Raw genomic sequence first — 353,475 nt, forward strand, 5'->3', positions numbered from 1 at the left:
GAAATACAAAAGGTTCTGACTCAGCTCTTCATTCGAGTCGAGGGGTAAAGTACAATACGGGAATGCTCGTATGGTATGGAGATGACAGCTTTACCGACAACTGGGTTGGAATTCATCCTGGCGAAGGATTTATCGGTGTAGTAGATTCTCATCCAAAAGCCATTGTAGGAATGAAAGACGGAAAACCAACCGTTGAAAACTCTACTCGTTATCAAATTGCTGATGCCGCTTTCTCTTATGATCAAACACCAAGTTGGTACATTAATTCACCTAGCCGGGGAATCTTTGATTATAAAGCTCAAAAAGGTGTTCCTGGATTTAGCGATGCTCTGACTTACATTGATAATACTGATTACAATGGAAGTGCTGAAGACGGAGTAATCAATGACGCAGGTAAGAAGCTTCCTAAATATGGTCTTAAGTTCTTAATCCTAGGAGAAGCAAAAGATAATTCTGCTGGTGTAGTGTGGATTGGTAAATAAAGACTGATATAGTAAAGACCTTAGCTCTTTGAGTTAAGGTCTTTTCCTCGTGGTTGAAGACAAAATCGTTTTTACGAAGGTACTTATTTAAATTTCAATTGAAACTCATTACATATTTGTTTCGTCTTACCAATAGAACAGCAAAGGAGGTCGTGCATATTGGAGAAAGAGAATTCGACTGCTGAATTTGATTTGCAAACACTCAGTCGTGAGGAAGTTCTTATTCGTTTAATGAAACAATACGGTGAAGAAATTAAACGTCTTGTGTTCTCTTTTATAAAAAATTGGCCACAGACTGAAGATGTAACTCAAGATGTTTTTATAACACTTTACACAAAACTGGATACATTTCGAGGAGACTCTGCCATACGCAGCTGGATTTACTCAATTGCTATTAACAAATCCAAAGATTATTTAAAAAGCTGGAACTACCGAAAGATGCTGCTGACCGATAAATTAAAAGGTGAATCCAGCAGTGAAAAAGATGCCCTTGAATTCCATGTCATTTCTAGTTCCGAGGATCAGTTACTTTATCAAGCTGTTTTACACTTACCTTTAAAGTATCGGGAAGTCATTCTATTACATTACTATAAGGAATTCTCCGTTCGTGAAACGAGTGAATTTTTATCATTAAAAGAAGCTACAGTCAAAACCCGGTTAAGTCGTGCAAGAAAACTGCTTCATGATAGGTACATTGAGCTTGGAGGTGAAAGATAATGGAAGAAAAATTAAAAAAACTGAATTATACCCTGAATAAAGAAATCTCCAAAACGAAAGTCTTTACAGAAAAGGATGAACATCACATTCTTTCTGAAATTAATCGGCTTTCAAAACCTAAAGTGCGACAGAAAAAACCGTTGTCACTTCTACCAAGATTATTAACAGCAGCACTCTTTTTAGGAATACTCTTTTCATCCTACGTCTTCTTTGATCAGGAATTAGCTTCTGATCAAAATGTTCAAACCAAAAAGGAAACGCCTGTATATTCTCTAAAAGTTTCTGGACAAGGATCCGTGCTTTATACAGATGTAGATCAAAAGCAATTAGTCGTTAAATTCCTTATTACAAACAAAACAACATCTACCATTAAGAAGCCATTAACATATCGTATTACTTTCATGAACGATAAATTAGTCAACGCTGTTGGCACTAAATCAGTCATGATTCAACCAGAAAACTTCTCTCCATTAGGACCGGAGAAAAGTGAGGGTATTTCAAAACAGTTTGTTCTTAATGCTGAGGTGACAAAAGAGGATTTATATCATGCTGTATACGTTGAAACCATTAATGATGATAAGACACTGCATTCATTTGTAATCAATCAAGTTGATTATGCTGTGGCTGAAATGAAAGATGAACTGGCAGAAAATAAGAAAGAGCCTAGTCAGGAAAAACCAAAAGAGATTTCAGAAGGAGAAGCGAAACAAATCTTTAATAAAAATTTAGCGGACATTAAGAGAACTCTTATTGAATCCGGAAAAAAGAATAATTGGAACTACGAGAATCCTGCAACATATGAAGTAGCAGGTCCAGATTTCGAACCGTATGTAACTCAAAATTTCTCAGAAACCGTGTTAACGAAATTACTACCAGATTACTATTGCGATTGTGATAATGGTCTTCTCCCCATGATAAATCAAGAGGTACGCTTTAAAGCAATTTCTATGAAAGAAGATACTATTCAAGTTTCTGGAATTCAACCAGCAACAGATATGACGAATATAGGATATAAGTGGACATTTAATTTAGTGAAAGAAGATGACAAGTGGAAAATGGACCATTGGCAAAAATCATCACTTGATGGTATAGATCTTAAATTATCAAAAGATGAAGCTGCCAAACTCTTAACAGCAGAGTCACAGACTCTAACCTTTTATAAGGAAATCGAATTAGAAAATAGTACGAAAGCTTATGTCTTTGGGGTTAAAGCTGAAGACTTTGAGACAACGCTGGCAATCAGTTCAAAAGATACAACGTTAGTGTATGATTATGAATAGAAAGTAACGTAGAGGATCACTCTTGAGTTATTACAGATGGCAGAGAAGTGTTGGTAGATTTTTTTTAAAGAATTTATCATAGTCTTTTCTTTACAGTTATTTTTTTCCATATTATAGTTTAGGTATAATGGATAATAAGGAGAGCGGTCAATGTATATCCTCCCGAGTGGCAGTTCGATTCATAGTGATTACGACTTTAATAATCACCGTTATCTGATGGTAGAGATAGAAGTGGTTTGCGTTAAAGAAAAATTGACCGTTTACTCAGGCTATATTGAAGATTTTAATGAAAAACTTGTCGTTGTAAATGGAAAGGCGTTTATTCGTAATCATTATTTGTTTGTTTCAAAGTCATGAATGTAGAAAAGGCAGCGAATAGCTGCCTTTTCTTATTGGAACAATCCATTCGTTACATACCGCTAGAGCTTGCGCCAACGACAACCAAGAACCAAAAGCCAAATTTATAAACAAAGGCAGCAACTCCTAATATAAGTCCCGTATAACTCATCCCTTTGCTTTGTCCTTTTTTGATGCCAACTGCTCCAAAAACAATGGCGAGAATCCAAGCTGGAAGCATAAACCACCCTAAAAATGGTACCAGACCCAGAACGAGACCAACAATACCAAGTACTAAAGAAGATACAGCCATACCATTACTTCGGGATACTTCCTGTTGCAATTCCATACACATCATCCCTTCTTGTTAAAATATGTAAACGGTTTATTTATATGTTGCATCAGTCTTTCTGTAGAACCATTTTATCAAGATAGACTTTTCCAATTACCTGCCAGGGAATAAATTGTTTTTTAGGAACCTTTTTTTAGCTGTGCCGTATTACATAAAAACGGGCAAAAGGAGATAAACATGTCAGATTTATTATTTTTGTTTGATCAATATCTTTTTATCTTTACTCTTCTTAGCCTTTTAATTCTGTTTTACCATGTACCTTCTATACTAAAATATATTAACCACAAGACTTTATCTCATGAACAATTCTCAAATAGTCTAACTACAAATTTAATTATTCAACTGTCCGAACTCATACCAGATGGAAAAAGAGTCATTTTCACTTTTCATAGAATGAAAGTTAAATGTACGTCAAATAAAGATTTGGAGGATTGCGGTCACCTTCTCTACTAAGAAATAAAGAGGAGGAGACGAATTGAAAATTATTGAAACTATTGTTTATCCATTCAGTCAATCTTTATATTTTGTCGCTGATGCATTGGATGGGAATTATGGTTTGGCAATCATTACTATTACAATGATTTTTCGTATGATTTTGCTCCCACTGTTTGTTAAACAGGCTAAACAGCAGAAGAACATGCGGAAAAGTTTACAGACTATGAAACCTGAATTAGAAGAACTTCAGAAAAAATATATGGATTGTAAGAAACCTGAAGAGCTTAAGAAAAAGCAAGAGGAAATGGTTCAATTATATAGGAAATATAACATCAATCCGCTAACTATCGGTTGCCTTCCGATGCTCATACAGCTGCCGATTGTTATGGGAATGTATTGGGCGGTCATTGAGACATCTGAATTATCCAATCTTTTCTTTCTGATGTTTGATTTTACAAAGACCAGTATTGTTCTGGCATGTTTGGCAGGTTTAGTTTACTACATTCAGGGAAAAGTAAGCCAGGATATCGTCCCTACTACTAGTCAACCAAATATGAGGTGGATGATCCTGTTGTCACCGATTATCATATTTATCGTTTCCCTTGCAAGCCCAGCGATTCTACCTTTCTACTGGTCGGTAAATGGATTACTGCTGATCGTTCAATCTGTGATAATAAAAATTTTCGTATAAATGAAAAAAAGCTTGCAGCGACTGCTGTAAGCTTTTTTTGTTTGTTTAATTGTAAAATAAGACCTCTTTATAAGGTATTTTTTAGCGCTCACATGCAATATAATCTTTATCTCTATCACTTTTTTTGTTAGCATCATATAACTCTTTTGATACAAAAGGCTTGTATTTTGTTTTTCCACCTTTGTTTTTAACGGAAGAAGAACGTGCCACTCCGCCCTTGTATACTTTATTGAGTTCGGTACAGTTCTTATATACTTTTGCTTTTGTTGTTGCTGCTTCTGCATTTGAAAAAGAAAAACCTACTATTAAACCTAGTGATAAAACATACATGGATGCTTTTTTCATGGTAAAATCGTCAACTCCTATATTTTTAATGATTTCCAATAATTATCATATTTTATTTAATTACTTATAGCAATCTATTTCTGGATTTCTTTCCCGCTCCTCTTTCCGTTTTTTAAGGAAGTTAAAAAGAACGATAAAAAAGAAGATGGGTAAATTCACCATCCTCTCTATCCTTTTGCTTAATCTAAATTCTTCAACTGAACTTCTGATACAACAATTTGAGATAAGTAATTTAACAAATCATGCTTTAATTCGTCTCGTTGCAACGCAAAATCAATGGTTGTTTTAATAAAGCCTAGCTTCTCCCCGACATCATATCGAACGCCATCAAAATTATATGCATAAACGTCTTCTAATCCGATTAGTTCTGCAATTGCATCTGTTAACTGAATCTCGCCACCCGTTCCCGGAGATTGGTTTTCCAGCAGTTCAAAAATACGCGGAGTTAAAATATAGCGTCCCATGATTGCGATTGAGGAAGGAGCTTCTTCCTGTCTTGGTTTTTCAACTACATTCATTAACGAGTAGAGACGGTCACTAATTTTCTTTCCGTCAATGATTCCATACCTGGAGACGTGTTCTTTAGCTACTTCCTGTACGCCGATAACCGAAGCTTGATGTTGTTTATACTGCTCCATCAACTGTTGTAAACACGGCTTATCTGATTTTACGATATCATCCCCGAGCAGGACGGCAAATGGTTCATCACCGATAAATTTTCTGGCACACCAAATGGCATGACCTAATCCCCTCGGCTCTTTTTGGCGGATATAATGGATATCCACAAGATTGGAAGATTTTTGTACGGTTTCTAACAATCCTAGTTTTCCTTTTTCAAACAAGTTCTGTTCAAGTTCGATAGATACATCAAAATGATCTTCAATTGCTCTTTTCCCTTTACCCGTCACAATAATAATATCTTCAATACCCGACTTTACTGCTTCTTCCACAATATATTGAATTGTTGGTGTATCAACAATCGGAAGCATCTCTTTTGGCATCGCCTTGGTTGCCGGCAAAAATCGTGTCCCTAAACCTGCGGCTGGTATGATTGCTTTCTTTATATTCATAACCATTACTCCCTCCTCTTAATCTTATTTATATGTTCACTTCTAAACTGGATATTCTAAACTCCTTCTTCAATTCAAATTATTCATCCAATACTTACATATGCTTTACATCCTTAAGATAATAAACAGTTTTACTTAATATTTGTTAAAGGAGGTTTGTTTATGGCTGACAAGGAAAGATGTTTCACCTTCATGGCGGTAAAGTCGTGAATGGTTGATACAAATACTCACGTTAAAGAGCTAAGTTATGCTGCATAGCTCTTTTTCTATTTCGCTTTGTTTCTTTTGAAAGTAGTTGTTATCCGTTGAGTCTTGCACTTTTCACTTGAAGCAATCGTCAGGAAAACACCCTCTATTTGTTGCCCATCTTAAATTTTAATGCATTCAGCTGCTGAACGTTTTGGCTGGGTTTATGATGCGCAACCACCCCTTGTGCCTGGTTTTTTTGGAGAACCACTCTGATTGTTTGAAGCAAAATTTTCAGGTCTAACATAAGAGATGAGTCACGGATATACATCAGGTCATAGCGAAGCTTATCTTCCACACTAGTGGCATATTTTCCAAATACTTGAGCTAGCCCTGTGATACCAGGCTTAACCGATAATCGAACATTGTAATCAGGTACTTGTTTAATGAATTGCTGAATAAAATAGTCTCGCTCTGGTCTAGGCCCTACTATACTCATCTCTCCTCTTATTACATTTACAAGCTGAGCAAGTTCATCTAAGCGAGTGGCACGTATAAAATGCCCGATTTTGCTGATTCTTGGATCGTTGTCACCTGCTAGAACAGGACCTGTTTCTTTTTCTGCATGCAGTTTCATACTTCTAAATTTATACATGGCATATGGCTTGCCATTCAGGCCAATCCTCTCTTGCCGATAAAATGCTGGACCCTTTGATGTTAGTGGAATTAAGATACACAGTGCTAGAATAATTGGACTGCTTACCAACAAAAGCAACAATGCTCCTACTACATCAAATACTCGTTTTGCGCCTTTTTGAAGATTTGATTGTTTGGCGGGTGCAATCGAAAACACCATCATATCGTCAATCTGCTGAATATGTGCGGTTTGGATATAGAAGTCATAAAGTTCCGGAACAATGAGAATCTCTCTATTATGTTCTGAACAGAGCTGAATGACATTGTTTCTTAGCTCGTTCTTAATGGAAGAGTCTACTACCACTGCCTCGTTTTTTAAAATGTGCTTCTTTAGCTGATCCCCACTTTCATTAATCAGGAAATCGGTCACCACGAACTTTCCAGAAGAATGATTGGAAAATTTTTTTTTCAGTTGCATGAGACTTTCATTATTTTTCGTAATAATGACGATTCTGGTTTTACCTAAAGACTGTTGGGCTACAAAATAGGCGCCATAACGAAAAGCCGAAAGAAGAAAAACTTGAGTGACACACGCTTTAGTAAAAAGAAGAACATTGTTCGTAAATAATGTTTCGCTCCAAAGGGTAGTGATAAACAAAAAGAAGGTAAAAGCCGAGATGGCAAAGATCAAAGAATAAAATAAGGGTTGGAATTGCTTTCTTCGATAGTCTGAATAACAATCGAAAAGATAGAAAAATAGAATGGATCCTGCCGAAACCATAAGAATCAGTTGATTGGCTACGTCCACCTGAATCGCCTCCATTGGTTCTCCAATGGATAGCATGAGCCAAAAACCTGCATATACAATTGAGGCATCCCCTACTGCTAAAAAGAGTGGAAACAATCGTCCTTCGTTCTTTTTCGTCATAATAAAACCCCTTACATAATTGGATTTCGTTATTTTTTTGAAAATCTATCCATATTTTAAGTATTCATTTGTAGTTTCTTTGATCATTTTGTCTAATGAAAAATCGGTGACCACTTTCCTTCTCGCTTCTTTAATTATTACCTTCTGAAGCTCTGCCTTTGAATCTAGTTCAACCAATGTGGAACAGAACTCTTCAATAGAATGCTCTTGCATGAGAAGTCCTGTTTGCTTGTGAATGACTGCTTCTGGAATACCTCCTTTATTAATCGTAATAATTGGCGTGCCAACTGCCATCGCTTCTATGACCACCATAGGGAAGACTTCTCTTTTCGAGGTTAAAAGCAGTACGTCCATATCACGTATAAATAATTCCGGATGCTCTACATTTCCTAACAGCTGCACTCTTTCTTGAAGACCAAGAAAACGAATCTTTTGCAAAACTTTTTGATAATCAGGTCCATCCCCTGCAATATAAAAAAGGAATCTCGAATTATCCTTAAAGGCATGGGCAACATCTAAAAAAAGGGAATGATTTTTTTCTTCTGATAACCTAGCAAGTATGCCCACTTTAAAGCGTGTACTAGGTTGTTTTTCTTGATATAAAAATTGCTCAAGATCGACGCCATTATAGATAGTCGTTATTTTATTTTCATGAATGCCTAAAGCTATTAAATTATCCTTCTCAAAGTCACTTACCGTAATTACTCGTTTTACCCACGTATTGATTAGAAAGGAAAAGACAAAAGGCAGCTTTTTTTCAAGAAGGGTCACATTATGTTTCGTATAGAAAATGGTAAAATGTTGAAGGGTTATGATTTTTAACAAGATGAGGAGCAACACCGCTCGTAAACTATTAGCATGCACAAGCTGAATTTGGTTGTGCCGTATCATGTTGTAGATGATCCGTAAGTTATAAAAGACATTTCGTTTAGACAATAATATATGCCGCTTTTTATCACGCAATTGATCATATAATTCGCCTTCTCCCGCTGCTGTAAACGTTGTTATGTTTTCATGATTCAGCGCATTTTCTAACTTACAAAAATACACCTCTGCGCCACCTGTCGTTAATTTATCTGTAACAAGCAATACATTCATACGTATGCACTTCCTTTTATCGTGTTATTCGTTAACAAGCGTTGTGGCGGATTATGTACGTGTACACCTGATTCTTTGTTTACATACACAGCGAGTAAGGCTAAATAGAAGAAAAACAAATCGTTAATGATAATCGATAAAGATGCCATTTGCAGCAAGAAGCCAAAAAACGCTAAAAACAGATAAGGCTTTCTTCGGTGAATGCGAAACTGAAACAGTTGAAAGATAAGCAAACCAATGAAGAGTGAGAAGCCAAAAAATCCAAACAGTCCCGATTCTGACAATATTTCTAAAAATGTATTGTGAACACGCAATGATTCTCCGTAATGAAAGCGATTGTAATCCGAGAAATTATACGCTCCTACTCCTATCCATTGGTTCGTTGTAAAGTAGTCCATCGCCCTTCCCCATAATTCAAACCTTCCACTTCCTCCATCCGTAGAAAAATCTTGAATGCGTGATTGTAATACAGAAAAGAGATCCAGTTTCAAAAATTCAACAGATACATATATCGTCAAAACGATGGTGATGATTGTTCCCACTACTCGTTTTACTTGTTTGAGAGGATCATTCAAAATTACAATGGAGAGGATATAAACGACGATTAAAGCAGCAAGGCCTCCTCTTGAGAAGGAGAGCAAGCTTGTCAAAATGCATAAAGCCAAACCAAAACGATTTTTCAAGCTGTTGGTATTGCACAAAAAATAAGTAAAAAACAGCGTGTTATAGAATACGTAATAATTCGGATCTTGCAGAAGTCCGATTAACCTTGGATAATCTCTGTCCATCAGCACCCCATAAGCATAGAGTCCGTCTCCTTCAAAAATAAAATTCAGCTTCAACAAGCCCAAAAAATAGAGAAGCAGGCTGAAAGAGTTAAAGAAAATACCACAAACGGAAATCACGTGTTCAATCTTTACTTGAGGGATTTTGCTTATTATATTTTTCATAAGAAAATAACAGAAAAGGTATAAACAAATACCCACTAAGATACGAATGCTAGCAAGTGGATATAATGAAAACGCTCCTGTAAAACAATAGACGAAAAAAAACAAAAGCATGCCGACTTCAAACAACTGCAATCTTTGAAAAGTAACAGAAGAGAGAAAGAGAATAAAAAACAAAAACAAATAGATCATGTAAGGTTTTAACGCAAATCCTAAGTCAATGCTGTACTTCCCTAAGAAGAGTAAGAAAAACAACAGATATAAAGAGGAAGAAGTATATTTTTCCTTACTGTACAGCATCTTCTACCCCCTTTTTGTGATTTATAGTTTTTGTACGAAATGTTTGGATGAAGCTTATTAATTTTGTTCTTAAATCTGAATCCACTGCTAATAAAAGACTGCAGCATGTAATTTGCACAATGGCCGCAACGTACGGAGAAGATTCAAGAAAATGAGTAATCACTCCAAAACTGCCAATAAAGAAACAGAAGTAAGGAATAAGAGATCGATTCGCAATTTCCCTTCTATTCGGCAAAAACACCCAAAAGCCGATAAGCGCAACCATTTCAATTACAATTCCAGCATAAGCAGCCCCCATGATACCATCCGACCTGCTCCATACCACATAAGCCAAAACCCCTAAACTGACGGATAACAATTGGATGATCGTACGAAACGTCTGCCGTCCCGTTGTTGTAAGACCGTCAGCTAAAGCGATGTTAAAAGCTTGTAAGGTTAATAGAAGAGAAAGGATTTTTAACGCATTTGACGCAGAAAGCCAGTGATCACTGAACAATAGTCCAATGATTTCCTCTGAAAAATAATAAAGTGGAATCGTCATCACTATTCCGAATAAAGCCATTACCTTAACGAGCCTAATATGATGGAAGGTGTGTTCTTCTGGTTGATTGTGTTGATGGTGTCTAAACAACACCGGACGGAAAGCTCCCGCAACAACAAAAGGTATTTGCATAAGAGCTTGTGGAATTCGATAAGCGACGGCGAACAAGCCTACCTCTTTTAACGTTAATGTTTTCTCTAACACTAGCGGTCCTAGATGCGGACTTAAGATAAACAATAATCCGCTAAGCGAAAATGCCCCGAAATTTTTCAGAAATCCTATTTGAAACGGTCTTGAAAATTGGATGGGAATACGTTTGCTGACCATTACAATTGCAATTATGCCAGCTGCAAAATAGGACATGCCATACAGAAAACAGATGGTTAAAGGAGTTAAATGCAGCGTTGTGCCGATTACAAGTGAACCGACTAATAAGCTTGATGAGGTCATCTTAATGAACCCGATGTATTGCATCTTTTCAATCAATTGAAAAAACATGTTTCCAACTCCTTGCATCGCTAAGCCAGCAACTAAAGGAATGGCTAAATAAACGGTTGTCATCAGCAATTCTTGATTGTGAGCATGAAATTGGTGGATAAAAAAGTACCCGCCTATGAATGTAATCAGAAGCAGCAGAATCCGTATTTTTATATAAGAAGAAACTACAGCTTCTAGTTGTGCTCCTTTTCTCGCCCCTTCTCTTAAGGCTATTTCCGTCAATCCTGCGTCCGTTAAGTAACCCATAATCATTGCAACGGCCAAAGAAACACTGAACATTCCATAATAATGAGATTGCATATAGGATGCTAAATAGATTAACGCCATCGCGTTTAATACACTGGATAAAGCTGTGCTATAAAGCAAATGAACGATATTTTTTCCAATCGTATTCGGTAGAAATGTTCTCATGAATCTATCTTTCAACCTGTCTGTAAAATAACGCCAATGATTTCTGTATGTGCTCTTTCCACTTGTAGCTTAGTCGCCTTTGCATCTTTAAGCGTTGTTTTATTGGATTGAACGACTAACAACACGCCATCACAATGCTCTACTAAAACTTGAGCATCCGAAAACTCGAGAAAACCGGGGGCATTAAACAGAACCAAATCAAACTCTCTTCTCCACTCCGCGATCGAGCTCGCCACTTTACTTGAGACCCAAACATCCAGCGGATTTGACGTAAAATCTCCGGCTGTTAAAACGAATAATCCGTTTACACTACAGCAATTTGCGTGTTCCATCACGTGATCATTCTGCAGAATAACATTTGAAAAACCACTACGATTCTCTGCGTTAAAATACGTATGCAAAGAGGGCTTCCGTAAATTGGCATCCACTAACAGTACCTTTAACCCCTGCTCTGCAAATGAAATACCTAAACTTGTTGTTAACATACATTGGTGAATGGACTCTTTAGGCGAAGTAATCATAATGTAGGAACATCTTGTTTGATTCAGCCTTTTTTCAATGTTATTTCTTACAAAGCTCACTTGTTCAGAATCATACTTGAAAGTCCGATGTGCTCGTTTTGTTAATACTGGAGGACTGTACACTTTTATCACCCCTCAATTGGTTTGGGTCACGAATGGCATCGTTCCTATCAAAATTTAATTTACTGCCATGTTTTTGTGTGTTGATCTGTCCGAGAGCAGGTAATCCAAGATGCTCTTCAATTTGACTAACATCTCTTATTGTTTCATCTAAATGATCCTTAAACATCGCGACTCCAATGCCTGCTAACAGGCCCATAACCGTACCAATCGAAATGTTAAGCAAGAAGCCGCCGACTTGTTTTACAGGTACATCTGAGCTAGACGTGCTCAACACTTTAATTTCCTTAACACGAAGAAGCTGGTTTAATTTTTTCGTCGATATTTTTCCGAGGGCATGTGCCATTTCTCGTGTTTGTTCACGATTTGTTCCTTGAACGATAATATGAATGATTTGAGAATCTTTACTGTTTTGAACAGAGATTTTCTCCTCTAATGTTTTTAACGATTCATCTTGTAAATTCAGTTCTGCTATTAACGCATTCAGAATGATGGGGCTTTTAATTAAATCCACAGATGAAGCTAAAAGACGATTGAATTCCTGGGTTTCTGAAAACTTGCTTTCCTTCTCTTCTTTGCCAACTATCATATATTCCGTTGCTTCATAAGTAGTTTTCAAAAAGAAAATCGTTGCAATTGTTGTAAGACATGCGAAAAGGATGGTTGTTAAAACAATGGTCATGAATCTAAATTTTATAATTTGGAGAAGACTTTTTATATCTAACCCGTTGTCCATAATACCACCTCCAAATCAGCTACTTTAAAGTCCTGTTTGTTCTTAATAATGAATATGCTGTCCAAAAAAAATTGTATACTCATACTTCTACAGGGCTTTTAACGGAATGACAATGCCTTTCAATATCGTTCCAATGTAAATAAATCCGTTCAATATCTTCTTCAATTAACTGGCTTCCGCTTTGCACTTCAATCACTTCAAGATCCGTTATAGCGCGTATGGCGTGTCTTGTTTTTACTGGAATTTCTAGCACATCACCAGCCTTCACTTGCCTAATCTCGCCTTCACATACAAACTCACCTTCACCTTTAATAATGGTCCACACTTCACAACGATATGAATGAAGTTGATAGCTTAAGTTGTTCCCTGAAGTGATCGCTAATCTTTTCGTTAATACTTCGTGATTTTCGTTCACTTTTGTATAATCCAGCACTTTATACCAACCCCATCTTCTTTCTTCATACATGGGACGATGGGAATGACCAGCTAGTATATTTTTAATTAAATGACTTTTTTCTTTATCTGATACTAAAATGCCATCAGGACTAGCAGCAATCATAAGATTTGCCCCACCAATCACGGTAATCGGTATATTTAGTTCATTTATTAGATGCGTATTTGTACAGTCAAAAAGCAATCCTTTACCTAGCTTTTCCGTTTCCATTTCATCCGATAACGTGTTCCAAGTACCCAAGTCCTTCCAATACCCCTCATACTGTAACGCAACTATATGGTTTTCATTTTCAGCTACCTCGTAGTCAAAGCTAGTTCGAGGTAAAGCAGAATAATCTTGCCTTAATTCTTCATAATGAAGAGGAAGCTTCCTGTTCTCCAGCAAAGAAAGCATGTACTCTAGCTTAAAGGCAAATACACCGCAGTTCCATAAGCTGTTTTTATGAATTAATTCTTCAGCTACAACACCATCAGGCTTTTCTTTAAAATGAGACACGGTCATCCAGTTATGATCATTCTTGGAATCTGGGACAATATAGCCGTACTTTTCTGAAGGATACGTTGGTTTGACCCCGAGTAACGCTAACTGTGCATCCGACTGATGAAGAACGGCTTCTAGTTCCTTTACTTTTTCAAAAAATGCAGTTTCGACATACGAATCAACAGGAAGGATGATAACAACCTCTTCAGGATTTGTTTTCATCACCGAATAAAGATAGGATGCTGCCAGTGCGATAGCTGGGAACGTGTCCCGGCGCTCAGGCTCTACAACCATTCGATCCATTCCACATATCTGACTTTTGATCATATCTACTTGTGCGCTGCTTGTCGCAATAACAGTTGATTGATCCAGGTTAACCGAACTTAGCTGATTCCACACTCGCTGTGTCATTGACACACTTTCTTTATTTTCATTTTTGAGAACTTTTAAGAATTGTTTGGATCGAGCGTCGTTTGAAAGAGGCCATAATCGTTTTCCAGAGCCTCCAGATAATAAGACTACCTTCATGCCATCACCTCCATATTTTTTAAGTGCGGGTCATTGATAATCGGTTTATCGTGTTCACATAAAACTTCTCTAATTGATGGTGCAAGTGATGCCATTGGTAATTCATTTCTATAAATTCCCTCGCAGCATGTCTTATCTCTTCTAGTTTAGAATCATTAGAGAGTATTTCTATCATTCCTTTCGCAAAGTCAGTTTCTCCATCCCGTACAAGAATGGTCTTATGATTAACTGCTTTAATAGGTTCATTGACAATCGGTGTCGTTATGACAGGAATTCCTGCAGCCATGGCCTCCAACACCTTATTTTGTAACCCAGCACCTGATTGCATGGGACAAACGAACAGCTTAGCTTTTGCCAAGTAATCCCGAATGTCTGGCACTTCCCCCGTGATGATGATATTTTTATGTTTTTTACAAAGTCTGATTAAATCCTTAGTTGGCTTTCTCCCTACTATATAAAATGTGAGATTGTCGATTTCACTTTCGATGAGGGGGAAGATCTTTGTAACAAAATATTTAACAGCCTCTCGGTTAGGCTCATAGCTCATATTTCCGACAAAAATGAGTGTATTTTCTTCGGTCAGCTGTGGATGATAAGTAAAATAGTTGATATCTACACCGTTTGGGATAGTCGTGACCGCATCATTGTTCGCATCGATGGTTCCCTTATCTACATCAGAGATAAAAATGCCCCCATCGTAACAAGAAGCTGCTTGTTTTTCCATTTCGTATATTTTGGAAGCTTCGTATTTAAATAACATATTTAAAAATGATTTTTTCAAAGCAATCCTGCGATTAAGATTCAACGAAATAGAATCCACAAAATCCATTACATTTGGAATGTCTTTAATTACCGAATAATATGGAAGTGTTCTCACTAACTGATTATGAACAATATCGTATTTATTCATTTGGATGGCTTTATGGATGGTTTGTTCAAACTCTTTCGATAAGTATAGAGAAACTTGTAGAGGCATCCTCTTATACAAACTTAAAAGGAAGTTTTTTATCGCTTCTAACTTGTTTAAGGGAACGACAGAAATATTTTTACATAGAAGCTCGAGCTCGTAAGGTATTGTTTTATTATTACTAAAGGAGATGAGATGAATATCGTGACCTAGCCTTTTTAAACCTTTGAGTTGATTATAAGATCTCAGCTGATCGCCCTTTGTTGGAGGAAAAGGAAGTCTTGGAGTAATGTATAGAATTTTCATTTAATCACTCCTCTAATAAGGAAGTACTTTAAAGAACCAGCTGTTCTGTAAATAGAACAATTTAAATTGATTATAGAACATACTTCATCATTATTCAAGGACAATGTGAGAATTTATTAAAATAAAAGTAATTAAATTTCACGGATTATTACGGGATGGAACATAAAAAATCCCAATTAAAGGTTTTTTCCTTTAATCGGGATACCGTTCACGTTACGTAATATGTTATCTGGCTGTTTTTCTAAACTTAAACACAAATCCAATGATAAAAGAAACAATTGTCATGATAAACAAAGATGTTGTAATGGTAGTAATGCCAGCGTTCATATTTAAGGCATGATAAACTTGTACACAAATGCCAAATGGAATGGCGAAAAAAAGAAATGATATACCAAAAATAGCATTTTTAGTGTTAAAAAGTTCTGTCTTATGTGCAACGTCTAACACTTTTAAACTCAAAATCCAAAATGCACTTGTAATTGACCAGAATAGAAGTATGGAAGAAATAAATGAAGTTGAAGTTAGTCCCATAATTCGTTCAAAGAACAAATTAATATTCCCCCATACCATCACTGTTTGATACATTCCCAATGCAAAAAGCGCAGCTAAAAAGATAAATGCAAATCCAAAGCCAGATGTAATATGTTTCATCTCCAAATATATTCTCCTTCCCTAATTCCGATAAAACGAAACCTCATTTCAAATTATTTTACAATATTTTTTTGAAAATTGGAACCCTTAAAATAATTTGAAGTGCTTTTTACAAAAGGCTAGAAAACAACGTTGTTTAATAAGTATGTAAACAACACCTCGTTTATTTTCGTTTATTTATCCAAAAAAATTTGAAACAGTTTTACTAACACAAGATAATATGAGAATTAAAATGGAAGAAATAGCTGCAATGTTTGAAGAAAATTCTGCAGGTTTTGAGGAGGTTTCCGTTTATACACAACAGTTGAGTGCAACAACGGAAGAAATAAACAGGCAAATGAGTTTACTATATCATCTAACGAACTTAAAGAGCTTAATGAACAGTTTAAAGTTCAACCATTACTAGCTTTCTTTGAGCTAAGAAAAAAACTATTTGTAGTTAACGTTACAACAGTTTTTTTCAATCTAATTAAATCATTTAAAATAAATGAGGTTTTTCTATTTTTTTAATTTTTCTAGACGCACATAGATACCACATTTAAGAAGCAAACTTTCCACTAGTTCATCGCGAAGATCACGAAATAAAAGAATGAGCCGCAGGGAACAATCAGCGGCTCATTGCTTTTGCAAGCGAACATGTGCAGGCATCATATTTTTCCGGTACTTCGAGCACATCAATGCTATATTTCGCAATATTAACTAGCAAGACTTTATTCATTAAATACGGTTCAACTTGTCCCGTCAAATACTTAATAATCTCTGCTGTAGCGATACTTCCGATTAATTCTCCAATATAAGGAACGGTGCTGACGACAAAATCGTTTTTGTTTTTGGTTTCGCCATTAAACTCAGCATCAGCTTTTACAAAATGATAAATACAATCAATATCATGAGACTTTCCTGGAACATAAATCGGCAACACTTTACAATTGTGACCATTATAGGCTCCCGCATAACAAACCGCTTTTTGATTTTGAACGGCATATTCATTGATCAGTTTATCGAAGCCCGGTCCATCTCCGCCAGATATGATTAGATCTGCGTCGTCCAGCATTTGCATATCTGACGTATTTTCTACATGAATTTCATATGTACTAATAATAGCATCACGGATTCTATCCTCAACATACCGCTTAAGGACATTCGTTTTCTTTTGGCCGATATCATTCAATGAAAATAGAGGCTGTCTCGTTAAATTCGTCTCTTCCACAACGTCATTGTCTACTAAAACGAAATTTTTTACACCCATAGCCGTAAGCTTTGCAACCACACTGGATCCAATTGTGCCGCATCCTATAACGGCAATTTTTTTAGACATGATCCGCCTTTGTATTTCGTTTCGGTCGACACCATCTGACTCCAGCTCAGCCCACATTGGAATAATTCTCGAAAATAAACTTAAGGACGGATCAAGTGTAACTTTCCCTTTTACTTCTATGTATTTTTCTTCAAATAAAAAATCAACAATTTCTTTTATTTCATCGATAGAATTTGGATATTTATTATCAATCTTGGCTATTAACTCCTCATAAGTGAGTTCTCCAATGCTTTCTAAAACCTCAAGTCCAACATCGGTTAATTCAAACACTTGCCCCACATTCCCATCCGTAAGAGGCCGATTTATAAGGACTTCCTTTTTTATTTTATTTAAAGTTACTCGCGTATATGGTTTAAATTGAAGAATCATAGTTATTCCACCTTTCTAAAAAAAAAGAGTACCTCTTTTAAAATAGGTACTCTCCGTTTAGTACTTTTATCTACGGTCAACCATTGGGTTAAAATTACAAACTATCATTCTTACAGTGTTTTTCTTTTTCATAGGATACTCCTCCATTATCTATGGTCAGAACTTGGATTCCAAACACAAATTGCCATTCTTACAGTGTTTTTCTTTTTCATACGATACACCTCCTCTTGTTTTGTTTTTTCAGAACCCTATGTAAAATTCATTTGTGAGTTCTGTTATTTACAATTTTATACAGTAATCTGAATATTTTCAACATATTTCTTACATAAATGTCAAAAATAGTAAAATAGTATCGAAACATGTTCGAAATAGGTCATTAGTTCTATAAACCTTTAAATGAACTAAAAATTGCAGTTCTTTTCACCTGCTCTCTTATTGTTCATAGGGTCTTCCTACAGGTGTAAAATGTCATAAAAGCCTTTCTTTCCTGAGCTCGCCGTTCGGTCCTTTATTCCTTAATGGAAAAAAAAAAAAATAACCCGTTTTTCGAGTTATCTTTTTTTGAATTTTATAAGAATACTTTCTCTCTTGTTTTTAAGATTTCATTAAGATTATTTTTTAATAATGTTGATTTATTCGTAATCCCTTTTTCAAATTGTTGGATTGTTGTATGGTCTCCATTACTTTTTACCGGTTCCACATTAATTAACACTTCTAACATTTTACGAGCAGACTCATGATCGTTTGGCAGCTTTCCATTCTCTAACTTTATCATATAAACAAAAGCATCCATTTCTCTATAGTTCAGTTCAATCTCAATTGCAATATCGCTTTTTTCATAAAAGAAGGTTGTCTTCCAGCTCCCATCTGTTGCAACCGGTTCAGAAAATCCATATTCATTGATAAGGTAGGAAAAACTTTCTTCCGTTATTGATGAGAATACATTCATGTTAACACCTCCGTGTTTGAGTAACTTATCCTTTATTATCGTCTAATGATTCTTTACAGTTTACATCGTTTCTTTACATAAAGATAATATTTATATTTTCGCCCCTATATAGCTTAGTCCTCTTTTATGAATTCAATTGATATTTTATTGTAAACTTTATGAAAGTTATTTCCTTTTATTAAAAAAACCCCCATCTAATGGAGGCTCTGATTTAAAATTTATTAAATAATCATTAATGAATCTTTTAATTTCATTGCTTGCGTATATTCCAATTTTAATTCTTCTACTACTTCTTCAACGGTCGAAACCTTTTTAACGCTCCCTACTCCCTGACCCGCTGACCAGATGTCTTTCCAAGCTTTTGCTTTTGATTCAGAGAAGGATAAGTCTACAGCGTCTTTTTTCTTTAGATTTTCTAGATCAAATCCTGCTTTTTGTAAGGAGGGTAAAAGATAATTCCCGTTTATTCCGCTTATAGCATCCGTATAGATGAGGTCTTCTAAGGTGGATTCAATCATCATCTGTCGGTAATCTTCACTTGCTGACGATTCTTCCGTCGCAATAAAACGAGTCCCCATGTAAACGAGGTCTGCTCCCAGAATTTTAGCTGCGAGTATGTCTTCCCCAGTTGAAATGGCACCCGCAAGAATTGTGATTCCGTCCCAGAATTCTTTAACTGCTCTTAAAAACGCGAATGGATTTAATGTTCCACCATGCCCTCCTGCTCCGCTGCACACTAAAATGAGTCCGTCTATGCCGGTTTTAGCTGCTTTACGGGCATGATCGAGAGAGATAACATCAGAAAAAACGAAGCCTCCATAGCTATGAACGATTGTGGCAACGTCTGTCGGATTTCCAAGCGATGTGATTACAATCGGTGGTTTATACTTCTTAATTAATTCGAGATCTTCTTGAAATCGTTTGTTCGTGCGGTGAACGATTAGATTGACTCCCCAAGGTGCTATTTTTGCTGTTGGGTCTTCCCTTTTTATTGTTTCAAGTTCTTCTGTGATGCGTATCATCCAGTTTTCTAAAAGCTCTGTCGTTCTTGCATTTAATAGAGGAAACGTACCCATAATTCCGTTTTTGCAGCTCTCAATGACCATATCTGGACTTGATACTAAAAACATCGGGGCATTAATTACCGGCAAAGTTAATTGATTCGACATGGTTTCTGGCAATTTTGACATGATGTTTCACTCCTTACATATATTTTCTGTTTAGTAGTTTTCCACAATAGGTACAAAAATCCTTTAAACTGAACCATTTTGAGGTACAGAATAAACATTTACTACTAAAATATTACATTTATATTACAGTCATTTTCTGACAACTTTCTTTTTTTAGATGCGATATAATCAATTTGGGTTAGGAAATTAGACCCAAAACCTTCGGAAAAGGGCAAACATTCTCGAAAGAGGTGGGCGCAAAGCCACGGGTCTAAGGCTGACTTAGCTAAGATCGCCGGGTTACCTGAACAAAAACGCTTATCTGGAGGGATCTTTTAGTGGAGAATACAATTACGTTAGATCGAGAGTGGATTGAATTGATGAAAGAAGCTAGAGATCAAGGTTTCACTAAAGAACAAATTATTGAATTTTTGAAAAATCCACAGCTTTTTGTTAGTAAAATCTAAACAAATGGTTGAAATGAATCAATAACACGATTTCATGAATTTATTTACTTCCCTTTTATACAAAGATATAATAAAGGCAAATTACTATGTAAAATGGGGATTGCAAATGATGATTGGTGAACGAGTAAAAAAATACCGCACTGAAAAAGGCCTCTCCATAACAGCGTTAGCTGATAAAGCTGGAGTAGCCAAATCGTACATAAGTGCACTAGAGAGAAATATTCAGCAAAATCCGTCTATTCAGCTTCTTGAAAAGATTGCGGATGTATTGAATATTTCTGTAGACCACTTGATTAAACCTGAAGTGGATACAAAAAGTTTGGACCAAGAATGGGCAAATCTTGTAAAAGAAGCTATGGGTTCTGGTGTAAGCAAAGAGCAATTTAAAGAATTCTTAGAATTTAATAAATGGAAAAATAAGCAGAGCTAACCACTGGATACAATGAATCTGGTGGTTTTTTGTTGGGTAGTTTTGCTACTTGTTCGTATCAGATAGACAAAAATAGTGATATGTTTTTTTCTGGGGACAGACCCGGGTCTGTCCCCCTGTCAAAAAATTTATGTTTCATCACCTGTTAAAGAGGGAATACGATTAGAGTGTCTATTATTTTAGGGGCTAATGGAGGTTTTTTTATGAGTAAGACACCTAACGAAATAACAGAATTTCAAAAAAGCGTAGATGTGAATGGATATGCTTTTCATTGGGACATTGAAAAAGGGGTTTTCCAATACGAAGGCGCGGACGTCATGATGTTTTGGATCGATTCTGCATTTAAGGTCTTCCTTGATTCGATTGAAGAGATATCAGGCCAAGGCACAGCAGATCTTGTTTATGAGACAGCTGGCTATCGAACGGGTCTTGTTGTAAGTGACTTTTATAAAACTTCTTTTGAAGATATTAGCAATATAGCAAAAATACTGCCCAACCTGTATGCAACGGCTGGGTGGGGAAAAACGAATATTGACCTGGATTTAGAAAAGAAAGAAGCTAATATTTCGATTTCGAACAGCTGGGAGACAAAGATTAAAAAAGCACAAGGCAGCAATCGTATTGGACGATTCCTTCCTGGCCATTGGGCTGGTGTATTCACGGGTTTATTTGAAACAAACATGTGGTACGAAGTGTTAAACGATAATTCAAATCCAAATATAATCAACATTAAAATTTCCGAGTCAGATATAACACCTAGCGATAATATTCGTGACCTTGTACAGCGCGAAGAACAAAACCAGATTATGAAGCTTGAAGCAATGGTTGAAAATCGCACACAAGAACTAACGGACTTGATTCGGGAAATTTCTTCTCCTATTATTCCGGTAACGGATAATATCGTTGTTATTCCGCTTATTGGCAAATACAATGAGCTTCGTTCTAAAGAGATGTTGGAGAATACGCTTACGGCTCTGCCTCAGCATCGTGCAAAATTCGTTATTTTAGATTTGACTGGTATTAAATCCATCGATTCCGAAATGATTGACATGTTAAATAAGTTAGTCTCTTCAGCGCGATTGTTTGGAATGGAAACGTTGCTTGTCGGCATATCGCCAGAGTTGAGTATAGAGGTTACAAAACACCAATACTCACTTGGAGACAGCACCTATTTCAGAAATTTAAAGCATGCAATCTATTTCGCATTTGCTAAAGAAGGCATGCAAATACAAGAGCCAGGAAAAATGAAATAATGATCATTTCACAAAAAAGGAATGGCGCGTCATAATCGTTGACGCGCCATTCCTTTTTTTATTTCTCTTGTGTCCTTCTCGTATGCACAAAATACAAGGAAGTGTAATTGTATGGGGACAGACCCGGGTCTGTCCCCATTTTCTTTAAACCCCAGCATTTGTCTAAGCAACTTGTCTTTCATCTACATATGATGTATAGAAACCGAAGCCAGTTATGGAAATCGGTATCATTTTGTGAGGTGAATTTTTTATGGGTTACAAGAAAAAGCATGATAGAAAGTGTTGGAAGAAGCACCACGACCATAAGTGTGAATCTTCTTCATCCTCCTCCTCTTCTTCATGTTCGTCTTCTAGCTACGAGCACTTCAAGTGTAAGAAGTGCCGTAAGAGAAAGCGTAAGTGTCGTTGCTTCGATCCTTGGGCAAAAATCTTGTTCTGCTAAAAAAAAGAAGAGTCCGAACCAATCGGACTCTTTTTTTTGCTATTATAGACGTTTTGTTCCGATATAACGCGGCTTCCAGTACGAGTTGCTCATCTCTGAAATGGTTACGCCTTTAGAGGAAGACGCATGAATGAACTTTCCGTCTCCAATATAGATTCCCATATGAGAGGCACCTGGCTCGTACGTTTCAAAGAATACTAGATCTCCAACAGCTTGTGTAGACACTTTGTATCCTGTGTTTGCCCACATTTCTTTTACCGTTCGCGGCAAGTAGATGCTGTGAGAGTTTTTAAATACATAATTGATATACCCTGAGCAGTCGAATCCACTAGGGCTTGTCCCGCCCCATTTGTAAGGTGTTCCCGTATAACGCTTTGCGTAATCTACTAAGTATGAGTTATTCACCTTATAAACGCCTAATTTGTTAAATGTGCTGCGTCCAGCGATTCCGTCTGCTGTTAGTCCTTTTGCACGTTGAAAGCTTGCCACAGCATTTTTTGTATAAGAGCCGTAATACGAAGTCGGCGATCCGCTATATGTAAAATAACCTTTATCGCGCAATATGGTTTGTAACGTCTTTACATCAGAATGTGTCATCGTCGGGCGAAGCGTTTGATCTCCAATATTTGCGAATGCTTGTACAGGTGACAATAATAGAGCCGTTCCTAAAACCGAAGTTGCAATCCATTTTTTCATTATTTATCCCAAACCCCTTTTATTTTCCAAGTAATCTATTATTATCCTACTATATTATAAAAGGGTTGTGTTTTACGCTTCGGTTACGAAAAATAGGAATATCGTCTATCTTGTCATAATCTGTCGTTTAGACATAATAGATTTTTTTTAAATCGTTTTGGCCTTTTCAAGATACTCTTTAGCTGGATCTGGATGAGTATATCTGGCCATTGCTGTTTTGTGTTTTCTTAAACCTAACTTTTCATAAAATCCCTCTCTCCCAGTTGTTGCTGTTAAATGGATAAAGAATATGTCATCTACTTTTGATAGGATATCGTTCATAATTTTCTTTCCGATTCCTATCCCTTGGAATTCCGGATGAACGATAACATCATAAATCGCCCCATAAAAGACACCATCCGTTACAACTCTTCCGCAGCCGATAAGTTGTCTATCTAAATAGGCTAATGTTACAAAATAACTGGAATCATATGCTTTTTTGAGTTTTTCTTTAGGAAACCCATCCCATTTAACCGCTTTGTAAAGTGCCTCCAATTCGACCCAATCGATATTTTTTATATCATTCGTTATCGTTACGTTTGAAACGATATTTGTTTTCATTTCTTTTCCTCCCGATTACATGTGGACACTTATTTTCTTCTCATGAGATTGCTTCCATTAACATTTGTTGTAAACCCGAATTTTTCATAGTATGAAATAAGGCTGTCAGGACAATAAAGCTCAATCCGCTCTGCCTTTTGAATTAAAGGATGGTTCATCATACTTTCCATTAACAATATCCCTAATCCATTATTCCGATTATCCTGATGAACAATTACATCAAAAATGATTGCTCGATAAATCGTATCTGATATTGCTCGTGCAAATCCTGCTAATTTTCCCGTTTCTTCTTCTATTAACCCTATAACAACGGTACTGTTTTCAACCATCTGTTCAATATCAGGACTTTTTCTTTCTTGTGTCCACCACTCGTTTTTAAACAGTTGTTTTAATTCCTCTAACTGTATGCCATTTAACTTTTCGACTACTCTATAATTCATTTTCAAGCCTCCTCTACATTATAAAATATGACAAATTTCTCTGTTTTCCTCTTCTGCAAAAAAAAAGACCCGTCATAATAACAGGTGCTAAATAGAAATTCTTTTCCTTTGAGAAGACGGATGTATGGAAGTATTAACTACTATTTTTTAATTGTAAGGTCTCAATTTTTATAATGCCTCACTCAATCAGTATCCTCAATTATTTAACTATCCAACAATCGCGCCAAGCGTCTCCGCAAAATTTTTAGAATGTGTGATCGATCCAAACTGACGGACTTTTTGCTTTGAGCCGTAAAAGAGCAGCTCGCCTTCTTTTATGATTAAAAAAGAGGTGCAGAGCGATTCGAGCTCTTGTGCGTCATGACTGGAATACAGGATCGTCTTCCCTTCACTCGCTAACTGACGGAGGTCGTTCACGATCTCTTGCTTGGCTGAAATGTCGATGCCGACTGTCGGTTCGTCAAGTATCAATATATCCGGGTCATGCAGCAAGGCGATTAAAATATTAAGCTTTCGCTGGTTGCCTCCTGACAGATGCTTCACCTTTTTATCAAGATGCTCAGCAAGCCGCCACTCCTCACATCGCTTCATCCAGCTCTCTACAGATGAACTTTTGGCAAGCTTTGCAAAGAAACGCAGATTTTCTCGTGCTGTCAGTTCATGATACAGGGCGATTTCCTGTGGCACATACCCGATACGCTCACGGATTTTTTTTGTTTCTTTTTTTGCATCCATCCCGCTGATCTGAACCGTACCGCTCGTTTCCCTCATGATTGTGGCAATAATTTTAAGAAGCGTCGACTTCCCTGCTCCGTTCTGGCCAACAACGCCTACTGTTTCTCCTTTTTCAATAAAGAAGTTCATTTCCTTTAGGACTTCTTTTTTGCCAAACTTTTTTGAAAGATTTTCTGCTGCAATCACGCGTTGTCACCTGCCTTTATGGTTGAAATACCGTATAGTACGACGCTAATTCCGATTAATAGTATGGAAATGAGAAACGTTCCTTGATTCACAGCAGACATGACCCAATTTTGCGGGGTCCATTGGGCCGTTTTTTGTAAAAATATTGAGAGTTCGTCACTCGGAAAAAAGGTTCCGCTTAAGAGGGAAGTTCCGAGTACAACAAACAGCGTGACCGATTGCCACGTTCGATGGCTGTGAACGAAATACGCAAACAAGAGACTTATTGCGTTCAAAAACAGGACATAGCCGATAAAAACGGCCATTGTCGACCCACTGAGCAGAAGCTCCCCCCTCCACCAGCCAAATCCAGCTAATAAAATCAGCAGCTCCAGCTGTAGGAGGAGCACACCCAGCGCGTTTCCAGCCCAATAGACGGACAACTTCCCTGCTGAATAGGGAACACGAGATCTCATTCCACAATCACGGTCTTTGATCGGCCAGCTGTTCCATAAAAAGGTGAACAACATAAGCAGAAGGAGCATGCCAGGCACGTAAATGGAAGTACCTGCTGCGTCAGCGGTCTGTGCTTTTTCTCGTGTTGTTCCCACTTTGTAATCAATAGTCATGAGCGGCACTGGGTCCCAATGTTGATCACTGAAAATCCATGCCTCTTTCCAAACCGACTTTTGTTCCTTTTGATTTAACTGTTCCCTTTTGCCGTATGTTTTTAAAACGGTATTGGCGCCGTACGAATTGCTCGACAAGCGCTTCACTTCACTTGCAAAAATCTCGCGCACTAAACCGTGTGATAGCGAACCCGTCGAAAGCCATAAGGTCACCGTTTCATCTTCTTCATTTTTCTGAATATTTTCCATAAATCCTTCTGAGATCAAAAATCCGACATCTGCTTTTTGCGTTTCGATCGCGTTTCGTGCTTCTTCTTCCGTAGCGGTCGTTACGGATAAGGCAGGGTTGCTGCTCACTCGTTCGATAACCGTCTTGGAATATTTCGTAGAGTCATGATCGACAATAACAACAGGCACTTTTGTGTGGTTTGCCGTTTTTTCTACAGACAGATCGAATAAGCCGAGCAAGAGCACGGGAATCACGAGCCCGACCCAGCTCCACGGACTTTTAAGCAATAATTTTATACGTGTAAAGGCAATTGTCCAGACCATAACAACCTCTTCTTTATCATGATAAGTAACAAACCTAAGATCCATAACACACATGAGAAACTGAGTAACAGTACAACCGGCAGCACTGAACCACTCCCTGAAAAGAGATGTTCAATTAGACCTTGATGTGTGTGATGCATGATGTTTAAAACGCTCACGCTGCGCCACATTTGGGGCAGGTACGATAAAGGCACGACACTTCCGCTGCTTGCTGTTATTCCAATGACCAGCAGAATACCCGCTCCCCATTTTGAACCGTTCTGTACAAAAAGCTCCTGACAAAGAGCAAACAATGAACTGACCGCTAAACAATAGGCTAAGAGAATACTAGTTGCTTCTACACTCCACAATTTTGTCGCCATGTAAAACAGCCCCGTTAAAAGAGCACTTTGGATGACGAGCAGAACGAACACGGACAGGATGTTGCCGAAAAAGAAAACGGAAGGACGTATCCCTTGTAGAGAAAGGCGTTCCCGCAGTGCCCTTTGTTCGCTTCTTGACGTTAAGCTCATGCCAAATAAGCCACCGATTAAAAGGAGGATCAACACCCCTGAAATGCTGTAAAATTCGATCGGGGTCATTCCGCCAAACACACTTAAGACTTCGGTTTCATAGATGTTGTTTCGGTTTAACGCGTGTAAGGTAAAATCCGTAATGATGGTTGTTCGATATGTTTCAAACTCTTCGGAACTGAGCCCCAGCTTTCTTAAATAATGAAAAGCAGTGTTTGCCCCGCTTTGGGCGGATGAAATTAAGTTTGCATTGCTTGTCATCACTTGCTTTAAGAGTTCCGCTTGAAAGGCGCGTTCGGGGTTTCCGATCACGGTTACAGGAATGTTCGTACCGCGCTGAATGCCGTTTGTGAAGCCTTCTGGCACGATGACCATGCCTGCGATCTCGTTTGCGGCTAACCGTTCACTTGCTGTTTTTGCATCTGTTTTTTGAAAAGAGAGCACAGCTTGCAGTTCTTCAGATTCTTCGTATTGTTTCATTAATAGTTTCGTTTCGAAGGTGTTATCCTCATCCACAATGGCTACTTCAAAAGGCTCTACCCACTGTTTGTCGTCAAGAAGGGGTTTCATGCCCACATACGTGATTCCGAGCAAAAGAAGCGGAAAAAACATCATCGCAAACAACGGCAGAGGCTGTTTTAGCCAGCATTTTACGGTGAGATGGGCAATGAGCAACGTTTGCCTCATAAGAATAATTCCTTTCGTGCGAATTTTTTTAAAAAAAGGACAAAGATAAACTTACATACAGTTATCTCTGTCCTTTTAATTATATAGGTCTACTTATAGTCCTTGAAGAAATTGAGCGTTTTCACCCATAAATTGTTCAAGGTTGCGTTGGATCTCGGACATCATGCCCATCATTTCAGCGTCGCTCATCTCTGCTACGTTAACCGCTTTTCCTTCTGATAGTTCAGGAAATGATAGCTTCTCACCGAATGTTGTTTTTGTTTTGATGTTCAGCCCGACATTGATATCGCCCATTGATGGGTCATTTCCAATCAATGTTACTTTGTAATCGTGGTTCGCATAATCTTTATCCAGATTTTGGTCACCTTTATGCTCAACTTCAATCGTCATATCAGGAATCGGCAACGGTGCATCTCCTGCTGGAACAAGCTGTGCTGTCCATTTAGACTTTTCGCTCGTACCTTCTCCTTTAATATGAAAGCCCAGACCTTCTGTTGAACCGTTCTCTGTGAATTCAAACTTCGCTTTAATATCGCGCTTCTTTCCTTCACCCTTTGGTTCGCTTTGCATTTTTACATCCACTAGCAATGCTTCGTCTACAGGACCCGCGTTAATCGTCCAAGATGAATTCGTTACATCACCTTTCGTCCAGCTCTCAGACTTGTAGTTCATCGGAACGGCTTCCTCGCCGTCCGCGCCAAAGCTCATATTCAAGTCACGGCTTACGACTTTTTCGTCATTGTTGATAATTACGACTTGCTTCATGCCATCAGGAATTTGCAAGTTGTCGTTGATTTCTGCTTTAAGATCAGCCAGACCTTTTTTCAGTTCTTTTTTTGCATCTTCTTTACTCATTACACCTGTACTGCTCATCGTCCCTGGAAGACCACCTGACAATGATCCTTGTTCAGCAATCGCATCCAGAATCTCCTCGTCTTTCTCAATTTTTTCAATAAAGTTGATCAACAGTGTTTTTGTTTCTTTTTCAGAAAGTGTAACCGTTAACTGGCGAAGCTTTTCACCTTTAAAGTCTACATTTTCCTGTTGTGTCACATTCTCGTCTTGAATGCTGTCCGCGTATACTTTTGCAAACTCTTTGAACGCTGCATCGCGTGCTTCTTCACTAAGGTCGCCTTCTATTGCTTTAAAGAAGTTTTCAAGTTTCTCCATGCCTTCATAAGCAGGATCGAACTTGCGCATCACATCGCCAAACTGATTGTTCGGAAAGTAAGCGTGTTTTTCATAAACAGCAGGTACGCTCAATGCTGTTTCTTTGTTGTTTTGGTAAAATTCAGCTTTTACTAGGTCTGTGTTGTTCGTTACGAGTGCAACATCAGCAGATCCTTCTTCTTTTTTCGGGTCATGCTGAGTCGTCATCTTAATCTCACTGTTTTGTAAAATAGAGCCGATTAAAGCCGCTTCCATTCCTGTTGCTCCAAGCATACCCATGTCCATTTCCACGCCAACACGGGCTTCAGACTTATATGCTTCTTTCATTTGCTTATCTTGTAAAGCTAATGCATCATCAAAGCTTTCTTCAAAAGACTCGTTCATCGCCTTGAACGTGTTCAGCTCTGACTTCAAATACAGTTCACGTGGAGATAGATCGATGAACATAGCATATGCTGTAGCTGCCATCGCAAGTAAAGCGACAATAGCCAGTCCAATGATTATCGGACGTTTTTTACTTCCTGTACTCTGATTTACTTGAGTTTCCATCGTTTGGTTGTCCCCCTCTTAATAGATATATAATCATTTCCCTACCAACTTAGTACACTGTTATTCTAAAAAAATACCAGTTTCTTCAATACTGACAAAGATGGGTAATTTAGGAATTTTTATACCTGCAGCTTTCTACTATACCTTAATTCTAGCGATATATCCATTAAAATAGGGTAGTAAGAAAGTTTGATTTTACTGGGTATTTAAAACAGATCGAAGCTTTTTCAAGGCAGCTTTTCGCCATGATTTCACCGCATAAATCGTAACGTGAAACATCTGTGCGATTTCCTTTTCACTCTTGAAATGAATAACACGATGAATCACCCATCTCTTTTGATTTTCTGTTAAATGCATTATACATTCGTTTAACAGCTCGTCCTCTAGAAGAGGAATATGATCTTGGAAGGACAACGTTCGTAACGCGCCATATTCATGGGGATCTTGGCTCGTTTCACGCTCTTGACGTCTCGCTTCACTTCTTAATTCTTGTAAAATCCGTCCCCTTACAAGCAGAAAAGCATTAGACGAAAACTGACCTTTTTCTGGATTGAATGATTCATAAGCTTTCCACAGACCGAGCAGGCCAGCTTGATAGTACTGGTCGAAATTCCGGGTAAGTTTGTACAGTCTGATCTGAGACTTGATAAGAGGATCATACATAGAAGCGATTTCTTCAAAATTCATTTCTTTCATTGGAATACATCCTTTTGGAACGTGCGCACATTCGGGGAATTCCGCGGTACTCTCACTATATTTTTACGGAGAGCTGTTAACAAATGAGCATCTTTTAAGAGTTGTGGCGAAGTTTTGAACAGATTGAGATTCTTAATGAAGAAATTTGGATTGAGTTATCCACAGATTAAAGATAATTTGACATATTGCGACACATTTTCGGGATGTTTTTGGGAATATCAAAAAAATAAGAGCTGATTTTTCAGAAAAACAAGCGTCAGTTGTGGATAATGGACGGATTGCAAAAACCAAAAAAATTTTTATTGTGGATGACTCCTCCCATTCCTTCTTAGGAACATATGAGATGAAAGGAGGTGAGGCACATGGCAACAGCAGCGTTAATCGATTCAGCTATGCGATTAGAGCTTGACGGTGGTTTGGACGCAGAAAACAAGCCGGTTGTGAAGTACAAAAACTTCGCACATGTCAAAACATCATCCACACCCGACCAGCTTTATGCAGTGGCGACCGCACTGTCAGGCCTTCAAGTGTATCCACTCGTCATGATCAAACGAAATGATTCCTTCGCGATCAATTCCTAATGAATGAGCGCAACGAAAATAGAGAGGAAAGGAGGGATTTCAATGGCCAAAGTGCTTGAGCTGCAGTTTCTTAACCAAGAAAACAAGACCGTGACGATCCGATTGGACGCACCGATTGAACCGGTAAACCCAGCAGCTGTTAACGCAGCGATGGACACGGTAATCGCCCAGAACATCTTTACGTCTTCTGGCGGAAACTATACGAGCAAAAAAGGTGCCCGTATTGTCGACCGTGAAGTAAGTGACATCATATTGAGCTAATTTTTCACCTAAATAAAAGCGACCGAAAAAAACCGTCTCTTCAGCCAATTTGGCCTAGGGACGGTTTTCCGTTGTGGATAATGTGGATTTTGTGGATAACTAGTTCTATTTATACACATTACGCACTGTTTTCATATGGGGATCTGTGGATGGTTTCCTAAACTTAGTATGATTTTTACTGATTTTATCTTCTTTAAAAGGTTTGTTTTGCGAAAGTTCATTATTTGTTGGTTGTTTTCATCATTGTTCTTAGGGGAAAATGGCAATTTGACATTGTTTTATGACTGATTGTTACAAAAGGCAATATTGAATCTTTTCATAGACTAAGATAGGATACAGATATGAGAACACTTGTTCTTTACGCGCTTTTTGATTACATTTCAAGAGCAACTTCTTTTCGATTCCATGATAATTGGTTAACAAATAGAATTTTTTCACAAACAAAAGGAAATTGGATAACAATTATGGTAAAATAGGACAAAATAAAGGCTGGAGGAAAAGGTATGGAATATAAAATCGGTGATGTTATTGAAACGTTTGACGGATTAAAAGGAGAAATTACATCTTTATTGACCAACACTGCTGTTGTGGACTTTTCTCTAACAGAGAACTACGAAGAACATTTTGAAGATAGCAAACAAGTCGTTCGCCTTGCGGATATTAGACAAGTTGTGAATAGCTAAAACGAACTTATATACATTACGAAACAGCCAGGTTTGTTCAGAGAAATACGGCTGTTTTTTTCTCTGATTTTTTTATACACAAACCTCATTCTTTGTTTGCATCCATCAATTTATACATAAAACCCAGTATCCCTTCTCATACTATAGTAAAAATCTTGTGGGAAGGGAGAGGTTTTCAGATGGGAAAAGACAGACAAGAGAAAAAGCTTAAAGAATCGGGTCGCGTCGAATCTGACCGTGATCAAAGTTTGAAATATTCTGGAGCAGCTAAAATGGAAAGCCCAGACGAAGCTCGTGCTCGTAATCATCAAGATCAATAAACAGCAATGACGCTTGGGTTTCGTTTATCCCCTAAGCGTCTTTATTTTAATTTAATCGACCTTACAATAAAAAAGACGATCGAACCCGTAATAACAATGATTAAAGCAGGCAATATCCATAATCCAATTCCATCTGCATCCCCCATCGCCACTCTCGTACTCACCCAACTCATATAAGTAAAGAAAATGAGAATTTCATTTTTTATTACGTTTAGCATGAGGCGCGCATTTTTGTATTGTCTTTCTACGTTTTCCTCTGTAAGAAATAAATAATTGTACACATGAGGAAACTTTTCCAGGATAGATAGTAAGATCCACATCAAACTTCCAATCACAAGAAGAATCCAAAGATTGTTTTTATTTCCCCATTCATCTGGCTCACCTGCCGCATTAAAATGAATCGGTACCGTTTCAGGTATGGACATCCATTGCAGCATTAAGTATCCTACACTGCCGATAAAGAAAACAACGGAAAGCAGATCGAATGCACGTTCAAGTATCGTTTTTGGAATTCGCAGTTTGGGCCGGTTTTCATAGAACACCATAATCGCCTCCTTTCCCTTAATTATACGGAATAGAAAAGGTTAGGTTTCGCAAAAAAAGATGGCTCGTACTGATAGCCATCTTCCTCGACGTAATTTTTTCAATCTTTTTGAAAATAGCCTTTAGTTATTTTCAATTCCCATCGCGATAATAAACCAGTTGGCCCCATTTTTACTTCCAATTTGAAAAAAGAGCGCGATGATTTCCTTTTCTGTAAAATGTTCGGTCAATCGGTTATAAAGTTCATCCGGCAGCTGGCCGTGATAAGCCATAATATGATCGGCCAATTCAAGAGCGAGCTTGTGTCGATCGGACAGTTCCGTTTCGCCTTTTTTCATTGCATGTTCACGAGTGGACTCATCCAGAGCCCCATAGTCCATGGTTTGTCAGTAATCACAGCCGTTGTTTGATGCGGATCGTAAACGAAGCATTTCCATAATCTCCGGTTCAAGAATCTGGTTTAATGCTTTGTCCATCTGTTGAAACGCATCTAGAATTTCAGGAGCATTAGCTAGTGCTTTTTTAAAAGGTGTACCTTCCACATTTGCTTCTGGCAAGCGTGCCATGTTTTACCCTCCTCAAAAGAAATTTACTTTCATTCTCTTTTTAGTTTACATGAAAGCCTTAAATGGACCCAACCATTCTGCTTTGTAAAGGTAGAGCTCCCACCTTTACGTTATATTCATATAACTTTTACGAACGTCATTTATTCTTAAGATAATAACTAAGTATTACATGTTACGCTTTTATCATAGTCAAATCGACTCATTCACGACTGCGGTGTGGTAAATTATCATTATTTTCAGATATTTTAAAAGGGATTTGTAGAAAATTGTTGAATCCTACACACACACCCAAGCTAGCTTGGTAAAAACATCAGAGGAGTGATTTTATGTTAAAGCGTTTCGTGGCATGTGCCGCATCAGTACCACTATTGGTCTCACTAGCTCTCCCAGCATCAGCTGCTGAACCTGAGGTAAAGGAAGCTTCATTTACGCCTCCTTCCCAGCAAGAGGCTGCACCGCAGGAAATCATCATTCATTTTAAAGACTCAGTTTCTGATTCAGCTGCTAAAACCGGAATTTCCAAGTTTGGCGGGAAAGTTGTCGATGCAACCAAAGATTTTATGGTTGTTAAGGTGAACGGCAGTGTTGCTGACGCGATAAAAAAATTCGAAAGTCTCGACTCTGTTGAATATGCCGAGCCGAACGCTACGTTCCACGCTAGTTATGTTCCAAATGATCCAAGCTATAAAACAAAACAATATGCACCTCAAAAGGTAAGCGCAGAGCAAGCTTGGGACGTTACCCAAAGTGCCGCTTCTGTAAAAATAGCCGTAATTGATACGGGAGTGGATTACAATCACCCCGATCTAGCAGGTAAAGTCATTAAAGGACGAGATTTTGTTGCTGATGATAACGACCCAATCGATGAAAACGAGCATGGTACACATGTTGCTGGGATCGCAGCAGCTAACACGAACAACGGCATCGGAATCGCAGGACTTGCTCCTAAGGCTTCTATCCTTGCCGTAAGAGTACTAGACGCAGGTGGCAGCGGATCACTTGATGATGTTGCACAAGGCATTCGTTATGCAGCAGACCAAGGTGCTCAAGTCATCAACTTAAGTCTTGGTGGAAATCTTGGTTCAAAGACATTGGAAGATGCCGTAAACTACGCTTGGAATAAAGGTTCTGTCGTAATCGCTGCAGCTGGAAATTCTGGCGTTAATCTTCCTAGTTATCCTGCTTATTACTCAAACGCGATCGCAGTAGCTGCTACGGATCAAAACGATCAAAGAGCAGCATTCTCTAACTGGGGTACATGGGTAGATATCGCAGCTCCTGGTGTTGCTATTTACTCAACGACACCAAACAATCAATATGCTAGTTTCTCTGGTACGTCCATGGCATCACCTGTTGTTGCCGGAGTAGCTGGATTGCTTGCTGCACAAGGTAAGAATGCTTCACAAATCCGTACAGCTCTTCAAAGCACAGCTGACAAAGTGTCTGGCACAGGAACATTCTTCCAAAACGGCCGTGTAAACGCAGCAAAAGCTGTTCAATAATCATGTAATAAAACAATTCATAACCTCTGAGTCTTTTACTCAACAAAGACTTCGGAGGTTTTTTTGTTTTGTTTAAATTTCGCTCCAAATTGAAACACTGTAAACAGGACATGGTTAGAGCGGAGTGTGATAGAAATTGTTTGGATTCGGTAAAAAGCAAAAACAGAGCAACACTGAGGATGGATCGCAGGCTCAAGCGACCGATCAGGAAAAAAGGCAGACTGAAAAAGAGGCAGAAGAAAAAATCGTTTATTTCTTTTTAATAGGCCTCGCTGTTTTTGGTGTGGTTATTTTGTACATTGGAATATCAAAAGAATTTACTTGAATCGCGGTCGGTTTGAGTGAAGGGGTTCTAGTTGAAAGAGAGGTGGCTTAAGGAGAATGGCTGATTTCACTTCATTCTCCTAAGCGCTTTGATTTCTTTTTTCAATGAGGTTAGCTGATCTTGAATGTCTTTCATCTGGCTTTCTTGTTCTTTCTGTTCTTTTTGGGCTTGAATTCTGTCGAGATAAATTTGTTTTAATACGATAGCGGCACTTAAGGTTCCGAGGAAGTCACCTGCTGTTACGAGCGTCGATCCAAGCAAAGCCAGCTCAGCAGCAAAGGTTTCCGCATCTTTATTGTTCGATAAAAAATCTTCCTCGGCTGCCGCTAACACGACGTCAACAACACGTTGGTTCAAGGTGGTCACTCCTTACTCCTGGTTTTTATTACAATATGCGTTTGCCCTAGTGACGGTTCTTGGATGTAACCCCCCCTTTTTTGATGAAAGGAAATTTTGTTTTTTCGTCATTTTTCCTTGAAGGATAGGCATTTTGACCGATATTACTATCATTAGGGGAGGTCTGACGATGGAACAATGGCTGTCTTTTCGAATTCCTTTTGATATTATTTCAATTTATATTTTGTTAGCTGCTTTTATTGTAGTCGGAATTTTTTCAAGCCTGCTTCGTAATGCCTTGCCAGAATGGTCTGTCAAAATCTTTAGTTCTGCCGGTTTTGTTGGTGTGATTTTTGGATGGCTGAAGCTGTTAGAGTATTAGTTTTATACATAAAAGAAACGCCTGTGGAGTGAACCACTTGGCGTTTTTTCGTTTTATATGAATTTAAACAATAATTTTCGAAGAACAGGCATGAGGTAATCTACAAGTTCTGCAGCACTTGGTACGACAACGTTTTGTGGTCCATAGATATTCTGCATGAGCTTTTCTTCTTCGTCCGTTATTTCTCCGTTCGCGATAAACATCCCAATCGTCTCGATCCCCCGTTTTCTCGTGCGGGTCACGGCTTCATGTGTATCAAGAACCCCGTGTGTCTCATAATCAAAAGCAGCCGGTTCTCCGTCAGAGAAAACGAGCAGAATTTTTTGCTGTTCTGGGCGTTTTGAAAGTTCTTCACCCATTCTCCGGATCGCGTATCCGTCACGGTTGTCTTCTTGCGGCTCGAGCTGCATGATCGAAGCTCCTGGCTGATGCAAGGAATTTCGATAGGAAATGACTTCGTGAAAATAATTGGGTTGATCGTCACTCGTTGCGTCTGCTGCATCTTCCCAAAATCCAACAACTGAATGCGGGATCCGGAGAGCTTTTAGCGTTTCGTGAAAAAGGACGATTCCTTTTTGCGTCTCTTGCATCTTGTTAAACATGGATGCAGAGCAGTCTACGAGCAAGGTGAACGTCGTGTCGAGTTCATGCTGAGACTCTTGTTTTTTTTGGAAAAGTCTCGGGTTTTTGTCTGTCGCCAGTCTTGTCAGCTTTTTTCCGAGTCTCCCAAAGTGCAAATCTTCACGCGGACTTGAACGTTTATGCTCCATCGTTTTTAAAAAGTTCTGTTTGAGCTGAGTAACGAATGGCGCGATTTCTTGTTGAAAATCTTCGTATTGCGCGAGTTCTTCTTGGGTTGATGGTTTTGCCGGAACGAGATGCTCGGTCACGTTTTTATTCACTTCACCGTACGGAAATTGGTTTGAAGAGTCTGATCCTGTTTGGTTGTTATCGGTTTCGGCTTCATGTTCGTTTTGGGTGTTGAAGTCGTTGTTGTCGGTCGTTTGTGCGCTCGCTTGGACTGAACCGAAGACCGCATCTCCAGACTCCGCTTCCCGTGCTCCCTCTCCGAGCAAATCTGTGTTCGTTCCTTGATCAAGATCCATCTGCAAAAAAGATTCCTGCGGGTCTGACGTTTCATCGTGCCAGGAGGAGTGTTCTTCTTTCTCCTGACCTTCTTCGTCATCGTTTTTGTCTTCGTCTTTTGTGATGGTTTTTTTTGTTTTTGTTTCGTTGTTTCGTGTCAGGTCCTCAAGAGTTTGCGATCCTTCGTTATCAGCTGATAGCACTGGTTTATCACTAAAACTGCGGTAAGCGGTTTTCATGTCTGCTAGCTGCGTGTGGTTTTCCATGATTTCTGCCATTTGCAGAACGATTTTTGCGATGTCTGATGTTGATTGTGCTTGAATGAGCTCAGCAAGAACGGGACGCAACTCTTGGTAGAGCGATTGGGTTTGTGCTGGGACACGAACAAAGCGTTTATTCGCTAAAAGGATAATATGGCAAAATAAAGCGTCAAGATCACGCTTTTGTTGGATGTGTTTTCGGTATTCTCTGTTGTAATGCACTTGGAATGTTTCTTTTCGCAGCTTGAAGCTATGTTTCATTCCAGGTCTCTGCTCTGTGCAAAGGAATTCCAGCCGATAATCTTCAGAAAACAGAAGAATCTGTTTTAAAAATTCACGGTGCGGATGAGATTTAAGCTTCTGGAGTGAATCCCAAATTACGTCATCATCCGTATGAAACTGTGTTCCAAAGCTGCGCAAATACACGTCCGATTTCCAGCCTTCCAGCTGGATATCCGGTGGGTACGGATTCCAGAACTGACTTACGTGAGTAATGCCGCTGTTTCGTTGAAGATACGAATGATACGAAAATGAAACGTCCATCTCGTCCACTCGTGATAGCGACCGTGCCAGGTCAATCAGTTGCATATGAACAAAAGAATCGATCTTTGTATCTGCAAAAATTAGGAATTTCATCTAGGCGAAACCTCCAAAATCATCGTGGGAAATAAATTGTAGGGGGACAGTCCCCATTTCCCAGCTTACACAAACAGCGTCGCGGCCACGTTGGAAACGAGGGCGCGTTCGCGGGCGTCTTCAAGCTTGTCGGCGATAGCGCGCTGGATGGCGCGCTTCGCCGGCAAGTAGACGGAGAGGTCGGCCGCATCCAGCAAAGCGCGGATGGATGCGGCGTCCTCGGACAGATGGCCGCCTTTCGCCTGGCCGATGAGGTCAGACGAAAGCTGGACAAATTTATCCAGTGTGCTGTCGTCTTTTTGCTGAGACTGATTTTTAAGCATTTCTTTTAACGTATCTCCTTGAATGTATGGGACCTCAATCACGACAAAACGATTTTTCAAAGCTTCATTCAATGGCACAGTCCCAATGTATCCTTCATTAATGGCGGCGATCACGTTGAATTCCGGTCTCGCTTTTACCACTTCACCAGTAAACGGGTTAGCGATCGTGCGCCGGTAGTCAAGCATTCCATTTAAGATCGGCAGCGTTTCAGGCTTCGCGATGTTAATCTCATCGATGTATAAGAAGTGCCCGTTGTTCGCAGCTTTCGTAACAGGACCTGGAATGAACGCGATCTCTTGTTTGCCATCTTCATAGCTTAACGTTTTATGACCTAATAGCGCTTCAGCATCAAGATCAACCGAGGCATTAATCTGGTGCAGTGGCTGCCCGAACAGATTTGAAAGGAGTTCAGCCAGCTTCGTTTTACCTGAACCCGTCGGACCTTTCAGCAATACGTTTTTACCTAATGCAAGTGCGATTACCGCATCTTCCACGAGCGATGTATCAGGTGCCGTGTATCCAGGCTTTCCTATCAACTCTTTGAAAACATCCGGTAAATTTTCAAATCGTCTAGCCGCATCTTGTTGAATTTTTTCTTTTATCTCATTTGGAAGTTGAAGGTTCATTTTAAAAAGTCCTTTCTTTCATCTATCAACAGTATTTCCAGCATTTCCGTTACATAAATCCTTACACAATGTATCATTGTAAGCTTTTACAAAGCAAGCCCCCCGTTTTACGTCAAAAAACGCCTCGATAAAGGGATTATCAAGGCGTTCCTTTCATGTGTTCATTTTTTATTCGAGAAACGATATGCGGCTTCGGATTCCAGCAATTAAACTCGTAATTGGGTTTTGTCTCAAAACCTAATCGCTCGCAGTGATAACGCATACCATGGTCCGTTTTTTCAGGCTTAAAATGTACGCACGTTGCACAGCAATGGTAACGATTAATTTTCACGTACTTTCACTTCCCTTTTAACGATCTGTGAAATAGCTTTTAATGATGGCCATATATTCTCTCACGTGAGCTTGTGGAATGGAGGAAATTCTAAGCGGTGAACCTAACCCTTCAGCTTCAATCCCTACACGTTTAGCGATCATTTTTGTCCGGAACAGATGAAAATCACTTGTTACGATCAATACGTTGGCATCTGGCTGAATCATTTCCTTCGCATACAAAAGATTTTCGTGTGTACTCGTTGCCTTTTCTTCTATTACAATGCGGTTTGGTTCAATCCCATTGTCGACAAGATAGTTCTTCATAATGATACCTTCACTCGTCGTTTTTCTGAATCCAAGACCGCCACTCACGATAAAAGTAACGTCCGGATGTTTTGTTGCGTAGGCTAACGCTTGATCGAGACGCTCCTTGAGAACGGCACCAGGCTTATTATTTTTTGTGCCACCTCCAAGAACAAGAATCGTATCTATCTTACCCGTTACCTTCTTTGGGTCCGTGTTGGCTGACGTAAGAATGAGTGTTTCTAAGGCTCCCACAAAAAGGAGAGCAAGAACCGTGAAGATGATGGTCGTTTTCTTGTACGTACTCATTAGTCTGATCACGGTTTGGTATTTGTAAAAAAGAATGAAAAAAAATAGACCAAGAATAAAGATGACAGCAAGTCCCATATCCATGTTTGTAGTTTGAATGAGGATCGCTGTTGCATAGATCAAGAACAGATTACTAAGAGTAAGAAATAGTTTTCTCATGACTTCGGATCTCCAAATGGGTAGATTTTCTATTTCTAGTATAAAGGAAAAAGAAAAAGAGCGGAGGTTTGATTTCTGCCGCTCTTTAATCGATTATTTTTTATTAATATCTGCTTTTTTAACTTCTTGTTGAATTTCGTTTGTTATGTCTTCTTTCATATCTTTCGTCGTTTGGGCTGCATCGGTTTTTATCTCTTCGGTCTTCTTGTCTACAGCTTCTTTTTGACGTTTTGTAATATCATTGATTTGCTGATCGTAATGAGTCTTTAATTCGGTTTTCTTCTCAGCGATAACTTCTGATTTTTTCTTATCTAGCTCTTCTTTTGTACTTGAAAAAATTCCGTTCACTGTTGATTTCATATCTTTTAACAGCACTTGTTTCTCTTTACTAAGTTCATTGTTAATGTCTGTTTTGTATGTATAAGCTAGAATTTTCGCATATACTTCATCAGCTAAATTAGGATTTGCGGCAAACGCAGAGGTTGTTCCGAGAGAAAGCGCAAAAGCTGTTGCTAAAATGCCCTTTACCCATTTTTTTGAAGATTTCTTTTTCATACCAAACTTTTCTTTTCTTGAGATTTCCATAAAAAATACCCCTTCCTTTATAAATAGAATAAAAGAAGCGGTCGGTTGCGCTACTAGCTCTGATCACTCCAAGCGCCCAATTACAGAATGATCTTCAAAGCCCCACACTTATTTAATTATATTATAATATTAATTTACCATTATAGGAATAAGCTGTAAACTATATTTTCATGAATTTTTATGGTGATTTCAATATTTTAGTAGATTAAATCCCTTTTTCGATAAAAGGCTATTGTCCGCACGGCGCGGACAATAGCTCTTAAAATGTATTTGTCTGGGGTCTGTCCCCCTTTGTGAAACTCCCCACAATGTATGCAATAAACGAGAATAGGATTGGCATTACGACCGTATGCATACCCCAAAGGTTTGGTTGATTTACATGAAGCCACATGTATGACCCAACTCCTACTACAATAGAGGCAATTGCTCCATTTGCGTTTCCTCTTCTCCAATACAACCCCATAACGATCGGCCAAATAAACGCTGCTTCAAGTCCACCAAATGCAAAGAGGTTTAACCAGATCAACAAATCAGGCGGGTTGATGGCCATCGCAAATACACTCAAGCCTACCACTGCTGTTATCGCAAAGCTCAACTTTTTCACAAAACGCTCTTCTGCATCTGGTTTTACATAATTGATGTATACGTCTTTAATGATGGTAGAGCTTACGAGCAATAGAACGGAATCTACCGTTGACATCACAGCAGCAAGCGGAGCTGCGAGGACGATACCTGCTAACCAGCCCGGTAATACTTCAAGTGCAAGTAAAGGCATCACTTTATCCGGAACCTCAATACCAGGAAGAATTACCCTGCCAAAAACACCAGCTAAATGCATACCTAACATAATAAACCCAACGACAAATGTTCCAATGATCATCGCCCTGTGCATCGCTTTTGCATTTCGATAACTCATGGCGCGAACTGAAATCTGAGGAAGCCCCACTACACCAACACCTACTAAAATCCAGAAAGAAGAAACATAGAGTGGTGTGAGGGATTCATTTGAACCAAATGGAGAGATTAGGTTTGGATTCTCCGTTCGCAATTCGCTCATAATGTTGTCAATCCCGCCACCAGCAACAATCGTTCCAGCGAGTATAATCACTGTACCAATCACCATGACCACACCTTGTATGGCATCGGTGATCACTACAGCTCTAAAACCACCTGCGATAACATACACCAACACTGAGCCTGAAAAGATAAACAGTGCCGTTGTGTAAGATAATCCTGTGAACGACTCAATTAGTCTGCCTCCACCAACCCATTGGGCAGCCATGGCTGAAAATAAGAATATAACAATACTGAGTGCGGATAGAATAACAACCCATTTACTCTCATATCTTGCCTTTAAGAAGTCGATCAGCGTTACTGCGTTAATTTTCCTGGCTACAATCGCAAACTTCTTACCTAAGACTGCAAGTGTAAAGTATCCTGTAACAAGCTGTGCCATCGCAAGAAGTACCCAGCCCAATCCCAGCTGATATGCTGCTCCTGGCCCCCCAATAAAGCTTGAGGCACTTCCGTAAGTGGCAACCATTGTCATAGCAAGCACAAAACCACCTAGCTCACGGCCTGCTAAAAAGTAATCTTGTAAAAAAGAAGGACCGCTTTTCATATGGCGAGACGTATAGATACCAATACAAAAAACGAGTACCAAAAAGAAGGCTAATGGCAGGATCACATCCCAATTCATTAATGATTCTCCTCCTTTTCCATCTCTTCTGTTTCAAAAGGAACTTCTTTAAAGAAGAATTTAACCATAATCCATACAAGTATGGTAAAGACAATAAATCCAGCAATACAGCTATAAAAAAACCACGCAGGAAAACCAAGTATGTACGTATATTCTTTTACTGGTTGACTTCCAAGTCCGTATGCAAATGCATACCACCATACAAAATTCAAAAGCGCCAGCACCGTGCCCATAATGGCCTCTTTATTGGAGACTCGAAAACGCCAGTCCTTTACTTTTTTCATTTTTCAACCTCCTGGAGTCACAAAAAATAAAGTCCACTCATTATCATGTCAAAGCCTAAAACGATTGTCGAGCTCTTTCGACTTATTTTAGGGATTTCGATAAGAAGAGACCAATCCCTTGTTACATTTATATCGTGCAAATGAAACCCTATATTTTTTCCTATCGTAGTAACCATTGTTGAATAACCTCTACGCATGCATGGGATATGTATTTAATATATTTATTGTAAGGATGAAGTATTGAGATTAGGCTAACCTTTTAGCATGGAGAAGAAGAAATATTTAAGTTGGAAAAGTCGTTAATTGCTAAATTCCTAAAATAATTTCCGGGGAAATGTGATAAAAAAATTTAGAATTCTATATTGTTCGACAAGACTATTTTAAAAAAAAGCAAAAAAAAGAACACATTTTGAAACCAACCCATTCGTACCGTTTGCATTCTTTATTTTCCTTAGCGTTTTACTCAATATCATTGAGGGAAATAAATTGATTGGGGACAGTCCCCATTTCCCACTAGTTATCCTCTGTTATAAAATAAAGGAACTACGAAAGGAGGTGAAGATCATTCCTAGAACGAGGCGTATCTGGTACCCTGATGCCGTTTACCATGTGACTACTCGCGGAAACCGAAGGGAACCTCTTTTTTATTCTCATTTGGATTTCCATCGCTATTTAAAAATCCTCAGTCACTGCGTAAAAAAGTATTCTGTTGAACTTTTTTCGTATTGCCTCATGACAAATCACACCCATTTGCAAATCCAGTGCCGTCATTCCCCGCCTGGAGATTTCATGAAAGAACTTAATGAAACGTACGCCATGTATTTCAATAAGAAATACGAACTTACCGGACATGTGTTTCAAGGCAGGTATGGAACAGAATTGATTGAAGACCGTTCCTATCTCTTAGACACGAGTCGATATATTCATATGAATCCGGTAACAGCCGATATTGTTATGTTTCCTCTTGAATATCCATGGAGCAGCTACCGCTATTATGTTACAAAGTCGGTATGTCCCTTTGTGGAAACCTCAACCATTCTTGGATTATTTCAAAATTCAAAACCTCTTTATCGTGAATATGTAGAAAGCAGGACCTCACCGGTAGTCGAACATTAACTACAACGTCATTTTACACTCTGTTTATTTTAAAGCGTTAGCTAGTACGAACAATAAAAAAAGCCGGTTATGTCCTTCTGACGAAGACACAACCGGCTTTTTTGTATTTGACTGGGGTCTGTCCCCCCCCTAGAAATGAAACTTCTGCACGTGGGTGCGCATTTGTTCCGCGTATTGCTCCAGCTGTTCTGCCAGGTGGTTCAATTGCTCCATCGATGCTGACTGCTGCTCCGTTGATGCGGAAACTTCTTCGGTTCCCGCGGCTGTTTCTTGTGTAATGGCTAAAATGTGTGAAGCATTTTCCAATAACACATCTTTTTGCTGAGCCATTTCTTGAACAGACGCAATAACCTCTTTTAATTTTACAGAGTTTCCTTGAACGGCGTTTGAGATCGCTGTGAAGGTGTGTTCCGTTTCTTCCACTGCCTCACCCTGTGAAAGGATAAGTGCTGCGGCTTCTTGTACTTGTCCTACTGTTGTTTGTGTAACAGACTGCATTTCACCGATCAGCCCGCTTATTTCTTTTAGAGAACCTTCTGTTTGTTCTGCCAGTTTACGAACTTCATCCGCTACAACCGCAAATCCTCGGCCTGACTCCCCTGCTCGTGCCGCTTCTATCGCTGCGTTCAACGCCAACAGATTTGTCTGGTTCGCGATTTCACTTATCGTATGGACAATTTCTTGAACACTGCCAGACGTTTCATCCAGTTTTTTTATGGAAGTGATCATATCCTTTGTCATTTCGGTCGTAAGCATGGACTTTTCCTTCAGGAAGTTCACTTTGGCAACACCTGTTACGGATGCGTCATTCATCTGCTGTGTTGTTTTTTCAATTGCTTCCCCTTGTTCTTGCACTTGAATAATTCGGTCAGCAAGTACGTTTGCTGCTTTTGCATTTCCGTCCATCAGTTCAGCCTGATGTGACGATCCTGCTGCAATCTGCTGCATCGTTATCGAGACTTCATGAGCGGAAGCTGAATTTTCTTCAGCACTTGATACTACCGTTTGAGATGCATCTGTTACATGATCTGTAATCTGAGCCATCTCACCAATGAGCACCCGCATTTGTCCTGACATTTCTGTAAAACTATCAGCGAGTTCACCAATCTCATCTTCTCGGTTAATGCTGACGTCTACTTGCAAATTTCCGTTTTTCATTTCATTCATGGCTTCTTTTAGCTCTTTTACCGGTTGAGTAACTCTTCTCGATACAAACAAGGAGATAACTGCAGCTACTGCAAGCGTGATCAGTAAGGCGATTCCAATCGGCAACAAAATAACGGAAGCCTTTTTCTCAAACTCACTTACGGCTACTGTTCCTGCAAGCTTCCAACCTGTCTTTTCATTCTTAAAGTAACTAATAATCCGCTTTTCGTTGTTCAGCTCAGTCGTTAATACACCTTGGCTTTCTTTCATGTCCTTGTAAAAGGATTCTTTTGCGGCACTTTTCCCTGATTTTTTAGCATCTGGGTGCACCATGTAATTTCCTGAGTTATCAATCAGAAGGGCATATCCTGTACTTCCTATCTTTACGTTTTGCATCAACGTTAAGATGTCGTTAACGGCTATGTCAATCGCTGCCACACCAACCGTTTTTCCGTTGTATTCAATCCCTTTTACAGCTTTGACTACAGGTCGATCCGTAGCTGTGTCAATAAAAGGATCCAGCCAGTAAACTTGATCAGGGTTCTTAACCGCTTGCTGGTACCACGATGTCAACGTAAAATCGTCAACTGGTTCTGACGGTATCGGATACATGATAACGTCTTTTGAATCTGAAATAAAATAACTATTCATGATTGCGGCATTTGAAAGATGATAGTCTTCTAGCTTATTAATAATAAAGTCAGGACTGTCCCCTTTTTCATAAAATTTGATCCAAGCCGCATCTGCGTATGCTTCCACATATTCAGCATTGTCTTCTAAAAAACGATTCAGTGACTCATTGAGGTCGTTCATTCTCGCAGATGTGTCACTCGAAGAATTATCAACGGTTGTCTTTACGCTAAAGAAATAACTTACCCCGCTCACGACCAACCCTGTCATAATTATCAGTAATAAAAAAGGCACAAGAATTTGCCTTTGTAGACTTTTCTTAATCATCATTTTCCTCCATCTGTATACTTTTTCTAGGCAGCAAAAAGTATATCGACAGGAAGTAACAAATTATTTAATAGAAAAAATAAAAATTGTCTCCACGGAAAAGACAATTCGACGAAAAGTGTAATTGTACGGGGTCTGTCCCCCTATATATACAAAAAAATAATAGACTTGACACAAAATATGGTATATAATTATCTTAAGTTTTACCGATATTAAGTGCAGTAGTGGTTATTATATTTGAGGGGGTATGGACCATGAGCCCAAGCAATGCTCTTGTCTTAACTACGGAAATAGACGCCATTCGCACGACCATGTATGAGGTAAGTAAAAAGGTTAATAGTCTTGCTGATCCGCTTCTTGTACAGCTTAGTCAAATTTTGGACGAGAAACTAAACAAACTGGATCAAATAAAGAGTTGCGCATAATAAAGGATAGACAAATCATTATATTTAATTACTTATGACCGGAGGCCCGTTAGTTTATGGGGATTTCCGGTTTTTTATTTCGTCAACTTCCATTCTACTCTATCACTTGCTCATTCCCCTTCAAAAACTCCTAATCTATCTGTTATCTAAACTCCTCACCTGTCAGCACACTCATAAAATCGTTAAAAAAATAGGGATAGTTAAAATCAAAGGCAATTCGATGTTTTTTTACTTGTTCTCCAAATTCAATATACGGTCTAATGTCTGCTATACTCTGTCCTCTTGCCGTTTCCTCAACGACAATATGAACAGGCAATGTTCTGAAGGTGAACATCTCTTCACGAATGGTTGCCATTAACGTCAGAGCATCATGAACAGGACTTCCTTTTATATCTGGAACTCGTTTTTTATAAAATTCGTAATAAAAATCTAGTAACGGTTTAACTAAAGGAGCTTTTCCTTTGTAATCGATATAATTGATCATATCAGGCGTTACAAGAGCACGGTCCGTGACATTTAACGGAATGATTGTCACATTTTCTGCATATGTCAAGACAACTCTTACGGCAATCGGGTCCGCATGAAAATTAGCTTCCGACACAGCCGTAACGTTCCCTGGCACCCAAAACGCGCCTCCCATAATATAGTAGGCTTTCACTTTTTTCATAACGGTTTGATACAAAATAAAAAGCGTTGCAAGAGAAGTCAACCTTCCCGTATTAACGATAATCAATTCATTCTCATATTCATGAATCAAGTTAATGATCTCAAAGAAATTCTCAATCACACCTTCATATACCCCTGGCTCAATCGGACCTAATCCGTACTCTCCATGAACTTCCGGGTAAAAGGTAGGCTGTTCTCCCGTCATTGGTACCTCTGCGCCTCCAATGATTTTTACATCAGACGGGACTTTGATCATGTTAACGAGATAGTTCACATTTGTAATGGTCTGTTCTCGTGGAACATTTCCGTAATCCGCGACAACACCTACAATGTCGATGTCATCACTTAAATACGCGTATATTAAGGCAATCGTGTCATCAATTCCCACATCTCCAAAGAGCAAGACTTTTTGTCCCATAATAAAACCCCTCTTAGGCTTTTGTTTATAGTCTATTAAAGAGGTGGCTTGATTTATGAAGACAGCATAAGAGATTATTCCAAAAACCGTTTTCTTACATCTGGAGTCGGCATCATGCAGCTTTCCTTTTTGCCAAACCATTTGTAGCGGTTCTCGGCCACTTGTTTATAAAAAAAGTTTCGCCATGATTTCGGAAAAACCAATAAAATTTTCCCAAGATTAAAAGGAAACTTCAAAAAGCTCGATACATGCAATACCGCATCAGATTCAGCATATACTTGTCCATTATGGATAAAGATCACCGAATCCGTCTTTTCTGAATCTATGTTGTAGTCAGAAAGCAACTTTTGGCCAGCTTCCGATTGAATAGCAGAAAATCGAAGCTCGTCATTTTTTTCGTGCTTTAAAATAAACTGGACACTATTGTCGCAAAGGTTGCATACCCCGTCAAACAGAAGAACAGGTCCATTGTCATTGTTGTTATTTTCCATCCCCTTACCCCTCCGTTTCAGAATCTTAAGGTTTCTTATGTACCCTCTATTTTACATTTTTTTTATTATTCTTCCTAATCGTTATCCCTTACTTTCCTAAAACTCTAATCATTACCCATAAAATACATCTTCCAACAATAGGCATTGTAGTATAAACTTCTATTGAGAGAAAAGGAAAGGTGAAGATCGAATGAAAATTAGAGCATTGAAGCAAGAAGCGAGACAGCAACTAAAAGGACAGTGGGGGCGTGCTGCTTTATTTACGCTGCTTTTCTCAGCTATTTATTATTTAATTCCCATGATTATTGAAATCAACCTGAGTGGCGGTTTTGAAAGTTGGCTTAACGCAACCGAAACAGACAGCGGAACAGCAAGTACTTTCCTGATTACGCTTGTGCTGCTGCCTTTATATATTGGTTACCTATGGACGTTCTTATCGGTGATTCGTACTGGCGAAAAAATAGAGTACAAAGGACTGCTGACAGCATTCGGAGAAATTAGCACATACCTTAAATTACTTGGTACTTATTTAGTTATGATGGTCTACACTCTTTTGTGGTTCCTTCTATTGATTATTCCTGGCATCATTAAGGGATTAGCGTATTCACAAACTTATTACGTATTAAAAGATCAGCCTGATATCGGGATTAACAAAGCCATTACCGAAAGCCGAAAGCTGATGAAGGGCTATAAATGGAAATTCTTTGTTCTTCAGCTAAGCTTTATCGGATGGGTTATTCTTTGTCTGTTAACGCTTGGAATTGGTTTCCTATGGCTTGCGCCTTACATGAGTTCATCTTCTGCTGCTTTTTATAATGAATTAGTAAAAAAGCAAAGTGATGAGGAACTGATCGCTGAAAAAGAATAGTTTTCTCGTTTAAAAAATAACCTCGAACTTGTCCTCTTTACTTGGACTTTTCGGGGTTTTTTGTTTGTGTAAGAACTGCATGAATCTTTTATCAGATTCATATTTTTATAATAAGGGAGGTCAGTTCAGATGGGAATTATTGAATTACTTATAGCAAGAGCAAACACTGCCGTCGTTACGAAAAAAGGAGATGACAGACTGGCCTCGATTGGCGGAAAACCTTTTAAAACCATTAATGGAGCAATAACAGCGATTAACACTTTAAGGGCTAAAGGGATAACCATACTTGTTTTCCCTGGTATTTATGAAGAGACCGTATCGATACCTGCTGGAAACTCTTTGCAAGGCCTATGTTGTTCAACAGTCGTTATTACAAAACAGGAAGTAACCTCTAACACAACGTTGGTTACGATGGGTGAACAAACTACCCTTGAATCAGTTACCCTCTTATTAACTTCTTCCGTTCATGTTTCCTTAATTGGTGTTGCCTTTCCAGGGATCACCACGCGTTCAGCTATTGTAAAACAGGTGGCAATTGAGGTAGACAATGCGACTGCGCCATCAAGCGGTACGTCAAATGTATATGGTGTACATTCCTATGGCACTGGACTTCCAGATATCAGTATAGATAATATCAATAATTCTACAATCATTGCTCGCTCAGCAGGTTTGGGTAACAAAAGGGCTTTACTCGTTGATACGAATTCGCATAACTTTAACTGCAGAAATTCTGTTTTTTTAACCACTCGTTCTGCAGGTGGAGGTTCATATATTGGTGCAGAAGTAAATGCATCTGGTTCGCTGTTAAATCTTCAAGGATGTTCTATTGAAGGACAAACTGCAGATATTTCACAAACTGCGGGCTCTTTAAATATTGGCAGTACGGATTTAATCCTTTCTAATGCCAATTCCCTTGGTTTTTCTACTACATGGCAGCCGTCCATTCTTGTGTGGGCCCAATCAGGAGTAATAGCAGCAGGAACTAGCTATTATCGTCCCGGCACGGCTGCGTTGACAAGCACGGACGTTTTTATTCGGTTAAGTCAGAAATGTGTTATTAAAACGCTAAGTGTACGCTCGTTAGTTGGACCAGGAATCGGGACGACGGTAGTTTGGACCATCCGTAAAAATGGTGAAGATACACCTCTGACGGTTTCTATGAACAATTCCCAAACCTCCGCTATTAATGAAGCCATCTCCGTTAATTTTGATGCAGGGGATAACATTTCTTTAGAAGTGACCGTAGGTAATTTAAGTACGATTGCAGATACGGTTGTGCAAGTTGATGTTGTTTAAGAGCTAGAATCTCCCCGTGATCTTAATAAATTGTAAAATGATCGGTACACCTTTTTCTGGAACAGAACCTGAAGCATGTAGCAATGTAAGTCTGCCTTCATCCACTTGATAAAAAGTGGCAGGTTGAATGATTCCATTTATAAAAAGATTCACATAAGAACATTGATTAGGGTTGATTATGTCAGTGCTAGCATATTCTTGCCTTTTGTCCAAATTGGTATATACTCGTTTTTCACCATCTGACAGCGTCGTATATTGAAAAGCTTCCACCTGTAGAATTTTTGGAGAAGGTGATGGCGGCGATGGGGATCGCGGGAATTTAGGACAAAAATAAAAACAACAGTCACACTGATAACCATCGTAACAATCGCAACAGCAGCAAGTATGGCAGCAGTTTCTTTGGTTTTGACAGCAACGTTTATTTTGGTGATGATGATTTCGGGAGCTGGAGCAGCAAGGTTGAAATAAGGATTTACTTTTACAAGGATGTGATTGATCTTTATTAAACAAAGTAAGTCCTCCCATTATAAAAAGTGTACAGAAAATAAATCGCTGCTGTATGTCGTAGCCGCTTTACGTTACGACAAATTCGAGAATTACAGGGGTTGCAGCATCGAGCGTGTCTCCTCCAGGAATGCTTACGGAAGAAGTAGTGACCGAAGATGTATCTGCTGTTTGAATCATGGCATTCAGATAAAGGTTGTAATACGCATATGTTGATGGAAATGCGGTGGCCGCAGCTCCCGTGTCCGTAGTAAAAGCGGTAGCCGCAATGGCGAACGTGCCACCCGTCCCTGTGCCACTTCCAATCGTAGAAGCATATCTTCTTGATTTTACATTGTAGTATGGCTTAATAATTGGCATTGTCTTTCCTCATTTCTTCATGGTTGACTTGTTCGTGGTTCATAAAAGGAAAAGCAGAATTTATCAATGTAGCCCCCTATACTGTATGCCAAAATTAGTGAAATTGACCCATGTGAGTTCCCTGCATTGTCCATTCGAGATGGACAATGCAGGTGATTTTGTATTTGTTTGGGGTCAGACCCCATTTCCCAAAATATTTCCCGCGATTAGGACATATCTATTAGCATAAGACGAGACATCTAAGGGGTGGCATAATGGATCAGCTTACGTTAATTGTCGTCGGGGTCATTGGGTTTATGATTTTTCTAGGCATCGTGGGGTATACCCAAACCGCTTACCACTTTCGAAAATGGAGCAAAGAGCTGCACCAGATTGAAACAAATAAAGAGCAACAGCCCTACTCTCATTGGATTCAGCGTGTCACATCAGACTACAAACAATTTCATCTCGCCGGTGTACCTCAGTTGAACACCCAGGCGCTTATTGAAAAACATTTATATAACGAACGCATTCCGCTTTTAGGTCTTTTCCGTGTTCCGGTTGGAAACATTCAAAAACTATTGAGCCAGCTTCCTTCCTTCACGATCATTCTTGGCGTACTCGGAACTTTCATTGGACTTACGCTTTCTCTTTTATCCATGCAGGATACATTAATGACGCTCGGAACGCAGCCTGCCGACTCAAACCTTACGTTAAACTCCATCATCTCTTCACTCACTGCACCTTTTGAAGGCATGAGTGTAGCCTTTTTCACAAGTATTGCCGGAATTGGGGCTGCTCTTTTTCTGAACCTCATTCAGTCTGGCTTTTTTTCGCAAGGCACTTCCCTTTCCTACATGCAGAACAAACTTTTAGCCGATTGTGAAGTGTACTTAGATCACCACTTCAACAGCGTGCTTATTAACGACAAACCGCAGGATTCCGTTGAACGGCTGCTTGACCGACTCGCCTCACGCGTGGAATCTTCCTTTGATAAAACACTCGGTGATTTTGCCTCTCAGATGGTTAATTTTACATCAGGTCTTCAAAAAGCAATGGAAGATGTGAATGGCATTTTCGAGGCGCAGCGCCAGCATTCCGAACGATTTGCAGCCTCAACCAACCAGCTTGACCATTTTGGAGAACGTTTTAACGAAACAACGAAAGAGCTTGGGACGATCCAAAAGACTGTCGATACAAGCATCAATGCGCTGGCACAAAATATCCATTCGTTCGAGCAGCAGCTCAAACAATCGAATGACCGGCACACACAAGGTCAGCAAAAATTTGAACAGCTCATCCAAAGATCAGATAAAATGTTGCAAGAAGCCCAGCGGCGATCGGAAGAACATGCACAAACGATGCTTCGCGGTATGCAGGAACAGCTTCAGCATTATCAAAATCAGCATGACGCACTGGAAAACCGCCTCGCTCAAAAGCAGGATGAATGGCATTACCGCTATGCGGAAAAACAAGGCGAATACGGCAGGGCTTCCTCCGATTTTGCTTCAAGTGTAGGGCAGCTTGAGAAGAGTTTCTATTCCGCAGTCGAACACATCAAGCGTGATTTTACCGACCAAGTTCGAAACATCATGGAAAATCAGAGCCGGCAGCTCAGTTCGTTCTTAAGCAACGCTCAAAACCAGAGCGGACGCGATGACGAAATGCGTGAACTTTCTCGAACACTGGAAAATCTGCATCACAACTTAACGCGCAGCATTACAGACAATAACCGCACCCTCTCAGATATGTATCACCTATTGCAGCGCATCTATCAGTCGGCGATGAACCAATCCAGCCAAGTGGTCTATGAAACTCGGAATTCCCACCAGCCAGACTACTTGGATGATGATCGGATGCCCGAGGTCACACCACAGAACTTTAGGAGACGGTGACCGTTATGAAGGCGCGCAAATCGTATTACAACAATGACGATCAGGAGACGAAAGAAATTTTTTGGCCGAGTTTTACCGACATGATGGCCATGATGGTGCTTGTAATGGTTTTCATCGCCATACTCGCCTACGTCCAGAGCATCTACAATGCGTATGATCAGGCACAGATCAAGCGTGAACTCGGGCAGGTCGCAGAGGTGAAGAAGCACATATCAGACCTCATTCAAAAACAGCTTGAGGAAAACGTCGGCAAAGATAAGATCATTCGCGGCCCCAACAATACGATCTCCGTAGAAGGCAACATTTTGTTTGATACCGGAAGTGCTGAAATATCGGCAAAAGGAAAACAAGTTCTGGACCCTCTTGCAGATGCGCTCGCTAGCATTATTGAGGAAAAAGACATGAGCCAGTACCTGTACATCATCTTAATCGAAGGCCATACCGATTCTGTTCCGTATGACAACTGGTCCCTTTCTACTCAGCGTGCCGTTGCGGTCGTCGATTATTTAGGAAAAGCGAATCCAAAACTCGCAAAAAAAGAGTATGCGCAATATCTGGCGGCAACCGGTTACAGCGAATACAAGCCCATTGCAGAAGGAAATTCTTCGTCCTCCCTGCAAAAAAACCGCCGCATCTCCTTTCAAATCATATTGGATGACGATAAATGGCAGAGCAAGCTAAAAGAGATCGTGGAACAATAAAAATGGGAAGCTGACTCGACAGAGTCAGCTTCGTTGTTTTTTTCATACTAAAATATCCTAGCGATCACTAAGCCGTTTGTCGAATAACCTTTAAATTATTTTGAAGGATCATAAACTTTTTTGAGGGATCATAAATTTTTTTGAAGGATCATAAATATTGGTGAAGGATCATAAAGGATTTCCTTTTTTATTTTTTACAAATTATGTTAAAATTTGGTGTAAAATGAATAACTCGTCTACATACATATATAGGGGATTATAGATGACAAGGTGTTATCAATTCCCAAAATTAAAAACAAATGAGCGCACCTTGTGTAGGTGCGACCTTGTGTAGGTGCGCTTTATTAAAATCTTTTAGAGACCTGCTTTCTACTAAATAAGATTCAATTCTTTTTGTATCTTATGTTTATATTCAATATAACCTTCGTCAAAATTAGGACTTATCTTTTCAAACTTGCTCATACCCTCTCCCCACCGTTTCATTTGAGGACTGAAGATTTTATTTATTACCGTAGGGTCATTCTCAACAAAAGAAATCACATCTTCTTCCGTTTCACCATCCACAACAATAGCTCCACCAGATAAATCTCCATAAGGTCCCGCAAGAACGATATTTCCTCTATCATATGCTTGTTGCACATAAACAGCGTGTTCTGGCATGAAAGGCTGATTATGAAGTTCAACGCCATTCACCCAGTTCGTTCCAGGTGTATACAAGATTAGAAATCGCATATGATCCTCCTTCTCTTACATCAATTTGTGAAACAGTTCACAATAAACATAACATATTTCATCTCTTAGCAAACAATCCCAGAAATAAAGTCTATAATGAAATTAAAAATTTTTTTAATAAATTAAAACTATTTATCTCTCTTTTACGAATGTACTAGTAAGACAACTTTTCCCCGTCTGGAAGTGAAAAACAAATCATGACAACCGAGAAGAAATGGATAAAGTTAATCCAGAAAAGATCCGATGAAAACGCAGCAAACAAACTAATAGGCTATTACTATCACTCTATTTATTCGTACGTTTACAAGCAGACGATGGATAAGCAGCTATCGATGGACGTAACGCAAGAAATATTCATCAGCATGCTTCAGACCATTCATCATTTTAATGACAAGAAAGCATCCTTTAAAACATGGCTATACAGAATTGCCACTTATAAAGTGGTCGATTATTTTAGGTCAAAGCACTATACATATGACCAGTCTACAGACACCATGGAATTCGTGGAATTAGGGACCACTTCGGATTTTACGATTGAACTGGAATATAAAGAGGATGTACGAAAAGTGACAGAAATTATAAATGCCTTTCAAGTAAAAGATCAGCAAATCCTCCGCCTCAAATTATTTGCGGAGCATACGTTTTCGGAAATCGCCGCTACACTTGATGTTCCCGAATCGTCTATTAAGACTAAGTATTATTCTGCAATAAAAAAGATCAAACAGCGAATGGAGGCTGAGTAAATGGAGAAGCAAAATTTTTTCGTTGATTACCCCGAGGAACATCAAGTGGATCATCACATTCATTCCATTGTTTCAGCAGGTCTATCTAAACCAAAAACCTTTATTCAATTTTTAAACGAAATGTACCAGCAGCTCGGTTTTCGTTACCTGTTTCGAGATGCAACTGAGCTTATATTTGTAGTCTGTTTAGCACTTGGTGTTTTGATATACGGCTTATTCTCACTAGATTCATCAGTAAAAACGGAAGACATATACTCGTTTATTTTTACCTTGTCACCTGTTCTTTACTTTACTGTCGCCTCCTTGTTTTTAGTAAATGCTTTAACGAATGATACCTTTGCAGTCGAGATGACCTGTAAATACCATGTATTCCAGCTCGCTGCCTTTCGAATGCTGATGTTTAGCGTAATTTCACTCATTCTAAATAGTTTTCTTATACTTGTTGTATTCATACTTCTTCAATCTATTAATCTGCTTGAAGCCATGATCTTATCTTTCAGCTCTTTAAGCGTTTTTTCCGTTTTGTATCTCTATGTTTTACAGCATGTAAAAGGCAGATACTCCACGTATGCTGTGATGGCGGGCTGGTTACTTGTAAACTTCCTGCCAGCCTTTTTTAAACAAGATGTATACTCTGCTTTCCTCAGTCACGTACCTCTGTATGTGTATGTAACGGTATGTGCCGCAAGTCTTGCACTCTATTTTAACCGATTAAAAAAACTAATCGCATTCCGCGATGCAGAAGGAGTTCTATAGATGTTACTCGTAGAAGAAGTCACAAAAAATTTCGGTAAATTCACTGCCCTTAAAAAAATCAATATAGAGTTTCATAACGGAGTTTACGGGCTTTTGGCACCAAACGGAGCTGGGAAGACGACGCTGATTAAAATGCTCACAACGCTATTGTTTCCGACCTCCGGAACCATTCGTTATGAGGGACATGACATCATTAAGATGGATGATAAATATCGAGAATTAATAGGCTATCTTCCCCAAGAATTTGGTTATTACAAAAATTACAGCCCTACCGCCTACTTGCTCTATCTCGCAGCACTAAAAGGAATTGATCGAAAAACAGCTGTAGCTCGTGTTAAAGAACTGCTTAAAATAGTAGCACTTGATCATGTGGCGACTAAAAAGATGAAAAAGTTTTCTGGAGGAATGATTCAGCGTGTAGGCATCGCGCAAGCCATGTTAAACGATCCGAGAATTCTTATTTTAGATGAACCAACCGCAGGCCTTGATCCGAAAGAAAGAGTACGTTTTCGTAACCTGCTTACGAACCTAGCTCGAGACCGCATCGTCATTTTATCAACGCACATTGTGTCAGATGTAGAATCCATCGCAAATGAGATCATCATGATCAAGAATCAAGAAGTGTTATATAAGGATACTGTTATTAACATTTGCCGCAAAATTGACGGCTTGGTTTATGAGACAGAAGTTGATTATGGTGACACGGAGAAATTCCGATCTACTTATCTTACTCTCTCTGAAAAACAAGAAACCGGCAAGATGCACATGAGGTTTTTGACGACTGAAGATGCGAAACCAGAATGGAAGACTGTTCATCCGAATTTAGAAGATGTATTCCTTTACATCTATCAAGATGAAGTTCCTTCTGCAGGCGATGATTTTGATGATTAAGCGGCTCGAATTCAAGAAAATTATTACGTCTCCCATTGTTTTAGGACTTTTCTTATTGTTTCTGATGTATAACCTGTTTCTTATTTACGACAAAACACCTATGAAAGAGGATATGAATCTGCTTCAACCCATTATTAAAGAAAATGGCACACTGATGGATGCTGATGGAAGAAGTGGTTTGCAATCGTCTTACGAAAAAGAGTTAGCAACGTGGAACAAGCTTGCACAAACCAAAACGGGAGACACCTATGAAGCAGCTACAGATTTTTATAAACCTGAGCATTTTCATTCTTTAATGGAAGCCAAAACATACACAGACAAGGAACTCCAAGCAATAAGCACATTGGCTTTAAAAGAAACGTATTTTCATACCATTGATGGTATTGAGAGCCAGTACAACCAGTTAAATATGATAAAGAGCGCCGAGGAACAGATTCGGGTGTTTGGATTAGGCGAGGGTGTTGCTGAAACCGTTCGGACTCAATATACACAATTGGATACCCGTGTTAAAGAATTAATAACAAATAAAGAGCATTTGCATCTTTTCTTTCATGGCAAGATTTATGCTACACATTCTTTTCTTTTTAAAACACTATTTCAGTCCATCATTTTTCAGGCGATGATATTGATCGTATTGTTTACAGCATTCCTTGTTAATTACGAATTTGAACAAAAAACGTCTTTAGTTGCGTATTCTACAAAGCGCGGTAGACATTTAGTGTGGGACAAGCTGGTTGTAGCACTGCTTTCATCACTTGTTGCTACATTCACCTTGTTAGGCACAACACTGCTCGTCTATTTCTTAGTATTTGATTATTCAGGTCTTTGGAACGTGCCCATCAGCACGGGATTCTTAATCGAGCTTAACGAAATCCCTTTCATCAGCTGGTGGAACTTCACTTTTTTAGAATATTTGCTGTTATCTTGTGCCCTTCTGATGATCTGCCAGGTAATATTTGCTCTTCTCACGTTTTGCCTTTCCATGTGGATCAGAAATAGCTATATAGTGTTTACCATTTTTGGGGTCATTTTTGGAGCGGGTGTTCTCCTGCCAGGTTACATTCCAAAAGACAATCTGCTCATTCTCTACACACACTTTTCACCCTTTGTACTTGTGATGAATGTGAAAAAATGGTGGATGGAGAGCGGTGCATTTACATCATTCAAACATTATGAAGTCATTACAGTGTCAGCTTGGTTAATCGCCTTACTGCTAATAGCATGGTTCTCTATCAGCCGGTTTACACGAGAAAACTTATAGATAGGACGCGAACTTATGAGACTTTTATTCGAGGAATTAAAGAAGTTGTTTACGGTAAAAACCATTATCCTGCTTCTCCTGGTTAGCATTATCATATACCAGATGTTTATCGTGTTTGATTTTAAGCACTTTCCAAATGGGCGACCAGTGCTTGATGAATTCCTCGCTACACAAAAAATGCTCGAGGACTATGGGGAGTCGATGGATGAAGATGAATTTGAGGATTTCAAAAGCATTTATGACCAAAGAATTAATGAAGCTACACAATATCTGCAATCACAAGATGATATGGTAGCTGCTGGTCTAGATTCGTATACAAAATTTAAATCTATTGATCTTGAAAATGAAAAGTTAGCTGCTCTTCATAACAAGGTATATCATGAGGATTACGTTGATGTGTTCTGGGAGATACCGGCGAGAGAGGATATGATTGAAAGGTACGAACATCCTGAGCGTTATATCCAACAATACGGTCAGATAAATGAAAAGCAAAAAGCTCGTATCGAAGAATTAATGAAAAACGGAGCTGCAACCGCCATATTTAGTTATCAAGTATTTGAAAATTACAATACCCTGATAAAAAATGTTGCCATTCTAATCTTTCTAAGTATCATGTTAGTCATCTTGCCTCTTTACATAGGAGATCGACGAAATCACGCTGTGTTTTTGCAATATACTTCTAAAGTGGGACGCACCCTTTTTACAAAAAAGCTGTTAGCGGGATTAATTGCTTCTTTTATCGTTATAACTGTTCAGCTTGTCTGTTTCTTTTTCCTCTATAAAGGAAATGATATCAGTATGTTTTTGCCGCTTACCTTACATTCAATCTACAACGCTTTTATCTCTTGGTATGACATTACGTTTTTACAATATATTCTTTTAACGGTAGTCTCTATCTATTTGATTGGACTTGCTTTGGTCTTGGTCACCGCATGCATTTCAAGCATCGCACCAAACTATATGACAAGTGTTGGATTGCATGTTCCACTAGCATTTATCTTATTTGGTGTTGGTACAACCTATCTGGTTCAAAATCTAACCACACTATACCTATTCAAGTATCTACTTCCGGTTTTATTAGCAGCCATACTCTCTCTTAGTTTTATTCTATTTTGGTGGAAGTACAAGAGAGAAAAATGGAAAGATATAACGTGATTCATTTAATTAGGCATTAAAAAGCATCGGTTTTACGCCGATGCTTTTCTTATTTATCAATCTAACATTGCTTTCTCCTCTCTGACTGATACTTTTTTAAAACAAAAAAACAACCGCTGCTACGGGCAACGGATGTTCAAAAGTTCTTATATTAAAGGGGGGGTAATACTACTATTCCCACCTTACATATTTTTATTCATTATTTTTGCAAGTTTCATAGATTTTTTTGGCACAACTTCTCTTTTTCCATAAAAGCTGTGCAAAAACATACCCAGCATGATGATAAGGACCCCGAATAAAGAGAGCAGCGTCGGGCTTGCGATCGAGAGCAGCCACATCTCGCCTGCCAGTACAAATATAATCTCTGCCGATTGGGTCGCTTCTACTCCTGCTAGTTTAACCGGATCATTCGCGCAAAGGTCTGTTGCCTGAAAAAAGAGAACGGTCGCAATAACGCCTGAAGAGATGGCGACTAAAAAGGTCTGCCACAGCTGATTGTTTGTTGGTGGCCCTCCCTCTACAAAGCCGACAACAGCTAAAACCACCCACCATGGCAGTGATGCGATCGTCATGCCAAACGCACGCTGAAACGCATCAAGCCGTTTGTTTGTAACCACCATCATTTTTCGGTTGCCGAGTGGATACGCGATAGCTGCGATTAACACAGGCAGAACCACATGAAGCCATACAGAGCCATTTATAGCATCTGCTTCTTGTACTTGAACAAGCGCCACTCCTGCTAAAATCAGCACAGAAAAGCCTAACCCTTTAAACGGAATCTTCTGCCGCTCTCCTCTTTCCCCTCCGTTCGTTTCATAAAAGAACGGCACGAGGAGTGAACCTGCAACGATTGTGATCTGCCAAGTGGCGGCTACTAGCCAAGCCGCTCCAAAACCAGCCGCATACGTAATTGGTGCGTAAAACAACACGAAACCGACTGTACTCCATAAAAACCATATGCCAAACCGTTCTCTCAATTCTTGAAAAACCGGCCAAACGTTTCCGCGCATCCAAACGATCAGCCATAATAACGGAACCATGTAAAAAAAGCGAAGAGCCGCACTCCAATGCCAGCTTCCGCCAGATAAATCCATCGATCGGTTTAAAATAAACGTGACGCCAAAGAAAAAGGCTGCCCCTATCCCCAATATTATCGGCTTCATCTCAAGTACCCCCACTTCCACTAAAAAGGTATTCCTTTGTGTGGTCCAACATGCCACTTGCAAAAACATCCGGGATTTTGAATTTATTTTACCATTAGAATTCTTTTTTTCGCTTTATTTTTCAAAACAAAAACCCTATAACCGTAGTAAAAAACTACGAGTTATAAGGTTTTGCTCTCCACTTATCTAGTTAATGCGTTATAAATGTTCGCTTCGCCTGATCCAAAAAGCGGATCTTGACCGTTTTTACCAAGGTCAACGGCTGTTTGACGGAGTGCTGCTTGAACTTGTGAAGGTGAATATTGAGGATTTTGGGCTTTAATTACCGCAGCAATTCCTGCAACTTTTGGCGCTGCCATAGACGTTCCGTGCAACAAAGCATAACCCTTAAGGTTACTTGTTCCATTTGGGTTCAAATAAGTTGGCCACGTAGAGAGTGTTCTGTACAAGAAGTCTCGTTTATCCAGATAGTTTCCTTTAGGATCTTGACGGTACAGACTATCATACAGTGGACCGTTGTCTCCCCCAGGTCCCGCTACATCAACAACGCTGCCGTAATTAGAATAGAATGCAATAGAATCATTGGACCATTTGTTGGAAGACGATACTGTAACAACTCCAGGAATTTGGGCTGGTACAACTCGAGATGGTCCTTTTATATCTAGACCATAACGCTCTTTCCAGTAGGTTTGCATGTCTTGAAGACTATTTAAGTTACGTGAATCATTTCCTGATGACACGACTACCGTAACACCTTTCTTCGTTGCATACTGCAATGCTCGGTGATAGGCGACCATTGAAGCTGAATCACCTTTTTCATCTAAGTTATGGGCCATCCAGCGCCATCCGCCTAAGCTCATGTTAATGACTTCTACTCCGTCATTAGCAGCCGCAACAATCGCATCAGTGATCCATGATTGCTGAGCTCCTCCTTTGGCACCAAAAACACGGTATGCACGAACGGTCAGTTCAGGACCTACACCGTACACTTTGCCGTTTGCTGCAATCGAACCCGCAACATGTGTTCCATGGCCGTTCTCATCCCAAGCATTCTTTGTACCCGGGACAAATGTTTTACTGCCTTCAAGATCTGCATTATCTTTTAAATCTGGATGGGCAAAATCCAGTCCTGTATCAATGATTCCAACAACTGTCTCTTTATTACCTTTATTGATAGTAAAAGACTCAAAGTCATTCGTAATTCGTTTTACATCCCATTGATAATCGTGATAGTTTTGGTTTGGGTCGTTCCAATCAGGCTGCGGTATTGACGTAATGGGTTTGCCGTCAGCTGGATTTGGATCTTCTTCTAGATATACTGTGTATTCTTTATTTGCTGAGTGAATGTCTGAGAATTTTTTTACATTTTCTAAAAATGCAGAAGAAGATGAACTAGCTTCTACTATTCCTATCTCTTCTATAACACGTTCTACTTTTCCGCCTGATTCTTCAATTTGTGCCACATAATCACCAGGAACATTATTTTTATATGCAATTAAATAATAACTTGATGAATCTTCCGCATTTACACCTGGTGACTTTAATCCTGATAATAAAGATAGAGACAATGCTGCACAAATGGATAATGTGGTTAGCTTCTTCTTCAAGTACATTTCCCCCTACTAATTATTGATACTACGCTATTAATCTACCAATCCGTACATAAAAAGTATGTCGAATTATATACAAGCAAAGAGAGAATGTTTCGACAATTAAACTCAGCAAAAAAAACGTTTGAATACCATATCCAAACGTCTCTGCCTTTATTTTTTAACCCAACGGATTCTTCCCTACCGTTCCTAATTTAATGACATCCCATGCTGCTTTTCCATCGGTTGGATAGCCGTTGTGCTCGATTGGAATAAGGGAGAAGAATACAAAATAAAAGGAAAAATACACAAATTGATAGGTGAAGATCCCCGCCTTAAACACTTCTAAATGAATCAAACCGTTAACAAGAAGCATGCTGAGAATGGTAAAAAAGGGACCGCCTAAATATACCGCGACGAGATGACGTTTTGTATGATTCTTTAAATTTTCATATTCGCACCAGCCATCCCAAAAATACAGCTTCCTGATGTGGCATGGACCAATTTTAAACAATTTGTTGCCGCTTCCTATATGAATGCGAACGGTGCCGCCCGTCAATTTCCCAAAAAAGAGATGACCTGCTTCATGAATGAAGGTCACAATCGGTAAAACAAGAAAAAAGGAAAAGAAAAACTTCCAAACATCCTCAAATCCAAACATGTGCATCCCCCCTCATTGAAATTTTATCGTGATAGGTATTGTTATTCCCATACGGTGAACATTCACACTAGGCTTTTGACCTGTCTTTTTAACAAAAAAAGTAGGGAAAGGAAATTGGAGGATGCATTTCACCATAAATGTGATTATCTCTATATATTTCATGGCCAAAACTCATGGACAGATGACTTATTTTTTAAAAAAACAGTAAAATGTTATAAAACAGTTGTTGCATTTTTAAATCTGTTATAATACAATGCATTATAATCAATCAAAAACAAAACAGGAGGAATTTTAAAATGAAAAATTATCTTGAACTGCACCGTAACATGCCAAAAAAAATCTGTTGTGAGTGTGGATGTGAAATCGAGGAACAGCATGAATCTTACCTTTATGAGTGTGAGCGTTGCATGGGAAAACACGAGGCTTAATTTTTTTGTAACACCTGTTATATAACAATACTTTTATAGTTTAACTGTTTAATAACATAACCTGAAAGGACTGTTGAATAAGTGACGATTGATACCTCTAATCTCCAAGTGTTAGGCGATGTCACCCCGGCTTACGAGAAAATTCTAACACCAGGTGCCATTCTTTTTCTAAAATCCTTGCACCTTCACTTTAATAACACCCGAAAAGAACTGCTAGAACAGCGCAAAGTAAAGCAAAAAGAAATAGATTCAGGGATTCTTCCGACCTTTCTGCCTGAAACAGAACATATTCGAAACGGCAATTGGACCATCTCACCACTTCCTCAAGATCTTCAAGACCGCCGCGTCGAAATTACAGGACCTGTTGATCGAAAAATGATCATTAATGCGCTAAATTCAGGTGCAAAAATGTTTATGGCTGATCTTGAAGATTCGAATTCACCTACTTGGGAAAACACGATTGAGGGGCAGATCAACTTAAAGGATGCCGTCAACCGGACCATTTCTTTTGAGGGGGCAAACGGCAAGAGGTATGAGCTGAATAAGCAGCCGGCAACGTTGATCGTTCGTCCTCGTGGCTGGCATTTGGAAGAAAAACATATTGTCGTTGAAAATGAACACATGTCTGGCAGTTTAGTAGATTTTGGCCTCTACTTTTACCACAATGCGAAAACACTGATTGAGAACGGATCAGGTCCTTATTTTTACCTTCCTAAAATAGAGAGCCACTTGGAAGCGAGACTCTGGAACGATGTGTTCATCTACGCGCAAGAACAGCTTGGGATTCCAAGAGGTTCGATCAAGGCCACTGTACTAATCGAGACGATTGTTGCGGCATTTGAGATGGATGAGATTTTATACGAACTGCGCGAGCATTCTGCTGGGGTAAACTGCGGACGGTGGGATTACATTTTTAGTTATATTAAAAAGTTTCGCAGCCAGCCTCACGTCATTATGCCTGACCGGTCGCTCGTTACGATGACGGTTCCATTCATGCGTGCGTATTCGCTGCTTGCCATAAAGACGTGCCATAAGCGTAATGCTCCTGCTATCGGCGGTATGGCGGCACAAATTCCGATAAAAAATGACGAGAAAAGAAACGCTGCAGCTTTTGATAAAGTTCGGGCAGACAAAGAGCGTGAAGCATCTGACGGTCATGACGGAACATGGGTTGCCCATCCAGGTCTCGTACCTGTAGCGATGGAAGTGTTCGACCGCATTATGCCAGAGCCTAACCAGATCAATCGTAAACGAGAAGATGTTGTAGTAACGGCTGACGATTTAGTGGCTGTACCAGAAGGTGAAATTACAGAAGAGGGTTTACGCGTCAACATAAGTGTAGGCATTCAATACATTGCTTCATGGCTGAGAGGAAAAGGCGCAGCACCAATCAATCACCTGATGGAAGATGCAGCTACGGCAGAAATTTCAAGAGCACAAGTTTGGCAGTGGATCCGTCATCCAAAAGGCATCTTAAGCGATGGCCGCAAAGTAACGTACGAGTTGGTCGAGGAGATTCAGAGTGAGGAATTGCAAAAAATAAAGCAGCAGATGAGTGAGGATTCATTCACTAAAGGTCGTTTTTTAGAAGCTGTTCATTTGTTTGAAGGATTAATTCGTGATGATGAGTTTCAGGATTTCTTAACGATCCGGGGCTATGACGTTTTATAACGTAACCGTTTTTTTAAAAATAAACATACATTGAGGAGAGATTTTAATGAGTCATTCACGTGTTGAGAAGCTAAAAGAGATGTGGCAAAATGAGGAACGCTGGCAAGGGGTTACCCGCCCTTATACGGCAGAAGAGGTTATTCGGTTACGCGGATCGATCGATATTGAACATACACTCGCAAAACGAGGTGCTGAAAAGTTTTGGAATTTGCTTCAAACGGAGACCTATGTAAATGCATTAGGCGCGCTAACTGGCAATCAGGCCGTTCAGCAAGCGAAGGCAGGTCTGAAAGCCGTATACTTAAGCGGTTGGCAGGTTGCTGCAGACGCCAACCTTTCTGGAAACATGTATCCTGACCAAAGTTTGTATCCCGCTAACTCAGTACCTCATGTTGTTAAACGCATAAACTCTGCACTTCAACGTGCTGATCAAATTCAGCATCTTGAAGGTGCGGATGATGTGGACTATTTCTTGCCGATCATTGCAGACGCCGAGGCAGGATTCGGCGGTCAGTTAAACGTGTTTGAGTTAATGAAAGGAATGATCGAATCAGGAGCATCTGCTGTTCACTTTGAAGATCAGTTATCGTCTGAAAAAAAATGCGGTCATCTTGGCGGAAAAGTGCTTCTGCCTACGCAAACCGCGGTGCGCAACTTGATCTCTGCCCGCTTGGCTGCAGATGTTATGGGTGTTCCTACCCTGTTGATCGCCCGGACGGACGCCGATGCAGCTGATTTGATCACAAGCGACATCGACCCGACAGACTCTGCTTTCATTACAGGTGAACGTACAGCAGAAGGTTTCTACCGTACTCGAGCTGGAATTGACCAGGCGATTGCACGCGGCCTTGCTTATGCACCATATGCGGACCTTATCTGGTGTGAAACTTCTGAACCAAACTTAGAACAAGCACAAAAATTTGCAGACGCCATTCACGAACAGTTCCCTGGCAAACTGTTAGCTTACAACTGTTCCCCATCCTTCAACTGGAAAAAGAAGCTGGATGATGCAACGATCGAAACGTTCCAGCAGCAGCTTGCAGCGATGGGCTACAAGTTCCAGTTCGTTACACTTGCTGGCTTCCATGCTTTGAATCATAGCATGTTCGAGCTTGCAAAAGGATACAAAAGTAGAGGAATGGGCGCTTATTCGGAGCTGCAGCAAAGAGAATTCGACAGCGAAGTGGATGGCTACACGGCTACACGCCATCAGCGTGAAGTCGGAACCGGTTACTTTGATGAAGTTACGCAGCTGGTTTCTGGAGGAACCGCCTCTACTACTGCGTTGAGAGGATCAACGGAAGAAGATCAATTTCAATCACAAGAAGCGTAAAACAAGCGAAGCAGATAGAATAAGCGGATAGGAGAAACATAGAAAAGGACAGGGAAACAGTGTTCCCTGTCCTTTTCACATAGACAAATCCGCGATTTGTCCATGGATGGGGACAGACCCGGGTCTGTCCCCTACAATTTTACGCCTTAACGTCGCGCTTTTGGAACACGGTAAACGTGATGGCGAGCATCACCATGGTATAAACCGCAAGTACAGTGATAGAGAAAGGCAGCGTTAACTCTTGAATAAACTGATTTTGTCCATCGATTAATACGCTAAGATCCATGTTGGCAAATAGGGTGTAGATGATCCATTCTTTATCCTGCAGCAGCATAATAACTAGGTCACCGGCAAACATCGTAAACATGGCCACCCCAATGGCTACAGAGTTGCTCATGAACAGAGTAGAAATCATGAACGACAACGCAACAAGAACGGTTAGCTCAATAAATTCTAAGCCGATGTTGGCAAATACATATTCCACGATCAGCTTTTCTTTGATCTGGCCGCCTTCACTCTGCACGATATACGTTTGGTCGATCCCGCCAAATCCGTATGCCAGCCCACCTACTAGCCATGTCGAAACAATAACAACGAGCCACATGGCAAACGCAAATCCTAATGTGGCTATCAGTTTAGATAAAAGGATCTTCCATCTGCTGTACGGCCGAATGAGCAGCATCTTTATCGTTCCTTTTGAAAACTCACTAGAGACGATGTCACCTGCAACTACGATGACAAATAATCCAATCAGAAACGAAATCGGTGCCATGTCTTTCATATACTGCCAAGTCGTTTTTTCGTAAGGTGAGATATTATTTTCAATCGCATATTCGTTTTGCTTAATATTCGATTCGAGCATCTCAATAAAGAATTCATCGCCGTCTTCTTTTTTCGTGTCTTCTAAGGCTTTTTTATCTGCTTCAATGTTTGCTGTCAGCTCTTGCTTCCAATTCTCATGTGCCGTTTCATCAGTCGCTACTTTATCGTATACCGCAACACCAATAATAATGAGAATGGGGATGAGGATGAAGAACCATGTACGCAAACGGCTAAAGATTTTTATCCACTCATTTGTTAACAGGGATAGCCACTTCATTCACATTGCCCCCTTTCTTTGTCATCTCAAGGAATCGCTCCTCGAGTGTTTTTGTTTTCCGTTGTATGCCAACAACTAGAATACCTGCAAGAACAAGCTGTCTGTTCAAATCCGCAATCGTCTTATTGTCAGCCGTTTCTACGACAAGCTCGTTTCCAATTATCTCTAACACTAGACTGGTGTCGCCGTCGCTCAGAACTTGCTTAGCCTGATGAACATCACCGTCAATGTGAAAATGAACTTTCACGTCTTTTTCTTCATCATGGTTCGTAATTTCATCAATTCGTACCATTTTACCATTTTGAATAATAGCCACTCTGTCACACATCATCTGCATTTCTGCAAGCATGTGAGAAGACACGACTACCGATGTTCCGTTGTTGGCAAGTAAACGCAAATAGTTCCGGAGGTCATAGATTCCTTGAGGATCCAGCCCATTCGTCGGTTCATCGAGAATTAATACATTCGGTTTATGTAAAAGGGCTTGGGCTACGCCTAGACGCTGTCTCATCCCTAGCGAATACGTTTTAACCTTATCATGAATGGCATATTCAAGATCAACTAGTTTGATTACTTCATCTATTCTTTCTTGGGTTACGTCAGGCATGATTCGTGCGTATTGCATCAAGTTTTTATAACCGGTCATATAATCGTATAGCTGGGGATTTTCAACGATTGCACCGACTCGTTCCATTGCTGTCTCATAGTTTTGACGAACGTTAACATTGTTCACTAAAACCTCGCCATCGGTAATGGAAATCAGCCCGACAATCATTCGAATGGTCGTCGTTTTACCCGCTCCATTTGGACCAAGCAGACCAAATATTTCACCTTCTCTAACCGAAAAAGACAACCCGTCAACAATCGTCTTGCCTTTGATTCGTTTTGTTACATTTTTAAGTTCTAACGTATGTGTCGTCATAGTTCCTCCTATCCTTTTTCTCATTCTATAATCCTTTTTTACTATACAAGCTACTACGAATGATGTAGATAACAAGTTTCACAAAAATTGTAAATCATTCTCAATTATTGCCTACTTTTTTTAGAAAATGATTTTTTAGGAACAATGCCTCATTCTCGTTATCGCAAAGTTCTTTTCCTTTTAAAATGATTTTATTCCGTTACAATAGTATCTAAAACGCTTTTACCTCTTAGGAAAGAAGATGACCACATGAAACCGTACCGAACGTATGTGATCTTATTTTTTGTCATGATTGCGTGGGGATTGAACGTAACCGCAACCAAGATTCTCGTTACTAATTTTTTACCCATTACCATTACAGGTATTCGCGTATTAACGGCTGGGTTAACGGTTTTTCTGCTTTTATTTCTTATTAAAAAAGTTCGCTGGCTTACAAGAAAAGAGTTTAGGTACGTCTTTATTGCTTCCCTTTTTAACGTTGTCGCACATCACTATTATTTATCGATCGGCTTAACCGGTACGACCGCAACGAATGGCGGGTTAATTATGGGAATGTCTCCCTTGCTCACGACCATTCTCGCTATTCTGTTCATTGGCACACCGTTAACGTGGCTACGTACCGTCGGTTTGTTTTTAGGGTTTACTGGCGTTACGTTCATCGTACTTGAAGGCAGTGATGTAGCCGGCATTTCATTTGGGGATGCTTATATTCTTTTATCGGTCATCACGCAAGCCGTGAGCTTTATTTTAATAAAACGAGTTGCACACACACTCGATCCCCGCTTGATGACCGGCTATATGATGGTGATCGGTTCGTTATTTTTGATCGTAATCGGTTTGATTGAAGAACCGACAGGGTTTTCTGGTGTACTTTCCAATTCTACCATTTCTTTATGGCTGATTTTCTTTGCATCTGCCTGTATGGCTACTGCCGTAGGACACATGCTGTATAACGAAGCGATGGGAAAAATCGGAGCATCGGAAGCGTCGATCTTCATTAACTTGAATCCGTTCTTTGCGTTAGTGGGAGCATCATTATTTTTAAATGAAAAGATTTTGTTTCAGCACGTACTAGGTTTTTTCCTGATCATAACAGGTGTCCTGCTAGGTTCAGGTGCAATCGATGAGATGCGAAACAGAAAATTACGCAAAAAAGAAGCTGCATGATTTTTTCATATTAAAAAAAAGAAAAAAATATTCTGCCTTATTCATCTAGCGTGCAGTGCAGGTTTGTGTAACAAGAAATTCCTAATTTTTGGCGAGGAGAGAAAGATCGTGACTTTGAGATTAGAGAAAATGAATGCGGAAGAATTCCAACGTTATCTAAGCTTTGCAATTAAGACCTTTGCCGACGAGCAGATTACGTCTGGAAATTGGGAGCCACAAGAGGCAATAAGGAATGCAAAAAAAGAATTTGAAAAGTTGTTGCCTGAAGGACAAAATACAGAAAATCATAACCTATTTATCATTCGTGTTGGAGACAAAGAAGTTGGTGTCATTTGGCTGGCTACAAAAACAGATGAAAAAGGATTTATTTATGACATTACGATTTGGGATGAATACCAAGGCAAAGGTTACGGTAAAAAGACTATGAAGGAAATTGAAACCTTTGCTAAAGAAAACGGAATAAAAAGTATAGGACTACACGTTTTTGGTCAAAACAAAGTAGCACGAGACTTATATGAAAAGTTAGGATATAAAGAGACAAATATCAAAATGGAAAAAACACTATAAGTCACACTAGGGGTTAGGTAAAGTTGGAACAAAGATTCCACTTAAAGTAACGGGTACAAGCGTAAAGCACTGCAAAAATGCAGTGCTTTTTTATATGCTAATTTTATATGCGATTTACGATGTTTGTTTTCTTTTACCCTAAATACTTGTGATAAAGGGTCTTCGCTTCTGACGTGCTCTTCGTCCCATGCACCAATGCGCGTCCATCTTTAAAAAGAACCAATCGATGTGATTTTCCTTGAAAAGAGAGCAAATACGCATTTCGATGGATCGTTCCATGCGGGGTCAGTGCTTTTTCCACTTGTTCGAGATCGAATTCTTTACCCGACGCCGGACGGATTTGCACCGTATCCCGTCCACATAAAACCGCAGCCTTTAACTCAGAAGCTTTTTCTAAGTATGGATACGACGGATGTTTGCCGCATGAAGGGCAATCTTCCTTTTTTGCTTTCTCCATCCCTAGCACCATCTGTTGATTCTCCCATAGATCAAACGTCACAATCTTACGTCTGACCGCTTGCTCATCTTCAACTAGAATTTTCAACGCCTCAACCGTTTGATAGGCGGCAACCATTTGTACGGCAGGTGAGATGATTCCCGCTGTGTCACACGTTTGCCCGTTAGCCGGTATCTTTTCTAATAAACAGTTCAGACATGGTCCTTGTCCCGGAATCATCGTATAGCTGATTCCATAGCTTCCCACACAAGCGCCATAAATCCAGGGAACCATGTATTTTTGAGCCAGGTCGTTAATCAATAGCCTCGTTTCAAAGTTATCCGTGGCGTCCATGATCAGATCGATATCCGAGATCAGCTCTTCTGCTTCCTCAATCCCCATATCCATCACGTGTGCTTCGATTTCCACTTCAGCATTGATTTGCTGAAGTCTGTTTTTTGCTGCGACTACTTTTGGCAGCTGGTTTTTCACATCTTCTTCTGTGTACAGCTGCTGTCGCTGAAGGTTTGTCCAGTCAACATAGTCTCGGTCGACGATCACGATTTTTTTTACGCCTGCCCGAGTGAGGGCTTCAGCATTCGCCGCACCGAGCGCACCAGCACCAATAATCAGCACGCTCTTCTGGCGTATTTTTACTTGCCCCTCTATCCCGATTGGGGTAAATAGTTCTTGTCTCGAATATCTTTCATTCAATTTACACTCAACCCTTCTAAAGGACTGCTGGCGGTTGCCGTTTCTTTTTTCGGGATCCTGCCGGCTTCAAATCCTAACTGACCGGCTTCTACGGCCATCTTCATCGCTAGAGCCATTTTCACAGGATCCTTTGCTCCAGCAACAGCCGTATTCAGCAGAACACCATCGGCTCCTAATTCCATCGCGATCATGGCATCAGAAGGCGTACCGATTCCTGCATCTACGATAACCGGAACAGCCGCTTGCTCAATAATAAATTTTAAATACAGAGGATTCATGATTCCTTGCCCTGAACCGATCGGTGAGGCTGCTGGCATGATCGCATGCGCACCAAGCTCTTCTAGACGTCGTGCGAGCACCACATCATCTGAAGTGTATGGCAGGACAATGAATCCTTCTTTCAAAAGTTCTTCTGTTGCTTTTAACGTTTCTACAGGATCTGGCAGCAGCGTTTTATCACAGCCGATCACTTCTACTTTAACCATATCACATAATCCTGAAGCTTTAGCGAGTTTTGCAATGCGCACCGCTTCTTTCGCTGTTTTCGCTCCAGCTGTATTAGGCAGCAGTGTGTATTTTTTTAAATCAAGCATCTCTAAAAAATTGGGCTGACTGGCTTCGAAAATGTTCATTCGTCGTACTGCAAACGTCAAAATTTCAGAGCCTGAAGCGTCTACCGCTTTTTTCTGTGTTTCAAAATCCGGGTATTTGCCTGTTCCTAAAAGAAGCCGTGATGAAAACGAATAAGATCCGATTTTTAACATATTATCCTCCTCCAACGAAACGCACGAGTTCAATCTTGTCATTCTCTTTAATCGCCGTCTCGTCTTGTTTATGATTTGATATAATTTCGTCGTTGATCTCTGCAATTACCGTTTGGTTCTGCAGTTCCAGGTGGTTCAGTAAATCCGTAATCGTCTGAAGAGATTTTGGCACTTCAAGCACTTCTCCATTAATTTGAAGCTTCACTCACATACGCCTGCCTTTCTTTTGCAATGATTTGTTCCGTCATCATCATTCCTGTAAGGGGAGAAAGCAAGATCCCATTCCGATAATGTCCTACTGCAACAAAGAGCCTCTCATATTCTTCATGGTTTCCAATAAAAGGCTCACCTCTTTTCGTTTGAGGACGTATCCCGCTCCACGCTCTTTCAAACTCTGCGTCTATCAAACTCGGAACAATTGTTTTTGCCACTTTCATCAGTTGAAAAATTCCATTATAAGAGACATTTTGTTGAAATGAATGCGGAATCGTCGTTGCTCCTATAATGAGCCGGTTGTCTTTTTTCGGCACAAGATAACAATTTCTATAGTTAACCGTCCCTTTTAACAGGGGTTTTTCGGTGGTAAATGATAGACACTCTCCCTTCATGGGAATCATTTCGAGATCCGGATCTAGTTCACCGCTCCACACTCCTCCAGCTATAATCGTGTTGTGAGCATGTATCGTTTCACTCTCGGTCACCACACCTGTCACTTCACTTTGGTTTTTGATAAATGAAACGACCTTCGTTTGTTCACGGATTTCTGCACCACGATTTTGGGCAGACATCATAAATGCTTCTGTCAGCTTTTGGGGTGAAACTTGGCTGTCTCGTTGGAAAAAAAGGGCACCACGAACACGATCTGAGAGTGCTGGTTCTTTTTTTAGCAGCTCATGTTTATTGAGCCAAAACGCGTCTTCTTCGTTTTCACGTTTTTGCAGAGACGTTACTTCCTCTTCATGAAACGCAAGCTCATAGATGCCTTCTTCAATCAGCTCAATATCGATTTGGCTTTCGTTGTATAATTCTTGTGCTAACATCTGGAACATATCCCGGCTCTTTATGGCAAGTGGATAAAGTGAATGATCAGCTGTAAACTCCATTTGTGCGCCAAGCATCCCCGCCGCCGCACCAGATGCTCCACAAGCAATACGCTCTTTTTCCAACAAAATCACTTTTTTATTCTTTTTCGCGAGATGATAGGCAATGGAACAGCCGATTACCCCGCCTCCGATGATAGCCGCATCATATATATGCTTCATCCCACACCTCCAGATGATTTCGATATTCAATAACAGACTGCAAGGGGGATTGCGCTTCCAATATGCCAGACATTACAGCAATACCAGAGGCTCCTGCCCTCATGACATCACACACATTTGCAGGTTGTATCCCGCCGATCGCGATAACCGGAAGCGTCGTTTGAGAAGTGACGTCGTTAAGCTTTTCTAATCCTTTTGGCTCTATGCCCCGTTTAGAAGAAGTCGAAAAAACATGACCGTAAAGAAGGTAGCTCGCACCATGTTGTTCGCTATCTATCGCTTCTGTAACGGAATGAATGGAGCAGCCGATTGTTAGATCAGGAAATGCCGTTTTTACTAGAGAGAGGTCAAGGCTGTGATGAGCAAGCTGAACCCCTCTCGTTCCTGAGCATATCGCGACATCTACTCGGTCATTGACAATTAGCTTCCTTAGAGGTACACCCGCTTTTGTCAGTTGCTCCATCAAACAAACAAGCTCTTTCGCTGTTTTTGATTTTTCACGAACATGAAGAGCCGATATATACGGGTGGATCTCTCTCATGATGTTGATAAGTACACGATCAGGCTGTTTACCTGTAGACACGACATGAAGCTGTTTACGTATGTTCACACTAAAAAAACCACCTCCTTTGTAAAGAAAGAGGTGGTTTTATCGAAATCTATAGATTAGCAGTTTCGGATCAACACACCACTTCCCTACGTTGGTTCTAACCAAATCAGGTTCTAAGGGTCTTAAAGTACACTCTAATCTCAGCCTTTAACAGGCTCCCCTAGTGGTAACGAATATTTTGTTTTCTATGATTCTATTTTAACGAAAAATAATTCAGTAAACAAATATTAATTATTTCTTATGTTTTATAAAGACCTGCTGTTTCCCACTCGCGTTTCCAGCTAAATCTGCTGCACTAACTAAGATAAAGTCATGATTTTTTTGTTTTTGGATTTCAGAATGAAAATGGCCATTTTCGTCTGCATGAACAGATGCAAGAACCATTCCTTTGCTATCCACTATGGTGACAAATGCACTTGGTTCAGTTGTTCCTGAAACACTGACCTTCGTCACTTCAGTTACTATAGGACGTTCTGGGGCAGTACGGTCAACAACAGTAACCCTAGTTTTTTCACTTTTATTACCTGCTTCATCAACAGCCAGTACTTCTATTAGTGTGCCGGCTGTTTGAGCTGGAATTTCAATTGAAAAAGTTCCAGTCTCAGTAGTATTTCCCTCTGCTAACACTTCTCCATTAACATATGCAACGATTGCAGCCATCGGTTCTGCAGTTCCTTGTATAAGGTTAGAACTGTCACTTACTTCATCCACTTCCGGTGCAGCAGGTGCTGTTCTGTCATTATTAATAAATAGTTTTCCAAAGGTTGCAGGGTAATCTTCAGCAGCATAAGCATATACCGCTTCATTTCCAGCTAAGTCTACCATCCTTATCTGCTGGATGAGCCACTCACCATGTTCTGCATCTTCAGAAACTGGTATGGTAATATGCATCAATCCACTCTCATCCAAATAATCACTATTCCCCATCAAGCTTTGTTTACCTGAAGGACTAACAAGTTTGACTTCCACAAATGCTGGGACTGTTTCAGCATCTTCTCCATAAACGGTTAAAGCAGCCTCTTCATTTGCTTTAACTTCTGATTTCTGAAAAACGACCTTGTTTACTTTTGGTGCCGTTTGGTCAAAATTTTCGTTTTCAACTATAAATGTCCCAAAGGTTTCTGGATAATTCTCAGCAGAATAGGTTATATCGGCTGTATTGCCTGCAAAGTCTCTTCCTATAATTTTCTCAACCCTCCACTCACCTGATTCCGTATAAGGAGGGACATGGAACTCTCCTATCCAACTACCCTCTTCATTAAGGTACAAATATGTGCTTGTCGTTCCCTTACCACTTGGACTTTTTAGATAGATCTCAATGTTTTCAATGCCGCTGTTATCGTCCGTTGCATTTACTCTTACTACATTCGTACCTCCTGAAGTCATGATCTCTTTGTCAAACGTAGCACTATGAACTTCTGGAGCACTCACATCTTCGTTATCATTTATCACTTCAAACGTACCGAATTCTGGTGGATACTCTTCTTCATAAAATTGATGATCTACATTGCCCGCAACATCTTCTACATAAACATTCCATACTTTAAACGTTGCATGTTTCATATACGAAGGCACTAACACTGATCCTGTCCACAATCCGTTTTCGTTTTTATAGATACCATGTATAAATAGGGTTTGTCCTAGTGTGTTTTTCAACCCAACAGATACATAATTGATCCCTGAAAGATCGTCTTCTGCTTCCATAATAATTGTGTTTTCTTGTCCAGCTTGAACGCTTTCATTCACGAACTGAATAGTTGAAACCGTTGGGGCTGTATAGTCCGGATTCTTATTAAGAACCTGTATCTTGCCAAACGCTTCTGGGTAATTTTCTTCTGCAAAAGCATCCCAGTAAGATTGATTTCCTGCAGCGTCACCTGCATAAATCCAGCTTACTTGCCATTCACCCTGATCCGTAAATTGCGGCACCCACCAAGTTGCTTCAAAGGTGCCATTTTCAGTTTTTACAAAATCTGTTACTTGACCAGATCCTCGTCCTGATGTGTTGTACAGACCGAGTGTCACCCACTCTACTCCTGTATCATCACTTGCAGAAACAGTAATCTTTGTAAAATCACCTGCTTGTACTTGCTCTTTTTCAAACGTTATCGCATTCACACTAGGTGCAGTTACATCTGCTTCTTTTATTTCATTTAATATTGTAAAATCGTATTTTTCCGGCTGTTCAATGTTTTCTCGTGTAAACAAACTGCTGTTGTAGCTATCATCATATAGATAAATGCTTTGGAGTTCCCATGTACCCACTTCATCAAAAGAGGAAGCCGTAAATTTGCCTGTCCAATGATCAGGACCATTTAAAACGATTTCTTGAGTTTCTCCTTGTGGAGACTTATAGGTTAGGCGTGCCTCCAGCATAAAATAGGCAGAGTCTGGTGCATAAAGGTCAAATAAAACGGGTTCGTTAATCGCCGCTTCTTTCGGACTAACTGACAAACTTTCATATCTCGGAAAATCTTCGTTCGCAAAACTAGTTAAAGGAAAGCTGCCAACTACGAGTGTTACCAATAAAAACAATAAACTTAATTTCCTTTTCAACCTGTCTTCTCCCCAATCCATTCATATCATTGCTTCATTATCATACAATATGTAATGGGAAAATAAAGTTATATTTTGATAATTTTAGAAAAATAGGGCTAGATTACTAAAATTTTTCACTTACCCATAAAAAAGATGCTGCGATTATTGATAGCAGCATCTTCATCTTTTCCATTCATTACTTCACAACAACAGGTACGCGAGCGGTGTTGCGAGAATCAGTGCTAACACCGTACGCTGGAACCAAATCCATACAAGTTTTGGCAAGCTGATCGGAATTTCTGTTGAGAGGACACAAGGTATGCTCGCTGAGAAAAAGAGGATAGAAGCAACCGACACGACGCCGATTACAAATTTCGTAACGAGTGCCGCTTCAGCAACAAGCAATGCCGGCAGGAACATTTCAGCAATACCGATTGATGCGGCTTTCGCTGCAAGCATCGCATCTGGAAGCTGCAGCGCCCACGTGATCGGATAGAACACATACCCGATCCAATCAAATACAGGTGTATACTCCGCTAACAGCAGTCCAATAAGTCCTACACTCATAATGGAAGGCAAGATGCTCATCGCCATTACAAACCCGTCTTTTAAATTGGACCAGACGTTTTGGAAAAAAGCTGGAGCATTTGCCGATGATCTCATAGCTCCATCCCACGCGTTTTGAAGAATTTTTTCATTCACCACTTCTTCCGGCTTTCCTTCCCCGGTTGCATACGTATTTTCCATGCTGCTCAAAGGCCTGATCCTTACTGTGATAGCGGTTACAAGAAAGGTTACGGCAAGTGTCGACCAGAAGTACGTGTTCCACATTTCCATGAGTCCAAGCGTATTCGCTACAACAATCATGAACGTTGCCGATACCGTGGAGAAGCCTGTGGCGATTACAGCTGCTTCTTTTACCGTATATTTCCCTTCTTTAAAAACGCGGTTTGTGATGAGCAGCCCAATTGAATAACTGCCGACAAAAGAGGCCACAGCATCTACTGCAGATCTTCCAGATGTTTTCCAGATCGGCCTCATGATTTTTTGTACAAGCACTCCTATGAATTCCATGAGTCCATAACCAACGATAAAGGCTAAGAAAACAGCTCCGATCGGCACAAGCAAGCCTACAGGAACGACCAATTTTTCGAATAAAAACGGCCCCATGTTCGGATCACTCAACCAGCTCGGACCCCATTCAAAATAAAGAAGGACAGCGGCGATCAGACCAGCTACTTTTAACAGAGAGAACGTGGTAGTTACCTTATCTCTGTTCCACGTCTTCGTATAGAACGGATAAATCGCTCCTAAAAGGATAACGAGCAAGGCATACAATGGGACCGCATCTCCCGCTGTATCTCTCACCCATGTAACGAGGTGATCAAGCGGAATGGACGACTTGCCGTTTACCGAAATCGGAATGAAGAACATGAAAATGCCGACTGCGCTGAATAATAGAAATTTTAAAGAATGAGACCATGAATCAGCAGTTTTTTTCATTTCATTCTACTCCCCTTCATCTGTGATAAGCCTGTTGTGACAGGCTCTCTATACATCATATCGGGACAAAGTACGAATTATGCCGACTCCTGCTTGTACCTTTTAAAATTAATCATTCACCACCGGTTTTACGGTACGTGTTCTTATAACTGTTACACAAATGCTCATAGAAACGCGATATTCGCTCATAGACAGCCAAGATATGCTCATAAAAACGCGGTGTTTGCTCATAGAAACGCAGTATGTGCTCATAAGAATCCTATATCCGCTCATAGACACCCATTTCCGTTATCAAAACCTAGAACAAAACAAAAAAAGATGCCTCACCCCATCGTGAGACACCCTTTTGTATCAGTTTTTGTGAATAGTCATGACAATATCCTTCGTATTCTTCCCAATCGCCCCGCCATCGTTCTTAAAAATTGCGGTCTTGTTCTTTTCCGACGGTTCAATGTGAATATTTAACTTGTTCTCACCATTCTTCAAGTTCACGGTATGCGAGAACGTCATATCGTCGTTGATCGTGACTGCTTCACCATTAATCGTCATGACGCCTTCTTTGATCGCAGTTCCTTTAAGCGTAATCGTGTCAGATGTTACGGATTGGCCATCACTGTGAGATGTCACAACAACAGGCATGTCGATCCAGCGAAGAATTTTATCTTGAACGACCATCTCGTTGCCGCCTTGATTCGTGACGACAAAGCTAAGATCTGTTCCAGGTGCACCATAGCCGTAGTAGCTCACGTCATCATCGTTCGGGTTGCCCGGCGTATGATCAGACAGACCCTCTTGATCCCACGAGCTGTTCTTCGCGTACTTGTATGTGATAACTTCGCCTTCTTGCGCTTCAAATGAGTATTCGTAATCATTCGTTACCGCGCCGCCTCGCGTCATCTTCCAGGCACTCGTGTTCCAGCCGTTCTTGCTTCCAGGTATCGTGATGTCTGCTCCTTGTGGTGTGTATGCTGGTGCGTTCACTTTCATGGTTACTTTTACCATAACAAGGTCAGGAGTGACACTCACGGTGTTCGACTTTACGCTGTTACCGGCCTTGTCATAAATATGGACTTCATAGGAGTACGTTTTACCGTTCGTGACGTTTATGTCTTTGTAAGTGGTGGTGTTCGTATCCAGCACTTGATCGATCACTTCACCGTCACGGACGATCGTGAACAAATAAGGATCGTTCGCACTCTCTACCGACCACGTTAAGTTCACTTGCCCAGATTCTTGGGCTGGTTCTTGCAACGTTACGGATGCAGCAGGAGCCGTCGTGTCGTCACCTTTCGTGAAGGTTACAGCATTTGTTTCACTCGTTACCCATGTTCTGCCTAGATCGGTCGAGAACGCGTAGCGGTATTCGTACGTACCTTCCGTAAACGGCAGGAATGATGAGCTGAACTGGTTAAATGAACCGTTCTGCTCGGTGTAGCTTGCTTTTTGTGAGGTCCACGTGCTCTTTCCTGGTTCCTTCACTTGAAGCTCAGCTTTCAATCCTTCTGCTACGTCACTTTCTGTTTCATTTTCTATAAAAATATCAGCTGTAACGGTCTGCGTTTTCGAAAGGTCAATCACCCCGTCTTGCAGCTTTGTTACGTTGGCAATTTCATAGTTTCCGTCTTTTAACGCCACATGCGGAATCAGCGCTTTGCTCTCTGTTTTAACAGATTCGTTGTTGTTTTTATCGATAGCCACAACAGCAAAATAATACTTGCGACCATTATCAAGACCATCGATCACAATTGAATCTTCTTTCGTCTCTGCTACTTTTTCATAAAAAGCGCCAGAGATCGTCGTTTGATAGACAGCATAACTTTTCGCGTCTCCATCCCATGATAACGAAACGGAATGGCTTCCTTCCTTCGTCTCCAAGTCTTCCACAGATTCCGGACGCTTCAACTTTTGTCCTTTGTCTGAAATCAGCATTCTTCCGCTCATTGCAGGAATAGTTATTGTCAGTTTTCCATCTTTAACAGTCGTTTTGTATTTTTTGTTCAGCTGATCAGTCAGCTTTACGTTGTTTACGATCAGCTTCTTAACATCCAGCTCAATGGTTTTCTCTTCCATACCACGGTTTGTCACAACTAGTGCTGCGTTCTTCTTATCAGTACGCGTGTAAGCCAGCACATCTTTTTCAGCGTAAAGATGCTCGAGGTCACCATAACTGAACAGCTTATGATAATCATTTCGCACTTTACCGATCTCTTGATAGTGCTTCACAAGCTCTTTATCTTCAGAGCCCCATGGGTATGTTCTGCGGTCATCCGGATCTTTAGAGCCTGTTACGCCAGCTTCGTCTCCGTAATAAACCGTCGGTGCGCCTGTATACCCCATCTGTAAAATCGCCGCAAGCTTCAATCGCTTAACGCCTAGTTCATGGTCGTATTTCGGATCTAACTCTGCACGCTCAAACGAATCTGTTCCGTTACCAAGAACAAATGCTGCACGAGGGGTATCATGTGAGCCCATCAAATTCATCAATGCGTAGAACGCTTCTTCTGGATAATCTTCAAAAACAGCATTCAGCTGATTTTCCGCACCCTTTGCATTGCCGTTCTTTAAGTAGTCAATCATCGCGCCGCGGAAACGGTAGTTCATAACAGAGTCATACAGATCGCCAAGGAAGTATTCAGACGCATCATCCCAGATTTCGCCAAGGATAAGCGGATCGTCCTTTTTGCCTTCTTTTAACTCGTTACGGAACTCTCTCCAAAACTCGGTATCTACTTCATTTGCAACGTCTAAGCGCCAGCCTGATGCACCGCGGTTAAGCCACGATTTCGCAGCAGAGTCCTTATCGTACATAATGTAATCAGCAAACTTTTTGTTGTTAAGTTCAGAATCATAGTCTACCGCTTCACCTGGAATGGATTTGATCTCAGGAAGTGAATCAAAGCCCCACCATGCCTGATATTTATAGACTCCGTTCACTTTCTCGTTATTGATGTTAAACCAATTATGAAAGCCGTATGTGCTGAACTTCTGGCCTTCCTTTATGAGCTTTTCTTCGGTTTGCTTTTTCGCTTCTTCTTCTGTTAAGCCTTGTTCGTTCATAAGGTCGTAGATGCTAGACCAATATTCGTACGCACCCACTGATTCGTATTTGCCATAACGGTCAAAATAGATCGAGTCATCACCAACGTGGTTGAACACCCCGTCTAAGATCAGGTGCATCTTGCGTTTTTTTAGTTCTTTTGTAAAAGCCTTAAATTCTTCAGGTGTTCCAAACATCGGATCGATCGCTTTAAAATCCGTTGCATCGTACTTGTGGTTGGATGCAGCATGGGCAATCGGGTTTAAATAAAGCGTGTTTACGCCAAGAGATTGAATGTAGTCGAGCTTTTTTTGTATTCCTTTAACATCACCGCCAAAAAAGTCGTTTGACCAGATCGCGTCGCCATCGTATCCTTCTGTTTCAGCTAAACGCGGATTGTCCGGAAGCTCGCTCCAATCTTGGTGTTCGATCGGTTCTGTACCGCGTGCTGTTGTTTTGTCGTCATCGTTTTTCTTGTTGCCGTTAAAAAAGCGGTCCGGAAAAATTTGATAGACAACGGATTCTTTCATCCAGTCTGGCGTTTTGTACGATGGATCATAGACAGTCATTTGGAAAAGACCGGCATTCGTGTCAGCCGTCACACCTGTTCCGCCTTCCCCTGTGTCTTCACCATACTCTTTTACCGTCTCGCCATCACGTGCTGAGAACTTGTATCCGTATACGCCTTTTTCCTCTGGCGTTACAATGGCTTCCCAAAGCTCGACCTCTTCACCATTCACGATCGTCCAGCCTGCGTTCTCCATATCTTTAACCGTTGTGCTGCCAGAATTGTAGTTTCTAAGATATAGTTTTGCACCTGTCAGATCACCTTTTTTTGATTGCAGGCGGAGAGTTACAGGTTGACCCGCTTTGATTGCTCCAAACGGTGCACGATAAGTTTCATCCCACGTATTATGGAAAAGCTTGTCCCCGTTCACACTATCATCAGGCAAGCCTGCATCATAATTCGTGTACACTTCTTTTGTGTCATGGTTATAAAAGAACGTAATCTCTGCTTCTTTTACAACGTTAAGTACGAAATTGTTACCAGGGTATGCAGGAGCATCCCAGTTGTTTCCGAGCACGATCTTGAACTCGTGCTTTCCTTTTGGCACTTGTGCTGTGTAGGTGTAAATATTATCAAGATCCTCGTCTTGTAAAAGAGCCGTTGATTCACCAGGTGACCATTCGCCTCCTGCTCCAATATCAGGCTGAATATCCCCAACAATACGAGGTGTTTGTTCTTTTGGAAGTGCTTCTGGAATCGTTATCTTATGCGTCGTATCATCATACACAAACGTCACCTCTTTTTCGGATTCTACGGTCAGCTTGTAATTGTCACCGCCCGCTTTTCCGTCCACTCCATAGTTCTCTACCCAAGAACCATTGATGGCAACCTTGTATTCGTAATTCCCTGCAGGTAACGTACCCGTAAGCTTATACTTTCCGTTCGGCTGCTTTTCCATGTTGGTTGCCGAATCAGCTGGATTCCAGTCGCCTGATCCTCCTAGTTCATTCTGTAGATTCCCAACCAGTGTAACCGTACGTTCTTCTGCTTTAGTGGTGGTTGGTTGTATGAGTAGTGCTGATGCAAACGTTTGCAAAATCATCGTGATAAGTAATAGCCATGAAACCGCGTTACGTGAATTCTTTTTCCTCACAAAAAATCCCCTCTCCCGTTAATCGTTTACGAAAGCGTTTGCGCAACTCCATAAAAAGACAGCGCTTTCATTACTATGATTATGTCATATTTTCCTTAATTGGAAAATACCCCATTCGTCTGAGTCATGGATTAATGAATAGGCACAATGACTCATTTAGTAGATACATTGTCCTTAGTTTTACATGTAACCCTAGTGCCAAAATAGGAAAACTGTTACTTGTTCGACATTTTTTTACACGCTATATTTAGGAAGAATAATACATGGAACTTAAAAGGATAAAGGCAAAGTTGCGGAAACGCAGCGACGCAAAGCTAAAGGGGCTTCTACATTTCTGTAATGCCAGCCAGCTGCCGTTTTTTCGGAGCACACTCCGCCAAACGGCCAGAGTGTGTTTTTCTTTATTGTTTAAATTCCAATCTTTAAGGAAGAAAGGGAGAATGAAAGTGAAGAAGATCTTAAGTTCATTATTAGCACTAGGACTCACAACAACCTCATTTGGACCGGCTGCATTCGCAAACACAGGCGGCTCGACACCTGTGGAGATACCGGTTGAGGAAGCACAAACAGAAGCACCGATTGAAACGACATCACCAGAGGAACCAACACCTTCCGAGAATAATGCTGAAGAGCCTCCAGCTGAAGAAGAAATTCCAAATCTTGTTCCAGGTGATTTCTTTTATTTTATAAAAATAATGATGGAAAACATCCAGCTTGCCATGGCAACTGACGACTATGAAGAAGCGAAGCTATTAGCAGAATTTGCTGCAGAGCGCATTAAAGAAGCAAACATTCTTTTACAAGAAGGCAAAGTGGAAGAAGCTACTAAGCTTTTAGAAGAAGCCATCGCCAAGCAAGAGAAAGCTGTTGAAAAAGAAGAAGCTGCTGAGGAAGAAAAACCGACTGAAGAGGTAACGGAAGAAGAAGCAAACGAAGAAGCACCAACGGAAGAGACAACAGATGAAACAGTTGTGGATGAAGAAGCTGCTGACGAAGAAGCAGGAGAAGAAGAGGAAGACGATTCATTTTCAGAGCTAGAAAAGAAATTCTTTCAAAACATCATTGCGTTGATGGCTGCACTAGAAAAAATCGAAAACCCAGAAGCTCAAGAAGCATTGGCTAAAAACATTGCCAAGGCATTTGGAAAACTAGAAAAGAAGATAGCTAAGCATGAGATGAAACAAAACGAAGAAGATGATGAGTCAGAAGAAGAAGAAGAAGAAGAAGAAAAACCGGAAACAGATGATTCTGAGGAATCTGACGGTGAAGAATCAAGTGATGATACAGAAGATATGGACGAAGACACAACGACAACAGTGGTTGCGCCTGTAAAAGAAAAGAAAGAAAAAGAAAAAACAACAACTTCACTTCCGAAAAAAGAGCAACCTAAGAAAGAACAGCCTAAAAAAGAGGAAGTAAGAAACGTACAACAACCGAAAGAAGAAGTAAAAAAAGAGCAGCCTAAGAAGGAACAAGCTAAAAAAGAACAACCTAAAAAAGAACAGCGTAAAGATGAAAAACGTCATGAAGACCGCGATGATGATGATCGTGATGAAGACGACGATGAAGACGATGACGATGACAAGGATAGAGATTAATCAAACTGCATTTATCAAATAAAACAAAAAAACTCGTCGTTTTTGACGAGTTTTTTTGTTGGTTCTTCTTTACTGCTTATGAGCTTTGTAGCGCTTAGGCAATTTTAAATCATGATCCTCCATCACTTCACGCAATCTGTCCGGGTAATCGGTGATGAGTCCATCTATTCCATTATCTATAAGCTTGTGCATGGTTGGTTTATCGTTAACCGTCCAAGGAATTACTTTCATGCCATGGTTATGTGCTTTTTGGACCATCATTTTCGTCACATAAGGCTCGTAGTTTTCGTCGGTCACTTTTCCGTTCTGTGGAAAACCGTGCACAGGAGAGATAGCGTCCGCACCAAATGAATGAGCTGCCGCAACGAGATCGCCTCCAAAGTCATCAATGTCAATCCCGCCAAGCCAAGGTGAAGCTCCAGGCTGATTGGGCTGTAAAAACTGCGGTCCGTTAGTCAGTGCGACGATAGGCAACCTCGGCTCAACTTCACGCATGCGCATCAATGCTCCCCAATCAAAGCTTTGAATAGATACACGATCTAACATACCCGCTTGACGAACCTCACTGGCTACGATTTGGACAAACTCTTCACGAGGAGCCGTCTCTTCTGGTGCACCGGCCTCTACTTTTGTTTCTATATTCATCCATACTTTGTTCGCACGATACTGTTTTACAAGATCAAACACCTCACTCAATAGCGGCATGCGAGAGCCGGAGCTCATCTGTTGTTCAGGAAATTGAGGCAACGTTTGAGAGCCACAATCAAGAGTACGCACTTGTGCAAGCGTGAGGTCTTTTATGTACTTGCCAACATAAGGATACTCCGGGTCTTCCGCTGTGATGGGACCTGTATCCTGACACTTTGCTGACGAAATCTTGCGGTCATGCGTAACAACAGCCTGGTGATCCTCCGTGATCTGCACGTCCAACTCAAGTGTATGAACACCCACTTCAAGTGCGCGCGAAAACGATGCAATCGTAGATTCAACCGTAAGTCCAAGGCCACCTCGATGCGCCTGCAGATCAAAGGTTTTCGGTCCATAACCTTTGTTAGTTGATTTTAATTCTTCGCTGTCTGCAGCTGTTGCTGTTTGCACGGCTGGGATACTTACCATCATGCCTGCAATTGCCGCTACGATAATTGTTTTTTTCATCCTGTCATCTCCTCTTTGATGTTTTACTTTTAAAAGTATAGAGAGATAATGTGAACCCCTGTTAACAAGATTAATAAGAATTCATAAAGAAAACGGATAACATGGCCTTCGTTCAGTCCATAAAAATACCGGGTCCTCTCTGATAGGTAGAGGCCCGGTCTTTGTTCTATCTTATTCAGCTGACTCTTCAGTTGATTCCTCTTCTGTAGAAGTTTCTTCTTCCTTATTTTCAGTTTCTTCCGTGTTTGTTTCTTCTGTGTTCGTGTCTTCCGCGTTGTTACATGCAGTGATTAACATAATTGCCAAAAGAGATGCTCCGATTTTCGCCATCATTGTTTTAGTCATCTTCCTATTGCTCCCTTCGGATTTTCATTATGATTTTTTTTGCATGAGTGCGGGATTTGTCTGTCCCTGTTAAAGAATATATCATGAAAAAAATCCGAAAAGTCGCAATTTACCAAGTCCTAACCATTACTTTACATTTCCTATATCTTCTTTATATACGCTTAATAAAAGGAGAGGTTTTTGTTATTTAATGACATCATAATGCAATACATATTGAGGTCCAACCGGGCCAGGTTTGATCTGTCCCCGGTCTTCAAAGCCCGCTTTTTCGTAAAGCTGCTTAGCTGGCTCATTTTTAAAATTGACAGCAAGGATGAGCTCGTTAATTTCAGGAAAATGAGTTGTGACGAATTGCGGGACTTGCATCATCGCATTCTTTGCATATCCTTTTCCCTGCTCTTGGTGATTGATGGATAAAGCACGGATGACCATCGCTTTTTCGTTTGAAGTGAAATCTTTGATGTTCTCTCCTTTATGTAAAACGAAGAAACCGACTGTTCTTCCAGATGCTGTAATTACAATCGGATACCGTTCACGGTCTTCTTCACATAGTTTTAATGCCTTCTCTGGGTGTTGTGTAAACTTTTCCTGATTGTCTGGTAAATGAAACAAAATCAGTTCTTTCATATGTTTTTCTTCAAAAAAAGATAGCGTAACATTTGTCATCATTTTATGTCCTCGATTTCTAAAAATAATCTGCTAGGAGATCTTTTGTTTCTTTTAACCAAGTCTGTGCCATCAGCAGGTTTCCTTTTTTGTTCATATGTACCCCATCTGTTGTTAATGTCATTTCTGGGTAACTTTTAAGATGCTCCATAAAAACGTCATGAGTCGGCACAACCCATGCTCCACATTCGTTTGCTAATTTACGGACTGTCTCCACATAGGGAATGAGCATTTGGTTTCCTTTTGACTCAGGATTCTCTTCTATTATGGTTGGTTCCATAAGTACAACTTTTACAGAATTGTTCTGTGTCAGCTGTGACAACAAATCACGGTAGATCTGCTCAAATTTCTCAACGTCCACTTGATTCAGATCAGGACTGTCCAGCTGCCTCCACACGTCATTTATTCCGATAGAAATGGATACAAGGTCAGGCTCAAGATTGATAACATCACGCTCCCACCTAATGGCCAGGTCTGTTACACGGTGACCGTTCACACCTTTGTTAAGGATGTTGACGTTTTGGGAAAGTTCTTCTTTTATCATCCGAACGTAGCCATTTCCGAGTCTCTCGGGATCTGCATTCTTCCCTGAGGCCGTTATGCTGTCTCCAATAAAAATCATTTTCATGTGTGCATCCCTCCCTTTTTCTTCATTTTATCATGATGTTGAAAAAAGAATGAAATAAAGGATTCTCCAGCGTTATTTGGAATTAATAGTTAAAGATCCGTTTTACAGGAGGAAAAAATATGCTTGAAACTGTTGTTAATCGTCCGGCCACATTAGGTCAGACTGAGATGTTGCCCTCTTATCGCATGGATTTACGTCATTACAATCAACGTGAATATGAGAAATGGGTTAAAGTAAATACGGTAAAAGACTGGTCCCAAATATCTTGGAAAGACGTCGGTAAGCCGTACGAAGTTACTTCTTTTTCAAAAGAAAAAACAGAATGGGAAAAAGAGCATGGCGAGCCGCTTCCTGTTCACACCTCCTGGACGATGTTCAACCAATCCTTCCACGAGTGGTTTTCAAAAGACGTCCCCTCTGACATCCATGAAAAAAAGGGCGCATTTATTCATAGTTTAAAAAGCTTTAAGCCAGCTGAAGTAAAAGTGGCGTTGGGGGATTATTTGCGCATTCATTTATGGAATTACGTGCATCGTATTCAGGACGGCATCTGGGACCCTAGGGGAAAACGAGCGTTGTTTGAAGGATTAGATGTTCAAAAGCCACGAATTCTATTTTTAGGAGCGGCTGAAGGGTATGAAGCGATGCAGCTATCGGCGATGTATCCGGGCGGTGAAGTGGTCATGGTTGACTATGATCCGTTCTGCCGGGATGCGAGATTTGTTGAGTTTCCTGAATCGTATCCGTTTTTGGGGAAAAATCCAAGCACAGGCGGAGACAAAGTCTATCATAAAAATGATTTTAACATCTCTTATGTGGTGGACGATATTCGCAATCTCCCATTCGGCAACGAGTTTGATATTGTGCTAAGTGTCGGGCTGCTGGAACACTTTCCTGATTCAATAAAAGCAGAGGTTGTTGAATGGCACCGTAGATTTCTAAAACCTGGAGGCTATATCGTCATGACAACACCGCGTGCTCAGCTTCGTTCCAAACTGTACTATGAGATTATGGCAGACGTAATGAACCATACGTACCGAGAGTTAATGACGCTCGAGCAGATGGGACTTTATTTATATGAAAACGGCCTCGATATCATGAAGCACGGATATATTAAAGTGCACAACGGCATCGTGGCGAAAGCGAAATAAGTAAAACCAGGATGTTGTTCCGGGTTCTGTTACCTGTCACAAAATTTAATTTGTAAGCAAAATAGACCATCAAATTGTTCTTAAAAATGATGGTCTATTTTTATTGATTTACTGTTACTAATTTTTCGCTATAGAATTTGTATATCCATTTGTAGACTAACAGAAAACTTCTGTAAGCTCGCAAATTACAGCACAACGGTAGCTCTATTTTGACTAATTCCTTCACCAAATATGCCCTATTAAGCGAATGATCATTCTTGGTATAAACATTATGATGTTCCATACCACTTCATATATAAACTCAATTAGGGTATCTTTTAAAAAGCCATTTCTATTTCTTTTTTTATTCTTCATCTTCTAACTCCCAATTAATTCATTCATTAATCGTTGCTAACTATTTTGACTGGTACTAACACCTTCTTCTGCTAACCTGCGTAGTTAATTTAATAAAAAATTCAACAAAGAGAGGTGTATTTCCTTTAAAATAACTATGTTTATAAATCGCATATAAAAAGGAGCCAAATCGCCGGCATAGCAATTTGATCTACAAAACCAAGAACATTTATATATTCAGCAAAATTACTGTTAAGAATGCTAGTTAACGTTTTATGATAGGTATCCGAACCCGTTAATGTTTTCACATGATAAATCTAAAATAAGCTAAAACAAAAGCTTGAAATGGAGAATATCACCTATGCGGGATCCTCCATTTCAAGCTTTTATGATAATTGTGTGGGGTCAGTCCCCTTTTTTGTCGCCTAAAGCGAAGGTGATTTCGACTTCGCATGCGACTTGGCCATCCACAGTCGCGATCCCTTTCCCTTTTCCAATGGAACCGCGTACACGTGTCATCTCCACTTCAAGACGCAATTGATCTCCTGGTACGACCTGCTTTTTAAAACGGCAGTTGTCGATGCCAGCAAAGAAAGCGAGGCGTCCACGGTTTTCTTCTTTTTTAAGCATCGCAACGGCACCCACTTGTGCAAGAGCTTCTACGATTAAAACGCCTGGCATCACCGGGTACTCTGGAAAGTGCCCGTTAAAAAACTCTTCGTTTGCGGTTACATTCTTAATTCCTACTGCACGCTGTCCTTCATCTACTTCTAAGATTCGGTCAACCAGCAAGAACGGGTAGCGGTGGGGGATAATTTCTTTAATTTCTTCGATCGTTAACATAATCACATCACCTTTCCTGTCATCTCAACGTTTTCTTATTTTTATTATACGTGGTATTGTTACCTGGTACTAATTTATGCTCAAAAGAAAAACAATGACGATTTGTTTGGCTGCCATTGCTTTTATTATTATATCTTTACAAGTCTTTCTCGACAAGGTCGATAATGTGAGTCCATGTTTCTTTTTCAAAAACATTCATCGGTTTTCCGTCTCCGATCACACCATAGCCAACCATCGTACCGACAGCAAAACAAACCACGATCCCGCATATGAGCAGCAAAAGACGAAGCCATATCGGAAAGCTTCTTTTTGTTCCACGGTTGATCAGCTTTTTCTTCTCTTCCCGTGAAGATGCCTCGTGTTCCTTGTGACGCTGTTTTGCTGGTTTATTTTCTTTTTTATTCAACTCTTGCATATCATTCGTTGTCATACAAACCTACCTCATTTAGCGAAGCCCGTTTACTAACCCCATCATCTGGTCAGCAATGGTAAGAGAACGCGCGTTAAATTGATATGAACGTTGTGTTTGAATCAGTTCCGTCATCTCCGTTGAAATGTTTACATTGGATGATTCCAATGCTCCCTGCTGAACAAAGTTACCTGCTCCCGCTCCTATTTCTTCAATGAGCTGATTTAACGGAATGCCTTGTGGCGCCTGGAAATTTTGTCCGACTGCGAGCATCAGCTGCGGACGAACGATATTTACTACCGCAAGCTGTCCAGATTCAACAACCGCTCCATTATTTAACGTTACCGAAACTTGGCCATTTTGTCCAATGGTAATTTTGTTATGGTCACTTGGAATCGTAATCGGTCCAGCTGTGCCCATTACCCGGTTGCCAGCTGACGTTACAAGTTCCATCAGATCAGGATTACCCGCTGATGGTGACAAATAAAAGGCTCCATCCCGCGTATATTCCACGACTTCTTGTCCATTAGCATCTGTTGATTGTAACGAAAAGAACATTCCTGGTTCTGTAAGAGCTACATCCAGTAACCGTCCTGTCTGCTGCAGCGTTCCGGCTTCTAGACTCACTGCCGTCGAAGAAACGCGTGCCCCGCTCCCCATTCGAATGCCGTTCGGTGTCAGCCGGCCATCTTCTGTTGGATTTATTGCAGAACTCTCCATTTGTTGAAAAAGAAGATCGGCAAATTGCACTTCGCGTCGTTTGTAACCGTTCGTCGTGCTGTTCGCCATATTATTGGATATGGTATCAAGCTTCTGCTGCAGCTGCCCCATCGTTACGGCTGCTGAGATCATAGATTGGTTCATGTCTTTTCCCCCTAGCCGATCCGGCCTATTTCGTTTGCTGCTTTTTCCATCGTTCGATCATAGGCTTGAAGTACTTTTTGATTCGCTTCAAACGCACGGTATGCCGTCAGCATCTCCGTCATCGTCGATTCGGTGTTCACATTGGAACGCTCTACAAATCCTTGCTGCAGGTTGTAGACAATATTAGCGTTTCCAATCGCACTAGCCGCGTTGCCATCCAGTCTAAAGAGCCCTGATCCTTCTTTTACAAGATTGTTCGGGTTGGCCACATAGGCAATATCGATCTGACCGGCAACCCCGCCATTATCTATTACTGTGCCATCTTTATTCACCGTAAAGTTATCGCTTCTCACCGTGATCGGGTTTCCATTAGATCCAAGTACATAGTGTCCTTCAGGTGTTACTAAACTACCTTCAGCATCCACTGAAAAATGACCGTTTCTTGTAAAACGCTCTTCGCCATTAACGTTTAAGCGGAAAAACAAACCTCCGGGCGCACCAGTCTCAGGATCAATAGGCACTTGCCCTTGTAAAAGAGCAACATCTGTTTTGATCCCTGTTTCACGAAGGTCACCTTGCATGAAGTTCGGTGTGGTCTCTTGAACATAGACTCCCGTCGCAAGTGTGCCTGGTCCAATCGGGTAGTTGTTTGGAACGGACTTGCCGTTAATGTTTGTGTCCCCCATATGTTGCAGCAGCATCGTAGGAAACGTGCGGAGACTCGCATTGTCCGCTTTATATCCAGGTGTATTGGCATTTGCCATATTATTCGTTAAAATTTCTTGTTTGCGCTGCTGTGCCAGCATACCAGCTGCAGCATTATAAAAGCCTCTTAACACGGAGTATTCCTCCTGTAATTGTAATCTGGACACAAAATGTCTCATCGTACATATCGACAGTTTTTTACATTCCTTTATACCATTCTGCGAAAAATGACGGATTCCTTTTTAAAATGAGGAATTTGTACCAGGTGAACTTGAAATGATACTTTATGTTGGTGGCTCCAGTTTTGTCGAAAAGCCTTTAAATGAATTTGAAGGATCATAAATAATTTTGAAGGACCATAAAAATTGGTGAAGGCTCATAAATTTTTTTGAAGGACCATAAAATTTTTCTAAGGCTCATAAATGATTAATGAGGTACTTGTTACATACTTTTTGTCACATAAATAAAAAAACGCCACCCATTGAGGTGACGTTTTACAGCTTAAAAGATTTTTCGTTTTGCAATTTTATCCATATGTTCAAGCATAAGGCCTGTTCCGTTCGCCACCGCTCTCATCGGCTCTTCCGCGATCAAGACAGGTACCTTTAGCTCATCTGCAAATAGCCTGTCTATCCCGTGAAGCAGTGCTCCTCCGCCAGTGAGCATGATGCCTCTGTCGATGATGTCTGCTGATAGCTCAGGAGGAGTTTTCTCCAGCACGCTTTTCGCCGCTTGAACGATGACCATAACTGGCTCCATCAACGCTTTTTGAATTTCACCAGAGTACACAGTAATCGTACGCGGCAAACCGGAAACCATGTCACGTCCGCGGATCTCAAGTTCTTCTTCACGCGCTCCAGAGTAGACTGTTGCGACATTAAGCTTAATATTCTCAGCCGTACGCTCGCCGATCAACAGCTTGTACTCTTTCTTTATGTACTGAAGGATCTCGGCATCGAACTTGTCCCCAGCCATTTTAATAGAAGAGGAGGTGACAATATCACCCATGCTCAAGACCGCAATGTCAGTTGTGCCACCACCGATGTCAACAACCATATTGCCGCTTGGCTGGAAGATATCCATCCCCGCCCCGATTGCAGCCACTTTCGGCTCTTCTTCAAGAAACGTTTGCTTTGCTCCGCATTTTTGCGCAGCTTCTTTAATGGCTTTTTGCTCAACGGACGTAATGTTCGTTGGGGTACAGATCAAGATTCGAGGTTTCGCAAACACGCCCTTCACTTTGATTTTATTAATAAAGTGTTTCAGCATTTGCTCCGTTACTTCAAAGTCAGCGATTACGCCATCTTTTAGCGGACGAATGGCCACGATGTTTCCTGGTGTACGCCCTACCATACGGCGAGCTTCCTCACCGACAGCAAGAGCTTTTCCAGTATTCGTGTCGATCGCAACAACGGATGGCTCATCAAGCACAATTCCTTTTCCTTTTACATAGATCAATACATTAGCGGTACCAAGGTCAATTCCAACGTCCCTTGAAAACATGTTTTATCCTCCCTGTTAAACAATCCATACGATATAATGACATTTTTAGTAAAAAATCGAAGTTCTATCCAATTAATCATTATATCACATGTTTGTCGAACAAGGTTAAAAATTGTCAAAAAATAATTTGGGACATTTCAGAAAAGAACGAGGTACATAATGTTCAGGTGTCAATTGATTTTCCTACTTATTGAACAACTTCCTCTGCGCCCTTTTTGTATTTTACGCGCGTCGCTTCCCCACCCCTCAAGTGGCGGATGGACTTGTGGTATTCGAGGATTTCTTTTACGTTATTTGCAAGATCCGGATTAATTTCAGGCAGTCGCTCGGTGAGGTCTTTATGCACCGTGCTTTTGGAAACCCCGAATTCTTTTGCGATCATGCGGACTGTTTTTCTTGTCTCCACGATATACCGTCCTATCTTGATGGTTCGCTCTTTGATGTAATCGTGCACACCACTCGCCTCCCTAAAATGGATGTGAGAGATGCGATTGAGACTTCTATGAACAAGCTACGTGACAAGTTTTGTTGTCATCTTCGGCTTATAAGTATTGCTTCCATTCCCCTTTTTCCACCGCAGCCATAGTACGATTTCTCACCGCTCACCCTCAATTGAATTATTGTAGGTTTTGTAACATCTTATTAACCAAGTTTTCGTTATATGCCTAAATCTCAACTGGGACAAGGGGAAATGTCCAATTTTGTGAAAAAACCTACATCATCCCTTGAAAAATTAAACATATTAATTTTAGCTCCTAACAGATGGACTAGCTTTGTGAGGATCTATTGATGGTCACCGCTTCTTTTACGGTACGTGTTCTTTTTTCTGTTACACGATTGCTCATAGAACTGTGACTTTCGCTCATAGAACTTTGACTTTTGCTCATAGACTCATCATTTTCGCTCATAGAAATCCTCTTTTCACTCATAGACCGCTTCTATTCGCTCATAGAACGTAAAACAAGGGGATTTTTTAGCTTTCTTACCGCTGTTTCTGAAGCAGAAACGTCCGTCATCGTACCCCGCTTACTAAATATCATGAGGAAATACGAAAAAAGCTGACTCGATTGAGTCAGCTTCACTACATTTTTATTCGTTTGCACCAGAATCATCTGCAGATGTTGGGTCTGTTTCTGCGGGAGCATCAGTATCTTCTGCTGACTCCGTTGATGATTCTTTTTCACGATTTTGGTCTTTGCCATCTTTGTCGTATTGGCCGTCTTTCGTGTCTTTGCTGCCTTTATCATCGGCTTTTGGTGCCGCAGGCTTCTTCTCTTCTGCTTTCTTTTCCTCAACGGCTTTCTTCTCTTCTGCTTTCTTCATCTCTTTACGAGAGTCTTCAACAGCGCTTGCAAGCTGAGCTACAGATTGATCCCAAGCCATTACTGGGTCCACTGCTTCTCCGTCTTTACGAACTTCGAAGTGGGCGTGGATCTTAGCATCTTTATCGTATGCATTTTCGCCAGCTTGTCCTAAAACTGCACCTTGTTTCACTTGGTCACCTTGTTTTACTGATACAGAGGCTAATGAAGAATAGTGTGTGACAACACCTTTGTCATGTTCAACTTCTACCACCCAGCCTAGTGCAGGGTCTTTTCCTACTTTTACAACATTACCGCTTAGTGCTGCTGTTACATCAAACGCTTTTCCGTCTTCTGTTGCAAGATCAATACCGCGATTTTGGTAGTAGATATTGTTATAGTATACGAGTGCTGCTTCTTGCTCTTGAGCTGTAGCATCTTGACTAAAGAAATCTTTAATTACTTCAATGGCTTCAGGGTCTGCAACTGGCATTTGGAATCTTTCTTTTGTTAAAGAAACCGGTACTGCTGTTCCATCGTCTTCAAACGCGCTATCCGGAGTATTGTCCTCCACATTTTTCGCATCGTTTTGATACCATAGAACAGATGTTAAAATGACTGCTGCGAAACTAAGATATACTGCAGGATAAACCCAACGTTTTTTCATAGCATTCTTACCTTTCATCGGTACTGTTTTTTTGGTTTGTTTTTCTTCTTCTTTCATTTTTCATCACCTCAGCAACAAGTTTGAACAGAATTCTGAAAATATATACTTTAGCCCGTAAATTTTTTGAAAGTTTTTTTCGACATGCAAAAAAAACCGCACCATGTCTATGACACAATGCGGTTCTTAATAACGAAGGGGTCTGTCCCGGGACAGACCCCTCTTTTACTTTTTAAGGGTGATAAGCTAGGCCTTTATCAGCGATCGGTTTGTAATCGGTGATCTCAATTCCTTTATAATAATAGCTTACGATTTGTTCATAAGATTTGCCTTCCATCGCCATCCCGTTTGCTCCGTACTGACTCATACCAACTCCGTGTCCGTAGCCTTTTGTAGTGATGATGATCTGTTTTCCCTTTTTCTCCATTTGAAAATCGGTCGAGCGGAGTTCCAGCTTCTCTCGTATTTCTTTACCGGTAAATGCTTTTTTCCCTATTGAAATTTTGCCGATCCGTTTTCCGCTCGTCGTTGAGACGATCTTTCCAACTTTACCGTTCTTCGTTATGGAAACACCGAGCTTTTCTTCCACTGTGTCTACGGAAAGGTGAACCGTCTGTAAGTATTTTGGTGATTCTTTATCCCACGGACTTTCAACACTTCGTAAATAAGGGTATTTGTTTTTCCAATAGTCTTCCGAATTGACGGTGAATCCATTGCTCGTTGAAAAGAAGCTAGCTTGAATCGGCTCCCCTTCATACGTTAAAATCTGCCCTTTTGTTTCTGTAACAGCTTTAACGATCTTTGCGAGTTTCTCGTTAAAATTCTCTCCCCAAAGCGTTTGCAGTTCTTCATTTCCTTTATACACCTGATGCATGATCGTGTCTGTTACGACAGCATCTTCCGGCATTCGATCATCTTTTGCCGGGTTTAGCAGCGCTTTAACAATAAACGTTCTGGCGGTTAATGCTTGTGCTTTCAATGCTTCTAGTTCAAACTCTGCGGGCATCTCAGAAGCCACTACCCCCGCAACATACTCTTCTAACGGAATATTCTGGACCGTATCCATAGATGTTCGAAACACCGGGACAACGATATCCGAATGAGGCATTTCCAAAGCTAGCATTCTCTCAGATGGCCGTGCTTTGTTTTCTTCATTCCACTCAGGAGGCGGAGACGAAAATGGTAGCACGAGTATGGTGGGAAGCAAGACGATAATGGTAATAAAAATTACTAGAATCCAGATCAGCGGCTTGATTTTTACATGCACGTTCCCTTGCCCTCCTCTTTTGTTTTCTACCATACAACTTATACAAAAAGAGAAGACTTTAGAACATGAAAACTAGCAATTTTACAATGTGATTATGTTCATTATCAACCTATTACAAGTTTTGTACCGATAGCCGTCTGTTAAAAGGATATGGCGCATAAGTTGTAGGGAGACAGAGGAAAGGGGGAACATCATGGAGCAGTTTCAACCGCCTGTTTTGATCCGGACGCTTACCTATTCTCCGCACAACATAAAGATTTATTACCCGCAGATTGAAGGGCAGATCAATCCACGTATTCAGCAGCAGGTTAATCAGCAGATTATTCAACAAAATCAAGAACTTGCCCATATGCAAAATCCAGAAACTCAGACTGAGATGTATGGAGAGTTTGGTATAAAAACGAACGAAAAGAACATTTTAAGCGTGGCGTTCAGCAATTATGCGTATACGCCCATGCAAGCGCATGGTATGACGTATATCAAATCGCTGACATGGGATCTCACGACTGGCAGAACGTATCGTCTGAAGGATCTCTTTAAACCGGACAGCAACTACGTGCAAGTGTTGAACCACATCATAAAAGAACAGATTAAAGCACTAAAGATTGATACGCTAGAGCCGTTTAAAAGCATCAGGCCCGATCAGGATTTTTATATTGCCGATAAAGCTCTCGTTATCTATTTTCAGCTGTATGAGATCACGGCTTATGTGTATGGTTTTCCGATGTTTTCAATCTCGGTTTTTGATCTGCAGAATATTATCGATGAGAAAGGTCCCCTCGGCAGAATGGCGGTATATGGATTATAGTAAAAAAACAAAAACCCTGATCCTCGTAATAAGAATCAGGGTTTTTACTTGTATTTAGTTCACGCCAACTGCGTCATATGATTTGTTTACCGCGTTTACTTCTGGTGATGCTGCACCATATAAGTCAGCTGCGGATTGAACGAGTGCAGCTCTTGCTTGGCTGAAGTTAGAGGAAGCTGTTAAGTACACTGTGTTGGCTCTGTAATAGATCGCTCCTACTTTGTCGTTGCCAATTGCAGGGACCGTTACACCATAATGCGTTCCACCAACTGCCAGAAGATAGGCTGCCTTGTTGATGATACCGCTATTGATGTGTACGCCTCCGTTGTCCCCAGTTCCTGTGTAACGAACAGAATAGTGGTCAGGATCATTATACTTAGTAGGATCACTCATAGAACGCAGTGCGTCATTTGGCGTGCCTGGCGTGTAGATGTCTTCTCCGATCTCATAATCAGGATTGTTGTTGTGATGATGCTCCACTAGCGTTCCAAAAATATCAGACATTGCTTCGTTCAATGCCCCTGATTCGTTTTGATAGATCAGATCTGAAGTGAAATCTGTTACCGCATGTGTTAACTCATGCGCTACAACATCCAATGCGCCTGATAATGGGATGAATGTCGTTCCGTCACCATCTCCGTATACCATCTGCTGACCGTTCCAGAACGCGTTATTGTAATTACGTCCATAGTGAACAGTAGATTTTAAAGCCGCTCCATTGTTATCGTAAGAGTTGCGGTTAAAGACCGCTTTATAATAATCGTATGTGGCTCCAGCATAATGGTGGGCATCTACTGCTGCTCCGTCATAAGTTGCATGGAACTGATTATCTGTATCCGCCCAAAGGCTGCCAGGAAGTTTTGAACGATTAGCAGCATCATATGTAAATACTCCGCTTCCTCTCGTGTTGTCCTGCAAGTAATATTTACCGCTCGATAAAAGAGTGTTTAAGGATTTTGTATCTCCAAGGACACCCGTTCCCGACCCAACAGCATTCGTCCCCACTAATGAACCGCCGCCTCCAGGAGGTGCTTTCTGTCCGCCGTTCGCTTCATCGAGGTCATTATAAGAATGAAGGATGTCTCCCGTTTTGGCATCTACAAAATAATTATAGTTACCCGGTTCTGGCGATAAGAAATTCAAGTTAACCAGGTAAGCGTATGTGGCTTGATCTCCTTGTGTATACACCACTAAATCTGCAGTTGGTGTTGCTTCATATTCCGGCGTAAACCCTAAGTCTCCGACAGCTGCAGCAACTGCTTTTGAAGCAGGCAGCTTTTTACCGAACCCGAGACCTGGTTTTTCCTGCAGATGAGGAATCACCGTTCCAGAAAACACGATTAGTTCACCGTTATCATTTACATGCGCAACTTGTGTGGATCCCCAAACAGGAACGCCTTTATAGGTTTGCTGAAGTCGAACCATCTGCCGGCCTAATTCATCCTTCGTTACAGATTTCACCGTAAAAGCTTCTTCAGCCTTTTGCGTTCCAAGCTTAAAGGTTTTTGACTCTTTTTGAATATAGGACATCACCACATCCTTAGCTGATTTGCTTGAAGATTCCGTTAATTTACCAGACAAAAAGGATGGTGTCCCTGTTAAACTGTCATACTTTTTTGCAGATAAAACATTAAGTGGTGCTTCAGCTGATGCTTGTCCACCAACCAGCGGACTTACTGCAAGTCCAAGTGTTAAACCCCATGCTGCAATCTTTTTATTCATCCCTACCCAATCCCCTTCACTTATTAAGATTTTTAAGCCAGTGGATTTATAGTAGCATCTTTTCTTTTATTTTCAAACTATTTCAAAAATTTTGATAGATTGGTACTAATCGGTAGGATTCCGGTGAAAAAGAGGGTCTTTTTGACCACTTGATTGCAGTTGGAAATATGAGACCAAAGTCACGAATAAGTAAAAAGTCCTTTATAATGGACCCATTGATAGGCAAACAATAAAAAAGCCATCTTCTTCACGCTTAAAATCAGTGATAAAGATCGCTTTTAGATTTCATTTTATGTATATTTTCACGTTATTCAGCATTTCTCTTACGTTATTTTCAATAATTCCACGTTATTTAGCATTTGTCCTACGTTATTTGCATTTTTTCCACGTTACAGGGAACTTATCGAATTTTCGACAACTACAAACCCTCCCCCTTACTCACCCATCACTCCACCACATGCCAACAAATAAAAAAAGCCGGCGCCTCCGCCAGCTTTGTTCAGCTACTTCATTTTCCTGCCTTTAATGAAATTAAAGATAAAAATAATGAGAGCGATAACGAGCAGGATATGGATAACACCGCCTGCTACTTTAAATACTAAGCCTAATAACCAAAGCACGACTAATATTGCGATTATTGTCCAAAGCATGGGTTCAACTTCCCTTCAAATGATAGTATGTACTGTAGTTTTAGATTTCCCTCGGCAAGCGTTTTATAAACAATTTTCTATACAAAAAAAGAAAAGAACCCTCCAACCAGGGGGTTCTTAATAAATATTAGAATTTAAGCTAAATTACTTTTTAATGATTGCTCTTCTGCAGGTGTCGTTTTCACATCTTCGTTCACACGCTCGATGTCAGCACCTAATGCAGCCAATTTTTCTGTAAAAGCAACATATCCACGATCAATGTGCTTTAACTCCGTAACTCGTGTGTACCCTTCTGCGACAAGCCCAGCAAGTACAAGAGCTGCACCTGCTCGAAGGTCAGTAGAAGCTACTTCAGCACCTTGAAGGTTTACAGGTCCATTGATTACAGATGAACGGCCTTCGATCTTAATATCACCGTTCATGCGGCGGAATTCTTCCACGTGCATAAAGCGGTTCTCAAACACCGTTTCCGTAATAACACTTGTTCCGTTTGCACGAAGCAAGAGAGCCATCATTTGTGACTGCAAGTCAGTCGGGAAACCTGGGTGTGGCATTGTTTTAATATCTACAGGCTTTAATTCACGAGGTCCACGAACACGCAGTCCATGTCCTTCTTCAGAAATTCGAACGCCCATTTCTTCCATTTTTGCGATTAAAGGACGTAAATGTTCAGCAATCGCATTCTCGATCAATACGTCACCTTCTGTAATTGCGGCAGCAACCATATACGTTCCTGCTTCAATACGGTCTGCAATTACAGCATGTTCAGCGCCATAAAGCTCTTCAACACCGATGATACGGATTGTGCCTGTACCTGCACCGATTACAGTTGCTCCCATCGCGTTCAGGTAGTTAGCTAAACAAACGATTTCTGGTTCTTTTGCTGCATTTTCAATAACGGTAGTACCTTCAGCAAGTGTAGCAGCCATCATAAGGTTCTCGGTAGCTCCAACACTTGGGAAGTCTAAATAAATTTTAGCTCCGTGTAAGCGGCCATCTACTTTTGCTTCAATAAAGCCGTTACCAATCTTAACCGTTGCTCCCATCGCTTCAAAACCTTTTAAATGCTGATCGATCGGACGTGATCCAATTGCACATCCTCCAGGAAGTGCGATGCGGGATAGTCCAACACGAGCAAGTAATGGTCCCATAACTAAGAATGAGGCTCTCATTTTACGAACATATTCAAAAGGTGCTTCTGTTTTTAATTCATTCGTAGCGTCCACATGAATTTGCCCATTTTCAAAAGCAACGTCAATATTTAAATAACGTAACACTTCATTAATCGTAAACACATCAGCAAGGGCTGGCACATCTTTAATTGTGCTCTTACCTTGACTCGCTAAAATGGATGCTGCGATGACAGGAAGTACGGCATTCTTAGCTCCTTCAACTCGTACAGAGCCTTCTAACCGCCTACCACCACGGACAATGATTTTTTCCAACGATATTCCCCTCCGCGTCCAATTTGTATATTAATATTCAGACGTAATTATTGGTGTGCCAATTGTGACAGTAGTTTTACTGCCCAATCCTTCAGTTCTTAACGCAACCTGAAGATTCATTTTATGTTGTTGACCAGTATAAATCGCTTGTTCCCACTGCTCATTATATGCAGATAGTGACACAAACGTCTCTTCCCTTAATTCCTCTACAGAAACCGCTGAAAAAGCTTGTACCAGTTCATTTGCTTGCGAATACAAATCAACCACCATTTTATCACCGTATGTACCGGTAACACAAGAGAAAATTTTCGGATTTCCTCCCACTGATTTTTCAATACGGTTCTCTAATAATGGCTCGATCTGTTTTTTCCAGTTTGGATTTGTTTCGACAAGTCCTTCAACCGCATAAATAAAATACGATGCAGATTGGTCTTTGTGGGGGTATGTAATGACGGTAATCTTTTCAGTTACCTTCATATCAGCACGATGATTCAGTCCGGTCATTTTGTGATGTCCTGCCTCATCTTCTGTTACCGCCCAGTTAAATTCAGGATAATTGCGCTTAAGCTCTTCTGCTTTTGTTAAATACCCTAGTCCTTTAGATGTAAAACCTATTTGTCCGCGAAAATACATCGTCCATTTATCTAGTTTCACACCACTGTCAGTTAAAACGTTTATTATATGGGAAACTTCATTAGTTTTATCGTCAGTTTTTGCATATCCGGAAGTAATCATAAGCATAAGCAAAATTGCTGTAATCGCCATTGTCCATTTTTTCATCCCCAGCACATCCTCTCTATTTCTCATTGTTGCCAAAGAAATGAGGGATATCCGTGGAACTTGTAGTCATATTCCGACAATTCCGTTAATCCTTTACGGTAAGGATTCTATCCAAATAATTGGCTTAGATTGGTGGAATACTGTAGATACTTTAAAAAGAAATCACTAGCCAGACTCGCGAGGCTTATGACAAGTAAAATGTAAAGCACTCTTGCCTGCATGACCTTTCCTTTTTTGATCCACGAATCAAAATGAATCGCTTGCATGGCCCACCAAGCAATAACAAGAAATAATAAATGTACGATGATATGTAACAAAGCTTGTTGCCCTATTGGAATCATGAATCAACTTACCCCCTATTACATATTTCGACACCTTTAGCATAATTCTTTCTAATCATTTAAAAAAGATACTTTGTCCCTAGTTTTCTGTTTTGCAAACCCTTACATTAGAAAGTTCGGAAAGTTGTAACGATTTGGGGATGATCATGAGGAAAAACTCATGTGGTTTTTGTCGATTCGAGGATAAATCGCCTTAACATGTGGATTAATCGTCATTTCTTGTGATGAATTCCCGAAATCCCTCTTCAAAAAGAAAAAAACTCTGCAAATTGACCTTGCAGAGCCCCATAATATAGATTTTTCAAATTTATTAATGTGTATGTGTTCCCACTTCCTCTATCCGCATAAAGAATTCATTTATATCAAAGTTTCCATAAAAGAAATCGAGTGCGAGTCCTGGCATTACGCCAAGTATGAGTGTGGAAGCTGCACAAAACGCTAATACGGTTGCCATACCACCTGGAACTGATATCTTTCTGCCTTCATCATCGCGGAAAAACATAACGGCGATGACATTGAAGTAGTACACATACGAGATCAGGGTCGTAAGCATCATCACGGCTGCAAGCCAATAATGAGCGGGCTCGAGGCCAAGAGCTCCCATAAAGATTCCAAATTTCCCGACGAACCCCGCTGTGACCGGGATACCCGCAAGAGATAAGAGGAACAGTGTCATCGGTAAAGCGAGCCAAGGTGAACGCTTAAATAACCCTCTGAACACGCTGATGTCATTCGATCCAGCTTGTGTAGTTAACAGCTGAATAATGGTAAATGCCCCAATATTCATGAACAGATAAGCAAGCAAGTAGAACCAGATCAGCTCGAACAACAGAGAGGAATTCGAAACAAACGGCACTAAAAGATACCCTGCCTGCGCAATCGACGAATACGCGAACATCCGCTTTATGTTGCGCTGCCGTAATGCCGTTACATTACCGATAACCATCGTAACAGCGGCAAGTGCCATCACATAAGGCTGAACTTGTAAAAGCATCACCTCACCATCGATGTTTGGAGCGGCTGGTGCTGAAATAAACGTAATGATAATAAAACGGATCAGGATTACAAACCCAGCTGTTTTGGAAACAACACTCAAGAATGCTGTAACCGGAACAGGAGCTCCTTCATATACATCAGGTGCCCACATATGAAGAGGTGCGGCTGCAATCTTAAACGTCAGACCGACAAACGTGATGAAAAACGCAAACACTAACAAAAATCCATGTTTCAGCAATTCTTCATCTTGCATGTTTTGTACGATCAGAAACAAATTCGTCTCACCCGTCAGACCGAAGACATAACTCATCCCGAACAAGGTAATCGCGGTAGCAATTCCTCCAGAGACTACATATTTAAACGCTGCTTCGTTGCTTCGCTTGTTCCGCCTCTCAAGCCCTGCCATGATATAGGAAGAAAGTGACAGAAGTTCAAGTCCGACAAACAAAGTGATCATATCTGCGCTTGAAGCCATCATCATGGCTCCCAAAAGGGCAGCGAGAAGTAAATAATAAAATTCGCCCCGGTTCTCATCGATCTCTTCCTTTTTATAGCTTGAAGCAAGGACGATAACAAGAAGGGTTCCGAGTAAAAGCAAAATCTTAAAGGCTTTTGAGAAGAAATCCAGTCTGTACGTATCATACAAAATGGACGTTACTTCTTGATCGAGCTGCAGAAAAACCGAAACTAACGCAGCGATTATGCCTGCACCCGCTAGCCAAGCTAACGGTTTTCGGCTCGCTTCCTTCTTCATAAATAGATCCAGCACAGATAACAATGTAGCGACGCCGAGTATGATGAACTCTGGCGCCATAACGCCCCATTTATAGGATAACAACGTATCTAAATCCATAAATTAGCCCCCTAACCCTAGCAGTATGACATCCAATGCGGGACGGAGCATATCACTTAACCAAGCTGGATAGATCCCGATAAACATGATGGCCGCCAGCAAAACAAAGGCCGGAACACGTTCTGCTGAAGTTAAATCCGTATATGTTTCATGCTGTTCTTTTTCCGTACCGAACGTTATAGCTAAAACAGCTCTTAACACATAAACAGCGGTTAAAATAAGTCCCAGTGTACCTACTGCCGCCAAAATCGGCATCTTTTCGAACAATCCTAAAAACGCCATAAACTCACTAATAAAACCGGACATCCCCGGAAGACCTAATGACGCAAGCCCCCCAGCCAGAAGGACACCGGCCAGGATCGGCATTCTTTTCGCCAGTCCGCCAAGGTCATTTAGCTCAGAAGTACCCGCTCGTTCATACAAAGCTCCCACTAAGAAAAACAGTAAGGCAGAGATCAAGCCATGAGACACCACTTGGAAAACGGCTCCTGTTATCCCTGCTTCATTAAGAGCGGCCAGTCCGATGAGCACGATTCCCATATGGGAGACCGAAGAATAAGCGAGTACCCGTTTCACATCGGTTTGGGTGAGGGCAAGAAACGCCCCGTAAAGCAGGTTGATGACTCCGAATAATCCAATCACAAAAGCAAGTGAGCGGAACTCTTCAGGAAACATGCCTGCACCAAAGGTAATTAACCCATATGCTCCAATCTTCAATAAGATGCCTGAGTGGATCATAACGATCGCAGGCGGTGCCTGAACGTGTACAGAGACCATCCATGAATGTAAAGGCACAACAGGGAGCTTAACGGCAAAGGCAATCAACAGGGCAATAAGCATTCCCATCATATAGCCATCGGTAATAAAAACAGCGTTTAGTTCTTCTTGCGGCAGTGAAAACGTTTCTGTCAGCTTTTCAAAGTTCATCGTACCGGTCTTCATAAACATCGAGACGAATGCGATCAATAAAATCGCTGAACCTACTCCGTTATAAATTAAGAAGCTATATGCCGCCTTTTCCCGTTCTACATACCCCCACCGGCCGATCAAGAAAAACATCGGAATCAGCGTGATCTCAAAGAAAATGAAGAACAGAAATAGATTTTGTGCGGCAAAAACACCGAGCATTCCCATTTCAAGCAAGAAAAATAAGATAAAATAACTTTTCCAGTTTTTTTTGATCGAGAACGAAGCTACAGCTGCCAATACGCTTACGACAGCTGTCAACAAAATGAGGACCATCGATAAGCCGTTAACACCTACTTCATAAAAAATCGGATAGCTCACTTCTCCTTTTGACTGAAACACCTCATACGAGATCCAGCGGTACGTTTCTGCAAGCTGCAGCTTGTCACTGGACATATCAAAAGCCGATAGCGTAATAAGTGCTGTCCCTAGCGGAAACAGCGTCCCTAGAATACCGAGCCATTTGATCGATTTTTCATCATGAGAAGGAACGAAAGCAAGAACAAGTACACCGAGCATTGGGGAAAAAATCAAGATTGATAACAGCCACGTACTCATGAAAAATACCCCCCTGATAATGCCGCGATGAGCAATAATAGTACGAGTCCAAAAATTGCAAACGTACCGTACGACTGAACCTGGCCGTTCTGCATCTCGGAGCCAAGTCTGCTGAGAGCTTGAACACCTGATACTACTCCTGCAACCAAGCCTTCAATAACATACTTGTCAAACCACACACCGAGCCAGCTCAATCCCGTCGTGCCTTTTACAACCGTACGGTCATAGCCTTCATCCACGAACCATTTGTTATAGATCACATGACTGAGTCCTGGAAACGTGCGGGTAAGCCAGTCTCGTGAAACGGACCCCTTTTGATAGATCATATAGGCAAGACCAATCCCTAAAAGCGCCACAGCTGTTGCCACAAAAGGAATCCATACTGGGCCATGGTGATCAGCGTGTAATAGCTCGACTGGTCCTTGAGATAAGTAATCCGTTAAAAACGTTCCAAACCATGGTGTGTTCAAGTAACCGGCTACTACTGCGAGTACACCAAGAACGATCATCGGCAAGGTCATTACACTTGGAGATTCGTGAACACCTTTTTGGCTGCCGCGCGGTTTTCCGGTAAAAACAAGAAAGAATAAACGAAACATATAGAACGCTGTCATGAACGCGGCGATAACAGCGATCCAGAACAGACCATATTTTCCGTCCGCATACGTGCTCATCAATATTTCATCTTTGGAGAAAAACCCTGATAATAGCGGGATTCCAGAAATCGCGAGCGCACCGATTAAAAAGAGAGGACCTGTTATGTTCAGCTTTTTCCATAGTCCGCCCATCTCCTCAATGTTTTGCGTATGTACGGCATGAATCACACTTCCCGCTGCCAAAAACAGCAAGGCTTTAAAGAAGGCATGAGTGGTGAGGTGAAATATTCCTGCCACATAGCCAGAAGCACCTAGCGCAAGCATCATGTACCCTAACTGACTGACAGTCGAGTACGCTAACACGCGTTTGATGTCTTTTTGCATCAAGCCGATCGAGGCGGCAAAAATGGCCGTTACCCCTCCCACTACAGCAACAACCGTTAAAGCAGTTTCGGATGCTTGAAAAAGTGGATACATCGCAGCTACTAAATACACACCTGCGGCAACCATTGTCGCAGCATGAATGAGCGCCGAAACAGGTGTCGGCCCTTCCATGGCGTCAGGAAGCCAAGTATGCAAAGGCAGCTGTCCTGATTTACCGATCGCACCTACAAAAATACAAATCGCAGTAAGGGTAAGCATGCTTTGTGAAAGCTCACCATTTTTAATAGCGCTAAAAATTTCGTCATATTCGAAGCTGCCAACCTGCCAAAATAGCAAGACCATCCCAATAAAAAGACCAACATCTCCAATACGCGTCATGACGAAGGCTTTTTTCGCGGCAGCCTTTGCTTCTGGCTTAAAATAGTAGAATCCGATCAATAGAAAAGAACCGAGACCTACCAGCTCCCAAAACATATATAACTGCAATAGATTCGGAGAAAGCACAAGTCCGAGCATTGCAAACGAAAACAATCCTAAATAGGCAAAGAAGACTGAAAATCGTTCATCTCCATGCATGTACCCTTTTGAATAGAGGTGTACAAGCAGGCTTACGAGTGAAACGATAACGAGCATGAGCGCATTAAGAGGATTCACTTCATATCCCATCGTAATGGCTCGTTCTCCTAATTGAAACCAAGTTCCCTCCACCTTAATCCCGTCACCTTGCCAAACAGCGAGCCACGCACCGAATGACAGGACGAATGAAGCGCCTGTTAACAGAACGCCGATCCAGGCAGTGTTTTCATTGCTAGATTTTCTGAATACTACTAAAAGAATGAAGGATAAAAGCGGGAACAACGGTATTAACCAACTCATCTGCAACATCTGATCGTCCATCTCCTCTCTTATCGCTTCATCGTGTCCATTTCATCCACGTTTACCGTTTGTCGGTTGCGGTAGAGTGCAATCAGAATCGCAAGTCCGACTGCCGCTTCAGCAGCCGCTACCGTAATGGTAAACAAGGAGAAAACCTGTCCGGTCAGACCCGGATTTAACGAATATTTCGCAAAAGCTACTAGATTAATATTTACTGCATTCAGCATCAATTCGATTGAAATTAAGACAATGACTGCGTTTCGCTTCGTTAATGCACCGAAAAGACCGATACAAAACAAAATTAAGGCAAGCATCAAGTAAGCTGTTAATGGAACAGAGCTCATTTTTTTGCCTCCTTTTCATCATCGTCTCTTTTAGCAAGGATGATCGAACCGATCAGGGCGACCAACAGCAAGACAGACGTTAATTCGAACGGAATCACGTAATGAGAATACAGCTCGATCCCGATCTTTTTCGTGTTATCAATATGCAGCTCTGCATTTTGCTGTCCAAAATTAAGGTCCTTGATCTTTCCATACATGATGATGAAGAAAAGCGCGATTGAACCTCCTGCAAGCCAAACCTTCAAACGAGGTGCCGTCTTTTCTTTTTCCTGATGTCGGGTGAGCATGATCCCAAAAAGCATGATGATTGTAATCGCTCCCGAATAGATAAGCACTTGAACGACGGCTACGAATTCTGCAGACAACGTAATGTAAATTCCTGCAATGGCAATGAACGTGAAAATAAGGGCGACAACCATATGTACCACATTCGTCAGGTTGATGAGAAGAACTCCACCGGTAATCGCTGTTAGCGCAAGCAGGAAAAAAGCTATCATTTCACCGGTCATGCTTTGTTCTCCTTTCTGACGTTTTCATCATTTTCATCCAGCCATTCCAGGTTTTTAAACAATTCGTCCCGGCTGTATTCAGCAAGTTCGAACTGGTTTGTCATGACGATAGCTTCAGTCGGACAAACCTCTGTACATAGATCGCACAGAATACAGATTTCAAAGTTAATATCATACGTATCAATGATCTTGCCTTTTTTCGCTGGATCCGGATGCGGTTTGCCCGTTAACTGTATGCAGTCTGTTGGGCAGATCTGTGCACACTGATTACAAACGATGCACTTTTCCGGATAAAACTTTTGAATACCGCGGAAACGGTCAGGCATTTGGATCGGCACGTCCGGATAACTTGTCGTAACATTTTGCTTCGTCAAGTTTTTAACCGTATAGCTTAAACCTTTAACAAGACCTTTCATCCTGAATCACGCTCCTTATGCTTTGGTCTATCTATTGAGTGGGCAATTGCTTTGTTGGAAATCTATTAGTTTAGGAGATGCTTCGCTGTTTGTGAAAGTGTTGATCTCCGCTTCAGGATGCTCGCTTTCAGGGGGGTGTTCGGTGAGCCTCCTCTGCGCTTTGCGCCGTTTAGAAGTCTCACCTGGCCCACTGATCCCCCAGGAGTCTCGCCCCTTGCGCTCCAATCAACAATTCGATGAAGTTGTTACAACAAGCTAGATTGGAAGTATATTTGCTAGCTTCAACTAAACAACTAAGCAATTCACCGATTTATTATATAAGGCTCTATTCTAAAAGTTTGTTGCTACAGGGTGATTTAAAATACTTCATTGAAAAGTTGATTCCAGTGGAAGTTGAGAGACTCCTGCGGGACTGGCGGTCAGGTGAGACACTTAAAAGTGAAACGTACGAATGTGGCTCACCGCCTGCCCCGCGGAAAGCGAGCAACTGAAACGGAAATCAACATCTTCCAAAGACAACAAAGTTTATGAAAACAGCCTTTTATAAAAATAGCTCTTTTACGGCTGCACTTACGAAGATATTCAACAGCGCGAGCGGTAGAAGTACTTTCCACGCAAAGCCCATCAGCTGATCCGCACGCAGACGAGGAAGTGTTCCACGAATCCAGATCATAAAAAACACGACGATGCTGAATTTGACCCCAAACCACAGCACTCCCGGAATGAATCCTAAAAACGGAAGGGGATTCCAGCCGCCTAGGAACAAAACGGTTGTAAGCGAGGCCATCGCGAACAAATAAACATACTCTGTCAGCATAAAGAACGCCCAGCGAAATCCTGAATATTCCACATGATAACCGGCAACGAGCTCTGATTCTGCCTCAGGTAAGTCAAACGGAGTTCGGTTCAACTCAGCGATTGAAGAGATTAAAAAGACAATGAACCCGATCGGTGTTAAAAAGATGTAAGCAATATTTTCTTGACCTCTGACGATATCATTTAAATTAAGACTACCAGCAAAAAGAATAACACCGATCACCGAAATAACAAGCGGTATCTCATACGAGATCATTTGCGCTGCAGCACGCATGCCGCCAAGCAGCGAATACTTGTTGTTAGAAGCCCAGCCACCCATCAAGATACCGATCGTTGAGATGCCTGACACGGCCACATAATACAATAAACCGACACCAAGATCAGCAAACTGCATGTTTTCAGAGAACGGAATCGTCGCAAGCACCATGAATGCAGGAGCAAACGCAAGGACCGGAGCGAGAATAAAGAGCGGCCGGTCGGCAAGCTTCGGAATGGTGTCTTCTTTTAATAAAAGCTTTAAAACGTCTGCAACGGTTTGGAGGAGACCGAACCTTCCTCCTACCCGGTTCGGCCCTGTTCGCATCTGCATAAACCCAAGCACTTTTCGCTCAGCTAAAATCGCGTACGTTACAAATCCTAAAACGGTCATGAGGAGCGCTGCACCAAGCGCAAAGAAAATCGCTACATGTCCCCAGCCTGGCTGTGCGTATAACAAATCCTCCATCATCAGCCATCAACCTCCCCAAGCACAATGTCGATTCCGCCCAATATCGTAATCAGATTGGAAATGTTTTCGCCGACTAAAAGCTTTGGCAGGATCTGCAGATTATAGAACGACGGTCTGCGGAACTTTAATCGATAGGGTTCTTTCTTTCCTTCTGATGCGATATAGCAGCCGATCTCACCTCGTGGGGATTCGATTCTGACAAATGCTTCGCCCTTAGGCGGCTTAATGATTCGCGGAACTTTTGCCATAACTGGACCTTCTTCAGGAAACTGTTCCACTGCTTGCTCTAGAATTTTCAGCGATTCTTCGATTTCCTGCATGCGGCACTGATAACGCGCCCATGCATCTCCCGTATGAAACACCGGTACATCAAAATCGAATCGGTCATAAATGGAATACGGTTCATCTTTTCTAAGATCCCACTGCGTTCCTGTACATCTTAAATTAGCGCCGCTTAAGGAATAGTTCAACGCTTCTTCCTTCGTGTAAAACCCGATTCCTTTTACACGATTCAGGAAAATTTCGTTGCCTGTCACAAGATCGTGGTAGCCTGCAAGCTCTTCCCTCATATAAGGAACAAAATCACGAACCTTTTCGATCCAACCATCTGGCGCATCCCATTTCACACCACCGACACGCATATAATTGAACGTCAGGCGTGCTCCGCAAATTTCGTTAAGCATATTGATGATGGCTTCTCTTTCACGAAAGGCGTAAAGAAAAGGGCTCATCGCACCAATATCAAGTAAATATGTACCAAACCAAACGAGGTGACTCGCGATTCGTCCGAGTTCCATCACAATGACGCGCAAATATTCAGCGCGTTCAGGAATTTCAAGACTCATCATCGTTTCTACCGCGTGACAGATCACATAATTGTTCGTCATCGCTGCTAAATAATCCATGCGGTCTGTGTACGGAATGATCTGAGTGTATTGAAGGTTTTCTGCAAGCTTTTCCGTTCCTCGATGCAAATAGCCAATAACGGGAGTCGCTTCTATAATCGTTTCTCCATCAATTCTCAATACGATCCGAAAAACACCGTGTGTACTCGGATGCTGAGGTCCAACGTTGAGGAGCATCTCTTCTGTCCGAATCATACTCTACACCTCCACGTCATGCGGTTCATAATCTTTTCGGAGCGGATGACCTACCCAGTCATCTGGCATCATAATGCGTGTTAAATTAGGATGACCTTCAAATACAATGCCCAAAAGGTCAAACGTTTCCCGCTCAGGCCAGTTTGCCCCTTCCCATAACGGGGTAATGGATTGGGTAGTGGCACTTTCTCTGTCGATTTTCACCTTTAGGGCGACAGATTGGCGATTATGATAAGAATACAAATGGTTGTAAACTTCAAAATGTGTTTCAAAATCAGTGCCATGCATTTCCGACAAATAATCAAAACGCAATTGGTCATTATGCTTTAAAAACTCCGCTATTTTATAATAGCTTTCCGGTTTAGCAACTAGAGTCGGCACGTCTTTTGATAGCCGATTGATATAAGCGTCCTCTAAACAATCGTCTCCAAGGTTTTCTTTGATAACTTTCACGTATGTATCCAGGATAGGCTGGTTAGGAGATGGCTTCACTTCGGTAGCAGGTTCTTCAGCCTTACTGTTAGCAGCGGCGCGTGCTTTCGCAGCAGCAGCGGCCTTTGCTTTTGCAGCAGCAATTGCTTTTGCTTTTTCGTCATCACCAGCTGGTTCTGCCTTTTCTCCGCCTGCATCTCTTAGTGCTTTCGCTTTCGCGGCTGCGGCTGCCTTTGCCTTTGCGGCTGCAGCAGCTTTCGCTTTCGCTGCGGCTTTTGCTTTTTCGTCATCACCGGCTGGTTCTGCCTTTTCTCCGCCTGCATCTCTTAGTGCTTTCGCTTTCGCGGCTGCGGCTGCCTTTGCCTTTGCGGCTGCAGCGGCTTTCGCTTTCGCAGCAGCTTTTGCTTTTTCGTCATCACCGGCTGGTTCAGCTGATGCTGATGGCGCTTCAGTTGCTTTCTCTTTTTCCGCCTGGCGCTGTTTCGCGAGCTCGAGTGCTTTTGCCTTCGCTTCAGCGGCAGCTTTCTTTTTTAGCTCTTCTTTTGTTAATTCTGGTTCTGATGATGCTGTTGGCGCTTCTGACGCTTTTTCTTTTTCAGCTTGGCGTTGTTTTGCGAGCTCGAGCGCTTTCGCCTTCGCTTCTGCGGCAGCTTTCTTTTTTAGCTCTTCTTTTGTTAATTCTGGTTTTGATGATGCTGTTGGCGCGTCCGTTGCTTTTTCTTTTTCGGCTTGGCGCTGTTTCGCGAGCTCGAGCGCTTTTGCCTTTGCTTCAGCGGCAGCTTTTTTCTTCTGTTCTTCTATGGATAAACCTTCCTTTGATTCATCATGTTCTTTTGTCATTCGCTCATCACCTTCTTGCCGGTCTTCGCTTCATAACGGATTTTCTCCTGAAGCTTGTTTATGCCGTAAATCAGTGCGGCCGGGTTTGGTGGACACCCTGGTATGTATACATCAACAGGGACGATCTGATCGACCCCTTTTACAACAGCGTAAGATTTTATATAAGGACCGCCTGCTGTCGCGCACGACCCCATCGCGATTACCCATTTCGGCTCTGGCATTTGTTCGTACAATCTTTTTAAAACAGGTGCCATCTTTTTCGTTACCGTACCCGAGACGATCATGACATCGGACTGGCGGGGAGAGGTCCTGAAAATACTCCCAAAACGGTCAAGGTCGTAATGAGATGAACCTGTTCCCATCATTTCAATGGCACAGCATGCGAGTCCAAAGGTTAACGGCCAAAGTGAATTGCTTCTCGCCCAAGCTTTCACTTGTTCGAGTGTGACCATGAATACGTTTCGATCTAGTTCTGATCGTTCTTCAGCTGTAAGCTCCCATTTTATGTCCATTTAAGCACCTTCTTTTTCCAAGCGTATACGAGACCTAGCGTTAACAGAACGACGAATATTCCCATTTCAATGAGCGCAAAAATACCGAGTTCTTCATACGCCACTGCCCATGGATATAAAAATACCGTTTCAACATCAAAAATAACGAACATAAGTGCAAATAAATAATAGCGGACATTGTACTGAACCCAGCTTTGGTGAAAGGGTTCGATCCCGCTTTCGTAAGTGGTGTATTTTTCTTCAGATGGTTTATAAGGACGTAAAAAACGGCCTGCCGTCAACGCGACCACCGGCAATAAGATCCCTAAAAAAAGAAATACAGCCACAATGAGGTAATTGTTCTGATAGTAATGATAAAATTCCATTATGACTACCTCCTAGTCTTCAGAATTTTTCAAATAGTGTAACCGCTACAATTATATCAAATTCCAAATTTTGTGTCGATGATGCCTTTTTTGAGATCTACTCCAAAAAAAGTGTCTATACTTATTTTTCTATAGAAACGTTCACAATCCTGTAATGATTATTTTGGGGCGGAAAGAAAAGAAGAAGTAAGATAAAAGTGATGAAAAAGGGGGAATTGGTTTATGGATTTGTGGTGGATCGCTTATTTTCTGATTGTCGTGATTTCAATCGGCGGATTGATCGGGACGATTATGATCTCAAGAACGCAGGATGAAAATTACGGAAAATCGACGAAACAAAACCTAGTTCGATTAACCGTCATCTATGCTGTTTTAATTCTTGTTTCACTCGGTGCGCTTGCTCTGTACATTTATATTTGATTATTGAATCTTAGTAATGGGAGAGTGATTTTTCTTGAAGAAAGAAACTGAACGGCTTTGGGCCAGTGAAAAATACACGGTTATGGCAAAGGGGTATAACTTCTACAAAGACATTCAAGGAAAAATGAGAGATGCCGAGACGGTTAAAGAATATGAAGCCATTGAAGAGCTGATTTCAGTTTATAGAGAAGAACCCTTTGATACAAAAGCGATTATAAATACCTTCGAGCACGTTTGGGGTTATTTTAAAAAATCGGCAGACGAAAAAGAAAAAGAGCAGTTCTTTTCACTGTTAAAAGAATTGAAATCTTCCGATACGGAAAAAATGGAGAGCATCCCGCCTAATATGATGCTTTTTTTGCAAGATTTGCTTAAAAAATACCCTTCAGACTATCTTTCACGTTCTACTTTTATAAAAAAATAAGGATGTTCCCTATGAAACGGGAGCATCCTTTCGTTTTAAGATGATAAGAGCAGTTTCGGCATCCGAAACTGCTCTTGATTTATAGCTTGAGGGGTACAAGAGGGAATCAATCCAAAAATAACAGGTGGGAATCCAAAAGTTTTTGGGTTGAATCCACAAGAATTCATCGTTAATCCAAAAGTTTTTGTCGTATATCCACGAGTTGCTAAATTCCGACATTTATCGACACGCGCGGATCGGATCTACTTGTATCTATAAGCTGTTGAATAACCTAAATCGCCTCTACCGATAATCTTAGCTGCTCTTCAAACTCTTCTGCATGATCACGTTTTTGCTCGGCACTCCAGTTCAACTTATCTGCCATGCAATTAATTACACTGTCTTTCCACTTATATACGGTATCGATATCGAAATAAAGCGCCGAGATACGGCGGATTAAAAAGTCTGAAGGAGTTGATGTCATCTCGTAATCCAGTGCATAAAGCAGCGAGGCATAAAGGCTCCGCGGCATATTGTAGCTTTTTGCTTCTTCACCGCGATCTTTCATAAAACCGTAAACGACATCAATGTTTGAGCCATATCGCTGCACGAGTTCTTTCGCTTTTGATTCATCAAGTCCTAACTTTAATCCTTCTTGCACTTTATTTTGTAAAAATTCTCCGAAATGCGCACTGCCGCCCATCTTTCCGCCCGACAGTTCCATGTGCTCTGTTCGGCAATCCGGAAACTTCGCGCCTTCTTCATCCTGTAGCTGATCACGAACAATATCCACGACTTTTTCCGCCATTTTACGGTAGCCCGTAAGCTTTCCGCCCGCGATTGTCAGAAGTCCTGATGGAGAATGGAAAACTTCATCCTTTCTCGAAATCTCTGATGGACCTTTTTTCGGTTCATGAATCAATGGGCGCAATCCTGACCAAGAAGACTCAACATCATCACGTGTAATCTTCACTTCTGGGAACATAAAATGGATTGTGTTCAGTACGTATTCAAGATCTTCCTCCGTCATACCGGGGTTAGCAAGGTCTCCTTTGTAATCGGTGTCCGTTGTTCCCACATATGTCTTGCCTGCTCTCGGGATAGCAAACAGCATGCGTCCGTCATCTGTATCATAATAAACGGCTTGCTTGAGGGGGAATTTCTCCTGATCGATCACAAGGTGGATGCCTTTCGTATGATGAATCTGTTTCCCTGTTTTCGAACGGTCTTGTTCACGAAGCAAGTCGACCCAAGGACCTGTTGCATTGATGATTTTTTTTGCATGAATCTCGTGAACTTCACCTGTAAGCTGATCTTCTACATGTGCACCGACGACTTTTTTGCCGTCATAGATAAAACTCGTCACTTTAGCATAGTTTGCTGCTGATGCTCCGCGATCGACGGCTTCTTTCATGATTTCAAGCGTCAGACGCGCGTCATCTGTTTTGTATTCTACATAATATCCTCCGCCAAGGAGCCCGCTTTTCTTTAAGAGGGGTTCATGCTTTAACGTTTCAGAGGCGGACAGCATTTTTCTGCGTTCCTTCTTCTTAACGCCTGCTAAAAAGTCATAAACTTTCAGACCTATTGATGTTGAAAATTTTCCGAACGTGCCTTTTTTGTAGATCGGAAGAAGCATCCACTCTGGTGTCGTCACATGAGGAGCATTTTCGTAAACGACCGCCCGCTCTTTACCGACTTCTGCTACGAGCTTTACTTCAAACTGTTTTAAATAACGCAGCCCTCCGTGTACGAGTTTCGTTGAGCGGCTGGATGTGCCGGCTGCAAAATCCTGCATCTCGACAAGCCCGACTTTCATGCCGCGTGTTTGAGCATCAAGGAGAATTCCTGCTCCTGTTACCCCGCCGCCAATAACAAGCAGATCGAGTTTTTGCTTTTTCATATTTTCAATCATGTTTTCTCTTTTATAGGTTGAAAATGATGCTGTCATTTTCTCTCACTCCTTTTGTAAGAACCGCTTGAACAACTTACGCTGCCTATAGTTTTCCCTGAATGAAGAGCTGCAACACGCATTTTTAATCATTTAGGCAATTTTTAGCGCAAAAAAAGACCACAAGAACCTCGCAGCATGTGTACGAGGTTTTGTGGTCTCTCCTGATCTCCAACCGGTTCAATATCAACTTGTGTTTAGTATAACCTAATCTTAATTGTTTTTAAAGGATTACGCTTGTTTGATTTTTTTGTGCTTGTAAGCTCGTGTGGCTTCAACGGCATTTTTCCAGCCGTCATAAAGGTCGCTGCGTTCTTCTTCTTTCATGTTTACGTCAAACTCTCTGTCTACTTTCCACTTTTCAGCTATTTCATTACGGTCTCCCCAGAAACCAACGGCTAGACCTGCTAGATAAGCCGCTCCAAGTGCTGTCGTTTCATTGATTTCAGGACGTTCAACAGGTACGTTTAAAATGTCACTTTGGAATTGCATCAAGAAATCATTTTTCACTGCTCCGCCATCTACGCGCAGTTTTTTAAGCTCGATTCCAGAATCTGCTTCCATCGCTGTTAGAACGTCTTTTGTTTGATAAGCTAACGACTCTAATGTTGCCCGGATGAAGTGTTCTTTTTCAGTACCGCGTGTTAATCCGAAGATTGCACCTCGCGCATCCGAGTCCCAGTACGGTGTTCCGAGTCCTACGAAAGCAGGAACAACATACACCCCATCTGTTGAAGAAACGCGGTCAGCGTATTGTTCACTGTCGGCTGCATTCTTCAGCATGCGCAGTCCGTCACGCAGCCATTGAATCGCAGAACCGGCAACAAAAATACTGCCTTCTAGCGCATACTCAACTTTGCCATCAATGCCCCATGCGATGGTTGTAAGAAGTCCATGCTCCGATGGTACCGCCTTTTCACCAGTATTCATAAGCATAAAGCAACCCGTTCCGTACGTGTTCTTTGCCATTCCTTTTTCATAGCAAGCTTGTCCGAACAATGCCGCCTGCTGATCACCGGCGATCCCTGAGATCGGAATATTTTTACCGAAGAAATGATAGTCGATCGTTTCCCCATAAACTTCTGAGGATGATTTCACTTCAGGCAGCATGGATGCTGGAACACCTAGAATATCTAACAACTCTTCGTCCCATTTCAAATCGTAAATATTGTACATAAGCGTTCGTGAAGCGTTCGAATAATCAGTTACATGTGACTTGCCGCCTGTAAGTTTCCATACGAGCCATGTGTCGATCGTACCGAAAAGCAAATCACCATTTTCCGCTTTTTCTCTCGCTCCATCCACATTGTCGAGAATCCACTTTACTTTTGTTCCAGAAAAATAAGCGTCGATCAAAAGACCGGTTTTATTACGGAATGTATCGTTGTGGCCCTGTTCTTTTAGTTCATCACAGATATCAGCCGTTTGACGAGATTGCCAGACGATCGCGTTATAGACAGGTTTTCCTGTGTTCTTGTCCCAAACGACAGTCGTTTCCCGCTGGTTTGTAATCCCGATTGCTGCGATTTCTCCAGGATCTGTGTCTGTTTTGGAAAGGACTTCTGCCACAACGGCCAATATCGTCCCCCAGATTTCTTGTGGGTCGTGCTCAACCCAGCCTGGCTTAGGAAAGTGCTGCTTAAATTCCTTCTGAGAAATTTCAACCACATCCCCAGATTTATCAAAAAGAATAGCCCTTGAGCTTGTTGTCCCCTGATCGAGTGCAATAATATATTTCTTTTCCATAATAAAACCTCCTCTTAGCTTTTAGTTTTCGATTTGATCTCCGTGTGGAAGAGCGTGTGTGCCTTTGCTTCCTAAGAAGTACGTTACTGCAAAAACAGCCAGTGATACGACAGTCCAAATCCAAAATAGAGTTGTAACCTTACCTGTAAATACGGCTTGATAAAATAATGCTCCAAACACTCCGCCTAATACGGGACCGACAACCGGAATCCAGGAATACGTCCAGTTCGACCCTCCCTTGCCAGGGATCGGCAAGATAAAATGCGCGATTCTTGGTCCTAGATCACGAGCCGGATTAATTGCGTAACCCGTCGTTCCACCTAGTGATAGGCCGATCGCTACGATCAAGAACCCGACGATTAGCGGATTAAGTCCTTCTGTAAATTCATTCGCTCCAATTGATAATAATCCTACTAGTAATACAGCTGTTCCAATAAATTCCGAAAGTAAATTTGAGAACGTGTGCGGTATGGCTGGATCAGTTGAGAACACGCCTAGCTTAACTGCTGGATCATCCGTTGCCTTCCAATGAGGAAGGAAGTGAAAGTAAACGACGATTCCTCCAATTATTCCACCCATCATTTGAGCTAAAACATACTGAGGGACATCACTCCAAGCAAATTGACCTATTGCAGCAAGCCCTAACGTAACTGCTGGGTTAATGTGTGCACCACTAAACGATCCGACAGCATACACAGCGATCGAAACCGCTAATCCCCAAGCGAGAGCAACAACAATCCATCCCCCGCCCTGTGCTTTTGATTTATTTAAGGAAACGTTTGCAACAACACCGCCTCCAAAAATAATCAAAATCATCGTACCGATTAATTCTCCTAAAAACGTAGACATCGTATTTTCCTCCTTCTTGTAAAAAGATAATAAGATCATTTCTTAATCTAGATGAACCGTGAGAGATACAAAAAGAAACCCAGCAAAAGATACCTATAGCCTATACTATAAGTAACCCTTGTGGATCTCCATGTTCTCCGTCACGTTTATGAACTTGTCTCCATTATAGCAAGGTTGTAAGCGTTGTCAACGTTTTTCAAGAGTACCTTTAGATCCACAAGTCTGGGTTTGAAGTAGTAACGGCCTCAGCACCTGCCGCTAACGCTTCGGTAACATTGTCTTTCGTACGGATGAGTCCTCCAGCAATAATTGGAATTTGTGATTGCTGACGCACCTCTTTTATTATTTCCGGCATGATGCCTGGCAAAACCTCTAAATAGTCGGGTTGAGCACGTTCTATCACTTTATAGCTTGTTTCAAGGGCAAGTGAGTCGAGTAAAAACAAGCGCTGCACCGCGATCATATTTTTCTTTTTTGCCCGTATGATGCAGTTTGAACGCGTTGAAATAATCCCCGCAGGCTTCATTTCCTGCGCTAAAAAATCAACCGCATATTCATTCGCCTTCAGCCCGTTAATAAGATCCAGATGAATCAAAACCTTTTTCTTCCTCTCATTTGCCATAGCGATCATAAACTTAAGCTGGCTAATATGTGTATCTAAACAAACGATGTATGTATATTTGCTTTGCAGCAGTTTTTCAAAATCCTTCATCTTCCTAGCTGCCGGTAAAACTTGCTGGCCATGAAAGCTCATTATGTTCACTCCTCATTCTTCTTATCATTTTCATTAAGCTGCCATCTTATCGGTACTCAGCCTTTTTTTATTTTCTGTGATAATAACACATACCAAATGCTTTGGACGAGCATGTAATGTAGTAAGGCTAATTAAATATAGCTAATCATGCTTCATGTTGAGGAGATGATTCTGATAATAAACAAAAAAATTAGACGTCAATTCGTTCCTTACTGCAAGTTTCCAAATCCTTTTGGAGACGAAGTAGCTGAAAAAGCTAAATTTGAAGAAGCTGATCTGGTTTTAGATGAAAATGGCGAACAGCACTGGGTAAGAAAAAGAGATAACTTTCCAATGGTTTTCGGAAGATCTTGAATTCTGTACCTTCAACTAGTAAATCCTCATTTCAGCCTCCTCAATTGAAATGAACGGAATGTGGATGTCCCTTCTGATTATTTTCAGGAGGGATTTTTCACTTTTTTAGGGGGAAATGAAGTGATTCTACTAAAAGCTAAGTAAGTCAGGTGGAACCAATTGGAAAACACTCAAATCAGGTACAGTTTCGGGTGCCGAAACTGTTTTTAGCTGATACCTAAAGGGGTATTAAACGTGATTCACGGGGTCGAATCCAGAAAAAAGCGGCATCAATCCAGAAATTTTGGGAGTTTATCCACGAGTTTTAGCCCTCAATCCAAAAGTTTTACCGATTTATCCACGAGTCTACAATCCTCGACAAATTCCGCAACATCCAATACCCTAGCGCCAACCATTCAAAACTACAAAAAAGCCCTCCAGCTTCTATAAAAAGAGCTGAAAGGCTTGAAAATTATCGTTTTGCAGCTACGTCGATACGGTTGATTGCACGTTTAAGTGCAAACTCCGCTCGAACGGAATCTACGTTATCTTGCTTATTGTCGGCAAGACGCTTTTCGGCACGTTCTTTTGATGCACGTGCACGATCCACTTCGATGTCACCTGCAACTTCAGCAGATTCTGCTAAAATCGTGACTTTTTCAGGTCGCACTTCAATAAATCCACCGCTAACGGCCACATATTGTGTTTTACCATCAACATCGTGCACACGCACGGCGCTGATCGTTAAAGGAGCTACAAGAGGGATATGACCTGGAAGGATTCCAAGTTCCCCACTTTTTGCTTTCGCGCTGACCATTTTCGCATTTCCTTCAAACACAGGACCATCAGGGGTTACTACACTGACTTGAATGGTTTTCATCCAATCTTACCCCTTTCAGGCATTAGGCCAAAGTTTTTGCTTTTTCAATAGCATCCTCAATTGAGCCTACGAGATGGAACGCTGATTCCGGAAGATCATCGTATTTTCCTTCAAGGATTTCTTTGAATCCACGAACTGTATCTTTAACAGGAACGTATGAACCTTTTTGTCCTGTAAATTGTTCTGCAACGTGGAAGTTTTGGGACAAGAAGAACTGGATACGACGCGCACGGTGAACGACTAGCTTATCGTCTTCAGAAAGCTCGTCCATACCAAGGATCGCGATGATATCTTGAAGTTCTTTGTAACGCTGTAAAGTCGCCTGTACTTTACGAGCTACTTCATAGTGCTCTTCTCCAACGATCTCAGGAGATAGTGCACGAGAAGTGGAAGCCAATGGATCTACCGCTGGATAGATACCCATAGCCGTTAGTTTACGCTCAAGGTTAGTCGTTGCATCTAAGTGAGCAAACGCTGTAGCTGGAGCCGGATCCGTATAGTCATCGGCAGGTACATAGATTGCTTGAATAGATGTTACAGAACCTTTTTTCGTAGATGTGATACGTTCCTGAAGCTGACCCATCTCTGTTGCAAGAGTTGGCTGGTAACCTACCGCTGATGGCATACGGCCAAGAAGGGCAGATACTTCAGAACCTGCTTGTGTGAAACGGAAAATGTTATCTACGAAGAAAAGAACGTCTTGTCCTTGTTCGTCACGGAAAAATTCAGCCATTGTCAAACCAGAAAGAGCGATACGTGCACGTGCTCCAGGTGGCTCGTTCATCTGTCCGAATACCATTGCCGTTTTCTTGATAACACCAGAGTCGCTCATCTCGTGGTAAAGGTCATTTCCTTCACGAGTACGCTCACCAACACCAGCGAATACAGAGATCCCTCCGTGCTCTTGTGCGATGTTGTTGATTAGCTCCTGGATAAGAACGGTTTTACCTACACCCGCACCACCGAAAAGACCGATTTTTCCACCTTTTACGTATGGAGCGATAAGGTCAACAACCTTGATTCCTGTTTCAAGAATCTCGGTTTTTGTTGTTAAGTTTTCAAAAGAAGGCGCTGCACGGTGAATAGGGTCACGGCGAACATCTGCCGGTACTGCTTCACCAAGGTCGATGTGATCACCTGTTACGTTAAATACACGTCCAAGTGTTGCTTCACCAACTGGTACAGAGATCGGCTTACCAGTGTCTGTGATATCCATTCCACGAACAAGACCATCCGTTGAATCCATTGCGATTGTACGAACCATGTTATCACCAAGGTGAAGTGCTACTTCTAGTGTTAGTTCAACACCCCCAGCGTTAACTGTTAAAGCGTTAAGCAATTCTGGAAGCTGGCCTTCAAACTTTACGTCAACGACCGGTCCAAGAATTTGAGTAATATAGCCTTTATTCATCGGTTTCCCTCCTATCTTACTTTGCACATGATGCACTGTACGACTTTATAAAGTCTATTCAAGTGCTGCTACACCGCCGACAATTTCCGTAATTTCCTGAGTGATGGCTGCTTGACGTTCACGGTTGTATGAAAGTGTCAATTGGCCGATCAGTTCATTCGCGTTGTCAGTCGCATTTCTCATCGCAGTCATACGAGAAGCATGCTCGGCTGCTTTAGCATCGAGTAAAGCACCATAAATCAAGCTTTCTGCATATTGAGGCAGAAGCACTTCAAGGATCTCGTCCTCTGATGGTTCATACTCATAAGAAGAACTTGATTTTGTTGTAGCGATATCTGTTAACGGTAAAAGTTTCTTCTCCGTTAAATCGCTCTGAATGGCACTTACATAATGGTTGTAATACATGTAAAGCTCATCAAATGTTCCGTCCGCATAAAGACCAACTGCTTTTGATGCGATTGCCTTAATTTCAGCAAAAGATGGCTGATCAGCCACACCTGTGATGCTATCCATTACAGACATTTTACGGCTTTTGAAGAAGTTTACTCCGACTTTACCAATTACGATCAAGGCGTACTCGTCTGGTGACTTGTGGCGCTCAAGAATCGTACGGTAAACATGACGCAAAATATTGGAGTTATAAGCTCCAGCCAATCCACGGTCAGCTGTAACGATGAAGTAACCCGTCTTTTTCACTGGTCGTGTTAAAAGCATGGAATGTTTCGCGTTGCTGCTTCCAGATGCAATGCTTCCCACCACTTCTTGGATCTTGTCCACGTAAGGGCCGAAAGAACGTGCATTTTGCTCAGCACGGTTTAGCTTTGCAGCTGAAACCATCTCCATCGCTTTTGTGATCTGCTTTGTTTTTTTCGTAGAATCTATTCTTGCTTTTATATCTCTTAATGCCATTCATTTCACCACCTTTGTAAAGGAAGTTCAAAGAGTGCGGGAAACATTGCTGTCGAATTTCTTCGTTGGTTTTGTTTCTCCGGTTCTCATTTAGCTAACTAAACTCCGATCCTCGAAACTTCACCGCCTCGAACTTCTCTGCCCTGTTTGTCCTCTCTTTGAACACCTTCTTTATTTCCAAGCTGGTTGTATGGTTCTTTGAAGTTAGAACCTTACTTAAGTTCATTTATTAAAAAATTACGCGAATGTCTTTTTGAATGCTTTGATTGCTTCGTCTAAGCTATCGCCTTCTGGAAGTTTACCAGTTGTCTTGATTTGATCAAGAACATCTTTAGAGTTTGCTTCCATGTGAGCGTATAATGCTTCTTCAAAGCGGTTTACATCTTCTACAGCTACATCATCGATGTAACCACGAGTCAATGCAAAAAGGATGGCAACTTGGTGCTCAACTTTTAGTGGCTTATGAAGTCCTTGTTTAAGTACTTCAACCGTACGTGCACCACGGTTAAGTTTTGCTTGAGTTGCTTTATCAAGGTCAGAACCAAACTGAGCAAATGCTTCAAGCTCACGGTATGAAGCAAGATCCAGACGAAGTGTACCGGATACTTTACTCATCGCTTTAATCTGAGCTGCTCCCCCTACACGAGAAACAGAGATACCTGCGTTGATCGCCGGACGAACACCGGAGAAGAACAAGTCAGATTGTAAGAAGATCTGTCCGTCTGTGATAGAGATAACGTTTGTCGGGATGTATGCAGATACATCAGATGCTTGCGTTTCAATAAACGGAAGCGCCGTGATGGAACCGCCACCTAATTCATCATTTAACTTCGCAGCACGCTCGAGTAGGCGTGAGTGAAGGTAGAAAACGTCCCCTGGATATGCTTCGCGGCCTGGAGGACGACGAAGTAGCAAGGAAAGCTCACGGTATGCAGCAGCTTGCTTAGAAAGATCATCATAAATGATCAATACGTGCTTGCCAGCCCACATGAACTCTTCAGCCATAGATACCCCAGCATAAGGAGCAAGGAATAACATTGGTGCAGGTTGAGAAGCAGATGCTGATACAACGATTGTGTAATCAAGCGCTCCGTGTTGACGAAGTGTTTCTACAACGCCTGCAACTGTTGATTCTTTTTGTCCGATCGCTACATAGATACAGATCATATCTTGATCTTTTTGGTTAAGGATCGTATCGATCGCTACAGCAGTTTTACCTGTTTGACGGTCACCGATGATAAGCTCACGTTGTCCGCGTCCGATTGGCACAAGTGCATCAATCGCTTTAATACCTGTTTGAAGCGGCTCGTGTACTGACTTACGAGCCATTACGCCTGGCGCTTTTTGCTCGATCGGGCGAGTCTTTGTAGTAGCAATTGGACCTTTGCCATCGATAGGCTGTCCAAGTGGGTTAACTACACGACCTAGAAGCTCTTCACCTACAGGAACTTCCATGATACGTCCTGTACGTTTTACTTCGTCACCTTCACGAATTTCTTGGTAAGGCCCAAGAATGATGATACCTACGTTGTTTTCTTCAAGGTTTTGGGCCATACCCATTACACCGTTAGAAAATTCAACTAGTTCACCAGCCATTACGTTATCTAATCCATGGGCACGGGCAATACCGTCACCGACCTGGATAACTGTACCCACATCATTAACTTCGATCTCAGATTGATAGTTTTCAATCTGTTTTTTTATTAAAGCACTGATTTCTTCAGCTTTAATGCTCATGAATTTCACCCCTATCCTTCTAGCTTCCGTTCGAAGCTAATTGACGTTCCATTCGATTCAACTTCCCGCTGATACTGCCGTCAAATATACGGTTACCAATACGGATTTTGATTCCTCCAACAAGTGAAGAATCTACAATATTATTAATGCGCAACGCTTTTTTGCCGACACGGGCAGCAAACGTTTGCTCCAACTTCTGTACTTCTTCGTCTGATAAAGGACGAACAGAATATACATTTGCATCGGCAATGCCTTGTGCTTCATTTGCTAATTCAATGAACTGCGCTGCCATTTCTTTGATGTATGTGTAACGGTTGCGATCTACCATTAAGTAAACCGTGTTCATTACAGACTGAGAAAGTTCAGCCCCAACACTCTCTTTGATCAATTCTTTCTTTTGATCCTTTGAAACTTTTGGGTGTGACAAAACTTTTTGAAGTTCTTTATTGTCCTCCAGAACGCTTTTCACAAGACGTAGTTCTGAAACCGTTTCTTCAAGTTTCGTAACACCAACTACTTCAAATAATGCTAATGCATAACGTTTTGCTACGATTGCTTGATCTTTGCTCATCGAGACTCGCCTACCTCTTGAAGGTATTCGTTAATGAGCTTCTCCTGACTGCTTTCGTCAAGTTCTTTTGCAATAACTTTAGAAGCGATCTTAACGGATAGAGCAGCAACTTCTTGACGAAGTGTAGCAACTGCTTTTTCTTTTTCAGACTCGATCTCAGCCAATGCAGCTTCTTTTACGCGCTCAGCTTCGTCACGGGATGCTTTGATGATTGCTTCACCTTGAGCTTCGCCTTGCTTTTTCGCATTGTCGATGATCGCTTTTGCTTCTTCTCTTGCCTTTTTCAACTCTTCAACTTGAGTCTCAAGATACGTTTTCGCTTCTTGACGGGATTGTTCAGCCGCGTCAATTTCGCTGTTGATATGTGATTGACGCTCTTTCATGATTCCCATCAATGGGCCCCATGCATATTTGCGCAACAAAACTAATAGGATGATAAATGATACTAACTGGAATGCGATATCTCCAGTGTTAATTCCACCTGCAGCAGCACCTAAAATTAAGGATTGCACAGCATTTCCTCCCTTCAATACATCATACATAAGGAATGGCGAAGGGTAGTCCCTTTACGGAAACTTGCTTCGCCATTATAAAAATCGTAATAAACAATGCTTGCTTCGCTTATTATTGACCAAGTGCGATGAAAGCGATAACTACACCGATGATTGGAAGTGCTTCAACTAACGCAACCCCGATGAACATTGTTGTTTGAAGAGTACCACGTAGTTCTGGTTGACGAGCAATCCCCTCAACTGTACGTCCTACGATTAAACCGTTACCAATACCAGCACCAAGTGCCGCTAGACCTACCGCGATTGCAGCTGCAATAAGATTCATGATAAAATTTCTCCCTTCTGATTCCCTTAAAATTTTTATGAAAATTGGCTTCTATGTAAGAAGCTGGATTTTTCCCGATAATTAATGATCGTGACTTACTTTATGTGCTAAGTAAACCATTGTCAGCATTGTGAAGATAAACGCCTGGATCGCACCGACAAAGATCGAGAACCCTTGCCATACCATCATCGGCAACAATGCGAAAACTCCTTGGAAAATACCGCTTGTACCAAGTCCTGCTAATAAAGCGAGGAGCATCTCACCAGCGAAAATGTTTCCGTAAAGACGAAGACCAAGTGTGAGCGTGTTTGCAAACTCTTCAATAATCTTCAACGGGAACAAGAACTTCATTGGCTTAAAGAATTCAGCTCCATATTCTTTGAATCCCTTCATTCTCACACCGTAATAGTGTGAAAGCGCCACTACCATAACCGCTAGTGTCAAAGTAATGGTTGGGTCTGCAGTAGGTGATTTCCACCATAAATTATGGTCGACTACTACTGCAAAAGGTAATCCTAGCATGTTGGCAACGAAAATATACATAATTAGCGTTAGTCCTAAAGCAAGAAAACGTCCGCCAGTATGCCAGTCCATCGTGCTTCCAATGATTCCTTTTACGAAATCGACTACCCATTCAAGGAAGTTTTGCATTCCCCCTGGTCGCATTGACATGGATCGAGTAGCGAGTACCGCAATAAGGAAAACAATAACGGATGAAACTGTGATCATTAGTACGTTCGACAGATTAAACGTCAAACCGATAAAATCTTTAGTAACTGCACCATGTTCCACCTATGTTCACCTCTTTTCCTTTGGAGTACGTGTAGCTAAAGTTAGTGAATCTATTAACATGATAATGTAGACTGACATCAATCCCACTACCACACTTAATAAATGAAAGTGTTCCGGGTATTTCAGTGCGATGAGCACCGCTACCCCTGCGAAAAGGAGCCTGGAAAGCGAACCGAGTGTTTTCACTCTTTTCTGCTGAATGACTGCTTGTCCCATTCGATCAATCTTGGAATACATGCTCCAAAGATTGTAGAGACTGAACGCTGTACCTAGAGCCAGTCCTAAAAAGATTGTTTTGTAGGGAGTAGCAGCATATCCGATGAAAAAGAATGAGAGCAGATATAATGTGTACTTTATGTATTTGAAAAACACTTGTTTGTACTCATTCATCATTGCCCGTCCCCTGAAAACTTTGATATTAAGCGGATCATCCCGTAAACACCTGCTCCAAGACCAAGAAACAACCCGATGATGAGGAAGATTGGAAATGCATTGCCCATATATTCGTCGAGCCATTTCCCTCCAAAAAGTCCTATTAGAATACAACCAACAAGCTGAGAAAGAATGCCAGACATTAAAGCCATTGCTTTATAAGGGCGTTTCCCATTGCTCATAAGGGTGGACTCCTTCCTTTTCGGAAACAGGCGGTTTTTTCTTAAAAAGCCTTGAAAAGACTAGAATGAAAACCTTACCATATTCCCTTTGTAAGAATACAATAGTGACATTTCTATGTCAACGACTTCCGAGGCGGTTTGTTAAATAAATTGTGGAAATTTTGTGGCTTGTTTTAATAGTGTATATTTCACCTTGTTTACTATTTTCATCCTGCTTTTTCCATACCCTGCATAAATCATCCAATTTGATAAATACTTACATTAAATATATGGAAGGAGCTTGATCAAAATGAAACAAAAAGCATTTATTCTGCTCGCTGTTTTAGCCGTTGTTGCAGCAGGGTGTATGAACAGAGAACAAAAACCGGCTGAACAGTCCCAAAACATTAGCTATAATGATTTTCAAAAAGGAAATACACCTATGAACATGGATACAGCTATCGAACAAAAAGACTATGCCAAGTGGGGGAAAATGGCTCTAAAAGAAACACGCCAGAAATATCCGAATAGCAAAATCAGCGATTATGACTACGATACACGTAAGGTGAGCCCGGATGGCACGATCACCGATTACTTCGATTTCACAATTACTCAGGATACGAACAAGCGATTAGTAAAAGTCGGTGTGATGCATACAGAAGATGATAAGCTCATTGATATGAAGTTTGAGGAAATAAGTTAAATAGGGATGATGTTGGCAGTCCGGTAATTTCCGGGCTGCCTTTTTGGTTGGCGTACGCCATTGGATGGGCGTCAACGCTCTAGACTTGCAGTTTTTTAGTATCGCTCGTAAATCTCACACATCGCTCGTAAATTTCTTGTATCGCTCGTAATCCTCTCGCATCGCTCGTAAACCTCTTGCATCGCTCGTAAACCTCTCGCATCGCTCGTAAACCTCTCGCATCGCTCGTAAACCTCAAACATCGCTCGTAAACATACCGTTCAACCCTTATTCCCACAACAAAAGGGCACAATCCACAAAAAAACTGACTCATCCTAAGGTTTGCCAACCCTCGGTCAAGTCAGTTTGTATAATTCTTTTATTTTGTACCAAATAAACGGTCACCAGCATCGCCCAAGCCTGGAACGATATATCCATGGTCGTTAAGTTTTTCATCAAGTGCAGCAAGGAAAATATCAACGTCTGGATGTTCCTCTTGTATCACTTGAACGCCTTCTGGAGCTGCTACTAAACACATAAGCTTAATGTTTTTCGCGCCGCGGTTTTTAATGGACGTGATCGCTGCAGATGCAGATCCGCCTGTTGCGAGCATAGGATCAATCACGATAAAGTCGCGTTCTTCTACATCAGATGGCAGCTTCACATAATATTCAATCGGTGTTAACGTTTCAGGATCACGGTATAGACCAACATGTCCTACTTTTGCCGCTGGAATAAGTTTTAGAATACCATCTACCATTCCAAGACCTGCGCGAAGGATAGGTACCAGCCCTAATTTCTTACCAGCGATTGTTTTCATTGTTGCTTCTGCAACTGGCGTTTTAACGATTACTTCCTGAAGCGGAAGGTCACGCGTAATTTCAAATGCCATAAGTCCCGCTACTTCATCTACAAGCTCGCGAAATTCTTTTGTACCCGTACGTTCATCTCGGATGTATGTTAATTTATGCTGAATTAACGGATGATCAAGGACGTATACTTTGCTCATGTTAAAGCACCTCTCCTTTATGTAACTTTTATTGTCGTTTCGAAAAAGCATCTCTAGCATTGTACAGAAAAACATCATCCACTTCAAGGGAAAGTAAACATTGTTCGGATTGAAGCAGCACTCCAAATTTTACATATCCTAATCCCTCTACTACTATTCCCTCTTTTGAGACGAGAAACCATAAAAAAGAAGGTGGAGAATTCTCCACCTTCGACTTTTATATTGTCCATGAGGCGAAATCGAACAAAGCTAGCTTCTTATCTGAATGGATACGTATCCCTATTATTCTGCCTCAATCGCTACATTATGCTGTGCCACATCTTGGTTTGTCCACGTGATCGTCGTACCTGGTGCGACTACAACTTCTTTTTCGCTATATTCATAATCAGCTATATCAAGTGCAATAGATCCCGATTTTTCTGCATCAGCCTGAACGGTTACTTTCATTTTCATGACTGGGTGAGGATCACAATGAATCATGTACACTCCTTCGTCCGGGAAAGTATATGTCACTTTTTCACCTTTTTTCAATAACGGTGAAGCCATGTTACCTGTAACCTCTTCTCCCTTTTCAGCCATCGGTGGTTGCTGCTCATCCATCTCTTCTTTCTTTTCTTCCTCTTTTGAGGCATTATCTTCAGTCGATTGTTCTGGTGCTTTTTTCTCTTCCATACTTTGCATTTCATTTGCAGGTTTTTCTGTTTCATTGGAACTGCAACCTGTTATGAGAGAAGCGACCGCCACTAGAGCAATTAATGCTTGCCATGGCCCAATCTTGAATAGGCTCATCTTTTTTCCCCCTTACCTTGCGTCTATTAAGACTTTTTCAATTCTGTAAACACAACGAGCCGTTCTTCATGTGTTCCTTCATCTCGATTAAAATCTCCCGTGCACGTGATCAAGTTCAGCTTGCTCGTATACGAATAATCGAAAATTTTATTGACAGGTGCGTTTTTTCTGTCGTAAGATTCTTTCCCTGTTACTTCAAATGTTAAGGATTTCCCGTCTTTGTCTTTTACGATGATCTCATCGCCTTGTTCTAGTTCATCGAGTTTATAAAAAATAGCTGGGCCTGTTTTGCTGTCAACATGCCCCGCCATTACGGCATTGCCTGGTGATCCTGGCTGTGAGCCATCTCCAAACCATCCAACCGTATCAAATGATTTAGGAACGCCCATCTGTCCGTTCTCTAATGTACCTACTTTTTCAATGGTTGTTTTAACATCTAACGCCGGAATTTCGATGGAATAAGGTACGATTCCATCCCTATCTTCTTTCAGCTTCAAGCCTTTTGGAGGAGTAAGCTCGGTTGAAGAAGAAGCGATCTGTTCCTTCTGTTCTTGTTTTTCAGCCGGTTCACTAACATTTGGCTTTTTCGTGCTTTCCTGACCATTTTCTTGTGTATGGGAACAACCGCCTATTAAAATAGCGATCATTAGCATTCCTAGTAAATAGCGCATTGTGATACGTCCTTTCCATCTGTCTTTAGATAGAAAAGATGGAGGACTATAATCGTCCTCCAGTCTTTTACTCTTATTCATTGTTGGTTGCTTTTTTACGAACGATCATCGCTGCTGTTACTGAAGCTAAGATCAATCCGAACAAGCTCCAAAGAATGGCATCGTTATTCGTTTGACTCATTCCACCCATACCTGTTTTAGGCATCTCAGATGGTTTTTCACCAGCAAATTTCTCAGGGAACTGATCAACGATCGCACCAGACATAGCTTGACCTACTCCAAACATGTGACCATATGCTTCAGAAATGCTCTTGTACGCTGTAGGATAATCTTTTCCTGTGTAGCTGTTAAACGCCATCAATAATTGGTCAACGTGAACTTTCAAGCCTTCTTCTAGTTCAGCTGCTTTTAAACGGCCTTCTGTTGCAGCATCAAGGAATGCCGCTTGTTGTACACGGTATTCATCTAACTCAGCCACCGCTTGCTTCTTACCTTCTTCGTTCTTTTCTGCTGTTGCTGTTACATAATCTACGAAGTAACCAATGTGGCTGCTCCAGATTTCTTTAAACTTAGCCGCTCCTTCAGCACCATAAACAGATTCTACTGCTGCTGTGATATCATCTGTATTTTCGCCAAGCTCTTTAGCTGCTGCTTCAAAATCTTTAGCGCCATCAATTCCTTTTTGCATCGTTAAAGCCGCTAATGCCGCATGTGCAGAGAATACGCTGTTCAGATCAGAACGTAAATCTGCTGCAGGTGTATCTACTGATTTGTTTTCGAATTTTTCAGGGAACTGATCGGTGATCGCCCATGATAATCCTTTGCTTGTACCAAACATATGGTGCATGGATTCTGAAATGCTGTCATATGCCTTGTCGTAGTCACCTGTTCTGTAGCTTTCAAAAGCCCAGATCAATTGGTCAACGTGAACTTTTAAGCCTTCTTCAAGATCTTTTGCTTTTAATCTGCCTTCTGTTGCTTTATCAAGCAAATCTGCTTGTTTCACACGGTATCCATCTAGTTCAGCAAGTGCTTGTTTTCTTCCTTCTTCATTGTTCTCAGCTGTTGCTGTTACATAATCTACGAAATAACCGATATGGCTGCTCCAGATTTCTTTAAACTGAGCTCCCGCTTCTTCTCCATAAACAGAGGCAACGGCTGCAGATAATTTTTCTGTGTTTTGATTCAACTGTCCTGCAGCTGCTTCAAAATCTTCTTTTCCGTCAATTCCTTTTTGCATCGCTACAACCGCTAAAAATGCATGTTCCGAAAGAATAGCATCAAGTGAAGCACGAAGATCGATAGCCGGATTGGACACTTCAGCAGACATGTGAGCGTTTCCGTGACTGCCATGATCATCTGCACTTACAACGCTAAACGTTGGAATTAATAAAGAAAAACTTAATGGTACAGCAAGAAATGCTTGTTTCATTTTCATAAGTGAATCTCTCCCTTTTGTTTTGGTTTTCGTTATTTACATCAAGCTAACGGAGAGAGTTTTTATTTGGATCACTTTTTTTAAAAAAAGTTTTTGTTTTTTATGAAAAACATAAATAGCACGGCTCACGTTTGTTGCGATATCCATTAATTACAAGTGATTCAACCCTATGTATTGGGCGATTCGTCACGAATCCTTATAAACATGAAATTATTAAGTCGTTTAAAGATATTGATAAAGAGAGGATGTAAAAAGTGAATAGGAAAAATACATCTAAAGAGTACTTTAATGAAATTCACTTTTTAAGAGCATTTGCCTGTATAGGCGTACTATTAGTCCATGTTTCAGCCACTTATTATACGCAGGCAGGAGAAGTATTTAACTGGTTTACGTATTTTTTTAATCAAATTGGCCGGTTTGGAACTCCTACATTTGCTGTCATAAGCGGATTTCTGCTTTTTAACCAAGTGAATAAAAAAGGATTTGTGCTTAAGCAGTTTGTCACATCTCGGACAACGAAAATCATTATGCCTTTTGTTATATGGAGTATATTTTATCAATTTATTACAATCTATATATTAGGAGGAACGCTGCCAACTGATCCAAAAGTTCTTCTATATAATTTCACGATGGGAGAATCTTTTTACCACTTATACTTTATGGCAATCGTTGTACAATTTTATTTATTGTTTCCGTTGCTTCAACTTATTAAATCGGGGTTAGGCTGGTGGATTGGTTTATTCGTGTCTGCAGCTCTAAGTCTTTATTTCTCAAATTTGCAGGATATAACCTTTGCATCGGGAATCTTTGAACAAGTCCTGTTAGATAAAGTTTTTGTGTTACATTGGATTTTTTATTTTATTTTCGGAGGTTTCCTCGCTTACTACTGGAATCCGATCTCACAGTGGACAAAAAGACATTCGATTCTTCTTGCGATAAGTGTTCTTTTCATTTATATCGGGGCTTATATGGAATATAAAACAATAGGATCTGTCTCTTCTAGAAGAGAAACGAACCTATTTAATATACCAGCGTTAAGTTTTGCCACAATCGGCTTATATTATTATTTAACGAAGGTTCAGTGGATTAAGACGTCACTTCAGTCTATCGGAAAATTATCAATGGGTATTTATTTAATTCATCCATTCACGCTTATCTTATTTACAAAAACACTTCCCGCAGAAGTTTGGCAGACGAAAATGATGCCCATTATGTTTTTTGCTGTACTATTTGCAACTATATTTTTTGTGAAAATCATACAGCAGCTTCCAAAGCATCAGTATATTATCCCTGTTCCTACAAAGAAAAAGTCAGCTCCTCATTCTTCCGTACAAAGAAAACCAGTTTCTGCTTAGAAACTGGTTTTTCAGTACATACATATTCTATTCGTACAACTTATATTTCCCTGCTAGCTTTTCAACGCGCGCTTCTGCATCTTTCAACGTTGTTTCGTCTTCAATGTTCTTCAATACAGACGCCATGATTGCAGCGATCTCATCCATGTCTTCCTCAACAAATCCGCGTGAAGTAACGGCTGCTGTGCCGATTCGGATGCCGCTCGTGACAAACGGGCTTTCTTTTTCAAACGGAATCGTGTTTTTGTTTACGGTGATTCCGAGATCATCCAATACTTTTTCAGCCACTTTCCCTGTTAGTGCAAGCTCGCTCACATTAATCAGGATCAAGTGGTTGTCTGTGCCGTCAGAAACGAGTGTCAGCCCTTCTTTTTTCAATGATTCTGCCAAACGCTTTGCATTCTTTACGATTTGCTCGGCATACGTTTTGAACTCATCCGTTAAAACTTCACCAAACGCTACTGCTTTGGCTGCGATTACGTGCATCAACGGACCACCTTGAATACCTGGAAAGATGGATTTATCTATTTTTTTCGCATATTCTTCTTTACATAAAATCATTCCGCCGCGCGGACCGCGAAGGGTTTTGTGTGTAGTGGTCGTGACAAAATCCGCATAGGGTACTGGATTTTGGTGAAGGCCAGCCGCAACTAAACCTGCGATGTGGGCCATATCCACCATAAGGTAAGCTTCCACTTCGTCCGCGATCTCACGGAACTTTGCGAAATCGATGGCACGCGGATACGCACTAGCACCTGCTACGATTAGCTTTGGACGATGTTCAAGCGCTTTTTGACGAACATCTTCATAGTCGATTACGTTCTTTTCTTTATCCACACCGTATTCAACAAAGTTATATTGAACACCGGAAAAGTTAACAGCACTTCCGTGGGTTAAGTGGCCGCCATGTGTAAGGTTCATCCCCAGTACTGTGTCACCTGGTTCAAGAATCGTGAAATAGACAGCCATGTTCGCTTGTGCACCAGAATGCGGCTGAACGTTAGCATGATCGGCTCCGAAAATTTTCTTTGCCCGGTCTCTAGCTAGATTTTCAACAACATCCACATGTTCACAGCCGCCATAATAGCGTCTTGATGGATAGCCTTCAGCATATTTATTGGTTAAAACCGAGCCTTGTGCTTCCATAACGGCTTGGCTTACAAAGTTTTCAGAAGCAATCAATTCTATTTTGGTACGCTGGCGGTTCAATTCATCCATGATGGATTGGTAGACTTCCTGATCAGCTGCTTTCAAATGATTCATTTGCGCTTCCCCCTTACCTTATGTAAAAAACTATTTTGATTGTAACATACCCTTCTATCTTACACATTTATGCGTTGACTTGTAAGTGGTAATGATGAATCTTTCACAAAGATGCGAAAATTCATTTTATTTGATAGGGATGAACATGGTATGATGATACATAATAGAGATAGAAGATGTAAAAGGGGTGTCACACAACATGATAAAAAAATGGTTTGGAGCAAGTCTTCTTGTGTTTGTACTAGCCTTGGCTGGCTGCAGTGAGGAAAAAGCAAAGCCCGAAGAAAAGCCAAAGGCAGAAGAAGCTGAAAAGGGAAGCAACTCAAACAACATAGCTGAAGAACAAGCGAGAGTCATAAAAAACATGGAGAAAAATGCTGTTGAGTTAGATCCAAAGGCTTTGGAAGAAGACCCGAAGGCTTATGAACAAAAAATCATTAAAGCAACAGGTACCGTCGATTCTGATGTGGAAAAAGGAATGGGCGGAAGTTTTGAACTTAAAGTAGGAGAAACAAACTTTAAAGTGATGAACTTTACGTTGAATACCGATGTAAATACAGGCGATCAAATTACGGTTTACGGAAATGTGAAGAACGGTAAAGACACAAAATCAGGTCTGTCTTTGATCAATGCCACTTATATTGACTAGAAAAAGAGCGGGGTTATTCTTAACAGGTTCTCTTTTGGAGTACAAAAAGTCGAAAAGTATAGTGAATCACATATGAATTAGCATATTAAAAAGCACTGTAAATCGCAGTGCTTTTAACGTGTTTTCTGTTCTTTATGCTTTAGGTCCGTTAATACGCTTTTTGTAGAAACGCCACTTTGGGAGATGTTGTTCTTGTTTTTCACCCAATAGTGATAAGTCACTTCTGGTTCATTTTCAAATACAACACCGATATAATACGGATTTAAATGTTTAAAACCTTCTTCACGATGTGGAACCGTAGATATAGTCCATCTTTCTTTCGGATAATGCTCTACTAAGTAAGGTGTTAATAGGTTCACTTTCTTTTTAATCTGTGTGTCTATCCACAGAGGGCGAACTATAAAAAGTACGCAAAATGATAACAACGTAATTGCTACAAGGCTCAATCCAGCTTTGCGGTATTTGCCTTTTAAAAAGAATGAAGTGATTATAATTATTGTGATGAAACCGCCAACAGTCATTATCTCTATAATTTCAGTCGGATGCATTATTTCTCCCCCCTTACATCATATTCAAGAGCACCTCAATGTAATCCTTTTTGCGACGATAAGCAAAAATTAGCAAACGAATTATCAGCGAATTCGCAAAACGCAACGTGACAGAAATTGTTGTCATCTTGCTAAAACGTATGCGAATTGTGGTGCTAATTCGAGTAAAAAAACTCAATAAACGTTGATATAACAATAAAAACAAGCCAACTAATTCATATGCTAATTAGCTGGCTATTTGCATTGCTTTTTTCTGTTTTGTACTCCAAAAGAGAACCCGTTAGGTTATTCTCCGCTCTCTTTTTTATGTCTCTTTTGAAACCCATGAATGGTTCCGTATTGTGATTGCAAAGCTTTAGATAACTCCATATAAATTAGAAATAGATCTTCGTAAATCTCCTTATTGTCAGACTGAGGCTGAACACGCTCATAATCTTTTGTACTAAGCGCCGCTTCTTGTAAATTCTCTATGTCACCGACTGCAAACCTTCCGAGGAGAACCGCACCAAGACAAGAACTTTCCGTATGCTCCGGGATACTTACTTCTTTTTGAAAAACGTCAGCTAAAATTTGTTTCCAAAGAGCAGATTGGGTAAAGCCGCCAGTTGCATAAACCTTAACTTCTTCCCTATTTTCGGCAACCTGATTGGTAACAAGTCTGTACACCTGAAAAAGGTTGAGTATAACGCCTTCCAAAACTGCGCGAACCATATGATTTTTCGTATGACGCAATGTTAAACCGATAAAAGAACCTTTTGCTTCTGCATCCCATAATGGTGCACGTTCACCCGTTAGATGAGGCAAAAACACCAACCCTTCACAGCCTGCTGGAGCTGTTTCGGCTGCGAAAGACACTTCCTCGTAAGCTGCTTGCTCTTCTTTTTCATGAAAAAGATCATGAACCCATTGAAAGGCAATTCCGCCATTATTGACTGGACCTCCCGATACCCAAAGATTTTCGGTAAGTGGGTAACAAAAAGTCCTGCCTTCTGCATCTACCACTCGCTCAGAAGATGTTGTTCGGATCGCACCGCTCGTTCCAATCGTTATTGCTACATCTCCGGGAGACACCGCTCCCACACCGAGGTTAGATAGCGGCCCATCTGTTGCACCAATCGCCACCTTCACATTACGGTCCAATCCGCATTCTTTTGCAACACGTTCTGACAGCCCCTCCCAATAAAAAGTGGTCGGCTTAAGTTGGGGCAGCTGGCGAGGAGTAACATCCGCCAATCGCAACGCTTCTTCATCCCATATAAAATGGTGCATGTTCCATAATCCTGTTGCTGCAGCTGAAGCATAATCAGTTGCCCACTCTCCAAACCAGCGGAACAGTATATAATCTTTTATCCCGACAAACTTCTCGGCACGTTGAAAAATTTCAGGGGACGTGTTTTTAATCCACATTAATTTGAACAAAGGTGTCATCGGATGGATTGGCACGCCCGTCCGTTTATATAGGTCTAAGGCATCTCGTGACGATTTTACTTTGAAAGCAAATGGTTCACTTCTCGTATCTGCCCACGTGATGCTGTTTGTTATAGGGTTTCCTTCTTTATCTACCGCGATCAAGGAATGCATCGCGGTACTAAACGAGAGCAATCCTATACGTTCGGCTTTTACGCCGCTTTTTTCTATCGTTTTTTTTAGAGAAGTAAGAACGGCCGCATAGATCTCGTCCGGATTTTGTTCTGCAGCACCCGGTTCTAGTGCGAGTAAAGGATACCCTTCTGCATGTTGAGCGACAGCAGATCCTCTCTCATCAAAAAGAACGACCTTCGTACTCGTCGTCCCGATATCAATACCGATCGCGTACTTTTTCAAATTAAAAAGTCTCCTTTCTACCTTCACAAAGCTAAGCAGCAAGTATATGGCTACCACTATGTCCTGATTTTATTATCATAAATATTCCCTATGTTCCATCGATTCTGTAAACTTATGCTAATCTTATCGTATATCTAAGGAAAATGGAAAAGGAGAGAAAGAAGATGAATTCATTTGTAATACGTCCTGCTAACCTTAAAGATCTACCATCTTTACGGAATCTGATGCATTCGTATATCGTCGATTTTTATAAAGGAAAGACACCACAGGGATCAAAGTTGGAGAATCATATCGTTCATCTATTAAAATCAGAAGAAGCAGGAACTCAATTTGTGGCAGAAGCAGAGGATGGCCCGCTTGCCGGGTTCGCCACACTCTACTTCTCGTTCAGCACAACACGACTTCAAAAGATTGCGATCTTGAATGATCTTTTTATCGATGAACAGTATCGGGGATCCGGATTGGGCGAAAACATGTTCAAACACGTACTGAATTACACAAAAAAGGAAGGGTTTGCCTACATGTCATGGCAAACGGCCCAAGATAACGAGCCCGCACAGGCACTTTACGAAAAAATGGGCGGAAAAAATATCAATTCAGAGTGGATTCACTACGAGATCGAACACAATTAGGAAGCTTGGCTTGTGCCAAGCAACAGAATAGCTGTCTTGATGGGGTCAGAGCAGGCGAAAAACAGGCTTGTTAACCGTAATTCCAGAAAAAACAGCAGTGAATCCAAAAGTTTTGGCCATGAATCCAAAAATTTATGGGGTGAATCCAGAAGTTTTGGCTGTTTATCCACGAGTCTACATATATCGACACATTTCGACACGACATCCCGGATCCCCATCCTCCATCAAAAAAAGCCCTCACCAAGAGGGCTTTCCGAATTAAAAACAGCGAATATCTTCTTTGCTCGGATAGACGGCTCGTTCGCCGCCGATCAGCTTCGGACGCGTTTTCGCCAGTGTTACGTGTGCCTCGCCGACTTTTTTGACTTCGCTGCGAACAGGCACTGCAACGTGCTTTAAGTGCATGCCAATAAAGGTGTCACCGATGTCGATGCCTGCGTCGGCTTTTATATATTCAACGATTACGGGTTCGTTCATATGATGAAAGGCATGGGTCGCCAATGCTCCCCCGGCCGACCGAGCCGGAACAACGCGAACTTCATCATAGCCTCTTTTGTCTGCTTCATGGCGCTCCATGACGAGCGCGCGATTGAGATGTTCGCAGCATTGAATTGCCAACGCCACTCCCGTCTCCTCTTGGAATGCCACGATACCGCGGTATAGCGCATTTGCAGTATCCATCGTGCCTGATGTGCCAATTCGTTCACCAATTACTTCGCTTGTACTTGCACCTACAACTAATAATTGAGAAGATTTTAATTGTGCATGTTTTTGTAAATCTTGCAAAACATTCAGGACTTGGTCTTGAATTTGTTGGAGCTCATCGCTCATTTATGGTCTTCCTTTCGTTTGGGTCTTGTTATTGGCCTTCGTATTGAGAGATCTTATCCACTCGGCGACCGTGACGTCCGCCTTCGTATTCTGTCGTTAGCCAAACTTTTGCAATTTCCAATGCGAGACCTGGACCAATGACGCGCTCACCCATGGCTAGTACGTTACTGTCATTATGCTGTCTTGTCGCTTTTGCACTGAACAGATCATGAACGAGGGCACAGCGGATTCCTTTTACTTTGTTCGCTGCAATACTCATTCCGATTCCGGTTCCGCAGATTAGTATTCCGCGATCTGCCTCATGGTTTGCTACTTTTTCAGCTACAGGAATGGCATAGTCGGGATAATCTACAGATGTATCACATTCACAGCCAACATCTTCTACTTCAAACCCTAATTCTTCTATCATCGTGATGATTTCTTTTCGTAATTCAACTCCGGCGTGATCTGAACCTATCGCTACCTTCATGTTGGTCTGCACCTGCTCTCTCATTCTTTTTTCCATTATATTCTTTCTGGATTGGTGGTTTCAATGTCACTTCACGCTTATTTAGGACAACCTCATACTATTTAGGTGTCACTCTTTCATGTTATCGTCTTTTTTCACTAGTTTTTCAATAAGCGCTTCAATTTCGTCCCGTGTTTCTTTATACAAATCTAGCGGCCCGCCGAACGGATCTGAAATATCTAATGACGGCACTGTGTTCTCGAGCATGATACGTCTTTCAACGAGCGGTCTGACTGCTTTTTCAAATTCCATCTTCAACCTTTCACTGTTTTCATTCTTTGCCATATATTCTAGCTTTAACATTTCAATTTCTGTGTAAAGCTGATAGATTTCTTCTATTTTGCTTTTATCTTCTTCATCAAGCACATATTCTTTTAACGTATACGTTTTATTTACCGCATCAGGCCATTTTCCAACAAGCGCATGTTTATGATTCTCCGTCATCGTTAGAATGAGATCCGCCCAGCTGATCAAATACTCGGAAACTCCTTGAGATTGATGATTTTCTTTAATTTTTCTCTCTGAGAGCGCATGAGATGCATTCGAACTCATAACAGCGCCGTTTCCAGCGAATACGCCTGCAGACTTCACGTGAAACTTCCCTTTGCCTTTCTCCCGTAATAGAGCTTCAGCCATCGGACTTCGACAAGTATTTCCTGTACATATAAATAACACGTTCATGGTGAGTCACCTCATTTTCTAGCTTTCCCTATTTTTTTATATGGTAACGTTATTATTTAGTATATCACCGGTTTTCAGAATAAAAAATGAAGACATTCTTTCTAAAAAGGCAAAAGAATCTTCACACCAAATGCGAGCAGAATGCAGCCTCCTAACGCTTCACTATAAGAACCTAGCCATTTCTGCACTTTTTTCCCCATCACTAAACCACACCACGTTAAGAGCATACTCATTATACCGAACATAAAAATCGTCATCCACGTCTTCGCTCCATAGATTCCTAAACTAAGACCGACAGAAAAGCTATCGAGACTGGCACTTAAAGCAAAAACTAAAAGACCAAAACCAACGGGGCGGACAAATGGCTCATCCTCCTTTGAAAAGGAGGAACGAATCATCGTTAAACCTAAGATTACGAGTAACACACCACCCACGATGGCTGCAATACTTCCAAAATGATTCGAGATTTGTTTGCCGATCGTCATTCCGCCTAAAGGCATCAACATGTGGAAGAGACCTATTGTAATCCCGATTTTTATGATCTGTTTTAATCGAAGAGATAGCATTCCCATACCTAGGCCGATTGAAAAGGCGTCCATGCCTAGTGCGATAGACATAAACCATAGCGTCATCCATTCCCCCATCGTTGCCAAAATAGTTTCCACTCCTTTACCCATCACTACTTTCAGCCTATGCATGTCTACTTTTAAAAAGACTATAAAAAATATACAAGCTGTTTAACCTTTAAAAAATGAATTCTTTAGCCTGTCATAGGAAGGGATAACCCGTTTAGTAGCGTATATATGAAGATAGAAGTCTATAGGAAAAAGGGAGGAACAAGCATGGTCCATAACGCATCGGCCGTTTCGGCAGAAGGAGAAATGAAGTGGAAATTTTCTCCGTTTACCAACGGTATTTCCCGCCAGAAAAGTATGACGTTTCGTTATATAAAGCAAGAGGAAGATATCATCATGACCGAGAGCGAAGGGGAGCTTTTTGACTTGTTCGGCCTCAAACCAGAAGACGTTCTCCAAAAGAGATTAGAAGATATTTTTCCAAAAGAGATGGCTGCTTTTAAAAGGAAAGTCTATGAGAGAGCATTGAATGGGGAAAGTTTGACATATGAAGCAGAATTGAACGGAATTCCGTTTCTGGCTGCAATCGGCCCGATCTATAAAGATGGCATTGTAACAGAGGTGTATGGATTCTGTGTAGATTTGAGTGAGAGAATACAGATGGAAAGGCAGCTCGCTGAAAGTGAACAACGGTTCAGATCTTTAATGGACCATAACATTGATGCATTATTTTCAGTAGATTTAGAAGGGAAATTTACGACGGTTAATAAAGCCTGTACAGAAATGACGGGGTATAGCGAAACAGAACTGCTCAACATGACCTTTCTTCCGATTATCATACCAGAACGAAAATCCATTGCATTGGAACAATTTCAAGATGCTCTTAAAGGGAACTCTAAAATTATTGAAACGCGCATCACTCGAAAGACCGGTGAGATCCGCCAGATTACGTTTACAATTACTCCGATTATCGTACTGAATAAAGTTCTTGGTGTTTTTGGAATCGCGAAAGATGTTACCGAAAAGAGAGAGGCAGAAAAAGAGCTTCGCGAAACAAAAGAGCTGCTTGAATCTGTAATCTATCATTCAAGTGATGCCATTTCTGTTGTCCACTTTAGCGATTATTCTGTAAAAGTAAATCCCGCTTTCGAATTTATCTATGGCTGGTCACAAGACGAATTGAACAACCTGACGTCACACATGCTGCCGATTGTTCCAGAGGACAAAATTGCCGAATCAGAACGGCTCACGAATATTGTTAAGCACGGAGGTTATGTGAAAGGCATAGAGACCATCCGAGTAAATAAAAACGGAAAACGCCTGAATGTCAGTCTCTCCCTTAGTCCTATCTATGGGGAGAATGGAGATGTCGTGGCACTATCTGCGATTTCACGAGATATTACAGATAAAAAGTTAAAAGAAAATGCATTAAAAGAGAGTGAAGAAAAATATCGGATTATCGCTGAAAATACGACCGACTTAATCGGAGTCGTTGACTTAGAAGGAAACGTTAAATATGCTTCCCCTTCTAACAGGCTCCTTCTCGGTTTCGATCCATCGCTTTATGATGGCAAAAAGATACAAGCCTTTTTCCATAGTGATGATCGTCCAAAAGTAAGAATGGCGATTAACGAGATGATAAAAACGATGAAACCTGTAAAGTTCGAGGTGAGATGCAAGCATGCCCATGGCCACTGGGTCACACTGGAGGCGAATGCGACGCCGATTGTTAACCTTCTAGATAAGAGCGGATCGTTTGTAGTTGTTGCCCGGGATCTGACAGAACGAAAAAAGACCGAAGAGATGCTCCGAAAATCAGACAAGCTTTCGGTCTTAGGGCAGCTCGCAGCAGGAGTGGCACATGAGATACGTAATCCCCTCACATCCATACGTGGTTTTTTACAGCTGTTACAGTCAAAAGCATCGGAAAACGAAGATTATTACCAGATCATGCTTTCGGAAATCGACCGCATCAACAGCATCGTTGGAGAGTTCATGCTGCTCGCTAAGCCTCAAGCGATGAATTTTATGAAAACCGATCTAAAGCAATTATTAAAACACGTTATCTCTATCCTTGAGACACAGGCCATTTTGACAAACGTCCAGATTTATTTTGAGTGTGATCCAGATCTACCGGAAATTTGGTGCGTGGATAATCAGATCAAGCAAGTGTTCGTAAACATGCTGAAGAACGCAATCGAAGCTATGCCAGCGGGAGGTTCTGTACATATTCATCTAAAAAAACAAGAGAATTATGTTATCGCTTCCTTTATCGATCACGGCTGCGGCATCCCTGAAGAGCGATTGGCTACACTTGGCGAACCTTTTTATACGACAAAAGAAAAAGGTACAGGTCTCGGCTTAATGATCTGTTATAAGATCGTAGAAAACCATCATGGCAAAATAAAGATTGAGAGTAAAATAGACGATGGAAGCACCTTTTCAATCATGCTTCCCATTCATAAAAACAAGCCTGTGTCCGAATAGACAGAGGCTTGTTCCTTTTCCTTTTTATTCTTTTATTACGTTGCCACCTGCAGATTTCTCTAGCCGGTTCATAATCGCCGCGCCGACTCCCGTTTTTGGAAAAACTTCGCCAAAAATTTGGTCCACATTCGCTTCGTTAAATGAGCGCAATGCTTCATATAAGTGCTGAGCGACCGTTTCAGGATTGGAACGTACACCTGAAGGGATGACAGAATCTGCTCGATACAACCCTATTCGCTCTTCTGTTGTGAGTATCCCAACTCTTCTGCCGGCTGCTCTCTCTTTATCCACAAGCTGTTGAAGAAACTCAGGACTTCCATCCACTAAAACAAAGGGCGCGTTTGGAGCATAATGTGTATATTTCACACCTGGTGATCGTGGTGCAAGCTTTTCGTCGTCAATCCCCGGGTCGACCATCACCTTCCCTAGGCCCACAACATTTTCAAGCTCCTCAAAGGTCACCCCGCCTGGTCGTAAAATTGTAATCTCACCGTTATCCGTACACTCTACAACCGTTGATTCAACACCAACTCCTGTAGAGCCTCCATCCACGATACCAGGTATTCTGCCTTTTAAATCTTCATACACATGGTTTGCCGTAGTCGGGCTAGGTTTCCCAGACAGATTTGCACTTGGGGCGGCTAATGGTACACCTGATGCTTCAATCACCGCTAAAGCAACCGGGTGATTCGGCATTCTTACAGCAACTGTGGATAACCCAGCAGTGACTTTTTCGCTTACCTTAGTTCCTTTTGGTAAAACGATAGTAAGTGGCCCAGGCCAGAATTTGTTCATAAGATCTTCCGCGCTTTTAGGTATGGATGAAACAAGACCTTCTAATTGCTTTCGATCGGATATATGGACAATTAACGGGTTATCGCTCGGTCTTCCTTTTGCCTCAAAAATGCGTGCTATCGCATAATCGCTTCCGGCGTTTCCCGCTAATCCATAAACGGTTTCAGTTGGCAAAGCGACCACTTCATCTTGTTTTATCCACAGGGAAGCCTGTATAACTTGTGGATGGTCTATTAAGGATTGTTCGCTTTTATCCACAATCCAGCGTTCCGTTTGGAATGATTTCATGATTTAAACCCTTTCTATAACTCAGGTACACCATACTGTTCAATGGTCAATCCACAAAACTTTTATATCCACAGAGTTATGCACAATTTGTCGGTAATTGTGGACAAGTTGTTGACAAACTACTTATGAATCGAGGGCATAAGCTAAAAGTTCTGCTCCTGATGATGCATTATTTTTTACATGATCGGCACTTTCGATATGAGGAGGCACTTTATCCTTTGGAATCACTTTAAATGATAAGGCTTCAAACATATGCACAGCTTTTGTTAATAAATAAAGAGTTTCTACTCCTTTATCTTTTGAGTATACCAAAATTTTATCGATCAGTTTAAGCAGAAGTGTTTCTGAAGAGTACTTCTGCTTTAATACAAAAGATCGCAGCAAACCATCTTTGCCGATTCGTTCAAGACCAACAGTTCCAATGGTCTCACCTTCATCATTCACAACGACTAAATAATTTTCAATGCTGTCTGTAATCCCTTCTGATTGAAGTCCGGCTTTTCCAACGAGCTGAAGCAGATCTTTCGCTTCATGTTTCATAGCCTGCCTTAAAATAATCGTCATCTTTAACTCTCCCTGCTTTTTATAATAACAGCTTCTTTTATGAGCTGTATGTCCCATAGTGGCAAAAAAGAAGGTACACCTTATGAGGCTTACCTTCTTCATTTTCTATAATCTATGAAAATAGGGAGGAACTTATGCAAGATTTAAGAGAATAATGAACCCATCGCACTAACAAGGCTATCAAACAATTCTACAACAAAGAACTTCGTCTGGATCTCTTTAGACTCGCCCGTCTTTTCTACAGACGCTGTTTCGGCCCCATCCGTTTTACCATCTTTATTTTCTTTTACTGCATCACCATTTTCAAAGTCCAAGAAACATAATGGAGGAAAAAGAACACACCACCAGTTCTTCCCTTCTCCTTCACCTAGTGTGATCAGCAACGCTTCATATTGACCCGCAGGATAGATGAATTCGCCGTACATTTTAGTAGGAAATGCCACTTTACTAAGCTCGACCGAGAAAGTCTTTTCAATTCCCGCTTCTTTCAGTTCATTTTCTACGATTCTTTCAATAGCAGGCAGCTCGCCACGGATGATTTCACGCGCTTCAGTCAATGTCGTAAACTCATCTACCCATGTTGTGATCTGAGCATTTACTTTATCTCTGATCTCACGTTTCAGCTTTTGATCAGCCTCTGAATTGCTGTCCGCTAAAATGCGAAGTCTGATTGATTCTTCTGGTATTTTAACTGAAGCATTCATGGTTGCGTTTGCCACTTTTGTTTGTGTTTCAAAGAATAAGAACATCACCGCTAAAGATATAAGAATAAGAATAAAAAAATGATTGCGTTTTTTCATCGTTTTTTCCTCCCCGTCGTCTCTAACCACAGTTTGGTCAGCAAGCGAGGAAAACATACTAGCAAACTAGTAAAATCTTTTCTGGGTAATTCGACAACTAGAACGTGCTAAATCTGGAGAGTCGGTTAGCGAAATTTGTCGAAAATCGGATAAAATAAATATAACGTGGAATTATTCAAAATAACGTGGAATTATAGGCCGTTAACGTGAAAAAAAACTAAATAACGTGGATATATTTTTTTGCTTTTAAGATAGAGGGGACAGACCCGGGTCTGTCCCCATTTCCCAAATTATTTCCCTACGACCGCGAACACCATGCGATCTTTGCCGCTAATGTCTTCTTTTACGTATACGTCTGCGTCTGGAAACGTTTTTCTTAGCATTCCAGCGACAGTCATTCCTTGTCCAGCTCCTACTTCAAAGCCTATCAGCGCTTTTTCATTTAAGACAAGCGGAAGCTCCTCCATAAACCTTCTGTAAAAGTTATAGCCATCTTCCCCGCCGCTTAATGCTCTAATTGGTTCGCGGTCCTTTACAATCGTATCCAGGACAGCGATTTCGTGGTCAGAAATATAAGGCGGATTTGAGACGACAACATCTAGTTTCATGTTTTGTTCCATAAAGGGATGCAGCAAATCGCCATGCAGGAAAGTAACCTTTGCACCAAGTCGAGCCGCATTACCTTTAGCTACTTCAATCGATTCTTGGGCAATATCGACCGTATACACTTGCAAACGCTCATCTTCCAGCGCCATTGTAATAGAAATGGCACCGCTTCCTGTTCCGATGTCTGCAACCGTGACCTCTTCACCTACATTGAAATGCAAAGAAATGAGCTTCAGCATGTGCTCTACCAATTCTTCGGTTTCCGGTCTAGGGATCAGGACTTCTTGATTGACGGAAAACGTTCGGCCATAAAACTCTTCACTGCCTGTAATGTATTGAACAGGTTCCCCATCAACATGACGCGCGACCACCTTCTTAAGGTAGCCATATTCATCATCACTCATATAGTCATGAAGACGTATGAGCATTTCAGAACGGCTTACACCGCCTAAAACATGTCTCATCAGAATCTCAGAGGCAAAGGCTTCGCGATCATGATCAGCTAAAAAAGAAGAAGCCCAGGCGAGGGCTTCATGAACTTTTGTACTCATTTTACGAATCCGCCTGTGCTTTCATTTTGCTCGTTTGATCTTCCGTAATCAGCGCTTCAACAAACTCATCCATTTTACCTAGAAGAATCTGGTCAAGCTTTTGAATCGTTAAACCGATGCGGTGATCCGTCACACGGTTTTGCGGGAAGTTATACGTTCGGATTCGCTCAGAACGGTCACCTGAACCTACAGCACTTTTACGTGTTTCATCATACTCTTTTTGTATTTCTCGCTGAATCTTATCATAAACACGCGCACGAAGAACCTTCATCGCTTTTTCTTTGTTTTTGATCTGTGATTTTTCATCCTGACACGATACAACCGTACCCGTCGGAATGTGAGTTAAACGCACCGCAGACTGAGTCGTGTTAACAGACTGGCCTCCAGGACCAGATGACGTAAACGTATCTACACGTACGTCTTTTTCGTGAACGTCCACTTCCACTTCTTCCGCTTCTGGAAGGACCGCTACTGTGGCAGTAGATGTATGAATACGGCCGCCCGATTCTGTAGCAGGAACACGTTGAACCCGGTGTGCTCCATTTTCGTATTTAAGCTTTGAATAGGCACCAGCACCATTGATCATAAAGATAATCTCTTTGTAGCCGCCAAGCTCTGTGTACGAAGCTTCAATTACTTCAGACTTCCACCCTTGCATCTCTGCGTAACGGCTGTACATGCGGTACAAGTCACCCGCGAACAATGCCGCTTCGTCTCCACCAGCAGCACCGCGAACTTCCACGATAACGTTTTTGTCATCGTTCGGGTCTTTTGGAAGCAATAAGATTTTCAGCTGCGCGATGAACTCTTCAATCTGAGCGTTAAGACCAGAGATCTCTTCTTTTACCATTGCCGTCATTTCAGCATCGAGCTTGTCTTCAAGCATCAATTTGGCTTCATCGAGCTGTTCTTTCGCTTCTTTATACTCACGGTAAACGGCTACTGTCTCTTGAAGAGAAGATTGTTCTTTAGAATACTCACGCAATTTGTTGTTATCATTTATAACTTCTGGATCACTTAATAATTCATTCAATTTGTCATATCTTGCTTCAATCGTTTCTAAACGTTCTAACATGGTTTTTCACCTCTGTTTTTGATGCATAACATTCTAATTATAGTCGTTATGGACGAAACTCTCAATCTTTTTAAGGATAAATTATACCCTACTCATTGTATCTATTTTCTAGCTGTTTAATTCCACTTTTTCCACATGGCTTTTTCCCCAGTCACTCATCAGATTTAGCGTAGCTTCTAATTCTCTTCCGTAATCTGTTAGAGAATATTCTACCTTTGGAGGAACTTCTGGGTACACACGCCGATCGATCAATCCATCCGCTTCTAATTCTCTTAGTTGAAGCGTTAACGTTTTTTGAGAGACATTAGGCAAAAGCTTCTTAATCTCACCAAATCTTAAAACTTCACTTTGCTGCAGATGGCAGAGAATTACACCTTTCCATTTTCCGCACACCACATCCATCGTTACTTCAATTGGATGAGAATAATCTTTTCTCAATCAAAAACACTCCTTAGTATCATTTCGTTACCTATGTTTCATAACATGCCCTAAGTTACATGAATGTACCTTCTTGCGCAGGGATACTAACTATTATTATAATGACTACGACTAGAAATGACTATAAAAATATATTGGAGACCTGCCGATGTCTAAAACGATTCGAATCGTAAGGAACGGGGAAAAAAGGAAGGTGCGTCAAGATGACTTGCCTTGGGTCATCCATCAACTTGAAAAAGGAATGGATAAAGGGCTGATCGAAGTCATACAGCATTCTTCAACGATACGGGCATACCGGAAAAGAGATTACGTGTTTGGATCAACGATTTTCAGTTGGGATCATAAAGAAGAAGAACAGCTTTACTTTGACGATTATCAATTTAAAGTGTTTTGTGAAGACCTAGATGTGAAAGTTCAGTATACGGAAGAAAGATAAAAAAGAGGCTCCCATAGGAACCTCTTTTTGTTTTGTTCTTTTCTCTTATCTTGTTGCTGCGTACACATCGATAACGCCATTGCCATAATAGAAGGCGCTGCCAAGAGGAATGGCTGTATCAATCAGCTTTTGACGAACTTGAGCATTAGACAATCCTGGATTGCCTGCCATGATAAGAGCTGCTGCTCCAGCAACATGTGGTGATGCCATAGACGTCCCATTGTAACTTGAATAACTGTTACCCGGAACTGAGCTTAAAACGTTTACACCCGGCGCCATAACCTCAAGTTCATCTCCTACACTTGAGAATGATGCGCGGTTGTTGCTAGCGTCCACAGCTCCAACGGCCATAACAGACGCATATTTGGCAGGATAACCGATCGTATTTCGTTTGCCTTTTGTCCCAGAGTTTCCAGCAGCCGCTACTACTAGAACTCCAGAGTTGTTTGCATTGTCACAGGCTTGCTGAAGCGCAGTAGAACCTGAGCTTCCACCTAAGCTCATGTTGATCACATCCATATTGTTAGCAACCGCCCATTCGATGCCTTGAATGATGCCGCTGTAGGTTCCGCTTCCAGAGCTGTCTAACACTTTTACAGCATATAGACTTGCCGAATGAGCAACGCCTATAACACCCTTCGTATTATTTAGCGCTGCAACAGTACCTGCTACATGAGTACCATGACTGTTTCCATCAATTAACGCATTTGGCTCGCCTGCAACAAAGCTCGCTCCGCCAAGAACGTTTAAGTCTTCGTGACTTGCGTCGATCCCTGTATCTAAAATCGCAACTTTAACACCTGATCCTGTGTTTCCTGTTGCATGAACTTGATCTGCTTTAATATGCGGGATGCCCCATGGTGTTGATTGCCCGATCGCATAAGCCATCTGGTCTTCTTCCACATAAGCAACGTTCGGATTCTTCTTAAGGGCTTCTGCTGCCTGTTCTGGCATGGAAACAAGCATCGTATTCATAAACTTGTATTGATGCTTTACTTGTCCGCCCATTTTTTTAACATCGTTTACTTGAGCTGTTTGAATATCTGATTTAAAACCAACGAGGAAGTTTTTCGGTCCTTTTTCTGTTGCGGCTGAAGCATTAAAATGCAAATTTCCTACTAGAAGTGAAAGGACAAACAATAGACTGAGTACAGCAGTAAATGCTTTAAAAACAGCTTTCATACTTTATCCCCCAATCATGTATTTATAACAATCAAACGGTAAGCTCTCGGTGTATCAGGTCCCGGGCCCATATGTATATTTCTGAATTGTTTGACTATTACTGGATAATTGTAACATGACTGGGATTTCTAAACATTGGGAAAACCATGTGCTTTACTATGGAATAAGCGGACTTAATAAAGAACGATTTTCCCAACAAATATCCAAAAGAAAAGGTGTTATAATAAAAGTTTTAGAGCTTTTTTAATAAAGACTGCCGCATGCTATCTGAGAGTTCCTTCACTTCAATCAGACGCTTAATCTTTTTCAAATCCTTCTCGAAACCGTACTTGATTTGATTGGCTTCGGTAACGGTAACTCCCATAGGATGCTTTTCAATCCGCTTCATCTCATCATCCGCTTGAACGAATCCCTCTTCTAAGACGCGAAGATAATAGCCTGTTCGCCCAGTATCTACAACCTTTTTTATCATATCTGGCCGTTGTAAGATGGATGCCAATGTTGAGCACGGCTGCCGGGGCTGTGTGATCTGTACAACCGCCTTTCCCATCTGAAAAATGTCGCCAATACACACGTTGTCTTCCAAAACCCCGAGCGGCGTAATGTTTTCCCCAAAAGACGGCACTTTTAAAGGAGTTTGAAGCTGCAATTCTCCGTTCCATTTTTCATAATGCTCAAACCCATACACACAAACGGCTTGATCAAGTCCGCCATGATGAACTTTATCTCCTTGTCCGTCACCTTCAAAATGCGTTTTATGTAAAAAGATCGGTCCTTCTTGCGGAATTTTATTGTATCCTGTAAAAAAAGACCTGCCAGAAGCTAATACACTCTCTGGGAGCTTAATATTCAAAGAAACAACTTTTCCCTTCATCTCACTCACCTCATTAAAAAGCATAGCATAGTACAAAAGGAAATTAATAGGAAAAAATATTCCGTCGCAACTGTTCGTAATCTATTCTTTCCTGATTCATTCTGATGGCTTTTGTAAGCTCTTCAATAATCACTTTTTCATCCGTAATCACATTAAATACATATGGAATCGTAGCAAAGTGACCTAAGAAATGCGTACATCCCACATACCGGGGATTTTCAACCTGTTTTTGGCTTTTATATTTTATAATAAAGTTCCCCATCCCTTCATAAACAGGGTCTAGTGGTTTTTGGTCCAATTTTTTGATTAGTGTATGGATCGGCTGAACAGGTGCATTCCAATCTGTTCCGTTCGACTTAATTTCTAGCACGGTTCACCACCTCTTTCTACTATCATTGTTCGTTTTGTTTGTTCACTTCTTGTTGGTCAATGGGTAAGAACCTCAATACTCAGCTATATACGTTACTTTTTTGTACACAATGGGAATACTATACTGTTAGTAGCATGGTAAGGAGCTGATTAGATGAAATATTGCATTATTGGGGGAGACGCTGCTGGAATGAGTGCAGCGATGCAGATTGTAAGAAATACAGAAAATGCCGACATCACCGTGCTCGAAAAAGGCGGGATTTATTCTTACGGACAGTGCGGACTGCCTTACGTGGTAGGAGGACTCATCCCATCTACCGAAAAACTAATCGCAAGAAGTATTGAAACGTTCCGAGAAAAATACGGTATGGATGCACGCACCTTTCATGAGGTTCAGTCCGTTGATACGACAGCTAAAACCGTTTCTGGCATGCACACGAAAACGGGAGAGGCTTTTGAGGTATCTTATGACAAGCTCTTGATCGCAACAGGGGTCAGACCCATCATGCCTAAAAGCTGGACGGGCGTACATTTGAATGGAATCTACCCTTTAAAAACCATCCCTGATGCAGAGGAACTGATGAAAGGTCTCGAAGCTGTTCAAAACGTTACAATCATCGGCGGTGGATACATCGGGCTTGAGATGGCTGAAAACGTGATTAGATTGGGTAAAAAGGTTCGGATCATACAGCGAGGCAAACAGATTGGCAGTATCTTTGACGAAGATCTCTCTCCTCTTATTCATGAGGAAGCAGAAAAACACGGCATCGAGCTATGTTTGGAAGAGGAAGTGCTGGGCTTCAAAGGGGACGATCATGTTCAGTTTGTCAAAACGGCTAAAAAAGATTATCCGACTGATCTTGTGATTATAGCAGTTGGGGTTAAGCCAAATACAGATTTCTTAAACGAAACCAATCTTTCTCTTAATGAACAAGGTGTTATTATCGTTAATGAACGAATGGAAACAAACGTGGATAGTGTTTATGCAGCTGGAGATTGCGCCACACATTATCACCGGATAAAAAAACGCAATGATCACATTCCGCTTGGTACAACTGCAAACAAGCAAGGCCGGATCGCTGGCTTAAACATGGCCGGTGTTGAAAAATCATTTAAAGGAATCGTCGGCTCATCCATCATTCAGTTTATGGATCTCACTTTAGGTAAAACAGGACTCTCGAACAAAGAAGCAGAAAAACTGGAGATTCCATACGAAAATATAAAAATCACATCCAAAAGTCACGCAGGCTATTATCCAGATGCCAAAGAACTCGAAGTGAAATTAACGTATCATAAAGAAACAAAGCAGCTCTTAGGCGGTCAAATCATCGGAGCGGAAGGTGTAGATAAACGGATCGATGTTCTCGCTACAGCACTTTATCATGAGATGAACATTGAGGAACTTACGGATCTTGATCTATCATATGCACCACCATACAACGGTTCGTGGGATCCTGTTCAGCAAGCGGCAAGAAGAGTCGGGAAATAAATTGGGAAATGGGGTCTGTCCCCATTTCCCGTTTTATTTCCCACTAATGATCGAGTTTTAAGGAAAATTTGTACCGAGGTACCGCTCGTTCTACAGCGTTCATGATTTTACGGTTTAAAGCAGAACGCTCTTTTTTTGACAGGTCATCCGGTACATTCACGTGTATGTGTGCAAAATTCCCATTGATCGTTACCATCTGCGGGTTGATTCCCGAAGCATCTATTACGGCTTGACGAATCAAATCCTGATCATCCGATAAATCAAAACGTGTCGTATTCATGCTTCTATAATCACTCGGATTCATGTTTGTATCAAAGCTGTAATTGACACGCGGTTCATTTTTGGTCAGGTGGTAGTTGATAATCCCGTGTCCAAACAGGTTATCACGGATATCCCGTTTATCTTCATAGGCAGCGGGTTCCGTTTTTGCTCCCTCTTCCTTATATGACTCCATAGGAGAACATGCCGTAACAAGCAGCACTAAAAACGAAGTGAAAAAAGCCTTTTTCACTATAAACACCTCCCATATTGTTAGGATTTCCTTTCGGATGGTGCTTTATGAAAAATAATGACCAGTTTCGGCGGCCGAAACTGACCGTTTGAGGTACTTTAAGGCGTGCTGAATGGTTCATCTCTGAAAAACAGGCTGTGAATCCAGAAATTTTTACGGTGAATCCACGAGTTTATGCCCTGAATCCACAAGTTTTTGCCACATACCCACGAGTCGACAATACTCTGCAATTTTCGACACCGATTTTTCACGTCAAACGAGCAAAATAAATAAAAAAAGCCCGGGAACATCATCGTTCCCGGACCCTATTTTATGAACGTCCTTCTAAGCCCTCTACGCCTGATAGGAGGTTTCTTTTCTTTCCTGGTACTTCATGGCAATGGCGGCAGCGCGGCTCGTACGACTCTGACGCGCCGACTAAAATTACGGGGTCGTCATAGGATGCAGGTTTGCCATTAATCAAACGCTGAGTACGGCTCGCAGGAGAACCACATGACATGCAGATCGCTTGCAGTTTGGTCACATGCTCAGCAAGAGCAAGCATTTTAGGAACAGGGCCGAATGGCTCTCCTTTAAAATCTTGATCCAAGCCAGCTACGATGACACGCAGCCCTTGATCAGCAAGCTCTTGCGCCACTGGGATGATATCCTCATCAAAAAATTGTACTTCATCGATAGCAACCACTTCTGTTTCAGGTGATACATTTTTCAAGATTTCAACTGAACGCCCGACAGGCTCAGCCAAAACGGCAGTTCCGTTGTGGGAAACGACAGATTCCTCACTGTAGCGGTTATCAATAAGCGGTTTAAACACCTGTACTTTTTGCTTCGCATATGTGGCTCTTCTTACACGGCGAATCAATTCTTCTGATTTGCCTGAGAACATGCTTCCGCAAATCAATTCGATCCAACCATTCTGTTTCATGACATACATAGCCTGCTCCCCCTTTCGCAACATTCGTTTCCTTAGTATGCACGTTTTTCGTCTTTTCTCTATCTATAACGTTCTTTTATGGAGTGTCGAACTCCTTTTAAGGCGTAAAAAAACCCGGTCCATCGACGTACAGTTACCGAGTTTTTATAAAAAATTCGTTTTCTATGTAAAGAAAAAAGGGCAAGAAAGACTCCTGCCCTTTTACTTGCAACAAATTACTTAAGGTTGTATTTCTTCTTAAAGCGGTCAACACGTCCACCAACATCAGAGAACTTCTGACGGCCAGTGTAGAACGGGTGAGTATCTGAACTAACATCCACTTTAACTACTGGATATTCGTTACCATCTTCCCATTTCATTGTCTCACTTGAAGACAAAGTAGAACCTGAAAGGAAGCTGAATCCACTTTGAGCGTCAACAAAGATAACCTTCTTATAATTCGGATGAATTCCTTGTTTCATGTCAATTTCACTCCTTCTGCCCTGATTCCGATGCGGAAACAGAGTTAAATAAACACATAAAAACAGTATAACAGGGACAAAACCCATTTGCAACCATACTTTTTCGGTTAGTTCGTTACAGTTTTAACGCGTTTTGCAGAACCCTTTTTCTCTGATTCAAAAAGCTCGAAAAACTCTTCGTTGTTTTCCGTTTTACGCATACGTTTCATGAACTTATCAACGAAATCAAATGAGTCGTCCATCGTTTTACGGATCGACCATAAGGCTTCAAGATGATCTTTGGCGATAAGCATCTCTTCTTTTCTTGTTCCAGAGCGGCGAATGTCGATTGCCGGGAAAATACGGCGCTCAGCAAGTTTGCGGTCTAAGTGAAGCTCCATGTTTCCTGTTCCTTTGAACTCCTCATAGATCACGTCATCCATACGAGAACCTGTATCAACAAGGGCTGTAGCTAAAATTGTCAAGCTGCCGCCTTCTTCAATGTTACGTGCGGCACCGAAAAAGCGTTTCGGACGATGGAAAGCGGCCGGGTCAATACCACCTGAAAGTGTTCGTCCGCTCGGCGGAATTACGAGGTTATAGGCACGAGCAAGACGCGTGATGCTATCAAGCAAAATCACAACGTCCTTTTTGTGCTCAACAAGTCTCATGGCGCGCTCAAGAACGAGCTCAGCCACTTTTATATGATTTTCAGGGACCTCATCGAACGTCGAACTCACAACGTCACCTTTTACAGAACGCTCGATATCGGTTACTTCCTCTGGACGTTCATCGATTAAAAGAACGATCAGCTCCACTTGCGGGTTGTTGGTCGTCACACTATGTGCGATTTCTTTTAAAAGGCTCGTCTTACCTGCTTTCGGAGGAGCGACGATCAATCCACGCTGACCAAAGCCGACAGGAGCCATCATGTCGATGATTCGCGTAGAAATATTGTTGCTTGTTGTTTCCATAACCATTTTCTTTTCCGGATAAAGAGCCGTCAGAGCAGGGAAATGCACGCGTTCTTTTGCTGTTTCAGGATCTTCTCCATTAACTGCGTTAACTTGTAAAAGTCCATAATACCGCTCGTTTTCTTTTGGAGGGCGAACTTTACCTGAAACTTTATCCCCGTTTCTAAGATCGAACCTGCGAATTTGAGAGGCAGAGATATAGATATCCTGTGAGCTAGGCGAATAGTTAATCGGTCGCAAAAAGCCGAAGCCTTCATTCGGAATAATCTCTAATACACCTTCCATGAATGAAAAACCATCAAGCTCTGCTTGTGCTTTTAAGATCGAAAACATCAGCTCACGTTTCGTCAGCTTTCCGTAGTATTGAATATTATATTGTTTGGCAAGCTCATAAAGCTCTTTTAATTTCTTGTTTTCTAATGTTGCTAAATCAATCCCCATAGTGACACCACGCTTTTCTAAATTTACTATTTATTTTTGTTTTGTTTAAATAAAATTTTTGGGATTTAGTCTATGTGTTTTAGGTTTTAGTGAATGGAAGGAGTTCCTCGAAAGTTAAGGTTAGTGGGTTTGAAGAATTAAATAAAAGTAATCATACTTCTTATTTTAACCACAAAAATGGCCTTTAATCAAGCTAAAGAAACTTAAGACATCTTTTCCTAAAACGTGCATTTCCAATAGATAGCAGAATTCTCTAAACCATCAAGTAAGAAAGACCGGACGTGATGTCCGGCCTCACTTAAGGATTTATGGTTTTATAACAAGGTCTGGCTTTTTCTTTAAGCTATGTCTGCCATCGATAAAGCGAACCGTACCTGACTTTGCGCGCATAACAACAGATTGAGTTGTTCCTGTTGAACCATCAAAACGAACCCCTTTTAACAGTTCACCATCTGTTACACCAGTAGCTGCAAAGATCGCGTCATCCCCTTTTACGAGATCATCCATGTACAATACGCGGTTCACATCCTCGATCCCCATGCGTTTGCAGCGCTCTAGTTCCTCATCGTTTTGAGGAAGAAGCTTCCCTTGAAGCTCCCCGCCAAGACACTTCAATGCTACGGCTGCGATTACCCCTTCAGGTGCACCACCTGATCCGAATAAAATATCAACGCCTGTATCATCAAAAGCGGTATTAATTGCAGCAGCGACGTCTCCATCAGAGATTAGCTTAATTCTTGCACCTGCTTCACGAATGTCATGAATGATCTTTTCGTGACGCGGACGGTCCAAAATAACAGCTACTAAGTCTTCGATGTTTTTATTTTTTGCTTCTGCAACAGCTTTTAAGTTATCAATCACTGGTGCGTTAATATCGATTTTCCCGACGCTCTCACGGCCGACTGCAATTTTGTCCATATACATGTCTGGAGCATGAAGCAGGTTGCCATGATCTGCGATAGCAAGGACAGCAAGTGCGTTCCAAGTACCAGAAGCAACAATGTTCGTACCTTCTAAAGGATCTACAGCAACGTCTACACGAGGACCGTAGCCTGTACCAAGCTTTTCTCCGATATAAAGCATCGGTGCTTCGTCCATTTCTCCTTCACCGATAACAACAGTTCCTTTCATAGGTACCGTGTCAAAAACATTTCTCATCGCGGTTGTAGCAGCATCGTCCGCCTCGTCTTTCTTGCCTCTTCCCATCCATCGTGCAGATGCGAGTGCAGCTGCTTCTGTAACACGAACTAGCTCCATCGATAAACTTCTTTCCATAACTTGGTTCCCCTCCCGTTAACTTGAAACGCTTACATTTTTATCTCGAAGAAAAACCACCGGATGTTGGTGATTTTTCTCTTCGTTTTATTAGGAATTCCTGAGTTCTTCCATCTCTTCAACACCCATATTTTCACGCCATACTTTTGCTCCAAGTCCTTTTAGCTTGTCTACTAAAGACTCATAACCGCGATCAATATGTTCAAGGCCTGAGATTTCTGTTATACCTTCTGCCATAAGACCTGCAACAACGAGCGCCGCTCCTGCACGAAGATCTGAAGCTTTTACTTTTGCTCCTTCAAGCTTGGTAGGCCCATTAATAATAGCTGAGCGTCCTTCTACTTTCACATTCGCTCCCATGCGGCGAAGTTCGTCTATATGCTTGAATCGTGCACTATAGATCGTATCTGTTACAATGCTCGTTCCTTCTGAGCTTGTTAATAGCGATGTAAAAGGCTGCTGCAGGTCTGTCGGAAATCCTGGATAGACTAGCGTTTTTATATCGACACTCTTTAACGGATCATTACCGCGATAAACAAGGACTTGATCGTCTCTTGTTTCGATATAAACACCCATTTCTCTTAACTTGGCGATAAGGGATTCAAGGTGCAGCGGGATTACATTATCTAGCAATACTTGCTGACCCATTGAAGCCGCAAGAATCATATACGTACCAGCTTCAATACGATCTGGAATGATAGAATGACGGCATCCGTGCATTTTATCGACGCCATCAATACGGATCACGTCAGTACCTGCACCTTTGATCTTGGCACCCATACTCGTTAAAAGTGTTGCTACGTCAATAATTTCTGGTTCCTTTGCTGCATTTTCAATGATCGTTTGCCCTTTTGCTCTTACTGCGGCAAGCATGATATTGATCGTCGCCCCTACACTAACAACATCCAAGTAGATTCGTGCACCAACAAGCTCATCGGCGCGCAAATAAATCGCACCTTGCTCATTCGTTACTTTAGCACCGAGAGCTTCAAAACCTTTAATGTGCTGATCGATTGGACGCGGTCCAAGGTTACAACCGCCAGGCAGTCCGATTACCGCTTTTTTAAAACGCCCAAGCATCGCACCCATTAAGTAATAAGACGCTCTAAGTTTTTTCACTTTTCCGTTCGGAAGGGGCATCGCAATCATGCTTTCAGGATTAACCGTTAGTGACTGATTATCATCAAGGTAAGCTTCTCCCCCGATTTCCTCTAACAGATCACGCAAAATACGAACGTCTGAAATGTTAGGTAAACCTTCTATGGTAACGGTTGATTCTGCAAGTATTGTAGCTGGGATTAAAGCCACCGCACTATTTTTTGCTCCGCTTATGTGGACCGTTCCTTCAAGAGGATAGCCCCCTTCAATCATCAGTTTTTCCATGGTAAACTCCTTTCAGTAAGAGTCACAAATGACAAGTTAGATGTGAATATTTTACCAATTTCGTTAGTTTTATTATTTACCAAAATTTTCTTTTCATGTGGAAAAAATTACTTTTTATTCGCTGCATCCCAATCCGCAAGAAATTTCTCAATACCTTGGTCTGTTAATGGATGCTTTACAAGTCCTTTTATAACATTCGGTGGAATTGTTGCGATATGGGCGCCGCGAATTGCCGCTTCTGTTACATGAATCGGGTGGCGAATGGATGCTGCGATAATCTCGGTCGGAATTTCATGAATCGCAAAAATTTGTGCAACTTGTGAGATAAGCTCTAATCCATCCTGACCGATGTCATCTAAGCGTCCCAGGAACGGTGAAACATATGTCGCACCTGCACGTGCAGCCAATAAAGCTTGGTTTGCATTAAAAATCAACGTTACGTTCGTTTTTATGTTTTCATCAGAGAAGGTTTTAACTGCCTTTAACCCATCAAGCGTCATTGGCACTTTTACGGTAATATTAGGAGCAATTCCAGCCAACTCACGGCCTTCTGTTACCATTTCTTCATAAGAAGTTCCGATCACCTCAGCACTTACAGAACCCGAAACAAGGCTAGTAATTTCTTTTAAGCGTTCATGAAAATCTACGCCTTTTTCTTTCGCTACTAGCGATGGGTTCGTTGTTACACCAGATAAAATGCCCAGGTCATAGGCTTCTTTAATATCATCAATATTTGCCGTATCGATAAAGAATTTCAAAACACTCACTCCTGTATGTTAAATTTCTCTTTCATTTATATTCTTTTATAACACGTACTTCTTCATTCACAAAAGATGTACGCTTATTTTGATTACATTTCTAATGAAGTTACACACTCTTATAGTGTAAATGAAACCGCCTATGATGTATAGGCGGTTTCAAAGAAAGCTTCATATTAGGCTTATTTGACCAGAAAATTACGCTTTGTTGGCAGAACCGAACTCACGCATTTTTCCTGCTACTGTTGTTTGAATCGCATCACGTGCAGCAGTCAAGTATTTACGAGGATCATATTGACCTGGATTTGCTTCAATATACTCTTTTACGGCTTTTTGAGAAGCGATTTGGTTTTCTGTATTTACGTTAATTTTAGCCGTTCCTAAAGAAATTGCTTTTTGGATATCTTTTGTTGGAATACCTGTACCACCATGAAGAACAAGAGGGATACCCGTAAGTTCCATGACTTCCTGCATGCGGTCAAATCCAAGGTTAGGCTCACCTTTGTAAGGACCGTGAACAGAACCAAGTGCAGGTGCAAAACAGTCTACGCCTGTTTCACGAACAAGTTGATCACACTCAGATGGAACAGCGTAAGCAGCTTCAGCATCATCAACGATCAAGTCATCTTCTTGTCCACCAATACGGCCTAGTTCTGCTTCAACAGAAACACCGTGGATGTGAGCAAGTTCAACTACTTTTTTCGTTAATGCAATGTTTTCTTCTAACGGATGATGAGAACCATCGATCATGACGGAAGTAAAACCTGCATGAATCGCTTCAGCACACTTTTGGAAGCTAGAACCATGGTCCAAATGAATCGCAACCGGAACAGTCACTTTGTACTCTTCCATAAGTGCTTTTACCATTGCAACCGTAAGCTTAAATCCACCCATATAACGAGCAGCACCTTCAGATACACCAAGAATAACTGGTGAATTCTCTTCTTGTGCAGCTTTTAAAATAGCTTGAGTGAACTCAAGGTTGTTCAAGTTAAATTGACCAACTGCATAATTTTCCGCTTTTGCTTTTTCAAGCATTTCCTTCATTGAAACTAAAGGCATGTACTAGTCCTCCTTATGTTTTGGCACGAGCAGACCAACTACTGTGTTTTATATTGCTGAAATGTTAAAAACAGCAAAAAGAAGCCATTATAGTTTTCCTTTCATGGCGTCTTGCTAAACATTTCATAATGCTCATTTTCATTCTAGTATAGCATACCAATATCGCCGAAAAACCGCAACACATCAACGTTTTCTAGTGTAAACGCTATCATTGGCTACATACTTGGAAATCTTAATTTTTTTATGTTGAAGGAGTGTTCAGTGGAAGTTCTTTCCTAACAGCCGCTCGGATCTCATCAATATCGAATGGCTTAGCAAAATGAGTAATGGCTCCTAGTTTCATGGCTTCGTGAATCATATCGAGTTCACCATATGCTGTCATAATGATTACTTGAATCGTCTCATCGTGCTTTTTCACACGGCGAAGAATTTCAAGTCCATCCATCCCAGGAATTTTCATATCTAGAATAACAAGATCAGGACGGTCTTTCTCTACAATCGAAAGCGCTTGTACACCATTGGCTGCTTGATACGTCTTATACCCTTCTTTTTGAAAGATCTCATTTAATAGAATCCTGATGCCATACTGATCGTCTACAATTAAAATTTTCCCGCTCATTATTGCTCACCCCATCTGAGTTCATTTGCAAAACCCTTTTATGTTTACATTCGCTATATGCAAAGATTTTCCTGCTGTCTTCCATGAAATGTATGGTTAAATTCAGTATACTAAATAAATGAGCAACAAGGCGATAATTTGAATAGTAAGGGAGTCATCTCATGTTAAAAATTTTTTCAACGCAAGTTTCAGGGTTATTAAAAACCATCTCCGATAAAGAAGAACAATCAATCGAGGAAAGTTCCCGCCTGCTGGCACAAACCGTTTTGTCTGAAGGAACCGTATATTTCAAGGGATTTGGCGAGATGGATGCTGTTGTAAGCGAGGCGCTGTCCGGTGAGAATAAATTCCGGAGTGGTGCGGAGTTTACGGATGATAGTACGAAAAAGTTGCTGCCTGTAGATAGCGTTGTGTTGGCAAGCAGATTTTTGGATGATGAAGAAGCATTGGCGTTTTGTAAAAAAGTCAAAGAAAGTGCCGATTGCCATGTTATTTTGATGGGCGGACGAAGAAAAGATGCGGATAGTGAGTCCAGTAATGGAGCTGTGGCCGATATAGAGATTGATACGAAGGCTGTTCGTGGTTTAGTCCCACTAGATGACGGTTCTCGTATCGGATTCCCGTCTGGATTGACTGCATTATACGCCTATTATTCGGTATTTTTAACAACAAGTGAAATTTTAGAAGAATATGATGAGGAATAAGGAGGAGCCTGGCTAATATGCCAGGCTTTTTCTTGTGATTTAATAGTTTGAGCGAGTCATATTAGTGGTCGAAAAAACTCGATCACATAAAAAATAGATAAAATCACATAAAAAGTGAATGTCATCACATAAAAAACGGAACTCATCACATAAAAATAGATGCTGATCACATATTTTTCCTTTTTATTCCATTTATACTACCCACTAGACACCGACACCTCAACAAAAAACCGGCAGCCCCCCCAACGAAAAGGGAACTGCCGGCAAACATTTTTCTATTTAGTTCTTCAACTGTGATACGGCGCCAATAAAATCACGGAATAACGCTTGTGGTCTTGTTGGTCTTGATGTGAATTCCGGATGGAACTGTGAAGCTACGAACCAAGGATGATCTTCAAGTTCAATAATTTCAACAAGTCTGCCGTCTGGAGAAGTTCCTGAGAAGATGAAACCTGCCTTCTCCATCTGCTCACGGTACTCATTGTTGAACTCATAACGATGACGATGTCTTTCATAAATTACTTCGTCTTTATATGCTTCGAACGCTTTTGTATCTTCTTTAATTTTACAAGGGTAAAGACCAAGACGCAGGGTTCCGCCTAGATCTTCAATATCTTTTTGTTCAGGAAGAAGGTCGATAACCGGGAATGGTGTTTCAGGCATCAGTTCAGAAGAATGCGCACCTTCTAAGCCAAGTACGTTCCGTGCAAATTCAACTGACGCTAGCTGCATCCCTAAACAGATACCTAAAAACGGAACCTTGTTTTCACGAGCAAACTGAGTCGCTAAAATCTTTCCTTCTACTCCTCTGTCTCCAAATCCGCCAGGCACTAAAATCCCGTCAGCATCTTTTAACAGTTCGTGTACATTTTCAGCCGTAACCAATTCCGAATTGATCCAGTCGATCTCGATATCTGTATCGAAATGATAACCGGCATGACGCATAGCTTCAACAACAGAAATATACGCATCTTGAAGTGCTACATATTTACCGACCAATGCAATCTTCACTTTTCCAGAAAGGTTCGTTACTCGGTCGATTAATGATTTCCATTCATCCATATCAGGCTCATGCGTTTCAAGTTTAAGATGCTTGCACACAAGCTCGTCCATCTTTTGCTCTTGAAGGTCAATCGGCACTTGATACAACGTTTCAGCATCTCTTGCCTCGATTACTGCTTTAGGATCGATGTCACAGAAAAGCCCGATTTTTTCCTTCATTTCTTGTGGGACAGGGAACTCTGTACGAACAACGATGATGTTAGGCTGGATTCCTAAGCTTCGCAGTTCTTTTACACTGTGCTGTGTCGGCTTTGTTTTCAGCTCGCCTGCTGCACGAATGTAAGGAATAAGCGTACAGTGGATGTACATGACGTTCTCTGATCCAACGTCGCTTTTGATCTGACGGATCGCTTCTAAAAACGGCAAGCTCTCGATATCACCAACTGTTCCGCCAATTTCTGTGATCACAACATCGGCATTGGTTTCACGGCCAGCACGGAATACACGTTCTTTAATCTCGTTTGTAATGTGCGGAATAACTTGGACCGTTCCGCCAAGATACTCACCACGGCGCTCTTTGCGGAGAACGGTAGAATAAATTTTCCCCGTCGTTACTGAGCTGTATTTGTTTAAGTTAATATCAATAAAGCGCTCATAATGACCTAAGTCTAGATCGGTTTCGGCACCATCATCGGTTACGAAAACTTCGCCATGCTGATAAGGACTCATCGTTCCAGGATCCACATTGATATACGGATCAAATTTTTGCGTCGTCACTTTCACTCCGCGGTTTTTAAGTAATCGGCCTAATGAAGCTGCAGTGATCCCTTTTCCTAAAGAAGAAACAACCCCGCCTGTAACAAAAATATATTTAGCCATGTTTTCATTCCCCCTGCTTTTTCTAAAATAAGTATGTGCGTTAAAACCTTTTTCTACTATCGAAAAGAGGCAGTCTGGATAACCTCTCTCACAGTTTTAGCAAAAAATAAAAAGCAAAAGCGACACTTCCCCTATGGTTAGGGGGCACTTTTGCTTCGATATTGTATAAAATTTAGTCTTTTTAATTAAAAAGATACAGGAATAGCCCAAAAATGATATTACCGGAGTACCTTGCTTGTGTCAAGATGGTATGTGCATTCTCGTATGAAACATTTTGTTCCTAAATCGTGCTTTTAATGACTCAAAAACATATAAAAAAACCGGCACGCACTGTACCGGTTCTGCAATTTATTGATCTTCGTCTTCATCTTCTTCTGAATCTTCATCTTCTTCATCAAAATCTTCGTCGTCTTCATCAAAATCTAATTCTTCGTCATCGTCGTCATCATCATCGTCATCGTCTGATAGATCGTCGTCTTCCTCGACAAACTCATCTTCCACTTCTAACTCATCGAAATCTTCATCATCGAAGTCCTCTTCAAAGTCATAATCGTCTGCAGAAGCTTTTTTACGCTTTGTTGGTTTGTTCGTAGCCCCAAGTTCTTCTTCACTGCTCTCTACAGGGTACCAAACCTTCAAACCCCATTTATTGTCTCCTAATGAAACGAAACGTCCATCAATGTTCATATCTGTGTAAAAATAAGCAATTCGGTTTTCAACTGCTGTTTTAGACAGACCTTTAATTTCTGCTATTTGTTTGACCAAATCGTAAAATTGAATAGGTTGCTTTTCATTCTGCAAAATTTCAAATGCGATTTCGACCATAGACATTTCAACGACTTGCTCTTTCGTATACGTGTTCAGCATAGCCACATCGGCACTTCCTTTCTTTCTCCACACTCATTTATATCAACACATTGTGCTCATTCTCTAGAAGAATCATACTCTTCATTATAAACAAATCCTATACGGATATGCCAGTAGTAATCTCTCTTTTTTGCATAAAAGGTTTTGTGAAGAGTGTAAGATCGCACTTCGATGCTCTTGAAAATGGTTGATTTTGCGCTCCAGGTCTCTCGCTTTCCGCGGGCCACCCGTGAGCACGCAAGAGTCTCGCCACCTTGCACTAGAATTGAAAAGTCAAATGCCACAAGCTTTAAGTGTAGCTTTCAAAAAGATCTTTTTCTAAAAATTAACGCTATAGAGAGACCTTTAAGAACACTTCATCGATTAGTTCATTGAAGCGGAAGGGCGAGACTCCTGCAGGATGAGTGGGACAGGTGAGACCATTCAATGACGCTAAGCGGCGAATGGGCTCACCGCACACCCTGCGGAAAGCGAGCCCTGCAATGGATTAGTTAATTGAAGCGGAAGGGCGAGACTCCTGCAGGATGAGTGGGACAGGTGAGACCATTTAATGACGCAAAGCGGCGAATGGGCTCACCGCACACCCTGCGGAAAGCGAGCCCTGCAGCGGAAGTTAACCCCATTAATAGCAATAAACTATTTTAAATCCGCTTTCGCAAAGAAAAAAGAACCACTAAAAAAACGGCTCTTCCTCTATTAAATTTACATGTTGCGTCTATATTTGCCGCCAACTTCATATAAAGCTGCCGTAATCTGGCCGAGACTCGCATATTTTACCGTATTCATCAGTTCTTCAAAGATATTTCCGCCATTAAGCGCAACCGTCTTTAAACGCTTTAAAGCCTCGCCCGCTTTGTCTTTCTTTTCATCTTGGAATTCTGACAAATTCAGAATCTGCTGTTCTTTTTCGTCCTTAGTAGCACGCGCCAGCTGCATGTTGAACTCTTCTTCTGAAGGCGTATTCGGGTTCAGATACGTATTCACACCGATAATCGGAAGTGAACCATCATGCTTTTTCATCTCATAATACATCGATTCTTCTTGAATCTTTCCGCGCTGATACTGAGTTTCCATCGCACCCAGTACGCCGCCTCTTGTATTCATCCGCTCAAACTCTTGAAGAACCATCTCTTCTACGAGGTCTGTTAATTCCTCAATGATAAACGAACCTTGAAGCGAGTTCTCGTTACGCGCTAGACCGAGCTCTTTTGTAATGATCATCTGAATCGCCATCGCGCGGCGAACCGATTCTTCAGTAGGTGTTGTAATCGCTTCATCATACGAGTTCGTGTGGAGCGAGTTACAGTTATCATACAGCGCCATCAACGCTTGAAGCGTCGTACGAATATCATTAAAATCGATTTCTTGAGCATGCAGGGAACGTCCAGACGTCTGGATATGATACTTCAGCTTTTGGCTGCGTTCGTTCGCCTTGTACTTATCACGCATGACCGTTGCCCAAATTCTTCTTGCCACTCGGCCGATAACCGTATATTCCGGATCAAGGCCGTTTGAGAAGAAGAACGACAGATTAGGCGCAAATGCGTTAATATCCATTCCTCGGCTTAAGTAATATTCTACATACGTGAATCCGTTTGCTAGTGTAAACGCGAGCTGTGTGATCGGATTCGCACCAGCTTCCGCGATATGATAGCCGGAAATCGAAACCGAATAATAGTTGCGTACTTCGTGATCAATGAAATACTGCTGAATGTCACCCATCATGCGAAGAGCGAATTCAGTAGAGAAGATACACGTGTTCTGCCCTTGGTCTTCTTTTAAAATATCAGCCTGAACCGTTCCACGAACAGAGGAAAGTGTTTTCGCTTTAATTTCAGCAAATTCTTCTTCATTCGGCTGTCTTCCGTTTGAATCAACAAAAACCTTCACCTGCTGCTGGATCGCTGTATTCATAAACATCGCTAAAATAATCGGAGCAGGGCCGTTGATCGTCATTGAAACCGATGTGGATGGCGCAATTAAGTCAAAGCCATCATACAGCTTTTTCATATCGTCAAGCGTACAGATGCTGACTCCGCTTTCCCCAACTTTTCCGTAAATGTCTGGGCGGTAATCCGGATCTTCACCATATAACGTTACAGAATCGAACGCCGTACTTAAACGTTTTGCATCATCATCTTTTGACAAATAATGAAAACGGCGGTTTGTTCTTTCAGGTGTCCCTTCACCAGCAAACTGGCGCTTCGGATCTTCTCCTTTACGTTTAAAAGGAAAAACACCCGCTGTGTATGGGAATGAACCAGGAACGTTCTCTTTCATGATCCATTTTACGATTTCGCCCCAGTCCTCAAACTTCGGCAGAGCGACTTTCGGGATATGAAGTCCAGAAAGACTCTTCGTCGTCAGCTCGGTCACGATTTCTTTATCACGAATCTTCGTTACAAACTCTTTTCCGCTGTACTTTTCCTTTAATTCTGGCCATTCTTTTACCATTTTGGACGTTGCTGGCAAAAGTTTTTCTTCCACCTTTTCAAGTGCTTTGTTTAACCCCGCCTCAACTTCAACGCCTGCCGCATCATACTCTTTTACCGTTTCAAGCGTCCCTTTTATCTGGAATGACTTGCGTGCAAGCTTCGACTGTTCTTCAACCGTCTCATGATACTTACGAACCGTTTGAGCAATCTCATTCAAATATTGTGCACGCTCACCCGGAATGATTACGTTCTTCTTAGCTGTCATCGCGTCACTTGCTGGCTGGATGCCCCAATCCACACCAGACTTTTCTTCGATCGTCTTTATTAAGTGATAGAACAATACATTCGTACCCGCATCATTAAACTGGCTCGCGATCGTACCGTAGACCGGCATCTCATCAAGATCTCTATCAAACCAGCCACGAGAGCGCTGATATTGTTTCTTCACATCACGAAGCGCATCCTCAGAGCCTTTACGTTCGAATTTATTAATTGCAATGATGTCTGCGTAATCTATCATATCGATTTTCTCGAGCTGTGACGGTGCACCAAATTCGCTTGTCATCACATACAGGGAAGCATCTGAAATTTCAGAGATCCCTGCATCCCCTTGGCCAATACCGCTCGTTTCCACGACAATCAGGTCATAACCGGCTGCTTTCGTTACGGCAATCGCATCTTTAATCGCATCCGACAACTCAGAGCGAGAGCCGCGCGTTGCCAAGCTTCTCATATATACACGCGGATGATAGATCGCATTCATGCGAATACGGTCTCCTAATAAAGCTCCGCCCGTTTTTTGTTTCGTCGGATCAATCGAAATAATCGCGATCGTCTTATCTTCGCATTCGTTCAAGAAACGGCGCACAAGCTCATCAGTAAGTGAACTTTTTCCCGCTCCCCCTGTACCCGTTATCCCTAACACAGGGACTTGCTTCTGTAGATCCTTTAATGCAGAAAGAGTCTGTTCAGCTGTTGCCGCGATCTCTTCAGTTGCTTGTTTGGCGTTTTCCGCAAGTGTGATCAGACGGGAAACAGAGCGCACGTCTTTTTCCTTCACTTTTTCCATCTCATCCGTTAATGAAGTAACCGTCGGAAAGTCACATTCTTCTACCATCTTGTTGATCATTCCCTGCAACCCTAGCAACCTTCCATCCTCAGGTGAAAAGATGCGTGTCACACCATACGCGTGAAGCTCCTTGATCTCAGGCGGAATGATAACTCCGCCGCCGCCGCCAAAAACTTTAATATGTCCGGCTCCGCGTTCTTTTAAAAGATCGATCATATATTTAAAATATTCCACATGGCCGCCTTGGTAAGACGAGATCGCAATTCCCTGTACGTCCTCTTGGATGGCCGCACTCACCACTTCGTCAACGGAACGGTTATGTCCGAGATGAATCACTTCACAGCCATTGGATTGAATGATTCTTCGCATGATGTTGATTGATGCATCATGTCCGTCAAAAAGACTGGAAGCGGTAACAAAACGAACCGGATTTTTCGGCCGATAAATGTCTGTCTGGCTCATCGTTTTCATCCTCTCTTATGCTCCTCTTATTCCATAAAGGAGTTGTTGGAGCTGTAATTGTGTATATTCTTCAATCGTATACATTTTTTGAAGCGCCCATCGTCTGAACGTCCACATCTGACCGATGATTAAAATATTGTGAGCAGCCGCCTGAATTTCCTTTTCACTCAGATCCAGTTCCCCCTGCAGGACGGACTGGGCAAGAAGTTTTTCAAAAATAGCGGTCATCTCAAGCTCTTTTTTCAATACATATGGCAATGCTTCATCAGATAAAGACTTTGCTTCCTGATACATCACGAGTACTTCATCCTGCATATCGTCCATCACTTTAAAATAAGCCGTTATCGCTCTTTCTACGCCTTTAACCCCGCTGTCTTCTGCATTAATATCCTGCTGAAGCCTCAACTTAACGCCATCATAGATGCTGTCGCAAACGAGATACAAAATATCCTCTTTAGACCGAATGTATTCATATAATGTACCGATGCTGAAGCCTGAAGCTTTTGCGATCTCCCGGGTTGTTGTGCGGTGAAAGCCATTTTTCTTAAAAAGGGACACCGCTGCTTTTACCATCTCTTCACGGCGGCGCTGAATCAGTTTTTCATCTTTTACGAGCGATGGCACTTCTTTCTTTCCCAATGGCCTCCCTCATTTCTGTTTCTTGCCTGCTGGCTGTATTCGTTGTAACAGGATATGTTCTGCAGCTGTATAAGGATCTGTTGTACCTTCTTGTAAACCGGCCAGCCAGGAAAAACCGTTTTCTTGTTCGTGTGTCCAAACTTGCTGAAAGATTTCGTGCTGAACGACTTCCATCACTTCACGCTGCAGGTTCCGCAGCTTTCGATCTTTCCCTTCTCCGCTCTTTACGAGATAGGCTTTATGAGCAAGAAGGACTTCCCACAAATCTTGTAATCCTTTATTTTCGGTAGATATGGTCTCCACAACAGGAGGACGGTACGGACTGTCGTGTTTCACGAGGTCAAGCATCGCTTCAATTTCAGCGAGAAGCTTCGGAACGCCTGGCATATCTGCCTTATTCACAACAAAAAGGTCCGCGATTTCCATGATTCCTGCTTTAAACACTTGAACGACATCACCGCTCCCTGGATTCAGAACAACCGCAACCGAGTCGGCTAGCTTCATAATATCGAGCTCTGACTGTCCGACTCCAACCGTCTCTATTAAAATAACGTCAAAACCATACGCATCCATCAGCCTTACTGTTTCTTTCGTAGAACGGGAAAGGCCACCAAGACTGCCGCGCGTTCCCATACTGCGAATAAACACACCAGGGTCTGTAAAATGGTCTGCCATCCGGACACGGTCACCTAAGATGGAGCCCCCGCTAAAAGGACTTGTAGGATCAACCGCTACGATTCCAACCGTTAACCCTTTTTTCCGAAGAAAGGCAATCAGCCGGTTCACGAGCGAGCTTTTTCCAGCACCAGGCGAACCCGTGATTCCGATCCAATGAGCACCTTTTTGCATAGGATAGATGCTTTTTAATAGCTCTAATTTATCGGGACCATTGTTTTCAGCAAGGGTAATCGCTTTGGCAAGTGCCCGTTCATCTCTTTGCTGGATGCGCTGTGCTAATGGATGCATGGTTTCCTCCTAAAACTAGTTTCTGTAATCGTTATTTGTGATGGTTACTATCTATCAATTTTGCCATTATTTAAATTCTTACTTCAGTGATAGGTTGATTGGAGCGGAAGGTTGCGAGACTCCTCGAAAATGGAAATCACATTTTCTTCGTGCGATGTAAAGCTGTCGAAGCTTTCCTTGTCCTGCGGATCAGTGGGACAGTCGGAAAAGCGAAAGCGGCTCGTTCAGCCCCGACAAGCAAAAGGTGAATGGACTATGAAGGCGCATTTTGCCTTCATGACCATTTCACTTTTGACCTCGAGGGGCTAGCCGCTGTAGCTAGACAGGTGAGACCCTTTAGCCGCAAAGTGGCAGGGGCTCACCGCCCGCCCCGCGGAAAGCGAGTATCCTGGAGTACAAATCAACCGCTTACAAGCTCAAAAATTAATCTTTTAAAAGCATCTTCGAAATAACAAGTCGCTGAATTTCCTGCGTTCCTTCGTAAATTTGCGTAATTTTTGCGTCACGCATATAACGTTCTACAGGATATTCTTTCGTGTAACCGTAACCGCCGAAAACTTGAACAGCATCTGTTGTTACTTCCATCGCAATATCCCCTGCAAACAGCTTCGACATCGCCGACTCCTTACCGTACGGAAGACCTTCTGATTCTCTCCATGCCGCTTGATAGGTTAACAGTCTTGCCGCTTCCACTTTTGTCGCCATATCAGCAAGCTTGAATCCGATTCCTTGGTTCACACCGATCGGCTTACCAAACTGCTTGCGTTCTTTTGCATAATTAACGGATGCATCCAGTGCACCTTGAGCGATTCCTACCGCTTGAGCGGCGATTCCGTTACGCCCTCCATCAAGCGTCATCATCGCGATCTTAAAGCCCTCGCCTTCTTTACCAAGCAGATTTTCAGCAGGTACACGGCAATCTTCAAAGATAATCTCTAGCGTTGGGGATGAACGGATCCCAAGCTTCTTTTCTTTTTTCCCAAAAGAAAAACCTGGTGTTCCTTTTTCTACGATAAAAGCGGAAATGCCTCTCGTTCCTGCTTCGATATCCGTACGAGCGAACACGACATAAATCTCTGCGTCACCTGCGTTCGTAATAAAAATTTTAGAGCCGTTGATGATGTAATCGTCTCCATCTTTCTTAGCGGTTGTCTTCATGTTACCCGCATCCGAACCTGAACCTGGCTCTGTTAATCCGTAAGCACCGATCTTCTTTCCTTCTGCCATCGGACGAAGGAACTTTTGCTTTTGCTCTTCATTCCCAAATTTAAAGATCGGCCAGCCAGCAAGTGATGTATGAGCAGAAAGGGTTACCCCGACTGACGCACAAACACGTGAAAGCTCTTCTACCGCGATAACGTAGCCAAGATAGTCACCACCGATTCCACCGTACTCTTCAGGCCATGGAATGCCGCAAAGTCCGAGCTCACCCATCTGATCAAAGATCTCACGGTCAAAGCGCTCTTCTTCATCACGCTCAGCCGCTGTCGGTTCTACTTCGTTCTTCGCAAAATCACGCACCATCTTGCGGATCATTTCATGTTCTTCTGATAATAAAAATTGCATATCTATTCTCTCCCTCTTACCCTAGTAGGTGTTTGCTAAGAACCATCCTCTGAATTTCACTCGTTCCTTCGTAGATCTGACAGACCTTCGCGTCACGGAACAGTCTCTCAACCGGATATTCCTTCGTGTAGCCGTAACCGCCATAAACTTGCACCGCTTCAATCGCTGACTTCATCGCTGTTTCTGACGCAAAAAGCTTTGCCATCGACGCCTCTTTTCCGCATGGCGAATGGTTCGTCTTTAAGTCCGCTGCACGATAGGTAAGTAATTTTGCAGCTTCCACTTCTGTCGCCATATCTGCGAGTTTGAATCCAAGCCCTTGGTTCGCCCCAATCGGCTTGCCGAACTGTTTTCTTTCTTTTGCGTAGTTCGTCGCATACTCGAGTGCGGCTTCAGCGATACCAAGAGATTGTGCAGCGATTCCGATCCTGCCCGCATCTAAGTTGCTCATCGCGATCTTAAAGCCTTCTCCTTCATTTCCTAGCAGATTTTCGGCAGGGACTCGTGCATCTTCAAAAACGATCTCACATGTATTCGATCCGTATAACCCCATTTTTTTCTCTTTTTTCCCTACTGAAAACCCAGGTGTATCTTTATCTACGATGAAGGCGGAGATGCCGTAACTGCCCTTATCTGGCTCTGTTGAAGCAAACACAATATATACATCTGCCTCACCCGCATTTGTAATAAAAATCTTCGAGCCATTTAAGATATAATGATCACCTTGTTTAACCGCTCTCGTTTTCAAGCTTGCTGCATCAGAACCTGAACTCGGCTCTGTTAGTCCGAACGCACCAAGGTACTCTCCACTCGCTAGCTTAGGAATGTATTTTTTCTTTTGTTCTTCATTCCCAAAATAAAGAATCGGATTTGTTCCGACACTTGTATGGACCGATAAAATAACGCCTACCGTTGCACTCACCTTTGATAATTCGTTAATCGCAATGATGTACGATGTAAAATCCATCCCCGCTCCACCGTATTCTTCCGGAATTGGAATGCCCATAAGTCCAAGATCAGCCATCTTTTTGATAAGATGACGCGGAAACTTCTCCGTCTCTTCCATCTCTTCAATGGCCGGTGCTATCTCTTTTTGTGCAAAATCCCGAACCATCTTCTGCATCATTTTTTGTTCTTCTGTAAACACGAGGTTCATGGTCTCTCCCCATTTCCATTTGAAATGCTGAAATGTGTGCCGTTCCGCAATCTGTCTTTCTCACAAAGACAAACTACGTTTTTGTCTTTGTGTGGGGTCAGACCCCCACACCCCTATGCGTAGGTGTAAAAGCCTTTGCCCGTCTTCTTTCCTAGCCAGCCTGCTTTTACATATTTTCTAAGCAATGGGCATGGACGGTACTTATCGTCACCAAACCCTTCATGCAAGGTTTCCATAATGTACAAACATGTATCTAGACCAATAAAGTCAGCTAATGTTAACGGCCCCATAGGATGGTTCATTCCGAGTTTCATAATCTCGTCAACCGCTTCTGGGGTTGCTACGCCTTCATAAACAGCAAAGATCGCTTCGTTAATCATCGGCATGAGGATACGGTTAGAGATGAATCCTGGAAAGTCGTTTACTTCCACTGGTACTTTTTGCAGCTTTTTCGAAACGGCTTCAATCGTGTCATACACATCGTCTGCCGTTTGAAGCCCGCGGATGATTTCTACAAGTTTCATAACCGGAACAGGGTTCATAAAATGCATCCCGATCACTTTTTCCGGACGATCAGTCGCAGCTGCAATCTCTGTAATCGGCAAAGAGGAAGTATTTGATGCTAAGATCGTATGGTCTGGCGCAAATTGATCAAGCATCTTGAACAATTGCGTTTTCACTTCCATGTTCTCAACGACCGCTTCAATCACAAGATCTGCTTTTGACGCGTTCTCTAGAGAAACGGATGGAGATATTCGAGAAAGGATTTTCTCTTTTTCCCCTTCCTCCATACGGCCTTTTTCTACTTGACGATTTACGTTTTTCTGAATGTGCGCGATCCCTTTTTCTACAAATTCGTTTTTTATATCATGTAAAATAACGTTATATCCCGCCATGGCACATACTTGGGCAATTCCTGACCCCATCTGTCCTGCGCCTATTACCATAATCTGCTGAATGCTCACGTTCTCATCTCCCTATGCTTTTACTTCTACTAAAATCGCATCACCTTGACCGCCGCCTGAACAGATTGATGCGATGCCAAGTCCGCCGCCGCGTCTTTTTAGTTCATGAATTAATGTCAGTACGATGCGCGTGCCGCTCGCCCCAATCGGATGTCCTAACGCCACTGCACCACCGTTTACATTTACTTTTTCAAGATCAAGTCCTGCAAGTTCTGCACTTGCTAACGCAACAGCCGCAAAGGCTTCATTGATTTCAAAAAGGTCGATTTCTTCTATCGTTTTTCCTGTTTTCTTTAAAAGTTCTGTAATGACGAGCCCAGGTGTCTTCGGAAAGTCTTTCGCTTCAACCGCGATCGCTGTGTGTCCTAAAATCGTTGCCAGCACTTCTTTTCCTTCTTTTTCTGCACGTTCCTCGCTCATCACAACCACTGCCGCTGCTCCGTCGTTCACGCCAGGCGCATTACCTGCTGTAATCGAACCTTCTTTAGAAAAAACAGGTCTTAATTGAGCTAACGATTCAACGGAAGTATCTTTTCGAGGTGATTCATCTAGAGAAACAACCATTGGATCCCCTTTACGCTGAGGTACCTCAACTGAAACGATTTCTTCAGCAAACACACCATTCTCACTCGCCATAACAGCCAGGTTATGACTGCGGTACGCCCACTCATCCTGACGCTCTCTAGAGATTTCCATCTCTTCGGCGACATCATTTCCGTAGATGCCCATATGCACACCTGTAAACGTACACGTGAGTCCGTCATGTACCATAAGGTCCTTCACCGAGCTGTCTCCCATTCGAAGTCCCCAACGCGCTTTCGGTAAAATATAGGGAGCGTTGCTCATCGATTCCATACCGCCCGCGACGATGACTTCTTCATCCCCAGCACGAATGATCTGATCAGCCATTGTGATGGCACGAAGACCAGAAGCACATACTTTATTGATCGTCTCCGTTTTCGTTCCCCATGGTAAACCTGCCTTTTGAGCAGCTTGCCGGGAAGGGATCTGACCTTGCCCGCCTTGAAGAACACAGCCTAAAATGACTTCATCTACCGATTCGGATGAAACGTCAGCACGGCGAAGTGCTTCTTTAATGGCGATCCCGCCTAAATCTGATGCTGTAAGGGAGCTTAATCCTCCTCCAAATTTCCCAACAGGTGTACGAGCACCACTTACAATGACCGATTTTGCCATGTGAAAAACCTCCTTGGATAATATGTGATAAAGCGTTTAGAAAACGTTTTCATTTTTAATGAGACAAGGATGCCGAGCGAACGCTCAGTCACCCGGCTTCCAAGCACATAGCTGCCTGCATCGAAGCAAGCAGCCTGCACTTATTTATATGTTATTACTGAATCATCTCTTGTTTCTGAGGTCCAAACAACGATTTTTCAAGGATTTCTACAACATCTAGTGTTTGAACTTCTTCTTCTACTTCTTTTGCTTTTGTTCCATCACTTAGCATTGTTAAGCAATATGGACAGCCGCTTCCAATCATCGTTGGATTCACAGCTAGAGCTTGCTCTGTCCGCGCAACGTTTACACGAGAGCCTGCTTTTTCTTCCATCCACATCATACCGCCGCCTGCACCACAGCACATTCCGTTTTGACGGTTGCGATCCATCTCAACGACTTTTACTCCCGGGATCGCTTTTAAAATATCACGAGGCGGTTCATAGACCTCGTTATACCGGCCAAGGTAGCATGAGTCATGATACGTGATCGTCTCGTTCACTTCATGCTGCGGCTTTATCTTTCCTTCTTTTAACCATTCCGCTAAAAGTTCCGTATGGTGATACACTTCTGCTTTTAGACCGAATTCAGGGTATTCATTTTTAAACGTATTGTAAGCATGCGGATCGATCGTAATAATTTTCTTGATGTCATGCTTTTCAAACAGCGCAATATTCGCCGTCGCCATCTCTTGAAACAAAAACTCATTTCCAAGACGACGAGCCGTATCACCTGAGTTTTTCTCTTTGTTGCCTAGAATCGCGAATGTAATTCCTGCTTCATTCATGATCTTTGCAAGGGAAAGAGCAATCTTTTGTGAACGGTTATCATAGGCACCCATGGAACTTACCCAGAACAAGTACTCAAATTCCTCACCCGCTTTTTCCTTTTCTTTTACGGTTGGAATCACGATGTCCTCTTTCAGTTCACGCCAGTTCTCGCGTTCTTTTTTCGAAATTCCCCAAGGGTTTCCTTGCTTCTCGATGTTTTGGATCGCGCGCTTCGCATCACCATCCATCTTTCCTTCCGTGAGAACTAGGTAACGGCGCATATCGATAATTTTATCAACGTGCTCGTTCATAACCGGACACTGATCTTCACAGTTTCGGCATGTCGTACACGCCCAGATTTCTTCCTCTGTCATGACTTCACCGATCATCGCCACATCATAAGACAAAGCGGATGAACCATCTGTAGCAGCTGCCGTTTCTTGTGCTCCTTTACCTCTCGCCTCAAAAGCAATCTGGTTTCCAGTGGTGTTCGTAAAAGCGAACGCAGGCATCCAAGGCGTTCTGGAAGTAACAGCAGCACCCTTTTCTGTCAGGTGGTCACGCAGTTTAATGATCATGTCCATCGGGGAGAGCATCTTGCCTGTTCCAGTAGCTGGACAAACATTCGTACAACGCCCGCACTCCACACACGCATAAAGATCAACAAGCTGTTTTTGATTGAAGTCTTCAATTTTGTTCACACCGAAAACTTCTTGTGTTTCGTCCTCAAAGTTGATGGATGACAATTTTCCAACCTTATCTTTGCGTCCGAGCCAAACGTTTAGCGGACCTGCAATTAAATGAGCATGTTTAGACTGTGGAACGTACACTAAGAACGTTAGTAAAAATAAGAGATGAATCCACCATGAGATAAAGAAAATGACAGCGGCTCCTGTTTTCCCGACAAAGCTAAGCAAAAACGCAAATCCGGAAGCGATCGGCGCCGACCACTCGTACGGCAGGTCATGCCAAATGATTTCAGCCCCGTTTCCTAATAAAACAGAAAGCATCAGACCGCCAATAAATAAAAGTACTAATCCCGATTTAAAGCCACGCTTCAGGCGTACGAGCTTTTCGACATATCTTCTGTAAAAAGCCCAAACGACTGCTACTAAAATCATTAACGTGATGATTTCCTGAAAGAAAGTAAATCCCGGATAAAGCGGCCCTAAAGGCAGATGATCTCCAGGGGAAAGACCTTTCCAAATAAAATCAATCGCTCCAAACTGGACGAGAATAAATCCATAAAAGAACATGATATGAATAATTCCGCTTTTTTTGTCCTTCAAAAGCTTCTTCTGTCCAAAGACATTTACTAATACGGCTTTGATTCTTTCTTGTACCGTATGATCGAACTCAACCTTTTTCCCAAGCTTGATAAATTCGTATCTTGTTTTAACCACATAAGCAAATAAAAACAATGCGTAAGCGGTTACAAAAAGAAATGCAAGCCAGTTTGCTATCATTAAGCCGTTCATCTCTTTTCTCTCCCTTCCCTATGCTTAGTTCCCTAATTCTTTCTCTTTTAACTATTCTAAAAGAAATTAATTTTCTGACATCATTATATCATAAAAAATAAATGAATGAGCATTCAGTCGGACTTCATAAAAATTTTTTTTAGTTGTTTTACATAGGCCGGGTATACTAAGCAAAAGTTTTTCATAAAGGAGGAATTCAGATGTGGATCGTTCTTTTCATAACAATCCTTTGTCTTCTTGCAGGGATTGATTTTTATTTCGGACATAAAAAGATGGTCAGTCTGGAAAAACCGCCTTCTGCTACAAGAGGAGAAATGCTTTTTTTATCGACAGGCTATCACTTTTTTGACAGCTTGTTTCATGATATAAAAGAAGCCACTTTACATATTCATATTCAGTTTTATATTTTACGCGATGATGAACTCGGTGATGAGCTATGCAATAGCTTGATCCAAAAAGCGAAAGAAGGGGTCGAAGTCCGATTATTACTCGACTTTTTAGGAAGTAAAGAGGTAAAAAAAGAAACCATATCCTCTTTGAAAGACGCAGGCATTCATTTTCAGTACAGCAATAAGCCTGGGTTTCCCTATTTTCTATATCGAATGAATCATCGCAACCATAGAAAAATCACCATCATCGATGGAAATATCGGATATTTGGGCGGTTATAACGCAGGCAATGAGTATATCGGAAAAAATACAAAGCTCGGAGATTGGCGCGATTATCATATGAAATTAAAAGGTCCAATCGTAACTGAACTTCAGCATTCTTTTTTCAGAGACTGGAATGTAGCATCTGGCGACGATTTAACCCCCCCGCCTCCCACCCATCATGAAAATGAAGGGCAAAAGGAGTTTATGCTCATTCACTCAAACGGTGATGCTGTCTATCGATTCTTTTTTGAAAAAATTCAGAGAGCTAAAAAAAGCATATTTATTGGTTCACCTTACTTCATTCCGGGTAAAAAGATGAACAGGGCTTTGCTTCGTGCGATCAAACGGGGCGTTGAGGTTACGGTGCTCGTGCCAATGAATCCTGATCATGTACTTGTAAAAGAGGCATCTTATCAGTATTTACAACCTTTATTGAAAGCAGGAGCTAGCATCTATCAGTTTCATGAAGGTTTTTATCATTCAAAAGTGCTGATTTTTGATGAAAACATCTGCGATATCGGAACGGCTAACTTTGATTATCGAAGCTTTTTCTTTAACGATGAAATCAACTGTATTTTTACAGAAAAAGCTTATATTCAAGAAGTAAAAAAAGTAATTGAATCCGATCTGGCACGTTCAGAGAAACTGACGGTAGAGCATCTTAAGAAGATTCGTACGGTCTGGGTGCGAATAAAAGAGGCAACCGCTTTTATTGTCTCGCCATTTTTATAATCAATTGTTCATAATAGGGGGCCAAAAATGCTAGTATCGTTTGGATTTGTTTCGACGGCTCTCAATCTATATGAGGCCTCGCCAGCTAAAACCATGACTTTCGCGACTTACGAAAAGCGCGACAAAAAAGAACGGGAAGCACAATTGCTTGCCATAACGAAGAATAACCTGCAGCGCACACTGCGTGTCTTGCACTACTGTGTCGCACATGAACTGCCTTTATACCGCATGTCTTCTTCAATCGTTCCACTGGCAACCCACCCGGATGCCGCGTGGGATTTTTTAGCGAAAACAAAAAAAGAATGCAAGGAAATAGAGAGACTCGTAAAAAAATATAACCTGCGTACGAGCATGCATCCGAATCAATACACCTTGTTTACGAGTCCACGCCATGAAGTCACCGTTAATGCCGTAAAAGACTTGCAATATCATTATGATCTATTAAAAGGAATGGGAATTGAGGATCGAAGCTATATCAACATTCACGTTGGCGGTGCTTACGGGGACAAGAAAACATCTCTTGATCGATTTTATGAAAATATAAAAAGAATTCCATCAGAGATTAAGAGCCGCATGACATTTGAGAATGATGACAAAACCTTTACAACAGAAGAAACACTTCAAGTATGTGAAAAAGAAGGGATTCCACTCATGTTTGATTACCATCATTACAAAGCAAACCCCGGGGAAACGCCGCTTGAAGAGCTGCTGCCTCGCTTTGTTCAAACGTGGAAAAACACGGGCAGACCACCAAAGGTACACCTTTCTTCACCTAAAGATGAGAAAGCCTACAGAAGCCATCACGATTTTGTCAATCTTGACTATGTGCTTCCATTTTTTAAGATGGTTTCTAATTTCACAGATGAGCTTGATGTGATGATTGAAGCGAAACAAAAAGACCGCGCTGCTCTTCAGCTCATCGATGAGCTTGAGCGTGTGCGCGGCTTTAAAAGAATGAGCGGCGGTACAATCTTCATGTAGAATTATTTCAAGAAGGTGGCAGCTACCCAACCGTACAGCTGAAAACCGATATAGATGCCAACGATTCCCATGATACCCGCAAGAGCGGGCGGAGCTGGAATTGGCAGTTTAAACATCGCAAAAACAAACCCTACGAGAGCGCCTGTAATGAGTGACAACAGAATGATTTTCAAATGATGTACCCCCTGAATCAAGTAAGTTAAAAATCTATCTCTTATTAATATGGCAGGATTGCCTTACAATATCCTTGCATGTTTTATTATTTTTTAGACAGCTCATAATGTTTCTGAATGATCCGCATCTGACCGCGATGGCTCAGTTCATCCTCAAACACATGAAACCATTTAAAATAGTTGTTTGAAAGTTCGTTGTCCCACCAAGGTGTTGTCTCATAAAGCCAAGAATCTGGAAGCGTGCGAAAGAGCTCCAACGTTTTTTCGCGCGTTTTTTCCATGTCTTCCAAATAAAAATCCGCCGTGTTTCCTGAGATAATCGTTGCTGCCTCACCTAAATCCAGTGCAGGCTGCAAGGTATCAGCATAACGGTCTATCTCTTCGTCAGGCAGGTCTTTGCCTCCCATCGTTAAAAATTGATAGATTTTTTCAACTGCTACACTATGAGCAAGCAGCATCCCGATCGAGTTGCCCGTTCCGTTGATTCTGAAGTCGAGTGCTTCAACGGTTAAATTCTCTACCGCTTGAATTGTTGTCCGTCTCGTGTAATTCATCATACAGATCAATGACGAAAAGTCTTTAGAGTACCCTTCGATCTGATCAATCACAAAAGGGCTCTGGCTAGAAGTTTGCATATGAATATCCTCCTAATGTTGTAGCGTTCCACCCTTTACTATTCAAGAATTCCCGGTGATTTCCTTTTTTGCTCTTCCAGCTTTTCCACGTAAGGCTCGCTCGTAAATCTCATGCAGCGCTCGTAAATTCCATGCAGGCTCGTAAATCTCATGCATCGCTCTTAAATCCCATTGGAGCGGAAAACAACTACTTTCAAAAACAATACGAAAAAAGACTATAAAAAAACCTGCCAAGAGACAGGTTTTTCACCATTATACTAATCTTACATGCGCTCTGGTGCTTCGACCCCAATAAGGTTCAACGCATTTTCAATCGTCACTTGTGTTGCTTTCATCAAAGCAAAACGTGCTTGTGATTTGGTTTTGTTTTCAGCATCCAGTACACGCTCAGCGTTATAGAAACTATGAAGAGCAGAAGCGAGCTCGAACACATAGTTCGTCACACGATGCGTTAATAACTTTTCAGCCGCTTCATTAATAACAGCTGGGAACTCCCCAATTTTCTTTAACAACTCAAATTCTTTTTCAGAATCGATCTGTGACAAATCCAGGTCACTCGCGTAGGAAAGACCCATTTCTTCTCCTTGGCGCAGCATGCTGCATACACGCGCATGTGCGTACTGAACGTAGAATACCGGGTTTTCGTTCGATTTGGAAACCGCTAAGTCCATATCAAAATCAAGATGCGTGTCATTTGAGCGCATGGCGAAGAAATAACGTGTCGCGTCAATACCCACTTCTTCCATCAATTCGCGAAGTGTAACAGCTTTACCCGTACGCTTACTCATACGTACTTTTTCTCCGTTTTGGAAAAGAGAAACAAGCTGGATAATCATCACGTCAAGCTGTTCCTTTTCATAGCCTAACGCTTGAATCGCTGCTTTCATACGAGGGATGTACCCGTGGTGGTCCGCTCCCCAGATGTTGATCAGCTTTTCAAAGCCACGCTCAAATTTATCGTTATGATACGCAATATCAGGTGTTAAATAAGTAAACGAACCATCGTTTTTAATGAGCACACGGTTTTTGTCATCACCGTAATCTGTCGTACGGAACCACGTTGCCCCTTCTTCCTCAAACACAACATCTTTTGCTTTCAACTTCTCAAGAGCTGCTTCAATTTTTCCATTGTTATAAAGAGAAGTCTCAGAGAACCATACATCAAAATTCACACGGAACGCAGCCAAGTCTTTTTTGAGCTTGTCCAGTTCTCGGGTCAAGCCATATTCACGGAAAAAGCTTACACGTTCGCTTTCTTCTTTCGCAAGCCACGAGTCACCATACTCTTCGGCGAGGTCTTTACCGAACTGAATAATATCCGCTCCATGATAACCATCTTCTGGCATCTCTTTTTCCTTGCCAAGCGCCTGAAAGTAACGAGCTTCAATCGATGTTGCAAGGTTATTGATCTGGTTTCCAGCATCATTAATATAAAACTCTCGTGAAACCTCGTATCCTGCAAAATTCAAAATATTGCAGATCGTGTCACCGACAGCGGCACCACGAGCATGTCCTAAGTGAAGAGCTCCTGTAGGATTCGCAGAAACAAATTCCACCTGAACCTTTTTCCCACCGCCATGTTCAGTACGTCCGTAAGATTTGCCTGCTTTTAGAACAGTCGGCACCAAGTCAGTCAGATAAGAGTTATCCATGTAAAAGTTAATAAAACCGGGACCCGCAATCTCTACTTTTGCGATGGATGCTTTACTTTTATCAAAGTTCGCCACTAACTCGTCTGCAATCATGCGGGGCGCTTTTTTCGCAATACGCGCTAACTGCATCGCCATGTTCGTCGCGAAATCACCATTTGCTTTATCTTTCGGCACTTCAAGCACCACTGCCGGGAGCTCTTCTTTTTTAGCGAGTCCAGCTTTAACGACTGCTTCTTCAATCTCTTCTTTTAACAGGTGCTTGACCTGGTCAAGGATATTCATGCTTTTGCCTCCTGAAAATTAATCTTGATTCGATGTGTTCCTGTATGTTCACCTTGCAGGACCAGCTCATACGCGAGGTTCAAATCCCCTGTTTGTTTTTGCTGATTCCACCGGAAATTCATTTCATGTGTCGTGGTTTCCATCCAAAGCTGGCCATATGGGCTATCGTACATGCCTTTTGTTGTCTGACCGATTAAATATTTCTGTTTCATAGATACACTGCCTGAGCGGATGATCAGAATTCCTGAGTGTGTGATTTTAATAACATTATTGACAGATCCCGCACCTTCTATTTCTTCTTTATACTGCAGGTACACTACGTCCCCTCTTTTATAGAGCTTTCCGTCTGTCTCGGTGTAATGCTTTTCCTTCTCACCGCTAAAGTGGACTTCTGAACTTATGGAGAGCGCCACAGACAATTCCGTATCTTGATCCATGCGAATAACACTTCCTTTTTTGGTGTAACCTTACCTTTAACTTACCTATTATAAAAGATTTCAGTACACTCCTTCAACCTTATGGATGTCTTTTTAATAAAATCCCTTTATTTTTTCAAAAATGAGCGCTTCTTTTGGAAAGTATTTTCATTCAGCGTATGATTACACGTAGAAGATAAATTTATGTTTTATAGGAGGAATAAGATGAAAAACGAGAAGATCTTACTTGTAAACCGTCCAAAGGGTGCTCCTGCCAAAAGCGATTTTAAATTTGAACCAGCAGCTGTTTCTGAGCTAGATAACGGCGAGGTGCTCGTAAAAACCATCTACTTATCTGTTGACCCTTACATGAGAGGACGCATGAATGACCGTAAATCATATGTGCCTCCATATAAATTAAATGAAGTGATCTCAGGTGGCATCGTTGGACAAGTGGTTCAATCCCGCTCTGCGGAACTCGCTGAAGGGGATTTCGTGATCGGAAATCTTGGCTGGCAAAAGTACAATACGGTAAGTGACGTGTCTGTAAGAAAACTGGATCCATCCCTTGCCCCTCTCACTACTCATCTCGGAGTTTTGGGCATGACCGGCTTAACGGCTTACTTCGGATTGTTAGATATCGGAAATCCGCAAGAAGGCGAAACAGTTGTGGTTAGTGGTGCTGCAGGTGCTGTTGGAACGATTGTTGGACAGATCGCCAAAATTAAAGGTGCGCGAGTCGTAGGTATTGCAGGTTCTGATGAAAAGACCGCTTATTTAAAAAACGAGCTTGGGTTTGATGAAGCGATTAACTACAAAACAGAAAATGTATTCGAAGCGCTGAAGTCAGCCTGTCCTGATGGCGTGGATGTATATTTTGACAACGTTGGAGGCGAAATTTCGGATAGTGTCCTCTCGTCCATTAACAAAGGGGCACGTATCGCAATCTGCGGTCAGATCGCCCTTTATAATCTGGAAAAGATGGATGTTGGTCCGCGTATACAGAGTCAACTGCTCATCAACAGCGCACTCATGAAAGGTTTTATCGTAAGCGATTATGCCGCTCATTTTGAAGAAGGAGCCGTTCAGCTCGCAAAATGGCTAAAAGAAGGCAAGCTATCTTATAGCGAAAATATCGTGGAAGGCTTTGAACACACAGTCGATGCGTTTTTAGGCTTGTTTTCTGGTGAAAACACAGGCAAACAGCTCGTTAAAGTAGCTGAGCCTGAAAATCTATGATAGATCGTTAGGATTAGGCTGTTTTCAACCTGAAAAAAAGGTTGGAAACAGCTTTTTTATTAGGCGGTGACAGTGAATCCAAAAGTTTGGACGTGGAATCCAAAAGTTTTGGCTCTGAATCCACAAAAAATGGGTCTCAATCCAAAAGTTTTTGGGGTTTATCCACGAGTCGACACTTGTCGACAATTTTCGCTATCAACCACATGCCACAAACACCACGCACACCTAAAAAATTTAAACAGGCAATATCATCCTAACTGTCGTTCCTTCTCCTTCCAAGCTATGAAACGTTAACTCCCCTTTATGCTCTTTCATAATTTTTGTACTTACCATCAGTCCGAGACCAGTGCCTTTTTCTTTTGTCGTGTAAAAAGGTTCTCCGATTTTTTCGAGGCGATCAGCTGGAATTCCGCATCCTTGATCTTTAACTGTTAAATGGATTTTGTTATCTTTTTGTTCACTTTGTATATGAATGATTCCTCCATCTGTCATAGAATCCATTGCGTTCTTAATAACATTGATCAATACTTGCTTCAGCTCATTCTCTTCTGCCATAACGAGCGGTAATGTTTCACAAACATCACTTTGGATTTTAACGTTTTGAACGAATGCCTCTGGCTCCAATAATATGGTTACAAAATCAACAAGCTCTTTTAACGATGTTTTCTTATATGCTTTTGCTTGTGGTTTTGCGAGCAATAAAAGCTGTCCCATGATTTGATCGATCCGGTTCAGTTCCTTATACATGATGTTGTAGTAGTGTGCGGCTTCAACTTGTTCACGTTCCTGAAAAAGCTGCACGAATCCTTTTAATGAAGTTAGCGGATTTCTGATCTCATGTGCGACAGACGCTGCAAGCTGTCCAACGATGGAGAGTTTATCTGACTGACGGAGCATTTCCTCCGACTTTTTACGGTCAGAAATGTCACGAGTGACCCCAATGATCTCAACGACTTCTCCTGTCTCATCTGCAATGCTCTTACATGACGTCTCAAGCCAAACGAAATGACCATCCTTGTGCTGCAGTCTAAACTGAACAGTCGCTGTGGAAGGCCCTTGCATCAATTGTTCATGTCCCTTTCTCGATGCTTCCTCATCATCAGGATGTAAGATGCCATAACCGGTTTGGCCGATTAGTTCTTCAGGCTTTCTACCGATAAGTGTTTCACATGCTGGTGATACATAGGTAAACGTCCCGTCTGCTGAGTGAGTTGTAATCATATCCATCGCATTTTCAGCCAGCAGTCTGTATCTTGCTTCACTTTCTTCAAGCAGCACTCTGGATTCAAACTTCTCCGTTACTTCCCTCCCGAAAACGAGCAGGTTTTTTCGAGAACCATCTGTGTTGAACACAGGTATTTTATACACGTCAAAATAACGAATGGTCCCATCTCTTTCAGGAACGTATTCCTCGCAACGCACGATTTCTTTTGCCTGCCAGACCTGTTCATCTGTTTCAATACAATATTGAAACACATCACGAAAGAAAGGTTTGATCTCTGCAATATCAGCATCTGTTTTGCCTGTGAAATCAAATCCGGGCAATTCAAAAAGCTTCCCCACAAATTCGTTTGCAAACAAAAAACGGCCTTGTCCGTCTTTTATTCCAATAAAATCAGGCACGATATTCATTAACGTTTTCAATAATGACTCTTGACAGGAATGAACGATCGCTGGTTGCTCTTTTAAAATAAAGTACCTATAGATGTCCTTATTAAGAGGCAGTAAACCTTCATGGATACTTACACTTACATAGCCTTTTCTGGTTAAAAGTGTACCTTCTTCTCCGTATTTATGACGCATTACGATTTCTTCAACAGACCGCCCTGTCTGAATATTCTCTTCACCGGTTAACATGAGAAATTGTTTATTTACTCCCGCTATCTGCATGCTTGGTGCAACAAGCAGAACAGCATCAGATAGTTGGTCGATAAATTCTTGCAGGTAGTTCATATCTCTTGTAATCGCTTCCATTGCGATCGTCCCTCCTTTTCGCGTCGAATTTTCTATTGTTAACTATAGCAAAAAAATCTTAGTTGTATAACAAATTTCGACATATTTTGATAAAAAATGTACAGATTTCTTTTCCATCTCTCGTTTTCTTCAAGTTTCCATTGCTTTACCTTTCTAATTTCTATATATTTATTGAATGTAAGAGGTCTGACTTCTGTCGAATTTTACTCTACAACTATTCTATAACGTAACGAGGTTTTAAGATGGGTGCAATTGGCTTATTATTTTCAGGAGCAGCATTGTTTTTAAACAGTTTAATGCTGCTTGGTAAAGCAGAAGAAAAAAGTGTAGCGTTTTTTAATATATTGGTTGGTGCATTGCAGGTCATTACACCAATTTACCTTATCATTTCGTCTGATCAATCAAACTGGTCGATGTTTAACAATGGAGCCGTTTTCTTATTCGGGTTTACCTATCTCTACTTAGGTGCAACCATTCTTAAAGGATATGACTCTAGCGGCCTTGGCTTTTATTCATTATGGGTGGCGATGATGGCACTCGTATACGCTGTTGTATTTTATGTTCAGGAAAATGATCATGTAAACGCCATGATCTGGGTCATGTGGGCATTTCTATGGTTTTTATTCTATTTATCTTCCGCTTTGAAAAAGCCGTATGAAGGGTATATCGGAAAAGTTGCTTTCGTACAATCATGGGTGACATTAACCTTGCCTTCCTTATTTATGCTCCTTGATCTCTGGCAGATCGCGGAGCTTCAGCAGATTTGGCTTTATGTATGTATAGTCTCTTCTCTCTACTTTGGTGTTGAAGCTGTCCTATTTTTTAAAGCCAAAAAAGAAGAAGTGCTTCAAGAGGTCGCACAATAATAAAAATCCCGGGCTTAAGCATTCAACTTAAAGTTCCGGGATTTTTTCATTTACTTTACCCAGCCTAGCAGAATTTCACGAAGAAATTTACTAGCTGCAATCGGTGTTTGTTCAGACGAGTCATAAATAGGAGCCACTTCTACTAAGTCTGCTCCAATGATATTGATATCCGCTTTTGCAAGCAATTGAATAGATTCAAGAAGTTCCTTTGATGTAATTCCACCTGCTTCAGCTGTTCCAGTTCCTGGTGCTGCAGATGGGTCCAAAACATCAATATCAATTGTTACATAAACGTTGCGGCCTTTCAGTGTCGGCAGTACTTCTTTTAAAGGCTCTGCCACATCAAACTTATACATATGCATGCCGCTTGTTTTTGCGAACTCAAACTCTTCGCGCATACCAGAACGGATTCCAAACGAGTACACGTTCTCTGCTCCAATAAGATCACAAACTTTACGAATCGGCGTTGAGTGTGAAAGGATCTCACCTTCATACTGCTCACGCAGGTCAGCATGTGCATCGATATGAATCACGACATAGTCGTCATATTTTTGCTTAAGTGCTTTAAAAATCGGCCAAGTTACAAGGTGCTCTCCACCCATTCCAAGTGGAAACTTGTTGTCAGCGAGTAATGTTGAAACGTACTCTTCGATCATATCTAATGAACGCTGCGGGTTCCCGAACGGCAATGGGATATCGCCAGCATCAAAATAATTCACTTCTTCTAGATGCTTGTCCATATATGGGCTATATTCTTCAAGGCCAAGAGATGCTTCACGAATACGAGCAGGGCCAAAACGGCTACCCGGACGGAATGAAACCGTCCAATCCATTGGCATACCGTAAAGAACAGCATCAGCCGTCTTATAATCAGGCTTGCTTAAAATAAACACATTTCCAGAATAAGCTTCGTCAAAACGCATGATTTTACACTCCTTATGTAAAATACAGGACCGTCCCGAAAGCAAGTTCACACTCACCTTTGACGGCCCCATATTTCAATTCATTTTATTGCGATACTTCATCTAGCAGTTGATTGCGAGTGTATTGCCTACCTCTAGAAAAACTTCTTGTAAGGCATGCGACGAGGAAGCTCCCAACGGCAGGATTTACTTGTAGACGCAGGAGCAAGTATGCTCCCTTGAATGTCTATCTTTTATGAAGACTCACCGCACGCACCGTTAAAAGCGAGCATCCTGAAACGGAAATCAACTACTTCCAAAAACAGCAAAGTTCTTCCAAGCAAGTTGATTGGATGTGTAAGGTGTGAGACTCCTGCGGGGTCAGCGTGACAGGTGAGACTCCTAATGGCGCATGGCGCCAAGGAGGCTCACCGCACGCACCGCGGAAAGCGAGCACCCTGAAACGGAAATCAACTACTTCCAAAAGCATCATGCAAAAACAGTCTTATTTCAAAAGGTCACTCACAAACTTCGGCAACGCGAACGCAGCTGTGTGAAGCTCTGGCGTCCAATATTTCGTTTCGATATCATGAAAACGTTCAGCAGGTACTTCTAACGGATCGTGTTTCTTAGATCCGATCGTGAACGTCCAAAGCCCGCTTGGGTAAGTTGGAATGTTTGCTGTGTAAAGACGCGTGATTGGGAAGATCTCGCTAACATCGCTAAATACTTGAGAGATCAATTCAGGCGTGAACCAAGGGTTGTCCGTTTGAGCAACAAAGATTCCATCTTCTTTTAGAGCTTTAGAGATTCCTTCATAGAACCCTTTTTCAAAAAGCTTAGCCGCAGGTCCAACCGGCTCAGTTGAATCGACCATGATTACGTCATATTCATTTTCGCTTGTTGCAATGTGCATGAAGCCGTCGTCCACTTTCACTTCAACACGCGGGTTCTCTAATTCCCCAGCGATTTCAGGCAAGTACTTTTTAGAGTACTCAATTACTTTTCCATCGATCTCCACAAGAACAGCCTTCTCAACAGATGGGTGCTTCAACACTTCACGGATTACTCCGCCGTCTCCCCCACCTACTACTAATACGTGCTTAGGATTTGGATGCGTGAAAAGAGGTACGTGTGCCACCATCTCATGGTAAACGAACTCATCTTTTTGTGTTGTCATAACCATGCCATCAAGGATCAGCATGTTTCCGAACTCTTCCGTTTCTACCATATCCAGCTTTTGAAATTCTGTTTGCTCAGATACGTACGTTTTGTTAATTTTCATCGTAATTCCAAAGTTCTCTGTTTGTTTTTCTGTAAACCAAATACTCATATTGGTCTCACTCCTACTCTATATTTGAAATGCCAGGCATCTAAAGTTTCATTCTTTACAAACAAAATGATTATAGCATTCTCACTCTTAGATTCCAATTCAATTTTTGTAAGAATTGTGCTTATGCCTGAAGGAACTGCTATTATCGGTACCCTTATAATAGATTCCCTATTCTTCTTCCTATAAAAATAGGTCATTCACCCTGTTTCTTTTGGCAGACTTTATTCCTTCCATAAGATGGTATAATGAAGATAGCGTCAGAAGGACAGACGGCCGGCGCATTCCCTTTTTTAAACTGAAGCTGGACATCTTGCGGGTATCCGCAGCTTACAGTTAAGGGGGGTGATGCCTCTGACGATCTTTGAGGCGTTGATGTTCGCGGTCGCTTTTAGCTCGCTTATCGTTACTGTCCTTACGTCTAAAAATAAATAGGCCTCTGTCACACGTGTAAAGGCACCCGGTTCTCTTTTTTAAGAAAGCCGGCCTCGCTTTACCGGCTCGTGTGTACCTTCTGGCGCACCATTCGTCCGTGTTTTTTTGCACGGGCGTTTTTTTATTCCATTTTCTTATTGTTAGCAAGGGTTTTTCCTTATTTGTATTAATTACCAAACTTTCAACACTAAACTTTTTGCAGACTTTGTCGAATTATGTGGTATACTGATTTTTAAGAATTGTCAGAATAATTAAAAGGAGAATCTTTATGGAAATTGTAAATGGCATTATAGGATTTATGAACAACTTATTATGGACGTATGTAATTATCGGAGGCTTGCTCGGCCTAGGTGTCTATTTTTCTGTTAAGACCAATTTTGTTCAGCTTCGTATGATTAAAGAAATGCTTCGTCTCTTAACAGACAAAGCAATGGTTACTACAGACGGCAAAAAAGGCATCTCTTCTTTCCAATCGTTTTGTATTGGAGCTGCGACACGGATTGGAACAGGTAACTTAGCGGGTGTTGCCATCGCGATTGCGATTGGTGGTCCCGGAGCGATTTTTTGGATGTGGATCGTTGCCTTGTTTGGTGGAGCAACAAGCTTTATTGAGAGTACGCTTGCACAAGTTTATAAAGTAAAAGATAATGAAGGATTTAAAGGCGGACCCGCTTATTATATGCAAAAAGCGTTGAATGCCCGCTGGCTTGGAATTCTATTTGCATTCTTTATCGCACTTGCATTCGGGTTGATTTTCAATGCCGTTCAATCGAATACAATATCCCTTGCATTTGAAGCAGCGTTTGGAACAAACCGTACTATAATTGGCCTTATTCTGGTCGGACTTACAGCTCTAGTTATCTTTGGCGGTGTAAAACGAATCGCAAAAGTTTCTGAAATCATCGTGCCGATTATGGCTGTATTCTATATTCTTCTAGGTTTGTATGTAATGGTAACGAACATTTCACAAGTACCTGCAGTGTTTGCACTAATCGTTAAAAGTGCGTTTGGTTTAGAACAGGCAATTGGTGGCGGAATAGGTGCTGCGATTATGAATGGTGTAAAACGCGGACTATTCTCAAACGAAGCAGGGATGGGTAGCGCACCGAATGCTGCTGCTACAGCCGTTGTAAGTCACCCTGCAAAACAAGGGTTAATTCAAACACTTGGTGTATTTGTAGATACGTTGCTAGTATGTAGTGCAACAGGATTTATTATCCTTTTAGGAGATGCTTACGGTAAGCAAGATCTTACTGGAATTGAATTACTTCAAGCATCACTTGCTTCACATGTAGGCGGCTGGGCAGGAATTTTTGTTGCTATCTCTATTTTCCTGTTTGCCTTTAGCTCGATTATCGGAAGCTACTATTATGGAGAAACGAATATTGAATTTATTAAAAAGAGTGCACGTAATGTATTTATCTACCGCCTAGGTGTTCTTGGAATGGTCATGTTCGGCGCGTTAGCAAGCCTTCAGATCGTTTGGGACCTAGCTGACCTTTCCATGGCATTGATGGCGACGATCAACTTAATAGCCATCTTCTTATTAGGAAAAATTGCGTTTAAAGTGCTTAAACACTATCAAGACCAACGAAAAGAAGGAAAAGATCCTGTCTTTTATGCAGATAGCATTCCGGGTCTTGGCGACTTAGAAGGCTGGGAAATGAGTCCTTCTGAAAAAGAGAAAAAGCAAAGAGTATCTTAAACGAACAAATGGGCAAAAGAGATTTTTATCTCCTTTGCCCATTTATTTTTGTCTGTGACCTTCTATCTCTCTATCTGCTTTCCTTCAAACATCGTTATATGCGGTGGAGCAGAAAGGTATTGATTTGCTTTTTTAATAAAAGAAGTAAAGTGTTCACTGGTATTATGGTGTTGAACAGCTTCTTCATCCTTCCATACTTCCACCATCAAATAAGCATTTGTTTTTTCTGTATCTTTCATCAAATCATACGAAAGATTGCCGCTCTCTTCTCTAGAAGCATCCGTTAATTTGTAGATCTCTTCTAAAAACTCCTCTTCCACTTCTTTTTTCACTTCAAATCCAGCATGAATAATTATCATATGATTTACCATCCTTTTTTTGTTCGTAATCTACTTCCAAACCGTTGTTGTATCCACGGATAAACGTACCGACTGATATCCCTTATCTGCCGCTTTACCAATTGAAAGCAGCATCACTGGAAAGTAGCGATCCTTATCCAGATCAAACGCTTCTGCAATCTTATCTTTTTCATAACCACCAATTGGATTCGTGTCATACCCATGTGCACGTGCTACTAGCATAAGCTGCATGGAAACCAGGCCAGCATCAATCAGGTTCATATCCTTGAACTGTTCTTTAGACATCGTTTCTAATAAACCGCGTATTGCAGGTACTTGCTGATTTCTTACGTCAGCAGGCATTAGACCTTCAACAACTGCTTTATCATAAATCTCGTCTAAAAAGTCTAAACTATTCATGTCCGCGAACACGGCTATGACCGCTGCAGATGTTTCCACTTGGACTTGGTTAAACTTTGCGAGTGGTGCTAACGTATCTTTTCCTTCAGGTGTATCGATCACCACAAACCTCCACGGCTGTAAGTTAACAGAAGAAGGTGCAAGAGAAGCTTCCTCAATCATTTCTGCCATCTCATCTCGAGAGATTTTTACTGAAGGGTCATATTTACGAATAGAACGTCGTCCTGAGATTATTTCGTGAAAATCATTTATTTTTGTCTGTTGCATGGTACATTCTCCTTTATGTCTTGTCTTGGTTGTTAAGAGACTTATTAGATTTTGGCTAAATTGTCTTGTATACGAGTAAGCATGTCCAACAAGAGATGCCGTTCGTTTTCACTAAAATCATTCAAAACGTTTGAGATAAATTTTTGTTTTTCTTCCTTATATTGAACCATTCTCAAACGCCCTTCATCTGATAGGCGAACGAACGTAAAACGCTGATCATGGGTATCTTTCCTGCGAATGACCATCCCTTTATCTTCAAGCTGTTTTAAATGTCTAGTTACAGCAGCATGATCGATGTTCACTTTCTTTTGTAGATCTCTTTGGCTGATTTCGTCAACCTCATAGAGCTCATGCAAAAGTTCCAAGCGCGATTGGCTAATGCCGGTACAGCTTTCAAACTTCGGTGCCGTTTTTCGGTGAATCTCGTACAGACGGTAGATAATCTTTTCATCTTCCCTGATTGAGTTGGTCAACTTTAGCCGCCTCCTTTTTCCAAGACCGTTAGTTGATAGGTCAATAATTGACGCGTCAACTAATATAAAATACGAAAAGCAACAAGTCAAACAATTAAACTCCCTCTATATTAACATTTGAAAAAAAGCACTCCATGTAGGAATGCTTTTTTATCAATCACAATCGCTCTAACAGCTGTTTAGTCCGTTCTTTAGCGTTTGCCATCACTTTTTCTTCGTCTATCGTTTTCAGCTCTCGTCCACGCATCACAACTTTACCATCGATAATGACCGTATCCACATCTTGGCCAGTCGCGGCATACACGAGCAGATTCGCCGTTTCATGCCCAGGTGTCAAATGAAGCTTGTTCATATCCATCAGAATAACATCAGCTTTCTTTCCGATGGTCAACGAGCCCGTTTCTTCCCCGATCCCTAATATATCTGCTCCGTTTTGTGTAGCCATCGTTAACACGTCATGTGCACTCAATACGCTCGCATCTTCGTATTTTAGCTTTTGGAACCAGCTCGCCGCCTTCATTTCAAAAAACAGATCAAGTGAACTGGCACTTGCCGGTCCGTCTGTCCCAAGACCCACCTTAATGCCTCTTTCACTTAGTTTCTTTACGTCGCTAATTCCACAACCCAGCTTCGCGTTGCTAACAGGATTGTGAATAATACCCCCTCGCATCGACTTCAATACGTTATAATCTTCCTCATTAAAATGCACACCATGAGCGAGTAGTACAGGCCGCTCGAACACTCCTGCTTGATGTAAATATTCTATTGGTCTTACTTTATATTTTTCTAGAATCATTCGTTCTTCATCTTTTGTCTCAGCAAGATGTATATGCAGTGGAACTTGTTTTGCTTCAGATAGATTTACCGCAGCTTTCAAGAATTCCGGCGGACACATGTATGGAGAATGAGGAGCGATCATCGTTGTAAGCCTGCCGTTTCCTTTTCCATGCCACCGATCCACCACGTCAGACGCTTCTCGTAAACGCCCCTCAACATTGTCGTCCATTGCAATAAGACCGCGTCCGATTACCGCTCGGATTCCTGAGGTTAAAGCCGCTTCAGCTACCATGTCCATTCCTATGTACATATCCGCATAAGCTGTCGTTCCGCTTTTTATCATTTCTGCCATCGATAGAAGAGCTCCCCAATACCGGTCCTCATCATTCATTCTCATTTCGAGGGGAAGCATTTTCTCGTTCAGCCACGTCATGAGAGGCACGTCATCACTATAACAACGCAATAATGACATCGGCGTGTGCTGATGTCCGTTGATCAATCCAGGCATAGCAAGCATGCCTTTTCCGTCCAGCTTTTCAACAGACTCGTCAAAAGAAAAGTTTCCGATATTACGAATCACGTTATCTTGAATTAGCATGTCTCCTGATTGGACCTTCCACTTTCCATCTTCATCCACAGCCATGTATCGAATATTTTGTATAAGCATTTAGAGTACCTCCTGTCTAACTGCCATTATAGCATTTCATTTTCTTTCTTACGTTTAAGAGACTTCTTTTTTCACCATACTAGATAAGAAAAAGGGAAGAAAAGAGGAGGGCGGATTATGAAATTTTGGCAGGTCTATAAAGAAGCGACGAAACAGCAAAAAATACGCTGGATGAAAAAATGGGGTCTTATCACTTCTGGAAGCTGCATTCTAGTGTTCATTGGACTTTTATTGCTTGCAAAACTCATGGGTCCCCCTGCTCTGCTCGTCCCTCAAACGACTATCATGTATGCTGCCGACGGTTCGAAAATGGGCGAGATCAACAACGGAGGGCAGAACCGATATTGGGTGCCTTTAGAAAAGATCGACAAGCATGTTATTTCTGCCACTCTTTCCATTGAAGATAAAAGTTTTTATAACCATAATGGATTTGATTTTAAAAGAATCGCAGGTGCACTTTTAGCAGATATAAAAGCGGGCGCTAAAGTACAGGGCGCGAGTACGATCACACAGCAGTATGCCCGAAATCTTTTTTTAACCCATGAAAAAACATGGCGCAGAAAGTTTCAGGAAGCCTTTTACACGTTAAGGCTAGAGATGAGTTATTCAAAGGATGAGATATTAGAAGGTTATTTGAACACGATCTATTACGGTCACGGTTCATACGGTATTCAGTCTGCTTCCCGTTTTTATTTTGGAAAAAATGCAGAAGACCTGTCGCTCAGCGAGTCCAGTTTGCTTGCCGGCATCCCAAAAGGACCGAGCTTCTATTCTCCTATTCTTCATGAAGATAATGCGAAAAAAAGACAAGACATCATCCTTGCAAGCATGGTTGAAGATGGAGCCATTAAGAAAGAACAGGCAAAGGAAGCACTTTCCAAAAAATTAACCTATGTACAAGAAGAAGACGAAGAGGCTGCAACAATCGCTCCCTATTTTCAGGATGCTGTGATGCGCACGTTAAAAAAGGAGCTGAACATTCATGCGAACTCCATTCAATTCGGCGGTCTGCGCATCTACACGACCCTTGACCCAAAAATGCAAGAGATGGCAGAGCATACGATCGAAAACCGAATCATCGACAACAGCAGCATTCAGACAGCACTCGTGGCAATGGATCCACGAAGCGGTGATGTGAAAGCACTCATAGGAGGCAGGGATTTTGAAGAAAGCTCATTCAACCGGGCACTGCAAGCAAAAAGAGCTCCAGGTTCAACCTTTAAGCCTTTCCTTTATTACACCGCTTTAGAGCATGGTTATACAGCATCCACCCCGATCAAGTCAGAACCTACGACGTTCGTTATGGGTGATGGAGTCTCAGATTACAAACCGAAGAACTTTAAGAACCGGTACGCGAACGATTTTATAACGATGGCCCAGGCGTTAGCTCTATCAGACAACATTTATGCGGTAAAAACAAACCTATACCTTGGTCCAGATAAGCTCGTAAAAACAGCAAAGAAATTCGGGATAAAAAGTGAACTTGCAGGCATCCCTTCCCTTGCACTCGGTTCAAAAAGTGTTGGCGTATTAGAGCTCACGAACGCATACGGCGTTTTTGCAAACGGCGGCAAAAAAGTAGAGCCCGTTTTTATCTCGAAGATCACCAACTCTAAAGGCGATGTGCTCTATAAGCATGAATACAAAAGTGAGCAAGTTATCGACGAAAACAAAGCGTTTGTCATGACAGATCTTTTATCGGGAACATTTGATGAAAAATTAAACGCCTACACGAGCGTAACCGGCGCAAGCATCAATCAATATTTAACGGTGCCTGTGGCGGGAAAATCCGGTTCCACTCCTACAGACAGCTGGATGATTGGCTATGCCCCTCAACTCGTAACAGGCGTATGGGTCGGGTACGATAAAAACGAAGAGCTGCATGACGTTAACGATACGGGTTACTCAAAGCGTATCTGGGCCTATTTTATGAAAGACGTACTAAAAGATGAAAAGATCCTCTCGTTTCAACAGCCAGAAGGCGTGACGGCAGTAACGATCAATCCGAAAAACGGAAAGCTCGCTACAGACAGCTGCCCGGTAACGCGCATCTCTTATTATGAAAAAGGAACAGAACCTGTTGAATTTTGTGATGAGCATGGTGTTTCTGAGGAAATAAAAGAAAAACTGGAGAAAAAAGAGAAGGAAAAAGGCTTTTTCCGGCGGATTTTTTCTTGGTAGTGTTTTGGAGCCCTGTCAGCCTGTGGCTGGCGGGGCTTTTTTATGGGCAGATGGTGATGAATGCACGTGATAGGGTAGCAATCATCGAGCACGGGTGGTGAATCCAAAAGTTTTGGCCCTGAATCCACGAGTTTTGGCCCTGAATCCAAAAGTTTTTGTCGTTTATCCACGAGTTTACATATTTCGACATTTTTTGATACCACCTGCACAACCCGTACGTCCTACACTCCCCACACAAACTGTACAAAATAAAATGCCCGGAAGCTTAAAATAAGCCCCGGGCACTTTATTGTCCTAGAAACATTGTGTGTACAATGCTACCTATAGTTTAATGGAAGTGCTTTCTTGTCACAAGTTTTTTGAAAAATGTTCAAAAAAGGTTCATAACTTTGCCATTTTTATTCCACTAATGATTGAATTTCATCACTTGAGCGATTAAACATTCCTTCATCATGCTCTTTTAAAAAGTTACCAAGCACTCGACGAGCGTTTTCGTCCATCTCTGAAACCATTACGCGGCCTTTCATGGATTTATCCATACGGTTCACGTGCTCTGGCAAGCTTTTATACCCTCTGCGGGCATCTTTATCAACCTGCATTTCACAAGCGGTTAACCCGAAGTAATAAGGACCTTGCTGCGAGCGGTTGATCGTTACCCAAACAAGCCAATACAGACGCGGGTTTGGAGTATCTTCCCGGTTTGGCGTGAACTTGATGCGTTTTTCAACTTCACTTCGTGCATGCATCGCACCCATATCGATATACGCGATCGCATCCTCTACATCCACGATTACCGGTGTAACATGATCTAGAGTCAAGCTTCCGACACCATATCCCCCATGACCGTCGGTAGAGTCACCGCTAATGATTGTGAATCCCATTCCTTTTTTCTTTTTGTCGTTATCTTTTCCTTCATTATTGGAATTGAAAAAATCTTTCATGCTTCCAGCTCCTCTAAACATTCATTATTACCACGTATTGTATCACAAATTCGATAAAACGCTTATGCAAGAAACTTATGAAAATAGGTTGAATAAATCCCTAAAAACGAATAATATATATCATGTACTTATAAATTGTTCGTATTTTGGAGGTTTCAACTTATGCTTTCTTCCTTTTTTAAACTAAAAGAACTTGGTACAACAGTAAAAACTGAAATTTTAGCAGGAATTACCACCTTTTTAACGATGGTCTATATCGTCGTAGTGAATCCGATTATTCTTCATTCAGCAGGTGTTCCTTTTGACACAGTCTTTATGGCGACGATTATTGCCACAGTTGTCGGAACTCTTTGGATGGCCCTTTTCGCGAACTACCCGATCGCCATTGCTCCAGGGATGGGGTTAAACGCGTATTTTGCATTCTCAGTCGTAGGTAACAATACTAATATTGATTATCGCATCGCGTTCGGCGCAGTTTTTGTTGCCGGTCTACTTTTTGTAATCTTATCGTTAACACCGTTTCGTGAAAAATTAATTGAGTCGATTCCAGCAAACTTAAAGCACGGAATTACAGCAGGCATCGGACTTTTCATCGCTTTTATCGGAATGCGTTTAACAGGCATTATCGTTGCACACCCTGAAAACTTAGTCAGTCTCGGCAACTTGCATTCGCCAACAGTATTGCTTGCACTTGGCGGACTTGCGATTACACTCGTCCTAATGGCTCTTAACATAAATGGTGCTCTGTTCTTCGGAATGATCATTACAGGTGCTATTGCTTACTTCACTAATCAGTTAAAATTCGATGGCTTTGTTGCAGCGCCTAACTTACCAAAGGAACTATTCATTTTCGGCGACCCAATTACAGCTTTTGGAGACGTGTTCCAATACGGATTATATGCAGTCGTGTTTTCGTTCTTGCTCGTCACGATCTTTGATACAACCGGAACAATGGTCGGTGTTGCTGAACAAGCAGGTCTAATGAAAGGCAACAAAATGCCTCGCGCTCGTCAGGCACTTCTAGCCGATTCTGTTGCCACAACAGTCGGTGCAGCTTTCGGAACGAGTCCAACGAGTGCATATATCGAGTCCTCTTCAGGTGTTGCAGCTGGCGGACGTTCGGGTTTAACATCTGTTGTAGTTGCTGTATTGTTTATCGCTGCTGCATTCTTTGCACCTCTCGTAAGTGCGATTTCAGGTCTCGCAGCAATCACCGCTCCAACATTAATCATTGTTGGCAGCTTAATGCTTGCTTCACTTAGCAAGATCAACTGGAATGAGCTTGACGAAGCGTTTCCGGCTTTCTTAATTATCTTAACGATGCCGTTAACTTCAAGTATCGCTACAGGAATTGCTCTTGGATTCATTTCTTACCCGATTTTGAAGATCGTAAAAGGCAAGTATCGTGAAGTTCCATTCTTAGTCTATTTATTCGCTGTACTGTTCTTTTATCAGCTCGCCTTTTTGCCTCACTAAAAATGAATAGGCATCATACAAAGCTATCCTAGGGGGATCTTTCTCTTTAGGATAGCTTTTTTATGAACAAAATTAGCGAACTGAGTGGTAGAGCACCCGGGGAAGGGAAAAAGTTTTTTTTGCTTTGGTTTCGAATCAGAAGACTTGCATTAAGCCGCTCAAGAATTTCTTGTCTAAACCATAAAGAAAAGACCGGTCAGCCCTTATCAAATTGGGCTGCTTCCGGCCTTTTTTTATTTCTTATCTAAAACAGACGCTACCACATACTTTTTCTCATTTTCAAAAAAGGATTTTGTGACGCGGTATGTTCCAGCGTCTTGATCTTTTAAATCGATCTTTTGCTCATAGTTCTCTCCCGCTTTAACGAGAATCATTTGTTCGGTAAACATTTGATCCGAATTGACTTTTTCCCACTTGCCATCGTTCCATTTTTCCAGTGAATATGCCGTTCCTGTACCAACCTCTTGTTCAGAACCATTCCGCAAAATAAATTGAGCTTCATCACTTGCCTCTTCTAGCTTCACTTCTGCTTTTACTCCGGCTTCCTCGGCTGGTATATCATTCTCTACTTGGGGTGCCCCGTTCTTTATGTCCTCTTCTGGCACGGGTTTGCTGCCACAAGCGGCAAGGAGAACGAGCAGACTTGCCATCACAAACAGCTTCATGTATTTCATCACAATGCCCTCCTTTCTCTATTAGTCGCAGCTCCTAGTAAAAAGTTTCATATAAAGAGTTCGTTTACACTTCTATAGGGGTGGATATGCTGATACAAAGGGGTGCAATCATGAAACTATGGCTACCGCTATTTATTATTTCGTTTCTCTTTTTAGGACTAGGCATCGGGTATTATGCAACTCGTCTCTATGAAAAAAGCATTGCCTTAGGATTTATTACGACATTGCTAGGAATCATTATTCCATTTTTTTTGTTTATAGGATGTATGTATGTGTTTGGTTTGTATAATAACGGAAACCCGCTGCAATTTAAATGGTAAACAAAAACCTGTTCTTAGGCTGATACGCTAGGCCCTTAAACAGGTTTATTTTTATTGGATTGAGTTTTTTAATGCAGAAATATAGGCAAAGGCTTCGGTCATTTCTTCCTCTGTATACTTTTGCTTCGCTTTTACCGTTTGAACCTTTTCTTTAATCTCATCTCTATCCAGCTTTTCAAAATACATAATCGTTGAAACAAGCTCTAAAAAGCGAGACGATTGCTCATTCATAGATTTCACGCATGTTCCTAGCTTCTCGATTTCCGCTCCGTATGTGGAAAGAAGCTTTTGCCCCTCTTCGTTCACAGCGTATCGGTATTGCGAATATCCGCTAACCTTCTCTTTCACCTCATGAATATAGCCCATGTTACAGAGCTCTTCAATCTTAAGCGTCAATTCCTCAGAGTAAGGTCCATAAAAATGGAACTGGTATTTTTCTTGAAATGGAAAGTTCAGCTTCTTCGCAATATATACCATTTTCTGAAGCTTTTTGCGGCCAATCACTTCTCCGGCTGCCTGAATCAGTGTAACAACTTTTAAATGATCCTCAAACACAGTACTTCCCCCTAACATCCTTTTTCTCGCTCTATTTATGTAAAATCTCTTTTATCTGTTTTTTTAACGTTTCATCTTGAATGGCTTCAATTAGATCCAGTGGATAATACAGCTTGTGATCTGTGCGCCGTTTGCCAGAGATGGCTTCCACCACGTCAGATTCTCTTGAAAGCTCCCGTATTTCTCCATTTGGTTTTAAAAGATTGATCGGTAACCGTTCTTCCTTTTCGCCTGGTCTGTAAAAATCATAAGGAAGATCAGACGACGAATCGACAACCAAATAATATTTTGGATGGATGCCGGCTTGAAGGAAATACTCAGATAAGAGGTGGCCTTCTGTAAATGAAACCATCTCCGTATACTTAAAAAGCTTTCTATCAATAAACCGGTGGCATAAATCACTTAAAATAGCGTCTTCCTCATCCAACCACGCCTGAAAATAATAATGGATCACACCTTCATCTAACGAAATATAATCTGCTAGCGATACATTTCCCTCAAAGAGCGTTTTAAAATGCTTCAGCTCTCCTTTAAAGGTATACCCTGTTTCATACAGTTCTTTAGCACGATGCAATATTTTGCTTAAAATGACCTCTGCACTGCGTGTCACCGGATGAAAATACACTTGCCAGTACATTTGATAACGGCTCATAATATAATCTTCCACCGCATGCATACCGCTGGATTTGATGACGACGCCATCCTCAGTTGGCCGCATGACTCGCAAGATCCGCTCAATATCAAAATTCCCGTAACTTACACCGGTAAAATAAGCATCTCTTAAAAGATAATCCATTCTGTCGGCATCGATCTGACTGGATATTAAGCTGACGATTAGTTTATCTCTATGGGTTTTCGCGATCACTTCTGCCACTTGCTTCGGAAAATCGTCTCCCATCTGTAAAAGGATTTTATGAACTTCTGTATCTCCTAAAATAATCTCTCGGCTGAAATCTTCATGATCTACTCCAAACACTTTTTCAAAAGAATGAGAAAACGGTCCATGCCCTACATCATGAAGGAGTGCGGCTGATAGAACGAGAAGGCGTTCTTCCGGGTCCCACGTTTTTTTTTCTTGAAAAATATCAATGATTCGCCTTGTAATCTCGTAAACACCGAGAGAATGGCTAAATCGACTATGTTCTGCTCCATGAAACGTTAAATAAGTGGTACCAAGCTGCCTGATTCTTCGCAGTCTTTGAAACTCGCGTGTGCCGATCAGCCGCCATATGAGTTCATCACGAACGTGAATATAACGATGAACCGGGTCTTTAAACACTTTCTCTTCGTGCAACTTTCCTAATGGTTTAGCCATTGCATTTTTCCCTGCTCTTTCATTCAGCATTTATAGGTAAGAGTTCTCGTAAAAAAGAAAAATCCCTTCCTCATTTCTCATGTTGAAAAAGGTATTTTCTGCTCATTATTTGTTATTCACCCTAAAGAGAGTATACCCATTGTATCTTTTTTTTAACGACCAAAACAACCTCTATTTTTTTCTAGTTTCCTCTTTTTATATCGGACAGAACTGTAAAAAAATCCACATTTTCTTCGCCTCTTCATTTGAGTTATACTAGATGAAGCTTAATCCGGAAATGATAGATTTATATATAGAATATGCAGGAGGAACATGTTGATGGATCAAGAACGAAGAATAAAAAATGGACAGGCGTGGAGCAACAGTTCTTATCAGGCTTGGGTCAACCGTTTTGGCACGCCTGAAAAAGCAGTAGCACGCATTTTAAAAGATCCAAAAAGACGTTTACAGCCGCTCCATACCTATATCGGGGATGTAGCAGGTAAAAAGGTTGTTAATCTGCTAGGATCACACGGAAGTAAAGCCGTCGCACTGTCTCTCCTTGGAGCCGACGCTACCGTTATTGATATTTCAGAATCAAATGCCGCTTACGCTCGGGAACTTGCTCAAGCTGCAGACGTGGATGTTCGCTATGTAGTCGAGGATATATTGAATCTGCCTGAAGCAGAATTGACCGTCGATTATGATATGGCTTTTATGGAAAACGGTATCCTGCACTATTTCTCAGATTTACACCTTTATTTTAAAGTTGTGTCACGTCTTCTAAAAAAAGGCGGCACACTCATCCTGCAAGACTTTCATCCTGTTTCAACGAAGCTTATTGAGTCTCAAGGCAAAAGTCAGGGTACTAGAAAGCATAAAGTGACCGGTGATTATTTTAGCGAAGAACTCGTTACGACAGATGTGGCTTATTCTAAGTTTTTGCCAGAACTGCAATACGCGACGTCAGAAGAACGTGCTCCTTTTCAGGTGCAAATCCGTCAATGGACACTTGGTGAAATCGTTACGGCGATCGGCAGCCAAGGCTTATGGATCAAACAGCTCGTAGAAGAACCGCATCCAGATGAACTGGACCGAGGCATCCCCAAATCCTTTATTATCGTGGCGGAGAAATTATAATGAATGATCATCTTTTAGATCAACCCGTTTGGCGGTTGATCGATCAGTCAACACTTGGCCCTTCTTTTGATGCACGGCAATCCTTCGCAATAGACGATACGCTATGCACGTCTATAGGCAGCGGAAATTCACCTGCGACAGCACGCACGTGGGTTCACCACCAAACGATCGTACTCGGCATTCAAGATACGCGTCTTCCATATTTAAAAGATGGAATCCAATTCCTTGAAGACCAAGGTTACCGCGTCATCGTTCGAAATTCAGGCGGACTTGCCGTCGTGCTGGACGAAGGTGTTCTCAATCTATCACTCATCCTTCTCGAAAAAGAAGGTACGATCGATATCAATCAAGGATATGACACGATGAAGGAACTTGTGGAACACTTGCTAAAGCCTTATGGCGTGTCTTTTGAAGCATATGAGATCATCGGCTCATATTGTCCGGGAAGCTATGATTTAAGCATCGGCGGAAAAAAATTTGCCGGGATCTCCCAGCGTCGCATGCGCGGCGGTGTTGCGGTGCAGATCTATCTGTGTGTTAACGGAAGTGGTTCAGAACGCGCTTCGGTGATTGGAGAATTTTATAAGCGCGGATTGCAGGGTGCAACGACTAAGTTCCAATATCCTGAAATTCAGCCGGAAGTGATGGCAAGCCTCGCGGAGCTGCTCGGTGTTTCCCTTTCGGTTGCTGATATCCACGCAGCACTTTTAAACGCGCTGCACAAAAATAGTGAACTGTTTTACAGCGGTCAGCTTTCTGCTGAAGAAAGTGAGCTGCTCCCAGGAAACATCCAACGAATGTGGGACCGAAATGAAAAGGCACTGTCACTATAGGTGGCTGTGTCTTTTTAGCGGGTGGAAACCAGAAATGGCTTCTGAATCCAAAAGTTTTGGTATTGAATTCAAAAGTTTTACTACTGAATCCAAAAGTTTCACACTCCAATCCAAAAATTTTCAGCATTTATCCACGAGTTGTCAAATATCGACAAATTTCGCATCTTATATATAGAAAAAAGGGCCAACATGTGGCCCTTTTCTTAATCCGGTTTATTTTACAAGGCTTGCATCGCTGTAATAAGAGCTAATTTATACACGTCTTCTGCGTTACAGCCGCGTGACAAGTCATTCACAGGCATGTTCAACCCTTGTAAGATTGGTCCGATCGCTTCAAATCCGCCTAAGCGCTGAACCATCTTGTAACCAATGTTCCCCGTTTCAAGACTCGGGAAAATAAACACATTTGCTTCCCCTTTTAATGGTGAATCAGGCGCTTTTTTCGTTGCTACAGACGGCACGAATGCGGCATCGAACTGAAGTTCTCCATCATACGTAAAATCAGGGTTCATTCCTTTAAGCACTTCCAATGCCTCAACGACTTTCTCTGTTTCGGGCGATACGGCAGATCCTTTTGTTGAGAATGACAGCAGCGCTACTTTTGGATCGATGCCAAAAACGCGTGCTGTTTCCGCACTGACCATTGCAGATTCTGCAAGATCCTGACTTGATGGTGAGATGTTGATCGCACAATCTGCGAACACATACTTCTCATCGCCACGAACCATGATAAACGCACCAGACGTTTTCTTAATGCCTTCTTTTGTTTTGATAATCTGCAGAGCCGGACGAACGGTATCCGCTGTTGAATGTGCAGCACCACTAACAAGCCCGTGTGCTTTACCTGTATAAACAAGCATCGTACCAAAATAATTTTCATCTAGTAATATTTTGCGTGCCTGTTCTTCTGTTGTCTTTCCTTTACGTCGTTCTACCAAAGCTTCAACGAGAGCATCGAACTCACCGTAATCAGAAGGGTTGATAACCTCTACTCCATGGAGGGAAATTCCTGAAGCTTCTGCTTTTCCCGATACTTCCTCTTTGTCTCCAATCAGAACGGGCTTTAATACTTTTTCCGCTGCTAGGCGGCTCGCTGCTTCCAGAATTCTTTCATCTGTACCTTCAGGAAACACGATTACCGGGTTTGCTGCTTGTACTTTATTCTTTAAATCTATAAAAAGATCACTCATTATATAGCCTCCCAAATGTCCGTTTACACGTAGCCAAAATGCATTCCCTACTAGAGTACTCCTTTTCCTATACCTTTTAAACCTATCCATACAGTTGTAAGCGCTTGATAGAAGAAGTTCTTTTATTTTGAATTTTTAAACGAAAATCCTCTCGCTTTGTTTAAAAACAAGTTCTTCGGGAAATCTTTTATTGAAATACATTTTGAGGAGGCGATCATTAAGTATGCATGAAGCGTATCAAGAATGTATTGATGAATGCTTGCGCTGTATGCAGGCGTGCAACCATTGCTATGATGCATGTTTAAAGGAAGAAGACGTCAAAATGATGGCAGGTTGTATCCGTTTGGACCGGGAATGTGCGGATATATGTAGCCTTGCCGCAGAAATGATGGCGAGAAACAGCCCGTTTGTTAACGAAATCTGTGAGCTTTGTGCAAAAGTTTGTGAAGCTTGCGGAAAAGAATGTGAAAAACACGATATGCAGCATTGCCAAGATTGCGCAAAGGCCTGTTACCGGTGTGCTGAAGTCTGCAGAAAGATGGTTTCCTAATGAACAAACCGGCTTTCTTCCAATAAGGAAGAAAGCTTTTTATTTTGCCTAAAATGAATCTTTTTCATTTTTTCATCGTACAAATGAGAGAAAAATTTGGAGGAGGAATTAATTATGTCATTCGTTAATCGTATGTTGGCAAGTGTAGGCATTGGATCTGCAAAAGTAGATACCCTCTTAGATAAAGACACGTATTCTCCGGGCGAGACGATTACAGGGACGATCAAGATTGAAGGCGGAAAAGTGGATCAGAACATCGATCACATCACGCTTTATGTAATGACAGAATTTTACCGTGAAGTAGATGATAAAAAAGTTAGAGACACCGCAGCTATCGAAAAAACGACGGTTGGCACAAATTTAGTAGTGAAAGCAGAGAGCTTAGAAGAGATTCCATTCTCCCTTCAGCTTCCGTACGACACACCTTATACACTTGGCCACACTCCGGTTTGGATCAAAACAGGACTTGATATCCAAATGGCTATCGACCCGACAGACAACGATCAGATCCGTGTGCATCCTGATACAGATGCATCGGCCATTTTTGATGCAATTGAAAAGCTCGGCTTTAGACTCCGTAAAGCATATTGTGGATCTGCTCCGCGTTATATGCGCCGCAGACTTCCGTTTCTTCAAGAATTTGAATATGTACCAGCATCAGGCGCTTATGCCGGAAAACTGGATGAACTTGAGGTGATTCTTGTTCCGCAATCGGACAGCATCGAACTGTTACTGGAGATTGATAAACGTGGTAAAGGATTGTTTGGCATGCTTGAAGAAGCGATGGATCTTGATGAAACGAAAGTGAGACTGACTCTTACACGCGATGAGCTCAAGAATCCTTCTTATGTTCGAAGTAAACTGGAACAAACACTTCATCGTTTTAGCTAGTCTCCTTTTTGGAATCGTCCTCTTGTGTGTTATATTTGTAGGGACGTTTATATATTAGCAAGGAGTGAATGATACGATGAGTGAAGCAGCTATTACATTAGAAGGCTGGTATTGCCTTCATGATTTCCGTACGATGGACTGGGCCGCTTGGAAAACACTTACGAGTGACCAAAGAGAATACGCGATAAATGAGTTTTTAACCTTTCTTGAAAAATGGGAAAATGTAGAAGCGAATCAAACAGGAAGCCACGCTCTTTACAGCATTATGGGGCAAAAAGCTGACTTTATGATGATGCTCTTACGTCCAACTATGGAAGAATTGAACGAAATTGAGAACGCATTTAATAAAACCGCTTTTGCTCAATATACGATAAAAGCTTACTCTTACGTTTCTGTTGTTGAGCTAAGTACGTACAACCCTCAAAACGAAAGCGGCGAGATGGATCCGATGATTAAAGCTCGTTTGTTCCCTGAACTTCCAAAATGGAAGCATGTATGTTTCTATCCTATGGATAAACGCCGTGATGGGGACGATAATTGGTACATGCTGCCGATGGAAGAGCGTAAGAAGATGATGTACTCACACGGTATGATCGGCCGCGGATATGCAGGTAAAGTGAAGCAGATCATCACGGGTTCAGTAGGATTCGACGATTGGGAATGGGGCGTTACCCTTTTCTCAAACGACATGCTGCAGTTTAAAAAACTTGTATACGAAATGCGCTTTGATGAAGTAAGCGCGCGCTACGGGGAATTCGGTTCTTTCTATGTTGGAAACATCCTTAAAAAAGAAGCCGTGCCTGCATTTTTACAAATATAATCGATAGTACAATGACCTTTGCCTATTAATGGGCAGAGGTTTTTTTGTATAGGTTTGGTCTAGTTTCTCTAAAGAGCTCATACACATATATCGAATGTTCTGATTTCCCTGCTTGTACATCAAGACTTACCATATAGAGGGGGAATAATTTTGGCTGTTATTAAAGCAACAAATAAAGATATTGAATTGCTTGCCCGGTTAATGCGAGCGGAAGCGGAAGGTGAAGGCGACCAAGGTATGCTGCTTGTTGGGAATGTTGGCGTAAACCGTATTCGTTCCAATTGCCTTGATTTTAAAAATATCCGGACGATGCAGCAGATGGTGTTCCAAAGACCAGGGGGATTTGAAGCGACCATTAAAGGCTATTTTTATCAAGGTGCCCGCGAGAATGAAAAGCGATTAGCCAAAAAGATCATCAATGGTCAGCGTTTTCATCCGGCTAAGAATTCTCTATGGTTCTTTGACCCAACAGGTGCTTGTCCGCCTACTTGGTACAATCAGCCATCTTCCGGAAGTTACAAAGCACACTGTTTTTATCAGCCGAAACAAAGCGATTGTCCGAATGTGTTTAACACCTATTAGGGAGGTTTGTAGATGAGCTATTATCAACCGAATTATGAGCAATATTATCGTCAGCAAAATGGAATGGGTGGCATGGCCGGAATGGGCGTGCCCCAGGAGATGGCGCAAACCCAGCAAGCACCAGGCGTTGGTGGTGGACCACTTCCAGATATCGGTTTACCTGGTCAGCTTCCGATCGAGCAATCGTACATCGAAAATATCTTACGTTTAAACAAAGGAAAAGTAGCTACTGTGTACATGACGTTTGAAAATAACGAAAAATGGAATGCAAAAGTTTTTAAAGGGATTATTGAAGCTGCAGGCCGTGACCATATCATTTTAAGTGACCCGCAAACAGGAAAACGATATTTGCTATTGATGGTCTACGTAAACTATGTCACGTTTGATGAAGAGATTAACTACACCTATCCATATGGAACTCAGCAATCGGGGCAATACTCTCAATACAGCCCTCGTTGATAGAAACCCATCTTGTCTGGTCAAGACAGTCATAAAAAAAGGCGCCTTTTGTTTAGGCGCCTTCTTATTATGCTTTTACTACAGATATGATGAGTAAGATCCACCCGATGATAAAAGCAAGTCCTCCAAGCGGTGTAATCGGTCCAAAGAACTTCATTCCGGTGTTTGAAAGCGCGTAAAGACTTCCAGAGAACAGGATGATTCCGATAAAAAAAGACCAACCCGCTCCATTTAATAATGCTGATGCCGGCCATTTGCCGAGCAAAATGCCCACAGCAAGTAAAGCTAAAGCATGATACATATGATATTGAACACCTGTTTGAAAGACGTGCAGCATATTTCGTTCGTTTAATTTCGCTTCAAGCGCATGCGCTCCAAATGCTCCCAACACTACGGCAAGCATCGCATTAACGGCTCCTAAGATTAGAAAAAGCTTCATGTTTCCACTCCTGTTTTTCTTTTATCTTACCACTTCCATGCACTGAAACAAAAGATTGCCACACGATTGTAAGGAATTAGGCGGACGACTTGTCCATGATAAAAAAGGCGAACGTTATCTTTTTTTCACTTGGCGTTCGCTGTCCAGAAGCCGGACGTATTGATCGATTTTGCGTTCTAGCTCTTCTTTTTCCACTAACTCTGAATGCAGCTCCCTTATAATGCCTTCAAGGCTTTGGATCCGCTTTTCAAACTGAAATAGCAAATACCCTGCGATGACAATAGGGAATCCAACATTACCGAGGAGATTTACTAAGTTAAGCCAATCGGTCGCCTGATTCATTTTAAGTTTCCCCCTCATTTTTAATCGAACATATGTTCGTAAAATTATTATAAAACGAAAGAGAAAATTTTACCATCATTCCTTTTGCATATTTTTATTTTGAATCCTTCGACCTATACAAAAAATGGGTTTAGAATATTTTATATCGTGGAATAAAGATACTAAGACGGAAACAATCAAAGGAGGAGCATCAAATGGAACTTCTTATTACGATGATGTATACAATACTAGGACTAGCTGCACTTAGTTTAATAGCAACAGCTACAGCAGTTTACTTTTCTAATAAAAAGATTAATGAACAGATTGAAATTGCAAAACGCAAAGATAAGCGAATGGAACACCAAAACCAATACGTTTCGATCTAACAGCTCATACATATGATGCTGTTTTTTTTTTGCATTTTTTTAGGTTAATGCTTTTCTTTTCGGGCTAAAAAAAAGAAAACCCGTTCACTTTGAACAGGTTTTACTATTAAAAATCAAAGATTGAATCATTATTTCCATCACTTTCACTGTCATTGCTATCATCATCTTCATACTCCATATCATAATCCATCATCGATTTACTACTTTTTTGGGCAGAAGGAGAAGTTACCATACTTGCCGGTTTTTGAATGGGGTGTGACGGTACCCACTCTTTAACGACAGGATCATTTCCTGCTTCCATCATGATTTCACAAAGTGCCTGAATAGCAGAAACGTGTTCTCGCAGTTTAGGAGAATTTTCGCTAAGCTGCTTAATTTCTGCTACATGCTGTTCTATTTTTTTTGCAAACTGACTAACAGGTATATTCATTTCTTTCACCACAACAATCTTTTTTTCTTATTTTATCAAACGAGCCCTCAGAAAGAAAATCACGCACAAAAAGACAGCTCTCCGATAGCTGCCTTTCTGTTCCAAACTCCGCCCAATAACTCTCATTAACTAACATATTCACGGTGATCCATGCCGCAAATATACAAGTGAATGCTCATATAAAATATCGTATATAAAAGTCCCCCTTTTTCATAGATTTTTTCATTTCTAAGAGAACAGGTTTGTTTATGACGTATCTACCCAGCTGAACGCCTGATTATTTGTGATTACCGCTCCCACAAATACACGTTCTAACTTATTGATCTCACGCTTTTCTACATTCATAAAGAGTGCCGAAATATTACCTACTGCAGGCATTGCTTGTCCCGATCTAGGCACAGAAGCAAGTAAAATAAAGTTCTTCATGACAGACCCCATTAATAGCACTACCCAAAGCATGTACGTCATAACTTCCATGTTCCCTTCCCCTTTCAGTAATGTAGTTTTATAGGTTACCGATCTATTTAAACCCGTACTGGTAAGCTGTTGTTTTTTTAGTCCTCCTTTCGAACTTACCAATTTATGTGGTGTTATCTGTGATTATACGTACCTTCACACAAAATGTTTGTCACAATGTGCTTTTGTTTAAAAGTTTCTATCAACAAAAATTCGCTTTTCCATACAAAAAAGAGCAGATTGAGCACTGCTTTTTGTATAATGTTTATAATAGGTGTGAATTTGTTAGCGAGTTCACGCTGATTATGATAGAAAAAGACGGAGACATTCCTATTGTTTTCAGTCTGAACGATTTACTGTAGAAAAGAGGAGGAAAATCATGTCTGTACTTAACGAAATTCTAGCGTTTAATCACAAATTTGTTGAAAACAAGGAGTATGAGCCTTTTCAAACTACCAAGTTTCCTGACAAAGGACTGGTTATCGTTTCCTGTATGGATACGCGCTTAACTGAACTTTTACCTCATGCAATGAACATTAAAAACGGTGATGTAAAGGTTGTAAAATCAGCAGGAGCGATAATCTCACATCCTTTCGGTTCCATCATGCGAAGTATTTTAGTAGCCATCTATGAGCTAAAAGCAGAAGAAGTATTGGTGATCGGTCACTATGATTGCGGAATGAGTAATGTAAATCCTGATAAATTTATTACAAGTATGAAGGAACGCGGAGTACAAGATGAGACACTTGATACGCTAAAATATTCTGGCCTAAACCTTAAAGAATGGCTAAAAGGATTTGACAGTGTGGAAGATTCGGTAAGAAACAGTGTGGAATTAGTAAGGAACCATCCCCTCCTTCCTGAGGGAATAAGCGTTCACGGTCTTGTAATCGATCCTTCTACAGGAAAATTGGATGTTGTAGACCGGGAATAGTTGAATAGAAAGAAAAGGCAATGCGACTTGACGTATTGTCTTTTTTTTAAAAAAACGATCTCAATCAGGCCTGAAACTTTTTTAAAATAGTAAAATCCTCCTGCTGTTTATACGTTTAGAATCTTTGCATTCCGTGAATACACATTATAACTTCGTATAAAGGAGAGGATGTAAGAAATGGTAAAACCTATTGTACATGAATTTAACTCTCAACAAGAATTGATTGCAGCTGCAAGCGATTTGAAAGCGAAAGGTATTCATGAAGACAACCTCTATGTCCTATCACACGAAAAAAATGACACCCGAGATCTTGCTGATCATGCCGATATCAATACGATCGGTTTAAAAGAAGAAGGATTAGGCACTGCTTTAAGCAACGTGTTTGAATCACGAGGAGACGAGCTTCGCAAAAAGATGACCGAAATGGGGTTATCTGAAGGAGAAGCAGATCAATATGAAAAAAGACTAGATTTAGGCAAGATCCTCTTAATCGTAAAAGATGAAGGCAAAGTAACCAATTTACCTTAATAAAATGAAAGAGTCGCTGAGTCCTTTTTAAAAAGGGTTTAGCGGCTCTTTTTACTTTTTTATGCAGATTGTTTAACATCGTACTTTGCAGCATTCACTTCTTGCAGCTTAAATATAGCTTTTTTCATTTCTTGTTTTGTTTTCCATTTATAAAAAAGGGTCAGATATCGCTCAATCGGATGCTTTGGAGCAGTGCCTTCACACATCCATGTTAAGTGTGTTGAATCCGGATTATCTGACAAGAAATCCATTCGCCACTTTAAGACCGTTTCACCTCTATTCAATCGAATTTGATAAGAAATGCTTTTAAAAGGCACACAACGATCTATTCGTAGACAAGCCGGCGTTCCGTTTGACTCCCAATATTGAGCAGCACCTTCACCTTTTTCAGGTCCAACATATAAAAAAGCGATTTCATCGTTATCGTCCATTTGCCACTCTGTCCACCTTTTTACATGTAACAGCTCTTCGAATAGTTTCTCAACCGGACATTTTATAAATGCAGATTCTTTCACCCTCCATTTCACTGGAATGATTAAAGAAACCAATAAAAAAACTGAAAAGACTAAACCTATGATGATCCCATACACCATGTGCATCCCTCCTCTCTCAATTCTATTTAAAAAAATTTCCTTTCATGCGGTTTCTATCGTGGATTTCGGGGGAATGAAAAGAGGACGAGGAGGAGTAACGATGAACTTACACAATGGGCAGCTATTTTGGCCTACCACATATAAAAATGAAGAAAATTATCCAGTACTTGAAGAAAATATCACATGTGATGTACTGATTGTTGGTGGCGGAATGTCTGGGGCACTTTGCGCTTATACGTTAAGCAAAGAAACAGATTTAGACGTGGTCGTAATCGACAGACGAAAACCCGGATTTGGAAGCTCTTCAGCTAACACAGGCCTTCTGCAGTTTTCCAGCGACAAGATGCTTCATGAGCTTATTGAACAAAAAGGCGAACAAGATGCCGTATATTTTTATCAGCTCTGTCAACAAGCTGTAGAAAGTCTAACAACGATTGCCCAGGAACTTTCTGAAGATCCTGAGTATCGAAAACAAAAAAGCTTGTACTATGCCAGCACGAGGGAAGACGCGGCCAGACTCGCTCGAGAATACGAAGCGTTACAGAGATATGATTTCCCTGTCGAGTATCTCGAACCTCAGGAGATCGCATCCCGATTTGCTTTTACAAAAGAAGCAGCACTTGTAACGGGTGGAGATGCAGATGTAAACCCTTATAAATTTGTTCAGATTATGTTAAAAGATGCAGCCAAAGCCGGAGTAAGAATTTTTGAAGAAACTCCCCTTATGCGTAAAACGAAAACCGTACACGGATTTACATGTGAATCAGAGAAGGGAACCGTACAAGCGCGACATATCATTTTTGCAACAGGGTATGAGAATGATTTCCTTGCCCAGCAATTAGGAGCAGACATTAATCGATCCTATGCGATAGCAACCGAACCTCTCCCTTCTTTAAAAACGTGGTACAAAGAATGGATGATTTGGGAAACAAAGCGACCGTATTTGTACATGCGAACGACGAAGGACGGAAGAATAATAGCTGGCGGTCTAGACGAAGATAAGCCTGAAGCTCCTCTAAATGACGGGATCATCAGAGAACGCGGAGAGCGCATCGTTGAAAAAATTATCGAACATTTTCCAGACCTTTCGCCGGAAATTTCACATTCTTGGTGTGCCACTTTCGGTGAATCCCATGACGGTCTTCCTTATATCGGTGAACACCCGAACCGTCTAGGTGAATATTATTGCTTAGGCTTCGGCGGCAATGGAACCGTCTATAGCATGCTTGGAGCGGAAATTATTAAAGATTTAATCACAAAAGGCTTCCATCCCGCTTCAAGATTGTTCACCATTGCACGGGCGGTTAGCTTGTAGATCATAGGTTGAAGACACCTCTCTCTTTTTAGTAGAGGGGTGTTTTTTTATGCACACAAAAAATTCCACAATATGGTTAATTATGTGATCAACCGACTTTTTTATTTGATCAAGCGCCATTTTTATGTGATGTTGACTCATTTTTATTTGATGACCCCTTATTATTATGTGATGGCGTAATTTTGATGTTTATCAAACTTCATCAAAAACAAAAAGCCAGCTAAATGTAGCTGGCTTCCACTTAATTATGAAGCAGTCGGTGCTGCTGCAATTTGTTGTTTAATAAAATCAATTGACTTCTTATTAAAAACCTCCGGCTGATCGACATTGCAGACATGTCCACAATCTTTAATCGTCAATAGCTTTGAATGTTTTTTCTTATCAATAAAAGCCTGTATCGGCGGCAAAAACATATAATCTTCTTCACCCATAATATATAGCGTGGGGATAGGAATCTCTTTTTTTGTTAAGTTGTGCAAAAACGGATTTATTCTCAGCGTCAGTTTAAACCACCGCTTAAATTCTTTCTGACAAAGTTTTTTAGCTTCACCAATAAATAACGATCTTGAAGCTTCATGTCTTTTTTTCGGCATAATCACCCAAGCAAAAAGGCTGTACAGCCACATGTAGGGAATGAAAGACTTACAAAGGTTTCCTACTGCGATCAAAAATCGCGAACGGAAATTCATCTTCGTAACCGCTCCACCTAGTGTCATGGAGGCAACGCGTTCTGGCTTTACTTCAGCTAACGTTTGAATAAGTATCGTTCCGAGTGAAATTCCTACAAAATGCGCTTTCTGTATCTTTAGATGATCCATAACCTCAAGAACATCAAGACTTACTTCTTTGAAAGAATATTTTTTTAATAAGAAAGTGTCCGATTGTGATTTGCCATGACCTCTTAGATCGACAAGCAAAATATTAAAGTGTTGTTTAAATTCTCTTAACTGTTTATACCAAATGGATGAACTGCCCCCTGCTCCATGGACAAAAATCACCCATTGATGATTTTTTTCGTGTGTATATGTTTTGTAATGAAGCAAAAAGTACTCCTCCTAGTGGTTAAACGTCTATGAAATTCCAATCTTCATTTTAGCATACAATTAAAAGTTTTGTACCCACCTTAAGGGAAAAGAATGTGTACATACTGGAAACATAATACGTTTGTCTTTATACTATAACTATATAAACGAAAAGAACGGCAGGAGGTTTCAGGAAAATGGCAAAAGAAAGTTCATTTGATATCGTCTCACAAGTCGATCTATCTGAGGTAGACAATGCGATCAACATTGCATCGAAGGAGATTACAACACGCTATGATTTTAAAGGAAGCAAAAGTGAAATTACACTTGATAAGTCAAGCGAAGAGCTCGTTTTAGTATCTGATGATGAATATAAGCTTGAACAGCTTAAGGATGTTCTCATTACGAAGCTTATTAAGCGTGGGGTACCAACAAAAAACCTAGATTACGCTAAGATTGAACAAGCGTCGGGCGGAACCGTTCGTCAACGCGTTAAGCTTGTAACCGGAATCGATAAAGAAAATGCAAAGAAAATTAACACCTTGATCAAAAATTCCGGATTAAAAGTAAAAAGCCAGGTTCAAGACGATCAAGTACGGGTAACAGGAAAGAACAGGGACGATCTGCAGCAGGTCATTGCAGCTGTAAAGGAAGCGAACCTGCCTATTGACGTACAGTTCATTAATTATCGATAACCATAGTGAAAGCCTCTCTATTTACGGAGAGGCTTTTTTTACACCGATTCTTTTTTGTCGCTCGAATCTAACAGCTTCATCTGCTCGAGTTCCAGTCTCATCTTTTGTGTCTCGATTACATAGTTGTCGTGCTTTAGTCGTTCAAGTTCAAGCTCATCTTTTATCATCTTATGTTTCAGTTTTGTCTGTGATTTAAAATGTCCTAAGACGATTGCGATAATTGGAATTGAGAATATCATAATGACTGAGATTATTCCGGTCATAGTACTCCTCCTAGAATTTTTTACCTTCTTATCCAATAATACCAAATATTAACATGGTTCGCATACCCATCAAGGGAACTTTTCCTTATGCCTTCAAGATACCGCTTTTTGTACGGCTTTTTTAATAATGATTTCGGTCTGCTGAGCAAGCTCTTTCGCCTCAGTCTGTTGAGGATAGATAGGAGGGTGCACTTCAATAATAACTTCTGCTGGTTTAATCCAATACCCCTGCTGCTCCATAATTTTATAAGAACCATTGATAGTAACCGGTATAATAGGAACACCTGACTTTGTCGCTAATTTAAAACTTCCCGCTTTAAAACTAGCCATGTCGTTTCCTTTACTCCTCGTCCCTTCTGGAAAGATCACAAGCGAAGTTCCGTTCCGAAGCAGTTGTGCACCTTCATTGATCGCTTTTACCGATTGTCTTACATTATTTCGGTCCATAAACAAACAATTCAGCTGCTCCATCCATGTACCAATAAACGGCATTTTTTTCACTTCGATCTTTGAAATAAAAGCTTTCGGTTTCTCGATATACCCTAATAATAATGGAATGTCAAAATTACCTTGATGGTTGCTCACAAATAACACAGCCGTGTCTTTTGGTATGTTTTCTTCCCCATTCACCGTTATACTAGATCCGCTAAGTTTCACAAGAGATTGTGACCACTCTTTTACTTTTTTATCTACTAATTCGTCACGTTCTTCAATCCTGCCCGTTTGCTGCAAATGTTTGACGCGATATAACGCTGGAATATATGTAATCAATATCCCCCAAAAATAAAAAAACCATATAATCGTACGCAAAACGTTCCCCCACTTTAACTAATTGTTAGTTCACCAGCTCTATCTGTCGGTGATTGTCTTAAGCTGTGTGCTGGAAAGATAAATGTCCAAGGCATACTTGTCTCGGCAGGAATTTCCAACGTATAAACGGACATGAAATCCGCTACTATCTGTTCTTCCTCTTTATAAACCACTCTTTTTCCTAACAGTGAAAATGCTTCTTTAGAATAGTTATTTAATAAAACTGTTACAAGAAATTCGTCTTTATGATTGAATGCGGTCTTTACTAACACAGCCTGTTGTCCTTCTTTTTGTTCATGATGAATGTCAGAAAATATTTGTTCGATGTTCAATCTGTCTCGCTGTGCTAAAGTCCTATCCCACGCTGGTTCGAATACCAGTTTTTGCAAGGTGCATCACCCCTTTGATTCATATTATCATATTTTTTTATCCATTTTTTCAAAAAAGATGTTATTCCGACAATCTTCTTGGGTATATCTTCCTTGTATCTAAATTTACCCATAATTAGAAAGGAATGTGAATGATTTTGAGAAAATCGTTTTTTGCACTACTTGCAGCATGTTTGTTGTTAGCTCCTGTAAGCGCTTTAGCCGAAGGAAATGATTCATCTAAAGCACAAACACAAACACTTACACAAAATGTACTCAACATTGATTCCAGCGTAACGGCATTTTCTAATTTTACCGTAAGTCCATCCATGCATAACTTAACAGGAGCGATAACGCTTAACGGAAATGTACCAGACGCTGAGAAAAAAATGCATCCTGTCTATAAGTTTAAACTTGAGAACAAGACTATGGGTACGCTCAGCGGATTAACCGTAAACATCCCTTATCCTCCAGAAACTCAGCTAGATACCTCCTTTCCCCATGAAGTTCTTATTACGGAAACCAACAAAAACCGAAACAAAGAAGATATTCACTTAACCTATGACACTTCCACTGGAATCAATTTAACACTTCCGGATATGGAAAAGGATGAGATCTTAACCTTTGATGTAAAATTTTTCTTGCTTGGATTAGAAAACGATGATGACGATGATGATGACGATGACGAGGAAATGATCGATCTAACAAAGATCATCATTAAACCAGACGCAAAAGTAATAGAATGGTTTAAAAATGATGTGAAAATAAGACTGATGCTTATGCTGAACAATACAAACAACAAGGATATGGAAAAAGTAATCCTGAAAATGAAACTCCCTGAAAGTCTTGAAATCAATGAAGCAATGATTTCTGGGATAGAAGGTGCAACGATCACCATTAAAGACGGGTACGCCATGATTTATCTGCCAAAGGTAGTAATGCATGATTCAAATATCGTTCTGCATTTTAACATAAAGAAAATGGAAGGATGGGACAAACTACAGCTCCCGCTTACGATTGGAATGGATGGGATGACTGATGTTCCTCTTGCTCCTCTTACTTTCACGATAAAAGATTCACCTGTGATCGATTGGAAGAAGATTTTTGCTAAAGGTGAATTTACGGCTGAAATGAAAAAAGACAAGCTTTGTTTAGATTACATGCTCTACCTTGATAATAAAAACGGGACAGCTGCAAATTCGTATAAACTGCGACTTCTCTTGCCCGATTCTGTTAAAGTGGAAGACCTTGAAGTATCCGGCATAAAAGGTGCCAAAATTGAAATGGATAAAGACGGTATTGTTTGGATCATCATCCCTTCTTTAGAAACAGGAATAACAAAGCTTCACGTCAGTTTAACAGGAACCTATTCAGGTACGGGTGATGAGCTTTCTACAGATCTCATGACAGAAGGTGCTACTGGCGTTACCGCTTCCCTTTCTACAACCGTTAAAGGTCTTTCTTCTACAGACAGTGAGGCACCAGTCGTTGTTACAGATACAGAAAAACCCACTCTTGCTTCAGGAAACACGCTGCCGAAAACAGGAAGCCCGTTTAGCCAATTAACGTGGACAATGATCGGAACGTTGTTTGTGCTATTAGGAATCGGACTGTACTATAAAGCAGTTCGGATGCAGGCATGAATCCAAAAACAATAAAGCGCGGAGGGATTGCCGTCTTTATGATCGGCCTTGCCCTTCTCGTTTTTCCTATGATCACAGGCTGGCAAACAAATAATGAACAAGCGGCACTAGAAAAAGAATGGAATGCGTTAAACACACCATACGACAATCCGCTTAAACTTCCTGCAGTAAAAGCAGCAAAATCGACGAACACAGAAAAAGATAACGATCCGAAAGCTTCTGAAACAGCAAAAGGACAAGCTCTCAAAAAGGGAGTAATCGGGAAGATGTCGATTCCTAAAATCGATTTGCAATCCATGATGGTACCAGGTGTTTCACAAAAAGACCTTCAAAATGCAATTGGATGGATGACATCAACCTCTTTTCCAGGTGAAAAAGGCAATAGTGTCGTGGCTGGGCACCGTTCACATTCGTACGGACAGTTCTTTCATCGCTTGGATGAAGTGGAAAAAGGTGACACCATAAAAGTAGAAACGACTTCCGGACCCATCCTTTATCGAATCTATGAAAAAGTTGTTGTAACACCGGATAACCTCTCCGTTCTAGAAGCTAAAAAAGAAGAAGAGATTACATTGATAACATGTGAGCCTCTTTACTCCGATGAGTTCCGTTTAATCGTAAGAGCTGAACGTATCAATTAATCAAAAAAACTACCTCAGATCAACCGTGTAGCCCACGACCCTGAGGTAGCTTTTTTATTATTTATGACTCTTTTCTAAAGAATTATTGCTTTTGGAATCTTTTTTCTCTCATCATATAAAAGTTACGCAAGGTCCGAGACTCCTAAGGTAGCAATGTGCCAGGTGAGACACAACTAGCACAGAGCGCCAAGGAGGCTCACCGCACGCCCCGTGGAAAGCGAGCAACCTGGAGCGGAAATCAATCACTCTCAAGAACAACATAGCATGGGAAAACAGCTTATTTATAAATAGAACTAGCAGCTTCTAAAAGGTTTTTTTTTGCCTTCTTGCTGTCCGTTCCTTCTTTTATTAAATACTCCATCTTATGATACAAGCCATCTTCTTTCCAGCTTAAGATTGGCAAGTCACTGTTTCCAGAAAAATACGCTTTCGTTCCGTTTGTAAGCTTAACCACTTCTTCGGTTTTTAGCTTTTCTCCATTTTGAAGGAACGTTGAAATGCGATAAGCAAGATAAACATTCTGCCCTTCCTGTTTTGGATAGAATACTGTATCCAGCAGGATGTTTCTCTTTTCACCCCAATCGGATATCTGGAAAGTAGACAATACGACTTTAAACGGCAGCTTATCTGGCAATTCTAAAGAAAAGGGCACAGCTTTTTGTGCAGCCTCTTTTGATACCGGTTCATAGTACCTTGGATAAGCACCTTTCGGATGATCTTGCAGCTTTAAGTCCTTATCGTTCAAAGTACCCATCGCCTTACTCTGACAGCCTACAAGAAAGACAATCAAAACTATATAAACCCAAAAATGCTTCCTGTTCAAATCGCCCCACCCATTCCTTTAGTTTTTAATGGAAGAAGGTACCTTAACTCTCCAATTATGATCACACGTTGCTTTAATGATTCCTCTTTTTAACATGTAATTGGCCATTAGCTCTGAAACATCAATAGGTATGTCCTTTATGACTTTCTTTCCTTTAAACATAAGATAATCTCCGCCCCCACCAGCACGGTAGTTGTTCATTACTACGTTATAAACTTGACTATCTTTAACTTCCTGATCTTTATACGATAATTCCGTGATCCGCTCACCAATCGGTCTTGACAAGTCGATCGTATACGAAATTCCTTCCCACATGTCATAATTGTAATGCTGTGGCTTCGGAACTGAAAAAGCCGGATTAACCGAAACTTTACCATCTTTGTTCACCATAAAATAAGCTGCCGAACGCTCAAGAGCTTCTCTCATGTCCTTACCGGTAATCTCGATCACTTTTAGCGTATTTGGATAAATATAGTTGGAAACAATATCACGCATGGTAACATTGGAAGAAAATCCTTTTGATTTGTTATCAAAAAGAGCTGTACTTGAGATATCAACTCCAGCGGCATCCATCTGCACTTTGTTGATAAATTCAATCAGCGGATTATCACGCAATCGCGTTTCCATGCTATTCGTAATCTCCATGTCTCCCTCAATGACACCGATGGGCTGATCAAGCCACTTCTGAGCTCTTTCTTCATATGGAGAGATCAATCTTAGCACGTGTTCGTGGGCATCGTACCCTTTCGTTGAGAGGTTGGCTGATTTTTTGTGTGTGATTTCCCATCGATCTTTTCTATTTCTAACTGTTATTTCTACATGACCTACTGCATTTCCTTGTGTACCTGGCTGAATTAAGGCCACGCCATTAATTTCTTTGTCTTCGATCAGACGGTGCTGATGACCTGTTAAGAGTACGTCTATTCCTTCAACTTCCATACAAAGCCTATATCCTTGATTCTCTTCTGTAAGTGCTTCTGTTGGCTCTCCTGTTTCTAGATCTCTTTCAAAACCTCCATGATATGAAACGATGACCACATCTGCTTGTTCTTTTAAAAGGGGAACATATCGGTTTGCCGTTTCAACAGCATCTAAAAACGTAATGCCAGCAATATGTTCAGGGTTTTCCCAATTCGGGATATAGTGTGTTGTCAGACCTAGAACTGCGGCTTTTAGCCCACTATCGAATGTTTTTATGACATAGGGCTGTCCAAAAATAGGTTCACCCGATTTTTCCCAGATAATGTTTGCGGACAACCATGGAAATTGAGATTCGCTGACGGTTTTTTGTAAAAGAGGAAGACCATAGTTAAATTCGTGATTGCCGATTACAGCAGCATCAAATTTAAGCTCGTTTAATAGAAGAACCATCGGATTCATAGATTCCTCGCCTATTCTAGCGTAATGATAAGTGAGCGGTGTGCCTTGTATAAGATCTCCATTATCGATCACGATACAATTCTTATGTTCTTCTCTTTTCTCTGTTATTAACGCTGCAGCCTTTGCTAGACCCAGGTCAGCTTTTTGATTGTTTCCATATGTTATAGGAAGTACATTTCCATGAATATCACTCGTAACAAAAATATGTAGGGATTGTTCCAATAAAACCAACCTTCCTTTCCAACATCTATGTAGTACCATTATACAATTTTACTATTATTAGTACCTTTACAAAATTTTTACTTTACATTTATATAAATATGATATTATAAATAAGCAAGAAAATTTTACATATTATATGGGGGTTCGACAACAATGTTTAAAAAACTAGCAACAGTCGGCATGTCCGTATTACTTGCCGGATCAGTTTTAGCCGGATGTAGTTCCGACGAAAAAGAAACTACTGGTAAATCCGGGGATGGCTATGTACCAAAAGAATTAACGGTACAATTCGTTCCTTCTCAAAACGCTGAATCTTTGGAAGCAAAGGCAAAGCCGCTTGAAAAATTATTGAAAGACGAGCTCGGAATTGATGTGAAAGTAAGTGTTTCCACTGACTATAACACGATTATCGAAGCGATGAAATCCAAAAAGGTAGATGTAGGTTTTCTTCCTCCAACTGCTTATGTATTAGCAAAAGAAAACGATGCAGCTGAAGTCATTCTTCAAGCACAACGTTATGGTGTAAATGAAGAAGACGGTTCTCCTACGGATGATCTTGTAGCTGAATACCGTTCTATGATTGTCGTAAAAGCTGATTCTGATATTAAAAGTTTAGAAGATCTTAAAGGGAAGAAAATGGGCTTCCAGAACGTAACTTCATCTGCTGGATATGTATGGCCTGCTGTTGAAATGATGAACGCTGGAATTGATCCAATGGCTGATGTGGAAACTGTAACATTAAAAGGACATGACCAAGCGGTTCTAGCTGTTCTTAACGGAGATGTAGATGCTGCAGCGGTATTTGAAGATGCTCGTAACATTGTTAAAGGGGATTATCCTTCTGTATTCGATGATGTTCGCGTTCTTCACCGTACTGAGCCAATTCCAAACGATACGATTTCTGTTCGTTCTGACATGAGTGATGAGTGGAAAACAAAAATCCAAGACGCTTTTATTAACATTGCTAAAAGTGAAGAAGGAAAACAAATCGTGAAAGATATCTACTCTCACGAAGGTTATTCTAAGTCTGAAGATAAGATTTTCGACATTGTTCGTGAATATGGAGAAAAAGTGGCTGAGTAATCTATATTAAGCAACAAACATGATAACCGCATGAGGTCACACCCTCTTTGCGGTTTTTCTTTTGTCCCGTATAGATAATAAAAAATTTGCAGGAATGTTTCTGGTTTTGTCGAAATTTCAAATGTTACATGAATCTAGCAGAAAGTTGGTCCACCTACATGATAGAGTTCAAGAATGTCTCAAAAGTATACCCAAATGGAACAGTTGGCTTAAACAACATTAATCTCACTATTGAACCTGGAGAGTTTGTTGTAATCGTAGGACTTTCCGGAGCAGGCAAATCGACGCTGCTTCGATCCATAAACCGGCTGCATGAAATTACAGATGGAGAGATTGTCATTCATGATCAATCCATTACAAAAGCAAATGGAAAACAGCTGTTAAAAATCCGCCGTGATATTGGTATGATCTTTCAAAACTTCAATCTAGTAAAACGCTCGTCCGTGTTGAAGAATGTTCTGTCAGGTAGAGTTGGATACCATTCCACATTACGAACCGTTCTCGGAATGTTCCCAAAAGAAGACATTGATCTATCTCTTCGCGCCTTAGAGCGTGTTAATATTTTGGAAAAAGCTTATTCCCGTGCAGATGAACTCTCAGGCGGACAGCAGCAACGTGTATCCATCGCCAGAGCGTTAGCACAAGAAGCGAAGATCATCTTAGCTGATGAACCCGTTGCCTCTTTAGATCCATTAACGACTGTTCAAGTAATGGATGATCTGCAGCGTATTAACCGAGAGCTGGGTATTACAACAATTGTTAACTTGCACTTTATTGATCTTGCCAGACAATATGCTACTCGAATTATCGGGTTACGTGCCGGAGAAGTTGTTTTTGACGGCCCTGTATCTGAAGCAACAGATGATAAGTTCTCTGAAATTTATGGTCGTGAAATCAGTGAAGATGAGTTGCTAGGTGAAACAGTATGATGAAAACGGAATGGAATCAAGAAAAACAGACACTTAAACCTCTTGGTCATGTTCCAGATCCGCCAAGCAAATTTAAGCATTATGTAACGGCACTTTTTATTATTGGTCTACTTTTCGCTAGTGCTTATCAGACTGAAGCGACATTCGAAGAATTGATTCTAGGACTTCCAGAGATGGCCAAATTAATGGAACAGATGCTGCCACCTGACTGGGCATACTTTGAACCTATCGTAGAACCGATGCTTGAAACCATTCGTATGGCTGTTCTAGGAACGACGTTTGGTGCGATCATGGCTGTTCCTCTTTCCCTGCTCGCGGCATCAAACGTTGTGAAAAGTAAAATTCTTTTTTATCCAACACGCATGTTTTTAAATTTGATTCGTACAATTCCTGATTTGCTTAAAGCTGCAATCTTCGTGGCAATCTTTGGTCTTGGTGCGATACCGGGAATTCTGGCTCTAACCTTCTTTTCACTTGGACTCATATCCAAACTATTATATGAAACGATTGAAGCGATCGATAAAGGACCTCTCGAGGCGATGACAGCGGTCGGCGCCAACAAGATACAATGGATCTTTTTCGGTGTAGTGCCGCAAATTTCAGCCCATTTTATGTCGTACACCCTTTACACGTTCGAGGTAAACATCCGTGCTGCTGCCGTTCTTGGTTTAGTTGGTGCAGGCGGGATTGGCCACTATTATGAAAAAACGCTCGGCTTTTTACAATATGACCGGGTTGCGTCCATCATCATTTTTACACTCGTTATTGTTTTGATCATTGACTACACAAGCACGAAGATACGGGAGAAATTATTATGAGTACGTATTCTGTTAAACGACCACCTCGAAAGATTTTTTTTAAGCTGACTATTTTTGTATTATTGACACTTCTGTATGTTTGGTCTTTTGCCGGCATTGAGTTTAATGGTTTTAAAGAAACCGCAGCTATCATTTCTAAAGCTATCCTTTCTGGAATCTTAAATCCAGATTGGGATTATGTGTATTTACCCGAAGGAGAAGACCTTCTTAGAGGCTTGCTTGATACACTTGCCATCGCCGTTCTAGGTACTTTTATTTCGGCTATCCTTTGTGTCCCTTTTGCCTTTTGGGCAGCAAACAACATTAGCAAATTTAGACAGATTTCAGGAACAGGAAAATTTGCTCTAAGCATCGTTCGTACGTTCCCTGAGATCATTATGGCGATCATTTTTATTAAGGCTGTAGGACCTGGATCATTTGCCGGTGTTTTAGCACTAGGGCTTCACTCGATCGGGATGCTTGGAAAGCTGTTTTCAGAAGCGATCGAAAACATGGACTTAGGACCAACAGAAGCCTTGCTTGCAACAGGCGCGAACCGCTTCCAAATTCTTTGGTTTGCCGTGCTTCCTCAAGTATTTCCTGACTTTTTGTCTTACACGCTTTATCGCTTTGAGATTAATGTTCGTTCCGCTACAATCTTAGGGGTAATCGGAGCAGGAGGAATCGGTACGCCGCTTATTTTTGCCCTTACTTCGCGTGACTGGAACCGTGTAGGAATCATCTTGCTCGGAATTGTAGTGATGGTTACGTTGATCGATATAATCTCAGGTTACCTTCGCAGACGAATTGTTTAGTGATTTCGACAGACAGCTTTTACAGGCTGTCTTTTCTTGTGCGAAAATGTATCATTTAAAAACTCAAGAAATCAAATGACTTCTTGAGTTTATCTGTTGTATTTTTTGTTACTTTTTATTCATCTCACTAAACGTTTGCACAAAATCGATAATTGCGGGTCCTAACAAAACGATAAAAAGACTTGGGAAAATAAACAGCACTAAAGGAAACAGCATTTTAACAGGCGCTTTCATTGCCGCTTCTTCCGCTCGCTGCTTTCTTCTGTCTCTCACTTCTGCAGATTGAATCCGCAGCACCTGAACCATTCCAATCCCCAATTTTTCAGCTTGTAGAATCGCACTAATAAAATAGCTCACTTCATCAACACTCAGACGTTCCCTGATTTTCCCGAGCGACTCACGACGGGTTTTACCTAACCTCATCTCCTCTAAGCAGCGATGAAATTCTCCTGTTAGAACACCTTCTTTTTTTGAGACGAGTTTGCTAAGTGCTCCATCAAAGCCCAATCCAGCTTCTAGACTAACCGTTAATAGATCCAAAACATCTGGCAGTTCACGTAACGCGAAATAGTTTCTTGTTTTTATTTTTTGTTTTAAATAAAAACCGGGCAGGAACGCAGCCACTCCTAATCCTAGAAGAAAGAATAATAATCCTGTTCCGAAAGCTACGTTTAATAGCTTGCTATACAATACGGAACCGATTGGAAAAAAAATAAAAAGTGCGATCTGCATCATACGATATTCAACAGGTGTCATTCCAAATGGATTTCCTGCCTGATTTAATAACTTTTCGATTTTCGCTTCTTTTTCTCCAGGCATTCTTCTCTTAAAGCTTCGTTTGAATTCCTTCCATAGGGGCCAGATAAACCGGTTTGAAAAGGAAACAGGCATGTCTAGAGTGACGGAGGTTTCCAGGTTGCTTCTTTGTCCATTCATTCCTAATGCCGATGATAAACGCCTTTCTACAAACTGCTTTTTCTCACTCGCCCAAACATAGATGGAGTACGCAATGAGGGTAATGGTTATAAAAAAAGTAAGATACATCATCTTTTTACACCTCAATTGTTGTGATTTTTCGGATAAGGATAAAACCTATGATTCCTGATATGGATCCACATGCAATCATCACCCAGCCGATCATGTTCTCAAAAAGTGTTCCAATGTAATTAGGTTCAATTACATATAAAAGGATCGCTAAAATCAGGGGGAGGAGTCCGATAATAATACCTGACAGTTTCCCTTGTGCAGTCAAGGTTGTAATTTGACGCTGAATTTTGGTCCTGTCTCGGATGGTTTCCACAATTTTCTCCAGAACCGTGGCAAGATTACCACCTACTTGGCGCTGAATAATTATTGCTTGAATCATCAGATCAAGGTCCTCACTCGGCATCCTCACTTTTAATTCATTTAGTGCCTCCTCAATCGTGCTTCCGTATTGCATTTCTTTCAGTACCCTCTCCATCTCTTCTTTAACAGGAGATTGTGCTTCTTCAACAACCGTTAACAGCGCTTGAGGAAAACTAAACCCTGCCCGCAAAGAGCCAATAACCGTAGTAATTAAATCAGGGAGACCTTCATTAAATTGTTTGACACGCTGTTTTTTCTTTTTCTTTACCCAGATTCCGGGTGTGAAATAACCAATCCCTGCACCGATTATTAAGAAGAAGAAGGAGTTGGTAATAAGCAAAAGAAGCATTCCTAAAAGGGATACTATGATCCATTGAAACATGACATACTCCTCAGATTTCAAAGGAATACCTGCTTGCTCGAGCATTACAGATAACTTTTTGTTTTTTTCCTTCGATAACACTTGATCTCTCACTTTTTGCTTATACATTTGAACTTGGACAAATACGTTAAAATTGGACGGCTTTACTTTTTTTCCGTCTTTAATTTCTAAAAAGTGTTTCATCCGCCGTTCTAATCGTTTATTTGACATAAAAATAAGCTTTAACATTCCATAAAAGAACAAAAAGGCAGTTACTAGGATAAGGAGTAAAAACAAATACGTCATCACTCTCAATCTCCTTCCATAAACACACTCGTTGGAATGTGTATACCCGATTGTTCCAGGCGTTCAAAGAATTTTGGCCTCACGCCTGTAGGTGATAAGCGCCCTATTATCTTTCCGTTCTCATCCACACCTTCTTGTTTATATTCAAAAATATCCTGAAGGACAATCACGTCACCTTCTAGTCCTTGTACTTCCGTTATATGCGTTATTTTCCGGGTTCCATCCTTGAGCCTGGCTTGCTGGATAATTACATCAACAGCACCTGCGATCTGTTCTCGTATCGCTTTAACTGGAAGATCCACTCCCCCAAGCAGTACCATTGTTTCAAGCCTGGCGATCATATCTCTTGGAGAGTTGGAGTGACCTGTAGCAAGAGAGCCGTCATGCCCAGTGTTCATCGCTTGCAGCATATCAAGTGCTTCTCCCCCACGCACCTCACCGATTACAATACGGTCAGGGCGCATACGCAAAGAGTTACGTACCAGGTCTCGTATCGTTATCGCTCCTTTTCCTTCAATATTTGGCGGACGGGATTCGAGTGAGATTACATGCTCCTGCCAAAGTTGCAATTCTGCAGCGTCCTCAATCGTAATAATCCGCTCATCCCCTGGAATAAATGCAGACAGAACATTTAAAGTAGTCGTTTTCCCGGAGCCTGTCCCCCCACTAACAAAAATATTTAAGTGAGCTTTTACACAAGCTTCAATGAATGCAGCCATCTCTCTTGTGACAGTCCCAAAATCTATTAAATTTTCAATCGTGAATGGATCTTTTGAGAATTTCCGGATGGTTATAGTAGGCCCAATCAATGATAACGGGGGAATTATGGCATTTACACGAGAACCATCTGGCAACCGCGCATCAACCATCGGACTGCTTTCATCAATTCTCCGGCCGATCGGCGCACATATTTTTTCTATCACATTTAGAACATGTTCTTCATCTCTAAATTGAATAGGAGTTAAAACGAGTTTTCCCTTTTTCTCGGCATAGACTTGATGAGGTCCGTTAACCATTACTTCAGTAACATTTTCGTCTAACAAGAGAGGGTTTATCGGACCAAAACCTGTTAGATCATTAATTAATTCATCAATAACTTTCTTTCGATCTACTGCCCCTCTAAAGGTTTCATCTTCTTTTATAAAATCAATGGCCATGCCATCTAGTTTCGGAATAATCTCTTCTACTGCCACATCTTTTAGTTCGTCTAAAATCTGTTTATGTAAAAGATTTTTAAGCTGTTGGTGTTTTGTTACTTTTTCCCTGCGTTCAGAAGACTTCACATTTGCTTTACTCTCTGTTTTTTTTACTTGTCTAAAGGAGGATATCAAATCTTTTTTTCCAACAGGCTGTTCTGCAGATTGTGTTTCTTCCAGAGAGGCTCCACCTGGATTCTTGGCCTGGATTTTTTCTAATAAACTCATGTATCCCTCTCCTTATCCTTTTACTTTCGATCTGCGAAAAAGTTTTCCTAATACACTTCCTGTTTTTGATTCTGCTGGTAAAAGAGTAATTTCTCGTCTCGTAGAAATCTGTTCAGCCATTTTAAAAACGGCCTTGGCAATGTCCGTTTTTCCTTGATTCACAACAAAAGGAATACCAATATTGAGTGATTGTGTGGCGATCTGCCAGTCGTTCGGGATAAAAATAGGACTTTCAATGTTCAAAATATCTGCTACGTCTCCCGCGTTAATAACACTTTCCATCGTGGAACGGTTAACGACAACCTGTACTTTTTCTTTTAACCCGAGCATGTCGAATGTTTCCATCATCAATTTCGTGTTTTTTAATGTAGCCATCTCAAGATTTGTAAGAAGTATAATTTGATCTGCTTTTTCAATAATAGGCAAATTGCGTTCTGGCAAACCTACACCGGTATCTGTTAAAACATAATGGTTCTCTAGCAATAATAAGTCCAGGATCTTACTAACAGCTTCTTCCCCGATCAAGTCGGCATACTCCGGTCTTTCAGGAGCAGCAAGGACCTTGATTCCTGATTCATGCCTGTTTAAATAGTTTGCAAGACTATGCTGATCCAACTGCTGAATTTCCTCTACGACGTCTTTTATCGTAAATGTAGTCTGAAGATCCAGCGCTAAGCTAACATCTCCAAATTGAAAGTCTGCATCCACAACACCGATCTGAATATTCTTTTTGCACAGGGCGACAGCAAGGTTTACCGTTAATACTGTACGGCCAATTCCTCCTTTGGCACTGCATACCGCAATCATTTCACCCCGTACCTGTCTTTTTACTTCTCTTTGATCTCGCAGTTGGCTCTCCATGATTGCCTACCCCTTTTTTTAGATATTCATCAATACTGAATTCTACTTTTTTGTTTTTAATTTGCTCCGCACGGCAAGATGGATGTTTCCGTTTTCTTCTGCATGAACAAGTTTTAATACATCGTCTGGAAAAAGCTCTAACGTTACAGAACTATATTCGACATACGGCTCACCTTCAACCGGTTCAATCATCTTTCTTCCAATCGCAAGGACCCGAACGTTTTCTGATAGCAATATCGTCTCGATTTTATTTCCATCTGTTGTTTTAGTGGAGGCAAAAACATCCACATAATCTTCTGGTTCAATCAAGTTAGATACAGACTGAACAAAATTCACACCTACTGATACTGCGCGAAATTGTTCTTTCACCTTTCTGCTCACTCGTAATGATTCTTCCGTTGTCGTACGTGCATTATGCTTTAAAAAGACTTCACCCTTCGCCATCTTTGTCGTGCTATAGTTGTTTTCAAGATCTGAAATGCTTTTCACTGATTCTGGATGCACGGAAGCTTCTGGTACATTTTCATGCGAAAGCATATCTGCTGTAATTTTTTCATTTTGTTTAATTTCCCGATTAGCGACTACAACCTTAACCGTATTCTCAGATAGAACGGTTGCCGCATTGTAGTTTCCCATATGGTTATAAAATAAAAAGGTTGTTATCAAACCCATTACAATAGCCATTCCTAAAATCAGTTTTGCTCTCATGTCTTCACCTACTCTGTTAGTCTTATACTAAATGCACCCTTACTTGCGTTAACGGTTTTTACAAAACCCGTTCCTGCCCGTTTGACAAACATGCCTGTGATGGAGGTGTCTTTAGAGTCCATCGGTTTTGTAATATAAAAGTAAGCGAAACCTTTTATTTTCACTTCTTTTAACTGCTTGCCGCCTGAATCTAGTTTTTCGTATACAGGTATTAAAATAATTCTTGAACAATCTCGGTGGTGTGTTTCACCTTCTGGATAGGGACAAGCATTGATTCTTTCCTTAATAGAAGAACGTGTCTTTCCTGCAATATTACCTGTTTGCGTTTCTAATATATCTCCAACCTCAAGTTCACTTTGATAACCGTACAACAAGTTATCTTCATACGTAGCAGCACCTGGACCACCAAGAGCAAGAACTCCAAAGTTACCCGCTTCTACACCGGTCTGATCTACTTTTAGTTTATATTCTTTGTTAAACTCTAAGCCTAAACCTTCATCGATCCCTAGCGGCGCGACACCGGCGGCTTTACCCATTGTTCCAAGCTCTGCTGCAGCATGAACGTTTACTGGGGCTGTATCAAAACCGAATAGCTGAGAAAATGTTAGCCTAACTTCCTTTGTAAGATCTACGCTCACTTTGTCTTCCATTGTGATGTGCATATTCTGCAAACTATGATTTTCACTATGTTTTTCAAGCGTTTCATGCACGATCATCCGTACAGAATCTTCCTTGTTTGTAAGCTCTTGAGCACCTGAGAGGACAGCAGCGTTAGCTGACTTTTGCAGGTGGCTTTTTGTTAAAAACAGTTTTCCGCCATCAATGACAAGTCCCGTCATTGCAATAAGTGCTAAAAGACTGAATGCAAACAGGACAATCGTATTTCCATCTTCTTTTCTTATTAAACGTTTCATCATCCATTCACCTCACTCGACCCGAATCGTTGAATTCGTTTCTACCGGTATCGTATCTCCAAATAATCTTCCAATTCCCGGTGTCATAAATGTATGGGGATAGGACAGAGTAACCGTCACATACTGTCCTGAATCTCTTGTGGAAGAGTCGGGTGTAATTCCAATTTGAAGAAGAGAAGAATCTTTTACTTGAACATAGTCCTTAGCAAATGCACGAATCTCCGTGTCATCTTTTCCAAGGCCTCCAAGTCTGACCGTTTCTTGAGTGGCAAGATGCAAGTGCATATACGTGTAAAATAGCTTTCCAAAATCAATAATGCCGATTACGAGCATAAGCAAAATGGGAAGAACAAGTGCCATTTCAACGAGAGATTGCCCTTTTTCATTGTTTCTCATAAGAGCACCTCTTTCATCAGTAGACAAACCATTGCACCACCCGCGATCGCAAGGCCATACGGATATGTTTGGGTCAAAGCCTCTTTTTCAATAAAAATAGGGAGTCTCATTCCAAATTTCCAGCATCCCATTGAATAAAGAATACCTTTTATCCTTGTAATCACTCCTTTTCTAAACAGCAAGATAAACAGAGCAATCACTCCACCGATCAAACCCATATAGATCGCCGTATAAAAAACAAATAAAGAACCTTTTAAAGCCCCTATTAATGCAAGCAATTTTACATCTCCCGCACCCATGCCGCCCAAGAGATAAGGAATAAGTAGCAGGCCTAGACCAAGCAAAAATCCTTTGAACGAGAAAAAAAGACCGGACCATCCAGATGCGATCATATGAGATAAAACGCCTATTAAAAGAGCAGGAAAAATGACCTTGTTATAGATTTTGCGGCTCTTTACATCCGTAATGACACATATGAATAAAACTGTTATTAAAATGGCATCAAACCACATTTGTATCACCCTCTATTAAAGAAAGTTCTTTCAATTCATCTTATCCTGCTTATAAACTTCGTTTAAAAAAGGCCTTACGTTAATGAACGTAAGGCCTTAATGTTGCCTTTTATTAAGGAGTTGTAGTTCCACCAGACTCACGGTTGGTTACCATGTCTTTTGCATCTGTAAACATTTCCACGATTTCTGTACGTAACAGTGCAAGTGCTCCAACTGCCGCAACTGCAATCAAACCTAAAACTAAACCATACTCTGTCATACCTTGTCCTTGCTCTTCTTTAATAAGACCCATTAACTTGTTTTTCATCGTGAATTCCTCCTATATATATGTTTTGAATGTCGATTAAAAGTTTGTGTCCCACTTTTGTCTGGCTTTTGGCGATCGTTCCAGACGGTAGCTCAATGACAGATTCAGCTTGCATGTACAATTTTCCGATCCTTTTAGGGGGTAGGCTTTCGTCAATCGCAACAATTCGCTTTTCACTGTCTAAATACAGTACATCAATCGCATAGTTCATAAAAAAAGTGTGAACTGAGCTGCAAGGTTTAATGTGTATGGCACACTCGTATGCAAGTTCTTTTGAAAACATAAGCCCTTTTAATCTTTTGAAAAAACTGTACGCCGGAATAACCTTTCGAGCGATGATTTTGCCCGTTTCTAGGTTAAGCAGCAAGTGGCACCCACCTCCATTTAATAAAATTTTACTTATTTACCGAAAAATGGGGTTTATAGACAAATAAAAAACACCCCGGGTTTCTTTCGGTAACTGGCTGGCATCATGTACGATCCAATGTCGTACACCTTAGCCCCTGTAGTTTTGCGTCACTGGCTTTCACCAGTTTTGCCTTTATCGAGATTCAGCGTGCTTTGTTGAAATGTAGCAAGATATGTCGGTGAATCTGACTTATAACTAAATTCTATCTTATGACCTACCCATAAAAAATCAGCCATGCTACTTATTTTTATCTTGCAAGTTTCACAGTTAATTTAGTAATAAAAACATATTAAACTTTTATTTATATAGGTCTAACGATTGAATTATTAACTGATTAACTCTACCCTTATCATTCAAATATCCTTTAAAACAGCTTAAAATTACTAAATATTCAGATAATTAATATAGGTAAATATATCTAATCGGCATTTTTTCCTATTCACTTACCTCGCTCACAACTTTTGACCTACATCCGCATTCGAAATGTTCCAGTTTTTTTAAAAAAAGTGAGTAGATTTTACAGGAATAACCGTCTAATTTAACGAATACTAATATCTTGTTCTTTTATAGAGAGAAAAGGGGGCATTACCATGAATGTAGAATCAAAACTAAAAAAGAAAAAGAATCCCTCGAATCATAAAGCTTTGATTCTTCCACTTGCAGTTGTTTTTCTTTTGATTGGACTAGTCGTCTGGAATAACATCCGCCAGGAGACTCAACTTCCAAACAAGGATTGGAGCCGCTCGATGAGCATCGAAACGGAGTCGATCAGCTCTGAACCCATTGCTTACAAGGAAGGGAATCAGTACCACGTCTATACTCATGTTGAAGAGGGTATACAGTCTATGATATTAGACAAAAATCTTCAGGTCGTTTCAGAAAAAACGGAAAAGCTGCCGATCGATGAAAGATCGAACTTCTGGACGAACGGTAAGCAGTTTGCTTTTATTTCGAACGGAGATCTAATTCTTTATGAAGGGGGTAAAGAGGTCGTTCTAGATACAGGTGTTGAATTCCTTGCAGACACAAAAGAACGCTTTGCCTACTCCAAAGGAAATGAAGTGTACGTTTTTGATCCAAACAGCAGAAGTACCAGCTTAGTTTTTACGGCTAAAGAAAAGCTTGCAGAACTATCCGGTCATGCTGGGTCAAATTCATTTTTGGCTGCTGTTGGTGAAAAAGTTGAAATGGAGGCTTTTTTCATACAAGAAAAAGGCGGAACGTATAACGCATCGTCCATTCTTAAATACAGCAAAACATCGACTGATAAAATGTATAATTTCCGATTTGCTGAAGCAGATGAACACATTCACTTTATGTATACCTTATATTCATCCAAACAGGGAACAAAATCTTTTAAGACGTACTATAGTTCTGCACCTTTTAGTACTTTAAAGGATTTGTCTTTCAAAAGTATTAAATATACAGATATGCAGGCAGGATACGATATAGAGAATCCTACATATCAACAGATTAATATTGAAGATAATAAGCCTGTAATCCTCTTTTCAGCTAAAGGGGCAATCTCTAATAAAAAGGAAGCTGGAAATATATATAAAGCCACTTTAAATGGGGATGTGTGGGAATCAACTCGCATTAGCACAACAGGAAATTTTGCTATTTACCCCATAAAAGCGGATGATCAAACTGTATTTTGGCTTAAAGCAGAATCTATTAAAGATTATCAGGTTTTTGCAGCCAGCCAAGATCCTCGTGTCATGAAAGCTAGTCAGTCGATTGGAAAACAAGATATATACAATGCGATGTATGATGCACTAACTTCCTCCATCGTATCTCTGATCGCTATGACAAACGCGTTCATATGGGTAGTACCCCCAATATTGTTTTTAGGAGTTCTGTATTTTGTAAGAATTGATATGATCGAAGAAGAAAGACCATGGGTAAAATGGATGTCTATTCTGCTTTTTATTCTCACACAGCTCTATGTTATCCAGTCGTTGTTTAATAATCGATTCTATACAATCGCACCAGATTATCTCACATTTTCGGGAAGCTCACTTATTATTCCTTTGCTCGTAACAGCCATTGCTCTATATGTAACACAGGTTGTAAAGAATAAAGAATGGGGTCTTTTTGTCCAAATTTCTTATTTTATCGGAATCACAGTCTTGTTCCAATTGTTCGCAGTAGGAACATACGTGTATTAATTGAAGAAAAAGCGGAGGTTGCTCACTCCGCTTTTTTTCATAGCTACAAATTCATTTTCTAATCCGATAATTCCACGTTATTTTCGATTTATCCAACGTTAATCTCATTAATCCCACGTTATTTTCGATTTATCCAACGTTATTTAATAAATATCCGATTTCCGACAAAGATCGACAATACCACACCCCAACATTTAACCCTTATTCTCTAATCGCTTATAAAGGGCCTGTGTTCCGCTTTCTTCTTCTCCCATTTCAGCCAATTCGTCATACAATTTTTTTGCTAAAGCTAATCCTGGTGTTAAGAGGCCCATTTCTTCAGCTGAATGTAGCGCAATCGTCATATCTTTAATAAAATGCTTTACGTAAAAACCCGGTGCAAAGTCGCCTTTTAACATTCTAGGCGCAAGGTTGCTTAAAGACCAGCTCCCTGCTGCTCCTGTCTCAATACTCTTTAAAACCGTTGCTGGATCAAGCCCTGCTTTTTCAGCATACAGAATCGCTTCACAAACACCAATCATCCCTGATGCTATGGCGATTTGGTTGCACATTTTTGTATGTTGGCCTGAGCCGGCATGGCCTTGATAGACAACATTCGTTCCCATCTTTAAAAAGATAGGTTCTACTTCTTCGAATGCTTTTTTCTCTCCTCCAACCATGATCGAAAGCTTGGCATCTCTTGCTCCAATATCGCCTCCTGAAACAGGGGCATCTAATGCAGAGATGTTCTTTTCCGAACTAGCTTTTGCGATCCTTTGAGCCAGTTGAGGACTAGACGTTGTCATATCGATCAGGTATGATCCTTCTTTTGCATGACGAATCAGACCATCTTCGCCTAAGTACAGGTGTTCAACATCTTTCGGATAACCGACCATCGTAATGATTACATCACATTTTTGTGCGATCTCAGCAGGTGTATTCGCCCATTCAGCACCTTGCTTTAATAAGGTATCTGCTTTTTTCTTTGTTCTTGTGTACACATGGACAGGATAGCCTGCATTTATTAAATGGCCAGCCATGCTTCTTCCCATCACACCTGTTCCGATAAACCCGATCGTGTTCAAATATCCTCACTCCTTTTTTCTTCATTATAACGAAAAAAGAAAAAATCACCGCACATTATGCGATGACCTCTCCTTGTAGAATTCGTTCAATTTTAAGTTCAGCTTGATCATAATCCATGTTTAAGTGCATCAGCATCGTCATAACATCGTCTTTCGAGTACTTTTTCAATAAATAGAACATGTTTGGCTTTCTTTTTTTTAATAAGGTCATGATCTCAATAGTAGGTAAAGTTCTTCCAAGTGGTTTAATTCGTAAAAAGGTTCTGATGTAATTTGTAAATACTGGAATGGATTCTACTACATCTGGATGCGTGTCTAATAGGTCATAAAATTTCAACAATGATTCAATCAGTTCCTTGTTTTTCTCCACGTACGGCTTCTCTTCCTTTCTTTCATCATTTATATTCTTGTATTAAAAGTTCGACTGTTTATCTTTCCAATTAACTTATCGGCTTTTTTTGACGAAGTTCTACAACTTTTTTTATGAAGAAAAAACCCACCTGCACTAGGTGGATTCTAATTGATGCTGATTAATTTTTCTATAATAGATGAAGATTGCTATACAGACTAGAAACGTATAAAACACAAACACATTTCGATAGATGACAGACAGCTCAAACATATGCTGTCCTTCAATCAATAATCCTGCGATGGCTACACCAATGGCTCCACCAAAGAATTGAATGAGCTGAAGCATGCCCATGCCCGAACCGACTTCATCTTTTTTCAGGATTCGAGAGTTTTCATTTGCAAGACTGGATGTTAAACTTGAAAACCCTATACTAGTAAACATATAGAAAATCGCTGTCATGTAAAAGGCTTTAGTTGCGAACAACGAGAATAAAACCGTTGATAACAAGAGAGACAAAAGACCCGCACGCATCACAGGCAGATTGCCGAATTTATCGATCCAGCGTCCGACATATATGGCTGCAAACGCTGAAAGCATAGCACCCGGAAAGATAATAAAACCGATTACTGCCGGTTCCTTTTGAAATAAATTTGCGAGCATTACCGGCATTACGAACAGCAAGGCAAAATGAGTCATAAACCCAATAAGACCAACAACTAAAATCGAAACATATCGACCATTTTTAAACAGATCCACGCGAATAAACGGGTTATCTTTTTTCTTTGAATAGAGATAAAGAACAGCGAAGAATAAGATGCTTAATCCAAGCAAGAAGAACGAAAAGGAAGAAAGATACAGCAACAATGATGTTACTCCCCCACCTGTTAACAATGCACCGATCAAATCAAAAGAACCTGCCTGCCTCTTTTCTACAGGTAAATAAACTTTAAAGACTGGCAAAAGCAATAAGACTAGTCCTGTCACGATAAATAGGAAATTCCATCCGAAAAGCTGCGTGATTCCTCCCCCAATAACCGGTCCTAAACCAAAACCTAGGGAAGCGGCTGAAGATATAAATGACATGGCGCGTCCTCGGCGAGAAATCGGAATATAACGAGTGGCGAGCACCATACCCAGTCCTGGAACAGCACCTGCTCCCATGGCTTGAACGATCCTGCTTATTAATACAAAGGCAAAGCTGTTCGCAAAATACCCTATGATTGATGAGATACCCAAAATAATAAGTCCAGTAAAAAGCAATCTTCCTATAGGTATAAAATCAGATAATCTGCTGAATGTAATCGTAGATAAGGCAAACACGATGGAATAGCCCGATACGATCCAGGAGCCTGCTGTAGGACTTAAATCAAACTGTGCAATGACACTCGGTAGAGCTACATTAAACATGGTCGTATTCATGACGACAAGCCATACCGTCAAACTCCATAATGGAATGATCCGATTTTCCTGAATACCTCCAAGACTTTCTTCACGATCAGCCATTCTGTTCACCTCTTTCTTTAAACAATATTCCCATATTACCATGGTACTAAATGACCTTGCTTGTAATTTGCTCACTTAATATATATGGGACTTTTGAAACATTTACTTTTTCGACAAAAGGCCTAAATGACTGTTTTTACCATATAATCAAGGATTTTCTATCACTTTGCAGAATTATACCCTTACTTTGAAATTAAGGGGTGTACGATTGGATGAAACGTTTTTTACGCAAGTCTTCTAGTATCACATTAGCATGTACTTTTCTTTTTTCTGCATTTTCTGGGGCTTCAGCTGCACCAAATGAGCAAACACCAGAACTTGCACCGCTTTATGGAAAATATAATTTAAGTTCTTCTCATGCTACAAAAGTTATCGTTGAAATAAAAGAGCCATCTGTTCTAGAAGCAAAAAAGAAGGGACAGAAACAAACCAAAACAAACCTTAAAACAAAAAGGGACGCTGTCATTAAAGAGATTGCAGCCCGAACAAATAAATATGAAGTAAACAATGAGTATGATCATGTGTTCTCAGGTTTTTCATTGGAGCTTCCAGCTAACGAAATTCCTGATCTTCTAGCGGTTCCCGGGGTAAAAGCCGTTTATCCTGATGTGGCCTTTCATGTAACTGGGGAAGATACGGGAGAGCTTTCCTTTGATGAAGTGAGTCCACAGATGATGAATTCAGCACCTTTTATTGGAGCAAATAAAGCATGGGAATCCGGTTACACGGGTGAAGGAGTAACCGTTGCTGTAATTGATACAGGGGTTGACTATACCCATCCAGACCTCGACCAAGCTTTTGGCAGCTACAAAGGCTATGATTTTGTCGATAACGATAATGATCCACAAGAAACGCCTAAAGGAGATTCAAGAGGTGCGGAAACCACACACGGCACGCACGTTGCAGGGACAGTGGCAGCGGATGGCGGTATTAAAGGAGTGGCACCAGATGCTACGTTATTAGCCTATCGCGTTCTTGGACCTGGCGGCAGCGGAACAACTGAAAACGTTATTGCAGGAATAGAGCGAGCTGTTGAAGATGGCGCGGATGTGATGAACCTATCATTAGGAAACTCATTAAACAATCCTGACTGGGCAACAAGCATAGCCCTTGATCAAGCGATGTCTGACGGTGTGGTAGCTGTCACATCTAACGGAAACAGCGGCCCAAAGAACTGGACGGTCGGCTCACCTGGAACATCAAGAGAGGCGATTTCAGTAGGAGCTACACAACTGCCGTTCAACCTATTCACTTCAACCTTAAAAAGCGGTAACACAAGTTTTGGCACAGCAAAAGTAATGGGCTTTCCTTCAGATGAAGCCATTCTTGCTCTGAATGGTCAAACACTGCCGATCGTCTATGTTGGTTTGGCTGCACCTTCTGATTTTGTCGGAAAAGATTTGCAAGGAAAAATTGCTTTAGTAGAAAGAGGTGCCTATGCATTTGTTGATAAAGCAACGAATGCAAAAAATGCTGGAGCAGTCGGAATGGTCATCTACAATAATGCTTCTGGCGAAATCCCTGTAAATGTGCCTGGCATGGCTGTACCAACTATTAAACTATCACGTGAACAAGGATTAGAATTAAAAGGAATATTAGCTCAAAAGCCTGATACAACCGTTACTTTTGGTACAGCATTCGATAAAACAGTTGGTGAAACGATGGCAGACTTCTCTTCTCGCGGTCCTGTTATGGATACATGGATGATTAAGCCAGACGTTTCAGCTCCTGGTGTAAACATTGTTAGTACGGTACCAACACATGACCCGGCTAACCCGCACGGATATGGTGCAAAACAAGGAACGAGTATGGCGTCTCCACACGTTGCAGGTGCAGCAGCATTAATTTTGCAAGCACATCCTGCTTACGGTGTTGACGATGTGAAAGCAGCGTTAATGAATACAGCTGTAAACTTGTTCGATGCAACCGGAATTCAATATCCGCATAACACACAAGGTGCAGGAAGTATTCGAGTGGTTGATGCCATTGATGCAGAAACACTTGTCACTCCTGGAAGCCATTCTTTCGGTACATTTGAAAAGCTAAAAGGAAAAGAAAAGGAAGCTCAGAAATTTACGATTAAAAACTTGAGCAACAAGACGAAGAAATACACGTTCGAAGTAGATCTGGAAGGCGTGAAAGTAACTACAAGCAAGAACTTAAATATCCCAGCTAACAAAAGTAAAGATGTTAATTTTAGAATTAAAGTTGAAGCTTCTAAGATGACACCAGGTTATCATGAGGGGACGATCCGAATTAGTGATGGAAGCAACGTAATCGAGGTTCCGACGATTTTATTCGTTCAAGAACCAGACTTCCCTTCAATCACACACTTTAGTGCAACAGCTCTTGGCAATAACGCATTTACGTTATCAGCATATCTGCCTGCTGAAGCAGAAAAAGTTGAGCTCATTTTATTTAACGCTAACTTATCTCAATCAATAGGTACGATAGGCACTTACGAGAATGTTCCAAAAGAATTCAATGACTTCCATTGGGACGGAAAGCTTTTAGGTGAACCGGTTCCTGCTGGAAACTATCGAGTAGTTGCCTTTGCATACAGAGGAGCGAAACAAGACTACAAATATACAGATGTTATCACTCTTCAATAAAAACAAAAAATCCCTTACCGCGTTTATGGTAAGGGATTTTTTTATGAAACGGGTTCAGGACATGGCACGCCGTCTATAACCTCAAATTGCTTCATATCTTCGACGACGGTTAAGAAAACATCCACTACATCTTCATCAAACTGCGTGCCGCTTCCTCTTTCCAGTTCGGCTACGGCCTCTTCTATGGTCAGCGGAACTTTACGGTAAGGTCTAACTGACACCATGGAATGAAAAGCATCTGCTACCGCAATAATTCTCGCGCCAAGCGGGATTTCCTCCAGTTTTAATTGTGAAGGATACCCTTTTCCATCTGGGCGTTCATGGTGATAGAGAACATAAGGCAGAATCTCATTAAATTCCTCAACACCTGATAAAATATTAAAGCCCAGCTCTGGGTGATTCTTCATCATCTCATATTCTTCTTCCGTCAGCTTGCCTTCTTTATGTAAAATCGTATCTGGTATACCAACCTTCCCGACGTCGTGCAAAAGACCTGCGACAGATATTCTTTTTACCTCTTCTTCGTCTAACCCCATCGTGCTCGCAATGGCCGATGCATATTTAGACACCATCTCTGAATGACTGTGCGTATAGGAATCTTTTACTTCTACCGTTCTGGCAAGAGAGACTATCGCATTTAAGTGCCATTTTGTATGAAGCTGCTTACGGTTGTAATCATTCTCTTTATAATGATTGAGCTCATTTGCTGAGACTACTAGATTCTTGCCGTTCGTTTTTGCAACATACATGGCCCGGTCTGCCAAGTACACTAGCTTTTCTTCATCTGCATCTTTCGGAAAGACTGCTAACCCGATCGAAATCGTAATCGGTGTAAGCAAGCTATGGCTGCCATATACTGCAACCATCTGCCTGATTTCTTCCGCGATCTTTACGCCTTCCGCTTGTCCGCAATCAGGCAGGATAACAACAAATTCTTCTCCGCCATATCGGCACACTAAATCGCTTTTACGCACATTTTCTTTCAGGATATTGGCAATCTTTTTTAAAACGGAATCTCCATATACATGTCCTTCATTGTCATTGAGCATTTTGAAGTTGTCGACATCACAGAATAGAAGGGTCATCTCACCTTCAGATTCACGGGTCTTTTTCATCTCTTTCGTGAGCATCCGTTTAAAATGAGCATTGTTGTATACACCCGTAAGCGGATCCGTAATGCTTAAAAGATACCTTTTTTCCAATTGATGGACCATGTCATTGAATGAACGTGCCACTTCATTAATTTCCTGACTGGCATTGAGCTTAATGTTCTGATAAGGTTCTTCCCGCTGTACACTTAACGCCGCTTTCCTTAAACGCAATAATGGACTGACTAGAAGTTTTCGGATAAAAAGCCACAAAACACTTATAAGCAATAGGGCGACACTCAGTCCTACAATGATCGATTTTTGAATTTGCTTTGTTACAACAGCAAGTTCAGAGGAAGTATCAAGTCTTAACTCAATAGCTCCAATGGAATTACCATCCTCGATGAGTGGTGCCACAAGCCTGACTTCCTTACTTGTACTATTTTCTTCATAGGCAATAAGCGTTTTACCTTCAAGGATGGAAGGACTAAAGTCAGAAGATGATGGTTTCCCAATTAAATCTCGATTCGTAGATGCAAAAATTTCATCTTGTAAGGAACTCTTCATATGCAGTGTAAGTTCTTGTACTTTTGGTTCTCGATGCTTTACATAATCGAACATAAGCTGAACTTCTTCTATGGAATGTGATTCCTCATAACTGCCGTTTATCGTAGTGGTTATACCTTGCAGCTGGCTGACATAGGTTTGTCTTACTGCTTCTTTTAAACTATATGTATCGTAAGCAATTACAGAAGAGATGGTCAGCACTATAACAAAAGTAAACATCATGATTATTTTAGATGGTAAACTTAATCGCTGAAACATGTTTTCACCCTGATTCTGTATGATCTACTGGACTGTAAACGTTAACGTTTCGGTTACATCATAAGGCGTATGATCATTATTATGTAAGGAAATTTTTACTTTGTGATCACCTTTTGTTAAGTTCTCAATACGTACGGGTGAGGATGTAACACCTTGTTTCTCTCCGTTATCCACGTACATGTGAATATGACCTTCCCCCGTTTTTTTCTTTTTTCCGTACATATCTTTCGAGATTTTCATCGACGTATCTACATAAACAAGCGCAGAATTCCCATTTACCGTTACTTCTGCTTTCAAGGTAGGCTTTTGGGATTGATCTTCCTTGTTGGCACTATCCACTTCTTTAAACGTGTTCTCCTGGTTACTGCATGATGCTAAAAGCAAACAAACAATCAATGGTATGATGGTTAGGAATGATTTCATTGATGTGTCCCCTTCTTTACATGATATTTTGTTTTGAATTGCTATAATCACTGTACAAAAATTTTCCGAATTTTGTAGTTTCTTGTCAATTATATATGAAATTAATAGTTCCGTGTTAGGTTAATAAAACAATTGGAGGGTTTTTTATGAAGATATTTATGTTAGGAGCTTCCGGAAGAGTGGGAAGCCAAATGACAGAATTTGCACAAAAAGCAGGAATGTCGGTACATGCACTCATTCGTCAGCCTGAAAAAATACCATCCTATCTTTTGAACCACATGACGTATACAGAAGGAGATGTTTTACAAGGAAAGACAGTAGAAGAAGGGATGAAGGGCTGCGGAATTGTCGTGAGTGCTCTTTCTACGGACGGGGGAAATACGCTCTCAGAAAGTATGCCGATTGTAATAGACGCGATGAAAAAAGAAGGTATCTCTAGAATCATTACGATAGGAACAGCAGGAATCTTACAAAGCCGGACAGAGCCTCATTTGCTGCGTTACCAGTCTTCAGAGTCGAAGCGAAAATTAACGAGAGCAGCCGAAGACCATCATAAAGCATACACACGATTAAAAGAGAGCGGCTTGGAATGGACGATTGTTTGTCCGACCTACCTACCTGATGGGGATGCTACAGGTGTTTACCGCGTAGAAAAGGATCTTTTGCCTGAAGATGGCAACAAGATAAGTACTGGAGACACGGCGCATTTTGCTTTTTCTCTTATAAAAAAGGCACGTTTCTCTCAATGTCGAGTAGGCATCGCCTATTAAGAAGTTGGCGGCATTGCCTGTAAAAGAAACACACCCAATGCAATAAAGCCGACTCCCACTAAGAAAAGGAATGCTTTAATAAGCCATTTTGGAAAAAAGCGGACAAACCCATCAATAAAAACAATGAAAATCCGTTCAACGATCGCACCAAAAAAGGTCTCAGAAATCCCTCCGCCACCACCATTATAAGTCGTTCCAAAGTGTTTCTTATGTTCATATTCCACTTTATTGTAACGAATGCCATAAACGATGACCGCTACACCAAACCCGCACAGCAAGACCGAGAATATCCAAAACCAGCTCATCTCATTTTTCCTCTCCATACAGAAAAGGCTTTTGCTGTAGATACGCAGCAAAAGTCCTTCTGTTTATTAGGCATAATAAGGGGAGATCATCAGATAGACGATAACACCCGTTATGCTGACATACAGCCATAATGGCATCGTCCATCGTGCAATTTTTCTATGCTTTTCTACCTGCATATTCAGCCCGCGTGTAACGGTAATAAGCGCAAGAGGAACGATAACGATCGCAAGAAGAATATGAGAGATCAAGATAAAGAAGTAAACATACTTTAGCGGCCCTTCGCCGCCATATGAAGTCGATTCCGTTAAATAATGGTACGTTACATACGACAATAGAAAGAGAGTCGTGCTGGAAAAGGCTGCATAAATAAAACGTTTATGCACCACAATATTTTTTTGTTTAACGAAATAAAGAGCTGCTAATAGAAACACAAAGGTAAAACTATTAAAGATTGCATTCAGACGTGGAAGCAAGGTGACATCAAAAGCGATCTCCCCTTCATATTCCGGCAAGAAAAACAACACAGCCACAAGAACATTGATGGCAATTGATAATCCAATAATAATTGGTGTATAGTTACGCTGCTTCGTTTCAGCCATTCTTTAAGACCCCTTTTCAAATGTGTGAGTAAAATCAACTATATCTCTTTTTATATTACCACTCTGCACCCTATTCACAAACCAAATGGCAGCTGAAATCAGCATTCCCTATACAAGTGTCAATAATTCTTCAAAAAAAGAGTGTTTTTAGTGCTTTCTCTCAGTAAGAATTCCAAATCCTTGAAGTATCATTAAAAAACTAACTTGCACACCTGAAGAGGAAGCAACAAAAAACCGGCACTGAGGCCGGTTTTCCTTATTTCTTATGCTTTTATAAACTGGTTCTCATCAATGGTTGCAATAAATCTTTCTACTTCACCCACAACGGACGCGACACAGCCTTTCTCAAACGGTGAGACCAAACCCGCTTCTTCTACTAATTTCGTAAATGGCAGGCTGCCTCCCTTTTGACAAAGAGCAAAATAATCTTCCCATGCCTGTTCGCGGTTTTCTACTGATCGCTTCCAGAACTGAAGGGCACAGATTTGAGCAAGGGTATAATCAATATAGTAGAAAGGTGAGCGGAAAATATGACCCTGTCTATGCCAGAATCCTCCATTCTCTAAGTACTCTAATCCGTCATAGTCACGATGAGGTAAATACATTTTCTCCAGCTCGCTCCACTTCTCACGGCGCTCTCTAGGCGTCGCGTCTGGATGATCATAGACAAAGTGCTGAAACTCATCGACCGCAACACCATAAGGAATAAATTCTAGAGCCCCCGTTAAGTGCGAGTACAAATACTTTTCCGTATCCTTTTCAAACCATTTATCGATCCATGGGTATGTTAAGAATTCCATACTCATCGAGTGGATCTCACAAGCCTCAAGTGTCGGGAACTGGTATTCAGGAACTTCATATCCTCGGCTTGTATACATCTGGAAGGCGTGACCGATCTCATGCAGCAGCACGCGTACGTCATTCTCTGAACCAGTGAAGTTCGTAAAAATGAAAGGAGCTTGATAATCCTGAAGGTACGTACAATACCCTCCAGGCGCTTTTCCTTTTTTGCTTTCAAGATCCATCAGTTCATCATCCGCCATATAAGTAAAGAATGCACCCGTCTCTTGTGACAAGCCTGAAAAGACTTGCTTTGCTTTTTCGACAATCCATTCGGCATCACCTTGTGGGACAGGGTTTCCTGTTGTAAAGCTGAAAGACTCATCATAGTATTTAAGCTCATTAAGTCCAATCCTCTTTTGCTGACTCTTCTTTAATTTTGTACAAAGAGGAACAATGATTTCTTTTACTTGCTGACGGAATACCTTTACATCCTGAGCATTATAATCTGTTCTTCCCATACGGTCATAAGCAAGTTCTGTAAATTGGTTATACCCTAACTTTTTAGCGATACGTGTACGCAATTTTACTAAATCATCATAAATCGCATCAAATTTCTCTTCGTTCGCTTTTAAAAATGCATTGCTCGCCTGATAAGCAGCCTGACGCGTATCACGATCAGATGATTGGATATAAGGAGCTAACTGAGCAAGATTGAGCTCTTTGCCGTCAAACTCGATTTTCGCTGAAGCCATTACTTTCACATATTCAGAGCTTAATTTATTCTCTTGTTTCAAGTCCTCAAGAACATCTTCAGAGTACGTTTTCACCTTTAACTCTGCAAGGCGGAACAACTGGCTGCCCCACTTTTTTTCTAACTCATCCTTGTATGGAGACTGTACGAGCGCCTCGTGAAACGCCGTAACCATCCCTTGGTATACAGGTAGATTTTCATCCATAAATGCCTGTTCATCTTTATAAAAAACATCTTCCGTATTAATCGTGTGGCGGATCTTCGCTAATCTTGCCTTCGATTCAAATCCGTTTCTTAAATCCACAACTTTCTTCATAGCTTCGTTTTGCTGATCGGCAGATGAAGCCTCACGGAAAATCTGTACAGCTTTTTCAAATGCTGTCTTCAGCTCGGTCACGTTCGGTCTTTCATATGTAAATTCACTAAATTTCATATAAAATGCCCCCTAACAATTTTCTGTATTACCCTTTCTACAAACAGCTCCTTTTTTCCTGTAAACTTCTCTTCACTTTCGGTAGAATAAAGACTAAGAGAGCTTAAGGCAGGCGAAAAGCATGAAAGAGTATCAACATGACCCTTTTAAAGGTACATTCGGAAGTTTAGAAAACCTGGCGGATAAGATTAGTGATGTTCTATCTTGTCCTGTAACCATTGAAGACCAGAATCATCGTCTCCTTGCTTACAGTACACACGAAGACAGCACAGATCCTGCACGGGTTGCTACCATCATCGGACGGCGCGTTCCCGAAAAAGTAGTGAACAGTCTTTGGAAAGATGGCGTCATTCCCCGTTTACAAGAAAGTGATGACCCTGTTCGGGTTAGTTCTATACAAAAAGTAGGACTCGGTGACCGTGTTGCTGTTTCAATCAGAAAAAACAGCGAGGTGCTCGGGTATATTTGGGTTCTCGAGGTCGAAAAAAAATTAAATCAAGACGATATGAAGCTTCTCAAACTTGCTGCTGTCTCTGCTAAAAGCCAGCTGCTTCAAAGACAGATTGGAACGAAAAAAAAGGAAGAAAACCGGCAGGAGCTTTTTTGGAAGATGCTTACGGGCAACCTGCCACAAGAAGAACGTATTTTAGAAAAATTACATGAGCTCAACATACTCCCCGTCTTGCCTGCTGCAGTTTTTATCCTTCAGCTGCAAGAGGAAGTCACACCAGCCGTTGAAAAAGATATTTTATATATCGCTGCCGTTCATCAGAAGATTAATGTACTTTTATCAGCAGCTGACAGCAACCAAATGTTGTTACTTGCTTCTCCTGTCGGAAAAGAACCACCTTTAGAACTCCCAAAATCGTTTGTTGATTCATTTTTTACTCATATGAAAGAACGTTTTTCCGTATCAGAAGTAAAAGCGGCATACGGAAGTCTTGTTTCTTCCTTTACACAAGTTGAAAAAAGTTATAAGGAAGCAATGAATGTATTAGCTGTTCAAGAAAAGCTTGGCGGGGAAACATTATCATTAAACGGATATCATGAACTCGGCATCTACCAATTTTTAGATATCATTTATGAAAAACAACAAAGACAGAGCTACCAGAATGAAATGCTAAGAACCTTGCAGGAATATGACCGTCTTCATAAAACAGAGCTCTACCACACGTTAGAGACGTATTTGACATTAGATGAAAACTTAAACAAAGCTTCAGATGTCCTTCATATTCACATGAACACACTGTTATACCGATTGAAACGAATCGGCGAGATTACCAATATTGATTTGAAAAGTCCGCACCAGAAGATCATGATCTACCTTGATTTTAAAATCAATCGATTATTTTAGAAGAAGCGTTTGTGAATTATCACAAATGCTTTTTTTCATTTTCTAGCATCCTAACAATGAAAAGCGCTTCTTTCCCTTTTATACTAAAATCACAATTGAAAACGCACTCAATGTATTTTTATATAGGAGGATTCACAAATGATTATTGGAGTACCAGCAGAAATTAAGAACAATGAAAACCGTGTTGCGATAACGCCATCAGGTGTCATGACATTAACAGCAGCAGGTCACACTGTATTAGTAGAAAGCCATGCAGGTGTTGGCAGCGGATTTACGAATGAAGATTATGCAGCAGCAGGTGCAAAAATATTAGAAGATGCAAAAGATATTTGGGCAGCAGAAATGGTGATGAAGGTAAAAGAACCGTTAGCTTCTGAGTACAACTATTTTCGCCAAGGATTGATTCTGTTTACATACCTTCACTTGGCAGCTGAGCCCGCGTTGGCAAAAGCACTTACGGATAGCGGCGTTACAGCGATTGCCTATGAAACGGTTGAATTTAACCGCACGCTTCCTCTATTAACACCTATGAGTGAAGTAGCAGGACGTATGTCTGCTCAAATTGGGGCACAGTTCCTTGAGAAGCCAAAAGGCGGTAAAGGCATTCTGCTTGCAGGCGTTCCTGGTGTACGACGCGGAAAAGTTACGGTTATAGGCGGGGGAGTCGTAGGAACAAATGCTGCAAAAATTGCTGCAGGACTTGGAGCTGATGTTACGATTATTGACTTAAGCCCAGACCGTCTTCGTCAATTGGACGATATTTTCGGAAACAGCATCCAAACCTTGATGTCTAACCCATTAAATATCGCTCAAGCTGTTGCTGAATCAGATCTTGTAATCGGCGCTGTACTTATTCCGGGAGCAAAAGCACCAAAGCTTGTAACAGAAGAAATGATTAAAGCCATGACACCTGGATCAGTCGTAGTTGATGTAGCGATCGACCAAGGCGGTATCTTTGAAACAGTTGACCGTATCACAACACATGATAACCCTACTTATGAAAAGCACGGAGTTGTTCATTATGCTGTAGCTAACATGCCTGGTGCCGTACCTCGTACGTCTACAATCGCACTTACGAATGTGACTGTTCCTTACGCGCTTCAAATCGCGAACAAAGGAGCACAACAAGCGATCACGGATAACCCATCACTAAGAGCTGGGTTAAACACGGCTGGCGGTTATGTAACTTATGAAGCTGTAGCACGTGATCTTGGGTTTGAATACCTTTCTGTAGAAGAAGCATTAGAAAAAACGGTTCAAACCGTGTAGTAAGAACTGAGCACTAACCTCCCTTTTGTAAAAGGGGAGGTTTTTTGTTTGTAACAGAAAATTAATAACCCGATAACACGCCCTTAATATTATGCACATATAATTATTGGCGGTAGACCACTAAACCAAATAAAGCATTTTAGGAGGTTATTATGTTATTTTCTAAAAAGATTCTAACAGTAGCTATGGCATCAACACTTGCCGTAAGCAGCTTAGCTATAAATCATGTATCAGCCGATAACGAAGACGATAATGAAATTCGCAATGTCATCTTTTTAATTGGTGATGGTATGGGTAACTCTTATACAACGGCATACCGTGCCATGAAGGACGATAAGAACACTCCGATGATGGAAGAAACAAAATTCGATAAGTATTTAGTTGGTATGCAATCCACTTATTCTTGGGATACAGAAGAAAGCATTACAGACTCTGCAGCAGCTGCAACTTCCATGTCTGCTGGAATCAAAACATACAACGGGGCAATTGCTGTTGATATGGAGAAAAAAGATGTTAAAACTGTTTTAGAACAAGCAAAAGAAAATGGGAAATCCACTGGACTCGTAGCAACGTCACAAATTAACCATGCTACTCCAGCAGCTTTTGGTTCACATGATGAATCACGTGAAAACTATAACGCTATTGCTAACGATTATTACGATGACCTAATCAATGGAAAACACAAAGTAGACGTATTGTTAGGTGGCGGGACAAGCTACTTTGTTCGTAAAGATCGAGATATTACAAAAGAATTCCAAAAAGATGGTTACTCTTATGTAACGACTCGCGACCAAATGCTTAAAGATAAAAATGAACAAATTCTAGGACTGTTCGCACCTAAAGGATTGGAAAAGAAGATTGATCGTCCTGCTGAACAACCTTCATTAAAAGAAATGACGAATACTGCACTTGATCGATTAAACCAAAACAAAAATGGTTTTTTCTTAATGGTTGAAGGAAGCCAAATTGACTGGGCTGGCCATGACAATGATGTCGTATCAGCAATGAGTGACATGGAAGATTTCGAACAAGCTTTCCAATCAGCTATCGATTTTGCCAAAAAAGACAAGCACACACTAGTAATTGCAACGGCTGACCACTCAACAGGTGGTATGGCAATGGGACGCGATGGAGTTTATAAATGGGACCCAACAGCCATTAAAGCAGCTAAGAAAACACCAGACTTTATGGCTAAAAAGATTGCAGCAGGCGCTCCTGTAGAAGAAACGTTAAAGAACAACATTGACTTAGAACTAACAGCCGAAGAAATCCAATCCGTTAAAGACGCAAAAGAAAAAAGCGGAAAAGTATTAGATATCGATAACGCGATTGAAAAGATTTTCGACCTGCGTACTGGTACTGGCTGGACTACTGATGGTCATACTGGCGAAGATGTAACAGTTTACGCATATGGTCCTGGCATGGAGAAATTTGCAGGTAAGATCGACAATACAGATACTGCTAAAGAAATTTTCGCTATCTTGAAAAGAAGCAAGTCAGCAATCAACGATTAAACATTAAATAAAATTGAATAGGGCAATCTATATAAAAAAAGCATCCCGTTTTTTCCTCGGGATGCTTATCTTTTAGGAGGTGCTTCCATGCTTTTTAAAGGATGGATCATTCTTGGGTTAACTGCAGCCCTTGTTACGGGTTGTTCTACAGATTCTTCAGATAACAAAGAAAAAAAACAAACACAACAAGAAGAGCCGAATGAATCCGCAAAAAACGAAGAAGTTAAAGGATTTGATGACAGCCCTCAGGCTCCAGATGATTCCGATTTAACGGAAAAGAATAAAACATTTGAGGATGCTGACGGGATTATAACATTAAAACAAATTGCACAAGTAAATGAAGAAAAACAAACAGGACCTCTATCGCTAAAAATAGCAGATGTTAAGGTTCTACATTACAAGCCGTCTGTTGACTTAATTGACTTTTTCCATGGATTCACACACCACGAGGTTGAATTTCCTTACGTAAGAGTCAATGTCGTATTAAAAAACACAAGCAAAGAAACCGTTCATTTCGCTCCTGTTTCTGAATTAAAAACGAACCAAGGGGAAACCGTTACTTGGGAGGAAGACTTTTATTTAGAAAACTTAAATGGTGATCTGAAGCCAGGGGAAGAAAAAGTAGGAAGCTTAGGTTTTATTATTGATGAGACAGACCCTGAGAAATTGAAGGAAATCACGCTTAAATCAAGTGAAGTTATCGATAGCAAGAAAAAGAAGATTGCCGATTCACTTTCGTTTAAGATAGAATTTTAATTAGCTGTACTGCTTTTAAACATCCCATCAGGGGTGTTTTTATTTCCCGGGAAATTTTTGTCGAATGGTTGGATAAAGTTTATTTTATGGTTTCTTAAATCTCATCATATGATTATTATCTACCGAACTGGATTATTCACCTAACATGACGTATAATGGGAAACTATGTGTTTCGCGGTTCGAAAACTCCCGCGTTATCAAAACTAGGAGGAATTGTTTATTATGTTTAATTTTTATTTCGGAATAGGTTTTGCACTCGTTAATTTTATTCTTTTCTTGATGTGCTATAAGTGGTTTGGCAAGGCAGGGTTGTTCGCATGGATTGCCGCGGCAACGATTTTAGCCAATCTGCAAGTTGTAAAAACAATTGAGATGTTCGGGCTAGTAATGACGCTTGGAAATGTCATTTACGGTACGATTTATTTAGCAACAGACCTGATAAATGAAAAGTACGGGGAAAAAGAGGCGAAAAAAGGGGTATGGTTCGGCTTTTTTACGTTAATGATGACGACGATTATTATGCAGATGGTTCTTGTTTTCGAACCCCATGAAAGTGATTTTGCCAATCCTCATCTCGAGGCACTATTTGGCTTATTGCCACGGTTAGCAATAGGCAGTTTAACCGCGTACTTGGTCAGTCAGTATCTTGACGTAAAGCTATTCGGGGAAATCAAGAAACGATTTTCAAGACCTGATCAATTATGGATTCGCAACAATGGAAGTACGATGGTTAGCCAGCTAATCGATACGCTCATCTTTTGTACAATAGCATTTGCCGGAGTTTTCTCATGGGACGTGTGGTTGCAAATTTTCTTTACGACCTATGTGATTAAGTTTGTCGTATCTGCTGCGTCTACACCATTCATATATATTGCAAGAGGTTTCAATCATCCTGAAGATACTCCAAAACCAGGCGTTTAAACACGCCTGGTTTTTTCTATCACTTTTATGTAGCTTCCTTTTAATGCTCTTGCTTCAGCTTTTTTATTCACTTCACGAATCTTGCTTGAAATATTAGAAGCAGCTATTACATTTCCTTCAAAAATAACAGATGGATCAATTAATCTCGGTTTCCCTTTTAAATGAATATGAAAATCTTGATCATTTTCTTCAAGTTTTACTTGTGAAATGATGTCTTCAATATAGTTTTCCAACTCAGGTAAATTAGCTCTTCTAATTTTTTCCAGAACTTCTTCATCCTGTAGCATGAAATCTTCCTTAGAAATTACTCCCGCTTGCAATGCTTTTTTTAGCAGCGTGATTAATTTATCGTACCCGTATACATTTAGAGGGTCCATGAAAAAGTCCTGCACTTCTCTGTAATAAGTGTGAACAAACCATTCTGCGTGATGTATATCCTTTATACAAATCACATTATCTACTACGCGAAGGCTTGGCAAAAAAGCATCTACCTCACCTTTTGTTATGTATTGATACCGGTACAGATCTCTCAGTGTATAATCAATTCTATCTGCACAAAGAAGCGGCAATGGCTGTTCTAATAGAGAAAATTGCCCATTAAGTATAGATTCCAGAGAATATCCGTACTTCTGTAAAATAGAAGGAATTTTGGAATTCACAAGTGTTTCTTCAAAAATTTCTTCATGAAAGTCCTCAGATTCATTACCTAATACAAAGTCAATAACATGAGAAAACGCAGTATGAGAAACATCATGCAATAGTCCTGCGATCTGTTCTTCCACTGAACCGCCAAGTCTCTGAATCAAACACATAACCCCTATAGAATGCTCATAGCGGGTTACGTTCCAATCAGCTCTAACCAAATAGGACGCTCCCCCTTGATGAATACCCTTTAACCGCTGAACAGGTGTTGATTGAATAAGTTCATTGATCACTGGCTCCGGCCCATAAATTTCATCTTCTAGCACGTTTCGACACCCTCTTCCTTACCAACTATCTTAACATAGGAGAAATGTTATTCACGGTCTCTTTACACAAGACAATTATGTTAATTTTTCTACTGAATAAGACCTTTTTTTCTTAATGATAGTAGGGAATATTCGACCATTCTTTTTAATACCCCCTTTGTTAGCATAGGTGTTGTGAGTCCTGTCTGTTGCATGAGGCAGGCAGGATAAACAAAAACATAACCATGCAAAGGGGATGGAATTGATGAACGTCAAGAAGATGGCAACTGCTTCACTTCTTTCAATGGGAATCATAGGTTCAATGTTCACAAATACGATTACAGCATATGATCATTCCGATCAGGTGCAGACTGTAGCCCACCGAGGTGCATCAGGATACGCACCAGAAAATACGATGGCAGCCTTTCAAAAAGGTGTTGATATGAAAGCAGATTACATCGAAATTGACGTGCAACAGACAAAAGATGGTGAACTCGTTGTTATCCATGATGTTACGTTAGACCGTACAACGAATGGTACAGGTTATGTAAAGAATCATACACTCGAAGAAATTCGCCAACTGGATGCTGGCAGTTATTTTTCTCCTGAATTCGCAGGTGAAAAGGTCCCAACCCTTGAAGAAGTACTTGATGAATTCCGCGGTAAAACAGGTATTCTTATCGAACTAAAAGCTACCTACCATTACCCTGGAATCGAAGAAAAAGTAGCCGAAGCGTTAAAAGAAAGAAATATGCATAAACCTAATAATGATAAGATCATCGTGCAGTCATTTCAATTTGAATCAATGAAAAAAATGGACAAGCTGCTGCCTAATGTTCCTGTTGGTCTTTTGGTCTATCTTGCAACAGATCTTACAGAAGCAAAGCTCGAGGAATTTTCCGCTTATGCAGAATATATTAATCCAAGCAAATCACTTGTTACTTCGTCGGTTGTAGAAAAAGTACATGAACAGGATATGGGGATCATGGCATGGACGGTACGCAAACCAGAAGAAGTACAACCGCTTCTTGACGCTGAAGTAGATGCGATTATTACGGACTATCCGGATTATGTTCCTTCCCATAAAGAAGACTAAAGAAAAGTGTCGAGGCGTAAGAAACGCTTCGGCACTTTTTGTTTTTTATACTGTGTAAGTACATTCATTCAAACATCTCTCACCTATTACGTCTCTTACCCATACTCTTTACTAACAAGGAGGCTATGGAAATGGGACCATTCATTCTTTTTATTCAGGAATTATTATTGTTGTACAGTATCGCTTTATTAGGGTACATCCTTCGAAAGAGAAACATCCTTCCTCCTGGCAGTGAAAAAGTTCTTACTGCCCTTATCTTAAACGTTACACTTCCTGCTCTGATTTTGTTCGGTATGGATGTACCGTTTTCAATGGAAAATGTTAAACAGTTCGGCTGGCTCTCTCTCATGTCATCTTTTGTGTTGATCACATCCTCCATTATTGCTTCTAAAACGGTTAAAAAACTGAAGCCTCAGCCCAGCCAAAAAAACGCGTTAGAAGGAATCATGATCTTTGGAAACCAAGGCTTCCTGGGTATTGCCGTATGCTTTCTTTTATTCGGTAAAGAAGGTATATTCTATGCCACTCTCTTTAATTTTGTCTATTTGTTAATGATATGGACGTATGCCATCTATTTATTTGCGAGAGTATCAAAAACCATTCCGTGGAAGAACGTTTTCTTCAACTCAGGCGTCCTTGCCACAATGTTTGGTTTTATCTTAATGATTCTGCCGGGTACCTTGCCCACCGTATTATCCAATACGTTAGAGATGACGGGGAAACCAACCGTTCCTCTTTCTATGCTATTAATCGGGGTTCTTTTAGGAACAATACCTCTTCATCAGCTAACGTCCTTATTGATAAATCGGCATTTATGGCTCGCTTCCTTTTACAAACTCATTTTGTTTCCGCTTCTATTGGTTCCGTTTGTTCTATTTTCTTTGCCCTTCCACCTATTTGCCGTTGCTGTTTTAGTCGCTGGGATGCCTTCAGCTCCAACGATCTCCATGTATGCAGAAAAGTATGGAGAAGACGCCTCATATGCGGCGGCAGGGGTGGCACTTAGCACTTTTTTCTCCTGTTTAACAATACCCGCTCTTTACAGCCTTCTCCTAGTAATCTCGGCCCTTGCCTGAGTCTGAGATTTCGAGCAGAATCTCTGGATATGGGGCAAAAAATGTTTGCTGTAAGACGTCATGCTCTTCAAAACGAATCGCGTAAGATTTTAACAAAGTGGTGATACTGGAAAACGCCTCTTTCTTAGCTGCATATTTATCGAGAAGTTCTTCAAAAAAAGCAATCTCTTTAGCTGACAATTTCATTTCGAACTTTTTAAAGATTTCTTTTGCCACATTCCGGTTCGAATCGTTTCTGGATGTCCGGTTAAACAATTTGCTCAGCGACTTTGCGTACAGCTTTACCGTCATTTCCTCCCCGTTTTTTTCGATGTTTCTTAAGATCCGGTTCATGACCTTTAATGTCGGATTGCTGTAAGCCATTAGTAAGTATTGATTTTTTCTGTGAAAATCTTTAATCGCTTCTAACCCATTAGGCATGACTCTTCGAAAAGAAGCTAACGTGAACAATTTTGTATAAAACCGGTCTCGTATCGTGAAATTATTCAAACGGCCTTCCTCCTCAACCGCTAAATGCGAAAAGAGCTCTGCTACCTTTCCGCCGAACAATCCACTCGCATGACCAATAGCTGGACCTTTTTCTGTTGAAGCATAAACTTTTACTTCTTTTAAACCGCATGAGGGAGAACGCGTTTTAAGAATAAAACCATCCGTGTCCTGAACGCCTGCTAGATAACTTTCTGAAAATAATCGCATCTCCTTTGTAACGTCTCTCCCCGTGGAAGGCTGCACTAACAAATGCTGATCCTCTTTTTTTACAATGCGAATGGTTTCTCTCGGAGTTCCAAGACCAATCTCAACCTCTGGACAAACAGGGACAAAATCTACATATTCCATCAGCTTTTTAATCACATCATTATAGATAACATCCCCGTTATACCGGCATGCATCGAACTCCAGGCACTTACTAACCACAACTTTTGGTCTTGCATAAGCTCCCATAATTCCAACTCCCTTATTACCGTTTTTAACATTGTTCCACTTTTACGTGAAATGTTATCATCTTTTCTGTAAAATGTTGGTTAACGAGAGGAGAGTTTTCATGGCATATTATGAAGAATTACGAAAGCATGTAGGAAGTGCACCGCTCATTTTACCTGGATCCGTTGTCATCATTGAAAATGAAAAGGAAGAAATATTGCTGCAGCACCGCAGAGATGGCGGTTGGGGACTCCCAGGGGGATTAATGGAACATGGCGAAAGTTTTGAAGAAACCGCAGTGCGCGAGGTGAAAGAGGAAACTGGACTAGAAATTGACGGCTTAACGCAGCTCTATGTTTATTCAGGTAAAGACCACTATATACAAACACCAAATGGGGATGAATTGTTTGCTGTAACCGCTGTATATACCGCGAGTGAAGTGAAAGGCGACCTGTTAATAGATGAAGATGAATCTTTTGAATTTCGGTACTTTTCATTAGATAAGCTTCCAGATGGCCTGTTAAAAGGTGCTCAAAAGTACATACACTATTTTGTTGAACAAAAAGAAACGAGCAGAGCTTTCCGGTAATTATGCCGGAGTGTCTGTTCGTTTTTCGTTAAACTTCAGTTCAATGTAATCACATACAGGAGCATACCCGATCTTTTGATAAATTTTATTGGAGGTCGGATTAGCTAGATCGGTATACAACGTGCAAAATTCATATCCTTCTTGCAGAAGGTATTCGCTTAAAGCAGCTACACATGTACTCGCATATCCCTTCCCACGCAACTCTTTAGGTGTATAAACGAGATTCACAGAGACCCCTTTGACGTTCGGCCTCGTTTTAGCTGCCATGGATACGGGGCGGCCATTTTCCTCCCATATAAAAAGAAATCCATCTTCCATTCTGGTCTTCGCATATTCTTCCGCTTCTCCATATGTCATCAGCTGGTTCGTCTCTTCTGTCATGTTTAAAATCCATTGAGGCAAAAAGTGTAAATCAGCCTGTGTTGCGTGACGTAATTTCCCGGGACGTGCCGCAGGCTTTATGACATGTTGGAGTGTATATAGACGAAGATCCATCGTCACCTTTTCTTCTAACTGATTGGCCGCCGACCACTTCTTAGCAAAAGCTTTTCCAACAGCTTTAGGTGACAGGATTTTATGAATTGCAAAATTTTCTTTGATTAAATAGTGAATTAAACTTGGGACAGCAGCTACACCATTCGCTTCATCTTTTTCAAGAAGCAGTAAGGCGTACGGCGGAATAAGCATAGCCGCAAGCATAATCGCTCCATCCTTCTTAACAGTCGCGAGAAATGGTTTTTCCTCTTCCCACTTCTTGTCTTTAAATCTTAAACTATTCCAAATCATCATTCCTGCTCTGTCTTCCTGACCCAGTAAAAATGACTCTGCCTCTTCATAGAATGCAGAGATAGACTCATAACGTGTGATTTCCATGACAATAGACCCTCTCTTTATCTTTAAAGTCTGTAATCCTATATATTTCAATCCTTACAGAATGATTCCTGCTTTTTCACAAAATCTAAATTCTTTATTTGATTAAAGGAAGTGGTTTTCTGATATACTTACGATAACGTAAAGGAAGGTGAACGGAATGAGTACACATGTATTCACGAAACGCGAAGAAATTGCAAATGCCATCACACATGGTCTTGGTGTCCTTCTAAGTGTAGCTGTGACTTCCATTCTTCTCGTGTTTGCAGTTTGGAAAGGAACAGCAGTTCATATCGTAAGCTTTGCCGTTTTTGGAGGAACGATGCTCGCCCTTTATACGGCTTCAACCCTCGTGCATGCTTTTCCTAAAGGACGCGTAAAAGATATATTTGAAATCATGGACCATGCAGCCATCTATCTCTTTATTGCTGGTACGTATACTCCGATTGTTTTGATCGTAGTTGGAGGCGCGCTTGGCTGGACATTGTTTGGTGTTGTTTGGGGACTTGCTATTTTTGGAGTCGTCTTTAAAGTCTTTTTCACGAAAAAATTTGTTGTATTATCCACCCTTGGATATGTAGCCATGGGGTGGCTGATCACGTTTGCTTTTCAAGACATCTCAGCGAACATGCCTCCAGCAGGAATACAATTACTCGTTGCAGGCGGGATCATTTATACGCTCGGGAGCATCTTTTATGTGTGGCGCAGTTTTCCTTTTCACCATGCAGTATGGCATCTGTTCGTTTTAGCAGGAAGCGTCGTACATTTTCTTATGATGTTTTACGTGTTGCCCTCTTAATAAAATCGGTGAAGAGCAGAGAATTTCTCTGCTCTTTTTTTATGCAGATTCTTGAATTTCACTCTGTTCTCGCCTGACCATTCGCGTGGTTCGCACATGGCTATCTAACTTTCGATCATGATATCGTTTACATAATTTTGCGGTCACAAGCTTAAAACCACAACTAAGATTGATTAATCAATCGTTTATATTGTAAAAGTAAACCGAAACACTTTTTTAGCGTTTCGGATATAACAATTGAAAAGCAGGTATCTTAAGCTGCTCCCAAATACGAGACACGGCATAGTCCGTGAAGGTTAATCGAATCCCTAATAAAAACCCCATGTAAGCTGTCGCTGTTAAATCTTCATCTGATTCTTCTAAAACGCCACTTTTTTGACCATTCCTAATGATTTGTTGAAGTTTTAGAATAAACTCTAGGCTAAAATCATCAAGAATTTTAAACGGTTCTGGAAATTTAGTATGCTGTCCAATTACTTGTACAACTAACTGCAGATACGTGTGCATTTCAATAAAGGTACGAATATGTTTGTCTATCATACTTTTAATTTCAGCTAATATGTCCTCTGCTTCGGGATCAAAATCTAACAATGTTGTTCTATATTTTGTTTCTAAGGGCTCTGTTACAGCATGGTAAAACAACTGATCTTTGTTTTCAAAGTACGTAAATACACTCCCGAAACTTACACCAGAAGCTTTTGCCACTTTTGCAATTGTCGTACTTTCATAACCTTGTTGGGCAAATAAAATAATTGCTTGCTGAAGAATCTTTTCTCGCTTCTGTTCCATCGTTTTTACTTGTTTATCTGATAAAGGCACAATAGTATCTCCTTACTCCAATACGAATGATTGGTTAATCAATCATTATTATACGTAATATGTTAAAATAAGTAAATCAATTTTTTTCGAGGTATATGACATGAAAAATCCTGAGTTTATCGAACACTCAATCTTCACGATGTGCATGATTCAGCAAAATGACTATGTGTTGCTTATCAACCGTCCTGATGACCGTGGTTTCCCAGGTTACCTGGCTCCCGGAGGAAAAGTAGATTTTCCCGAAAGCTTAGTAGAGGGAGCGATTAGAGAGGTAGCGGAAGAAACGGGGTTAACCGTTTCTAACCTAATATTTAAAGGCATAGATGAATACGTAAATCCTCAAAAGAATGTAAGATACATGGTGTTTAACTATTGGACAAATACGTTTCAAGGTGAACTTTTAACAGATCCTCCAGAAGGGGAGCTTGTGTGGGTGTCAATCAATGAAGCATTGAATCTTCCAATGCAGAATTGGTTTAAAGAAAGATTACCTCTTTTCTTTGAAGAAGGCACATTTGAAGTACAGAGAGTCTGGGATGGTGATAAAGATGAGGAGGTTGAAGTTAAGATAAGAAAAACTTGAGTAAGGTACACATAGTGTTGTTGTCGTGTTTTGTCGAAGTTTGTAAACTCGTGGATATCTGCCTAAAATTTTTGGATTCACGACCAAAACTTTTGGATTCGCACCCTAAATTTGTGGATTCACCGCCAAAACTTTTGGATTCACGGCCTAAACCTGTAGATCCCACCCTTCTCAGCACCAAACCTCTCTTCCAGACAAGCCATTCACCTCTTTCACACCCCCTAAAATAGGAAAGGATGACTCAATCAAGAGTCATCCCTCCTTATTTCAATCATTTTACTTAATAATCTGCAGGTTCTTAGGGTATTTCGTCAATGTTTCGTATCCATCTGCGGTTACAACGACATCGTCCTCGATTCGTACGCCGCCAAGGTCATCGATATAGATGCCTGGCTCAATCGTGTATGTCATGCCTTCACGCAGCACGCCATCGTTGTTATCACTCATCGACGGGAACTCATGCACATCAATCCCCAAGCCATGACCGATTCTGTGCGGGAAGTAATCACCATAGCCCGCTTCCGTGATGTGATTACGCGCGATTACATCAAGGTCACCGATGCGCGTACCTGGCTTAGATGCTTCAAGTGCCTTTAACTGTGCTTGTAATACCGTTTCATAGATTTCACGTCGCTTTTCGTCTAAATCGCCAAACGCAACCGTTCTCGTAATGTCAGAACAATAGCCATCCAAAACAACGCCAAGGTCGAACAGTACCAGATCTCCGTGCTGAAGCTTCCTTAAGCCAGGCTTACCATGGGGCTGTCCCGCTTTTTCACCAAAAAGGACCATCGTGGAGAACGACATCTGGCTGATTCCTTTTTTCTTTAGCTCGTACTCGATTTTCGCAAGAACTTCCATCTCCGTTACGCCCTCGTGAAGGGCTGCTACACCGACTTCAACACCATAATCCGCAAGCTTGGCTGCTTCTTTCAATGTTTCCAGTTCGCTTTCTTCTTTAATCAGTCGAAGTTCGTTTAAATATTCTTCAGCAGCCACTATATTTGCGTCATGGAACATGTGTTGAAGCTTCTCTCCACGCGCATATGGAAGTGATTCCTTTTCGACAGCAAACGATGAAGCAATCACTACACCTTGCATGTCTAATTTTTCTTGTACTTTGTCCCATGGATCCTCAGAATCACTATAACCTACAATATCGTATGTCCAGCCTGCCGCTTTAGCTTGAGTGCGTTCCATCCCTGGACAGATCATGAAAGGCTCTCCTTCTGGTAATACAAAGACTCCAAGTACACGCTCATGGGGATCTGTGAACAGTCCAGACAAATAGAAAACGTTTGCCGTCGTATGAATAAACGCGAATGCATGTCCCTTTTCCTTTAACCAATCTTTTACCTTTTGAATACGTCCTTCGTTCATATGTATTCCTCCTATAAAAGCCGATGACGGCCGAAAATATGTGTCTCTATGTCCATTGTAAAAGAAACGGTTGCAAAAAAACAGGAGCACACACCGCTTATCGCAAATGTGTGCCCTTTTATATGGTTTAAAATTGTACTTTTTCTTCGATGAACTTCTTCAAATCAGAAATCTTCACACGTGTTTGTTCCATCGTGTCACGGTCACGCACGGTAACCATGCCGTCTTCTTTAGAATCAAAGTCGTACGTGATACAGAACGGTGTACCGATCTCATCCTGACGGCGGTAACGTTTACCGATTGACCCTGTTTCGTCATAGTCCACCATAAAGTCTCTTGCGAGTGAGCTGAACACGTCAGTTGCTTCTTCAGAAAGTTTTTTCGACAAAGGCAGGATTGCTGCTTTATAAGGAGCAAGTGCTGGATGCAAGTGCATCACCGTTCTTGTCGTTCCATCCTCAAGCTCTTCATCTTCATAAGCATCGATTAAGAATGCCAATGTCACTCGGTCAGCACCTAGTGATGGCTCGATGCAATAAGGAATATAGCGCTCGTTCGTTTCTTGGTCGATATAGTTAAAGTCTTCACCAGAGAATTCCATGTGTCTCTTTAAGTCAAAATCAGTTCGAGATGCTACACCCCAAAGCTCACCCCAGCCAAACGGAAATTTGTATTCAAAGTCCGTTGTTGCATTTGAATAGTGAGAAAGCTCATCTTCATTATGGTCACGAAGACGAAGGTTTTCTTCCGTCATGCCAAGAGATTTCAGCCAGTTCTCCGCTGTATCTTTCCAATGGTTGAACCATGTCATCTCTTCACCTGGCTTACAGAAGAACTCAAGCTCCATCTGTTCGAACTCACGCGTACGGAATGTGAAGTTACCTGGTGTGATTTCATTACGGAAGCTCTTACCAACCTGCGCGATACCAAACGGCAATTTCTTACGCATCGTACGCTGAACGTTTTTAAAGTTAACGAAAATCCCTTGAGCAGTCTCTGGACGCATATAGATTTCGTTCGAGCTGGATTCAGTTACCCCTTGGTGGGTTTTAAACATTAAGTTAAATTGGCGGATGCTCGTAAAGTCATGGCTTCCACATTCAGGACAAGCAATATTGTACTCTTTTACGAGTTCTTCCATCTTTTCGAACGGAAGACCATCAACGATAATTTCTTTTCCTGCTTGATCCGCTGCATCTTCAATCAGCTTATCAGCACGGTGACGCGCTTTACAGTTTTTGCAATCCATCATCGGATCGTTGAAGTTGCCGATATGACCAGATGCTTCCCACGTACGAGGGTTCATTAGAATGGCTGCATCAAGTCCAACATTGTATGGTGATTCTTGTACAAACTTTTTCCACCACGCTTTTTTTACGTTGTTCTTCAGTTCAACACCAAGCGGACCGTAATCCCACGTGTTTGCTAGACCTCCGTAAATTTCAGATCCCGGGAATACAAAACCGCGATGTTTCGCATGATTTGTGATGGTTTCCATGTTTTTTGTCATTTTAATTCCTCCCATTTTTGAGTTTGCCTTAATGGATGGGAATCTTTTAAAAAATAAAAAACTCCCGTCCCAAGGCATAAAGCCCAGGGACGAGAGTTATAGCTCCCGCGGTTCCACCCTAGTTGATCCGTATGTACGAATCCTCTTTTTCAAAAGCAACTCCGGATTGCCGTTTCACTAATGTCTCCTGCCAGGCTTTCACCGCCCCCGGCTCGCTTCTAAAGAGTGTCAGATTAGCTACTATTCATCCTTCATGGTTGCGTAATATCTTTTATAATAAAGTAATATTACCAAAAAACAAAATCGTTAGTCAAAGAATTTTCATATTGTATGTGCGGGTTACGTTTTTGGTGCAAGCTCTTGTTGAACTTGATCCAAAGTCGGGAGAGCCGTCATCGCTCCTTTTACAGAGGCAGCAAGCCCTCCTGAAATGCTCGCGAACTCAGCCATCTTACATGCTTGTTCAAGAGAAACATCTTGAAGTGTACCATTGTATTCGTTTAATCCGTGCAAGATTCCAGACACATAAGCATCACCTGCTCCAGTTGTATCAACAGCCTCAACCGCTTTTGCAGGGATATGCTCTCCTCCTTCTTCTGTCACAACATAGCTTCCGTCATCTCCTAGTGTGATAAAGAGAAGCGGAATATTGTATTGCTGAAGAACTTTGATCCCTTCCTCAACCTTTTTTAACCCAGTTATAAATTCAAGCTCTTCTTCTGAAATCTTTACAATATCAGCATGAGGCAGCATCGAGATGATGGTTTCTCGTGCGTGCAGAGCCGTTTTCCACAGTGATAAACGCAAGTTGGGGTCATACGAGATCCACATACCATTTTCTTTTGCCAGTCTTACTGCTTTTTCGGTAGCGCTTTTTGATGGCTCGCCTATTAAGGATATCGAGCCAAAATGGAGGATTTTATGTTCCTTGAATAAACTTGGCTGAATATCTTTTTCTTCTAAAAATCGGTCAGCACTCGGATTAATATAAAAATCAAAGGTGCGTTCACCGTTTTCGGCCAATGTCACAAAGACGGCACCCGTTCGAACGTTGTCGGTTTTATACACATGAAACGCGTTCACTCCATAGCTTTTCAAGGTATCAATCATAAAGTTTCCTAAAACATCGTCCCCAACTTTACCTAAAAACGCAGATTTCGTTCCTAAACGGGCAAGCCCCACTGCCACATTAGCCGGAGCCCCACCAGGACTTTTTTGATAAAAGGCATTGCTATTATCTGTCGGGATAAAATCAACGAGTGCTTCTCCTAGAGAAATAACTCCCTTTTTCATCATTGCCTCTCCCTTTCAATATGGAAACTTTTTAGGCAGCGTCAGCCTGATTTTATCACTTATTTCATTTTAATCTGCAATAGTGAAGTTTCCCCTTTTGTTGCTTCTGAAGCAGCACGCTTGTCCATAGATTCTAAAGCTTCACCGTTCGTAATCACAATCGGCGTAATCGTACTTGCCGCCTTTTCTTTGATTAGATCAAGATCGAAGCTTAACAGTTTGTCTCCTGCCTTTACTTTATCTCCTACCTTCACAAACCCTTCAAAGCCTTCTCCATCCATACTCACTGTCTCCAGTCCAACGTGAATCAAGATTTCTGCTCCTGACTCGGATTGGATGCCAATGGCATGCTTCGTGTGGAAGAACTGAACAATTTCGCCATTTACGGGTGAAACGACGACTCCTTCTGTTGGTTCTATTGCAATACCGTCACCCATCATCTTCTCTGCAAATGTTGGATCTGGCACTTCTTCTATGGACACAATTTTTCCTGTTAAAGGAGCTACAAGCGTTTCTTCTTTTTGTACTTCTTTTTTTCCAAATAATTTATTAAACATCATTTCCACTCACCTTTCAGTAAACTTACCTTTATACTTTTCACCTGTCCAACCGCTTTAAAACATTTTTCATAGCGATATAAAGATATAAAAGAAGACCAAAGAACAAACAAGATAGTCATGTCTCGATGTTCTTTCGGTCTTTTTCATCATGTTTGCAGGTCAAACTTTCCCTATAAAAGTAAGGCAACCCCAACTCTAATGTCAATTAAAATGATATGGCTTATTGATAAAGGGCATTTGATAACAAACGGAATAAATAGTCTGTATGGTCTCGGAAACCAGCTTCTAGTCCGATCAGCGTTACATCTTTATCTGTTTCTTCAACAATGACCGCTTTTCCTGAAGCTTGTTCATACCCTTTCCAGTGTCCCGCAACAAAAAAGTCACCTGTATTAAATAACGCTACAGTTTTAGCTTTACCCAGTTCCGTAAACCAAACCGGCTTGTACACAAATCCTAAGTCGTTGTCCTTATACCCTTTGCTCAGCTCATCTTCTTCATACGAAACTTCTACAATCCCGTTGCTGTCAGAGCCGCCGGTATTCACTTTCACATTTGTTAGACCCAGCATGCTGGATGCTTTAGCACCGCCTGCACCAATAGAAATATATTTACCGCCATTCTCTACATACGCTTGAACATTCGTCTTGAATTGGTCGTATGCTTCTTTGCTGCCAAGAACAAAAGGCTTGTTCGCTTCTCTCATTTTCTCATATTGCAGCATTAGATCGGTTCCGCTGTAAATAAAAGCATCAAATCCAGTTAGGCCGTGCTCGGCTACTTCTTTTGGCGTCACTTCAGTTACAGAAAAACCTAAACGACGAAGAGCAAGCTTAGTGCCGGCATGCGTTTGTGCTTTATTAATGCCTCCATCTTTCAAAATCGCTACTTTCATTTCTGATAATTTTTTCTTCTGAGAGGGAATAACGCTCGTTTCAAGTATAACCCCTGAATTCTTTACAAGCGCCTTATTTTTCCCCGTCACGTTCTCCACATAGAAGTTTCCATCATTCCCCTTATAAACATCTGTTCCCGCTTGCAGCAATCCATTTACTAGACTCACAGCTTTCACTGAGCTGTTCTTAATCACGTAAGGTCCTTTTCCGTTCAAAGAGCCTTCAAAGTCCGCTTTTTTTACCTTTGTGGTTTTAACATTTAGTTCTGACTTCACTTCATTCGCCTCAAAGCCCCAAAGCTCCGGCAAGCTCCATGCTGAAATATCATACATCGCAGGCGTGTCATTCGTAATGTCTTCACCATTCCAAAGCATCGTGTTCGCAAGCCCAGCTTTCGCTTGATCCATCTGGACAATGTAAGTACCTTCAGGATATGTCACCCCGTTTGCTTGGAAAGACTTACTCGCTTTTTCAACCGAGATGTCGTTCGTAAGAAGATGATTTACGGCTTTCTCCGTAACGGTAGGATCTTTTTTGTCTACTGGAAGTACATAGGCATTCGGAAAAAATCCTTCTTTATGATAAGGATGATCAAAGTTAATACCTCGTTTGAAGATCTCAATCTGATCTGTCAGCATCCCTTGCTTATTTTTTGTTGAAAACTTTAATGCACCCATCACGGCATCGTTAGCCCATTTCACGCCATCCCAGCTGTTCGTCGGTGCTTCGAGCGTATATCCGTAAGCACCATGATACATGGCATACATCGGTGTGAAGATTGGCGGATAATCATCCCAGCCCGCACTATCATCACGCTGAGGGATGTACGACCCTGTCATCGTTCGATACGTTTCACTCTCGTATTCTGCCTTATTTTCTACGATCTCTGCCTCCATTGCTTCCGCCTGATCGAGAGCCCACTTAGAAAACAGATCATATTCATAATTCGGATTATGTGGTGGCGTACAAGGCTCGATCAATCCCGGCTTACCATCGATCCAATTTACATATCCGTGAAGGTCCAAGAACACCATCGGATTCCACTCTGTAATAAGATCCACCGTTTGTTGTGTTTCAGGTTGTGACTGCGTAATAAAGTCACGGTTCAAATCAATGCCTTCACTGTTAAAACGTGTCCCGTCTACTCTGCCATCGGGGTTTGCTACCACGTTAAAGATTAATATATTACTAGCAAGAATGTTCTTTGTTGTTTCATCGTTCTCAAAAGCAAATCGTTCGATCAGCTGAAGAACTGCATCTGAACCTATGTATTCCGTACCATGAATAGAGCCATTTATCATAACAGGTACTTTAAAATCCGAATTTTTAGCAACCCATTCTTGCGCTTTCTCTGGATTTTTAATCATTTGCTTACGCAGCTTCTTGTAATGTCCATACTTTCCTTTGTCTTCAGGATTTGAAATGGTAATCACATATAAAGGATAGCCATCTGCAGATTTACCTGTGATTTCTAAAGAAACACGCTTACTTTCTTTATCAATCTGTTTAAGCTTTTCCCCCATTTTTGAGTATTTTACAAAATCATAATGCTCAGAGTTAAAAGGACTTCCATCTGCCTCTTCACTCACATTTACATTTTCCCACTGTTTTGGTGGTGCTTCTGCTATAACTGCATACGGAGTTGAAGCTAGTAAACTCACACTCAAAAGCCCAGCCATCCATTGTTTTTTCATTCTTTTGTTCTCCCCTTCCTCATCATGAGAGTAATTATACTTAATGGTGAATATTTATTCAATTATATTTTCATTCGTTTGCACATTACTCCAACTGATATTCCATGTTTCACCATGAAAGCCTTTTCATTTTTAGAAAAAGGATAAAAATGAGAACAAAAGCATAGTTCTATGTACACAAAAAAACCTCGTTGATACGAGGTTTGCTATTTTTTATGAGCATTGCCTGTCAGTTTGGCCAATTCATGTTTTCTTTTCGCTATATACTCCAGATCAAGCTGTTGCAGTACCTCTTTTTGGATACCCTGTTCAACGTATTTTTCAAAATCCCATACTATTTTTTTATTTTCAGCAAGGGCATATCTAGCCGTGATGGTTAGCGCATCATAAATCGTTAGAATTACTGAGATGTCTTCTTTGCCATAATGGCGAATTTGATAAAAAGTATGATAGACGACTTCTTTGAATGCATGTTTAGGAACTGTTAGTCTCGGCTCATTTTCAGAATCAAAAAACACCATATAGCCGTCCTTCTTTTCGCCCGCTTTAGCGAGCACCCGTCCAATATTTAATATGCACTGGTTAGCCGTGTTTGGGTCATTAATCCCTGGTGATATTGCCCGCAAAGCAATTTCCACCAATTTTTGCGTACTAAAGCCAATATCCTGAAAAACACTTCTTTCCCTGCCGAACGTCATATAGGAAAGTAAATATTCTTTTAACTCATCATTTATTACCTCTTTGTCTGAAAACACCATCATCACAGGTTGATCCTGAGTTAAAAAATCTCCAGTTTGACATAGAATATCAATTTTCAGCTGGTTTTTTTCAGCACATTCGGTCAACCCTTCATGATCGATCAGCTGAAGATAGCCATGTTTGTTCGTAATTATCGTATTTCCATTACAGTGCGACTGAGCAAAAGTATAATCCTCAATGCGCATCCTTTTATGACTCTCCATCTCGTCTAGTTCATCAAGTACTTCTAGCCCTTCACTCGTTAATCGCTCCACCAGTTTACTAACTTGTATAAACGTACCGACATGGTGAATAAAAAAAGCGAAAAAAGCAAGACAGATGATAGCGAGCATGATGCATATCGTTGCAGATACTACATATGGCTCTGAGATAGAGTTCTTCATAAACAGCAGCGTGATGACAGAATAGATAAAGCTTCCCATAAAAAAGACGAGAATCCTCATCGTTATCCGATCTGTCATAAAGGTAGGCAATGTCCGAGGAGAGTATTGTGAAGAATATGTCGTCAAAACTACCATTATGATTGAGAATGTAAAAGTTGTCATCGTTAATAAAGAAGGAGCAATTGAAACTAATATCGTTTGAGCAAGATCAATCTCAGTAAAGAGAAGTTTCGTTATAAGAGAATTTCTTTCAACATCCACACTTGAATCAATATAGATGGTGATGAATGCCAATATGACCGAAACAACGCTATAAATACTCGGTATCACCCATATATTCTGCCTCATCTTAAGCAACATCTTTAAAATCATTAACTTCTCTCACCACCTACTATTTTACTACTCTTCATCTTCCCCAAAATGGGAGGTTTGTAACAAGGTTAGGCTGAATTCAAGTTTAAGAATTTTAATCATTCCACGTTATTTGGGGATATATCCACGCTAAGATGATGAATTCCTGTTATTTTTCATTTATCCGCGTTAGTTTCAATCATTCCACGTAGCACAAAAAAATGTTATAATATGGATAACAAAATGGTGTGAAAGGAAGAAAAGATGAAGGGATATGCCAATAAAGAATCTACACTTCACTATCCGCAAACTACACCATGGTTTCATGTGTCACGAATCGCTATCGGAACGCACTTAGGGGAAATGGACACAACAGATTCGTCTTTATACCAAGAATCCATAGCATTTGCTTTATGTAATGGAATCAACTTTATAGATACGGCGCTCAACTACCGCGGGATGCGATCTGAAAGAGATGTTGGGGCTGTTTTATGCAAGCTTATTCAGCATGAAAAAAAGCTAAAAAGAGAAGAAATCGTGGTTTCGACAAAGGCGGGAATTATTCCCGGAGATATTGATCTTCAGCTCCGTCCTGAAAACTACTTAAAAGATAAACTATTGCATACTGGGATTCTACAAGAACATGACCTTCAAATCGTCGGTCATCATAAGCATGTGTTAAAGCCATCGTATTATGAGTTTGCCATCCAGCAGAGTTTAAATCATCTCCAACTTGATACGATTGATATCCACTACCTGCATAACCCGGAAATCTCCATGCAAGTTCTTGGAGAAGAAACGTTTTATCAAGCATTAGAGGCTTTATTTTGTTTTTACGAAGAACAAGTAGAGCAGGGTGCAATCCGATTTTATGGTCTGGCCGTTTGGTCAGCTTTTACTGAAAATCCCCATGTACGAGGATATATTTCACTCGAGCGCGTCATCGAAACCGCAAGAAAAGTGGCTGGACCCTCTCATCACTGCCGGTTTATACAGACGCCTTTTCATTACAAAAACCAAATCGCCTTAACCGACAAAAATCAGCGGGTGAATGATAAATGGCGCACTTTGTTTGAAGCTGCAGAAGAACTGGAAATCTATGTGACGACGAGCGCGCCTTTTGATTGTGGAAGGTTACAGAACGAAAAGCAATGGACTGCTGATCAACTATTCACCTTTGTTCTTAACACTCCTCGCATTCTTTCTACGATGATCGGAATGAAGAGGGTCGAAACTGTGAAGAAAAACCTTTCTGTCATGAAATTACTGAAGCAGGCACACAAAAGTTAGTGCCTGCTTTATTCATTTTTTTAAGCGAGCATATAATTTCCTAGACGAGCACAAAAGTCCTTATAGCGAGCATAAAACCTCGTAGGTCGAGCATAAAACCCTCAAGGCGAGCATAAAACGTCCAAAGTCCAAAATATACCTACATCCGAACAAACTTTAATTTTTTTTAGATAATTTAGCTTGTAAATGTAACCGTTTTATTTTACAATCACTTATGCAAACGATTGCACCGACTTGCATATACAAATTGTAAGCGTTTCACACTTTACACTCACATTCTTATGAATGCGATTTCAAAAATACAACAAAAGAGATATACTTAAGGAGGAAATCGTTTTGAAACAACGTGGAAAACTCATTTCGTTTGATTTCTGGCAAAAGCTTGGTAAAGCGCTTCTTGTCGTAGTAGCGGTCATGCCAGCAGCTGGTTTGATGATATCATTAGGTAAAGTTATTGCCATGTCGGCTGACGACATCACATTCGTGCAAGCGCTTGCCCGGGTCATGGAAGACATTGGTTGGGCCATCATTACGAACTTGCACATCTTGTTCGCTGTAGCCATTGGTGGTTCGTGGGCAAAAGAACGTGCTGGCGGTGCATTTGCAGCTGTTATCGCTTTTATTCTCATCAACCGTATTACAGGAGCTATTTTTGGTGTAAACAGCGGCATGATGTTAGAAGAAGATGCAAACGTAAAGTCCCTTTTCGGCAGCGAGTTAATCGTAAGAGATTACTTCACTTCTGTTCTAGGAGCACCCGCTCTAAACATGGGTGTATTTATCGGTATTATTTCCGGCTTCTTAGGTGCCGTTCTTTTTAACAAGTATTATAACTACAACAAGCTTCCTAATGCGTTAGCTTTCTTTAACGGAAAACGTTTTGTACCTTTTGCCGTTATTTTATGGTCAGTGATTACGGCTTTAATTCTTGCTATCGTTTGGCCGTTCATTCAAGCAGGATTAAATGACTTTGGACGCTGGATCGCAACATCACGCAATACCGCTCCAGTTATCGCACCATTTGTTTTTGGAACATTAGAGCGACTATTGCTGCCGTTCGGTCTTCATCACATGTTAACGGTGCCGATTAACTATACAGAGCTTGGAGGTACGTACCAGATCATGACTGGTTCGGGTGCAGGATCATCTGTTGCCGGACAAGATCCATTGTGGCTTGCATGGATCAATGATCTGAACAACTTCTTAGCTGCGGGTGACACGAAGGCATATCAAGCACTTTTAAATGATGTAGTACCTGCCCGTTTTAAAATGGGACAAGTTGTCCTCTCTACCGCTTCATTAGTGGCGATTGCTCTTGCCATGTATTTGAACGTTGATAAAGATAAACGCACAAAATATAAATCCATGTTCTTCTCTGCTGCACTCGCTGTATTTTTAACAGGTGTAACAGAGCCGATCGAGTTTATGTTCATGTTTGCTGCACCTCTTCTTTATGTGGTGTATGCACTCACAACAGGTCTTGCGTTTGCTGTGGCAGATCTAATCAACGTACGCGTTCACGCATTTGGTTTTATTGAACTCTTAACACGTACACCTTTACTCGTAAAAGCAGGGCTTACACGCGATTTAATCAACTTTGCATTTACGTGTATCGTATTCTTTGGAATAAACTTCTCCATCTTTTATGTGCTGATTAAAAAGTTCAACCTGCCTACTCCAGGGCGTGCGGGCAACTATATCGAAACAACTGAGGCAGACTCTGGTTCGACTGCTAAACGTGAAGCGGCAGCTGGATCAGATAACTCTCAAGCTTCTGCAATCATTGGTCTTCTAGGTGGAGCAGATAACATTGAAGACGTTGACGCCTGTATGACACGCCTTCGTGTAACGGTAAAAGACACAACACGAGTTGCAGAGGAAAAAGATTGGAAAATAAACGGCGCACTTGGGCTGATCCTTAAAGACAAAGGAGTTCAAGCGATTTACGGGCCAAAAGCAGACGTTTTAAAATCTGATATTCAGGATCGTTTGGAGCTGTAATCAATGAAACTATTAACGTTAAATGTCCATGGTTGGCAAGAAGAAAATCAGATGGAGAAACTTCAATCACTTGCTCAAGATATCGCAAGCGAACGATATGACGTAATCGCCTTACAGGAAGTCATGCAGTCGATCGAATCTCCTGTCGTAAAAGGCAACATCAAACAAGATAATTACGCACTGGTTTTAATCCAACTGCTGCAAGAACTTGGCGTTAACGATTATGACTTTGTTTGGGATATGGCACATTACGGTTTTGTAACCTACGAAGAAGGACTTGCCGTCTTAAGCAGGCATCCGATTACGTCCAGCAAGAGTTTCTTCGTGACCCCGTTACAGGATATGAACAACTGGAAAACACGTAAATTGGTTGGCACTACTATCACCTATTTTGAAAAAGAACTTCATTTTTTCTCCGGTCATTTTGGATGGTGGGATGATGAAGCAGCACCGTTTAAAGAGCAATTTGATCGTTTTATAAAACATATTCCGGCAAACGGATTGTCCTTTTTAATGGGCGATTTGAATAACGATGCTAACGTTCGGGATGAAGGCTACGACTATGTCAGAGCGAACGGATTTTTCGATACGTATAACATGGCCGTTAAGAAAGATGACGGTTTTACAATAAAAGGCGCCATTGCAGGCTGGAATCAAAACCACGCTGAAGAAGGGCGTAGAATCGATTACATTTTAAGCAACAAACCGCTGAACGTACAAAGTTCATATGTTCGTTTTAACGGAAAAGAAACACCCGTTGTGTCAGATCATGCTGGGGTTACAACGATAATAGATTTAGAAAACTAACAGACTATGGGGAGCCGTTATACGGTATCCCCTCCCCTGTTGTAAAGAGATAATGGAGGTAACATTATGGAAAAAGTTTGGTGGAAAGAAGCCGTTGGCTATCAAATTTACCCTCGCAGCTTCCAGGATTCAAATGGAGACGGAATCGGTGATCTGCAAGGTATTATTCAGCGCCTCGATTACATTAAAGATTTAGGTATCGATGTGATTTGGATCTGTCCGATGTACAAGTCGCCGAATGATGATAACGGTTATGACATTTCCGACTATCAAGATATTATGGAAGACTTCGGAACAATGGAAGATTTTAATGCTCTTTTAAACGAAGTCCATAAACGCGGAATGAAGCTGATTATCGACCTTGTTCTCAATCATACAAGCGATGAGCACCAATGGTTCATTGAATCCCGTTCTTCAAAGTACAACGCAAAGCGTGACTGGTACATTTGGAGAGACGGAAAAAACGGAAAAGAACCAAACAACTGGGAAAGCATCTTCTCTGGTTCTGCTTGGGAGTATGACGAAACGACAGACCAATATTACCTACATGTTTTTTCAACAAAACAGCCTGACGTAAACTGGGAAAACCCAGAAGTACGGGAAGCTCTTTACGATACGGTAAATTGGTGGCTAGATAAAGGGATCGACGGTTTCCGAATCGATGCCATCAGTCACATTAAAAAACGTCCAGGATTTCCTGATATGCCGAATCCGAAGAATGAAAAATACGTATCTTCCTTTGATATGCACATGAACCAAAAGGGCATCCACACGTTCCTGCAAGAGTTTAAAGACCGTACGTATGCCAACTATGATGTTATGACGGTCGGTGAAGCGAACGGTGTAAAAATCGATGAAGCTGATCTTTGGGTAGGAAAAGAACAAGGTAAGATGGATATGATTTTTCAATTCGAACACTTAGGGCTTTGGGATGCAGAAACAAATCCAGACTTGGATATCGTTGAATTGAAGAAAGTGTTAACACGCTGGCAAAAAGGCCTTGAAAAAGAAGGATGGAACGCTCTTTTCATTGAGAATCATGACAAACCTCGTGTCGTTTCCACTTGGGGCAATGACAAAGAGTATTGGTATCAAAGTGCAACAAGCATGGGAGCAATGTACTTCCTCATGCAAGGTACTCCGTTTATCTATCAAGGACAGGAAATTGGCATGACGAACGTGCAGTTTGACTCTATTTCCGACTATGATGATGTAGCTGTTAAAAACATGTACCGCATCAAACGCGAAGAAGGCGTGTCACACGATGACATCATGGCTGTCATTTGGGCATCTTCTCGTGACAACAGCCGTACACCGATGCAATGGAACAGCGAAGTAAACGCAGGTTTTACAGACGGAACACCTTGGATGAAAGTGAACCCGAACTATACAGAAATTAACGTCGAGAAACAGAAACAAGACGAAAATTCAATCCTTAACTTCTATAAGAAGATGATCGCTTTAAAGAAAGAAAACGACATCTTCACGTATGGAACGTATGATTTATTGTGTGCAGACGATAAACAAATCTATGCCTACACACGTACGCTAGGAGAAGAAAGAGTGATCGTCATCACAAACCTTTCTAAAACAAAGGCTGAGTTTACATCAACATTCGCTTTAAACAGAGAGAGCCTGTTGCTTTCGAACGAAGATGTTGCATCACATGATGATGTTACGCAAATTACATTACAGCCTTACGAAGCTCGCGTATACCGCGTTTAGGCATCATTCAAAAAACGTGCTTTCCTTAGATGGAAAGGCACGTTTTTTTTATAGTGGCATTTTTTTCTCAAACCGGATAAAAGAATACATTCGAGTAAGAACAACTAAAGATCCTATTACTGTTATACCTAATGTTAAGTCTGTAAACAATGGGATCCACATGAATAGGAATGCAGCAATCGCTGTAACATTTCCTGAAAAACCGTTTATCGGTGTGTTCCCTACAAAAAGCGTTGCAGCTCCTTTTAGGGAATGAGCATAACAGGCTTCATGATAAGGGCGTATCTTAAAAAACGCCCAAACGGTCACTAGATCATCTCTACACTCTATCGGCATTAAACATTTTTCGCAATGTAAGTCTTTCTTCACAGTTATCCCCCTGGTCATTCTATATTTAAATTCATCACACCTTTTGCAGCTGAAACGTTTCTTTGCAATAGGTGATGATATATTTCACAAACCGCTTCATATCCTCCTTGCGAACCGCTTTTGAATGGTAGTACGACTCAGATTCAGGGTTTGTTTTGATTCGCAAGCCTTCCAATAAAATCGGATGAAAAAGAGATGGCACCAGTGGCTTTGCTTTTGCGATAGCTTCCTTTTTGCTGAATATATTTTTGTATGTGAAGGACAAAAGAATCCTGCATAACATAACCACACCAAACTCTATCCAATCATCATAAAAGAAACACATGTCCCGCTCTACTTTTTCGTTCCAATAGGTATTCAAATACTCATTCATGGTCTTTTCTGCATCTGTCCATCGTACCTCTAAAGGTAAAACAGAAAAGGGCTCTCCATATACAGTAATCCCTTTCGTTTTTAACATCCACCACGTTAGGTCATTTAGATCATGAAAACCTCGATGCATCTTTCCTTCTGTAAAGAAAGGATACTCCTCTAGATCAGGGTAAACCATTCCAACTTGTCCTGGCGTGATATAACAGCCATCCAGCCTTGGACCAAACTGATGTGCGTTGCATCGTAAATGAACCAAATTTAATAGATCTTCCGTCTTCTTCCCTATTCGTCCGTTGATTACCGTAACAAAATCAAGGTCACTCGAATTGGGATCAAATGCACCAAGTGCAAGAGAACCGTATACATAGATTCCTTTAATTCGTTCTGAAGGAAGTACCTCTAGTAATAGCTCCTTATAAATTTCTAAAAATTCCTCAACATCTTCAGGTAACTGATAATCCCTAGTTCCATTCAACTTTTTATAACCCCCATGAAAAAAAACATATTGTTTTTATTCTACAGGGAATCCACCAAATTCCTTTTTATGGATAAAAAATACCCGCAGCAATGGAGCGCATTGAAAGCTTTACGAAAAAATGGGTCGTGTGATGTCACCGAAAATTTATAGATACAAACTACAATAAAGGGTAAAACCAACTCGTACTGACGAGGCGGTTTTACCCTTTTTTTCAGTATACAAAGCATCCACTACGTGTGGGTGATATCGGATGATTTAAAAACAACAGGCCAAGCCTAATAAAAAAATATCAATTTTTTAGTCAGCCCTCAACTAATGGGTGCTTTTAACTGTTCGATTTGTTGTACTTACTTCCGGCTCCCCTGTTTCCCCTTTTTGATAGGAAATGTTGTCTGGGTTAAGCCCATGTCCAAGTGATTGATATACATTGCCCGGTGCCGGATCAACAAACTGATGATTGTTCATATAAACTCGCGGTGTTTTCCACAGCGTCACCAATGCCTTCCAGTGAGGCATCTCATGATAACGCTCAGGCCACATTTCTTTAATATGCTTCTTCACGAGCGGATAATATTTTGGACTCATTCCTGGGAACAAATGATGTTCCGTATGATAGGAAAAGTTGAAATGAAGCACATCCACCCATTTTGGTACGGTAACTGTTAAGCTGTTCGCTAAAGGATCATTTACATCCGTCATCGGATTTAAACGGTGGTTTGTTGAGATATAGCTCATCACGATGGCATTGGCAATTAAAAGCGGCAGCAATACGGCGAAAAACCACTTAACAGGACCTAGCCACACTAACAGGCTTAGCCACGTTGCCCACGGAAGTAAAAGCTGAATCCAAACAGATGGACGATTACTCGGTTTAAATTCCTTAATAAATCGTTTGAACATATATAGTCCATGAATCGTAAACGATACTGACAAAAAGGCAAAGCTGACGATTGAACGCATCCACAACGGAAGCTTATATACTTTCTGTAGAAATGGGTTGTGTGACAGGTTTTCTAATGTTGGCCAAGCATCAGGGTCTTCCCCATCCTCTTGCGTGTGTACGTGATGTGTCGTGTTGTGCCATTTTCGCCATAATTTTGGACCGACACTAAGCGGCCAAAAAGCAACAGCTCCTAAAAAGTCACGCAACCATGGCTTACGAATGACCGTGCCGTGGAGAATTTCATGTCCTAAAAAGCCCATTCCAGCAAAGCTTGTTCCTAATATGACAGCGATTCCAATTCCTATCCAAGGATGAAGATTATTTAATAAACCGATAACTAATATACCGGCGATAGCAATCAATAAGTAAACTAATCCTCCCCATAGCCGTGATGGTACCGGTTTGAAGGCTTCTTTTGGAAGCTTGGGAGCAATTTTTGCTGCATACCAGCCAAAAGATTGTAGGTCTTTCATCTGCTCAACTCCTCTAAATCAGACTCTTTCGAATTCTCGTACTTTACTATCGTAACAAGGTTTGTTTTAGGAAGCAACCATTTTTATTACCTGGTAATAATAGTTGGTATTATGTACCCATAAAGAAACCTTGATTGAAGCTGATTTTTCCTGCCAAATTAGTTTTTGATAAAAAAAATCGGGTCACCAAGAAGGATGACCCGTTTTACTTTAAATTATAACTTTTACTTTTTACTTTTTTACGGACCGATTTATTTGGAGATGAAATAATTCTATAAATATTCCAACTCTAATACTTTTAATCTTTGATTCGTTTCCCGTTCGATTACCTGCAGAAGCCTGCGATCTTTCGGAGCGATAAACGTTACAGCAAGTCCTTTTCCCCCAGCCCGTCCGGTTCTGCCGATTCGATGAATATAGCTTTCGGCATCCAAAGCAATATCGTAGTTGAACACATGGGTAACCCCTTCAACATCAAGACCTCGTGCTGCCACATCTGTTGCGACCAAAAACTGGATGTCTCCTTGACGAAACCGTTTCATCACGTCTTCCCTTTTGGCTTGCGATAGGTCGCCATGAAGTTCATCGCTGTTGAAGTCCATACTCTGTAAAGCCTCGTTCAGTTTGCTTACTCTTCGCTTTGTCCGGCAAAAAATGATGGCCAAATATGGCCGCAACAAGCGGATAGAACGGACAAGATCATTCTGCTTTCCTCGATCCGTTGTTTCAACCACACGCTGCCGTATTTCCTTCAAGGTAATGTTCTTTGTCTGAATATGAATATCTCGTGGATTTTTTGTATACGTCCGGGCAAGCTTCTTTACTTCATCCGGCATCGTTGCAGAAAAAAGTAAGGTTTGACGGGTTGCTGGTACGTTTTCCATAATATCTTCAATGTCTGTTAAAAATCCGATATGCAGCATCTGATCCGCTTCATCGAGTACGAAGGTTGACACGCTAGACAGATCAATCGTTTCTCGTCGAATGTGATCTAACAGTCTGCCTGGGGTTCCGACAACTAGATGAACTTTTCCTTCCAGCTGATGCATCTGTGCAATTACATCCTGCCCTCCATATACGGCAAGAACATGAATATCTCCCAGAGACTCTGTCAGTTTTCGGACCTCTGCAGTAATCTGTATCGCTAACTCTCTAGTGGGGGCAATAATCAACCCTTGGATAGCGTCTCGTTCCGCGTCTATTTTTTGAAGGAGTGGCAGCACGAATGCAAGGGTTTTCCCTGTTCCTGTCTGTGCCTGTCCGACTACATCTGATCCTTCCAAAATAACAGGTATCGTTTCTTTTTGAATAGGAGTCGGTTCCCCAATTCCGTTTTGAAGCAAAATCTCTGCTAATTCATCTGTAACGCCTAATTCTTTAAAACTCATTATTTTTGCCCCAATTCTTTTACTTTCCTCGTACAGCTTTCCATAGCGGCCATCACCGCTCCTCTAAAACGTTCCTGTTCAAGAGTAGAAACCGCCGCTATCGTTGCCCCTCCAGGTGAGGTTACTTGGTCCTTCAGCTCTCCTGGGTGCTTTCCTGTTTCAAGAACCATCTGTGCAGCTCCTAAAACGGCTTGGGCTGCTAAACGGTAGGATTGATCACGTGAAAGACCTTGTCTTACGCCTCCATCTGCCATCGCTTCAATCATCATGTACACATAGGCAGGTGATGACCCGCTTATCGCAGGAATGGCATCCATCTGAGATTCTTCAATAATTTCCACTTTTCCGAAACTGCTCAAGAGTTTTTCAACGAGCGTCAGTTCTTCGTCAGTTATTTCATCGTTCACAGAAACAGCTGTCATTCCCGCCCCCACAAGAGAAGGAGTGTTAGGCATCGTACGGACTACTTTTACTTTTTGCCCAAAGGCGTGTTCGACGTCCTGTGTCGTAATGCCGGCAGCAATCGTGACGATGATCGTTTCAGGATTCATTTCAGATCTAACCTCCTCAATCACATCAAAATACGCATAAGGAGCAACGGCCAGGAACAATACATCAGCAAAACGGCATACGTCAGAATTCGATGGACTCACTTGAATGCCAAACTCGTTTTTGACATATTCTCTTGTCTTCTCCGTACGCATGCTTGCCATAATCTGCTCATTTTTTACTAAGCCAGACTTCATGATTCCGCCAGCCATCGCTTGCGCCATTTTTCCAAAACCGATAAATCCAATTCTTTTATTCAATGTGTCTACACTTCTTTCTATCTATACTTTTAAAAAGGGAAATTTTTATTTATACAGAATACCTTTAAAGATAGCTTTACCTTTAGTAAACCACAAATACATAAGGTGTGTGAAATCCATGGACATGTTAACTAAAGAAGAATGGCATCGTAAACAAGCGGTTGATAATTTTAATAAAACGTGGGATCTGATGGAGAAGGCTAATCGGACGAAAGAAGAAGCTATGGAGATGATTCATACCGCTCACAGCTCCCGATACCATTGGGGTTTAGCTGGTGGGCCGCTAAATCTTGCACGAGGAGAATGGCAGATATCCAGAGTCTATTCTTTATTAAAGATGGCTGATTCTGCGTTGCTTCACGCTGAACATTCCTTGCAGCTTTGTCTTGAAAATAACATCGGAGATTTTGACTTAGCATTCGCCTATGAGGCAGCAGCAAGAGCGTACATGATAAAAGACGATGATACCATGATGGACAAGTTCATTTCTTTAGCGCATGATGCGGCTGAAAATATTGCTAAAAAAGAGGATAAAGATTATTTCATTTCTGAGCTAAACTCCATTAAACTAGGAAGTAAAGCGTAACGTACATAAGGAGGATTTCATGATGACAGACAAAATTGTGAACTATTTAAAAGAAAATCGTGACACACATTTAAAAGAATTAACCGACTGGCTCGCCGTTCCGAGTGTGAGTGCATTGGCTGAGCACAAACAAGACGTTCGAAAAGGAGCAGAATGGATTGCAGATAACCTTGCCAACTCCGGCATGGATAACGTGAAAATCTATGAAACAGATGGACACCCGGTCGTTTATGCTGATTGGTTAAAAGCAGAAGGCAAACCAACAGTGCTTGTTTATGGCCACTATGACGTTCAGCCTGTTGACCCTATCGAGCTTTGGGATTCCCCTCCATACGAAGCTACTATTCGTGACAACAAATTATACGCTCGCGGCGCATCCGACGATAAAGGCCAAACGTTCATGCACGTAAAAGTGTTACAAGCCATCCTAGAATCTGAAGGAACACTTCCATTAAACTTCAAGTTCTGCATTGAAGGAGAAGAAGAAATCGGAAGCCCAAGTCTACCAAAATTCATAGAGAACAACAAAGAGCTTCTAGCAGCTGATGTAATCGTTATTTCTGATACAGGTATGCTTGATAGAGGCAAGCCTGCAATCTGCTATGGTCTGCGCGGCATGTGTGCGATGCAGGTGGATGTGACAGGACCAAACAGTGACCTTCACTCAGGCCTATATGGAGGAGCGGTCCAAAATCCGCTTCACGCAATTACGGAGCTTCTTCAATCGTTCCGTGATGATAACGGACGCATATTAGTCGATGGCTTTTACGATAACGTACAAGACCTGACAAACGAAGAAAGAGATGCTTTCCGTGCCCTTCCATTAACGGAAGAAGCCTTGAAGAATCAGCTTGGCGTAACAGAACTGACAGGTGAAGAAGGCTACTCCCACATCGAGCGTACATGGGCACGCCCTACCCTCGAACTTAATGGTGTATGGGGTGGCTTCCAAGGTGAAGGGGTCAAGACGGTTATTCCGGCAAAAGCACACGCAAAGATCAGCTGTCGTCTTGTTCCGAATCAGGACCCTGATGAGATTATTGAAAAAGTAAAACGTCATATAGAAAAACATAAACCTGTCGGTGTAGAGGTTACGGTTACCCTATTCGATAAAGGAGCACCATACGTTACACCTTTTGATCACCCTGCTATTCAAGCGGCTGCCCGGTCTTATGAAAAAGTATATGGCGTCCCTACAGCTTTCACACGTGGAGGCGGTTCGATTCCAATCGTGGCAACGTTTGATCAATTGTTAAATATTCCAGTGGTCTTAATGGGCTTTGGACTCTCAACAGAAAACTTCCATGCACCGAATGAACACTTCCACCTCGAAAATTTTGATATGGGGATGGAGACACTCGCAGACTATTGGTTTGAACTTGAGAAATCCATTAAAAAAGAACCATCCGCTTTATAAAAATTCACCGGAGAACATCAGAGTATCTTCTGATGTTCTTTTTCACTGTGCTATTTTCGTTTTTTTATTTGGGTATGATATAATCAACCAATCACAATAAAAGAAACGGAGAGTATAAAATATGCTTTCATTTGAAGATAAAATTGCATTAATAGAAGAAAATTTTCCTGAATTGGAATTACATGAGGTATCTCTTGGCCGTGTTAATTTTCACTATGAAGGAAGTGTCCAAGATAAAAAAACAGTCGTCTACCATCTTCACCCAAACGGAAACGGCTTTGTTTATGGAGGTCATCTTCCACAGAGCGTGAAAAACGATAAAGGATACGTGAACATCCGTGATTATGAAGCAGATGAACTGATCGCTCTAATTAAAGAGTCCATGGAATTCCTTTCAAAAACACATGGCTGGCAGCAGCCGAAAAAAGAACGTACCGATGATGGGGAACGTAAAGAAGAACGCTGGTACAGTCACAGCCATGAGGAAATTCGTTTAGTTGGTGAAGACGGCATGTGGTTTATCTTTGATGAAGACGATGCACTAGAAGCAGCGTTTGAAACATATGCAGAAGCAGAAGGATATTTAAAAGAATCTGGATTCCGAATCAGAAAATAAATAGAGGTGATAGACGATGGCAGAGGAGAAAAAGAAATTAACCTTTCAGGAAATTGCAAAGCAGCGCCTTGCTGAGAAAAAAGCACAGCAAGCTGGCGGAACGTTTAGTAAGGGGCCAGTAAAGTCAACAAAACAATTAAAAAATCAACAAACGAAAAAAGCCAATAACCAGGCACGGAGAACAGGCGTATAATGCATCGTAAACGCTCTAATATCACACCTGGACTTCCCGTTAACGTTATCTTAAAAGCAGATCAGCGTTCAGGGAAGAAAACAAAAGGCATTGTTAAAGACATTCTCACCAACTCACCTAACCATCCTCATGGTATTAAAGTGAGGCTTCAAGACGGTCAGGTTGGCCGCGTTATAGATATACTTAGTGAATAACCTCAAGGCGCGGTCTCCTATTAAACAGGAGACCGTTTTACTTTTCCAGGAATAATAAAATAAGGCTGTTTTCGTAAACTCTGTTGTTTTTGAACGTAGTTAATTTCCGCTCCAGGTTGCTCGCTTTCCACGGGGCGTACGGTGAGCCTCCTGCGCTATGCGCCACTAGGAGTCTCTCACCAGACCGCTCGTCCCGTAGTACAAGGAATGCTCCGGCAGCTATACATCGCACGAAGAAAATTTGAAGTAAAATTTTCGAGGAGTCTCACACCTTTCGCTTCAATCAACTTGCATATGATGAGAGAAAAAAGTTTCCAAAAGTAACAACCCTTAGAAAAAAGCCTAAAATAAAAACAAACGAGGTTCGTATACTAAGTAAATCTACGCTTTGAAGGAGATTAAAACATGAATGGAGATCATCTTAAAAGACGGATTGATGTTAGTGCAAAAAGAGTGCCTGCTGATTTAGTGATCAAAAACGGAAAGATTATCGATGTATTCAATCTTGATATCATCGAAGGAGATGTAGCCATTATCGATGGGTACTTTGCCGGAATCGGTGAATTTGAAGGTCAGAAAACGATTGATGCAGCCGGACGTTACATCTGTCCTGCTTTTATTGATGGCCACGTACATATAGAATCTTCAATGGTCACGCCCGCTGAATTCAGTAAGGTACTTCTTTCACATGGTGTAACAACAGTCATTACAGACCCTCATGAAATCGGAAATGTATCAGGAAAAGAAGGCATTTCATTCATGTTAGAACAATCTGAAGGTTTGCACCTTGATGTTCGGGTTATGCTCCCTTCCTCCGTTCCGGCAACCCCATTCGAGAATGCAGGAGCTGTATTAAAAGCCGAAGACCTTGAATCTTTCTACAGCCATCCCCGTGTTCTAGGACTGGCTGAAGTCATGGATTACCCTGCTGTTCTTAACAAGGATGAAGATATGCTCAATAAAATCACCTCTGCGGCGAACCATCATTCCTACATTGACGGACACGCTGCAGGACTCAATAAGAACGGAATCAATGTGTATCGGTCTGCTCTGATTACAACCGATCATGAATGTACGACAGCTGATGAAGCGTTAGAGCGAATCCGCCGGGGTATGTATGTATTAATCCGTGAGGGATCTGTAGCAAAAGATCTTAAAGCATTGATACAAGCAGTAACCCCCTCAAATGCTCGGCGCTTCTTATTTTGTACAGATGACAAGCATCTTGATGACCTTGTATCAGAAGGCAGTGTGGATCACAACGTAAGACTTTCGATCTCAGAAGGAATCTCACCGCTTCAGGCAATTCAGATGGCCTCTTTAAATGCTGCGGAATGTTATGGGCTGCGTGAAAAAGGAGCTATATCACCAGGATATAAAGCAGATTTTCTTTTATTGGATGATTTAAAAAATGTTAAAATTGCAGAGGTATTTGTGGATGGAAGATCAGTAGCATCTGACGGAAAGTACACAGGACAAACGGATGCCGCTTCTTCTCTTCCCCAAACATTAAAAAGATCCGTTAACATTCATCAAGTAAAAAAGTTAGAACTAGCCATAGAAATAAATAACGGAGAAAACGTTCATGTAATCGAGCTCATTCCAAACAAGCTTGTCACAAATAAGAGAGTACTCCGTGTTAAAGCCGAAAACGGGGAGTTCGTTCCGTCACCTGCTGACGACCTATTAAAAATGGCTGTCGTTGAAAGACATAACCAAACCGGGAATATCGGCCTTGGGGTTGTAAAAGGGTTGTTATTAAAATCCGGCGCAATTGCTTCAACCGTTGCTCATGATTCCCACAATCTTGTTGTTGCAGGAACAAATGATAACGATATGCTCACGGCTATTGAGGCGATAAACGGCATGCAGGGCGGTTATGTCGTCGTAAAGGACGGAAACATACTCGCATCCGTTCCGCTCCCCATCTCAGGATTAATGGCAGACCGTCCGTTCGAACAAGTAAACGATGAGATCATTACATTAAAAACCAAGCTGAAAGAACTAGGCTTTCATGGAGATTTTGACCCGTTCTTAACTCTATCCTTCCTAACTCTCCCTGTCATTCCGGAGATAAAGCTAACCGACTTAGGACTTTTTGATTTCAAAACCTTTCAGCATATCCCTGTAAAAGCGGATGAATAATCGTTCGCTACTATTTTACACGAGCGAGTGATTAAACGCATAGATTACAGCTTGAGTTCGGTCTTGCACTTCAAGCTTGCTCAAAATATTACTCACATGAACTTTTACCGTTTTTAACGAAATGAACAGTTCATCTGCGATTTCCTGATTCGCTTTTCCTTTAGTCATCAATAACAAAATTTCCGTCTCTCGCGCAGTTAGCTCTTCATGCAGCTCGCGCGTTTTCTTTTGCCTCATCTTGCTCATCATCTTACCCGTGACTTCTGGTTCAAGTACAGATCTGCCATGAAACGTATCACGGACAGCTTGTGCGATGTCACTGGCTTTAGAGGTTTTTAGCATATAGCTAACTGCCCCTGCCTCTAATGCTGGATAGACTTTTTCATCATCTAAAAAACTAGTCACCACAATGATTCTCGCATCTGGCCAGGATTCTGTAATACGGCGTGTTGCTTCAATGCCATCCATTTCATCCATCACTAGGTCCATCAAGATAATATCCGGTTTAAGCGCTAAAGCACGCTCTACCGCTATTTTTCCATTTTCCGCTTCACCTGTTACTTCGATATCCGGCTGCGCGGAAAGATAGGCCGAAACCCCAATTCGAACCATTTCATGATCATCGACTAACAATACTTTTATCATGCTTTTTCCTCTCCCGCCGATAAAATCGGAACCTTCACTTCAAGACGTGTTCCTTCGCCTGGCAAACTCACAATCTTAAGATTACCGCCTATTTCGGCAGCCCGCTCCTGCATGTTCCGCAGACCATATGAGCCTGTTTTTTCTTGATCCAACCTAAATCCGACACCATCATCTTCAATGCGTAAAATGATAAGATCATCTCGCTGGACAAGCAAGATTTGAGCTTTGTTTGCCTGTGCATGTCTAAGAATATTTGATATCGATTCTTGCAGAATCCGAAACAGATGATCCTCTACACCTTTATCAAGAGGAATCGTTTCAATCTTCCACTTCAGATCGATAGGTACTTTCTGCAACAGCTCTTGTAAAAGTTCTTCCATTCCTTTTTGCAGAGACTTTCCGTTTAAAGCTGCCGGACGCAAATGCAACAGCAGAGCACGCATTTCTAGCTGAGTTTGATGAATCATTTCTTCAACTAGCTTTAATTGCTTTGATTCCCTTGTCTCCGATTCTGTTCGTCCTTCATTGACGGCAGACATAATCATGCTTGCAGCAAAAAGCTGTTGAGAAACAGAATCATGAAGTTCTCTTGCCAGCCGATTTCTTTCTTGAGAAATGATATCTTGGATACGTTTTTCCTGATCTACCGCTTTTTCAGTAGCCATTTTTTGAGACTGCCTTATCTTCTCACTTAACTGCTGTTGAATACCTTCCATGCGTTTCACAATTGCCTTTAATTCAAGGCTGCTCACTTCTTTCATATCCACTTGCCTGCCATCCTCAATAGACTTCAGCGTACGTTGGATGAGGTTCAATTGTTTACGGGACGTAATGCCTGTATTTAAGCCGTAGAAAGCTCCTGAAATGAATACTAAAAATGGGATAACAAAGGCTATCGGAAAGTCTAATAACCTCTCTTTCAGCAAAAAGGACCAGTCTTCGATAGGAAATAAAAAATATACAATTGACCCTAAAAGGAGAGATACTCCAAATGCCAAAAAGAGGCTTGAGAGCATATGGCGCAAAACGGTACTCATACCCGCTTCACCTCCAAACTTCCAGCAATTAAACTCGTTACGATTTTTACTTTTTTCTCACATTCCACATAATCTTTTGTTCGATAGGAAACGACTTTATTAAACATCTTCGGATCATGCTGATCAAAAATCATTGTATTTCCCGCAAGTACAGAATGATTTACAGCTACCTCTATTTCATACGGGATATGAATGGAAAGATTCCCTATAAGACCACGAATAAAAATAACCGATTCCCCCACCGGCAAAAGGGTTTGACTGAGATCAATAATCGTGTCGCCTACTGGGCACTGAATGTTGATGTCGCTCCATTCATAAACATGATCAGGCGTTTGCTGTGTACCAAATCCTATATTTTTTAAAAGAGGTTCTTTTGTATAGATGTTTTCATTTGTGGTCATGATTGTGTGCTCAAGTCTTGGTGAGATAAGTATTGGATTTTGCTTTGATTGATAAAATTTCACAATGATATAGAGAATAACGGCAACAAGTAAAAATTTAAAAGCAAATAAATTCAATATATTGATTAATAATATGAACAATCCTAGCCAAAACATTAACTTTCCTGAGCGTCTTGGCATTCTTTTACGTCCGAAATAAATAAGAACTCCACAGAACAAAAGGGTGAACACGATATTTTCTCCGTTAAATACCGCTTCTAATAGCAGCAGCACACCTGCTATTAAAAGCAGCCAGCTCATTAATTCATTCTGTTTTTTAATCGGCATCTGCATTCACTCCTCTCTGTCTGAAACGATCTAAAAAGGCGCATGGTGGTTGCGCCTTGTCTTATTTATCGTATCACATCTTCATTTATACGGAAGTAGATGAATCTTGTTTTTTCCAATCTTTTTCTAATTTCGCGAGTTTTGATTCCATTGAACTCGCAAAATAGTGCTCATTTACTTTTTGTTCAAGACGGTCCATATACTGTTCTAACTCTTCAAATCGAAAAACTGACTTTTTAAGAGGACCCTCTGATCCTAAAATGCGGTCCATTTTTTGATGAGCTCTTGCTACATTTTCACGGCCCATTAATTCCATTCTCTTAATCTGCATATCCTTTAGTTTATGCTTCATTTGCTCATATTTTTGTTCCATCTCAGCAAGATCCTTTTCAGCTTGTGCTGTTGATTCTTTTAACTGATTTGCTCGTGTTTCATGCTGCGCTTTCTCTTGAATGGCAAATTGATAAAGCTCTTGTTCGTTCACTTGCTGTGCCAATTCAGCCTGGTGGGCCCGTTTTACAGCCTTTTCTTCCGCTTCTTTTACTTCACGGCGGAACTGATCCAATAACAATTGCTGGCGTTCCACAAGCTTCCTTGTTTTATTTACTTCTTGCTCGCATTGTCTTAAATACTGATTTAGTAGACTAAGTGGATTTTTATCCTCTTTTTGATCAAGAAGTTCGTGAACATCAGCCGTAATGGTGTTTTTGATTCGTTCAAATACATTCATTTTTCTTAGCTCCTTTTTCTTTAATTAACTGTTTTTCAGTTTTGTCCATTCATTTTCAAAATTGGTAAAAGGATCACTGTCCATTTGCTGTTCAGTAGACTCCCCTTTTTCATTCCACTTTTTGTACACGATATAAAGAACATAAATCGCCACAGCTCCTAATATGGCAGGAATGTTGGCAACCGACACACACAGCCCTATTACTGAAAGTGCACCCCACCAAAATTTCTTGCGGCCTGTTTCAGCTGTGGTACATTTTTTAAATGCGTAATACATGACAGCAAGCCCGATTGCGAGTCCAACCATTGGACCTAAGTTTGCCATCAGCACGATAGCTGCAATTCCTCCAACAACAAGTAAGCCTAATTTTTTCATAAAAGCTTCCTCCTTTCGTATCTTTAGCTTACCTCCTCGCAAAGAAACTCAAAACTGTCCGTAGCAGTATTTTCCAATAAGACTTCAGGCGTAGAGGGGGGACAGACCCGGGTCTGTCCCCCTACAATTACATAACAGCTATTTTGTGCTTTTCAGGTGGACAACCTCTTCTTTTATTGCAAAAAAAAAGACAGCATGATCGCTGTCTCTCACCATATACCCATTTACTTTTCCAATCGGCTTATGCATTTTGGAGATCATTTACAAAAAAATAATCGGATTGCATTGAACCTGTCATAAGCTTGTTTTTTACCACTTCAGGGTAAAGCTCGTATTCATTCAACTTTTTTAAAGGAACCCACTTAAACACCAGTCTTTCGGCTTCCTCAACCGTAAATTCTTTCCCCTCATAATATGGCAAGGGTTGTTTAGATTCTATCGAAAAGTATAGTCCAACTTCATGAAATTGCTTATTATTATATGTAAAAAAATTATCGACTGTCCATAGATGGTTAACTGGCTCAACACCTATGGCCAACTCTTCTTGCATTTCACGTTTTAAGCTTGACCTTGCATCTTCTCCAAGCTTCACTCTTCCTCCTGGCAATGACCAGTGTGTTTCCATTTTTGATCGGTGAATTAATACATGATTGTTTTGGATAAAGATTCCTGCTACACGGTAATTAAAAACCTGATGTTCCACATGAAACACTACATCCACTGTTCCATCCCCCCTCTCAATATCCTTATTCTACCATCAAGAGCATTTTCCATGAAAGCTTTTGCATTTACCGTTAAAATAAGAGAAATGAAACAAAAGGAGCGGTTGAGATGACCATATACGATTTTCCTGTTCAATCTATTAAAGGCGAGGAAACCAACCTAGAAGCTTATAAAGGTGACGTTGTTCTAATCGTCAATACTGCAAGTAAGTGTGGATTTACTCCACAATATCAAGGGCTTCAATCACTATATGAATCTAACAAAGAAAAAGGTTTTACAGTGCTTGGGTTTCCATGTAATCAATTTGGTGCACAAGAGCCTGGAACAAGCGACGAAATCTTAGAGTTTTGCGAGTTAAACTACGGAGTTAGCTTCCCGTTGTTCGGGAAAGTGAACGTTAATGGAGAAGATGCACATCCATTATTTAAATATCTATCTTCTGAAGCACCAGGTATTTTAGGTTCAAAAGCGATTAAATGGAACTTTACAAAGTTCTTGATTGATCGTGACGGGAATGTAGTAAACCGGTTTGCTCCAACAGATAAACCTGAAACAATTGAAAAGCATATCCAAAAAATATTATAAGAAAAAAGATGTTCAAAGGATTTCTCCTTGAACATCTTTTTTAATTTCTAAAAGAATAAGTGTGCCATCCCAACAACGATCGGAAGCGAGATGATCGTACGCAAGAAAAAGATAATCACTAAATCTTTAAAGTTAACAGGTACTTTTGAAGCTAATAACAGTCCGCCAACCTCAGACATGTAGATTAATTGAATGACTGACATTGCAGCAATGACAAAGCGAGTCAATTCACTTTCAATGCCTGCTCCGATTATAGATGGAAGGAACATGTCCGCAAAACCAATCACGATTGTCTGAGCAGCTTCTGTTGCCTGTGGAACTTGCAATAACTCTAGTATCGGCACAAATGGTGCCCCTAGATAAGTGAAGAATGGCGTAAATTCCGCAACGATTAGTGCAGAGGTTCCAATGGCCATGACGATTGGTACAACACCCATCCACATGTCGAGAACGTTTTGAATGCCTTCTTTAACTAAAGGAGCTGCTTTTTGGTTTTGATCAGCGCGGTCAACAGCTTTTTTCAATCCGAAGCGGAACGGAGTTTCTCCTTCGGGAATAACTTCATCTGCAACGTTTTCTTGTGCTCCCTCATAATACGTATCTGGTTTTCTAGAAAGCGGCGGTATTCGCGGAATAATAATCGCACATACGAGCCCAGCCAACACAACGGTTAAATAATAAGGAACAATCATGTGTGCCAATTTTACTTGGGCCAGTACAACAATAGCGAAAGTAATGGATACAACAGAGAATGTTGTACCAATAACAGCTGCCTCACGCTTCGTATAATACCCTTGTTCATACTGCTTGTTTGTTAGCAATACACCAATCGTTCCATCTCCAAGCCATGAAGCAAGACAATCAATGGATGAACGGCCAGGAAGCTTAAACACTGGACGCATAATCTTCACTAGCATTGCTCCACAAAATTCAAGCAAGCCAAAGTTAAACAATAATGGCAAGAATAATCCGGCAAATAAAAATACGGAAAATAAAACAGGAATCAAATCATACAGCAACAATTGCCCTGTGTTTTCAGACCAAATTGCTTCAGGTCCAATTTTGTACAATGTCATGACCGCAAAAATGAAACCGACGACACGAATCAATTGCCAAACGAAATGGACATTAAATAATTTTTCTAAGAAGGTGTTTTGAATAATAAATTTTGGTTTTGCTATATACGTGATTAAAGAGCCTAGAACCGTTAACCCGATTATTATTGTCATAATCTGAGGAATATAGTTACCAATCACGTCTTGTAATACTCCTGCAAAAATTGCAACAGGTATGGTGATTTCATCATTATATGAGATAGGAATCATAAATAGGAAAATACCAATTAATGAAGGGATAATAAACTTGCTTAAGCTTTGTTGTTTTACTTCGTTGTCTATCTGTTGTTTTTGCAATTCCATGTTGTAATGCCTCTCTTTCTTAAATATAAAACGCTTTCATTAGCTTTCCATTTACAAGTATATGAGTTTTCTACAATTTTCGCAAATTTATAAATAATCTACATAATCCATGTTTTAGGGGATTTCCTTACCGTTTCCCTTATGAGAGAAGACCTAAATCCTTCTTTAACTCAGCTAGTTCCTCTGGCTTAAGTTCTCTCCACTCTCCAAGAGTTAATGTATGAAGATGTATATTCATAATCCGGATACGTTCTAATTTTTCCACCTCATAACCAAGCGCCTTACACATTCTTCTAATCTGGCGGTTTAACCCTTGTGTGAGAGTGATTCGAAATACATATTTACTGACAAGGCACGTTTTTGATGGTTTGGTGATGGTGTTTAGAATCGGTACACCTTCAGCCATTTTTTTTAGAAAAAGATCTGTAACTGGCTCATTCACTGTTACTTCATACTCTTTTTCATGTCCGTATTCGGACTGTGAAATACGATTTGATAAATCACCATCATTCGTTAAAAGAATTAACCCTTGTGAAGCCCTGTCTAAGCGACCGACAGGAAATACCCTTTCAGGCAGCTTCACACAATCTAAAATATTTCCTTCTATCTCTGGATTAGATGTACAAATGATTCCCACAGGTTTATTAAAGGCTAGGTACAGGTTTGATACTTTTCGAGGTATGGGTTCGTTATCGATCAGAACAAGATCATCATTTTCCACGATTGAATCCTTATCACAGATTTCTCCATTTATTGTAATCCTTCTTTGCTCAAGAAGACGTGACGTTTCTCGTCTGGAACAAAATCCAGTCAAACTAACATATTTATGAATTCGCACAAATACTCCTCACTTCACACGCGTGTCTTTATGCATAACAGTTTATAATTATAACTTATCATGAATGTTTTATCGACCTTTTTTATAAATATCCAATATTTCTCTATTATATCAATGCAGCTTTCTTCGTTTTTCTAATACTCAGAAAATGATATGATTCCACTTTTCAAGAAACCGACTGAACTTGTACAATGTTAGGTAAAAGGGAGGTCGTTTCACATGGAAATAAGAAAACTATCAGACGAAGAACTGGATAAGTCCATCGAGCTTTCGGAATATGCCTTTCAGTATAAAGTAAAAAAAGAAGACTTGCAGAAACGATATGAAATGTTAAGAAAACATGAGATTTGGGGAGAATTTGAGGATGGAGATCTGATTTCAAAATTGCATATTCTTTCTCTGGAAATAAATATTGAGGATCACATATTTTCAATGGGAGGAATTGCAGGAGTGGCCACATGGCCTGAGCATAGGAGGAAGGGTTCTGTTACACGCTTGTTGAACCGAGCCCTTTTATCGATGAAAAATAAGGGCCAAACGATTAGCTTGCTGCATCCGTTTAACGTGAACTTTTATCGGCGTTTCGGTTGGGAGCTGACTGCATCCGTTAACAAATACACGATTGAAAAAAGCGATTTAACCCGTTATCAAGATGTCCCCGGTAGTGTGTGCCGATTAAAAAATGAGGAAGGAAACTCTACTTTAAATACGATTTATGAAGCATGGTTTAAGAAATACAACCATCTTCTCGTACGCTCTGATTACTGGTGGAATAACCATGTCTTTACGGATGGTTATAACAGAATTGTTTACAAAGATGAAAATGGAGAACCTAAAGGCTACCTTTGCTGCAAAGCAGCCGATAAGTTACTTGATGTTCAAGAGTTTGTGTATGTAACTGAAAACGCGAGACGTGCTCTATGGAATTTTATTTGCCAACACGATTCTATGGTTGAAAAGGTAAAGATCGTGGCTCCTGCTGGTGATCAGCTCCCCTATTTATTAGACAATCCTAGAATACATCAAGAACATTATCCCTATTTCATGGCGCGTATTGTAGATGTAGAAGCATTCTTAAGAAAATATCCGTTTAAGAAGGTTGGAGTTCCGCTTTCCATTACGGTTACGGATGAAAAAGCCGACTGGAACAATGGTACATATACTATTTCTGAGGATGGAATTTCAAAAGAACCATCTGAAGAGAGTATTCATATGGATGTACAAACGTTAACTGCCTTATTACTAGGAACACAAAAAACTGCCTTTTTGTATGAGTGCGGTAAATTAATGGGTGATTATTCAGCGATTCAAAGACTGGAAAATATCATTACAAAAAAACCTGCTGCATTTATCGACTTCTTTTAAACAACTGGTACATCATCCTGCCCCACGTGATAATCATATGAAAAAAGCCTCCCTTTTTCAGAGAGGCTTTTATAGTTTATTGGTTTCTGAATTGATTAGGGAATTGCTTCATCACACCGTTTGTGATTTCATCTGCAAGAAGGATGATATGATCTTCTCCCTTATCAAAAGCTGCAATCTCTCCAGCCCAATCTTTATTTAACATTGCAACCACTTCATCAGTCAAAAGTTTCAAATGCATGTACAACAAGTCTTTTAGTTCTTGTTCCGACCAGTTTGGATTTGCTTTGCTTAAGAACTTCGCGATATCATCAGCATTACGATACCACTCTTTATTGTATTTTTGAGCATTGACTTTATCGCCTTTACTCATTGCATCTACTAGTTGTCCGGCAATAACAATATGCTCGGTTAACAGTTTTCCAAGCTCATTACCTGCTGCATCACCATAATAAGGTTTGATTGAGTTTCCGATATCTAGTTGATTTTGAAGAAGGCGCTTCAAAACCGCATCCTTGTTCTCTAATCCTGACAAGGCACTCACAATGTAGCTTCTTGTCCAATAAACATGGTCTTTCCATAACCTTCTTTGAGCAGAATACAGGTCGATTGCTTGCTGGCTATAACACTGTCCTTGTAATCGCTGCTTCGTTTTTGCTTCGGCTTGAAGAGGTGTAGCTAACATGGGAAAAGCGATAGCGAAAATCATTACAAGCGTAATGAATTTTTTCTTCATAGTATCTCTCCTTAACTTTTTAATACATTCTTAAATAGTTTGGTTAATTCTTTTGATTTCATTCTTAAAATATTTTTGTACCATTTGAGGTAAATTAAAAAGAACGCAACCATGGACTACAGTTGCGCTCTACATTCATTACTTATTCATATGTGCCAGAAAATCACCTAAAAGATCTTCCATTTCCTTCTCTTCATCCAAATCTTGATTCTTTGTATCCTCTTCCTCACGCTTTGCAGAATCCCAATCGAACTGACTCAAGTCATCATCGCCAAGATCCTCAATTGGGCTGTTATCTTGTAATTGGTTCAACTCACTTTTAGAAGTATTATCTTCTGTGATCGAATCTTCTTGTAAATACAAAGCTTGATCAATGTCTGTTGAGTTACTATTGATAGCCGCAAGTAATGAAGCCGTCCTGACTGGGTTGGATATTAGCTGATACATGATATTTCCTAATAACGCCTCGGAATGTTCATGCTTTAACCAATCCCGCTGTATTTTACTAAGATTTTTCGGAAGAGGAATCGTAATGGTTTCTCTATCCTTTTGCATGGTTTGTCCAACACCATGCATAACAAACTCTGATATACGACTTGAAAAGTTGCGTCTCTCTGTTTCTTTTAGCTTTTGAAGCTGCTTTAATACATGGTCTGGGGTGTCAGAGGGTATCCGAAAGGCAATCGTCTTTCCTCTTGTTATTTCATTGGCTGCTTTTTTATCCATTTCATCACCCTACTTAAGATTTAACGGCTTTTTTCTCTTTGTCCTCACTCTTTTTTTCTTTCGTTGTTCTCTTAAGGTGGTCAGAAATCAATTTATAATAAGCGTTTGCCATCATCCAGATGCTCTCTTTTTCATCCTCAAAAAAGTCGATGTTATAGCCATCTAAATTGTTGTTTAACGTTTTAATATAGTCTTTTAATACAGCAGATCCTCCCCCAACAAAATAACAAATCTCTGTTTGGGAATTCTTCTGCCATACGTTGCGCAGAAGGCGGTATTGCTTCTTCGCTAAATCAACTAAAATTCTGTCTGTAATATCATGAACGCTAGTACGGCTTCCACGCACCATAATGTGGTTTCGATTCGTCTTTTTCGTAATGATATCAACAACATCACGTCGGCTATCGAGTTCTACACCATGTTTAGATCGAATCTCTTCTCGAATCTGCTCAAGTGCTTCAGAAACGCCTAGATTAAAGCCCTGTGCTTTGTCATCGTCTACATTCCTATTTTTGATAACGGCAATATCCGTAGACAACCCACCAATATCTTGAATAAGGATTGGCTTGTCGATTAAATCTTTATTAATGATGTTTAGATCATTATCCATTACAAGGTTGATAAATGCTGCGAATCCTTCAGGATATACTTTTACATCTTCAAACTTCAAGTTAACTTTTATCCCTTGATATTTGGGAGTAACGAGGAATTCTACTTGGTGAACGGATCCTAGTAATTTCGAACGGTAACCAGCATCTTTCCCTTCTTTTACTTCACGAAGAGGTAGTCCTGTTCCTAAAATATAGCTAGAGTCGATTACATTGTTGTTTTTAGGGAACGTATGGCCATTTTCTTCTCTGACAGCGTCCAGTGCCAGTGATGCAAATAGCATAATTAGTGTTTGGTCTTCCTCTGATTTGCTGCTCCCTGGATCTAGTTCAGTAGAGTTGTCACTTTTTGCTGCTAGTTCACCAACACGATAAATTACATTGTTTTCTTTAAGAGCAGGGGAGTGGACTTTAATATGTATTCCTTCTAAAGGATCTTTGCTGTCTAATTCTTCAATACCGATTACCGGTCGGTCTTCTATGTCTCTTGCAATTACGTTTGGTATGTTCAGCTCATAATCTAAATTTCCAAAAATACCTTTTAATGAATCATTACCAACATCTACAGCTGCAATTCTAGAATTACTCATGCGCATGCATCCTTTCTTGTTAAAAAATATTTTTTAACTATATTAACAGATTAGAGTGTTAGGCTAAATTAAACAATGCCTATTTTCATATTTAATAAAAATGTAAACTTGCAAACAACCTTGTAAACATTTACTAAAAACTCCGAGAATACTTACACAGCAACATGTAAGCGTATTTGTAAACTTGTAAACAATAAAGCAAACATTTGCAAACGAAGTTGCAAACATGTTAACAAAAATGTTTGCGCTGTGATTATTCAGAAAAGCCCCTCTCCCCTATCGAATTTTTTGCTTGTCACTTCCTACTTTCACTCGCTAAAAAATAGTAAAAGGAAACGTCAAGTAAGGATCATTGTAAAAATAAAACAAGCCTAAAATGGGGCATTATTAAAAAAACTGTTTATGAATTGGGGGAAAGATGGAAGGGACAAGCAACACATGATTAATAAAATATTTCTATTTAATCCATTGCATTGTAAAAGAGGTAGGAGCCGTACTAAACCCAGCTACAGCGCATACGAGTGATAATAGAATGAGTAAATCAGAAGTCACTAGAAACATATATTTTCACGATTAAAAAGAGGAAGAAGCGATACAAACTAAAAATCAAAGACATGATGAAGTAAAAAAGAGAGACTCCTATAGTAAGAAGTCTCTCTTCATGATTTATAGAATTTTTTCTAATTGTATGTCAAGTGGTTCTTTATCAAGTATGTCTTGATTAATTTCCAATGCTGGACGGCATCCTACTGAATGGTAAAATGCCTGAGTTTCAATCGAAGGATGTGCAGCGATATACAACTTTTTAGCACCTAAAATCAAAGCTTCATCGCAACACGCTTTAAATAGACTCTTTCCCATTCCTAAGCCTCTATGTTCATAGGAGACATGAATATATGACATTTCCACATATTCCTTCTTTGAACCAAACAATGTGTTTTCTACATTGGCGAAACCCGTAAGTTGTTTATCATGAAAGATTCCTATAACAACTCCACCCCTATTCACGCATTTACGGAGTGATTCTGTCACAAACTCTTTTTTCTGTGTGTCCCACTGTTCCGTAAAATGGTCTGCTTTCACCTTGTATTTGTTATTATCATTAAACCAAACCTGATTCGTTACTTGATAACGATCAAACTTTTCTAAAAAATCCTCGTGCAGATCATCCACGTTTAACTTTTTGCAAATCAATTGATTCTTTTTCATTACGTCCCACCCGTTCTAGCTATTCTCTCTATCGATGGTTAACCCATCCACATGCCTCTTCTTCATGAGTTTGTCTTTTTTTCGATTTTCTTTTGTTTCAAAGATGATATTCATATCATAGTTTTCCGGGTAAAGCTCTTTGCTATCGATATGGAGCTTTAACCGTTTTTTATGAATGGTCATCTTATTATCTCCGACCATTACACTGTACTCCCCTTGTTTATTCTCGAGTTCATGAATGATTCCTGCTTTTTTGAGGCTAGACACATAAACCCTATCTCCAATTTGAAAACTTACCTCATCTTTAGGATTAACATGGTTTAGTTTTTCTTTATCTCTCCTAACTTTTGATTGTGCTTTTTCTCGTAAATAAAGAAGTTCGTCTTTACCGGATGTGGACAAGTTCAGTTTATTCTGTTTATCCACATGTGGATAAACTTCATTGTACGTAAGCTCTTGTGCCCGGTTAATGATTTCACGGTCCATTCCCAACTTAAGAGCGATGGAAAACGCCTGACTATTACCTGCTTTTCCAATAATCAATCTGTAAAGGGGCAATAAAGAATCAAGATCAAACTCCATTGAGCCATTTTCAAAACCAGGATTAATTTTTGCGAATTCTTTTATTTCATTGTAATGGGTCGTTGCCACAATCATGCAGCCCTGGCTGTACAGTTTTTCAAGAATGGAAGCAGCTAGCCCCATCCCTTCTGTAGGATCCGTACCCGCTCCGAGTTCATCAAGAATGACTAGATCGCGCGGACCTGCATTCTTCAGGATAGAAATGATGTTTGTCATATGTGAAGAGAACGTACTTAATGATTGTTGGATGCTTTGGCCATCGCCAATATCAACGAACACTTCCCGAAACACTGCAAAGTTGCTTCCCTCATCTACCGGAACGTGCAGTCCGGATTGGACCATTAGTGTCAACAGACCAACCGTCTTAATTGCGACCGTTTTCCCTCCTGTATTTGGGCCAGTAATGACAAGCGCTTGATAGGTATCACCAAGTGTAAAATTTAACGGAACGCACATTTCTCCGAGTAATGGGTGTTTTCCATTCTTGATTTGTATCTTGTTTTCGTCGTTTAACCCTACTCTTCTCGCTCCGAGCGATATGCTATATTTCGCTTTTGCAAAAATAAAATCGTAATGTGCCATTGCTTCCATTGTTATTCCAATTTCACGGTCATATAGCGCAACCAATCCAGTTAGCTGGCTCAAAACTTTAGAGATTTCAATCTCCTCTTCTGCTTTTAACATACTGATATCTGTCTGTAGTTTACGAATGTCACTTGGCTCCATGTACACTGTGGCACCACTCGAAGAGCTATCTAAAATCTGCCCGTCTATATTTCGTTTGAACTTGCTTTTGACAGGAATGACATAACGGCCATCTCTCATTGAAATAATCAGCTCTTGCATAATGTCCCGATAAGCTGAAGATTTCAGAAGACTTTCTAATTTTGATTTGATTCGTTCTTCAACAACAGCAATCTTTTTTCTGATCTTCAAGAGAGGTTTGCTCGCATGGTCATCTACTTGACCGTTCCGGATACTTCGATAGATTTCCTCTTTAAGATCTGGGAGATCAAACATAGAATAAGCGTAACTCGAAACTGCCGGTGCTAAAAATGCTTTATCTTTCATATAACGCTGAAGCTTGCTGACATTCTCAAGAAGGGCATATATAAGAGAGAGCTGATCAGGATTAAGGTTTAACCCTTTTTTGTATATGTCTAAAATGTGCTCTAATCCGTTTAGGTTCGCAATCGGTACACTAGCACTTTTTTCAAGAATTGTGCGTGCTTCTGTTGTATCTTGAATCCATGATTCGATTACTTTTTGATTGGTAGAAGCTTCTAGTTTTTTTATGTGTTCTTTTGTAACAGCATTCAACGCAAAACTGCTAAGGTTTTCTTTAATTTTGTTGTATTCAAGCATAGTCATGGTTTGAGTATTCAATGGTATTACCTCCGTTTATCTTCAAAGTGGCTGATTAATTCCTTTCCTTCATTGAGCCGTTATCCCCTCCTCAAACAGAGGCCAGTAACATTCCAATAAAAAAAGACAGAAATGAACACGTCATTTCTGCCTCATAGATAAACTTCACCCTGAAAAAAATGCATAAAAAAACGGCTCTTAAGAAGAGTCCGGCAGCATCAAAGGGGTTGAGTATGATGGCTTGTATCTGACCGCTGTTCTTAACTAATGGCGGCAACAAAAGACATGGCAAATAAAACGGATATCCGTTAAATTCTTGCTTTTGTATACCTTTATCCAATTCGTTTTAGTTAAGAACGACAACGCTCACAAACACACCATCCCTTCCATTGATTACCCTCATCATATGTAATTCATTTACAAATGTCAATAACAAGAAAGACCGATTATATAGGAATCGGCCTCTCTCTAGCTTACTGATTTACAGTCTTCCCTTTATCTTGCTTAATTTGTTTACTTCTTAACTGCCCGCATGCCGCATCGATATCTGTTCCATGTTCTTGGCGTATTTTGCAGTTAATTCCATTCTTTTTTAACGTGTCATAAAAAGCAAGAACTGATTCTTGAGCACTTCGTTGATATTGACTGTGCTCATCTACCGGGTTATACGGGATTAAATTAATATATACCTTCTTCTTTTTATCCTCAAAAAGGGCAGCAAGTTCCTTCGCTTCTTCTATATGGTCGTTGACATCTTTTAGTAAAATATATTCGATCGTAATTCTTCGATTTGTTTTCTCGATATAATATTTGATGGCATCCATTAATTGTTCAACAGGAAACGCGCGATTAATCTTCATGATTTTAGTACGCAGCTCATTGTTGGGTGCATGCAGGGATATAGCTAGGTTAACGGGCAAATTCGTATCCGCAAATTCATAGATTTTGTTTACAATTCCGCTAGTTGATACGGTAATATGCCTTGAACCAATCGAAAGACCTTTCGGATCAATGATGATTTGTAAGAAATCAACCATGTTCTCAAAATTATCAAAGGGTTCTCCAATGCCCATTACCACGATGTGACTCACTTTTTCTTCTTGTTTAGCGTTGTCTAGATGATGCTGAACATTCATGATTTGTTCAACGATCTCACCGCTTGATAGATCTCGGGTTTTGGTTAGCAATCCACTTGCGCAAAAACTGCAGCCAATATTACACCCGACTTGGGTCGTGACACACACCGATAAGCCATATTTATGTCTCATTAAGACGGTCTCGATTAAGTTGCCATCCTGTAATTTAAACAAAAACTTAACCGTTCCGTCCGACGCTTCTTGTTTAACATGCTGAGATAATGTTTGGATGGCAAAGTTCTCTTCTAATAACGTTTTACATTCTTTATTAACTTCAGTCATCATAGAAAAATCCGTGACACGTTTCCGGTAAAGGTAGTCCCAGACTTGTGATGCTCGGTGTTTTTTATGCCCATGTTCTAAAAGCCATGTTGCTAGTTGATTAAATGTTAATCCATAAATGGAGTTTTTGTTCACCTTATTCATTAGAAACCTCTTTTCAAAACCTTTAACTTTATCCTTCTATACTAACTGAAAACCTGTCATTCTAACAACGTTCTTATAACATTTACCATTTTGATTAAGCCTATTACAAACGATTTAGCAAGCAGACACGTTTCATAGGTAAAAATAGGTATCAAATACGTCGTTACTACTGTTTTTGTGACTCTTTTTTAGTACATATTCCGCCTATAACATAAGTCATTTCACCTATATAGGTTGTAATTTCCATTTACGAATAAAAAAGAACCTGTAATAATAGATTAGCCAAAAACTTTTGACAATAATAAATATTTCAAAGTATTATATTTAAAGAACTAAAGGAGGTTGTCTAATGTCAGACATCAATAAACAGAAAATTGTGGATAGTGTACCCCAAAAAGGGTTCTTCGGACATCCTAAAGGTTTATTCACTCTTTTCTTCACTGAGTTTTGGGAGCGCTTTTCTTATTATGGAATGAGAGCGATTCTAATTTATTACATGTATTATGAAGTATCAAAAGGTGGTTTGGGGATTGATGAAACCTCGGCTTTAGCAATCATGTCCATTTATGGTTCACTAGTATATATGTCTGGAGTTATCGGTGGTTGGTTAGCAGACAGAGTTTTTGGTACATCTAGAGCATTATTCTATGGCGGGATCTTAATTATGATCGGTCATATCGTTTTATCATTGCCAGGCGATCTGACCATGTTGTTTATTTCTATGGTCTTTATCGTTATCGGTACTGGGTTGCTTAAGCCCAACGTATCAAGCGTTGTAGGGGATATGTATGCTCCTGAAGATAATCGCCGTGATGCAGGATTCAGTATTTTCTATATGGGTATTAACTTAGGTGCTTTCCTGTCTCCGTTAATTGTAGGACAAGTTGCAAAAACAAGCTTCCACTTAGGTTTTGGTATTGCCGCAGTGGGTATGTTATTAGGTCTAATCGTTTTTGCTGTTACAAAAAAGAAAAACCTGGGCCTTGCAGGTGCTTATGTGCCTAACCCGCTTTCTCCAGCTGAAAAGAAAAAGTATTCCTTAATTGCTGGAATTACAGTAGTTGGATTAGCCGTTATTTTGGGAACAACAATCCCTGCTGGAATTTTTACACTTGATGTATTCATCACACTTGTTGGTATTTTTGGTATTACCATTCCAACTATTTATTTTATTGTCATGTACCGCAGTCCAAAAACAACAGCTACAGAACGTTCAAGAATTTTGGCATACATCCCATTGTTTATTGCGTCTGTAATGTTCTGGGCCATTCAAGAACAAGGATCAACCATTCTTGCTGCTTATGCGGACAAGCGTACTGATTTAGAATTTTTTGGTTTTGAGATTTCTCCAGCTTGGTTCCAATCGTTGAATCCATTATTTATTATCGTGTTAGCCCCTGTATTCGCTTGGATGTGGGTGAAGCTTGGTGATCGTCAGCCTACAGTGCCGAAAAAATTTGCACTTAGTCTATTCTTTGCTGGTATATCATTTATGGTAATTCTCCTTCCTGCATACTTTGGAGGAGAAAACACATTGGTAAATCCGTTGTGGCTCGTTCTTAGTTACTTTATCGTTGTACTTGGTGAGTTGCTATTATCACCAGTTGGACTTTCTGCAACAACGAAGCTTGCTCCAGCTGCTTTCTCTGCACAAACCATGAGCTTATGGTTCTTATCAAGTGCCGCTGCACAAGCGATCAACGCTCAGATTGTTAAGTTCTACTCTGCAGAAACAGAAATGATGTACTTCGGTACAATCGGTGGAGTTGCAATTCTTTTAAGTCTTATCCTATTCGTGATCTCTCCTAAGATTCAGGAGTTCATGAAAGGCATTCGTTAATCTGACTTGTCATAGCCGCTGATGTAATGGTACTTTCCATTATGTCAGCGGTTTTTTTATAAAAAAAGGAACTCCACTTTACCGGGAGTCCCTCTCATTATGAGATTACAAGTTCATTTATGGCTTCTCTAATTTTCCTCTGTGTCTTCTTTAAATTAGCTTTATCTTCTATACATACTTCTTCATCTGAATAGAAAGTGGCAAATGATTGATGTTTGTACCTTGGAACAACGTGCATATGATAATGAGTTAATTCATTAAAAATGCCACCGTTTTGGCATATCGTTATACCATCAGGGTTAAACAATCTTTTTATTGCTTTTGACAAAAGGATAGAGGCTTTCATAATGGCATCCGCAGTCTTTTCATCAAGTTCATCAGCATCATGAACATGTTTTTTAGGCACTATTAAAACGTGACCTTCATTAAACGGATCATAATCTAAAAAACAACGAACATCATCATCTTCAAAAACGATATGAACAGACTCCTCATGATTTGCTAATTGACACCCTACGCACTCCACTTCAACACACCCTTTAACAATTTGGTAAATTATGATAAAACCAGTTTATCATACGCCCCTCCTGTTTGGGTTATAAAAAAAAGCCTTACAAATGAAGGCTACTAATAAAAAAGTTAATTCCACAAACCGTGCAGCGCTCCAAGTAAAGTGAAGATGACCAAATGATCCCCAATCGCAATCATAAATACTCTTTTCGTCATTAGGCCAAACAAAGCATTCTTGGCATATACTAGTGTTATGATGAATCCAATCATCAATCCCACAGATAACCCCGTTAAAAGAGTTGCAGAACCTGACGTTTGAACAAGCAAGGCTACGAAAAAAGAACTAATAAATGCAGTAATCACCGAAAATATATATTTGAAGGCACCCGAGCCTTGATTATCCTTATTTTTTCCTAATAAAATCGAGTAATAGATCCCTCCATAAATCATATACATCAAACCGCCTGCAAGTATTGCAAAAACATTCAATTCATTTAGTTCCATACTATTGCCTCCTATTATTTGGGTTCAATGGCTAGTGAAATCGCTCTAATATTACATTGAAGCGATAAGGTATTCGCTTTCGAATCTATTTGAATCATTTCTACCGGGTTGTCCAAATATTTATATCCGCTTCTAGGCAACCATATACTGTACAGCTCTGAATAGCATTCAATCAGCATACTTCTTTCACTGTAATCCACGGGCTCCTCGAATTCATATACCACGTGTTTTCCACCTATAAAAGAATAGGTCTCTACGTCTTTATACAGTACTTCATCACCCTCACGAATTACTACGTGGCATTCGTAACGGCTTTTTTCTGGCGGTGTAATATATGGGTTGTTCCTAGGGACTCCTAAAAAGGTTGAGTTCGGTTCAAGCAACTCTCTGGATTCACACCAGCGGTAAATCTCCTCCCAAGCAAGTGGAACGCCACTCGTATAAGGACCTACTCTCTGATTTTTTACAGTTGTACTCCTCGGCAGCTCCCGTATTTCTATCTTGTCTAAATCCAGCCATCTAAACTCAGTATAGGGGTTCTGTTCATTTGAATCTTCCAACTTTTTGCGTACTTGTTTAGATTTCTTGCTATCTTCATATTCGCGTGGAAAACGTTCTAAATACGCTCCCTCTCTCCAGCTTTTAGGACTGGTCTTAAAATAAGCCTGAAAGGAGTATGTAAAATAAGATAAAGAAGTAAACCCACACATGAATGCAATTTGGGTGACTGAAGTTTGCCGGTCATATATCAAAAGGTGTGCCGCCTTCTCTAAACGAAGCCGTTTTACATAGTTAGCCGGAGTTTCACCAATCATTCCTTTGAACATCCTCTGAAAATGAAAAGGGGAGTACGTTGAAATTTGTGCTAACTTCTCAAGCGACAAGGATTCTTCAAGATGATCTTCAATATAGTCCACTACCCGAAAAACTTGCTTTTGCTGTTCTCTCTCGTAAACCATTTATAAATGCTCCTTAATTCATTCCTAATTCCATATTTCCATTATTTAATTATAAACGAAAATCACGAATGCTATTAGTTACGTCCTTTGATATGCATCTATTTTTTAAAAAAACATGATTTGTCCAAGCAATAGAGACAAGCTTGCGTAAAATAAAGTAGAAAAGAAGATATTGAAAAATATCCTCTTTTCCAGTTTCTCATATAGAAGGGGGTGTCTATAGTGAGTGACTTTTTAAATGGTTTACGTGAAGTGAGTCGTGCTTTCTCTTTTAAGAAAAAGAAGAAGAAAAAAGTTAGAAGAATCATGCGTTCACACGGTGGCGGCAATGGAAATTCTAACGGTACAGCATAATGTTGAAAATGTAGTTTTATCTATATAAGACCGGGGGAAACCCCGGTTTTATTATTTTTACATAACACGATTCTTAGCCTTTTTTAACTGAGATTAGGGTTGTATCCAAACCAATGAGGACAACCCTCATATACTGACTATAAGGGGGAAACAAATTTAATAATGGATACCGTTTTAAAATCGTAATTGCGAATCATATTCACAAATTATGATCATTTAATTATTTTACTCACTGTCTCCCTTTCAAATGTTTTAAGGGGGAATAAAATTGTATATTCGAAATCGGATCCCTAGTAAAGACGATCCTTTTTTAGTTGAAATGGTAGTAAGTAATTTTAACGTGCGTACTTCAACGGTTCAAACCATACTAGGACATGCTAATGAGGTCCTTGTTGTTTGTGATAGCAAGGATCACATTATAGGGTTTGTTAGCTATCGCTTTAGATTGGGTGATATGATTTATGTAGATTATGTTGTTTTGGATGCTAAGCACCAAGGAAAAGGGATTGCTAGCTCTTTTCTTCCAGTCTTTGAAAAACATATGATAAAACAAGGAATACGCACGATATATGGTACGGTAGATGAGGATAATCCAGAAGCTTTATCACTTTTTAAGCGTTGGGGATTTCAGACAAAAGGACAAATCGGATCCAGTATTATTATTGAAAAACATCTTCATTCATCTTCTTCAAGATCTGCAAATAACATTTTACCAACAATCACCAAAGCATCACCAGCTAACCATGTTAGAAGGCTTACTACACCGCCTTCTCTTGGAGGTAACAAATAAAGTAAAACTAAAAGGAGGATGACTCATGCGGTCATCCTCCTGTTTCATATCCAATATTAAGATAAAAAGCAGCTTGTCCTATAAATCAGTTGGTTTTTTTAGTTTCTTTGTCTCTTGATCTTCTTCGGTGCTTTTAAGAAGTTATTTTCACTATTAAATATTTCATCTAAAAATCTCCTGCTCCATTCCTTATTAAGATCGTGATCAGAACAGATGCATCCACTTAGATCATACCGAAACAAACCACAATGCGGGCAATTACTCAAATTCATCACCCCCTTTATCCAACATACGTTATTCTATGAAAAATAAAGAATTTGGATAGGGCTTACACTGGTGATAGATTTCATTTTTATTGAGATTTCCACACATTTTTATATGGTCATTCTTCTTACTCTTCATTCAAATGGAAGGAAAAGATAAATGGACACAGAACTACTTATAGCTAACAAGATTACATGAAAAAAGGTGATTGCCAGTTGAGAAATTTAATTCGCTTTACATATCTACAGGCGTTGTCGTGTATCTTTCCAGTAATAATATTCGCATCTCTAGCTATGTCGAAGGTAATAACTCTGTCGTTGTTGCCCAGGTATGATTTAATCCTTCTTATTTGTCTGCTTACGCAAGTCTTCATGGTCATATTTAAATTAGAGACTTTGGACGAACTCAAAGTGATTTGTGTGTTTCATATCATTGGACTAGCTTTAGAGCTGTTTAAAGTACATATGGGCTCATGGAGTTATCCTGAAGAAGCTTACACAAAACTTTATGGTGTCCCGCTCTATAGCGGTTTTATGTATGCAAGTGTAGCAAGCTATATCTGTCAAAGCTGGCGAAGACTAAACCTTCAGTTTACAGGATGGCCTAATTCCATTCATGCATATGGAATATCCATTCTCATCTATTTGAATTTTTTCACACATCATTTTCTCTTTGATGCGCGATGGATATTAATAGCTCTTCTTTTTCCCCTTTTCCATCGAACCACAGTTTATTTCAAAGTGAATAGAAACACATATACAATGCCCATTATCCTATCATTTTTATTGATCGGATTCTTTATTTGGATTGCAGAGAATATTAGTACATTCTTTGGTGCTTGGCAGTATCCTAATCAGGAAACAACGTGGTCACTTGTTCACCTAGGAAAAATAAGCTCTTGGTTTTTGCTAGTCATCATAAGTATTATTATTGTTGCCCAGTTAAAAGAGGTGAAAAATCATTTGAATGTGAAACGATACTTACCTGTTGGAAAACAAAACTAGTACGCAAAAGATGGTCAGGGAAACCCAACCATCTCTCTCCTTTTTTACAATGTTTCATGTGAAACAATCTATAAAAGCAGCTTAAAACTTTCTCCCTAATATGCTCAGAAAACGAAAAACGAGCATAGGATTCAACCCTACACTCGTTTAACAAAAGCTTCATTATTGTGCTGTATATCCGCCGTCGATCACAACAGCTTGGCCGGTTACACTCTTTGCTTTATCACTTGATAAGAACATCGCATAATCCGCGATCTCACTTACATCCATCAAACGTTTTTGTGGTACTAACGGATAAATAACTTCTTCAAGAACTTTTTCTAAAGAAACATTTCTTGTTTTAGCTAAATCCTCTAGCTGCCCTCGCACGAGTGGCGTATCCACATAGCCCGGACAAAGTGCATTAACTGTTACACCATCAGCTGCAGATTCTAGTGCAGAAACTTTTGTGAGACCAATAACACCATGTTTTGCACTATTGTATGCTGCTTTACCTGCAAAGCCAATTAATCCGTTAATGGATGAAATATTGATAATACGTCCAAATCCTTGCTTTTTCATAATCGGCATAACATGCTTTGTTGCTATGAACGGAGCAGTTAGCATAATTTTAATCATCAACTCGAACTTATCAGTAGGAAACTCTTCAATCGGTGATACATGCTGCAGACCTGCATTGTTAATCAATACATCTACTCTGCCATACTCTTTGTGAGCTGTTTCAATCATGTTCTTGATGTCTTCTTCACTCGTAACATCAGCTTTTAGACCGATTGCTTCAAGCCCAAGGCCTTTAAGTTCTTCCGCTGCTTTTTTTACTCCCTCGGCGTTAAGGTCAGTTAAAACCACTTTGCTTCCATTTTCAGCGAACGTTTTTCCGATTTCAAAACCGATACCACTTGCAGAACCTGTAATGACGACTACTTTATTTTCTACCACAATACTCACTCCTTAAGGTTTTTAAATAATTCCCATACTTGCCATAATGATTCCGACAATTACAGCGATTGTAGGGATAATTAAAGCAACTACAAATACATCTTTATATGTCTCTTTGTGTGTCAACTGGGTTACCGCAAGAAGAGTCAGCAATGCCCCATTATGCGGGAGGATGGATGCACCTGATGCAATGGATGCCATTCTGTGAAACGCTTCAGGGCTCATTCCGGATGTTTGAGACAATTCATAGTACGTTCCGCCTAAGGCTTGCAAGGCAATTCCCATTCCGCCTGATGCAGAACCCGTAATCATTGCTAGAAGCTGTACCACTAGTGATTCAGAAACGAGAGGATTGCTCGAAATTCCTAATAGCATATCTGTGATACGATCAAAGTCAGGCACGCTCGTTACGACAGCTCCAAATCCAACGGCTGCAGACGTATTAATAATCGCCATAACCGAGCCTTTTGCTCCTTCGTTCATTGAAGGAATAAACGTTTTGTATTGTTTTAAGCTGATAAGAAGGATCGCTAGAATTCCAGCTAGCAAGGATGGAATGGGTGCTATTTTAAAGAAATTTAGTAAAATAACAACAACGAGCAATGGAGTTAATGAAAGAATCCAGTTTGGAAGATTCTCCTCTTCTTCTGACTCTTCCTCTTTCGCTTTATCAGGCTCAGTATACTTTTCCCCTGCTGCCGTCATTCTCTTCTCTCTGAACTTCAGCCAAGCGTATCCGCCTACCGCCATGATTAAAGTTGCCACAATACCGATAAAAGTACCCGCCATTGGGGTCGTTTTAAACGTATTCATTGGAATTAAGTTTTGAATCTGAGGCGTTCCTGGTACAGCTGTCATCGTGAATGTGAATGCACCTAAAACGATCGTTGGTGCAATCAACCTTCTTGAAATATCCGCTTTTTTAAATAAAGCGAGCGCAATCGGATAAATCGCGAATACGACAACAAATAGACTTACTCCACCGTAAGTTAGAACGGCTGAGGCCACTAAAACACCCAGTATGGCCCGTTTCTCACCTATAAATTTTGTGAACTGGATGGCAACCGATTTAGCAGCTCCCGTATCTTCCATCAATTTTCCGAGTACTGCTCCTAATAAGAAGATCGGGAACCAAGATTTTGCGAAATTCACAAAACCGGTCATATACGTATTCGTATACGCCTCCATAAGGTCTAAACCGCTCATTAAGGCAACAATACCGGCAACAATAGGTGCAACCCAAATGATAGACCATCCAAGGTAAGCAAAAAACATAAGTAGTGCGAGACCTATTAAGATACTTAACAATTTCTTTCCTCCTTAATCTATAAGAAGAGTGCGCTTACATCTTGCCACGTCACTTCTCTTCGCTAAGTTTTATATTAAAAAAATCAATCCGTTTTCACGAAGGAAATTTTACTCTTATCCAATTAATAAGTAAAATGAATTATAACTATAAGTAGTATTCCTAAAAGTTATAGGTATAGATGGGAGATATAAATGGATATTCGTCAGTTAACATATTTTAATGAAGTGGCTAAATACAAAAGTTTTACGAAAGCTTCTTCTGTTCTGCACTTATCTCAGCCCGCCCTTAGTAAAATGGTTAAAAACCTAGAAGATGAATTAGAAATGGAGCTTCTTGACCGATCTTCGAGACAGATTGAACTGACAGAAGCTGGAGAAATCGTATTCGAGCAAAGTAAAATGATTTTAGAATCCCTCGATAATCTCTCAGCCAACTTATACGATTTAATGAACTTAAAAAAAGGAAAAATCAAAATTGGAATACCTCCATTAATCGGTTTTTTATTTTTCCCTAAAATTATTAAAGAATTCAAGACGTTATATCCTGATATTCAGATTCAAATGATCGAGCGCGGAGCAAACAAAGTACAACAGGAAGTAAATGATGGTCTACTTGATCTCGCGGTAGTCGTATATCCGATGAATCAAGAGGAATTTGATGTCATCTCGTTTGTAACGGAGAAGCTGATGTTATTTGTCCATTCATCGCATCCTTTTGCAAATAGGAAAGATATTGAGATGAAGGAACTGCACGATGAATCGTTTATCTTATTTAAAGAAGGTTTCACGTTACATGACCGAATACTTCAAGAGTGCAATATAGCTGGTTTTCATCCTAAGGTTTCGTATGAGAGCTCTCAGTGGGATTTTATTAGCGGAATGATCGGAGAAAATTTAGGAGTTTCTATTTTTCCAGAATCCATTGCCAAAAAGGTAGACAAGAATATTAAAGCAATCCCTATCGTTAATCCTTCCCTTCCTTATCAGCTAGGAATTATTAAAAAGAAAGGAAAGTACGTTTCACACGCGACAAAGGAGTTCATTAAGCTGCTTCTTCGATTTAGTGAAAAGTAAACAATCTTTAGGGATTGTGCCAAGTCAAAAACCTCCAGAAAAAGATCCTGGAGGTTTTGTTTTATTATTTCTCAGTCTTACTGCTACTTATGATACGGTTCATTCCGATTGATCCGGAAAGCCCGGTAAATCTGCTCTACCAGCACGAGCTTCATGAGCTGGTGCGGATATGTGATTTTTCCAAACGAGATCTTCTCGTTAGCCCTCTTCATGACGGCATCACTCAATCCTAGAGAGCCTCCTATTATGAATGCCACTTTGCTCTTACCGTAGGTTGCCAGTTTATCTAAGTTATCCGCAAGATCTTCAGACGAAATTGCTTTTCCTTCAATGGCCATTGCGATAACGTGCACATCTTGTCCGATTTTGGCTAAGATACGATTGCCTTCTGCCTCTTTCACCATGATCATTTCTTGTTCGCTTAAAGTTTCAGGTGCTTTTTCATCGGGTACTTCTAGTACTTCGACCTTGGCGTAAGGTCCGAGTCTTTTTAAATATTCCTCAATCCCCTGCTTCAAATACTTTTCTTTTAATTTTCCGACTGACACAATCATAATATTCACGTGTTGAAAACTTCCTTTCGAAAAAAGTTATCCCCAGAACTTATCCACATATACACATTTAAGCCCATATATTGTAGGCGTTCATATGTTCGATACTTTATATATACCTGGTTCTTTACAATATTCACATGCTGTTGATAACTCGTCATTCTCTGTTAGTAACTCAACTACTGGTGGTGTTTCAAACTCGTCCACAATGATGTCAATCGCAAGCTCAGCGTGCTCTTTGCAACAAATAATCTTCATTTTATTACTCTCCTTACTTATCCACAATTCTTGCTTATTCACTTTCTTACACTATCGGAAACGTCGAATTCTGTAAATAAGTGATAGGCAAAAAGTTGTCCACATGTGAAAACTTCTTCAAAAAGAAAAACAGGAGGATTTTTCCCCCTGCTTCGCTAATTTTAAAGAGACTTACGTTTGTTTACCGCCGCTTAACTCCACTTTCACCGTTTGTTTCTTACCATCACGATAAAAGACAACTTCGATTTCATCACCAATTTTAGTTTTCGTGTAAAGGAATTTACGAAGTGCGATTGGATCCTTAATCTTGTCTCCATCCATTTCAACGATTACATCCATTTCCTTTAACCCCGCTCGTGCTGCAGGAGAGGCTGGTGTGATTTCCATGACAACGACACCTTCTTGTACGCTGTTAGGGATTTTAAGCGTCTGTTCTCGATGATACGTGTTCACTTGTGAAAGAGGGATGATATTTACACCTAAGAACGGTCTGCGTAATTCACCGTATTTTTCTAGATCTTCAATGATCGGCTTTGCTACATCTGAAGGAATTGCGAAACCTATTCCTTCAACCTCTTGTTGTGCAATTTTAGAAGAGTTGATTCCGATTACCTGACCGGCGATATTTATAAGTGCGCCACCACTATTTCCGGGGTTAATCGCAGCGTCTGTCTGAATAACTTCTGCTTGCCAATCTGGATTTCCATCTTGGTCAAGATCTACCGGTATCGAGCGGTCCGCACTGGAAACAATTCCTTGAGTTACCGATCCCGGAAAGTTTCCTAGTGGGTTACCAATCGCAATGGCAGGTTCACCTCTTTTTAAATCACCAGAAGTTCCGAATTCTGCAACATCTTCTACTTTGCTTCCATCAATCTCAACCACTGCTAAGTCCATTAATGGATCTGTTCCTCGCAGTGTTCCTTTTAACTTAGTACCATTACTTAATGTGATCTCAATCTGACTTGCATCTGCGACTACATGATCGTTTGTAACGACATATGCTTTCTTGCCTTGTTTTTTATAGATAACGCCTGATCCCGTTCCAGCGGGCTGCTGGCTCCAGAAATCAGTTTGCTGGATATTGATTACTTCAACTACTGCTCCAGACGCTTTATCAACAGCATCTGTGACGTTAGTGGTGAGATCCACGTCAATCGTTCTTTCGATTGCGTTTTCGTCATCGCCTAATCCGTTCTCTTGGCCATCTGAAGGATAAAGATTGTCCGGTAACAAACCGCTGCCCCCTAAAGCAGGCACTGTAAATAACACAAGCAAACCGCCTAGAATGGCTCCTAGCAAAGCTGGTAGAAACTTTCCACCGCGGTTTCCCTTTTGTTTAGATGAAGATTCATAATCGTCATCGTAATATCCCATTTAACCATCACCGTTCCTTTCAAAATCATGTGTTCGATCTTATAACCCATTATAAGTAATAAGTCCTTAAAAAATGGACATTTTGGGTTATTTTTCATAATTTCCCACACTTATTGTTATTTCCTGAAACGGCTCACTTTAAACGAGTAAGTTATTTACACAACAGCGAGTTTTGTTGGCTGGCTAGCATCTGTATCATGCAAGATCACTTGGTCTCCCGATGAAATATCATACGTTTGCAGCGTTTGTTCAACGGCAAGTCGAGCGATGTCTTTCATGTTATTGTCTTTGCTGAGGTGAGCTAGATATATATGTTTTGTTCCATCCCCGATTACATCGGCAAGGGCATGGCCACAATCCTCATTGGAGATATGTCCATGATCACCTAAAATACGCCGTTTAATGTTCCAAGGGTATCTTCCCATCATAAGCATATTGATATCATGGTTGGACTCAATAACAAGAGAGTGGCTGTCGCGAATAATCCCTTTCATGCGATCACTCACATAACCGGTGTCTGTCATAAGAGCAAGCTTTCTTCCATTGTGATGAAACACATAAAACATGGGTTCTGCCGCATCATGAGAGACACCGAATGACTCCACCTCAAGATCATGAAACGTTTTTACTGTCTCCATCTCAAACTCAAACTTTTGTTCAGTCGCTACCTCACCAATAAGTCCATCCATTGCATTCCATGTGTTCTTGTTTGCATAGATCGGAAGTTTGAATTTTCGTGCCAGGACACCCAGTCCTTTTATATGATCGCTATGTTCATGAGTAACTAATATACCGTCGATGTCACCCACTTCTCCGCAAGCGGCTTTTTCAAAAAGAATCTGAATCTGCTTCGCACTTAGTCCAGCATCCACGAGCAAACGTGTTTTTTCTGTTTCTACATAGATGGCATTCCCCGAGCTTCCACTGGCGAGAACGCTGAATTTTAAACTCATAACCGCATGTTCCTTTCTACTTTTCCTCTTCTGATAAAACTTGAATGGAACTGTCAGTTGCATTAACTAAATACTGTCCGTCCTCTGTTTCAATAAACCAGGTTGGTGCATATACTTGCAGATCACCCAAATCAACTAAGCTGTAATACCCCAGCTTAATGCTTTGAATGTTATCACCTTTCGTTAGATGGGCTGTATCCAACAGCCGCCCTAATGCTTTTTCAGGTGCGATGATTTCTTGAAACGCGCCTTGACGTAAAATAAACAAATACGTTTGGGTAAACCCCGTCAATTTTCCATCTTCATCAAGCTGAAATTTTATCATTCCATTTGGGGCTTCAAAATCTACTGATGTTTCTTTTGGTGTTTCAAAATTGCTAGCTTTATAAATAATAGGTTTTTTTAGATAAATCTGATTAAACCAAACAATGTTCTTTTCTTTATCCCACTGATAATACGTGTACTCTTTGCCTCGGCTAACATTCTCTTCTAAAAAGGTTGTTAATGATGTAATGAGGTCTTTCGAATCTTTTTTTGGAAGATCCATCGGTTTCTTGAGCGTGTAGTTAAGTGTAATGTCTGTACTTTTTTCCTTATTAAGAGAAATATCTTTGGACTTTAAATTCTTTTCTTCTTCCGTAAACTTGTACCGTTGAGCACTAATGAACGTTTGATCTGCTTTGTATTTAGGAATTTTATCTAAATATGAAATCTTATTGATCTGAAGAATTTCTTCTAAAGGCTGTTCAGATAGTCTGCCAATGTTATTAATATCATTTTTTTGATAGAGTTGGTAACCTAAAAACACATTTAAGACAAGAAAGGTAAGGATAAAGATGCTTTTTGTTTTCTGCCAATCCAATTAAAATCCTTCCTCTCTGTCTTTTTTAAATAATGGTATCCAACCCTTATTTTCATAGTTAATAAACCACCGTGGTTCCAAAACGTAAACATGTGGCTCACTTTGTCTTTTCATCGTAAGACCGATTCGTACATCTTTAATGTAATTCTCGTTATAATCTGACTCTTTCAATTCACGTACAACATCTTTTCCAGAAATTAAGGGTACCGTCTCAATTAATTCTGAAGTGGATCGAAAGTCCAAATCAATCATTGAACGCTCATACTGATACAATTCATTTTCAGCCCAGGAAAGGCTCATAAAAGTATCTGGATCCAATACAGGCAAAGAAGCTACTTGCAGCCAAAAACTCGCTCTATCACCCGCAAGCTCAGATAAAATATAAGGTCCACCCCAACCGGCATGTGTATTAATATAGTCAATAGACTGGAAAAGCGGTGAATTACTGGAAGTGAAATTTCGCTTATTTAAGCCCGCAAAGTTTGTATAGGTAAAACGATTTTTCAGTTCATTTATGACCATCACCGCATTGCCATCAGTAAAGGTAATCTCATTAACACCTGTTGAAGCACTTTTAACGGCTAATTGATCTTTAAATAATGCTTTTTTGTATTTCTCTTTCGTTTCTTCGTTTATAGCTCTTGAAATATAATGATAACGATTTAATTTAATAGAATCTCTCGGAAAGTAAAACCGATTTTTGGTTTGAGCTGCACCTTCTTCTGTCCGCTCTTCAATGTCATAGGAGATATATGGAATAAGTCCTACTTTCTCAGCAATATCCTTGGTTACACTAGTAAGCGCAAAATTATCAACCCTGATCTTTTGCATCTTTTTGGTCTGGTAAGAAACCAAATACCCTTCTACAATGTTTGGTGTCTTACTTTGATAGAGTAACAATCTGTCAACGTATTGTGGTTTACTGGCACTGATTTCTGCGTCGAATGAAAATACTTCTTTATAGATTTCTTTTGTCAATCCTACAGGGTAGATGATCTCAATATAATCCTCGTTTTTGATGATCTTTTCATTCGGATCAAAAAGTTGATTGTTCTTTACATTCGGATCAAAATTAAAATCCGCAATTTTTATTTGATCATGAATTTGTTTCATCATTTCATGAGCTTCTACCCCATAAAGCTCATCGCCTTTATGAAAAATAACTTGAGTAGGATAGACCACTTTATTTAACGTGGCTTGATCTTCTACTTCCTGTTTCTTTACGGTTTTCGTCTCTTGTAAAAAAGGATGACTTGGTTTGTATGTCCATAAGCTCCACGTTAAGAAGAGACTTAAGACGATTAGCACTGTTAATACGACGGATTTGATTAATTCATAGTTCTCCCGATAAAAAGTAATCACTTTTCTCGTATTGGTAATCCATTTTAACCAGTTCACAGCTGCCCCTCCTTAACTTTTTTCAAAGGAAGAGTAAATAGTATGGTTGTTCCCTGTCCCCATTCACTTTCTGCCCAGATATCCCCGCCATGTGCCAATATAATTTCTTTGGCGATAGCTAATCCCAACCCTGTGCCTCCAAGATCTCGTGAGCGTGCTCGGTCAACACGGAAAAAGCGATCAAAAATTTTCGACACATTGTTTTTTGGAATTCCAACACCCTCATCAGAAATACTCACTTTTACTTTTCTTCCGGTAATACCAACAGTGAACGTAATTGTACCACCTTCAGGAGAGTATTTCATGGCGTTAGAGATTATATTATCAAGAACTTGAGTCATCTTATCCGTATCGATCTGAACAGGAATTACCCGATCAGGCAATAACCGTGACAGTTCTATATTTTCTTTTTCAAGCATGTCAAATCGATCAATAATATCATTTAAGAAGCGGACGAGATCCATCTCTCTAAAATTAAAACGATAATCCTTGCTGTCCATTTTTGAAAGCTGGAGCAAATCGGTTACTAACCTGATCATACGCTCTGTTTCATTTTGCGTTACTTCTAAAAAGCGCGGTGCAATGTTGTCATCCTTCCATGCACCTTCGGCAAGTGCTTCCAGATAACTTCTCATTGTAGTGAGCGGTGTTCGTAACTCATGAGATACGTTAAAAACGAATTCGCGTCGTTCATTGTCGATCTGTTCTTGTTCTGTAACGTCATGCAATACGCAAATAAGACCATTGATTGGCCCATCATCTTTTTGAATCGTTGAAAAGTTTGCCCGAACGACATAATGAAGATCATCCGTACTAAAATCGAGAAGCATGGATTCATACTCGTTATAAAGCTCTTCCCACGTATAATTCGTATTCAATCGTAATAACTCCATTAGAGATGTGCCGAGTGCATTTTGCCTAGAAATGTTCAGCATTTCTTCCGCACGGTCATTCATCAAAATGATCGCTCCGTCACGATCAGTAGCGATAACACCATCTGTCATATAGGTAAGGACCGAGCGTAGCTTTCTTCGTTCACTCTCTGTAATGGCTGTTGCTTCTTGAAGTTTTTTAGTCAGGTTATTGAACGTCATAGCAAGCTGACCAATCTCATCATCACCATAGAGTTGAACTTGACGAGAAAAATCTCCTCGTGCCATGACTAGAGCTTGTTTTCTCATATCTGCCATTGGCCTCGTGATCGTACGTGCCAAAAAGACACCAAGAAGTCCTGTAATAATAAGGGCGATAACAGTACCTGTTACTAGGATGTTATTAATCCGTTGAATCTGTTTAAAAATTCCTTCGATAGACGCTTCTAGATAAATAGCACCTATCGTTTCTCCTTTGCTATCGATCTGTATCGGCTTTGCGAGAACCATTACTCGTTCACCTTCAGGAGTTAGCATGATCTCGTCATCTACTGTTCCCTCGAGCGCTAGTTTAATTTTAGGATTGAAGCTGATCTGTCCTTTTAAACGAGGTTTGTTGCTTGCAAGAACAACACCTTCTTTGTTTAAAACTTGAACCTCTTTCTCTTCAAACTCCTCGTCAATTAACGCTTGAATATCCTCTTCAAGCGTTAATTTACCTTCTTCTTCACTTTTCTTTTCTTTGTAGCTTTTGACGTCTTTCATTTTTTGCTCAATATTGAATTCTAATAAATTTACACGGTCATTTAAGGACTTCGTAAAATTCTGCCGCAGATCCGTCTCTAAGTTATTAATAAAGTAGACACTGATGACCTGCATAGCGATTAATATGAGCAAAACATAAATCAATACAAACTTCACATGTATTGATTTAAAAAAATTAACTTTATCCATGATGTATTTACTCCTGATCAGGATTTCTTAGGTAATACCCCACTCCGCGTCTTGTTATGATCCATAATGGATGACTCGGATTATCTTCCACTTTTTCCCGTAATCGGCGAACCGTAACGTCTACCGTTCGAACATCACCAAAATAATCGTATCCCCAAACCGTTTGCAGCAAGTGCTCACGTGTCATCACTTGTCCGATGTGCTTCGCTAAATAGTGAAGAAGTTCAAACTCCCGATGAGTGAGTTCGATCGTTTCACCGCGCTTCGTCACGATGTAAGCGTCAGGGTGGATGGTAAGGGAGCCAATTGTAATTTCGTTGTTGTCGTCCACCTCGCGTTCAGACTCCTGCTGATGACGGCGAAGGTTAGCTTTCACGCGCGCAATCAATTCCCGAGTGCTGAATGGCTTTGTTACATAGTCGTCTGCACCTAGCTCCAAACCTAGCACTTTATCAATTTCCGAATCTTTAGCAGTAAGCATGATGATTGGCATGTCATACTTTTTACGGATTTCTCTGCACACTTCCATACCGTCTTTTAACGGAAGCATGATATCAAGGAGAATCATATCTGGTTTTTCTTTTTCAACCTTTTCAAGCGCGTTGATACCGTCATAGGCGCAAGTAACCGTGAAGCCTTCTTTTTCTAAATTGAACTGCAAAATATCTGCAATTGGTTTTTCATCATCTACAACGAGAATTTTCTTATCCATGGGAACGCTCTCCTTTTTCGGAAACTCTATTTTCAATGTTTAATGTATAGCAGAATCAATTTGTATATAAGTTAGTCTGAATGAAGTGTATCTCTATTATTTTATCACATGTGAAACTTTCTCCATAATACGGGGAAAACCTTTTATTTTCAGATAAGAAAAACCTCCCAGGAAGAACCTTTTTCCTAGGAGGTAGCATACTTTTTTACAGATAGTCTTCTGGATCTTTCAATGCACCATCTTTATATACTTCAAAGTGCAAATGTATGCCGGTGGACTGTCCAGTCGATCCCATCACACCTATTTTTGAACCTTTTTGTACAACCGCTCCTTTAGAGACAGAAATAGAGCTCAAATGCGCATAAACGGTTCTCATACCGTTATTGTGGTTGATGATGATCTTATTGCCATAATCCCCATCCCAGCCTGCAAATGCCACTGTACCGTTATCTGCAGCTAAAATAGAACGATTGGAAGGACGAGCAATGTCCATCCCTTTATGTTCTCTGCCCCAGCGTGTACCTTTATGACTAGAGATGTAGCCCCCAACAGCAGGCCATGAAAGAGTGCCCGTACCTTTTGAAGGAACGACTTTCGTTCCAATCTTTAAAATCTCATCTACTGGTGCTTTTACTTGCTTTTGATTCAATACGTCCTTTTGAACGAGTTTCCCATCAGCTTTTCTAAGCGTGTAGGTAATATCCTCTAGCCCATTTTCACCTTTTTGAAGGGTTTTGGTAACGCCTTTTTCTAATTTGCCGTCTTCCTGTTCCTCCGTTTTAAAAGGTATTTCACGTTGAGCACGCGTTGCCTCATAAACAATGACTTCGGTAAAAGGTTTCTTTTCAGTAACGATTACTCGCTCACCTTCACGAATGACGGAAGTTAAGATCAGTCTTGGGTTCATCGTGAAAAATTGATCCAATGTTAGATGATACTTTTCCGTAATGGATTCAACCGTTTCACCTTCTTGGATGATGTGTTCTTTTTTTCGGAGCGTTCCTTCTTTTATACGCTTAATCGCATCATCGACAGAAACCAATTCATTTGCAGCCACTTGTGATTTACGTACAACAATAGGTGTGGAAAATTCAACATCTATTACTTTACTTTCACCTGGTTGCAGTTGCGGCATTTCAGATTGTTTATTTCCCGATTTAGTCTTTTCTATAGCATCAAGGTTCTCTTTTGAAACATGCTCTAACTTCAATTTCAAAAGAATATCAAGAGCTTCCTTTTCACTGGATACATAAGCAATCGTCTGGCTCCCGACAGCAATGCGGTAAGCGTCTAGTGAAACGGAAAGCGATTCTTTCAATGCTTCACTTGCTGCTTCATTATCAAACTCTGGTCTGAACATTTTTTCAGGCTTAAGTTCAATAGATTCATTTATCGTATAGGCATAGTTGCCGTTTTTCTCTTTTGTCTCTTGAAGATATTGTTCAACGGCTTCATCAACAACACTTTGTTCACGAACCGTTCCAACCTTCTTCCCATCAACATAAACATGAAAAATCGTTTTAATTAACTGATTGTCATCATGATGTGCGTATGTAACTGAAGAGTTCATCGCGAACGTTGAAAGTGTTACAATGACTGCTGCCAAAAACAGCATCATTTTATGGTTTAATCTTTCAGTGGTATTTTGAGTTTGCACCTTTTTATTTCCCCCTAAAGACCCTCTACTTCATCTACTGTGTCTATTGTCCTATGACAATTTTCTCTTTTTATCACCTTTTGTATCCTATCATATTACTTTTGCCTTTGTCAGAATTTCGCGGATTTTGTAATGTAACTGTAAAAAAACGGCATAAAAAAAAGAGTGAAATTCAACATTCCCACTCTTTAGATCTTCTATTCTCTTAACATGATTCGTTCTTTAATATCCTCTTTTTGTACATACACAACAATTAAGCTGATTGGGATAAGTAGAAGTGTTTCCAGCCATTGTTTCTCAGTCAGCCAATAAAAAAACGGAGCAAGTACAAATGAAAATAGTCCTGCCACAGTGAGACTTCTTCTTATCGAGTAAAACAGAAGAAAAGCCGCACCTACCAAAACCGCTGACAGCCAGTTGAAAACAAGCAATGCCCCAATAAAGGACGCTACCCCTTTTCCTCCGTGAAACTTCAGGAATACGGGATAAAGGTGGCCAATGATGACCGCTAAAAATCCAAGCAACTGGATAACAGGTGGATATCCTAGTTCAACCGCAGCCCAAACCACTGCTCCTCCTTTAACCAAGTCACCCACTAACGTTAAAACAAAGCCTGCTGGCCCGAGGACGCGTCCGGCGTTTCGCGCACCGATGTTTCTGCTTCCTTCCGTTCTTAAATCGACTCCCTTTAATACCTTCGCAACAAGATATCCCGTCATCACACCACCGACCAGATAACTTAGTACCAGATACAGCCCCCACTGTACTTCTTCCATGTGTATCATCATCTACCTTCCTACCCTAGTCTGATAACACTATATTTGATGCTTTGTTTAGTGAACCACATATTGTAAAAAATTTTGGAAAAGTGTTCTACAATGTAAATGTATTCAAATTGTACGAGCTTTAGTATATAAAAAAATGCATGCCCCTCAAAGAGGGCATGCAACATGTTTTAGGATTTAAAGTAAAATGGTGGCTCGAGACGGAATCGAACCGCCGACACGAGGATTTTCAGTCCTCTGCTCTACCGACTGAGCTATCGAGCCAAAATTTTTTTTGAAATTACTGTGTCTTATTCTCTACACACTAATTTCCTGATGTGTATTCGTCGAGACAACTTGCTGTAACGCTCGAGCTACCAAGCGAAATTATTGAAGAAAATGGCGGACCCGACCGGGGTCGAACCGGCGATCTCCTGCGTGACAGGCAGGCATGTTAACCACTACACCACGAGTCCATTTAGAAATAAAAGATTTTAAAATTGTTGGTGACCCGTACGGGATTCGAACCCGTGTTACCGCCGTGAAAGGGCGGTGTCTTAACCGCTTGACCAACGGGCCACTTTTTTAAAAAAATGGTGAGCCATGAAGGATTCGAACCTTCGACCCTCTGATTAAAAGTCAGATGCTCTACCGGCTGAGCTAATGGCTCTCGCTCAAAAGAAATGTCCGCTGGTTTCCCTGTCTCTTCCTCTACACGAAGGACTGTAGGGCTATCCGTCGAGACAACTCGTAGCACAATCACGATGTATTGCTCGTGGCTGAGCTAATGGCTCTCGCTCAAAAGAAATGTGTCCGCTGGATTCCCTGTCTCTTCCTCTACAAGAATGGACTGTGGGACTATCCGTCGAGACAAATCGTAGCACAATCACGATGTATTGCTCGTGGCTGAGCTAATGGCTCTCGCTCAAAAGAAATGTGTTCGCTGGATTCCCTGTCTCTTCCTCTACGCGAAGGACTGTAGGGCTATCCGTCGAGACAAATCGTCGTTTTTTCACGACAAGTGTTACTTTATCACGATATGAAAGCTTTGGCAATATGTTTTTCATTTATTTTTAATAAAAAACGAAGGACTGCTTTCATTTCTCATAAAAACGGACATAAATAAGGTGTTTTTTAGGTTCTATGAAGAAATTCAAAGATTCTATGAGTAAATGTGTAACAGTTAAAGAAACACGTACCGTAAAAACAACACAAATAAACAGCCAGACCCCTAAGTTATCCTTTGGAGTCTGGCCTTTTATCTTATCTTGTATCTTTACTACTTAAGCAAACACGCCTCTTACCATGTTTGTTTGAGCACGGTCAGGTCCAACGGAGAAGATCGAAAGTGGAATACCCGTTACTTGTGATATGCGTTCTACATAGTGACGAGCATTTTCCGGAAGCTCACTCAAGTTCTTAACGCCTGTAATATCTTCAGTCCAGCCTGGCATTTCTTCAAATACCGGCTCACATTCAGCAAGAACTTTAAGGCTAGCTGGGAACTCTTGCATGAGCTCACCTTTGTATTTATATGCTACACATATTTTTAACGTTTCGATGCCTGTCAGAACGTCGATTGAGTTCAAAGACAGATCCGTTATTCCTGATACACGGCGAGCATGTCGGACAACGACAGCGTCGAACCAGCCTACACGGCGGGCACGGCCAGTAGTCGTACCGTATTCACGGCCAACCTCACGAATTTGATTGCCGATTTCGTCATGAAGTTCCGTCGGGAATGGACCATCACCAACACGTGTGGTATATGCTTTTGAAACACCAACAACATGCTTGATTTTAGTTGGGCCAACACCAGAACCGATTGTTACTCCCCCAGCAATAGGGTTAGACGATGTTACGAACGGATAAGTTCCTTGGTCGATATCAAGCATAACGCCTTGTGCGCCTTCAAAAAGAACACGACGGCCATCATCTAAAGCGTCGTTTAAAACGACAGATGTATCAACCACATATTTTTTGATTTTCTGCCCGTACTCAAAATACTCTTCTAAGATTTCTTCTTTTGTAAACCCTTCTGATTCATAAATACGTTCAAACAAACGATTCTTTTCAGCCAGGTTGCGCTCGAGCTTCTCTTCGAATACTTCACGGTCTAGAAGGTCAGCAATTCGAATTCCAACGCGAGCTGCTTTATCCATATAGGCAGGACCGATCCCTTTTTTGGTCGTTCCGATTTTGTTAGCACCCTTGCTTTCTTCTTCTAAAATATCCTGGCGAAGATGATAAGGAAGGATTACATGTGCACGGTTTGAGATACGAAGGTTATCCGTACTTACTCCGTGGCCGTGAAGGTAAGCTAGCTCTTCAAGAACCGCTTTTGGATCAACGACCATCCCGTTGCCGATTACACAGATTTTATCATCATAAAAGATTCCAGATGGAATAAGATGAAGTTTATATTTTTTTCCTTCAAAAACGATTGTATGACCAGCGTTGTTACCACCTTGATATCTTGCAACAACTTCTGCTTTTTCCGAAAGATAGTCAGTAATTTTACCTTTTCCTTCGTCTCCCCATTGTGTTCCCACTACTACTACTGATGACATGGTTGCACCTCCATGAAATTAAAGATTGACGATATTACCGTCTAATCTTGAAAACCAAGGTTAGTTTAGCAATAATCTACGGGAAAGTCAACGAAAAACACGAACGTTAAATCAATATTAATTATTTTTGTTCGTAAAAAATTTACAAACTCATAGTCAAAAGATTATATCCTCTATCGTATCCTGTAATATACACCCTGTTTAGGAGGTAACATTTCTTGCTTATCGAAAAACTAATGGTTGCTTATTTGGATGATAAAGCTCATCACATTTACTATTTAGATAAACACGATCAAGTCATTTTACTTGATAGTATGGAAACAGAAGGACTTCCTCATTTGGAGTTTTTAGATGCTGATGAGCCAGAGCGCTTTGTTGAAGTCCCAAAAATTTTGAATGTAGAATCCTTTAGTTGGATGGTCGAATTTGAAAGCTTGAATCAGCATAATGATTTATTACATGCTCTTAATGAAAAAGACCCCTTTGAAGGATTCAACAAAAGGGTCGACCATTTAAAACTAACCGAGAAGTGGCGTGAGTTTCAAAAGGAAAAAGTAAGAAATCGAATTCAAAATTGGTTAACAGAAAATCATATCGTTGAACTGCAAAAGCAGCTGGATTAAAAATCCCGCTGCTTTTGTTACGCACCTGGCGGGATGGATGCTTCATCATGCCGCCTATCTAGGTTTACGAATTTGTTATATTCTTTTACAAAAGCAAGCTCAACTGTTCCTGTAGGACCGTTACGCTGCTTAGCAATAATAATTTCAATAATATTCTTTGCTTCTGATTCTTTATCATAATAATCATCACGGTATAGGAAGGCTACGATATCGGCATCCTGCTCGATGGAACCCGATTCACGAATATCGGACATCATCGGACGCTTGTCCTGACGTGATTCTACACCACGAGACAGCTGTGAAAGTGCGATGACGGGCACCTCAAGCTCACGAGCAAGAGCTTTCAATGAACGGGAGATCTCTGAAACTTCCTGCTGGCGGTTTTCTCCAGACTTCCCGCTACCCATAATAAGCTGCAGGTAATCGATCAAAATCATGCCTAGCCCTTTTTCCTGTTTGAGACGTCGGCATTTCGCACGAATATCATTGATTCGGATCCCTGGAGTATCATCGATGAAGATACCTGCTGCAGAAAGGCTCCCCATCGCCATCGTAAGCTTCTGCCAGTCCTCAGGCAGCAATGCACCCGTACGAAGGCGCTGTGCATCTATATTTCCTTCCGCACAAAGCATACGCATAACAAGCTGCTCAGCTCCCATCTCAAGACTGAAGATCGCAACATTCTCATCTGTTTTCGTAGCCACGTTTTGCGCAATGTTTAAGGCAAAAGCCGTTTTACCGACGGAAGGACGGGCAGCCACGATAATCAAATCGTTTCTTTGGAAACCAGCTGTCATCCGGTCCAAATCATTAAACCCTGTCGGAACCCCTGTTATGTCGCCCTTTCGATTATGAAGAGCTTCAATGTTGTCATAGGCATGTACTAATACATCTTTAATCGCTGTAAACGCACTTGTGTTTTTACGGTTCGCAACCTCTAGAATGGATTTTTCCGCTTCGTTCAAAATCGCTTCTACTTCTTCTTCACGCGCATAGCTGTTTGCTGTTATATCTGTAGCTGTTCGAATCAAACGGCGCAGCAGAGACTTTTCTTCTACAATTTTGCTGTAGTATTCGATGTTTGCTGCTGTTGGCGAACTGTCGGCGAGTTCAGATAAAAACGATAAGCCGCCCACTTCATCCAGCTGGTTATTGTCTTGAAGCTCAGAAGTTACTGTAATGAGATCGACAGGCTCTCCTTTTGCGTTTAAGTCCAACATAACACGGTATATTCTTTGATGGGTCGCTCTGTAAAAATCTTCTGGCAGCAAAATTTCTGACGCGGTAATAAGAGCTTCTGGTTCTAGAAAGATCGCGCCCAGTACGGCTTGCTCTGCTTCGATATTTTGGGGTGGAATACGATCAGCAAATAAATCACTCATTTCCTCATTTCCTCCTCTCTGATTTTTTTATAAACACGGAAAAAACCGGGAAGCCCGGCTTTTTTATTCTTCTGTTACATGTACTTTAACTGTTCCGGTTACTTGAGCATGTATTTTTATCGGTACATTTGTGTATCCCAAAGACTTTATCGGATCAGCTAGTTCAATTTTACGTTTATCAATCTTAACACCTTGTTCTTTAAGGCCGTCTGCGATTTGTTTGCTTGTGACTGAGCCGAACACTCTTCCGCCTTCACCCGTTTTTGTTTTAATTGTAATCGTCATTTCAGCTAGTTTTGCTTTTAACGCTTCAGCCTCTTCTAGTTGAGCTTGTTGTTTTTTCTCTTCGCTTTTCTGCTGGCCCTGTAGTGCCGCCATTGCCCCTGATGTTGCTTCAGAAGCTAAGTTTTTTGGAAAAAGAAAATTACGAGCATAGCCCTCTGAAACGTTTTTCACTTCACCTTTTTTACCTTTACCTTTAACATCTTGAAGAAAAATTACTTTCATTCCTCTTCTCCCCCTTCTATATACTCATCTATGATTATCTTTAACTGTTTCTCTGCTTCATCAATCGTACAGTTTTCGATCTGACATGCGGCATTCGTAAGATGTCCTCCGCCTTCAAGCCGCTCCATAATCATTTGCACATTGATGTCCCCTAGAGAGCGAGCGCTAATGCTTACTTTCCCATCGATGCGGTTTGATATAACAAAGGACGCCTGAATACCGTTCATTGATAACAAGATGTCTGCTGCTTGTGCGATAACGACCTGGTTATAGGCATCTTCAGAAGTTCCTTTTGCGATCACGATGCCTTTTTTATACATTTCCGCACTCTCGATCAACTTAGAACGTTTCGTATACGTGTTCAGATCTTCTTTTAAAAACTTTTGTACAAGAATCGTATCCGCTCCATGCGCCCTTAAATACGAAGCCGCATCAAACGTACGAGAGCCTGTTCTTAAAGTAAAACTCTTTGTATCCACTATGATACCTGCAAGCAGTGCCGTTGCTTCAAGCATACGCATCTTCAGGCGTTTAGGCTGATATTCTAACAGCTCGGTAACAAGCTCAGCTGTGGAAGAAGCGTAAGGCTCCATATACACGAGTACGGGATCCTTAATAAACTCTTCTCCACGTCGGTGATGATCGATTACGACAACATGATCAAGCTTAGTTAAAAGTTTTTCTTCAATCACCATCGAAGGCTTATGCGTATCCACTACGACAAGCAGTGTATCTCGGGAAGCAATTTCTAGCGCTTCTTCTGGCGTGATAAAGAACTTCCATACTGATTCAGTTTCTTTGATCTCATCCATCAGACGCTGAACACCGATATCGATATCAGACTGATCAAGAACAACATAGCCGTCTTTTCCGTTAACTTGAGCCACTTTTAAAATACCGATGGCAGAACCGATCGAATCCATGTCTGGGTTCTTGTGCCCCATAATCATGACTTTGTCGCTATCAGCGACTAACTCACTAAGAGCATGTGAAATAACTCTGGCACGTACCCGGGTGCGCTTCTCAACAGGGTTTGTTTTCCCGCCATAGAAGCGTACTTTTCCGTTCGTTTGCTTGATAGCAACTTGATCCCCGCCACGCCCAAGAGCCAAGTCCAGACTTGATTGAGACAGCTGGCCTAACTCTGGCAGTGATGATGTTCCCGCCGCTACACCAATACTTAAAGTAAGTGACACATTCTGCTTTGCCGTTGACTCTCTTACTTCATCAAGCAAGCTGAACTTATTTTTTTCTAGTTCATTAAGGATACGCTGGTTAAATACAGCTAAAAACCGTTCGGAAGACGTTCGCTTAAGAAAGATTCCGTGTTGATTTGCCCACCCGTTCAATACAGAGGTAACTTTAGAGTTGATCGTTGAACGGAATTGATCATCTAACCCTTGCGTGACTTCTTCATAGTTATCTAGATAGATAATGGCCATGACCGTTTGCTCTTCATCATACAGACGTTCAAGGTCAAGCTGTTCCGTTACGTCGAACAAGTATAGTAGACGGTCTTCTTTCTTGAAGTTCACTTGAAACTTATGTGTATTAATCTTAATAACTTCTTCCTTTGCATCATTTTTAATATAAGGAATCAGTTCTTCTGAAACATGGTTTAGCGAATGACCGATAAAGGATTCTTCTTCGATCAGTGAGCCCATATAGGGATTTGACCACTCAATCTTGAAATCTTCATCATACAAAATAATCCCGATCGGCATTTCCATCAACGCTTCTTCTCCTACCTTTTTCAAGCGGTGGGAAAGCGTAGAAATATAGTCACCTAGTTCTTCCTGAAAACTCTCTTCAGCCTTCATAGCATAATAAAATAAGGCTCCTAGCACCACAAAGCCAGTTATTCCGATCATCCACTGAAAATACGTGATGATGCTTACGAGAACAACAGAAGTAACAAATAAGGCGATGACGGGGTAACCATGCCACCGTTTTAACAAAAACTTTGGCATATTTTCAGCTCCTACTGTTTAGGTTTCAACCGTTTTTTAATCATAAATCCTAAATCAATTATACCTAAGAATTTCACGACTTCCAGAGGAATTGGCAGGAAAGAATTTAACAGAAAAAGCAATATAACCAATAATATGATTCTTTTTCTCTTCCAATTCTTTATCCACGCATAATAAAAAATAACAGTAAACCCTTGTATAATCAGTGCGAACGATAAAATCATATACAAATTTATCGTAACCGTATATAAAGCAGTACCTTTTTCAGGGGTACTAAATGTTAATACAATCGCTACAATATAATACCACAAAAATGATTTCGGCAGGTTCCACTCACGAAATGGCGGAAATGAAGGCGTATCAAATTTCAGTCTTTTCATGAGCATTCTCGCAGCCAAATGAGTTACAAAGGCAAGGATAACAGCCCCTCCAATAATATATGTAGGAAGCATCATCGGAATCAGTTCCGCTTGCTCTTTGAACCTCTCGATCTGTGAAGGATCCTGACCAGTCGTTGTATAAAATTCCTCTGCCTTCTCTATCGCAATTTGGAACTGTTTTTTTAATTCTGTAACAAAGTTGAAGCCCATCACAATCTGTGCCACTACAATTGTAGCAAGCATGTTTATGATTCCAGCCAAGCTTCCCCCTAAGAGAACAGCAAAGGCAGATTTTTTTCTTCTGTAAAGTTCTCCCATTACAATTCCGGTCAATCCGGAAAACAAGGTTACAATAATACCGTTGATTCCTGCAAACGCCAAGGAAACCCCAAATGTTACAGCCCATAACAGCAAGCCCGCCTGGAGGTTATGCCGGTAAAGATAAATAATAAACGGAAGCGGCAGAACAAAAAAGGATACTAAGCTAAAAAACGGTATGTACATACTGATTAAAAAAAGAAGAGTGTATATGCCTGAAACAACGGCACCCTCTACCAATACTTTAGTGTTACGCATGATTCACCTCATAAAATTCTTCATCTGTTCTAATTGTAGTAACATCACCGCAGTAATTCAACTTTAATGTTATTTTCTAGCATAGACGTACTTTATTAGATGTAAACAGATTGGTATTCAGCAAAAGACTTAAAAAGAAAAAAACAGCTTTACAGCTGTTTTTAATATCTCTATTGATCCGTTTTTGGCCAACCGCCCCAAATGTGTGAAGGATGTCCATCAGGATCTGTCACGATGAAGTTATATCCTCCATCCGGAAATTAACTATATTCAAAAACAACAAAGTTTACGAAAACAGCCTATAAAAAGAAGCAGCGAGAATTTCTCGCTGCTTCTTTTAAATGGTCTTATTCAGATACATATGGTAACAAAGCCATGTAACGCGAGCGTTTGATTGCACGAGTCAATTGACGTTGATATTTAGCAGATGTACCAGTTACACGACGAGGAAGAATCTTACCACGTTCAGAAACGAAACGCTTTAAAAGATCAGTGTCCTTGTAGTCGATATAAGTGATTTTGTTTACAGTGAAGAAACAAACCTTGCGACGCTTTTGGCGTCCACCGCGACGTCCAGCCATTGATGGTCCCCTCCTTTAATTTTATTTTTTATATATTCCGATTCATAGTTTACGTTGTTTTGTTTAAAATGGCAGATCGTCATCAGAAATGTCGATCGGCGTGCCATCATTTGCAAACGGGTCATCGTTGAAGTTATTACGTTTTGGATTTTGCTGTTGTTGCTGTCCTCCAAAGCCGTTGTCACTTCCATAGCTGCGGTTCTGATTTTGCTGCCCAAATCCGCGGTCATTTGATGGTCCACCAAAGTTGTTGCCACCTTGATGCTGTTGGCCACCAGCATTAGCATTTTTCGGTTCTAGGAACTGAACGCTTTCTGCCATAACTTCAGTAACATAGACTCTTTGACCCTGATTGTTCTCGTAAGAACGAGTCTGCAAACGTCCATCCACTCCCGCAAGCGAACCTTTTTTCAGGTAGTTTGCTACGTTTTCAGCGGGCTTTCGCCATACGACACAGTTAATAAAATCTGCTTCGCGGTCACCCTGCTGATTCGAAAAAGGACGATTTACAGCAAGTGTGAAATTAGCTACTGCCACACCGTTTGGAGTGTACTTTAATTCTGGGTCTTTCGTTAAACGTCCCACCAGTACTACACGATTTAGCATTCAGAACCACTCCTTAAAGGATTAATTTCTTTCGTCTACGATTGTCATGAAACGAAGAACATCTTCGTTGATCTTCATAAGACGGTCGAATTCATTAATCGCTTCGTTTGGAGCGTTGACATCCAATAGCGTGTAATATCCATCGCGGAAGTCATTGATTTCGTAAGCTAAACGCTTCTTACCCATTTCCTTTTCGTTCGCGATCTCCGCACCGTTCTCAGTTAGGATGCTTTTCGCACGCTCTTTTGTTGCTTTAAGAGCTTCCTCTTCGATATTCGGACGGACGATGTACATGATTTCGTACTTTTTCATTCCGTTCACCTCCTTTTGGTCTAAGCGGCCCAAAACATACGTTAGTGGGCAAGGAGAAAATCATCAAAAATCATTATATGTTGACAATTAACTCACAATAAAGAATTATACCAAAACAAACTCGATAAAACAAGCATCTCTTGAAAGAAAGCATAAAGAAGAGGATAAGCGACTGCTTTTCCTCCGTTTTTCCGATTTCGGTTGTCTTCTAAAAGTGTTATATTCGTTTTTTAAAAATCCCGTGATAAGTTGGTTGGAGCGCAAGGTGTGAGACTCCTGCGGGACGAGCGGTCAGGTGAGACCCTTAATGGCGCAAAGCGGCAAGGGGCTCACCGGTCGCCCCGCGGAAAGCGAGCAACCTGGAGCGGAAACCAACCTCTTCTCAACCTTTTATTATACATTAAAACGGAAATGAACCACATCTCCATCTTTCATTTCATATTCTTTACCTTCAAGACGAACTTTGCCTTTTTCTTTAGCAGCAGCCATGTTACCCGCAGCCATTAGATCATCATAGGCTACGATTTCCGCACGGATAAATCCTCTTTCAAAATCAGTATGGATGATTCCCGCACATGCAGGAGCCTTCATTCCTCTACGGAACGTCCAAGCACGTACTTCTTGAACACCTGCTGTAAAGTAAGTTGCTAATCCTAGAAGAGAATAAGAAGCACGAATCAGCTTATCAAGACCTGCTTCTTCAATTCCTAGCTCTCCTAAGAATGCCATCTTTTCGTCGCCATCAAGCTCTGCGATCTCTTCTTCTACTTTTGCACAAATCACGATAACTTCTGCATTTTCACGTGCTGCATATTCTTTTACCGCTTCGACGTGCTCATTTGTTCCTTCTAAAAGCTCATCTTCGCTTACGTTTGCGACATATAGAATGGGCTTCATTGTCAGCAAATGCATCGCATGAACAATCTTGCTCTCTTCAGGTGTTAAGTCAACACTGCGAGCAGGTAGTTCTTGCATAAGAGCTTCTTTAATCTTTGAAAGAACAGCAAACTCTGCAACAGCTTCTTTATCTTTTGACTTTGCTAATTTTTCAACGCGTGCAACACGCTTGTCGATCGACTCTAGATCGGCAAAGATAAGCTCTAGGTTAATTACTTCAATATCATCGATCGGATTAACTTTACCGTGAACGTGCGTGATGTTTTCGTCATCAAAACAGCGAACAACTTGTAAGATCGCATCAGTCTGACGAATATGAGATAGAAATTTGTTACCAAGACCTTCCCCTTTACTCGCACCTTTTACGATTCCGGCAATATCTGTAAACTCAAAAGTAGTAGGTACTACTTTTTTCGGCTGTACCATCTCAGTTAATTTTTGAAGACGGTGATCAGGTACTTCTACGATTCCAACATTCGGGTCGATCGTACAGAACGGATAGTTAGCAGATTCTGCACCCGCTTGTGTAATAGCGTTAAACAATGTAGATTTACCAACGTTCGGCAAACCAACGATTCCAGTTGTAAGAGCCACTGTTATTTCACTCCTCTGTTTTATATAAAGCTCGGAAACCCGAGACTTCTGAGTTAAAAAAATATCCTTCCCAATTATAGGTTTTATCACCTTAAAAAACAAGAAGAACCGGGTTGGGTTACCCGGTCCGCAGTTTAGTTATGATTTGGTTATTTAATAACCTCCCGAATTACTCCCCTGGTGACGATAGCACTTTCTTTATTTTCTTTGAGAACTCTGAACGGGGCAGCATCACACTATGCTGGCAGCCCATACATTTTATTCGGATATCGGCGCCCATGCGAATAACTTTCCAGCGGTTAGTTCCACAAGGGTGTTGTTTTTTCATTTCCACTTCATCATGAAGGTGAAATTCTTTTTGTTGCATCGTCAGCCCTCCATTGCTAATAATTACTGATTATCCATTTCTTTCGGAACATTTCCTTTGTGATAAGTAACCATTTTCGGGTAAGGAATCTCAATACCCGCTTTTTCGAGTTCGAATTTTAATGTTTTTCTCAGTTCTCTGGCTATCTTAAAATGAGTCATCGGAAGCACCTCGGATGTTACACGAATGACCACTTCAGACGCTCCAAGCATTTGAACTCCCAATACTTCAGGTTCTTTAACCATTTCGGGGTAATTCGGTTTTGCATTCTTAACGACTTCCTGAATAATACTTTGTGCTTTATCGATATCTTCTTCGTATGCGATGCTTAAATCGACAACCGCAATACTGTTATGAACAGAAAAGTTCGTTACTTCTGTGATAGACGAATTCGGCAAAATATGCAATTCTCCTGTCCAACTTTTAATTTTCGTTGTCCGAAGTCCGATTTCTTCCACCGTTCCTTCAAAACCAATAATCCTGACATAGTCGCCTACAGAAAACTGATTTTCAAAAATGATAAAAAAGCCTGTAATGATGTCTTTCACGAGGTTTTGTGCGCCAAAGCCGATTGCTAAACCTACAACTCCAGCTCCTGCAAGGATAGCTTTAATATCCACACCAAACTCACTTAAAATCGTTAATATAGCCATGAAATAGATGACATAAGCTGATACATTATTAAGAAGCCTAAATAACGTATTTTCTCTTCTCTCACTAAGTCTTAAAGGAGATTTTAGTCTGACTTTAAAAATGTTAGCGATTGCTGCTTTTATTACGAATTTAAATATGATGACTAAAACAATTATAGTAGCAATTTTTATACCTTTAGCAGCTATCTCCGTCCACCATTCTTTATTCGAAACTATGGTTACGGCCTGTTCTGCTGTGTCAACTACACTTGCTGGTTCCAATGCAGTCTCATCCTCTCTTTGATTATGAAATTATTTAATCAGCTTTTACATAGAAATTCAATATCATTCAATGAAAAGTAATCCTAAAAACTTATTCGGTTACGAGGACGCCCTAAACGGGTATAGTCTCTAAACAAAAGTCTGTGATTATTCTATTCTACCATGTATAGGAAAAGGATTTCTTCCGTATACTAGTAGTACCATTATAAAGGAGAGGATGTCATGTTCCTCAAACGGAAGCTTGGATTAGGGAAACCCGTTCAATATAAATTGCACCATGAAGACAAAGATGCCACACTTCGAATTACAGAACAAATCATACCCATGCTTCCGGAGTCCGTCACCCAACCGGTCGTTATCGTCTGCATTGGGACAGACCGATCAACAGGAGATGCATTAGGTCCGCTCGTTGGAACAAAACTTCACAACAAAGATACTTTTCCGTTCTTTGTTTATGGAACACTCGATGATCCTGTTCATGCTGTAAATCTTGAAGAACGATTAAAAATGATTGAAACGGAACACCCCGGCGCATTTGTGATCGGAATTGATGCCTGTCTTGGACGATTGAATCATGTTGGAATGGTCTCCATAAATGATGGACCGGTCAAACCTGGTGCTGGAGTAAATAAACAGCTTCCACCAGTAGGTGATATGCACATAACTGGGATTGTAAACGTAAGTGGGTTTATGGAATATTTCGTTCTCCAAAACACACGGCTTAGCATCGTTATGAAGATGGCTGACATCATAGCAGACTCTCTTCATATGGCTTGTTTACGCAAGAAGATTCAGCAAAAAAACATGATGCACCAAACAGATACACGACCAACAGATATCTATAAAATCCAATAACAAAACAGCCGCTCCTATCAATCAAAGGATAAAAGCGGCTGTTTTTACTTTTATAACAGTCCTCGGGAAAAGGAAAGAATGTTTTCCCATTTTTCAACGATAAATACAAGAAGTGTTGCAACCAAGAGTCCAGGAAGAAGATTTGCAACTCGAATGGTCGTTACACCCAGTAAATTCAGACCAATCGCTACAATCATGATTCCGCCCGTACCCGTGATTTCAACGATAAGTGCATCCATTAGTTCTTGGGGGATAAACCTGTCAATTTGAGTTGCTAATAAGGCAATCGAACCTTGATACAACACAACAGGAATGGCCGAAAACATGACGCCAATACCAAGGGCAGATGTAAAGAGTATCGCACAGAATCCATCTATTAACGCCTTTGTGTAAAGCACATCATGTTCCTGTCTTAATCCGCTGTCTAACGCACCTACAATCGACATCGCTCCAACCACAAAGACGAGTGTAGCTGTAACAAATCCCGTGGCTACAGATCCTTTTTCTTTTTTGCCCACTTTTGTTTCTAGCCATTTTCCAACCGCATTCAGTTTCCCTTCTAAATCCCACCATTCACCTAATGCTCCGCCAATAGCAAGACTGGCGATAACGATGAGAAACTGCTCGCTTTTGAGCCCCATTCCGATTCCTAAAATAGTTACTGCAAGTGCCATAGCTTGCAGAATTGTATTTTTTATTCTTTCGGGTATTGTCGTCCAAAACAAACCTAGAAAACTTCCGCTGATGATGGCAATACCGTTAACAATTGTTCCTAACAGTGACATGTGTTGTATCTCCTATCCAAGTTAACCGTTTCTTTTGTAAAAAAGAAAACCACCTTGTCGATGGTTTCCTTCTATTTTTCTAATAGGTCTAAAATACGTTCCAGATCGTCTTGAGAAAAGAACTCGATTTCGATCTTTCCTTTACGCTTTGATTTTTTGATCGTAACGGATGTACCAAACCGATCTCGCAGCGTGGATTCTTTTTCTTTAAAGAACACGTTAGTAGTCGTTTTCTTTTTTGTTCCACGTGAAACATTCATGTTTATATCTTGAATGAGCTTTTCAAGCTGTCTTACGTTTAACCCGTCTTCTGTAATCTTTTGCACCACTTGCTGCATCTTTGTTTTTTTCTTAAGTCCTAATAATGCTCTGCCGTGCCCCATAGAGATATGCCCATCTGACAGCAGCTCCAGAACAGGTTTTGGCAGCTGCAGCAAACGGATATGGTTTGCGATATGCGGCCTGCTTTTACCTACACGTGAAGCAAGCTCTTCTTGTGTCACTTGAAGATGCTCCATCAGCTTTTGATAAGCATGTGCCTCTTCAACAGGATTTAAATCCTCTCTTTGAAGGTTCTCTATCAATGCTACTTCCATCATTTTTTGTTCGTTATAATCTTTTACAATGACAGGAACAGTTTGAAGTCCTGCTTGGGAAGCTGCTCTATACCTTCGCTCACCAAGAACGATTTCGTAGCCTTTAATGCTTTTTCGAACAACGATCGGTTGCAAGATTCCATGTTCCTCTATGGATTCTTTTAATTCATCGATGGCTTTCTGGTCAAAAACTTTTCTGGGCTGATACGGATTTGGTCTAAGCTCTTTGATACCGACTTCCTTGACTTGTTCTTCTTCACCAGCTTCTGATGGCGGAAAAAATGCATGAAGCCCTTTACCTAACCCTTTCACCAACGCCAATCACTTCCTTTGCAAAATCTAGATAAACATCTGCACCCCGGGATTTTGGATCATATATAATAATCGGTTTTCCATGACTCGGCGCTTCAGAGAGTCTAACATTTCTTGGTATAATTGTTTCATACACTTTATCTTGAAAATATTTCTTCACTTCTTCGATAACTTGAATACCTAAATTCGTACGTGCATCCAGCATCGTAAGCAGAACACCGTCAATCATAAGGTCAGTATTCAAATGTTTCTGCACGAGTCGCACTGTGTTTAACAGCTGGCTCAGGCCTTCCAGAGCGTAATATTCACATTGTACTGGGATAATAACCGAATCTGAAGCAGTCAATGAGTTAATCGTAAGCAATCCGAGTGAAGGGGGACAATCGATGATAATATAATCATAAACTGGACCTACTTTTTCTAATGCCCTTTTTAACCGCACTTCACGTGATATCGTTGGCACAAGTTCAATTTCTGCTCCAGCGAGTTGTATCGTTGAAGGGAGTATATGTAATCCTTCACAGATGGTTTCTACAATCACATCACTTACTTCTGCATCCTCAACAAGGACATTATAGATACATTGATCAATGTCACCTTTGTCGACACCTACGCCACTAGTCGCATTTCCTTGGGGATCTATGTCTACTAACAAAACCTTTTTACCGAAATATGCTAAGCATGCACCAAGGTTTACTGACGTAGTCGTTTTTCCGACTCCGCCTTTCTGATTGGCTACTGCAATGATCTTCGCCACGTTGTCACCTACCTCACTTTATGAACAATCAATTATTTATTATTCTATCATGAAGGATTTAAAATAACTTCTTGAAATAATGAAAAAAGGAGTTTTTTTATTCTATGAATTTTTTAAAGCTTTCTTTGTATGTTCTTTTCCTGAAAATCAAATCATTAAAATCGTTTTAAAAACGTCTTCAAATGAATGTTTTCTATTAAAATAAAAAACACCACCCTCTTTTAGGAAAGGATGGCATTTCACTTTATTTTTTAGGAATACGAATGGTGAACTGATAAAACTCTTCATGCTCTTCCTCTTGTGTGTCAATCGATAGCCCGCTCTGTACTACCATGTCTACCGATTGTCTGACTGTATTTATCGCCAGTCGCATATCTTTGCTATATGATTTGCGGCGCGCCTGAGGTTTTTTTTCTTGAGTTTCGGACTCAATCATTTTTTTAACCCGGTCTTCGGTCTGCTTTACGTTCAATTGCTTTTCTAGAATCTCATCTAAAACAAGCTCCATTTTTTCTGGTAGCTTTAAAACGATTAACGCACGCGCGTGCCGTTCTGTAATTTTCTTTTGCAGAAGAGCATCTTGAATCGATTGAGGAAGCTTTAATAATCGTAATTTGTTCGCAATCGTCGATTGGCCTTTCCCTAACTTTTGTGCCAATCCTTCTTGAGTGAGACCATGCAGTTCTAACAGCTTAGCATACGCCATCGCTTCTTCAATAGCGGTTAATTCTTCTCGTTGAAGGTTCTCAATAAGTGCTACGGATGCAGTCTGTGAATCATCCATTTCCTTTACGATAGCCGGGATCTTCTCCCAACCTAGTTTTTGGACTGCTCTCCACCGTCGCTCTCCGGCAATCAGTTCGTATTGATTTTCACCGTAAGAACGAACGACGATAGGTTGAATAATTCCATGAGCTTCAATGGTCTGAGACAATTCTTCAATTCGTTCATCTATAAAAACCGTTCGAGGCTGAAACCGGTTTGGAATAATTTGTTGAACCGGGATTTGAAGTACTTCTTCGTTGTCGTTTTTTTCAGCTGGTTCTGGATCTAAGGTTTGCTGGCTCTTTTCGCCGATGCCGAATAAACGTGAAAAAGGATGCTTCATGCGAATACACCACCTTTTGTAATCTACCTGTTAACTAATTCTTCTCATTAGTCCTAAAATCCTGCAAGGCTGTAAAAATCTTTCTTCTATGTAGCAACTGTGTTTCACGTGAAACACAGTCTGATTTTTATACGATTGGTGACTTATTTGGTGTTCCTGGTTTACGAGGAAATTTTTTAGGTGTCTCTTTGACTTTTTCAATAATAACGATGTTTCGTTCACTTTCTTCGATTGGCAGGACAAAGGAATGTACATCCTGAATCTTTCCACCTAAAAGCTTGACCGCTTTCTCTCCGTCTCTAACTTCTTCCGGAAGGTTGGCTCCTTTCATTCCTAAAAAGTGCCCTCCTTTTTTCACAAGAGGCAAGCAGAGTTCAGACAATACAGAAAGCCTGGCAACTGCTCTTGCCATCACAAGATCAAACTGCTGGCGAAATTCAGTTCGGTGTGCGAAGGTTTCGGCACGATCATGATGCAAAGAAACATTTTTTAGACCTAGTTCATTTACAACGTGCTGTAAAAAACCAATGCGCTTGTTTAGTGAATCTACAACTGTGAGCTGAATCTCTGGAAAGCAAATTTTCAGTGGGATCGCAGGGAAACCAGCCCCAGCACCAACGTCACAAACCGTTATGTTCTGATTAAAATCAAAATAGAAACCAGCGGTAACAGAATCATAAAAATGCTTTAAATATACTTCTTCTTTTTCTGTTATTGCCGTTAAGTTCATTTTTTCATTCCACTCAACGAGCAGCTCATAATACGTCTCGAATTGTGATAATTGCTTTTCTGATAACTGAATTCCCTTTTCTATAAGGGATGATTGAAACAATTCTATATTCATTGTAATCTCTTCCCCCTTAACGGGCAATCTTCGCAAGTTTGCCTTGTTCGAGGTAGATCAGCAAGATAGAAATATCCGCTGGGTTAACCCCTGATACTCTCGATGCCTGTCCGACAGAAAGCGGACGAACTTCGTGTAATTTTTGTTTCGCTTCTGTTGCTAATCCGTTAATCGCCATGTAATCAAGATCGACTGGCAATTTCTTGTTTTCCATCTTACGCATTTTCTCAACTTGAGCAAGCTGTTTATCAATATACCCTGCATATTTCACTTGGATTTCAACTTGTTCTGACACCGTCTCACTTAGTGCGGTTTCTGCTGGGGCAATCCTGTGAATAACGGAATAGGTTATTTCTGGTCTTCTAAGAAGAGATGCAGCCGACATTGGTTCTTTCAACGGTGTAGATTGAGCTTCTTCAAGGATTTGCTGGACCTCATCCGTAGGTTTGATCGGAACATGTTCAAGACGCTCAATTTCCTTTGCAACCTGAGCTTTTTTCTCTTCAAAGCGTTCAAAACGGTCTTGAGCTATAAGTCCGATCTCATGCCCTTTTTTAGTTAGACGAAAATCAGCGTTATCATGTCTTAACAATAAGCGATATTCTGCTCGCGATGTTAAGAGACGGTATGGTTCGTTTGTTCCTTTTGTTATAAGGTCATCAATGAGTACTCCAATATACGCTTCGGACCGGTCAAGGATTAGAGGTTCTTTTTCCTGTACTTTTAGTGCAGCGTTAATCCCCGCCATAAGGCCTTGTCCTGCCGCTTCTTCATAGCCGCTCGTGCCGTTAAGCTGCCCTGCGGTAAATAAGCCGCTTACGAGTTTTGTTTCAAGGGACGGCCAAAGCTGCGTTGGAACAATCGCATCGTATTCAATCGCATATCCGGCTCGCATAAGCTCGGCTTTTTCAAGACCAGGTATTGTGGCAAGAATCTTCTTCTGAACATCTTCAGGCAAGCTTGTGGATAGACCTTGTACATATACTTCTTCTGTATTTTTGCCTTCTGGCTCTAAGAAAATCTGATGTCTCGGCTTATCATTAAAACGGACAATTTTATCTTCAATAGACGGACAATATCTTGGGCCTGTCCCTTCTATCATGCCTGAATACATCGGTGAGCGATGAAGGTTTCCGTTGATGAGCTGATGTGTTTCATCACCTGTGTATGTTAACCAGCAAGGAAGCTGATCGGTAATGTATTCAGTTGTTTCAAATGAAAAAGCTCTTGGAACGTCATCCCCTGGCTGTATTTCTGTTTTCGAGTAATCAATCGTTTTACTATTTACTCGAGGTGGAGTGCCTGTTTTAAAACGAACCATTTCAAAACCAAGTTCTTGAAGATGATACGACAAGTTAATTGAAGGTGCCATGTTGTTCGGACCGCTCTCATAAGCGAGTTCGCCAATAATGATCTTCCCTCTTAAATACGTACCTGTCGTTAATACGACTGCTTTTGCAGCATATTCAGCACCCGTTTTTGTAATTACACCCTTGCATTCGCCGTTTTCCATAATCAGCCGTTCTACCATTCCTTGGCGTAATGTAAGGTTTTCAGTGTTTTCCATCGTTTTTTTCATTTCATGCTGATACAGATATTTATCTGCCTGAGCTCGCAGTGCTCGGACTGCTGGGCCTTTACCTGTATTCAGCATCCGCATCTGAATATGCGTTTTATCAATGTTTCGCGCCATTTCTCCGCCAAGGGCATCTACTTCACGTACTACAATCCCTTTTGCCGGTCCACCAACTGATGGATTACATGGCATGTAGGCAACGGTGTCTAAATTTAGTGTTAAACAAAGCGTTTTCGCACCCATTCGAGCTGACGCCAACGCGGCTTCAACCCCAGCATGACCAGCACCAACGACGATAACATCAAATGTATCTGCTTTATACCCCATGTGTATGACCTCCTTACTTTTATTTTCCAAGACAGAATTGAGAGAACAATTGATCGATTAAGCTTTCTGAAACGGTATCGCCAATAATCTCACCAAGTATCTCCCACGCTCGCGTTATATCAATCTGAACCATATCAATCGGCAGGTCTGCCTCAATTCCGCTTAATGCTTCATCAATGTGATGGATCGTCTGCTGCAGCAATGCTATATGTCTGGAGTTCGACACGTATGTTAAGTCTTGCGCTTCGATACCGCCTGCGAAAAAGAGAGTTGCAATTGACTGCTCAAGTTCATCTATTCCCTCTTCTTTTATTAAAGATGTAGAAATAACGGGTGAACCTTCTGAAAGTATTTTTACCTTTTCAATATCTAATTTTGTTTCTAAATCGGTTTTATTAATAATAATAATTTTATCAAGTCCAGCTGCTGCACGGAACAAGTTCTCATCTTCCTGAGATAAAGGTTCATTGTTGTTAAGGACGAGCAAGATTAAATCCGCTTCTTTTAATACTTTGCGTGACTTTTCTACCCCAATTTTCTCAACAATGTCTTCGGTTTCCCGGATACCCGCTGTATCAACAAGGCGCAAAGGCACTCCTCTTACATTGACGTATTCTTCAATAACATCTCTTGTCGTTCCAGCGATTTCAGTAACGATTGCCTTGTTTTCATGAACTAAAGCATTCATTAAGGAAGATTTACCCACGTTCGGTCTGCCGATAATAGCAGTCGATAATCCCTCACGAAGTATTTTCCCTTGACTAGCAGTTTGTAAAATAGATTCCACCTCTTTTTTTACAGTTAAGAGGTTGTTATTTAATAAGGAATGTGTCATTTCTTCCGCATCATATTCCGGATAATCAATATTTACTTCTACGTGTGCAATCGTTTCAAGAAGTGTTTGTCTAAGCCGGCTCACTAAAGATGAAAGTCGTCCTTCCATCTGGTTAAGCGCAACGTTCATGGCACGGTCTGTTTTTGCACGAATAAGGTCCATGACTGCTTCCGCTTGAGATAAATCAATTCGTCCGTTCAAGAAAGCTCTTTTTGTAAATTCGCCCGGTTCTGCTAAACGTGCACCTTGATTCAGTATTAGCTGAAGGACACGGTTTACTGATACTAATCCACCATGGCAATTGATCTCTACAACATCTTCACGTGTGAAGGTACGCGGAGCTCGCATAACACTTACCATCACTTCTTCAACTGGTTTATTGGTTTTCGGATCGATCAGTTTCCCATAATGAATGGTATGAGAATCGACCTCTTCAAGAGCTTTAGCCCCTTTATATACACGATCGGCTATCCCTACTGCTTCAGGACCGCTTAATCGGACGATCGCGATCGCACCTTCTCCCATAGGTGTAGAAATTGCTGTTATCGTATCATATTCCATCGTTGTTTCACCTCACTCTTTCCTTCAATACCCTCTATATCATCTATCATTTAGTATGGCCTTAATTGGTTACTGTGATAATGGTTAGTAAAAAAAAGGACATAAATATCCACAATAAAAAATAGTGTATCCTATTATGCTCCGACAGTAAACAAAAAGCCCCAGAGGAATATCCTCTGAAGCTTTGTTATCGTTTGCTGGAAGACGTCGGACGAATCACCACTTTACGAAATGGTTCTACCCCTTCAGACGTTGTCTCAACATCTCGATTTTCTTTTAGTGTTAAGTGAATAACTTTACGTTCATTGGCAGGCATCGGTTCTAGAGCAAAACTCTTTTTCGTGATGAACACTTTTTGAGCGGAGTGCTCAGCAAGTCTTTCAAGCGATTCCTGCCTTCTGGTACGATAATTTTCAGCATCAAGTACGATTCTCACGTGCTTATTTGCAGGATCTGAGTTTGCAACCATATTTGTTAAAAGTTGAAGCGCATTAAGTGTTTGTCCGCGTTTCCCAATTAAAATCGCAATTTTGTCACCGGATAAATCCAGTACAAGGTGATCATTTTCCTTTCGCTGAGTCATGGTAACGGGTACCCCCATCTTGGATGTTACATCTTGGAGGTATTCGATTGCGGTTTTTACAGGATCAGCTTTCACTGTTACTTCAACAACTGCCGGTTTCCCGCCGAGACCAAAAAAGCCCTTTTTGGAATCTTCAAGAATGTTTACTTCTACTTGTTCTTTTGAAGTCTGAAGTTGTTCTAGGGCTGCTGCTACTGCTTCTTCAACCGTTTTCCCTGTTACCTGTACCTTTTTCACTTTTTAGCTCCCCCATCAACTTGATTTTCATTCTTTTTCATTGGGGTGGTTATAAAATATGTTTGTACAATCATGAAAATGTTACCGATCACCCAATATAAGGATAATGCAGCTGGGAAATTAATCGCAAATACGACGATCATGACTGGCATGATGTATAAGAGCATTTTCATTTGCGGATTTGGGTTATCCATTCCGCCCATCATAATTTTTTGCTGCAAGAAAGTAGTAAGACCTGCAACTAACGGTAAAATAAAGTAAGGATCTGGATCTCCTAGATCGAACCAAAGGAAATTGTGATTTGCGATCTCACCTGTACGCATAATTGCGTGGTAGAAACCTAAAAGAATCGGCATTTGAATAAGTAAAGGAAGACATCCCGCTAAAGGATTTACACCATTCTTTTGAAACAAAGCCATCGTTTCCTGCTGCAATTTTTGCTGGGTGTTCGCATCTTTAGATTTATACTTTTCACGTAATTTTTGAATTTCTGGCTGAATAGCCTGCATCGCTTTAGAACTGCGTGTTTGTTGAATCATCAACGGTAATAATGCTGTTCGAATGATTAACGTTACTATTATAATGGCAAGTCCATAATTTTCACCAGTCAGATCAGCGAAATAAATAACCAGCCATGATAATGGATAAACAAAATATGTGTCCCAAATTCCCGTGCTGTCTTCTGTGATAGGATCCATCGTCCCACAACCTGATAGGACAGCCATGAGTGCGAAAAGGGCAATCAGTAAACCTATTTTCTTACGCACACTCTTATCCTCCTTAAAATCGTAAATCTTCGTCTCAATTATTTATTGTCTCTTTTTTCAGGCACGAGGTCAACGCCTCCAGGATGAAAAGGATGGCATTTCAGAATTCTAACCAAAGTTAGCCACGTTCCTTTTATTACTCCAAAGCGGCTGAAAGCTTCTACACCGTAATGCGAACAAGTCGGATAAAAGCGGCAAGAAGGCGGTGTTAAAGGAGAAATCCACCGTTGATAGAAACGAATGATTCCTATAAAAAAGGATCTCATTACTTACACCCTCTTTTTTAAAACATTAGCCCTGTTTAATACGTGAAGTAAACTTTTTTCCATTTCGTGATAATCCATATTTGCCGTAGGTATTCTTGCGATAACGACGTAGTCCCTGCCCGTCTGTAACTGTTCACTGTATTTGTGAAAGATTTCTTTTACAGAGCGTTTAATCCGATTCCTCGTTACTGCTTTTCCTACCTTTTTGCTAACAGATAACCCAATACGAAAAACCTGCTGGTCTTCTTTTTTTAAACTGTATATTACAAATTGGCGATTCGCCGTTGATTTTCCTCTTTTGAAGACTTCTTGAAATTCCTCATTTTTTTTGATGCGCTGCTCTTTCTTCATTTCCTTTAACACTCCATCAATTTAAGCAATCTCATTCCAACATCTTGCTAGATCTTTCACAGTATCGGTCAATATTCTTCATTGTAAAACATCTTTGTTTGAACTTTTCCCTGGAATGAGCGGATATGTCTTTAAAAGTAAAAAAAAGACCACTGATGTCAGTGGCCTATGCGGATAATACTTTTCTTCCCTTTTGACGACGGCGAGCTAGAACTTTACGTCCGTTCTTAGTAGCCATGCGTGCACGGAAACCATGTACCTTCTTACGCTTACGGTTGTTCGGTTGAAATGTAGGTTTCATGTATATTACACCTCCCTGAGGATATCTCTTATAAAAGACAGTCTAATAAAGTATAAAGACTCGGCGCTTCATTTGTCAAGGTTGATTTCACTTTTTATAAAATCTAACTGATCTGAGCAAACTTTTTCATCTCATTCTACATATGTCGAAGATTGTTATCTTTTTTCATTTTTTCTTCCTGTGGACAGCTTTTTCGACATATTTTTCATTATCCACACCATTTATCGACATGTTTTACACAAAATCTAGTGTTGTGGACAACTTTTCTACACAAGGTATGGGCGTTGTGGATAAGTGACAATAACCCGTTGCCAAGCTTGCTTTTTTTTGATATGCTTGTTGTGTTTTAACTCGTTAATAATATATTCGGTCTCTAAAGTTATGCACATGTTGTGGATAAACTTGTGGACAGGTTTTAAAATCGGTTGAAAAGGTTGTCCACAGCACACACTGGACTGTTCATAATCCTATTATCTACTATATTAATTATCATTTCACTTATCATGTGGACTTTTATTTTTATTCATAGGTATTCACTGCATGTACAAACCTTTAACAACAAGGGAAACGACTGCTGAAATAGGATGACTTTAAAGGATAAGGGGGGTAAATTGGTTGGAAAACATAAACGACCTATGGTCCAAAGCACTTGCTGCTATAGAAACAAAAGTCAGTAAGCCCAGCTTTGAAACCTGGTTAAAATCAACAACAGCTCATGCATTACAAAATGATACGCTTGTGGTCACAGCGCCGAACGAATTTGCGCGTGATTGGCTGGAATCAAGGTATGCAGGCATTATTTCTGAAACATTGCTGGACGTTACGGGTGCGGCACTTGATGTGAAGTTCATCATTCCGCAAAATCAGACAGAATTAGACTTAGATCTCGAACTATCCCTGAAGAAAGCCCCAAAAGCATCTAATGAACCCCATGAAGAAGTTTCTCAAAGTATGTTAAATCCAAAATATACGTTTGATCGGTTTGTTATCGGATCCGGAAATCGTTTTGCTCATGCAGCATCACTTGCTGTTGCAGAGGCACCGGCAAAAGCATACAATCCGTTGTTCATATATGGGGGCGTAGGGTTAGGAAAAACACATTTAATGCATGCGATCGGTCATTATGTACTCGAACATAACCCTGGCGCAAAAGTTGTTTATCTATCATCAGAGAAATTTACTAATGAATTTATCAACTCTATTCGTGATAACAAAACGGTTGAGTTTCGCAATAAATTCCGAAGTGTGGACGTGCTTCTTATAGATGATATTCAATTTCTAGCAGGAAAAGAACAGACTCAAGAAGAATTTTTCCATACATTTAATGCGCTTCATGAGGAAAGCAAACAGATTGTGATCTCAAGTGACCGGCCTCCAAAGGAGATTCCTACACTAGAGGACAGACTTCGTTCAAGATTTGAATGGGGATTGATCACTGATATCACGCCACCAGACTTGGAAACAAGGATTGCCATTTTACGAAAAAAGGCAAAAGCAGAAGGTCTTGATATTCCAAATGAAGTAATGCTTTATATCGCAAATCAGATTGATACGAATATCCGCGAACTTGAAGGTGCACTTATACGCGTTGTTGCTTACTCCTCTTTAATTAATCAAGATATGAATGCGGATTTAGCTGCTGAAGCGCTTCGTGATATTATTCCATCGGCTAAACCAAGAACACTTACGATACACCATATTCAAGAAGTGGTCGGTAAACATTACAATATTAAGCTTGAAGATTTTACTGCCAAGAAGAGAACAAAGTCCGTTGCATTCCCAAGACAGATCGCGATGTATCTATCTCGTGAGTTAACCGACAATTCGCTTCCAAAAATCGGCGAGGAGTTTGGAGGACGTGATCATACCACGGTTCTTCATGCTCATGAAAAAATTTCAACGTTGCTTATCACAGATCATGTGCTGCAAAGAAAAGTACAGGAAATACATGATCAGCTTAAATCGATCTAGATAATAACCTTGAATACTGTGAATAACTGCTACTACTTTATACACAGTCTGTCCACATGTGGATAGGCTGTTCTATCTTTGTTTAAATGGGTTATCCACAAATTCACAGCGCCTAGTACTATTACTACTATTTTTTAAAAGATTTTAATTAATATCTAGGGGGCAAAAAACAATGAAAGTTAAGATTCAATTAAACCAATTGATCGAAGCCGTTCAAGATGTCATGAAAGCTGTATCATCTCGAACGACGATTCCGATTCTAACCGGAATAAAAATGGAAGTAACCTATGACGGTGTGCATTTAACCGGAAGTGATTCAGATATTTCCATCGAAAGACTGATCCCAATTGAAGAAGGAGATCTTGTACATATTGAAGTAAAACAAGAAGGCAGTGTTGTTTTACCAGCTCGTTATTTTTCCGAAATCGTTAAAAAGTTACCGAATGAAACCGTGGAGATCGAAGTTGGAGAAAGATTCGAAACGACTCTTCGTTCTGGAGCATCTGAATTCAGCTTATTAGGACTGGATCCTGAAGAATACCCTCGTTTACCACAGATTGAAGAAGATCTTGTATTTGAGATTCAAAGCGATCTTCTTAGAACGATGATTCGCCAAACTGTCTTTGCGGTGTCCGCCTCAGAAACACGTCCTATCTTAACAGGCGTAAACTGGACATTAATGGATGGTGTATTAAACTGTATTGCAACAGATAGTCATCGATTAGCGCAACGTAAAATGCCGATCGATTCGCAAAGTGAGGAGCTTTCGTTTCAAAACGTGGTCATTCCAGGTAAAAGCTTGAATGAACTTTCTAAAATTCTTGATGAAAATGCTGAAAAAGTACAGATTGTTGTAACGAACAACCAGATTCTTTTTAAAGCGAAGAACATTCTATTGTTTTCACGATTGTTAGACGGGAATTACCCTGATACTTCTAAGTTGATACCTGCCGAAAGTAAAACCACTTTTGTAGTTAAGACGAAAGAGTTTTTACAAGCGATTGACCGTGCATCACTTTTAGCGAGAGAAGGACGGAACAATGTTGTAAAGCTTGCAACGCTAGACAATCAAACCATTGAACTTTCATCGAACTCACCTGAGATCGGTAAAGTGTTTGAACATATGATCGCAGAGGAAATTGAAGGAGAAGAGCTAAAGATTTCTTTTAATGCGAAATATGTGATGGAAGCATTAAAGGTAATGGACAGCTCAGAGATCAGCATTTTATTCACAGGAGCTATGCGGCCGTTTCTTATTCAACCCGTTGAAGATGACAGCATCCGCCAGCTGATTTTGCCTGTTAGGACTTATTAAAATATAAAGCTGCCGGATGACCGGTGGCTTTCTTTTCTTTTTAAGAGATCCTTTTTTTGGAGAAACTAAACAATACGAGATTACTATAGGAGGCAAACTGATGGAAAATGTGAAGATTACGACAGAATTTATTACGCTGCAGCAACTGTTGAAAACAACCGATGTCATACAATCCGGTGGCATGGTAAAATGGTATTTAGCAGAACATGAAGTTCTTGTGAACGGAGAACATGAAACACGCCGAGGGAAAAAACTATATGCGGGTGATGTCGTGTCCATTCCAGATATAGGGGAGTTTCAGGTAACAACGGAATAGGGGGAATCCCTTTGCATATTGAACAGCTTCATCTGAGGAATTACCGCAACTACCATTCAGAGTCTCTAAGTTTTGAAAATAAGGTAAATGTTTTTCTAGGCGAAAACGCTCAAGGAAAAACAAATGTTATGGAATCGATCTATGTTTTAGCCATGGCAAGATCTTATCGGACAGCAAAAGATAAAGAGTTGATAACTTGGGACGAAGAATATGCTAAAATAGAGGGTAGCATCAAAAAAAGAAATAGTTCTTTCGATTTGAGCCTCGTCATCTCACAAAAAGGAAAAAAAGCGAAAATCAGCCGCATTGAACAAAGACGTTTAACGGATTATGTCGGGCATTTCAATGTGGTCATGTTTGCACCTGAGGATCTTAATTTAGTAAAAGGCAGTCCACAGGTGCGTCGTCGTTTTATTGATATGGAAATCGGTCAAGTAAATCCAGTTTATTTAAATGACTTATCTGTCTATCAAAAAATACTGTCTCAACGCAATTCTTTATTAAGAAATATGTTTCGCGATAAAAGTACTGAAAACATGACGATGCTTGAAATCTTAACAGAACAGCTCATAGATAAAGCAGCAAGGATCACAATGAAACGCATGAAATATATGGACAAGCTTCAAAGTTGGGCAGAACCGATACATCATGGAATATCTAGGGGACTGGAACACTTAAAAATTCATTATAAACCCGCAATAGAGGTATGTGATGATCAGGACTTGTCGAAAATGATAGAAGCGTTTCATTTAAAATTTGGTAAAATAAAAGAAAAAGAGATTGAACGCGGAACATCTTTATTTGGTCCCCATCGTGATGATTTGTTATTTTCCGTTAATGGAAAAGATGTTCAAACATTCGGATCGCAAGGCCAGCAAAGAACGACTGCTCTTTCGCTAAAATTGGCAGAAATCGATTTAATTCATTCTGAAGTAGGAGAATATCCTGTCCTTTTATTGGATGATGTTCTTTCAGAATTAGATGATTTCAGGCAATCACATCTGCTTAATACCATCCAAGGGAAAGTACAAACCTTTGTTACAACGACTAGTGTTGAAGGTATTCACCATGAAACACTGGATAAAGCCGCAACATATCAAGTTCAATCAGGCTCAATAGAACGTTTGAAGTGAGGTGAGGGATTTGCTTTTGCATTTAGGTGATGAGGAAGTGATTCACTCTAAAGATGTACTAGCAATATTGGATATTAATGCATTAAAGACTTCTGAATTAGCTAAGGAGTTTCTTAAAAAGCATGAGAAGAATCAAACATTGACCGATTTAAGCGGGAATGCAGCAAAATCCGTTATTATTACTGACAAGACGATCTACTTATCCCCCCTATCCGCTTCTACGTTAAAAAAGAGAGCCACTGATCGCCTCGAACTTGAAAATGGCTGGAATATAAAATAAAGGTTTTATAAATAAAGCGTTTCTAAACCGGAATGAAGGTGAACGAATTGACGACTGAACAACAGTTAGAACAACAATATGATGAGAGTAATATCCAGGTACTTGAGGGTCTTGAAGCCGTCCGTAAACGTCCTGGGATGTATATTGGTGCGACAAATGTAAGAGGATTGCACCATCTTGTATGGGAAATCGTGGATAATTCCATTGATGAAGCTTTAGCAGGGTATTGTGACACAATCCGTATTACGATTGAAGAAGACAACAGCATCACAGTTGAAGATAACGGACGAGGTATTCCTGTAGGGATGCATGAAAAAATGGGAAGACCTGCCCTCGAAGTTATCATGACTGTGCTCCACGCCGGAGGAAAATTTGGTGGAGGCGGATATAAAGTTTCTGGAGGTCTGCACGGTGTAGGTGCATCAGTAGTTAATGCTCTTTCCACCAGCCTTGAAGTTACGGTATCACGTGATGGCAAACTTCATTACCAAAAGTATGAGCGTGGGGTACCAACTGCTGATCTAAAAGTGATTGGAGAAACAGACAAAACGGGTACGCGTACGCACTTTAAGCCAGATCCTGAAATTTTTACAGAATCATTAGAATATGACTTTCCAACCCTTTCTAATCGTATTCGAGAATTGGCGTATCTAAATCGCGGTTTGCGCATTATTGCAGAAGATAAGCGCGGTGAAGAACCAGTTGAGAAGGAATACCATTATGAAGGCGGTATTAAATCATATGTTGAACATATTAACCGCACACGTGAAGTGCTACATGAAGAACCCATTTTCGTTGAAGGTGAAAAAGATGGAATTTCAGTAGAAATCGCGTTCCAATACAACGATAGCTACGCGAGCAATATCTATTCGTTTGCCAACAACATCAACACTCATGAAGGTGGAACTCACGAATCCGGTTTTAAAACAGCTCTTACTCGTGTTATTAACGATTATGGACGTAAGAATAACTTGTTCAAGGATAATGACACTAACCTGACAGGTGAGGATGTACGTGAAGGATTAACAGCGATCATTTCGATCAAGCATCCTGATCCTCAGTTTGAGGGACAGACGAAAACAAAGCTTGGAAACTCTGAAGCAAGACAGATTACAGAATCCATCTTCGCTGAAACGTTCTCTTCATTCATGATGGAGAATCCTGTCGTTGCAAAGTCAATCCTTGAAAAAGGAATGATGGCATTGCGCGCACGTGTCGCTGCTAAAAAAGCACGTGAGCTCACACGCCGCAAGAGTGCTTTGGAGGTTTCTTCTTTACCAGGAAAACTTGCCGATTGTTCTTCAAAGGACGCAAGCATCTCTGAAATTTATGTGGTTGAGGGTGACTCTGCCGGTGGATCTGCAAAACAAGGCCGTGATCGTCACTTCCAAGCGATATTACCGCTTAGAGGTAAAATCATAAACGTTGAGAAGGCAAGACTGGAAAAGATTCTATCAAATAACGAAGTTCGTGCCATCATTACCGCACTAGGCACTGGTATAGGCGATGAATTCGATATTACAAAAGCACGTTACCATAAAATCATTATTATGACCGATGCCGACGTTGATGGAGCGCATATTCGTACCCTGCTTCTCACTTTCTTTTACCGGTATATGCGTCCGATCATTGAGCATGGTTACATCTATATCGCACAGCCGCCACTTTATAAAGTACAGCAAGGAAAGCGTATAGAATATGCTTATAACGACAAAGAACTTGAAAAATTATTAGCAGAGCTTCCTCAAATTCCGAAGCCGCAGCTGCAGCGTTATAAGGGTCTTGGAGAGATGAACCCTACGCAGTTATGGGAGACAACGATGGATCCTGAAACACGTACATTGCTTCAGGTAGAAATGAAGGATGCAATGGCAGCAGATGAAACGTTTGAGATTTTAATGGGTGATAAAGTAGAACCACGCCGTGATTTCATTCAAGAGAATGCGCAGTATGTGAAGAATTTAGATATCTAAATAGAAAAACGGAATCGGCTCGTTTAAAAGCGACAAGTGCAAAAGTTTTCGAGTGTGAACACGACTTTTGTGTTGAACGAGGAAACAGTTGCAACCTCGAGCTTTTAGCCGATGAAGTTGGACAAAAGAAAAACGGAATCGGCTCGTTTACTGATTTTGTTTAAATGGCTTTTAAAAAGCCTGTGTTTTTCAAGAGGTTATGGAGGTAAAACGAATGTCTGAAATGGAACGTTCCCGGATTAAAGAAATAAACATTAGTACGGAAATGCGCGCATCATTCATGGATTACGCGATGAGTGTTATTGTCAGCCGTGCACTGCCAGATGTACGTGACGGATTAAAACCGGTTCACCGACGTATTCTTTATGCGATGAACGACTTAGGGATGACGGCAGATAAAGCCTATAAAAAGTCTGCCCGTATCGTTGGTGAAGTAATCGGTAAATATCATCCGCATGGTGATTCAGCGGTTTACGACACGATGGTTCGTATGGCACAGGATTTTAACTTCCGACATATGCTCATAGATGGACATGGGAACTTCGGTTCAGTCGACGGCGATGCTGCGGCAGCAATGCGTTACACAGAAGCCCGTATGTCTAAAATTGCCATGGAAATGGTTCGAGATATCAACAAAGATACGATTGGTTATAAAGACAACTATGATGGATCTGAAAGAGAACCAGTTGTCCTTCCTGCACGTTTTCCAAACTTACTTGTCAATGGTGCAGCAGGTATCGCAGTTGGTATGGCAACTAATATTCCGCCGCATCACCTCGGTGAAGTGATCGATGGAGTTTTAGCTGTCAGTGAAAACCCAGACATTACCATCCCTGAATTAATGGAGATTATTCCAGGGCCTGATTTTCCAACAGCCGGAGAAATTTTAGGGCGTGAAGGAATTCGGAAAGCCTACACAAATGGCAGAGGCTCGATCATTATCCGTGCCAAAGCCGAGATTGAGGAAATGCCGAGTGGTAAAGCGGCCATTATCGTTACAGAGCTTCCTTATCAAGTAAACAAAGCGAGACTGATTGAAAAGATCGCTGAGCTTGTCAGAGATAAAAAGATCGAAGGCATTACCGATCTTCGTGATGAGTCAGACCGTAACGGTATGCGTATCGTAATGGAAGTCCGCCGCGATGCAAATGCTAATGTCATTTTAAATAACCTTTATAAGCAAACAGCACTTCAAACAAGTTTCGGTATTAACATGCTGGCACTCGTTGATGGTCAGCCAAAAGTACTGAACATAAAAGAATGCTTGTATCATTATTTGAAGCATCAGCAAGTTATCATTCGCCGTCGAACAGAATTTGATCTAAAGAAAGCGGAAGCGCGAGCACATATCTTAGAAGGTCTGCGTATAGCACTTGATCATTTAGATCAAGTAATCAGCTTGATCCGAGCATCACGCACTACTGATGTTGCTCGTGAAGGCTTGATGGAAAACTTTAAGTTAAGTCACGATCAGGCACAAGCGATTCTTGATATGCGTTTACAGCGGTTAACCGGACTTGAACGAGACAAGATTGAGAACGAATATAATGATCTTGTGGCTATTATTACGGAATTAAAAGCAATCTTAGCAGATGAAGAGAAGATTCTTGAAATCATCCGTACTGAGCTCATTGAAATCAAAGAAAAATACGATAATCCTAGACGTACGATTATTTCTGTAGGCTTTAACAGCATAGAAGATGAAGATTTAATTCCTCGTACGAATATCGTTATTACATTAACAAACAAAGGTTATATTAAGCGCCTTCCAATATCTACTTATCGTTCACAAAGACGTGGCGGAAAAGGGATACAAGGGATGGGTACGAGCGGTGACGACTTTGTAGAGCAACTATTTACTACGAACAGTCATAATTACATTTTGTTCTTCACAAATAAAGGAAAAGCATACCGACTAAAAGGCTACGAAATTCCTGAGTACGGAAGAACAGCAAAAGGAATTCCGATCATCAACTTATTACAGATTGAACAAGGTGAGACAATCTCAGCTGTGATTCCTGTTGAAGATATGGAGAATGATGAAATCTTCCTTAATTTCATGACGAGACAAGGAATTACAAAACGTTCTCCATTATCTGCATACAGCAATATTCGTAAAGGCGGACTTTTCGCAATCAATCTACGTGATGAAGATGAGTTGATGGGTGTCCGTTTAACAGACGGAACGAAGGATATTATCGTTGGAACGAAACAAGGTATGTCCATCCGATATCAAGAAACCGACGTTAGATCCATGGGTAGAACAGCTACTGGTGTAAAAGCTATTAACCTTAGTGAAGACGATGCAGTCGTGGGAATGGAAGTATTGGATGAAACCCAGGACATTCTGATTGTTACGACAAAAGGGTATGGAAAGCGTACACCGATGAGCGAATATCGTTTACAGTCTCGTGGTGGTAAAGGAATCAAAACGGTTAACATCACGGAAAAGAACGGACCGGTTGTAACATTGAAAACCGTTACGGATGAAGAAGATCTAATGATTATTACTGCAAAAGGTATCATAATCCGTATGAACATTTCTGGTATTTCCACGATGGGCCGTAACACGCAAGGTGTAAAATTAATGACTATGAATGACAGCAACCATGTTGCTACAGTAGCCGTTGTTGAACGCGAAGAAGAAACGGATGAAGTATTATTAGACGAAAATGGTGAACCGATACCGAATGAAAATGAAGTACCGGTTTCTGAACCAGAGAAACAAGAAGAAACAGAAGAAAATAACGAATAATATCTTAAAAGAGGAAAATGAGTATACATTTTCCTCTTTTTTATATGTACAATGAAATTAAGAATTTTCGGATAAAAGGAGCATGTGTATGAAAGTTAAAACGAGTCAGGCTAAGGTTGGTCAAATGGTGACTCAGGACATATTTTCGATGACCAATCAGCCAATCGTTAATAAAAACACGGTATTAAATACAGAGCATCTCCGAGTACTTACTCGTTTTAATATAGATGAGATAGATATTATTAACGAGTCAGGCCATAAGATTCACTCTATGATTAAGAAGGATGAAAGTGTTGTGAACCAAGCACCTTCTATTGATGAGGAAAAGACACCATCTTTACATAGAAAAAAAGAAGAAAATCGTTCATTTCCTAGTATGTATCTACAAACGGTAAGAAAGTATAAGCAGTTGTTTACGAATTGGCAGTCTGGAAGTTCAGTGGATATGTTAGAGGTAAGACAAACCGTTCTCCATGTACTTGAAGAAGGAACAAATTTCCCTAGAGAGATGTTATTATTGCACCACTACGCCACAAGTTCAGATTATATTTACCATCACGCAGTATCCGTAGGAATCTTAAGTACTTTTCTAGCAAAAAAACTAAATTATTCGAGCGGAGACTGTATTCAATTAGGATTAGCAGGTGTGTTATCAGATTGTGGAATGGCAAAAGTTCAACCTACACTATTGAAAAAAAGCGGCGCTTTATCACCCGCGGAATTTGATGAGATCAAACAACATACAATCCATGGCTATAATATGCTAAAAAAGATACCATCTATTAAGGAAGGAGTTCTGCTTGGAGTGCTGCAGCATCATGAGCGTGAAGATGGATCAGGGTATCCACTAAAAGTTCAAGGAAGTAAACTCCATCCTTTTAGTAAAATACTTGCAGTAGCTGATGTTTACTTAGCGATGACAGCTGAACGGCCATACAGGAGCAAACAATCTCCCTTTAAAGTATTAGAAATGATGATGAAAGATCAATTTGGGAAATTTGATCATCAAGTCATTCGTGCTTTATTATCAGGTCTATCTGTCTTTTCCGTAGGAAGCCGTGTTAAGTTAACCAACCATGAAATTGGTGAAATCGTCTTTATAGAGAACGACTATCCTACTCGCCCAATGATTAAATTAGAATCGAATAAGGAAATCATTGCCTTAAAAACAAGAAATGATTTGTTTATAGAAGAGCTTTTATCTTAGGATAGAAGCTTTTTTCATTTTAGTATTGAAACGAACGGCTATCCATGATAGACTAATCAAGCTGTCTTAACAGCAGCATGCAGCACGAAAAGTTAATAACAAGAACTTTTAAAAAAGTTACAGAAAGTTATTGACTCTAACGGTTTAGCGTGGTATATTATTAAAGTCGCTGAAACACGTGACGCAAACAAGTTCTTTGAAAACTGAACAAAAGAAATAGGTAAGGAATTAAATTAATTCCGTCAGTATTAAAACAAGAGCAAGTCAAACACTTTTATGGAGAGTTTGATCCTGGCTCAGGATGAACGCTGGCGGCGTGCCTAATACATGCAAGTCGAGCGAATGATGAGGAGCTTGCTCCTCTGATTTA

The 353,475-nt window shown here is 40.7% G+C and carries 358 protein-coding genes, 4 tRNA genes, 1 rRNA gene and 5 riboswitches (1 of these 368 cut by a window edge); of the genes, 113 read left to right on the forward strand and 250 right to left on the reverse strand.

Annotated elements, in window-relative coordinates; all coding sequences use genetic code 11:
- The 4 genes from KUV80_RS11135 to KUV80_RS11150 form a co-directional block, all read left to right on the forward strand.
- On the forward strand, window positions 1-482 hold the 3' portion of the coding sequence (locus KUV80_RS11135; RefSeq protein ID WP_222462777.1) for an immune inhibitor A domain-containing protein. It extends 1,945 nt beyond the left edge of the window; the window shows 482 of its 2,427 coding nt (coding positions 1,946-2,427); its start codon lies off the left edge, out of view; it ends in the stop codon at window positions 480-482.
- A 159-nt stretch (window positions 483-641) separates the two neighbouring features.
- The gene (locus KUV80_RS11140) at window positions 642-1,199 is read left to right on the forward strand and encodes a sigma-70 family RNA polymerase sigma factor (RefSeq protein ID WP_222462778.1); all 558 of its coding nucleotides are present in this window, start codon (window positions 642-644) and stop codon (window positions 1,197-1,199) included.
- Complete coding sequence (locus KUV80_RS11145) at window positions 1,199-2,479, forward strand: hypothetical protein (protein WP_222462779.1); 1,281 nt, start codon at window positions 1,199-1,201, stop codon at window positions 2,477-2,479. Before KUV80_RS11140 ends, KUV80_RS11145 begins: the two co-directional genes overlap by 1 nt.
- A gap of 150 nt (window positions 2,480-2,629) precedes the next feature.
- A complete protein-coding gene (locus tag KUV80_RS11150) occupies window positions 2,630-2,836 on the forward strand; it encodes a hypothetical protein (RefSeq protein WP_222462780.1) in 207 nt (68 codons plus the stop codon).
- 52 nt (window positions 2,837-2,888) lie between these two features.
- Here KUV80_RS11150 and KUV80_RS11155 read toward each other — a convergent pair whose 3' ends face one another.
- Window positions 2,889-3,164: a hypothetical protein gene (locus KUV80_RS11155; protein ID WP_222462781.1), complete on the reverse strand. Its 276-nt coding sequence runs from the start codon at window positions 3,162-3,164 to the stop codon at window positions 2,889-2,891.
- 478 nt (window positions 3,165-3,642) lie between these two features.
- On the opposite strand from KUV80_RS11155, the gene yidC reads away from it, so the two are divergent.
- The gene (gene yidC / locus KUV80_RS11160) at window positions 3,643-4,293 is read left to right on the forward strand and encodes a membrane protein insertase YidC (protein WP_222462782.1); all 651 of its coding nucleotides are present in this window, start codon (window positions 3,643-3,645) and stop codon (window positions 4,291-4,293) included.
- A gap of 81 nt (window positions 4,294-4,374) precedes the next feature.
- Here yidC and KUV80_RS11165 read toward each other — a convergent pair whose 3' ends face one another.
- From KUV80_RS11165 to KUV80_RS11215, 11 genes are all read right to left on the reverse strand, one after another.
- Window positions 4,375-4,638 carry an excalibur calcium-binding domain-containing protein gene (locus KUV80_RS11165; protein ID WP_222463149.1) on the reverse strand — a complete coding sequence of 88 codons (264 nt, stop codon included), beginning with the start codon at window positions 4,636-4,638 and terminating at the stop codon, window positions 4,375-4,377.
- A 179-nt stretch (window positions 4,639-4,817) separates the two neighbouring features.
- On the reverse strand, window positions 4,818-5,708 hold the full coding sequence (gene galU, locus KUV80_RS11170; RefSeq protein ID WP_222462783.1) for a UTP--glucose-1-phosphate uridylyltransferase GalU: 891 nt from the start codon (window positions 5,706-5,708) through the stop codon (window positions 4,818-4,820).
- A 352-nt stretch (window positions 5,709-6,060) separates the two neighbouring features.
- The gene (locus KUV80_RS11175; RefSeq protein WP_222462784.1) at window positions 6,061-7,458 is read right to left on the reverse strand and encodes a sugar transferase; all 1,398 of its coding nucleotides are present in this window, start codon (window positions 7,456-7,458) and stop codon (window positions 6,061-6,063) included.
- 45 nt (window positions 7,459-7,503) lie between these two features.
- Window positions 7,504-8,556 carry a glycosyltransferase family 4 protein gene (locus tag KUV80_RS11180; RefSeq protein ID WP_222462785.1) on the reverse strand — a complete coding sequence of 351 codons (1,053 nt, stop codon included), beginning with the start codon at window positions 8,554-8,556 and terminating at the stop codon, window positions 7,504-7,506.
- Window positions 8,553-9,803 (reverse strand): O-antigen ligase family protein, encoded by a 1,251-nt coding sequence (locus KUV80_RS11185; protein ID WP_222462786.1) that lies wholly within the window; start codon window positions 9,801-9,803, stop codon window positions 8,553-8,555. The genes KUV80_RS11180 and KUV80_RS11185 overlap by 4 nt, the downstream gene beginning before the upstream one ends.
- Window positions 9,790-11,253 (reverse strand): lipopolysaccharide biosynthesis protein, encoded by a 1,464-nt coding sequence (locus KUV80_RS11190; RefSeq protein ID WP_222462787.1) that lies wholly within the window; start codon window positions 11,251-11,253, stop codon window positions 9,790-9,792. The genes KUV80_RS11185 and KUV80_RS11190 overlap by 14 nt, the downstream gene beginning before the upstream one ends.
- A gap of 11 nt (window positions 11,254-11,264) precedes the next feature.
- The gene (locus tag KUV80_RS11195) at window positions 11,265-11,897 is read right to left on the reverse strand and encodes a CpsD/CapB family tyrosine-protein kinase (RefSeq protein ID WP_222462788.1); all 633 of its coding nucleotides are present in this window, start codon (window positions 11,895-11,897) and stop codon (window positions 11,265-11,267) included.
- Window positions 11,845-12,630 carry a YveK family protein gene (locus tag KUV80_RS11200; RefSeq protein WP_222462789.1) on the reverse strand — a complete coding sequence of 262 codons (786 nt, stop codon included), beginning with the start codon at window positions 12,628-12,630 and terminating at the stop codon, window positions 11,845-11,847. The genes KUV80_RS11195 and KUV80_RS11200 overlap by 53 nt, the downstream gene beginning before the upstream one ends.
- Window positions 12,631-12,709: 79 nt before the next feature.
- Entirely contained in the window at window positions 12,710-14,092 is a 1,383-nt protein-coding gene (locus tag KUV80_RS11205; RefSeq protein WP_222462790.1) for a sugar phosphate nucleotidyltransferase, read from the reverse strand.
- Window positions 14,093-14,111: 19 nt separating this feature from the next.
- Window positions 14,112-15,305, reverse strand: a complete 1,194-nt coding sequence (locus KUV80_RS11210; protein WP_222462791.1) for a glycosyltransferase — start codon at window positions 15,303-15,305, stop codon at window positions 14,112-14,114.
- A 225-nt stretch (window positions 15,306-15,530) separates the two neighbouring features.
- The gene (locus KUV80_RS11215; RefSeq protein WP_222462792.1) at window positions 15,531-15,956 is read right to left on the reverse strand and encodes a hypothetical protein; all 426 of its coding nucleotides are present in this window, start codon (window positions 15,954-15,956) and stop codon (window positions 15,531-15,533) included.
- A gap of 232 nt (window positions 15,957-16,188) precedes the next feature.
- On the opposite strand from KUV80_RS11215, the gene KUV80_RS11220 reads away from it, so the two are divergent.
- Complete coding sequence (locus tag KUV80_RS11220; RefSeq protein WP_222462793.1) at window positions 16,189-16,362, forward strand: hypothetical protein; 174 nt, start codon at window positions 16,189-16,191, stop codon at window positions 16,360-16,362.
- A 201-nt stretch (window positions 16,363-16,563) separates the two neighbouring features.
- Here KUV80_RS11220 and KUV80_RS11225 read toward each other — a convergent pair whose 3' ends face one another.
- The 3 genes from KUV80_RS11225 to KUV80_RS11235 all read right to left on the reverse strand — a co-directional run bounded on the left by KUV80_RS11225 (window position 16,564) and on the right by KUV80_RS11235 (window position 19,782).
- A complete protein-coding gene (locus KUV80_RS11225) occupies window positions 16,564-17,643 on the reverse strand; it encodes a HesA/MoeB/ThiF family protein (RefSeq protein ID WP_222462794.1) in 1,080 nt (359 codons plus the stop codon).
- Window positions 17,644-18,211: 568 nt separating this feature from the next.
- Entirely contained in the window at window positions 18,212-18,592 is a 381-nt protein-coding gene (locus KUV80_RS11230) for a hypothetical protein (protein WP_222462795.1), read from the reverse strand.
- A gap of 221 nt (window positions 18,593-18,813) precedes the next feature.
- Complete coding sequence (locus tag KUV80_RS11235; RefSeq protein WP_246625163.1) at window positions 18,814-19,782, reverse strand: NAD(P)H-dependent flavin oxidoreductase; 969 nt, start codon at window positions 19,780-19,782, stop codon at window positions 18,814-18,816.
- A gap of 200 nt (window positions 19,783-19,982) precedes the next feature.
- Window positions 19,983-20,069: riboswitch (cyclic di-GMP riboswitch) on the forward strand.
- Window positions 20,070-20,099: 30 nt separating this feature from the next.
- Here KUV80_RS11235 and KUV80_RS11240 point away from each other — a divergent pair.
- The 3 genes from KUV80_RS11240 (at window position 20,100) to KUV80_RS11250 (ending at window position 21,911) form a co-directional block, all read left to right on the forward strand.
- Window positions 20,100-20,228: an anti-repressor SinI family protein gene (locus KUV80_RS11240; protein WP_338083487.1), complete on the forward strand. Its 129-nt coding sequence runs from the start codon at window positions 20,100-20,102 to the stop codon at window positions 20,226-20,228.
- 109 nt (window positions 20,229-20,337) lie between these two features.
- Window positions 20,338-20,658: a helix-turn-helix domain-containing protein gene (locus KUV80_RS11245; RefSeq protein WP_222463152.1), complete on the forward strand. Its 321-nt coding sequence runs from the start codon at window positions 20,338-20,340 to the stop codon at window positions 20,656-20,658.
- Window positions 20,659-20,861: 203 nt separating this feature from the next.
- Window positions 20,862-21,911 (forward strand): STAS domain-containing protein, encoded by a 1,050-nt coding sequence (locus KUV80_RS11250; protein WP_222462796.1) that lies wholly within the window; start codon window positions 20,862-20,864, stop codon window positions 21,909-21,911.
- A 484-nt stretch (window positions 21,912-22,395) separates the two neighbouring features.
- Here KUV80_RS11250 and KUV80_RS11255 read toward each other — a convergent pair whose 3' ends face one another.
- From KUV80_RS11255 to KUV80_RS11290, 8 genes are all read right to left on the reverse strand, one after another.
- Window positions 22,396-23,049 carry an NlpC/P60 family protein gene (locus KUV80_RS11255; protein WP_222462797.1) on the reverse strand — a complete coding sequence of 218 codons (654 nt, stop codon included), beginning with the start codon at window positions 23,047-23,049 and terminating at the stop codon, window positions 22,396-22,398.
- A 147-nt stretch (window positions 23,050-23,196) separates the two neighbouring features.
- On the reverse strand, window positions 23,197-23,649 hold the full coding sequence (locus tag KUV80_RS11260) for a GNAT family N-acetyltransferase (RefSeq protein WP_222462798.1): 453 nt from the start codon (window positions 23,647-23,649) through the stop codon (window positions 23,197-23,199).
- A gap of 29 nt (window positions 23,650-23,678) precedes the next feature.
- Entirely contained in the window at window positions 23,679-24,089 is a 411-nt protein-coding gene (locus KUV80_RS11265; RefSeq protein WP_222462799.1) for a GNAT family N-acetyltransferase, read from the reverse strand.
- A gap of 207 nt (window positions 24,090-24,296) precedes the next feature.
- Complete coding sequence (locus KUV80_RS11270) at window positions 24,297-25,010, reverse strand: ABC transporter ATP-binding protein (RefSeq protein WP_222462800.1); 714 nt, start codon at window positions 25,008-25,010, stop codon at window positions 24,297-24,299.
- Window positions 25,007-26,170 carry an ABC transporter permease gene (locus tag KUV80_RS11275; protein WP_222462801.1) on the reverse strand — a complete coding sequence of 388 codons (1,164 nt, stop codon included), beginning with the start codon at window positions 26,168-26,170 and terminating at the stop codon, window positions 25,007-25,009. The genes KUV80_RS11270 and KUV80_RS11275 overlap by 4 nt, the downstream gene beginning before the upstream one ends.
- Entirely contained in the window at window positions 26,140-27,369 is a 1,230-nt protein-coding gene (locus KUV80_RS11280; RefSeq protein WP_222462802.1) for an ABC transporter permease, read from the reverse strand. The genes KUV80_RS11275 and KUV80_RS11280 overlap by 31 nt, the downstream gene beginning before the upstream one ends.
- A gap of 93 nt (window positions 27,370-27,462) precedes the next feature.
- Window positions 27,463-29,088: a DUF6583 family protein gene (locus KUV80_RS11285; protein WP_222462803.1), complete on the reverse strand. Its 1,626-nt coding sequence runs from the start codon at window positions 29,086-29,088 to the stop codon at window positions 27,463-27,465.
- Window positions 29,089-29,283: 195 nt separating this feature from the next.
- Complete coding sequence (locus KUV80_RS11290) at window positions 29,284-29,784, reverse strand: sigma-70 family RNA polymerase sigma factor (RefSeq protein WP_222462804.1); 501 nt, start codon at window positions 29,782-29,784, stop codon at window positions 29,284-29,286.
- A gap of 362 nt (window positions 29,785-30,146) precedes the next feature.
- Between KUV80_RS11290 and KUV80_RS11295 the strand changes: the two genes are divergently transcribed.
- The 4 genes from KUV80_RS11295 (at window position 30,147) to KUV80_RS11310 (ending at window position 31,629) form a co-directional block, all read left to right on the forward strand.
- Entirely contained in the window at window positions 30,147-30,365 is a 219-nt protein-coding gene (locus KUV80_RS11295) for a DUF1659 domain-containing protein (protein WP_222462805.1), read from the forward strand.
- Between the two features lie 42 nt (window positions 30,366-30,407).
- Window positions 30,408-30,626: a DUF2922 domain-containing protein gene (locus KUV80_RS11300; protein ID WP_222462806.1), complete on the forward strand. Its 219-nt coding sequence runs from the start codon at window positions 30,408-30,410 to the stop codon at window positions 30,624-30,626.
- Between the two features lie 503 nt (window positions 30,627-31,129).
- The gene (locus KUV80_RS11305) at window positions 31,130-31,309 is read left to right on the forward strand and encodes a DUF2187 domain-containing protein (protein WP_222462807.1); all 180 of its coding nucleotides are present in this window, start codon (window positions 31,130-31,132) and stop codon (window positions 31,307-31,309) included.
- 179 nt (window positions 31,310-31,488) lie between these two features.
- The gene (locus KUV80_RS11310) at window positions 31,489-31,629 is read left to right on the forward strand and encodes a YpzI family protein (RefSeq protein ID WP_222462808.1); all 141 of its coding nucleotides are present in this window, start codon (window positions 31,489-31,491) and stop codon (window positions 31,627-31,629) included.
- Window positions 31,630-31,670: 41 nt separating this feature from the next.
- Here the strand turns inward: KUV80_RS11310 and KUV80_RS11315 are convergent, their stop codons facing one another.
- The 3 genes from KUV80_RS11315 to KUV80_RS11325 form a co-directional block, all read right to left on the reverse strand.
- On the reverse strand, window positions 31,671-32,174 hold the full coding sequence (locus KUV80_RS11315; protein WP_222462809.1) for a DUF1648 domain-containing protein: 504 nt from the start codon (window positions 32,172-32,174) through the stop codon (window positions 31,671-31,673).
- Between the two features lie 120 nt (window positions 32,175-32,294).
- A complete protein-coding gene (locus KUV80_RS11320; RefSeq protein ID WP_222462810.1) occupies window positions 32,295-32,552 on the reverse strand; it encodes a carboxymuconolactone decarboxylase family protein in 258 nt (85 codons plus the stop codon).
- A 6-nt stretch (window positions 32,553-32,558) separates the two neighbouring features.
- Complete coding sequence (locus tag KUV80_RS11325; protein WP_222462811.1) at window positions 32,559-32,738, reverse strand: hypothetical protein; 180 nt, start codon at window positions 32,736-32,738, stop codon at window positions 32,559-32,561.
- 326 nt (window positions 32,739-33,064) lie between these two features.
- Here KUV80_RS11325 and KUV80_RS11330 point away from each other — a divergent pair, with 326 nt between their 5' ends.
- Together KUV80_RS11330 and KUV80_RS11335 are read left to right on the forward strand one after the other, a co-directional pair.
- Window positions 33,065-34,240 carry a S8 family peptidase gene (locus KUV80_RS11330; protein ID WP_222462812.1) on the forward strand — a complete coding sequence of 392 codons (1,176 nt, stop codon included), beginning with the start codon at window positions 33,065-33,067 and terminating at the stop codon, window positions 34,238-34,240.
- A gap of 136 nt (window positions 34,241-34,376) precedes the next feature.
- The gene (locus KUV80_RS11335; protein WP_222462813.1) at window positions 34,377-34,565 is read left to right on the forward strand and encodes a hypothetical protein; all 189 of its coding nucleotides are present in this window, start codon (window positions 34,377-34,379) and stop codon (window positions 34,563-34,565) included.
- A 66-nt stretch (window positions 34,566-34,631) separates the two neighbouring features.
- On the opposite strand, the gene KUV80_RS11340 is transcribed toward KUV80_RS11335, so the two are convergent.
- Window positions 34,632-34,922 carry a hypothetical protein gene (locus KUV80_RS11340; protein ID WP_222462814.1) on the reverse strand — a complete coding sequence of 97 codons (291 nt, stop codon included), beginning with the start codon at window positions 34,920-34,922 and terminating at the stop codon, window positions 34,632-34,634.
- Window positions 34,923-35,091: 169 nt separating this feature from the next.
- Between KUV80_RS11340 and KUV80_RS11345 the strand changes: the two genes are divergently transcribed.
- On the forward strand, window positions 35,092-35,283 hold the full coding sequence (locus KUV80_RS11345) for a hypothetical protein (RefSeq protein ID WP_222462815.1): 192 nt from the start codon (window positions 35,092-35,094) through the stop codon (window positions 35,281-35,283).
- Window positions 35,284-35,336: 53 nt separating this feature from the next.
- Here the strand turns inward: KUV80_RS11345 and KUV80_RS11350 are convergent, their stop codons facing one another.
- The 7 genes from KUV80_RS11350 to KUV80_RS11380 all read right to left on the reverse strand — a co-directional run bounded on the left by KUV80_RS11350 (window position 35,337) and on the right by KUV80_RS11380 (window position 41,866).
- The gene (locus KUV80_RS11350) at window positions 35,337-37,265 is read right to left on the reverse strand and encodes a vWA domain-containing protein (RefSeq protein WP_222462816.1); all 1,929 of its coding nucleotides are present in this window, start codon (window positions 37,263-37,265) and stop codon (window positions 35,337-35,339) included.
- 65 nt (window positions 37,266-37,330) lie between these two features.
- Window positions 37,331-38,215, reverse strand: a complete 885-nt coding sequence (locus tag KUV80_RS11355) for an ATP-binding protein (RefSeq protein WP_222462817.1) — start codon at window positions 38,213-38,215, stop codon at window positions 37,331-37,333.
- A gap of 139 nt (window positions 38,216-38,354) precedes the next feature.
- On the reverse strand, window positions 38,355-38,546 hold the full coding sequence (locus tag KUV80_RS11360; RefSeq protein WP_222462818.1) for a hypothetical protein: 192 nt from the start codon (window positions 38,544-38,546) through the stop codon (window positions 38,355-38,357).
- Between the two features lie 17 nt (window positions 38,547-38,563).
- The gene (locus tag KUV80_RS11365) at window positions 38,564-39,298 is read right to left on the reverse strand and encodes a YdcF family protein (RefSeq protein ID WP_222462819.1); all 735 of its coding nucleotides are present in this window, start codon (window positions 39,296-39,298) and stop codon (window positions 38,564-38,566) included.
- Window positions 39,299-39,391: 93 nt separating this feature from the next.
- Window positions 39,392-39,883, reverse strand: a complete 492-nt coding sequence (locus KUV80_RS11370; protein WP_222462820.1) for a hypothetical protein — start codon at window positions 39,881-39,883, stop codon at window positions 39,392-39,394.
- 30 nt (window positions 39,884-39,913) lie between these two features.
- Window positions 39,914-39,996: riboswitch (cyclic di-GMP riboswitch) on the reverse strand.
- Between the two features lie 146 nt (window positions 39,997-40,142).
- On the reverse strand, window positions 40,143-41,582 hold the full coding sequence (gene panF / locus KUV80_RS11375) for a sodium/pantothenate symporter (RefSeq protein WP_222462821.1): 1,440 nt from the start codon (window positions 41,580-41,582) through the stop codon (window positions 40,143-40,145).
- Window positions 41,582-41,866 (reverse strand): YhdT family protein, encoded by a 285-nt coding sequence (locus KUV80_RS11380; protein ID WP_222462822.1) that lies wholly within the window; start codon window positions 41,864-41,866, stop codon window positions 41,582-41,584. The genes panF and KUV80_RS11380 overlap by 1 nt, the downstream gene beginning before the upstream one ends.
- 609 nt (window positions 41,867-42,475) lie before the next feature.
- Here KUV80_RS11380 and KUV80_RS11385 point away from each other — a divergent pair.
- Complete coding sequence (locus KUV80_RS11385; RefSeq protein WP_338083497.1) at window positions 42,476-42,982, forward strand: transposase; 507 nt, start codon at window positions 42,476-42,478, stop codon at window positions 42,980-42,982.
- A gap of 129 nt (window positions 42,983-43,111) precedes the next feature.
- Here KUV80_RS11385 and KUV80_RS11390 read toward each other — a convergent pair whose 3' ends face one another.
- Window positions 43,112-45,085, reverse strand: a complete 1,974-nt coding sequence (locus tag KUV80_RS11390; RefSeq protein ID WP_222462823.1) for a methyl-accepting chemotaxis protein — start codon at window positions 45,083-45,085, stop codon at window positions 43,112-43,114.
- 254 nt (window positions 45,086-45,339) lie between these two features.
- On the opposite strand from KUV80_RS11390, the gene KUV80_RS11395 reads away from it, so the two are divergent.
- Window positions 45,340-45,510, forward strand: a complete 171-nt coding sequence (locus tag KUV80_RS11395) for an aspartyl-phosphate phosphatase Spo0E family protein (protein WP_222462824.1) — start codon at window positions 45,340-45,342, stop codon at window positions 45,508-45,510.
- 142 nt (window positions 45,511-45,652) lie between these two features.
- Here the strand turns inward: KUV80_RS11395 and KUV80_RS11400 are convergent, their stop codons facing one another.
- On the reverse strand, window positions 45,653-46,594 hold the full coding sequence (locus tag KUV80_RS11400; protein ID WP_222462825.1) for a nucleoside hydrolase: 942 nt from the start codon (window positions 46,592-46,594) through the stop codon (window positions 45,653-45,655).
- A 74-nt stretch (window positions 46,595-46,668) separates the two neighbouring features.
- Entirely contained in the window at window positions 46,669-47,085 is a 417-nt protein-coding gene (locus KUV80_RS11405) for a thiol-disulfide oxidoreductase DCC family protein (RefSeq protein WP_222462826.1), read from the reverse strand.
- A 190-nt stretch (window positions 47,086-47,275) separates the two neighbouring features.
- On the opposite strand from KUV80_RS11405, the gene KUV80_RS11410 reads away from it, so the two are divergent.
- Window positions 47,276-47,953, forward strand: coding sequence for a DUF975 family protein (locus tag KUV80_RS11410; RefSeq protein ID WP_222462827.1), 678 nt, complete (start codon window positions 47,276-47,278; stop codon window positions 47,951-47,953).
- A gap of 129 nt (window positions 47,954-48,082) precedes the next feature.
- On the forward strand, window positions 48,083-49,249 hold the full coding sequence (locus KUV80_RS11415; RefSeq protein ID WP_222462828.1) for a hypothetical protein: 1,167 nt from the start codon (window positions 48,083-48,085) through the stop codon (window positions 49,247-49,249).
- A gap of 3 nt (window positions 49,250-49,252) precedes the next feature.
- On the opposite strand, the gene KUV80_RS18765 is transcribed toward KUV80_RS11415, so the two are convergent.
- Entirely contained in the window at window positions 49,253-49,774 is a 522-nt protein-coding gene (locus tag KUV80_RS18765) for a DUF4183 domain-containing protein (protein ID WP_276516644.1), read from the reverse strand.
- Between the two features lie 48 nt (window positions 49,775-49,822).
- Window positions 49,823-50,113, reverse strand: coding sequence for a DUF4183 domain-containing protein (locus tag KUV80_RS11425; protein ID WP_222462830.1), 291 nt, complete (start codon window positions 50,111-50,113; stop codon window positions 49,823-49,825).
- 254 nt (window positions 50,114-50,367) lie between these two features.
- Here KUV80_RS11425 and KUV80_RS11430 point away from each other — a divergent pair, with 254 nt between their 5' ends.
- Together KUV80_RS11430 and KUV80_RS11435 are read left to right on the forward strand one after the other, a co-directional pair.
- A complete protein-coding gene (locus KUV80_RS11430) occupies window positions 50,368-51,987 on the forward strand; it encodes a hypothetical protein (RefSeq protein WP_222462831.1) in 1,620 nt (539 codons plus the stop codon).
- A 5-nt stretch (window positions 51,988-51,992) separates the two neighbouring features.
- The gene (locus KUV80_RS11435; RefSeq protein WP_222462832.1) at window positions 51,993-52,688 is read left to right on the forward strand and encodes an OmpA/MotB family protein; all 696 of its coding nucleotides are present in this window, start codon (window positions 51,993-51,995) and stop codon (window positions 52,686-52,688) included.
- Between the two features lie 372 nt (window positions 52,689-53,060).
- Here KUV80_RS11435 and KUV80_RS11440 read toward each other — a convergent pair whose 3' ends face one another.
- On the reverse strand, window positions 53,061-53,420 hold the full coding sequence (locus KUV80_RS11440) for a YciI family protein (protein ID WP_222462833.1): 360 nt from the start codon (window positions 53,418-53,420) through the stop codon (window positions 53,061-53,063).
- A 197-nt stretch (window positions 53,421-53,617) separates the two neighbouring features.
- Between KUV80_RS11440 and KUV80_RS11445 the strand changes: the two genes are divergently transcribed.
- The 5 genes from KUV80_RS11445 to KUV80_RS11465 are packed head-to-tail and all read left to right on the forward strand — an operon-like array spanning window position 53,618 to window position 58,226.
- Complete coding sequence (locus KUV80_RS11445; RefSeq protein WP_222462834.1) at window positions 53,618-54,163, forward strand: RNA polymerase sigma factor; 546 nt, start codon at window positions 53,618-53,620, stop codon at window positions 54,161-54,163.
- Window positions 54,164-54,919: a hypothetical protein gene (locus KUV80_RS11450; protein WP_222462835.1), complete on the forward strand. Its 756-nt coding sequence runs from the start codon at window positions 54,164-54,166 to the stop codon at window positions 54,917-54,919.
- Window positions 54,920-55,810 (forward strand): ABC transporter ATP-binding protein, encoded by an 891-nt coding sequence (locus KUV80_RS11455; RefSeq protein ID WP_222462836.1) that lies wholly within the window; start codon window positions 54,920-54,922, stop codon window positions 55,808-55,810. It begins immediately after the preceding gene.
- Entirely contained in the window at window positions 55,803-57,071 is a 1,269-nt protein-coding gene (locus KUV80_RS11460; protein WP_222462837.1) for a hypothetical protein, read from the forward strand. Before KUV80_RS11455 ends, KUV80_RS11460 begins: the two co-directional genes overlap by 8 nt.
- A 15-nt stretch (window positions 57,072-57,086) precedes the next feature.
- Window positions 57,087-58,226, forward strand: a complete 1,140-nt coding sequence (locus tag KUV80_RS11465) for a hypothetical protein (protein WP_222462838.1) — start codon at window positions 57,087-57,089, stop codon at window positions 58,224-58,226.
- Between the two features lie 182 nt (window positions 58,227-58,408).
- On the opposite strand, the gene KUV80_RS11470 is transcribed toward KUV80_RS11465, so the two are convergent.
- The 3 genes from KUV80_RS11470 to KUV80_RS11480 all read right to left on the reverse strand — a co-directional run bounded on the left by KUV80_RS11470 (window position 58,409) and on the right by KUV80_RS11480 (window position 61,639).
- Complete coding sequence (locus KUV80_RS11470) at window positions 58,409-59,389, reverse strand: DMT family transporter (protein ID WP_222462839.1); 981 nt, start codon at window positions 59,387-59,389, stop codon at window positions 58,409-58,411.
- Window positions 59,390-59,571: 182 nt separating this feature from the next.
- Complete coding sequence (locus KUV80_RS11475) at window positions 59,572-61,002, reverse strand: S8 family serine peptidase (protein ID WP_246625164.1); 1,431 nt, start codon at window positions 61,000-61,002, stop codon at window positions 59,572-59,574.
- 157 nt (window positions 61,003-61,159) lie between these two features.
- Window positions 61,160-61,639: a hypothetical protein gene (locus KUV80_RS11480; RefSeq protein WP_222462841.1), complete on the reverse strand. Its 480-nt coding sequence runs from the start codon at window positions 61,637-61,639 to the stop codon at window positions 61,160-61,162.
- A 296-nt stretch (window positions 61,640-61,935) separates the two neighbouring features.
- Here KUV80_RS11480 and yhfH point away from each other — a divergent pair, with 296 nt between their 5' ends.
- The 3 genes from yhfH to aceA all read left to right on the forward strand — a co-directional run bounded on the left by yhfH (window position 61,936) and on the right by aceA (window position 65,071).
- Entirely contained in the window at window positions 61,936-62,067 is a 132-nt protein-coding gene (yhfH, locus tag KUV80_RS11485) for a protein YhfH (RefSeq protein ID WP_222462842.1), read from the forward strand.
- 81 nt (window positions 62,068-62,148) lie between these two features.
- Entirely contained in the window at window positions 62,149-63,738 is a 1,590-nt protein-coding gene (aceB, locus tag KUV80_RS11490) for a malate synthase A (protein WP_222462843.1), read from the forward strand.
- A 46-nt stretch (window positions 63,739-63,784) separates the two neighbouring features.
- Window positions 63,785-65,071 carry an isocitrate lyase gene (aceA, locus tag KUV80_RS11495; protein ID WP_222462844.1) on the forward strand — a complete coding sequence of 429 codons (1,287 nt, stop codon included), beginning with the start codon at window positions 63,785-63,787 and terminating at the stop codon, window positions 65,069-65,071.
- Window positions 65,072-65,210: 139 nt separating this feature from the next.
- Here the strand turns inward: aceA and KUV80_RS11500 are convergent, their stop codons facing one another.
- Both KUV80_RS11500 and KUV80_RS11505 read right to left on the reverse strand, forming a co-directional pair.
- On the reverse strand, window positions 65,211-66,170 hold the full coding sequence (locus tag KUV80_RS11500; protein WP_222462845.1) for an ABC transporter permease: 960 nt from the start codon (window positions 66,168-66,170) through the stop codon (window positions 65,211-65,213).
- Entirely contained in the window at window positions 66,142-67,092 is a 951-nt protein-coding gene (locus KUV80_RS11505) for an ABC transporter ATP-binding protein (RefSeq protein ID WP_222462846.1), read from the reverse strand. Before KUV80_RS11505 ends, KUV80_RS11500 begins: the two co-directional genes overlap by 29 nt.
- A 249-nt stretch (window positions 67,093-67,341) precedes the next feature.
- Between KUV80_RS11505 and KUV80_RS11510 the strand changes: the two genes are divergently transcribed.
- Window positions 67,342-68,259, forward strand: a complete 918-nt coding sequence (locus tag KUV80_RS11510; RefSeq protein ID WP_222462847.1) for a DMT family transporter — start codon at window positions 67,342-67,344, stop codon at window positions 68,257-68,259.
- A gap of 108 nt (window positions 68,260-68,367) precedes the next feature.
- On the forward strand, window positions 68,368-68,826 hold the full coding sequence (locus KUV80_RS11515) for a GNAT family N-acetyltransferase (RefSeq protein ID WP_338083488.1): 459 nt from the start codon (window positions 68,368-68,370) through the stop codon (window positions 68,824-68,826).
- A 133-nt stretch (window positions 68,827-68,959) separates the two neighbouring features.
- Here KUV80_RS11515 and KUV80_RS11520 read toward each other — a convergent pair whose 3' ends face one another.
- The 8 genes from KUV80_RS11520 to KUV80_RS11555 all read right to left on the reverse strand — a co-directional run bounded on the left by KUV80_RS11520 (window position 68,960) and on the right by KUV80_RS11555 (window position 81,351).
- Entirely contained in the window at window positions 68,960-69,976 is a 1,017-nt protein-coding gene (locus tag KUV80_RS11520; RefSeq protein WP_222462849.1) for a MoeB/ThiF family adenylyltransferase, read from the reverse strand.
- Complete coding sequence (locus tag KUV80_RS11525) at window positions 69,973-70,740, reverse strand: thiazole synthase (RefSeq protein WP_222462850.1); 768 nt, start codon at window positions 70,738-70,740, stop codon at window positions 69,973-69,975. The genes KUV80_RS11520 and KUV80_RS11525 overlap by 4 nt, the downstream gene beginning before the upstream one ends.
- A gap of 1 nt (window position 70,741) precedes the next feature.
- Complete coding sequence (thiS, locus tag KUV80_RS11530) at window positions 70,742-70,945, reverse strand: sulfur carrier protein ThiS (RefSeq protein ID WP_222462851.1); 204 nt, start codon at window positions 70,943-70,945, stop codon at window positions 70,742-70,744.
- Window positions 70,929-72,002 carry a glycine oxidase ThiO gene (thiO, locus tag KUV80_RS11535; RefSeq protein ID WP_222462852.1) on the reverse strand — a complete coding sequence of 358 codons (1,074 nt, stop codon included), beginning with the start codon at window positions 72,000-72,002 and terminating at the stop codon, window positions 70,929-70,931. Before thiO ends, thiS begins: the two co-directional genes overlap by 17 nt.
- A complete protein-coding gene (gene tenI / locus KUV80_RS11540) occupies window positions 71,986-72,612 on the reverse strand; it encodes a thiazole tautomerase TenI (protein WP_338083489.1) in 627 nt (208 codons plus the stop codon). Before tenI ends, thiO begins: the two co-directional genes overlap by 17 nt.
- Before the next feature lie 66 nt (window positions 72,613-72,678).
- Window positions 72,679-72,784, reverse strand: a riboswitch (TPP riboswitch).
- 59 nt (window positions 72,785-72,843) lie between these two features.
- Window positions 72,844-75,168: an Ig-like domain-containing protein gene (locus KUV80_RS11545; RefSeq protein ID WP_222462853.1), complete on the reverse strand. Its 2,325-nt coding sequence runs from the start codon at window positions 75,166-75,168 to the stop codon at window positions 72,844-72,846.
- Window positions 75,169-75,351: 183 nt separating this feature from the next.
- Window positions 75,352-76,653 carry a YjiH family protein gene (locus tag KUV80_RS11550; protein ID WP_222462854.1) on the reverse strand — a complete coding sequence of 434 codons (1,302 nt, stop codon included), beginning with the start codon at window positions 76,651-76,653 and terminating at the stop codon, window positions 75,352-75,354.
- Window positions 76,654-77,004: 351 nt separating this feature from the next.
- Window positions 77,005-81,351 (reverse strand): alpha-amylase family glycosyl hydrolase, encoded by a 4,347-nt coding sequence (locus KUV80_RS11555; protein ID WP_338083490.1) that lies wholly within the window; start codon window positions 81,349-81,351, stop codon window positions 77,005-77,007.
- A 273-nt stretch (window positions 81,352-81,624) separates the two neighbouring features.
- Window positions 81,625-81,709, forward strand: a riboswitch (cyclic di-GMP riboswitch).
- An 88-nt stretch (window positions 81,710-81,797) separates the two neighbouring features.
- Here KUV80_RS11555 and KUV80_RS11560 point away from each other — a divergent pair.
- Window positions 81,798-82,949: a DUF5667 domain-containing protein gene (locus tag KUV80_RS11560; protein ID WP_222462855.1), complete on the forward strand. Its 1,152-nt coding sequence runs from the start codon at window positions 81,798-81,800 to the stop codon at window positions 82,947-82,949.
- A gap of 69 nt (window positions 82,950-83,018) precedes the next feature.
- On the opposite strand, the gene KUV80_RS11565 is transcribed toward KUV80_RS11560, so the two are convergent.
- The 4 genes from KUV80_RS11565 to KUV80_RS11580 form a co-directional block, all read right to left on the reverse strand.
- Complete coding sequence (locus KUV80_RS11565; RefSeq protein WP_222462856.1) at window positions 83,019-84,104, reverse strand: glycerophosphodiester phosphodiesterase; 1,086 nt, start codon at window positions 84,102-84,104, stop codon at window positions 83,019-83,021.
- 171 nt (window positions 84,105-84,275) lie between these two features.
- Window positions 84,276-84,449, reverse strand: coding sequence for a hypothetical protein (locus KUV80_RS11570; RefSeq protein WP_222462857.1), 174 nt, complete (start codon window positions 84,447-84,449; stop codon window positions 84,276-84,278).
- 183 nt (window positions 84,450-84,632) lie between these two features.
- Window positions 84,633-85,115 (reverse strand): GNAT family N-acetyltransferase, encoded by a 483-nt coding sequence (locus KUV80_RS11575; protein WP_246625165.1) that lies wholly within the window; start codon window positions 85,113-85,115, stop codon window positions 84,633-84,635.
- 19 nt (window positions 85,116-85,134) lie between these two features.
- Window positions 85,135-85,743: an SGNH/GDSL hydrolase family protein gene (locus KUV80_RS11580; RefSeq protein ID WP_222462859.1), complete on the reverse strand. Its 609-nt coding sequence runs from the start codon at window positions 85,741-85,743 to the stop codon at window positions 85,135-85,137.
- Window positions 85,744-85,862: 119 nt separating this feature from the next.
- Here KUV80_RS11580 and KUV80_RS11585 point away from each other — a divergent pair, with 119 nt between their 5' ends.
- Window positions 85,863-86,894: a class I SAM-dependent methyltransferase gene (locus KUV80_RS11585; RefSeq protein WP_222462860.1), complete on the forward strand. Its 1,032-nt coding sequence runs from the start codon at window positions 85,863-85,865 to the stop codon at window positions 86,892-86,894.
- Window positions 86,895-87,632: 738 nt separating this feature from the next.
- Here the strand turns inward: KUV80_RS11585 and fabZ are convergent.
- From fabZ to spoIID, 8 genes are all read right to left on the reverse strand, one after another.
- Window positions 87,633-88,070: a 3-hydroxyacyl-ACP dehydratase FabZ gene (fabZ, locus tag KUV80_RS11590; protein WP_222462861.1), complete on the reverse strand. Its 438-nt coding sequence runs from the start codon at window positions 88,068-88,070 to the stop codon at window positions 87,633-87,635.
- 136 nt (window positions 88,071-88,206) lie between these two features.
- The gene (locus tag KUV80_RS11595) at window positions 88,207-88,500 is read right to left on the reverse strand and encodes a DNA-directed RNA polymerase subunit beta (protein ID WP_246625166.1); all 294 of its coding nucleotides are present in this window, start codon (window positions 88,498-88,500) and stop codon (window positions 88,207-88,209) included.
- A 15-nt stretch (window positions 88,501-88,515) separates the two neighbouring features.
- Window positions 88,516-89,343: a flagellar hook-basal body protein gene (locus tag KUV80_RS11600; RefSeq protein ID WP_222462862.1), complete on the reverse strand. Its 828-nt coding sequence runs from the start codon at window positions 89,341-89,343 to the stop codon at window positions 88,516-88,518.
- 11 nt (window positions 89,344-89,354) lie between these two features.
- Entirely contained in the window at window positions 89,355-90,182 is an 828-nt protein-coding gene (locus KUV80_RS11605; protein WP_222462863.1) for a flagellar hook-basal body protein, read from the reverse strand.
- A gap of 367 nt (window positions 90,183-90,549) precedes the next feature.
- Window positions 90,550-91,551, reverse strand: a complete 1,002-nt coding sequence (locus KUV80_RS11610) for a rod shape-determining protein (RefSeq protein WP_222462864.1) — start codon at window positions 91,549-91,551, stop codon at window positions 90,550-90,552.
- Between the two features lie 187 nt (window positions 91,552-91,738).
- Window positions 91,739-92,005, reverse strand: a complete 267-nt coding sequence (gene spoIIID / locus KUV80_RS11615) for a sporulation transcriptional regulator SpoIIID (RefSeq protein ID WP_026677325.1) — start codon at window positions 92,003-92,005, stop codon at window positions 91,739-91,741.
- A gap of 635 nt (window positions 92,006-92,640) precedes the next feature.
- Window positions 92,641-93,576 carry a M23 family metallopeptidase gene (locus tag KUV80_RS11620; RefSeq protein ID WP_222462865.1) on the reverse strand — a complete coding sequence of 312 codons (936 nt, stop codon included), beginning with the start codon at window positions 93,574-93,576 and terminating at the stop codon, window positions 92,641-92,643.
- A gap of 172 nt (window positions 93,577-93,748) precedes the next feature.
- Complete coding sequence (gene spoIID, locus KUV80_RS11625) at window positions 93,749-94,783, reverse strand: stage II sporulation protein D (RefSeq protein ID WP_338083491.1); 1,035 nt, start codon at window positions 94,781-94,783, stop codon at window positions 93,749-93,751.
- A gap of 193 nt (window positions 94,784-94,976) precedes the next feature.
- On the opposite strand from spoIID, the gene KUV80_RS11630 reads away from it, so the two are divergent.
- On the forward strand, window positions 94,977-95,591 hold the full coding sequence (locus KUV80_RS11630) for an RsiV family protein (protein WP_222462867.1): 615 nt from the start codon (window positions 94,977-94,979) through the stop codon (window positions 95,589-95,591).
- A gap of 54 nt (window positions 95,592-95,645) precedes the next feature.
- Here the strand turns inward: KUV80_RS11630 and KUV80_RS11635 are convergent, their stop codons facing one another.
- From KUV80_RS11635 to KUV80_RS11710, 16 genes are all read right to left on the reverse strand, one after another.
- Entirely contained in the window at window positions 95,646-97,313 is a 1,668-nt protein-coding gene (locus KUV80_RS11635) for a M4 family metallopeptidase (protein WP_222462868.1), read from the reverse strand.
- A gap of 503 nt (window positions 97,314-97,816) precedes the next feature.
- A complete protein-coding gene (locus KUV80_RS11640; RefSeq protein ID WP_222462869.1) occupies window positions 97,817-97,963 on the reverse strand; it encodes a lmo0937 family membrane protein in 147 nt (48 codons plus the stop codon).
- Window positions 97,964-98,097: 134 nt separating this feature from the next.
- Window positions 98,098-99,408, reverse strand: coding sequence for a UDP-N-acetylglucosamine 1-carboxyvinyltransferase (gene murA / locus KUV80_RS11645; protein ID WP_222462870.1), 1,311 nt, complete (start codon window positions 99,406-99,408; stop codon window positions 98,098-98,100).
- Window positions 99,409-99,438: 30 nt separating this feature from the next.
- Window positions 99,439-100,188: a YwmB family TATA-box binding protein gene (locus tag KUV80_RS11650; RefSeq protein ID WP_222462871.1), complete on the reverse strand. Its 750-nt coding sequence runs from the start codon at window positions 100,186-100,188 to the stop codon at window positions 99,439-99,441.
- Window positions 100,189-100,295: 107 nt separating this feature from the next.
- Window positions 100,296-100,529 (reverse strand): DUF1146 family protein, encoded by a 234-nt coding sequence (locus KUV80_RS11655; RefSeq protein ID WP_222462872.1) that lies wholly within the window; start codon window positions 100,527-100,529, stop codon window positions 100,296-100,298.
- 310 nt (window positions 100,530-100,839) lie between these two features.
- A complete protein-coding gene (nuoN, locus tag KUV80_RS11660; protein ID WP_222462873.1) occupies window positions 100,840-102,378 on the reverse strand; it encodes an NADH-quinone oxidoreductase subunit NuoN in 1,539 nt (512 codons plus the stop codon).
- A 3-nt stretch (window positions 102,379-102,381) separates the two neighbouring features.
- Window positions 102,382-103,902: a complex I subunit 4 family protein gene (locus KUV80_RS11665; RefSeq protein WP_222462874.1), complete on the reverse strand. Its 1,521-nt coding sequence runs from the start codon at window positions 103,900-103,902 to the stop codon at window positions 102,382-102,384.
- Window positions 103,899-105,767, reverse strand: a complete 1,869-nt coding sequence (gene nuoL, locus KUV80_RS11670; protein WP_222463157.1) for an NADH-quinone oxidoreductase subunit L — start codon at window positions 105,765-105,767, stop codon at window positions 103,899-103,901. Before nuoL ends, KUV80_RS11665 begins: the two co-directional genes overlap by 4 nt.
- A 20-nt stretch (window positions 105,768-105,787) precedes the next feature.
- Window positions 105,788-106,102, reverse strand: coding sequence for an NADH-quinone oxidoreductase subunit NuoK (nuoK, locus tag KUV80_RS11675; RefSeq protein ID WP_222462875.1), 315 nt, complete (start codon window positions 106,100-106,102; stop codon window positions 105,788-105,790).
- Entirely contained in the window at window positions 106,099-106,611 is a 513-nt protein-coding gene (locus KUV80_RS11680) for an NADH-quinone oxidoreductase subunit J (RefSeq protein ID WP_222462876.1), read from the reverse strand. The genes nuoK and KUV80_RS11680 overlap by 4 nt, the downstream gene beginning before the upstream one ends.
- A complete protein-coding gene (nuoI, locus tag KUV80_RS11685; protein WP_066244809.1) occupies window positions 106,608-107,027 on the reverse strand; it encodes an NADH-quinone oxidoreductase subunit NuoI in 420 nt (139 codons plus the stop codon). Before nuoI ends, KUV80_RS11680 begins: the two co-directional genes overlap by 4 nt.
- A 541-nt stretch (window positions 107,028-107,568) precedes the next feature.
- Window positions 107,569-108,570, reverse strand: a complete 1,002-nt coding sequence (nuoH, locus tag KUV80_RS11690) for an NADH-quinone oxidoreductase subunit NuoH (protein ID WP_222462877.1) — start codon at window positions 108,568-108,570, stop codon at window positions 107,569-107,571.
- A complete protein-coding gene (locus KUV80_RS11695; protein ID WP_222462878.1) occupies window positions 108,570-109,670 on the reverse strand; it encodes an NADH-quinone oxidoreductase subunit D in 1,101 nt (366 codons plus the stop codon). Before KUV80_RS11695 ends, nuoH begins: the two co-directional genes overlap by 1 nt.
- 3 nt (window positions 109,671-109,673) lie before the next feature.
- Complete coding sequence (locus tag KUV80_RS11700) at window positions 109,674-110,942, reverse strand: NADH-quinone oxidoreductase subunit C (RefSeq protein ID WP_222462879.1); 1,269 nt, start codon at window positions 110,940-110,942, stop codon at window positions 109,674-109,676.
- A complete protein-coding gene (locus KUV80_RS11705; protein WP_222462880.1) occupies window positions 110,939-111,454 on the reverse strand; it encodes a NuoB/complex I 20 kDa subunit family protein in 516 nt (171 codons plus the stop codon). The genes KUV80_RS11700 and KUV80_RS11705 overlap by 4 nt, the downstream gene beginning before the upstream one ends.
- Window positions 111,445-111,819 (reverse strand): NADH-quinone oxidoreductase subunit A, encoded by a 375-nt coding sequence (locus tag KUV80_RS11710; RefSeq protein WP_222462881.1) that lies wholly within the window; start codon window positions 111,817-111,819, stop codon window positions 111,445-111,447. Before KUV80_RS11710 ends, KUV80_RS11705 begins: the two co-directional genes overlap by 10 nt.
- Before the next feature lie 222 nt (window positions 111,820-112,041).
- Here KUV80_RS11710 and KUV80_RS11715 point away from each other — a divergent pair, with 222 nt between their 5' ends.
- Together KUV80_RS11715 and KUV80_RS11720 are read left to right on the forward strand one after the other, a co-directional pair.
- A complete protein-coding gene (locus tag KUV80_RS11715; RefSeq protein ID WP_222462882.1) occupies window positions 112,042-112,239 on the forward strand; it encodes a hypothetical protein in 198 nt (65 codons plus the stop codon).
- 34 nt (window positions 112,240-112,273) lie between these two features.
- Window positions 112,274-112,663 carry a DUF1722 domain-containing protein gene (locus tag KUV80_RS11720; protein WP_222462883.1) on the forward strand — a complete coding sequence of 130 codons (390 nt, stop codon included), beginning with the start codon at window positions 112,274-112,276 and terminating at the stop codon, window positions 112,661-112,663.
- A gap of 271 nt (window positions 112,664-112,934) precedes the next feature.
- On the opposite strand, the gene KUV80_RS11725 is transcribed toward KUV80_RS11720, so the two are convergent.
- The 4 genes from KUV80_RS11725 to KUV80_RS11740 all read right to left on the reverse strand — a co-directional run bounded on the left by KUV80_RS11725 (window position 112,935) and on the right by KUV80_RS11740 (window position 117,942).
- Entirely contained in the window at window positions 112,935-114,593 is a 1,659-nt protein-coding gene (locus tag KUV80_RS11725; RefSeq protein ID WP_222462884.1) for a glycerol-3-phosphate dehydrogenase/oxidase, read from the reverse strand.
- 231 nt (window positions 114,594-114,824) lie between these two features.
- Window positions 114,825-116,339 (reverse strand): glycerol kinase GlpK, encoded by a 1,515-nt coding sequence (gene glpK, locus KUV80_RS11730; RefSeq protein ID WP_222462885.1) that lies wholly within the window; start codon window positions 116,337-116,339, stop codon window positions 114,825-114,827.
- 21 nt (window positions 116,340-116,360) lie between these two features.
- Window positions 116,361-117,188, reverse strand: coding sequence for an MIP/aquaporin family protein (locus KUV80_RS11735; RefSeq protein WP_222462886.1), 828 nt, complete (start codon window positions 117,186-117,188; stop codon window positions 116,361-116,363).
- Window positions 117,189-117,396: 208 nt separating this feature from the next.
- Window positions 117,397-117,942, reverse strand: a complete 546-nt coding sequence (locus KUV80_RS11740; RefSeq protein WP_222462887.1) for a glycerol-3-phosphate responsive antiterminator — start codon at window positions 117,940-117,942, stop codon at window positions 117,397-117,399.
- 165 nt (window positions 117,943-118,107) lie between these two features.
- Between KUV80_RS11740 and KUV80_RS11745 the strand changes: the two genes are divergently transcribed.
- The gene (locus KUV80_RS11745) at window positions 118,108-118,296 is read left to right on the forward strand and encodes a hypothetical protein (RefSeq protein ID WP_222462888.1); all 189 of its coding nucleotides are present in this window, start codon (window positions 118,108-118,110) and stop codon (window positions 118,294-118,296) included.
- Between the two features lie 451 nt (window positions 118,297-118,747).
- Here KUV80_RS11745 and KUV80_RS11750 read toward each other — a convergent pair whose 3' ends face one another.
- The 10 genes from KUV80_RS11750 to KUV80_RS11795 all read right to left on the reverse strand — a co-directional run bounded on the left by KUV80_RS11750 (window position 118,748) and on the right by KUV80_RS11795 (window position 126,026).
- Window positions 118,748-119,155, reverse strand: a complete 408-nt coding sequence (locus KUV80_RS11750) for a F0F1 ATP synthase subunit epsilon (RefSeq protein ID WP_222462889.1) — start codon at window positions 119,153-119,155, stop codon at window positions 118,748-118,750.
- Between the two features lie 22 nt (window positions 119,156-119,177).
- Window positions 119,178-120,566: a F0F1 ATP synthase subunit beta gene (atpD, locus tag KUV80_RS11755; RefSeq protein WP_222462890.1), complete on the reverse strand. Its 1,389-nt coding sequence runs from the start codon at window positions 120,564-120,566 to the stop codon at window positions 119,178-119,180.
- A 54-nt stretch (window positions 120,567-120,620) separates the two neighbouring features.
- On the reverse strand, window positions 120,621-121,475 hold the full coding sequence (atpG, locus tag KUV80_RS11760) for an ATP synthase F1 subunit gamma (protein ID WP_222462891.1): 855 nt from the start codon (window positions 121,473-121,475) through the stop codon (window positions 120,621-120,623).
- Window positions 121,476-121,712: 237 nt separating this feature from the next.
- A complete protein-coding gene (gene atpA, locus KUV80_RS11765; protein WP_222462892.1) occupies window positions 121,713-123,212 on the reverse strand; it encodes a F0F1 ATP synthase subunit alpha in 1,500 nt (499 codons plus the stop codon).
- A 19-nt stretch (window positions 123,213-123,231) separates the two neighbouring features.
- Window positions 123,232-123,783: a F0F1 ATP synthase subunit delta gene (locus tag KUV80_RS11770; RefSeq protein ID WP_222462893.1), complete on the reverse strand. Its 552-nt coding sequence runs from the start codon at window positions 123,781-123,783 to the stop codon at window positions 123,232-123,234.
- Window positions 123,780-124,295, reverse strand: a complete 516-nt coding sequence (atpF, locus tag KUV80_RS11775; RefSeq protein WP_338083492.1) for a F0F1 ATP synthase subunit B — start codon at window positions 124,293-124,295, stop codon at window positions 123,780-123,782. Before atpF ends, KUV80_RS11770 begins: the two co-directional genes overlap by 4 nt.
- 112 nt (window positions 124,296-124,407) lie before the next feature.
- Window positions 124,408-124,620 (reverse strand): F0F1 ATP synthase subunit C, encoded by a 213-nt coding sequence (gene atpE / locus KUV80_RS11780; RefSeq protein WP_222462895.1) that lies wholly within the window; start codon window positions 124,618-124,620, stop codon window positions 124,408-124,410.
- 81 nt (window positions 124,621-124,701) lie between these two features.
- Window positions 124,702-125,412 (reverse strand): F0F1 ATP synthase subunit A, encoded by a 711-nt coding sequence (gene atpB / locus KUV80_RS11785; RefSeq protein ID WP_222462896.1) that lies wholly within the window; start codon window positions 125,410-125,412, stop codon window positions 124,702-124,704.
- 6 nt (window positions 125,413-125,418) lie between these two features.
- Window positions 125,419-125,802 carry an ATP synthase subunit I gene (locus KUV80_RS11790; RefSeq protein ID WP_246625167.1) on the reverse strand — a complete coding sequence of 128 codons (384 nt, stop codon included), beginning with the start codon at window positions 125,800-125,802 and terminating at the stop codon, window positions 125,419-125,421.
- Window positions 125,802-126,026: an AtpZ/AtpI family protein gene (locus tag KUV80_RS11795; RefSeq protein WP_222462898.1), complete on the reverse strand. Its 225-nt coding sequence runs from the start codon at window positions 126,024-126,026 to the stop codon at window positions 125,802-125,804. Before KUV80_RS11795 ends, KUV80_RS11790 begins: the two co-directional genes overlap by 1 nt.
- A 289-nt stretch (window positions 126,027-126,315) precedes the next feature.
- Between KUV80_RS11795 and KUV80_RS11800 the strand changes: the two genes are divergently transcribed.
- Window positions 126,316-126,708: a DUF3889 domain-containing protein gene (locus KUV80_RS11800; protein ID WP_222462899.1), complete on the forward strand. Its 393-nt coding sequence runs from the start codon at window positions 126,316-126,318 to the stop codon at window positions 126,706-126,708.
- 358 nt (window positions 126,709-127,066) lie between these two features.
- Here KUV80_RS11800 and upp read toward each other — a convergent pair whose 3' ends face one another.
- The 4 genes from upp to KUV80_RS11820 form a co-directional block, all read right to left on the reverse strand.
- Window positions 127,067-127,696 carry a uracil phosphoribosyltransferase gene (gene upp / locus KUV80_RS11805; RefSeq protein ID WP_222462900.1) on the reverse strand — a complete coding sequence of 210 codons (630 nt, stop codon included), beginning with the start codon at window positions 127,694-127,696 and terminating at the stop codon, window positions 127,067-127,069.
- A gap of 282 nt (window positions 127,697-127,978) precedes the next feature.
- A complete protein-coding gene (locus KUV80_RS11810; protein ID WP_222462901.1) occupies window positions 127,979-128,485 on the reverse strand; it encodes a plastocyanin/azurin family copper-binding protein in 507 nt (168 codons plus the stop codon).
- 26 nt (window positions 128,486-128,511) lie between these two features.
- Window positions 128,512-129,156 carry a class F sortase gene (locus KUV80_RS11815; RefSeq protein ID WP_222462902.1) on the reverse strand — a complete coding sequence of 215 codons (645 nt, stop codon included), beginning with the start codon at window positions 129,154-129,156 and terminating at the stop codon, window positions 128,512-128,514.
- A gap of 73 nt (window positions 129,157-129,229) precedes the next feature.
- Window positions 129,230-130,594 carry a copper amine oxidase gene (locus KUV80_RS11820; protein ID WP_222462903.1) on the reverse strand — a complete coding sequence of 455 codons (1,365 nt, stop codon included), beginning with the start codon at window positions 130,592-130,594 and terminating at the stop codon, window positions 129,230-129,232.
- Window positions 130,595-130,848: 254 nt separating this feature from the next.
- Here KUV80_RS11820 and KUV80_RS11825 point away from each other — a divergent pair, with 254 nt between their 5' ends.
- On the forward strand, window positions 130,849-131,949 hold the full coding sequence (locus KUV80_RS11825) for an acyltransferase (protein ID WP_222462904.1): 1,101 nt from the start codon (window positions 130,849-130,851) through the stop codon (window positions 131,947-131,949).
- A 27-nt stretch (window positions 131,950-131,976) separates the two neighbouring features.
- Here KUV80_RS11825 and glyA read toward each other — a convergent pair whose 3' ends face one another.
- Entirely contained in the window at window positions 131,977-133,212 is a 1,236-nt protein-coding gene (gene glyA / locus KUV80_RS11830) for a serine hydroxymethyltransferase (RefSeq protein WP_222462905.1), read from the reverse strand.
- Window positions 133,213-133,411: 199 nt separating this feature from the next.
- Between glyA and KUV80_RS11835 the strand changes: the two genes are divergently transcribed.
- On the forward strand, window positions 133,412-133,861 hold the full coding sequence (locus KUV80_RS11835) for a hypothetical protein (protein WP_222462906.1): 450 nt from the start codon (window positions 133,412-133,414) through the stop codon (window positions 133,859-133,861).
- Window positions 133,862-133,974: 113 nt separating this feature from the next.
- On the opposite strand, the gene KUV80_RS11840 is transcribed toward KUV80_RS11835, so the two are convergent.
- Window positions 133,975-134,409: a hypothetical protein gene (locus KUV80_RS11840; RefSeq protein WP_222462907.1), complete on the reverse strand. Its 435-nt coding sequence runs from the start codon at window positions 134,407-134,409 to the stop codon at window positions 133,975-133,977.
- Window positions 134,410-134,694: 285 nt separating this feature from the next.
- Entirely contained in the window at window positions 134,695-136,233 is a 1,539-nt protein-coding gene (locus KUV80_RS11845) for a gluconokinase (RefSeq protein ID WP_222462908.1), read from the reverse strand.
- Between the two features lie 164 nt (window positions 136,234-136,397).
- On the opposite strand from KUV80_RS11845, the gene KUV80_RS11850 reads away from it, so the two are divergent.
- A complete protein-coding gene (locus tag KUV80_RS11850; RefSeq protein ID WP_222462909.1) occupies window positions 136,398-136,865 on the forward strand; it encodes a GNAT family N-acetyltransferase in 468 nt (155 codons plus the stop codon).
- A gap of 258 nt (window positions 136,866-137,123) precedes the next feature.
- Here KUV80_RS11850 and KUV80_RS11855 read toward each other — a convergent pair whose 3' ends face one another.
- The 4 genes from KUV80_RS11855 to KUV80_RS11870 form a co-directional block, all read right to left on the reverse strand.
- Window positions 137,124-137,696, reverse strand: coding sequence for a TIGR01440 family protein (locus KUV80_RS11855; RefSeq protein WP_222462910.1), 573 nt, complete (start codon window positions 137,694-137,696; stop codon window positions 137,124-137,126).
- Window positions 137,697-137,724: 28 nt separating this feature from the next.
- Window positions 137,725-138,165, reverse strand: a complete 441-nt coding sequence (rpiB, locus tag KUV80_RS11860; RefSeq protein ID WP_222462911.1) for a ribose 5-phosphate isomerase B — start codon at window positions 138,163-138,165, stop codon at window positions 137,725-137,727.
- A gap of 108 nt (window positions 138,166-138,273) precedes the next feature.
- A complete protein-coding gene (locus KUV80_RS11865) occupies window positions 138,274-138,885 on the reverse strand; it encodes a low molecular weight protein arginine phosphatase (RefSeq protein WP_222462912.1) in 612 nt (203 codons plus the stop codon).
- A 101-nt stretch (window positions 138,886-138,986) separates the two neighbouring features.
- Window positions 138,987-139,529: a manganese efflux pump MntP family protein gene (locus KUV80_RS11870; protein ID WP_222463158.1), complete on the reverse strand. Its 543-nt coding sequence runs from the start codon at window positions 139,527-139,529 to the stop codon at window positions 138,987-138,989.
- A gap of 198 nt (window positions 139,530-139,727) precedes the next feature.
- Between KUV80_RS11870 and KUV80_RS11875 the strand changes: the two genes are divergently transcribed.
- Window positions 139,728-141,947 carry a PAS domain S-box protein gene (locus KUV80_RS11875; RefSeq protein ID WP_222462913.1) on the forward strand — a complete coding sequence of 740 codons (2,220 nt, stop codon included), beginning with the start codon at window positions 139,728-139,730 and terminating at the stop codon, window positions 141,945-141,947.
- Between the two features lie 24 nt (window positions 141,948-141,971).
- Here KUV80_RS11875 and KUV80_RS11880 read toward each other — a convergent pair whose 3' ends face one another.
- The 6 genes from KUV80_RS11880 to KUV80_RS11905 all read right to left on the reverse strand — a co-directional run bounded on the left by KUV80_RS11880 (window position 141,972) and on the right by KUV80_RS11905 (window position 147,028).
- Complete coding sequence (locus KUV80_RS11880) at window positions 141,972-143,030, reverse strand: L-threonylcarbamoyladenylate synthase (RefSeq protein ID WP_222462914.1); 1,059 nt, start codon at window positions 143,028-143,030, stop codon at window positions 141,972-141,974.
- 123 nt (window positions 143,031-143,153) lie between these two features.
- Window positions 143,154-143,594 (reverse strand): GNAT family N-acetyltransferase, encoded by a 441-nt coding sequence (locus KUV80_RS11885; protein WP_222462915.1) that lies wholly within the window; start codon window positions 143,592-143,594, stop codon window positions 143,154-143,156.
- 143 nt (window positions 143,595-143,737) lie between these two features.
- Window positions 143,738-144,394, reverse strand: coding sequence for a stage II sporulation protein R (gene spoIIR, locus KUV80_RS11890; RefSeq protein WP_222462916.1), 657 nt, complete (start codon window positions 144,392-144,394; stop codon window positions 143,738-143,740).
- Between the two features lie 290 nt (window positions 144,395-144,684).
- The gene (prmC, locus tag KUV80_RS11895) at window positions 144,685-145,551 is read right to left on the reverse strand and encodes a peptide chain release factor N(5)-glutamine methyltransferase (RefSeq protein WP_222462917.1); all 867 of its coding nucleotides are present in this window, start codon (window positions 145,549-145,551) and stop codon (window positions 144,685-144,687) included.
- Window position 145,552: 1 nt separating this feature from the next.
- On the reverse strand, window positions 145,553-146,626 hold the full coding sequence (gene prfA, locus KUV80_RS11900; RefSeq protein ID WP_222462918.1) for a peptide chain release factor 1: 1,074 nt from the start codon (window positions 146,624-146,626) through the stop codon (window positions 145,553-145,555).
- 108 nt (window positions 146,627-146,734) lie between these two features.
- Window positions 146,735-147,028, reverse strand: coding sequence for a winged helix-turn-helix transcriptional regulator (locus KUV80_RS11905; protein ID WP_222463159.1), 294 nt, complete (start codon window positions 147,026-147,028; stop codon window positions 146,735-146,737).
- A 184-nt stretch (window positions 147,029-147,212) separates the two neighbouring features.
- Between KUV80_RS11905 and KUV80_RS11910 the strand changes: the two genes are divergently transcribed.
- Window positions 147,213-147,500 (forward strand): hypothetical protein, encoded by a 288-nt coding sequence (locus KUV80_RS11910; RefSeq protein ID WP_222462919.1) that lies wholly within the window; start codon window positions 147,213-147,215, stop codon window positions 147,498-147,500.
- Between the two features lie 45 nt (window positions 147,501-147,545).
- Here the strand turns inward: KUV80_RS11910 and KUV80_RS11915 are convergent, their stop codons facing one another.
- From KUV80_RS11915 to KUV80_RS11925, 3 genes are all read right to left on the reverse strand, one after another.
- Complete coding sequence (locus KUV80_RS11915; protein WP_222462920.1) at window positions 147,546-148,682, reverse strand: S8 family peptidase; 1,137 nt, start codon at window positions 148,680-148,682, stop codon at window positions 147,546-147,548.
- 232 nt (window positions 148,683-148,914) lie between these two features.
- Window positions 148,915-149,556, reverse strand: a complete 642-nt coding sequence (locus tag KUV80_RS11920) for an MOSC domain-containing protein (RefSeq protein WP_222462921.1) — start codon at window positions 149,554-149,556, stop codon at window positions 148,915-148,917.
- A gap of 43 nt (window positions 149,557-149,599) precedes the next feature.
- Window positions 149,600-149,926, reverse strand: a complete 327-nt coding sequence (locus KUV80_RS11925; RefSeq protein WP_222462922.1) for a hypothetical protein — start codon at window positions 149,924-149,926, stop codon at window positions 149,600-149,602.
- A gap of 153 nt (window positions 149,927-150,079) precedes the next feature.
- On the opposite strand from KUV80_RS11925, the gene KUV80_RS11930 reads away from it, so the two are divergent.
- Window positions 150,080-151,414, forward strand: coding sequence for a CoA-disulfide reductase (locus KUV80_RS11930; protein ID WP_222462923.1), 1,335 nt, complete (start codon window positions 150,080-150,082; stop codon window positions 151,412-151,414).
- A 43-nt stretch (window positions 151,415-151,457) separates the two neighbouring features.
- Here KUV80_RS11930 and KUV80_RS11935 read toward each other — a convergent pair whose 3' ends face one another.
- The 9 genes from KUV80_RS11935 to KUV80_RS11975 form a co-directional block, all read right to left on the reverse strand.
- Entirely contained in the window at window positions 151,458-151,925 is a 468-nt protein-coding gene (locus KUV80_RS11935) for a hypothetical protein (protein ID WP_222462924.1), read from the reverse strand.
- A gap of 310 nt (window positions 151,926-152,235) precedes the next feature.
- Window positions 152,236-152,859 (reverse strand): thymidine kinase, encoded by a 624-nt coding sequence (locus tag KUV80_RS11940; RefSeq protein ID WP_222462925.1) that lies wholly within the window; start codon window positions 152,857-152,859, stop codon window positions 152,236-152,238.
- A gap of 215 nt (window positions 152,860-153,074) precedes the next feature.
- A complete protein-coding gene (locus KUV80_RS11945; protein ID WP_222462926.1) occupies window positions 153,075-153,320 on the reverse strand; it encodes a type B 50S ribosomal protein L31 in 246 nt (81 codons plus the stop codon).
- 107 nt (window positions 153,321-153,427) lie between these two features.
- Window positions 153,428-154,714: a transcription termination factor Rho gene (gene rho / locus KUV80_RS11950; RefSeq protein ID WP_222462927.1), complete on the reverse strand. Its 1,287-nt coding sequence runs from the start codon at window positions 154,712-154,714 to the stop codon at window positions 153,428-153,430.
- Window positions 154,715-155,020: 306 nt separating this feature from the next.
- Window positions 155,021-155,989 (reverse strand): class II fructose-bisphosphatase, encoded by a 969-nt coding sequence (glpX, locus tag KUV80_RS11955; RefSeq protein WP_222462928.1) that lies wholly within the window; start codon window positions 155,987-155,989, stop codon window positions 155,021-155,023.
- A gap of 90 nt (window positions 155,990-156,079) precedes the next feature.
- Window positions 156,080-157,372 (reverse strand): UDP-N-acetylglucosamine 1-carboxyvinyltransferase, encoded by a 1,293-nt coding sequence (locus KUV80_RS11960; protein ID WP_222462929.1) that lies wholly within the window; start codon window positions 157,370-157,372, stop codon window positions 156,080-156,082.
- Window positions 157,373-157,479: 107 nt separating this feature from the next.
- Window positions 157,480-158,130 carry a fructose-6-phosphate aldolase gene (gene fsa / locus KUV80_RS11965; protein WP_222462930.1) on the reverse strand — a complete coding sequence of 217 codons (651 nt, stop codon included), beginning with the start codon at window positions 158,128-158,130 and terminating at the stop codon, window positions 157,480-157,482.
- 198 nt (window positions 158,131-158,328) lie between these two features.
- Window positions 158,329-159,192, reverse strand: a complete 864-nt coding sequence (gene fba, locus KUV80_RS11970; protein WP_222462931.1) for a class II fructose-1,6-bisphosphate aldolase — start codon at window positions 159,190-159,192, stop codon at window positions 158,329-158,331.
- A gap of 241 nt (window positions 159,193-159,433) precedes the next feature.
- Window positions 159,434-159,814, reverse strand: a complete 381-nt coding sequence (locus tag KUV80_RS11975) for a response regulator (protein ID WP_222463160.1) — start codon at window positions 159,812-159,814, stop codon at window positions 159,434-159,436.
- A gap of 158 nt (window positions 159,815-159,972) precedes the next feature.
- Here KUV80_RS11975 and KUV80_RS11980 point away from each other — a divergent pair, with 158 nt between their 5' ends.
- Complete coding sequence (locus KUV80_RS11980; protein ID WP_222462932.1) at window positions 159,973-160,515, forward strand: DUF2529 family protein; 543 nt, start codon at window positions 159,973-159,975, stop codon at window positions 160,513-160,515.
- A gap of 279 nt (window positions 160,516-160,794) precedes the next feature.
- On the opposite strand, the gene KUV80_RS11985 is transcribed toward KUV80_RS11980, so the two are convergent.
- The 10 genes from KUV80_RS11985 to KUV80_RS12030 all read right to left on the reverse strand — a co-directional run bounded on the left by KUV80_RS11985 (window position 160,795) and on the right by KUV80_RS12030 (window position 176,005).
- Entirely contained in the window at window positions 160,795-162,396 is a 1,602-nt protein-coding gene (locus KUV80_RS11985; RefSeq protein ID WP_222462933.1) for a CTP synthase, read from the reverse strand.
- A gap of 348 nt (window positions 162,397-162,744) precedes the next feature.
- Window positions 162,745-163,263: a DNA-directed RNA polymerase subunit delta gene (gene rpoE / locus KUV80_RS11990; RefSeq protein ID WP_222463161.1), complete on the reverse strand. Its 519-nt coding sequence runs from the start codon at window positions 163,261-163,263 to the stop codon at window positions 162,745-162,747.
- 702 nt (window positions 163,264-163,965) lie between these two features.
- Entirely contained in the window at window positions 163,966-167,229 is a 3,264-nt protein-coding gene (gene icmF / locus KUV80_RS11995) for a fused isobutyryl-CoA mutase/GTPase IcmF (RefSeq protein ID WP_222462934.1), read from the reverse strand.
- A 15-nt stretch (window positions 167,230-167,244) separates the two neighbouring features.
- A complete protein-coding gene (locus KUV80_RS12000; RefSeq protein ID WP_222462935.1) occupies window positions 167,245-167,868 on the reverse strand; it encodes a TetR/AcrR family transcriptional regulator in 624 nt (207 codons plus the stop codon).
- A gap of 9 nt (window positions 167,869-167,877) precedes the next feature.
- Window positions 167,878-168,834, reverse strand: coding sequence for a methylmalonyl Co-A mutase-associated GTPase MeaB (gene meaB / locus KUV80_RS12005; protein ID WP_222462936.1), 957 nt, complete (start codon window positions 168,832-168,834; stop codon window positions 167,878-167,880).
- A 423-nt stretch (window positions 168,835-169,257) separates the two neighbouring features.
- Window positions 169,258-170,400 (reverse strand): acyl-CoA dehydrogenase, encoded by a 1,143-nt coding sequence (locus KUV80_RS12010; protein WP_222462937.1) that lies wholly within the window; start codon window positions 170,398-170,400, stop codon window positions 169,258-169,260.
- 16 nt (window positions 170,401-170,416) lie between these two features.
- Window positions 170,417-171,556, reverse strand: a complete 1,140-nt coding sequence (locus KUV80_RS12015) for an acyl-CoA dehydrogenase (RefSeq protein WP_222462938.1) — start codon at window positions 171,554-171,556, stop codon at window positions 170,417-170,419.
- Window positions 171,557-171,669: 113 nt separating this feature from the next.
- Window positions 171,670-172,503: a 3-hydroxybutyryl-CoA dehydrogenase gene (locus KUV80_RS12020; protein ID WP_246625205.1), complete on the reverse strand. Its 834-nt coding sequence runs from the start codon at window positions 172,501-172,503 to the stop codon at window positions 171,670-171,672.
- Between the two features lie 30 nt (window positions 172,504-172,533).
- Window positions 172,534-173,718: an acetyl-CoA C-acetyltransferase gene (locus tag KUV80_RS12025; RefSeq protein WP_222462940.1), complete on the reverse strand. Its 1,185-nt coding sequence runs from the start codon at window positions 173,716-173,718 to the stop codon at window positions 172,534-172,536.
- Window positions 173,719-173,872: 154 nt separating this feature from the next.
- Window positions 173,873-176,005: a (Fe-S)-binding protein gene (locus tag KUV80_RS12030; protein ID WP_222462941.1), complete on the reverse strand. Its 2,133-nt coding sequence runs from the start codon at window positions 176,003-176,005 to the stop codon at window positions 173,873-173,875.
- 200 nt (window positions 176,006-176,205) lie between these two features.
- Between KUV80_RS12030 and cls the strand changes: the two genes are divergently transcribed.
- Both cls and uvsE read left to right on the forward strand, forming a co-directional pair.
- Window positions 176,206-177,390, forward strand: coding sequence for a cardiolipin synthase (cls, locus tag KUV80_RS12035; protein ID WP_222462942.1), 1,185 nt, complete (start codon window positions 176,206-176,208; stop codon window positions 177,388-177,390).
- A 27-nt stretch (window positions 177,391-177,417) separates the two neighbouring features.
- Window positions 177,418-178,371 (forward strand): UV DNA damage repair endonuclease UvsE, encoded by a 954-nt coding sequence (uvsE, locus tag KUV80_RS12040; protein WP_222462943.1) that lies wholly within the window; start codon window positions 177,418-177,420, stop codon window positions 178,369-178,371.
- A 2-nt stretch (window positions 178,372-178,373) separates the two neighbouring features.
- Here the strand turns inward: uvsE and KUV80_RS12045 are convergent, their stop codons facing one another.
- From KUV80_RS12045 to KUV80_RS12060, 4 genes are all read right to left on the reverse strand, one after another.
- The gene (locus KUV80_RS12045) at window positions 178,374-178,544 is read right to left on the reverse strand and encodes a XapX domain-containing protein (RefSeq protein ID WP_222462944.1); all 171 of its coding nucleotides are present in this window, start codon (window positions 178,542-178,544) and stop codon (window positions 178,374-178,376) included.
- Window positions 178,545-178,630: 86 nt separating this feature from the next.
- Window positions 178,631-179,179: a DinB family protein gene (locus KUV80_RS12050; protein WP_222462945.1), complete on the reverse strand. Its 549-nt coding sequence runs from the start codon at window positions 179,177-179,179 to the stop codon at window positions 178,631-178,633.
- A gap of 263 nt (window positions 179,180-179,442) precedes the next feature.
- Window positions 179,443-181,113 carry an arginine--tRNA ligase gene (gene argS / locus KUV80_RS12055; RefSeq protein WP_222462946.1) on the reverse strand — a complete coding sequence of 557 codons (1,671 nt, stop codon included), beginning with the start codon at window positions 181,111-181,113 and terminating at the stop codon, window positions 179,443-179,445.
- Window positions 181,110-181,550: a DUF1934 domain-containing protein gene (locus KUV80_RS12060; protein ID WP_222462947.1), complete on the reverse strand. Its 441-nt coding sequence runs from the start codon at window positions 181,548-181,550 to the stop codon at window positions 181,110-181,112. Before KUV80_RS12060 ends, argS begins: the two co-directional genes overlap by 4 nt.
- 204 nt (window positions 181,551-181,754) lie before the next feature.
- Here KUV80_RS12060 and KUV80_RS12065 point away from each other — a divergent pair, with 204 nt between their 5' ends.
- Entirely contained in the window at window positions 181,755-182,768 is a 1,014-nt protein-coding gene (locus KUV80_RS12065) for an NADP-dependent oxidoreductase (RefSeq protein ID WP_246625169.1), read from the forward strand.
- Between the two features lie 234 nt (window positions 182,769-183,002).
- Here the strand turns inward: KUV80_RS12065 and KUV80_RS12070 are convergent, their stop codons facing one another.
- Window positions 183,003-184,742: a PAS domain-containing sensor histidine kinase gene (locus KUV80_RS12070; RefSeq protein WP_222462949.1), complete on the reverse strand. Its 1,740-nt coding sequence runs from the start codon at window positions 184,740-184,742 to the stop codon at window positions 183,003-183,005.
- 242 nt (window positions 184,743-184,984) lie between these two features.
- Here KUV80_RS12070 and KUV80_RS12075 point away from each other — a divergent pair, with 242 nt between their 5' ends.
- Window positions 184,985-185,608, forward strand: coding sequence for an AmiS/UreI family transporter (locus KUV80_RS12075; protein ID WP_222462950.1), 624 nt, complete (start codon window positions 184,985-184,987; stop codon window positions 185,606-185,608).
- Between the two features lie 50 nt (window positions 185,609-185,658).
- Here the strand turns inward: KUV80_RS12075 and speB are convergent, their stop codons facing one another.
- Both speB and speE read right to left on the reverse strand, forming a co-directional pair.
- Window positions 185,659-186,531: an agmatinase gene (gene speB / locus KUV80_RS12080; RefSeq protein WP_222462951.1), complete on the reverse strand. Its 873-nt coding sequence runs from the start codon at window positions 186,529-186,531 to the stop codon at window positions 185,659-185,661.
- Window positions 186,532-187,015: 484 nt separating this feature from the next.
- Entirely contained in the window at window positions 187,016-187,843 is an 828-nt protein-coding gene (gene speE / locus KUV80_RS12085) for a polyamine aminopropyltransferase (protein ID WP_222462952.1), read from the reverse strand.
- 700 nt (window positions 187,844-188,543) lie between these two features.
- On the opposite strand from speE, the gene KUV80_RS12090 reads away from it, so the two are divergent.
- Window positions 188,544-189,980, forward strand: a complete 1,437-nt coding sequence (locus KUV80_RS12090; RefSeq protein ID WP_222462953.1) for an alanine/glycine:cation symporter family protein — start codon at window positions 188,544-188,546, stop codon at window positions 189,978-189,980.
- Between the two features lie 62 nt (window positions 189,981-190,042).
- Here KUV80_RS12090 and KUV80_RS12095 read toward each other — a convergent pair whose 3' ends face one another.
- From KUV80_RS12095 to KUV80_RS12110, 4 genes are all read right to left on the reverse strand, one after another.
- Window positions 190,043-190,339: a putative quinol monooxygenase gene (locus KUV80_RS12095; protein ID WP_222462954.1), complete on the reverse strand. Its 297-nt coding sequence runs from the start codon at window positions 190,337-190,339 to the stop codon at window positions 190,043-190,045.
- Between the two features lie 30 nt (window positions 190,340-190,369).
- Entirely contained in the window at window positions 190,370-191,005 is a 636-nt protein-coding gene (locus KUV80_RS12100) for a nitroreductase family protein (RefSeq protein WP_222462955.1), read from the reverse strand.
- Window positions 191,006-191,049: 44 nt separating this feature from the next.
- Window positions 191,050-191,478, reverse strand: a complete 429-nt coding sequence (locus KUV80_RS12105; RefSeq protein WP_222462956.1) for a MarR family winged helix-turn-helix transcriptional regulator — start codon at window positions 191,476-191,478, stop codon at window positions 191,050-191,052.
- Window positions 191,479-191,635: 157 nt separating this feature from the next.
- Window positions 191,636-192,922 carry an amidohydrolase gene (locus tag KUV80_RS12110; RefSeq protein ID WP_222462957.1) on the reverse strand — a complete coding sequence of 429 codons (1,287 nt, stop codon included), beginning with the start codon at window positions 192,920-192,922 and terminating at the stop codon, window positions 191,636-191,638.
- A 117-nt stretch (window positions 192,923-193,039) separates the two neighbouring features.
- On the opposite strand from KUV80_RS12110, the gene KUV80_RS12115 reads away from it, so the two are divergent.
- Window positions 193,040-195,103, forward strand: coding sequence for a transglycosylase domain-containing protein (locus tag KUV80_RS12115; RefSeq protein WP_222462958.1), 2,064 nt, complete (start codon window positions 193,040-193,042; stop codon window positions 195,101-195,103).
- 398 nt (window positions 195,104-195,501) lie between these two features.
- Here the strand turns inward: KUV80_RS12115 and KUV80_RS12120 are convergent, their stop codons facing one another.
- Window positions 195,502-196,044, reverse strand: coding sequence for a YwhD family protein (locus KUV80_RS12120; protein ID WP_222462959.1), 543 nt, complete (start codon window positions 196,042-196,044; stop codon window positions 195,502-195,504).
- 162 nt (window positions 196,045-196,206) lie between these two features.
- Between KUV80_RS12120 and KUV80_RS12125 the strand changes: the two genes are divergently transcribed.
- Window positions 196,207-197,520 (forward strand): NCS2 family permease, encoded by a 1,314-nt coding sequence (locus KUV80_RS12125; protein ID WP_222462960.1) that lies wholly within the window; start codon window positions 196,207-196,209, stop codon window positions 197,518-197,520.
- Between the two features lie 233 nt (window positions 197,521-197,753).
- Here KUV80_RS12125 and KUV80_RS12130 read toward each other — a convergent pair whose 3' ends face one another.
- Complete coding sequence (locus KUV80_RS12130; RefSeq protein ID WP_222462961.1) at window positions 197,754-198,194, reverse strand: immunoglobulin-like domain-containing protein; 441 nt, start codon at window positions 198,192-198,194, stop codon at window positions 197,754-197,756.
- Window positions 198,195-198,304: 110 nt separating this feature from the next.
- On the opposite strand from KUV80_RS12130, the gene KUV80_RS12135 reads away from it, so the two are divergent.
- Entirely contained in the window at window positions 198,305-198,514 is a 210-nt protein-coding gene (locus KUV80_RS12135; protein WP_222462962.1) for a hypothetical protein, read from the forward strand.
- Window positions 198,515-198,565: 51 nt separating this feature from the next.
- Here the strand turns inward: KUV80_RS12135 and KUV80_RS12140 are convergent, their stop codons facing one another.
- Together KUV80_RS12140 and KUV80_RS12145 are read right to left on the reverse strand one after the other, a co-directional pair.
- Window positions 198,566-199,069 carry a YwgA family protein gene (locus tag KUV80_RS12140; protein WP_222462963.1) on the reverse strand — a complete coding sequence of 168 codons (504 nt, stop codon included), beginning with the start codon at window positions 199,067-199,069 and terminating at the stop codon, window positions 198,566-198,568.
- A 31-nt stretch (window positions 199,070-199,100) separates the two neighbouring features.
- On the reverse strand, window positions 199,101-200,384 hold the full coding sequence (locus tag KUV80_RS12145) for an HD domain-containing protein (protein ID WP_222462964.1): 1,284 nt from the start codon (window positions 200,382-200,384) through the stop codon (window positions 199,101-199,103).
- Window positions 200,385-200,702: 318 nt separating this feature from the next.
- Here KUV80_RS12145 and KUV80_RS12150 point away from each other — a divergent pair, with 318 nt between their 5' ends.
- Both KUV80_RS12150 and KUV80_RS12155 read left to right on the forward strand, forming a co-directional pair.
- The gene (locus tag KUV80_RS12150) at window positions 200,703-201,503 is read left to right on the forward strand and encodes a class I SAM-dependent methyltransferase (protein WP_222462965.1); all 801 of its coding nucleotides are present in this window, start codon (window positions 200,703-200,705) and stop codon (window positions 201,501-201,503) included.
- Entirely contained in the window at window positions 201,503-202,336 is an 834-nt protein-coding gene (locus tag KUV80_RS12155; protein WP_222462966.1) for a lipoate--protein ligase family protein, read from the forward strand. The genes KUV80_RS12150 and KUV80_RS12155 overlap by 1 nt, the downstream gene beginning before the upstream one ends.
- 218 nt (window positions 202,337-202,554) lie before the next feature.
- On the opposite strand, the gene pta is transcribed toward KUV80_RS12155, so the two are convergent.
- Entirely contained in the window at window positions 202,555-203,526 is a 972-nt protein-coding gene (pta, locus tag KUV80_RS12160; RefSeq protein WP_222462967.1) for a phosphate acetyltransferase, read from the reverse strand.
- Between the two features lie 223 nt (window positions 203,527-203,749).
- On the opposite strand from pta, the gene KUV80_RS12165 reads away from it, so the two are divergent.
- The 5 genes from KUV80_RS12165 to gerQ all read left to right on the forward strand — a co-directional run bounded on the left by KUV80_RS12165 (window position 203,750) and on the right by gerQ (window position 206,828).
- Entirely contained in the window at window positions 203,750-204,076 is a 327-nt protein-coding gene (locus tag KUV80_RS12165) for a four-helix bundle copper-binding protein (RefSeq protein ID WP_222462968.1), read from the forward strand.
- Window positions 204,077-204,190: 114 nt separating this feature from the next.
- A complete protein-coding gene (locus KUV80_RS12170) occupies window positions 204,191-204,967 on the forward strand; it encodes a sporulation protein (protein WP_222462969.1) in 777 nt (258 codons plus the stop codon).
- Between the two features lie 76 nt (window positions 204,968-205,043).
- The gene (gene hemQ, locus KUV80_RS12175; RefSeq protein WP_222462970.1) at window positions 205,044-205,787 is read left to right on the forward strand and encodes a hydrogen peroxide-dependent heme synthase; all 744 of its coding nucleotides are present in this window, start codon (window positions 205,044-205,046) and stop codon (window positions 205,785-205,787) included.
- A gap of 150 nt (window positions 205,788-205,937) precedes the next feature.
- The gene (locus KUV80_RS12180) at window positions 205,938-206,369 is read left to right on the forward strand and encodes a cell wall hydrolase (protein WP_222462971.1); all 432 of its coding nucleotides are present in this window, start codon (window positions 205,938-205,940) and stop codon (window positions 206,367-206,369) included.
- Window positions 206,370-206,381: 12 nt separating this feature from the next.
- Window positions 206,382-206,828 carry a spore coat protein GerQ gene (gerQ, locus tag KUV80_RS12185; protein WP_246625171.1) on the forward strand — a complete coding sequence of 149 codons (447 nt, stop codon included), beginning with the start codon at window positions 206,382-206,384 and terminating at the stop codon, window positions 206,826-206,828.
- A gap of 67 nt (window positions 206,829-206,895) precedes the next feature.
- Here the strand turns inward: gerQ and KUV80_RS12190 are convergent, their stop codons facing one another.
- Both KUV80_RS12190 and KUV80_RS12195 read right to left on the reverse strand, forming a co-directional pair.
- Complete coding sequence (locus tag KUV80_RS12190; RefSeq protein ID WP_222462972.1) at window positions 206,896-207,267, reverse strand: DUF423 domain-containing protein; 372 nt, start codon at window positions 207,265-207,267, stop codon at window positions 206,896-206,898.
- Between the two features lie 114 nt (window positions 207,268-207,381).
- Window positions 207,382-207,609, reverse strand: coding sequence for a YvrJ family protein (locus tag KUV80_RS12195; protein ID WP_222462973.1), 228 nt, complete (start codon window positions 207,607-207,609; stop codon window positions 207,382-207,384).
- A 194-nt stretch (window positions 207,610-207,803) separates the two neighbouring features.
- Here KUV80_RS12195 and KUV80_RS12200 point away from each other — a divergent pair, with 194 nt between their 5' ends.
- Window positions 207,804-207,974 carry a hypothetical protein gene (locus tag KUV80_RS12200; protein ID WP_222462974.1) on the forward strand — a complete coding sequence of 57 codons (171 nt, stop codon included), beginning with the start codon at window positions 207,804-207,806 and terminating at the stop codon, window positions 207,972-207,974.
- Window positions 207,975-208,080: 106 nt separating this feature from the next.
- Here KUV80_RS12200 and KUV80_RS12205 read toward each other — a convergent pair whose 3' ends face one another.
- Window positions 208,081-208,404 (reverse strand): DUF5327 family protein, encoded by a 324-nt coding sequence (locus tag KUV80_RS12205; RefSeq protein ID WP_222462975.1) that lies wholly within the window; start codon window positions 208,402-208,404, stop codon window positions 208,081-208,083.
- Between the two features lie 246 nt (window positions 208,405-208,650).
- The gene (locus KUV80_RS12210; protein WP_222462976.1) at window positions 208,651-208,881 is read right to left on the reverse strand and encodes a hypothetical protein; all 231 of its coding nucleotides are present in this window, start codon (window positions 208,879-208,881) and stop codon (window positions 208,651-208,653) included.
- Between the two features lie 358 nt (window positions 208,882-209,239).
- Between KUV80_RS12210 and KUV80_RS12215 the strand changes: the two genes are divergently transcribed.
- Window positions 209,240-209,794 (forward strand): beta-class carbonic anhydrase, encoded by a 555-nt coding sequence (locus KUV80_RS12215; protein ID WP_222462977.1) that lies wholly within the window; start codon window positions 209,240-209,242, stop codon window positions 209,792-209,794.
- A gap of 177 nt (window positions 209,795-209,971) precedes the next feature.
- Window positions 209,972-210,322 (forward strand): general stress protein, encoded by a 351-nt coding sequence (locus tag KUV80_RS12220; RefSeq protein WP_222462978.1) that lies wholly within the window; start codon window positions 209,972-209,974, stop codon window positions 210,320-210,322.
- A 59-nt stretch (window positions 210,323-210,381) separates the two neighbouring features.
- Here the strand turns inward: KUV80_RS12220 and KUV80_RS12225 are convergent, their stop codons facing one another.
- A complete protein-coding gene (locus KUV80_RS12225) occupies window positions 210,382-210,915 on the reverse strand; it encodes a hypothetical protein (RefSeq protein WP_222462979.1) in 534 nt (177 codons plus the stop codon).
- Between the two features lie 100 nt (window positions 210,916-211,015).
- Here KUV80_RS12225 and KUV80_RS12230 point away from each other — a divergent pair, with 100 nt between their 5' ends.
- Window positions 211,016-212,230: an NAD(P)/FAD-dependent oxidoreductase gene (locus KUV80_RS12230; protein ID WP_222462980.1), complete on the forward strand. Its 1,215-nt coding sequence runs from the start codon at window positions 211,016-211,018 to the stop codon at window positions 212,228-212,230.
- Window positions 212,231-212,475: 245 nt separating this feature from the next.
- On the opposite strand, the gene KUV80_RS12235 is transcribed toward KUV80_RS12230, so the two are convergent.
- Window positions 212,476-213,273, reverse strand: coding sequence for an alpha/beta fold hydrolase (locus KUV80_RS12235; protein ID WP_222462981.1), 798 nt, complete (start codon window positions 213,271-213,273; stop codon window positions 212,476-212,478).
- Between the two features lie 176 nt (window positions 213,274-213,449).
- On the opposite strand from KUV80_RS12235, the gene KUV80_RS12240 reads away from it, so the two are divergent.
- Window positions 213,450-213,947 (forward strand): YajQ family cyclic di-GMP-binding protein, encoded by a 498-nt coding sequence (locus KUV80_RS12240; RefSeq protein WP_222462982.1) that lies wholly within the window; start codon window positions 213,450-213,452, stop codon window positions 213,945-213,947.
- Window positions 213,948-213,985: 38 nt separating this feature from the next.
- On the opposite strand, the gene KUV80_RS12245 is transcribed toward KUV80_RS12240, so the two are convergent.
- The 3 genes from KUV80_RS12245 to KUV80_RS12255 all read right to left on the reverse strand — a co-directional run bounded on the left by KUV80_RS12245 (window position 213,986) and on the right by KUV80_RS12255 (window position 215,409).
- Entirely contained in the window at window positions 213,986-214,210 is a 225-nt protein-coding gene (locus tag KUV80_RS12245; RefSeq protein ID WP_222462983.1) for a hypothetical protein, read from the reverse strand.
- Window positions 214,211-214,303: 93 nt separating this feature from the next.
- A complete protein-coding gene (locus KUV80_RS12250; RefSeq protein ID WP_222462984.1) occupies window positions 214,304-215,020 on the reverse strand; it encodes a lysophospholipid acyltransferase family protein in 717 nt (238 codons plus the stop codon).
- Between the two features lie 14 nt (window positions 215,021-215,034).
- Window positions 215,035-215,409 carry an SLAP domain-containing protein gene (locus tag KUV80_RS12255; RefSeq protein ID WP_222462985.1) on the reverse strand — a complete coding sequence of 125 codons (375 nt, stop codon included), beginning with the start codon at window positions 215,407-215,409 and terminating at the stop codon, window positions 215,035-215,037.
- A 137-nt stretch (window positions 215,410-215,546) separates the two neighbouring features.
- Here KUV80_RS12255 and KUV80_RS12260 point away from each other — a divergent pair, with 137 nt between their 5' ends.
- Window positions 215,547-217,031, forward strand: coding sequence for a hypothetical protein (locus KUV80_RS12260; protein WP_222462986.1), 1,485 nt, complete (start codon window positions 215,547-215,549; stop codon window positions 217,029-217,031).
- Window positions 217,028-217,672 carry a sortase gene (locus KUV80_RS12265; protein ID WP_222462987.1) on the forward strand — a complete coding sequence of 215 codons (645 nt, stop codon included), beginning with the start codon at window positions 217,028-217,030 and terminating at the stop codon, window positions 217,670-217,672. The genes KUV80_RS12260 and KUV80_RS12265 overlap by 4 nt, the downstream gene beginning before the upstream one ends.
- 277 nt (window positions 217,673-217,949) lie before the next feature.
- Here KUV80_RS12265 and KUV80_RS12270 read toward each other — a convergent pair whose 3' ends face one another.
- Together KUV80_RS12270 and KUV80_RS12275 are read right to left on the reverse strand one after the other, a co-directional pair.
- Window positions 217,950-218,495 (reverse strand): hypothetical protein, encoded by a 546-nt coding sequence (locus KUV80_RS12270; RefSeq protein ID WP_222462988.1) that lies wholly within the window; start codon window positions 218,493-218,495, stop codon window positions 217,950-217,952.
- An 18-nt stretch (window positions 218,496-218,513) separates the two neighbouring features.
- Entirely contained in the window at window positions 218,514-220,136 is a 1,623-nt protein-coding gene (locus tag KUV80_RS12275; protein WP_222462989.1) for a bifunctional metallophosphatase/5'-nucleotidase, read from the reverse strand.
- A 114-nt stretch (window positions 220,137-220,250) separates the two neighbouring features.
- Between KUV80_RS12275 and KUV80_RS12280 the strand changes: the two genes are divergently transcribed.
- From KUV80_RS12280 to phnE (KUV80_RS12295), 4 genes are all read left to right on the forward strand, one after another.
- Window positions 220,251-221,180, forward strand: a complete 930-nt coding sequence (locus tag KUV80_RS12280) for a phosphate/phosphite/phosphonate ABC transporter substrate-binding protein (protein WP_222462990.1) — start codon at window positions 220,251-220,253, stop codon at window positions 221,178-221,180.
- Window positions 221,181-221,338: 158 nt separating this feature from the next.
- Window positions 221,339-222,109 carry a phosphonate ABC transporter ATP-binding protein gene (phnC, locus tag KUV80_RS12285; RefSeq protein ID WP_222462991.1) on the forward strand — a complete coding sequence of 257 codons (771 nt, stop codon included), beginning with the start codon at window positions 221,339-221,341 and terminating at the stop codon, window positions 222,107-222,109.
- Complete coding sequence (gene phnE, locus KUV80_RS12290) at window positions 222,109-222,927, forward strand: phosphonate ABC transporter, permease protein PhnE (RefSeq protein WP_222462992.1); 819 nt, start codon at window positions 222,109-222,111, stop codon at window positions 222,925-222,927. The genes phnC and phnE (KUV80_RS12290) overlap by 1 nt, the downstream gene beginning before the upstream one ends.
- Window positions 222,924-223,721: a phosphonate ABC transporter, permease protein PhnE gene (gene phnE / locus KUV80_RS12295; RefSeq protein ID WP_222462993.1), complete on the forward strand. Its 798-nt coding sequence runs from the start codon at window positions 222,924-222,926 to the stop codon at window positions 223,719-223,721. Before phnE (KUV80_RS12290) ends, phnE (KUV80_RS12295) begins: the two co-directional genes overlap by 4 nt.
- 108 nt (window positions 223,722-223,829) lie before the next feature.
- Here the strand turns inward: phnE (KUV80_RS12295) and KUV80_RS12300 are convergent, their stop codons facing one another.
- The 10 genes from KUV80_RS12300 to KUV80_RS12345 form a co-directional block, all read right to left on the reverse strand.
- Entirely contained in the window at window positions 223,830-224,768 is a 939-nt protein-coding gene (locus tag KUV80_RS12300; RefSeq protein WP_222462994.1) for a type II secretion system F family protein, read from the reverse strand.
- Window positions 224,769-224,772: 4 nt separating this feature from the next.
- Window positions 224,773-225,735, reverse strand: coding sequence for a type II secretion system F family protein (locus KUV80_RS12305; protein WP_222462995.1), 963 nt, complete (start codon window positions 225,733-225,735; stop codon window positions 224,773-224,775).
- Window positions 225,736-225,740: 5 nt separating this feature from the next.
- Complete coding sequence (locus tag KUV80_RS12310) at window positions 225,741-227,159, reverse strand: CpaF family protein (protein ID WP_222462996.1); 1,419 nt, start codon at window positions 227,157-227,159, stop codon at window positions 225,741-225,743.
- A gap of 12 nt (window positions 227,160-227,171) precedes the next feature.
- Window positions 227,172-228,020, reverse strand: a complete 849-nt coding sequence (locus KUV80_RS12315; protein WP_222462997.1) for an AAA family ATPase — start codon at window positions 228,018-228,020, stop codon at window positions 227,172-227,174.
- Between the two features lie 42 nt (window positions 228,021-228,062).
- Window positions 228,063-228,728 carry a Flp pilus assembly protein CpaB gene (gene cpaB / locus KUV80_RS12320; RefSeq protein WP_222462998.1) on the reverse strand — a complete coding sequence of 222 codons (666 nt, stop codon included), beginning with the start codon at window positions 228,726-228,728 and terminating at the stop codon, window positions 228,063-228,065.
- Window positions 228,729-228,736: 8 nt separating this feature from the next.
- On the reverse strand, window positions 228,737-229,642 hold the full coding sequence (locus KUV80_RS12325; protein WP_246625172.1) for a TadE/TadG family type IV pilus assembly protein: 906 nt from the start codon (window positions 229,640-229,642) through the stop codon (window positions 228,737-228,739).
- A 12-nt stretch (window positions 229,643-229,654) separates the two neighbouring features.
- On the reverse strand, window positions 229,655-230,038 hold the full coding sequence (locus KUV80_RS12330; RefSeq protein ID WP_222463000.1) for a TadE/TadG family type IV pilus assembly protein: 384 nt from the start codon (window positions 230,036-230,038) through the stop codon (window positions 229,655-229,657).
- Window positions 230,035-230,550 carry an A24 family peptidase gene (locus KUV80_RS12335; RefSeq protein ID WP_222463001.1) on the reverse strand — a complete coding sequence of 172 codons (516 nt, stop codon included), beginning with the start codon at window positions 230,548-230,550 and terminating at the stop codon, window positions 230,035-230,037. The genes KUV80_RS12330 and KUV80_RS12335 overlap by 4 nt, the downstream gene beginning before the upstream one ends.
- A 112-nt stretch (window positions 230,551-230,662) precedes the next feature.
- Window positions 230,663-230,857, reverse strand: a complete 195-nt coding sequence (locus KUV80_RS12340) for a Flp family type IVb pilin (protein WP_222463002.1) — start codon at window positions 230,855-230,857, stop codon at window positions 230,663-230,665.
- The gene (locus tag KUV80_RS12345; protein ID WP_246625173.1) at window positions 230,829-231,224 is read right to left on the reverse strand and encodes a DUF192 domain-containing protein; all 396 of its coding nucleotides are present in this window, start codon (window positions 231,222-231,224) and stop codon (window positions 230,829-230,831) included. The genes KUV80_RS12340 and KUV80_RS12345 overlap by 29 nt, the downstream gene beginning before the upstream one ends.
- Before the next feature lie 85 nt (window positions 231,225-231,309).
- Window positions 231,310-231,407, reverse strand: a riboswitch (cyclic di-GMP riboswitch).
- Window positions 231,408-231,856: 449 nt separating this feature from the next.
- Here KUV80_RS12345 and KUV80_RS12350 point away from each other — a divergent pair.
- The gene (locus KUV80_RS12350; protein ID WP_222463003.1) at window positions 231,857-233,434 is read left to right on the forward strand and encodes a hypothetical protein; all 1,578 of its coding nucleotides are present in this window, start codon (window positions 231,857-231,859) and stop codon (window positions 233,432-233,434) included.
- Between the two features lie 194 nt (window positions 233,435-233,628).
- Here KUV80_RS12350 and KUV80_RS12355 read toward each other — a convergent pair whose 3' ends face one another.
- The 3 genes from KUV80_RS12355 to KUV80_RS12365 form a co-directional block, all read right to left on the reverse strand.
- Window positions 233,629-234,498, reverse strand: coding sequence for an NAD(P)-dependent oxidoreductase (locus KUV80_RS12355; RefSeq protein WP_222463004.1), 870 nt, complete (start codon window positions 234,496-234,498; stop codon window positions 233,629-233,631).
- 55 nt (window positions 234,499-234,553) lie between these two features.
- Window positions 234,554-234,868 carry a hypothetical protein gene (locus tag KUV80_RS12360; RefSeq protein ID WP_222463005.1) on the reverse strand — a complete coding sequence of 105 codons (315 nt, stop codon included), beginning with the start codon at window positions 234,866-234,868 and terminating at the stop codon, window positions 234,554-234,556.
- A 135-nt stretch (window positions 234,869-235,003) separates the two neighbouring features.
- Window positions 235,004-236,353: an MFS transporter gene (locus KUV80_RS12365; protein ID WP_222463006.1), complete on the reverse strand. Its 1,350-nt coding sequence runs from the start codon at window positions 236,351-236,353 to the stop codon at window positions 235,004-235,006.
- 212 nt (window positions 236,354-236,565) lie between these two features.
- Here KUV80_RS12365 and KUV80_RS12370 point away from each other — a divergent pair, with 212 nt between their 5' ends.
- Window positions 236,566-238,965: a S8 family serine peptidase gene (locus tag KUV80_RS12370; RefSeq protein ID WP_222463007.1), complete on the forward strand. Its 2,400-nt coding sequence runs from the start codon at window positions 236,566-236,568 to the stop codon at window positions 238,963-238,965.
- A 41-nt stretch (window positions 238,966-239,006) separates the two neighbouring features.
- Here the strand turns inward: KUV80_RS12370 and KUV80_RS12375 are convergent, their stop codons facing one another.
- Together KUV80_RS12375 and KUV80_RS12380 are read right to left on the reverse strand one after the other, a co-directional pair.
- Window positions 239,007-240,878 carry a diguanylate cyclase gene (locus KUV80_RS12375; RefSeq protein WP_222463008.1) on the reverse strand — a complete coding sequence of 624 codons (1,872 nt, stop codon included), beginning with the start codon at window positions 240,876-240,878 and terminating at the stop codon, window positions 239,007-239,009.
- A gap of 24 nt (window positions 240,879-240,902) precedes the next feature.
- A complete protein-coding gene (locus tag KUV80_RS12380; RefSeq protein ID WP_222463009.1) occupies window positions 240,903-241,301 on the reverse strand; it encodes a hypothetical protein in 399 nt (132 codons plus the stop codon).
- Between the two features lie 146 nt (window positions 241,302-241,447).
- Here KUV80_RS12380 and KUV80_RS12385 point away from each other — a divergent pair, with 146 nt between their 5' ends.
- Window positions 241,448-242,071, forward strand: coding sequence for an NAD(P)-dependent oxidoreductase (locus KUV80_RS12385; protein WP_222463010.1), 624 nt, complete (start codon window positions 241,448-241,450; stop codon window positions 242,069-242,071).
- On the opposite strand, the gene KUV80_RS12390 is transcribed toward KUV80_RS12385, so the two are convergent.
- The 3 genes from KUV80_RS12390 to KUV80_RS12400 form a co-directional block, all read right to left on the reverse strand.
- Window positions 242,068-242,376: a hypothetical protein gene (locus KUV80_RS12390; protein ID WP_222463011.1), complete on the reverse strand. Its 309-nt coding sequence runs from the start codon at window positions 242,374-242,376 to the stop codon at window positions 242,068-242,070. The genes KUV80_RS12385 and KUV80_RS12390 overlap by 4 nt on opposite strands.
- Before the next feature lie 66 nt (window positions 242,377-242,442).
- On the reverse strand, window positions 242,443-242,976 hold the full coding sequence (locus tag KUV80_RS12395) for a DUF420 domain-containing protein (RefSeq protein WP_222463012.1): 534 nt from the start codon (window positions 242,974-242,976) through the stop codon (window positions 242,443-242,445).
- 263 nt (window positions 242,977-243,239) lie between these two features.
- Entirely contained in the window at window positions 243,240-244,943 is a 1,704-nt protein-coding gene (locus KUV80_RS12400; protein WP_222463013.1) for a M3 family oligoendopeptidase, read from the reverse strand.
- A 121-nt stretch (window positions 244,944-245,064) separates the two neighbouring features.
- Between KUV80_RS12400 and KUV80_RS12405 the strand changes: the two genes are divergently transcribed.
- The 5 genes from KUV80_RS12405 to KUV80_RS12425 all read left to right on the forward strand — a co-directional run bounded on the left by KUV80_RS12405 (window position 245,065) and on the right by KUV80_RS12425 (window position 250,757).
- Complete coding sequence (locus KUV80_RS12405; RefSeq protein ID WP_222463014.1) at window positions 245,065-246,297, forward strand: PucR family transcriptional regulator; 1,233 nt, start codon at window positions 245,065-245,067, stop codon at window positions 246,295-246,297.
- A gap of 138 nt (window positions 246,298-246,435) precedes the next feature.
- The gene (ald, locus tag KUV80_RS12410) at window positions 246,436-247,566 is read left to right on the forward strand and encodes an alanine dehydrogenase (RefSeq protein WP_222463015.1); all 1,131 of its coding nucleotides are present in this window, start codon (window positions 246,436-246,438) and stop codon (window positions 247,564-247,566) included.
- A 152-nt stretch (window positions 247,567-247,718) separates the two neighbouring features.
- Window positions 247,719-249,080, forward strand: coding sequence for an alkaline phosphatase (locus KUV80_RS12415; protein WP_222463016.1), 1,362 nt, complete (start codon window positions 247,719-247,721; stop codon window positions 249,078-249,080).
- Window positions 249,081-249,167: 87 nt separating this feature from the next.
- Window positions 249,168-249,836, forward strand: coding sequence for a DUF4352 domain-containing protein (locus tag KUV80_RS12420; RefSeq protein WP_222463017.1), 669 nt, complete (start codon window positions 249,168-249,170; stop codon window positions 249,834-249,836).
- Window positions 249,837-250,058: 222 nt separating this feature from the next.
- Entirely contained in the window at window positions 250,059-250,757 is a 699-nt protein-coding gene (locus tag KUV80_RS12425; protein ID WP_222463018.1) for a queuosine precursor transporter, read from the forward strand.
- Here KUV80_RS12425 and KUV80_RS12430 read toward each other — a convergent pair.
- Window positions 250,754-251,725 (reverse strand): HD domain-containing protein, encoded by a 972-nt coding sequence (locus tag KUV80_RS12430; RefSeq protein ID WP_222463019.1) that lies wholly within the window; start codon window positions 251,723-251,725, stop codon window positions 250,754-250,756. The two genes, KUV80_RS12425 and KUV80_RS12430, sit on opposite strands and share 4 nt — an antisense overlap.
- A gap of 244 nt (window positions 251,726-251,969) precedes the next feature.
- Here KUV80_RS12430 and KUV80_RS12435 point away from each other — a divergent pair, with 244 nt between their 5' ends.
- Together KUV80_RS12435 and KUV80_RS12440 are read left to right on the forward strand one after the other, a co-directional pair.
- Window positions 251,970-252,800, forward strand: a complete 831-nt coding sequence (locus KUV80_RS12435) for a glycerophosphodiester phosphodiesterase (RefSeq protein WP_338083493.1) — start codon at window positions 251,970-251,972, stop codon at window positions 252,798-252,800.
- A gap of 131 nt (window positions 252,801-252,931) precedes the next feature.
- On the forward strand, window positions 252,932-253,876 hold the full coding sequence (locus tag KUV80_RS12440; RefSeq protein WP_222463021.1) for an AEC family transporter: 945 nt from the start codon (window positions 252,932-252,934) through the stop codon (window positions 253,874-253,876).
- Here the strand turns inward: KUV80_RS12440 and KUV80_RS12445 are convergent.
- The gene (locus KUV80_RS12445) at window positions 253,853-254,818 is read right to left on the reverse strand and encodes a YbgA family protein (RefSeq protein WP_222463022.1); all 966 of its coding nucleotides are present in this window, start codon (window positions 254,816-254,818) and stop codon (window positions 253,853-253,855) included. The genes KUV80_RS12440 and KUV80_RS12445 overlap by 24 nt on opposite strands.
- A gap of 100 nt (window positions 254,819-254,918) precedes the next feature.
- On the opposite strand from KUV80_RS12445, the gene KUV80_RS12450 reads away from it, so the two are divergent.
- Entirely contained in the window at window positions 254,919-255,386 is a 468-nt protein-coding gene (locus tag KUV80_RS12450) for an NUDIX hydrolase (protein ID WP_222463023.1), read from the forward strand.
- Here the strand turns inward: KUV80_RS12450 and KUV80_RS12455 are convergent, their stop codons facing one another.
- A complete protein-coding gene (locus KUV80_RS12455) occupies window positions 255,387-256,259 on the reverse strand; it encodes a GNAT family N-acetyltransferase (RefSeq protein WP_222463024.1) in 873 nt (290 codons plus the stop codon). It lies immediately after the preceding gene.
- Window positions 256,260-256,416: 157 nt separating this feature from the next.
- Here KUV80_RS12455 and trhA point away from each other — a divergent pair, with 157 nt between their 5' ends.
- Window positions 256,417-257,055 carry a PAQR family membrane homeostasis protein TrhA gene (trhA, locus tag KUV80_RS12460; protein ID WP_222463025.1) on the forward strand — a complete coding sequence of 213 codons (639 nt, stop codon included), beginning with the start codon at window positions 256,417-256,419 and terminating at the stop codon, window positions 257,053-257,055.
- 216 nt (window positions 257,056-257,271) lie between these two features.
- Here the strand turns inward: trhA and KUV80_RS12465 are convergent, their stop codons facing one another.
- Window positions 257,272-257,874, reverse strand: coding sequence for a TetR/AcrR family transcriptional regulator (locus tag KUV80_RS12465; RefSeq protein WP_222463026.1), 603 nt, complete (start codon window positions 257,872-257,874; stop codon window positions 257,272-257,274).
- A gap of 100 nt (window positions 257,875-257,974) precedes the next feature.
- Here KUV80_RS12465 and KUV80_RS12470 point away from each other — a divergent pair, with 100 nt between their 5' ends.
- The gene (locus tag KUV80_RS12470) at window positions 257,975-258,457 is read left to right on the forward strand and encodes an 8-oxo-dGTP diphosphatase (protein WP_222463027.1); all 483 of its coding nucleotides are present in this window, start codon (window positions 257,975-257,977) and stop codon (window positions 258,455-258,457) included.
- A gap of 276 nt (window positions 258,458-258,733) precedes the next feature.
- Here KUV80_RS12470 and KUV80_RS12475 read toward each other — a convergent pair whose 3' ends face one another.
- The 6 genes from KUV80_RS12475 to KUV80_RS12500 all read right to left on the reverse strand — a co-directional run bounded on the left by KUV80_RS12475 (window position 258,734) and on the right by KUV80_RS12500 (window position 267,304).
- Window positions 258,734-259,837: a M24 family metallopeptidase gene (locus tag KUV80_RS12475; protein WP_222463028.1), complete on the reverse strand. Its 1,104-nt coding sequence runs from the start codon at window positions 259,835-259,837 to the stop codon at window positions 258,734-258,736.
- Window positions 259,838-259,964: 127 nt separating this feature from the next.
- Window positions 259,965-261,347: a glycine--tRNA ligase gene (locus KUV80_RS12480; RefSeq protein ID WP_222463029.1), complete on the reverse strand. Its 1,383-nt coding sequence runs from the start codon at window positions 261,345-261,347 to the stop codon at window positions 259,965-259,967.
- Between the two features lie 339 nt (window positions 261,348-261,686).
- Window positions 261,687-262,640 (reverse strand): aminoimidazole riboside kinase, encoded by a 954-nt coding sequence (locus tag KUV80_RS12485; RefSeq protein ID WP_222463030.1) that lies wholly within the window; start codon window positions 262,638-262,640, stop codon window positions 261,687-261,689.
- Window positions 262,641-262,699: 59 nt separating this feature from the next.
- Window positions 262,700-263,197: a PTS sugar transporter subunit IIA gene (locus tag KUV80_RS12490; protein ID WP_222463164.1), complete on the reverse strand. Its 498-nt coding sequence runs from the start codon at window positions 263,195-263,197 to the stop codon at window positions 262,700-262,702.
- A gap of 223 nt (window positions 263,198-263,420) precedes the next feature.
- Window positions 263,421-265,790 carry a M14 family zinc carboxypeptidase gene (locus KUV80_RS12495; protein WP_222463031.1) on the reverse strand — a complete coding sequence of 790 codons (2,370 nt, stop codon included), beginning with the start codon at window positions 265,788-265,790 and terminating at the stop codon, window positions 263,421-263,423.
- Window positions 265,791-265,996: 206 nt separating this feature from the next.
- Entirely contained in the window at window positions 265,997-267,304 is a 1,308-nt protein-coding gene (locus tag KUV80_RS12500) for a DUF2254 domain-containing protein (protein ID WP_222463032.1), read from the reverse strand.
- Between the two features lie 243 nt (window positions 267,305-267,547).
- Here KUV80_RS12500 and KUV80_RS12505 point away from each other — a divergent pair, with 243 nt between their 5' ends.
- From KUV80_RS12505 to KUV80_RS12520, 4 genes are all read left to right on the forward strand, one after another.
- Window positions 267,548-268,573: an aldo/keto reductase gene (locus KUV80_RS12505; protein WP_222463033.1), complete on the forward strand. Its 1,026-nt coding sequence runs from the start codon at window positions 267,548-267,550 to the stop codon at window positions 268,571-268,573.
- Between the two features lie 285 nt (window positions 268,574-268,858).
- Window positions 268,859-270,574 (forward strand): PTS transporter subunit IIBC, encoded by a 1,716-nt coding sequence (locus tag KUV80_RS12510; RefSeq protein ID WP_222463034.1) that lies wholly within the window; start codon window positions 268,859-268,861, stop codon window positions 270,572-270,574.
- Window positions 270,575-270,577: 3 nt separating this feature from the next.
- Entirely contained in the window at window positions 270,578-271,381 is an 804-nt protein-coding gene (locus KUV80_RS12515) for an endonuclease/exonuclease/phosphatase family protein (RefSeq protein WP_222463035.1), read from the forward strand.
- 66 nt (window positions 271,382-271,447) lie between these two features.
- Complete coding sequence (locus KUV80_RS12520) at window positions 271,448-273,106, forward strand: glycoside hydrolase family 13 protein (protein WP_222463036.1); 1,659 nt, start codon at window positions 271,448-271,450, stop codon at window positions 273,104-273,106.
- Between the two features lie 48 nt (window positions 273,107-273,154).
- Here KUV80_RS12520 and KUV80_RS12525 read toward each other — a convergent pair whose 3' ends face one another.
- The 5 genes from KUV80_RS12525 to proC all read right to left on the reverse strand — a co-directional run bounded on the left by KUV80_RS12525 (window position 273,155) and on the right by proC (window position 277,938).
- The gene (locus KUV80_RS12525) at window positions 273,155-273,475 is read right to left on the reverse strand and encodes a hypothetical protein (RefSeq protein WP_222463037.1); all 321 of its coding nucleotides are present in this window, start codon (window positions 273,473-273,475) and stop codon (window positions 273,155-273,157) included.
- Between the two features lie 34 nt (window positions 273,476-273,509).
- The gene (locus tag KUV80_RS12530; protein WP_222463038.1) at window positions 273,510-274,322 is read right to left on the reverse strand and encodes a nucleotidyltransferase domain-containing protein; all 813 of its coding nucleotides are present in this window, start codon (window positions 274,320-274,322) and stop codon (window positions 273,510-273,512) included.
- Between the two features lie 315 nt (window positions 274,323-274,637).
- Window positions 274,638-275,741 (reverse strand): fatty acid desaturase family protein, encoded by a 1,104-nt coding sequence (locus KUV80_RS12535; protein ID WP_222463039.1) that lies wholly within the window; start codon window positions 275,739-275,741, stop codon window positions 274,638-274,640.
- 272 nt (window positions 275,742-276,013) lie between these two features.
- Window positions 276,014-277,129 carry a DEAD/DEAH box helicase gene (locus KUV80_RS12540; protein ID WP_222463040.1) on the reverse strand — a complete coding sequence of 372 codons (1,116 nt, stop codon included), beginning with the start codon at window positions 277,127-277,129 and terminating at the stop codon, window positions 276,014-276,016.
- The gene (gene proC / locus KUV80_RS12545) at window positions 277,129-277,938 is read right to left on the reverse strand and encodes a pyrroline-5-carboxylate reductase (protein ID WP_222463041.1); all 810 of its coding nucleotides are present in this window, start codon (window positions 277,936-277,938) and stop codon (window positions 277,129-277,131) included. Before proC ends, KUV80_RS12540 begins: the two co-directional genes overlap by 1 nt.
- A gap of 118 nt (window positions 277,939-278,056) precedes the next feature.
- Here proC and KUV80_RS12550 point away from each other — a divergent pair, with 118 nt between their 5' ends.
- The 6 genes from KUV80_RS12550 to ade all read left to right on the forward strand — a co-directional run bounded on the left by KUV80_RS12550 (window position 278,057) and on the right by ade (window position 283,089).
- Window positions 278,057-278,524 carry a hypothetical protein gene (locus tag KUV80_RS12550; RefSeq protein ID WP_222463042.1) on the forward strand — a complete coding sequence of 156 codons (468 nt, stop codon included), beginning with the start codon at window positions 278,057-278,059 and terminating at the stop codon, window positions 278,522-278,524.
- Between the two features lie 22 nt (window positions 278,525-278,546).
- The gene (locus KUV80_RS12555) at window positions 278,547-279,941 is read left to right on the forward strand and encodes a dipeptidase (protein WP_222463043.1); all 1,395 of its coding nucleotides are present in this window, start codon (window positions 278,547-278,549) and stop codon (window positions 279,939-279,941) included.
- A gap of 121 nt (window positions 279,942-280,062) precedes the next feature.
- Window positions 280,063-280,557 carry a hypothetical protein gene (locus tag KUV80_RS12560; protein WP_222463044.1) on the forward strand — a complete coding sequence of 165 codons (495 nt, stop codon included), beginning with the start codon at window positions 280,063-280,065 and terminating at the stop codon, window positions 280,555-280,557.
- A 16-nt stretch (window positions 280,558-280,573) separates the two neighbouring features.
- Complete coding sequence (locus tag KUV80_RS12565) at window positions 280,574-280,750, forward strand: hypothetical protein (RefSeq protein WP_222463045.1); 177 nt, start codon at window positions 280,574-280,576, stop codon at window positions 280,748-280,750.
- Complete coding sequence (locus tag KUV80_RS12570) at window positions 280,747-280,944, forward strand: YwbE family protein (RefSeq protein WP_222463165.1); 198 nt, start codon at window positions 280,747-280,749, stop codon at window positions 280,942-280,944. Before KUV80_RS12565 ends, KUV80_RS12570 begins: the two co-directional genes overlap by 4 nt.
- A 405-nt stretch (window positions 280,945-281,349) precedes the next feature.
- Entirely contained in the window at window positions 281,350-283,089 is a 1,740-nt protein-coding gene (gene ade, locus KUV80_RS12575) for an adenine deaminase (protein ID WP_222463046.1), read from the forward strand.
- 15 nt (window positions 283,090-283,104) lie between these two features.
- On the opposite strand, the gene KUV80_RS12580 is transcribed toward ade, so the two are convergent.
- The 6 genes from KUV80_RS12580 to KUV80_RS12605 form a co-directional block, all read right to left on the reverse strand.
- A complete protein-coding gene (locus KUV80_RS12580; protein ID WP_222463047.1) occupies window positions 283,105-283,734 on the reverse strand; it encodes a response regulator in 630 nt (209 codons plus the stop codon).
- Complete coding sequence (locus KUV80_RS12585; protein ID WP_222463048.1) at window positions 283,731-284,771, reverse strand: sensor histidine kinase; 1,041 nt, start codon at window positions 284,769-284,771, stop codon at window positions 283,731-283,733. Before KUV80_RS12585 ends, KUV80_RS12580 begins: the two co-directional genes overlap by 4 nt.
- Entirely contained in the window at window positions 284,768-285,499 is a 732-nt protein-coding gene (liaF, locus tag KUV80_RS12590) for a cell wall-active antibiotics response protein LiaF (protein WP_222463049.1), read from the reverse strand. The genes KUV80_RS12585 and liaF overlap by 4 nt, the downstream gene beginning before the upstream one ends.
- Window positions 285,500-285,584: 85 nt before the next feature.
- On the reverse strand, window positions 285,585-286,229 hold the full coding sequence (locus tag KUV80_RS12595; protein WP_222463050.1) for a PspA/IM30 family protein: 645 nt from the start codon (window positions 286,227-286,229) through the stop codon (window positions 285,585-285,587).
- 24 nt (window positions 286,230-286,253) lie between these two features.
- Window positions 286,254-286,604, reverse strand: a complete 351-nt coding sequence (locus KUV80_RS12600; protein ID WP_222463051.1) for a flagellar basal body rod protein — start codon at window positions 286,602-286,604, stop codon at window positions 286,254-286,256.
- A 241-nt stretch (window positions 286,605-286,845) separates the two neighbouring features.
- Window positions 286,846-287,325, reverse strand: coding sequence for an NUDIX hydrolase (locus KUV80_RS12605; protein ID WP_222463052.1), 480 nt, complete (start codon window positions 287,323-287,325; stop codon window positions 286,846-286,848).
- 110 nt (window positions 287,326-287,435) lie between these two features.
- Between KUV80_RS12605 and KUV80_RS12610 the strand changes: the two genes are divergently transcribed.
- Window positions 287,436-287,912 (forward strand): glutathione peroxidase, encoded by a 477-nt coding sequence (locus tag KUV80_RS12610; RefSeq protein ID WP_222463053.1) that lies wholly within the window; start codon window positions 287,436-287,438, stop codon window positions 287,910-287,912.
- A gap of 47 nt (window positions 287,913-287,959) precedes the next feature.
- On the opposite strand, the gene KUV80_RS12615 is transcribed toward KUV80_RS12610, so the two are convergent.
- On the reverse strand, window positions 287,960-289,330 hold the full coding sequence (locus KUV80_RS12615; protein WP_222463054.1) for a YjiH family protein: 1,371 nt from the start codon (window positions 289,328-289,330) through the stop codon (window positions 287,960-287,962).
- A gap of 139 nt (window positions 289,331-289,469) precedes the next feature.
- Complete coding sequence (locus KUV80_RS12620; RefSeq protein ID WP_222463055.1) at window positions 289,470-290,168, reverse strand: pseudouridine synthase; 699 nt, start codon at window positions 290,166-290,168, stop codon at window positions 289,470-289,472.
- Between the two features lie 219 nt (window positions 290,169-290,387).
- On the opposite strand from KUV80_RS12620, the gene KUV80_RS12625 reads away from it, so the two are divergent.
- Entirely contained in the window at window positions 290,388-291,533 is a 1,146-nt protein-coding gene (locus tag KUV80_RS12625) for a GNAT family N-acetyltransferase (protein ID WP_222463056.1), read from the forward strand.
- 76 nt (window positions 291,534-291,609) lie between these two features.
- On the opposite strand, the gene KUV80_RS12630 is transcribed toward KUV80_RS12625, so the two are convergent.
- The 6 genes from KUV80_RS12630 to rlmN all read right to left on the reverse strand — a co-directional run bounded on the left by KUV80_RS12630 (window position 291,610) and on the right by rlmN (window position 298,902).
- The gene (locus KUV80_RS12630; RefSeq protein ID WP_222463057.1) at window positions 291,610-292,269 is read right to left on the reverse strand and encodes a glycosyltransferase; all 660 of its coding nucleotides are present in this window, start codon (window positions 292,267-292,269) and stop codon (window positions 291,610-291,612) included.
- A gap of 138 nt (window positions 292,270-292,407) precedes the next feature.
- Window positions 292,408-292,995, reverse strand: coding sequence for a hypothetical protein (locus tag KUV80_RS12635; protein ID WP_222463058.1), 588 nt, complete (start codon window positions 292,993-292,995; stop codon window positions 292,408-292,410).
- A gap of 13 nt (window positions 292,996-293,008) precedes the next feature.
- Window positions 293,009-294,193 (reverse strand): ParM/StbA family protein, encoded by a 1,185-nt coding sequence (locus KUV80_RS12640; protein WP_222463059.1) that lies wholly within the window; start codon window positions 294,191-294,193, stop codon window positions 293,009-293,011.
- A 666-nt stretch (window positions 294,194-294,859) separates the two neighbouring features.
- Entirely contained in the window at window positions 294,860-295,402 is a 543-nt protein-coding gene (locus KUV80_RS12645) for a GNAT family N-acetyltransferase (protein ID WP_222463060.1), read from the reverse strand.
- Between the two features lie 15 nt (window positions 295,403-295,417).
- Window positions 295,418-297,370 carry an endonuclease MutS2 gene (locus tag KUV80_RS12650; RefSeq protein WP_222463061.1) on the reverse strand — a complete coding sequence of 651 codons (1,953 nt, stop codon included), beginning with the start codon at window positions 297,368-297,370 and terminating at the stop codon, window positions 295,418-295,420.
- Window positions 297,371-297,822: 452 nt separating this feature from the next.
- Window positions 297,823-298,902 carry a 23S rRNA (adenine(2503)-C(2))-methyltransferase RlmN gene (gene rlmN, locus KUV80_RS12655; RefSeq protein ID WP_222463166.1) on the reverse strand — a complete coding sequence of 360 codons (1,080 nt, stop codon included), beginning with the start codon at window positions 298,900-298,902 and terminating at the stop codon, window positions 297,823-297,825.
- A 358-nt stretch (window positions 298,903-299,260) separates the two neighbouring features.
- Between rlmN and KUV80_RS12660 the strand changes: the two genes are divergently transcribed.
- Entirely contained in the window at window positions 299,261-300,751 is a 1,491-nt protein-coding gene (locus KUV80_RS12660; protein WP_222463062.1) for a peptide MFS transporter, read from the forward strand.
- Between the two features lie 97 nt (window positions 300,752-300,848).
- Here KUV80_RS12660 and KUV80_RS12665 read toward each other — a convergent pair whose 3' ends face one another.
- The 3 genes from KUV80_RS12665 to KUV80_RS12675 all read right to left on the reverse strand — a co-directional run bounded on the left by KUV80_RS12665 (window position 300,849) and on the right by KUV80_RS12675 (window position 302,724).
- On the reverse strand, window positions 300,849-301,277 hold the full coding sequence (locus tag KUV80_RS12665) for an HIT family protein (protein ID WP_222463063.1): 429 nt from the start codon (window positions 301,275-301,277) through the stop codon (window positions 300,849-300,851).
- A 113-nt stretch (window positions 301,278-301,390) separates the two neighbouring features.
- On the reverse strand, window positions 301,391-301,765 hold the full coding sequence (locus KUV80_RS12670; protein WP_222463064.1) for a DUF1761 domain-containing protein: 375 nt from the start codon (window positions 301,763-301,765) through the stop codon (window positions 301,391-301,393).
- Between the two features lie 14 nt (window positions 301,766-301,779).
- Window positions 301,780-302,724 (reverse strand): AraC family transcriptional regulator, encoded by a 945-nt coding sequence (locus tag KUV80_RS12675; RefSeq protein WP_222463065.1) that lies wholly within the window; start codon window positions 302,722-302,724, stop codon window positions 301,780-301,782.
- A 222-nt stretch (window positions 302,725-302,946) separates the two neighbouring features.
- Here KUV80_RS12675 and KUV80_RS18770 point away from each other — a divergent pair, with 222 nt between their 5' ends.
- From KUV80_RS18770 to KUV80_RS12685, 3 genes are all read left to right on the forward strand, one after another.
- Window positions 302,947-303,078 (forward strand): hypothetical protein, encoded by a 132-nt coding sequence (locus KUV80_RS18770; RefSeq protein WP_276516651.1) that lies wholly within the window; start codon window positions 302,947-302,949, stop codon window positions 303,076-303,078.
- A 268-nt stretch (window positions 303,079-303,346) separates the two neighbouring features.
- Window positions 303,347-303,868 (forward strand): GNAT family N-acetyltransferase, encoded by a 522-nt coding sequence (locus KUV80_RS12680; protein WP_222463066.1) that lies wholly within the window; start codon window positions 303,347-303,349, stop codon window positions 303,866-303,868.
- 458 nt (window positions 303,869-304,326) lie between these two features.
- On the forward strand, window positions 304,327-305,136 hold the full coding sequence (locus KUV80_RS12685; RefSeq protein WP_222463067.1) for a DUF817 domain-containing protein: 810 nt from the start codon (window positions 304,327-304,329) through the stop codon (window positions 305,134-305,136).
- A 162-nt stretch (window positions 305,137-305,298) separates the two neighbouring features.
- Here the strand turns inward: KUV80_RS12685 and KUV80_RS12690 are convergent, their stop codons facing one another.
- Both KUV80_RS12690 and KUV80_RS12695 read right to left on the reverse strand, forming a co-directional pair.
- A complete protein-coding gene (locus tag KUV80_RS12690) occupies window positions 305,299-306,075 on the reverse strand; it encodes a 3-hydroxybutyrate dehydrogenase (protein WP_222463068.1) in 777 nt (258 codons plus the stop codon).
- A 21-nt stretch (window positions 306,076-306,096) separates the two neighbouring features.
- Window positions 306,097-307,383 (reverse strand): GntP family permease, encoded by a 1,287-nt coding sequence (locus KUV80_RS12695; RefSeq protein WP_222463069.1) that lies wholly within the window; start codon window positions 307,381-307,383, stop codon window positions 306,097-306,099.
- Window positions 307,384-307,575: 192 nt separating this feature from the next.
- Between KUV80_RS12695 and KUV80_RS12700 the strand changes: the two genes are divergently transcribed.
- Entirely contained in the window at window positions 307,576-308,457 is an 882-nt protein-coding gene (locus KUV80_RS12700; RefSeq protein WP_222463070.1) for a LysR substrate-binding domain-containing protein, read from the forward strand.
- An 83-nt stretch (window positions 308,458-308,540) separates the two neighbouring features.
- Here the strand turns inward: KUV80_RS12700 and rlmH are convergent, their stop codons facing one another.
- The 15 genes from rlmH to KUV80_RS12775 all read right to left on the reverse strand — a co-directional run bounded on the left by rlmH (window position 308,541) and on the right by KUV80_RS12775 (window position 321,385).
- On the reverse strand, window positions 308,541-309,020 hold the full coding sequence (gene rlmH, locus KUV80_RS12705) for a 23S rRNA (pseudouridine(1915)-N(3))-methyltransferase RlmH (protein WP_222463071.1): 480 nt from the start codon (window positions 309,018-309,020) through the stop codon (window positions 308,541-308,543).
- 81 nt (window positions 309,021-309,101) lie between these two features.
- The gene (locus KUV80_RS12710; RefSeq protein ID WP_222463072.1) at window positions 309,102-309,266 is read right to left on the reverse strand and encodes a CxxH/CxxC protein; all 165 of its coding nucleotides are present in this window, start codon (window positions 309,264-309,266) and stop codon (window positions 309,102-309,104) included.
- Window positions 309,267-309,437: 171 nt separating this feature from the next.
- Window positions 309,438-310,643 (reverse strand): S1C family serine protease, encoded by a 1,206-nt coding sequence (locus KUV80_RS12715; protein ID WP_222463073.1) that lies wholly within the window; start codon window positions 310,641-310,643, stop codon window positions 309,438-309,440.
- A 155-nt stretch (window positions 310,644-310,798) separates the two neighbouring features.
- Window positions 310,799-311,596, reverse strand: coding sequence for an MBL fold metallo-hydrolase (locus KUV80_RS12720; RefSeq protein WP_222463074.1), 798 nt, complete (start codon window positions 311,594-311,596; stop codon window positions 310,799-310,801).
- Window positions 311,597-311,612: 16 nt separating this feature from the next.
- Complete coding sequence (locus KUV80_RS12725; protein WP_222463075.1) at window positions 311,613-312,458, reverse strand: two-component system regulatory protein YycI; 846 nt, start codon at window positions 312,456-312,458, stop codon at window positions 311,613-311,615.
- Window positions 312,459-313,856, reverse strand: a complete 1,398-nt coding sequence (locus KUV80_RS12730) for a YycH family regulatory protein (protein ID WP_222463076.1) — start codon at window positions 313,854-313,856, stop codon at window positions 312,459-312,461. It lies immediately after the preceding gene.
- Window positions 313,853-315,682 carry a cell wall metabolism sensor histidine kinase WalK gene (gene walK / locus KUV80_RS12735; RefSeq protein WP_222463077.1) on the reverse strand — a complete coding sequence of 610 codons (1,830 nt, stop codon included), beginning with the start codon at window positions 315,680-315,682 and terminating at the stop codon, window positions 313,853-313,855. The genes KUV80_RS12730 and walK overlap by 4 nt, the downstream gene beginning before the upstream one ends.
- Window positions 315,683-315,689: 7 nt before the next feature.
- On the reverse strand, window positions 315,690-316,394 hold the full coding sequence (yycF, locus tag KUV80_RS12740) for a response regulator YycF (protein ID WP_222463078.1): 705 nt from the start codon (window positions 316,392-316,394) through the stop codon (window positions 315,690-315,692).
- A 205-nt stretch (window positions 316,395-316,599) separates the two neighbouring features.
- The gene (locus KUV80_RS18840) at window positions 316,600-318,051 is read right to left on the reverse strand and encodes a peptidoglycan DD-metalloendopeptidase family protein (RefSeq protein ID WP_222463079.1); all 1,452 of its coding nucleotides are present in this window, start codon (window positions 318,049-318,051) and stop codon (window positions 316,600-316,602) included.
- A gap of 197 nt (window positions 318,052-318,248) precedes the next feature.
- Window positions 318,249-318,836 (reverse strand): glycerol-3-phosphate acyltransferase, encoded by a 588-nt coding sequence (locus tag KUV80_RS12750; protein ID WP_222463080.1) that lies wholly within the window; start codon window positions 318,834-318,836, stop codon window positions 318,249-318,251.
- Window positions 318,837-319,024: 188 nt separating this feature from the next.
- A tRNA-Phe gene (locus KUV80_RS12755) sits at window positions 319,025-319,100 on the reverse strand.
- Window positions 319,101-319,215: 115 nt separating this feature from the next.
- A tRNA-Asp gene (locus tag KUV80_RS12760) sits at window positions 319,216-319,291 on the reverse strand.
- Window positions 319,292-319,319: 28 nt separating this feature from the next.
- Window positions 319,320-319,394, reverse strand: a tRNA-Glu gene (locus KUV80_RS12765).
- 15 nt (window positions 319,395-319,409) lie between these two features.
- Window positions 319,410-319,485: transfer RNA gene (locus KUV80_RS12770), tRNA-Lys, on the reverse strand.
- A 613-nt stretch (window positions 319,486-320,098) separates the two neighbouring features.
- Window positions 320,099-321,385 (reverse strand): adenylosuccinate synthase, encoded by a 1,287-nt coding sequence (locus KUV80_RS12775; RefSeq protein WP_222463081.1) that lies wholly within the window; start codon window positions 321,383-321,385, stop codon window positions 320,099-320,101.
- Window positions 321,386-321,603: 218 nt separating this feature from the next.
- Between KUV80_RS12775 and KUV80_RS12780 the strand changes: the two genes are divergently transcribed.
- Window positions 321,604-322,008, forward strand: coding sequence for a UPF0158 family protein (locus tag KUV80_RS12780; RefSeq protein WP_222463082.1), 405 nt, complete (start codon window positions 321,604-321,606; stop codon window positions 322,006-322,008).
- A 17-nt stretch (window positions 322,009-322,025) separates the two neighbouring features.
- Here the strand turns inward: KUV80_RS12780 and dnaB are convergent, their stop codons facing one another.
- The 10 genes from dnaB to KUV80_RS12830 form a co-directional block, all read right to left on the reverse strand.
- A complete protein-coding gene (gene dnaB / locus KUV80_RS12785) occupies window positions 322,026-323,390 on the reverse strand; it encodes a replicative DNA helicase (RefSeq protein WP_222463083.1) in 1,365 nt (454 codons plus the stop codon).
- Between the two features lie 63 nt (window positions 323,391-323,453).
- Window positions 323,454-323,897, reverse strand: a complete 444-nt coding sequence (gene rplI, locus KUV80_RS12790) for a 50S ribosomal protein L9 (protein ID WP_222463084.1) — start codon at window positions 323,895-323,897, stop codon at window positions 323,454-323,456.
- The gene (locus tag KUV80_RS12795) at window positions 323,894-325,867 is read right to left on the reverse strand and encodes a DHH family phosphoesterase (RefSeq protein ID WP_222463085.1); all 1,974 of its coding nucleotides are present in this window, start codon (window positions 325,865-325,867) and stop codon (window positions 323,894-323,896) included. The genes rplI and KUV80_RS12795 overlap by 4 nt, the downstream gene beginning before the upstream one ends.
- A gap of 11 nt (window positions 325,868-325,878) precedes the next feature.
- Entirely contained in the window at window positions 325,879-326,823 is a 945-nt protein-coding gene (locus KUV80_RS12800) for a YybS family protein (protein WP_222463086.1), read from the reverse strand.
- 347 nt (window positions 326,824-327,170) lie between these two features.
- Window positions 327,171-327,404 carry a 30S ribosomal protein S18 gene (gene rpsR, locus KUV80_RS12805; protein WP_222463087.1) on the reverse strand — a complete coding sequence of 78 codons (234 nt, stop codon included), beginning with the start codon at window positions 327,402-327,404 and terminating at the stop codon, window positions 327,171-327,173.
- A gap of 63 nt (window positions 327,405-327,467) precedes the next feature.
- Window positions 327,468-328,010: a single-stranded DNA-binding protein gene (gene ssb / locus KUV80_RS12810; RefSeq protein WP_222463088.1), complete on the reverse strand. Its 543-nt coding sequence runs from the start codon at window positions 328,008-328,010 to the stop codon at window positions 327,468-327,470.
- 21 nt (window positions 328,011-328,031) lie between these two features.
- Window positions 328,032-328,322 carry a 30S ribosomal protein S6 gene (gene rpsF / locus KUV80_RS12815; RefSeq protein ID WP_222463089.1) on the reverse strand — a complete coding sequence of 97 codons (291 nt, stop codon included), beginning with the start codon at window positions 328,320-328,322 and terminating at the stop codon, window positions 328,032-328,034.
- 393 nt (window positions 328,323-328,715) lie between these two features.
- Window positions 328,716-329,813, reverse strand: coding sequence for a redox-regulated ATPase YchF (ychF, locus tag KUV80_RS12820; RefSeq protein WP_222463090.1), 1,098 nt, complete (start codon window positions 329,811-329,813; stop codon window positions 328,716-328,718).
- A gap of 169 nt (window positions 329,814-329,982) precedes the next feature.
- Window positions 329,983-330,180, reverse strand: a complete 198-nt coding sequence (locus KUV80_RS12825) for a DUF951 domain-containing protein (protein WP_222463091.1) — start codon at window positions 330,178-330,180, stop codon at window positions 329,983-329,985.
- A gap of 23 nt (window positions 330,181-330,203) precedes the next feature.
- Window positions 330,204-331,094 (reverse strand): mechanosensitive ion channel family protein, encoded by an 891-nt coding sequence (locus KUV80_RS12830; RefSeq protein WP_246625177.1) that lies wholly within the window; start codon window positions 331,092-331,094, stop codon window positions 330,204-330,206.
- Window positions 331,095-331,316: 222 nt separating this feature from the next.
- On the opposite strand from KUV80_RS12830, the gene yyaC reads away from it, so the two are divergent.
- Window positions 331,317-331,949 (forward strand): spore protease YyaC, encoded by a 633-nt coding sequence (yyaC, locus tag KUV80_RS12835; RefSeq protein WP_222463092.1) that lies wholly within the window; start codon window positions 331,317-331,319, stop codon window positions 331,947-331,949.
- Between the two features lie 50 nt (window positions 331,950-331,999).
- Here yyaC and KUV80_RS12840 read toward each other — a convergent pair whose 3' ends face one another.
- From KUV80_RS12840 to rpmH, 12 genes are all read right to left on the reverse strand, one after another.
- A complete protein-coding gene (locus tag KUV80_RS12840) occupies window positions 332,000-332,734 on the reverse strand; it encodes a DUF554 domain-containing protein (RefSeq protein ID WP_222463093.1) in 735 nt (244 codons plus the stop codon).
- Window positions 332,735-332,805: 71 nt separating this feature from the next.
- A complete protein-coding gene (locus KUV80_RS12845; protein ID WP_222463094.1) occupies window positions 332,806-333,645 on the reverse strand; it encodes a ParB/RepB/Spo0J family partition protein in 840 nt (279 codons plus the stop codon).
- Window positions 333,626-334,399: a ParA family protein gene (locus KUV80_RS12850; RefSeq protein ID WP_222463095.1), complete on the reverse strand. Its 774-nt coding sequence runs from the start codon at window positions 334,397-334,399 to the stop codon at window positions 333,626-333,628. Before KUV80_RS12850 ends, KUV80_RS12845 begins: the two co-directional genes overlap by 20 nt.
- 244 nt (window positions 334,400-334,643) lie before the next feature.
- Window positions 334,644-335,507 carry a nucleoid occlusion protein gene (gene noc / locus KUV80_RS12855; RefSeq protein WP_222463096.1) on the reverse strand — a complete coding sequence of 288 codons (864 nt, stop codon included), beginning with the start codon at window positions 335,505-335,507 and terminating at the stop codon, window positions 334,644-334,646.
- Between the two features lie 127 nt (window positions 335,508-335,634).
- A complete protein-coding gene (gene rsmG / locus KUV80_RS12860) occupies window positions 335,635-336,351 on the reverse strand; it encodes a 16S rRNA (guanine(527)-N(7))-methyltransferase RsmG (protein WP_222463097.1) in 717 nt (238 codons plus the stop codon).
- A 16-nt stretch (window positions 336,352-336,367) separates the two neighbouring features.
- Entirely contained in the window at window positions 336,368-338,254 is a 1,887-nt protein-coding gene (gene mnmG / locus KUV80_RS12865; RefSeq protein ID WP_222463098.1) for a tRNA uridine-5-carboxymethylaminomethyl(34) synthesis enzyme MnmG, read from the reverse strand.
- 19 nt (window positions 338,255-338,273) lie between these two features.
- The gene (gene mnmE / locus KUV80_RS12870; protein ID WP_222463099.1) at window positions 338,274-339,650 is read right to left on the reverse strand and encodes a tRNA uridine-5-carboxymethylaminomethyl(34) synthesis GTPase MnmE; all 1,377 of its coding nucleotides are present in this window, start codon (window positions 339,648-339,650) and stop codon (window positions 338,274-338,276) included.
- Window positions 339,651-339,837: 187 nt separating this feature from the next.
- On the reverse strand, window positions 339,838-340,470 hold the full coding sequence (jag, locus tag KUV80_RS12875) for an RNA-binding cell elongation regulator Jag/EloR (protein WP_222463100.1): 633 nt from the start codon (window positions 340,468-340,470) through the stop codon (window positions 339,838-339,840).
- Window positions 340,467-341,237, reverse strand: coding sequence for a YidC family membrane integrase SpoIIIJ (spoIIIJ, locus tag KUV80_RS12880; RefSeq protein ID WP_222463101.1), 771 nt, complete (start codon window positions 341,235-341,237; stop codon window positions 340,467-340,469). Before spoIIIJ ends, jag begins: the two co-directional genes overlap by 4 nt.
- Before the next feature lie 38 nt (window positions 341,238-341,275).
- Complete coding sequence (yidD, locus tag KUV80_RS12885; protein ID WP_222463102.1) at window positions 341,276-341,503, reverse strand: membrane protein insertion efficiency factor YidD; 228 nt, start codon at window positions 341,501-341,503, stop codon at window positions 341,276-341,278.
- Window positions 341,504-341,506: 3 nt separating this feature from the next.
- On the reverse strand, window positions 341,507-341,854 hold the full coding sequence (gene rnpA / locus KUV80_RS12890; RefSeq protein ID WP_222463103.1) for a ribonuclease P protein component: 348 nt from the start codon (window positions 341,852-341,854) through the stop codon (window positions 341,507-341,509).
- A 166-nt stretch (window positions 341,855-342,020) separates the two neighbouring features.
- Window positions 342,021-342,155 carry a 50S ribosomal protein L34 gene (rpmH, locus tag KUV80_RS12895; RefSeq protein WP_007201576.1) on the reverse strand — a complete coding sequence of 45 codons (135 nt, stop codon included), beginning with the start codon at window positions 342,153-342,155 and terminating at the stop codon, window positions 342,021-342,023.
- Window positions 342,156-342,770: 615 nt separating this feature from the next.
- Between rpmH and dnaA the strand changes: the two genes are divergently transcribed.
- From dnaA to KUV80_RS12940, 9 genes are all read left to right on the forward strand, one after another.
- Window positions 342,771-344,126 carry a chromosomal replication initiator protein DnaA gene (gene dnaA / locus KUV80_RS12900; RefSeq protein WP_222463104.1) on the forward strand — a complete coding sequence of 452 codons (1,356 nt, stop codon included), beginning with the start codon at window positions 342,771-342,773 and terminating at the stop codon, window positions 344,124-344,126.
- 172 nt (window positions 344,127-344,298) lie between these two features.
- Entirely contained in the window at window positions 344,299-345,441 is a 1,143-nt protein-coding gene (dnaN, locus tag KUV80_RS12905) for a DNA polymerase III subunit beta (RefSeq protein ID WP_222463105.1), read from the forward strand.
- A gap of 100 nt (window positions 345,442-345,541) precedes the next feature.
- Entirely contained in the window at window positions 345,542-345,757 is a 216-nt protein-coding gene (gene yaaA, locus KUV80_RS12910) for a S4 domain-containing protein YaaA (protein WP_276516652.1), read from the forward strand.
- An 11-nt stretch (window positions 345,758-345,768) separates the two neighbouring features.
- Window positions 345,769-346,890, forward strand: coding sequence for a DNA replication/repair protein RecF (recF, locus tag KUV80_RS12915; RefSeq protein ID WP_222463106.1), 1,122 nt, complete (start codon window positions 345,769-345,771; stop codon window positions 346,888-346,890).
- Between the two features lie 10 nt (window positions 346,891-346,900).
- Entirely contained in the window at window positions 346,901-347,170 is a 270-nt protein-coding gene (remB, locus tag KUV80_RS12920) for an extracellular matrix regulator RemB (protein ID WP_222463107.1), read from the forward strand.
- Between the two features lie 32 nt (window positions 347,171-347,202).
- A complete protein-coding gene (gyrB, locus tag KUV80_RS12925; protein WP_222463108.1) occupies window positions 347,203-349,143 on the forward strand; it encodes a DNA topoisomerase (ATP-hydrolyzing) subunit B in 1,941 nt (646 codons plus the stop codon).
- Window positions 349,144-349,357: 214 nt separating this feature from the next.
- Window positions 349,358-351,898, forward strand: coding sequence for a DNA gyrase subunit A (gyrA, locus tag KUV80_RS12930; protein WP_222463109.1), 2,541 nt, complete (start codon window positions 349,358-349,360; stop codon window positions 351,896-351,898).
- 88 nt (window positions 351,899-351,986) lie between these two features.
- The gene (locus tag KUV80_RS12935) at window positions 351,987-353,105 is read left to right on the forward strand and encodes an HD-GYP domain-containing protein (RefSeq protein ID WP_222463110.1); all 1,119 of its coding nucleotides are present in this window, start codon (window positions 351,987-351,989) and stop codon (window positions 353,103-353,105) included.
- Between the two features lie 273 nt (window positions 353,106-353,378).
- Window positions 353,379-353,475, forward strand: a 16S ribosomal RNA gene (locus KUV80_RS12940); the annotation flags it as partial.

The sequence above is a fragment of the Fictibacillus nanhaiensis genome, assembly GCF_019801215.1.
Lineage (GTDB): Bacteria > Bacillota > Bacilli > Bacillales > Fictibacillaceae > Fictibacillus > Fictibacillus nanhaiensis_C.

Excerpts from the sequence above, each read along its gene's own strand:
- KUV80_RS11145 (WP_222462779.1), top strand. The coding sequence starts at position 1,199 with ATGGAAGAAAAATTAAAAAAACTGAATTATACCCTGAATAAAGAAATC.
- KUV80_RS11150 (WP_222462780.1), top strand. The coding sequence starts at position 2,630 with ATGTATATCCTCCCGAGTGGCAGTTCGATTCATAGTGATTACGACTTT.
- KUV80_RS11155 (WP_222462781.1), bottom strand. The coding sequence starts at position 3,164 with ATGGAATTGCAACAGGAAGTATCCCGAAGTAATGGTATGGCTGTATCT.
- KUV80_RS11165 (WP_222463149.1), bottom strand. The coding sequence starts at position 4,638 with ATGAAAAAAGCATCCATGTATGTTTTATCACTAGGTTTAATAGTAGGT.
- galU (WP_222462783.1), bottom strand. The coding sequence starts at position 5,708 with ATGAATATAAAGAAAGCAATCATACCAGCCGCAGGTTTAGGGACACGA.
- KUV80_RS11175 (WP_222462784.1), bottom strand. The coding sequence starts at position 7,458 with ATGACGAAAAAGAACGAAGGACGATTGTTTCCACTCTTTTTAGCAGTA.
- KUV80_RS11180 (WP_222462785.1), bottom strand. The coding sequence starts at position 8,556 with ATGAATGTATTGCTTGTTACAGATAAATTAACGACAGGTGGCGCAGAG.
- KUV80_RS11185 (WP_222462786.1), bottom strand. The coding sequence starts at position 9,803 with ATGCTGTACAGTAAGGAAAAATATACTTCTTCCTCTTTATATCTGTTG.
- KUV80_RS11190 (WP_222462787.1), bottom strand. The coding sequence starts at position 11,253 with ATGAGAACATTTCTACCGAATACGATTGGAAAAAATATCGTTCATTTG.
- KUV80_RS11200 (WP_222462789.1), bottom strand. The coding sequence starts at position 12,630 with ATGGACAACGGGTTAGATATAAAAAGTCTTCTCCAAATTATAAAATTT.
- KUV80_RS11205 (WP_222462790.1), bottom strand. The coding sequence starts at position 14,092 with ATGAAGGTAGTCTTATTATCTGGAGGCTCTGGAAAACGATTATGGCCT.
- KUV80_RS11210 (WP_222462791.1), bottom strand. The coding sequence starts at position 15,305 with ATGAAAATTCTATACATTACTCCAAGACTTCCTTTTCCTCCAACAAAG.
- KUV80_RS11215 (WP_222462792.1), bottom strand. The coding sequence starts at position 15,956 with ATGAAACATATTACATCTGGCTTTGGATTTGCATTTATCTTTTTAGCT.
- KUV80_RS11220 (WP_222462793.1), top strand. The coding sequence starts at position 16,189 with ATGGAAGAAATAGCTGCAATGTTTGAAGAAAATTCTGCAGGTTTTGAG.
- KUV80_RS11225 (WP_222462794.1), bottom strand. The coding sequence starts at position 17,643 with ATGATTCTTCAATTTAAACCATATACGCGAGTAACTTTAAATAAAATA.
- KUV80_RS11230 (WP_222462795.1), bottom strand. The coding sequence starts at position 18,592 with ATGAATGTATTCTCATCAATAACGGAAGAAAGTTTTTCCTACCTTATC.
- KUV80_RS11235 (WP_246625163.1), bottom strand. The coding sequence starts at position 19,782 with ATGTCAAAATTGCCAGAAACCATGTCGAATCAATTAACTTTGCCGGTA.
- KUV80_RS11245 (WP_222463152.1), top strand. The coding sequence starts at position 20,338 with ATGATTGGTGAACGAGTAAAAAAATACCGCACTGAAAAAGGCCTCTCC.
- KUV80_RS11250 (WP_222462796.1), top strand. The coding sequence starts at position 20,862 with ATGAGTAAGACACCTAACGAAATAACAGAATTTCAAAAAAGCGTAGAT.
- KUV80_RS11255 (WP_222462797.1), bottom strand. The coding sequence starts at position 23,049 with ATGAAAAAATGGATTGCAACTTCGGTTTTAGGAACGGCTCTATTATTG.
- KUV80_RS11260 (WP_222462798.1), bottom strand. The coding sequence starts at position 23,649 with ATGAAAACAAATATCGTTTCAAACGTAACGATAACGAATGATATAAAA.
- KUV80_RS11265 (WP_222462799.1), bottom strand. The coding sequence starts at position 24,089 with ATGAATTATAGAGTAGTCGAAAAGTTAAATGGCATACAGTTAGAGGAA.
- KUV80_RS11275 (WP_222462801.1), bottom strand. The coding sequence starts at position 26,170 with ATGGTCTGGACAATTGCCTTTACACGTATAAAATTATTGCTTAAAAGT.
- KUV80_RS11280 (WP_222462802.1), bottom strand. The coding sequence starts at position 27,369 with ATGAGGCAAACGTTGCTCATTGCCCATCTCACCGTAAAATGCTGGCTA.
- KUV80_RS11285 (WP_222462803.1), bottom strand. The coding sequence starts at position 29,088 with ATGGAAACTCAAGTAAATCAGAGTACAGGAAGTAAAAAACGTCCGATA.
- KUV80_RS11290 (WP_222462804.1), bottom strand. The coding sequence starts at position 29,784 with ATGAAAGAAATGAATTTTGAAGAAATCGCTTCTATGTATGATCCTCTT.
- KUV80_RS11295 (WP_222462805.1), top strand. The coding sequence starts at position 30,147 with ATGGCAACAGCAGCGTTAATCGATTCAGCTATGCGATTAGAGCTTGAC.
- KUV80_RS11300 (WP_222462806.1), top strand. The coding sequence starts at position 30,408 with ATGGCCAAAGTGCTTGAGCTGCAGTTTCTTAACCAAGAAAACAAGACC.
- KUV80_RS11305 (WP_222462807.1), top strand. The coding sequence starts at position 31,130 with ATGGAATATAAAATCGGTGATGTTATTGAAACGTTTGACGGATTAAAA.
- KUV80_RS11310 (WP_222462808.1), top strand. The coding sequence starts at position 31,489 with ATGGGAAAAGACAGACAAGAGAAAAAGCTTAAAGAATCGGGTCGCGTC.
- KUV80_RS11315 (WP_222462809.1), bottom strand. The coding sequence starts at position 32,174 with ATGGTGTTCTATGAAAACCGGCCCAAACTGCGAATTCCAAAAACGATA.
- KUV80_RS11320 (WP_222462810.1), bottom strand. The coding sequence starts at position 32,552 with ATGGACTATGGGGCTCTGGATGAGTCCACTCGTGAACATGCAATGAAA.
- KUV80_RS11325 (WP_222462811.1), bottom strand. The coding sequence starts at position 32,738 with ATGGCACGCTTGCCAGAAGCAAATGTGGAAGGTACACCTTTTAAAAAA.
- KUV80_RS11330 (WP_222462812.1), top strand. The coding sequence starts at position 33,065 with ATGTTAAAGCGTTTCGTGGCATGTGCCGCATCAGTACCACTATTGGTC.
- KUV80_RS11345 (WP_222462815.1), top strand. The coding sequence starts at position 35,092 with ATGGAACAATGGCTGTCTTTTCGAATTCCTTTTGATATTATTTCAATT.
- KUV80_RS11350 (WP_222462816.1), bottom strand. The coding sequence starts at position 37,265 with ATGAAATTCCTAATTTTTGCAGATACAAAGATCGATTCTTTTGTTCAT.
- KUV80_RS11355 (WP_222462817.1), bottom strand. The coding sequence starts at position 38,215 with ATGAACCTTCAACTTCCAAATGAGATAAAAGAAAAAATTCAACAAGAT.
- KUV80_RS11365 (WP_222462819.1), bottom strand. The coding sequence starts at position 39,298 with ATGAGAAAACTATTTCTTACTCTTAGTAATCTGTTCTTGATCTATGCA.
- KUV80_RS11370 (WP_222462820.1), bottom strand. The coding sequence starts at position 39,883 with ATGGAAATCTCAAGAAAAGAAAAGTTTGGTATGAAAAAGAAATCTTCA.
- panF (WP_222462821.1), bottom strand. The coding sequence starts at position 41,582 with ATGAATTGGGATGTGATCCTGCCATTAGCCTTCTTTTTGGTACTCGTT.
- KUV80_RS11380 (WP_222462822.1), bottom strand. The coding sequence starts at position 41,866 with ATGAAAAAAGTAAAGGACTGGCGTTTTCGAGTCTCCAATAAAGAGGCC.
- KUV80_RS11390 (WP_222462823.1), bottom strand. The coding sequence starts at position 45,085 with ATGATTAAGAAAAGTCTACAAAGGCAAATTCTTGTGCCTTTTTTATTA.
- KUV80_RS11395 (WP_222462824.1), top strand. The coding sequence starts at position 45,340 with ATGAGCCCAAGCAATGCTCTTGTCTTAACTACGGAAATAGACGCCATT.
- KUV80_RS11400 (WP_222462825.1), bottom strand. The coding sequence starts at position 46,594 with ATGGGACAAAAAGTCTTGCTCTTTGGAGATGTGGGAATTGATGACACG.
- KUV80_RS11405 (WP_222462826.1), bottom strand. The coding sequence starts at position 47,085 with ATGGAAAATAACAACAATGACAATGGACCTGTTCTTCTGTTTGACGGG.
- KUV80_RS11410 (WP_222462827.1), top strand. The coding sequence starts at position 47,276 with ATGAAAATTAGAGCATTGAAGCAAGAAGCGAGACAGCAACTAAAAGGA.
- KUV80_RS11415 (WP_222462828.1), top strand. The coding sequence starts at position 48,083 with ATGGGAATTATTGAATTACTTATAGCAAGAGCAAACACTGCCGTCGTT.
- KUV80_RS18765 (WP_276516644.1), bottom strand. The coding sequence starts at position 49,774 with ATGGGAGGACTTACTTTGTTTAATAAAGATCAATCACATCCTTGTAAA.
- KUV80_RS11425 (WP_222462830.1), bottom strand. The coding sequence starts at position 50,113 with ATGCCAATTATTAAGCCATACTACAATGTAAAATCAAGAAGATATGCT.
- KUV80_RS11430 (WP_222462831.1), top strand. The coding sequence starts at position 50,368 with ATGGATCAGCTTACGTTAATTGTCGTCGGGGTCATTGGGTTTATGATT.
- KUV80_RS11435 (WP_222462832.1), top strand. The coding sequence starts at position 51,993 with ATGAAGGCGCGCAAATCGTATTACAACAATGACGATCAGGAGACGAAA.
- KUV80_RS11440 (WP_222462833.1), bottom strand. The coding sequence starts at position 53,420 with ATGCGATTTCTAATCTTGTATACACCTGGAACGAACTGGGTGAATGGC.
- KUV80_RS11445 (WP_222462834.1), top strand. The coding sequence starts at position 53,618 with ATGACAACCGAGAAGAAATGGATAAAGTTAATCCAGAAAAGATCCGAT.
- KUV80_RS11450 (WP_222462835.1), top strand. The coding sequence starts at position 54,164 with ATGGAGAAGCAAAATTTTTTCGTTGATTACCCCGAGGAACATCAAGTG.
- KUV80_RS11455 (WP_222462836.1), top strand. The coding sequence starts at position 54,920 with ATGTTACTCGTAGAAGAAGTCACAAAAAATTTCGGTAAATTCACTGCC.
- KUV80_RS11460 (WP_222462837.1), top strand. The coding sequence starts at position 55,803 with ATGATTAAGCGGCTCGAATTCAAGAAAATTATTACGTCTCCCATTGTT.
- KUV80_RS11465 (WP_222462838.1), top strand. The coding sequence starts at position 57,087 with ATGAGACTTTTATTCGAGGAATTAAAGAAGTTGTTTACGGTAAAAACC.
- KUV80_RS11470 (WP_222462839.1), bottom strand. The coding sequence starts at position 59,389 with ATGAAGCCGATAATATTGGGGATAGGGGCAGCCTTTTTCTTTGGCGTC.
- KUV80_RS11475 (WP_246625164.1), bottom strand. The coding sequence starts at position 61,002 with ATGTACTTGAAGAAGAAGCTAACCACATTATCCATTTGTGCAGCATTG.
- KUV80_RS11480 (WP_222462841.1), bottom strand. The coding sequence starts at position 61,639 with ATGTTTGGATTTGAGGATGTTTGGAAGTTTTTCTTTTCCTTTTTTCTT.
- yhfH (WP_222462842.1), top strand. The coding sequence starts at position 61,936 with ATGAAAAATTATCTTGAACTGCACCGTAACATGCCAAAAAAAATCTGT.
- aceA (WP_222462844.1), top strand. The coding sequence starts at position 63,785 with ATGAGTCATTCACGTGTTGAGAAGCTAAAAGAGATGTGGCAAAATGAG.
- KUV80_RS11500 (WP_222462845.1), bottom strand. The coding sequence starts at position 66,170 with ATGAAGTGGCTATCCCTGTTAACAAATGAGTGGATAAAAATCTTTAGC.
- KUV80_RS11505 (WP_222462846.1), bottom strand. The coding sequence starts at position 67,092 with ATGACGACACATACGTTAGAACTTAAAAATGTAACAAAACGAATCAAA.
- KUV80_RS11510 (WP_222462847.1), top strand. The coding sequence starts at position 67,342 with ATGAAACCGTACCGAACGTATGTGATCTTATTTTTTGTCATGATTGCG.
- KUV80_RS11525 (WP_222462850.1), bottom strand. The coding sequence starts at position 70,740 with ATGTTAAAAATCGGATCTTATTCGTTTTCATCACGGCTTCTTTTAGGA.
- thiO (WP_222462852.1), bottom strand. The coding sequence starts at position 72,002 with ATGAAGCATATATATGATGCGGCTATCATCGGAGGCGGGGTAATCGGC.
- KUV80_RS11550 (WP_222462854.1), bottom strand. The coding sequence starts at position 76,653 with ATGAAAAAAACTGCTGATTCATGGTCTCATTCTTTAAAATTTCTATTA.
- KUV80_RS11565 (WP_222462856.1), bottom strand. The coding sequence starts at position 84,104 with ATGAAAAAAACAATTATCGTAGCGGCAATTGCAGGCATGATGGTAAGT.
- KUV80_RS11570 (WP_222462857.1), bottom strand. The coding sequence starts at position 84,449 with ATGACTAAAACAATGATGGCGAAAATCGGAGCATCTCTTTTGGCAATT.
- KUV80_RS11575 (WP_246625165.1), bottom strand. The coding sequence starts at position 85,115 with ATGACAAATGTTACGCTATCTTTTTTTGAAGAAAAACATATGAAAGAA.
- KUV80_RS11580 (WP_222462859.1), bottom strand. The coding sequence starts at position 85,743 with ATGAAAATGATTTTTATTGGAGACAGCATAACGGCCTCAGGGAAGAAT.
- KUV80_RS11585 (WP_222462860.1), top strand. The coding sequence starts at position 85,863 with ATGCTTGAAACTGTTGTTAATCGTCCGGCCACATTAGGTCAGACTGAG.
- fabZ (WP_222462861.1), bottom strand. The coding sequence starts at position 88,070 with ATGTTAACGATCGAAGAAATTAAAGAAATTATCCCCCACCGCTACCCG.
- KUV80_RS11595 (WP_246625166.1), bottom strand. The coding sequence starts at position 88,500 with ATGACAACGAATGATATGCAAGAGTTGAATAAAAAAGAAAATAAACCA.
- KUV80_RS11600 (WP_222462862.1), bottom strand. The coding sequence starts at position 89,343 with ATGAACCAATCTATGATCTCAGCAGCCGTAACGATGGGGCAGCTGCAG.
- KUV80_RS11610 (WP_222462864.1), bottom strand. The coding sequence starts at position 91,551 with ATGTTTTCAAGGGACGTTGGAATTGACCTTGGTACCGCTAATGTATTG.
- KUV80_RS11620 (WP_222462865.1), bottom strand. The coding sequence starts at position 93,576 with ATGAAAGAAGAAGAAAAACAAACCAAAAAAACAGTACCGATGAAAGGT.
- KUV80_RS11630 (WP_222462867.1), top strand. The coding sequence starts at position 94,977 with ATGGAGCAGTTTCAACCGCCTGTTTTGATCCGGACGCTTACCTATTCT.
- KUV80_RS11635 (WP_222462868.1), bottom strand. The coding sequence starts at position 97,313 with ATGAATAAAAAGATTGCAGCATGGGGTTTAACACTTGGACTTGCAGTA.
- KUV80_RS11640 (WP_222462869.1), bottom strand. The coding sequence starts at position 97,963 with ATGCTTTGGACAATAATCGCAATATTAGTCGTGCTTTGGTTATTAGGC.
- KUV80_RS11650 (WP_222462871.1), bottom strand. The coding sequence starts at position 100,188 with ATGAAAAAATGGACAATGGCGATTACAGCAATTTTGCTTATGCTTATG.
- KUV80_RS11655 (WP_222462872.1), bottom strand. The coding sequence starts at position 100,529 with ATGATTCCAATAGGGCAACAAGCTTTGTTACATATCATCGTACATTTA.
- nuoN (WP_222462873.1), bottom strand. The coding sequence starts at position 102,378 with ATGGATTTAGATACGTTGTTATCCTATAAATGGGGCGTTATGGCGCCA.
- KUV80_RS11665 (WP_222462874.1), bottom strand. The coding sequence starts at position 103,902 with ATGAGTACGTGGCTGTTATCAATCTTGATTTTTTCCCCAATGCTCGGT.
- nuoL (WP_222463157.1), bottom strand. The coding sequence starts at position 105,767 with ATGTTGCAGATGAGTTGGTTAATACCGTTGTTCCCGCTTTTATCCTTC.
- nuoK (WP_222462875.1), bottom strand. The coding sequence starts at position 106,102 with ATGAGCTCTGTTCCATTAACAGCTTACTTGATGCTTGCCTTAATTTTG.
- KUV80_RS11680 (WP_222462876.1), bottom strand. The coding sequence starts at position 106,611 with ATGACCGGTGAAATGATAGCTTTTTTCCTGCTTGCGCTAACAGCGATT.
- nuoI (WP_066244809.1), bottom strand. The coding sequence starts at position 107,027 with ATGAAAGGTCTTGTTAAAGGTTTAAGCTATACGGTTAAAAACTTGACG.
- nuoH (WP_222462877.1), bottom strand. The coding sequence starts at position 108,570 with ATGATGGAGGATTTGTTATACGCACAGCCAGGCTGGGGACATGTAGCG.
- KUV80_RS11695 (WP_222462878.1), bottom strand. The coding sequence starts at position 109,670 with ATGATTCGGACAGAAGAGATGCTCCTCAACGTTGGACCTCAGCATCCG.
- KUV80_RS11700 (WP_222462879.1), bottom strand. The coding sequence starts at position 110,942 with ATGACAAAAGAACATGATGAATCAAAGGAAGGTTTATCCATAGAAGAA.
- KUV80_RS11705 (WP_222462880.1), bottom strand. The coding sequence starts at position 111,454 with ATGGACATAAAATGGGAGCTTACAGCTGAAGAACGATCAGAACTAGAT.
- KUV80_RS11710 (WP_222462881.1), bottom strand. The coding sequence starts at position 111,819 with ATGGAATTTTATCATTACTATCAGAACAATTACCTCATTGTGGCTGTA.
- KUV80_RS11715 (WP_222462882.1), top strand. The coding sequence starts at position 112,042 with ATGGATTTGTGGTGGATCGCTTATTTTCTGATTGTCGTGATTTCAATC.
- KUV80_RS11725 (WP_222462884.1), bottom strand. The coding sequence starts at position 114,593 with ATGACAGCATCATTTTCAACCTATAAAAGAGAAAACATGATTGAAAAT.
- glpK (WP_222462885.1), bottom strand. The coding sequence starts at position 116,339 with ATGGAAAAGAAATATATTATTGCACTCGATCAGGGGACAACAAGCTCA.
- KUV80_RS11735 (WP_222462886.1), bottom strand. The coding sequence starts at position 117,188 with ATGTCTACGTTTTTAGGAGAATTAATCGGTACGATGATTTTGATTATT.
- KUV80_RS11740 (WP_222462887.1), bottom strand. The coding sequence starts at position 117,942 with ATGAGCTTTCATGGCCAGCAAGTTTTACCGGCAGCTAGGAAGATGAAG.
- KUV80_RS11745 (WP_222462888.1), top strand. The coding sequence starts at position 118,108 with ATGATTCTGATAATAAACAAAAAAATTAGACGTCAATTCGTTCCTTAC.
- KUV80_RS11750 (WP_222462889.1), bottom strand. The coding sequence starts at position 119,155 with ATGAAAACCATTCAAGTCAGTGTAGTAACCCCTGATGGTCCTGTGTTT.
- atpD (WP_222462890.1), bottom strand. The coding sequence starts at position 120,566 with ATGAATAAAGGCTATATTACTCAAATTCTTGGACCGGTCGTTGACGTA.
- atpG (WP_222462891.1), bottom strand. The coding sequence starts at position 121,475 with ATGGCATTAAGAGATATAAAAGCAAGAATAGATTCTACGAAAAAAACA.
- atpA (WP_222462892.1), bottom strand. The coding sequence starts at position 123,212 with ATGAGCATTAAAGCTGAAGAAATCAGTGCTTTAATAAAAAAACAGATT.
- KUV80_RS11770 (WP_222462893.1), bottom strand. The coding sequence starts at position 123,783 with ATGAGCAAAGATCAAGCAATCGTAGCAAAACGTTATGCATTAGCATTA.
- atpE (WP_222462895.1), bottom strand. The coding sequence starts at position 124,620 with ATGAATCTTATTGCAGCTGCAATCGCGGTAGGTCTAGCGGCACTTGGT.
- KUV80_RS11790 (WP_246625167.1), bottom strand. The coding sequence starts at position 125,802 with ATGAATGAGTACAAACAAGTGTTTTTCAAATACATAAAGTACACATTA.
- KUV80_RS11795 (WP_222462898.1), bottom strand. The coding sequence starts at position 126,026 with ATGAGCAATGGGAAACGCCCTTATAAAGCAATGGCTTTAATGTCTGGC.
- KUV80_RS11800 (WP_222462899.1), top strand. The coding sequence starts at position 126,316 with ATGAAACAAAAAGCATTTATTCTGCTCGCTGTTTTAGCCGTTGTTGCA.
- upp (WP_222462900.1), bottom strand. The coding sequence starts at position 127,696 with ATGAGCAAAGTATACGTCCTTGATCATCCGTTAATTCAGCATAAATTA.
- KUV80_RS11810 (WP_222462901.1), bottom strand. The coding sequence starts at position 128,485 with ATGAGCCTATTCAAGATTGGGCCATGGCAAGCATTAATTGCTCTAGTG.
- KUV80_RS11815 (WP_222462902.1), bottom strand. The coding sequence starts at position 129,156 with ATGCGCTATTTACTAGGAATGCTAATGATCGCTATTTTAATAGGCGGT.
- KUV80_RS11820 (WP_222462903.1), bottom strand. The coding sequence starts at position 130,594 with ATGAAAATGAAACAAGCATTTCTTGCTGTACCATTAAGTTTTTCTTTA.
- glyA (WP_222462905.1), bottom strand. The coding sequence starts at position 133,212 with ATGAATCATTTGAAAGCAGCTGATCAGGAAGTCTACCAATCCATCATG.
- KUV80_RS11835 (WP_222462906.1), top strand. The coding sequence starts at position 133,412 with ATGATAAAAAAATGGTTTGGAGCAAGTCTTCTTGTGTTTGTACTAGCC.
- KUV80_RS11840 (WP_222462907.1), bottom strand. The coding sequence starts at position 134,409 with ATGCATCCGACTGAAATTATAGAGATAATGACTGTTGGCGGTTTCATC.
- KUV80_RS11850 (WP_222462909.1), top strand. The coding sequence starts at position 136,398 with ATGAATTCATTTGTAATACGTCCTGCTAACCTTAAAGATCTACCATCT.
- KUV80_RS11855 (WP_222462910.1), bottom strand. The coding sequence starts at position 137,696 with ATGAGCGATGAGCTCCAACAAATTCAAGACCAAGTCCTGAATGTTTTG.
- rpiB (WP_222462911.1), bottom strand. The coding sequence starts at position 138,165 with ATGAAGGTAGCGATAGGTTCAGATCACGCCGGAGTTGAATTACGAAAA.
- KUV80_RS11865 (WP_222462912.1), bottom strand. The coding sequence starts at position 138,885 with ATGAACGTGTTATTTATATGTACAGGAAATACTTGTCGAAGTCCGATG.
- KUV80_RS11870 (WP_222463158.1), bottom strand. The coding sequence starts at position 139,529 with ATGGGGGAATGGATGACGCTATGGTTTATGTCTATCGCACTAGGCATG.
- KUV80_RS11875 (WP_222462913.1), top strand. The coding sequence starts at position 139,728 with ATGGTCCATAACGCATCGGCCGTTTCGGCAGAAGGAGAAATGAAGTGG.
- KUV80_RS11880 (WP_222462914.1), bottom strand. The coding sequence starts at position 143,030 with ATGAAATCATTCCAAACGGAACGCTGGATTGTGGATAAAAGCGAACAA.
- KUV80_RS11885 (WP_222462915.1), bottom strand. The coding sequence starts at position 143,594 with ATGACGATTATTTTAAGGCAGGCTATGAAACATGAAGCGAAAGATCTG.
- spoIIR (WP_222462916.1), bottom strand. The coding sequence starts at position 144,394 with ATGAAAAAACGCAATCATTTTTTTATTCTTATTCTTATATCTTTAGCG.
- prmC (WP_222462917.1), bottom strand. The coding sequence starts at position 145,551 with ATGAGTACAAAAGTTCATGAAGCCCTCGCCTGGGCTTCTTCTTTTTTA.
- prfA (WP_222462918.1), bottom strand. The coding sequence starts at position 146,626 with ATGTTAGAACGTTTAGAAACGATTGAAGCAAGATATGACAAATTGAAT.
- KUV80_RS11905 (WP_222463159.1), bottom strand. The coding sequence starts at position 147,028 with ATGGATGTGGTGTGCGGAAAATGGAAAGGTGTAATTCTCTGCCATCTG.
- KUV80_RS11910 (WP_222462919.1), top strand. The coding sequence starts at position 147,213 with ATGTCTAAAACGATTCGAATCGTAAGGAACGGGGAAAAAAGGAAGGTG.
- KUV80_RS11915 (WP_222462920.1), bottom strand. The coding sequence starts at position 148,682 with ATGAAAGCTGTTTTTAAAGCATTTACTGCTGTACTCAGTCTATTGTTT.
- KUV80_RS11920 (WP_222462921.1), bottom strand. The coding sequence starts at position 149,556 with ATGAAGGGAAAAGTTGTTTCTTTGAATATTAAGCTCCCAGAGAGTGTA.
- KUV80_RS11930 (WP_222462923.1), top strand. The coding sequence starts at position 150,080 with ATGAAATATTGCATTATTGGGGGAGACGCTGCTGGAATGAGTGCAGCG.
- KUV80_RS11940 (WP_222462925.1), bottom strand. The coding sequence starts at position 152,859 with ATGTATGTCATGAAACAGAATGGTTGGATCGAATTGATTTGCGGAAGC.
- KUV80_RS11945 (WP_222462926.1), bottom strand. The coding sequence starts at position 153,320 with ATGAAACAAGGAATTCATCCGAATTATAAGAAGGTTATCTTTGTTGAC.
- rho (WP_222462927.1), bottom strand. The coding sequence starts at position 154,714 with ATGGGGATTGATTTAGCAACATTAGAAAACAAGAAATTAAAAGAGCTT.
- glpX (WP_222462928.1), bottom strand. The coding sequence starts at position 155,989 with ATGGAAAGAAGTTTATCGATGGAGCTAGTTCGTGTTACAGAAGCAGCT.
- KUV80_RS11960 (WP_222462929.1), bottom strand. The coding sequence starts at position 157,372 with ATGGAAAAACTGATGATTGAAGGGGGCTATCCTCTTGAAGGAACGGTC.
- fba (WP_222462931.1), bottom strand. The coding sequence starts at position 159,192 with ATGCCTTTAGTTTCAATGAAGGAAATGCTTGAAAAAGCAAAAGCGGAA.
- KUV80_RS11980 (WP_222462932.1), top strand. The coding sequence starts at position 159,973 with ATGTTAAAAATTTTTTCAACGCAAGTTTCAGGGTTATTAAAAACCATC.
- KUV80_RS11985 (WP_222462933.1), bottom strand. The coding sequence starts at position 162,396 with ATGGCTAAATATATTTTTGTTACAGGCGGGGTTGTTTCTTCTTTAGGA.
- rpoE (WP_222463161.1), bottom strand. The coding sequence starts at position 163,263 with ATGCTGAACACGTATACGAAAGAGCAAGTCGTTGAAATGTCTATGGTC.
- icmF (WP_222462934.1), bottom strand. The coding sequence starts at position 167,229 with ATGAGCCAGACAGACATTTATCGGCCGAAAAATCCGGTTCGTTTTGTT.
- meaB (WP_222462936.1), bottom strand. The coding sequence starts at position 168,834 with ATGCATCCATTAGCACAGCGCATCCAGCAAAGAGATGAACGGGCACTT.
- KUV80_RS12010 (WP_222462937.1), bottom strand. The coding sequence starts at position 170,400 with ATGCAATTTTTATTATCAGAAGAACATGAAATGATCCGCAAGATGGTG.
- KUV80_RS12015 (WP_222462938.1), bottom strand. The coding sequence starts at position 171,556 with ATGAACCTCGTGTTTACAGAAGAACAAAAAATGATGCAGAAGATGGTT.
- KUV80_RS12020 (WP_246625205.1), bottom strand. The coding sequence starts at position 172,503 with ATGGTAATAGGCGCAGGACAGATGGGGTCAGGAATTGCCCAAGTATGT.
- KUV80_RS12025 (WP_222462940.1), bottom strand. The coding sequence starts at position 173,718 with ATGGCAAAATCGGTCATTGTAAGTGGTGCTCGTACACCTGTTGGGAAA.
- KUV80_RS12030 (WP_222462941.1), bottom strand. The coding sequence starts at position 176,005 with ATGAACGGCTTAATGATAGCAAACTGGCTTGCATTTCTTTTTGTAACC.
- cls (WP_222462942.1), top strand. The coding sequence starts at position 176,206 with ATGTGGATCGTTCTTTTCATAACAATCCTTTGTCTTCTTGCAGGGATT.
- uvsE (WP_222462943.1), top strand. The coding sequence starts at position 177,418 with ATGCTAGTATCGTTTGGATTTGTTTCGACGGCTCTCAATCTATATGAG.
- KUV80_RS12050 (WP_222462945.1), bottom strand. The coding sequence starts at position 179,179 with ATGCAAACTTCTAGCCAGAGCCCTTTTGTGATTGATCAGATCGAAGGG.
- argS (WP_222462946.1), bottom strand. The coding sequence starts at position 181,113 with ATGAATATCCTTGACCAGGTCAAGCACCTGTTAAAAGAAGAGATTGAA.
- KUV80_RS12060 (WP_222462947.1), bottom strand. The coding sequence starts at position 181,550 with ATGGATCAAGATACGGAATTGTCTGTGGCGCTCTCCATAAGTTCAGAA.
- KUV80_RS12065 (WP_246625169.1), top strand. The coding sequence starts at position 181,755 with ATGAAAAACGAGAAGATCTTACTTGTAAACCGTCCAAAGGGTGCTCCT.
- KUV80_RS12070 (WP_222462949.1), bottom strand. The coding sequence starts at position 184,742 with ATGGAAGCGATTACAAGAGATATGAACTACCTGCAAGAATTTATCGAC.
- KUV80_RS12075 (WP_222462950.1), top strand. The coding sequence starts at position 184,985 with ATGGGTGCAATTGGCTTATTATTTTCAGGAGCAGCATTGTTTTTAAAC.
- speB (WP_222462951.1), bottom strand. The coding sequence starts at position 186,531 with ATGCGTTTTGACGAAGCTTATTCTGGAAATGTGTTTATTTTAAGCAAG.
- speE (WP_222462952.1), bottom strand. The coding sequence starts at position 187,843 with ATGAGTATTTGGTTTACAGAAAAACAAACAGAGAACTTTGGAATTACG.
- KUV80_RS12090 (WP_222462953.1), top strand. The coding sequence starts at position 188,544 with ATGGAAATTGTAAATGGCATTATAGGATTTATGAACAACTTATTATGG.
- KUV80_RS12095 (WP_222462954.1), bottom strand. The coding sequence starts at position 190,339 with ATGATAATTATTCATGCTGGATTTGAAGTGAAAAAAGAAGTGGAAGAG.
- KUV80_RS12100 (WP_222462955.1), bottom strand. The coding sequence starts at position 191,005 with ATGCAACAGACAAAAATAAATGATTTTCACGAAATAATCTCAGGACGA.
- KUV80_RS12110 (WP_222462957.1), bottom strand. The coding sequence starts at position 192,922 with ATGCTTATACAAAATATTCGATACATGGCTGTGGATGAAGATGGAAAG.
- KUV80_RS12115 (WP_222462958.1), top strand. The coding sequence starts at position 193,040 with ATGAAATTTTGGCAGGTCTATAAAGAAGCGACGAAACAGCAAAAAATA.
- KUV80_RS12120 (WP_222462959.1), bottom strand. The coding sequence starts at position 196,044 with ATGAAAGATTTTTTCAATTCCAATAATGAAGGAAAAGATAACGACAAA.
- KUV80_RS12125 (WP_222462960.1), top strand. The coding sequence starts at position 196,207 with ATGCTTTCTTCCTTTTTTAAACTAAAAGAACTTGGTACAACAGTAAAA.
- KUV80_RS12130 (WP_222462961.1), bottom strand. The coding sequence starts at position 198,194 with ATGAAATACATGAAGCTGTTTGTGATGGCAAGTCTGCTCGTTCTCCTT.
- KUV80_RS12135 (WP_222462962.1), top strand. The coding sequence starts at position 198,305 with ATGAAACTATGGCTACCGCTATTTATTATTTCGTTTCTCTTTTTAGGA.
- KUV80_RS12145 (WP_222462964.1), bottom strand. The coding sequence starts at position 200,384 with ATGGCTAAACCATTAGGAAAGTTGCACGAAGAGAAAGTGTTTAAAGAC.
- KUV80_RS12150 (WP_222462965.1), top strand. The coding sequence starts at position 200,703 with ATGGATCAAGAACGAAGAATAAAAAATGGACAGGCGTGGAGCAACAGT.
- KUV80_RS12155 (WP_222462966.1), top strand. The coding sequence starts at position 201,503 with ATGAATGATCATCTTTTAGATCAACCCGTTTGGCGGTTGATCGATCAG.
- pta (WP_222462967.1), bottom strand. The coding sequence starts at position 203,526 with ATGAGTGATCTTTTTATAGATTTAAAGAATAAAGTACAAGCAGCAAAC.
- KUV80_RS12165 (WP_222462968.1), top strand. The coding sequence starts at position 203,750 with ATGCATGAAGCGTATCAAGAATGTATTGATGAATGCTTGCGCTGTATG.
- KUV80_RS12170 (WP_222462969.1), top strand. The coding sequence starts at position 204,191 with ATGTCATTCGTTAATCGTATGTTGGCAAGTGTAGGCATTGGATCTGCA.
- hemQ (WP_222462970.1), top strand. The coding sequence starts at position 205,044 with ATGAGTGAAGCAGCTATTACATTAGAAGGCTGGTATTGCCTTCATGAT.
- gerQ (WP_246625171.1), top strand. The coding sequence starts at position 206,382 with ATGAGCTATTATCAACCGAATTATGAGCAATATTATCGTCAGCAAAAT.
- KUV80_RS12190 (WP_222462972.1), bottom strand. The coding sequence starts at position 207,267 with ATGAAGCTTTTTCTAATCTTAGGAGCCGTTAATGCGATGCTTGCCGTA.
- KUV80_RS12195 (WP_222462973.1), bottom strand. The coding sequence starts at position 207,609 with ATGAATCAGGCGACCGATTGGCTTAACTTAGTAAATCTCCTCGGTAAT.
- KUV80_RS12200 (WP_222462974.1), top strand. The coding sequence starts at position 207,804 with ATGGAACTTCTTATTACGATGATGTATACAATACTAGGACTAGCTGCA.
- KUV80_RS12205 (WP_222462975.1), bottom strand. The coding sequence starts at position 208,404 with ATGAATATACCTGTTAGTCAGTTTGCAAAAAAAATAGAACAGCATGTA.
- KUV80_RS12210 (WP_222462976.1), bottom strand. The coding sequence starts at position 208,881 with ATGGAAGTTATGACGTACATGCTTTGGGTAGTGCTATTAATGGGGTCT.
- KUV80_RS12215 (WP_222462977.1), top strand. The coding sequence starts at position 209,240 with ATGTCTGTACTTAACGAAATTCTAGCGTTTAATCACAAATTTGTTGAA.
- KUV80_RS12220 (WP_222462978.1), top strand. The coding sequence starts at position 209,972 with ATGGTAAAACCTATTGTACATGAATTTAACTCTCAACAAGAATTGATT.
- KUV80_RS12225 (WP_222462979.1), bottom strand. The coding sequence starts at position 210,915 with ATGGTGTATGGGATCATCATAGGTTTAGTCTTTTCAGTTTTTTTATTG.
- KUV80_RS12230 (WP_222462980.1), top strand. The coding sequence starts at position 211,016 with ATGAACTTACACAATGGGCAGCTATTTTGGCCTACCACATATAAAAAT.
- KUV80_RS12240 (WP_222462982.1), top strand. The coding sequence starts at position 213,450 with ATGGCAAAAGAAAGTTCATTTGATATCGTCTCACAAGTCGATCTATCT.
- KUV80_RS12245 (WP_222462983.1), bottom strand. The coding sequence starts at position 214,210 with ATGACCGGAATAATCTCAGTCATTATGATATTCTCAATTCCAATTATC.
- KUV80_RS12265 (WP_222462987.1), top strand. The coding sequence starts at position 217,028 with ATGAATCCAAAAACAATAAAGCGCGGAGGGATTGCCGTCTTTATGATC.
- KUV80_RS12275 (WP_222462989.1), bottom strand. The coding sequence starts at position 220,136 with ATGGTACTACATAGATGTTGGAAAGGAAGGTTGGTTTTATTGGAACAA.
- KUV80_RS12280 (WP_222462990.1), top strand. The coding sequence starts at position 220,251 with ATGTTTAAAAAACTAGCAACAGTCGGCATGTCCGTATTACTTGCCGGA.
- phnC (WP_222462991.1), top strand. The coding sequence starts at position 221,339 with ATGATAGAGTTCAAGAATGTCTCAAAAGTATACCCAAATGGAACAGTT.
- phnE (WP_222462992.1), top strand. The coding sequence starts at position 222,109 with ATGAAAACGGAATGGAATCAAGAAAAACAGACACTTAAACCTCTTGGT.
- phnE (WP_222462993.1), top strand. The coding sequence starts at position 222,924 with ATGAGTACGTATTCTGTTAAACGACCACCTCGAAAGATTTTTTTTAAG.
- KUV80_RS12300 (WP_222462994.1), bottom strand. The coding sequence starts at position 224,768 with ATGATGTATCTTACTTTTTTTATAACCATTACCCTCATTGCGTACTCC.
- KUV80_RS12305 (WP_222462995.1), bottom strand. The coding sequence starts at position 225,735 with ATGACGTATTTGTTTTTACTCCTTATCCTAGTAACTGCCTTTTTGTTC.
- KUV80_RS12310 (WP_222462996.1), bottom strand. The coding sequence starts at position 227,159 with ATGAGTTTATTAGAAAAAATCCAGGCCAAGAATCCAGGTGGAGCCTCT.
- KUV80_RS12315 (WP_222462997.1), bottom strand. The coding sequence starts at position 228,020 with ATGGAGAGCCAACTGCGAGATCAAAGAGAAGTAAAAAGACAGGTACGG.
- cpaB (WP_222462998.1), bottom strand. The coding sequence starts at position 228,728 with ATGAGAGCAAAACTGATTTTAGGAATGGCTATTGTAATGGGTTTGATA.
- KUV80_RS12325 (WP_246625172.1), bottom strand. The coding sequence starts at position 229,642 with ATGAAACGTTTAATAAGAAAAGAAGATGGAAATACGATTGTCCTGTTT.
- KUV80_RS12330 (WP_222463000.1), bottom strand. The coding sequence starts at position 230,038 with ATGAGAAACAATGAAAAAGGGCAATCTCTCGTTGAAATGGCACTTGTT.
- KUV80_RS12335 (WP_222463001.1), bottom strand. The coding sequence starts at position 230,550 with ATGTGGTTTGATGCCATTTTAATAACAGTTTTATTCATATGTGTCATT.
- KUV80_RS12340 (WP_222463002.1), bottom strand. The coding sequence starts at position 230,857 with ATGAAAAACAAGTTAATGGGTCTTATTAAAGAAGAGCAAGGACAAGGT.
- KUV80_RS12350 (WP_222463003.1), top strand. The coding sequence starts at position 231,857 with ATGAATGTAGAATCAAAACTAAAAAAGAAAAAGAATCCCTCGAATCAT.
- KUV80_RS12365 (WP_222463006.1), bottom strand. The coding sequence starts at position 236,353 with ATGGCTGATCGTGAAGAAAGTCTTGGAGGTATTCAGGAAAATCGGATC.
- KUV80_RS12370 (WP_222463007.1), top strand. The coding sequence starts at position 236,566 with ATGAAACGTTTTTTACGCAAGTCTTCTAGTATCACATTAGCATGTACT.
- KUV80_RS12375 (WP_222463008.1), bottom strand. The coding sequence starts at position 240,878 with ATGTTTCAGCGATTAAGTTTACCATCTAAAATAATCATGATGTTTACT.
- KUV80_RS12380 (WP_222463009.1), bottom strand. The coding sequence starts at position 241,301 with ATGAAATCATTCCTAACCATCATACCATTGATTGTTTGTTTGCTTTTA.
- KUV80_RS12385 (WP_222463010.1), top strand. The coding sequence starts at position 241,448 with ATGAAGATATTTATGTTAGGAGCTTCCGGAAGAGTGGGAAGCCAAATG.
- KUV80_RS12390 (WP_222463011.1), bottom strand. The coding sequence starts at position 242,376 with ATGAGCTGGTTTTGGATATTCTCGGTCTTGCTGTGCGGGTTTGGTGTA.
- KUV80_RS12395 (WP_222463012.1), bottom strand. The coding sequence starts at position 242,976 with ATGGCTGAAACGAAGCAGCGTAACTATACACCAATTATTATTGGATTA.
- KUV80_RS12400 (WP_222463013.1), bottom strand. The coding sequence starts at position 244,943 with ATGAAATTTAGTGAATTTACATATGAAAGACCGAACGTGACCGAGCTG.
- KUV80_RS12405 (WP_222463014.1), top strand. The coding sequence starts at position 245,065 with ATGAAAGAGTATCAACATGACCCTTTTAAAGGTACATTCGGAAGTTTA.
- ald (WP_222463015.1), top strand. The coding sequence starts at position 246,436 with ATGATTATTGGAGTACCAGCAGAAATTAAGAACAATGAAAACCGTGTT.
- KUV80_RS12415 (WP_222463016.1), top strand. The coding sequence starts at position 247,719 with ATGTTATTTTCTAAAAAGATTCTAACAGTAGCTATGGCATCAACACTT.
- KUV80_RS12420 (WP_222463017.1), top strand. The coding sequence starts at position 249,168 with ATGCTTTTTAAAGGATGGATCATTCTTGGGTTAACTGCAGCCCTTGTT.
- KUV80_RS12425 (WP_222463018.1), top strand. The coding sequence starts at position 250,059 with ATGTTTAATTTTTATTTCGGAATAGGTTTTGCACTCGTTAATTTTATT.
- KUV80_RS12435 (WP_338083493.1), top strand. The coding sequence starts at position 251,970 with ATGAACGTCAAGAAGATGGCAACTGCTTCACTTCTTTCAATGGGAATC.
- KUV80_RS12440 (WP_222463021.1), top strand. The coding sequence starts at position 252,932 with ATGGGACCATTCATTCTTTTTATTCAGGAATTATTATTGTTGTACAGT.
- KUV80_RS12445 (WP_222463022.1), bottom strand. The coding sequence starts at position 254,818 with ATGGGAGCTTATGCAAGACCAAAAGTTGTGGTTAGTAAGTGCCTGGAG.
- KUV80_RS12450 (WP_222463023.1), top strand. The coding sequence starts at position 254,919 with ATGGCATATTATGAAGAATTACGAAAGCATGTAGGAAGTGCACCGCTC.
- KUV80_RS12455 (WP_222463024.1), bottom strand. The coding sequence starts at position 256,259 with ATGGAAATCACACGTTATGAGTCTATCTCTGCATTCTATGAAGAGGCA.
- trhA (WP_222463025.1), top strand. The coding sequence starts at position 256,417 with ATGAGTACACATGTATTCACGAAACGCGAAGAAATTGCAAATGCCATC.
- KUV80_RS12470 (WP_222463027.1), top strand. The coding sequence starts at position 257,975 with ATGAAAAATCCTGAGTTTATCGAACACTCAATCTTCACGATGTGCATG.
- KUV80_RS12475 (WP_222463028.1), bottom strand. The coding sequence starts at position 259,837 with ATGAACGAAGGACGTATTCAAAAGGTAAAAGATTGGTTAAAGGAAAAG.
- KUV80_RS12480 (WP_222463029.1), bottom strand. The coding sequence starts at position 261,347 with ATGACAAAAAACATGGAAACCATCACAAATCATGCGAAACATCGCGGT.
- KUV80_RS12485 (WP_222463030.1), bottom strand. The coding sequence starts at position 262,640 with ATGAAAAAGGGAGTTATTTCTCTAGGAGAAGCACTCGTTGATTTTATC.
- KUV80_RS12490 (WP_222463164.1), bottom strand. The coding sequence starts at position 263,197 with ATGTTTAATAAATTATTTGGAAAAAAAGAAGTACAAAAAGAAGAAACG.
- KUV80_RS12495 (WP_222463031.1), bottom strand. The coding sequence starts at position 265,790 with ATGAAAAAACAATGGATGGCTGGGCTTTTGAGTGTGAGTTTACTAGCT.
- KUV80_RS12500 (WP_222463032.1), bottom strand. The coding sequence starts at position 267,304 with ATGATTTTAAAGATGTTGCTTAAGATGAGGCAGAATATATGGGTGATA.
- KUV80_RS12505 (WP_222463033.1), top strand. The coding sequence starts at position 267,548 with ATGAAGGGATATGCCAATAAAGAATCTACACTTCACTATCCGCAAACT.
- KUV80_RS12510 (WP_222463034.1), top strand. The coding sequence starts at position 268,859 with ATGCGATTTCAAAAATACAACAAAAGAGATATACTTAAGGAGGAAATC.
- KUV80_RS12515 (WP_222463035.1), top strand. The coding sequence starts at position 270,578 with ATGAAACTATTAACGTTAAATGTCCATGGTTGGCAAGAAGAAAATCAG.
- KUV80_RS12520 (WP_222463036.1), top strand. The coding sequence starts at position 271,448 with ATGGAAAAAGTTTGGTGGAAAGAAGCCGTTGGCTATCAAATTTACCCT.
- KUV80_RS12535 (WP_222463039.1), bottom strand. The coding sequence starts at position 275,741 with ATGAAAGACCTACAATCTTTTGGCTGGTATGCAGCAAAAATTGCTCCC.
- KUV80_RS12540 (WP_222463040.1), bottom strand. The coding sequence starts at position 277,129 with ATGAGTTTTAAAGAATTAGGCGTTACAGATGAATTAGCAGAGATTTTG.
- KUV80_RS12550 (WP_222463042.1), top strand. The coding sequence starts at position 278,057 with ATGGACATGTTAACTAAAGAAGAATGGCATCGTAAACAAGCGGTTGAT.
- KUV80_RS12555 (WP_222463043.1), top strand. The coding sequence starts at position 278,547 with ATGACAGACAAAATTGTGAACTATTTAAAAGAAAATCGTGACACACAT.
- KUV80_RS12560 (WP_222463044.1), top strand. The coding sequence starts at position 280,063 with ATGCTTTCATTTGAAGATAAAATTGCATTAATAGAAGAAAATTTTCCT.
- KUV80_RS12565 (WP_222463045.1), top strand. The coding sequence starts at position 280,574 with ATGGCAGAGGAGAAAAAGAAATTAACCTTTCAGGAAATTGCAAAGCAG.
- ade (WP_222463046.1), top strand. The coding sequence starts at position 281,350 with ATGAATGGAGATCATCTTAAAAGACGGATTGATGTTAGTGCAAAAAGA.
- KUV80_RS12580 (WP_222463047.1), bottom strand. The coding sequence starts at position 283,734 with ATGATAAAAGTATTGTTAGTCGATGATCATGAAATGGTTCGAATTGGG.
- KUV80_RS12585 (WP_222463048.1), bottom strand. The coding sequence starts at position 284,771 with ATGAGTACCGTTTTGCGCCATATGCTCTCAAGCCTCTTTTTGGCATTT.
- liaF (WP_222463049.1), bottom strand. The coding sequence starts at position 285,499 with ATGCCGATTAAAAAACAGAATGAATTAATGAGCTGGCTGCTTTTAATA.
- KUV80_RS12595 (WP_222463050.1), bottom strand. The coding sequence starts at position 286,229 with ATGAATGTATTTGAACGAATCAAAAACACCATTACGGCTGATGTTCAC.
- KUV80_RS12600 (WP_222463051.1), bottom strand. The coding sequence starts at position 286,604 with ATGAAAAAATTAGGCTTACTTGTTGTTGGAGGAATTGCAGCTATCGTG.
- KUV80_RS12610 (WP_222463053.1), top strand. The coding sequence starts at position 287,436 with ATGACCATATACGATTTTCCTGTTCAATCTATTAAAGGCGAGGAAACC.
- KUV80_RS12615 (WP_222463054.1), bottom strand. The coding sequence starts at position 289,330 with ATGGAATTGCAAAAACAACAGATAGACAACGAAGTAAAACAACAAAGC.
- KUV80_RS12625 (WP_222463056.1), top strand. The coding sequence starts at position 290,388 with ATGGAAATAAGAAAACTATCAGACGAAGAACTGGATAAGTCCATCGAG.
- KUV80_RS12630 (WP_222463057.1), bottom strand. The coding sequence starts at position 292,269 with ATGAAGAAAAAATTCATTACGCTTGTAATGATTTTCGCTATCGCTTTT.
- KUV80_RS12635 (WP_222463058.1), bottom strand. The coding sequence starts at position 292,995 with ATGGATAAAAAAGCAGCCAATGAAATAACAAGAGGAAAGACGATTGCC.
- KUV80_RS12640 (WP_222463059.1), bottom strand. The coding sequence starts at position 294,193 with ATGAGTAATTCTAGAATTGCAGCTGTAGATGTTGGTAATGATTCATTA.
- KUV80_RS12645 (WP_222463060.1), bottom strand. The coding sequence starts at position 295,402 with ATGAAAAAGAATCAATTGATTTGCAAAAAGTTAAACGTGGATGATCTG.
- KUV80_RS12660 (WP_222463062.1), top strand. The coding sequence starts at position 299,261 with ATGTCAGACATCAATAAACAGAAAATTGTGGATAGTGTACCCCAAAAA.
- KUV80_RS12670 (WP_222463064.1), bottom strand. The coding sequence starts at position 301,765 with ATGGAACTAAATGAATTGAATGTTTTTGCAATACTTGCAGGCGGTTTG.
- KUV80_RS12675 (WP_222463065.1), bottom strand. The coding sequence starts at position 302,724 with ATGGTTTACGAGAGAGAACAGCAAAAGCAAGTTTTTCGGGTAGTGGAC.
- KUV80_RS12685 (WP_222463067.1), top strand. The coding sequence starts at position 304,327 with ATGAAAAAAGGTGATTGCCAGTTGAGAAATTTAATTCGCTTTACATAT.
- KUV80_RS12700 (WP_222463070.1), top strand. The coding sequence starts at position 307,576 with ATGGATATTCGTCAGTTAACATATTTTAATGAAGTGGCTAAATACAAA.
- KUV80_RS12710 (WP_222463072.1), bottom strand. The coding sequence starts at position 309,266 with ATGAAGATTATTTGTTGCAAAGAGCACGCTGAGCTTGCGATTGACATC.
- KUV80_RS12715 (WP_222463073.1), bottom strand. The coding sequence starts at position 310,643 with ATGGGATATTACGATGACGATTATGAATCTTCATCTAAACAAAAGGGA.
- KUV80_RS12720 (WP_222463074.1), bottom strand. The coding sequence starts at position 311,596 with ATGAGTTTAAAATTCAGCGTTCTCGCCAGTGGAAGCTCGGGGAATGCC.
- walK (WP_222463077.1), bottom strand. The coding sequence starts at position 315,682 with ATGGATAAAGTTAATTTTTTTAAATCAATACATGTGAAGTTTGTATTG.
- yycF (WP_222463078.1), bottom strand. The coding sequence starts at position 316,394 with ATGGATAAGAAAATTCTCGTTGTAGATGATGAAAAACCAATTGCAGAT.
- KUV80_RS12750 (WP_222463080.1), bottom strand. The coding sequence starts at position 318,836 with ATGATACACATGGAAGAAGTACAGTGGGGGCTGTATCTGGTACTAAGT.
- KUV80_RS12775 (WP_222463081.1), bottom strand. The coding sequence starts at position 321,385 with ATGTCATCAGTAGTAGTAGTGGGAACACAATGGGGAGACGAAGGAAAA.
- dnaB (WP_222463083.1), bottom strand. The coding sequence starts at position 323,390 with ATGAGTGATTTATTTGCTGATCGTATTCCACCCCAAAATATCGAAGCA.
- rplI (WP_222463084.1), bottom strand. The coding sequence starts at position 323,897 with ATGAAAGTAATTTTTCTTCAAGATGTTAAAGGTAAAGGTAAAAAAGGT.
- KUV80_RS12795 (WP_222463085.1), bottom strand. The coding sequence starts at position 325,867 with ATGCCAAAGTTTTTGTTAAAACGGTGGCATGGTTACCCCGTCATCGCC.
- KUV80_RS12800 (WP_222463086.1), bottom strand. The coding sequence starts at position 326,823 with ATGCGTAACACTAAAGTATTGGTAGAGGGTGCCGTTGTTTCAGGCATA.
- rpsR (WP_222463087.1), bottom strand. The coding sequence starts at position 327,404 with ATGGCTGGACGTCGCGGTGGACGCCAAAAGCGTCGCAAGGTTTGTTTC.
- ssb (WP_222463088.1), bottom strand. The coding sequence starts at position 328,010 with ATGCTAAATCGTGTAGTACTGGTGGGACGTTTAACGAAAGACCCAGAA.
- rpsF (WP_222463089.1), bottom strand. The coding sequence starts at position 328,322 with ATGAAAAAGTACGAAATCATGTACATCGTCCGTCCGAATATCGAAGAG.
- KUV80_RS12825 (WP_222463091.1), bottom strand. The coding sequence starts at position 330,180 with ATGCAACAAAAAGAATTTCACCTTCATGATGAAGTGGAAATGAAAAAA.
- yyaC (WP_222463092.1), top strand. The coding sequence starts at position 331,317 with ATGTTCCTCAAACGGAAGCTTGGATTAGGGAAACCCGTTCAATATAAA.
- KUV80_RS12840 (WP_222463093.1), bottom strand. The coding sequence starts at position 332,734 with ATGTCACTGTTAGGAACAATTGTTAACGGTATTGCCATCATCAGCGGA.
- noc (WP_222463096.1), bottom strand. The coding sequence starts at position 335,507 with ATGAAGCATCCTTTTTCACGTTTATTCGGCATCGGCGAAAAGAGCCAG.
- rsmG (WP_222463097.1), bottom strand. The coding sequence starts at position 336,351 with ATGAATATAGAATTGTTTCAATCATCCCTTATAGAAAAGGGAATTCAG.
- mnmG (WP_222463098.1), bottom strand. The coding sequence starts at position 338,254 with ATGGGGTATAAAGCAGATACATTTGATGTTATCGTCGTTGGTGCTGGT.
- mnmE (WP_222463099.1), bottom strand. The coding sequence starts at position 339,650 with ATGGAATATGATACGATAACAGCAATTTCTACACCTATGGGAGAAGGT.
- yidD (WP_222463102.1), bottom strand. The coding sequence starts at position 341,503 with ATGAGATCCTTTTTTATAGGAATCATTCGTTTCTATCAACGGTGGATT.
- rnpA (WP_222463103.1), bottom strand. The coding sequence starts at position 341,854 with ATGAAGAAAGAGCAGCGCATCAAAAAAAATGAGGAATTTCAAGAAGTC.
- rpmH (WP_007201576.1), bottom strand. The coding sequence starts at position 342,155 with ATGAAACCTACATTTCAACCGAACAACCGTAAGCGTAAGAAGGTACAT.
- dnaN (WP_222463105.1), top strand. The coding sequence starts at position 344,299 with ATGAAAGTTAAGATTCAATTAAACCAATTGATCGAAGCCGTTCAAGAT.
- yaaA (WP_276516652.1), top strand. The coding sequence starts at position 345,542 with ATGGAAAATGTGAAGATTACGACAGAATTTATTACGCTGCAGCAACTG.
- gyrB (WP_222463108.1), top strand. The coding sequence starts at position 347,203 with ATGAAGGTGAACGAATTGACGACTGAACAACAGTTAGAACAACAATAT.
- gyrA (WP_222463109.1), top strand. The coding sequence starts at position 349,358 with ATGTCTGAAATGGAACGTTCCCGGATTAAAGAAATAAACATTAGTACG.
- KUV80_RS12935 (WP_222463110.1), top strand. The coding sequence starts at position 351,987 with ATGAAAGTTAAAACGAGTCAGGCTAAGGTTGGTCAAATGGTGACTCAG.